Genomic DNA, 454,024 nt, shown 5'->3' on the forward strand with positions numbered 1-454,024 from the left:
GCAGCGAAAAGGGCGTCCGCTACGGCGGACGCCCCCTCACCCGAGCAGCCTGACCACCCCGGCCACCCGGTGAACGTTTCCGGTCACAGCACTAGATACTCTCGCGGAATGTCTGGCGATCGTGTGGGGGCCGGTGTGTCGGACGGGTCGACGCAGCAGGATCCCGGTCGGTTTCGTGCGGTGCCGTCGCGCGGGCGCAATATGCGTACTGCGGGCGACATCGTCCTCATGGCCGCGTCCGCCGCGCGGCTCGACGGTTGCGACGTGCTCGAAACGCTCGCGGAACGATACGAACTTCCGGTGGAGGAGGTCGTCGAGCGTCTCGCTCAGGCCGAGCCGTACACGACGGTGCTCGTCGCCGTCGGCCCAGGCGATGCCGTGCCGGGGATCGACGTCTCGCATCTGGATCCGGGATGGATACGCGAACCGAGCGCTTGTATGTGGTTGAAGACGATCGGCTTCACCCCCGAAGGCGACGAGGTGCGAGTGCACGTGGTGCCGGCCCCATACACGGCACCAGTCGGATGCGCGTCTTACATCGAGTATTGCTGGGCAGTGGAGGACGCGATGGCGGTGCGCGTCGCGGCTTCGCTGATCGAGACGGGACTGGTGCCGGAGGGGCGGGTGCCGGTCGGGCAGGGGCCCACGGTGACCGGCGACGACGAGGTCTGCTGGGCGCTGACGGAAGTGGTTCGAGAGTTGGTCGACGGCCGCCGCTGGTACCCCGGTGACGCGCTCCGATGGGTCGAGACAACGCTGCTCGCGGCCGTGGCCGGAATGCGACCGGAGCAAGCCGCCGGCTTCCTCGACCGAGCAAGCGCCTACGAGTGGGCCACGGCGATCGCCGAGGGGTGGGAGGACCGCGATCAACTCGCGAAGGTGATCGAACGAGCCGAGTTCACCGCCGAGGCTGCGGCCGAACCCGTCGATCCGCAACTGGTCCGTGACGCAATCGGCGACTGGGGGACGGCGCTGGTGTGCCTGGTTGCATGGGCGGTGGATGCGGAGGCCCTCACGGTAACCCTCTTGCGAGCGCGCCCCGTTGCGCTCGATCCGGCAACGTCCGCCTCATCCGCATCCGATGGGATCGAACTCGAAGCCATCGACGTACGGATCACCCGCCTGCCGGAACCGGCACCCGACGACCCCGAGGCGATCCCGATGTGGTCGCTGACCTGCACGCCGCGCACAGGAGTCTCGTGGCAGGAGGTCCTGCGGGACATACGTCGCATGGCCTGGCGCCTACAGGAGGCAGGCGCGACCCGGGTGAGCATCGAGTTCGGCGACCCGACATGCGAACCCGACCTCACGCCCTCCGCAGCATATGGAACGTTGGTCGATCCTGTCGGAGAATCCTGAACGGTTCACCACCATCGGCCACGGTAGCCCGTGAATGCTCCAACCCAGCGGCGTGCAGCCGGTACACGATCGTGCGCAAGTCCTCCGACAGGTCCGCCCATGACGTGCCGTGTTTCGGTCGGCACGTCATCGACACATATCCCCGGTCGGAGTCGGCGTCGTACAGCTCACCGATGATCGAGATCTGCACGCGCTCGTTCTCGATCCGCGCGGCATGCCCACCCGTGCTCTGCCGCGATCCGGCCACGATGGACACGAAGTCGTCGAGCCGGCCGTCCCACGTCACGAACATCTCGACAGGCGCGAGGTCGTCCCCCAGCGCCAGGCCCCCGAACTCCGGATCCCCGGCCTCGGGCATCGGCCGAGGCCGCGACCGGCTGCGATCGTCCCCCGACCGCTGCAACCACGGATCCGACTCCAGGTAGATCTCGCCGGCCCAGTACTCCTCGGAGTACTCGAACAGGAACCGGCGATCGCCATCCTCCGTGAAATCCCAGCGGTAGGGCCGCATATGCCGATCCACCCGGAGGAACGCCTCCTCCTCCGAAACCGCGAACGCCCGCACCATCTCGTCCACGATCCCGCCCAAGAACGCATACACCTTGGCAGTCCCCCGAACCGCGAACTCCCGCTGTCCAGACCCCACTCCACCGCTGTCGCCGACCACCCCAAAACCCTAGTGCTCTGACCGGAAAGGTTTGCCGGTAAGCCCTTGGCGCACACCAGGGCCCCGCGATCGCGGCCGGCCCGCTGCGGGCGCGATCACCTGCATGTCAGAATGCGGCTATGAGTTCGATTCGAAAGGCACATGCCGCGTAGTCGGCCGAAAGCTCTGCGTTCCGCGCAGTGGCGTCCCCCGAGAAGCATCCGTGTCCGCCGCATCAGCGGCATCTCCGCGCGGACACGTGCGGCAATCCGCCGTGCGGAGGAGGAGCACTTGCGGCCTGATGCGGTCGCGATCGCTCTGTCCCGGTACCACCGCTACGTTGACCTGCCCGGCAGTTGGCGCGCGCCGAAGTACGACGAGGACTGGGGTTACCCGGCGGACCACTCCGAGTACTGCGTCTGCGTGGTCTGCGCGCGCGAGACGCTCCAAGATGTTCTGGTCCGGCTCCCGCGACGCGCCAGAGAGGATCTGGAACGCCTCGTGTTCCGACTGGACGAGCAATTCCAGCGTCGAACCGTCCCCCTGCCACCACGGCAGCTGAGCCCGTGGGCCGCCGAGGCATGGTGGCGCGGACGGCTGCTGGAGGCATGGTGGCGTACGTAACCGTCATTAGAGTGCTGTGATCGGAAACGTTTGCCGGGTTGGTGGGTCATGCGGCGGTGTCGAGGGGGCGTCCGCCCCAGCGGATGCCCTTCTCGCTGCGGATCCGGGCGCGTTCCCTGCGCTGGGCGGCGAGGACGTCGGGGTGGCGGGCGTTCGCGTTGCGCCAGCGGAGGTATGCATGGAGCCGTCGGGTCTGGACGGTGTGGTTGGGATGGTTTGAGTTGGCGAGGGTGAATTGCCGCAGCGGCCCGAAGTGGGCCTCGATCGGGTTGGCCCAGGACGCGTGGGTCGGCGTGAAACACAACTCGACCCTGTTCCGGCTCGCCCACCTGCGGATCCGCCAATTCTTGTGGGCCGACAGGTTGTCGAGGATCACGTATATCGGGGCCCCGTCCGGTCGGGCCGCGCGGATCGACCGCAGGGCCGCCCACGTTGGGGCGATGCCCTTGCGCCGCCGGTTCACACCCCACATCGTGTCGTCGCCCATGGAGTAACAGCCGTGGAAGTAGGTGACGCCGCGGGTTCGGGTGTAGGTGCCCGGGTGGCGGTCGGGCCGGCCCGCCGGGGACCAACTCCCGCCCGGTGTGGGGCGGATGCCCAACGGGCCGAACTCGTCGAACGCGAAGACCCGGTCGGGGAAGTGTCGTGTGACGTGCTCGATCCGGTCGAGTTTGCGATCGCGATCCGGGTCGGTCGACTCCTTCCACGTCTTCGTCCGTTGGAACGTGACGCCCCGGCGTTCGAGCAGTTCCCGCAGAGCCTCGCGGCCGATGCGTATGCGTGGGGTCGGCAGCCGGCACAGGTGGTCGGCGAGTTTGCGGATCGACCAGCGGGTGAACGGTCGGCCGAGTCTCGCCGGGCGTGTGGTGGCCGTCGCCACGACGAAGTCCTCCTGTTCAGGCGTCAGCAGGCGGGGACGGCCTCCCGCCCATCGAGGGTCCAGGGATTTCATCCCGATGGCATTGAACCGGTGGATCACCTCCCGCACGGTGTCCTCGTCGGCCTGCACCAGGCGGGCGATCACCGGGACCGTGTTCCCGCCCGCCGACGCCAGGACAATCATCGCCCGACGAAAGCGCACCGCGCTTGTCGTCCCGCGACGCACGATCGCCTGCAACCGACGGCCCTCGTCGTCACTCAACCGCCGCACCACGACTCTCTCGGCCACCCGCACCCTCCCGATCGAACGACCCGAAAGACCATCCAAGCGGGAATCGCGGCCTCACCAGCGGCGACACTCCAACACCGCGAACCAGTCCGGCCACAGCACTAGCTAGAGTTCGGCCGTGAGTGACGAGGTTCGTATGACTGCTTCGGCATCGGATCCGTCGGGGGCGGAAGGGTGGTGGACGGACCTGCGATGGTTGGTCAACGCTGATCCGGAGCGGGTTATGGGGTTGCCGGCCCCCGATGCGACTTCTGATGCGGGACTCATGGCTGCGGTTTACCGGGCGTCGGTGGACGTCCACCGGGACGTGCCACCGTGGGTGCGGCGGCAACTGCTGGCCCTGGACGCGGCTCGGTACGGGGACCGGGAGTTGTCCACGCGGATGGCCGCCGTGCCGGTGGAGGATGCCTTCGCCGAGCCATGGCGGGTGCTATGGGCCACCGGCGCGCGGAGTGACCCGCACTTCCGGATGAACCCGTCGGGGCACACCGGCGGTGTCGACGCGGTGGTGACAACCTTCTCGGATGGCCGCCACGTCGTGGTCACCGGCAGCAAGGACCAGACGGTCCGGGTGCGGGACCTCGAGACCGGCCGGCCGGTCGGCGGACCCATGAGCGACCTCGACGGCAGAGTGTGGGCGGTGGCGACACAGGTCGTGGACGGTCGAACGTACGTCGTCACGGCCGGCGACTGGGCGGTACGCGCGTGGGACTTGGCCACCCGACAGCAGACGGGCAAGCTGCCGGGGATCAACGGTGAGGTGTGGTGTCTGAGCACCGCTGTCATCCACGGGCGACCGTGTGTGCTCGCCGGCGACGACGACGTGTCCGTGCGAGTCTGGGATCTGGTCAGTGGGGAACAGGTCGGCGAACTCACCGGACACGACGACTTCCTGATGGCCATCGACACGCTGGTGATCGACGACAGACCCCACGCGGTGGGCTGTATGAGCGGCGGCTCGATCCGGCAGTGGGACCTGACCACCGGCCAATCGGTCGGGGAGCCTCTGCCGGGCCACGACGGCGAGGCATGGGCGGTCGCGACAGCGGTCGTCGGCGGCCGAGCCCACGCGATCACGGCAGGCTACGACGCCACCGTGCGCGTATGGGACCTGGCCATGGGACGGGAAGTCGGCAGGCTGGTCGGCCACGATGGCACTGTGTCCGCGGTGGTGACCGCGGTGATCGGTGGAGAACTCAGGGTCGTCACCGGTGGTTCGGATGGAACGGTGTGCCTGTGGGACCCGGCTACCACGCGGCAAATCGGCCGGGAACTGGTGTTCCCCGCGCCAGTCCATGCGCTGACCGTGACCCCGGAAGGCTCGCTCGTGGTGGGCTTCGGCGGCGACGTCGCGGCCCTGTCCCTGCATGCCGACCCCGACTCTATGCGACCGTGAGCGGTTGGTGGTGTGACCGGATGGCTGCCGGCCCGTCCGGCGACGAGGACAAAGCGCGGCCGGCGGCTGCACAACACGGCGAACCTACGCGGACGGAGCATTAGCGACACCCCGCCGAACGCTGGTCCCCTCCCTCCGGAAGCTCCTCCAACCCGTCAAGCAAGTCACGCCGCGTGCGGCCGAGCATTTGCCTGCCGCAGGGGAACACGGCGTTGAACGCGATCTGCGCCCCGGGTCGTTTGGCCGGCAGGTTCGCCAAGCCACCCAAGAACCGCGCCGACCGGTGCAGGACTTCGGAGAGGACCCGCCTTCCTGGACGAGAAGGGCGTCGGGATCGGCTGCGAAGTGGAACCACGGTGCCTCATGACCCCAGACGCTCGGCTCCGTCGAATCATCGGTCGAGGAATCGAAACCCTTCGGAGTCGCTGCCTTCGTAATAGCCCATCGCTCGGATTCCTCGGTCGTCGGGTCGGGGGAGCGTCGAGCGAAGGCGACGAGAGGATCGCCGTCTACCTTTGACGCGCAGATCGTGCGGCGCCCGAAAAAGCAACTCCCGATAGCCCAGAATTTCCCACGCCCGGTAGGAGGAGACTCAGGGTCGGCAGGGTTTCACGCTCATCGTCGGTCGATTCCATGGCGATCAGCGCCGCGACCAGCCCTCGACGAAGGATGTCGGAGTCGCGTTCCCGAACGGCGATCGACGCCATCCGAGCGGCGTAGGTGTCGAGAGCATCCCACCGCCTCTTCTGCCGTCCGAGTTCGATCGCATAGGTCAAATCAAATCATCGCCGTTTGCCACAAGGTCCACGAAGGACCCGATCAACCGATCCCTCTGGCTCCCCAGCGGAGTATCCCATGTCCCCCACCGCCACGTGCTTCCAGCGCAGATATGTGAGTATTCGACGGCTCCATCGAGATCATCATCCCCCGATATTTTCGAGCCTGCGGATGGTTCGGATCGGGACGGACAGTTCCTTGTCGATTCAGAATATTTTTGGCTCAATATACTCCTGCATCTGAAAAACTACCCTTGCATTGACAGTGATACGCACGCCGGAGGTGGATCGGAAAATTGCCGCGTCGCTCAGGATTTCGATTTCATCAAAAGGGTTGGAATTTTCCAGATACGCCACCCACAGCAGTTTCTTGACGCTGTCGATTTTAGCGATAAATCCTTCCGAACCATAAGAACCGTCACCGCAGCACAGATATCCTTCGGATTCGCCGATCTGCTTCACCCTGGTTACATCGATGCTCGTGACCCAATCTGGTTCGGCCCGGAGGAAGGATTCGAGATCGAAAGCCCGCTCGATTTTGACACCGCTGGGGGAAGACGAATCCTGGGTCAACTCATACGATCGACCACTTGCGCAGTAAAAGCCGTTGTGAATAGGGAGGGTTTGCCTATCCCACAACTCAGAGATGATGCTCACCTCACACACCTCCGGATCGGCGGCCCCAATATTCCCTGGATCCCATCGACGGTGCGAAATTATTGGATGTGGTCTCCCAGCCAGTCCCAGTCGCCAGGGCGGGAGCGGAGGCGAGTGAAGGCTTGGTCAAGGCACGCGCCGAGAGTCGTGGCTTCGGCTCGAATGAACCCTTGCTCTCCGAGTGCGGGGCCGGACAGGACCACCGTCCACGGCTCGGCATCATCGGCCAGTCTTTCGTCATCCATCTTGAGGAGCATCGTCACGCCCTCGCGCCCCATCCGCATCATGATGCCTTCGATATCGATCGAGTCCATTGGCTAATACCCTCTCAGCGCCACTGCAATTTCATTGACGTCATGGAGTTGGCCCTTCCCGACCCTATCGATGACGCTTCGAAGATCCGCCGAAGTCGGGCCGCTTATGACTCCGTTGCGTTCCATCAGTTGCTCGATGATTGCCTGGGCCGTCCTCTTGTTTCCATTGTTGAACATGTGACCACCGGCGATGTCGCGGATGACGACCGCAGATTTCTCCCAGAAGCTACTATAGCGGCTCGCGTTCGTGAGAGTGTTGACAGGTGATCCGCTCAGAAGACTTTCTCCTCCGTATCTGCGGTTTATTTCAGCGATTTCCTCCGGCGAGACGCCGACCTTGAACCCACCGGTGTCTCCGTAGTTATTGGGAGCCAGGCCGAAGGGGTCGCACCAGGAGATTGGATTCGCCGGGTATGTATACGGATTGTCTGCCGGCTCCAAGCCCAAGGGATCCGGACTGCCGTACCGGGCTATAGCCGGGTCGTAGTACCGTAAAGTATTGCAACTCTGACTCGATTCCGTGTCCCAATATTGGCCGGGGAATCGTAAGGGGCATTCGACTTCGAAATCTTCCGAGTGCGCCTGGACGCCCCATACCGTAAATGACGGTGACCAGGTAACCCGCCCGTCCCCGTCGATGAGATGGGTCGGTGTACCGACAGGGTCGGAAATTATCGCATGACAGCTTCGATCCGGATTCGGCTCCGAGATCGACGAGCCGAGTCCTTCCGTCTGCAGGGCGGCCCGGAACGAGTCGGGGAGGTAATCCCATGATTTCACCTCGCCCTTTCCTGTCCTCTCCTCGGCCAAGTGGGGGGCGTCCCAGGTGAAATATACGATCTCTGCAGATTTGTCGGGGCTCAGCTGACTTTTGGCGACGCGACGGGCAAGCGGATCGTAAATATAGTGCCAGATACCCTGGGCTGGGGTGGTTACGCTGGTCAGGCGATCTTCGGAATCCCAGGTAAACGTCCATACTTTCAACTTGCCTGAAAGCGTCTTGTGGGACTTTCGCGAAACGCGTCCCTGTGCGTCGTAGGAGTAGCGTGTGCGCCCTGCCCGACTGATGCGTGTTTTGACAACGTTGCGAGCGCCTTGAGTATCGGCTTCCGCACCGGTCCATTCGCCCAGAGTCTGATTTCCTGCGCTGTCGTACGTGTAACGTTCGAACCAGCCTCGTCCGTGGACAGCGGTGATGCGGCCGATTTCGTCCAGGTCGTAGATCTTCAGGCCAGTGTCCGAGCCGTCGATTGCAGTGAGGGCACCGTCGCCTCTGTAGGTGTAGGCACGGCGAACGGATTCGTGCGGAGACGAGGTCGGATCAAATATGTCGGAGAGTTTGTTGAGGGGAGTGCCGACCAACGCGGCTTGGTTCGTGAGGCGATTAAGAGAATCCCACCCCTGAGTCAACGTCACGCGATCGTCGAAGCGCCGTCGAACCTCGCGACCGGCGGCGTCGTGGGAGAACTCGAGCGTATGACCGGCGGTGTTCAGTAGCGAAGGTCGACCTGCGGCGTCGTAGGTCCATTCGCTGACCTGACCGCTGGGAGTCTTTCTGCGTATCCGTTGCCCAAGGACGTCATAAGTGCTTTGCAAAGTGTGGCCATTGCTGGTCTCGGAGATGATGCGACCGATGGCGTCGCGCGAGAACTGCAGATCCACCTCCGGGTTGCCGGCGTACGTCAAGCGGCCCATGGCGTCGTAGCGATATGTGGTTTGCCGCCCGGTGGCCTCGTGGCGGTGCGAGATGATCCGGCCCACCGCGTCGCGGATGTAGGTAACGATCTCGCCGGCGCCATTGGTGCGCTTGGTCAATCGACCTGCGGCGTCGTGTTGGTACGTCAGTTGTCGGCCGTTGAAGTCCATCTCTGCCAGAACACGCCCGGCGGAGTCGTATTTGTAGTGCCAGGTGAGGCCCTGGGGATTGGTGACCTGGGTGAGGCGGAGTTCGGGGTCGTAGGTGAACTGCAACCTTCCGCCGTCTGGGGTGGTTTGGGCGGCCGGGAGGTCGAAGTGGGTTGATTCGTATGTGGTGGTGAAGCCTGCCGGGTTTACGTGGTGGCGGAGGTTGCCTTCTGCGTCCCAGGTCCAGGATTGGGTTGTGCCGTCGGGGTGTTCGCGACGGGCGGGCATGCCTTCGACGGTCCAGACGGTTTTGGTGGTGTGGCCGAGGGGGTCGGTGAGCTCCGTGGTTCGGCCGAAGGCGTTGCGGGTGAGCTTTGTGGTGGCGCCCAGTGGGTCGGTTACCGATATTGGGAGGCCGGCTGCGTTTGATGTGACCTTTGTGGTGTGGCCCAGGGCATTGGTGACGGTGGTGAGGTGGCCGGCCTCGTTGTAGGTGTGGGACGTTTCCGCGCCGAGTTCGTCGGTGGTGGTGAGGAGGTTGGCGCGAGCGTCGTAGGTGTGGTGGCGGACTCCGCCGTCCGGGGCGGTGATTCTGGTGGGGCGGCGTAGGAGCGGGTCGAAGTCGGCGACCGTGAAGGTGCCGTTGGGGAGGACTACGCCGGTCCGGTTGCCCGCCGCGTCGTATGCGTACCTTGTGGTGTGGCCGAGTTCGTCGGTTACTGCGACTCGGCGGTTGTAGGAGTCCCATTCGGTGTGGCGGGTGCCGCCCAGGGGGTCGGTTTCGCGGATTACCTGGGACCAGTCGTTGTATTCGTATTCGCGGACGGCGCCGAGGGCGTTGGTCATCCTGGTGATTCGGGACGCTTCGTCGTACTCGAAGGTGTTGTCCATGACGCCGGCCACGCCGGAGCCCCTGACGCAGCGGCCCGCCTCGTCGTATTCGTACTGGTACCAGGTGTCGTTGCGGTCGGTCCAGGACGTCATGCGGTGGTGGGCGTCGTAGGTGAAGCGCAGAGGGCGGCCCGAGGAGTTGACGACTTCGGTGAGGTTGCCGAGGGCGTCGTGGGTGAAGGTGACGAGGGCGACGGAGGCCGACGGGTCGTCCGTGCTCGCGTGGGTGACCGGGTCCGCGCCGAGCAGGCGGTATCCCGTGATCAGGCCCGCCGCCGAGTCGACCGCCACCCGGTAGCCGCCCGAGTGGGTGACTTCGCACGGCACACCTTCGGCGTCGTAGGCGTACTCGACGCGATTCGCGTTGCGATCCGCCAGCGCCCGCACCGGTATTCGGCGCGACGCCCGCCCCGGCAGCGCCGCGAAGGACCACGACCACCCCCGCCGCGGGTCGGTGACCGTGAACGTGCCGGCGCCGTCCCACGCCAGGGGCCAGCGGTATCCGCCCATCGGCAGCACCGGCTCGCCCGGCCTCGGCACCGGATAGCGCAGCGTCATCCCGTCGGCGGCCGTGAAGGTGACCCGGTCCGCGCCCAGACGCAGGCACTGGTCGAGCGTCGACGCCCACCGCTCACCGAAGAACCGGCCTCCGCCGAACGCCGTCCGGTGATGCCGCTCCAGCACCAACGGCAGCGCGCCCGCCAGCGTCACGTCGGTCTGCGGCAACACCATCTCGCCGGTGACCACGTCGATCGGCTCACCCTCGCGCGTGCACGCCTCAGCGGCCCGGCAGCGCGGGTTGTCCCGCTTGGCGATGTTCTTCTCGACCTGCTCGGCGGGCGTCAGCGCCTTGTTGCCGCCGCGCGTCGCCAGTGTCAGGGCCAGGTCGGGCGCCGCGTGGCCGAGCCAGCGGGCCGGGTTCTTCTTGAAGTCCTCCCACGAGGAGACGACCGTGTCCTGGGCGAACCCCACCGGGTCCCGGGCGATGCCGAGCATGCCGCCCGCGATGCCCTTCAGGTCGGTGGCGTAGGCGATCGGGTCGACGAAGATCCGGCCCGGGTCGATCGTCCACGCGAAGCTCGCGAGTTCGAAGACCCCGCCGGCGGCGCCCTTGGCGAAATCGATCCCGGCCTGGCGGAGCGTCTTCCATATGTCCGGGTCGAGGTCGAGTACGCCACGGGCCTTGCGCAGTTCCAACAGCGCGTGCGCGTCGGCCTTTTCCACCCGCTCGCGGACCCGCGTCAACTGCTCCTGCGCCTCGCGCAACATGTCCGCGCCCGGATGGCCCTCGGGCTTGTGCGGCAGCGCGGGCAGACACTCCTTGCCGACGCCGTTGGCCTTCTGCACGTCCTGATTGCGCTTGGCGAGGTCATACGACTCCTGCTCGCGCGCCTGCGCCTCGATCAGCCAGAACGCCTGCTTCGCCTTGGGGATGATCTCGTTCGCGCACTCGCCCTGGGCGAACCGCAACACCTCGGCGAACTCGCGCAACTTCGCGGCGACACTCGGGTATTCCTTGCCGTGCAGGCCCAGGATCTCGGTGACGATTCCGAGGTCCTTGCGAAAGCCCTCCGCCGCGTTGCCCTGCCAGAGGTCCTTGCCCTCGATTTTGCCGAGCCGGCCCTTGGCCTCCAGCGCCTGCGCCGAGAACCGGGTCAGCACGTCGGCGAGCGTCTGTAACACCTCCCAGTCGCCCGGTATCAGGCCACGAGGCTGCGAGTCGGGGGTGAGCGGTTCGCCGGATACCAACACCGGACGGCCTCCGTCAGTTCGTGGTGCCCATGTCGTCGCCCGCGTGGATCGAGGCCGCGCCGCCGGGCGTGAAGAACCGGGCCTCGGCGTCGCGTTCGGCCGCCTCGTACTGCTGCGCGGCCATCTCCAACGCGATCGCGATGTTCTCGCCGAGGTTCACCAGCGCGGCCATCGCCTTGGCGGACTCCAGCACGATCTCGCCGGCTTGGAACGGTGACGAGTAGTACTTCTGCAGCGCCACCAACCCGTCCCGCAACGGCTGCTGCTTCTGCGCGATCTCCCGGGCCACCGTCAGCGCCTCGATCAACTCCGTACCGGCCCCGCGCACGAACGTGCTGTCGACCTTGAAACCGTCGTCACCCATCCGCCGCCTCCGCGTTCCACAGACTCGCCCGCAGCCGCACCGGTCGTGGGCCGGCCAGGTCGATCGCGATGTCGTAGCCGGGCGGCAACAGCCGCACCAGGTCGGCGCCTTCGGTGGCGAACCAGTCGCACCCGTCCCGGACGAACAGCGCCAACTGCTCCTCGGACGTGAACACCGGAACCACCCCACCACCCGGCGGCCCGATCGCCGCGAAGCCGACCCGCTCGGGTCGTTCGCAGTACAGCCGGGCCGCGAGCAACGCGGCGAGAAGCGCCGGCGGGTCGCCCGCGCCCGCGAGCAGCCGGGCGATCTCCCGCCGCAGCCGCGATGTACCGCCCGAATCCGGTTCGTTCATACGTACGCCCCGTCCCTCGACCGAGCGTCACCATAGCCAATCCGTCGGTGTCCGCGTCACCGAACGGTCGCCCACCGCTATCGGTTCCCGGGCGTGGCTCGTCCCGCCCCGTCGACGCCGCCGGCGCACCACAGCGAGGCCGCCGGGACCCCGGACGCCGTCCGGCACGGCATCGGTCGACGAAGCGGAATCCCTCCGTGTCGTCGCCTTCCCGATATCCCGTGCCCCGGATTCCGCGTCTCCCGGCGGCGCGCGGGTCGAATTTCGCCAAGGCCCGACGCCTTCGGCGATAAGGAATGCTACGCCGTGCCCGGAAGGCGATGTCCAGATCGGCCGCCGGTTCCGCGGAGTGCGCGCGATGCCATGCGGCGGGCATTTACCGCGCAAATGCCCCGGCGGCCGTTTCGCGTCGCCGGTTCGATGACCCGGGTCACACCGTCATGGTTCTCGACGAGATCGACGAGATCGACGAGATCGACCAAGGACCCGATCGGGCGATCCTTCGGGCTTTCCATCGAGGGTTTTCGACAGTCCGAACCCTCGCCCTTTCCCGGCGTTGATAGTCGTGCGTTCCTTGGGTCCGTCGAAAGTTTCCTCGGCGTCACGAGCCGTCGGGGTGGCCGTCATGGTGGCCGTCGAGGTGGCCGCTCGGTCGTGCGGACGGCGGTCGGGTGCCCGGCTCCGGGGTGGCGCGACGTTGTGGAGAGGTTGCGCGACGAGCGGGTTCGCGCGGCGGAATACTTGACGTGACAACATCGGACCGGGGCATAATCCACGAGTCGAAAGCGATGTTCGAGAGGTGGTGGAACCCCAGGCGACCGAACCGCCCGGATGGTCGAGCGAATTTGCCGGACCACGACGATCCGAGAATATTTGCGTCGTCAATCTTTGCCGTGGGCCAGCCTGATATCACACCGATTCGATCGACATACGGGAATTCTTGCTATTAGCGAAGTTGTCAGCTTCCGGAAACCTTCTGTTCATCAACGAGTCATCCCGAGTTCATGGTGTGCTCGTTGATCGTCGTTTCGATCGATGCCAAGAATTGCGGAACGGCCCACCAGGCCGAATTTCCCCAATGATCGGAATCACGATGAGCAAGCTCAAGAAGCTTTCCGCCGTCGCCGGTATAGTGACCGTCGCCGCAACCGGTCTGGTCTCGGGCGCGAGCAGCGCCTCCGCAGTGAATGCCTCTTTCACGCTCCGCCCGGCCTCGGCGAATGGAATGTGCCTGGACGTGGTCGGCGGCCAGGTAATGCAATGGACGTGCGACGGGACCTCCACCCAGCAGTGGTACACGGGTCGGGACGCCCACAACCACGAGACCCTCCGGAACGTCGGCACCGGCGGCCAGTGCCTGGACGTCCCCGGCGGCAACACCAACCAGGGCACGTCGCTGATCGTCTATTCCTGCAACAACGGCGACAACCAGGTGTGGCACCGGGCGGACACGCAGTACGGCTCGTCCTTCCAGAACTACCCGGGAAGCAGCTACGTACTGGACCTCGCGGGTGGCTCGACCCAGTCCGGCGCTTTGGCGATCATCTGGCCCTGGAATGGGCATCCGAATCAGCAGTGGCAGCGGGTGTGACACCGACCCGATCCGGCGGTAGGGCGCGTCCGACATCCCCCGGAGATGTCGAACCCACCTGAACCGCCCACCGGCACCGCACCGCACCGCACCTCGAGCCGCCCCCACGCGAACCGACGCGTGGGGGCGGCTTGCGTGGGTGGCAGCGAGGTCGCCCGCGCCGCACGTCGCCCGGTCGAGGGACGAACCGGTCGATCCGTTCGCGCACGCGTCACCGGATGGTCGCCCACGGCTACCGGTTCGCGGGCGTGCCCCGGGCCGGGCTGCTACTAGGCTGGCCGAGCAGACCAGCGTGCCCCTTGATCAAGGAGAAACTCGTGCCGTCCATCGACGTCATCCACGCCCGGGAGATCCTGGACTCCCGAGGGAACCCCACGGTGGAGGTCGAGGTCGTCCTCGACGACGGCAGCTCGGGCCGTGCCGCCGTGCCGTCCGGAGCCTCCACCGGCGCCTTCGAGGCCGTCGAGCTGCGGGACGGCGACGAGTCCCGCTACGGCGGCAAGGGTGTACAGAAGGCCGTCGACGCGGTCAACGACCGCATCTACGACGAGATCGTCGGCACCGAGGCCGACGACCAGCGGCTGATCGACCAGGCGATGATCGACCTGGACGGCACGGAGAACAAGGGCGAACTCGGCGCCAACGCCATCCTCGGCGTCTCGCTCGCCGTGGCGCACGCCGCCGCCGAATCGGTGAACCTGCCGCTGTTCCGCTACCTCGGCGGCCCGAACGCGCACGTGCTTCCGGTGCCGATGATGAACATCCTCAACGGTGGTGCGCACGCGGACACCAACGTGGACATCCAGGAGTTCATGATCGCGCCGATCGGCGCGGAGACCTTCGCCGAGGCGGTGCGCTGGGGTGCCGAGGTGTACCACTGCCTCAAGTCCGTGCTGAAGGCGCGCGGCCTGGCCACCAGCATCGGCGACGAGGGCGGCTTCGCGCCGAACCTGGAGAACAACCGCGCCGCGCTCGACCTGATCGTCGAGGCGATCGAGAAGGCCGGCTACACCCCGGGCACCGACATCGCGCTCGCCATGGACGCGGCGGCCAGCGAGTTCTACACCGACGGCGCGTACGTCTTCGAGGGCGCCAAGAAGACCTCCGCCGAGATGTCGGCCTACTACGCCGAGCTGGTCGACGCGTACCCGCTGGTCTCGATCGAGGACCCGCTGGACGAGAGCGACTGGGAGGGCTGGGTCGCGCTCACCGCGCAGGTCGGCGACAAGGTCCAGCTCGTCGGCGACGACCTGTTCGTCACCAACCCGGAGCGCCTGGCGCGCGGCATCGCCGAGAAGGCGGGTAACGCCCTCCTGGTGAAGGTCAACCAGATCGGCACGCTCACCGAGGCCTTCGACGCCGTGTCGCTCGCCCACCGCAACGGCTACCGGTGCATGATGAGTCACCGGTCCGGCGAGACCGAGGACACCACGATCGCCGACCTCGCGGTGGCCACGGACTGCGGCCAGATCAAGACGGGCGCCCCGGCGCGCTCCGACCGGGTCGCCAAGTACAACCAGCTGCTGCGCATCGAGGAGATCCTCGACGACGCGGCGGAGTACGCCGGCCGCGCCGCGTTCCCGCGCTTCCAGGGCTGACACCCGGTCGAGCGGGGGACCGCCGGCGCCGAATCGACGGAACGGCGGGAGGACGCGTGAGCGAGCAGGGCGAGGGCGGTCGCAGGACGGCCGGGCCGACTCGGGTCGCCCGCGCGTCCCGAGCCGTCGCACCACCGCGCCAGGCCCGCGGTACACGCCCGGCGCCGGCCTCGTCGAGGCCGGCCGGGCCGAAGTCCGCCAAGCCGGCCAAACCCGCCAAGCCGAAGACCGCGGCCGGGTCCTTCAAGGGCTCGGCCGCGGCCGCGGGCCTGGGTCGGCTGCGCCGGCGCGGCGGCGGCAAGTGGATCGTGCTGAGCCTGGTGGTGCTGAGCCTGGCGATCGCCCTGGTCTACCCGCTGCGGCAATACCTGGCGCAGCGCTCCGACGTGGCCGACCTGCGCGAGAGCACCCGCAAGCAACAGTCCGAGACCGAGCGCATGCGGTCCGACCTGGAGCGCTGGAACGACCCGGCGTACGTCCGGCAACAGGCGCGCGAGCGGCTGCACTTCGTCTACCCCGGCGACACCGCCTACCTGGTGGTGCCGACCGCCGGCACCCCGGGCGACCCGGCGCCGCCCACTCCGGCCCAGGCCGGCTCGCCGCCCTGGTACCGGAACCTGTGGGACTCCACCCGCGACGCGGACAAGGCCGGTACGCCGACCCCGAGCACGCCCCCGACGCCCACGAGGACACCCGCCACGTCGATCGGCTAGCCCGGTCCGGCTCGCCCCGGCCCCGCGCCGCCCGCAGCGACCGGCCGCCGCACGCGGCTCCGGGGCGGCACCCCGCTCGAACGTCGGTCCGAACCATTCAGCGAAACAGGACATACTCCCTCCATGGATCAGCAGGACATCGACGCCGTCAAGGCGCAGCTCGGCCGTACCCCGCGTGGTCTGCGCGGCGTCGCACACCGGTGCCCGTGTGGGCTGCCGGACGTCGTGGAGACCGCTCCGCGCCTGGAGGACGGTTCGCCGTTCCCGACGCTGTACTACCTGACCTGCCCCCGGGCGGCGTCCGCGATCGGGACGCTGGAGGCGAACAACGTCATGCGCGAGATGAACGCGCGCCTGGCCGAGGACGAGGATCTGGCCGCCCGGTACGCCGCCGCGCACGAGGACTACATCGCGCGCCGGGACGCGATCGAGGTGCTGGAGGGCTTCCCGTCGGCGGGCGGCATGCCGGACCGGGTCAAGTGCCTGCACGTGCTCGCCGGCCACGCGCTCGCCGCCGGACGCGGCGTCAACCCGCTCGGCGACGAGGCGCTGGACGCGCTGCCCGACTGGTGGACCAAGGGTCCGTGCGTGTGCGTGGACGCCCCCGCCGACGCGCCCGCCGGCACCTCTCCCGACGCCGCTCCCACTGCCCCGCCCGCCGCCCCCGCCTCGGAGGAAGAGACCCGATGACCCGACGCGTGGCCGCGATCGACTGCGGCACCAACTCCATCCGCCTGCTCGTCGCCGACCTGGACCCGGCCGGCGGCACCCTGATCGACCTGGACCGCCGGATGCGGATCGTACGGCTCGGCCAGGGCGTGGACCGGACCGGCCGACTGGCTCCCGAGGCCCTGGAGCGCACCTTCGCGGCGTGCGTCGACTACGCCGAGGTGATCCGCGAACTGGGCGCCGAGCAGGTGCGTTTCGTGGCCACCAGCGCCAGCCGGGACGCGGAGAACCGGGACGATTTCCGGGACGGCGTCCGCAAGATCCTGGGCGTCGAGCCGGAGGTGATCTCGGGCGACGAGGAGGCCGCGCTCTCCTTCGTGGGGGCGACCCGCGAACTGGCCGGGACCGGCGCCGTCGAGACGCCCTACCTCGTGGTCGACCTCGGCGGCGGCTCCACCGAATTCGTACTCGGCACCGACCGTCCCGAGGCGGCCCGCTCGGTGGACATCGGCTGCGTCCGGATGACCGAGCGCCACCTGCGCGACGACCCGCCGACGCCGGCCCAGGTCGCCGCCGCGATCACCGACATCGAAGCCGCCCTGGACCAGGTCGCGGCCGTGGTCCCCCTGGCGCGCGCCCGCACCCTGGTCGGCCTGGCCGGGTCGGTGACCACCGTCGCGGGCATCGCGCTCGACCTGCCCGAATACGACTCGACCACGATCCACCACGCCCGGCTGACCCTGGACCAGGTCCGCACCGTCACCGCCCGCCTCCTGGCGAGCACCCACGCCGAACGCGCGACCATCCCCGTCCTGCACCCGGGCCGCGTCGACGTGATCGCCGCCGGCGCGCTGGTCCTGCGCACGATCATGGAACGCACCGGCCTGACCGAGGTCGTGGTCAGCGAACACGACATCCTGGACGGCATCGCCTGGTCCGAGGCGGAGGCCCCGGTCGGCAGGTAGCCCCGCCGCCGCCCCCACACTCGCGGCCGCGCCCACCCCACCCGACCCCCGTGGCGCGCCCGCGAGTTGGCCCCCGCACGCCGTCCCGCCCCGGGTCGGCAAGGAGCGAACGGCGACCCGACGGCGACCGAACAGGCAGCGGACCGACAGCGGACAGGCCGCGGCCAACGAACGAACAACCACCACCAGGGAACCAACGACCCCTGTCCAACGTTCGGACACGGACGAAAGTTTGTGAATCCCTTCACATGGTCGACGGGGCAAAAGTTGGCCATGTAGGGCCGTTTTCCTCTGGTCGACCCGGTTCGAGACGGTCCCCGCCTTCGAAAACCACGGTCGTCGACGAGCCGAGGTGGAGATCACATTGCGCCGTCCCCGCACCCCTCGGGCAGGATCGACGCAGGTCACCGGGACCGAGTCGCCGGGTGCCAGGGTCGGATGGATCCTCCCCGACCGCCCACCGTGCACAAATGCACAAGCAAAAGGACGAAGGGTACCAGACGGCCCCTTCGGTACTGCGCGCGGCCTCGAAGCACCGGCGACTTCGATCGGTGGATACTTCCAAACATGAGCAACACGGATCGCCCTCGCATCCTCATCGTCGGCGGCGGCTACGTTGGTCTGTACGCCGCCCAGCGCATCCTCAAGAAGATGCGCTTCGGCGAAGCGACCGTCACGGTCGTCGACCCGCGGTCGTACATGACCTACCAGCCCTTCCTCCCGGAAGCGGCCGCCGGCAGCATCTCACCGCGCCACGTCGTGGTGCCGCTGCGCCGTGTCCTGCCCAACGCCGAGATCGTCAACGGCCGGGTCACCTCCGTCGACCACGACCGCAAGGTGGCCCTCGTCGAGCCGCTGGCCGGCGAGTCCTACGAACTCGGCTTCGACTACATCGTCATCGCGCTCGGCTCCATATCGCGGACCTTCCCCATTCCCGGCCTCGCCGAGAACGGCATCGGTCTCAAGACCATCGAAGAAGCCATCGCACTGCGCAACCACGTGCTCGGGCAGCTCGACCTGGCCGACTCCACCACCGACGAGGACATCCGCCGCAAGGCGCTGACGTTCTGCTTCGTCGGCGGCGGCTTCGCCGGTATCGAGGCGCTGGCCGAGGTCGAGGACATGGCCCGCGACGCGGTGCGTTACTACAAGAACCTCAAGCGCGAGGACATGCGCTTCGTGATGGTGGAGGCGGCCAACCGCATCCTCCCCGAGGTCGGTCCCGAGCTCGGCGCATGGACGCTGGAGCGGCTGAAGAGCCGGGACATCGAGTTCCACCTGGAGACCTCGCTCAAGTCGTGCGTCGACAAGCACTGCGTGCTCTCGAACGACATCGAGTTCGACGCCTCGACGATCCTGTGGACCGCGGGCGTCAAGCCCAACCCGGTGCTGTCGGAGTACGGTCTGCCGCTCGGTCCGCGCGGCCACGTCGACACCCGCACCACCCTCCAGGTGGTCGGCATGGACAACGTGTTCGCCGCCGGCGACAACGCGCAGGTGCCGGACCTGGCCGTGGGCGAGGGCGCCTGGTGCCCGCCGAACGCGCAGCACGCGCTGCGGCAGGCCCGGGTCCTGGGTGACAACGTCGTCTCGGTGATGCGTGGCTTCCCGCCGCAGGAGTACAAGCACAAGAACCTCGGCGCGGTGGCCGGCCTCGGTCTGCACAAGGGCGTCGCGGTGATGTTCGGCCGGTTCAAGCTCAAGGGCCTGCCGGCCTGGCTGTTCCACCGCACCTACCACGGTGCGATGGTGCCGACGTTCAACCGCAAGTTCCGGGTCTTCGCCGACTGGACGCTGTCGGCGTTCTTCCGGCGCGAGATCGTCTCGCTCGGCGCGATGGAGCACCCGCGCGACGAGTTCGCCGAGGCGGCGCTGCCGGCGCCTCGGCCGGCCGCGGAGCCCGTGGCCAAGTCGTAGGTCGTTCGCCGCGAAGCCCGGTACGCCTTGTGCGTACCGGGCTTCGTCGTGTTCCCTCGGTCAGCTCGTGCGCTGTGCCTCGAAGCGCTTCATGCGTTCCAGGACCAGGTCGGCGGTCGGCGCGACCATCTCGTCGACGATCCGACCGTCGGCCAGGAACACCACGCGGTCCGCGTAGGAGGCCGCGTTCGGGTCGTGGGTGACCATCACGATGGTCTGGCCCAGGTCGTAGACGCTGCTGCGGAGGAAACCCAGCACCTCGGCGCCGGAGCGCGAGTCGAGGTTGCCGGTCGGTTCGTCGGCGAAGATGATCTCCGGCTTGCTCGCCAGCGCGCGGGCGCACGCGACACGCTGCTGCTGGCCGCCGGACAACTCGCTCGGCCGGTGCCTGAGCCGGTCGCGCAGCCCGACGGTCTCGATCACGTGGTCGAGCCAGGCCTTGTCCGGCTTGACCCCCGCGATGTCCATCGGAAGCGTGACGTTCTCCAGCGCGGTGAGCGTGGGCAGCAGGTTGAACGACTGGAAGACGAAACCGACCTTCTCCCGACGGAGCAGGGTGAGCTGCTTGTCGTTCAGCGCGGACAGCTCCGCGTCGCCGAGCCGCACCGAGCCGGCCGTGATCGAGTCGAGCCCCGCCATGCAGTGCATCAGCGTGGACTTGCCCGACCCGGAGGGCCCCATGATCGCGGTGTACTCCGCGCGCCGGAAGCCGACCGAGACGCCGTCGAGCGCGATCACCCGCGTTTCGCCCTCGCCGTAGACCTTGGTCAGGTCGGTGGCGACGGCGGCGAGCGCGCCGTGCGTCCCGGCTCCCGCGATGGGTTCGGTGGCGGTCACAGGAGACCTCTTTCCTTGGGTTCGCAGGGCGACGGAAGGGTTCCGATTCGTGCTGCCTACCCACGCTTCCACAAGATTGCGCAGGATCCAGGACGTCTGATCACACTTACTCACGCTTCGTCGGTTTCGCTCACGCCTGGTCGCAATCGATCGCGCCAAGCGGCGCCGACGGTGGCCTCGCGCCCCTCCCACAACCGTCGCCGGCCGGCTCGAAATGGGACTCCCGACTCGGGCGCAGGTGCCGGGCGACCGCAGCCGAATGCGGTATATCCCCTGATCAGGCGCCTCAAAGCACCCATTCGGCATCATCCGTGCGGCATCGGGACGGGTTGCCCTCGGTCGCTCCCCATGATCGAACGGGTCGCCGCGAGCCGTTCACAAGGCGGCAAAAATCAGGGGGTCAACCCGGTGCGCCGAGGCCGCTACGCTCAGCATCGCCCCCGGATGGTGGAACGCAGACACGAGGAGCTTAAACCTCCTTGGCCGCAAGGTCGTGCGGGTTCGAGTCCCGCTCCGGGGACCAGATGATCATGGCTCTGACCTGCGGGAAGGCCATTTTCAAGATCGCTGCCGTTGACAGAAGTGCGGGTCTGTCAACGGACGAGCGAACGAAGATCATTCACGGTCACCCCCTGTGTACCGGTCGGAACTGCGGTTCCGAATGTGAAGATGACGCTCTCATCGATAGAAATTTCGATCGAACCCATCGGCTGTGCTATCGCGCGCCGCCGCGGCGGGCGGCCACGGCATCCGGGGACGGCGCCGTGGTCGATGGACAACGATCGGCTTCGCGATGGATTCCATCCGACTTTTTATGACCGGACAGTGACCACGGGCACAAATCGCGTGTCCGAGGACGTTGAAAGGGAAGGATGGAGCCCCCGGGACCTTTACTCGGGGATTACTCTTTTAAGCCACGACCCCCACCCGGGGGCATGGAGGAGATGACATGAGGAGCAGCAACCCGGTGCTCACGCGGCGGGGGGCGTTCGAGACCGGCCGGCAGCAGCAGGCCGGCTACGGAGCGCCGCAGCCCGGGCCGCAGGGCGCCCCGTTCGGTGGGCCGCAGCAGCCGCCGATGCAACCGATGACCCCCGAGCAGCTTCAGGAGATGTACCGGGCGCAGTCCGCCGGTCCGCTCCAGACCGGCCGGATGACGATCGACGACGTGGTCGCGCGTACCGCGATGACGTTGTTGACGGTCGTCGTCACCGGTGCGCTGTCGTGGGCCTTCCTGCCGTTCGAGAACTTCGGCTGGGCGATCGGCGCCGCGCTCGCGGCGTTCGTCGTCGCGATGGTCCTGACCTTCAAGCGGGAGATCAGCCCGGCCCTGGTGCTGACCTACGCCGCGCTCGAGGGTGTCTTCCTGGGCGCGATCAGCCATGCGTTCGAGCAGCAGTACAGCGGCATCGTCGTCCAGGCCGTCCTCGGCACGGCCTCGGTGTTCGTGGGTGTGCTGGTCGCGTACAAGTCCGGCTGGATCAAGGTGACGAGCCGCTACGCGCGGATCGGCATGGCGATCGCCATCGGCTTCGTGCTGCTCTCGCTCGTCAACGGCCTCGCGATCCTGATCGCCGGCGGCGACGGCCTCGGCCTGCGCAGCGGACCGCTCGGCATCGTGATGGGCATCCTCGGCATCCTCATCGGTGCGTTCTTCCTGTCCCTCGACTTCAACGAGATCGAGCAACTGGCCGCCCAGGGCGTCCCGGAGAAGGAAGCGTGGCGGTCGGCGTTCGCTTTGACCGTGACCCTCGTGTGGATCTACATGGAGGTCCTGCGCCTGCTGTCGATCCTGCGGGACTGACGCGGGTGACGGGCCTCGGCCCGACCACGCGAAAGCGGCGGTGCCCCCACTCGGGGGCACCGCCGCTTTCGCGTTCGCGGGATCGGCGGAGGGTGCGGCGGACGTCGCGCGTGCGCGCGATCAGCGTGTCCGGGGTCTTCGACGGGGGGCCGACAGCGGATCGGCCGCGGGTCGGCGGATCAGCTGACTCCGCCCGGCGCGTGCCGGCGGCGCTCGTGTTCGCGGACGATGGCGAGGGCGTGGCCGTGTCCGAGGTTGTGCTCGCCCTGGAGCCAGGAGACCCGGTCCTCGAACCGGGAGAAGGCCGGACCGGCCTCGATCTCCCGGAACCATTCGGGGAGTTCGCGGCCGGTGCAGGCGGGCACCCGGGCCACGAGGTTGCGGTGGGTCTCTTCGGAGAAGTGCAAGGACATAAGCGCCTCCGGTGAGCGTTCCGTTACCCGAGCGTGCATGACGGGCGAACGGTTGGCAAGCGGTCGAAGCCGGCCCACGCGCGGTGCGCGCGCTGGGTACGCTCCGGTTATGTCGTCCCGCATCCCCATCCCGCCGGTCGGGAAACCGTCCGTTTCCCTCACGGTCGATCTGGGCCCGTTCCTCAAGGAGTCCGGCGCGGTCGCCGACCGGCTCCGCCACCTGTCCGAGGCCCGGCTCAAGGCCCCGCTGACCGCCCGTCAGGAGGGCGCGCCGAGCCGGGCGGGCGCCGCGCTCGCGCTGGCCCAGTGCCTGGCCGATCTGGCCGCCGCGGTGGAGGGCGAACCCCGGCGCGAGGTGCCGGATTTGGGGGTGTTCGTGGTCGGCGATCAGATCGCGGTGACCTCGGGGGACCTGGCCGCGGCGCTGGAGCCGTTGGCCGAGGAGCACCCGCTGGGCCTGGACGACGGCGAACCGACGACGGCGGGCGATGTGGTGCGCCGGGCCCGGGAGATGGTCCGGGAGCTGGCCGCGGCGATCTGACGCCCCGGGCGCGGGGCCGGCTATGCCGGGGGGCGGACGTACAGGCGGTCCGCGAGGGCGAAGGTGGTGTCCTCGTCCAGGCCGAAGGTCAGCGTCCAGCCGCCGCCGATCTCCGAGGTGCCGAGCAGCCGGACCGGGCGACCCAGGGACAGCGCGATCTCGATCAGCGTGGTGGCCTCCGGGTCGCCGGGCATCACCACCAGCGAGCTGCCGTCGGCGAAGTCGAGCACGTCCAGGCCGCCCGCGCCGGCGGGCGATCCGGTGCGCACGCGCGTGACCGGGGTGCCGCCGACGACCAGGCCGGTGAGGTAGCCGGCGGTCAGGTGGGTGGGCAGCAGCGGGGTCAGGTTCTCCGAGGGGTGCGGGCGGCGGGCGCCGTCCTCGTCCGACTCGGGGCGGTCGTCCGGGAGGTCGTCGCGTCCGTGCCTCGGCACGGTCAGCGCCGGCCGCTCCGGCTCGCGGTCGCGGAAGAGGTGGTCGACGAACGCCTGGTCCCAGACCTCGGCGCCGGCCCGGGCCCGGCGGCGTCGAGCCATCCGTCGCACGACGGTGGTCACCGCGGCGGCGCACGCCGCGGTGAGCAGGACGGGGACGATGTACACGTTCGGCATGATCCGCAACCCTCGGCCGACCCGGAGAACCCTTCCCCTCCAGGGTCGCGCCGTCGCCGCCTTGCCGCCAGGGCGCGACGTCCCGACGGGATGGGACCTCGGGCCCACGCGGGCGCGGCGTCCGGGTCAGCCCGCGCGGCCCGCCCGGGGTGTCCCGGACCGGCCGCGCGGCTCGTCGGTGCGATCGACGTGGTGCGTACGGGTCAGCTCATGCGCTCCAGCACCATGGCCATGCCCATGCCGCCGCCGACGCACATCGTCTCCAGGCCCCACTGCTTGTCGTGCCAACGCAGCGAGTTGATCAGCGTGCTGGTGATCCGCGCGCCGGTCATGCCGAACGGGTGGCCGATCGCGATCGCGCCGCCGTTGACGTTCACCTTGTCCAGGTCGAAGCCGAGGTCCCGGTAGGACGGGATGACCTGTGCGGCGAACGCCTCGTTGATCTCGACCAGGTCGATGTCGGCGGAGGTCAGGCCGGCGCGGGCCATCGCGATCCGCGAGGCCTCGACCGGGCCGTAGCCCATGATCTCGGGCGACAGGCCGGACACGGCGGTGGAGACGATCCGGGCGAGCGGGGTCAGGCCCAGCTCGCGGGCCTTGGTGTCGGACATCACGATCACCGCGGCGGCGCCGTCGTTGAGCGGGCACGCGTTGCCGGCGGTGATCGTGCCGTCCGGGCGGAAGACCGGCTTGAGACCGGAGACGCCCTCGAGCGTGGTGCCCGCGCGCGGGCCGTCGTCCTTGCTCACCACGGTGCCGTCGGCCAGGGTGACCGGGGTGATGTCCTCGGCCCAGAAGCCGTCGGCGATCGCCTTCTCGGTGAGGTTTTGCGAACGCACCGCGAACTCGTCCTGTTCGGCGCGCGAGATGCCCTTGTGCTGGGCCAGGTTCTCCGCGGTGAAGCCCATCCCGATGTAGACGTCGGGGAGCAGGCCGGCCTCGCGCGGGTCGGTCCAGGTCGAGCCCTCTTCGACGGCCGCGGCGGTACGGGCCGCGGCGTCGGCGAAGAGCGGGTTCTTGGTGTCCGGGATCGAGTCGCTGCTGCCCTTGCCCCGGGTGCTGGTGACCATCTCGACGCCGGCGGAGATGTACGCGTCGCCCTCGCCCGCGCGGATCGCGTGCATCGCCATCCGGGTGGTCTGCAGCGAGGAGGAGCAGTAGCGGGTGATCGTGGTTCCGGGCAGGTGGTCGTAGCCGAGCAGGACCGAGACGTTGCGGCCCATGTTGAAGCCCTGCTCGCCGCCCGGCAGGCCGCAGCCCAGCATCAGGTCGTCGATGTCCTTCGGGTCGAGCGCCGGGACCTTGTCCAGGGCGGCGCGGACCATCAGGGCGGTCAGGTCGTCCGCCCGCAGGTCCTTCAGCGAACCCTTGAAGGCGCGGCCGATCGGGGAACGGGCGGTGGCGACGATGACTGCTTCGGGCATCGGGACTCCTATGTGGTCTTCGCGGCCGTCGGTACGAGGACCCCGCGAGGACTCTCGTCGGTACGGATGCGCAACTGACGCTTGAAGTTACTGCCTGGTAGCCGAAAGCGGGAGGGGTGGATCGTGCGACCTGCCCCACGCCCGAACTGACGGCCAGTCAGATTTCCTTCGCCACATTACCCCGGACGTCCTCGAATGGGTTCGATGGATTCGACCCCGGGTTCGATGGACCCGATCCGCGGTCCGCCCCGGACCTCCCGCCGGCCGCCCCGGGCCCCTCGGCGGCCTCGGCGGGGCCCTCCGGGTCCACCGTGGCGGGCGTCGGGATCTGCTGCCGCCGACGGTGCCGAAGCAGCGCCCAGCGACCGCGCGGGCCGCGTTCGCGACCGCCCACGTCGGTGCCGGCCACCTCGGTGCCGCCCTCGGCCGCCGCCTCGATCGCGGCCTGCGCGATGGGCAGCACACCCTCGCCGCGGAAGCTGTCCGGGCGCACCTCGTCCAGCGGCCACAGGTCGAGCGCGGCGCACAACGACGGCAGCGAGGCCATCGCGGCGGTGGCGTAGCCCTCGACCGAGGGGTGGAAACGATCCGGGCCGAACATCGCCTTGGGGCGGGCCAGGAACTCCGGCCCGAGCAGCGCGCCGAGCGAGACGGTACGCCCGCCCGCCTCGACCACCGCGATGGTCTGCGCGGCGGCCAGATTGCGGCTCCACTGCCGGGCCAGGTAGCGCAGCGGCTGCGCGATCGGCTCGATCGTGCCCAGGTCGGGGCAGGTGGCCACGACCACCTCGACGCCGGAGGCGATCAGCCGGCGGGTGGCCTGTTCGAGGTGGCGCACCGACTCGGCGGGGCGCATCCGGTGGGTGACGTCGTTGGCGCCGATCATGATCATCGCCACGTCGAGCTCGTGCCGCAGGGCGAGCGTGACCTGGCGCTCCAGGTCCGAGGACTGGGCGCCGGACAGCGCGACGTTGACCAGTCGCACCGGCTGTTCGGCGACCGCGGCCAGGCCGGAGGCGAGCAGCGCGCCGGGGGTCTGCATGGGGTCCTCGACGCCGAGGCCGGCGGCGGTGGAGTCGCCGATCATGGCGAACACGATCGGCTCGTCGGGCTGGTCGCCGTACTCGCCGTACACACCGTCCGCGGTCGGCGGTTCGCCGTCGGGCTCGCCCACCGTGCGGCGGGCCATCTTCGCCTCGGTGTACAACACCGCGAACATCGCCCCGGTCAGCACGCCCACACCGCCGCCGCCGAACGCCGCGGCGGCGGCGACCCGACGGGCCATCCGGGTGCGCATCATCGCCGTGCTCCGCGGCCTGCCGTCGTGTCCAAGGCCTCGGTCTCCTCCCCGTCACGGACTCCACGCCGACCCTAACCGACCGTCAGGTTCGTCGGCGGGTACCGGGCGGCGCGCCGGCGCGGGCGCGTTGGACCGGCCCCGCGCGGCCGTGGGTCGCGGAACGGGAACACGTGTTCGCGCGGGTCGGCCCGGCCATCCGCCCTGGAGATCGAAAGGGGCCACTAGGCTGGGAGAAGTTCGCGCAATGTGAGGATTTCGGGCCATCCGGCCCCGGCTGATGCGCACTCATGGCGGAGGTTCCGTGCGGTACCACGAATCCATGCTCGACCTGATCGGGGACACCCCCCTCGTCAAGCTCAACTCCGTCACCTCGGGGTTGTCGGCGACGGTGCTGGCGAAGGTCGAATATTTCAACCCCGGCGGGTCCGTGAAGGACCGCATCGCCGTGCGGATGATCGACGCGGCCGAGCAGTCGGGCGCGCTGCGTCCCGGCGGTGTGATCGTCGAGCCCACCTCCGGCAACACCGGCGTCGGGCTCGCCATGGTCGCGCAGCGGCGCGGATACAAGTGTGTGTTCGTCTGCCCGGACAAGGTCAGCATGGACAAGATCAACGTGATGCGGGCGTACGGGGCCGAGGTGGTGGTCTGCCCGACCGCCGTCGACCCCGAGCACCCCGACTCGTACTACAACGTCTCGGACCGACTGGTGCGCGAGACGCCCGGCGCGTGGAAGCCCGACCAGTACTCGAACCCGGAGAACCCGCAGTCGCACTACCTCTCCACCGGCCCCGAGCTGTGGGAGCAGACCGACGGCCGGATCACCTGCTTCGTGGCGGGCGTGGGCACCGGCGGCACCATCTCCGGGACGGGACGGTTCCTCAAGGAGGTCTCCAACGGCGGCGTGCGGGTGGTCGGCGCCGACCCCGAGGGCTCGGTGTACTCCGGCGGCAGCGGCCGGCCGTACCTGGTCGAGGGTGTGGGTGAGGACTTCTGGCCGACCGCGTACGACAGCGCGGTGCCCGACGAGATCATCGCGGTGTCCGACCGGGACTCGTTCCTGATGACCCGTCGACTCGCCCGCGAGGAGGGCCTGCTCGTCGGCGGCTCGTGCGGGATGGCCGTGGTCGCGGCGCTGCGCGCGGCCGAGCGGCTGGGTCCCGACGACGTGGTCGTGGTGCTGCTGCCGGACTCCGGGCGCGGCTACCTGAGCAAGATCTTCAACGACGAGTGGATGGCCGACTACGGCTTCCTGGACGCGGACCAGGGCGAGGCCACCGTGGCCGACATCCTCGCCCGCAAGCAGGGCGACCTGCCGGCGCTCGTACACGTGCACCCGGAGGAAACGGTCGGCGACTCGATCGCGATCCTGCGCGAGTTCGGGGTCAGCCAGATGCCGGTGGTCAAGCCCGGCGCCGGGCACCCCGACGTGATGGCCGCCGAGGTGGTCGGCTCGATCGCCGAGCGCGACCTGCTGGACGCGCTGGTGGCCGGTCGGGCGTCGGCGGGCGACCCGTTGGAGAAGTTCATGTCGGCGTCGATGCCGGTGATCGGCTCCGGCGAGCCGATCGCGCGGCTCGCGCGGGTCCTCGAGCAGGCCGACGCGGCGCTGGTGCTGGTGCACGGCAAACCGCAGGGTGTGGTCACCCGGCAGGACCTGCTCGGCCACCTGGCGGGCTGAGTCGCCCGCGTTTCGCCACCGGGGCACGACGTCATCGGATCGGTTCACCGAGGACACGTTCACGTAGTCGACGCGTAACACCGTCTCGACACCGTGGGGGTGGACGGGGACGGATCACGAGGACCGCCCCGGTGGCGAAGGGCGGTGCGGTGATGGAGACGACGACTGCGGCGATTCGGGGTCGGGCCAGGCTCACCATGGTGGGCGGGGTCGGCGTGGGCGAGTGGCCCGCGCGGGTACGGGTGCGCACGGCCCGGATCGAGGACGCCGCCGAGGTCCGCGCGATGCACGAGCGGTGCTCGCCGGAGACCCGGCGATTGCGCTACTTCACCTCGACGCCGCGATTGCCGGACAGCGCCCTGGCCAAGCTGCTCGCGCCGGCCGACGGGCTGAGCCTGGTGGCGGTCGGCCCCGACGGGGCGATCGGCGCGCTGGCCACGCTGTTCCACCCCGAGGGGGAGCGGGTGGGAGAGGTGGCGCTCCTGGTCGAGGACGGCTGGCAGCGGCACGGTCTCGGCACGGCGCTGCTGCGCGCGCTGGCGGAGCACGCGGCGGCGCGCGGGGCGACCGGGCTGCGGGCGCACGTACTGCCGTGGAACCGGCGGATGCTCGCCCTGTTCGAGCGGGCCGGGCTGGTCGGCAGGTGCGGCTACGAGGACGGCGTGGTGCTGGTGGAGGCGGAGCTGCCGGCGGGGGCGCTCTCGACGGAACGGTGCGCGTAGGCCGGGGTGGCGTGCCGGGGGAGTGGTGTGCGAGGGGCGGCCGGAAGGGTGGCCTGCGGACCTGCTTATTTGCCTCTGAGGCAAGTTAATTGCCTCTCCGGTCCATGCCTGCCTAGTCTCGAAGCATGGTCGCTCCTCCACGTTACGACACCGGCGATCCCGACCCGGAACCCGCCGACCCGGAAGCCGCCGAGGCGGTGCCGACCGGGCTCGGTGACCGACTGCGTGCGGCGCGGCTGGCGAACGGCTTCAAGCTCGACGAGGCCGCCCGGCTGACCAGGCTCTCCGTCGCCTACCTCTCCCGGCTCGAACACGAGCGCCGGCAACCCTCGTTGCCCGCGCTGCTCACCCTGGCCCGGGTGTACAACACCACCGTCTCCGAACTCCTCGGCGAGGACGCCGCGGCGACCGAGCCCGTGGTCCGTGCCCGTGCGGCCGAGCCGGTCGAGGCGCACGGCTGGACCTACTGGCGCGTGGGCAGCCCGCGACGCGGCATGCAGGCGCTGCGGGTCCGGGTGCCGGCGGGGCGGGCGGACGGGCCCGGCCGGGTGCATCCGGGCGAGGAGTGGCTGTACGTCCTGAGCGGGCAACTCCGGCTGACCCTGGACGGGGCGACCCACCTGCTCGCGCCCGGCGACGTGGCGCACTTCGACTCGGGCCTCGCGCACCGCATGGAATCGGCCGACGCGTACCTGCCCGTCGAGTTCCTGATGGTCCACGCGGCGCCCGCGCTGGTCGCGTTCTCGCCGTGCCTTCCCGCCCACATATGAGGAGTTCGCCGTGATGGAGAGCGAGAAGAGCCGGGCGACCGGGATGTGGATCCGGATCGCGATCTACATCCTCGGATTCTCCGTGGTCTTCGGGGCGCTGATGGTCACCGCCGTGACGTACGGCCACCGCTGAGCGCACGGGGCGTCGCCCCGACACGGCGGCGCGGTGGTGCGCGGCGCGTCAGCGCGCCGGGGGTCGGTCGTGGGCCCGTAGGCTCGCGCCCATGGAAAACCCGACTTCCTCCGAGTCCACGACCCGCTACATCCGGCTCAACCTCGAAATCGTGCTCGAGGTCACCGACGCGGACGCGCTGCGCGCCGCCGCGTTGGACAGCGTCAAGGCCGACGAAGAACTCTCGTCCGGCGACCGGGCCGACGCCATGGCCGCGATCGAGAGCGACCTGGCCGAGTCCGTCTCGTACCTGATCGACCCGTTCAGCCTGGTCGAGGAGATCGCCGGCACCGAACTGAGCGAGGCCGGTTGGCAGTCCGAGGGCGCCGAGTACCTGCCCGAGGACGACGACGAGGACGACGAGGACGCCTGACGCGTCCCGGGACACCCTGTTCCGTCCCGGGCCCGACCTCCTGTTCCCACGTGCCCCCACCCGCGCACCGAGTCCTCCGTCCCCGCGCCCCGCAAAGCCCCGGCTTCGCGGGGCGCAGTTCGTTGCCGCTCGACCGCGTGGTGCGCCGATCGCCGCGCGTGCGCCCCTCGGGATGGGTGGTGCGCCGGCGCCCGGCACCGGCGTACGGCGCAAGTGGGCGTCCCCGTAGGGGTGAATCGGCGGCGAACCGGGCGGTGGGGCGTTGCCGATCGTCGTGGGCTTCGTTGTCCCACGTGCCGCATCCGTTCGTGCGGCACTGTGACATGGAGGAAGAATGAACACGGTCAAGAAGGCGGCCTTCATCACCGTCGCCGCCGGTGGCATCCTCGCCGCGGGCATCGGTGGGGCCAGCGCCAGCTCCGAGGCGGACGGTGCCGCCGTCAACTCCCCGGGTGTCGCCTCGGGCAACAACATCCAGGTCCCGGTGCACATCCCGGTCAACCTGTGCGGCAACAGCATCAACGTCATCGGCCTGGTGAACCCGGCGTTCGGCAACGTCTGCATCAACGCCGGCTGAAACTTCGCACCATCGCGGTGGGCGCTGTACGGGGCAACCGGTCCCGGAACGGCGCCCTCTGGCGTTTTCGGGCCGGTCCCGGGTGCCGCGCGGGTCGACGCGACCCGCGCGGCACCCGGGACCGAGGTCCCGCTCAGGCGTGGGTGCCGCCGTCGATGCGCAGCGACGTGCCGGTGACGAACTTGCCGTCGTCGGAGGCGAGCGCGGCGATCATGCCGGCGATCACGTCCGGGTGGGCCATGCCGTCGCCGATGATCGGCATCAGCTTGCCGAAGAGCTCCCAGTCGGCGTCCTCCGGAACCTGGTTCGGGGTGTCGTCGACGATGCCGCTGGAGATGCTGCCGGGTGCGACGTTGACCGCGCGCAGCCCCTGGCGGCTGTACTCCAGGGCGATCGCGTGGGTGAACGCGTCGATCGCGCCCTTGCTGGCCGCGTAGGCCGCCATGTACGGGTGCGCGAAGCTCGCCGAGGTCGAGCTGAAGTTGATCACCACACCGTTGCCGGTCTCAAGCAGCGCGGGCAGCGCGGCGCGGGTCATCAGGAACGTGCCGGTCAGGTTGATCGTGATGATCTGGTTCCACTTGTCGAGCGGGAAGGTGTGGGTGTGCCCCGCCCGCAGGATGCCCGCGGCGTTGACCAGCACGTCCAGGCCGCCGAACCGCTCGACGGTTTCGGCCACGCCGGCACCGACCGCGGCCTCGTCCGACACGTCCAGCACTCCGGTGGTCAGCCGGGCGTCGAGGCCCTTCTCCGCCGCCATCGCGCGGGTCTTGTCCAGCCCGTCGGCGTTGACGTCGACCGCGTGTACGGAACCCGCCTCGCTCAGCAGCCGCAGCACCGTGGCCTGGCCGATGCCCGAGCCGCCGCCGGTGACGATGATGCGCCGATCCTGGAACCGCTCCACAGTGTTTCCTCCTTGGCCGGGGATGCAGGGGTCCCATCACAGGCGGTTCCCGATGCGGGAGCAAGCCTCCTGAACGGTTGGCCGGGAGTGAAATGAAACATGTTCCTGTCCCTCGACAGGAACGACGAACGGCCGATCGGATTAATTCGCCCGGATTGCGTGAGGAACCGACAGGGAAGGGGTCACACCTGTGTGAGGGGAGCCCCCACCTCTCACGAAAGCGGCGAAAGACGAGGTTCCAGTCATGGCAGACGTACCCGCCCGCCCGGCGACCAAGAGCGACACCAGCCCGGAGCGCGTCCAGCGCCCGTCGACCGGAGCCTCCGGCGCCTCGCATATGACGGAGGTGACCGCGCTGGCCACCGACCGCGGTCGCACCTCGATCGCGGACGGCGTGGTGGCCAAGGTCGCAGGGCTCGCGGCGCGCGAGATCCCGGGGGTGTACGCCCTGGGCAGCGGGGTCTCCCGGGCCTTCGCCGCGATGCGCAAGGCGGTCCCGGGCGGCCGTCCCGACGTCGCGCGCGGGGTCAGCGTCGAGGTCGGCGAGAAGCAGTGCGCGATCGACCTGAGCCTGGTCGTCGAATACGGCGCGCCGATCGCCGAGGTCGCCGCGGCGGTGCGCGACCACGTGATCGAGTCGATCGAGCGGATGACCGGCCTGGAGGTGGTCGAGGTGGACATCTCCGTGGATGACATCCACATCGAACAGGACGACGACGAGGGCTCCACGCGCAACCTGGCCTGAGCCGGGAACGCCGCGAGGGCGGGCCGGGGATCGCCCCGGACCCGCCCTCGCCGCCTCGGCGCGGTCAGCGCCGCCGACCGCGCATGCCCAGCCCGACGGCGCCCACCATGACCATCACGATCGAGGCCGCGAACACCGACCACGACATCGTGTCCAGCGAGTCGGTGAACACGCCGTAGACGGCCTCGATGCCGTCCCGGTTCAGCGTGTTGCGGGCGGCCAGCTCGTCGGCGACCGGACCGCTCGCGGCGTTGACCAGGATCAACAGCAGGCCGCTGGTGACGAACAGCCCGACGCCGGTCATCACCAGCGCGCGGAACCGGTTGACCGCGACCGCCAGGCCGAGCACCAGCAGTACGAGGGTCAGGATCGGCAACCACCGACCCGCGTCGTCCACCGCCTGGAGCGCGTCCCGACTCTGCTTGGCGTCGGAGGCGTGCGGCAGTTGCGCGAGGTCGATCGCGATGTTGGTCGGCACGCCCGCCTTGGAGACCGGGATCCCGGCCTTGTTCAACTGGCCCACGATCGCGTCGACCGGGCTCTTCAGGTTGACCACGACCTCGTCGCCGTTGGTCTGCACGTTCTTGCTGTCCCGGCCCAGCAGCGAGGACAACACCACGTCGTGCGCCGTGGAGACGCCGTCCTTCCAGACCGCCTTGAACGTCGGCTTGGCGATCTCCTCGGTCACCGCCGTCTGCACCACCTGGCGCGGCACCTGATTGCGGACCCCGGGCGGCAGTTGCCGGATCACCTCGTCGGTCATCAGCCGCGCGACCTCATCGCGGATCGCCGACTCGTCGATCAGCTCGACCGCGTTGTCGGTGAATCCCTGGTCGGAGACCACCTCCCAGCGCAACCACAGCGCCGACAGGGCCGGGATCGACAACAGCACGGCCAGCACCAGGCTGATCCCGGCGACGGTGCCGCGCAGCGCGCCGAACGCGGGTCGGGCGGGTTGTGGTCGCGGCGGCGCGCCGTGGCCGCCGCCGGGCGCGCCCGGACCGCCGGGGCGGTACCCACCACCCGGGTCGTATGGCGGTGGCGCCGGTGTGGCCGCGTAGGGCGGGGGCGGGGGCGGGTAGCCGCCACCCTGGCCCGGATACGAGCCCGGGGACGAGTGCATCGCGCTTCCTCCGTCGTAGTCGGCGGACCGCCGTGCGGTTCGGCCCGGTCCCGGAAGGGTCTCACCCGCTTCCCGCTGCCGATGCCGCATGTCCGGTCTTGTGCCTGTTCGGTGACACCGCGGATACCGGCCGGGTCGATACCGGTGATCCGCGGAGCCGGGCATAGCCTGCGGGGATGGACAGTGTGGACAACGCACCGCAAGCCGGCCGCCGGCGACCCCGGGTGGGCCATATCCAGTACCTGAACTGCCTGCCCATCTACTGGGGCCTGGCCCGCACGGGCACGCTGGTGGATCTGGAGCTCACCAAGGACACTCCGGACAACCTCAACGACGCCCTGGTGCGCGGCGACCTCGACATCGCGCCGATCAGCGTCGTCGAATACCTGCGGCACGCGGACGACCTCGTGGTGCTCCCGGACATCGCGGTGGCCGCCGACGGGCCCGTGATGTCGGTCATGCTGATCAGCCAGGTGCCGATCGAAGAGCTGGACGGCTCCCGGGTCGCGCTGGGCTCGCAGAGCCGCACCGGGGTCCGGCTGGCCCGGCTGCTGCTCGAGGAGAAGTACGGCGTACGGCCGAAGTTCTTCACCTCGGCGCCCGACCTGGGCCTGATGATGCAGGAGGCGGACGCCGCCGTGGTGATCGGCGACGTCGCGTTGCGCGCGACGCTCTACGACGCGCCGCGCCTGGGCCTGAAGGTCTACGACCTGGCCGAGGAGTGGAAGCAGTGGACCGGGCTGCCGTTCGTATTCGCGGTGTGGGCCGCGCGCCGCGACTTCCTGGCCGCGCATCCCGCCGAGGTGCGCGAGGTGCACCGGGCCTTCCTGGAGTCGCGCGACCTGTGCATGCGCGAGGTGGACAAGGTCTGCGAGCACGTGGCCCGGTGGGAGGCGTTCGACGCGGCCACGCTGGAGCGCTACTACACCGAGGCGCTCGACTACTCGCTGGGCGCGCGCCACCTTGCCGGGATCGCCGAGTTCGCCCGCCGTACCTCGCACGACACCGGGTATCCGGCCGACGTCCGGGTCCGGCTGCTCGACGCCCCGCAGGCTCCGTGAGCGCGCCGGATAGGCTCGTTCGCGAGTCGCAGTCGTTCCACTCGTATTCGTTCCATGCGGAGGCTTCCCCGTGATCAGCGATCTCCAGCCGGTCCTGGACCGGGCCGCCGACGGTGGGCGGATCACGCCCGAAGAGGCACTCGCGCTGTACGTCCACGCGCCGCTGCACGCGCTGGGTCGAGCCGCCGACGCCGCCCGCCGCAAGCGCTACGCGGACACCGTCGACATCGCGACGTACATCATCGAGCGCAACATCAACTACACGAACGTGTGCGTCACCGCGTGCAAGTTCTGTGCCTTCTACGCCCCGCCCAAGAGCGAGAAGGGCTGGGTCCGGGAGATCGACGACATCCTGCGCCGGTGCGCGGAGACGGTCGAACTCGGCGGCACCCAGATCATGTTCCAGGGCGGGCACCACCCCGACTTCGGCGTCGAGTACTACGAGCGCTCGTTCGCCGCGATCAAGGCCGAGTTCCCGCAGCTGGTGATCCACTCGCTCGGCGCGTCCGAGGTCGCGCACATGGCCAAGGTGTCCGGTGTGGGCATCGAGGAGGCCATCTCGCGGATCCACGCGGCGGGCCTGGACTCGTTCGCGGGCGCCGGCGCCGAACTGCTTCCGGAGCGCCCGCGCACCGCGATCGCCCCGCTCAAGGAGTCGGGCGAGCGCTGGCTGGAGATCATGGAGACCGCGCACGGCCTGGGCGTCGAGTCCACCTCGACGATGCTGATGGGCACGGGCGAGACCAACGCCGAGCGGATCGAGCACCTGCGGATGATCCGTGACGTGCAGGACCGCACCGGCGGCTTCCGGGCCTTCATCCCGTACACCTACCAGCCGGAGAACAACCACCTGAAGGGGCGCACCCAGGCGACCCTGCTCGAATACCTGCGCCTGATCGCGGTCGCCCGGCTGTTCCTGCACAACGTCGCGCACATCCAGGGCTCGTGGCTGACCACGGGCAAGGAGGCCGGCCAGCTGACCCTGCACTACGGCGCGGACGACCTGGGCTCGGTCATGCTGGAGGAGAACGTGGTCTCCTCCGCCGGCGCCAAGCACCGCTCGAACCGGATGGAACTGCTGCACCTGATCCGCGCCGCCGGGCGCGTCCCCGCGCAGCGCGACACCACGTACAACCACCTGATCGTGCACGACGACCCGGCGAACGACCCGGTCGACGACAAGGTGATCTCCCACCTGTCCTCCACCGCCATCCCCGGCGGCACCGCCCGCCCCGAGCCGCCTCGCACACAGCTGAAGGTGGTCGACGCGCGCTGAGCCCGGCTTGGCAGGATGGGCGCATGTCGTTGACGTTGCATGTTGCGCCCGTTGTCCTGTCGATGGTCGACGCGGAGCCCATTCGCGACGGTGCCGTGCTCGTGGAGGACGAGCGCATCGTCGCGGTGGGGCCGCGGGCCGAGTTGGTCGCGGAGGGGGCGCGGGAGCGGGTCTGGCGCGGTGTGCTCACGCCGGGTCTGGTGAACGCGCACGCGCACCTCCAGTACACCGACTTCGGTGATCTCGCGCTGTCCGGGCTGGCGTTCCCGGAGTGGATCAGGCTGCTGACCGAGCGGCGGGGCGACTTCTCCGAGGTGATGTGGCAGGAGAGTGCCCGCCGAGGGGTGCACCACATGTTGCGCTCGGGGACCACGGCGGCGGCGGATGTGGTCACCGACCCGTGCGTGCTGGTGCCGGTGGGCCGGTCCGGCCTGCGCGGGATCAGCTATGTCGAGGTGATCGCGGACGACGCGATGTGGGAGGGCGGGCGCCGCGAGGCGTTCCTCGACACGCTGCGCGGGGCGAGCGGCGGGCGCGCGTTGGGCGTGTCGCCGCACACCCCCTTCACGGTCGGGACGGCCGTATTCGCGGAGTGCGTGAAGATCGCCCGCGAGCGCGGACTGCGGCTGCACCCGCACCTGGCGGAGACCTCGCACGAGGTGGAGTTCGTCCGGCACGGCACCGGCCGGTTCGCCGAGGCGAACCGCGCGATGGGGCTGGCCCTGGAACTGCTCGACGGCGGCAGCGGTGGCAGCCCCGCGACCTACCTGGACGGCTTCGCCGGGCTGGGGCCGGACGTGCACGTCGCGCACGGCGTGCACTTGGGGGCGCAGGACCGGGCGCTGCTGCGCGGGCACGGTACGGCCGTCGCCCTGTGCGTGCGCTCCAACGCGATCCTGGCGGCGGGCGAGGCGCCGGTGGCGGACTACCTGAGCGAGGGCTCGCCGCTGGCCCTGGGCACCGATTCGCTGGCCTCATCGCCGTCCCTGGACATGTGGGAGGAGGCGGCGGCGGCCCGCGAGGTCGCGGTGCGGCAGGGATACCGCGCGGACGACCTGGACCGGCGCATGGTCGAGGCGGTCACGGTCGGCGGCGCGGCGGCGATGGGCGGCCTGGACGGGGCGGGCACGCTGCGCCCGGGCGGCCTCGCCGACCTCGCGGTGTTCGACGTGCCGACCGAGGGCGACCCGTACGCGGCCCTGCTCGCCCACGGCACCGGCTCGTGCGTGGCCACCGTGCTCGGTGGCCGACTCGTGCACCGCCGCTGACGGGCGGCCCGAGAGGCGCGGGCCCGAGAGGCGGCGACGCGGGATCGTTCGGGGTGCGATCAGGCATGGCCGGCCGAACCGGGGGCAGGCGCCCGGTCGACAAGACAGGGTTTCCCGACCACTTCCGACACGGGCGCCGCCCGTGCGGAACGAGGAGGCACACCATGTCCGTTGGTACTCGAATCCGGTCCCTCGTCCATGCCGTGGCCCCGCACCGCAGGCGCCGCCGCACCGGTCGTGGTCGCGGCGGCGGCGTCGGTGTCGGCGTGCGCATCGGCCGGCTCGGCGGCGGGGTCAAGGTCGGCCGGCGCCGAGCCGGCTCCCGTGCCGGGCGTCGCTGAGCGCCGGGCAGCGGGTACAAGGCCACCGGGCGGGTCGCACGCTCCACGCGACCCGCCCGGTGCGTTGCCCGCCCCCTGACCCGGGCTCGGCCCCGGCCGCGAGATGATGGCCGGGTGACCCGAGCCTCCCTGGACAAACAACCGCGTGAAGTCGCGTCGATGTTCGACGCGGTCGCGGCGCGCTACGACCTGACCAACACCGTGCTGTCGATGGGCCAGGACCGGTCCTGGCGCAAAGCCGTCGCGCGGGCCGTGGACGCGCGCCCGGGTGAGCGCGTCCTCGACCTGGCGGCCGGCACCGGCACCTCCTCGCTGCCCTTCCGGGACGCGGGCGCGGAGGTGGTCCCGTGCGACTTCTCGGTGGGCATGCTGCGCGAGGGCAAGCGCCGGCACCCCGAACTGCCGTTCACCGCGGGTGACGCGACCCGGCTGCCGTTCCGGGACGCCACGTTCGACGCGGTGACCATCTCCTTCGGGCTGCGCAACGTCAACGACACCGAGGGCGCGCTGCGCGAGATGTTGCGGGTGACCCGGCCGGGCGGGCGCCTGGTGGTCTGCGAGTTCAGCCGACCCACGTGGCCGCCGTTCGAGACGGTCTACGTGGAATACCTGATGCGCGCGCTGCCGTCGGTGGCCACCGCCGTGAGCAGCAACCCGGACGCGTACGTCTATCTGGCCGAATCCATCCGCGCCTGGCCCGACCAGGCCGGACTGGCCGCGATCGTGCGCCGGGCCGGCTGGGAGCGGGCGGCGTGGCGCAACCTCACCGGCGGCGTGGTCGCGCTGCACCGGGGCTTTCGACCCGCCACCGGATGACCGCGGGCCGGTCCCCGGCCCGCTGCTCATAGACTTGTCCGGCCGGAACCGTCCCGGTTTCGGCACTGCCGCAGAGACTTCCAGGGGAGTCGTCCGTGACCGACGCAGCGCCCGTCACAACCACCAAGCGCGCCGACTCGACGCATGAGGCCGACGTCATCGTGGTCGGGGCCGGTCCGGCCGGATCGACCACGGCGTATCACCTGGCCAAGTCCGGCGTGAGCGTGATCCTGCTGGAGAAGACCGCGTTCCCCCGGGAGAAGGTCTGCGGCGACGGGCTCACCCCGCGCGCGGTCAAGCAGTTGATCGCGATGGGCGTGGACACCTCGGTCGAGGCCGGGTGGCTGCCCAACAAGGGGCTGCGCATCCTCGGCGGCGGCATGCGGCTCGAACTGGACTGGCCGGACCTGGCCAGCTTCCCGGCGCACGGACTGGTCCGCAAGCGGGCCGACTTCGACGAGATCCTGGCCCGCCAGGCGGCGGCGGCGGGCGCGAAGCTGTACGAGCGCGCCAACGTCACCGGCCCGATCCTGGACGAGCGCACCGGCCGCATCGTCGGCGTCAACGCGCGGATGAACGGCTCGAAGGAGGAGACCGTCTTCCGCGCGCCGATCGTGGTCGCCGCCGACGGCAACTCGACCCGGCTCTCCCTCGCGATGGGCCTGCACCGGCGCGAGGACCGCCCGATGGGCGTCGCGGTCCGCACCTACTTCACCTCCCCGCGCAGCGACGACGACTACCTGGAGTCGTGGCTGGAGCTGTGGGACCGCCGCGACGGCCAGGAGAAGCTGCTGCCCGGCTACGGCTGGGTGTTCGGCATGGGCGACGGCACCTCGAACGTGGGCCTGGGCCTGCTCAACACCTCGGCGGCGTTCAAGGACATCGACTACCGCGACCTGCTCAAGGGCTGGGTCTCGGGCATGCCCGAGGACTGGGGCTACACCGACGAGAACCAGCAGGGTCCGATCCGCGGCGCGGCGCTGCCGATGGGCTTCAACCGCCAACCGCACTACACCAAGGGCCTGTTGCTGGTCGGCGACGCGGGCGGGATGGTCAACCCGTTCAACGGCGAGGGCATCGCGTACGCGATGGAGTCCGGCGAGATCGCGGCCCAGGTGATCACCCAGGCGGTGGCCCGGCTCACCCCCGAGGGCCGCGAGCGGGCGCTGCACGACTACCCGCGCATCCTCAAGCAGACCTACGGCGGCTACTACACGCTCGGCCGGGTCTTCGTGAAGCTGATCGGCGACCCGAGGGTGATGAACTTCGCCACCAAGCACGGTTTGCCGCACCCGATGCTGATGAAGTTCGTCCTGAAGATGCTGGCCAACCTGACCGACCCCAGGGGCGGCGACGCGATGGACCGCATCATCAACGGCATGGCCCGCATCGCCCCGGCCGCGTAGCCGCGCGAGGCCCCGCCGGCCCGACCTCGGGCGGGCGGGGCCACCGTTGCACTCAGCCGCGCAACGAGGCGGTGAGCGCCGCCCACGAGGCCGCGCCGATTATCAGGTGACCGGCACTTGGGTTCTTGGAGTCGCGGACGGGAACGATTCCCGGGAAATCATCGACCACCTCGACACAGGCACCTTGAGCATCATTGGTGTAGCTCGACTTACGCCAGGCAAAGGTGTCCAGGTCGGGGGTCGTCATTCCTCGTACTCCTTGATCACCGCGCGAATCAGAATGGCCGACTCCCTGGGGGACAGGGCGTAGGCGCTCACCCGATCGTAGGCCCGGCGTCGCGCAAGTACGACGTCCGGATCCTCAAGGATTTGACCGCTGGCACTGCCTTCCACGTAGACGAGCGACGTACTGTCTTGAAGCTCGATGACGATCTGCGTCGCCTCGCTCAGGCTCTGTTCGCCACGGTTGAAGGGCAATACCTGCAGGGTGCCGTGTTCGTGGTCCATCATCGGCAAGAGCGCGGCGAGTTGCGCCACCATGACCGCCGGTCCGCCGACCCATCGTCGTAGAACCGATTCGTCCAGGATCGCTGCGAAGTGGGGGTTCGGGGATTGGTCGAAGATTGTGCGTCTGCCGATCCGAGCATCCACTCGATCCTCGATTTCGTCCTCCGTCGCCCCTCGGTCGGCCTCACGGAAGACTGTTCGCGCGTAGGCCGGGGTTTGCAGGAGCCCGGGAATCCGGAAACCTGCCCATTCGCGCAACGCTTCGGCCTTGCGCTCCAGATTCATGTAGTCCAAGAACTGATCAGGGAACCGCACATTGCGCAACATCTCGAACAGCGCAGTGAACAGGCCATTCGTGCCGAACGCCGCGTCGAGCTTGGGGCACAACTCTTCAGGCACTCGGCTGTCGCCCGTCTCGAACCGCGACATCGACGACTTGCTGTAGCCCACGATGTCGGCCAGTTCGGTTACGGACAGCCCGGCGCGTGAGCGGTGCTCCCTGATTTGCGCCGCCATGCGCTGCCGTGGCGATCCCTCGGTCGGATTGCTCGGATGCTCCTGGAATCGCACGTATGTTCCCCTGATTTGTCCCAATTGAACTCGCAACGGGAGGTCACTCCAAAGGTTAGGGACGCCGGCCGATGCTGTCAGGGAGTGGCCGAAAAACGACTGACGGCAACGAAAGGCAAGAGGCGTGCCCATGACCGTGGCAAGACAACAACCACCCACCGAAGCCGACTTGCGGCTCCGCATGGCCGGCGGTGAAGTGCGGGTGCGGGATGCCCGGAGTCGGTATGTGGGGACGCTCTACCGTGTGGCCGGCAGCTACGTCGTGGCGCTCACCGCCAACTCCCAGGCGACCTACACCATCCCGCTCGCGCACCTCGAAGTGGTGGACGACGAGGCCGGCTCGCTCATGCCCACCGCGCCCGAACCGGCGAAGCCGGAGGCGGCCCGGCCCGGCCGGATCGTGGCGGCCCAACCTCTCGTGGACGAGCCGCGTCGAACCCGGGCGCAGCACCTGTTCCGCGACGGGTCGATCACGTGGCGCATGCCGCCCGACGACATGGCCCCCAGCCGACCGCCCACCCCCAGCCGACCGCCCACCCCCTGATCGGCCGCACCGCCCCCACTGGCCTGGCCGGCGGTGCGGCCCCGCCACCCGACGCCTCCCGAGGCGGCCGGGCGAAGCCGACCGGCACGGACCACTCCCCGTGCCGGTCGGCCACGAAGCGACAACCATCCACCCCACCCAGGAAAGGGACACCCCGCCATGCCCGAAGCCGCCGAGATCAGCCAAAAGGTCAAGCACCGGGACGCCCGTCTGCGACCGACCCACCCTCCCGGCGTGATCGAGCACATCGACGCGGCCACCGCCCGGGTGCGCGTCCAGCCCTTCGACCCGGCCCGCCCCGCGTGGACCGCCGACATCACCGCCGTGGAGCCGGACGACGCCGTCTGGTTCCCGACCGACGGAGCACCACCCGCCAAGACCGCCCCGTTCCCGATCCCTCCCGGCGCCCGGGCCCCACGCGTCTACGGCTGCTACCGCCGCTGACCCCACCGTGGTCCGCATCTACGGAACCTGAGCACGCGCGAGGCGGCCCTGTACTCGCGACACACGAGGGAATCGGGGCTCACACCGATCCGCACGTCACGTCTCGCCGGTCCTTGTGCCAGGTCTGCGACGAGCCGCACCCGTACGGGTCCAGACATACGCGGGCCATGCCCCTGTCCAGGTCGCCGCGCTGCGACGTCGTGAGTTGGCTACGTACCGTCTCGCAGTCGTGCGAGTACCTCAGCCTGTACGACACTCGGATCCTCCCCCATGATGACGCGGTCGCCCGCCTCCCTGGTGATCGCCTCCACGCGGTCGTGCTCGCGCTCGGTGGCCTCGTCGATTTCCGGTCGCGTTCGGCGCGACCAGCGGTTCATGATCAGGAGCATGTCCCGCGCGGGCGTGTCCTCGATCACCCTGGTGAACTCGTCGCGCCGATCGGCCGGAAGGGCTTCGCGGATGCTCGCGATCGTGGCCGGTGTCTCGATCCGTTCGCCGTCGACCACGGTCCAAAAGGTCCGTCCGTCGGGCTCCGGCCCGTCTTCGGGTTGCTCGTCCATGGACTTCCGTCGGTGTGTCATGACGTGACTACTTACAGTGTGCGTCCGGTCGCGCCGTTCTGTGAAGGGGCAGGTGAAATCGGCCATGCGAGAGAGCGGCGGTCGGGTTGCGGCGACGCGGTGGGCCGGGTGCGGGGCCCGGGCCGCACCGGGGCATACGGTTGGCGTTCGTCGGGTGAGTGGGTGTTCGAGTCGGAGGGTCGGTTCATGCGTGACATGCGGGACTTCATCGGTGGGCTGCCGAAGTGCGAGTTGCACCTGCACATCGAGGGGACGTTGGAGCCCGAGTTGAAGTTCGCGCTCGCCGAGCGCAACGGGATCGAATTGCCCTACGCCTCGGTCGAGGAGATGCGGGCGACATACCGGTTCGACAGCCTCGCCTCCTTCCTGACCGTCTACTACGACGGCATGCGGGTCCTGCTGCACGAGCCGGACTTCTACGACCTGGCGATGGCCTACCTGCGCAAGGCCGCCTCGCAGAACGTGCGTTACGTGGAGATGTTCTTCGACCCCCAGGCGCACACCGGCCGGGGTGTGCCGTTCGACGTGGTGGTGCGCGGGCTCACCCGGGCGATCGGGGACGCGCGGCGCGAACTGGGCATTCGGGCCCAGCTGATCATGTGCTTCCTGCGCGACTTCCAGGCCGAGTACGCGATGGCCACGCTCGTGCAGTCGCTTGCGTACCGCGAGTGGATCGTGGGGATCGGGCTGGACTCGGACGAGCGCGGCAACCCGCCGGCCAAGTTCGCCGCCGTCTACGCGCGCGCACGGGCCGAGGGCTACCGGTTGACGATGCACTGCGACGTCGACCAGGAGAACAGCGTCGAGCACATCCGGCAGGCCATCGAGGACATCGGCGTGGACCGCATCGACCACGGGTCGAACGCGCTGGAGGACCCGAAGCTGGTCGCCGCGATCAAGGAGCGCGGCCTCGGACTGACGGTGTGTCCGGTGTCGAACTCCTTCGTGGTCGACGGGATCAAGGGCGCGGAGATCCGGCGGATGCTGGACGAGGGCATCCTGGTCACGATCAACTCCGACGACCCCGCCTACATGGACGCGTACGTCCAGGAGAACCTGGAGCGCACCCAGGCGGACCTCGGCCTGACCGAGGCGGAGGTGGCCCGGTTCGAATACAACGCGTTCGCCATCGCGTGGCTGCCGGAGGACGTCAAGGACGCGTACGTCGCGGAGCTGGACGCGTGGGTGGCGGCGGGCTGAGTCGGGGAAAGGGCCGAACTCCCGTGATGGTCACGGGAGTTCGGATTACCGGTAGGTGCGGGTGATCAGGACAGCGGAGGGGTCCAGGTCTCCGGGGCCGCGCAGTCGCCGAAGGTCGCCGACGCGAGGATGCGGTGCAGGGTGTCCCTGGGCACCAGGTTGTTGTCGGTGGTCGTGATCTGGACTTCGCAGCCGTTCACCTTGGTGACCAGGATCGCGCCTTGCTGCGGTGGCAGCAGGCCGCCGCCGGGGGAGGTGAAGTACCAGGTGTCGTGTCCCGCGATCACCGTCGGCGGGCCGGTTCGGGCGACGATGTCCGTGCGCCCGCTGTCCGACGCCGAGACCTGGATGCGCAGGGCGCCGTACTCCGTCATGCCTCCCAGCTCGCTCCGCTTCAGCACGGGATGGGCCGCGGCGCCGAAGACCAGCACGGAGTTGGACTGGGCCGGGATGTGCGTGTTCGAGCCGCCGAAGTCGAGCCGGAGCGTGTCGGGGACGAAGCCGAGCCGGTAGGGGGTGCGGGCGTCGGTCGGCCGGAGTCGGACCGCCTCGGCCAATCGCAGCAGGTCCGTCCGCCGGTCGGTGCCGGAGACCACGACCCAGGACCCGGACGAGTCGCGCCACGCGACGACCGGCGCCCGCCTGTCCTGCCACGTGCCGCGGCCGGGCTTTCCGTCGGCGTCGAAGCGCACCGGTTTGGGAGCCCAGGAGTTTTGCGGACCCTCGTGATAGGCGGCCGGATCGATCAGGTAGTTCTCGGCATAGCGGGCCGGGTGCCCCTGCACGGTGATCGCCTCGCCGGCCTCGATCGCCGTCATGTCGACGTCGGCCGGCGCGTAGACGCCGACGTTGCCGCCCCAGCCGGTCCTGGATTGGTCGTTCGAGCGCACGCTCGCCAGCGAGGTGGTCCCCGAGAAGCCCTGCTCCAGGGGGAAGAACCCTTCCGTGCGGTCGACGTCCACGACCACGGCCGGGGGACTGGTCACGGAGACGCCGGGAGCCTTGCTCGCGGCGGGACCCGCCGCCCGACGTACCCCGTCGTCACCGAGGTGATCGAGGACCTGGGGGGTTATGGCGCCGAGCGCGACCACGGTGGCGACGCCGAGGCCGGTGACGGCGAGGCGTCGTCGGCGCACACGTCGGGCCCCCGCGTACGCGGCTTCGACCAGGCCCTCGCCGTCGGGTGCCAGGTGCTCGTGGCGGACGAGTGCCGCCTCCAGTTCGCGGATGTCGGTCATGCCGGTTCTCCCTGGGGGATCGGGGGGATTCGGGTCGGTGTCACGGTCATCTCCACACGCAGCGTCGCCAGGGCGCGGGACGCGTAGCCCCGGACGGTGCCGGGTCGGCAGCGCAGGGTCTCGGCGATCTCGTCGTCGGTGAGCCCCTCGTAGTAGCGCAGGACCAGCACGGCCCGTTGTCGGCGTGGCAGTTCGCTCAGCCGGCGCCACAACTCCTCGCCCGACCCGACGTCTGCGGCGGGGTCCGGCACGCTGGGCGCCGCCGGGCCGTCCAGCGCGTCATGGGTCAGCGCCACCATGCGTATCGCCTTGCGGCGGCGGAAGGACAGGAACTCATTGGTGACGATGGTGCGGACGTAGGCGTCGGGTCGATCGAGCGCGCCGATGCGTTTCCAGCGCACGAGTGCCTTGATCAGTGCCTCCTGCACGAGGTCCCGGGCCAACTCCCGGTCCCCGCACAACAACGCGGCATAGCGCAGCAGGGCCGGCAGCCGCGCCGCCGCGAAGTCCTCGAACCGCATGGTGCACGTCTCCTCGATCGGATCCCGCTCGGAAGCCTCTGTCCCTACAAACGCGAAGTCGAGCCGATCTGTTGTGCGGCGGGCGCGATCGGCCTCGGCAGCTACTGTGCATTGCGTGGTACCGTGCAACGCATAAGAGCTGGAGGCGTCATGGATCCGAGTCAATTGCTCAAGGGAGTGCTGGACCTCGCGGTGCTCGCCGTGCTGCGAGAGGAGGACGGCTACGGCTACGACGTGCTGCGCCGGCTGCGCAAGGCCGGTCTCGACGACGTCGGCGACGCGTCGGTCTACGGCACGCTGCGGCGGCTGTACAACGCCGGACTTCTCACGTCCTACGTGGTGGCGAGCGACGAAGGCCCGAACCGCAAGTACTACGCCCTGAACGAGCCCGGCCGGCAGCGGTTCCGGGAGTCCACCGACACGTGGAACTCGTTCGCCCGGACGATGTCGGAACTGGTGGGGGAGACCCGATGAAGGACACCGCACTGCACCCCGTCGCCGCTGACTACCGCGTCGAGGTGGCCCGCATTCTGGCCGATCTGCCCGCCGTCGAGGCGGAGGAGATCCTGGACGACGTCGAGGTCAATCTGAGCGAGGTGGTCGCCGAACTCGACGGCGCGGTGACCTCCGACGCGCTCCGCGCCCGGCTCGGCACCCCGCACGAGTACGCCGCCGAACTGCGCGCGGCGGCCGGGTATCCGCCGCTGACGCCGCCCGGCGGGGGTGGTCGGCTGCGCGGCGTCGGCAAGGTCGAACTCCTGATGCTGGGACTGCTGGTGGCGCTCGGCGCGGCGTTCGTGACCGGCGTCGCCCTGGGCTCGCAGCAGGACGGGCAGGAGCGCTGGTGGATCTTTCCGTGCGTGCTCGCACTGGCTGTGGAGGCGGTGAACGCGCTGTGGCTGCGCGGGCGCGAGCGCGGCCTGCCGGAGGTCGCCGCACTGTCGGTCACCCGTCGTGCGAGGGCCCTCGGGGAGTCCTTGCGCACCGGGCGCTTCGCCGAGCCGGCGCGGTTCCTGACCGGTCTGCGGTCCGCCTGGTGGGTGCTGCGGGCGCTGGTCGTGTCCCTGCTCGCCTGGGTGATCACGGGTGGGGTGTGGTGGCCGGTGGCGGTCGGAATCCTGGCCCTGGCCGGGTCGTTGTGGCTGGGCTCGCGCTCGGGACACGACCGCCGACTGGTCTGGCTGGCGGTGCCGCTCAACGCGATGGTGGTCGGGCTCGGGATCGGGATGGTGAGCGGGGGGCAGTTCGAGCCGGGCGAGACCGTGCGGTTCGAGCCCTCTGGGTCGAACTACCCTACGTTCTACAGCAGTTCGGACGGACACCCGCTGGAGAGCAGCACGCTGATGGGCACGTTGGACGGTAGGCCGCTGCAGAACATCTACCCGTTCGACGCGCAGGGACGGCCGCTCAAGGACGTCCTGCTGTTCGATCAGAACGGCAAGCAACTCGGTTTGTACAGCGGGTTGTCGAACTACGGATGCACGCCCGACGGCCGGCCGATGGTGCCGAACCGGGAGAGCCTGCCCTTCCCGCAACCGCGGGTCGAGCCGAACCGGGGCGCGCCGGGGTGCCGGATCGTGGAGGGCACGGCCCCGTTCACGATCGCGATCCCGGTCCGGCCGGGGCAGGTGCCGCCGGCGAGTACGCCGCCGTCGGCGGGGGTTCCGGGCAACCCGCCCGCGACGGTGCCGAATACGCCGCCGGGCACCGCGCCGGGTGCGGCTCCCGGTGCGGATCCTGGTGCGGATCCTGGTGCTACGCAGCAGCAGCAACCCCCGGCCGCGTCCCCGGGCGCACCCTCGACGCGCCCCGAGGGCGAGGCGCAGATGCCGGGCAACCCGCCCGGAACGTCGGGGAGTTGACGGCCCGGGTGGTCGGTCGAAGCCCGTTCGTCGGAGATCGGGACCGCCCGGTGTCCGACGAACGGCGAGAGCGCGACGGGGCGTCGGCGACGAGGCGACATGCGCCCGGCATGCCGCCGGCATGAGCCCGACAAGCGTGTTCACCGGGCGTCGAGTCGGTGTTGATCCGGGCATGGGAAAACAGCCGGATGACTTCAGCCCCGGCCGCCGCACGCCTGCTCGTGACGCATCAGTAAGGTCTCGTATCCATGCTGACGTTTCGTGTTCTGGGAGCGCTCGAAGCGTGGGACGGTGACCGGCGGGCCGACCTGCGCGGCCCTCGCCATCGGGCCGTTCTCGCTCGGCTCGTCCTGGCGCGCGGGCACGTCGTACCGGTCGACCGGCTGATCGAGGACCTGTGGCACGGTGAGTCGCCGCACCGCGCGCTCGGGTCCGTGCAGACCTTCGTGTCGCACCTGCGCCGTGCGCTCGAACCCGACCGCGCGCCGCGCACCCCGTCGACGGTGCTGGTCACCGCGCCGCCGGGGTACGCGTTCCGGGTCGGTACGGACGAGGTCGACGCGTGGCGGTTCGAGGCCCTGGTGCACCGGGCCGGCGGCCTGCTCGCGGCGGGGGCGGCAGAGGACGCGCTACGCGAGTTGACCGCGGCGCTCGACCTGTGGCGCGGGCCCGCGTACGCGCAGTTCGCCGACGAGCCGTGGGCCCGGCCCGAGGCGGCCCGGCTGGAGGAGTTGCGCCTGGTCGCGGTGGAGCGTCGGGCCGAGGCCGGCCTCGCCATCGGACAGGCGTCCGGGATCGTGCCCGGCCTGGAGGCGCACGCGGCGGCGCACCCGCTGCGGGAGCAGAGTTGGTGGTTGTTGGCGCTGGCGCTGTACCGGTGTGCCCGTCAGGGCGACGCGCTCGCGGTGTTGCGCCGGGTACGGGCGGCGCTGCGCGAGGAGTTGGGAGTCGAGCCCGGGTCGCGGTTGCAGCGCCTGGAGGCGGACATCCTGGCCCACTCCGCCGAGTTGGACGCGCCGGCGGCGGTGCCGACGTCGGCCGCCGCGCCGGGGGCGCCCGCCGTGTCCGGGACGCCCGCCGCATATCGGGAAGTCGCGGAGCCGGTACGGGATTTCGACGAGTCGGGGGAGGACGGGTTCGTGGCGCGCACGACCACGCTGATCGGTAGGGCCGAGGAGACGGCCGACCTGCTGAACGCGGCGAAGCGCGCCGACGGGCGGCTCGCGGTGGCGCTGGTCAGCGGTGATCCGGGCGAGGGCAAGACCGCGTTGACCGAGCATGTCCGGGAGCTGCTGGCCGCCGAGGGATGGCGGGCGGCGTGGGGACGCTGCCCCGAATCGGGCGGCGCGCCCGCCGGATGGCCGTGGACCCAGATGTTGCGCACCCTGGCCGCGGTGAGCCCGCCGGACGAGGACACCGCGCGGGTGTTGGCGCCGCTGCTCGCCGACTCGTACAGCCCGGTGGGCGATCAGGCCGCGGCCAAGCTGATGTTGCATCACGCGGTGGTGCGCTATCTGGCCCGGGCCACCGCGGAGACGCCGTGGCTGCTGGTCCTGGACGACGTGCACCGCGCCGACGAGGAGACGCTGGCGCTGCTGTGCCACCTGGCCACCGACCGGGACGCGACCGGTCGGGTGCTGCTCGTGGTCACCTATCGGCACAACGAGGTGGGCGACCTGCTCGCCGACGCGCTGGCCCGGCTGGCGCGCTGCGGTCCGGAACGTGTCGAACTCACCGGCCTGGCCCCGGAGGCGGTGGGCGACCTGGTCCGCGGCGCGGTCTCGGCGGCGATCGACGAGGACACCGTACGGGCCATCGTGGACCGCACCGCGGGCAACCCGTTCTACGTCCTGGAGACGGCCCGGGTGCTGGCCGCGGAGGGCACGCACGCGGCGGTGTCCGAGGTGCCGGTCGGGGTGCGGGACGTGATCCGCCGGCATGTCGCCGGATTGCCCAAGGCCGCGCAGGAGGTGCTCAAGCAGGCGTGTGTGCTCGGCCGGGACATCGACGTCGACATCCTGCTCGCGCAGAGCGGCACGGACGAGGACACGGTGCTCGACGCGGTCGAGTCGGCGCTGCTGACCGGACTGCTCGTGGAGCCCGACGCGGGCCAACTGCGGTTCACCCACGCGCTGGTACGGGACACCCTGTACGAGGACCTGTCCCAGCTGCGCCGGGCCCGGATGCACGCACGCACGGCCGAGGCGATCGAGGCGGTACGGCCCCGGGACGTCTCCGCGCTGGCGCACCACTACCTGGCCTCGGCCTCGCGCGCGACGGCGGCGAAGGCCGCCCACTACGCCCGCCTCGCCGCCCTGGACGCGGAGATCCACTTCGCCTACCGGGAAGCCGCCGAGTTGTGGCGCGGCGCGCTGGCGGCCTTCGACCGCTCCGGCGCCGCCGACGACGCGGCCCGCAGCGAACTGGAGGCCGGCGTGACCCGTTCCCTCGCCCAGTCCGGCGACCACGGCCACGACTGACCGCCGGGAGCGGGCCCGAGGCCCCGGCGCGGGAGGGCCTCGGTCAGGTGCGCAGGGCCGGGTACAGGACTTCCGGGTCTGCGGACAGGGCGGCCTTGGCGTCCCGGCTGTAGTGGTCCACCAGGACCTCGTACGTGCCGGCCTCGACCGCGTCCAGGGTCTGCCCGGCGACGTCCTCCGGGGCGATCTTGGGCAGCGGGACGGCGGCGGCCATGTCGGTGTCGATGAAGCCCGCGTGCACTCCGACCACGAGGGTGCCCTGCGCCGCGAGGTCCAGGCGGAGCGCGTTGGTGAGCGACCAGGCGGCGGCCTTGGAGGCGCTGTACGAGCCGACCTGGGGCAGGGTCATGAAGGACAGCACCGAGAGCACGTTCACCAGCGCGCCGCCGCCGTTGCGGGCCAACACGGGGGCGAAGGCCCGGCTCATGGACAGCGTGCCGAAGTAGTTGGTCTCCATCTCGGCGCGGGCCGGGTCCGAGGTCCCGGCGCCCAGGAACGACGCGGAGCCGGACACGCCCGCGTTGTTGACCAGCAGGGTGACGTCGTCGAGCCGGCGGGCGACGGCGGCGACCTGCTCGGGGTCGGTGATGTCGAGTTCGATGGGGACGACCCCGGGGTCGGTGACGGTGCTCGGGTCGCGGGCGCCGGCGTATACGGTGCGGGCGCCGCGGGCGACCAGGGCGCGGGTGAAGGCGCGGCCGAGGCCGCGGTTGGCGCCGGTGACGAGGGCTACGGAGCCGGGGATCTGCATGGACGGCTGCTTTCGGGAGGAGCTTCGGGGGAGGGATGCGCCCGGTGGGGGCGGCGGTCGGGCCGGCCGGGTGGCGGCGGTCGGCCCGACCCGGGCCCGGGACCGGGGGTGGCCGGCTCGGGCCGGCGCGTGGCGGGCGGTGGCTCAGCTCAGCCGCTCGATGATGGTCACGTTGGCCATGCCGCCGCCCTCGCACATGGTCTGGAGGCCGTAGCGGCCATCGATCCGCTCCAACTCGTTGAGCAGCGTGGCCAAGAGCTTGGTGCCGCTCGCGCCGAGTGGGTGGCCGAGCGCGATGGCGCCGCCGTTGACGTTGACCCGCTCCGGATCCGCGCCGGTGGCCTGCTGCCAGGCCAGTACGACCGATGCGAACGCCTCGTTGATCTCGACCCGGTCGATGTCCTCCAGGGTCAGTCCGGTGCGCTCCAGGGCGCGGGCGGTGGCCGGGATCGGGCCGGTGAGCATCAGCACCGGGTCGTCGCCGAGCACGGTGAGGTGGTGGATCCGGGCCCGGGGGCGCAACCCGTGTACCCGCAGGGCACGTTCGGAGACCACCAGGGCGGCCGAGGCGCCGTCGGAGACCTGACTGGCCAGCGCGGCGGTGATCCGGCCGCCGGGGCGCAGCGTCGGCAGTGAGCGGATCTTGGCCGGGTCCGGCTCGCGCGGGCCCTCGTCGCGGGTGACCTCGCCGTAGGGAACGATCTCGTTGGTGAAGCGGCCCTCGCGCTGGGCCCGCAGCGCGCGTTCGTGCGAGGTGACGGCGAACGCCTCCATGTCCTCGCGGGTCAGGCCCCAGCGCTCGGCGATCAGTTCGGCCGCGCGGAACTGGCTGATCTCCTGGTCGCCGTAGCGCTCGTGCCAGCCCCGCGCGCCCTCGTACGGGGTCGCGAAGCCGTACTCGCGGCCGGCCCGCAGCGAGGCGGACAGCGGTACGGCGCTCATGTTCTGCACGCCGCCGGCGATCACCACGTCGGCGGTGCCGCTGAGCACGGCCTGGGCGGCGAAGTGCACCGCCTGCTGCGAGGAGCCGCACTGGCGGTCGATGGTGGTGCCCGGGACGCTCGTCGGCAGGCCCGCGGAGAGCCACGAGGTGCGGGCGATGTTGCCGGCCTGCGGGCCGATCACGTCGAGACAGCCGAAGATCACGTCGTCGACGGCGGCCGGGTCGATGCCGGTGCCGTCGACGAGGCTGCGCAGGATGTGCGCACCCAGGTCGGCGGGATGCGCCTTGGCCAGGCCCCCGCCGCGCTTGCCCACGGGAGTTCGGATGGCGTCGACGAGGTACGCCTCGTTACTCATGGCAGTCGCCTTTCGACCGTGTGGGTTGGAAAATCCAACTCGCTTCTTGGTCAACGTAGCGTCCGTGAGTTGGGGATGGCAACCTTGGGGGCGTGGTCGTCAACGCCGATTCCTCCGGCTCCTCCGATTCTTTGAACGCCTCGAATGCCTCGAATGCCTCGAACGCCTCCTCCACCGACTCCGCCGACTCCGGTCGGGTGCGCGAGGGGGCGGTGGCGGGTGCTCCCGCGCCCTCCCGCGCCGCCCGGGCGCCGGTCGGCCGGCCCTGCTCGGTCGCTTCGACGCTCGGCGTGGTCGGCGAGAAGTGGGCGCTGCCGGCCATCCGCGAAATGGGCTTCGGCAACCACCGCTTCGACGCGATCGCGCGCAACACGGGGGCACCCAGGGACATCCTGACCACCCGGCTGCGCGCCCTCGAGGCGGCCGGGGTCCTGGAGCGGCGGCGCTACCAGGACCGGCCGCCGCGCTTCGAGTACCACCTGACCGCCCGGGGCCGCGACCTCGCGCCGGTGCTGCAGACCCTCGCGGCGTGGGGCGACCGGTGGCTGACCGACGAGCCGCCGGTGGACTTCCGGCACGGGGACCACGCGCTCGACCTCGCGCTGATGTGTCGCGGGTGCGGCGAGGAGGTGGCGCCGGGCAGCCTGCACATCCACGTGCGGGCGCCGGGATGGGACGTTGCGGGGCCGGTGGAGTGAGGACGCGGTTCCGGTGGCTTGACCCTGACACCGTGTGAGGCCGTGCACTGGGAGGCGTCATGTTCACCATCGGAGACTTCGCCCGGCACGGCAACGTGTCCGTCCGCATGTTGCGGCACTACGACGCCATCGGCCTGCTGCGCCCCGACCGGGTCGACCCGGTCAGCGGCTACCGCTTCTATCGCGCCGAGCAACTCGCCCGGCTCAACCGGGTGATCGCGCTGAAGGACCTCGGCTTCACCCTCCAGCAGGTCCGGAGCATCCTGGACGAGCAGGTGAGCGCCGGTGAGCTGCGCGGCATGTTGCGGCTGCGCCGGGCCGAGCTCGCCGCGGCGGTGGCGGCGGACGGCCGGCGGTTGGCCCAGGTCGAGGCGAGGCTCCGCACCATCGAGGCGGAGGGCCGGATGGCCGACGACGACATCGTGCTCAAGCGCATCCCCGGGGTCCGGGTGGCCGTACTGACCGCGACCACCCCGGTCGATGCCGACGGGCCGCGCGACATCGGGCCGATCATCGGTCCGCTGTACGACGAACTGTGCCGCCGGATGGCCGCCGCCGGGGTGGCGCCGACCGGGCCGGGCATCGCCTACTACGAGGTCTCGCCCGACCGGGACGACACGATCGTCATCAACGCCGGAATCACGGTCGCGGCCGACCCGCGCCCCGAACACGACTTCGCGATCGTGGACCTGCCGCCGATTGAGCAGGCCGCCACCTTCGTGCATCGGGGCTCGATGGACGACGTGATGACCGGCGTACAGGCCCTGGCCCACTGGATCGACGCCAACGGCCATCGCTCGCTCGGCTACCCGCGCGAGGTCAACCTGGAGTGCCCACCGGACCCGAGCCAGTGGGTGACCGAACTCCAGGAACCGGTCGCGCGGGCCTGAGCGCGGGCAGCCGCTCACGTCACCGCCGGGACCGATACCGCCCGGACCCCGGTCGGCCGGCGCGGACACCGCCGTCGTTCGCGTGTCCTCCCCGCTCGACCGCCCGCCACAGCGAGGCCCACTGACCCGCCGTCACATCCTTGGGCAGCGCGAGGGGGGAGATCCGGGCCCCGACGAGCCAGTCACGCACCGCGGCACCGGACAACCGGCCCGTGCGATCCAGGATTTCGCGCAGCCCGCGCCCCGGGCCGGTGAACACGTGGCGGACGAACTCCTGGTACGGCTCCCGCGCCCCGACGACCAGCGGCCTACTCCGGCGCGACATCGACAACAGCCCGCCGTCCACCGACGGCATCGGCCGAAACGCCCGAGCCGGGACACGCGCGTGCACCTCGAAGTCGAACCACGGCCACCACGCCGCCGTGAGCATCGAGGCCCCGCCCACACCCGCCCGGCGCCGGGCCACCTCCCACTGCACCAGCAACACCGCGGATTGCCAGTGCCCGGTGTCGAGCAGCCGCCGCAACACCGAAGTCGTCAAGTGGAAGGGCAGGTTGCCCGCCACGGTGAAGGGCCGATCGGGAAACCGGTACCGCAACACGTCGCCCGCCACGATCCGGACGTGCCCGGGCACACGACGGGCCAGCCGCCGAGCGCGCCGCGGATCGAGCTCGACCGCGGTGAGCGGCCGACCGGTGCGGCTCAGCGGGAGGGTGAGGGCACCGTCACCGGGCCCGATCTCCACGACCGGCCCGGACGTACGCCCGACCAGGTCCGTGAAGAGGTCGATCACCGCGGGATCGACGAGGAAGTTCTGACCGAGCTCATGGCGTCCGCCATGAGTGGGGTAGGGCACGAGAAGGCTCCGCAAGGCAGTTCGGAGCCGGGCAGCCCGAAACGGCCGCACCGGCAGGGACCCGAAGTGCGGCGGAACCGGAAGAGAGAAAGCCTCGGCCCGCCGCTAGTGGCGGCGAGTCCTCGTGAATGCGGCGGCGAACATGCCTACCACCCTAGCCGGGGTCGGTCGGCCGGCTCATCCCGGTTTTCGGCGCGGCCGATCGCCGGTGGCGGCGGCGAGCCGGGTCAGTCGAGTCGCAGCGCGGCCAGGAATTCGGGCCAGGCGTGGTGGGGCAGGCGCAGGTGGGCCTGCGTAGGGCGCTTGCTGTCGCGGATCGTGAGGTGGGCGGCGCGCGGGGCCACTTCCACGCAGTCGCCCTGGTGTCCCGAGTGGGTGGACTTGCGCCATGCGTCGGGGGCGACGGGGGCTTCGGGGGTGTCGTTCACAGGGATCGCATCCTTGCCGAGATGAGCGTTCTGGACTCGTCGGTGGAGAGGGCGTTGGCGAACAGGTAGTCGAGGTGGCGGCGATAGCGGCGCAGGTCGCGATCCTCCTCCTTGACCAGCATGCCGCCGTGGTATTCGACGAACAGCACGCTGGGCGCGTGCGGGCCGGAGAAATCGAACATGGTCAGGCCGCCGTTGTAGGCGTTCGCGGTGGAACTCGTCGGTATCACGTGGATGTCGATGTTGGGCAATTCACCGAGTTCGAGGAGATGGGCGAGTTGGCGGGTGAGTACGCCACGACCGCCGATCTCGCATTGCAGGGCGCCGTCGGCGAGCACGGAGCGGAACCTGGCCGGATTCTGCCCGGTGAGCACCCGCTGGCGTCGCATCCGGATCTCCACGAGCGCGTCGGCGCGTTCGGGGTCGGGGATCATCGGCCCGGAGCCGATCACCGCCGCCGCGTAGTCGCGGGTCTGGAGCAGGCCGAGGATCATCCCGGCGTTGGCGGCCCGGATCTCCGTGGCCTGCGACTCCAGCGCGATCAGTTCCTCGTAGGCGGCGTCGAGTACGTCCGAGTAGGCGACCCACCAGCGCGGCCCGCGCGTCTCGATCAGGAGCGCTTCGAGGCGTTCGACATCGGTCGCGCACACCCCGTATATGCCGCAGAGGCGATGCAGATCGTGTCGGGACACCGCGACCTTCGCGGTCTCGATGCGGCTGATCTTGGATTGATCCCAGCCACAGGAATCGGCCACCTCCTCGCCGGACAGACCCGACGCCGTGCGGAGCAGCCGAAGTTCCATACCCAATCGGCGTCTTGCGTGGCTGCGCATCTGGGTCCTCCAGGAGTGGCTTCGTCCGGGATTGTGCTCCGGGTCTGAATGGAACGCGACCGGTATTGGTCGGCGTCACCCGAAAGAGTTATTTATGTCGAAGTACTTGGTTGCATTTATGCGGCGCGGCGATGCTCGGTGTGGGCCGCCTTCTTCTTTCTTCCCGGTGAGTACGGGTGTCCCAGCGGCGGCCAACATCGGATTGGGGAGAAGACATGCCTGCCACCCGGATTCACGCGCCGGCCGATCGGGCCGGCCATCACATGTTGGCCTCCGTCGCCGAACTCCGCTGTGTCGGTACGGCCGAAGTGGTACGACACGTGCGCAACTTCGTACACGAGTGCGCGATCGGGGCGGGCGCCTCGGCCGACACGGCGCAGACCACGAAGCTGCTGGCGAGCGAACTGGTGTCCAACGCGGTCCGGCACACGCCGGATGGCACCGTGGTCCGGGTCGAACTGCTGCACGACGTGCCCTGCGGGCAGTTGGTGGTCGGCGTCGAGGACGGCGGGGCGGCCATCCCGGCGGCCCCGCGCCGACGCCGCCCGTCCTGGGACGCGGAGTCGGGGCGGGGCATCCCGCTGATGACGAGCCTGGCCAACGAATGCGGCGTGACGCCGCTTCCCGACGGCAAGCGGGTGTGGTTCGCGTTGGCGATGAGTTGACAAAGGGTGGGCGTCGGGCGAGTGCCTCGTTTCGGGGAGCGGCCTGGGACACCCCCGCCCGAAGGGCCCGCCGGGTGTCAGCGGCGGGTTTCGATCCTCAGGTCGCCGGTGGTCACGGTGCGGATGTGGTCGCCGGCGAGTAGGTCGTGCGGGAAGCCGAGCGCGATCGTGCTCACCTCGTCGAGGCGGGCCAGGTGGGCGGCGGTGAAGTCGACCTCCAGAGCGCCCAGGTTGTCCGCCAGTTGGGCCGCCGTGCGGGCGCCGATGATCGGTGCGGTCACGTGCGGGTGGCGCAGGGTCCAGGCCAGGGCGATTTGGGCGGGTGCGCGGTCCAGCTCGGTGGCGATCTCCTTCACGACGTCGGCGATGGCGAGGTGGCGTTCGGTGAGCGTGCCCAGGGCGAGGTTCCGGCGGGTGCCGTCGCCGACGGCGGCCGGCGTCGCGGTCAGGTCGTCGCGGCCGTACTTGCCGGTGAGCACTCCGCCGGCCAGCGGCGAATACGGGACCACCCCCAGCCCCATCTCGCGTGCCATGGGGAGCAGGTCACGTTCCCCCGTGCGCTCGATCAGGTTGAACTCGATCTGTAGCGCGACCAGCGGCGACCAGCCGCGCAGGTCGGCGATCGCCTGCATGCGCGAGACCTGCCAGGCCGGGGCGTTGGAGATGCCGACGTAGAGGACCTTGCCCTGGCGGACCAGATCGTCCAGGCCGCGCAGGATCTCGTCGACCGGCGTACGGAAATCCCACACGTGCAGGTAGAGCAGATCGATGTAGTCGGTGTTCAGCTGCCGCAGGCTCGTTTCCACGGACGCGAACAGGTTCTTCCGGTGTGCGCCGTTGGCGTTCGGGTCGCCGGGGCTGCGCAGCGTCGAGTACTTCGTCGCCAGAACCAGGCTCTCGCGCCTGTCGCGGATGAATTCGCCCAGCAGGCGGTGGGAACTGCCGTCGGTGTAGGTGTCGGCGGTGTCGATGAAGTTGCCGCCGCGCTCGACGTAGGTGTCGAACAGCCGGCGCGCCTCGTCCCGCTCGGATCCCCAGCCCCAATCGGTACCGAAGGTCGCCGCGCCCAGCGCCAGGGGTGAGACCCGCAGCCCGGAGCGGCCCATCAGCCGGTAGGTGTCGAGGGTGAGTGTGCTTGTCATCGTGTCCTCCTGTGAGCGTGATCCGGCGTGATTCGTTGCCGGGGATCAGCCTGTGACCGCCGCGCACAGGGGGTAAGGGAGAGGGCATCCTGGGAACGCCGATCCCACGCTGGTTGTTGGCCCGGACATGACGACTGGCACGGACATGACGTCCACCCGCATCGTGGACACGGCACAGGAGTTGGCCGCGTTCCTGCGCGCCAGGCGGGAGCGGCTGGACCCGCACGACCTCGGCCTGCCGGCGCGTCGGCAGCCCCGACGGACCCCCGGGCTGCGTCGCGAGGAGGTCGCCGAGCTGGCCGGGGTCAGCGTGGACTACGTCGTACGGCTGGAACAGGGTCGCGGGATGCGGCCCTCGGCCGACGTGGTGGAGGCACTGGCCAGGGCACTGCGGCTGGCCCCGGTGGAGCGGGCCTACCTCTTCGACCTGGCCCGCCGACGCCCCGACACGGCCGACGAGCCGGCGACGGGCGCCGCGCCGTTGTTGGCCGGGTTGGTGGCCGATCTGTCGCCGTTGCCGGCCATGCTGATGAACCACCGCTACGACGTGCTGGCCTGGAATCGGGAGGCGACCAGGCTGCTGATCGATTTCGCCGCCCTCCCGCCGGCGCGGCGCAACGCGATGTGGTTGTGCCTGATGCATCCGGTGGTACGGGAGTTGTACGTCGATCGGGACCGCGTGGTGCGCGAGGGGGTCGCCCACCTGCGCGCGGCGTGGGCCGCACATCCGGAGGATCGCGCGTTGACCGCCCTCATCGCGGAATTGCACGCGGGGGAAGCGGAGTTCGCGCGCTTGTGGGCCGAACGGGACATCGGGATCAACGGCCGCGGGCACAAAGTGCTGCGCCACCCGGAGGCCGGCACGCTCACCATGCACTTCGAGGTACTGGCGCCGCTTCAGGACCCGAACCAGCGCCTGCTCATCTTCCGAGCCGCGGACGACGAGAGCAGGACGGCCCTGGCCCGGCTGTGCGCGTGAGCCTCGGGCGGCGTCCGGCGCTGTCGTCAGGAGGCGAGCGCGACGGCCTGGAGCACGACCGCGCCGCCGAGGAGCCCGACGGGCCACCGGTAGCGGGAAGACAGGCTCGCGGGGTGACGGTGCCGGTGGACCCGAGCCTGTTGGCCGAGCACCGCCGCGCTCTACGACGCTCTCAACCGTGGCCGCCTCGACGTCGGGCGATCACGGCGGACGCTCGCCGCGCTGCGCCGGCCCAAAAGCCGCCGACGACCGGCTCGTCCTGGCCGTGGACGCGAGCAACCGGCTGCGGCCGGACGCACCCACCAGCGCGGACAGGCTGTTCTGCCACACCTACGGCTGGGGTCGGAATCAACACCTGATGATCCCGGGCCGGCCGTACTGGTTCGTCGCAGCCTTCGAATCGGGCCCCACCTCGTGGTGCCAACTGCTGGACGCCGTCCGGCTCGGTCCCGAGGACGACGTTGCCGAGGTCACCGTTGTCCAGGTCCGCCGAGTGGTCGAGGGCCTGGTCCCCGGCGGCGGTGGCGCGAGAGGGCGATCCGAACATCCTGATCGTCTTCGACGCCGGCTACGACGCCCCGCGCGTGGCCCACCTGCCGGCGGGCTCTCCGTCGTCGACTGGGGCCGGGCCCTGTGGTGGACCGACCTGGTCGACACCCCGATCGCCCGCTGGGCCCCGGACGCCGCCGGTGAGCGAAGCCCCCGCCATCCGGGGCGGAGCGCGCTCGCAGGCGGCGCGGGCGACGTCATCGGGTGATGGGCGGGGCGCCGGTCGCGGCGATGGAGAGGTCCCAGAGGCGCGCGGCCTCGTCGGGGTCGATGGCATACGCGCGCACGCCGCCGTCGTCCATCGGCTCGTCGGGAGCGGAGACGCGGGCGACGTCGCAGTCTTCGAGGTAGAGCCCGCCCCGTCCGTCGAGCAGCGCGGATGTCGCGGCCCACACTCCGGTGGCGGCGCCCTGGGACGCGGTCTTGAAGTCCGCCCCGATCACGTTGCCGTGCTCGTCCACCCAGCCGCGGTCGATCTGCTCCTGCAACGCCATCTCGCGTTGCAGACCGGTGATGATCTTGCCCGGATGCAGCGCGAACGCTCGGACGCCGTCGTCGCGTCCGAGCGCGTCGAGGTGCACGGCGAACAGCGCGTTGGCGGTCTTGGACTGACCGTAGGCCAACCACTTGTCGTAGCCGGTGCGGAAGTGCGGGTCGTGTCGGCGGATGCCGGTCAGGGCGTGTCCGGCGGAACTGTTGACGACGACACGAGCGCCGTCGGCGGCGACCAGGAGGGGATACAGCTCGCACGCGAGGGCGAAGTGCCCGAGGTGGTTGGCCGCGAACTGGCCTTCCCAGCCGGGCCCGACGCGTCGTTCCGGGATGGCCATGACCCCGGCGGTGGCCATCAGCAGGTCGAGCCGGTCGACGGATTCGCCGATCCACGCGGCGGCGGACCGCACGCTGTCCAGGTCGGTCAGGTCCATGGCGACGACCTCGCAGCCCGGTACCCGCTGAAGCGCGGCCCGGGCCACATCGGGACGACGGGCCGGAACGATGACCCTGGCCCGCGCCGCCGCCAGCGTCCGGGCGGTCTCCAGGCCGAGGCCGGAGTAGCCCCCGGTCACCACGGCGGTCATGCCGGACAGGTCGAGGTCGGCCACGATGTCCGAGGCGTGGGTGGCGGCGGAGAAGGGTGAGCCGAGGGGTTGCTGAGCGGTGATCGTCATGTCGCCGACGCTACGATCTAGAGTGAGGTCTAGATCAAGTCCGAGAGCGAGCGACGGCATGACCACCGAGCCCACCACGCAGTCGTTTGGCATCGGCGAGGTGGCCGAACGCACCGGCCTGAGCGTGCACGCCCTGCGCTTCTACGAGCGCGAGGGCCTGCTGGTCGGCCCGGTCCTGCGCACGCCGGGTGGCAGGCGGCGCTACACCTCGTTCGACGTCGACTGGCTCCTGATCTGCGTCAAGCTCCGCGAATCCGGCATGCCACTGGCCGAACTCGAACGCTTCGCCGAACTGGTCCGCCAGGGCCCGGGCAACGAGGCGGAACGCCTACACCTGCTCGACACCCACCGCCGGCGCGTGGACGCCCAGATCCGCGCGCTGGAGGAATGCCGCTCCGTGATCACCTGGAAGGTCGACATCTACGCCGACCATTTGGCGAGGGGCGAAGCGGGCGGGCTTTGGGACCCGAGGACCTGAGGGCGGGGTTGATGGCTGGGTCGGGTGCGGTGTGGCAGGGGCGGTAGCGGTGGCGGGCGAACGGGGCGGCCGACCGGTTCCGAGCCGGGGGTGGGGGTGGGGGTGAGGCCGGGGCTGGGGTCGTCGGAGGCCGGGCGTTTCACCATGGCGATGGGCGCGGGCGGCGACGGCCGCCTCGGGCTGCCTGAGGCCGCGTTGGGCCGGCCGGGCTGGGCTGCGTTGGGTTGCGCCCCCGCGCCTCTAACTCGGCCGGGGTCCGTTCGGCTCGGCCCGCTCGGCCCGGTTTCGGCCGCAGCGCCCATAGGCGGCACGCCACACCTGGCCGATGTGCCTGCCCCATCTTCGATAGCCGATAGGGCAGTTGGCACGCCACCGGGGAAGATCAGCGGCGGAGCCGGGGCGGTCGGGTCGAGTCGACTTGCCAGGGGCCTTCCCGAGTGCGTCGCGCGTCTTCGGCGAGAGTCGCGCTTGTGGTTGCCGGCCGCCTGGTCCGGGGCCGGTCAGAGTCGCCAGGTTGGCCGCCGCCGGCGTGCGGGGCTCCGACACCCGAAGCCCCCGACGAGACGGCCGCTTTACTCGGCGAAAACCGGCCGGCAGCGGGGAGCGGGAGGGCGGTCGGGTCGAGTCTGCCGAGGAGCCTTCCCGAATGGGCCGCGCGTTTTCGGCGAGGGTCGCGCTGGTGGTTGCGGAGGGCCGGTCCGGGGTCGGTCAGAGTCGCCGGGTCGGCCGCCGCCAGCGTGCGGGGCTCCGAGCCCCGAGGTCTCTGACGAGACAGGCGCTTTGCTTGGCGGAAACCGTCCGGCAGCGGGGAGTGGGTGGGGCTCGGGTCGGGTCCGCCGGGGGCCTTCCCGTGTGGGTCGGGTGTTTCCGGCGGGCGTCGCGCTTGTGGCTGCGGAGGGCCGGTTCGGGGCCGGTCAGAGTCGCCGGGTCGGCCGCCGCCGGCGTGCGGGGCTTCGAGAGTCGGGGTTCCCGACGAGGCGAGCGTGTTGCTCGGCGACAACCGGCCGGCAGCGGCGGAGCGGCAGGGTGGTCGGGTCGGGTTCTCCGGGGAGCCTTTCCGGGTGGGTCGAGTGATTTCGGTGTGTGGTGGGCGTGTGTGGGTGGTGTTGGATTCACGAAACCGGATCCCGTGGGGTGCCGCAGCCTTTGCGTGAGGGAAAACCGCAGGTCAGTGCTGATGGGAGCTGTTTCGGGCGCCTCGGGATCCGGTTTTGGCCTCTGCTGGGCACTTTCGGTCTTCTCGGCGGCCTCTGTGAGGTCGCAGCACGCGACGTCGGCTTCCACTGCGCAGTTTTGGTCTCCACGCCGGCGTTGAGGGTGTCGCAAGGCACGAAACCGGCACTCGACGTCCGAGTGTGCCTCCTAGCCCCGCAAAATCGCAGGTCACCGAAGCTCGAAGCCCAGAAGCACGCACCGCGATCCGGTTCCGAATCCCAGCTCCTCTCCAAACGCCTGCGACCCGCCCTGAGGGCCCCGGAGAACCCGACCCGACCCACCCGGAAAGGCTCCCCGGAGAACCCGACCCGACCACCCTGCCGCTGCGCCGCTGCCGGCCGGTTTTCGCCGACCAACACGCTCGCCTCGTCGGGAACCTAGAGTTTTCGAGCCCCGCACGCTGGCGGCGGCCGACCCGGCGACTCTGACCGACCCCGGACCGGCCCTCCGCAACCACCAGCGCGACCCTCGCCGAAAACGCGCGGCCCATTCGGGAAGGCTCCTCGGCAGACTCGACCCGACCGCCCTCCCGCTCCCCGCTGCCGGCCGGTTTTCGCCGAGTAAAGCGGCCGTCTCGTCGGGGGCTTCGGGTGTCGGAGCCCCGCACGCCGGCGGCGGCCAACCTGGCGACTCTGACCGGCCCCGGACCAGGCGGCCGGCAACCACAAGCGCGACTCTCGCCGAAGACGCGCGACGCACTCGGGAAGGCCCCCGGCGGACTCGACCCGAGCGCTCTCCCGCTCCCCGCTGCCGGCCGGTTTTCCGCCGAGCAGCACCCTCGCCTCGCTGGGAGCTTCGAGTCTCGGAGCCCCGCACGCCGGCGGCGGCCGACCCGGCGACTCTGACCGGCCCCGGACCGGCCCTCCGCGACCACCAGCGCAACTCTCGCCGAAGACGCGCGGCCCACCCGGGAAGGCCCCCGGCGGACTCGACCCGAGTGCTCTCCCGCTCCCCGCTCCCCGCCGCCGGCCGGTTTTCGCCGGACAGCGCGCCCGTCTCGTCGGGAGCCCCGGGCTTCGAAGCCCCGCACGCCCGCGGCGGCCCACCACTCGACTCCGACCCGCCCCGCACCGGCCGTCCGCGACCACAAGCGCAACACCCGCCGAAAACCACCCCACCCACCCGGAAGGCCCCTCGGAACCCCCGCCCCCCGCCCCGTCAAGGCCCCCGCCCCCACCGCAGCCGGACTGTGTCCGTTGGTTCACGAACTCGCCACGATGGTGTTCGACGCCGTCCCCGCAGCCCATCCCGTGGTTGCGCTGGGTGACCATGGGCAGCCAACCGGGTGGATCGATTATCACAACCGATCATCATCAGCCAAATTTGATGAGCTTGTGAACGGGTGGTATAGGCGATTCCCATGATCAACATCGTCCGTGAGTGGCGAACCGTTTAGGCTCCCCTATTTCTCACCCTGTGTGATTTTGGCCTGCACGCAACCGTTTCTGATCGATCATCAGGTGGTGAAGATCACACCATGATCATTCTCTACCCGTGTCGCAGATCACATCGGAAGGGGCCTAGGATGGGCGCCGTTCCGGCAGCTTGTGAACCCGGTCACATGCGTGGCTTCGGGGGACTGAGAAGGGAGATGGGAGCGCGGTGAACCTGTACGCGCCGATCCTCGTGCTCGGGGGCATTGCCCTGGCCTTCGGACTGGTCTCCCTCGTGATGGGGGCGCTCACCGGGCCCAAGCGCTACAACCGGGCCAAGCTCGAGGCCTACGAATGCGGCATCGAGCCGACCCCGCAGCCGGTCGGCGGCGGGCGATTCCCGGTCAAGTACTACCTGACGGCGATGCTCTTCATCGTCTTCGACATCGAGATCGTCTTCCTCTACCCGTGGGCCGTCTACTTCGACTCGCTGGGGATCTTCGGTCTCGTCGAGATGGTCATGTTCGTGGCCGCGGTCTTCGTCGCCTACGCCTACCTCTGGCGCCGCGGCGGCCTGGAGTGGGACTGACCGACGACATGGCACATGCACGTACACACACCGTGGGCCCGATCAGCCAAGCCCAGGCTTCCCCCAACGACTGACGGAGAGAGGGCATCCGCGTGGGTATCGAGGAGAAGCTGCCCAGCGGCTTCCTGTTGAGCACCGTGGAAGGGCTGGCCGGCTACTTCCGCAAGGGATCGTTCTGGCCGGCCACGTTCGGACTCGCGTGCTGCGCGATCGAGATGATGGCGACCGGCGCAGGCCGCTACGACCTGGCCCGCTTCGGCATGGAGGTTTTCCGGGCCTCGCCGCGCCAGGCCGACCTGATGATCGTCGCCGGGCGGGTCAGCCAGAAGATGGCGCCGGTCCTGCGGCAGATCTACGACCAGATGCCCAACCCCAAGTGGGTGTTGTCGATGGGCGTTTGTGCCTCGTCGGGCGGCATGTTCAACAACTACGCGATCGTCCAGGGCGTCGACCACGTGGTGCCGGTGGACATCTACCTCCCCGGCTGCCCGCCCCGGCCCGAGATGCTGATGGACGCGATCATCAAGCTCCGCGAGGAGATCCAGGCGATGCCGCTGGGCGTCAACCGCGAGAAGGCCGCCCGCGCCGCCGAACAGGCCGCCATGAAGGCGCTGCCCACCATCGAGATGCTTCCCGCGAGCGCCCGCCGCGGCGCCCACGAACTCGATCCCGGCATCCCGGTCGGCCACGCATCCGCGCAGCACACGCACGCGGGCCACCCGCACACCGGCCACACCAACGACGGGGGCGCCCGATGACCGTCCCTGGCAGCACCCCCGAGGAAAAGGCCCAGCTTCCGGTTCCCGCCGACGCCGACGCCGAGCCCATCGCGGTGCGTCGTGGCATGTTCGGCGCGCGCGACTCCGGCGACACCTCCGGCTACGGCAAGCTCGTCCGTACCGTCGCCTTCCCCGGCCCCGCAGCCCGCCCCTACGGCGGCCCGCGCGGCACCGCGGACGGCGAGGGCGAGTTCGACCTCGTCGCCGACGAGCTCTCCGGCGCCCTCGCGGAGGCCGGCATCGAGTTCGACCAGGCGATCGAGAAGGTCGTGGTCGACCGCGGCGAGATCACCTTCCACGTGCGCCGCGAGTCGCTGCCCCGGGTCGCGCTGACCCTGCGCAACGACCCGGCGCTGCGCTTCGAGCTGTGCACCGGCGTGTCCGGCACCCACTACCCTCAGGAGGCCGGCCGCGAGCTGCACGCGGTCTACCACCTGCGCTCGATCACCCACAATCGGGCGCTGCGGCTGGAGGTCTCGGCCCCCGACGCGGACCCGCACGTACCGTCCCTGGTGAGCGTGTATCCCGCGCTCGACTGGCACGAGCGCGAGACCTACGACTTCTTCGGCCTGATCTTCGACGGCCACCCCGCGCTCACGCGCATCCTCATGCCGGACGACTGGCCCGGCCACCCGCAGCGGAAGGACTACCCGCTCGGCGGCGTGCCCGTCGAGTACAAGGGCGCCCAGATCCCGCCGCCCGACCAGCGGAGGTCGTACAACTGATGTCCGATCAGACAACGACACCCCCGTCCGCCGCGTACGCGCGGGAGACCACCGAGGGCCGGGTCTACACGGTCACCGGCTCCGACTGGGACGAAGTGGTCCAGGCCGCGGCGGACGCCGAAGAGCGCATCGTCGTCAACATGGGCCCGCAACACCCGTCCACGCACGGCGTGTTGCGGCTGATCCTGGAGATCGACGGGGAAAGCGTCACCGAGGCCCGCTGCGGGATCGGCTACCTGCACACCGGCATCGAGAAGAACCTGGAGTTCCGCACCTGGACCCAGGGCGTCACCTTCGTGACGCGCATGGACTACCTGATGCCGCTGCACAACGAGACGGCCTACTGCCTCGCGGTGGAGAAGCTGCTCGGCATCACCGACCAGGTGCCCGAACGCGCGCAGGTGATCCGGGTCCTGCTGATGGAGCTCAACCGCATCTCCTCGCACATGGTCTGCCTGGCCACCGGCGGCATGGAGATCGGCGCGCTCACCGTGATGACCTTCGGGTTCCGCGACCGCGAACTGATCCTCGACGTCTTCGAGATGATCACCGGGCTCCGGATGAACCACGCCTACATCCGCCCCGGCGGCCTGGCCCAGGACCTGCCGCCCGGCGCCGTGGACAAGATCCGCGAACTGGTCAACATCCTCCCCGGCCGGATCCACGAGTACGAACTGCTGCTCAACGACAACGCCATCTTCAAGGGCCGCACCCAGGGCATCGGCTACCTCGACCTGGCCGGCTGCATGGCCCTCGGGCTGACCGGCCCGGTGCTGCGCTCCACCGGCCTGCCGCACGACCTCCGCAAGACGCAGCCGTACTGCGGCTACGAGAACTACGAGTTCGACGTCGCCACCGCCGACTCCTGCGACTCCTGGGGGCGGTACCTGATCCGCATCGAGGAGATGAAGCAGTCGCTGCGGATCGTCGAGCAGTGCCTGGACCGGCTGGCCCCCGGACCCGTCATGGTGGCCGACAAGAAGATCGCCTGGCCCGCGCAACTGGCCCTGGGCACCGACGGGTTGGGCAACTCGCCGGCGCACATCAAGAACATCATGGGCACCTCGATGGAATCCCTCATCCACCACTTCAAGCTGGTGACCGAGGGCTTCCGGGTGCCGCCCGGCCAGGTCTACAGCGCGATCGAATCACCCCGGGGCGAACTGGGGGTCCACGCGGTCAGCGACGGCGGCACCCGCCCCTACCGCGTGCACTTCCGCGACCCCTCCTTCAACAACCTGCAGGCCATGGCCGCGATGTGCGAGGGCGGCCAGGTGGCGGACGTGATCGTGGCAGTGGCGGGGATCGACCCCGTCATGGGAGGTGTCGACCGATGAGTACGGACCTGGGCATGCCGATGCCCCCGGCCAAGCCGGCTCCGCCGTACCCGCCCGAGGTGCGCGCGCGCCTGGAGGTGGACGCGAAGGAGGTGATCGGCCGCTACCCGCAGTCGCGTTCGGCGCTGCTGCCGCTGCTGCACCTGGTGCAGGCCGAAGAGGGCTACGTCACCGGCACCGGCATCGAGTTCTGCGCCGACATCCTCGGCCTGACCACCGCCGAGGTCTCCGCCGTCGCCACCTTCTACACGATGTACCGGCGGCGCCAGGGCGGCGACTTCCACGTCGGCGTGTGTACCAACACGCTGTGCGCGGTGATGGGCGGCGACGAGATCTTCGCGAGTCTGAAGGACCACCTCGGCATCGGCAACAAGGAGACCACCGCCGACGGCGTGGTCACCCTGGAGCACATCGAGTGCAACGCGGCCTGCGACTACGCGCCCGTGGTGATGGTCAACTGGGAGTTCTTCGACGACGCGACCCCGCAGTCGGCCAGGGAACTCGTCGACGACCTGCGCGCCGGCAAGGACGCGCTGCCCACCCGCGGCGCCCGACTGTGCACCTTCCGCGACACCTCGCGGATCCTGGCCGGCTTCCCCGACGAGCGCCCCGGCGCGGTGGACGAGGGCGGCGCCGGTGGCGCGGCCAGCCTGGTCGGCCTGCGGATCGCCAACGGCACGCACACCGACGACGCGCCCCGATCCACGACCGCGACCGTGCCCGGCTCCCGCAGCGCGACCCAGGGTGGCGCGAACGAGGCACCGCCCGCCCCGAGTTCGCACGACGCCCCGGCGCGCACCGCCGAGTCCGACCCGGACCACCCCGCGCCTCCCGCCGGGAACGCGCCCGACCAGGACGGGGACCAGGCGCCGTGACCGAACCCTCCCTTCTCACCCCTGTGCTCTCCGCCAACTGGGACGAGCACCGGCCGTGGACGCTGGACACCTACCGGCGCGGCGGCGGCTACGACGGCCTGCGCAAGGCGCTGGCCATGCACCCCGACGAGGTGATCCAGACCGTCAAGGACTCCGGTCTGCGCGGTCGCGGCGGCGCGGGCTTCCCCACCGGCATGAAGTGGGGCTTCATCCCGCAAAACGACGGCAAGCCGCACTACCTCGTGGTCAACGCGGACGAATCCGAGCCGGGAACCTGCAAGGACATCCCGCTCATGTACGCCAACCCGCACGTGCTGATCGAGGGCGTGATCATCGCGTCCTACGCGATCCGCTCCGGGCACGCCTTCATCTACGTCCGCGGCGAGGTCGTCCCGGTGCTTCGCCGGCTGCACGCCGCGGTCCGCGAGGCGTACGCGGCCGGCTACCTCGGCAAGAACGTGCTCGGCTCGGGCTTCGACCTCGAACTCACCGTGCACGCGGGCGCCGGAGCGTACATCTGCGGCGAGGAGACCGCGCTGCTCGACTCGCTGGAGGGCCGCCGGGGCCAACCCCGACTGCGCCCCCCGTTCCCCGCCGTGGCCGGCCTGTACGCGTCGCCCACCTGCGTGAACAACGTCGAGTCGATCGCCTCGGTGCCGCCGATCCTGAACAAGGGCGTCGAGTGGTTCCGCTCGATGGGCTCGGAGAAGTCGCCCGGGTTCACCCTGTACTCGCTGTCCGGACACGTCACCCGGCCCGGCCAGTACGAGGCCCCCCTCGGTGTGACGCTGCGCCAACTCCTCGACCTGGCGGGCGGGGTACGCGCCGGGCACCGGATCAAGTTCTGGACGCCCGGCGGCTCGTCCACGCCGATGTTCACCGACGAGCACCTGGACGTGCCGCTCGACTACGAGGGCGTCGGCGCGGCCGGCTCCATGCTCGGCACCAAGGCGCTGCAGATCTTCGACGAGACCGTGTGCGTGGTGCGTGCGGTGCTGCGCTGGACCGAGTTCTACGAGCACGAGTCCTGCGGCAAGTGCACCCCGTGCCGCGAAGGCACCTACTGGCTCACCCAGTTGCTCACCCGCCTGGAGCACGGCGAGGGCACCGAGGAGGACTTGGAGACGTTGCTCGACGTCGCCGACAACATCCTCGGCAAGTCCTTCTGCGCCCTCGGCGACGGCGCGGCGAGCCCGATCCAGTCCTCGCTCAAGTACTTCCGCGACGAATACCTCGCGCACTTCGAGCACGGCGGCTGTCCGTTCGACACCGCGGCATCCACCGCGTGGGCGACGACGGCCCCCGCTTCCACCGGGGCAGGAGCGCACAGCTGACATGACAGTCACGACCAACACCCCCGCGGGTGGGCCGCCGGCCCCCAAGCCGGAGGACCTCGTCACCATCTCGGTGGACGGGATCGACGTCTCGGTGCCCAAGGGCACCCTGGTGATCCGGGCCGCCGAGCTGATCGGCATCCAGATCCCCAGGTTCTGCGACCACCCACTGCTCGACCCGGTCGGCGCCTGCCGGCAGTGCCTGGTCGACGTCGAGGGCCAGCGCAAGCCGCTCGCGTCCTGCACCACCACCGTCACCGACGGCATGGTCGTCCGCACCCAGCTCACCTCCCCGGTCGCGAAGAAGTCGCAGGACGGGGTGATGGAGCTGCTGCTGATCAACCACCCCCTGGACTGCCCCGTCTGCGACAAGGGCGGCGAATGCCCGCTCCAGAACCAGGCGATGGGCGCCGGCCGGGCGACCTCCCGCTTCACCGAGGTCAAGCGCACCTTCCCCAAGCCGCTGCGGATCTCCTCCGAGGTGCTGCTCGACCGCGAGCGCTGCGTGCTCTGCGCCCGCTGCACCCGCTTCTCCGAGCAGGTCGCGGGCGACCCGTTCATCGCGCTGATCGAACGTGGCGCGCTCCAGCAGGTCGGCATCTACGAGAAGCAGCCCTTCGAGTCCTACTTCTCCGGCAACACCATCCAGATCTGCCCGGTCGGCGCCCTCACCTCGGCCGCGTACCGCTTCCGCGCCCGGCCGTTCGACCTGGTGTCCTCCCCGACCACGTGCGAGCACTGCGCGTCCGGGTGCTCGCTGCGCGCCGACCACCGCCGGGGCAAGGTGCTGCGCCGGCTCGCGGGCGACGAGCCCGAGGTCAACGAGGAATGGAACTGCGACAAGGGCCGCTTCGCGTTCCGCTACGCCACCCGTCAGGACCGGCTCACCTCCCCACTGATCCGGGACGAGGAGAGCGGCGAACTGGTTCCCGCGTCCTGGTCCGAGGCACTGGGCGTGGCCGCGCGCGGGCTCGCCGCCGCCCGGGGCAGCGCCGGGGTCCTGGTCGGCGGCCGGGCCACCCTCGAAGACGCCTACGCCTACGGCAAGTTCGCCCGGGTCGCGCTCGACAGCAACGACATCGACTTCCGCGCCCGCGAACACTCCGCCGAGGAGGCCGAGTTCCTCGCCCAGCGAGTGGCCGGCACCGGGCTCGGGGTCACCTACGCCGACCTGGAGAAGGCCCCCGGCGTGCTCCTGGTCGGCTTCGAACCCGAGGACGAGTCGCCGATCGTCTTCCTGCGGCTGCGCAAGGCATCGCGCAAGGGCCTGAAGGTGTACGGCATCGCGCCGTTCGCCTCCTCCGGGCTCGCCCGGATGGGCGGCACGCTGCTGCGGGCCGCCCCCGGCACCGAGACCGAATGGCTCTCCGCCCTCGCCGACCCGGAGGTCGCCGGCGAACTCGCGCGCGGCGCGGCCGAGGTGTTGCGCAAGCCGGGCGCGGTGGTGCTGCTCGGCGAACGCCTCGCCGGCGTGCCGGGCGCCCTCGCCGCGGCGAGCGCGCTGGCCGGGCGCACCGGCGCCCGACTCGCCTGGGTGCCCCGGCGCGCGGGCGAGCGCGGCGCGGCGGACGCGGGCGCGCTGTACAACCTGCTGCCGGGCGGCCGGCCGGTCGACCACCCCGAGGCGCGCGCCGAGGTGGCCGCCGCCTGGGGGGTCGCCGCGCTGCCCGCCGGCTACGGCCTGGACACCACCGCGATCCTGACCGCCGCCCGCGAACAGCGCCTGGCCGCACTCGTGGTCGGCGGCGTCGAGGTGGACGACCTGCCCGACCCGACCGCCGCGCTGGCCGCCCTGGACGCGGCCCGCTTCGTGGTCAGCCTCGAACTGCGGCACAGCGCGGTCACCGAACGCGCCGACGTGGTCTTCCCCGTCGCCGCCGCCGCCGAGAAGCCCGGCACCTTCGTCGACTGGGAGGGCCGCGAACGCCCGTTCGCCACCGTCCTGAAGAAGGACCAGCTCGGCGGCGACCTGGCCGCGGTGATGTCCGACCTGAGGGTGCTGGACGCGATCGCCGAGGCGATGGCCGAACAACGCGAGGGCACCCCGATCGAGCTGCCCTCGCTCACCGCCGCCCGGCGCGAACTGCGCCGCCTCGGCCGGTGGACCGGCGACCGCGGCCCCGGCCCCGAGGGCCGCGCCCGCGAACTCCCGCGCCCCGGCGCGGGCGAGGCCGTACTCGCCTCCTGGCGCCTGCTCCTGGACGAGGGACGCGGCCAGGACGGCGAACCCCATCTGGCGGGCACCCGGCGCGCGCCGGTGGTCCGGCTCTGCGCGTCCACGGCCGCCGAGATCGGCGCCGAGGACGGCGGCGGCGTCACCGTGACCTCGTTGCACGGGGAGGTCACGTTGCCGCTGCGCATCACCGACATGACCGAGCGCGTGGTGTTCCTGCCCGCGAACTCGCCCGGCTCCCCGGTGCGTCGCGCACTGCGGGTCGCCCCCGGCGAGGTGGTCCGGATCCGCCCGGCGGTGCTCGACCTCGCGTCCGCGCAGGGCCCGCCCGACAACACCGGCCTCAACGGTCGGACCGCACACGTTCATGAGGAGGAGCGGTGACGGACAGCGGCATGCAGCTCGCCGCGGCCGGGTTCGGTACCGACGTCTGGTGGCTGATCCTGCTCAAGGCGGTGCTCATCTTCGCGTTCTGCGTCGTCATGACGCTGTTCGCGATCTGGTGGGAACGCAAGGTCGTGGCCTGGATGCAGATGCGCATCGGGCCCAAGTACACCGGCCCGCAGGGCCTGCTCCAGTCCCTCGCGGACGGCGTGAAGCTCGCGCTCAAGGAGGACATCACCGTCAAGGGCGCCGACAAGGCCGTCTACATCATCGCCCCGATCGTGGCGATGGTCCCGGCGTTCATGGCGTTCGCGGTGATCCCCTTCGGCCCCGAGGTCTCCATCTTCGGGCACCGCACGCACCTGCAACTGACCGACCTGCCGGTCGCGGTCCTCTACATCCTCGCGGTCGCGTCCGTGGGCATCTACGGCATCGTGCTCGCGGGCTGGTCCTCCGGCTCGACCTACCCGCTGCTCGGCGGGTTGCGCAGCTCGGCCCAGATGATCTCCTACGAGATCGCGATGGGCCTGTCCTTCGCGGCGGTGTTCCTCTACTCCGGCTCGATGTCCACCTCGGAGATCGTCGCCGCGCAGCAGGACACCTGGTACGCGATCCTGCTGCCGGTCTCGTTCATCATCTACGTCGTCGCGATGATCGGCGAGACCAACCGGGCGCCGTTCGACCTGCCCGAGGCCGAGGGTGAGCTGGTCGGCGGCTTCCACACCGAATACTCGTCGCTGAAGTTCGCGCTGTTCTTCCTCGCCGAGTACGTGAACATGGTCGTGGTCAGCTCGCTGGCGACCACCCTGTTCCTCGGCGGCTACCTGGCCCCCTGGCCGATCACCGCGGTGTGGGACGGCGCCAACTCCGGCTGGTGGCCGTTCCTGTGGTACTTCCTCAAGGTCCAGGCGTTCATCTTCGTCTTCATCTGGCTGCGCGGCACGCTGCCCCGGTTCCGCTACGACCAGTTCATGAAGATCGGCTGGAAGGTGCTGATCCCGCTCTCGCTGGTGTGGCTGATGCTGGTCGCCACCGTGCGCGCGCTCAAGAACGAGGGCTACGAGCAGTCCCGGATCGTGCTGTGGGTCGCGGGCGGCGTGGTCGCGCTGCTCCTGCTGTCGATCCTGTGGGACGCGGTCACTCCGAACAAGGACGCGGAGGCCGAGGAGGCCGCCGCGAAGGCCGCCGGTCCCGAAACGTTCGACCCGATGGCGGGCGGGTTCCCCGTACCGCCCATGCCGGGCCAGCAACTCCCGCCGGTGCCGCGCCGCAACGTGCGCAGACCGGAGCCGGTCGGCGCGCCGGCGGCGGAGCTCCCGGCCGACCGCACTGAAGGAGAGGCATAGACCCGTGCCCAAGTTCCTCGGACCGGTCGCGGGGTTCGGTGTCACCTTCGCGACGATGTTCAAGAAGGCGAACACCGAGTACTACCCGTACGAGAAGAAGGTCACCGCACCGCGATTCCACGGCCGGCACCAGCTCAACCGCTACGCCGACGGCCTGGAGAAGTGCATCGGCTGCGAACTGTGCGCGTGGGCGTGTCCCGCCGACGCGATCTTCGTGGAGGGTGCCGACAACACCGACGAGGAACGTTTCTCGCCCGGTGAGCGGTACGGCCGCAACTACCAGATCAACTACCTGCGCTGCATCTTCTGCGGTCTGTGCATCGAGGCCTGCCCGACCCGGGCGCTCACCATGACCAACGAGTTCGAGCTGGCCGACACCAGCCGGGCGAGCCTGATCTTCACCAAGGAACAGCTGCTCGCGCCGCTGTACGAGGGCATGGTTCCCGCGCCGCACGAGATGTACCCGGGCACCACCGACACCGACTACTACCTGGGCAAGATCACCGGCGCCGCACCCGGCACGGTGACCCAGGGGCGGTCCGGTGAGCCGGCCGAGGCGGGCGCGCAGGGGACGGAGGCGGGCCGATGAGCCCCGGAATGGACTTCGCGGCCGAGGTCACCAAGACCTCCACCGGCGAGGCGCTGCAGTTCTGGGTGCTCGCGGCCGTCGCGCTGATCGGCGCACTGGCGACCGTCTTCATGAAGAAGGCGGTGCACAGCGCGCTCGCGCTGGTCACCACGATGATGTGCCTGGCGATCTTCTACCTGGCCCAGGGCGCGGTGTTCCTGGGCATCGTGCAGATCGTGGTCTACACCGGCGCGATCATGATGTTGTTCCTGTTCGTGCTGATGCTGGTCGGCGTCTCCTCGGTGGACTCGCTCAAGGAGACCCTCAAGGGTCAGCGGATCGCCGCCGCCGGGCTCGGTCTGGGCTTCGGCATCCTGCTGACGGCGGCCATCGCCAACGCCTCGATCACCCACTTCACCGCGCTGGCGACCAAGTCGGCGGGCAGCCGCCCGGTATACCCGGCGGAGACCGACGACGAGGCGCTGCGCGCGGTCTCCCAGGGCAACGTGCAGGGCCTGGCGCACCAGATCTTCACCAAGTACATCTGGGCCTTCGAGATGACCAGCGCGCTGCTGATCACCGCGGCGGTCGGCGCGATGGTGCTCGCGCACCGCGAGCGCCTGGTGCCGCGCAAGACCCAGCGCGAGCTGTCCGAGGAGCGGGTGCGGGACAACAGGCAGGTCGCCCCGCTGCCCACGCCCGGGGTGTACGCCCGGCACAACGCGGTGGACGTACCCGCGCTGCTCCCCGACGGCAGCGTCTCGGAGTTGTCGATCAACGGCACACTGCGGGCGCGCGGTCAGATCCGCGACGTCAGCGCCGAGGCGGTGCACAGCGTGGCCGCGTTGGAGAGCGCGGGCGCCGACGATGACGACGAGGCGTGGCCCGACGAGTCGGACGCGCCCGCGTCCGCGCCGGTGCCCACCGCCCGCCAGGAGCACGAGGACCCCGACCCGGGCTCGGGCGACGAGGTCGGCGCCGGCGCCGGTTCGAAGGAGGGGCGCTCGTGAACCCGGTGAACTACCTGTACCTGTCCGCGCTGTTGTTCACCATCGGCGCGGCCGGGGTGCTGCTCCGGCGCAACGCGATCGTCGTGTTCATGTGCGTCGAACTGATGCTGAACGCCTGCAACCTCGCGTTCGTGACGTTCGGCCGCATGCACGACAACCTCGACGGCCAGATCATCGCGTTCTTCACGATGGTCGTCGCCGCCTGCGAGGTCGTGGTCGGACTGTCCATCATCATCGCCATCTTCCGCAGCCGCCGTTCGGCCTCGGTCGACGACGCCAGCCTCATGAAGTGGTAGGTCGGAACCGGTGATCGAAACCTCCTCCCTGGCCTCCGGCGCCCTGCTCGCCAACGAGGGCGGCGGCGGGCTGCACTCCACGGCCGCCTCCGGTGCCTTCTCGGCGCTGTGGCTGGTCGTCGGACTGCCGTTGCTCGGCGCGGTGTTGCTGCTGGTCGGCGGCAAGCGGACCAACCCCTTCGGACACATCCTCGCCACCGCGCTCGCCCTCGGGTCGTTCGTGGTCGGCGTGCTGATGTTCGTGACCATGCTCGACAAGTCCGGCACCGGCCGCTCGGTGGACCAGCACCTGTGGACCTGGGCGCCGGTCAACGAGTTCCAGGCCGACATCGGCCTGCACCTGGACCAGTTGTCCATGGTGTTCGTGCTGCTGATCACCGGTGTGGGCTCGCTGATCCACATCTACTCGATCGGCTACATGGCGCACGACGAGAACCGTCGGCGCTTCTTCGCCTACCTGAACCTGTTCGTCGCGGCGATGCTGCTGCTGGTGCTGGCGAACAACTACCTTCTGCTGTACGTCGGTTGGGAGGGCGTCGGGCTTGCCTCCTACCTGCTGATCGGGTTCTGGCAGCACAAGCCGAGCGCCGCGACCGCCGCCAAGAAGGCGTTCATCATGAACCGCGTCGGCGACTTCGGTCTGGCCGTGGCGATCTTCCTGATGTTCACCACGTTCGGCACCTTCTCCTTCGCGGACGTGCTCGGCGGCAGCGCGACCGCGAGCGACGGCACGATGACCGCGATCGGCCTGATGTTGCTGCTCGCCGCCTGCGGCAAGTCGGCGCAATTCCCGCTCCAGGCCTGGCTCGGCGACGCGATGGAGGGTCCGACCCCGGTCTCCGCGCTGATCCACGCGGCGACCATGGTCACCGCGGGCGTGTACCTGATCACCCGCTCGGCGGAGATCTTCAACGCCTCGCCCGACGCCCAGCTCGCGGTCACCATCGTCGGCGCGATCACCGTGCTGTTCGGGGCGATCGTGGGTTGTGCCAAGGACGACATCAAGAAGGCGTTGGCCGCCTCCACGATGAGCCAGATCGGCTACATGATCCTGGCCGCCGGCCTGGGTCCGATCGGCTACGCGTTCGCGATCATGCACCTGGTCACGCACGGCTTCTTCAAGGCCGGGCTGTTCCTCGGCGCGGGCTCGGTCATGCACGGCATGAACGACGAGGTGGACATGCGCCGCTACGGCGGCCTGCGCACGTACATGCCGATCACCTTCGTCACTTTCGGCCTGGGCTATCTGGCGATCATCGGATTCCCGCTGCTGTCCGGGTTCTTCTCCAAGGACAAGATCATCGAGGCGGCGTTCGCCAAGGGCGGCACCTCCGGCTGGATCCTGGGCGCGGTCACCCTGCTCGCGGCCGGGCTCACCGCGTACTACATGACGCGCGTGATGCTGATGACCTTCTTCGGCAAGGAACGCTGGAAGGAGGCGCCCGCGGGCGCGCCGGCCGACTGGCACGAGCCGCACCCGCACGAGTCGCCGGTCTCGATGACCGGTCCGATGATCCTGCTGGCCTTCGGATCGGTGTTCGCCGGCGGCCTGTTCGCGCTGAACGACTCGTTCGTGAAGTGGCTGACCCCCGTTACCGGGTTCTCGCACGGCGACCTGCCGATGAGCGAGTGGGCGGTGACCGGCATGGCGATCGCGATGGTCGCCCTCGGCACGGCGGTCGCCTACCTCCAGTACGCCCGCCGCGAGGTGCCCTCGGTGGCGCCGGCGGCGAGCCCGGTCACCGCGGCGGCCCGCCGCGACCTGTACCAGGACGCCATCAACGAGGGCCTGGTCATGCGGCCCGGGCAGTATCTGACCCGCCTGCTCGTGTGGTTCGACAACAGGGGCGTGGACGGATTCGTCGGCGGCCTCGCGGCCTTCGTCGGCGGCACCTCGGCGCGGGTGCGCCGGGTACAGACCGGGTTCGTCCGCACGTACGCGCTGTCCATGTTCGGCGGCACGCTGCTGGTCGTGGCCTGCACGCTGATGGCTCGGATGGCGTGATGACGACGATGCCGACCCGAATTCGGATCGCCCACACGGTAGGCGTCCAGGCGGAGGGACTTCGATGAACGGCCACTTTCCCTGGCTGACGACGCTCGCGGCGCTGCCGTTCGTCGGCGGCCTGTGCGTCGCCGCCGTACCGGCCGGCAAACGCAGGCTCGCCAAGAACGTGGCGCTGCTGTTCAGCCTGCTCACGCTGGCCGTCGCCGTGGTGGTGGCGACCAAGTTCGACAACGACGGCGGACGTTTCCAGATCACCGAGAGCTACAGCTGGATCTCCTCGTTCGGGGTGCGCTGGTCGTTGGGCGTGGACGGGATCGGCCTGGTGCTGATCCTGCTCACCGCGGTGCTGATGCCGCTGCTGATCCTGGCCTCGTGGCACGACGCGGACGACGCGCCGGTGGGCGCCGACGGCTCGGCGGGCACGGGCCGGCCCGCGCCGCGCAGCACGCACGCGTTCTTCGCGCTGATGCTGCTGGTCGAGGCGATGGTCGTGGTGTCCTTCGCGGCCACCGACGTGTTCATGTTCTACGTCTTCTTCGAAGCCATGCTGATCCCGATGTACTTCCTGATCGGCGGCTTCGGCGGCGCGCAACGCTCCTACGCGGCGGTCAAGTTCCTGCTGTACAACCTGCTCGGCGGCCTGGTCATGCTGGCCGCGGTGGTGGGCCTGTACGTGGCCACCGCCAACCAGGGCATCGGCGTCGACGGGCACGGCACCTTCGACTTCGTGAAGATCTCGCAGGCGGTGGCCACCGGTCAGCTGGACATCGATCCGACCGCGGAGAAGGCGCTGTTCCTGGGCTTCATGTTCGCGTTCGCGATCAAGGCCCCGCTGTGGCCGTTCCACACCTGGCTGCCGGACACCATGACCGAGGCCACCCCCGGTGTCGCGGTCCTGGTCACCGCGATGGTGGACAAGGTCGGCACGTTCGCGATGCTCCGGTTCTGCCTGGAGATCTTCCCGGACGCGTCGAAGTACTTCGCCCCGGTGGTGATCACCCTCGCGGTGATCGGGATCATCTACGGCGCGCTGCTCGCGGTCGGCCAGACCGACATCAAGCGGCTGATCGCGTACACGTCCATCTCGCACTTCGGCTTCATCATCCTGGGCATCTTCGTGATGACCAGCCAGGGTCAGTCGGGCGCGACGCTGTACATGGTCAACCACGGCTTCTCCACCGCGGCCCTGCTGCTGATCGCGGGCTTCCTGATCTCGCGCCGCGGCAGCAAGACGATCGCCGACTTCGGCGGCGTGCAAAAGGTCGCCCCCATCCTCGCGGGTACGTTCCTGGTGGCCGGACTCGCGACCCTTTCCATGCCGGGACTCGCCCCGTTCGTCAGCGAGTTCCTGGTGTTGGTGGGCGCGTTCACGAAGTACAAGGTGGCCGCGATCTTCGCCACCACCGGCATCGTGCTCGCCGCCCTGTACGTACTCGTCCTGTACCAACGCACGATGACCGGTCCGGTCCGGCCCGGGAACGAGAAGCTTCGCGACCTGGTGCCGCGCGAACTGGCGGTCGTGGTACCGCTGATCGCGTTCCTGCTCGTGCTCGGCGTCTACCCGAAGCCGGTGCTCGACGCGGTGAATCCGGCCGTGGACCACACGCTCAGCCGGGTGGAGCAGAAGGACCCGGCGCCCACCAAGCCCATCGAACAGGCCGCGGGCACCGAGGCGCACACCACTGGAGGCTCCAAGTGAGCATGAGCACCGCCGCAGCGGCAACGCTCGCCGTGACGAAGGTGGACGCGCCCACCATCGAGTACGGCAAGCTCTCGCCGGTCCTGATCATCGCGGGCGTGGCCGTGGTCGGCGTGCTGATCGAGGCGTTCCTGCCCCGACCGGCCCGCTACCGCGCCCAGCTCACCGTGGCCCTGGTCGGCATGATCGCCGCGTTCGGCGCGATCGTGTGGCTGGCCCGGGACCTGCCCGACGACCACCGGGGCAGCATCACCGCGATGGGCGCGATCGCCGTCGACGGCCCGTCGCTGTTCCTCCAGGGCACGCTGCTCCTGATCGGCATCGCCTCGGTGCTGCTGATCGGCGAGCGCAAGCTGGAACCGGCCGGCGGCGACGCGTTCGCCCCGCAGGCCGCGGCCGCGCCCGGCTCGCAGCAGGAGAAGGACGCCGCGGCGGCCGGGTGGACGCAGACCGAGGTCTACCCGCTGGCCATGTTCTCCCTGGTGGGCATGCTGCTCTTCCCGGCGGCGAACGACCTGCTGATGATGTTCGTCGCGCTGGAGATCCTGTCCCTGCCGCTCTACCTGCTGTGCGGGCTGGCCCGGCGCAACCGGCTGCTCTCCCAGGAGGCCGCGCTCAAGTACTTCCTGCTCGGCGCGTTCTCCTCGGCGTTCTTCCTGTTCGGCGTGGCCATGCTCTACGGCTACTCGGGCAGCGTCTCGCTGGACAAGATCGGGGTGGCCTCGGCCGGCGCGATGGACAACGACGCGCTGCTGCTGATCGGGCTCGCGATGGTGGCGGTCGGCCTGCTGTTCAAGGTCGGCGCGGTGCCGTTCCACTCCTGGACGCCGGATGTGTACCAGGGCGCGCCGACCCCGATCACCGGGTTCATGGCGGCGGCCACCAAGGTGGCCGCGTTCGGCGCGATGATGCGCTTCTTCTACGTCGCGCTGCCGGGCATGCGCTGGGACTGGCGGCCGGTGATGATCGGCGTCGCGATCGCGACCATGGTCGCGGGCGCGGTCATCGCGATCACCCAGACCGACGTGAAGCGGCTGCTCGCCTACTCGTCGATCGCCCACGCGGGTTTCATCCTGACCGGAATGATCGCGATGAACGACGCGGGCGTGTCGTCCACGATGTTCTACCTTGTGGCCTACGGATTCGTCACTCTGGGTGCGTTCGCGGTGGTCACCCTGGTACGGGACGCGCGCGGCGAGGCGACCCACCTGTCCCACTGGGCGGGTCTGGGCAGGCGTTCCCCGCTGGTCGCAGGAGTGTTCGCACTGTTCCTGCTCGCCTTTGCCGGTATCCCGTTGACCAGCGGTTTCGCCGGAAAGTTCGCGGTCTTCCAGGCGGCGGCGCGCGGCGGCGCGGGCAGCCTCGTGGTGGTCGGTGTGCTGTGCAGCGCGATCGCCGCGTTCTTCTACGTGCGGGTCATCGTGCTGATGTTCTTCTCGGAGCCCAAGGCCGACGGTCCGACGGTCGTCGTACCGAGCGTGATGACCACCGCTGCCATCGCGCTCGGGGTAGCCGTTACCGTGGTCCTTGGCATCCTCCCGCAGCCGGTACTGGACCTCGCGGACAAGGCAGCCTTGTTCGTCCATTGAGCACGACGCAGAGACTCTGCGTGATCGACAGGAGAGAACCGTCATGGCGATCGTGGGGCCCTTCGGGCTGAGCGTCACGGACGAAACTCTCGACGCCGACATCAGGGCGGGGATGGCCGCCGTGGAGCAGGAGCTCCTGGCGGCCACCAAGAGCGAGTTCCCCTACTTGACGCAGACCTCGCGACACCTCGTCGAGGCGGGCGGCAAGCGGTTCCGGCCCCTGCTGGTGCTGCTCGCCGCCCAATTCGGCGACTGGCAGGCCCCGGGCGTGGTGCCGGCGGCGGTGGTGTGCGAACTGACGCACCTGGCCACGCTGTACCACGACGACGTGATGGACGAGGCGCCGCTGCGGCGCGGGGCGCCCAGCGCGAACTCCCGGTGGGACAACTCGGTGGCGATCCTGACCGGCGACTTCCTGTTCGCCCGGGCCTCGGAGATCGTCGCCGACCTGGGCAACGAGGCGGTGCGGATCCAGGCCCGCGCGTTCGCCCGACTGGTGACCGGCCAGATCCGCGAGACGGTCGGCCCGGCGATGGGCGACGACCCGGTCGAGCACTACCTGTCGGTGATGGCGGACAAGACCGGCTCGCTGATCGCCGCCTCGGGGCAGTTCGGCGCGATGTTCGCGGGCGCCGACGAGCACGTGGTGGACATCCTGACCCGCTACGGCGAGCGGTTCGGCGTGGCCTTCCAACTGGCCGACGACGTGCTCGACATCGCCAGCGAGGCGACCGAGTCGGGCAAGACCCCGGGCACCGATCTGCGCGAAGGGGTGCCGACGCTGCCGGTGTTGCACCTGCGTGCGGGGGTGGCGGGCTCGTCCCCGGCGGCCGACCGGCACCTGCTCGAACTGCTCGACGGGCCGATCACGGACGACGACGAGCACGCGGAGGCGCTGTCGCTTTTGCGCGGGCATCCGGCGCTTGCCAAGGCCCGTGAGGATACTCGGCGTTATGCCGAGGAGGCTCGAGAGGTTTTGGCTCCTTTGCCGGATTGCAGCGCCAAGCGGGCTTTGTCGTCTTTGTGCGAACTTGTGGTGGAACGCAGCGCTTAGGGGTGTGCTGCGGGTGCGTATTGGTTGTTCGGTTTGCCCGCCCGCCCACCCGTCGCGTTTCGGTGTACGGCTGCGGATTACACCCCGACTGCTCCCCCGGGAGTAGTGCGAGGTGTTGTGGGTCAGCTTGAAGTCCCAGGCTTTCGGGCGCGGGGCGCCCCGAGGGTGATGTTTTCCGGTGACGTACGGGCGACGCCGGGTGGGTGATCGCGATGGTCCTCTTGATGTGTCGCACTGGACACTCGCATCAGGGGGCACCTGTCATGACCAGCACCACCCGCCGATCCGTGCCGTGGCGCTTCGCCGTGCCGGCCGCGATCGCGGCCGCCGCCGTCGGCGCGGTCACCATCGGACCGGCCGCGTTCGCCGACGACGGGCGACCGGGACTGCCCGACGTCACCGCCGAACAACTCGTCGCCAAGGTCGCCGCGGCGCGGGCCGACGCGCTGACCGGCACCGTCCGCATCGACACCGATCTGGGCCTGCCGGCCCTCCCGGGCAAGGGCGGCGGTGGCCCGCAGGCGCTGCTCTCGGGCACCAACAAGCTCCAGGTGGCCCTGGACGGCCCGGACCGGCAGCGGATCGGCATCATGGCCGATCTGTCCGAGTACAACGTCGTGCACAACGGCCGCGACGTATGGACCTACGACAGCCGCGCGCACGCCGTGACGCACGCCACGATCGACGCGACGCGCCCCGACGTGGCGTCGCTGGTGCCGACCACCCCGCAGGACGCGGCCCGCCAACTGCTCGACCTGGTCGGCCCGAGCACCGACGTCCGGGTCGACGGCACCGCCCGGGTCGCCGGGCACGACGTGTACAAGCTGCGCTTCGCGCCCAAGGCGCAGGGCAGCCTGATCGCCGCCGCGACGGTCTTCGTGGACGCGAAGACCGGGGTGCCGCTTCGGGTCACCGTGGACACCGTCAAGGGCGGCAAGCCGGCCGTCGACATCGGCTTCGAGCAGGTCTCCTACGACAAGCCGGCCGCCGGCACGTTCGACTTCAAGCCGCCGGCCGGCGCCCGGGTCACCGAGGCCCCCGCGCACGAGGCGGCGCCCGGGAAGCCCACCGCACCGCCGGCGCCGAACGGTGAGCGGCCCGCGCCCGGTCTGCTGGGCGAGGGGTGGACCACCGTGGTCGAACTGCCCGCCGGGGCCAAGGGCCAGGACGGGAAGGACGGCAAGGACGTCACCGGGTTGCTCGGCAAGCTGGGCAAGCCGGTGCCGGGTGGGACGCTGATCAACACCCGGTTGGTGAACGTGTTGACCACCGACTCGGGCCGGGTCTTCGCCGGCGCGGTCGACGCGGACACGCTCCAGCGGATCGCGGCACAGCGATGACCGCGTCCACGGCGGTCGGAACCGCGGCGATCCGTACCGAGGGGCTGTCCAAGCGCTACGGCCGGGACCGGCTCGCCGTGGACGGCCTCGACCTGACCGTTCCCGCCGGCTCCGTCTTCGGGTTCCTCGGGCCCAACGGATCCGGCAAGACCACCACCATCCGGATGTTGCTCGGGCTGATCCGGCCCACCGGCGGCACGGTCACCCTGCTCGACGGCCCCATGCCGGCGGCCGTCGGGCAGGTCCTGCCCCGGGTCGGCGCGCTGATCGAGGGCCCGGCCCACTACGGCTTCCTGACCGGTCGGCAGAACCTGGAACGGCTGGACGCCGCCGACCCCACGTCCGACCCCCGGACCCGCAATGCCCGGGTGGACGCGGCGTTGGCGAAGGTCGGCCTGACCGCGGTGGCCGGCCGCAAGGCGCGGGCGTACTCGCTCGGCATGAAGCAGCGGCTCGGCATCGCCTCCGCGCTGCTGCGCCCGCGCGACCTGCTGGTCCTGGACGAGCCGACCAACGGCCTGGACCCGCAGGGGATGCGCGAGATCCGCACGCTGATCCGCGGGCTGGCCGCGGACGGCACCACGGTGTTCCTCTCCTCGCACCTGCTGGACGAGATCGAGCAGGTGTGCACGGACGTCGCGGTGATGAGCCACGGGCGGCTGATCACCCAGGGCACCGTCGAATCGTTGCGCGCCGGTACCCGGGCCCGCCTGCTCGTCACGACTCCCGACGCGGAGGCGGCGGTCGTGGTGTTGCGGCGGCTCGGGGCGACCGACGTGGTCACCACCGACGACGGGGTGGGGGCCGACCCGCCCGCGCTGGAGCCGGACGAGATCTGCGCGGCGCTGGTGCGCGCCGACATCCGGGTCCGATCGTTCACCCTCGCGCGGCCGTCCCTGGAGGACGCGTTCGTCGCCCTGACCGGGGAAGGCTTCGATGTCACCGACTGACGCACTGCCCAAGACGGGTGTCCTGTCGCCCGCGTTCGGGCACTCGACGGCGGATACCGGGTCGTTCGGCGCCGAACGGCTGCCGCGGCTGCGCGGATTGATGCGCAGCGAGCTGCGGTTGGTGTTCCTGCGGCCGCGGACGGCCGCGATGCTGGGCTTCCTGGCCCTGGTGCCGGTGCTGCTCGGGGTCGCGCTGCGCTACTTCCACGACGGGGGTTCCTCGCGCGGCGGCGGCGACGGCGGGACGATGGACTTCGTGAACCAGGTCACCGGCAACGGGCTGTTCCTGGTCTTCGCGTCGCTGGCCGCCGCGTTGCCGTTCTTCCTGCCGATGACCGTCGGCGTGGTCGCGGGCGACTCGATCGCGGGGGAGGCGCACGGCGGGACGCTGCGCTATCTGCTGGTCGCGCCGGCCGGGCGGACTCGACTGCTGCTTGTGAAGTTCGCCGGCGTGCTGACGTTCTGTCTGGCCGCGACGCTCACCATCGCGCTGTCCGCGCTGGCGGTCGGCGCCGCGTTGTTCCCGATGGGCGATGTGCCGCTGCTGACCGGGGATTCGATCTCGATGGTCGAGGCGTCGTGGCGGGCGGTGTTGATCGCGCTGTGCGTGGCCGCCTCGCTGGTCGGCCTGGCCGCGATCGGGCTGTTCGTGTCCACGCTGACCACGGTGCCGGTGGCGGCGATGGCGACCACGGTGGGCGTGGTGATCGTGACCGCGATCCTGACCGGGATCCCGCAGCTGTCGGGTCTGCACCCGTGGTTGTTCACCGACGCGTGGATGAGCTTCGGGGACCTGCTGCGCAATCCGATCCCGACCGGCGAGATCCTGCGCAACCTCGGGATGCAGGCGGCGTACGCGGCGGTCTTCGGCGCGGCGGCGTGGGCCCGACTGAACGAGCGCGACATCACCACGTGAGACGGGGCGCCGCCGCCGGCGGGCGTCGGGTGGGCCGGGGGACCGGCTCGCCCGGCGCCCGTCGGCGTTCGGTGCCGGTTGCCCGATGCCGGCTGCTCGGGGCCGGTTCGGAGTCGGCGGGTGGGCAACTCGTCCGGGTGAATGCCGGGTTGGTTCGGGCGGTACATGTGCATGTGGGCCGTTATGAGGATGCGTGTGGCGATCGCGATGCTGTCGGCGGCCGGCGTCGTGTTGCTCGGGACGGTGCCCACGCGGGCGGTGTCGGCGGCGCCGAAGGGGTCGGTCGAGGCGCCCGCGGAGACCTACTCCTACCTGGTGCTGACCCGCGAGCCGGGGCCGGCCGGGACGGTGCTCGTGGAGTCGGCGGTGCGGCGGGCGGGCGGCACGGTGGTCGGGGCGTACGGGCGGATCGGGGTGGTCGTGGCGCACGGCGGGCCGGGCTTCGCGGCGGCGGTGCGGGGGCGGCCGGGCGTGGCACGGGTGGGGGCCACCCGGACGGCGCCGATCGGGGCGCACGGTGGGCCGGCCGCGCGCGGTGGCGGCGCGGTCGAGGATCCGGCGGAGGCCACGCAGTGGAACCTGGCCATGGTGCACGCGTACGAGGCGCAGCGGATCACCGAGGGCAGCCCCGATGTGGCGGTCGCGGTGGTCGACTCCGGGGTGGACGACCGGCATCCCGACCTGGCGCCGAACTTCGACGCGGAGTTGTCGGTGGACTGTTCGACGGGCCGGCCGATCCGGGAGGGCGCGGCGTGGCGGGCGCCGCGCTCCGACCACGGGACGCATGTGGCGGGCACCATCGCGGCGGTGCGCAACGGCATCGGCGTGGTCGGGGTGGCGCCGAGGGTGCGGATCGCGGCGGTGCGGGTCGGCGACGCGGACACGATGTTCCACGCCGAGGCGAGCGTATGCGGGTTCGTATGGCTGGCCGAGCACGCCGCGCGGGGGCTGCGGATCGCCAACCACAGCTACTACAACGACCCGTGGTGGCTGATGTGTCCGGACGACGAGGACCAGGCGGTGGCGTACGAGGGCATCCGTCGGGCGGCGGAGTACGCGGCCGAGCGCGGCGTGTTGTCGATCGCCGCGGCGGGCAACGACGACTACGACCTCGCGCACAAGACGGTGGACCCGTACAGCCCGAACGACGCGGCGAGCCGGCCGGTCCCGCCGCGCCCGGTCACCGACGCGTGTCGGATGGCGCCCGCCGAACTCCCGGGCGTGGTCACGGTCGCGGCGGTCGGCGCGGACGGTCGTCGGGCCGGCTACTCCAACACCGGCCTGGGCGTGGTGGATCTGGCCGGGCCCGGCGGGAACGGCGCGGCCGGCGGCGAGGGCGTGTTGTCCACCGCGCGCGACGGCGGGTGGGCCCGGAAGGAGGGCACCTCGATGGCGGCGCCCGCGGTGAGCGGGGTGGCCGCGCTGATCGTGTCCGAGCACCCGGAGTGGGGCCCGGACACGATCGCGGCCCGGCTGGCCGCCACCGCGAATCGGCTGCCGTGTGCGGGGTCGTGTACCGCGTCGGGGGAGGTCGACTCGTTCCACGGACACGGACTGGTCGATGCGCTGCGGGCGGTGCGACCGGGGTCGTGAGGCCGCTCGGCGCGGCCCCGATCAGGGGGTGCGCGGGTGGCGGGCGCGGGGTGCGGTGATGTGGGTGTCGCGGGAGACCGGGCCGCCGAAGCGGAGGCGGTCGTAGGCGGTGAAGTCCGGCTCCAGGGCGTCCAGGTCGTCGATCGACCGGTGGAGTGCGGCGCGCCAGGCCGGATCGTCGGGCGCGGGAGCGGCCAGGGCGGCGTCGATCGCGGACATCAGTTCGCTCTTGCGCCGGATCGTGGTGGGGGAGACGGAGTGCAGGCAGACGTACTGCCCGCTGAGGTAGCCGGCCCACTCGTCCTCGCCCTCGACCGGGTCGGCCCAGTGCCCGACGAACCAGGCCCGGAGCCGGTCCGGGCCGCCGGCCGCGTCGGCGAGCGCGAACAGGTCGGCCGGCACCATCTCGGCACCGTCCGAGCGCAGGTAGGAGGGCAGCGGCAGGCACCGGTCCAGCACGAGTCGGCGCACCCGTTCCGGATCCCGCCCGGTCGCCGCGCACAACTCGGTCAGCTCGACGAACTGCCGGTTCACGTACGCGTCGTCGGCCGGCGTCATCGGGTGCTCCCCGTTGACCTCCCGAAACCGCTCGGCCACGGCCCGCGCGGCCGTCGATGCCGGCCGAACCCCTGTGCCGCTGCCCATCCCACGCCACCTCCGCTTGCGGTCGGCGACCCCCGGCCCACGAACCGGACCGGGCCCGCCGGCGAACGACCCGAGACCCCGCACGCTAGCCGCGCCACGCTTCGGCGCCGGCCGAAACGCCCCCGTGGTAAACCGGCCTCCGAGCCCCGAAACCGGCCGCCGGCACCGGCTGACAGCCGCCGACAGGGGTGGTCAGCGGATTGTGCGAGGGCTGCCGGCGGTGCGGCGGATGCTCTTCGACATGGACACCACGAGCAGCACCGCCGCCCCCACCCGGACCCCCGGAGTGATCGCCTCCTTCGTCCGCTTCGTCGTCTTCGGCGGCGGGGTCGGCCTCGCGAGCAGCGCGACGCTGGTCCTGCTCTGCGGCCACATGCCGTTCGCCGCCGCCAACGCGCTGGTGACCGTGGGCTCCACCCTGATCGCCACCGAGCTGCACAGCCGCTTCACCTTCGGGCAGGACAAGCCCGGAAAGAGCGACCACGTCAAGGCGGCGCTGACCGTGCTGGTCTGCTACCTGTTCACCACCGCCGCGATGCTGGTGCTGCACACGATCCGGCCGCACGCGGGGGTACTGGTCGAGCAGTCGGTGTACCTGTCCGCCTCCGGCCTGGCGGGCATCGGCCGGTTCGCCTTCATGCGCCTGGTGATCTTCGCGCGCAAGGACGGCCCGCAGGCGGACGAGCGGGTACTGGCCCGCGAGGCCGTGGTGACCGCCGCCTGAGCGGACCCGACCCCGACCGGCGACGGATCGGCTCACCCGGAGCGGCGACTGTGTCCCGCCGCCTCCCGGTCCGAGCCGATCCGTCGCCTTTTCCCGTGCGCCACCCCACCTCAGTCGACGAAGCAGAACTCGTTGCCCTCGGGATCGCGCATGACCCGGAACGACCCCTGCTCGTCGGTGACCGTCTCGCCCACCGGCGTGGCCCCGAGCGAGACCGCAAGCGCCACGGCCGCGTCGATGTCGGCCACCGCCAGATCCAGATGCAGCCGGTTCTTCCCGGCCTTGTCCTCCGACACCGGCTGGAATGCCATCCGCGCCGAACCGGCCGGCTCGACATGCGACCGGCCCCGCTCCCGATCGACCGGTTCCCCACCGAGCAACCCGGCCCAGAACCGGACCAACACCCGCGGTTCCCGGGCATCCACGACGATCTGACGCAGCTGTACACGCATACCGCGACCCTAGACGAGAGCACATCTGCCCGAACGGGTGAATGGCCCGGGAAGGTCTACTGTGCCCCCGACCCCGAAACTAGGCTGAAGGAGTTGCCTCGGGGAGAGGAGGGCTGGGTGTGATGACCGTTGGATCGGTGTATCCCCATCATGTGGAAACCGATGAGGAACCGACACCGCTTCTGGCCGAGTTCTTCGCGCTGTCCGAGCGGCTGAAGAACGATCGTGTGGAGTTCATCGACGGGAATATCAACGTGGCGCCGCCACCGGACGGAGACCACGAGACGATCGTGGATCAGCTCCGCGTGCAGATGTTGCGGTCCGCCATCCGGTTGAACGCGTCGGGCAACAAGGGCTTGGCCCTGCCGAGCGGCGACTTCGTCGTTCCCGACGCGACCTACGTGCGGCACGGTGGGTTGCGGCACGCGCCGTCGTGGATGCCACCGGACGATGTGCTGCTCGTGGTGGAGGTGACCTCCTCCGATCCGAGTCGAGATCGCACGAAGAAGTATCGGGCCTACGCGCTCGCGGGCCTCCCGTTCTACCTGCTCGTCGATCGGCAGAACGGCAAGATGATCCTGTTTTCCGACCCCGAGCGCGATGCGTACACCGGGCGCAACGAGGTCGCCTTCGGTAAGGAGTTGGTGCTGCCGGCGCCGTTCTCGTTGACCATCGACACCGCCGATCTGATCGACTGAGCACCCGGGGGGGGTGACGCCGTGACCGACGATCCCGAGCGCACCGACGATGGACTCAGCCCGCTTGCCCGTCGGGTGCTCGCGTGCATGTTGGCCGTGCCGGAGGGGATCAAGTTCACCGGCAAGGACGTGGCCGACGTGATGCCCGAGGGGCCGTACCGGGTGCAGAAGGCGCTGCGTGAGTTGGGCGCCGCCGGACACCGCACCGTGCGGCGGCTGAAGAAGCCCAACGGGCAGTTCTATGTCGAAGTCGAGTACCACGCCGTTCCGGTCCGATCCGACGACTCGCCGGTGGACTGAGGCGACATCCGGTGCCGGCCCTAGGATCTCGATCATGCGAACGACGGTCGAGACGATCCGGAGCCGTTTCGACGAGGCCGCCCGGGCGCGCGGGTACCTCCTCGATCCGGCCCAGCGGCAGGCCGCCGACCGCTTGGCCGAACTCGGCCTCGCGCTGGGCCGGGGCCGGGCGCACGGGCTGTTCCATCGCCGGACGCCGCCGGGGCTGTACCTGTGGGGGCCGGTCGGGCGGGGCAAGACCTGGCTGCTCGACACCTTCTTCGCCGCCGTCCCCGGACCCGCCGACCGGCGGACCCGGGTGCACTTCCACGCGTTCTTCCGGCAGTTGCACGAGGCGGTCCGGCGGCACCGGGACAACCACGGCCACGAGCACAGCGCGGTGGACGCGGCGGTGTCCGAACTCGTGGGCGACGTCGACCTGGTCTGCTTCGACGAGTTCCACGTGCACGACCCGGGCGACGCGATGCTGGTCACCCGGTTGCTGCGGGAACTGCACACCCGGGGGGTGGTCCTGGTCTGCACCTCCAACTATCCGCCTTCCGGACTGCTGCCCAATCCGCTCTACCACCACCTGTTCGAGCCGACGATCCGGGAGATCGAGACCCGGATGAGCGTGGTCACCGTCGCCGGCCCGCAGGACTATCGGGCGCTGCCCCGGGCCGAGTCCGGCGCCGGCGCGTTCGCGCGGGGCGCGGTGTTGTGGCCGGGCGATCCCGGGCAACTGCGCGCACAGGGCCTGGTGCCGCCCACGCCGGCCGAGGCGGCGACGCTGACCGTGAACAAACGCGCGCTGCTGGTCGAGGCGGCCCGGCCCGACGAGTTGTGGGCCGGGTTCGAGGCGCTGTGCGAGGGGCGGACCTCGCCGCTCGACTACCTCGTGCTGGCCGAGACGTACCCCACGTGGGTGGTCCGCGACCTGCCGCCGCTGAAGACCGCGAGCGCCGAGGCCCGGCAACGTTTCGTGAACCTGATCGACGTGTGCTGCGACGCCGACGTCCGGCTCTTCCTGGGCAGCGACCGCCCGCTGTCGGAACTGCTCGCCGGCGACGACCTGCCGACCGACATCGTGCGCACCGCGAGCCGACTGGGCCTGCTGCGCCGGGTCGGCTGAGTCGGATCGGCCGACCCGGCCGCAGCGCCCGAAGCGGCCGGGACCGCTACTCCTCCTCGTCCTCGGGCAGCAGTTCGTACGTCGGATCGGACATCGCCAGATGGCCCTCCGCCTCGCCGACCACCCCGCGCACGCGCAGTCGGCGGCCCGGTTCCACGCCCGCGAGTCGGCGCCGGCCGTGGAAGAGCAGCAGGATGCCGCCCGTGTCGTCGTACAGCTGGACCTCCAGGGCCGGTCGCGCGGTCTCCGGCGAGGGCGACACCACCCGGATCCGGCCGACCACGTCCGCGTGTTGTCGCCACTTCAGCGCGGCCACCGAGACCGTCGCGACCGCTCCGCCGACCGGCTCCGGCTCCGCGTCCACGATCGGCAGCAGCCGGGGAACACACTTCGCGGCCGCTTCCCGATCCGGCTCCGGCCGGTGGGCCATCGCCGCGCCGACGTCGAACGGCACGACGGTGGCGACCGCGTGCGGCACCCGGGTCAGCGCGGACGCGATCGAGTCGGTGGTCCGCCCGTGCAGCAGCCGACCGATCAGCGGCGGATACGTGCGACGGGGCAGCAGCAGCATGATTCCCGAAGCGCCGTCCGCCACCTCCCGCGCGGCCAGTTCGACGACCGCGCGGGCCAGCCGCCGGTCCGGGCACTCGATCAGCTCCAGCGGAATGTCGGCCGCACGACTGGCGTCCCAGCGGGTGCTCAGCTTGCGGGCATGCCGGCTGTCCAGCACGAAGTGCGCCGCGTGCAGGTCGTCGGCGCGCAACGAGCGGGCGTAGCGCAGCGCCTGGAGCACCGCGACGTCGAGCGAGTCGACCAGTACCACCACCACCGACCGGTCGCGGAGCCCGAAGTCCGCGGTGGCCGGCGCCGCCTCCAGGGCCGCCGCCTCCTCGCGATAGCGCCGGTTGACCCCGATCAACGCCCACACGCCGAGCGGGAAGAGCACGACCACCAGCCACGCGCCCTCGGTGAACTTGGTGATCGCGAAGATCAGTACGACCGTGCCGGACACCACGGCCGCGAGCGCGTTCACCACACATCCGACCCGCCAGTGGCCGGTGCGATGGGTCCAGTGGTGTTTGGTCAGCCCCGCGCCCGCCATCATGAACCCGGTGAATACGCCGATCGCGTACAGCGCGACCAGCGAGTCCACGCTCGCCCGGGTGACCAGGAGCAGGGCCACGGCCGGCACCGCGAGCAGGATGATGCCGTTGGAGAAGGCCAACCGGTGTCCGCGCTTGCGCAACATCTTCGGCAGGAAGGCGTCCTCGGCGACGAAGTCGGCCAGGAACGGAAAGCCGTTGAACGGTGTGTTCGCGCCGGTGTACAGGATCAGCGCGGTGGCGAGCTGCACGAAGACCAGCCCGGCCCGGCCGAGCACCCCGCCGCCGAGCACCAGGTGCGCCTCCTGCGCGATCACCGTGGGATCGCCGTCCACGTAGGGGATCGCGTGCGTGGCGTGCGCGAGCAGCGAGATGCCGAGCACGAGCGTGGCCAACACCAGCGACATCGCCACCAGCGTCTTGCGCGCGTTGCGGCCCTGCGGTTCGCGGAAGGTGGAGACGCTGTTGGACAGCGCCTCCAGGCCGGTCAGCGAGGACCCGCCGTTGGCGAACGCCCGCAGCACCACGAACAGCGAGGCGCCGTAGAGCAGTCCGTTGCCCGAGGTGCCCAGCGGGACCGCGCCCGCGGCGTGTACGTCCGCCTGGGGCAGCGACCCGTGCGTCGTCCAGCGGATCAGCGCCACCGCGAAGACGATTGCCAGCGCGCCGATGAACAGGTACGCGGGCAGCGCGAACGCCCGCCCGGCCTCCCGGACTCCGCGCAGGTTGCCGTAGAACAGCACGCCGACCACCGCCACGCACACCTCCGGCTTCCACCGGCTGATGTCGGCGCCCCACATCAGGTGCAGCAGCGAGGCGATCGCGTCGGTGCCGGCCGCGGTCTGCACCGCGACGGTGACCACGTAGTCGATCAGCAGCGCGACCGAGGCGACCTGTGCGACACGCGGCCCGAAGTTGTCCCGGGCCACGATGTAGGAGCCGCCGGCCTTCGAGTACAGGCTCACCACGTCCCAGTAGGACAGGGTGAGCAGGAGCAGCACCGCGAGGATCGCGTAGGTGACCGGCAGCAGCAGGGTGAAGGCGGCGACGCCGATGTAGGGCACCAGGGCGCGCAACATCTGCTCGGTGCCGTACGCGGACGAGGAGATGCAGTCCGAGGCCAGCACGCCCAACGCGGTCGGGTTGGACAACTTCTCGCCGCGCAGCCGCGAACTCACCAGGGGCGGGCCGAGCAGTCGTTTCTTGAGCCGATACCCGATCGTCTCGGGGATGTGGACGTCCACGCTGAGCGGAGCGGGCGGGCCGCCGACCGCCGGCACACCGGCCCGGCCGCCCGGTCCCGGGGGCGACTGCATACCCGCATGGCTTCCCGGGTCCCGGGCCGTGCATGCGGGTGCTCCGCCGAACAGGGGGCCGGACGCAAAAGCGCGCGGGCCCGGCACACGCTCGTGCCGGGCCCGCGCGGGTCTCGCGTCGTTTGCTAGGCGATCGTCCAGGTGTCGTTGCCGCGGATCAGCGAGGCCAGGTCCCCCGGGCCCTGCTTCGTCGCCGCCTCGGCCATCTGGGCCGACATCAGCCGGTCGTAGACCGGACGCGCGATGTCGCGGAACACCCCGATCGGGGTGTGCGTGTTGCTCGTCAGATCGCCGAGCCGGGTCAGCGCGAAGGCCAGCTCCGGGTTGTCCGCGTGCGCGTCGTGCACGAGCACCGCGTCCTCGCCGACCTTGGCCACCTCGGCCACGTCCAGCGCACCGTGCGCGCCGCGGATGACGCCGTACTGGCCCTGTGCGCCGAACCGGATCGGCTGCCCGTGTTCGAGCCGGATGGTCACGTCGTCGCGCTGCGCGGGGTCCTTGAGCTGCTCGAACGCGCCGTCGTTGAAGATGTTGCAGTTCTGGTAGATCTCCACGAGGGCCGTGCCCTCGTGCGCCGCCGCCGCGCGCAGCACCGAGGTCAGGTGCTTGCGGTCGGAGTCGATCGACCGGGCCACGAACGACGCCTCGGCGCCGATGGCCACCGACAGCGGGTTGAACGGGTGGTCGAGCGAGCCCATCGGGGTGGACTTGGTGATCTTGCCGGTCTCCGAGGTGGGCGAGTACTGACCCTTGGTCAGACCGTAGATCCGGTTGTTGAACAGCAGGATCTTCAGGTTGACGTTGCGGCGCAGCGCGTGGATCAGGTGGTTGCCGCCGATGGACAGCGCGTCGCCGTCACCGGTGACCACCCACACCGACAGGTCCTCGCGCGAGGTGGCCAGACCCGTCGCGATGGCCGGCGCCCGCCCGTGGATCGAGTGCATGCCGTAGGTGTTGAGGTAGTACGGGAAACGGCTGGAGCAGCCGATGCCCGAGATCCACACCACGTTCTCCTTGCGGAGCCCGAGTTCGGGCAGGAAGCCCTGCACGGCGGCCAGGATGGCGTAGTCGCCGCAGCCCGGGCACCAGCGCACCTCCTGGTCCGACTTGAAGTCCTTCATGGACTGCTTGGCATCGGCCTTCGGGATCAGCGCCAGCGAGGGGAAACCGCCGGCGCCGTTCGCGGACTCAGACACTCTCGATCACTTCCCGGATCACGTGGGCCAGTTCCTCGGACTTGAAGGGCAGCCCGCGAACCTGGTTGTACGACATGGCGTCCACGAGGAACCTGCCGCGCAGGAGCAGGGCGAGCTGACCCAGGTTCATCTCCGGGACGATCACCTTGTCGTACGACCGCAGCACCTCGGCCGTGTTGGCCGGGAACGGGTTGAGGTGGCGCAGGTGGGCCTGCGCGACCTTGCCGCCCGCGGCCCGCACCCGGCGTACCGCCGCGGCGATCGGGCCGTAGGTGGAGCCCCAGCCGATCACCAGGACGTCGGCGTCGCCGGTCGCGTCGTCGACCCACAGCGGGTCGATGTCCTTCGCGATGCCGTCCACCTTGGCCTGGCGGGTGCGCACCATCAGGTCGTGGTTGGCCGGGTCGTAGGAGATCGACCCGATGCCGTCGGCCTTCTCGATGCCGCCGATGCGGTGTTCCAGACCCGGGGTGCCGGGCACCGCCCACGGGCGGGCCAGCGTCTCGGGGTCGCGCTTGTACGGCCAGAACTCCTTGGTTCCGTCCGCGTTCTCCTGGTTCGGCTCGGTGGCGAACGCGACCCGCAGGTCCGGCAGTTCCGACGTCTCGGGCAGGCGCCACGGCTCGGAGCCGTTGGCCAGGTAGCCGTCGGAGAGCAGGAAGACCGGGGTGCGGTACTTCAGCGCGATCCGGGCCGCCTCGACGGCGGCGGCGAAGCAGTCGGACGGGGTCTGCGGGGCCACGATCGGCACCGGCGCCTCGCCGTTGCGGCCGAACATGGCCTGGAGCAGGTCGGACTGCTCGGTCTTGGTGGGCAGCCCGGTGGAGGGCCCGCCGCGCTGCACGTCGACGATCAGCAGCGGCAGCTCCAGCGAGACCGCGAGGCCGATCGTCTCGGACTTGAGCGCGACACCGGGACCGGAGGTGGTGGTCACCCCGAGCGCGCCGCCGAACGAGGCGCCGAGCGCGGCGCCGATGCCCGCGATCTCGTCCTCGGCCTGGAAGGTGCGTACGCCGAAGTTCTTGTGCTTGGCCAGCTCGTGCAGGATGTCCGAGGCCGGGGTGATCGGGTACGAACCCAGGTAGACCGGCAGCTCGGCCAGTTGTCCGGCGGCCACCAGGCCGTAGGACAGCGCGAGGTTGCCGGTGATGTTGCGATACGTGCCGGAGGGCAGCTTCGCCGGTGCCACCTCGTAGGAGACCGCGAAGTCGTCCGTGGTCTCGCCGAAGTTCCAACCCGCCTTGAACGCCGCCACGTTCGCCTCGGCGATCACCGGCAGCTTGGCGAACTTGCGCCGCAGGAAGTCGATGGTCGCCTCGGTCGGGCGGTGGTACAGCCAGGACAGCAGCCCGAGCGCGAACATGTTCTTCGCCCGCTCGGCGTCCTTCTTGGAGATCTCGAACTCGGCGAGCGCGCCGACCGTCAGCGTGGTCAGCGGGATCGCGTGCACGTTGTAGGCGTCGAGCGACCCGTCCTCCAGCGGACTGGTCGGGTAGCCGACCTTGGCCATCGCGCGCTTGGAGAACTCGTCGGTGTTGACGATGATCTCGGCCCCGCGCGGCAGGTCGCGGATGTTGGCCTTGAGCGCGGCCGGGTTCATCGCGACCAGGACGGTTGGCGCGTCGCCCGGGGTCAGGATGTCGTGGTCGGCGAAGTGGAGTTGGAAGCTCGACACGCCAGGCAGGGTGCCCGCGGGCGCCCGGATCTCGGCGGGGAAGTTGGGAAGGGTCGACAGATCGTTTCCGAACGTCGCCGTCTCGGACGTGAAACGGTCGCCCGTCAGCTGCATTCCGTCACCGGAATCGCCGGCGAACCGGATCACGACCCGGTCGAGCTGCTTGACCTGCTTGGTCACGGGGAAGGACCTCCTCGGCGCTGCGGCGGTTGGTCCGCGCACCGCGCGGATGTCGCAGTTTTCATCGTACGGCGGCACGGAGGGACACCGTGGTGCCCCCCGCGAACGGGCGGGGATCCGCCCTGGCGCGCGACGTGAGCGGCGTCACGCTCCGGACATGGCCCGCAAGCGGTACAAATCCGGCTGAATCCGAGCAAAACACTGCGGTATCCGAGTAAAGCAAAGGCCCGTCCCCGGCTTGGACGGCGCCTGCGATCGACCGGATGATTGCATGGGTCCAGTAATTCGATCCCTACGATGTCAGGATCCGAGATAGGCGAGTACCGCGAGCACACGTCTGTGATCGGTGTCACTGGGCGCCAGGCCGAGCTTGCCGAAGATGTTGCTGACGTGCTTCTCCACCGCTCCGTCGGACACCACCAAAGCCTGCGCCACGGCAGCGTTGGTGCGCCCCTCGGCCATCAGACCGAGTACTTCGCGCTCGCGCGGTGTGAGCTTTTCCACCACATCCCGTTTGCGCGAGCGGCCGAGCAGTTGCGAGACCACCTCGGGATCGAGGGCGGTACCGCCGCCGGCCACCCGCTCGACCGCGGCGACGAACTCGCCGACGTCGGCGACCCGGTCCTTGAGCAGATAGCCGACGCCGCTGGTGTTGCCCGCGAGCAGTTCCGTCGCGTACTGCTCCTCGACGTACTGTGACAGGACAAGCACCCCGACCTCGGGCAGCGTCGCGCGCATCTTCACCGCCGCGCGGATGCCCTCGTCGGTGTGCGTCGGCGGCATGCGCACATCCACCACGCAGACATCGGGACGCAGCTCGGTCGCGACCGCGACCAGTTGCTCGGCGTCGCCGACCGCTCCCACGATCTCGTGGCCACGAGCGGTCAACAATCGGGACAAACCATCCCGAAGTAGTACGGAATCCTCAGCGATGACGACGCGCACTGCGTTCACATCCCCCAAATCCGGTAGGCCGCACCCGGACGGCGGGTGCGGCCTACAGTCTTCCGGATTCGAACGGATGCGGTGTACTTCGGCCGAAACCGCGGCCGGCCGTCCCGATCGGGAGGGCGGGGGTCACCCCCGACAAAACCTCACAGCGGCAACCACACGGTGACCCGGGTCGGCCCGCCCTCGGGGCTGTCCACGTGCAGCGTGCCGTCCACACCGCGCACCCGCTCGGTGAGGCCGGCCAGACCGGAGCCCTTGCCGGTGGCGGCGCCACCCGCGCCGTCGTCGGCGACGATCAGGTACATCCGGCCGTCCTCGTGGCCCACCGTCACCCACGCGTGCGTGGCGCGGGCGTGCTTGGAGACGTTGGTCAGCAATTCCGACGCGCAGAAGTAGGCGACCGACTCGATCGGCGCGGGCGGGCGCTCCGGCAGATCCACCTCGACCCGGACCGGGACGGTGCAGCGGGCCGCGATCGAGGACAGCGCCGCGTCCAGACCCCGGTCGGTGAGCACCGCCGGGTGGATGCCCCGGGCGAGGTCGCGCAGTTCCTGGAGGGCGAGCTTGACCTCGTCGTGCGCGGAGGACACCATCCGCGCGGTCTCGGTGTCCTGACTCGCGTTCAGGTTTTCCTTCGCCATGCCCAGGTCCATCGCCAGTGCCACGAGCCGTGCCTGGGCGCCGTCGTGCAGGTCGCGCTCGATCCGCCGCAGGTCCGAGGCGGCGGTGTCGACCGCCGCGCCGCGCGAGACGGTCAGGTCGCGCACCTGCTCGGACAGGAAGGCCGGGCCGAGCAGCCCGCGCACCATCACCCGGTCCACGTTGGCCATCCCGCGCACTAGCCACGGGGTGACGAAGAACAGCACCACCCCGGCCGCCACGGTCAGCGACACCGGGCCCGGCCCGGCGAGGTAGTGGTCCACGCCCGGCTCGTTCGGCCCGTCGCCGGAGATCATCGCGCCCGGCATGTCGGCCTGGCGGTACAGCGGCTGGGTGAGCGGATAGGTGATCGCGCTCAGCGAGGTCGCCCACAACACCGTGGTGACCACGAAGGTGAAGACGCCCCAGGGCAGTTGCAGGAACAGGTAGAGACAGGCCCGCCACCCCGTACGGTCGGTCAATCCCCCCTTGATCCAGCCCATCCACCCGGGCGGGTGCCGCATCGGTGCCGGAGCGCGGACGTGCTCGTCGAGCAGCGCGCTCGCCCGGGCCCGCTCCATCCGCCCCAACGCGCGAGCGCCGAGCAGGGTCAGCACGATCAGCGGCAACCCGAGCAGGAACAGCGGGGTCAGCCCGATGCCGAGCGCGATGAACACCACCGCGTAGGTGAAGCCGACGATGCCGACGGGCAGATTCAGCACCAGATGGATGGTGTCGGTCCACGTGCGCACGGTGAACGGCGCGCGCAGGACGCCCGGCCGGGTTCGAGCCGGGGCATCACCTGTGGACCCGTCGTAGGCAGTCACGGGTGAGGGCATGGACATGGAGTTGCCTCGCTGGGAGAGAAGCCGATCCGTTGGGTCAACTCTGCCTGGAGGCCCGGACGGGTCCCATGGCGCGGGTCGGTGTCTTGGGGGTGGGGTTGTCCCTACCACCTGGGGCCGGGGCGGACGTCACCGGTCCGGCGGGGTCGACCGGACCGGACACCGGGGACAGGTCCGGCGCAACCCCCCTAGACTCCCGTGCCACAAAGATACGCAACGTCCACGCAACGTCGAGGCAATGTCGATCGGGAGGCAGGCGCCGGGTGGAGGGCTACTACGGAACGTACGCGCTCGTGGGTCTGGTGCTGCTGGTCGCGTCCGCCTTCGTCGCGGTGGCGTTCGTCGGCGGGCGACTGCTGCGACCGAGCGTACCCACGCACGAGAAGCTGACCACGTACGAGTGCGGTGTCGACCCCGTGGGGGTGGGCTGGGCGCAGGTGCACATCCGCTACTACCTCTACGCCTATCTCTACGTCATCTTCGCGGTCGACGCGATCTACCTGTTCCCCTGGGCGACGGTCTTCGACGCGCCCGGCTTCGGCGCCACGACCCTGGTGGAGATGTTCGTGTTCGTCGGCTTCCTGGCCACCGGACTGCTGTACGCGTGGCGGAAGGGCGTGCTCGCATGGACGTGACACCCGCTCCCGCGGATCGACCGCCGGTCGATCTGCCGACACCCCGGCTCGGGGTGCTCTCCCGGTTGGCGCCCGACCCGGTGCGGTTGGTGCTCAACTGGGGGCGGCGCTACTCCCTCTGGGTGTTCAACTTCGGCCTGGCCTGCTGCGCGATCGAGTTCATCGCGTCGTCGATGGCCAGGCACGACTTCATCCGCCTCGGCGTGATCCCCTTCGCGCCCGGGCCGCGCCAGGCCGACCTGATGGTCGTGTCGGGCACGGTCAGCGACAAGATGGCGCCCGCGATCAAGCGGCTGTACGAGCAGATGCCCGAGCCCAAGTACGTCATCTCGTTCGGGTCGTGCGCCAACTGCGGTGGGCCGTACTGGGATTCGTACTGCGTCACCAAGGGCGTGGATCAGATCGTGCCGGTCGACGTGTACGTGCCGGGCTGCCCGCCTCGGCCGGAGGCACTGCTCCAGGGCATCCTCAAGCTCCAGGAGCGGATCGCGGTGGAGAACCCGGCCGCGCGGTACGGGCGTACGCTGCCCGCCGCCGCGCTGAGCCGGCCGCCGGTCGCGCCGCCCGCGCCGCCGGCCGGGGGTGCCGGATGACCCCGGAGGAGATCCGCGCCGGGGTGGGCGAGGAACTGGTGCTCGCCGTGTCGGACGCCTACGGGCTCGTCACGCTCGACGTCGCGCCCGAGCACTGGGTCGACGCGCTGACCTCGGCGCGCGATCGGCTCGGTTGTGCGTTCTTCGACTGGCTCACCGGGGTGGACGAACTCGCGGACGGGTTCGGCGTGGTCGCCCACGTGTGCGCCATCCCGCGCGGGCCCCGGCTGCTGCTGCGTACCCGGGTGCCGCGCGAGAGCGCGGTGTTGGCGAGCGTGACCGGGGTGTACGCGGGGGCCCGCTGGCACGAGCGCGAGACGCACGAGATGTTCGGGATCGACTTCACCGGGCACCCCGGCCTGGATCCGCTGTTGTTGCCGGACGGGTTCGAGGGGCATCCGCTGCGCAAGGAGTTCGTCCTGGCCGCGCGGGTGGCCAAGCCCTGGCCGGGGGCCAAGGAGCCGGGCGAGTCCGACCACGGCGGCGGGCCCGGGCGCTCGCCGGGTCGGCGGCGCACACTGCCGCCGGGTGTGCCGGACCCGGCCTCGTGGGGTCCGCACAAGGAGGAGGCGGCGGCCGAGGCCGCGGCGGCGGCCGAGGAGCGCCCCCGCCGCGCCCGCAGCGCGTCGGCGGGGTCGGCGAGCCAGGCCGGGACGGGGACGACGGAGGGCGCGGGCGCGCCGCCGCGCCGGACCCGCAGCGCCTCGGCCGGATCGGCGAGCCAGGCGGCGGAGGGTGCGCCCCCGGCGCGGCGCACCCGCAGCGCGTCCCAGGGATCCGCGAGCCAGACGCCGCCGGCCGCGCAGCCGGCCCAGGCACCGCCCACCGCAGAGCCCGCCGCACCTGCGGAGCCCACCGGGCCGGCCGAATCCGCCGCGCCCGCTCCGCCCCCCGGGCCCGCTGGGGCCGAGCCCACGAAGGCCGCCGAACCCGTGGAGCCGACCAAGCCGGCCGAGCCGACCAAGCCCGCCGAGCCGACCAAGCCCGCCGAGTCCACCGATCCGACCGAACCCGCCGAAGGGGACACCCCGTGAGTCTCCTCGACGTGTGCCTCCGGCTCGTTCTCGTGCTCGGGGCCTTCCTCGTGCTGCCCCTGGTGATCGGTCAGACCGAGCACAAGGTGATGGCGCACATGCAGGCCCGGGTCGGCCCGATCTACGCCGGCGCCTTTCACGGCTGGGCACAACTGGTCGCCGACGGCGTCAAGTTCGCCCAGAAGGAGGACATCGTCCCGGCCGGAGCCGACCGCCGGGTCTTCAAACTCGCGCCGGCCGTCGCGCTGATCCCCTACTTCGTGGTGCTGATCGCCATCCCGATCGGCCCGAACGGATTCGTCGGCCGCACCATCGACGCCGGCATCGTGTTCGTGCTCGCGGTGATGGGCGTCGGCGTGCTCGGCTCGCTGATGGGCGGCTGGGCGTCGGCCAACAAGTACTCGCTGCTCGGCGGCATCCGCGCGGCGGCCCAGCTGATGGCGTACGAGCTGCCCATGCTGCTCGCCGCGGCCTCGGTCGCGATGGCCGCCGGCACCGTGTCGCTGCCCGGGATCGTCGAGGGCTTCGAGTGGTGGTGGCTGCCCTGGCAGGCGATCGGCGGCGTGGTGTTCTTCACCGCCGGCCTCGCCGAGATCCAGCGCCCGCCGTTCGACATGCCGGTCGCCGACTCGGAGATCATCTTCGGCGCCTACACCGAGTACACCGGCCTGCGCTTCGCGCTGTTCCTGCTCTCCGAGTACGCCGGGATCCTGGTCGTCTGCGCGCTGACCACCGTGCTCTTCCTCGGCGGCTGGCACGGGCCGTGGTCGGACTCGGTCGGCTGGTTGTGGACCCTGCTCAAGATCGGCGTGCTCGCGTTCGTGGTGATCTGGCTGCGGGTCAGCTACCCGCGACTGCGCGAGGACCAGCTGCAGAAGCTGGCCTGGACGACGCTCGTCCCGCTCGCGCTCGGCCAACTCGTCCTGACCGGCGTGGTAAAGGTGGCGACCTGATGAAGGGCCTGGCCAAGGGCCTCGCGGTGACCCTCAAGACGCTCACCCGGCGCAGCACCACCCAGTCCTATCCGGAGGTGCTCCCCGAACTGCCGCCCCGCTCGCGCGGGGTGATCGCGCTGTTCGAGGAGAACTGCACGGTCTGCATGTTGTGTGCGCGCGAATGCCCCGACTGGTGCATCTACATCGACTCGCACAAGGAGGTCGTGCCCGCCCGCGAACCCGGCGCGCGCGACCGCACCCGCAACGTGCTCGACCGCTTCGCGATCGACTTCGCGCTGTGCATGTACTGCGGGATCTGCGTCGAGGTGTGCCCGTTCGACGCGCTGTTCTGGTCGCCCGAGTTCGAGTACGCGACGGGCGACATCCACGAGCTCACGCACGAGAAGGACCGGCTGCGCGAGTGGATGTGGACGGTCCCGCCGCCGCCCGCCCTCGACGAGCGCGCCGAGGACCCCAAGGAGCTGACCCAGGCCCGCAAGGCCGTGGAGAAGGCGGAGAAGGCCGCGGCCGCGGCCCGGGCCGCCGCGTCGGACGCGGAGGAGACACCGTGAATCTCGCCGCCACCGAGCACGGGTTCCTCTCGCCCACCGGCGCGGAGATCGCGTTCGTGCTGATCGGCCTGGTGGTGCTCGGCTCCGCGCTGCTCGTGGTGACCACCCGTCAGGTCGTGCACGCCGCGCTGTGGCTGGTGGTCACCCTCGGCGGCCTGGCCGCCGAGTACCTGCTGCTCACCGCCGAGTTCATCGCCTGGGTCCAAGTGCTGATCTACGTCGGCGCGGTCGTGGTGCTGCTGCTGTTCGGGCTGATGCTCACCAAGGCGCCGATCGGCTACTCGGAACCGGCCGACCGCACCGCCCGGATCCCGGCCGCCGCGGTCGCGCTCGGCGCCACGGCGACCCTGGTCACCGTGATCGTGGACGCGTTCCGGACCGCCTACCTCCACCTGGGCGACGACACCGTGGGCACCACGAAGGTCACCGGGGAGAGCCTGTTCAAGGTGTGGGTGTTGCCGTTCGAGGTGTTGTCCGTGCTGCTCCTGGCCGCGTTGATCGGCGCCGTCGTGCTCTCCCGCTCCCGGGCCCGCGCGCGCTCGGATCGGAAGGACTGACCCGATGCATCTGGTCTATCCGCTCGTCCTGGCCGTCCTGCTGTTCGGCATCGGGCTGTACGGGGTGCTCGCGCGCCGCAACGCGATCCTGGTGCTGATGTCGATCGAGCTCATGCTCAACGCGGTCAACGTCAACCTGGTCGCGTTCGACATGTACCTGCGCGACACGCTGCACGCCGGACAGGCGCTGACCCTGTTCGTGATCACCATCGCCGCCGCCGAGATCGGCCTGGGCCTGGCGATCGTGCTGATGGTGTTCCGCAACCGGGCCACCGCCGACATCCCCGACCTGCGCGAGCTGGCCGAGCACAAGGAGGGGTCGGTATGACGGTCGCCGCCGCGACGGCCATCGCACTGCCCGCGCTCGCCGCCCTGTTCGGGCTGCTGTTCGGACGCCGGGTGCGCCCGGTCCTGATCGCCGTACCCGCCGGCCTGGCCGCCACCGTGCTCACGATCGTGCCGGCCGCCGGCATCGGCGGCGACGTGCGCGAGTCGGCGGTGCGGCTGACCCCCACCGGCGCCCTCGACATCACCCTCGGGCTGCGCGTGGACGGCCTCGCCGCGCTGTCCGCGGTGCTCGTCACCGTGGTCGCGCTGCTCGTGCAGGTCTACTCGGCGGCCTATCTGCGCGAGGACCCGCGCTACTCCTCCTACGCCGCGCTGGTCTCGCTGTTCACCGCGGCGATGTTGCTCGTGGTCTACACCGGCGACCTGATCGTGCTGCTCGTCGGCTGGGAGGTGATGGGCGTCTGCTCCTACTTCCTGATCGGCCACCACTGGGAGACGGAGGCGGCCCGCTCGGCCTCGATCAAGGCCTTCGTGGTCACCAAGTTGGGCGACGTGCCGTTCCTGATCGGCATCCTCGTCCTGGCCGCGGGCGCCGACTCGTTCCGGATCCGCGACGTGCTCGCGGCCGTGCCCGAGGGCGGCGCAGGCTGGGTCACCGCGGGCACCCTGCTGATGCTGGGCGGCGTCGCGGGCAAGTCGGCCCAGGTGCCGCTGCAGACCTGGCTGCCCGACGCGATGGCCGGCCCCACCCCGGTGTCCGCGCTGATCCACGCGGCCACCATGGTCGCCGCGGGCGCCTACCTGGTGGCCCGGCTCTACCCGGCGTTCCTGGCCGCGCACCCGACGCTGATCGTGCTCGCCGTCATGGCCGCGGTGACGATGGTCGGCTCGGCGCTCGCCGCGCTCGCCCAGGAGGACCTGAAGCGGGTGCTCGCGTGGTCCACGGTCGGCCAACTCGCCTACATGACCGGCGGCCTGGCGGTCGGCGGGCGTGACGCGGCGGTGTTCCACCTGCTTTCGCACGGCGCGTTCAAGGCGCTGCTCTTCCTCGGCGCGGGTGTGCTGATCCACGTGGCCGGGACCGGCGCGCTGGCCGGCATGGGCGGCCTGCGCGGGCGCGCCCCGATCGCGTTCTGGACCATGACGGCGGGTCTGGCCGCACTCGCCGGTGTGCCGCCGTTCTCCGGCTTCTTCAGCAAGGAGGCGGTGCTCGGCGCGGCCGAGCACACCGCCGCCGGGCACGGTTCGGTGCCCGCCGTCGCCGGTTGGCTGGTGCTGGTGGCGGGGCTGCTGACGGCCGCGGTGACGGCGGCCTACGCGACCCGGGTCTGGCTGCGGGTGTTCTTCGGGCCGACGCGCGAGGCGGCGCCCGGTGCGGAGGTGCCGGCGCACGCGGACGCGGCGGACTACGGCGAACCCGGGCGGGGCCGACACGGCGAGGCCCCGGGCGCGATGGTGTGGCCGCTGGTGGTCCTCACCGTGCCCACCGTGCTGTTCGGCTTCCTGGCCTTCCCCGGGCTGCCCTCACTGGGCGGTGAACTCGGCTACGACGAGTTGACTCCGCATCCGCTGACCACGGGATTGGCGCTGGTCGCGCTGCTCCTGGGCGCGGGTACGGTCGCCGCGGCGTGGCGGCGTGATCCGGCCGCCGACCCGGCCCGGGTGCTCGGTCCGGTGCGCGGCCCGGCGTTGCGCGGGTTCGATGTGGACGGGCTGTACGCGGCGCTGGTGCTCACCCCGGTCCGAGCGGCCGCCAAGGCGGCCCGGTTCACCGACGGGGCCGTGATCGACACCTACGTCAAGGGCGCGGCGCAGAGCGCGTGGCTGCTCGGCGGCGGGATCCGCCGCGGCCAGAACGGCAACACCCGGCTGTATCTGACCGGCCTGTTCGCCGGCGTGGTCGTGCTCGCCCTCGCGGTGGCGGTGGGCTCGTGATCCGCCCCCGGTCGTTTCCCCCGACGCCCCTTCACGCCCAGGAGACCCCGCGGTGAGCGTCGTGCTGATCCTCGTCGTGGCCGCGCCGCTGCTCGGTGCCGCCCTGCTCCTGCTGCCCGGGGTCGGTGATCGGGCGGCCCGGCTGATCGGCGTCGGCGCCACCGCGGCGACCCTGGCCGGCGCCGTCGCACTGGCCTGCGCGTTCCGGCGCGGGCGGGGGATGCGGTTCGAGACGGACGTGTCCTGGGCGCCCTCGCTCGGGTTGCGGTTCCACCTCGGCATCGACGGCATCTCGCTGCCGCTGCTCGTGCTCACCGCGCTGCTGACCCTGCTGGTCGCTGTCCACAGCCTGTGGAACATTCCGCCGGGCGGCTCCTCGCGGGCCTTCGTCGCGCTGTTCCTGGTCCTCGAGACCGGCACGCTCGGTACCTTCGCGGCCCTCGACCTGATCCTGTTCTTCCTGTTCTTCGAGGTCGTGCTGGTGCCGATGTACTTCCTGATCAATCGGTGGGGGAGTCCGGGCGAGCGCGGCCCCGCGTCGTACAAGTTCATCCTGTACACGCTGCTCGGCTCGGCCGTGATGTTGCTCGGCTTCCTGCTGATCCAGGCCGAGACCGGCACCTTCGACATGGTCGAACTCGCCGACCGGCACGGCGAGGGCATGTCGCACGGCGTACAGGTGCTCGCGTTCCTGGCGATCGGCCTGGGCCTGGCGGTCAAGGTGCCGATGTGGCCGCTGCACACCTGGCTGCCCGACGCGCACACCGCCGCGCCGACGGCGGGCTCGGTCCTTCTGGCGGGCGTCCTGCTCAAGATGGGCACGTACGGCCTGATCCGGATCGCGGTGCCGGTTTTGCCGGAGGGCGCCGAGACGTTCGCGCCTTATCTGGCCGCGTTCGGCGTGGTCGGCATCGTGTACGGGTCGCTGGTGTGCCTGGCGCTGCTGCGCGACCCGGACGGGGACCTGAAGCGCATCATCGCCTACTCGTCGGTGGGCCACATGGGCTTCGCGCTGCTTGGCATCGCCACGCTCACCCCGCAGGGCGTCAACGGCGCGCTGTTCGTCAACATCGGCCACGGACTGGTCACCGGCCTGCTGTTCTTCCTGGCGGGCGCGGTCAAGGACCGGCGCGGCACGGCGCTGCTCGGCCGGCTGGGCGGCGGGATGTACGGGCGTACGCCCCGGCTGGGCGCCCTGGTCGCGTTCGGCGCGGTGGCCGGGCTCGGGCTGCCGGGGCTGGCGGGCTTTTGGGGCGAGCTGTTGGCGATGTACGGCGCGTACGAGCCGGGCGCCGGGTTGTCCGTCGGCGGTTACCGGACCTTCCTGGCGATCGCCGGCCTGGGCACCGTGCTGACCGCGGCCTATCTGCTCGGCCTGGTCCGGCGGCTTTGCATGGGACCGGCGGGCGGCGAGCCGGCCGCCGAGGTGGACGTGACCGGTCCGGAACTCGTGGTGTGGACCCCGCTCGTCGCGCTGACGCTGGTCGCCGGGCTGTGGCCGGCCACCCTGCTCGCGATCACCGACCCGGCCGTGCGTGCCCTCATGGGAGGCAGCTGACATGCCGTTCGACGTCCAGTCGATCGACTGGCTCGCGATCTCTCCGGTGGTCGCGGTCGCGGTCGCCGCGCTCGTGGTGCTGCTCGCGGACCTGTTCCTGGAGGGTGCGCGCAAGGCGGTGTTGCCCTGGCTGACGCTGGCCGGGCTCGGCGCGGGCCTGGTGCTGTTGTTGCCGCTGCGGGCGGACGGGGACGACGCGCGCGGAACGTTCTGCTCGCCGTCGGGCTGTTCGTACGTGGTCACCGATCTGACCCTGGTGCTACAGCTGGTCCTGCTCGGCTCGGCGTTCGTGGTGGTGCTGCTGTCGATGCCGATGGTGCGGGCGGACGGCGTCGAGGGGGCGGGCGATTCGTCGGAGGTGCCGGGCGGGGAGTACCACTTTCTGCTGCTGTCCTCGGTGACCGGCGCGGTGGCGCTGGCCGGGGCCCGCGACCTGCTCACCCTGGTGGTCGCGCTGGAGACGTTGTCGCTGCCCGCGTTCGCGCTGGTCGGGCTGCGCCGGGACGGCCGGGGCGGCGAGGCGGCGCTGAAGTTCTTCCTGCTCTCGGCCGGCGCAACCGCGGTGCTGCTGTTCGGGGTGAGCCTGGTGTACGGGAGCACCGGCAGCGTGCATCTGGCCCGGATCGCGGGCGAGCTGGACCGGCTCGATCCGAAGCTCACCCACGTGGCCGCGACCGGCGCGGTGCTGACCATGATCGGGTTCGCCTTCAAGGTCGCGGCGGTGCCGTTCCACGCCTGGGCGCCGGACACCTATCGCGGTGCGCCGATCCCGGTCGCCGCGTACCTGTCGGTGGTCTCGAAGACCGCGGGCTTCGCCGGGCTGCTGCTCGTCGCCGGCATCGCCTTCCGCCCGTACGCGCACCTGTGGGGGCCGGCCCTCGCGGTGCTCGCCGCGGTGACGATGACCGCGGGCAACGTGGCCGCGCTGCGGCAGACCGACGCGGTACGGCTGCTCGCGTGGTCCTCGATCGCCCAGTCGGGCTATGTGCTGGTGCCGTTCGGCACGGCCGCCGGGCACGGCGAGGACCTGGCCGACACGCTGCCCGCGGCGGTGGCGTACCTGGCGGTGTACGCGGTGATGAACCTGGGCGCGTTCGCCGTGGTGACGCTGGTCGCGCGCGAGCGGGGCGGGCTGGTCGCCGACCATCGCGGCCTGTTCCGCGCGCATCCGGTCGCGGCGCTCGCGATGGCGTTCTTCCTGCTGTGCCTGGCCGGTATCCCGCCGGGTCTGGCCGGGCTGTTCGCCAAGGTGACGGTGTTCCAGGCGGTGATCGGGGCCGGCACCGGATGGCTGGCCGTGGTGATGGCGGTCAACGTGGTGATCGGCCTGTACTACTACCTGGCGTGGACGGCGCAGCTGTTCGCGGCCGAGGCGCCGGGGATGCCGCCGGTCGCGGGTTCCGAGGGGGCGGCCGGGGTGCGTACCGGGACGGCCCCGATGCCGCTTCCGCTGGTCGCCGCGCTCGTGCTCACGGGGGCGCTCGGGGTGCTGCTCTCGGTCGCGCCGCAGCTGGTCCTGCGGGTGCTCACCATGCCGGGGCTGCTCGGCTGACCTGCGGTTCCGTCCCGAGGCGGGGGGTTACGCCCGCCTCGGAAGGGAACTCTGGGTGGCGTTGTCCCGTTGCGAAAGAAGAGACAACGGGCAGAGGGCGACAAGCCGGCGGATACCCCGCACGGGCCCGCATTGTCACCCCTGGACGCTGACGCTTCGAGAGGACTCTGCCGTGCACGGCCAGCACAACGGACTGAAGACCGCCGTACTGCTCGGCGGGATGTCGGCGCTCATCCTGGTCGTCGGCAGCTTCTTCGGGCGCACCGGGTTGATCATCGCCCTGTTCGTGGCGCTCGCGACGAACGGCTACGCCTACTTCAACAGCGACAAGATCGCGCTGCGCTCGATGCGGGCGCGTCCGGTCAGCGAGGCGGAGAACCCCGAGCTGTACCGGATCGTGCGCGAACTCTCCAACGACGCGCGCCAGCCGATGCCGCGCCTGTACATCTCGCCCACCGAGGCGCCGAACGCGTTCGCCACCGGCCGCAACCCGCGCAACGCGGCGGTGTGCTGTACGACCGGCATCCTGCGCATCCTGGACGCGCGGGAGCTGCGCGGGGTGATCGGGCACGAACTGTCGCACGTGTACAACCGGGACATCCTGATCTCGTCCGTGGCCGGCGCGCTGGCCAGCGTGATCATGTTCCTGGTCAACTTCGCCTGGCTGATCCCGTTCGGCCGCAGCAACGACGACGAGGGCCCCGGCCTGTTCGGCATGCTGGCCATCATGATCCTGGGGCCGCTGGCGGCCAGTGTCATCCAGTTGGCCGTCAGTCGATCGCGTGAATACCAGGCGGATGCCTCCGGGGCCCGGCTCACCGGCGACCCGCTGGCGCTGGCGAGCGCGCTGCGCAAGCTGGACGCGGGCACCCAGGCGCTGCCGCTGCCGCCGGAGCCGAAGTTGCAGACCACCAGCTCGCTGATGATCGCCAACCCGTTCCGGCGGGGCGCGGGCGGGATGAGCAAGCTGTTCTCGACCCACCCGCCGATGGCGGACCGGATCGCGCGGCTGGAGCAGATGGCGGGGCGGTAAGTGTTCTCGCGAGTGGTGCGCGGCCTCGTGATTTCGCCGCGGTCAGTCCTATGGGTGACGGCATGTCGGCCTGGGCCGGGGTAGAACAACCCTCGTGAAAACTGTCCTGAACGTCATCTGGCTCGTCTTCGCCGGCTTCTGGCTCGCGATCGGCTACGCGGTCGCCGGCATCGTCTGCTTCCTGCTCTTCTTCCTCGTGGTGACCATTCCGCTCGGCATCGCGGCCTGGCGGATCGCGGCGTACGCGCTGTGGCCGTTCGGGCGGCGGGTGGAGTGGCGTCCGGACGCCGGGGCCGGGTCGATGCTCGGCAACATCCTGTGGATCGTGCTGTTCGGCTGGTGGCTGGCGCTCGGCCACCTGGTCACCGGCGTGCTCCTGTGCATCACGATCATCGGCATCCCGTTGGGCCTGGCCAACTTCAAGCTGATCCCGGTCTCGCTCACCCCGCTGGGCCGCGAGATCGTCTCGACGAGCGACCCGATGCACGTCGGCGTCTGAGCCCGGACAGGCCAATCGGGAGGTCTCGTACGAGGGAGACGAGCACCCGATCGCTGTAGTCGCGCACCCGGTGTGTCGATATGGGTCGAGACACCGGTGTGGCGAAATCCACCGGTAAGCCCTGTTGATCCCACCTCGGGAAGCGCGGAGGTTGCCGTGGCGGCGACGGTCAGTGTCATCGTTCCCACCCGGGATCGCACGGCCCAACTGGCCGACGCCCTGCGCAGCGTGGCCCTCCAGGGCATCCGCGGCATCGAGGTGGTGGTGATCAACGACGGCGGCGCGGACGTGGCGGGGGTGCTGCCGCTGGGGGTGCGCGGGATGACCGTGCGACTGTTGTCGTTCCCGCGCTCGCGGGGGCCGGCCGCGGCGCGCAACGCGGGCCTGGAGATCGCCACCGGCCGCTTCGTCGCCTTCCTCGACGACGACGACCTGTACCTGCCGGGCCACCTCGACCGGGCCCTGGCCGCGCTGGAGCACTCCGGGACGGACGCCGTGTACGCGGACTGCGTGCTGAGCGGGGAGCGGGCGGTGCCGGGCGAGATCCCGGCGGGCAGCCCGTACCGCTACGACTTCCCGTACGACCCGGACATGCTCTCGGTGGCCAACTTCGTCCCGACCACGGCCGTGGTCGCCCGCAACCCCGCGCACACCGCGCCCGCGTCGTGGTTCCGCTTCGACCCGGAGTTGCCGATCCTGGTCGACTGGTCGTTGTGGCTGCGCCTGGTGCACGACCGGGGCTGGTCGTTCACCCGGTTGTCCGAGCCGGGGGTGGTCTACCACCGGGAACCGGCCGACGCGAGCCTGGCGGGCGGGATGGCGGCCCGGGTCGCGTGGCTGAGCCAGTACGAGGACACCTACCGCACGGTGATCGCCCGCTGGCCGGTGCCGCCGACGGGCCGCGTCGCGAGGTTCCGCCGGCACGCGCTGACGATGTTCGCGATCGCCCAGGAACACCTGGCCACGGGCGCGGACCTGGCCCCCTTCGCCTACGAGGAGGCCCTCAGAGTGCTCCACGCGGGCTTCACGGGCCGCCTCGAGGAAGACCGGGTCCCCACCCACCTGACCGAGGTCCTGACCACCCGAACCGCAACCGAGCCCAAGGCGGCGGCGCCCCGCTAGACCCTGTCCGGCGAACCCGCCAAGATCCGCCGGACAGGGCCTGGCGACGTGGGCTCGGTGGCCCGCCGCCGACACGCACGAAGGGCACGGCGAGAACCGCGGGAGGGGCCGCCGGCAGGCGACCCCTCCCCGGACCCTCGTCGTGCCCTTCGTCCCGGTCGACGCCGGGCCACCGAGCCCACGTCGCCATGACATCGCCACCACGCCGCCGCGCGGCGACGACCGCGACTAGCGGTAGTTCACGAACTGGAGCGCGAACTCCAGGTCCTTGCCCTTGAGCAGCGCGATGACCTCCTGGAGGTCGTCCCGGTTCTTCGACGACACACGCAGCTCGTCGCCCTGGATCTGCGCCTTGACGCCCTTGGGGCCCTCGTCGCGGATGATCTTGGAGACCTTCTTCGCGTTCTCCTGGGAGATGCCCTCCTGGATCGACGCGAAGATCTTGTACTCCTTGCCGGACGCCTTCGGCTCACCGGCGTCGAGCGACTTGAGCGAGATGCTGCGCTTGATCAGCTTGCCCTGGAACACGTCGAGGATCGCGTTCACGCGCTCCTCGGAGTTGGCGCGCATCTCGATCTGCTCGCCGGTCCAGCCGATGTGCGCGCCGACGTTCTTGAAGTCGAACCGCTGCGCGATCTCCTTCGAGGTCTGGTTCAGCGCGTTGTCGACCTCCTGACGGTCGACCTTGGACACGATGTCGAAAGAGGAGTCAGCCAAGGCTCGGAATCGCTTTCTGTGGGATCTGACAGGGAGGGAAGGCAACCCCTCCAGCCTAGAGCGTCCCCCACAACCGCGACCCCGACCGCACCCGCCCCCACCCGAACCGATACCGAGTGGCGAAGCACCCGGGGTGGTCCGCTATTGTTGTCCCCGTCGCGCCGAAAGACGCACAAGGCGGGTTGCCCGAGTGGCCAAAGGGAGCAGACTGTAAATCTGCCGGTGTACGCCTACGTTGGTTCGAACCCAACACCCGCCACACCTTGATGAGGGCCCCTGATCTGCGGAAACGCGGTCAGGGGCCTTCTTCGTTCCTGGCGGGGGTCGGGCGGGGCGGTCGAGGGCGATCAGGGTGGTATTCCTCGATGCTCGGCAGGGTGGCTTGTGCCTTGGTGAGGGTTTCGCCTCTGGTGGCGGCCTGGGGTTGGCGGGTGGCCGGGGCCCGTGGCGGGCGATGAACAGCCCCCGGAGCGGGGGCGGGCTCGGGGGCTGTTTTTCGAAGTGCCTGGGCGGGGTCAGAATTGGGTGGGGAGTTCGCGCAGGGGGGTGGTTGCCCCTTCCACCGCGTCGGCGGCGTTCGTGGTCGTCTCGTGGTGGGTGCCCTGGGTGATGGAGCGGTCGGCGGCGGCCATCGGGGCGTTGAGGCCGCGGTCGGTGGCGGGGGCGGCGCCGACGACGCCGGGGGCCAGGGTGTCCTTGAGCGGGGCCACGACCGTGTCGGAGGCGGGTTCTTCGAGGACGTTGGGGACCGTCGGCAGGCCGTAGTGCTCGGGGTCCGGCTGGGTGATGCCGGTCAGGCCGGGCGGGGCCGGGGTGACCGCCTGGGCGGCGCCGGCGGAGAACAGCGGGATGACGCCGACGGCGGTGAGCAGGGCCGCCTGGGCGAGCCGACGCGGACGGATGTGCGACATCGTGCTCCTCGGGGTGTGCGGGGTCGGACTTGACACCTCGTATATCTGTCGTGGGGCCCGAAAGGTTGCGATCCATGCACCCGCCTGCCCGGTACGGGCGACCCGTCCGCGAGGATGGGCGGCGAGCGGGTCGCCCGGGACGACGACGGATGTGACGGGGGAGCGGATGAGCGTGGATGGCATCGACGAGCCGGTATCCCGGGAGCTGATCGACTACTGCGCCGGCCTGCCGGGCGTGGTCGTGGGCGCCTCGATGGTGCTGCACGATCGGCGCGGTCGGCTCGTGGTGGTCGACCCCGGGTACAAGCCCGGCCTCGACCTGCCCGGCGGGACGGCCGAGGCCGGGGAGTCCCCGCACGAGACGGCCGGGCGCGAGGTGCGGGAGGAATTGGGCCTCGACCTCGCGGTCGGGCGGTTGCTCGCGGTGTGCACCACGTCCGCCGCGGCGTTCGGGCGGGTCGTGCTCGACTTCGTCTTCGCCGGGCCGACGCTCACCGACGAGCAGGTCGCCGTACTCGCCCCGGCCGACGCCGAGTTGGACGCGGTGTACGTGCTCACGCCCGACGAGGCGCTGCCGCGTTTTCCGGGACGCACCCGGCGGCGGGTCTCGGTCGCGTTGGAGGCGGAGGCGTCGGGGGCCTGTCTGTACGTGGTCGACGGGCGCGAGTATCGGCCGCCGAAGGAGCGGGTCTGGCACGAGGACGAGCCGATCCCGGCCGGTACGCCCGTGGGCCGGGCGGCGGGGTGGCTGTTCGATCCGGACGGTCGGGTGCTCCTTGTGGGCGACCCCGACGGCGGGTACGCGCTGCCCGGCGGCGGCGCCGAGCCGGAGGACGTGGACGCGCTCGCGACCCTGGCGCGCGAGGTGGCCGAGGAGGCCAACGCGGTGCTGGGCGAAATCACCCATGTGGGCTACCTGTCCGACCCGGACGGCGGCGATGTGCGCTCCCGCAGCGCCGCCCGGCTCGCCGCGCTCGGCCCGCTCGCCCCCGACCCGGCCACGGGCTGGTCGTGGAGCCGGGTCCTGGTCACCCCCCGCCGCGCCGCCGCGCTCCTCGGCGGCGGCTACGACACCCGACTGCCACAGGCCCTCGCCGCCCAGCGCATCGCCCACGAGCGCCTGGGCGTCCCGATCCTGGACGACGACAGCCGCGTCGACGTCCCCCCGGAGGGCGTCACCTTCGCCTGACCGCCTGACCGCCCGGCCGCCCTCCCTACAGCGGGTGGTTCAGGTGCCGGCTCAGGTCGCCCACGTAGTCCGTGATCATGTGGCGGCGCGTGAAGCGCCACGCCCCGTCGAGGCGGGCGAAGGTGTCGTGGTACCGGCCGGTGAAGACGGGCTGGAGAGGGAAGTCGGGCAGCGCCTGGAACACCGTGACGTAGCTGCGGCACGTGCCCGTCCCCGCGTCGTCGTCGACGTCCACGATCAGGTTCGTGGTCACGTGCCGCGTGTGCGGCGTGCCGTTGTCGGGATACCGGCGCGTCCACGCCTCGTACATCTCCCGCGCCCCGGCCGCGCCCCGCACCTCCAGGTCCTGGCCCTCCGAGGTGATCACGGCGTGCGCGAACAACTCGCCCACGCCCGCGAAATCGCCCGCGTCGATGCGCTCGGCGTACAGCCCGACCAGGTTCGGGATCGCGTGGTATCCGGAAGGCATGACGGCACCGACCAACCTCTCGTGGGGGAGGGGCGAGGAGGCCGAGGCCGCCCGGACCCATCCGGGCGACCATAACTGACGCAGCGTCAGGTGTCAGTCCCCCGCGAAGCGGGGCCGCACCCCGCTCCGCCTCACCCCACCGCCCCACCCCTGATGTTCTCCGTCAGCTCCAACAACTCCGCCTCCCGCTCCGCCCGCGACTTCGGGAACCCCGGCGCGTCCGGCCGGGTCTGCCACGGGTGCGGCCCGTCGAGGGGGCGGTACTCCACGCCCAACGCGTCCAGCCGCGCCAGGTGCGCCGACGTCAACCGCTCGGTGAATTCCGCGAAGTCGCCCGGCCCCGACCACACCGCCTCGGCGAACGCGCACATCCTCGGGAAGGCCATGTAGTCGATCCGCCGCACCGAATCCATGTGCTCGGTCCAGATCTGGGCCTGCCCGCCCAGGATCCGCGCGCCCTCCTCGGCGGTGAGCACCGACGGCACCGGCCGGAACGCGTACACGTCCGCCAACGTCAACAACGGCCCCACCGGAATCGGCTCGTCCGCCGCCTCGCCCTGGCGGTAGTCGAAGTACACCGACATGTCGGGGCACGCCACCACGTCGAACCCGGCCCGCGCCGCCACGATCGTCCCGTGCTCGGCGCGCCACCCCCCGATCAACGCGTCCGACGGCACCGCGTCGCCGCCCGCCAGCACCTCGTCCCAGCCGAACACCACCCGCCCGTGCGCGGCCAACATCTTCGCCAACTCGGCCACGAACCAGCCGCCCAGCGAGCCGGGGTCGGGGTGCCCCATCCGCTCCCACGGCCCGGTCGGCACCTCGTCGCCGCCGACGCACACATACCGCGAGGGGAAGATCGCGCACACCTCGGCCAACACGTCGCGGCAAAAGCCCAGCGCCTCCTCGGTCGGCGCCAGCACCCCGTCGGACAGCCCGCCCCAGCGGGTACGCACCCCGTCCACCGGCACCGCGCCCAGCGACGGATACGCCGCCACCGCCGCCTGGACATGCGCCGGCAGGTCGATCTCGGGCACCACGGTGATGTGCCGATCGGCCGCGTACGCGACGATCTCGCGCAGATCGTCGCCCGTGTAGAAGCCGCCGTGCGGCTTCTCGTCGAAGCGCTCGTGCTGCCGCGCCCCGCGCATGCTCGCGGTGCGCCACGCGCCCACCGAGGTCAGCCGGGGCCACCCCGGCACCTCGATCCGCCAGCCCTGGTCGTCGGTCAGATGCAGGTGCAGCACGTTCAGCCGATGCGCGGCCAGCAGGTCGACGAAGCGCAGCACGTCCTGCTTGGGCACGAAGTGCCGGGCCACGTCCAGCATCACCCCGCGCCACCCGAACGCCGGCGCGTCCTCGATCAGGCACGCCGGCATCGACCACGCGCCGTCCCGCACCCGTCCGCGCCGGAACACGTCCGCCGGCAACAACTGCCGCAGCGTCTGCAGGCCCGCGAACACCCCCGCCGGCGCACCACCGCACAGGTCCACCCCGGCGGCGGTGACCTCAAGGCGGTATCCCTCCGCCGGCAGCGCCTCCGGGTCGAGCCGCAACTCGATCCCCGGCCCCGGCGGCAGCAGGCACCCGGTCGCCGGGCCGAGCGCGCCGCGCAACCACGCCGCCTCGCCCGCCAGTTCCGGCGGATGGCTCAACCCGGTCGCGGGCGTCAGTACGAACCCGCCCACACCGGGCGTCATCCGCGCCGGTCGCGGAACCACGGACGGCCCGGATGCCACCGGTGCCACGGACGAGGAAGACGAAGACACGGAATCAGCCCTTCACCAACGAGGAGGTCACCACGGATACCAACGACGACCGAACGCCGACACACCCCGAACCGTCAGTCCTTCACCGCCCCGCCCAACCCCGACACCAGATGCCGCTGCACCAGCACGAAGAAGATCAACACCGGAATGGTCATCAGCGTCGAAGCAGCCATGATCCCGCCCCAGTCGTTCTCGTCCGGCTTGAAGAACACCATCAGCGCCGCCGGCAAGGTCTGGTGATCGGTGTCCAGGATGAACGTCTTCGCGAACACGAAGTCGTTCCACGCGGTGATGAACGAGAACACCGACGTCGCCGCGAGCCCGGGCGCCACCAGCGGGAACAGGATCCGCCACAGGATGGTGAACCGGTTCGCCCCGTCGATCCGCGCCGCCTCCTCCAGCGACTCCGGGATCGCCTTGACGAAGCCGCGCAACATCCAGATGGCGAACGGCAGCGAGAAGGCCAGGTTGACCAGCATCAGCGAGCCGAGCGTGCTCAGCCCGAACTGCGGCGCCACCGAGCCGATGTCGCGGACCAGGAAGAACAGCGGGATGGTCAGCGCCTCGACCGGCACCATCTGGGCGACCAGGAACATCACCAGGATCGTGGTGCGGAACTTGAAGTTGAACCGGGTCAGCGCCACCGCCGCCAGGAACGCCACGAGCCCGGACAGCACCACCACCACGCTCGCCACGATCAGGCTGTTCAGGAAGTAGCCGCCGAAGCCGCTGACCCCGAACGCGTCCCGGAAGTTGGACAACGTCGGATGCCACGTCCACGGACGCGGGTCGACCGAGTTGATCTCACCGTCCGGCTTGAACGCGGAGAGCACCATCCAGTACAGCGGGAAGACGGTGAGCAGCGCGATCACGATCGCCGTGGTGTTGGCGATCCGCCGGGACACCGTGCGATTGCCCTTCGAGCGACGGGGGCCGGCCGGCCGGACGGCGCCGGCGGAGGTACGGTTCACAGCTCCTCCCCGGAGCGACGCAGCGCGCGGATGTAGAAGATGGTGACCGTGAGCAGGATCAGCGTCATCAGCACGCCGATCGCCGCGCCCAGGCTGTAGTCCGAGGATGCGAAGGCCTTCTGGTACGCGTACACGTTGAGCACCAGGTTCTGGCCGGCGATGCCGCCACCGCCGGTCATCACGTAGATCTGGGTGAAGACCTTGAAGTCCCAGATGATCGACTGGATCACCACGATGGTCAGGATCGGCCGCAACATCGGCAGCATCACGTGTCGAAAGACGGTCCAGGTGGACGCGCCGTCCAGGCGGGCCGCCTCCAGCACCGAGACCGGGATCGACTCGATGCCCGCGTACAGCGAGATCATCACGAACGGGAACGAGTGCCACACCACCACGACGCCGACCAGCGCGAACGCGGACCACTTGTCGTAGAACCAGTTGTGGCCCTGCATCCCCAGGACCTCGTTGACCAGGCCCAGGTTGGTGTCGAACAGGAACATCCACACCGTCGAGCCGGTCATCGCCGGCGCCGCCCAGGCGCCGAGCGCGGCGAACAGCAGCAACAGCCGGGGCCACTTGCCGACCCGGGTGAGCAGCACCGCCAGCGCCGCGCCCACCGCCAGGGTCGCCACCACGCACGCCGCGGCGAACACCACGGTCTGGAACAGCACGTCCCAGAACTGGTCGTCGCCCAGCAGGGTCGAGTAGTTGTCGAACCCGACGAACTCCGCGACCTCGCCCGCCGATGCCTGCGGCTGACCGAACTTCAGGAAGGAGAGCAGGCCGAGCTGATAGAGCGGGTAGCCGAACAGCGGGATCAGGATGACCGCCGACGGCAGCAGCAGCCAGAACGGCGTCCACGAGCGGCGCCGTCCGGTCTTCGTCTTGCCCGCGCCGCCGCGCGGGCGGACCGAGGCCGGGGCCGGCCGGTCCGCCCGCGCGGGCGTGGTGGTCGTGGTCACCGGCTTACTTCCCGGCGAACGCGTTGTCGATGACGGTCTTGGCCTCGCCGGTGGCGCCAGAGACGTCCGACTTGCCGGTGATCACCTTCTGGAACATGGTCGGCACCACGGACTGCGAGTCGATCTTGGCCCACGCGGCGTCCTTGGGCACGAACTTGGTGCCCGCGTTCAGGGTGTCGATGAACGGCTTGAGCCACGGGTCCTTGGCCACCACGTCGCCGCGTGCCGAGGCGAGCGTGGGCAGGTTGCCCATCGCGTCGAACATCTGGAGCTGGTACTTCTTGCCGCCCAGGATCTTCATGAAGTCGACCGCGAGCGAGCGGTGCTGCGAGGACTTCATCACGCCGAGGTCGTTGCCGCCGGAGAAGGCCGGCGCGATCGAGCCCGGGGCGGTGCCCGGCAGCGGCACGACCGCGTACTTGCCCTTGGCGGTGCCCGCCTCGACCGCGCTGCGCGAGGAGTTGGGCAGGATCGCCATGCCGGCGGTGCCGGCCGCGAACGCCTCGACCGTCTTACCGCCGGTCAGGTCGGCGCACTGCTGGGGCGGACAGATGTCCTTGGCGAACAGGTCCGTGTAGGCCTTGACGCCCGCCTGCGACTGCGGCGAGTCGATCGCGGCCGCGTACTTGCCGCCCTGCTGGGTGGCGATCTCGCCGCCGTTGGCCCACAGGAAGGGCAGGCCGCCGAAGGTGTACTTGCCGCCGACCGCGATGCCGAGCATGTCCGGCTTGGCCTGGCGCACCTTCTTCGCCGCGTCGACCAGCTCGGCGTACGAGGTGGGGGGCTTCAGGCCCAGCTCGGTGAACACGTCGGTGCGGTAGTACAGCGAGCGCAGGCCCAGCCACCACGGCAGGCCGTAGATCTTGCCGTCGACCAGCGTGGTGTCCTTGAGGTCCTTGGGCAGGTCGCCCGCCTCCGACCAGTTGCTCAGGTCGCCGGAGATGTCCGCGAGGCCGCCGGCCTGGACGTAGCCGAACAGGTCGGTGTTGCCGAACTCGACCACGTCCGGCGCGCTGTTCGGGTCGTTGAACGCGCCCTTCATCTTCTCCGCGCGCGGGCCCGCGTCGGTGGGGATGTAGCCCACCTCGACGTTCACCTTGGGGTGCGCCGCCTTGAAGTCGGCGACGGCCGCGCCCACGACCTTCTCCTTGGGCGCCCGGTTGGCCTCGTCGTACAGCCACACCTTGAGCGTGCCGGTCTGTTCGTCGGCGGACTTCGTCTTGGACGCCGTGCCGGGCGCGCACGCCGCCAGCGCGATGCCGGCCACTGCGACGGCGGCCAAACTCCGGATCTTCACGACAATTCCTCCTGCGGCGAGGCAGGCCGAGGCGATCGCGGGGGGTGCCGCGACCCGAGGGTCGGCCTGTACGTCTGGACGTCGCGTCAATCGACACGAACGGGGCCGCAAGGGGGAAACAATCCGGTGCGGCGTGAGCGGGACGTTAGAAAGCGGCGCGTCGATCCGACAAGGCGTCCCGCCGAACGTTGTGCACTGCAAAACTGTGTGCTGCGAAAGTGGTATCGGACGCTTACGGACACGTAACGTCCGTGCTCGGTCGACCCGTCGGTCATCCACCGGACACCGTGTGTTCCGAACCGCAGGCACGCGGACACACGGGGTCACGCGAGGTGTGCGGACGAGGCAGGAAGACGCGGGAGCGACGCCGCGCCGCGCGCGGCGAAAAACGCGTGGAAGGGCAGGGAGGGCTCGCATGTACGACGTACCGCCGCGCGGCGGACAGGTGCCCGGTGGCGGCGATGTGCCGGTGGCGGGTGTCCCCGTACTCTCGTTCGAAGCCCTGACGGGCAACCCGCCCGGGCACCCGGTCAGGCCGTCCTGAGGACATGCGAGTGAGCACTCCCGAGCACGGCCCCGAACCGGTCGACGGCAGCGCGTCGACCCGCGTCGACCAGCCGATCCGCCCGGTCGAATCGACCCACGCGGTCGGACCGGCGCACGCGGGCGCGTCGCCCCGCGCCGCCGGAGCGGCCCCCGCGGCCGCACCGACCCCTGCGGTCGCGCCGACCCGCCCCGACGAGCCGGACGACGCCCGCGCCGGCCGCGCCCCGGCCCCGCCGCGCAACCAGTCCGCGTCCCTGCGCCGCGCCCTCGCCGTCCTGGAGCAGGTCCGCGACCACGCCGCCGCCGAGGGCCTGAGCCTGACCGAGCTGGCCGACACGCTCGGCCTGTCCAAGAGCACCGTGTTGCGCCTGGCCCAGCCGCTTCTGGACACCGGCCTGCTCTCCCGCGACCGCCGGCACGGCCACTTCCGGCTCGGCCCCGGCGCGCTCGCCCTCGGCCAGGCGTACCTGGCCGGCATCGACCTGCGCACCGCCGCCGCCGAGGAGGCGCACCGCCTGATGCGCGAGGCCGGCGGCACGGTGCACCTGTGCGTGCCGGACGCGCCGCACATCGTCTACATCGACAAGGTCGAGAACGAGACCGCGGTACGGATGGCCTCGCGGATCGGCAGCCGCGCGCCGATGTACTGCACCGCGGTCGGCAAGGCGATGCTCGCCTGGCTGCCCGAGGACGTGTTCGCCCAGGTCGTCGAAGCGGGCCTGCCCACGGTCACCACCCGAACCCTGACCGACCCCGGCCTGCTGCGCACCGAACTGGCCCGGATCCGCAACCGCGGCTACTCGGTGGACGATCGCGAGAACGAGCCCGAGGTGCGCTGCGTGGCGGCGCCTATCTTCGATCACAACGACGTCGTGGTCGGGGCCCTGTCGGTCTCCGGTCTCACGTCGCGCGTCACCGCCGCCCGGGTCCGCGAGCTGGGACCCGCGGTCGCGGCGGCGGCACTCCGTGTATCGCGCACCCTGGGAGCGACCCGATGACCCTCGACTCGTACACCAAGGGCACCTGGCTGCCCTACGAGGAACTCACCGACGACGAGTTCGGCGCCGCCGGACACAGCCTCTTCGACGGGCCGCTCACGTGGCCGGTGATGGTCGCGCGCAAATCCGCGCTGCTCGCGAACGTGGCCACGATGGCCGCGTACACCGAGCGGCACGGCGTGTTGTTCGCCCCGCACGGCAAGACCACGATGTCGCCCGAGCTGTTCGCCGAGCAACTGGACGCGGGCGCCTGGGGGATCACCGTCGCCACGGCGAACCAGGCGCTCGCCGCGCACCGGTTCGGCGTACCGCGGATCCTGATCGCCAACGAGATCCTGGACGAGAAGGTGCTGCGCTGGGCCGCCACCCGGCCGGACCTGCTGTTCTACGTCGACTCCCGGGCGGGCGTCGAGGTCGCGGCGGCGGCGCTCGCGGCGGTGCCCGGGGGGAAGTTGTCGGTGCTGGTCGAACTGGGCCGCGCCGGCGAGCGGACCGGGTGCCGCGGTGTCGCCGAGGCGGCCGAGCTGGCCCGGGTCGCGGCGGCGGTGCCGGGGCTGACCGTGGCGGGCGTGGCGGGCTACGAGGGCGGCCTGCCCGACGCCGCGGCGGTGTCCGCGTGGATGGGCGAACTCGCGTCCCTGGCCGACGAGATCGCCGACCTGGTGCCCGGTTCGCCGATCGTCTCGGCGGGCGGCAGCGCCTGGTTCGACGCGGTCGTGGACACGCTCGCACCGGACGGCAAGCCGCTCACCGACCGGACGATCATCCTGCGCAGCGGCGCCTACGTCTCACACGACGACGGCTTCTACGCGGTGCGCACCCCGTTCGTCCGGCACCCGGAGGAGGGCTCGCTCGCGAGCGCCCTGGAGGTCTGGGCGCAGGTGCTCTCCGTGCCCGAGCCGGGCCTGGCCCTACTCGGCGCGGGACGCCGCGACGTGCCCTTCGACCAGGACCTGCCGGTGCCGCTGCGCATCCGTGCGCTGGACGGGACGCTGCGCGAGCCGGGTGCCGCGCGGGTGACCAGGCTCGACGACCAGCACGCCTACCTCGACCTCGGTGACACCGAGGTGGCCCCGGGCGAGCTGGTCTGCCTGGGCATCTCGCACCCCTGTACGGCCTTCGACAAGTGGCGCGTGGTGCCGGTGGTGGACGACGAGCACCGCATCGTGGACGTACTGAACACGCACTTCTGACCGGGGAAGCCGCGCCGGTCCCGGCCCAATCCGGGCCCGGCGCACCGGCCCGGCCCGCCCGGACCACCGGACCCACCCGAACCACTCGGACCACCCGGACCACCGGACCCACCCGAACCGATCCCGCATCCGATGCCGTCGACGACGCGACGCCCGCGAGAGGACATCATGACCGCCGAACCCCGGGAAACCCCGGACGTGGTCACGCTCGGCGAGACCATGGTGCTGCTCCGCGCGCCGCACATCGGCCCGCTGCGGCACGCCCGCACGCTCGACGTCGCCACCGGCGGCGCCGAGAGCAACCTGGCGATCGGGATCACCCGGCTCGGCGGGCGGGCCGCGTGGATCGGCCGGGTCGGCGACGACGAGTTCGGCCGGCTGGTGCTGACCGTGCTCGGCGGCGAGGGACTGGACACACGCGCAGCGGTGGTCGACCCGGAGGCGCCCACCGGGCTGATGGTCAAGGCCCGACGCACCAGCGCGGCCACCGACGTGCGCTACTACCGCGCGGGCAGCGCCGGTTCGCGGCTGTGCCCGGACGACGTGGACCCCGCCCTGGTGCGCTCCGCCCGGATCCTGCACGTCACCGGCATCACCCCCGCGCTGTCCCCGACCGCGCGCGCCGCGGTGCGCGCGGCCGTCGCCGAGGCGAACGCGGCCGGCGTCCCGGTCTCGCTCGACCTGAACTACCGGCGGGCGTTGTGGTCGGCCGAGGACGCCGCCGGCGAACTGCGCGCCCTGGCCGGCCACGCCGACATCCTGTTCGCCACCGAGGACGAGGCCCGCCTGGTGCTCAAGGCACCGGACCACACCCCGTTCGTGGACCTGGCCCGCGAGTTGACCGCGCTCGGACCCGCCCAGGTACTGCTCAAGCGCGGCGCGCTGGGCGCGGTCGCGATCGTCGACGGCAGGCCGCACGACGTGCCGCCGCACCGGGTGCACGCGGTCGACCCGGTCGGAGCGGGCGACGCGTTCGCCGCCGGCTACCTGGCCGAACTGGTCGGCGGCGGCCCGGTCGCGACCCGACTGGCCACCGCCGCCGCGGCCGGCGCGTTCGCGGTGACCGTGCCCGGCGACTGGGAGGGCCTGCCCCGCCGGGACGAGTTGCCGCTGCTCGCCCAGGACGACGCGGTCACCCGCTGAATCCCGGCCACACGTAGCATTCCCACGCATCCGCACACGCGATCGGGAAGGCGAACCATCATGGCCCACAAGGAAATCCGCACCGACGCCGCGCCGAAGCCCGGCGGCACCTACTCGCAGGGCATCGACACCGGCGACTTCGTCTACACCGCGGGCATGGGCCCGATCGACCCGGCCACCGGCGCGACCGTCGGCGACGACGTGGCGACCCAGACCCGCCAGGTGCTGGACAACCTCAAGGCCGTACTGGCCGAGGCCGGGCTCGACTTCAGCCATGTGGTGAAGGTGACCACGCACCTGGAGCATCTCAAGCGTGACTTCGCCGGCTACGACGAGGTGTACCGCGAGTACTTCACCGCGCCGTACCCGGTGCGCACCACCGTCGGTTCGGACCTGATGAACATCCTGGTCGAGATCGACGTGGTGGCCCGCCGCCCGTGACCCGAGGCGGCGCGGGCGGTCACAGCGGTTGGAGGAATTCGAGCCGGTTGCCCACCGCGTCGTGCGCGTAGCACCGGCGGTGGCCGGGGAACTCGCCGTCGGGCGTGACCTCGGTGCCGTGCGCCGCGAGCCGAGCCATCACCTCGTCCAGGTCGTCGACCAGGATGCCGGGATGGGCCTTGCGCGCGGGCCGGAAGTCGGCCTCGACGCCGAGGTGTATCTCCAGCGTGCCGGCGCGCACCCACAGTCCGCCGCGTGCCGCGAGCACCGGCGGCTTGGCCACCTCGGTCATGCCGAGCACGCCGAGATAGAAGGCACGACACGCGTCCTCGCTGCCGGCGGGGATCGCGAGCTGTACGTGGTGCAGGGCGAAGGATGTCATGCGCGCATTCCTACGCTCCCGGTGCCGCGGAGCGGAACCACGCCCCCGCGCGAGCACACCCACCGTCCGGGTCCCTCGGCGGGCGCCGCGGCCCACGGTCCCCCCGGTCGCGGGCACACGAGGCAACGGCCCCGCCCGGCGCGCGGAAACACGCGCCGGGCACGGCCGAGGCGTCGGCTCAGCCGCCGTTGACGCAGACGTTGCCGAACGTCGGGTTGAGCGCCGCGATGATGTTGATGGTGTTGCCGCACACGTTGACCGGGATGTGCACCGGGATCTGGATGTTGTTGCCGGACAGCACGCCGGGCGAACCGACCGCCGCGCCGTCGGCCTCGGCGCCGGCCATGGCGGGGCCGGCGGCACCGGCGAGAGCGGCGCCCACGGTGGCGGTCAGGACAGCGGCCTTGGCGATACGCGACATGTTGAGTCGGTCCTTTCGGTGCGTACAGGTCCCACCCTCGGCGGGTGGGTCCTGAACAACGCGCCAGGGCGCCGGGGGATACGGCACACGTCCGAACGAGCGGTGCAGGCCCCGCGGGATTAGGCCGTTCGGGCGGCGACCCGCAGTCGACCGGCCAGTTCGTGGGCCACCTGTGCCAGCTCCGCCGGGGCGCTCGCGGCCAGCGCGCACAACACGTCCGCCGACGCCTCGGCGACCGCGCGCGGTACCGGCACCGGCGCGAGGCCGTCCAGCATCGAGCGGGTCCTGGCCGCGATCGGTGGCGACCCGGCCGGGGGTCCGGCGGCCTCGGCGGGGCCGGACGCGGGTCGCCCCGCGTCGTCCAAGATCCCCTCCGGGCCGGGGCCGGGAATCAGGCTGCGCAGTCCACGGGGCACGGCGGGCACGGTCATTCCCCGCAAGTTAGCCGACCCGCTCCCGCGAATTTCCCTGCGGGGCGTACTTTTCAGCCATCGAATGTCGTTTCGCGCGGTGTTTCATCCTGACGGGTGACGGCGCTGTCGGAATCGACGGCTAACGTTCCCGCCAACCTGATCACGGGCGCCGAGCGCCTTGTGCCGCTGGGCAGTTGACGGGTTGTCACCGACATTCGCACACATGCGTGGAGGGGAACGATCGTGGGATGGATCCGGGCGGGCGACTATGAGGTCGCCTTGGAAGACGGCAAGGTGGTGTGCCGCAACGCCAAAGGGCGGCAACTGAAGTCGGTGCCCGGGAAACTCGCCGACGATCCGGCCGTGGTGGGCCTGCGCCAGCTCGTCGAGTGGCTGGATCGGCACGATCGGGCCTGCCTGGACGCGGTGGAGCGCTGGATGATCGGCTCGCTCCCGGTCCCGGTCGCGGTGTTGGCCCGGGTGTGGCCGGATCCCGCCTGGCAGCGGGTGTTGCGCGACCTCGTGGTCACCACCGACGAGGACGGCGCGGTGGCCGGATTCCTGCGCGGCGCGGACCCCGAGCGCGGCGTCGGCATCGTCGACCCCGACGGCGACACCGTCTACCTCGACGCGCGAACCATCCGCATCCCGCACCCCGTGCTCCTCGACGACCTCGACGACCTGCGCGAATTCGCCGTCGAACTCGGCGTCGAGCAGCGCGTCCAGCAGCTCTACCGCGAGGTGTGGCACCGCCCCGCCGACGTGGACGCGGCCCGCACCGGCGTGGAGGAATTCGCCGGCGGACGCTACGACCAGCTGCGCTTTTTGATCGGCCGGGCCACCCAGCTGGGCTACCAGGTGCGCGGCGGCCAGGCCGTGTGCGCCGTGCTCGACGGCGGCCGCGAGATCGAGGCGCGGATGTGGCTGGGCGACTACGACGGCTACGACTCGACCGAGACCGGCTCGGTCGCCTGGACCGAGGACGGCGCCACGCTGACCCTCGACCGGGTGCCGCCGGTGGCCTGGTCGGAGGGCATGCGGATGGGCGCCGCGCTGTACGCGGGCCGCACGATCGAAACCACGGAGGACGCGGCATGAACACCACCGGCACGGGCACCACCCCCGACCCGTCGCGCGTCCTGCTGGACGCCGGCGCCGTCCTGCCCGTCGGCACCCTCGCCGGCGACGACATCGACACGCTCACCGTGCGCACCTACCTGCACCCGGCGTTCGGCGACCGCCAAATCGTCCGGCTGGTCCCGGGCACCCTGGGCGAGGCCGAGGACCTGGCGCTCGGCTTCCTGGGGCTGACCCGCGAGGCGGACGCCCCCGAGGTCGGCCAGGTCCGCCGCGAGGCGCTCGGCTTCCCCGCCTGGGCACTGGTCAACGACCCGGCGAACGGACACCACGCACTGGCCCTGGTCCGCGACATCGAACGCCTGGACCGGCAGGCCAAGACCAAGCCCGGCGCCGCCAAGGACGGCTTCGACCAGCTCGCGATTCGCCTCGGCCGGGCCGTACCGCACTTCCTGCCCACCTTCCACGAGCAGGCCGCGCGGATCTTCCTCAAGCACGACAACAAGACCTACGCGTCCGCGTTCTTCGGCAAGGCCCGCGAGGCCGAGCGGGTGCACAACCTGGCGATCGAGGAGGAGCGGCTGCGCGCGGTCTTCCTGGAGTTCGCCTTCGCCGGCGCGCTGACCGCCAAGGCGCTCAAGGAGCACGCCAAGTCGCTCGCCGCCCGCCTCGGCCCCGCCGAGGCGTGGGTACAGTTCCGCCAACTGGCGGTCGAGCGCTGCACCGCGGGCATGCCGCCGTACGCCGGCCTGGCGGAGGACGCCCGCGCGCTGATCCGCGCGGCCGGCGGCGACCACACCGCCGAGGAGCGCGCGCTGCTGCGCGAACTGCTCGCCACCCCCGCGATCGCCCGCGCGCCGCTGTCCTTCTGGAAGGTCAACCGCGCCCCGATCGCGGCACTGGCCGGCGCCGAACCCGAGTCGCGGGCCCGCCTCCTCGACATCCTGCCCACCCCCGGCGGTTCGACGTCCGACGCCGAGGTCGACGACTTCTGGCTCGACCTGCTCGACGACGCGGGTGTCCTGGACCTGCTCGTCGGCGGCGACCTCGAACCCGGCGTCCGGGCCCAGTGGGTCACCCGCTGGGCCGCGCACCGTCAGCGCGGCTGGGGCTACACCGGACGCAGCGCGCGCACTGCCGCGCTGGTCGCCCGGATGGCCGACAAGCTGCGCGCCGAGGCGGTACCGGTCACCCTGTTCGGCGGCAACCGCTACCGCTCCGGCGTCGACCTGGACCTGCTGGACCTGGCCCTGGCCGAGCGCATACCCGTGACCGACCCGGACCCGAAGTGCACGTTCGGCCTGGGCGAGTGGTGGGACGACGAGGCCGAGGGCCGGCGCGATCTGGCCGCCGTCGCCGCCGACGAACGATTCCAGGCCCTGCTCCTGATCGCCGTCGGCGGCCTGAACGCCAAGCACCAGCCGGCCACCGCCGCCCACCCCGTGCTGCGCCCCGTGCTCGCCCGCCGACTCACCGAGATGGGCGAACGGCTCACCTCCGCCGCCGGCCTGCCCGACGCCGAGCGCGAACTCACGCTGCTCGACGGATTCCGCGGCGTGGTCGAGGACGTGACCCCCGACCTGGTCGCCCGCGTGCGCGCGTTCGACGCGGTTGCGCTGCTCGCCACCACGCTGCGCGCCGGCGTCTACGACGAACTCGGCTGGCCCGCGCTCGACGAGGCCGTCGAACTGCTCGGCCGCAAGGGCGACATCCGGATCGACGAGTCCTGGCCCGCGCTCGTGCTCTCCACCGACAAGCGCGCGCTCGTGGTCGGCCCCGAGGGCATCCTGCTCGACCACGAACCGCGCGTGCCCAAGGACCGCACCAACTGGCAGCGCACCCAGTATCGCTACGTCGACGGACAACTCCTGGTCGCCTGGTACAACACCGACTACGAATGGGAGGGCTACTGGTCCGCGCGCCCGAGCGAGACGTTCCTGCTCGGCGGACCGCCGAACAACGGCTCCGACGGCACCATGCTCTCCCTCGCGCTGCCCGGCGGCGGGGTGACCACCGGAGGCCGGCCGCTGTACGCGGGTGACACCAAGCTGCCCGCGCGCCGGGGCGTGCTCACCGACGGCACCACCCACTGGTCGCTCGACTACGAGCGGTCGGACCGCAAGTGGACCGAGTTCGACCCGACCACCGGCACCCACGGCCGCGCCTCGCTGCCCGCCCCGTTCGCCGCGGCGGTCGCCGACGGCGGCTCGCTGGTGCCCGACGCGTGCGAGTTGATGCCGCTGCTGCCCGGCCTGGAGCAGACCCCGTTCGGCACCGACGGCACGCTCGTGGGCCGCTGGGTCCGGATCGACGGCGAAACCCTCACCACCGGCTCGGTCGACGGCCGTACCGTGACCGCGCCCGTGCGCGGCCGGCGGCACTGGGACCAGCGTCCGCTGCAGGTTCCGATCGGCGCGCTGCGCCTGCCCGGCGGCGCGGCCCCCACCGCGGTCGCCCCGCACAACGGCGCCGTGACGCTGTGGCACGACGGTGTGCTGCTCGGCCACTGCGGGTCCGGCTCCGGACTGGCCGCCGGCACCCGGGTGGTGCCGTCGCCCGCGTTCTGGCACGCGCTGCGACCGCGCGACGAGGCCGGCTCGCTGGCGCTGCGCGCGATCACCCACGAGCAGGCAGGCGCACTGGTCGAGGAGGTGCGCGCGGACCGCGAGCGCGCCCGGGCCGAGTACGAGGCCGCCAAGAAGGCCTCGACGAACAAGCCCGCCAAGCCGGACACGATCCGGACCGCACCGGTGCGCCGGCTGCTGCCCGCCATCGCCCACGCCGGCCTGGTCCGCGGCGTCGCCTCGCTGGCCGGGGAGACCGCCCGACTCGCGGAGCGGCTGCGCGACTTCGGCAAGGTGAAGCACAAGGAGCAGCGGCTCCGCGCGGTGCCCACCGGCCCCGAGCACGGCCGGGACAACGAATTGTGCTCGGCGGTGGCCGGCATCGCGGGTGTCGGCTGCCGCTACTACGGCAACCAGGGCCAGGGCACCTGGACCACGTTCGAACACATCACCGCGGTGTCCGCCGCGCTGGCGCGTACCGACGGCCCGGCCGAGTGGACCACCGAACCCGAGAAGCTGCGGGAACCCCACGTGGCCGCCTGGCACGACCTGCTCGACCACCGCGCCGCGATGGTCGCCCGTGCCCTGTCCCCGCTCACGTCCGACACACAGCGCGCCTCGCTGCTGCTGCTCCTGGAGGCGCTCGCCGCCGGCCCGCTGGGTACCCCCGCCGGGACGCTGCGCCGGGTCGTGTTGTGCGAGCCCTCCGGCAAGAAGAAGGAACGCAAGCGCGTCGGACAGGTCCTGCGCCGCGCCGACCGCACCGTGATCTTCCTGGACAGTCAGTACACCTACGGCAACGACACGCAGCACTGGCTCGCGCTCGACCACGACCCGTCGGGCCGGTTCGAGGCGGTCGACGGCTTCACCACGCACGAGGAACACCGCTACCGCGAGCCGATGTCCCCCGAGCGGGTCGCCGCCGTCGTCGAGGGCGTTCGCGCCCACGGCCCGGTCCCGTGGCGACCGGAAGCGGTGTCGGCCCTGACCGAGGGCACCGGATTGGGCCGCGCCGAGGCGAGCGTGCTGCTCGCCGGGCTGGTCGCGGGCGACATGGACAAGGACCGACGGGCGGTGCTCGGCCTCAAGGCGGCCGAGGCGACCACCGCCCGCGAGCAGTTGGACCGGCTCGACCGCGCGGGGCGCGTCGGCGTCCAGGGCGCGCTGGTGCCCGAGCGGCCCGGGGACATCGCAGCCCTGTGGACGACCGGCTGGGACATCGCGGCCTGCAGCCGCGCCTGGGAGGCCGCCTTCGGGCGGGTGCTGCGGCTGCCCGAGGAGGTCGCGGCGGACGTCCGGGGCATCGCCGCCGCCGCGTTCGAGTACGTCCTCACCCCCGAATCCCAGCGGTGGATCACCGGTACCTCCACCCACAGCGTCGACAAGGACGGCAACCTCGTCGCGTCCGACCCCGCGGCCGTGCCCGCCGGCCACGTACTCGGCCAGGTCGTCACCGCGCTCGCCTGGCTGGCCTACCGGCTGCCCTACGGCGATCCGCTGCGCCCGCAGCTGCCGCGCGTGCTCGACCTGCTGCGCAAGCGGGTGGCCGACCCGGGCCTGGTGGTCGACCTGGACGTCGAGTACGCCGAACGCGGCGCCACCTCCACCCTGTTGCGCGAGGCGGCCGGACTGCCCGCCACCGGCGGCGCCGACCCCGACGGCGTGCTCCGGATCGAGGACCGCTTCTGGTTGCGCCCCTGGTACACCGACAACGAGTTCACCCTGGTGCGCACCGCCGGCTTCACCGGGGTCGACGACCCGTGGTTCGACCGGCTGATCGCGCTGCGCGGTGAGGCGAAGTCCGTCGCCTTCGCCGCCTTCCGCCGCATTCTCGACCCCGCCTTCGAGACGCTCCTGCGCGCCGACGGCCCGCCCGGCGTCCCGCAGGACCCGAGCCACTCGGTGCCCGAGCTGGTCGCCGAGGTCGGCAAGACGCACGGCATCGGCGAGGACGCCGCCGTGCTGTACCTGCAGTTGCTCGCCCTGCCCGACCCGACGGATCGTCAGGTCGCCCGCTGGACCGGCTGGAAGCCCGCCCGGCTGAAGAAGGCCCGGACCGAACTCGCCGGCACCGACCTGGTCCTGGAGGCCAAGCGGGCCCGGGCCGGCCGCACCCTCTTCCTGCCGGGCGGCTGGAACGCGCTGAAGAGCCCCGCACTGCCCCTGGAGGTCTGGAAGGAGGGGCTCTACCCGAAGCCCGGTCAGGGCATGATCGTGCCCGACCTGCCCGTGCCCGAACTGTTCCACCGGGCCTGGCGGCGCGTGCAGGACGGCGATGCGCCAGGCTTCGAGGAACTCGTCACCCGCACCACCCGGAAGGGCCGCCGCTGATGGCAACCGCGACCGAACCCGCCGCCGGGGCACGCCAGATACACCCGCCCGAGGACCTGTACGCCCGGGAACTGGCGTTCCTGGCCGCCTACGACCGGGGCCCGCGCCCGCCGGCCTGGCGGCTGACCCCGCGCGCCGTGGTCACCTTCGTGATGGGCAGCGGCGACGAACTCAAGCTGCCCGAACCGGTCGAGGGCCTGCCCCGCGCCCTGACCATCGGCGCCAAGTTCGTCGGGGAACGCGCGCTCGTCGAGCGCTGCGTGGTCACCCTCGCCGGCGAACGCGGCCTGCTCCTGGTGGGCGAGCCCGGCACCGCCAAGTCGATGTTGTCCGAACTGCTCGCCGCCGCCGTCTGCGGCACCAGCGGGCTCACCGTGCAGGGCACCGCGGGCACCACCGAGGACCAGCTCAAGTACGGCTGGAACTACGCGCTGCTGCTCGCCCAGGGCCCCAGCCGCCGCGCCCTGGTGCCCTCGCCGGTGCTCACCGCGATGACCACGGGCGCGGTGGCCCGGATCGAGGAGGTCACCCGCTGCCTGCCCGAGGTGCAGGACGCGTTGGTGTCGCTGCTGTCGGAACGGCGGATCGCGGTCCCCGAACTCGCGGGCGGCCCCGACGCGCAGGTCCACGCCGCGCCCGGCTTCACCCTGATCGCCACCGCGAACCTGCGCGACCGGGGCGTCTCGGAGATGTCCGCCGCGCTCAAGCGCCGGTTCAACTTCGAGACGGTCGGCCCGATCGGCGACCACGACGCGGAGACCGCGCTGGTGCGTCGCCAGGCCAAGGCCGCGGTGGAACGCACCGGGACGGCGTACGCCGTCGACGACACGGTCCTGGAGGTGCTGGTCACCGCGTTCCGTGACCTGCGCACCGGCCGCTCCGCCGAGGGTTGGGAGATCGAGCGCCCGTCCACCGTGCTGAGCACCGCCGAGGCGGTCTCGGTCGCCTCCGCGCTCGCGCTGGCCGCGGCCTACTTCCCGGGCGACCGGGACGTGCTGAGCCTGCTGCCGGGACACCTGCTCGGCGTCGCGAAGAAGGACGACCCGGCCGACGCGGCCCGGCTGCTCTCCTACTGGGACGCGGCGGTGCGCCGACGGGCCGAACACGGCTCGGCCACCTGGCGCACCCTGTGGGACCTGCGCGGAGTCCTGGAGGGCTGACGAGGTGTCGACCATACGTACGGACGGGCCCGACGACGAGGCCCGTCCGGCCGCCGCGCGCCTTGCCGCGTCCTTGCGGCCCCACCTGATCGGCGTGCGCCACCACGCGCCCTCGCTCGCCGCCGCGGTGCCGGCGCTGCTCGACGAGGCCCGGCCCGACGTGCTGCTCGTCGAACTGCCGCACGAGGCCGCGCCCTGGTTGGAGTGGCTCGCGCACGAGGACACCCGGGCGCCGATCGCGCTGGCCGGGACCGGACCGCACGGGCTCGGCTTCTACCCCTTCGCCGACTTCTCGCCGGAACTGGCCGCGCTGCGCTGGGCCGCGCGCAACGGCGTGCCGGCGATCCCGTGCGACCTGCCGCTGGGCCACCCCGGGTGGGACCGGGCGGCCGGTCCGGGGGCGGACGCGGGGGACACCGGCGCGCGGGGCGGCGGGCTGCACGCGGTGCTGCGCGACCGGCTCACCGGCCGGGCCGGGGACGACCTGTGGGACCGGCTGGTCGAGGCCACCGCGCCCGGCTCGTCCGCCGAGGCGATCCGCCGCGCAGCGCTCACCGTCGGCTGGGCGCTGCGCCGCGACACGGGCGGCGTCGACCCGGTCGACCTGCGCCGCGAGGCGTGGATGCGGTCCACGCTGCGCGCGGCCGAGGAAGCCGGGGCGACGCGGGTCACCGTGGTGCTCGGCGCGTTCCACGCACCGGCCCTGCTCGACGGCGACGCGGAACCGCCCGCCGGCGACATCGCCGACGTGACGATGTCGTTGATCCCGTACACCTACCCGCTCCTGGACTCGCGTTCCGGCTACCCCGCCGGCATCCGCGATCCCGAGTGGCAGCAGTCCGTCCTGGAGTCGGCCGGCGACCCCGCCGCGCTGCGCGAGGCGCTGATCGGCGCGGCGGTACGGATCTGCACCGATCTGCGCGGCCAGGGACACCCCAGCGGTCCGGTCGACGCGCGCGAGATCGTCCGGATCGCCGGCGATCTCGCGAACCTGCGCGGCCTGCCGGCGGCGGGGCGCGGCGAACTGCTCGAAGCGACGCAGACCGTGCTCACCCACGGCGAGCCGCTGGGCCGGGGCCGCTCGGTCGCCCGTGCCCTGGAGCGGGTGCTGGTCGGCACGCGGGCCGGGCGCCCGTCACCGGCCGCGCCGCGCAGCGGCCTGGGGCCCGAGGTGGAGCGCCGGATCGCCGAACTGGGCCTGCCCGGACCGACCGACCCGGCGGAGCGCGACCTGCGTCTGGACCCGCTGCGCAGCGACCGCGACCGGCGCCGGGAACTGCTCCTGCAACAGCTGACGACCTGTCGCATCCCCTACGCCGAGCCGACCGCGGTGGTCGGTACCGGCGGCGCGGACGCGGTCACCACCCGCTGGCGGGTGCGCTGGACGCCGTCGGTGGCGGCCCTGCTCGACGCGGCCGGCACGCGTGGCGTCACCCCGGAACAGGCCGCCGAGGGCACCCTCCGCGCCCAACACCACCAGGAACTCGCCGAAGGCGGCCCCACGGCCGCCCAGATCCTCACCGGCCTCGAACGCGCCGCCGCCTGCGGTCTGCCGGACCTCACCGCGACCCGCCTCGCCGAAACCGCCGAATCCCTTCCCACGATCGCCGGCCTCCCCGACCTCCTCGCGGCCCTGACCCTCACCGACCGCATCCACCAGGGCCACCTGGGCCTCCCCGCCCCCGAGACCGCCTCGGCGACCGCCACGGCCGACGAGTACGCGGAGCCCGGCGACCCAAAGGCCCCCACGGCCTCGGGATCGGAGTCGGGGTCGGGGTCGGGCGAGGAGATCACCCGCATCCTCCTCACCGCCGCCGTCCGCCACCTCGACGGCCTGACCGGATCCGACGACCCGGCCGACGCCCGCGCGCTGGCCGACCTCGCCGGACGCGCCGACGTGTTCGGCGGAGTCCGGCTGACCGCCGGGCTGGCCCGCCTGGCCGCCGACGGCTCGCCGCTGATGTCCGCCGCCGCGGGCGCCGTCCGAGTCCTGCTCGGGCACGAGGACCCGACCACCCTCGGCGACCGGATCGGCTCCTGGATCGACACCGCGACCACCCCGGCGACCCGAGCCGAACTGACCCGCCGCCTCACCGGCCTGCTCACCGCGGCCGGCCCCCTCCTCCAGGCGGGCGGCCCGATCCTCACCCCCCTCCTGGACCGCGTCGACACCCTCCCCGACCGCCCCTTCCTGGACCGCCTCCCGGCCCTGAGAGGCGGCTTCGACACCCTGACCCCCGCAGCCCGAGACCGAGTCCTGGCCACCCTGGCCGACCACTTGGGCGACCGAGTCGACACCGACGCGGACCCCATCACCCTGGCCCTATGGACCAGCACCGACCTGACAGCCAAATCGGCCCTACTCCAACGAGCCCTCTTGGCACCCCCCACGCCCCACAACCCCACCCCGCCCACGGGCACGCCAAACCCGCGGCCCACGAACGCCACCTCCGCCGCTTCCAGCGGGACGCGAGCCCAAGCGGTCCGCGCCGACGCCGAAAAACCCCAGCCCTCACATCCCAACCCCACCCCGCCCACCGGCGGCCCACAAACCCGGCCCGACACGCCAAACCCGCAGCCCACGACCCCCGCCCCCACCCCCCAGGGCCGGTCCGCCCAGCCCGACGCCACCCTCGCCCCGGCTCCCACCACCGGCGTTCCGCAAGACCGATCCGTCCAGCCCGAGGCGGTGAATCCGCAGCCCACGAACCCCGCGGCCGCCCCGGCCGCCTCCACTTCCGCCGGCGCTCCGCCGGACCAATCCGTCCAGCCCAACCCCGCGGCTCCACAGCCCCCGGACCCCGCCCTCGCCCCGGCCTCCACCGCCGGCGTTCCGCAGGCCCAATCGGGCCCGGCCAACCCCGCGGCTCCGCAGCCCCCGAACCCCGCCCTCGCCCCGGCCCCCGCCGCCGGTGGTCCGCAGGCCCAATCGGGCCCGACCAACCCCGCGGCTCCGCAGCCCGCGAACCCCGCCCTCGCCCCGGCCCCCGCCGCCGGTGGTCCGCAGGACCGATCCGGCCCGGCCAACGCAGTGGATCCGCAGCCCGCGAACCCCGCGTCCGCCGCAGTCCCTCCCGCTCCCGACGGGCGGCCGCGAGGCCAATCCGGCTCGGCCGATGCCGTAAATCCGCAGCCTGCGGGTCTCGCCGAACGGGTGGGCGGGTGGGCAAAAATCCACGACCTCCCCCCCGCCCAACGCTGGAAACTCATCCTCGGCCGCCAATCCGACCGCCTCCCCCCAAAGGCATCCGGCATGGCCCGCGCGCTCGACGAGCTCTACGGCACCGGCCACGGCGAAGGCTCCCGCAGCGACCTCGGCGACGCCCCGGGCGCCGGTCGCGAAGCCCCCTACCCCGGCGTCCGCGAATGGTCCGAAGACCTGATCGCCCTCTTCGGCCCAGCCGTCCGCGAGGAGGTCCTGGCCGCCGCCGCGTCGGCGGGCCGCACCGATGTGCTCACCCACCTCGACCCCGCCGCCGCCCGCCCCTCCGTCGACCTGCTCAAGACCGTCCTGACCCACGCCGGCGGCCTCCCGGAGAGCAAACTCGCCCTCCTCCGCCCGCTGATCGCCCGCATCGTCGCCGAACTCGCCCGCGAACTCGCCACCCGGCTGCGCCCCGCGCTCACCGGCATCACCACCCCCAGGCCCACCCGCCGCCCCGGCGGCGCGCTCGACCTGCCACGCACCCTGCGGGCCAACCTCACCACCGCCCGCCGCGCCGCCGACGGCTCGGTGCTCGTGGTGCCGGAGAAGCCGATCTTCCGCACCCGTGCGAGCCGCAGCAACGACTGGCGGCTGATCCTGGTGGTCGACGTGTCCGGCTCGATGGAGGCGTCGACCATCTGGTCCGCGCTCACCGCCTCGATCATGGCCGGCGTCCCGTCCCTGAGCACCCACTTCCTGACCTTCTCCACCGAGGTCATCGACCTCACCGGACACGTCCACGACCCCCTCGGCCTGCTCCTGGAGGTCAAGGTCGGCGGCGGCACCCACATCGCCGCCGGCCTGCGCGCCGCCCGCGACCTCGTCACCGTGCCCTCGCGCACCCTGATCGCCGTGGTCAGCGACTTCGAGGAGGGCTATCCGATCGGCGGCCTGCTCGCCGAGGTCCGCGCGCTCGCCTCCTCGGGCTGCCACATCCTCGGCTGCGCGAGCCTGGACGACGCCGGCCGACCGCGCTACTCGACCGCCGTCGCCGGCCGACTGGTCGCCGCCGGCATGCCGGTCGCCGCGCTGAGCCCCACCGAACTGGCCCGCTGGGTCGGAGAGAAGGTCCGATGAGCACGCAGGGCCTCCCACCGGTCGCCCCCGACGTCACCGCCGACATCGTCGAAGCACTCACCCCGCGCCTGCGCAAACGCCTCGACGCCGCGATCGGCAAACTCGCCGCCTGCCCGATCGAACACGACGGCGACACGGTGCGGATCACCGTCGGCGAGGACGCCGAACTGACCCTGTACATCCCGACCGGAGCCGTCACCACCGCCGCCGACCTGCGCTGCAGCTGCCTGCTGGCCCCCGCCTGCGTACACCGCGCCGCAGCCGCCGCCGCGGCCCCGGTGGCCGAGCCCCAAGCCCCCGACGAAACCGCCACACCCGACGCGCCCACCACAACCGAGCCCACGGAACCGGCCGAAGCGACCACCGAGCCCACCCCCACCGAGCCCACCCCCACCGAGCCCACCCCCACCGAGCCCACCCCCACCGAGCCCACCCCCGTCGAACGCACCGCCGCCGACGCCCTCTGGACCGCCGGCGCCGCGATCGTCGACGCCGGTGTCGACGGCGCCGGCGCCGTACTCCAGGCCGGCCTGCTCCGCGCCGCGCACACCGCCCGCCTCGCCGGCCTGCACCGCGCCGCCGCCGCGGCCGTCACGGTGGCCACCGGCCTGCGCGCCGCCCGCGACCGCGACCCCGCGTACCGACTCGCCGACCTCGTCGCCGCCATGCGCGAACTGCTCGACGTGGCCCACGCGTTGCGCACCCCGGCGGCGACCTACCCGCAGTCCCTCGACCTCCTGCGCGGCACCTCCCGCCGCGCCTACGCCCCGGCCGGCTCGCTGCGCCTGTACGGCCTGTTCACCGAACCCGTCCTGACCGCCCGGGGGTTCGCCGGCGCGGTCACCACCACGGTCGACCCCGCCGGCACCCTGCGCACCATCGGCGACGTCGCCCCCGGCGGCGCCGACCGGGCGATCGGCGCCGCCGGCCGCGCGATCCGGCTCGGCGACACCTCGATCGACCCCGTCGCGCTCACCCGCGCCGGCCTCGTCGTCTCCGGCGCAACCGTCTCCGCCAACGGTCGGCTCGGCGCCGGCCAGGCCGTCCGCGCCGCACGCGCGAGCGGCGCGGCCTGGACCGACGAACCGCTGCGCGCCCTGTGGGAGACGCCGCTGTCCGCCCAGATCGACCGGATCGTGGGCCACCGCGACCTGCCCCCCGACGACCGCCCCGCCGGCGCCGACCTGCTCTTCCTCGACGTCGCCGTGCTCGGCACCACCCCCGGCGCCCGGGACCGCCTGCTCGCCGAATGCGCCGGGCAGTCCGTACACCTGCTCGTCGCGCACGCCGACCCCGTCTTCGCCTACCGGGACAACCTGCGCCTGCTCGCCGACCGCCCCGGACTGCGCCTGCGCGTGGTCGGCCGCCTCGAACCCGGCGCCGACCGGGCGATCCGGGCGCTCGCGGTCGGTGTCGCCCCCGGCGACGGCCCGACCCTGCGGCTCGCCGAGGACCGCCTGGGCCGGATCGACCTGGGCCTGGAGCGCCTGCACCGCGCCGACCTGCCCGCCGCCGACCCGACCCCGTCCGTACCCGGCGCGGCCGAGGAACCCCCGCCCGCCCCGCTCTACCTGATGCACCGTCACGTCGAACGCGCGATCAGCGGCGGCCGTCCCGTCCTGGCCCTGGCCGGCTCCACCGCCGGCGACACCGCCCGACTGCGCCGGGTGGGGCTGGCCACGGGGGCACTGCTCGTGGAACGTCTGACGCACGCCGCGGCGGGCCGCGAACGGGATGTTTTCGGGCGTCTTCGCGCGGGCGACAACGACCTTTTGTCCGCCGCGTGGCTGGCCGCGGCCGTGTACGCGCAAACCGTCGAAGGGGCTCTGACCAGGGCTGTTTGGTCCATCGAGAGCTGAGGCAGGGGGCATTGCGCCAATCGATTTCCGATCGGTGTCGGGCAGCGTGTATGGTTTTCCTGCTCGCCCCAATAGCTCAGTCGGTAGAGCGTCTCCATGGTAAGGAGAAGGTCTACGGTTCGATTCCGTATTGGGGCTCAGACGATGGGATCCCCGCCTGGCAACGGGTGGGGGCCTCGTCGAGGCGGCGTAGCTCAGACGGTAGAGCAAGCGGCTCATAATCGCTGTGTCACCGGTTCAAGTCCGGTCGCCGCTACCAAGCGAGCCGATTCGGGGGAGACTCCGCATCGGCTGCTTTTGCTGTATTCACCCCTGACCGCAAGGAAGGCACTCCAGTGGCTGCCACCGACGTCCGCCCGAAGATCACGCTGGCCTGCGTGGAGTGCAAGGAGCGGAACTACATCACCAAGAAGAACCGGCGCAACGACCCGGACCGTCTTGAGATGAAGAAGCACTGCCCCCGCTGCAACGCGCACACCGCGCACCGCGAAACCCGCTAGGCGTTTCGCACTCCGACATCGACGAGGCCACTCCCCACGAGGGGGGTGGCCTCGTTGTCGTATTCTCCGCAGCGTTGCCCCGCCGGCTCGCCGGCCACCGCCGCCTCCACCAGGGAGAACCGCTTCATGCCGCTGGACGCGAAGTTCATCGGGCGGACCTACCCGCCCACCGAGCCGTACGAGGTGGGTCGGGAGAAGATCCGCGAGTTCGCCGCCGCGATCGGTGACCCCGATCCCGCGTACAACGACCCCGAGGCGGCCAAGGCGCTCGGCCACCCCGACGTGATCGCGCCGCCGACCTTCGCGATCGTGGTCACGATGCGCGCCGCGGACCAGGTCGTATACGACCCCGAACTGGGCCTGGACTACTCGCGTGTGGTGCACCGCGATCAGAAGTTCACGTACACCCGACCGGTCCGCGCCGGCGACCGACTGACCGTGGTGACCACCGTGGACGACATCAAGACCCTCGCGGGCAACGACGTCCTCACCACCCGCGCCGAAGTCAGGACCGTGGAGGGCGAGCACGTCGTCACCGCGCTGTCGAGCCTGGTGGCCCGCGCCGCCGACGAATCGGAGGGCTGACCATGACCGCCAAGATCTCCTTCGACGACGTCGCGGTCGGCACCGAACTGCCCACGCGCAGCTTCCCGGTCACCCGGGAGACCCTGGTCCGCTACGCGGGCGCGTCGGGCGACTTCAACCCGATCCACTGGAACGGCCGGTTCGCCACCGACGTCGGCCTGCCCGACGTGATCGCGCACGGGATGTTCACCATGGCCGAGGCCGCCCGCGTGGTCACCGACTGGCTCGGCGACCCGGGCGCGCTGGTCGAGTTCGGCGTGCGCTTCACCAAGCCGGTCGTGGTCCCGGACAGCGTCGAGGGCGCGACCATCGAGGTCACCGGCAAGGTCGCGGTACTCCTGGACGACCGCCGGGCCCGCGTGGACCTCGTGGTCACCGCCGCCGGCGCCAAGGTCCTGGGCGTACCCAGAGCCATCGTGCAACTGGCCTGAGCCCGGGCGCCGGGGCGCGCCCGGAGCCGCGGCCCGCTCGGCCCCGGCCCCGGACGCCGAGCGTGCCGGCAGCCGTGATGCGGCCGGCCTCGGCCCGAGCCCCCGGAGCCCCGGGGCGGCCGGCCCGAGCCCGGCGCCGGGCGGGTGATGCGAGAATCCAACGGTGCAGCCTGAAATCGACGCGCCCCTCGCCGCCCTGACCACCCTCCGCCTCGGCGGCCCGGCCCGTCGGCTCCACACGGCCACGACCACCGACGCGGTCCTGGCGGTCGTCCGCGCCGCCGACGAGCAGGGCATCCCGCTGCTCGTGCTCGGCGGCGGCAGCAACCTGGTCGTCGGCGACGACGGCTTCGCCGGCGACGTGCTGCGGATCGCCACCACGGGCCTCCGCGTCGACGGCACCGAGCTGAGCGTGGACGCCGGCGTGCCGTGGGACGACGTGGTCACCGCCGCGGTCGACGCGGGCCTGTCCGGCATCGAATGCCTCGCGGGCATCCCCGGCAGCGCGGGCGCCACCCCGGTGCAAAACGTCGGAGCGTACGGCCAGGAGGTCGCCGAGACGATCACCTCCGTCGAGGTCTACGACCGCACCGAACGCCGCCCGCGCACGCTCACCGCGGCCGACTGCCGCTTCACCTACCGGCACAGCGTGTTCAAGGGCGACGACCGCTTCGTGGTGCTGCGGGTGCACTTCCGGCTGCACGACGACGCCGGCCGCTCGGCCCCGATCCGCTACGCCGAACTGGCCCGCGTGCTCGGCGTCGAGCCGGGGGAGCGGGTCGCGCCGGCCGCCGCCCGCGCCGCCGTACTCGAACTGCGCCGCGGCAAGGGCATGGTCCTCGACGCCGCCGACCACGACACCTGGAGCGCGGGCTCCTTCTTCACCAACCCGATCCTGACCCACGACGCCTTCGCCGACCTCACCGCGCGTGTCGCCCGCCACCTGGGCCCCGACGTCACCCCGCCCCGCTACCCGTCCGGCGCCGACCACGTGAAGACCTCCGCGGCCTGGCTGATCGAACGCGCAGGCTTCGCCAAGGGCTACGGCGAGGGCAGAGCCCGCATCTCCACCAAACACACCCTGGCCCTGACCAACCGCGGCAAAGCCACCACGGAAGACCTCCTCACCCTGGCCCGAGAGGTCCGCGACGGCGTAGCAAAAACCTTCGGCATCACCTTGACCAACGAACCAGTCCTCATCAACGCCAAGCTCTGACCCACCCAAGCCCGGGGCCCGCTCACGCCCGCCACCCAACGTCCGGCGGCCCGAGCCGAACCGGATGCCCCGGCCCCGCTCGCGAGGCTCCGCCGCCCCCGGGCCCGCACAAAACCCCGCAGCCCACCCCCGCCCCGCACCCCACCTCGGCCCCCAACCAACCCCCCGCGCCGCCCCCACTCGCGAGGCCCCTACCGCCCGGCGCCCACCGAAGCCCACAGCCGGCTCATGCCCGGAACCCAGCTCTCGGCGCCCGACCCGAGCCGACGGCCCGGCCCCTGCTCACGAGGCCCCTACCGCCCGGCGCCCACCGAAGCCCACAGCCCGTTCACGTCCGGCACCCGGCTCCCGGTACCTGAGCCGAGCCGGATGCCCCGGTCCCCGCTCGCGAGGTTCCGCCGCGCTCGGGCCCGCACAAGAGCCCACAGCCCACCCCGCCCCGCACTCAACCTCGGTACCCGACCGAACCCCACGCGCCGCCCCCTGTTCACGAGGTCCCCACCGCCCGGCGCCCGCCGAAGTCCGCGGCCCGTTCACGTCCGGCACCCGGCTCCCGGCGCCCGAGCCGAGCCGGATGCACCGGTCTCCGCTCACGAGGCCCCGGTCACCCGGCGCTCACGGAAGTCCGCAGCCCGCGTCCGGCACCCAGCTCCCGGTGTCGGACCGAGCCGGATGCACCGGTTCCCGGCCGCAAGGTTCCGCCGCCCCCGGGTCCGCACAGAAGCCCGCAGCCCGCCGCCGCCCCGCACGCAATCTCGGCGCCCAACCGACCCCCCCGCGCCGCCCCCCACTCGCGAAGCCCCTACCGCCCGGCGCCCACCGAAGCCCACAGCCGGCTCATGCCCGGAACCCGGCCTCCGGCGCCCGAGCCGGCCCGGACGCACCGGTCCCCGCTCACGAGGCAGCGCCCGGGCCCGCATCGCAGCACGCAGCACGCAGCACGCAGCCCATCCACACCCCGCGCCCAGCCGTCGGCACCCGACCCGCACCCCGATGCTCTCGGCCGCGGGGCCCGATTCGCTCGCCGCCTGCCCGAATCCCGCAGCCTTTCACCTCACGCAACGGGTGGGCGGGTGGGCACAACCCCCGCCCCCACCACCGCGCCGGACCCCGTGAGCCACCCCTCCACCCCGTCCAGCAAAGCCCGCTGCACCTCCGCCGGCGCCACCGAGCCCAGGATCGACTGCCGCGCCAACTCCGCCAACTCCGCGTCGGTGAAGTCGTGTTCGTCCCGGGCCAGCTCATACTGCGCGGCCAACCGCGACCCGAACAGCAGCGGGTCGTCCGCGCCCAGCGCAATCGGCACACCCGCCTCGAACAACGTCCGCAACGGCACATCCGCCGCCTTGTCGTAGACGCCGAGCGCGACATTGGAGGCCGGACACACCTCGCACACGATCCGCCGCCGGGCCAACACCGCCATCAACTCGGGATCCTCCACCACCCGGATCCCGTGCCCGAGCCGCCGCGCGCCCAACACGTCCACGCAGTCCCGGATGCTGCGCGGCCCGTCCAACTCACCGCCGTGCGGATTCGCGAACAGCCCCGCGTGCCGGGCGATTTCGAAGGCCCTCTCGAACGCCGGCGCCCGCCCGCGCCGCTCGTCGTTGGACAGCCCGAACCCGACCACGCCACGATCGGTGTACTGCGCCGCGAGCCGCGCGAGCGTACGCGCCTCCAACTGGTGCTTGGTCCGGTTCGCCGCGATCACCACGGCGATCCCGATCCCGGTGGCCTTCCGCGCCGCCTCCACCGCGTCCAGCACGATCTCCACCGCCGGGGTCAGCCCACCCAGCCGCGGCGCGTACGAGGTCGGATCGACCTGGATCTCCAGCCACCCTGACCCCTCGGCCCGATCGTCCTCGGCCGCCTCGCGGACCAGCCGATGCATGTCGTCCTCGGAGCGCACACACGAGCGCGCGATGTCGTACAGCCGCTGGAAGCGGAACCAGCCGCGTTCGTCGGTCGCCCGCAATCGTGGCGGCCGGCCCGAGGTCAACGAGTCGGGCAGCCGCACACCGTGCAGATCCGCCAGTTCCAACAGGGTTTCCGACCGCATGGATCCCGTGAAGTGCAGGTGGAGATGAGCCTTCGGGAGGGTGCGGACATCGCGTGCGGGACGATCCATCCACAGATCATGGACCACCGGCCCCGCACACGTGAGGGGTACCGCCGATGATCCCCCTGAAGGAGAGCGGAAACTTCGGCGGCGCCGACGTGAACGACGACACGGGCGACGACATAAGCGACGACGTGCGGCTACTTCGCCTCGGCCAGCAATTCCGCGATCCGCCGTACGCCCTCGACCAGGTCCTCGTCGCCGAGCGCGTACGACAGGCGCAGGTAGCCCGGAGTGCCGAAGGCCTCACCCGGCACCACCGCCACCTCGACCTCGTCCAGGATCAGCCCCGCCAACTCGGCCGACGTCGCGGGGCGCGCGCCCCGGATCTCCCGGCCGAGCACCCCCTTCACCGACGGATAGGCGTAGAAGGCGCCCTTCGGCTCGGGGCACTCGACGCCCGGGATCTCGTTCAGCATCCGCACGATGGTGCGCCGGCGCCGGTCGAACGCCGCCCGCATCGTGTCCACCGCCGACAGATCCCCGCTCAGCGCGGCCAGCGCCGCGGCCTGGGCGACGTTGCAGACGTTGGAGGTGGCGTGCGACTGCAGGTTCGCGGCGGCCGCCACCACGTCCCGGGGGCCGATGATCCACCCGACCCGCCAGCCGGTCATCGCGTAGGTCTTGGCCACCCCGTTGACGATCACGCAGCGATCCGCCAGCTCCGGCACCACCACCGGCATCGAGACGAACTCGGCGTCGTCGTAGACCAGGTGTTCGTAGATCTCGTCGGTCAGCACCCACAACCCGTGCTCGACGGCCCAGCGCCCGATCGCCTCGGTCTGCGCCCGCGAGTACACCGCGCCGGTCGGGTTCGACGGCGAGACGAACACCAGCACCTTGGTGCGCTCGGTCCGGGCCGCCTCCAACTGCTCGACCGACACCAGGTAGCCGGTGGTCTCGTCGGCGACCACGTCCACCGGGACGCCGCCCGCGAGCTTGATCGACTCGGGGTAGGTGGTCCAGTACGGCGCCGGCACCAACACCTCGTCGCCCGGGTCGAGCAGGGCCGCGAAGGCCTCGTAGATGGCCTGCTTGCCGCCGTTGGTGACCAGGACCTGTGCCGGATCCACCGCCAGACCCGAGTCGCGCAGCGTCTTGGCCACGATCGCGGCCTTCAACTCCGGCAGCCCGCCGGCCGGGGTGTAGCGGTGGAAGCGCGGCTCGCGACAGGCCGCGACCGCGGCGTCCACGATGTAGTCCGGCGTCGGGAAGTCCGGCTCACCGGCGCCGAAGCCGACCACGGGACGCCCGGCGGCCTTGAGCGCCTTGGCCTTGGCGTCGACCGCGAGCGTCGCGGACTCGGCGATGGCGCCGACGCGAACCGAGACCCGTCGCCCGGCGGCGATGGACCCGGACTCGAACGCGGACCCGGACGCGGCGGACGGGGAGCTGGGGGTGGAAGCCGTCATGCCGGCCATCGTCGCATTCGCCCCCGCCGAGAGCACGCCGATTCCGCGCCGCGAGCACACCCGAACTTCGGTACCGTCACGGCACGGGTTCGACCTGACGCACCCGACCCCGTACACTCGACGCTTGGCGGTCCCAACCTGCGTGCTGCCGCGCCCGAAATCCTGTGTTCTCGGGCCGGTGACTCCGCTAGGTTGATGACCAAACGAAGGGCACTAGCTCAATTGGCAGAGCACCGGTCTCCAAAACCGGGGGTTGGGGGTTCAAGTCCCTCGTGCCCTGCGATGTGCGAGAGCGGTCGATCCTCGGATCGACCGTGACGTGCACGCAGTCAGCGCAAACTGTCGGCGCCGACAACCCCGTCGGTGATCCACGGTCGGACCGGATCAGGTGAGGACGAGTTGACGGAGGCCCACGGCTCCACGGCTACGCCTGAGCACAGCAGCTCTGATGGCCACGGCTCCGACGACGTGCCCCCCGGCGGTCGCCGGGCGAATCGCCCGAAGGGCTCCTCGGGCAAGCCGGAGCAGAAGAAGAAAAACCTGTTCGCGCGGGCGGCTCTCTTCTACCGGCAGATCATTGCCGAGCTGCGCAAGGTCGTCTGGCCGACCCGCAACGAGCTGAGCACGTACACCACCGTGGTCATCGTGTTCTGCCTGATGATCATCGGAATCGTCTACGGACTCGACCTCGCCTTCGCGAAGGCCGCGCTCGCCGTCTTCGGCTGAGCCCCGTCCCTCGCAGCGCGCCTGCAACGACCGTTCGACCCCCAGCCAGGAAGAAGCACCCAACGTGTCTGACCCGAACCTGTCCGCCGACAACTCCGCCGATGAGACGGGGACCCTGTCGGAGCAGGCGGAGGCCGCGGCTCTCGAGGACATCGCCCTCGAGGACGCGGCCGAGGCCCCGGCCGTCTCCACCGATGACGACGTGGAAGACGCCGAGGCCGACGAGGAAGACGCCGAGGGCGCGGAAGCCGAGTTCGCCGACGACGAAGACGAGGACGACGACGAGTTCGCCGACGCGTCCGAGTCCGACGACGACGCCGAGGCAGCCGAGGACGTCCCCGAGGGCGACCCCGTCGAGGACTTCAAGGAGGTCCTCCGTCGCGCCCCGGGCGAGTGGTACGTCATCCACTCGTACGCCGGCTACGAGAACCGGGTGAAGGCCAACCTCGAGTCCCGCACCACCTCGCTCAACATGGAGGACTACATCTTCCAGGTCGAGGTGCCGCAGGAAGAGGTCGTCGAGATCAAGAACGGTCAGCGCAAGACCGTCAAGCGCAACAAGTTCCCCGGCTACGTGCTGGTCCGGATGGACCTGACCAACGAGTCGTGGGGCGCGGTGCGCAACACCCCCGGCGTCACCGGCTTCGTCGGCAACGCGCACGAGCCCTTCCCGCTCACCCTCGACGAGGTCGTCAAGATCCTCGCCCCCGAGGAGGAGAAGGCGACCGGCGGCGGCAGCGGCGCCAAGAGCACCACCGAGGTCAAGGTGCTCGACTTCGAGGTCGGCGACTCGGTCACCGTCATCGACGGCCCCTTCGCGACGCTGCAGGCGACGATCAACGAGATCAACGCCGACTCGCAGAAGGTCAAGGGCCTGGTGGAGATCTTCGGGCGCGAGACGCCGGTCGAGCTCTCGTTCAACCAGATCCAGAAGAACTGATACTTCCCCCTGGTGGGGCCCCGGTTCGCCGGGGCCGCATCCGGGTGGTGGACAAGGCGCCCTCACAACGGTGGTTATCGTTGAGTGGGCGCCGCACCGCGTGGCGGGCCCGAACACGTCCGCGCTCCGCGTGGTGATCGGGACGTACATCTCGTCGAAGGACCCGGAAAAAATGCCTCCCAAGAAGAAGAAGCTGTCAGCGATCATCAAGCTGCAGATCAAGGCCGGCGCAGCCACGCCGGCCCCGCCGGTCGGCCCCGCGCTGGGTCAGCACGGCGTCAACATCATGGAGTTCTGCAAGGCCTACAACGCGGCGACCGAGTCGCAGCGTGGCGACATCGTCCCGGTGGAGATCTCGGTCTACGAAGACCGCTCCTTCACCTTCGTGACGAAGACGCCGCCGGCCGCGCGCCTGATCCTCAAGGCCGCCGGTGTCGAGAAGGGCTCGGGCGAGCCGCACAAGACCAAGGTCGCGAAGATCTCTCGCGAGCAGGTCCGCGGCATCGCGCAGACCAAGATGGCCGACCTGAACGCCAACGACCTCGACGCCGCCGAGAAGATCATCTCCGGCACCGCGCGTTCGATGGGCATCACGGTCGAGGGCTGATCCAGCCCCCGCAGCACTCCGGCAGTACCGAAACAGCGCGAGAAGGTGTGCGTACGCCCACCGACTCGCGGAGTGGAAGGGTCCGCGCGACCCGCTCCCACCACAACTCCTTTCAGAATTCCAGGAGCTTTCAGTGAAGCGCAGCAAGTCCTACCGCGAGGCCGACACCAAGGTCGACCACGAGCGTCTCTACTCGCCGCTCGAGGCCGTTCGCCTGGCCAAGGAGACCTCGCCCACCAAGTTCGCCGGCACCGTCGAGGTGGCCATGCGCCTGGGCGTCGACCCGCGCAAGGCCGACCAGATGGTCCGCAGCACGGTCATCCTCCCGCACGGCACCGGCAAGACCGCCCGGGTCCTGGTCTTCGCGACCGGTGACCGTGCCGAGGCTGCCAAGGCCGCCGGCGCCGACATCGTCGGCTCCGACGAACTCATCGACGAGGTCGCCAAGGGTCGGCTCGACTTCGACGCCGTCGTCGCCACCCCGGACCTCATGGGCAAGGTCGGCCGCCTGGGCCGCGTGCTCGGCCCGCGTGGTCTGATGCCCAACCCGAAGACCGGCACGGTCACGCCCGACGTGGCGAAGGCCGTGAACGAGATCAAGGGCGGCAAGATCGAGTTCCGCGTCGACAAGCACTCGAACCTGCACTTCATCATCGGCAAGACGACGTTCGACGACGCCCAGCTCGTCGAGAACTACGCCGCCGCCCTCGAAGAGGTGCTCCGCGCGAAGCCGTCGGCCGCCAAGGGTCGCTACATCAAGAAGGTCGGCGTCTCGACCACGATGGGCCCCGGCATCCAGGTCGACCCCAACCGCACCCGCAACCTCCTGGTGGAGGAAGAGGCGGTCTGATCCGCCCCGCACACGAACGAGGCCCGGCACCCCACACGGTGTGCCGGGCCTCGGCACGTCCGGCCCCGGCGCCGCCAAGCACCGCCGGGCAGCCCCGGTGAAGCCCGCGCCGCTCGCCCGACAGAAGCGATTTGCTCCGACCGAGTGCCGTCGCGTACCTTTACCCCAAGCCAAAGACCGTCGGTCGTTGTCGTCGTGCCGCAAGGCGGGTCGACAAACGAAGGTTCCGCATCGCGGACGGCCTGCGCAGGTGTGAACGTGAGACGTTACCCCCGATACATACGGATGCCGTGTGGATCGAGGATGTACGCCCCGTGCGCCTGCGCCGGGGCGTTTTTCGTGTGTGGACCCCTTCCGCCCCGCGGACCGGCGAATTCATCCGGCACAGGTCGACCGCCACGGTCGACCGGCAATCGCATCGCGGAAGGAGGCCAGCCCTATGGCGAGGCCCGACAAGGCGGCCGCGGTCGCCGAGCTCACGGACCAGTTCCGTGACTCGAACGCCGCAGTGCTGACCGAGTACCGCGGGCTCACCGTCGCGCAGCTCAAGGAGCTGCGTCGTTCGCTCGGTGAGAACGCGCAGTACGCCGTGGTGAAGAACACGCTGACCAAGATCGCCGCCAACGAGGCGGGCATCGATCAGCTGGACGACCTCCTCGAGGGCCCGTCCGCGATCGCGTTCGTCACGGGTGACCCCGTGGAGGCCGCGAAGAGCCTGCGTGACTTCGCCAAGGCGAACCCCCTTCTCGTCATCAAGGGCGGCGTCCTTGAGGGCAAGGCGCTCAGCGCCGACGAGATCAAGAAGCTCGCGGACCTCGAGTCCCGCGAGGTGCTGCTCGCCAAGCTGGCGGGTGCCATGCAGGGTTCCATGGCCAAGGCCGCGGCGACCTTCCAGGCCCCGCTCACGCAGTTCGCCCGCACCGCGGACGCGCTTCGGGCGAAGGTCGAGCAGGGCGGTGCCGGCGAGCCGGCTCCCGCCGCGGAGGCCGAGACCGCCGAGTAGTTCGGCAGTCGCGACCGACGTCGCCGGGGGCAGCGCCCCCGCCCATCCACACCACCCGGCACCAGCCGAATTGATCAGGAAGGAACGCCGATCATGGCGCTCACGCACGAAGAGCTCATCGAAGAGTTCAAGGCCATGCCCCTCATCCAGCTCGCGGACTTCGTGAAGCTGTTCGAGACCACCTTCGACGTCAAGGCCGCCGCCCCGGCCGCCGTCATCGCCGGCCCCGCCGGCGGCGGCGCCGCTGCCGAGGCCGTCGAGGAGCAGGACGAGTTCGACGTCATCCTCACGGGTGCCGGCGACAAGAAGATCCAGGTCATCAAGGAGGTGCGCGCGCTCACGAGCCTCGGTCTGAAGGAGGCCAAGGACCTCGTGGACTCCGCCCCCAAGGCGCTCCTGGAGAAGGTCTCGAAGGAGGCCGCCGAGAAGGCGAAGGCCGCCCTCGAAGGCGCCGGCGCCTCGGTCGAGGTCAAGTAATTCGACGCCGCCCACTCGGGCGGCATCACCGAAGGCGATCGTCCGTCAGGGCGATCGCCTTCGGGCTTTTCCGGGCCGGTTTCGGGCTCGCCCGCACCCGGCCCGCCGGCGTCGGCGGGTCACCGGAAGGGGTCGCGCGGCGCCCGATTCGCCCCGATCGGCCTCGCCCGAAAGGGTGATACTCCCAACACCCTGAGCAGTCGCCGAACCCCCGCGCACCAGCGTCGTCGGGTCCTCGCCGAGGGCGTGCGCCACGGCGCGCGCGGCCGGTCCGAAGCGCGCCGTCCGGGCGTTGTCGGACCGGCGGTCTACCGTGTTTTTCCGGCTTACCGAGGCTTCTCGCCGACCCGGTCGGCCGCTGTGACGAGACTCTCGCCGCAGGCCGCGAGTTCGGGACGGAGGTCCGGTTTTCTCGGCGCTCGGAAGGGTTCCGTCGGCTGTCAGGGGGAAAGCAACCCCTTGACGAACGGATCGGGGCGCGCAATTCTTCGGACGCACCCCTGAAGCACGGTTGCCGGATGGTTCACGAATCCGGGTGGTGGACCGGCCCTTCATAGGGGCTGGACAGCGGTGTGCCTTGTGGCTACACTGACCCTTTGCGCTGCCTATTGACTTACCCCGGTGTATGAACCCGGGCCGTCCAGTATGCGCATAGTGAGTCCGAGCCCTCGGAAGGACCCCTCTTGGCCGCCTCGCGCACCGCCTCCGCTACCAACCCCGGCGCCGCCACTGCCCCGCTCCGCATCTCCTTCGCCAAGATCAGGGAACCCCTGGAGGTTCCGAACCTTCTCGCGTTGCAGACCGAGAGCTTCGACTGGCTGCTCGGCAACAGTGCGTGGAAGGCACGGGTCGAGGCCGCCCTCGCGGGCGGACAGGATGTGCCCACCAAGTCCGGACTCGAAGAGATCTTCGAAGAGATCTCGCCGATCGAGGACTTCTCCGGTTCGATGTCCCTGACGTTCCGGGACCACCGGTTCGAGCCTCCGAAGAACTCCATCGAGGAGTGCAAGGAGCGCGACTTCACCTACTCGGCGCCGCTGTTCGTCACGGCCGAGTTCACCAACAACGAGACCGGCGAGATCAAGAGCCAGACGGTCTTCATGGGCGACTTCCCGCTCATGACCAACAAGGGCACCTTCATCATCAACGGCACCGAGCGTGTCGTGGTGTCCCAGCTGGTCCGCTCGCCGGGTGTCTACTTCGACAGCCAGGTCGACAAGACGTCCGACAAGGACATCTTCAGCGCGAAGGTCATCCCCTCGCGTGGTGCCTGGCTGGAGCTGGAGATCGACAAGCGCGACACCGTCGGTGTCCGCATCGACCGCAAGCGCAAGCAGAGCGTCACCGTGCTGCTCAAGGCGCTCGGCTGGACCGACTCCCAGATCCTGGAGGAGTTCGGCCAGTACGAGTCGATGCGCCAGACCCTGGAGAAGGACCACACCCAGGGCCAGGACGACGCGCTGCTCGACATCTACCGCAAGCTGCGTCCGGGGGAGCCGCCGACCCGCGAGGCCGCGCAGACCCTGCTCGAGAACCTCTACTTCAACCCGAAGCGCTACGACCTCGCCAAGGTCGGCCGCTACAAGGTGAACAAGAAGCTCGGGGTCGAGCAGGCGCTGGACGCCGGCGTCATGACCGTCGAAGACGTCATCGCGACCATCAAGTACCTGGTCAAGCTGCACGCCGGCGAAGAGGCCATGGAAGGCGCGTCGGGCCAGGAGATCGTGGTCGAGGTCGACGACATCGACCACTTCGGCAACCGCCGCCTGCGCAACGTCGGCGAGCTGATCCAGAACCAGGTCCGTACCGGCCTGGCCCGGATGGAGCGCGTCGTCCGCGAGCGCATGACCACCCAGGACGTCGAGGCGATCACGCCGCAGACACTGATCAACATCCGGCCGGTCGTCGCCTCCATCAAGGAGTTCTTCGGCACCAGCCAGCTGTCGCAGTTCATGGACCAGACGAACCCGCTGTCGGGCCTGACCCACAAGCGTCGTCTGTCCGCGCTCGGCCCCGGTGGCCTCTCGCGTGAGCGGGCCGGCTTCGAGGTCCGCGACGTGCACCCGTCGCACTACGGCCGCATGTGCCCGATCGAGACCCCCGAAGGCCCGAACATCGGCCTGATCGGCTCGCTCGCCTCCTACGGCCGGGTCAACGCGTTCGGCTTCGTGGAGACGCCGTACCGCAAGGTCGTCGAGGGCCGGGTCACCGACGGCATCGACTACCTGACGGCCGACGAAGAGGACCGCTTCGTCATCGCGCAGGCCAACGCCCCGCTGAACGAGGACGACTCGTTCGCCGAGGCCCGTGTGCTCGTGCGTCGCCGCGGCGGCGAGATCGACTACATCCCCGGCGACGAAGTCGACTACATGGACGTCTCGCCGCGCCAGATGGTGTCGGTCGCGACCGCGATGATCCCGTTCCTCGAGCACGACGACGCGAACCGCGCGCTGATGGGCTCGAACATGATGCGCCAGGCGGTGCCGCTGCTGAAGGCGGAGTCGCCGCTGGTGGGCACCGGCATGGAGTACCGCGCCGCGGTCGACGCCGCCGACGTGATCACCGCCGAGAAGCCCGGCGTGGTGCAGGACGTCTCGGCCGACTACATCACCGTGATGAACGACGACGCGACGTACACCACGTACCGCGTGCAGAAGTTCATGCGCTCCAACCAGGGCACGTCCTTCAACCAGAAGGTCGTCGTCGACGAGGGCGCGCGGGTCGAGGCCGGCCAGGTGCTGGCCGACGGTCCGTGCACCGAAGAGGGCGAGATGGCCCTCGGCAAGAACCTCCTCGTGGCGTTCATGCCGTGGGAGGGCCACAACTACGAAGACGCGATCATCCTGTCGCAGCGTCTGGTGCAGGACGACGTCCTCTCCTCGATCCACATCGAGGAGCACGAGGTCGACGCCCGTGACACCAAGCTCGGCCCGGAGGAGATCACCCGGGACATCCCGAACGTCTCCGAAGAGGTCCTCGCCGACCTGGACGAGCGCGGCATCATCCGGATCGGCGCCGACGTCGTCCCCGGCGACATCCTGGTCGGCAAGGTCACGCCCAAGGGCGAGACCGAGCTGACCCCGGAGGAGCGCCTGCTCCGCGCGATCTTCGGCGAGAAGGCGCGCGAGGTGCGCGACACCTCGCTCAAGGTCCCGCACGGCGAGTCCGGCAAGGTCATCGGCGTGCGCGTGTTCGACCGCGAGGCCGGCGACGAGCTGCCGCCGGGCGTGAACCAGCTGGTCCGCGTCTACGTCGCGCAGAAGCGCAAGATCACCGACGGTGACAAGCTCGCCGGCCGGCACGGCAACAAGGGCGTCATCTCGAAGATCCTGCCGGTCGAGGACATGCCGTTCCTGGAGGACGGCACCCCGGTCGACATCATCCTCAACCCGCTCGGTGTCCCGTCCCGGATGAACCCGGGTCAGGTCCTGGAGACGCACCTCGGCTGGATCGCCAAGACCGGCTGGAGCGTCGAGGGCGACGACGAGGACTGGAAGGGTCGCCTCCGGGCGATCGCGGCCGACCAGGGTGCCCCCGGCACCAACGTCGCCACCCCGGTCTTCGACGGCGCGCGCGAGGAGGAGATCACCGGTCTCCTCGACTCGACCAACAAGACCCGTGACGGTGTCCGGCTGATCGACGGCACCGGCAAGGCGAAGATGTACGACGGCCGCTCCGGCGAGCCGTTCCCGCACCCGGTCTCGGTCGGCTACATGTACATCCTCAAGCTGCACCACCTGGTCGACGACAAGCTGCACGCCCGGTCGACCGGTCCCTACTCGATGATCACCCAGCAGCCGCTGGGTGGTAAGGCCCAGTTCGGTGGCCAGCGCTTCGGTGAGATGGAGGTGTGGGCGCTCGAGGCATACGGTGCCGCCTACGCCCTCCAGGAACTGCTGACCATCAAGTCCGACGACGTCCTCGGCCGCGTGAAGGTGTACGAGGCGATCGTCAAGGGCGAGAACATCCCGGAGCCGGGCATCCCCGAGTCCTTCAAGGTGCTCATCAAGGAGATGCAGTCGCTCTGCCTCAACGTGGAGGTCCTCTCCAGCGACGGTATGTCGATCGAGATGCGCGACACCGACGAGGACGTCTTCCGCGCTGCGGAGGAGCTTGGAATCGACCTGTCGCGGCGCGAGCCGAGCAGCGTCGAAGAGGTCTGAGGCTCCCTCCCGGGTCCGGCCGCGAGGCCGGACCCGGGATTTCGACCCCAGTCCTGATGAAGACACACACTGGTGGACACGGCACAGCCCCCGCCGTGACCGCCGGGACCAAACCCCGAAAGAGGGATTGACGAAACAGTGCTCGACGTCAACTTCTTCGACGAGCTGCGTATCGGCCTCGCTACCGCAGACGACATCCGCCAGTGGTCGCACGGCGAGGTCAAGAAGCCCGAGACCATCAACTACCGCACCCTGAAGCCGGAAAAGGACGGGCTCTTCTGCGAGAAGATCTTCGGTCCGACCCGGGACTGGGAGTGCTACTGCGGCAAGTACAAGCGTGTCCGCTTCAAGGGCATCATCTGTGAGCGCTGCGGCGTCGAGGTCACTCGCGCCAAGGTGCGTCGTGAGCGCATGGGCCACATCGAGCTCGCCGCTCCGGTCACGCACATCTGGTACTTCAAGGGTGTGCCCAGCCGCCTCGGCTACCTGCTCGACCTCGCCCCGAAGGACCTGGAAAAGGTCATCTACTTCGCGGCGTACATGATCACGTACGTCGACGACGAGCGCCGCCAGCGCGACCTGCCGTCCCTCGACGCCAAGATCTCGGTCGAGCGTCAGCAGATCGAGCAGCGCCGTGACGCCAGCGTCGAGGAGCGGCAGAAGAAGCTCGAAGCCGACCTCGCCGAGCTGGAGGCCGAGGGCGCCAAGTCCGACGTGCGCCGCAAGGTGCGCGAAGGCGCCGAGCGCGAGATGAAGCAGCTGCGCGACCGCAACCAGCGCGAGCTGGACCGGCTCGACGACGTGTGGACCCGGTTCAAGAACCTCAAGGTCCAGGACCTCGAAGGCGACGAGATCCTGTTCCGCGAGATGCGGGACCGCTTCGGCACCTACTTCATGGGCGGCATGGGCGCGCAGGCGCTCCAGCGTCGGCTGGAGTCGTTCGACCTCGACGCCGAGGCCGAGAAGCTGCGCGAGATCATCCGCACCGGCAAGGGCCAGAAGAAGACCCGCGCGCTCAAGCGCCTCAAGGTCGTCTCCGCGTTCCAGCAGACCCGGAACAGCCCCAACGGCATGGTCCTGGACTGCGTCCCGGTGATCCCGCCGGACCTGCGTCCGATGGTGCAGCTGGACGGTGGCCGCTTCGCGACCTCCGACCTGAACGACCTGTACCGCCGCGTGATCAACCGCAACAACCGCCTGAAGCGCCTGCTCGACCTCGGTGCCCCCGAGATCATCGTGAACAACGAGAAGCGCATGCTCCAGGAGGCCGTCGACGCGCTGTTCGACAACGGCCGCCGCGGTCGTCCGGTGACGGGTCCGGGCAACCGGCCGCTCAAGTCGCTGTCCGACATGCTCAAGGGCAAGCAGGGTCGTTTCCGGCAGAACCTGCTCGGCAAGCGCGTGGACTACTCCGCGCGTTCGGTCATCGTCGTCGGCCCGCAGCTCAAGCTGCACCAGTGCGGTCTGCCGAAGGCCATGGCGCTCGAGCTGTTCAAGCCGTTCGTGATGAAGCGCCTGGTGGACCTCAACCACGCGCAGAACATCAAGTCGGCCAAGCGCATGGTCGAGCGCGCCCGCCCCGTGGTGTGGGACGTGCTCGAAGAGGTCATCGCCGAGCACCCGGTGCTGCTCAACCGCGCGCCGACGCTGCACCGTCTGGGCATCCAGGCGTTCGAGCCGCAGCTCGTCGAGGGCAAGGCCATCCAGATTCACCCGCTCGTGTGCACCGCGTTCAACGCGGACTTCGACGGTGACCAGATGGCCGTGCACCTGCCGCTGTCCGCGGAGGCGCAGGCCGAGGCCCGCATCCTGATGTTGTCCAGCAACAACATCCTGAAGCCGGCCGACGGTCGCCCCGTCACCATGCCGACCCAGGACATGGTGCTCGGGCTGTTCTTCCTGACCTCCGAGCGGGAGAACACCAAGGGCGACGGGCGCGTCTTCGCGTCCACGGCCGAGGCGATCATGGCGTTCGACGCCCGTGAGCTCGACCTTCAGGCGAAGATCGAGCTGCGGCTGCCGGCGGGCACCGTCCCGTCGCGCGGCTGGGTCGCGCCCGAGGGCTGGGAGCCCGGTTCGCCGCTGCGCGTGCGCACCTCGCTCGGTCGCGCGCTGTTCAACGAGCTCCTGCCGGCGGACTACCCGTTCGTCGACGAGGAGATCGGCAAGAAGACGCTGTCGGTCATCGTGAACGACCTGGCGGAGCGGTACCCGAAGGTGGTCGTGGCGGCGACGCTGGACAACCTGAAGGAGGCCGGCTTCCACTGGGCCACCCGTTCCGGTGTCACCGTCTCGATCTCCGACGTCGTCGTCCCGCCGGCGAAGAAGGAGATCCTGGAGCGCTTCGAGGCCCAGGCCGAGAAGGTCCAGAAGCAGTACGAGCGCGGCCTGATCACCAAGGACGAGCGTCAGCAGGAGCAGATTCAGATCTGGACCAAGGCGACCAACGAGGTCGCCGAGGCGATGAACCTGAACTTCCCCAAGACGAACCCCATCTTCATGATGGTCGACTCGGGTGCTCGCGGAAACATGATGCAGATGCGGCAGATCGCGGGTATGCGCGGTCTGGTGTCGAACGCCAAGAACGAGACGATCCCCCGTCCCATCAAGGCGTCCTTCCGCGAGGGCCTGTCCGTGCTCGAGTACTTCATCTCGACGCACGGTGCCCGTAAGGGTCTGGCCGACACCGCGCTGCGTACCGCCGACTCGGGTTACCTGACCCGTCGTCTGGTGGACGTCTCGCAGGACGTCATCGTGCGCGAGGAGGACTGCGGCACCGACCGCGGTCTGGTGCTGTCGATCGCCACGCGTGGTGCCGACGGCGTGCTCCGCAAGGACGACGACGTCGAGACCAGCGTCTACGCCCGCAACCTGGCCGAGGACGTCGTCGTCGACGGCAAGGTGCTGGCCCCGGCCAACGCCGACCTCGGCGACGTGATCATCAACCACCTCGTCGCCGAAGGCGTCGAGTCGGTGAAGACGCGGTCGGTGCTGACCTGCGAGTCCAAGGTCGGTACCTGCGCGATGTGCTACGGCCGTTCGCTGGCCACCGGCAAGCTGGTGGACATCGGCGAGGCGGTCGGCATCATCGCCGCCCAGTCGATCGGTGAGCCCGGCACCCAGCTGACGATGCGTACCTTCCACACCGGTGGTGTGGCGGGTGACGACATCACCCAGGGTCTGCCCCGTGTCGTCGAGCTCTTCGAGGCGCGCACCCCCAAGGGTGTCGCCCCGATCAGCGAGGCGGCCGGTCGGGTCCGCATCGAGGACACCGAGAAGACCCGCAAGGTCGTCGTGGTGCCGGACGACGGTTCCGAGGAACTGGCGTACGCGGTCAGCAAGCGCTCGCGCCTGCTGGTCGAGGAGGGCGACCACGTCGACGTCGGCCAGAAGATGCTCGTCGGCGCGGTCAACCCGCACGACGTGCTGCGCATCCTCGGTCAGCGCGCGGTGCAGATCCACCTCGTGGCGGAGGTCCAGCAGGTCTACCGCTCGCAGGGTGTGTCGATCCACGACAAGCACATCGAGATCATCATTCGGCAGATGCTCCGCCGCGTGACGATCATCGAGTCCGGCGACGCCGAGCTGCTTCCGGGCGAGCTGGTCGAGCGCGGTCGCTTCGAGACCGAGAACCGTCGGGTCATGTCGGAGAGCGGGCACCCGGCCTCGGGCCGTCCGCAGCTCATGGGCATCACCAAGGCGTCGCTGGCCACCGAGTCGTGGCTGTCGGCGGCATCCTTCCAGGAGACCACCCGGGTGCTCACCGACGCGGCGATCCACGCCAAGTCGGACCCGCTCCTTGGCCTGAAGGAGAACGTGATCCTGGGCAAGCTCATCCCGGCCGGTACGGGCATGCCCCGCTACCGCAACATCCGGGTCGAGCCGACCGAGGAGGCCAAGGCCGCCATGTACTCGATGTCCGGGTACGACGAGGCCGACTACTCCGCGTTCGGGTCCGGCTCCGGCCAGGCCGTCCCGCTGGAGGAGTACGACTTCGGCGGCTACCAGGGCTGATCCGTCCCGGTACCGGACAGGGCCGCCATCCTTCGGGGTGGCGGCCCTGTCGCGTGTCCGAGGCCGGGTGCCCGAAGGACTCTCCACGAGGGTCCGGGGGTGCGACGATGCTCCCAACGCTCCGTCGTACCCCGGGAGGACCCCATGAGCACCCCCGGCGGGCCCGGCCCGTACGGCTCCTTCGGCGAACGACCCGCCGACGACTTCGAGGGCCCCTACGGCGCCCCCGGCGGGCAGCCGCCGTATGGCGACCCCGCCGCGCCGTACGGCTACGGCCAGGCGCCGTATGGGCAGCCCTACGACCCGCACGCCCCGTACGGCCAACAGCCCTACGGCTACGGCTACTACCCACAGCCCGGCTACGGCGGCTACCTGCCCCAGCCGGGCACCAACGGCCTGGCCATCGCGTCGATGATCCTGGGCATCGTCTGGATCTACTGGATCGGCAGCCTGCTCGCGGTGATCTTCGGGCACATAGCCTTGGCCCAGACCGCCCGCACCGGCCAGGAGGGCCGCGGCATGGCGATCGCCGGCGTGGTGCTCGGCTGGATCGGCATGGCGGTGCTCGCGCTGGTCGTGGTGATGCTCATCGTGGATTCCCGGCACGACCACGGGTATTCCGACTACCTCGGCCTGCTCGTCGGAGGGTGCGGCGTGCGCTGACCCGAGGCCCGGCCGCCCGGGGGAGCGGCCCCCGGCGCTCGTTCGCCTCTTTCCGCGATGCCGGGTACGGTGGGGCCCGGAGAGTGACATATCGGCCCGAGCGAATCGGTGCTCCACCAGCGTGAGAGCCCCGGATTCGGTGTCGTGGTGGGGGTCTTTCTTTTCGCTTTGACCTCTGCTGCTGTGGTAGGTAGTCTCTCTCCTTGTGCCTGGGGTGTCCCCGGGCTCTTGTGCCTGCGCTCACCGCAATCCCCTCGGGATGCGTGCGTGAGAGGGCGCGGGAGACCGACCCGCAGCCTCCTGAGCAAGCACACTCCCAAGACCGGGCGACACGCCCGACCGCGGGGGTCGGGCTTGCCGGTGGTTCCGGCGTCGACCGGGATGCAGGCCGATTCAGACATTGCAGTCGCTTCAAAAAGACCGCTCGGCACGAAGAAGACGGAGACGCGGTGCCCACGATCCAGCAGCTGGTCCGAAAGGGCCGCCAGGACAAGGTCGACAAGGCCAAGACTCCGGCGCTCAAGGGGAGCCCGCAGCGTCGCGGCGTGTGCACCCGTGTTTACACGACGACGCCGAAGAAGCCGAACTCTGCGCTTCGCAAGGTCGCGCGTGTGCGCCTCACGAGTGGCATCGAGGTGACGGCCTACATTCCCGGCGAGGGTCACAACCTCCAGGAGCACTCCATCGTGCTCGTTCGCGGTGGTCGTGTGAAGGACCTCCCCGGTGTCCGCTACAAGATCATCCGCGGTTCGCTCGACACCCAGGGTGTCAAGAACCGCAAGCAGGCGCGCAGCCGCTACGGCGCGAAGAAGGAGAAGAGCTAATGCCGCGTAAGGGCCCTGCCCCCAAGCGACCGGTCATCATCGACCCGGTTTACAACTCGCCGCTGGTCACCTCGCTGGTGAACAAGGTCCTGATGAGCGGCAAGCGCTCCGTCGCCGAGAAGATCGTCTATGGCGCGCTCGAAGGCTGCCGCGAGAAGACCGGTACCGACCCGGTCATCACGCTCAAGCGCGCGCTCGAGAACGTGAAGCCGACCCTCGAGGTCCGCAGCCGCCGTGTCGGTGGCGCGACCTACCAGGTGCCGGTCGAGGTCCGTCCGGGCCGCTCCACGACCCTCGCTCTCCGCTGGCTCGTCGGCTACTCCCGCGCCCGTCGCGAGAAGACGATGACCGAGCGTTTGATGAACGAGCTGCTGGACGCGAGCAACGGTCTGGGTGCCGCGGTCAAGCGCCGCGAGGACACCCACAAGATGGCCGAGTCCAACAAGGCCTTCGCGCACTACCGCTGGTAGTTCCACCCGCAACGACGAGAAGCCGAGAGAAGACAAGCCACGATGGCTACCACTGCTCTTGATCTGGCCAAGGTCCGAAACATCGGCATCATGGCCCACATCGACGCGGGCAAGACCACCACCACCGAGCGGATCCTGTTCTACACCGGGGTCAACTACAAGATCGGTGAGGTTCATGAGGGCGCTGCCACCATGGACTGGATGGAACAGGAGCAGGAGCGCGGCATCACCATCACGTCCGCCGCGACGACCTGTCACTGGACGCTCGACGACGTCGATCACACGATCAACATCATCGACACCCCGGGCCACGTCGACTTCACCGTCGAGGTGGAGCGTTCGCTGCGCGTGCTCGACGGCGCCGTCACCGTCTTCGACGGTGTCGCCGGCGTGGAGCCGCAGTCCGAGACCGTTTGGCGTCAGGCCGACCGGTACGGCGTGCCGCGCATCTGCTTCGTGAACAAGCTCGACCGCACCGGCGCCGAGTTCCACCGCTGCGTCGACATGATCGACGCGCGCCTGGGCGCGGTTCCGCTGGTCATGCAGCTGCCGATCGGCACCGAGATGGACTTCCAGGGCGTTGTCGACCTGGTCGCCATGAAGGCGCTGGTCTGGTCCGCCGAGGCGGCCAAGGGCGAGATGTACGACGTCGTCGACATCCCGGCCACGCACGTCGAGGCGGCCGCCGAATACCGCGGCAAGCTGCTCGAGACGATCGCCGAATACGACGACCAGATGATGGAGCTGTACCTGGAGGGCCAGGAGCCCGACACGGAGCAGCTGATCGCCGCGATCCGTCGCGCGACCATCGCCTCGACCAAGGGTGAGAACAAGGGCAAGCCCACGTTCACCCCCGTGTTCTGCGGTACCGCGTTCAAGAACAAGGGCGTCCAGCCCCTGCTCGACGCGGTCGTGCGCTACCTGCCGTCGCCGCTCGACATCGAGGGCATCCAGGGTCACGCGGTCAACAACGAAGAGGAAGTCATCGTTCGCCAGCCGAGCGACGACGAGCCCTTCGCGGGCCTCGCGTTCAAGATCATGCGTGACCCGCACCTCGGCAAGCTCACCTTCGTCCGGGTCTACTCGGGTGTCCTGGAAGCCGGCAGCTCCGTGCTGAACTCGGTGAAGGGCAAGAAGGAGCGCATCGGCAAGATCTACCGGATGCACGCGAACAAGCGTGAGGAGATCCCGTCGGTCGGCGCGGGCGACATCATCGCGGTGATGGGTCTGAAGGACACCACCACCGGCGAGACGCTCTGCGACCCGTCCAACGCGGTGATCCTGGAGTCGATGACGTTCCCGGCCCCGGTCATCGAGGTCGCGATCGAGCCGAAGTCCAAGGGCGACCAGGAGAAGCTGGGTGTCGCCATCCAGTCCCTCGCCGCCGAGGACCCCTCCTTCCAGGTGCACACCGAGGAGGAGACCGGCCAGACCATCATCGGTGGTATGGGCGAGCTGCACCTCGAAGTGCTCGTCGACCGGATGAAGCGCGAGTTCCGCGTGGAGGCCAACGTCGGCAAGCCGCAGGTGGCCTACCGCGAGACGATCCGCAAGATCGTCGAGCGCGTGGACTACACGCACAAGAAGCAGACCGGTGGTACCGGTCAGTTTGCCAAGGTGCAGATCGCGCTCGAGCCGCTCGAGGGCGACGCGTACGAGTTCGTCAACAAGGTCACCGGTGGCCGCATCCCGAGGGAGTACATCCCCTCGGTCGACGCGGGCGCGCAGGAGGCCATGCAGTACGGCGTGCTCGCGGGCTACCCGATGGTCGGCGTGCGTCTGACGCTGATCGACGGTGGCTACCACGAGGTCGACTCGTCCGAACTCGCCTTCAAGATCGCCGGTTCGCAGGCGTTCAAGGAAGCGGCTCGGCAGGCGTCGCCGGCTCTTCTCGAGCCGATGATGGCCGTCGAGGTCACCACGCCCGAGGACTACATGGGCGATGTGATCGGCGACCTCAACTCGCGTCGCGGCCAGATCCAGGCCATGGACGAGCGCTTCGGTGCGCGTGTCGTCAAGGCTTTGGTCCCGCTGTCGGAGATGTTCGGCTATGTCGGCGACCTCCGCAGCAAGACCTCGGGTCGCGCGAGCTACTCCATGCAGTTCGACTCCTACGCCGAGGTTCCGAGGAACGTCGCCGAGGAGATCATCGCCAAGTCGCGCGGCGAGTAATCACCGCAGGCGCGGCGCCAGCGATACCTGGGGGACCCGGGGTCCGGAACCGGACTTCGGGGCCTCCGCCCCGGCTCACCCCCGATACCCGACGTCGTACGGCGTAAAGAACCAGTCCACAGGAGGACCCCAGTGGCGAAGGCTAAGTTCGAGCGGACTAAGCCGCACGTCAACATCGGCACCATTGGTCACATCGACCACGGTAAGACGACGCTGACCGCGGCGATTACCAAGGTGCTGCACGACGCGTACCCGGACCTGAACCCCTTCACGCCGTTCGACCAGATCGACAAGGCGCCGGAGGAGCGGCAGCGCGGTATCACGATCTCGATCGCGCACGTCGAGTACCAGACGGAGAACCGTCACTACGCGCACGTCGACTGCCCCGGGCACGCCGACTACATCAAGAACATGATCACCGGTGCCGCGCAGATGGACGGCGCGATCCTCGTGGTCGCCGCCACCGACGGCCCGATGCCGCAGACCAAGGAGCACGTGCTCCTGGCCCGCCAGGTCGGCGTTCCGTACATCGTGGTCGCGCTGAACAAGGCCGACATGGTGGACGACGAGGAGATCCTGGAGCTCGTCGAGCTCGAGGTGCGCGAGCTCCTCTCCGAGTACGAGTTCCCGGGCGACGACCTTCCGGTCGTGCGGGTCTCGGCGCTCAAGGCGCTCGAGGGCGACAAGGAGTGGGGTGGCAAGCTCCTGGAGCTGATGGCCGCCGTCGACGAGGCGATCCCGACTCCGCCGCGTGACACCGACAAGCCGTTCCTCATGCCCGTCGAGGACGTCTTCACGATCACCGGTCGTGGCACGGTCGTCACCGGCCGCATCGAGCGTGGCATCGTCAAGGTCAACGAGACTGTCGACATCGTCGGCATCAAGGAGACCAAGACCACCACCACGGTCACCGGCATCGAGATGTTCCGCAAGCTGCTCGACGAGGGCCAGGCGGGCGAGAACGTCGGTCTGCTCCTCCGCGGCATCAAGCGCGAGGACGTCGAGCGCGGCCAGGTCATCATCAAGCCGGGTTCGGTCACGCCGCACACCGACTTCGAGGCCCAGGTCTACATCCTGTCGAAGGACGAGGGTGGCCGTCACACCCCCTTCTTCAACAACTACCGGCCGCAGTTCTACTTCCGTACGACGGACGTGACCGGCGTGGTGACCCTCCCCGAGGGCACCGAGATGGTCATGCCGGGTGACAACACCGGCATGGACGTTGCGCTGATCCAGCCGATCGCCATGGAAGAGGGCCTGCGTTTCGCCATCCGCGAGGGTGGCCGCACCGTGGGCGCCGGCCAGGTCGTCAAGATCAAGAAGTGATGAAATCCCGCCCGCCGGTCCACCTGGGTCGGCGGGCGGGGCTTTGTCCGGATCGATTCCACCCCCTAGGTGGGACCGGATATCCATTGCTCGGGGGCTCTCTCCAACCCGGGAGAGCCGCTCGATTGGCCAAGCCCGCCATCGGTGGGGCATACTAGCCAAGTTGCTCGGATGGACAACGGGCTGCGCCGTGCCTGTCGCGAAGACGGTACGTAGCGCGGCCCCCGTTGGCTCCGAACAATCGGTGGACTTCTGTCCTGCCACCCATGCAGCCGGCGTCGTCGCTTAGTGACCTCGTGCCGTCCTTTCGCTTGCCGCAGCGAAGGTGACGCCGAGCGTACGTTGCCCAGGCCCCCAGGCCGCCCGTAAGGGTTTCCAAGGGGCGCTTGTGAGCAACAAGGCGACACGCCCGACCGCGGGGGTCGGCGGGGAAGGGAAACCCCGAGGGGTTTTCAGCCCAAGTCTTCTCCCCGTGTCAGCGGGGGTGATCCGCAGCGGTACGAGAGAAGGAATTCGAAGCAGCCATGGCGGGACAGAAGATCCGCATCAGGCTCAAGGCCTACGACCACGAGGTCATCGACAGCTCGGCGAAGAAGATCGTCGAGACGGTGACGCGTACTGGTGCGCAGGTTGCGGGACCGGTGCCGCTGCCGACCGAGAAGAACGTGTACTGCGTCATCCGCTCGCCGCACAAGTACAAGGACTCGCGCGAGCACTTCGAGATGCGCACTCACAAGCGGCTCATCGACATCCTCGACCCCACGCCGAAGACGGTCGACTCGCTCATGCGTCTCGACCTGCCGGCCGGCGTCGACATCGAGATCAAGCTCTGAGGACGCACCGACGATGACGAAGCAGATGAAGGGCATCCTGGGCAAGAAGCTCGGCATGACCCAGGTCTGGGACGAGAACAACCGCGTCGTTCCAGTGACTGTGGTCGAGGCCGGGCCCTGCGTCGTGACCCAGGTCCGCACCGCCGAGGTCGACGGCTACTCCGCCGTCCAGATCGCGTTCGGCGCGATCGACCCGCGCAAGGTGAACAAGCCGCTCGCCGGCCACTTCGCCAAGGCCGGTGTGACCCCGCGTCGCCACCTGGTCGAGCTCCGCACCTCCGACGCCGGCGAGTACACGCCGGCCCAGGAGATCACCGCCGATGTGTTCGAGGCCGGCCAGAAGGTCGACGTCATGGGCACCTCGAAGGGCAAGGGCACGGCCGGTGTCATGAAGCGACACGGCTTCAAGGGTCTCGGCAGCTCGCACGGTACGCAGCGCAAGCACCGCTCGCCCGGCTCGATCGGTGGCTGCGCCACCCCGGGTCGTGTGTTCAAGGGTGTGCGCATGGCGGGCCGCATGGGCAACGAGCGCGTTTCCACCCAGAACCTGACCGTTCACGCCGTGGACGCGGAGAAGGGCCTGCTCCTGATCAAGGGTGCGGTCCCCGGTCCGAACGGCGGCCTGGTTCTGGTGCGCACTGCGGCGAAGGGTGTGTGAATCTCATGACCAGCATTGACGTTCTTTCGCCCGCCGGCGACAAGTCCGGGACGATCGAGCTCCCCGCGGGGATCTTCGACGTCCAGGTGAGCATCCCGACGATCCACCAGGTCGTCGTAGCGCAGCTCGCCGCCGCCCGTCAGGGCACGCACAAGACCAAGACTCGTGGCGAGGTCCGCGGCGGTGGGCGCAAGCCGTACCGCCAGAAGGGCACCGGTCGCGCCCGTCAGGGCTCGACCCGCGCGCCGCAGTTCGCCGGTGGTGGCGTCGTGCACGGTCCCGTGCCGCGCGACTACGAGCAGCGGACCCCGAAGAAGATGAAGGCGTCCGCCCTGCGCGGCGCCCTCTCGGACCGGGCTCGGCACGAGCGCATCCACTGCGTCTCCGCGCTGGTCGAGGGCGAGACGCCTTCGGTCAAGGCCGCGAAGACCCTCCTCGGCAAGATCAGCGAGCGCAAGAACCTGCTCCTGGTCGTCGAGAAGTCCGACACCGCCGCCTGGCTGAGCGCTCGCAACCTCCCGCAGGTGCACGTGCTCGAGGTCGGGCAGCTGAACACCTACGACGTGCTCGTCTCCGACGACGTGGTCTTCACGAAGGCCGCTCTGGAGCGCTTCATCGCCGGACCGGCGAAGGCCGCCTCGGCGGTCGCGGGCTCCGACGAGCTCGAAGGGAGCATCGCGTGAGCACCGACACCGTCGAGAGCACGACGAAGGTCACCAGCAAGACCTACACCGACCCGCGCGACGTGCTGCTGAAGCCGGTGATCTCGGAGAAGAGCTACGGGCTCATCGACGAGAACAAGTACACGTTCATCGTGCACCCCGACGCCAACAAGACCCAGATCAAGCAGGCCGTCATCGCGGTCTTCGGGGTCAAGGTCGAGAGCGTCAACACGATCAACCGCGTCGGTAAGCGCAAGCGCACCAAGACCGGTTTCGGCAAGCGCAAGGACACGAAGCGCGCGATCGTCACCCTTGCAGAGGGCGAGCGGATCGACATCTTCGGTGGACCCGTCGGCTGACGGCCGCTGATACGGACGAGGACTAAGAGAAGCCATGGGCATCCGCAAGTACAAGCCGACGACGCCGGGCCGTCGTGGCGCCAGCGTCGCCGACTTCGTCGAGATCACGCGGTCCGAGCCGGAGAAGTCGCTGGTCCGCCCTCTGCACAGCAAGGGTGGTCGTAACAACCACGGCCGCGTGACCGCTCGCCACCAGGGTGGCGGACACAAGCGCGCGTACCGACTGATCGACTTCCGGCGCAACGACAAGGACGGCGTGCCGGCCAAGGTCGCGCACATCGAGTACGACCCGAACCGCACCGCGCGCATCGCTCTCCTGCACTACGCGGACGGCGAGAAGCGCTACATCCTGTGCCCGAACAAGCTGAAGCAGGGCGACCGGATCGAGAACGGTCCGGGCGCCGACATCAAGCCGGGCAACAACATGCCGCTCCGGAACATCCCGGTCGGTACGGTCATCCACGCCATCGAGCTCCGGCCCGGTGGCGGCGCGAAGATCGCCCGTTCCGCGGGTGTCAGCGTGCAGCTGCTGGCGAAGGAGGGCGCCCACGCGACCCTCCGCATGCCCTCGGGCGAGATTCGCCTGGTGGACGTGCGCTGCCGGGCGACGGTCGGCGAGATCGGCAACGCCGAGCAGTCGAACATCAACTGGGGCAAGGCCGGTCGCATGCGCTGGAAGGGCAAGCGCCCGACCGTCCGCGGTGTGGCGATGAACCCCATCGACCACCCGCACGGTGGTGGTGAGGGCAAGACCTCCGGTGGTCGCCACCCGGTGAGCCCCTGGGGCAAGCCCGAGGGTCGTACTCGTCGGCCGAAGAAGGCCAGCGACAAGCTCATCATCCGCCGCCGCAAGACGAACAAGAAGCGCTAGGAGCAGTCTCGATGCCGCGCAGTCTGAAGAAGGGACCCTTCGTCGACGGCCACCTCATCAAGAAGGTGGACGTACAGAACGACAAGGGAACCAAGAACGTCATCAAGACCTGGTCCCGCCGCTCGATGATCGTCCCGGCGATGTTGGGCCACACGATCGCGGTGCACGACGGCCGCAAGCACGTCCCGGTGTTCGTGACCGAGTCGATGGTCGGCCACAAGCTCGGCGAGTTCGCGCCGACTCGGACCTTCCGCGGTCACGAGAAGGACGACCGGAAGTCGCGTCGTCGCTGACGCGGCGAATCGCATGGATATCGAGATGAGCAAGGGGACGTCGATGGAAGCCAGGGCTCAGGCGCGGTACATCCGCGTCACGCCCATGAAGGCCCGCCGTGTGGTGGACCTCATCCGTGGCATGAACGCCGCGGAGGCCCAGGCGGTCCTGCGATTCGCCCCGCAGGCCGCGAGTGAGCCGGTCGGCAAGGTGCTGGACAGCGCCATTGCCAACGCCGGTCACAACCACAACCTGGACACGAACAACCTGTACGTGTCCTCCGCCTACGTGGACGAGGGTCCGACCCTCAAGCGTTTCCGTCCGCGGGCACAGGGCCGGGCGTACCGCATCCGCAAGCGCACCAGCCACATCACCGTGGTTGTCGCCGAGAAGGAGAGGACCCGCTAGTGGGCCAGAAGGTTAACCCGCACGGGTTCCGTCTCGGCATCACCACGGACTTCAAGTCCCGGTGGTACGCCGACAAGCTGTACAAGGACTACGTCGGCGAGGACGTCAAGATTCGTCAGATGATGACGAAGGGCATGGAGCGCGCCGGGATCTCGAAGGTCGAGATCGAGCGCACCCGTGAGCGCGTCCGCGTCGACATCCACACCGCCCGGCCGGGCATCGTCATCGGCCGTCGTGGTGCGGAGGCCGACCGCATCCGCGGTGAGCTGGAGAAGCTCACCGGCAAGCAGGTCCAGCTGAACATCCTCGAGGTCAAGAACCCCGAGGTGGACGCCCAGCTGGTCGCGCAGGGTGTGGCCGAGCAGCTTTCGAGCCGCGTGTCCTTCCGCCGCGCGATGCGCAAGGCGATGCAGAGCTCCATGAAGGCCGGGGCCAAGGGCATCAAGATCCAGTGCGGTGGCCGCCTGGGTGGGGCCGAGATGTCCCGCTCGGAGTTCTACCGCGAGGGTCGTGTGCCGCTGCACACGCTGCGCGCCAACGTCGACTACGGCTTCTTCGAGGCCCGTACGACGTTCGGTCGCATCGGTGTGAAGGTGTGGATCTACAAGGGCGACGTGAAGAACATCGCCGAGGTCCGTGCCGAGAACGCCGCGGCGCGTGCCAGCAACCGTCCCGCCCGTGGTGGCGCTCCCGAGCGTCCCCGCCGCGGCGAGGGTGGCGGCGGCGGTCGTGGTGGCGAGCGCGGTGGCCGTGGTGGCCGCGGCGGACGTCCGCAGCAGAACGACGCGCAGGCCACCGGTTCCTCGGACACCGGTTCCGCGCCGGCGGCCGAGGCTGTGAACTCGGCGCCCGAATCCGGATCGGAGGCCTGACCCCGATGCTGATCCCCCGCAGGGTCAAGCACCGCAAGCAGCACCACCCCAAGCGTGGTGGCCGCGCCAAGGGCGGTACGGAACTGGCGTTCGGCGAGTACGGCATCCAGGCCCTCGGCCAGGCGTACGTCACCAACCGTCAGATCGAGTCCGCTCGTATCGCCATCACCCGGCACATCCGCCGTGGTGGCAAGGTGTGGATCAACATCTACCCCGACCGTCCGCTGACCAAGAAGCCTGCCGAGACCCGCATGGGTTCCGGTAAGGGCTCGCCCGAGTGGTGGGTCGCGAACGTCAAGCCCGGTCGGGTGATGTTCGAACTGTCGTACCCGAACGAGAAGGTGGCTCGTGAGGCGCTTACCCGCGCCGTGCACAAGCTGCCGATGAAGTGCCGGATCGTCCGGCGCGAGGCTGGTGAGGCGTGATGGCGGCCGTTACCAAGGCGTCCGAGCTCCGCGAACTCGGTGACGAGGAGATCGTCGCCAAGCTCCGCGAAGCCAAGGAGGAGCTGTTCAACCTCCGTTTCCAGGCGGCGACCGGGCAGCTCGAAAACCACGGGCGGCTCAAGGCTGTCCGTAAGGACATCGCCCGGATCTACACGCTGATGCGCGAGCGCGAGCTGGGCATCGACGTGCAGGAGACCGGAGGCGCGGCGTGAGCGAGAAGACTGAGATGACTGAAGCAGCCCGGGGATTCCGCAAGACCCGTGAGGGCCTCGTCGTCAGCGACAAGATGGACAAGACCGTCGTCGTCGCCGTCGAGGACCGCGTGAAGCACCCGATGTACGGCAAGGTCATCCGCCGCACGAACAAGCTGAAGGCTCACGACGAGCAGAACGCCTGTGGCGTCGGTGACCGTGTCGTCCTCATGGAGACTCGGCCGCTGTCCGCCAGCAAGCGCTGGCGCATCGTCGAGATCCTCGAAAAGGCCAAGTAGCGAGCGCCGGTCGCCCCACCATCCGTGGGTCGTGACCGCGACGTGACGATCAGGAGTTAGACGTGATCCAGCAGGAGTCGCGACTGCGAGTCGCCGACAACACGGGTGCGAAGGAGATTCTCTGCATCCGTGTGCTCGGTGGCTCCGGCCGGCGCTACGCGGGCATCGGGGACGTCATCGTTGCCACCGTCAAGGACGCGATCCCCGGTGGCAACGTGAAGAAGGGCGACGTCATCAAGGCGGTCGTCGTGCGGACGGTCAAGGAGCGCCGGCGTGTCGACGGCTCCTACATCCGCTTCGACGAGAACGCCGCCGTCGTCCTGAAGAACGATGGCGAACCCCGTGGCACCCGTATTTTCGGCCCGGTCGGCCGTGAGCTTCGCGAGAAGAAGTTCATGAAGATCATCTCGCTCGCGCCGGAGGTGCTCTAACCAATGGCGAAGGCGATGAAGATCAAGAAGGGTGACCTGGTACAGGTCATCACCGGCAAGGACAAGGGCAAGCAGGGCAAGGTCATCGCGGCCTACCCGACCCAGGAGCGCGTCCTGGTCGAGGGTGTCAACCGGATCAAGAAGCACACCAAGGTGGGTCAGTCCGCCAAGGGTGCCAAGACCGGCGGCATCATCACCCAGGAAGCGTCCGTCCACATCAGCAACGTGATGCTGGTCGTGGAGAAGGACGGTAAGAAGGTCCCGACCCGGACCGGCTTCCGGTTCGACGACGAGGGCAACAAGATCCGGTACGCCAAGCGGACCGGTGAGGACATCTGATGACGGTCACCACCGAGGCGCGTGAACTGCCGCGTCTGAAGCAGCGTTACCGCGAGGAGATCCTGGGCAAGCTGCGTGAGGAGTTCTCGTTCGAGAACATCATGCAGGTTCCCGGTGTCACCAAGATCGTGGTCAACATGGGTGTGGGCGACGCCGCCCGCGACTCCAAGCTGATCGACGGCGCGATCAAGGACCTGATGGCCATCACCGGCCAGAAGCCCCAGGTCACCAAGGCCCGCAAGTCCATCGCGCAGTTCAAGCTGCGCGAGGGTCAGCCGATCGGCGCGCACGTTACACTGCGCGGCGACCGCATGTGGGAGTTCCTGGACCGTCTGCTGTCGATCGCCCTGCCGCGTATCCGCGACTTCCGCGGGCTTTCGCCCAAGCAGTTCGACGGGCGCGGCAACTACACCTTCGGTCTCACGGAGCAGTCGATGTTCCACGAGATCGACCAGGACAAGATCGACCGCGTTCGTGGCATGGACATCACTGTGGTGACCACCGCCAAGAACGACGACGAGGGCCGCGCTCTGCTGCGTCTCCTCGGCTTCCCGTTCAAGGAAGCGTGAGCAGTCGCCTCGGCGGCTGAGGAACGCAACAAGGAGACTGAGACGTGGCGAAGAAGGCCCTGATCGCAAAGGCCGCCCGCAAGCCGAAGTTCGAGGTTCGCGGCTACACGCGCTGCCAGCGCTGTGGCCGTCCTCACTCGGTGTACCGCAAGTTCGGCCTGTGCCGTGTGTGCCTGCGCACCATGGCGCACGCCGGCGAGCTGCCGGGCGTCACCAAGAGCAGCTGGTAGTCCGCGGCCGCCCCGGCGGCCGAGAGCTACCGCTACCGCAACAAATCGTTCGCCCGCTGGGCCGAGCGAGAACAGTAACGACGTCGTAGGTCCCGCACCGCAGTCGCCGTCCGCCGCCGTCCTTCGGGTCGGCGGCGGACGAGGGATCGCACGCCGGGAAACCACGGCGAGAAAGGCCTTGAGGCCGTCATGACCATGACCGACCCCATCGCAGACATGCTGACCCGTCTGCGGAACGCCAACTCGGCATACCACGACGATGTCGTGATGCCGTTCAGCAAGATCAAGTCGCACATCGCGGAGATCCTCCAGCAGGAGGGTTACATCCAGGGCTGGCGCGTCGAGGACGCGGAGGTGGGCAAGAAGCTCACCGTCGTCCTCAAGTACGGCCCGAACCGCGAGCGCTCGATCGCCGGCGTCCGCCGCGTGTCGAAGCCCGGTCTGCGGGTGTACGCAAAGTCCACGAACCTGCCGAAGGTACTCGGTGGCCTCGGCGTCGCGATCATCTCGACGTCGACCGGTCTCCTCACCGACAAGCAGGCGGCCAAGAAGGGCGTGGGCGGGGAAGTCCTCGCCTTCGTCTGGTAAGGGAAGGGAAGGAGAGCAATGTCGCGCATCGGACGTCTCCCCATCCCGGTTCCCACCGGTGTGGACGTCACCATCAATGGCCGCGAGGTTGTCGTGAAGGGCCCCAAGGGTTCCCTGTCGCACACCATCGCCGCCCCGATCGAGATCGCCAAGTCGGACGACGGCACCCTCGCGGTGACCCGCCCCGACGACGAGCGTCGCTCGAAGGCCCTGCACGGGCTGTCCCGGACGCTGGTGGCGAACATGATCACTGGTGTGACCCAGGGATACATCAAGAAGCTCGAGATCAGCGGTGTCGGCTACCGTGTCCAGCAGAAGGGCTCCTCGCTGGAGTTCGCGCTCGGATTCAGCCACCCCGTCGTCGTCGAGGCCCCGGAAGGCATCACCTTCGCGGTCGAGGCCCCCACCCGTTTTTCGGTCGAGGGCATCGACAAGCAGAAGGTCGGTGAAATCGCCGCGAACATCCGCAAGCTGCGGAAGCCCGACCCGTACAAGGCCAAGGGCGTCAAGTACGCGGGCGAGGTCATCCGCCGCAAGGTCGGAAAGGCTGGTAAGTAGGCATGGCTGTCGGCGTGAAGACCGGCAAGGGCGTTGCGAAGAAGTCTGTCGCACGCAAGCGCCGGCACATCCGGGTGCGGAAGAAGGTTTCCGGCACCCCGCTGCGGCCCCGTCTCGTCGTGAGCCGCTCCACCCGTCACATGGTGGCGCAGGTTATCGACGACATCGCCGGCCACACTCTCGCTTCGGCGTCCACGATGGACCCGTCCATCCGCGGTGCCGAGGGTGACAAGACCGCCCAGGCTCGCAAGGTCGGCGAATTGGTCGCCGAGCGCGCGAAGGCCGCGGGTGTCGAGGCCGTCGTGTTCGACCGCGGTGGCAACAAGTACCACGGTCGCATCGCCGCTCTCGCGGATGCCGCACGCGGAAACGGGCTCACCTTCTGAGCCCGCTGCTCCGGACAAGCTTCGAACGACAGATGAGGACATTCTGATGGCTGGACCCCAGCGCCGCGGTGGCGGCGCCGGCGGCGGCGAGCGGCGGGACCGGCGGGATCGACGTGATGGTGGCGCAGCCGCCGAGAAGACCGCTTACGTCGAGCGCGTCGTCGCGATCAATCGCGTCGCCAAGGTCGTGAAGGGTGGACGTCGCTTCAGCTTCACCGCGCTGGTCGTGGTGGGCGATGGCGACGGCACCGTAGGTGTCGGTTACGGCAAGGCCAAGGAGGTGCCGGCCGCGATCGCCAAGGGTGTTGAAGAGGCCAAGAAGCACTTCTTCAAGGTCCCCCGTATCCAGGGCACCATTCCGCACCCGATCCAGGGTGAGAAGGCTGCCGGCGTCGTGCTCCTGAAGCCGGCCTCGCCGGGTACCGGTGTCATCGCCGGTGGCCCCGTGCGCGCCGTGCTCGAGTGCGCCGGCATCCACGACGTGCTGAGCAAGTCGCTCGGTTCGTCGAACCCGATCAACATCGTGCACGCGACCGTCGCGGCGCTCCAGGGGCTCGTTCGCCCCGAGGAGATCGCGGCTCGTCGTGGCCTGCCCCTGGAGGACGTGGCCCCGGCCGCGCTCCTGCGGGCCCGCGCGGGGGTTGGTGCGTAATGGCACGTCTCAAGGTCACGCAGACCCGATCCAAGATCGGTGGCAGGCAGAACCAGCGGGACACTCTCCGTTCGCTCGGTCTCAAGCGCGTCCACGACGTGGTCGTCAAGGAGGACCGCCCGGAGATCCGCGGCATGATCGCGACGGTGTCGCACCTCGTCACCGTCGAGGAGGTCGACTGACATGGGTGCTGACAACCCGCTGAAGGTGCACCACCTGCGGCCCGCCCCGGGCGCCAAGACCGCCAAGACCCGCGTGGGTCGTGGTGAGGGCTCCAAGGGCAAGACCGCCGGTCGTGGTACCAAGGGCACCAAGGCTCGTTACCAGGTGCCGGCCCGCTTCGAGGGTGGGCAGATGCCGCTGCACATGCGGCTGCCCAAGCTCAAGGGCTTCAAGAACCCGTTCCGGGTCGAGTTCCAGGTCGTGAACCTGGACAGGATCGAGTCCCTGTACCCCAACGGTGGCGAGGTCACCGTCGAGGGTCTGATCGAGAAGGGCGCGGTTCGCAAGAACCTGCCCGTCAAGGTCCTGGGCACCGGCGAGATCTCGGTGGCCGTCCAGGTGAAGGCGCACGCCTTCTCCGGCTCCGCCAAGACCAAGATCGCCGCCGCGGGTGGTTCGGCCGACGAACTGTCGGTCTGACCCCTCGCGGACAAGGAATGACCGTCATGGCCCGTTCGGATCGGTACCGAACGGGCCTTGACGTCGTTGGAGGCTATAGCTCAGGGGCGTCACGCCGGTAAGGTGGTGACGCCCCTGTGGTTTGCTGTGCCGTGGGGGTGGGTTCATTGCGCCACCCCCTCACATGACTTGCTCCGTTTTTCACTTGTGTTGTGTCATGACGCAGGAACGTCGGGCCCGGGCGATACTTCCGGGCCGTCGGCGCTGTTATTGTCCGTGAGGTTCCTGTGAGGGACCTGACCAGTGGTCCTCTTCCCGGGACCGACGACTCGATCGACTCGCCCCTGAGACGGGCGGGGCGCAGGAGGCAGTGTGCTCACCGCGTTCGCCAGGGCGTTCCGCACGCCCGACCTGCGCAAGAAGCTGCTGTTCACGTTGGCGATCATCGTCCTTTTCCGGATCGGGTCGCACATCCCGGTACCCGGCGTCTCATTCGAGATGGTGCGCTCTTGCGTAGAGGACTCCAACAAGAACAGCCTGTTCGGGCTCGTGAACATGTTCAGCGGTGGTGCGCTGCTGCAACTCACGATCTTCGCGCTGGGGATCATGCCGTACATCACGGCGAGCATCATCCTCCAGCTGCTCACCGTCGTGATCCCGCGACTGGAGGCCCTCAAGAAGGAGGGCCAGGCCGGTACCGCGAAGATCACGCAGTACACCCGCTACCTCACCATCGCGCTGTCCGTGCTCCAGGCGACCGCGCTGATCGCCACCGCCCGCAGCGGCGCGCTGTTCTCCAGCGCCCGCAGCGCCACCTGTGACCCGCAGGGCATCGTTCCGGACGACTCGCTCTTCCGGGTGATCGTGATGGTCGTCGTGATGACGGCCGGCACCTCGACGATCATGTGGCTCGGTGAGCTGATCACCGACCGCGGCATCGGCAACGGCATGTCGATCCTGATGTTCGTCTCGGTCGCCGCCGGCTTCCCGGCCGCGCTGTGGACGATCAAGGAGCAGGGCACCATCGGCGACGGTTGGGTCCCGTTCTTCACCGTCATCGCCATCGGCCTCGTGATGGTCGGCCTGGTGGTCTTCGTGGAACAGGCGCAGCGCCGGATCCCGGTGCAGTACGCCAAGCGCATGATCGGGCGTCGCGCCTACGGCGGGACCTCGACCTACATCCCGCTCAAGGTGAACCAGGCGGGCATCATCCCCGTCATCTTCGCCTCGTCGCTGCTCTACATTCCGGCTCTGATCGCGCAGTTCAGCGGTGGCAAGTCGGACTGGGCGGTGTGGATCGAACGACACTTCGTCAAGGGCGACCACCCGCTGTACATGATCACGTACTTCCTGCTGATCGTCTTCTTCGCGTTCTTCTACGTGGCCATCACGTTCAACCCCGAAGAAGTAGCCGACAACATGAAGAAGTATGGTGGCTTCATTCCGGGGATCCGCGCCGGCAGACCGACCGCGGAATACCTGAACTACATCCTCACCAGGATCACGTGGCCCGGATCGTTGTACCTGGGCATGATCGCGCTGGTACCCAGCATCGCGCTCGTGCTCTTCAACGCCAACCAGAACTTCCCGTTCGGCGGCACGAGCATCCTGATCATCGTGGGAGTGGGTCTGGAAACCGTGAAGCAGATCGAGAGTCAGCTCCAGCAGCGCAACTACGAAGGCTTCCTCCGCTAAATGCGTATCGTTCTCGTGGGGCCTCCCGGCGCGGGTAAGGGAACCCAGGCCCAGTACATCGCCGCCAACCTGTCGATTCCCGCCGTCTCGACAGGTGACATCTTCCGCGCCAACGTGAGCCAGGGCACTCCGCTCGGCCGCGAGGCGAAGACCTACATGGACGCGGGCAACCTCGTACCCGACGAGGTGACCATAGGCATGGTCCGGGAGCGCCTGTCGCAGCCGGACGTCGCCGGAGGTTTCCTCCTGGACGGGTTCCCGCGCAACACGGCGCAGGCCAAGGTGCTCGACGAGATCCTGGCCGAGAACGACACCGAGCTGGACGTGGTGCTCGAACTCAAGGTCGACGACTCGGAGATCATTCAGCGGATCTCGGGCCGTCGGCAGTGCCGGGCCAACGGACACGTCTGTCACATCCTGACCGACGCGCCGAAGGTCGCCGGCATCTGCGACGAGTGCGGCAGTGAGCTGTACCAGCGCGACGACGACCGCGAGGAGACCGTCCGGCACCGTCTGGACGTCTACAAGGAGCAGACCGAACCCCTGGTCGGCTACTACTCGGAGCGCAACCTCCTGCTGCCGATCCAGGCGACCGGTCCGGTCAAGGAGGTCACCGCGCGCGCGATGACCGCGCTTCGGGAGTTCGGCGCCTGATCGGGGCCGGCCGCGACAGACATCACACATGGGCGATCCGGGGAAACCCCGGATCGCCCATCGTGCTTTCAGTGGATGACAGGTGAGGACGGCAATGCCGGTGTTCAGGAAGCGGCACATGCGGATCGAACGCAAGACGCCCGAGCAGATCGAGAAGATGCGTCGTGCCGGCGCGGTGGTGGCCGACACGCTGGCCCTGCTGCGCGAGGCGGCGGTGCCCGGGGTGACCACCGCCGATCTGGACACGATCGCCGAGCGCTCGATCCGCGGCGCCGGGGCGATTCCCTCGTTCAAGGGCTACCACGGCTTCCCGGCGTCGATCTGCGCGTCGGTCAACGACGTGGTCGTGCACGGGATCCCGGACGAGACGCCGCTGCGGGACGGGGACATCATCTCGATCGACTGCGGCGCGATCCTGGACGGCTGGCACGGCGACTCGGCGATCACGGTGCCGATCGGCACGGTGGTGCCCGAGGTGCTGGAACTGAGCCGGGTGTGCGAGCAGTCGATGTGGGCGGGCATCGAGGCGGCGGTGGCGGGCGGTCGGCTGACCGACATCAGCCACGCGGTGGAGAAGTCGATCCGGTCGCACCGGCTGCCGGGCGGCGCGAAGTACGGGATCGTTGAGGACTACGGCGGCCACGGCATCGGCACCGAGATGCACCAGGACCCGCACGTGCTCAACTACGGCCCGGGCGGCCGGGGTCCGCGCCTGGAGGTCGGGGTGTGCCTGGCGATCGAGCCGATGGTCACCCTCGGCAAGCCGGACACCTACACGCTGCCCGACGAGTGGACGGTCAAGACCACCGCCGGCGGCCACGCAGCGCACTGGGAGCACTCGATCGCGATCACCGCGAACGGACCCGTGGTGCTCACCGCGCCCTGAGGACAGACCCCCGCCGATGGTGGGGCTGGCCCCATGTACGAGACCGCGGTGCCTGCCTAGTGTCGAAGGCATGGTGAGGCATCCGACGATGCGGGCATCCGACGTGGACCGCGAGGCGGCGGTGACGCTCCTGCGCGAGCACCATCTGGTCGGACGGCTGACGCTGGCAGAGTTCAACGAGCGTATGGGCGCCGCCTTCGCGGCGGTCACCCTGGGGGACCTGGCCCGGCTGATCGCCGATCTGCCGCCCCCGGAGCATCTGGAGGCCGACGTCGAGGTGATCCGCGCGCGGATGGCCTACGAGGAGGCGCGCACCCGGGCGGCGCTCGCCCGGCCGGCGGTGTCGGGTACGGAGCCGGCGACGTCGGTGTTGCCCGCGATGCCGCTCACGCCGCCGCGGCCGCTGCCGCCGGTGCCGGCCGAGGTGCGATGGTCGGCCGCCCCGGCGCGGCGCCCGGGCGACGGGTGGGCCACCGCGGCGCGGGGCCTGCGCGCGGCCTGGACGGTGTTGAACGCGGTCACCGCGCTGAACGTGGTGATCTGGCTGCTGGTCGCGGTCGCGGGTACGGGCGTCGTGTACTTCTGGCCGGTGTGGGTCTACGGTCCGGCGGCCGCGGTGCTGGGTTCGATCCAGATGATCGTGTGGCGACACGGGCGCGCCGCGCCGTGACCCGGGCGCCGGTGGGCCGAGCGGGGCTACGCTCGAAGCATGGACCGTGATCCGAACGTCCCCGCGACTGCGGCGGACCGCGAACGTGTGACCGCCGAGCTGCGCGAGCACCTGGCGTCGGGTCGGCTGGCGCTGGCCGACTACCGGGTCGGCCTGGACGGGGTGCGCCGGGCGGTCACGGTGGGGGAGCTGGACGCGCTCGCGGCGAACCTGCCGGGTCGCGAGGATCGCACCGAGACGGCGGGAGCGACGCCGCCGCCGGGATACGACCGCCCCGTCGAGGCGCCGTTTCGCGCGGGTGCCTACGGTCCGGCCGAGGAGCGTCGGTCGCGGGTGTCCAACACGATGTTGAACAAGGTCTGGCTGGTCGTGATGACCCTCGGCGTGCTGGTGTGGGCACTGGTCTACTTCGTGCGCTGATCCACGCGCCGGCTCGTGCGCGGGCGGTGCGCCGCTGCGGGTGTCCGCGGGGGCGCCGGCGCGGAATCCGCGGTTCCGGGGCCGGTTTCGCTTTCACCCGTCCAGTGGCTTAGACTGACTCGTCGGCTCACATGTAGCCAGGTTTGGCGCGCCCGTCGTACGGGCGCCGAAAATTTGAGCTTCGTCATGTGCGCCGGGTAACGGTAGTTGATCCCGAGACACGAAGCGCGGAGGACATGCCCAAGAAGCAAGGGGCCATCGAAATCGAGGGCACCGTCATCGAGTCGCTCCCCAACGCCATGTTTCGCGTCGAGCTTCAGAACGGGCACAAGGTCCTCGCGCACATCAGTGGGAAGATGCGGATGCACTACATCCGGATTCTTCCGGACGACCGGGTTGTCGTGGAGCTGAGCCCTTACGACCTGACCCGCGGCCGGATCGTCTACCGCTACAAGTAGGCGAGCCCCGGTCCCGCCCACGCCGTGCGTGGTGTGTGGGGCCTGGCAGCAAACCGACAACCGACTCGGCGACGGCGGCGTGCCCGCACGCCTTCGTCACACGTACCGGAGAAATCATGAAGGTCAAGCCGAGCGTCAAGAAGATCTGCGACAAGTGCAAGGTGATCCGCCGTCACGGCCGGGTCATGGTGATCTGCGAGAACCTGCGCCACAAGCAGCGCCAGGGCTGAGCGGCACCACCCCCCTTCGCACAACGAGCGATCGACGCGCGACGCACCCCGTAAGAGCCGCAGCACCCGACCCCCGCCCCGTGCGGGACGCCACCCTCGGCCGGAGGCCGAGGACCGAGCACATCCCCCGTGGATCTGCCGGACCGGTGCTGGGCCAGACCTCCGACTGAAACCAGGAGCCACACATATGGCACGCCTCGTCGGCGTCGACCTCCCCCGTGACAAGCGGGTCGAGGTCGCTCTGACCTACATCTTCGGCGTCGGGCGCACTCGTGCGCTGGACACGCTGAAGAACACCGGTGTCAACCCCGACACCCGCGTCCGCGATCTCGCCGAGGACGACCTGATCAAGCTTCGCGACTGGATCGAGGGCAACTACCGCGTCGAGGGTGACCTCCGCCGCGAAGTCGCCGCCGACATCCGCCGCAAGGTCGAGATCGGTTGCTACGAAGGTCTGCGTCACCGTCGCGGTCTTCCCGTCCGCGGTCAGCGCACCCACACCAACGCGCGTACCCGCAAGGGCCCGCGCCGCGCGATCGCCGGCAAGAAGAAGCCGGGCAAGAAGTAGTCCGCGTACGACGGATCACGCGGTCCTCAATTCGTAGCGGACCGACGACCTCAGGAGTTTCCAGCAGATGCCTCCCAAGAGCCGCGCGGGCGCCAAGAAGGTGCGCCGCAAGGAAAAGAAGAACGTCGCTCACGGGCACGCCCACATCAAGAGCACGTTCAACAACACCATCGTTTCGATCACGGACCCCAGCGGCAACGTGATCTCGTGGGCCTCCGCGGGCCACGTCGGCTTCAAGGGCTCGCGCAAGTCGACCCCCTTCGCCGCGCAGATGGCCGCCGAGTCCGCCGCGCGTCGTGCGCAGGAGCACGGCATGCGCAAGGTCGACGTTTTCGTCAAGGGCCCGGGCTCCGGTCGGGAGACCGCCATTCGTTCGCTGCAGGCCACCGGCCTGGAGGTGGGCTCCATTCAGGACGTCACCCCCGTGCCGCACAACGGCTGCCGCCCCCCCAAGCGCCGCCGCGTCTGACCAGCAGCTGACTAGGAGTTAAAGAACAATGGCGCGTTACACCGGCGCGGACTGCAAGCGCTGCCGTCGCGAGAAGATGAAGCTGTTCCTCAAGGGCAGCAAGTGCGAGGGCCCGAAGTGCCCGATCGAGATCCGCCCCTACCCGCCGGGCGAGCACGGTCGTGGCCGTACCAAGGACAGCGAGTACCTGCTGCAGATGCGCGAGAAGCAGAAGTGCGCGCGCATCTACGGCGTTCTCGAGAAGCAGTTCAAGGGCTACTACGAGGAAGCGAACCGTCGCCAGGGCAAGACCGGCGAGAACCTGCTTCGCATCCTCGAGTCGCGCCTGGACAACGTGGTCTACCGCGCGGGCTTCGCCAAGTCGCGTGACCACGCCCGTCAGCTCGTGCGCCACGGTCACATCGTGGTCAACGGCGTCAAGACGGACATCCCGTCGTTCCGGGTCTCCGACAACGACATCATCGAGGTCCGCAAGGACTCGGTCGAGCTGACCCCGTTCGTGGTCGCCCGTGCCGAGGCCGGCGAGCGCACCGTCCCGGCCTGGCTCGAGGTCATCCCGGGCAAGATGCGCATCCTCGTGCACTCCCTCCCGGCGCGTCAGGTCATCGACACGCAGGTGCAGGAGCAGTTGATCGTCGAGCTCTACTCGAAGTAGCGGCTCTTCGGAACGGGCGGACCGCCCCAGGGTTTGCAGACAAACCCTGGACGCCGGTCCGCCCGTATCCTTGTTCTCACTGGCGTCATATAGCGGACGCCAATGACATGGAGGCACCCCATGCTTATCGCCCAGCGGCCGACCCTCACCGAGGACGTCGTCGACGAATACCGCTCGCGGTTCGTCATCGAGCCCCTCGAGCCCGGCTTCGGCTACACGCTCGGCAACTCGCTCCGTCGTACCCTCCTCTCCTCGATCCCGGGCGCTGCCGTCACCAGCATCCGGATCGACGGTGTCCTGCACGAGTTCACCACCGTGCCGGGCGTCAAGGAGGACGTCACCGACCTCATCCTGAACATCAAGCAGCTGGTCGTCTCCTCGGAGCACGACGAGCCGGTCGTGATGTACCTGCGCAAGCAGGGCCCGGGTGTGGTCACCGCCGGCGACATCGCGCCGCCGGCCGGTGTCGAGGTGCACAACCCCGACCTGGTCCTGGCCACGCTGAACGCCAAGGGCAAGCTGGAGATGGAGCTGACCGTCGAGCGCGGTCGCGGCTACGTCTCCGCGGTGCAGAACAAGCAGGCGGGCCAGGAGATCGGCCGCGTGCCGGTCGACTCGATCTACTCGCCGGTGCTCAAGGTCACCTACAAGGTCGAGGCGACCCGTGTCGAGCAGCGCACCGACTTCGACAAGCTGATCGTCGACGTCGAGACCAAGCAGTCCATGCGTCCGCGTGACGCGATGGCCTCCGCGGGCAAGACCCTGGTCGAGCTGTTCGGTCTCGCGCGCGAGCTGAACATCGACGCCGAGGGCATCGACATGGGCCCGTCGCCGACCGACGCCGCGCTCGCGGCCGACCTGGCGCTGCCGATCGAGGAGCTCGAGCTCACGGTCCGCTCCTACAACTGCCTCAAGCGCGAGGGCATCCACACCGTGGGTGAGCTGGTCGCGCGCAGCGAGGCCGACCTGCTGGACATTCGCAACTTCGGTGCGAAGTCCATCGACGAGGTCAAGGCGAAGCTCAACGGGATGGGTCTGGCCCTCAAGGACAGCCCGCCCGGGTTCGACCCGACCGCCGCCGCGGACAGCTTCGGCGACGAGGACGACCACGGCTTCGCGGAGACCGAGCAGTACTGATCGCCGCGCCCACCGCGTCTGCGGGGGGTTCCGGGGGGTCGTCCCCCCGATAGGCACAGTGCGGAGACCGAGCAGTACTGAGCAACCCCCTCGGGAGTTGCCGCCACCCGGGCCGACCGGCCCGGGTGGACTGACGCCGGTACCTGATACGGCCGGCGCAGGAATATCAAGGAGAGAACATGCCCAGGCCCACCAAGGGTCCGCGCCTCGGCGGCGGCCCGTCCCACGAGCGGCTGATCCTGGCCGGTCTCGCGACGGCGCTGTTCGAGCACGGTCGCATCACCACGACCGAGGCCAAGGCGCGCCGGCTGCGTCCCGTCGCCGAGCGACTGATCACCAAGGCGAAGAAGGGCGACCTGCACAACCGTCGCCAGGTGCTCACCGTCGTTCGTGACAAGGGCGTCGTGCACACGCTGTTCGAGGAGATCGGTCCGCGCTACGCGAACCGTCCCGGCGGCTACACCCGCATCACCAAGATCGGCACCCGCAAGGGCGACAACGCGCCCATGGCGGTCATCGAGCTGGTCGAGGCGCTGACCGTGGCGCAGACCGCGGTCGGCGAGGCCGAGGCCGCCACCAAGCGCTCGGTCAAGGAGCAGGAGACCGCCAAGGTCGAGACGGCGAAGGCCGCCCCGACCGAGGAGGAGGCGCCCGCCGCCGAGGCCGCCGAGGCCGAGGAGAGCAAGGACGCCGACAAGGCCTGAGGCCGGGTCGGACGCTCCAGGCGTTCCGAATCACCGTGCGAGCCCGTTCTCCGTATCCGTACGGAGGGCGGGCTCGCGCCATGTCCGGAGGTGGATGACGTGGTGCGCTTGCGCATCGATCTGTCGTACGACGGCACCGAGTTCGCCGGGTGGGCCCGTCAGCGCGAACTGCGCACCGTGCAGGGGACGTTGGAGAGCGCGCTGACCACGGTGCTGCGGCTGGCGGAGCCCGCGCAGCTGACCGTTGCCGGGCGGACCGACGCGGGGGTGCACGCACGGGGCCAGGTGGCGCACCTGGACGTGCCCGACGAGGTGTGGGCCGACCTGGGCGAGGTGGCGCTGCGCCGGGTCACCGGGCGGCTGCCGCGGGATCTGCGGGTGCGCGACATCACGGTGGCGCCGGCCGGGTTCGACGCGCGGTTCGGCGCGATCTGGCGGCGCTACGCGTACCGGGTGTGCGACGCGCCGGGCGGGGTGGACCCGCTGCGCCGGGGCGACGTGGTGTGGCACGACCGGCCGCTGGACGAGGACCGGATGAACGAGGCGGCCGGGCGGCTGATCGGCGAGCACGACTTCGCGTCGTTCTGCCGCCGGCGCGAGGGGGCCACGACGGTGCGCTGCCTCCAGGACTTCTCCTGGGCCCGCGAGACGCCGACCGGGGCGGACGTGGGTCCGGCGTACCGCCCGGTGATCGTGGCGACCGTGCGGGCCGACGCGTTCTGCCACAACATGGTGCGCTCGCTGGTCGGCGCGATGTTCGCGGTGGGCACCGGGCGCAAGCCGCCGACCTGGCCGCAGGAGGTCCTGGGGCGCGCGGTGCGCGACTCGGGCGTGCACGTCGCGCCCGCGCACGGGCTCACCCTGGAGGAGGTGGCGTATCCGGCCGACGAACTGCTCGCGGATCGGGTGACCGCCACCCGGCGGCGCCGCGACGGCAGCTGAGCGCGGGGGCGGCCCGGCGCCGCCCCCCGATGTCGCTCAGCCCTGGATCTGCTCCAGCGCCTTGCGCCGGTTCTCGTCGTCGATCTGCTTGGAGATCGCCTCGCCGCGCGCGGTCAACGAGTTCCACAGGAACTTGTCCACGTCGTCCTGGGCCTGCGCCATGGTCTTGTCGTCGCCGACCGGGTCCTTGCCGTCGGCGTACCAGTCGAGGGTGAACAGGCCGTAGCGGCCCACCGAGTTGCGCAGCTTGCCGTGCTTTTGCTTCTTGGCGTCCAACACCTTGACCCCGGGACCGGCCAGCGGCAGCAGTTCGCCGCCGTCCTTGCCGTTCTTGACCGCGTTCGCCTTGCCCTCGGACGGGAACGAGGCGACCGCCGCGGTGGTGAGCACCCCGTTCGGGCCGATCACCGCGAGTCGGATCAGCTGTGTGCACTGCTGGTCGCGGGCCGCCGCGCCGAGCTTGGCGTCGGTGCCGTCGGAGCACGTGTTGTCCAGCTTGCCCGCGGCCACCGAGTACTGCCGTCCGTTGACGGTGAACTTCTGGTTGGGGAACAACGATTCGACGGTGAAGGGCGCGGTGTCCAGGGCCGGATCGGCGAGCACCGCGCGGGCGGGCGGCGGCGCGGGTACGGTCGGCGCCGGGCGGAACGTCGGCTTCTCCGGGGCGAACGTCGCGGCGGACGGGCCGCCGGAGGCGCCGGGGCCGGCCTTCTTGTCGTCGTCACCGCCGGACAGCGTCATCGCGGCGGCGACCACACCGCCGACCAGGGCGAGACCGAGCACGGTGCCGCCCACGGCGAACAGCAGCCTGCGGCGCCGGGCCGCCGCGTCACGCTCCTCCGCCAACCGGCTCCAGTCCGGGCCGCTCGACCCGCCCGCGCCGCCGAACTGCTGTTGCCCTGCGGGCTGTTGGGCCTGCGGCGGGGGTTGTGCGAAGGGCTGTTGGGGCTGCTGTTGCGGCGGTTGCCCCTGGGATCCGTGCGCGTGCGAGGGAAACGGGTCCCATCCGTGTTGCGGCTGCCCCGGCGTACCGGGCCCGCCCGGGCGTACGCTCCATGGGCGTTGCCCGTCGTCCCCGGGTGTTCCGACCCCCGACACATCCGCCCCCTGCAAGGAAATGACCTGCCCCGGCTCCCCATGTGCCGACGCTCCGGCCGTTCGGCGCATCGTATCCGTCACCGAAGCGGTGAGTGTCGGCGTGGCACGGTCGGAGCACCCCCGGCGATGGCTTACGCTGGAGAGGGGCATGAGCAAATCATCGCCCCATTGCTCGTTTTGACCGGCACCCCCTTGACCCGGTATTGTGCCGGTTCGTTGTGCGTATTGGCTTGCTTGAGTGGAGTCGGTACGCCGGGCCGCCGGCCACCGGAGTCCGCATGGTTCGGAATCATCTCCCGGACAGCCAGTCGGCATCCGTCAGCACACACTCACGAAGAAGCGAAGGCTATCGACCGTGCGCACGTACAGCCCCAAGCCCGGCGACGTCCAGCGTCAGTGGCACGTCATCGACGCGACCGATGTCGTGCTCGGCCGTCTGTCCACCCAGGCTGCTGCCCTGCTCCGGGGTAAGCACAAGCCGGTGTACGCGCCGCACGTCGACACCGGCGATTTCGTCATCATTGTGAACGCCGACAAGGTTCACCTGTCGGGCAACAAGCGCAGCCAGAAGATGGCGTACCGCCACTCCGGCTACCCGGGTGGCCTCCGCGCCGTCCGCTACGACGAGCTGCTGGAGAAGAACCCCGAGAAGGCCGTGGAAAAGGCCATCAAGGGCATGCTCCCGAAGAACACCCTGGGTCGGCAGATGTTGTCGAAGCTCAAGGTGTACCGCGGTTCCGAGCACCCGCACTCGGCGCAGCAGCCGGTTCCGTTCGAGATCACCCAGGTCGCGCAGTAGTCACGGCCACCGCCTGACGAACGAATAGTTTGAGGAGAACAGTGGCCGAGACCATTGCAGAAACCCCGATCGAGGAGACCGAGGGTCTTCCGCTCGAGAGCTACACCTCCGAGTCGCTCGCGTCGCGCTTCAGCGAGCCGCAGGCGGGCGCGGCCACCGGCCGCCGCAAGGAGGCCGTCGCGCGCGTTCGCATCGTGCCCGGCACCGGCAAGTGGAAGATCAACGGGCGTTCGCTCGAGGAATACTTCCCGAACAAGGTGCACCAGCAGCTGGTCAACGAGCCCTTCAAGGTGCTCGAGCTGGACGACCGCTACGACGTGCACGCCCGCATCCACGGTGGCGGCGTCTCCGGCCAGGCCGGCGCGCTGCGTCTGGGTGTGGCCCGTTCGCTGAACGAGGCCGACGTCGAGGCGAACCGCCCGGCGCTCAAGAAGGCCGGCTTCCTGACCCGTGACCCGCGTGCCACGGAGCGCAAGAAGTACGGTCTGAAGAAGGCGCGCAAGGCGCCTCAGTACAGCAAGCGCTAAACAGCCCGCAGCACCCTCTGCGGCTGTTCGCAGCGTCATTCAGGCCCCGGGGGCACGGTTCGTGCCCCCGGGGCCTGATGCTTTTTTCCGGCGCCTCTCCTGGAGGAGCGGCGCCGAGAGGTAGTGTCCGAGACATCCGGAATGTATGCGGGAGATCCAACTGTGGGACGACTCTTCGGTACGGACGGCGTGCGTGGCCTGGCGAATGGCCGGCTGACCGCGGAACTGGCGCTCGACCTGGCGGTCGCCGCCGCGCGGGTGCTCGGATCACGCGGCCGGGACGGGATTCCGCAATCAGGGCACGGCCGCAGGCCGTTCGCCGTGGTCGGTCGTGACCCGCGGGCGTCCGGGGAGTTCCTGGAGGCCGCCGTGGTCGCCGGGCTCGCGGGCGCGGGTGTGGACGTCTACCGTGCCGGCGTGTTGCCGACGCCGGCGATCGCCTACCTGACCGGGCTGCTCGGCGCGGACCTGGGCGTGATGCTCTCCGCGAGCCACAACGCGATGCCGGACAACGGGATCAAGTTCTTCGCGCGCGGCGGGCACAAGCTGCCCGACGAGGTGGAGGACCGGATCGAGGCGCTGCTCGGCACCGAGTGGGAGCGGCCGACCGGCTCCGCGGTCGGCCGGGTACAGGACCACCCCGAGGGCCACGAGCGCTACGTCGAGCACCTGCTGTCGTCCCTGCCGCACCGCCTGGATGGGCTCAAGGTGGTCGTCGACTGCGCCAACGGCGCCTCCTCGGCGGTCGCGCCGGACGCGCTGCGCCGGGCCGGGGCCGAGGTGATCGCGATCCACGCCGAGCCCGACGGCCTGAACATCAACGACAATTGCGGCTCCACGCACATGGACGCGCTCGCGGCGGCCGTGGTCGAGCACGGCGCCGACGCGGGCATCGCGCACGACGGCGACGCCGACCGGTGCCTGGCGGTGGACGCGCGCGGCGAGTTGGTCGACGGCGACGCGATCCTGGCGGTGCTCGCGCTGGCCATGCGCGACGGCGGGCATCTCGTGGACAACACGTTGGTGGCCACCGTCATGTCCAACCTCGGGCTCAGGCTGGCCATGCAGGCCGCGGGCATCAAGATGGTGGAGACCGCGGTCGGCGACCGCTACGTGCTGGAGGCCATGCAGGCCTCGGGGCTCTCGCTGGGCGGCGAACAGTCGGGCCACGTGGTGCTGTTGGAGCACGCGACCACCGGCGACGGCACGCTGACCGCGCTGCGCCTGCTCGCGCGCGTCGCGGAGACCGGCAAGCCGCTGCACGAGTTGGCGTCGGTGATGACCCGCCTGCCGCAGCAGTTGGTCAACGTCGCCGGCGTGGACCGCACCCGGGTGCACACCACCCCCGAACTCGCCCACGCCGTCGCGCTGGTGGAGGAGCGGCTGGGCGCCACCGGCCGGGTGCTGCTGCGTCCGTCGGGCACCGAGCCGCTGGTCCGGGTGATGGTCGAGGCCGAGACCCACGACCAGGCGCACGACGAGGCCGCGCATCTGGCCGAGGTGGTACGCACGTTGCTCGCGCTGGAGTAGGGCACTCGAACTCGCGCGAGTTCACGACGACTCGGCGGCTCCCGGCGCGATGGTCGGGGGTCGCCGCTTGGTGCGGGCGGTCTGGAGGTTCCACAGGCCGCGCTGGACAAGCAGGGTCAGGGTGCCGGCTATGACGATGGCGCCCAGGTTCAGGCCGAGTTGGCCCAGCGAGCCGCCGGCCTGCGCGTAGTCGGTGTACCAGATCGCCACCGAGGCGTTCGCGGCGGCGGGCACGGTGGTGACCGAGATCAGCACACCGATCAGCGCGCCGGACTTGGCGCTGGTCAACGAGAGCATGCCCGCGACACCGGCCAACAGCGCGACCCAGAACGACAACCAGTCCGGTTGATAGATGAACTCGGTGAGCGGGCGCGGGCGTTCCAGCATGTCCCGGTCGACCAGGTCGAGCGCGCCCAGGAGCCCGGTGAAGGCCATGGTGGCCAGCATCGCGACCGGGAAGCCGATCAGCAGGGCGAGCCCGGAGCGGGCGGCGAGCCGGGGCCGGCGTTGTACCGCGGCCACGCACAGTCCGGCCAGCGGTCCGAACTCGGGGCCGACGACCATCGCGCCGACGATCAGGATCGCGTTGTCGAGCAGCACGCCGCACGCCGCGATCATGGTGGCCACCGTCAAGAAGGCCAGGAACGTCACCGAGAGGGTCGACTCCTCGGAGGTGGCCTCCTCGATCTCCTCCCAGACTACGGAGTCGGCGCTCTCGCCCGGCGCGTCCCGCTCCGCCTCCTCGGCCGAGCGGGACAACATCACGTCCAGGTCCTCGAGCGCGATCGAGCCGTCCCGGTGCAGGTCCAGTGCGCGCAGTTCGGCGAGCACCGAACTGGTGGCCTCACGGGCGAGGTCGCAGGAGATCACGTCGCCCGCGGGCTGCACCGCGGCGCCCGGCCAGATCACCAGGTGGGTCGCTCCGGGCTCGGTGAGCAGCAGGTCGCGCACGGCGGCGCTGCGCTCCACGGGGACGATCAGACGAAGATGAAACATCCCGTGAAGGTACCCGGGTTCACAACTTGCGCAGCCGCAGTCGGCTCACCGCGTGCTCCGCGTCCTTTTGCAGCACCAGGGTGGCGCGCCCGCGGGTGGGGCGGATGTTCTGCACGAGGTTGACCTCGTTGATCGTCGCCCACGTGTTCTCCGCGTAGCGCAGCGCGTCGTCGGGCGTCATCACCGCGTACTTGCGGAAGTACGAGGCCGGGTCGCGGAACGCGGTCTGGCGCAGCTTGAGGAAGCGCTCCAGGTACCAGCGGCGGATGTCCTGGGTGCGCGCGTCCACGTACACGCTGAAGTCGAAGAAGTCGGACAGCGCGAGCCGGGGGCGCCCGTCGGCGGTCGGCGACGCCGGTTGCAGCACGTTCAGGCCCTCGACGATCAGGATGTCGGGCCGGTGGATGGTCAACCGCTCGTTCGGCACGATGTCGTAGGTCAGGTGCGAGTAGACCGGCGCGGTGACCTCGGGCTTGCCCGCCTTGACGTCGGCCACGAAGCGCACCAGGGCCCGCCGGTCGTAGGACTCGGGGAAACCCTTGCGGTGCATGATGCCGCGGCGTTCCAGCTCCTCGTTGGGGTACAGGAAGCCGTCGGTGGTCAGCAGTTCCACGTGCGGGTGGTCGGGCCAGCGGGCGAGCAGTTCGCGCAGGATGCGCGCGGTGGTGCTCTTGCCGACGGCGACGCTGCCGGCGACGCCGATCACGAACGGTATCCCCGGGTTCTCGCCGTTGCCCAAGAACGTGGTCAGCGCGCGACCCAGGCCCCGGGTGGCGCCGACATAGAGGTTGAGCAGGCGCGACAGCGGCAGGTAGACGTCGGAGACCTCGTCCAGGTCCACCACGTCGCCCAGACCGCGCAGGCGCTCGAGTTCGTCCGCGGTGAGCGGCAGCGGCGTCCCGGCCCGAAGTCGGGTCCAGGCGGCGCGGTCGAGTTCGACGAAGGGGGACAGGTCGCGAGCCGGTCCCTGAGCCGCGAAGGAATGCACCCACTCATTGTCGTCAGTGGTCGCGGACCGCCCGTCGCCGGGCCGTCGAACGTGTTTCCGCCGGCTCGATGCGGACCCCGTAGGCTGGCCCCCATGTGCGGGATTGTGGGATATGTGGGCGCTCAATCGGCGCTGGATGTGGTCATCGGCGGGCTCAGGCGGCTGGAGTATCGCGGCTACGACTCGGCCGGGGTGGCCGTGCTCGTCGACGGCGCGCTGGTGAGCGAGAAGCGGGCCGGGAAACTGGCCAACCTCGTGGACGCGCTGACGCAGTCGCCGCTTCCGGTGGGGACGTGTGGCATCGGTCATACGCGGTGGGCCACACACGGCGCGCCCAACGACGTGAACGCGCATCCGCACCTGGACAACGCGGGTCGGGTCGCCGTCGTGCACAACGGGATCATCGAGAACTTCGCGGCGTTGCGGGCCGAGCTGGCCGAGCGCGGGCACAAGCTCGCCTCCGAGACGGACACCGAGGTCGTCGCGCACCTGCTGGCGGAGGAGTTCCCGGGCGCGGGGCAGGACCTGGCCGAGGCGATGCGCCGGGTCTGCCGCCGCCTGGAGGGTGCGTTCACCCTGGTCGCGACGCATGCCGACGCCCCCGACGTGGTGGTCGGCGCGCGCCGCAACTCCCCGCTGGTGGTCGGTCGCGGCGACGGCGAGAACTTCCTCGCCTCGGATGTGGCCGCGTTCATCGAGCACACGCGCGAGGCGATCGAGCTGGGCCAGGACCAGGTCGTGGAGTTGCGCCGGGACAGCGTCACGGTGACCGACTTCCACGGCGCGCCGGCGGCCTTTCGCGAGTACCACGTCGACTGGGACGTGTCGGCCGCGGAGAAGGACGGCTACGACTACTTCATGCTCAAGGAGATCGCCGAGCAGCCCAAGGCGGTCGGCGACACCCTGCTCGGCCGGATCGGCACCGACGGGCGCCTGGTGCTCGACGAGGTGCGGATCGCCGACGAGGTGCTGCGCGAGATCGACAAGGTGGTGATCATCGCCTGCGGTACCTCGTTCCACGCGGGCCTGATCGCCAAGTACGCGATCGAGCACTGGACCCGGGTGCCCTGCGAGGTCGAGCTGGCCAGCGAGTTCCGCTACCGCGACCCGATCCTGGACCGGCAGACGCTGGTGGTGACGATCTCGCAGTCCGGCGAGACGATGGACACCCTGATGGCCCAGCGGCACGCCCGCGAGCAGGGCGCCAAGGTGCTGGTGATCTGCAACACCAACGGCTCGACGATGCCGCGCGAGGCGGACGCCGTGCTGTACACGCACGCCGGCCCCGAGGTCGCGGTGGCCTCGACGAAGGCGTTCTTGACCCAGCTGGTCGCGTGCTACCTGGTCGCGCTGTACCTGGGCCAGGTGCGCGGCACCAAGTGGGGCGACGAGATCACCGAGGTGATCGAGCAGCTCGCGGCGATGCCCGAGATGGTGGACAAGGTCCTGGACACCATGGAGCCGGTGCGCGAGCTGGCGCGATCGCTCAAGGACGCGGGCTCGGTGTTGTTCCTGGGCCGGCACGTGGGCTACCCCGTGGCCCTCGAAGGCGCGCTCAAGCTCAAGGAACTGGCGTACATGCACGCCGAGGGCTTCGCCGCGGGCGAGCTCAAGCACGGCCCGATCGCGCTGATCGAGGAGGGTCTGCCGGTGGTCGTGGTGGTCCCGTCGCCGCGCGGGCGCTCGGTGCTGCACGACAAGATCGTGTCCAACATCCAGGAGATCCGGGCCCGCGGCGCGCGCACCATCGTGATCGCCGAGGAGGGCGACGAGGCGGTCGTGCCGTACGCCGACCACCTGGTGCGCATCCCGGCCACGCCGGTGCTGCTGCAGCCGCTGGTGTCCACGGTGCCGCTCCAGGTGTTCGCCTGTGAGCTGGCCACGGCCAAGGGCCACGAGGTGGACCAGCCGCGCAACCTGGCGAAGTCGGTCACGGTCGAGTAGTCCGCCCCGCGCATCGGCCGCCCCGCACCCTCCTCGAATGAGGGGGGGCGCGGGGCGGTCTTGTCGAGCGCCGGCTCCGGTGCGGGACCGGCCGGGCCGGGTCGGGCGCGGCGAGGCCGCTGCCCCTACCCGCCGCTCCCGTGGCGCGTCAGCGCCCACGACCCGGGTCGCCCCCGGGATCGACGCGCGAAGCGCGGAGAGCGGCGGAGCCGCGAAGTTTGGGTCGGGTGGCCCGGAGCGAAGCGGAGGGACACCCGCCCCCGAGCGAGGGGCCGCTTTTCTGCGGAGGAGCGAAGCGGGGGAGCAGAAAAGTGGTCCCTCGCGAGCCGGCGCGAAGCGCCAGACAAACAGCCCCTCGCGAGCCGGCGCGAAGCGCCAGACAAACAGCCCCTCGCGAGCCGGCGCGAAGCGCCCTGATGATCAGCCCAGGTGGGTGTCTCCCTGGGCGATCAGGAGCTTGCGCAGCAGGCCGTTGAGCAGGTCGCGCTCCCCGTCGTCGAGCACGGCCAAAAAGCGCGCCTCGTTCTCGATGTGGCCGAGCAGGATGTCGTCCACGAGCCGGATGCCCTCCGGGGTCAGCCTGACCCGGACCGAGCGGCGGTCCTCGGTGCTGACCGAGCGCTCGACCAGGCCCTTGGCGGTGAGCTTGTCCACCCGGTTGGTGATCGCGCCCGACGTCACCATCGCCGAGCGCAGCAGCGTGCCCGCGCTGACCCCCTCGACGCCGCCGGAGCGGCGCAGCGTGGCCAGCACGTCGAACTCGGAGAAGTCGAGCCCGTACCGGGCGAAGTAGGTCCGCAACGTCTGGTCGATGTACCGGCGCAGTCGGTTCATGCGGCCGACGGCGGCCATCACATCCAGCAGGTCGGTGTCGATCTCGGGGCGTTCACGGTGCCATTGGTCCCATACGTCATCAATTGCGTCACGTCCGTTCATGGCTCCAATTTATCTCAACGCTCATCTACTTGACGCTCGCAGATCCAAGGTATTTACTTATCTCAACGTTCAGATAGTCAGTGCTCGTAAAACTAGCGTTGAGGTGAAAGTCATGGCGGTTCAGGGCGGTAGCAAGGGACTCGGTCGCCTGGGGATGCTCCTGGCGACGGCCGTCGCCCCGGCCACGTGGGGGACCACCTACCTCGTGACCACGGAGATGCTCCCGGCCGATCGGCCGCTGCTCGCGGCGGGCGTGCGGGCGCTGCCCGCGGGGCTGATCCTGGTCGCCCTGTCGCGCCGACTGCCCACCGGCGTGTGGTGGTGGCGCTCGTTCGTCCTGGGGATGCTCAACGTCGGACTGTTCTTCCCGCTGATCTTCGCCGGCGCCTACCGCCTGCCCGGCGGTGTCGCCGCCACGATCGGCGCGGTGTCGCCGCTGATCGTCGCGGGCCTGTCCTTCCTGGTCCTGAAGGTGCGCACGCAGCCCCGGGTGCTGCTCGCCGGCGTCGGCGGGGTGATCGGGGTCGGCCTGCTGGTGCTGAGCTCGCAGGCGAAAATCGACCCGATCGGGGTCGGCCTGATGCTCCTGGCCACCACCTTGATGGCGACCGGCGTGGTGATGTCGGCCCGCTGGGGTCGTCCCGAAGGCGTCTCGCTCCTGGCCACCACCGGTTGGCAGCTCACCGTCGGCGGCATGGTCATCGTCCCGCTGATGTTCGCCGTCGAGGGCATGCCGCCGGTGCCCACCGGCCGCAACCTGCTCGGCTTCGGCTACCTCGTGCTGATCGGCACCGCGCTCGCCTACGTCCTGTGGTTCCGCGGCATCGAGCGCCTCGGCGCCGGGGTGGCCTCCTTCCTCGGCCTGGTCAACCCGGTGATCGCCACGCTCGCCGGCCTGATCGTGCTGGGCCAGACGCTGACCCCGCTCCAGGTGCTCGGCCTGGTGATCGCCCTGGGCGCGATGGTGCTCGGCCAGCGGGCCCCCCGCCGCGCCCCCGAGGCGCGGGTCGAGGCGCCGGTCACCATCACGAGGCAGACCCGTCGGTCGGAGGTCGTCGAAGCCTCCTGAGCGGGCGGGAGCACACCGCCACGAGCACCGCGCAGGACCGTTTCGCGAGCCGATCGGGCCGCATCCCCGCCGGGGATGCGGCCCGGCCGCGTTGTGGGCGCGTCGCCGGTGGGTGGGTCGGCGCGGGTGGCCGGTGTGTTCTTCGGGGCGCCGTGCCCGGCAATAGGCTCGGGCCGTGATCATCGGTGTGGGTATCGACGTGGCGGACATCGCACGCTTCGGGCAGTCGCTGGAGCGCACGCCCGGACTGGCCGATCGGCTGTTTACCGACGCGGAGCGGAACGTGCGCCCCGGACAGCCCCGCGGGGTCGCCTCGCTGGCCGCGCGCTTCGCCGCCAAGGAGGCGCTGGCCAAGGCGCTCGGCGCGCCCGGCGGACTGCACTGGCTGGACGCCGAGGTGACCACCGAGGACTCCGGCCGTCCGCTGCTGGCCGTCACCGGCACGGTGGCCGCGCGCGCCGCCGTGTTGGGTGTGACGCACTGGCATGTGTCGCTCAGCCACGACGCGGGCATCGCTTCCGCTGTCGTCATCGCCGAGGGCTAGGGGACCGCCCATGCGCGCCGCACACACGGTCGAGCAGGTACGCGCCGCGGAGGGCGCGCTGCTCGCGACGCTGCCCGAGGGCACCCTGATGCGCCGTGCCGCGGCCGGGCTGGCCGGCACCTGCGTGCGCCTGCTCGACCGGGTCTACGGGGCCCGCGTGGTGCTGCTGGTGGGCAGTGGCGACAACGGCGGCGACGCGCTGTACGCGGGAGGCATGCTGGCCCGGCGCGGCGCGCGCGTGGACGCCCTGCTGCTCGCCCCCGACCGGGCCCATCCGGCCGGCCTCGCCTGGGCCCGGGCGGCCGGCGTCCGGACGCGGGAGGCGGTCGACCCGGACGGGCCCGGCCTCGCCGACCTGCTCGGGCGGGCCGACCTGGTCCTGGACGGGATCGTCGGGATCGGCGGCCGGGGCGCACTGCGCCCGACCGCCGCCGCGCTGCTCGCCCGGGTGTCGGGGGCGACCGTGGTCGCGGTCGACGTGCCCAGCGGTGTGGACGTGGACACCGGCGAGGTCGCGGGCGCGGCGGTGCGCGCCGATGTGACGGTCACCTTCGGCACCCACAAACCGGGCCTGCTGATCGACCCCGGCGCGGCCCACGCGGGAGTGGTGCACCTCGTCGACATCGGCCTCGGCCCGCACCTGCCGGAGCCGGACCCGACCGTGCTGCAACACGACGACGTGGCACGGTTGTTGCCCTCTCCCTCGGGCGAGAGCGACAAGTATTCGCGCGGTGTGCTCGGCGTGGCCGCGGGCTCCCCCCGCTACCCGGGCGCGGCGGTCCTGGTGGTCGGCGCGGCGGTGCGCGGCGGAGTCGGCGCGGTCCGCTGCACGGGGCCGGCCGCCGTGCTCGGCCCGGTGCTCGCGGCCCATCCGGAGGCGCTGGCGACCCAGGCGCCCCCGGCCGAGGCGGGCCGGGTGCAGGCGTGGGTGGTGGGCCCCGGCCTGGACACCGACCCGGACGCCGAGGCGCGCTTCGCGAGCGTGCTGGACGCGGAGGTGCCCGTACTGGTGGACGCGGACGGCTTGACCCTGCTCGCCCGCTCCGCCCCCGGCACCCGGCCCGCCCCGGCGCTGTTGACCCCGCACGCGGGCGAGGCGGTGCGCCTGTTCGCCGCCGCGGGTGTCGAGGTCACCCGCGAGCGGATCGAGGCGGGGCGGCTGGAGCACGCGCGCCGGCTCGCCGCGCTGTACGGCTGCGTGGTCCTGCTGAAGGGCTCCACCACGGTGATCGCCGCGCCCGACGGCCGGACCCGGGTCAATCCCACCGGTACCCCGCGCTTGGCCACCGCGGGCAGCGGCGACGTGCTTTCCGGCCTGGCCGGCGCGCTGCTCGCGGCCGGTCTGGACGCGCTGGACGCCGCTTCCGCGGCCGCCTGGCTGCACGGGCTGGCCGCCCGGACGCTGCCCGGCCCCGTGACCGCGCCGGACCTGATCCGGGCGCTGCCGGGGGTGTGGGCGGACGTCACCGGCACATGAGGAGGACGCCGCCCGGGCCCGGGCCTGCCACACTGGGAGTCTTGAGTTCGGGGATCTTCCGGGCCCGGCGGCCGGCCGGGACCGCGCCCCGGACTCGCGTTCGATGATCGTCGTCGGAAGGACCACCTGCCCCATGCGTGCCGAAGCGCGGATCGATCTGGATGCGATTCGGGACAACATCGCGGCCATTCGAGCCCGGGTGGGGTCGGCGGCGGTGATGAGCGTGGTCAAGTCGAACGCCTACGGACACGGCATGATCCCCTCCGCGCGGGCCGCCCGCGCGGGCGGCGCCACCTGGCTGGGCACCGCCGTGGTCGAGGAGGCGCTGGCGCTGCGCGCGGCGGGCGACACCGGCCGGGTGCTCGCCTGGTTGTGGGCCCCCGGGGACGCCTTCGAGGACGCGGTGCGCGCCGACGTGGACATCTCGGTGAGCGGGTCGTGGGCGCTGCGCGAGGTGGTGGCGGCCGCCCGGGCGGCCGAGCGACCGGCGCGCGTGCACCTGAAGGCGGACACCGGCCTGGGGCGCAACGGCTGCACGCCCGCCGACTGGCCCGCCCTGGTCGACGCCGCGCTCAAGGCCCAGGCCGACGGCACGGTCGAGGTGGTCGGCCTGTGGTCGCACTTGGCCTGCGCCGACGAACCCGGGCATCCGTCCGTACCGGCCCAGCTGGGCGAGTTCGTGGCGATGCTCGCCCACGCCGAGGGCCGCGGGGTCACCCCCGAGGTGCGGCACATGGCCAACTCGCCGGCCACACTGCTTTTGCCCGACAGCCACTTCGACCTGGTCCGGGTCGGCCTGGCCGGCTACGGCCTCTCGCCCGTGCCCGAGGTCGGCGGCCCGGCCGACTTCGGCCTGCGCCCCGCGATGACGCTGGCGGCGAACCTGGCCGGGGTCAAGCGGGTGCCGGCCGGCCACGGCGTCTCGTACGGGCACGCCTGGATCGCGCCGACGGACACCAACCTCGCACTGATCCCCACCGGTTACGCCGACGGCATCCCCCGCCACGCGAGCAACGTCGGCCCGGTCCTGGTGGCGGGACGGCGGCGCACGATCGTGGGCCGCGTCGCGATGGACCAGTTCGTGGTCGACCTCGGCGACGACGAGGCGAGCGCGGGCGACGAGGCGATCCTGTTCGGCCCCGGCGACCGGGGCGAGCCCACCGCCGAGGACTGGGCGGCGGCGATCGGCACCATCTCCTACGAGATCGTCACCCGCATCGGCGCCCGCGTGCCCAGGGTCCACACCGGGACGGGCGCGTCGTGACCACTCCCGTACCCGCCTCCTCCGGCGCCGGCCGCGCGCTCGGCCGCCGGGCCGGCATCGTCGGCGCCGCGGTCGGCGTGCTCGCGGCGGGCGCCGCCGCGGGCGTGGCGATCGAGCGCATGACGGTCGGCCGCGCCTTCCGCCGCCGTACCGAGGCCCAACTGGACGCGCTCGCCGAGTTCGGCACGCTGCGCGGCGAGCCGCAGCTGATCACCGCCGAGGACGGCGTCGAGTTGTACGCCGAGGTGGACGGCAACCGGGACGCCCCGGTGACCGTGGTGTTGTGCCACGGCTACTGCCTCGACATGGACTGCTGGCACTACCAGCGGGCCGCGTTGCGCGAGGAATACCGGCTGGTGCTCTACGACCAGCGCAGCCACGGCCGCTCCGGTCGCGGCGCGCCGGAGACCTCGACGATCGACCACCTCGGCGCGGACCTGTACACCGTGCTCGGCGAACTCGCGCCCGAGGGACCGCTGGTGCTGCTCGGCCACTCGATGGGCGGGATGACCATCATGGCGCTCGCCGACCAGCACCCCGAGCTGTTCGGGGAGCGGGTGATCGGCGTCGCGCTGATGAACACGTCGGCGGGCCGCTGGGCGACGGTGACGCTGGGCATCCCGGCGGCCGGGGCCCGGTTGGTGCACCGGATAGCGCCGGGGCTGCTGCGTACCCTCGGCCGGCGCGCCGCGCTGGTGGAGGCGGGTCGGCGCGCGGCCCGCGACCTGGTGTACCTGTTCACCGAGCGATACGCCTTCGACTCGGAGGTGGACCCCACCCTGGTGCGGTTCACCGACCGGATGATCTCGGGCACCCCGATCGACGTGATCGCCGAGTTCTTCCCCGCCTTCGAGACGCACGACAAGCTGGCCGCGCTGCCGGCGCTGGAGACGGTGGAGACGCTCGTGGTGGCCGGGGAGGGCGACCTGATCGCGCCCGCCTCGCACAGCGAGGCGATCAAGGAGGCGCTGCCCGGCGCCGAGTTGCTGATCGTGCCGGACTCCGGACACCTGACCCCGCTGGAGCATCCGGAGGTGGTGAACGCGGCGCTGCGCGGGCTGCTCGCGCGCGCCGTGCGCGCGCCCGGTCGGCGCGGCGGGAAATCCGGTGGGCACGGGCGCGGTGAATCCTCCGCGCAGGTCGGATTCGACGTGGGTCGGGATCCTGACGGACAGTGATCCCGTGCAGGTGTCCCGAGACCGCGGGCGGATTCGGGACGACGGTGGGGTCCGAGGCGGTTCGGGCCGACGGGACCGGCGTGGTGGGAGTGCTGAAGTGGTGCGAAGTGTGACCGTGACGGTCGCCGGCGGCGCGGACACGCGCGCGCTGGGCGCCCGGTTGGCGAAGGTGTTGCGGGCGGGCGACCTGCTCGTGTTGTCCGGCGGTCTGGGCGCGGGCAAGACGACGCTGACCCAGGGCATCGGGGTGGGCCTGGGCGTGCGCGGCGCGGTGACCTCGCCGACGTTCGTGATCGCCCGCGTACATCCGTCCGAGGTCGGCGGTCCGGCCCTGGTGCACGTCGACGCCTATCGACTCGGCGGCTCCGCCGACGTCACCGCGGAGATCGACGGCCTCGACCTCGACGCCTCGCTCGACGAGTCGGTGACCGTCGTGGAGTGGGGCGAGGGCATGGTCGAGGACCTGACCGAGGACCGCCTGGAGGTGGCCATCGACCGCGACCACGCCGAGGCGGACCCGCTCGCCGCGAGTGCGGGCGACTTCGCCGGCGACGAGGTGCGCACGATCCGGGTGACCGGGATCGGGGCCCGCTGGGCCGGCGCCGACCTGGACGGGTTGGCGGGCTGACGCCCCGGGCGGGTCCGGCGGCCCCGTCGGGATCCGCCGGACCGGGTCTCGGTCAGGTGCCCGTTGCCGGGGCCTGGGAGGCGGGCGTTTCGGGCGGGCTCGGGGACCGGCTCGGCGGGCGGGTGCTCGCTCCGCCGCCGGTGGAGGTACCCGGCGAGGAGGTGCCCGTCGGCGCCGTCGTGGTCGGCGGGGTGGTGTTCGGCGGCGCGCTGCTCGCGGGCGCCGTCGTCGGGGGCGCCGTGCCGGGCGGCGGCGTACCGGTGCTCGGCGGCACCAGACCGGTGTCGGGACCGCCGAGACCGCCCTCGGTGTCCTCCGGGAAGTCGGCTGCGCCGGCGCCGGCGAGCGCGGCGCGCATGTAGGTCGTCCACATCCGGGTCGGCAGGTTGCCGCCGTCCACCCGGTCCAGCCCGGCGACGCCGGACAGGGACAGGAACGCGTGCGTGTCGGCGTCCTCGCGGAACATGCCCATCGAGGTGGCCAGGTCCGGGGTGTACCCGACGAACCAGGCCGAACGGTTGTCGTCGGTGGTGCCGGTCTTGCCCGCCGCCGGGCGGTTCAGCGCCTGCGCGCGAAATCCGGTGCCGTCGTCCACGACACCGCGCAACACCCGGGTGACCGCGTCCGCCTGCCGGCTGTCGTAGGCGTCCTTGGCGTCGTGGTCCGGCAGGTCGATCGTGTCGCCGCCGCGGCTGAGCTTGTCCACCGGGTACGCGTCGCGCTGCTTGCCCTCGGCGGCGAAGGTGGCGTAGGCCGAGGCCATGTCCAAGGCGCTGGGCGTGGAGGTGCCCAGCGAGACGGACGGTACGGGGCGCAGCCCCGGCGTGGTCGCGGGCAGTCCCGCGTCCACCGCGGCCCGCACCACCCGATCGGTGCCCACGTCCATGCCGAGTTGGGCGTAGACGGTGTTGACCGACCGGTCCATCGCCCGCGCCAGGGTGATCTGCCCGTAGCTCGCGCCGTCCTCGTTGCCGGGCTGCCACGGCACCCCGTCCTGGATCACCGGCTTGCCGTTCGGATAGTGGATCACCACGTTGTCGTTGCCGTTGTAGACCGTGGCCGGGGTGATCCGCACCCGTTTGCCGTCCGGGTCCTGGGCGCCGTCGCGCAGCCCGGCGGCGAGTACGAACGGTTTGAACGTGGAGCCGACCTGCACGTCGCGGCGGGTGGCGTCGTTGACGAACTGTTTGACGTAGTTCGGCCCGCCGTAGACCGCCACGATGCGCCCGGTGCCGGGCTCCACGGACGCGGCGCCCACCCGCACCCCGACGTCGGCGGAGCGGCCGGCGGGGTCGAGCGACTGGGCGAGTTGGTCCTGCACGGTCTTGTACAGCGTCTCGGTCTTGCGCTTGTCGAACGTGGTGGTGATCGCGTAGCCGCCCGCGTCGAGCCGGTCCTCGTCGACCACCTTGTGGTCGAGCAGGTAGCGCTTGGCCATCTCGACCAGATAGCCGTTGACCCCGGCCAGGTTGGCCGCCGGGCGCGGATCGACCGGCTCCGGGAAGACCATGCCGGCGCGCCGCTCGGGGGTCAGCCACTTCTCCTTGACCATGCCGTCGAGCACGTAGTTCCACCGGGCGAGGATCCGCCGCCGGCCCGCCTCGCCCGCGTTGCGCACGTCGTTGGCGCTCGGCGCGTTGAGCAACACCGCGAGGTAGGCGCCCTGTTCGACGGTGAGCTGCCCGACGTCGACGCCGTAGTACGCCTGTGCGGCGGCCTCGACGCCGTAGGCGCCGCGCCCGAAGTACACGCTGTTGAGGTAGCCGGTGAGGATGTCGTCCTTGGGTACGGTGCGGTCGAGCTTGACCGCGATGATCGCTTCCTTGAACTTGCGGCCCAGCGTCTGTTCCTGGGTGAGGTAGACGTTCTTGACGTACTGCTGGGTGATCGTCGAGCCGCCCTGGAGGCCGCCTCCGCCGCCCGCGAGATTGCTCAGCAGGGCGCGGACGGTGCCGGTGATCGAGACGCCGGAGTTCGAGTAGAAGGAGCGGTCCTCGGCGGCGAGCACCGCGTGTTGCACGTCGATCGGGATCGCGGCCAGCGGCACCGCCTGCCGGTTGGTGGCGCCGGTGCGGGTGATCTCGGTGCCGTCGCTCCAGTTCCAGACGTTGCTCTCCTGCCGGGCCTGCGCGTTGACCGTCTCGGGGACCGGGGTGATCGCGTAGACCAGGCCCACGGCGGCGAACAGGCCGGACAGGGCCAGGAGCAGCAGGGTGAGCAGGTGCTTGAACGAGGGCAGCCAACGGCGCGGACCCCGGCGATTGCTCCGGGGATAGTCGAACAGCCTGCGCCGGGGAGTCGGCCCCTGGACGTCGCCGGGACCGCTGCTCCGACCGGAGGAGTCGTGCGCCACGCCGCCCACCTGTTCCTCGGTGCCATTGCCCTGACGGGCCCTGCCGGTCGCCCGCGTGTGCCCGGTGGGGCCGGTGGGGCCAGAGGGATCATCATCCCGATGATATGTGGGCAAAGCTGAAGAAAGGCCGCCGAATCGGACAATGGTGGGCGTGGCGTGGCGGACCCGATCGGCTCAGGACCTCGCGGCGGCGCTCGGCGCGCGGCGACCGGGGCTCAGGGCACCACGATGACGGGTGTGCCGACCGGGGCGAAGTTCCACAGCGCGACGCCGTCGTCCGGCGTCGAGCGGATGCCCGCGCTCTGCTTGGCGGGCGGTGCCGAGGTGCGCGGGCGGGCGGTGCCGGTGGGGGAGGGGCCGGCTTTGCCGCCGCTGTCGATCTGGTCCAGCGGGGTGTCCGTGGCCGCGAAGCCGAGCGGCACGCCCTGGACCGCGCCGAAGCGCACCGAGTAGGTGATCCGCAGGCCGTCGCTGCCGGTCTGCGCCTCCTCCTTCTTCAGCGTCACCTGGAACGTGCCCGGCTGCGGCTTGATCGGCGCGGGGGCCACCCGGTACTCGCGCAACATGCGCTCGGCCTCGTCGACCAGCCAGACGTGGTTGTCCTTGAGCGAGTACACGACCCGCTTGCCGGTGCCGGAGTTGGCCGGCACGGGCGGTGGGACGTAGGCCGGCGCCACGGGCGCGCCGGAGGCGCCGGACGGGGTCGGCGTGCTCGTACGCGCTATTCCCCGATTGTCCGGTGCGGAGTTCGCGGCCTGGACCGCGAGGAAGCCGACGCCGACCAGCGCGGCGATGGTGATGCCCGCGACGGCCACGCCCGGGTTGAGCCGCTTCGCCATTGCCTTGGGTCCCTCTTCCGCCGTGTGTCGGCCTCCATGGTGCCGGCAGCCGGTGCCCCCGCGTCGGAGCCGGGTCGGCTTTTCCCCGCGAACGCGTCCCGGGAGGCGCCGGCGGGCGGGCCCGCGCTCCGCGGTCGGTAGCCTGGTGCCGTGCTGCTGCTCGCCTTCGACACCGCCACCCCGGCCGTCACGGTCGCCCTCCACGACGATTCCCGCGTGCTCGCCGGTTCCACCCGGATCGACGCGCGCCGGCAGGGCGAGTTGCTCGCGCCCGGCATCGTCGACGTGCTCCGGGCGGCGGGACGCACCCGCGCCGAGCTCACCGACATCGCGGTCGGCGTCGGCCCCGGGCCGTACACCGGCCTGCGGGTGGGCATCGTGACCGCGCTCGCGCTGGGTGACGCGCTCGGCATCCCCGTGCACGGCGTATGCACCCTGGACGCGCTCGCGTACGCGGCCGGCCGCGACGCCACGGTCGCCGGGCCGTTCACGGCCGCGACCGACGCGCGCCGCAAGGAGGTCTACTGGGCGCGCTACGACGACGCCCACACGCGCGTCGAGGGACCGTCGGTGGACCGCGCCGGCGACCTGGCCGCGACCGTCACCGCGCTGCCCGCCGTCGGCGCGGGCGCCGCGCTGTACCCGGAGGCGTTCGCGGACGTGCGCGGCCCCGAACACCCGGACGCCGCCGCGCTCGCGGCGTTCGCCGTCGAACGCCTGACCGCCGGCCTCGCCCTGCTCCCGCCGGAGCCCCTCTACCTGCGCCGCCCCGACGCCCAGGTCCCCGCCGGCTACAAGGCCGTCACCCCCGCGGGGCCCCCGCCCGCGGCGTAGGGCGTGTCCTCAAACCCCCGCCGAGCACCGCGACGCCCGGCACCGCACCTCGCCGCCCCGGAGAAACAGGCGAATAGAACCACTATGCACCTGCTTCTCCGGCACGCCGATGCGCGGCACCGGACGCCGCGGAGCCCGACGGGGGTTTGAGGACACGCCCTGGCCCGGCCGGGCCACGCCGGGCAGGGCCTAGACTTCCGGCATGGAATTCGGGTCTCGCCTGCGGCGGATGCGGTGGTGGGACATCGAGGCCGTGATGCGACTCGAGCACGAGTTGTTCGCCGAGGACGCGTGGTCGGCGGGGATGTTCTGGTCCGAGTTGTCGGAACCGGAGATGCGGCACTACGTGGTCGCCGAGGACGAGACCGGCGCCCTGGCGGGATACGCCGGGCTCGCGGTGATCGGCGACGAGGGCGACGTGCAGACCATCGGGGTGCGCCGCGATCGGTGGGGCACGGGCCTGGGCGCGTTGTTGTTGACCGAACTGCTCGACCTGGCGGTGGCGCGCGGCTGCCGGGACGTGCTGCTCGAGGTGCGGGTGGACAACGCCCGCGCGCAGGCGCTGTACGAGCGCTTCGGCTTCAAGGGGATCGGCGTGCGCCGGGGCTACTACCAGCCCGCCAACGTGGACGCGTTGGTGATGCGCTGCGATCTGAAGGAACGTCGGGAAGGAACGGCCACCGGTGGCTGACGAACCACTCGTCCTGGGCATCGAGACCTCGTGCGACGAGACCGGCATCGGCATTGTGCGCGGCACCACGCTGCTCGCCGACGCGGTCGCCTCCAGCGTCGACGAACACGCCCGGTTCGGCGGTGTGGTGCCCGAGGTCGCCAGCCGCGCGCACCTGGAGGCGATGGTGCCGACGGTGCGCCGCGCGCTCGCCGACGCGGGTGTCACGATGGGCGACATCGACGCGATCGCGGTCACCTCGGGCCCCGGCCTGGCGGGCGCGCTGCTGGTGGGCGTCGCCGCGGCCAAGGGCTACTCGGTCGCCCTCGACAAGCCGCTGTACGGCGTCAACCACCTGGCCTCGCACGTGTGCGTGGACCAGCTGGAGCACGGCAAGCTGCCCGAGCCGTGCATGGCGTTGCTGGTCTCCGGCGGGCACTCCTCGCTGCTGCTCGTGCCCGACATCACCTCCGACGTGCGCCCGCTGGGGTCGACCATCGACGACGCGGCTGGCGAGGCGTTCGACAAGGTCGCGCGCGTGCTCGGACTCGGCTTCCCGGGCGGCCCGGTGATCGACCGGTGGGCGCGCGAGGGCGACCGCGCCGCGATCGCCTTCCCGCGCGGGCTGACCGGTCCGCGCGACGCGCCGTTCGACTTCTCCTTCTCCGGCCTCAAGACCTCGGTCGCGCGCTGGGTCGAGGCCCGGCAGCGGGCCGGGGAGAGCGTGCCGGTGGCGGACGTGGCGGCCTCCTTCCAGGAGGCGGTGGTCGACGTGCTGACCCGCAAGGCGATCCGGGCCTGCAAGGAGAACGGCGTCGAGCACCTGATGATGGGCGGCGGAGTGTCCGCCAACACCCGCCTGCGGGCGCTGGCGCAGGAGCGCTGCGACGCGGCCGGGATCGTGCTGCGCGTGCCGCGGCCGGGCCTGTGCACCGACAACGGCGCGATGGTCGCCGCGCTCGGCGCCGAGATGGTCGCCCGCGACCGGGCCCCCTCCACACTGTCCATCCCGGCCGACTCGTCGATGCCGGTCACGATCTCGCAGGCGGTGTCCTGACCATGGCGATCGCGGCGATGTGGGAGGCCAGGACCGAGTCCGGCGACGGTGCGGCGCTGGCCGCGTGGGTGCACGAGGTGGCGCTGCCCGTCGTGACCGGCGCGCCCGGCCTGGAGCGGATCGAGGTGTTCGCCGCCCCGGACGCACCCGACGGGGACCGCGTGGTGGTGATCGCGCTGTGGACCGGCCCGCCGGTGGCGCTGCCCGAGCCGCCGGCCGCCCTGGTCGCCCGGCCGCCGCACACCTGGAACTTCGAACGACTCAGCATCGGCCCCTGAAGCCTCGGCGCCGCCCTCGCCCCGCCCGAGTCGGCGCAACACTCGACCCGCGTCCGACGAGGAGGCCATTCGCAAGCCGGACGCGGGTCGAGTGCCTTGGCTGATGGCTGCGTGCCGCCGCACGTGCCATTGGCCTTGCCGGGAGTGTGCCCAGCTCATCGGCTGCTCAACAGTCCTTCGACAGTCCCTTGAACAGGGCTTGTCCGGACCGTGACAGGCCGCCGCGCCGCGTAGCGTGGGCGCGGGTGGATCGGGCGAACGGTCCAGGCGACGGAAGGGCCGGCGACAGTGGCGCATGGAACGGTACAAAAGCGGCGAGGCGTATACGCCTCGGTCGGCGTCGGCCTGGCCGGCGTACTGCTGCTCGCGCTGACCGGCTGCGGCGGCGGATCCGACGGCACGTCGTCGGTGAAGGCGACCGAGGCACCCTCCGGCGGTACCTCGACCGCAGCCGCCAAACCGGCGCCCGCGGCCAAGCCGGACACCCCCGGCGCCGACCCCGCCACGCTCGCCGCGAAGTGGAATCTGAAGCCGTTCGCCGCGCCGCCGGCCCCGCCCGCGGACAAGCCGATCAAGGGGGGCGGGCCCAAGCCGCCGGTGGTGGAGAAGATCCCCACACAGGAGAAGATCGTGTTCATCACGATCGACGACGGCGCGGAGAAGGATCCCAAGTTCCTGGACATGATGCGGGACCTGCGCATCCCGGTGGGGATGTTCCTCAACGACACCTACGTGCGCCAGGACCCGGAATACTTCCGCAAGCTCCAGGACCTCGGCGCCACCGTGCAGAACCACACGCTCTCCCACCCCGACCTGAAGACCCTGGGCGCCGATGCGCAAAAGCACCAGATCTGCGGCCAACAGGACCGGCTCGGCGAGCTGTACGGCAAACGCCCGACGTTGTTCCGCCCGCCCTACGGCAACTGGAACGCGACCACGCAGACGGTGGCCGGCGGTTGCGGCGGGATCGGCGCGATCGTGAAGTGGCAGGAGTCGATGCAGATCAACGACATGCAGTACGCGGGGGAGAAGAAGCTGCACCCGGGCGACATCATCCTGGCCCACTTCCGCGGCCCGAGTGAGCTCAAGGGCACCACGATGACCGAGATGTTCGGCAACATGCTGCGCAAGATCCAGGCCCAGGGCTTCACGATCGCGCGCCTGGAGGACTACATCGGCTGAGGACCGCCCCGGCCCCGGTCACCCGCCGCAGGGCACCGGGTGACCGATCAGCATCGTGGGCGCCCCCGCCACCCGGGTCAACAGCACCGTGGCCGCGTTCGGACCGGTGGGGCGGACCCGGCGGCGGACCTCCTCCGGCTCGACCGCCGAGCCGCGCTTCTTGACCGTCAGGGTGCCGACGCCGCGCTCGCGCACCAGGGCCTTGAGCCGCTTGAGGTTGAACGGCAACACGTCGGTGATCTCGTACACGCTCGCGAACGCGGTGTGCACCAGCCGGTCCGAGGTCAGGTAGGCGATCGTCTCGTCCACCAGGTTGCCGTCCACCAACTCGCCGACCTCGGACACCAGATGGGCCCGGATCACCGCGCCGTCCGGCTCGTAGAGGTAGCGGCGCATCGGGCCCACCGGCGCCCGCCGGACCACCCCCGAGGCCAGCTCGGCGCCGCCGGGCAACAGGGTGGCACGCAGACCGGCCCGGGCGAGCCCGCCCCACCACAACACCGCCTCCTTGACGTCGCCGCGGTCGGAGACCCACTCCGCCTCCATACCGGCGGGCACGATCTCGTGCGGGATGCCGGGGGCCACCTTGGCCGCGCCGGCGGGGACGCGGGCGGCGAGGGTGGTCAGGAACGAGAAGGGCGGCGCGTACGACTCGGGGTCGAAGGTGCGACCGCGGGCGGTGCGCCGGGCCGGGTCGATCAGCGCCGCGTCGTAGCCGGACGGATCCACCTCGGTCGCGTCCGCGCACTCGACCGTGAGCAGGTCGGCCAGGCCCAGCGCCTCCGCGTTGGCCCGGGCCACCGCGCAGGTCGCCGGATCGAGGTCGACCGCGTGCACCGCGACCCCGGCGCGGGCCAGCGCGAGCGCGTCGCCGCCGATGCCGCAGCACAGGTCGATCGCCCGGCGGACGCCGGCCGCGGCCAGCCTGGCGGCCCGGTGGTCGGCCACCGAGGTCCGGGTGGACTGCTCCAGGCCGTTGGACGTGAAGAACATCCGGTCCGCGTCCGCCCCGAACTTGGCCCGGCCGCGCTGCCGCAACCGGGTCTGGGTGAGCGCGGCGGCGATCAACTCCGGCGGATGTTCCCGACGCAACCGGGTGGCCAGCGACAACTCGTCCGCGGCGTCGTGTCCGGCCAGCAGGTCGAGCAGGGAGCGGCCCTCGTCGGTCCGCAGCGCGGTGAGGGCTTCGATGGCGTCGGTGTACACCCGGCCATTCTCGCCGAGCGCCCGGCCCCATCGATCCGCGCCCATCGGCATGAAGCCGGTTCGATCGGTCCGCGCCCATCGGCATGAAGCCGGTTCGATCGGTCTGCGCCCATCGGCATGAAGCCGGTTCGATCGGTCTGCGCCCATCGGCATGAAGCCGGTTCGATCGGTCTGCGCCCATCGGTATGAAGAACGCTCGCGACGCGCTGAATCTGGCACTCTGGTTGACGGAGTGCTAACCGCCACCTAGTGTCTGTGCTGGCACTCTCCCCATGAGTGTGCCAGTGCGATACGAGCAGGTCCGGCACCCGCGACGACGGATCTGTCCCATTCGCCGACAGACATTTTTCCGTGAGATCTCCGAAGGGGGAGGTCGCATCGTGACGACCGCCAACACCAAGGTTGCCATCAAGCCGCTCGAGGACCGCATCGTGGTTCAGACGCTTGAGGCCGAGCAGACCACCGCGTCGGGTCTCGTGATCCCGGACACCGCCAAGGAGAAGCCCCAGGAGGGCGTCGTCCTGGCCGTGGGCCCGGGTCGTTTCGAGGACGGTCAGCGTCTGCCGCTCGACGTCGCCGTCGGTGACACCGTGCTGTACAGCAAGTACGGCGGCACCGAGGTGAAGTACAACGGCGAGGAATACCTCGTTCTCTCGGCCCGCGACGTGCTCGCGATCATCGAGAAGTGACATCGCGCTGACGCGCCGGAACCGGTGACGGTTCGACGACCCCGCCCCGGATCGCCCTGCCCTCGCGGCCGGTGGACCCGGGGCGGAGTCGGTTGTACGACGTCGAAAAGCAACCTTTAAGGACGAAGACCCTCATGGCGAAGATCCTCCAGTTCGACGAGAAGGCCCGGCGGTCGCTGGAGCGCGGCGTCAACGCGCTGGCCGACACCGTCAAGGTCACGCTCGGCCCCAAGGGCCGCAACGTCGTGATCGACAAGAAGTTCGGTGCCCCGACCATCACCAACGACGGCGTGACCATCGCCCGTGAGGTGGAGCTCGAGGACCCGTACGAGAACCTTGGCGCGCAGCTCGCCAAGGAGGTCGCGACCAAGACCAACGACATCGCGGGTGACGGCACCACCACCGCGACGGTGCTCGCCCAGGCGCTGGTGCGCGAGGGTCTGCGCAACGTGGCCGCCGGCGCGGCCCCGATGGACCTGAAGAAGGGCATCGACCTCGCCGTCGCCGCCGTGTCCGAGCAGCTGCTCGGTACCGCCCGCGCGATCGACGGCAAGGAGGACATCGCCGCCGTCGCCGCGCTGTCCGCCCAGGACAAGCAGATCGGCGAGCTGATCGCCGAGGCCATGGACAAGGTCGGCAAGGACGGTGTGATCACCGTCGAGGAGTCCCAGACCATGGGTCTGGAGCTGGAGTTCGCCGAGGGCCTTCAGTTCGACAAGGGCTACCTGTCGCCGTACATGGTCACCGACCAGGAGCGTATGGAGGCCGTCCTCGACGACCCGTACATCCTGATCCACCAGGGCAAGATCTCGGCCATCGCCGAGCTGCTGCCGCTGCTGGAGAAGATCATCCAGGCGGGCGCGTCGAAGCCGCTGCTGATCGTGGCCGAGGACGTGGACGGCGAGGCGCTGTCCACCCTGGTCGTGAACAAGATCCGCGGCACCTTCAACGCGGTCGCGGTCAAGGCCCCGGGCTTCGGCGACCGCCGCAAGGCGATGCTGGAGGACATGGCGATCCTGACCGGCGGTCAGGTCATCGCCCCCGAGGTCGGCCTCAAGCTCGACCAGGTCGGCCTGGAGGTGCTGGGCAGCGCCCGTCGCATCACCATCACCAAGGACGCCACCACCCTGGTGGACGGCGCCGGTGACGGTGCCGCGATCGCCGACCGGGTCAAGCAGATCAAGCGTGAGATCGAGTCCACGGACTCCGACTGGGACCGCGAGAAGCTGCAGGAGCGGCTCGCGAAGCTGGCCGGCGGCGTGTGCGTGATCCGCGTGGGCGCGGCCACCGAGGTCGAGCTCAAGGAGAAGAAGCACCGTCTCGAGGACGCGGTCTCCGCGACCCGCGCGGCCATCGAGGAGGGCATCGTCGCCGGCGGCGGCACCGCCCTGGTGCACGCGGCCTCGGTGCTCGCGGAGAACCTGGGCCAGACCGGCGACATCGCGACCGGTGTCTCGGTCGTGCGTCGCGCCGTGGTCGAGCCGCTGCGCTGGATCGCCGAGAACGCGGGCCTCGAGGGCTACGTGATCGTCAACAAGGTGCAGGAGCTCGGTGTCGGGCACGGCTTCAACGCCGCGACCGGCGAGTACGGCAACCTGGTCGACTCGGGCGTCATCGACCCGGTCAAGGTGACCCGCTCCGCGCTGCAAAACGCCGCGTCGATCGCGTCGCTGCTGCTCACGACCGAGACCCTGGTCGTCGAGAAGCCGGCCGAGGAAGAGCCGGCCGGGCACAGCCACGGCGGCCACGGCCACTCGCACTAGTTCCACGCGCATCGGTTCCGCGCACGGGTAGTCCGCGCACCGGTTCCACCCCGCACGTCCCCGACGGGCCCGACCGCATCCCCGCGGTCGGGCCCGTCGGCCTTTTCGCCGCCGGCCCGATCTGCGAGAGTGCCCGGAGCCCGATAACTGACGGACCGTCAGCCGCCGGGTGCGGCCGATCCCGTCGAGCAGCACGAAGGAGACACATGGGTACCTACGCGATCACCGGCGCCGCCTCCGGCCTGGGCGCCGCGACCAAGGCCCGGCTGGAGGCGGACGGGCACCGGGTGATCGGCGTCGACCTGCGCGACGCCGACGTCACCGTGGACCTGGGCACGGCCGAGGGTCGGGCCGAGGCGATCACGCGGGTCACCGAGCTGTCCGGCGGCGTGCTCGACGGCTTCGTGCCGTTCGCGGGCCTGGCCGCGGCCACCGGTCGGTCGGGCGGCCTGCTGGTGTCGGTGAACTACTTCGGCGCGATCGTGCTCCTGGAGGGGCTGCGTCCGCTGCTCGCCGCAGGCGACGGCGCCTCGGTCGTGCTGATCAGCTCGAACTCCACGACGGCGCAGCCGAACTGGCCGGTCGAGGTGGCCGAGTTGTGCCTGGCCGGGGACGAGGCGGGGGCAAGCGCGGCCGCCGAGGCGTTCGGCGAGTTCGCGGCGCTGCAGGCCTACCCCGCGACCAAGGCGGCGCTCGCCTGGTACGCCCGCACCCGGTGCGCCGAGTACATCGCCGACGGTATCCGGCTCAACGCGATCGCGCCGGGCCTGATCGAGACCCCGATGACGGCCGAGGGGCGCACGGACCCGCTGACCGCCGAGGGCATGGAGATGTTCCTGAACACCATCCCGGCCGGTCGCGGCGGCCGGCCCGAGGAGATCGCCGCGCTGGTGGCGTTCCTGCTCGGCGGCGAGTCGAGCTTCTTCGTCGGCTCCGTGGTCTTCTGCGACGGCGGCACCGACGCCTCCTTCCGGGGCAAGGACTGGCCGAAGGTGTGGGAGATGGACATGTCCGCCTTCCAATAACGGGCCGGACCCTCCCGCGCGTCCCGTGCCGACACGTGTCGCGCGACCGGCCCGTGTCGACGTTCGGCGGCCCGCCCCCTGGCTCGGGGGCGGGCCGCCGAACGTTTCACGACGGTGTTGTCGGGCGCCGCCGTCGGGGCGGGAGACGAGGCGCGGGCGCCCGTGGGGGGCGATGCGTGGAGGTCGTGCAGGTCGTGAAGATCAGTGCGTCACGGACGCGCCGCTCGCCGCGGCCGCCCGTTCCGCGGCGACCCCGTGCCGGCGGTCGCTGTCGAGTTCGACCCGTTCGTCCTCGGTGAGCCCGCCCCATACGCCATACGGCTCGCGCACCTTGAGCGCGTGCGTGGCGCACTGGCGACGGACCGGGCACCGCATGCAGACTTCCTTGGCCGAAGCCTCCCGGGCGACCCTGGCGGCGCCTCGCTCGCCTTCGGGATGGAAGAACAGTGCGCTGTCGACTCCGCGACAGGCTGCCGACAGCTGCCAGTCCCACAGATCGGCGTTGGGGCCGGGGAGTCGCGAGAAATCAGCCATGACTCGTCCCTCTTGCTTATCGCGTACGAGTGATCGGTGAGCAGGGATGCCACCTCTGGTGCGGACCGTGCAGAACAGTCGTGATCAAGCGATCAGAAGTAGGTGCGACTGTGTCACGAAATGATCAGTTCCAATCCTAATTCCCACTTATGCATCGAATCCCGAAAAAATTACCCAGACTGGGGTCCATGGCTGCTGTATCGGGCTAATTGGGGTGATGTGGTGCGAATGGGCGTGGTGTGCATGGAGGGGCGTTCGGGGTTGGGAGCGGTGAGGACAGGGGTGTGCGGGGCGGCTGCCGGGTGGCGTGAGGCGGCCGGGCTTCACCCTTGCGTGTCCTTCGGGACGGTCGCCTCGTTGTGGTGGCGGCGGAGCGGAACTCCCCCCGTAACCCTTTCGAGTGATGCTCGTTGGGGTGGGTGAAGCGGTTGGCGACGAGGGCGGTCGGGGCTGGATCCCGAGCCACCGACCCTCGGGGCCGCCGCAAAGGAAACGGTACGTACAGGCGTGGAGGCTCAACGTGACGCGGATCCACTGCGGAGGCCGGCGATGACGACCGTCCTGGTCTGCGACGATTCCCCGCTGGTTCGGGAGACCCTGCGGCGGGCGGTGGCCACGGTCCCCGGCGTCGAGAGGGTGACGACGGCCACGAGTGGCGAGGAGGTACTGCGGCGCTGGGGCGCGGAGCGGTCCGACCTCGTCCTCATGGACGTGCGGATGCCCGGGCTCGGCGGCGTCGAGGCGGTGCGCCGCCTCCTGGCCGGCGACCCCGGCGCGCGGGTGATCATGCTGACGATGGCCGAGGACCTGGACGGGGTGGCCCTCGCGGTCGCCGCCGGGGCTCGGGGATATCTGCACAAGGACGCGTCGCGCGCGGAACTGCGCGCGACCGTCTCCCAGGCGCTCGCCGACCCGACGTGGCGGCTGGCGCCCCGGCGGTTGCGCTCGCCCGACATGGGCGTGGCGCCGACCCTGACGGCACGTGAGATCCAGGTGCTCGAGGGCATGAGTCACGGGCGCAGCAACGCCGAGATCGGGCGCGAGCTGTTCCTGTCCGAGGACACGGTCAAGACCCACGCCCGACGCCTGTTCAAGAAGCTGGGCGCGTCCGACCGGGCGCACGCGGTCGCGCTGGGATTCCGGTGGGGACTCGTGCGATGACGAACGTCCGCGAGGACCTCCCCGACCGCGAGGGCCCGGGGGTTCGTCCGGGCGACCACGGTCGGTGGGGACTTGTGCGATGAGGCGGGTGCCGACGGCCCCCGACGGGCGAGGGTCCGTGCGGTGAATGCCGTTGCCCGGGGGGCCGGATGAGTCCCCCGGGTCGGCATGGCCGTGATTCGGTTGCCGATCCCTGCATACTGAATGGCATGGGTGGGACCCCCGAGCGAATGCCGGACGAGTCGTACGAAGCACACGCGCACGCCGACGACGGCATGCGTGCCGTCGTGGTCCGCGCGGTCCAGGGGGATGTGCAGGCGACCGACGAACTGCTCGCCTACGTCCGACCACTGGTGTTGCGCTACTGCCGAGCCCGGCTCGGCCGGGTCTCCGGTGCCGAGCACGCGGCCGACGACGCCGCGCAGGAGGTGTGCCTGGCGGTGCTCTCCGCGCTGCCGCGATATCGCGACGAGGGGCGCCCGTTCGAGGCGTTCGTCTTCGGCATCGCCGCACACAAGGTGGTCGACGTGCAGCGTGCCGCGATGCGCGGCGCGGTGCCCACCTGCGATCTGCCCGAGGCGGTGGACGACCACCCCGGGCCCGAGGACCAGGTGGTGCGGCGCAGCGACGCCGCGCACGCGCGCGCCCTGCTCGGCAGGCTGCCCGACAATCTGCGCGAACTGCTCGTGTTGCGGGTCGCGGTGGGGTTGTCCGCCGAGGAGACCGGGCGGGCGATGGGCATGTCGCCCGGGGCGGTGCGGGTCGCCCAACATCGCGCGTTGACCCGCCTGCGGGCGTTGGCGGGCGAGGAGAAGACCGCGTGAGCGGCGGTGGTGTGCGGTTCGGCGGTCGATCCGGCACCGCCGACCTGGGTCTGCTGCGTCAGGACGACGAACTCGTGGAGCAGCTGCGCCGGCGGCGCCCGCTCCCCGTCCAGGACCGGATCGTCGGCTTGTTCGACGCGCTGCTCGCCGAGGTGGACGGCACCGCCGCGAACCGCCGTCGGGTGGTGCCGGACCGGTGCTGAGTCCGGTGCCGATTCCGGCCGGGAATGGTCGGGGTCGGGTGTGCCGTTGTGCTCACCGTCGGCAAGCGGGCTCGAAGCACCGCGCGGGGCCAGTAGCATGAACCCTCAACCCACCCATCCGCTTGCCGAGAGCGCGTTCTCGTCCTACCCGGCTACCCGGGGACCCCGTTCCTCGCGGGGCCGGCGGAGCGGTCCATCGGAATACCTTCGGAAGGTGTCATGAGTCTCACGGCCGACGGCGTACCCGAGAAGTTCGCGATGCTCGGGCTGACGTACGACGATGTCCTGCTGCTGCCGGGCGCGTCCGACGTCGTGCCGAGCGAGGTGGACACCTCCGCCCGGGTCACCCGCAACATCCGCGTCCGCATCCCGCTGCTGTCGTCGGCGATGGACACCGTCACCGAGGCGCGGATGGCGATCGCCATGGCCCGCCAGGGCGGTGTCGGTGTGCTGCACCGCAACCTGTCGGTGGAAGACCAGGCCGCGCAGGCGGACACGGTCAAGCGGTCCGAGGCCGGCATGGTGCTCGACCCGATCACCATCGGCGCCGACGCCACGCTGCAGGAAGTCGACGCGCTGTGCGCGCGGTTCCGGATCAGCGGTGTTCCGGTCACCGACGACAAGGGCCGACTGCTCGGCATCGTCACCAACCGCGACCTGCGCTTCGAGGTCGACCACTCGCGCCGCGTGCGCGACATCATGACCCCGATGCCGCTGGTCACCGGCAAGGTCGGCACCACCGGCGATCAGGCGATGGAGCTGCTGCGCCGGCACAAGGTGGAGAAGCTGCCGCTGATCGACGACGCCGGCAAGCTGCACGGCCTGATCACGGTCAAGGACTTCGTCAAGAGCGAGCAGTATCCGCACGCGACCAAGGACACCGACGGCCGGCTCGTGGTCGGCGCCGCGATCGGCACCGGCGACGACAGCTACCGCCGCGCCCAGGCGCTGGTCGAGGCGGGCGTCGACTTCATCGTGGTGGACAGCGCGCACGGCCACTCGCGCAACGTGCTGGAGATGATCGCCAAGGTCAAGGCGAACACCAAGGTCGACGTCATCGGCGGCAACGTGGCCACCCGCGACGGAGCCCAGGCGCTGATCGACGCGGGCGTGGACGGCGTCAAGGTCGGCGTGGGCCCCGGCTCGATCTGCACCACCCGGGTGATCGCCGGCGTCGGCGCGCCCCAGGTCACCGCGATCTACGAGGCGGCGCAGGCGGCGCGGGCGGCGGGCGTGCCGGTGATCGGCGACGGCGGCCTCCAGTACTCCGGCGACATCGCCAAGGCGATCGCGGCGGGCGCGGACACCGTGATGCTGGGCAGCCTGCTCGCGGGTTGCGAGGAGAGCCCCGGCGACCTGATCTTCATCAACGGCAAGCAGTTCAAGTCCTACCGGGGCATGGGCTCGCTCGGCGCGATGCAGTCGCGCGGCCAGGCCAAGTCCTTCTCCAAGGACCGCTACTTCCAGGACGACGTGCTCTCCGAGGACAAGCTCGTCCCCGAGGGCATCGAGGGCCAGGTGCCCTACCGGGGCCCGCTGTCCGCCGTCGCGCACCAGCTGATCGGCGGCCTGCGCGCGTCGATGGGCTACGCCGGCGCCGCGACCGTGACCGAGCTCCAGGACAAGGGCCGCTTCGTGCGGATCACCTCGGCCGGGCTCAAGGAGTCGCACCCGCACGACATCCACATGACGCAGGAAGCGCCGAACTACCACTCGCGCTAGCGGGCGCCGTGGTATCCGTACTACACCGAGGGGCCCCGTCCGTACGCCGGGCGGGGCCCCTCGCCTGCGTACTCGCCCCGTACCCTGGGACACGGGGATTTTCCCAGCCACCGATTCCAGCAGGAGAGGCGCAACGTGACTGAGGTCGAAATCGGCCGGGGCAAGCGTGGCCGGCGTGCCTATCACTTCGACGACGTCGCCATCGTCCCCAGCCGGCGGACCCGGGACCCCGAAGAGGTCTCGATCGCGTGGCAGATCGACGCGTACCGGTTCGAGCTGCCGTTCCTGACCGCGCCGATGGACAGCGTCGTGTCGCCGCAGACCGCGATCGAGGTCGGCCGGATGGGCGGCCTCGGCGTGCTCAACCTCGAAGGGTTGTGGACCCGCTACGAGGACCCGACGCCGCTGATCGAGGAGATCGGCGCGCTCGACGAGGACGCGGCGACCCGGCGGATGCAGGAGATCTACGCCGAGCCGATCAAGGAGGAGCTGATCGGCGCGCGGATCAAGCAGATCCGCGACTCGGGCGTGGTCACCGCCGCGGCGTTGTCGCCGCAGCGCACCGCGCAGTACCACAAGGCCGTGATCGACGCCGGCGTCGACGTGTTCGTCATCCGCGGCACCACCGTCTCGGCGGAGCACGTGTCCGGTCGGGCCGAACCGCTGAACCTCAAGCAGTTCATCTACGACCTCGACGTGCCGGTGATCGTCGGCGGGTGCGCGACCTACCAGGGCGCGCTGCACCTGATGCGGGCCGGCGCGGCCGGCGTCCTGGTCGGCTTCGGCGGCGGCGCGGCGCACACCACGCGCGGCGTGCTCGGCGTCGCGGTGCCGATGGCGACCGCGGTGGCCGACGTGGCCGAGGCGCGGCGGGACTACCTCGACGAGTCGGGCGGGCGCTACGTGCACGTGGTCGCCGACGGCAGCGTGGGCCGCAGCGGCGACATCGCCAAGGCGGTGGCGTGCGGCGCGGACGCGGTGATGATCGGCTCGGCGCTGGCCCGGGCGAGCGACGCCCCCGGCGCCGGCCACCACTGGGGTTCGGAGGCGCACCACCCCGAACTGCCGCGCGGCCGGCGGATGAACCTGGGCGCGGTGGGCACCCTGGAGGAGATCCTGCTCGGCCCCTCGCACGTGTCCGACGGTTCGATGAACCTGTTCGGCGCGCTGCGCCGGGCGATGGCCACCACGGGCTACTCGGAGCTGAAGAAGTTCCAGCAGGTCGAGGTCACGGTCTCGCCGGCGCACTGACCCGAACCCCCGTCCGGCCCCGAACACCCTCGGTGTTCGGGGCCGTTCGTCGTTTCCGGGCGGTTCAAGGGTGGCTCGCGGGTGGCCCGCGGGCACCTCGTCCGCGGGGTGCGCGCGAGTCGTGCGGCGCATGCGGGGTCCGGGCGGCGGGGCAATGGGTACACGCAGGAGGGGCGCGTCGTCGCCGTCCGTGTGGTCCCTTGCGTGATGATCGAGGTCGGAGGTGGCGGATGCGGACCACGGCGATGGGGCCCGCAGAGCGTGCGCGGGCGCTGCGGCGGATGGCCGAGCGCGAACTGGACATCGTCGTGGTGGGCGGCGGCGTGGTCGGCGCGGGCACCGCCCTGGACGCGGTCACCCGGGGTCTGTCGGTGGGGCTGGTGGAGGCGCGCGACTGGGCGTCGGGCACCTCCAGCCGCTCCAGCAAGCTGATCCACGGCGGGCTGCGCTACCTGGAGATGTTGGACTTCGCGCTGGTGCGCGAGGCGCTGCGCGAGCGCGGGCTGCTGCTGCGCACGCTGGCGCCGCACCTGGTCAAGCCGGTGCCGTTCCTGTATCCGCTGCGCCACCGCGGCTGGGAGCGGCCCTACGTCACCGCCGGGGTGACGCTCTACGACACGATGGCGATGTCGGCCGGGCAAGATCCGGGGCTGCCTCGGCACCGGCAGCTGACGCGGCGTCAGGCGCTGCGCCTGGCACCGGCGTTGCGCAAGGACGCGCTGGTGGGAGCGGTGCAGTACCACGATGCGCAGGTGGACGACGCGCGGTACACGATGACCCTGGTGCGCACCGCCGCCGGCTACGGCGCGCACGTGGCCTCGCGGGCGACGGTGACCGGCTTTCTGCGCGAGGGCGAGCGGGTGGTCGGGGTGCACGTGCGCGACATGGAGACCGGCGCGACGTACGACGTCCGGGCCGGGCAGGTGGTCAACGCGACCGGGGTGTGGACGGACGAGACCCAGGCCATGGTCGGCGAGCGCGGGCAGTTCCACGTGCGCGCCTCCAAGGGCATCCACCTGGTGGTGCCCAGGGACCGGATCCACTCCTCGACCGGGCTGATCCTGCGCACCGAGAAGAGCGTGCTGTTCGTGATTCCGTGGGGCCGGCACTGGATCGTCGGCACCACCGACACCCGCTGGGATCTGGACAAGGTGCATCCCGCGGCGAGTCGGGCGGACATCGACTATCTGCTCGACCACGTCAACGAGGTGCTCGCGGTGCCGCTCACCCGCGAGGACGTCGAGGGGGTGTACGCGGGCCTGCGTCCGCTGCTCGCGGGCGAGTCGGACGCCACCTCGCAGTTGTCCCGCGAGCACACCGTGGCGCACCCGGTGCCGGGTCTGGTGGTGGTCGCGGGCGGCAAGTACACGACGTATCGGGTGATGGCCGCGGACGCGGTGGACGCCGCGGTGCACGGCCTGGATCGTAAGGTGCCGCCGAGTTGCACCGCGACGGTGCCGCTGGTGGGCGCGGAGGGGTATCGGGCGCTGTGGAACGCGCGGGCCTCGACGGCGGCGCGCACCGGGCTGCACGTGGCCCGGGTGGAGCACCTGCTGAACCGGTACGGGTCGCTGATCGAGGAGCCGCTGGCGCTGATCGCGGCGGAGCCGGAGTTGGCGTATCCGCTGGACGGCGCGGACGACTATCTGGCCGCCGAGGTGGTCTACGCGTGCACCCACGAGGGCGCGCTGCACCTGGGCGACGTGCTCGATCGCCGGACCCGGGTGTCGATCGAGACGTTCGACCGGGGCGCGCGGGCGGCCCGGGCCTGCGGCGCCTTGATGGCCCGGGTGCTGGGATGGGAGGAGGAGCGGTTGCGGCGGGAGGTGGACTACTTCCTCAAGCGGATCGAGGCGGAGCGGTCCTCGCAGGAGCAGATGGACGATCACACGGCGGACGCGGTGCGGCTCGGGGCGGAGGACATCGTCTCCGGCTGAGGCCCGGCGGCGGGCACCCGATCCCGGTGGTTGATCCGGAGTGTCGTGGGCACCTTCCCCGGCGTCGTCACGTTCCATCGATAGGCCGGTCAGGTGTCGTCGGCGAGGTTCGTCCGCGAACCGGTGGACCCCGCGCGCCGCCGGACAGGAGTATGGGAAGGCAACCACCCGATCGCGCGGCGGGACCGCGGCTGCATGGGGAGCGAGAGACTTGACCGACCCGGAAGCGCCCGAGCGTCTGCTGGCGGGGCGATACCGCCTGGGTGATCAACTGGGCCGGGGCGGGATGGGCACCGTGTGGCGGGCGGTGGACACCATGTTGGATCGCGACGTGGCGGTCAAGGAGATGCGGCTGCCCCGCTACGAGGACGAGGACGAGCGCGGCACGCTGAGCGCGCGAATGTTGCGCGAGGCGCGGGCGGCGGCTCGGATCGACCACCCGAACGTGGTGACCATCTTCGACGTCGCCGAGCAGGACGAGCGGCCCTGGATCGTGATGGAACTGGTCCGCGGGCTCTCCCTGGCCCAGGAGTTGGACAAGGAGGGGCCGATCCCGCCCGAGCAGGTCGCCGAATTGGGCCTGCGCCTGCTCGCCGCGCTGGAGGCCGCGCACGAGGTCGGCGTGCTGCACCGCGACGTCAAGCCCGCGAACGTGCTCTTGGCCCGCAACGGCCGGGTGGTGCTCACCGACTTCGGCGTCGCCTCGGTCGAGGACAGCGCCACGCTCACCCAGGCCGGCGCGATGGTCGGCTCGCCCGAATACCTGGCGCCGGAGCAGATCGCGGGCGAGCCGCCCGGGCCGCCCGCCGACCTCTGGTCGCTCGGCGCGACGCTGTTCGAGGCGGTCGAGGGCCGACCGGCGTATCGCCGCAACACGCACGCGGCCACCCTCGCCGCGGTGGCCGCGGGCCGCTTCCCGGAGGTCTTCCTGGCCGGCCCGCTGACCCCGGTGCTCAAGGCGCTGCTGGTCAAGGACCCGGCGCGGCGCGGCTCGGTGGCCCAGGTGCGCGAGTTGCTCCTGGAGATCGTCGAGCGCATGCCGACCGCGGCCGGCGGATCGACCTCCGAGCGTTTTGTGCCCGACCGGACCCGGCCCGGCGCGGTGCGGCGGCACGGTGTGCGGGTGACCGGCCATCCGCACATCCCGCTGCGCCCCGGCACGCCGCGGGCGCCGGGCACGCCGCGTCCGCCGGCCCGGGCGGGCGCGGGCACCCGGGGCGGCGCCCGCGGGAGCCTGGACGAGACCTCCACCAACGTGCGCCTGCCCCGCGAGGGCGGCGCGTTCCGGGCCCGCTACCGGCGCTGGCCGCGCTGGTGGTTCCGGCACTGGACGACCATCCTGACCTCGGTCGGCATCGCCACCGCCGCCGGCGCGCGCTGGCTGGCCGCGTTCGGCAACTGGACCGGGATGTACACGATCGTGCTGCTCGCGCTCGCGCTGAGCGTGTGGTTGGTGTTGCCGCACCGGCGGATCCCCCGGTCGGTGCCGATCGCGATGTTGCTCGGGGTGATCGCCGGCGGTGCGCTGGAGGTGGCGAAGATCAATCCGAACCCGATCATCGTCGGCGCGCTGATCGGCGGCTGCCTGGTGGTCGGCCCGCTCGTGGACAACAAGGTGATACCGCGACTGCGCCGGCGGCGCCGCACCGACCTGGGCTTCGCGCTGCCCGTGCCGGAGGGCTGGACCTGTACGGACAGCCAGAGCGGGCTGACGGTGACCGACCCGGACCGGCTGATCTCGGTCACCGTCACCGTCGACCGGGGCATCGTGATGGCCCCCGAGGAGTCGGTCGCGCACCGCGAGCACGGCAGCGTCGGCGGGCGGGAGCGGCTGGACGGCGAGGACTACGAGCGGCTGCTCCTGCAGGCCATCGACTACCGGGGCCACGAGGCCGCGGAGTGGGAGTACGTCTGGCGCGGCCAGGACCTGACCACCTACCACGGCAAGGACCTGGTCGTGCGCACCACGTCCGGCCTGCGCTACTGGCTGACCGTGCGCGGTCGCGACGACCTGTGGGGCACGGCCGGCGCCTATTACGAGCACGCCCGCCGTCACCTGTCGATCGCCGGCTGACCGGGCCCGGAAGACGATCCGGTCGGGGGCGGCGATGAGTGGACGCGTACTCGCGGGGCGGTACCTGTTGACGGAGGTGCTGGGGCAGGGCGGCATGGGGGTGGTGTGGCGGGCCCACGACCCGGAGATCGGGCGGGACGTGGCGATCAAGGAGTTGCGGCTGCCCGACTGGCTCGACGCCGACGAGGTGGCCCGGCGCTCGGCGCGGATGCAACGCGAGGTGCGGGCCGCGGGGCGGGTGCGGCACCCGAACGTGGTCACCGTGTTCGACATCGTGGTCGAGGACGGCCGGCCGTGGATCGTGATGCAGCTGCTGCCGGGCCGGCCGCTCACCGCGCTGATCGCCGAGGGCGCGATGGCGCCGGAGCGGGTGGCGCGGATCGGCGCGCGCATGCTCGCGGGGCTGGCCGCCGTGCACCGGGTCCGTATCGAGCACCGGGACGTGAAGCCCGCCAACGTGATCGTGGACGAGGACGACGGCGTGGTGCTCACCGACTTCGGCATCGCGACGCACCCGGACGCGCCCGCGGTCACCGAGACCGGCGCGACCGCAGGCACCCCGGAGTACATGGCGCCGGAGCGGGCGAGCGGGCGGCCGTCCGGGGCGCCGGCCGACCTGTGGTCGCTGGGTGTGACGTTGTACGAGATGGTCGAGGGATTCTCGCCGTTCCGCCGGGACAATCCGCTGGCCACGCTGCAGGCGGTGGCGCTGGGCAGGTGCCCGCCGCCCACGCACGCCGGACCGCTGGCCGAGGCGGTGCTCGGACTGCTCACGCCGGATCCGGCCGCGCGGATGACGGTGGCGGAGGTGGCCCCGCTGCTGGCCGCGGCGAGCGCGGGAGGAGCGGGGGAGCGGCGCGGGCCCGGCACGCCCGTCGCGCGTCCCCACCTCGCTTCCCCCGACGCACCCGGTCACCCCGACCCGGCCCCGTTCGCGAACTCCCTCCCCGGCGTCGAGCCGGCGCCGACACCCGACCCGCGCACGCCCCCGGAACCGGCCGCCCCCTTCGCGCCCGCCACCCCGGCCGGGTCGCGCACACCCTCCGGACCACCCATCGCGCTCGCCTCGCCCACGCCATCCGCCTCGCCCGAGTCGGCGACCCCGCTCGGGTCGCCCACGCCGCCGGGGCCGCCCGTCGCGTTCGGCTCACCCGAACCGCCCGAGCCGGCGACCCCGCCCGGGTCGCTCGCCCCCGCCGGGTCGTTCACCCCGGCCGCGCTGCCCGGGGGCTCGGGGCGGCCCGTGTTTGCTTGGGCGTCGCGGCGGGTGCTTGTCGTGGTGGGGGCAGTGGCGGTGGGCGTGGTGCTTGCGGTGATCGGGGTGGTCGTCGGGGTGTTGGTGGAGCGGGCCGATCGTCGGGGCGTGGCCTCGGCTGCCGCTTCCGGCCCGCCGGGGGTCGGTGACGTCCGGGCGAGTGATGCCGTCGTCGTCCCGAGTGGCGGCCCCGGTCCGGTCGATCCGGCGGGCGGGTTTCGGCGGGTGACCGCGCGCGGCGCGTTCACCGTGCTCGTGCCCGCCGACTGGACCGTGCGCGACGCGGCCGGCGAGCGGGTCTACTACCGGTCGACGGACGACCTGTACCGCCTCGGGGTGCGCCCCGACGCGTCCGACGCGCACGGCGATCCGTGCGGCGAATTGACCGTACAGGCATCCAAGGGCCTGGGACCGGGCAGCTTCATCGGAAACGGCACGGACTACCACCTGATCCGCCTCATCTGCACGACCGTGCACCGACAGGTCGCCGGACTCTGGGAGTTCACCTGGAACGACCGGGGCACGGTGCGCCGATCGATCAACATGCGCTTCGTCGAGGACGGCCGGACCTGGGACTTCTGGGTCTCCGGCCCCGACGGCGGCGCGGCGCTGGTGCGTTCGGCGTTCGAAGCGGCGCGGGAGAGTTTCACGCCGGGCGGCTGAGCCCGGCCCGGAGCGGAACCTTCGGCACCCGCCGGACGTCCTACACGTGACGCCAAAGACGCGCCGACAGGGCGGATCGGGTGGTGTCCACGGTCTCGGGGAGGACCACGTGGCACACGACAGCGGCTCGCACGGCCGCCTGGTGGATGGGCGCTATCGCCTGGGCGAGCCGCTCGGTCGAGGTGGCATGGGCACGGTGTGGCTCGCCTTCGACGAGCTGCTGCGCCGCGACGTCGCGGTCAAGGAGGTCCGGATCCCGGACGACCTGGACGAGATGGAGACCCAGGGCCGCTGCGAGCGGGCGCTGCGCGAGGCCCGCGCGGCGGCCCGGATCACCCACCCGAACGTGGTCACCATCTTCGACGTCGCCGAGGACGACGGGCGCCCGTGGATCGTGATGGAGCTGGTCCGCGCACCCTCGCTCACCGACGTGCTCGACGAGGGCCGGATGGCCCCGCACGAGGCGGCCGAGGTCGGCCTGGCGGTGCTCGCCGCCCTGCGCGCCGCCCGCGCGGCCGATGTCCTGCACCGCGACGTGAAGCCCAGCAACATCCTGATGGCGCCCGGCGGTCGGATCGTGCTGACCGACTTCGGCATCGCCACCGTGGCCGGCTCCGTCACCCTCACCGCGACCGGGATGCTGGTCGGCTCGCCCGAATACCTGGCGCCGGAGCGGGTGCTCGGGCGTCGGCCCGGCCCGGCCTCCGACCTGTGGTCGCTCGGGGTGACCCTGTACCAGGCGGTGGAGGGGTTCTCGCCGTTTCGCCGGTCGGGTGCGATGGACACGCTCAGCGCGGTGCTCACCGACGAGCCCGCGCCGCCGAGGCAGTCCGGCGCGTTGTGGCCGGCCATCGAGGCGCTGCTGCGCAAGGACCCGTTGGAGCGGGCCGACGAGGACACCACCGAACGGCTCCTGACCGCCGCGCTGGTCGGCGTCGAAGCGCTTCCCGAGGACTCCTGGAACGCGGCCGGCCCGATCCCGCCGGGCACCGTGACCGTCGAGGACCCGGGCGGCGTCCGCGGCGCCACCCGCTCGTCCTGGCAGCCGACCCCGCCGACCCCGCAGACCCCGTCGACGCCGGTGCCGACGCCGGAGCCCGGACCCGAGCCGGACTGGCGGCAGCAGCCGTCGACCGCCGCCGCGCCGCCGTTCGGCGCGGCCAGCTCCGCCGACCCGGACAGCCCCGGCGGCGGCTACCCGGCGACCGGCGCGCACGCCTGGTCGCCCACCGACGCGGTGCACGGCTCGGCCACCGCCGACGACCGGGTCAACCCGGTGCTGATCGGCCCGGCCGGGGCCGGCGGCTCCTCCGACGGCCCGTCGGCCGCGGCCGACGCCGCCACGAAGAAGAAGCGCCGCAAGGCCGTCGTCTTCGGCACCATGGTCGCCGCCGCGGTGGCCGCGCTGGCGATCTTCGTGCCGAACGCGCTGGGCGGACAGAGCGGTGGCGGAGGCGGCGACCGCGACTCGGGCAACGTGAAGGTCGCCGACACGCAGCCTCCCGGCTCGGGCGCCGCGAACTCGCCGGGCAGCGGGACCCGCAACGACATGCTGCACACCACCGGCTCCTCCACCGGCTCCGGGAACAACGACAGCGGCACCTCGGGCAGCGGCAGCCAGGGATCCGGGTCGACCCGCACCTCGCGGCCGACGAACACGGAGACTTGGACCACCCGCCCGCCCACGACGCGCCCGCCCACCACGAGGCCGCCGACCACGAGCAGGCCGCCGACGACCACCACGACCACGCGCCCGCCGATCACCGACCCGCCGTCGGCGGGCAGCGCGGGCACGTCGACCTGATCGGGTTCGCTCCCGCCCGATCGAGCACCGGCCGCGGCTCGTCCGCGGCCGGAACCCCACGTCACGGCCGTGACGGGGACCGTCGGCGTGCCCGCCGGCGGGGTGCGAGAGGCGGGCCCGGAGCGGTGCGGTCGGCGGATCCGCTCGCCGAACCCCCGGGCGTCGCATCTAATGTGGCGGGTTGCAGACCGAAGATGGCCGGCGGTACGGCCGGCCGATGCGGGGAGGGTACGTGGCACAGACCGGGGGCACGCGCGGTCGGGTGGTCGGCGGGCGTTACCGGTTGGGCACCATGCTCGGCCGAGGCGGCATGGGCACGGTATGGCGTGCCGTGGACGAGATGCTGCACCGCGACGTCGCGATCAAGGAGCTGCGGCTGCCCGACCACCTCGACGACGAGGAGAAGGAGCTGGCCCGCGAGCGCACGATGCGCGAGGCCCGCACGGCGGCCCGGATCGGGCATCCGAACGTGGTCACCATCCACGACGTGGTCGAGGACGGCGGCATCCCGTGGATCGTGATGGAGCTGGTCGAGGCCCAGTCGCTCGCCGAGATCCTGGAGACGCAGGGCACGCTGACCCCGGCCGACGCCGCCGAACTGGGCCTGAAGGTGCTCGACGCGCTGATCGCCGCCGACGAGAAGGGCGTGCTGCATCGCGACGTCAAACCCGCGAACATCCTCGTCACCCCGCACGGGCGGGTGGTGCTGACCGACTTCGGGATCGCCACCGCGACCGGCACCGCGACGCTCACCACCACCGGCATGCTGGTCGGGTCGCCGGACTTCCTTTCGCCGGAGCGGGCCGAGGGCAAACGCCCGCTGCTCGCCGCCGACCTGTGGTCGCTCGCCGTGGTGCTGTACATGGCGGTCGAGGGACGCAACCCGTTCCGCCGGGGCACCATGATCAGCACGCTGAACGCGATCCTGAACGACGAGGCCGACCCGCCCCGGCACGCGGGCGGCCTCGAGCCGGTGATCGCGGGCTGGCTGGTCAAGGACGTCGACCGGCGGATGGGTGTGGAGGACGGCGCCCGGATCCTGCGCGAGGTGGCGAACTCGACGCCGTCGCGGCAGTACGGCGCGGTCCCGCCGCCGCCGACCCCGGTCGCCGACCCCGGCGCGCCGACCACCCCGGCCCAGCCGTACGACCCGCACGGGCGCGCGCAGGCCGGCCACGACACGGGCGCGACCGGTCACCCTGGCGGCAACACGCCGCCGAACTCCTGGCCGCAACCGGCGTATTCGCCCGCCGAGGCGTCGCCGACCCGCACGGGCGTCCCCCCGCAGCCGCCGCACATCCCGCACACCCCCGCGCCGCACCAGCCGATCCCCGAGCCGCGCCGTCGAGGCCGGATCGTCGCGGTCGTGGCGCTCGTGGTCGCGCTGATCGCGGGCGGCGCCGCGGTGGGGTTCCTGGTCACCCGCGACGACGACAAGGGCAACAAGGCGGCCCCGGACCCGGGTGACTCCCAGCAGGCGACGACGACGCCGCCGGGCCGGCCGTCGGCGAGCGCCGTTGCCCCCACCTCGCCACCGTCCGCCTCGGCGTCGAACGGGTCCGTCCCGCCGGTCGGCTACGAACTGGTCAAGGACCCGCTGGGGTTCTCGCTGTTCCTGCCCAAGGGCGATAGGACCCGTACGGTCTTCGGCGTCAACAAGGATCAGATCAAGTACGTGACGGCGGATCGGAAGACCGCCTATGTGATCGGCGCGACGCCGTTCGGCCACGACCCACTGGGCAACTTCGAGCGGGTCGTCGAGCCGACCGCACAGAAGAAGCCCGGCTACAACCGGCGACAACTGCGGGAGTACACCCCGCTGCCGCCGGGCACGCGTACGGCTGCACTGTGGGAGTACGTCTTTCAGGGCGACCCGATCAGGGGCGACGATTCGGGCAGTTCGGTGCCCAGTCATGCGATGAACCTGGGCGTCGTGACGACCGGAAACGTGGACTACGCGTTGTACGTGGCGTCGTACGAGAAGGACTGGAACCCGCTCTCGCTGGACCGCTTCGAGAAGATGACGGAGTCCTTCCAGGGCAAGTGAAGCGCGAGTCCGAGACCGGTCCCGGGGTACGGTCCGTGGAGCCCCAGCCAACCCCGGAGGTACCCCCGTGAGCACGCAGCACCCCCAAGACGTCGCGACCGTCGACGTCGACGTGATCGTCCTCGGCCTCGGCGTCGGCGGTGAGGCCGTCGCCGGCAACCTGGCCTCCGCCGGGCTCGACGTGGTGGGCATCGAGGACGGCCTCGTCGGCGGCGAGTGTCCGTACTGGGGCTGCATCCCGTCGAAGGCGATGGTGTACGCGGCGGCCCGCGCCCGGAGCGAGGAACACCCCGACTGGGCGCCGCTCGCCGCGCGGGTCCGCGAGTTGACCGCCGACTGGGACGACACGGCGGCCGTGGACCGGCTGACCGACAAGGGCATGACCTTCGTACGCGGCGCCGGCCGGATCACCGGCGTGGACACCGTCGAGGTGCCCGGCCCCGACGGGGTGCGGCGTTTCCGGGCCCGGCACGCGATCGTGGTCGGCACCGGCACCAAGGCGTTCGTCCCTCCGATCGAGGGACTGGCGGGCACCCCGCTGTGGACCAACCGCGAGGCGATCGAGGCCGCCGAGGCGCCGAGTTCGCTCGCGGTGCTCGGCGGCGGCGCGATCGGCCTCGAACTCGCCCAGGTGTTCACCCGGTTCGGCACCCGGGTGACGATCGTGGAGAACGGCGAGCGGGTGTTGGCCGCCGAGGAGCCGGAATCCTCCGACCTGGCCGCATGGGCGCTCGGCGAGGACGGCGTCGAGATCCACCTCGGCGCGCGGGCCGAGCGGGTCGCGCACGACGGCAAGACGTTCACCGTCGAACTCTCCGACGGGCGCTCGATCGAGGCGGAGAAGCTGCTGGTGGCCACCGGCCGCCGGGTGGACCTGCCGGGCCTGGGCGCCGAGGCGCTGGGCGTCGACCCACACGCGCACGCGCTGCCGGTGGACGGGCAGTTGCGGGTGCAGCCCGGCGGCACGGCCCCCGCGGTCTGGGCGGTCGGCGACGTGACCGGGCAGGGCGCGTTCACCCACGTGGCGATGTACCAGTCGGCCATCGTGACCAAGGCGGTCCTGCACGCGGCCGGTCGGGGTACCGCCGGACCCGACGCGGACCACAGCGCGCTGCCGCGGGTGACGTTCGTCGACCCGGAGATCGGCGCGGTCGGCCTGACCGAGCACCAGGCCCGCGCCGCCGGGCTCTCGGTGCGGATCGGCCACGCGGACCTGGCCGCCTCCTCGCGCGGACACATCACCGGCGCGCGCGGCTTCGTGAAGGTGATCGAGGACGCCGACCGGGGCGTGCTGGTCGGCGCGACCACCGCCGGCCCGGCCGGCGGCGAGATCCTGGGCGCGCTCGTGGTGGCCGTGCGCGCGGCGGTCCCGGTGGCCACGCTGCGGGACATGATGTACGCGTATCCCACGTATCACCGCACCATCGAGTCGGCGCTGGCCGACCTCGACACGGACTGAGTCGGGCCCGGGAACGGCGTGTGGGCGGGTCGGGTCCGTCCGCGCGCCGGACGGTTCTTGTTACCCGAAAGTAGCGCTGTCTAGGCTGGTGCCATGACGGACATCGCAGCGCCCGCAGCAGCCTCCATCGCCGTGCCCCACCTGCCCGCCGAGCGACTGGCGCGGCGCGTGGTGACCGGCACCGTGCCGACGAAGGTGACGACCCGTAGTCCGTTCGACGGGTCGCCGATCGCCGAACTCCCCGAGTCCACCCCGGAGAACGTCACCTCCGCCTTCGCCCGCGCGCGGCTCGCGCAGACCGCGTGGGCGAAGCGTTCGGTGCGTGAGCGGGCCGCGGTGTTCCTGCGTTTCCACGACCGGGTGCTGGAGCGCCAGTCGGAGATCCTGGACATCGTCCAGACCGAGACCGGCAAGGCGCGCAAGCACGCCTTCGAGGAGGTCCTGGACGTCGCGCTGTGCTCGCGGCACTACGGCCGGCGGGCGGCGGGCTACCTGCGCGAGCGCCGCCGGGCCGGTGCGCTGCCGGTGCTCACCAAGGCGATCGAGGTCCGCCACCCCAAGGGAGTGGTCGGCCTGGTGTCGCCGTGGAACTACCCGCTGGCGCTGTCCATCGGCGACGCGATCCCGGCGTTCATCGCGGGCAACGCGGTGGTGATGAAGCCCGACACGCAGACCGCGCTGACCGCGCTGTGGGCCCAGGACGTGCTGATCGACTGCGGCCTGCCCGAGGACCTGTGGCAGATCGTGCTCGGCGACGGTCCGGTGGTCGGCACGGCGGTGGTGGAGGGCGCGGACTACGTCGGGTTCACCGGCTCCACTCGCACCGGCCGCGAGGTGGCCCGGCGGGCGGCCGAGCGACTGGTCGGCGCGTCGCTGGAGTTGGGCGGGAAGAACGCGATGATCGTGCTGCCGGACGCGGACCTGGACCGGGCCGCCGAGGGGGCGGTGCGCGCCTGCTTCTCCTCCGCCGGGCAGTTGTGCATCTCGATCGAGCGGATGTATGTGCACGAGGACGTGCACGACGCGTTCGTGGACCGGTTCCTGGGCCGGGTCCAGGCGATGCGGCTCGCGGCCGGATACGGGTGGGACACCGACATGGGCTCGCTGGTCTCGCGCCGGCAGTTGGACACGGTCACCCGGCACGTGGACGAGGCCCGGGCGGCGGGCGCACGGGTGCTGGTCGGCGGCAAGGCCCGGCCCGACCTGGGCCCGCTGTTCTACGAGCCGACAGTGCTCGCCGACGTCACCCCCGAGATGGCGGTGTGCGCGCAGGAGACGTTCGGCCCGGTGGTGTCGGTGTACCGCTACACCGAGGAGGAAGAGGTCGTCACCCGCGCCAACGAGAGCGCGTACGGCCTCAACGCGAGCGTGTGGACGCGCGACACCCGGCACGGCGGCGCGCTCGCGCGCCGGTTGCGCGCGGGCACGGTGAACGTCAACGAGGGCTACGCGGCGGCGTACGGCAGCGCGGGCGCGCCGATGGGCGGCATGGGCGACTCGGGCCTGGGCCGCCGACACGGCGCGGAGGGGATCATGAAGTTCACCGAGGCGCAGACCGTGGCCACCCAGCGCCTCCTGCCGATCGCCGCCCCGTTCGGCATGACCGACGAGCAGTGGGCCCGCTCGCTGACGTTGTCCCTGCGCATCATGAAGACCCTGCGCGTGCGCTGACCCCGCGCGTGCGGTCGGCGCCCACGGGCCTCACACACGCCTGCCGATACCCGGCGCGCGCCGGGTATCGGCAGGCGTGTGTGCGGCTCGCGGGGCGCGAGACGGCGCAAGGGTGAATTCCGTTCGCCGAGCATGGCCGAGCGGGGGACTGCCAATTCGGGGCAAAATGACATTTATCGACCGATTAATGATCATCATTTGCGCTAACCGGACGCCCCCGAGCCGGTCGCGCCCTTCGCCGGAACCACCGATGGGGGCACCGAATCCCGCTACTCTTGGCGCTGCCGGCGGCTTTGGTGTGAAAGATCCGCGTTGCGCAGCTTTCGCGGTGCGTGGGATTCGTGGTGAATGGGGCACGCCGAGGCCCGACGCGCGGGGGTCGATCCGTGGATCGACCCAAGGCGCGGCGGCCGGTGTCGGGCGTCCCCGACGCCGGCCGCCGGCGGGGTTGTGACCGGTTGCTGTCCCCTGCGTCCCGGTCACGGCACCAACGCGAGGTCCCACGGCGCGCTGGTGAGCGCGCCTCATCGCGTCGGCGGCCTTGCGGTGCCCGGCCCGCGCATGAAGCGGGCCGGCCATCAGTCACAACGACCGCCGGCGCGATGAGGTTACGCCCGGGGGCCGACCCGACCGCGGCACAACTCCAGAAGGGTCAGCGCGACGGTGGTGCCCGGCTTGCCCAGCCCCTCGCGGTACCGGGCGATGACCTCCATCTCGCGGGACAGTTGCACGCGGGCGCCGCCCGACGCGACGCGGACCCGCTGGATCTCGGCGGAGATGTCCACCCGCTCGGTGATCAGCGCGATGATCCGCCGGTCGAGGTCGTCGATGCGGGCGCGGCCCGCGCCGATCACGTCCTCGGGCGTCTGCGGCGGTGTGGTGGTGGTGTCGTCCATGCGGCCTGCTCTCCGGAAGGGGTCGGATCCGGGGCCTCGACACGAACGCGAAGACGCCCCGGGTACCGGACCCGGGGCGTCTTCGTCTGCCTGTGGCTGTGCTGCGTTCAGGCGGTGACGGCGGCGCCGGGGATCCCGGTGCCATAGGTAAAGCTGCGCGTCACGCCGAACGAGGACATGGCGTCAGTATGCCGCGACGGCGGGAGCGGACACCAGCCGGGGTCACCCGCGCGACGCCGGTAGAATCGGCGTACACCCCTTTTTCGCTTCGCCGGAAGGCCCCTCGTGACCTTTGCCAGCCCGGACGGAGGCGGCACCGAAACCGTCCTCGTCGTCGACTTCGGCGCCCAGTACGCCCAGCTCATCGCCCGCCGGGTGCGCGAGGCGCGCGTATACAGCGAGATCGTGCCGCACAGCATGTCCGTGCCGGAGATGCTCGCGAAGCGCCCGGCCGCGATCATCCTGTCCGGCGGCCCCTCCTCGGTGTACGCGGACGAGGCGCCCAGCATCGACCCGGCGCTGTTCACGGCCGGCGTCCCGGTGCTCGGCATCTGCTACGGCTTCCAGGCCATGGCGCAGACCCTGGGCGGGGTGGTCGAGAAGACCGGTCTCGCCGAGTTCGGCGCCACCCCGCTGACCGTGACCGGTACGCGAAGCACCCTGTTCGACGGGCTGCCCGCCGACCTGTCGGTGTGGATGTCGCACGGCGACTCGGTCTCCGCCGCGCCGGCCGGCTTCGCGGTCACCGCGACCAGCGCGGGCGCGCCGGTCGCCGCGATCGAGAACGACGAGGCACGGTTGTACGGGGTGCAGTACCACCCCGAGGTGATGCACAGCGAGCACGGCCAGGCCATCCTGGAGCGCTTCCTGAAGGTGGGCGCGAAGCTCGCGGCGAACTGGACGATGGTCAACATCGTCGAGGAGCAGGTCGAGCTGATTCGTGAGCAGGTCGGCGACAAGCACGTGATCTGCGGCCTGTCCGGCGGGGTCGACTCCGCGGTCGCCGCGGCCCTGGTCCAGCGCGCCGTGGGCGACAAGCTCACCTGCGTGTTCGTCGACCACGGCCTGCTGCGCAAGGACGAGCCCGAGCAGGTCGAGCGGGACTACGTGGCGGCCACCGGGGTCTCGCTCAAGGTGGTCAACGCCCAGGAGCGCTTCCTGACCGCGCTCGCCGGGGTGACCGACCCCGAGGAGAAGCGGAAGATCATCGGGCGCGAGTTCATCCGGGTCTTCGAGCAGGCCGCCGCCGAGGTGGTCGCCGAGGCGGGCGCGCACGGCGAGGAGGTCGAGTTCCTGGTCCAGGGCACGCTCTACCCGGACGTGGTCGAGTCCGGCGGCGGCACCGGCACCGCGAACATCAAGTCGCACCACAACGTCGGCGGGCTGCCCGAAGACCTCCAGTTCAAGCTGATCGAGCCGCTGCGCAAGTTGTTCAAGGACGAGGTGCGCGCGGTCGGCGAGCAGTTGGGCCTGCCGTCGGAGATCGTCTGGCGGCAGCCGTTCCCGGGCCCCGGTCTGGGGATCCGGATCATCGGCGAGGTCACCGCCGACCGGCTGGAGATCCTGCGCGAGGCGGACGCGATCGCCCGCGAGGAGTTGTCCCGCGCCGGGCTCGACCGGGAGATCTGGCAGTGCCCCGTGGTGCTGCTGGCCGACGTGCGCTCGGTCGGCGTCCAGGGCGACGGCCGTACCTACGGCCACCCGATCGTGCTGCGTCCGGTGTCCTCGGAGGACGCCATGACCGCCGACTGGTCGCGCCTGCCCTACGACCTGCTGGCCCGGATCTCCAACCGGATCACCAACGAGGTCCGGGAGATCAACCGGGTCACCCTCGACGTGACGAGCAAGCCTCCGGGCACCATCGAGTGGGAGTAGCCTCCCGCGTCGCTCCGCCCGCTGCGCTCGATCGGGTCCACCCCCCTCGATCGCACGTGCTTTCGCCGGCCTCCGCCCGATTTCGGACGGGGGCCGGCGGCGTTCCCGGAGCCCGCCGCGACCGGGCCGACGAGCCGGCGGGACGCCTTGTGGGATACGGGGGTTGGCCTCGCGGCGGGTCTTCGATCGAGATTGCGCGCGATCGCCGGACCGGGCCGGTACGGCCCCCTCGGATGCGGCACAATGTGCCGCTGAACGAGCACGTTCGTATGTGGTGGTGGGGAGGGCGTGGCGAAGTGGCGCACGGTGTCGGTGTGCACGGACCGGACTGTCATTGCGTGGTCCGGGAGGAATACCGCAGGACCGTCGCCGATTTCGAGACGCTGCGGCGGGCGCTGGCCCGCAAGGAGGGTGTGCCCTCGGCGGTCGCCCACTCCGACGGCGGCGCGCGCCAGTGGATCTCCGACGAACTGCGGGGCAAGGCCCAGGACTTGGCCACCATACGGCGGGCCCAGGGACGGGCCTGGCTACAGGTGTTGGGCGGTCGTGCGCTGATCGTGCTGTGGTTCCTGGTCGCCGTGCTCGTCCTGGTGCAGGCGCTGACCGCGATCGGCGCGGGCTGGACCGGCTCGCGCACCGCCGGGATCGTGGCGGCCGTGGTGGTCGCCGGAGCGCTCAGCGTGGTCGGCTGGGCCGCCCGGGCCGGGGGCGGCGTGTTCGCGCCCGTCCGGGGCCTGGACGGGCGTCTGTCCACCTCCAAGGCGGTCGCCGCGCTGTGGATGGTGGCGCTGATGTACTGCTTCGCCTTCCTGGGCATGCGGCTCGCCGCGGCCTCCGGGGACGGACAGCGGGACCGGCTGCTCGATCGGCTGGGCGACGTCGCGCTCGACCAGATCACCCTGGTGGCGGCGCCGCTGCTCGCCGCGGTGGCGGTACGCCGGATCGTCGGCGACAAGGTCGGCCGCCGGGTGCTGCAAAAGCTCCGCGCCGACCAGGCGGCGCTGCGCGACCTGGTCACCGACGACGCGGGTCGGGCCTCGTTCGTGGACGCCCAGTACGTCCTGGTCAACCTGGTCGCGGTCGGCTTCGTCGTGGTCGGTCTGGCCCGCGACCCCGATCGGCTCCCGGACATCCCGGCCACGCTGGTCGCGCTCGCCGTGGTCTCGGTGGTCACCTACCTCGCCGGCAAGCTGGCGGAGAACGACCGCCCGGTGATCCTGTCCGTGGTGCGCGTGCGCACACGCGGCGACCTGGACTCCGCGGTCCGCCAGGGCGACGACATCGAGGTGCGCGGGATCAACCTGGCGGCGGGCGGCTCGCACGAGGCGGACCTGCTGGCGCGCGTGGTGGTCAAGTTCGGCGCGGTCCACGTGCACGCACCGCTGATCCCGGCCGACACCGGCTTCGCCAACCCCTCCGACGCGTGCGTGGTCGTCCCGGTCCCGGTCGACGTGGAACCGGGCCGGGTGGAGCTGTGCGTGGTGTCCGCCTCCGGCGTGGAGTCGGCGCCGTACGAGATCCAGATCGCGGGCTGACCGGAGCGGAACACGCGAGCGGGCCGGGTCGAGGACATCGACCCGGCCCGCACTCGTCCCGTCGTCTCGACGCGAGCGGCGCTACAACTTCTGTACCGGCGCGTAGCGCAGCAGCAGGGTCTTCTCGCCGCCCGCGCCGAAATCGATGGTCGCCTTCGCCTTGTCACCGGTCTCGGCGGTGGACACCACCGTGCCCAGGCCGAACTTGTCGTGGGTGACCCGATCGCCCGGGGACAGCGCGATGGCCGGGCGCTCCTTGATCTGCGCGCCCTTGCCGAAGCCGCCGCGCGAGCCGACCGTCGACTTCGTCGCCGACATTGTCTTGGCCGCCGACGGCGAGGTGCCGCGCCAGTCGACCAGCTTCTCCGGCAGTTCGGTCAGGAAGCGCGACGGCGGGTTGTACGACGGCGCGCCCCACGCGCTGCGCATCTTCGCCAGGGTGACGTAGAGCCGCTCGCGGGCGCGGGTGATGCCCACGTAGGCCAGCCGGCGCTCCTCCTCCAACTCCTTCGCGTCGCCGAGCGAGCGCATGTGCGGGAAGACGCCGTCCTCCAGGCCGGTGAGGAAGACCGTGGGGAACTCCAGGCCCTTGGCGGTGTGCAGGGTCATCAGGGTGACCACGCCGCCGTCCTCGGCGTCGGTGGGGATCTGGTCGGAGTCGGCCACGAGCGAGACTCGCTCCAGGAAGTCGGCGAGCGTGCCCGAGCCGCCCTCCTGGGTCTGGGCCTGCTCGAACTCCAGTGCCACCGCAGCGAGTTCCTGAAGGTTCTCGATCCGGGTCTCGTCCTGCGGGTCGCTGGAGGCCTGCAACTCGGCGAGGTAGCCGCTCTGTTCCAGGATCGCCTCCAGGACGGTCGCCGGACCCGCGCCGCCGTCCACCACCGCGGTGAGGTCGTCCAGGAGCCGGACGAAGCCCTTGACCGCGTTGGCCGAGCGCTTGGCCAGCCCCGGCGCGTCGTCGGCGCGGCGCAGCGCTTGGGCGAACGGGATGCGGTCGCGGGTCGCGAGCACGTCCAGGCACGCCTCGGCCCGGTCGCCGATGCCGCGCTTGGGCACGTTCAGGATCCGGCGCAGCGAGACCGTGTCGTCGGGGTTGGCCAGCAGGCGCAGGTAGGCGAGCACGTCGCGGACCTCGCGGCGCTCGTAGAAGCGCACGCCGCCGACGACCTTGTACGGCAGGCCGACCCGGATGAAGACTTCCTCGAAGACGCGGGACTGGGCGTTGGTCCGGTAGAACACCGCGACCTGTCCCGGCTTGGTGTGGCCCGCGTCGGTGAGGCGGTCCACCTCGTCGGCGACGAACTGCGCCTCGTCGTGCTCGTCGTCCGCGACGTAGCCGACGATGGGGGTGCCGGCGCCGGCGTCGGTCCACAGGTTCTTCGCGCGCCGGTTGCTGTTGCGCTCGATCACCGCGTTGGCCGCGCTCAGGATGGTCTGCGTGGAGCGGTAGTTCTGTTCCAGCAGGATCGTGGTGGCGTTCGGGTAGTCGGCCTCGAAGTCGAGGATGTTGCGGATGGTCGCGCCGCGGAACGCGTAGATCGACTGGTCCGCGTCGCCGACCACGCACAACTCGGCCGGCTCGAGCCCGACGAGCCCGGCCTCGGCGGGGTTGACCAACTCGCCGTCCACCGTCAGGCGCGGGCCGCTGCCGGCCGCGCCGCCGACCAGCTCGCGCACCAGCGTGTACTGCGCGTGGTTGGTGTCCTGGTACTCGTCCACCAGCACGTGCCGAAACCGTCGCCGGTAGTGCTCGGCGACGTCCGGGAACGCCTGGAGCAGGTGCACCGTGGTCATGATCAGGTCGTCGAAGTCGAGCGCGTTGGCCTGGCGCAGCCGCTCCTGGTACATCGTGTAGGCCTGCGCCAGTATGCGCTCGGACTCGTTGATCGCCTTGGCCGCGAAGTCCTCGTGGTCGATCAGTTCGTTCTTGAGGTTGGACACCTGCGCGTTGAACTTGCGCGGCGGGAACTTCTTGGGGTCCAGGTCCAAGTCGCGGCAGACCATCGCCATCAGCCGCTGCTGGTCGGCCGAGTCGTAGATGGAGAACGAGGAGCTCATGCCGAGCTTCTTGTACTGCTGCCGCAGGATGCGTACGCAGGCCGAGTGGAAGGTGGACACCCACATCGCCTTGGTGCGCGGCCCGACCAGCGCCTCGACCCGCTCGCGCATCTCGGCGGCGGCCTTGTTGGTGAAGGTGATCGCCAGGATCTCGCCGGGGTGCACGTGCCGGGAGGCGAGCAGGTGGGCGATGCGGTGGGTCAGCACACGGGTCTTGCCGGAGCCCGCGCCCGCCACGATGAGCAGCGGGGACCCCTCGTGCACGACCGCGGCGCGCTGTTGCGGGTTCATCCCGTCGAGCAGCCGGGCCGGGTCCACCACGGGGCGCGGGGCGCCGTTGCGGTAGTAGGCGTCGCGCGGCTCGGGCGGCGGTGCGTACTGGCCTTCGTACAGGTCGTCCGGATAGTCCTCCGGCAGGCCGTACACGTGGTTCTCGTCCGGCTCGGGCGGCAGCGGGATCTCGTCCGCGGAGCCGGCGGGGGACTTCTTGGCCGCGGTGTCGAAACCGGGCAGGGGGATGTCGTCGAAGAGGCTGCTCATCGTTCCCCGAGTCTAGGGCGTGTCTTCTGTCCCGCGTCGGGCTCCGCGGCGTCCGGTGCCGTGCATCGGCGTGCCGGCGGAGCACCCGCATAGTGGTTCTATTCGGGTGGTTCGCCGGGGCGGCGAGGTGCGGTGCCGGGCGTCGTGGTGCTCGGCGCGGGACAGAAGACACGCCCTGGGTGGGTGTCGGGCGGGTCGTGCCCGGGTCGTTGTCGCGGGCAGGGATCATTGCGCCGACAAACCATCTTCGCCCCGTCGGACATCGGGTCGACCGTCAAGGGAGTACATCGTGCTGGACGATCGCGACGTGGAGCGGGTCCTGGTGCTGGCCGCGCACCCGGACGACATCGACTTCGGGGCGGCGGGGACGGTCGCCACGTGGACCGAGGCGGGCATCGAGGTGAGTTACTGCCTGGTCACCGACGGGGACGCGGGCGGGTTCGATCCGGCGGTGCCCCGGTCGGAGATCGGCGGGATCCGGCGGGCCGAGCAGAGCGCGGCGGCGGCGCACGTGGGGGTGCGGCAGCTGTACTGGCTGGGGTATCCGGACGGGCGCTTGGCGGCCTCCATGGAACTGCGGCGCGACATCAGCCGGGTGATCCGGCAGGTGCGCCCGCAGCGCATGGTGATCCCGAGTCCGGAGCGGGACTGGGCCCGGCTGGCGCCGAGCCACCCCGACCACCTGGAGGCGGGCGAGGCGGCGATGCGGGCGATCTATCCGGACGCGCGCAACCCGTTCGCCCACCCCGAGCTGCTGGAGGCGGAGGGGCTGAAGGAGTGGACGGTGCCGGAGACCTGGCTGTCGCCGACCGCGGCGCCGAACCACGCGGTGGACGTGACGGAGGTGTTCGAGCGCAAGATCGCGGCGCTGCTGTCGCACGAGAGCCAGACGGGCCATCTACCGGAACTGCGCGAGCACGTCGTGTCGATGCTGGAGGGCAACGCGGCGCGGTTCGACCTGGGCGCCGGACGTATGGCCGAGGTGTTCCGGGTGGTGGACACCCGCTAGCGGCGGCGGGACCGGCGGCTCAGGTCCACACCACGGCGATGGCGATGTTCGCCACGGTCAGCAGGCCGATCGCGCCGAGGACGCGCGCGGACACCCGGTCCGCGGCGCGGTTGCCCCACACCAGCAGCAGGATGACCAGCAGGATGCCGAGCTTGGTGCCGATCTTGGCGGTGTCCACGTCCCGGTCCAGGCCGGACTGCACCACGCCCACCAGGGCCAGGCCGGTGACGAGCATGGTCAGCGCGCCGTGCGTCATCGCGGGCACGATCCGCACGTCGCCGGTGCGCAGCGCGGACATCTGGGTGAGGAAGCCGCCGAGCAGGGCCGCGATGCCCACGATGTGCAGCACCAGCAGGATCTGCCGCAGAACGTCCACGTCGTACAACCCCTCGTCGATCGTCGCCCCGGTGGGCATCCGGCCGGCGTTCTCGGCGCCGACGCCAAGTCCCCGCCGCCGTCCGGCAGCCTAGCCGGCGGCGGTTCACGCCTCACCATCGGTCGAATGCCATTAAAGATCGCCAAAAGGGATCAAGATCGACTTTAGGGAATCCGGGCGCTTTTCCCGTGATACGCGGAGATGGAAACGGTGACATTGGTAAAGTTTTGGCAATACGAAGGCCAATGGTGATGGTCCTGACACGCGTGTGACTAGTGTTCTGCGGCAGGCGATCGGCTCGAGGTCGGCCACCCGGTCGACACGATCGCCTCCGCCGAATTCGGTGACGGGTTTCGGTGACGGTGGGCAACCACGGTCGTCGCGACGCGCAGCCGGAACCGGGGACCCTCGCAGTCCCTTGGGGTGAATCGGTGCTTCGGCACCGTAGGGCGCCTTCTTCCGCCCGAACCCGTCAGCTAACCCGGTAGGCGGCCGAGGAAGGAGACCCGCCACCAGTGGCGTCCCAACGTCGACCCGGGCAACACCGCAAGCCCAAGCCGCGCACCGCCGTGCGTACCGCCGCGACCGTCGTTACGGCCGCCGCGACGATGACCGGCGTGATGACCTTCGCCGGCACCGCGAGCGCGGACCCCGCGCAGTCGTTCCAGCAGACCAAGGACCGCGTCAACCAGCTGCACAGTGACGTGATCAAGGCCACCGACGCCGCCAACGGCGTCGAGGAGCAGATCGAGAAGCAGCAGGGCACCGCGAACCAGACGCAGGCCCGGATCACCGAGGAACAGGCCGCGCTGAACGCCCTGCGCGACCAGATCGGTGTCCTGGCGGCCAACCAGTACCGCAGCGGCGGCCTCCCGCCGTCGCTCTCGCTCGCGCTCAGCGGCGACCCCGAGGGCTACCTGCAGAAGTCGCAGATGTTGTCCCAGCTCGACGGCCAGCAGGCCGCGAAGCTGAAGCAGATCGCGGCGCAGGCCCGAGTTCTCCAGCAGGACCGCACCGAGGCCTCCTCGCAGCTCGCGGAACTGGAGAAGCTGCGCACCGACCTGAACAAGAACAAGACCGACATCCAGGCCAAGCTGGCCGAGGCGCAGCGGTTGCTCAACACGCTCACCGAGCAGCAGAAGAAGGAAGTCCTCGACTCGGACGAGCACGCGAACGACACCACGCGGGGCAACGACCGCAGTTCGCGGGACAAGGACAAGGACACCGCGCCGGCGACCAATGTCCCGGCCTCCGGTCGGGCCCAGGCCGCGATCAACTTCGCGCTGGCACAGATCGGCAAGCCGTACGTCTCCGGCGCCGAGGGCCCCGGCTCGTACGACTGCTCGGGCCTGACCCAGGCGTCCTGGAAGGCGGCGAACGTCTCACTCAGCCGCACCACTTGGACCCAGATCAACGACGGCCCCAGGATCGCCAAGAGCGCCCTCCAGCCGGGCGACCTGGTGTTCTTCTACTCGGACAACCGCCACGTGGGCATGTACATCGGCAACGGCCAGATCGTGCATGCCCCGCGTCCGGGCAAGACCGTGACCAAGGCGCCGCTGGACTCGATGCCGTTCCTCGCGGCCATCCGCCCCGGCTAGAGCCCTCGATCCCCCGGCACATACGACGGCGCCCGTCCTCGGATTCGTTCCGAGGACGGGCGCCGTCGTATGTGCCGGGGGACCGCGACCGGTCAGACCAGTCGCCGATCCGTCGCCCAGCGGGTCAACTCGTGCCGGTTGGACAGCTGCAACTTGCGCAGCACGGCGGAGACATGGGTCTCCACCGTCTTGACCGAGATGACCAGTCGGCGGGCGATCTCCTTGTAGGCGTAGCCGCGCGCGATCAGCCGCAACACCTCGCGCTCGCGCTGGGTGAGCCGGTCCAGGTCCTCGTCGATCGGCGGCACGTCGGTGGCCGCGAACGCGTCCAGTACGAAGCCCGCCAGGCGCGGCGAGAACACCGCGTCGCCCTCGCCGACCCGGCCGATCGCGCGGATCAGCTCGTCGCCGGTGATCGACTTGGTCACATAGCCCCGGGCGCCGCCCCGGATCACCCCGATCACGTCCTCCGCGGCGTCCGACACGGACAGCGCCAGGAAGCGCACCGCCGGGATCAGCGACGCGCACCGGCGCAACACCTCGACCCCGCCGCCGCCGGGCAGGTGCACGTCGAGCAGAACCACCTCGGGGCGGGTCTCGGTGACCACGGCCACCGCGCTCGCCACGTCGTCGGCCTCGCCGACCACCTCGACCGCTTCGCCGATCTCGGCGCGCACGCCGGTGCGGAACATCCGGTGGTCGTCGACGAGGACCACCCGGGTGCGGGGCGTGCCCTCGACGGGTGCGCTACTCGTCTCGGTGGTGTTCACGTGTTCGTCCTTCCCACAGCGGACCGGCCGGCGTCGGCGCGGCGCATCTCCAGCTCGACCTCGGTGCCCTCGCCGGGTTCGCTGCGGATGTTCGCGGCGCCCCCGTTGCGGCGCATGCGCCCGAGCACGGACTCTCGCACACCCAGCCGGTCGGCGGGTACGGAGTCGGGGTCGAAACCGGGCCCGCGGTCGCGGACGAACACCGTGACCGTGTCCTCGTCGGCCTCGCCGAACACCGAGATCGCCGCGCCGCCCGCGTACTTCGCCGCGTTCACCATCGCCTCGCGCGCGGCGGCGATCAGCGCGGAGAGCCGGTCGTCGACCGGGCAGTCGCCCACGCACACGATCTCGATCGACACCCCGTGCGCGTCCTCCACCTCGGCGGCGACCCCGCGCAGCGCGGCGGCGAAGGTGCGGTCCGGCTCCTCGCCGTCGGGGCGGTACAACCAGGCCCGCAACTCGCGCTCCTGCGCCCGTGCCAACCGGGCCACCTCGCGCGGGTCCTCCACCTGGCGCTGGATCAGGGTCAGCGTGTGCAGCACCGAGTCGTGCACGTGCGCGGCCACCTCGGCCCGCTCCTGCGCCCGGATGCGGGCCCGGCGCTCGGCGCCCAGCTCGCGGGTCTGCCGCAGCAGATACGGGCCGAAGATGACCAGCAGGCCGACCAGAAGCAGGCCCGCGCCGCGCATCGCGGCCAGCGCGTCGCCGATACCGCCGCGGCCGAGCGAGAAGAAGATCAGGCCCGCGACCACCAGCGTGGCGCCGATCAGGGCGCGCAGCCAACCCGCCACCCGGCTGCGCCCGTCCAGCGAGAACCAGCGCTGCCGCTGCGACTCGTCGGCCTGACGCCACAGCAGGATCACCCCGGGCCCGGCCACGAGCAGCGGCCACAACCAGTCGCCGGAACCGGCGTCGGTGTCGGTCCCGAGCCCGGTGAGCATGGTCGCCGCGATCAGCACGATGATCAGCGCGAGCGCCTGATGCCGCTCCCGGCCGCGCTCGCGGCTCGGCGGGGCGGCGTCGGTCACGCTCTGCGGTACGAAGATCCAGAAGGCCGCGTACAGGACCACGCCCAGGCCCGCGAAGAACGCGAGCGCGACGAAGGCGACGCGCAGCACCACCACCTCGACGCCGAGATGCTCGGCCAGGCCGCGCGCGACGCCGCCGGCGAACCGGTGGGACGCGGCGCGGCGGAGCTTCGGCGTCGGGTACGCGGGCCGGTTCGGCGCGGCGGGGGGCGGATATACGGCGGTCACACGACCGATCGTCACACGCCGGCAAGCCGGGGCGCATCAGGGCCCGACCCTGATTCCCCCTCAGGGTCGGACCAGGGGTCGACCAGGGCGGAGCCCGATGGGAACGGGGCCGTGCGCACGCCACGATGGACCCATGAACGACGACATGAAACCCGGTGTCTCGGCCGGCGACCGGGCCGGCGACGTCCCGGGCGGCCCTCCGGGGTCGTCCGCGGCGCCCACGACGACCACTCGACCCCAACTTCTGCGCAGCGTCGACGACCGCATGGTCTCCGGCGTGTGCGGCGGGCTCGGCGAGCATTTCGGCCTCGATCCGGTGATCTTCCGCATCGTCTTCGCGGTGCTGTCGCTCTTCGGCGGGGTGGGCGTACTGGTGTACAGCCTGGGCTGGCTGTTGATCCCGGCCCGTGGAGAGGAGCAGCCGGTGCTGCGCCGGGTGCTCTCCGGGAAGTTCGACCGCGGGGCGACGGCCGCCACCGTGGTCGCCGTGATGGGGGTCGCCTTGTTCTTCACGTACCTGGACTCGGGCTTCGGCCCGTCGGTCCCGCTGATGATGATCACCGCCGTGGTCCTGTTCATGGTCTGGACCGACACGAAACGCAGGTCCGAGGCCGCCGCGCGCACGGTGGGGGTCGCGGCGATGGCGAGCGCTCCCGCGCCGGTCGACACCGTCCCGGCCGGCGACACCGCGCCGGGACCGCCGATGTGGTGGCAGGTGCCCGGTGGCGGCTCGGCGCCGGAGGGCGGGAAGCCGCCCGCGAAGCCGGTCGCGGCCGACGAGCCGGAGAAGGGTGCGAAGCGTCCGCGCTCGTACGTGGCGCTGGCCACGCTGTCCGTGGCCACGATGGTCGGCGGCCTGCTGTGGGTGCTCAACCGCAGCGACGCGGTCGAGGTGACGTTCACCGTCGCGGTGGCCATCGTGCTCGGCGTCGTCGGTCTGGGCCTGATCGCGGGCACCTGGTTCGGCCGGGCCCGGCTGCTGATCCTGCCCGCCCTCGCGCTCACCGCGCTGCTCGCCGGGCTGACCGCGATCACCGTGCCGCTGACCGGGCCGTGGGGGGAGCGCACGTACACGCCGACCTCGGTCGCGGCGCTGCCCGCGTCGTACCACCTCGGCGGCGGCGACCTGGACCTGGACCTGCGCAGCCTCGACCTTGGGCCGGCCCGCGCGGCGACGGTCAAGGCCACGGTGGGCGCCGGGCAGATCCAGGTGTGGGTGCCCAAGGACGTCAGGGTGGTGTTCAAGGGCCGCTCCGACGTGGGCGACGTGCGCACGACGAGCGGGCGCGACGACGGCTGGCGGCCGGACCGGAGCGAGACGCTGGAGCCGATCGCGCAGCCGGAGCGCGGCACGATCACGCTGGACCTGAAGGTCGGCGTGGGCCAGGTGGAACTGCTGTACGACGACCACGGACGGCTGCCGCGATGAGCACGACACCGAGGAACGGCGTGACCCGGATGGAGGGCGAATCCCGATGAGGACGAACAGGCAGCGCTTCGACCCGATGGCCCTGATCGCGGGTGTGGTGTTCACCGGCATCGCGTTCGCGTATCTGCTGCGGGCGGGCGGTCACGCGCTGATGAGCCCCGAATGGTCACTGGCCACCGCGGCGATCGGGGTGGGCCTGGCGGGCCTCGCCGGGGCCCTGTGGTCGATGTTGCCGACCGGCCGCTCCGACGCGCCCGCGCCGCCGGCCCGGTTCTTCGCGCCGGTGGCGCCGCCGGAGCCGGGCGGCACGGCGTTCGTGGGCCGAGACGGACACGAGGAGCACGTAGGCCCACTCGGCGAGAACACCGGAACGAACCCGAATCCGAACCCGAAAACCGGATCCGACCCCGAGCCCCGTCCGACAGCCGCCCCCGGGACCGCCCCGGACCCGACAACCCGCCCAGGCCGGCCGCCCCACCCCGAGACCACCACGGTGCTGGGCACGGACATCGAGCCCGGCATCGAGGCCGGAACCACCTCCGTGACCGGCGCCGAGACCGGGGCCGCCTTCGGGACCGGCGCCGAGACCGGGGCCGCCTTCGGGACCGGCGCCGAGACCGGGACCGCCTTCGGGACGGACGCCGACCTCGAGACCGGCGTTGAGATCGGCACCGACTCCGGGACCGGTGCCGAGTCCGATATCGAGGCCGGGGCCGGCTTCGGGCCGGACGCCGAGTCCAGCGTCGAGGATGGGGCCGACCTCCGGACGGATATCGAGTCCGACGTCGAGATCGGGACGAGCTTCGGGACTGGCGCCGAGTCCGACACCGAGACCGGGACCTGCCTCGGGAGGGATGTCGAGTCCGGCGGCGAGATCGGGACGGTCTTCAGGACTGGCATCGAGACTGGCGCCGACCTCACGACTGACGTCGAGACCGACACCGAGACCGGGGCCGGCGTCGAGGTCACATCCCGTGCCGGGGCCGGGAGTCATGCCGAGGTCGGGGCGGAAGACGAGACAGAGATCTCGGCCGTGATCGAAGCGCCGGCCGAGCCGGACTCACCGGCCGGATCCTCGGCCGCTCCGGCGGCTGCCTCCCCGGCCGCGTCCGAGGGCGGCTCGGACGGCACCCCGCCGCCCGTCGACCCGACCAAGTAGCCGACGCCGGTGGCCGATACGACGAGGGGGCGGGTGGGCCGACTTCCCACCCGCCCCCTCGCGCGTACGCGGCGGGCACTGCCCCGGGTCCGCACCCGCTACCTCCGAGCCCGCCCCTCTGCCGCTTCGCGCCCGCGCCTCGGTTCGGCACCGCGCCCCGCACCTCCGCGCCCGCGTCTCCGCGCTGCCCCGTCCGCGCCCGTTCCCGCGCGCCGAGCCGCGTACCGCGTCCGCGCGCGGCACGCGCGGCGTCCGGTATCGCGTTCTCGCGCCGCGCGCCCTGCGCCATGCGCTGCGCCCCACGTCCCGCGTCTTCGCATCACTCGCACCTCCGCGCCCGTTCCCGCGCGCCGAGCCCCGTACCGCGTCCGCGCGCGCCTCGCGCCTCGCGTCACGCCTCCGCGCCCCCGCGCCGTGTGTCGCGGGTGTGCTCAGCCGCGGTCGTGTGGGGTGTGCCACAGGGCCGGGTCGGGGCCCTTCGGGACGATTCCGGTTGGGTTGATCGCGTTGTGTGTGACGTAGTAGTGGCGCTTGATGTGGTCGAAGTCGACCGTGTCCCCGAAGCCTTCGGTCTGGAACAGGTCGCGGGCGTAGGCCCACAGGACCGGGTACTCGGTCAGCTTGCGCAGGTTGGTCTTGAAGTGGCCGTGGTAGACCGCGTCGAACCGGACCAGCGTGGTGAACAGCCGGATGTCCGCCTCGGTGATCGACTCGCCGACCAGGAAGCGCTGCCCGGCGAGCCGCTTCTCCAGCAGGTCCAGCCGGGCGAACAGCGCGTCGAACGCCTCCTCGTAGGCGTCCTGCGAGGTGGCGAACCCGCACCGGTACACGCCGTTGTTCACGTCCCGGAACACGTCCGCGTTGATCGCGTCGATCTCCGCGCGCAGGTGCTCGGGGTACAGATCGGGCGCGCCGGCCCGGTGCAGCGCGGTCCAGCGGGTGGAGAGGTCGAGGGTGATCTGCGGATAGTCGTTGGTGACCACGTGCCCGGTGGTCAGATCGATGATCGCGGGTACGGTCACCCGACCGGCATAGGTGGGGTCACTGGCCCGATAGGCGTCGGCGAGGAACGCCAGCCCCGTCGCCGGGTCGCGTCCGTCGGGGTGGTTGGTGAACCGCCACCCGCGCTCGTCCCGGATCGGGTCCACCACGGACAGGCCCAGTGCGTCCTCGAGCCCGAGCAGTCGGCGGACGATGATCGCCCGATGCGCCCACGGGCAGGCCAGGGACACGACCAGCTGATATCGCCCGCGCTCCGGCTCCGGCCGCCCGGTGAACCGGTTGGCCTGTCGGACGAATTCGCCACGGTTGCCGGTCTCGGCGGTGAACTGCGCCTCGGATGAGCTCATCCGTCCACGATAGGTCCCGGATCCCCGCCGCGCGCCGCGCTCAGGTCGGGTCGAGGCCGTTCGCCCGCAGCCAGGGCAGCGGGTTGATCGGGGCGCCGCCGCCGGGGCGGACCTCGAAGTGCAGATGGGGGCCGGTGCTGTTGCCGGTGTCGCCGCTGTAGGCGATCACGTCGCCCGCCTTGACCGGGCCGGAGCGGATCTTGGCCCGGGTCAGGTGGCAGTACCAGGTCTCGGTGCCGTCCTTGCCGGTCAGGATCACCATGTTCCCGTATGCCGTGTTCACCTGCGTGCGCACCACACCGTCCATCACCGCGAGCACCGGGGTGCCCAGGTCCACCGGGAAGTCGATGCCGGTGTGGGTGTGCGCCCAGCGCGAGCCGGAGGAGCCGAAATAGGCGCTGAGGCCCTTCTGGGCGACCGGGAGCACGTACTTGGGCCTGAGGGACTCCCGGCGCTTGCGCTCGGCTTCCTGGTCCTGCTGGGCCTGTTCCTGGCGCTCCTGGAGCGAGACCCGGGTCTGCGCGCGACTGGCGCGCTCGGCGAAGTCCTCGGCGCCGACCTGGAGATCCACCAGTTGTTTGTCCATCGGCGACATCAGCGGCAGGTCCTCGCCGCCGGCCACCGGGTCCGCGTCCTTGGTCTCGGCGCCCGCGGTGTGCAGGCCGCCGACCGCCGCGACGGCCATCGCCGCCGCGCCCATCACCGCGAGCGGGGCGCCGGCGGTGAGCGGAAACGCGCGTTTGCGCTTCACCCGGGTCTTGTCGGCGGGCTCCTTGGCTTCCTTGGTCTCCTTGGCGGCCTTGACCTTCGGCTTCCCGGCCGGCTCGGCCCGCCGCTCGTCGCGCGCGTCGTCCGCGTCGGCCCCGGTGTCGGTGTCGGTGTGGGCCGGCACGCTGCGGTCATGGTCGTCGACATCGAACGCGGGCTCGACCGGCGCACGGGTGGTGCCGTCGTCGAACAGGTCCGTCGCCGAGCGGTTGCCGCCCGACCACCTGTCGGCGTCGTCGCGCACCGGGACGGGGGAGTACCAGGTGTCGGATTCCCACGCGGCGGTGTCCGAAGCGGCGTACCACATACCGGTGTTCGAGCCGCCGTCCCACGCGGGGTCGACGTACGGGCCCGGCGCCGGATCCTGCACCGCGGTGTCGGCGACCGCCCAGGTCTGGGTCTGCGTGCCGTAGCCGGTGTCCTGGATCGCCGAGTAGCCGTAGGCGCCGGTGTAGTCCTCCGACGAGCCGTTGCCGTAGCCGTCCTGCCCCGGCACCTGGACGTATCCCGAGGCGTCGTAGGCGGGTTGGTACCCCGAGGCGTCGTAGCCGCCCGTGCCCTGGCCCGTGGTGTCGTAGCCGACGGCGGAGTACTGGGTGCCGGAGTGGTCGACGGCGGCGTACCCGCCGGATGCGTAGCCGGTCGCCGCGGGGTAGCCGGTGCCGGTGTCGTATCCGTCGTACGCGGGTGCCGGTACACCCCAACCACCCGATGGGTCGACCGCGGGCCAACCGCCGCTCGGGTCGGCCGAGTAGGCGTTCGCGCCGTACCCGTAGCCCTGGTCGTAGCCGCCGTGGGCCGGGTCGGACGAGCCGTAGGGGGAATACGCACCCTCGGTGTCCGACCCGTGGCGAGCCTGCTGCTCCGCACTCGGGTAGCGAACGTCCGTCACCTACGTCGCCTTACGTCTCGGGGGTCGGTCGGAAACGGACTGTAGCTCCCTTGACGTTCACAGGACAATCCTCGCGATCGGAACCGCAGGTCAGGCGGCCGGGCGGGTGATGCGGTCCGCCTCGGCGGCACCCGTCCGGGCGGACGCCGTCGACCGCCGCCCGTGCGCCGACCGAGCGGGGGTTACGCTCCGGGCGAGGGCTTCGCTATGTACATGGAGGCAGTGATGGGTGTTCCCGGACCGATCAGGATCGTCGTGGCCAAGCCCGGGCTCGACGGACACGATCGTGGGGTCAAGGTGGTCGCGCGCGCACTGCGCGACGCGGGCTTCGAGGTGGTGTACACCGGGCTGCACCAGACCCCGGTCCAGATCGTCGAGACGGCCATCCAGGAGGACGCCGACGCGATCGGTCTGTCGGTGCTCTCCGGCGCGCACATGACGCTCTTCGCCAAGGTGATCGAACTGCTCAAGGAGCGCGAGGCCGAGGACATCCTGGTGTTCGGCGGCGGGATCATCCCGGAGGAGGACGTCCCCGAGCTGCGCCGGATCGGTGTCGCGGCGGTGTTCACCCCGGGCGCGCCGACCACCGACATCGTCGACTGGGTGCGCGCACACGTGGCGACCACCGCCGCCTGACCGGGCACTTCGCTCGGATCCGGACATTCGGCCCGGCGCGCTCCGCGGGTTCGACGGGCTCGCACACACGTGTCGGTGCGGGCCCGTACCGTGGCCGTCATGCAGCAACGGTGGACCGCGGAACGGGTGTTGGCACTGGCTCCCGACGCCGCAGCACGCACGGCCGGGAGCGCCCTCGCGAGACCGGAGTCGTGGTCGGCCACCGGTGCCTCGACGGCCGTCGGCGGTCCGATCTGGGGGTCGGGCGGCGGTGCGGCGGCCTACCGCACGGTGGTCGATCCCGCCGGTCCCACGGGACGATGTTCGTGTCCCGGGCCGGGCTTTCCCTGCGTACACGCCCTCGGCCTGCTGCTCCTGTGGGCGAACGATCCGGCCGCGGTGCCGGTCGGGGCGAGCGCGCCCGACTGGGTCGCCGCCCCGGCGGCCGGGCGGCGGGAGCGGGCCGGTCTGGCCGATCCCGCCGCGGCCCGGCGGCGGGCCGAGCGGCGGGCGGCCGAAGTCGCCGAGGGCACCGAGCGATTGCGCCGATGGCTGGCCGATCGGGTGCACCAGGGCCTGGCGGGCACCGAGCGTGAGGGATACGCGATGTGGGACGGCATCGCGGAGCGCATGGTCGACGCCAAGGCTCCGGGCCTGGCCGCCCGGTTGCGCGCGGCGGGCGCGATACCCGCGTCCGGGGCGGAGGGCTGGCCGGGCCGACTGCTGGAGGACTACGCCGAGTTGTGGCTGCTCCTGCGCGCCCACGAACACGTCGACGACCTGGATCCGTCCCTGGTGGCCGGACTGCGGGCGCGCATCGGCTGGACCGTGGACGCGGAGGACGTGCTGCGGGCGGCGCGGGCCGAGGGCACCGCGGTGCACGATCGGTGGCTGGTGCTCGGCAGCCGGGACAGCGTCGACGGCGGGCTGACCGAGCGGCGGATCTGGTTGCGCGGCACCGGGTCGGGCCGGCCCGCGCTGGTGCTGGCCTTCGGGCCGCAGGGGCGTGCGCCGCAGTTGGCGCTGCCCGTGGGGCGCACCATCGAGGCCGACGCGGCCTTCCACGACGACGCGGTGCCGCTGCGGGTGGCGCTGGGCGAGCGGACCGGTGAGCCGGCCGCCGGGGCGGAGCCGGCCGGGGTGGGGCCCGAGGAGGCGACCCTGGCCTACGCCGAGGCGCTGCGCCGCGAGCCCTGGCTGGAGGCGTGGCCGGTGGTGCTCGCCGACGTGGTCGCGGTGCCGGAGCCGATGGGGTGGCGGATCGCCGGCGCGGACGGGTTCTGGCTGCCGGTGGACCGGGCCCGGACCGGCGAACAGGCGCTGTGGCGGTTGTCCGCGATGTCCGGCGGCACGGGGCTGACCGTGTTCGGCGAGTACGGCGCGCGCGGATTCGTTCCGGTGACCGCGTGGCACGAGGGCCAAGCCGTGCCGCTGTAGTCGGTCCGCGGTGGCCGGTCCGCCGGCGGCGGCTCGCTGTGCCGTCTCGCTGTCATCGGTCCGCCGCCACCCGGCCCGATCGGGTCGGAGGATCGACGCCGTCGCCGACCTTCGGCGGCCGATCGCCATGTGTGGAAGGGGAGTTCGGATGCGGGTCGCGGATCCGGTGTGGGACGACCTGGTGTCGGCGGCACTGGTGGGCACCGGGCGGCGCAGGGCCGCGGAATGGCCCGCCGAGGGCGCGTTGGGCGAGTTGGCCGCGCGCGTGGACCGGACCGACGAGGCGGTGCGACTGCTCGACCTGGCGGCGATCGTGATGGTGCATCGGCGGGCGGGCCGACGGGCCCCCGCGGGCGCGCCGCCACAGCCGTGCGCCGAGGTGGACCCGCGACCGTCCGTGCCGGCGCCGGCCCGGGTGCGGCTGCGGATCCTGCTCGAAGGCGACGGGATGGACTTCCTGCCGGAATGGCTCGCCCTGGCCCGGACGGCCGGCATGCGGGCACCCGAGTCCGAACTGCCGGCCCTGTTGACCGCGGCCCGCTCGCGCACCGACCTGCGGGCGATCGTGGCCGAACTCGCCGGCCCGAGGGGGCGTTGGCTGGCCGGGCTCAACCCGGAGTGGGCCTGGCTGACCCGGATCGCGGCCGGGGATCCCGACGACCCGATCGACCTGTGGCGGCACGGCCGGTTCGGCGAGCGGCTGGCCGCGTTCGCGGTGTTGCGGGCGGCGGACCCGGACGCGGCCAGGGAGTTGCTGGCCCGGACCTGGCGGGCCGAACCGGCCGAGGACCGCGCGGTGTTCGTCGAGGCGCTGGGCACCGGGGCGACTGCGGGCGACGAGGCGTTCCTGGAGGCGGCGTTGGACGATCGGGCCAAGGTGGTCCGGGCGGCCGCGGCGCGACGCCTGGGCGCGCTGCCCGGATCGGCGTTCGTGGCCCGGATGAGCGCGCGCGGCAGGGCCTGCCTGCGGCCCGACGGTGCGGGTCGGGTCCTTGTGGTGCCGCCGGGCGAGTGCGACGAGGCGATGGTGCGGGACGGCATCGACCGGTCCTCGCCGACCGGACGCGAGGACCACTCGTGGTGGCTGGGCGAGGTCGTCGCGGCCACGCCGCTGTCGGTGTGGCGGGAGGTGTTCGGGGCGAGCCCCGAGGAGATCACGGCCCGTGCGCTGCCGCGCCGGTTCGCCGAGGACGTCCGCGAGGGGTGGGCCCGCGCGGCGGTGCTCCAGCGCGACGTCGGATGGGCCCGGGCACTGGCCGGCCGCGGTGCGCCCACCCGCCTGCTCACCGTGCTGCCGCCGGCCGAGTGCGCCGACCACGTGGCCCGCCACATCGCCGCGCACGGCCTGTCCGAGGCCCTGCAACTGCTCACCAACTGCCCGACCCCGTGGCCGCTGCCCCTGGGCGACGCGGTCCTGGACGCCTTCGCCACGGCGGCCGACTCCGGCGCGTACCCCTGGAGCTTCAGCGGCGCCCGAGACGTAGCCGGCCGCGGCCTCGACCCCTCCCTGGTCACCCGCGTCGACACCCTCGCCCAAGGCGACGGCGAATGGCCAAAGGCCTTCCGCACCCTCGCCGAAACCCTCCGCTACCGTGCCGCGATGCGCGCGGAACTCCTCGGCACCTGAGCCCCACGGCACGTGCCGCGTCGACGCGGTGACCTTCGGCACGAGTGCGGGCCGGGCGGCTCGTGTGGTGGCCGGAGTCGTTCGGGGCGGAGATCGGGACCGGGTTCACGCCCGATCGTCGTTGACCCGTTCGGCGCGTCGGCGTGTCGGACCCGGGGGGCAGACTTGTCCCTGTTCGGGTTTGTTCGAGCGCTGGGGGAGCCGTGGTGGGCGTGTCTGCCGAATCGGGTGCGCAGGTCGATCAGGGTGTGCTTCGGGCGCACGCGGAGGACGCGTTCGCCGGGGAGTTGGCGGCGCTGGCCGCCGCCGACGAGCGACCCCGGCCGCCGCGGTGGAGATTGTCGCCGTGGGCGGTGGCCACCTACCTGCTCGGCGGCACGTTGCCCGACGGCACGGTGATCTCGCCCAAGTACATCGGGCCGCGCCGGATCGTCGAGGTCGCCGTCACCACGCTGGCCACCGACCGCGCGCTGCTGCTGCTCGGTGTGCCGGGCACGGCCAAGACGTGGGTGTCGGAGCATCTGGCCGCCGCCGTGTGCGGCGATTCCACGCTGCTGGTCCAGGGCACCGCCGGCACCCCCGAGGAGGCCATCCGCTACGGCTGGAACTATGCCCGACTGCTCGCGCACGGGCCCAGCCGCGCGGCCATGGTGGCCGGCCCCGTGATGCGCGCGATGAGCCGCGGACTGGTCGCCCGGGTCGAGGAGTTGACCCGCATCCCGGCCGACGTGCAGGACTCGCTGATCACCATCCTGTCCGAGAAGACCCTGCCCGTACCGGAGTTGAACGACGAGGTGCAGGCGGTGCGCGGGTTCAACCTGATCGCCACCGCCAACGACCGCGACCGAGGGGTCAACGAACTCTCCTCGGCCCTGCGCCGCCGGTTCAACACCGTGGTGCTCCCGCTGCCCGCGACCGCCGACGCGGAGGTGGAGATCGTCAGCCGCCGGGTGGCCCAACTCGGCTCGGGCCTGGAACTGCCGCCGGTGGCCGGTGCCGAGGCCGAACTGCGGCGTGTGGTCACGGTGTTCCGCGAACTGCGCGCCGGCCTCACCGAAGACGGGCGGACCAGGCTGAAGACCCCGTCCGGGCCGCTGTCCACCGCCGAGGTGATCTCCGTGGTCACCGGCGGCCTCGCGCTCGCCGCGCACTTCGGCGACGGTGTGCTGCGCTCGGCCGACGTGGCGGCGGGGATCCTGGGCGCGGTGGTCAAGGACCCGGCCGCCGACACCCTGGTCTGGCGCGAATACCTGGAGACCGCGGTGCGCCCGCGCGCCGACTGGCAGGACTTCTACCGGGCCTGCCGCGACGCGGACCCGGTCTGATGGCGCGGCCCCCGGCCGCGCGACCGACCCTGCTCGGCGTGCGGCACCACGGCCCCGGCTCGGCCCGGGCGGTCGGCGCCGCACTGGCCCGGCTGCGGCCCGACATCGTGCTGATCGAGGGTCCGCCCGAGGCCGACCCGCTGCTGTCCTTCGCCGCCGAGCCGGGCCTGCGTCCGCCCGTCGCGCTGCTCGCGCACGCGGTCGACGATCCCGCGCAGGCCGGCTTTTGGCCGTATGCCGACTTCAGCCCCGAGTGGGTGGCCATCACCCACGCGAGCGAGCACAACGTCCCGGTCCGGTTCATCGACCTGCCGGTCGCGGTGTCCTTCACCCTCGACCGGGCCCGCCGCGAGCGCGAGAGCGACGAGCCGGCCGATCCCGTGCCGCCCCCGGTGGACCCGATCGCCGCGCTGGCCCGACTGGCCGGTCGGGACGACGCCGAGCACTGGTGGGAGGACGTGATCGAGCACCGCCCGCCCGCCGACGACCCGCTGCGGCCGTTCGCGGCGCTCGCCGAGGCGATGGCCGCGCTGCGCGAGGACGAGCGGCCCGCCGTCGACCCGGGCCCGAGCGCCGAGCCCGACGTCGAGCGACTGCGCGAGGCGTACATGCGCCAGTGCGTCCGCTCCGCGCGCCGGGCCGGACACACCCGGATCGCCGTGGTGTGCGGCGCCTGGCACGTACCCGCGCTCGCCGACCCGCCCTCCGCCGCCGCCGACCGCGCGCTGCTCGCGCCGCACCGGGCCGCCGTCAAGGTCGAGACCACGTGGGTGCCGTGGACCCACCACCGTCTCGCGCAGAGCTCCGGCTACGGCGCCGGTGTCGCGTCCCCGGGCTGGTACCGGCACCTGTTCGACACCGCCGCCGAACCCGACCCGCTGCCCCGCTGGTTCGTCCGGATCGCCGGGCTGCTGCGCGAGGCGGGCCACCCGGTCTCCTCCGCGCATGTGATCGAGGCGACCCGCCACGCCGACGCGCTCGCCGCGCTGCGCGGACGACCGCTGGCCGGCCTGGACGAGACCCTCGAAGCGGTCCGCGCCGTGATGTGCGACGGCGTCACCGGGCCGCTCGCGCTGGTGCACGACGCCCTCGTGGTCGGCGACGTGATCGGCGAGGTGCCGCCGACGGTGCCCGCCGTACCGCTCCAGCGCGACCTCACCCGCGAGCAGCGCCGACTGCGGCTGCGGCCCGAGCCCGCCGCCCGCGAACTGGAACTCGACCTGCGCAAGGACTCGCACGCCGACCGCAGCCGCCTGCTCAACCGGCTCGCCCTGCTCGACGTCCCGTGGGGCGTGCCGGTCCCGGGCCGGGAGAGCCGGGGCACCTTCCGCGAGACCTGGCGCCTGGACTGGCAGCCGGAGTTGGCGATCCGGGTGGCCGAGGCGGGCGTGTGGGGGACCACAGTGGTCGCCGCGGCCGAGGCGCGCGCGAGCGACCTGGCGATCCGGGCCGAATCGCTCGCCGACGTCACCGAGGTCGCCGAACGCTGCCTGCGCGCCGACCTGCCCGACGCGCTGCCGGTGATCATGCGCGTGCTCGACCGGCGCGCCGCCCTGGACGCCGACGTCGGCCGGCTCGCCGAGGCGCTGCCGGGACTGGTGCGGGCGCTGCGCTACGGCGACGTCCGGGGCACCGACACCTCGGCGCTCGACACCGTCGTGGCCGGCCTGGTGGTGCGGATCTGCGTCGGGCTGCCCGCGGCCTGCGCCGGACTGGACCACGACGGCGCCGCCGCGATGCGCCGTCGCCTCGACGACGTGCACGCCGCCGTACAACTGCTCCCGGAGCGCCGACAGGACGAGTGGTACGCCACCCTGCGGCGGCTCGCCGACCGGGAGAACCTGCCCGGCCTGCTCACCGGCCGGGCCACCCGCCTGCTGCTCGACCGGGGCCGCCTCGCGCCGGAGGACGCCGCGCCCCGCCTGGCCCGCGCCCTCACCCGGGGCGCCCCGCATCGCGAATCGGCGGCCTGGATCGAGGGATTCCTGGCCGGCGGCGGCATGCTGCTGATCCACGACGAAGGACTCCTCGACCTGGTCGACGCCTGGATCACCGGCACCCCCGACGACCTGTTCGTGGAGATCCTGCCGCTGCTGCGCCGCACCTTCGCCGGCTTCGCCGCGCCCGAGCGCCGGCTGCTCGGCGAGCGCATCCGCACCCCGGCGCGGGCCGCCGTCCCGATCGCCACCGCCGAGCACTTCGACGGCGCGCGCGCCGACGCCGTACTGCCACTGCTGGCCGGGATCCTGGGCCTGGCACACCGGGAGGCGACCCCGTGACGAGCGAGGCCGACGACGAACGGCTGCGCCGCTGGCGCCTGGTACTCGGCGGCGAACCCGACGGCACCGGCCACGGGCTCACCGGCGACGACGCCCGGATCGACCAGGCGCTGAGCGCGCTGTACCGCTCCGAGACCCAGGCCCCGCGCGGCAGCCGCCGGGCGACCGGGCCGCGCGCCGGCGGCCTCGGTGCCTCCGCGCCGTCGGTGGCCCGCTGGCTCGGCGACATCCGCGCCTACTTCCCGGCGGGCGTGGTGAGCATCCTCCAGCAGGACGCGATCGAGCGGCTCGACCTGACCCGGCTGCTCCTGGAGCCGGAGATGCTGGCCGCGGTCGAACCCGACGTGCACCTGGTCGGCACCCTGCTCGCACTCACCGCGCTGATGCCCGAGGAGACGAAGGAGGCCGCCCGCGCGGTGGTCCGCCGCGTCGTCGACGACCTGGAGCGCCGGGTCGCGCAACGCACCACGAGCCTGGTCCGAGGCGCGCTCGACCGCTCGACCAGGGTGCACCGCCCGCGCCCGCGGGACATCGACTGGAACGCCACGATCCGGGCCAACCTCGGCCACTACCAGCCCGAGCACCGCACGATCGTGCCGGAGCGCCTGGTCGGCTACGGGCGCCGGCGGCACGGGGTGCACAGGGACGTGATCCTGTGCGTCGACCAGTCCGGCTCGATGGCGGCCTCGGTGGTCTACGCGTCGGTGTTCGGCGCCGTGCTCGGCTCGATGCACGCGCTGCGGACCTCGCTGGTGGTCTTCGACACGAGCGTGGTCGACCTGACCGACCGGTTGGGCGACCCGGTCGACGTGCTCTTCGGCACCCGCCTCGGCGGCGGCACCGACATCAACCGCGCGCTGACCTACTGCCAGTCGCTGATCACCCGGCCGACGGAGACGGTCGTCGTGCTGATCAGCGACCTGTACGAGGGCGGTGTGCGGGACGAGATGCTCCGCCGTGCGGCGAGCATGCAGGCCGCCGGCACCACCTTCGTCACCCTGCTGGCCCTCTCCGACGAGGGCGCCCCGGCCTACGACCACGCCAACGCCGCGGCCCTGTCCGCGCTCGGCACCCCCGCCTTCGCCTGCACCCCCGACCTGTTCCCGGAGGTAATGGCCGCCGCACTCCAGGGCCTGCCCCTCCCGGTGCCGGAAGCGTAGGAGTGGCCGGTACGTACTGTGAGCCTGCCGTTTCCGGCGCAGGTGTCACGGACGGTCAGTTCAACTTGGCGGTGTCCAGGGTGGGGAGGCCGTCGGGGAGTTGCACCTTCTCGCCCAGCTTGACCGGGTCGGCGACTCGGTAGTAGGACTCCTCTCCGCGATCGACCGGCTCCGAGTGGCAGATGGCGAGGCCCTTTTCCCGATCGATCAGGAGATAGACGGGGATGCCGGCGCGAGCGTAGGTACGGTATTTCTCCTCCCGATCGATCCGTGCGTTGCTCGGGGACGTGATCTCGCCGACGAGGTGGAGCATGCTCGCCGGGTACCAACCGTCGTGGCTGCTCCGATACGCCTCGTCCGCCTCGTTGGGGCGGCGGTAGGGGATTTCGAAATCCGGGATGAAGGCGCCGGTTACGTGTTTCTCCCCGGCGGGTTCCGAGCAGTACCCGTTGCCGATCAGAGCCGCGTCGATACCTGCCGCACGCAACTGCACGATCAGGTCGACCGCCCACCTGTTGTGCTCGGCGTTGGCCGGGGGCGCCATGTAGTAGTTCCTTTCGATGAACTCCACACGTACGCCGTCCGGGATCGGCAGTGCGGCGATGAAGGCGGTGGGACGGGTGGTGAAGTCGTCGAGTGTTGAGGCGATCGGTGACTCGTGTGCGAGCGCGGTCATCTCGGCTCCTTCGTCGGGATTGGCTTGCGCGTCCATCGTGGCCGTCCGTTCGTTCGTACGTCGGAGTTCCGGATAAGTGTGACTATCGACCATGGGGCGGGGACGTGGGATCGGCCACATCGGGTCGTCACGCTCCGTTCGGGTGTGTTCCCTGTGTCACGGTGGAACAGGCGTAAACGGGCGGATTCGGACGTATGGCGAAGCCGAGGTCCCGCGCCGCCCGCGGAATGTGACCCGGACCCTGGTTCGGCCCCCGCACTCCTGCCCGATAGCCTGCAAGGCGGATCAGCTACGCGTGCGGACGCCGTCCACCGGAACCGGGGGCGAGCCTGCCGGACCTGCGCGACGACGGACGCGGCTGCGCATGTTCCGCATATCCGATCGCGATCACAAGGACGGACCCGCGTGGACCTGTTCGAGTACCAGGCGAGGGATCTCTTCGCTAAGCACGGTGTGCCGGTTCTGCCCGGTGAAGTCGTCTTCACGCCGGAGGAGGCACGGGCCGCCGCCGAGCGCATGGGCGGCAAGGCCGTCGTCAAGGCTCAGGTGAAGGTCGGTGGCCGCGGCAAGGCCGGCGGCGTGAAGCTGGCCTTCAGCACCGACGAGGTCGTCGAGAAGACCGAGCAGATCCTCGGCCTCGACATCAAAGGCCACATCGTCAAGAAGGTCATGCTGGCCGGGCTGGCCAAGCCGGTGGACGAGTACTACGTCTCGTTCCTGCTCGACCGCACCAACCGCACCTTCCTCGCGATGGCGTCCGTCGAGGGCGGCGTCGAGATCGAGGTCGTCGCCGAGGAGAACCCCGACGCGCTCGCCAAGATCCCGGTCGACGCGATCGAGGGCGTGACCGAGGCCAAGGCCCGCGAGATCGTCGAGGCGGCGAAGTTCCCGGCCGAGCTGCACGACCAGATCGTCGCGACGCTCAAGACGCTGTGGACCGTCTTCGTCGAAGAGGACGCCACGCTCGTCGAGGTGAACCCGCTGATCAAGTCCGAAGAGGGCAAGATCATCGCGCTGGACGGCAAGGTCTCGCTCGACGAGAACGCCGACTTCCGCCACCCCGACCACGAGGCGCTCGAGGACAAGGACGCGGCCGACCCGCTGGAGGCGGCGGCCAAGGCCAAGGGTCTTAACTACGTCAAGCTCGACGGTTCGGTCGGCATCATCGGCAACGGCGCGGGCCTGGTCATGTCCACGCTGGACGTGGTCGCGTACGCCGGGGAGAACCACGGCGGCGTCAAGCCCGCCAACTTCCTCGACATCGGCGGCGGCGCGTCCGCCGAGGTGATGGCGAACGGCTTGGAGATCATCCTGGGCGACGCCGACGTCAAGTCGGTCTTCGTCAACGTCTTCGGCGGCATCACCGCGTGTGACGCGGTCGCGAACGGGATCGTGCAGGCGCTCGAACTGCTGAAGCAGAAGGGCGAGGCGGTCACCAAGCCGCTCGTCGTGCGACTGGACGGCAACAACGCGGAGCTGGGTCGGCAGATCCTGACCGACGCGAACCACCCGCTGGTCCAGCAGGTGGACACCATGGATGGCGCGGCCGAGCGGGCCGCCGAGCTCGCTGCCGCGAAGTAAGGGAGACCGACCCAGCATGGCTATCTTCCTGACCAAGGACAGCAAGGTCATCGTCCAGGGCATGACCGGCTCCGAGGGGATGAAGCACACCCACCGGATGCTCGCCTCCGGGACGAACATCGTCGGTGGCGTGAACCCGCGCAAGGCCGGCACCACGGTCGACGTGGACGGCACCGAGGTACCGGTATTCGGCACCGTGGCCGAGGCCATGGAGGCCACCGGCGCCGACGTCACCGTGGTCTTCGTGCCGCCGAAGTTCACCAAGGACGCCGTGGTCGAAGCGATCGAGGCCGGCATCGGCCTCGCCGTGGTGATCACCGAGGGCGTGCCGGTGCACGACACCGCGCAGTTCTGGGCGCTCGCCGGCGCCAAGGGCAACAAGACCCGGATCATCGGCCCGAACTGTCCCGGCCTGATCACCCCCGGTCAGTCCAACGCGGGCATCATCCCGGCCAGCATCACCAAGCCGGGCCGGATCGGTCTGGTGTCCAAGTCGGGCACGCTGACCTACCAGATGATGTACGAGCTGGCCGACATCGGCTTCTCGACCGCCGTCGGCATCGGTGGCGACCCGATCATCGGCACCACGCACATCGACTGCCTCCAGGCGTTCCAGGACGACCCGGACACCGACGCGATCGTGATGATCGGCGAGATCGGCGGCGACGCCGAGGAGCGTGCCGCGGCCTACATCGCCGAGCACATCACCAAGCCGGTCGTCGGCTACGTCGCGGGCTTCACCGCCCCCGAGGGCAAGACCATGGGCCACGCCGGCGCCATCGTCTCGGGCTCCTCGGGCACCGCGCAGGCCAAGCAGGACGCGCTCGAGGCCGTCGGCGTCAAGGTCGGCAAGACGCCGTCCGAGACGGCGCGCCTGATGCGCGAGATCATGGCCGGCTGACCCACCCGGTCACCGACGACGCCCCGCACCCCGCCGTTTCCGGTGGGATGCGGGGCGTCGTGCCTTCCCCGGCCGGTCAGGGCTGCGCCGGCCGGCGCAGCCCGTTGTTCACGCAACTCGTGTCGAGGACGAAGGCCCGCTCCGGGGCCAGCAGCGAGGCCGGGCCGGTCGCCGCGGCCCCCGCGCCCGCCCGCAGGTCGGCCGCCGTCCCGGTCGTGGTCCGGGCACCGGTGGGCGTCGCCGGTCGAAGCAGCGGCGCGAGCCGCTCCGGGGCGGCGGGGGCCGGCGTCACACCGAGGGCCGGTTGCCCGCCCGCGGGCGGTGCGGGCGGCACGGGGGCCGCGGGGGACGGCGGCGCGGGCGCCTCGGGCGTGGCCGGCGCCTCGGTCGGCGCCTCCGTGCGCTCCACGGGCGCGGGCGGGGCCGCGGCGGGCGCCGGCGGGCTGTCGTCCGCCGACGCGGGCATCGGCGGCACCGGGCGGGCCGCCTCCGGGCCGGTGAGCGGCCGTACCCGGTCGCCCCCGCGCGAGTCGCGGGAGGTGCCCGGGGTGAGCAGCCGGGGGAGCGCGGCGACGAAGAGCGCCAGGATCGCCGCGACCACCACGGTGACCAGCGTCGCGGTCCGTGCCCGGCTGCCCACGCGCGCGGCGTGGGCCTGCGGGACTTCCGGCGCGTGGCGGGCGGCCAGGTCGCGGGTGAGCGTGCTCAGGAACGCGTGTGCCTCGGCGCAGTTCGGCGACGGGCCGGTGATCGCCGGGATCCGGTCGGCGAGGTCCTCGTGGGCGTGTATCAGCCGGATCCGGGTCACCTCGGTGGTCGCCTCGGTCTCGGCCGCCACCTGCTCCGGGGACAACCCGAACAGGTGCCGCAGGACGAAGACCCGGCGCCGGTGCGCGGGCACCCGCTGGAGCGCGCGCAGGAGCGCGACGTCCTGGTCGCGCCGCGTGTCGTCGTCGGCGTGCGGAACCACCCGGGCGGTGCGGTCGGGGTGCGGTACGAGCCGCCACAGCGCCCGGCGGACCAGGAACCGGCGGCCCAGCGCGAGGTCGCCGGCGACGGTGCGGACGTAGGCGGCGTCGGCCGGGGTGTCCGCCGCGTCCGGCAGGTCGCGCCAGACCCGGGCGAAGGTGTGCCGGGTCACGTGCGCGGCTCGTGTGGGGCTCGCGGTCAACAGGAACGTGTAACGCGCGATGTCGGGGGCGGTCGCCGCGACCAGGGCGTCGAACCCCGGTGCGCTCGCGCCCGGGACCGTGTGCTCGTCGTCGATGCCCATGAGGGGCTGAGGTACCCGAGGGCCGACCGAAAATGCATATTAAATGCTTGTGATCGATCAAATGGGGTGTCTTGCCCCGCTCGGCAGGCATATGCGGCCCGGATCGCGGTCGCGCGGGCAGCATGGGGACTGTGACCGAAATGCCGGAAAACGAGCGTGGCTCGTCGGCGCCCTGGGCGGTGGTCCGAGCCGGCCCGTGGGCAGGCGTGGAGAGCCTGCTCGGACCCCGCTCCGGGCCCTTCGAGCACCCCTTCGAGCAGCCGCCCGCGCCGTCGGGCACGCCCCCCACCTCGCTCGACGAGACGGCGGAGCCGGCCCGAGCGGCCGACGCGGTACATACCCACGACACGCCGACGTGGACGCCTCGGCAACCCCCGGCGGCACCGGACCCGGCGCACGCGCCTTCGGCGACACCCCAGGCGCCGGAAACGGCCTACGAAGCCCCGGCGGTGCCCCCGCGCCCCGATGCCCCGCCCCCGGTCGTTCCGCCCAGGCCCGACCGCCCCCCGGACGCCCTCCCCGCGCTCGCCCCGGTCGAGACCCCCGACGCCGGCGAACCACCGCCCGCCCACCCCTGGGGCCCGCCCGCGCCCACCGGTCCGGCGCTGCCCGCGTGGTCCACGCTGCCCGGCGCGGCGGCCCTGACCGCCCTCGCCGCGCACCGCCCCGACATCGCCCGGATCGCCCAGGCGCTGGCCCGAGGCGTGGTGTCCGCGCTGCTCGTGGCCGCGGCCGGGCTCAGCACGGTCGCCCTGCTGGTCCTGATCGTGGCCACCTGCGGCATCGGCTCGGGCAGCTTCGACCACCCCCAGGCGCTGCTGCGCGTGGTCGGCGGGATCTGGCTCGCCGCGCATCACGTCGGCTTCGAGGTCGTGGAGACCAGCCACGCCGCCACCGGCTCCGTCGCGCCGATCGTGACCGTGGTGCCGCTGCGGCTCGCCCCGCTCGGGCTGACCGTCCCGCTGATCTGGCTGCTGTGCCGGATGGGCCGACGGCTCGCCGACGGCGTCGCCGGGACCGCGCTCGTGCTCGCGGCGCAGGTGCCGGTGTACACGGGCCTGATGTACGCGGTGGCCGCCGGCGTCGGCACCGCGAGCGTGCGGCCGGTCCCGGACACGGTCGCGGTCGCCGGGATCGGTGTCCTGACCGCGGGCGTGCTGGGCGCGTTCGGCCCGATCCTGGTCCGGGTGCCCGCGGTCCGCGCCGGTCTGGCCTCGGCCGCGGTGCTCGCGGCGGGCGGGGCGCTGCTGGTCCTGGTCTGTCTGTTCGCCCACGCGGGGCAGATCCGCCTGGCCCTGAAGCTGACCACGAACGACGCGGTCGGCTTCGCGGCGCTGGCCGTGTTGTGCGCGGCCCTGGTGCCCAACGCGATCGTATGGGCGGTGTGCTACGCGGCCGGCACCGGCTTCGTGCTGGGCGCGGCCACCACCATCGCGCCCACCGGCAGCACGTTCGGCACGCTGCCCACGCTGCCGCTGCTCGCCGCCCTGCCGGGCCCCGCGACGGTGCCCTCGACCGCATGGGCGCCCGCGGTGCTGCCGGTGCTCGCGGGCGTCGTGGCGGGCTGCTTCGCGGCCCGCGCCGAGCCGCCCCGGTCCTGGCTCCCGGTCACCGCGCACGCGGTCGGCGCCGGAGTGGGCGTCGGCCTGCTCGCCCTCGCCTCGACCCGGCTGGCCACCGGCACCGCCGGCCTGGCCAACCTCGCCGACCTGGGCCCGAACGTATGGCGCACCGCCGCCGCGCTCACTGTCGAGATCGCCCTGGTCGCCGCCCCCGCCGCCCTGGCCGCCACGTGGTGGCGCGGCCGGAAGACCCCGAGACGCCCGGCGGACCCGCCCGGCCCGGACGACGCGACGACCCCCGGGAGCGCGGCAGGCCCGGCGAGCCCGCAGACCCCAAAAAGCCCGGAGGCCGCCCCCGCCACGGCGGAGACGGCCCTCGCCTCGTTCCATCCCGACCCGACCGACACCGGAGCGCACCCGCTCCTCGCATCCGCGGAACCCCGGAACACGAAGCCCCGAGGCTCCAAGCCCCGAAACCCCGAACACCGAAACCCCGAACACCGAAACGCCGAGCCCCGAGACTCCGAACGCCGGAGGGTCGAGCCCCGAACCCGACAGGACCCCTGGTCAGAGCCCTAGAACGTGCCGTCCACGACCCAGTGGTACCGGTCCGGCAGCTTGTCCAGGCAGCGCTGTTCGCCCGTCTTGGTGAGCGCGCTGTCCATGCAGTCGTAGTAGTCCTTGTTGACCGCCTCGAAGGTCCACACGCCCAGCACGTAGACCACCGCGATCGCGCCGGTGACCAAACCCGCGAGCGCGGCGCCCGAACGGGCGCGCGCCGGCCGGCGCACGCGCGGCCGGTGGGCCGGGCCGCCGGGGGCGTGCCCCGGGTGTCGGGCGGTGCCGCCCGGGCCCTCCTCGATCCGCGGCCCGGCGGTGGCCGAGGTGGTGCCGCGGACGGTGCGAATGCCGAGTGCCAGGGCGACCACACCCAGCACCACGCCGAGCACCAGGCCCAGGTCGGACGGGAAGAACAGGGCGAAGAACACCGCCCACACCCCCGCCCACAGCGCCAGGCGCGCGTTGCGGACCCGGACGTCCTTCGGGTCGGGCTGCTCGCGCGGCTCGCGCGGTGCCCGCTGCGGCCGGTCCTCGCGGCCCTGTCGGTTGCCTCCGTTGCCGTCCCCTCGCCCGTTGCCGGGCACGTTCCACGGGGCGGCCGGCGGGCGGTCGGGCGTACCCTCCGGCGGCGGGGCGTAGGGATCCCGCTCGTCGGTTTCGTTGCCGGTACTCATCCTCTGCCTGCCCTCGTCGTGCCGGATCGCGGGATTCCCTTCCCAGGATCGTACGTGTGCGGGGTGCACCGTAGCCGGGCGGCGGCGTCCGCGGGGCCCGGAGGCCCCCGTCGACCGCGGCCCGTGGGCCCGTCGACCGGATCACGCCGGCACCGCCGATGGCATCCCACCCCGCCGGTTCGGTACTGCCTACCCCCTGACGCTATCGTTGCCGACGTACGGGCGCCGCTCCGTGTTCCCGCCTCCCGTCGGGGAACGCCCGCCGGACCCGTGCGAGATCCCGGCGAGAGCCCGAATCCCTTGGGTGCCCCTCCCGCCCTTCCCTTCCGGAAAGAGCTTGAAAGCAGTGGCCGTTCACGCCCCGCGCACCCCCGGGCCGGCCCGGCTCGTCGTCCTCGTCTCCGGCTCCGGCACCAACCTGCAGGCCCTGCTCGACGCGTGCGCGGATCCCGCGTACGGGGCGCGTGTGGTGGCCGTGGGCGCCGACCGCGACAACATCGCGGGGCCGGCCCGCGCCGAACGCGCCGGTGTACCGACCTTCGTCGAGCGGGTGTCCGACCACCCCACCCGGGCCGACTGGGACGCGGCGCTCGCCGCCGCGGTCGCCGCGTACGAGCCCGACCTGGTCGTCTCGGCCGGCTTCATGAAGATCCTGGGCCCGCGCTTTCTGGCCCGCTTCGAGGGACGCACCGTCAACACCCACCCCGCACTGCTGCCCTCGTTCCCGGGCGCGCACGGCGTCCGGGACGCGCTCGCGTACGGCGCCAAGGTGACCGGCTGCACGGTGCACCTCGTGGACGCCGGCGTGGACACCGGGCCGATCATCGCTCAGGGCGTCGTCGCGGTCGAGGACGGCGATCACGCCGACGGCGGCGAGGCGCTGCACGAGCGCATCAAGACTGTCGAGCGCACCCTGCTCGTCGAGGTCGTGGGCCGGCTGGCCCGCGAGGGCTACCGCATCGAAGGAAGAAAGGTCCGGATCCCCGCATGACTTCCGCCGCCCCCACCCCCACCCCCGCCGACCAGGACGGGCTGCGCCCGATCCGTCGCGCGCTGATCAGCGTGTACGACAAGACCGGCCTGGAGGAGCTGGCCCGCGGCCTGCACGCCGCCGGGGTCGAACTGGTCTCCACCGGCTCCACCGCCGGTCGGATCGCCGCCGCGGGCGTGCCCGTGACCAAGGTCGAGGAGCTGACCGGCTTCCCCGAGTGCCTGGACGGCCGGGTCAAGACGCTGCACCCGCGCGTACACGCCGGCATCCTCGCCGACCTGCGCCTGGAGTCGCACCGCGCGCAGCTCGACGAGCTGGAGATCCGGCCGTTCGACCTGGTCGTGGTCAACCTGTACCCGTTCACCGCGACCGTCGAGTCGGGCGCCACGCCGGACGAGTGTGTCGAGCAGATCGACATCGGCGGGCCCTCGATGGTGCGTGCCGCGGCCAAGAACCACCCGTCCGTGGCCGTGGTGACCAGCCCGGACCGCTACGCCGACGTGCTCGCCGCGATCGAGGCCGGCGGCTTCGACCTCGCGCAGCGCAAGCGGCTCGCGGGCGAGGCGTTCGGCCACACCGCCGCGTACGACGTCGCGGTCGCGTCCTGGTTCTCGAGCAGCTACGCCCCGGCCGACGACGAGGGCTTTCCGGCCTTCCTCGGCTCGGTGCGGCGCCGCGAGAACGTGCTCCGCTACGGCGAGAACCCGCACCAGGCCGCCGCGCTCTACGTGGACGGCACCGGCGGGCTGGCCGGCGCCGAGCAGCTGCACGGCAAGGAGATGTCCTACAACAACTACCAGGACACCGACGCGGCCCGCCGCGCCGCCTACGACCACGAGCAGCCGTGCGTGGCGATCATCAAGCACGCCAACCCGTGCGGCATCGCGATCGGCGAGACCGTCGCCGAGGCGCACCTGCGGGCGCACGCGAGCGACCCGCTGTCCGCCTTCGGCGGCGTGATCGCGGTCAACCGGCCGGTGAGCGTGGCGATGGCCGAGCAGGTCGCGGAGATCTTCACCGAGGTCATCGTGGCGCCGGGCTATGAGGACGGCGCGGTCGAGGTGCTGGCCCGGAAGAAGAACATCCGGGTACTGCGCGCGCCCGAGGCGCCCGCCACGCCGGTCGAGTTCCGCCAGATCGACGGCGGGCTGCTGCTTCAGAACGCCGACCGCTACCAGGCGCCCGGCGACGACGCGGCTGCCTGGACGCTGGCCACCGGCGAGCCGGCCGACGCCGAGACGCTGCGCGACCTGGTGTTCGCCTGGCGGGCGGTACGCGCGGTCAAGTCCAACGCGATCCTCCTCGCGTCGGGCGGCGCGACCGTCGGGGTGGGCATGGGCCAGGTCAACCGGGTCGACTCGGCCCGGCTCGCGGTGCAGCGCGCCGGCGAGCGGGCGGCCGGCTCGGTGGGCGCGTCCGACGCGTTCTTCCCGTTCCCCGACGGCCTGGAGGTGCTGATCGAGGGCGGCGTCAAGGCGGTCGTGCAGCCGGGCGGCTCGGTCCGCGACGAGCAGGTGGTCGAGGCCGCGCGCGCGGCCGGCATCACCATGTACTTCACCGGGACCCGGCACTTCTTCCACTGATCCGGATCCACCGATCGGGTCCCACCGATCAGGTCCCGGACACACGCGAGGCGCGACCCCGAACGGGGCCGCGCCTCGCGCGCGTGGTGGGGGTGCTCAGACCTTGACCACGACCGTCGAGCACACCTTGTCGGCGAAGGTCTGCTTCTTGTCGTCCCACAGCGGCCACAACAAGCCGAGGAAACACGTGATGACGTCGAGGAAGTGCGCGATGGCGCGGACGAAGGCCATCCCGAAACCGGCCGGCATGCCGTCCCGCTCGCGCAACACCTTGATCCCGACCGCCTTCTTGCCGATCGTCTGACCGGTCTTGCCCTGGCGGTAGAGCTGCCAGAGACCGAACAGGAACGAGAGCACACCGCCGACGACCATCAGCACGATCGGACCGGACCCACCGTCGTAGGTGGTCGTCTCGGTGCCGTCGAGGTTGCTGGTGGTCTCGGTCTTGTCCATGAACATCCCGAACCCGATGTAGTACGGGATCATCACCGGCAACATGACGAGCCCGTCCAGGAGCGCCCCACCCACGCGCCGCCCCCAGCTCGCGCAGTAGTCGCCGAGATTCTGCGGCGGCCCGTAGCCGTACGGCTGGGCGTAGCCGGCCTGCTGACCGTAATCCGGCTGGCCGTAGGCCGGTTGGCCGTAGGCAGGTTGACCGTAACCGGGCTGTTGGCCGTAGCCCGCGCCTTGGCCCTCGGCGCCGTACCCGGGCGGCGGGCCGTACGGACCCGGAGGTTGGGACATGTGGAACTCTCCCCTGAGAACGCGCGCACACCGTGCGCGACGCCGGTGACCCCCGGGCATGTCGACGCGCGAGCGCCGTATTCGAGCCCGGCGTCGCCCCCACGACCCGAGAGTCCGTTGGAGGCGGCACCTTATACCGAAGCGGTTGGCGCCGGGTAGGTCCCCGCCGGTTCGGTGAGCGGGATCATGCCCGAGTGGGACTTGGCATTCCCGGCGAAACGTGCGTTGCATGGGAGCATGCAGGATCAGGCGACCCCGGGACCCCATCCGGAACGTGCACCCCTCGCGTTGCCGCCCGGGCCCTCGGCGGACCCGAACGGGCCGCCGACGTTGCCTCCGTTCCCGGCGGTGCATCCGCCGGAGCTGGGCCCGCAGAACCAGATCAGGCCGCTGGTCACGCTCACCGGGAAGGGTTTCACCTGGGCCGCCGGGATCCGGGCCGCGCTCGGCGTCGGCATCCCCTTCGCGATCGTCACCGCGACGCTCGGCCTCGGCGACGCCACCTTCGCCGCGCTCGGCGGCTACACCGTTCTGTACGCGGCCAAGGAGCCCTACGCGCGTCGCGGCATCACCCTCGCGCTGGTCGGCCTGGGCCTGGCCGTGTCGCTGATGCTGGGCTCGCTCGCGGCCGGCACCCCGCTGTTGTACGTCCCGGTGATCACCGTGGTGGCCGGCATCGCCACCTTCCTGTGCGGCGCGCTCCAGGTGGACCGTCCCGGCGGGTACATGTTCACCCTGGTCTGCGCGATGGGCGCGTTTTTGCCGCACCAGCCAGACCGGGTGCTCGAACGCGGCGCCCTCGTGCTCGTGGGCGCCGCCGGGGCCTGGCTGGTGTCGATGTCCGGCTGGCTGGTGCGCCCGCGCCACCCCGAGCACCTGGCGCTCGCCGCCTGCTTCGAGGCGCTGGCCGACTTCTTCGCCGCGATCGGCGACCAGCCGAGCGACGCCGCCAGGCACCGCGCCTCCGAGACCGTGCACAGCGCGTGGGTGACCGTGCTGCGCGCCGACACCAGACGCAACCGGCGCACCGGTGAGGCCCGCCGCCTGCGGGTGTTGTGCCGGCGCGCGCTCGACCTGTTCCAGGCCGCCCAGCTGCTCGCCGTCGAGCGGGACCGGCCGCTGCCGGCGGAGATCACCGAGACCGTGCGCGCGCTGGCCGGCGCCGTCGGGCGGCCCACCCTCGTCCCGGTGCTGCCCGCGGTGCTCGCCGACACCGAGACCGACGCCGAACGCACGCTGCGCACCGCGCTGCGGGCCGCCGCCGCGGCGGCCGGGCAACCCGCGGTCAAGGAGGGCGAGATCATCCCCGGCCGGCGGCCCAGCGCCGGCGAGCGGATGCGCGCCGCGTTCGACCGGTCATCGCTGGTGCCGCCGACCGCGCTGCGCACCGGCCTCGGCGTCGGCTCGGCCGCGCTCGCCGCCGCGCTGCTGCCGGTGGTGCACCCCGTATGGGTGGCCATCGCCGCCGGTGCCGCGCTCCAGGGCGGCAACGTCGTGCTCGACTTCGGCCGGGTGCTGCAACGGGCGATCGGCACCCTGCTCGGCGTCGCGGTGATCGCGCTTTTCTTCCACGACCTGCGGCCCGACCAGTGGCTGGTGGTGGTCGTCGTCGCCCTGCTGTTCGGCGCCACCCAGACGGTGATCGCCCGCAACCTCGCCGTGGGCGCGGCCTGCGTGACCCCCGTCGGCCTGTTCCTGGCCGCCGCCGGCAGCCCCGGCGCGCACGTGGGCGACCTGGCCGCCACCCGGATGATCGACACCGTGCTCGGCCTGACGGTCGGCCTGGTCGCGAGCCTGGTGTTGTGGCCGCGCGCCTCGGCCACCCGGCTGCCCCGGCAGCTGGGCCGGGCCATCCGCGCCGAGGCGATGTTGCTGCGCGCCACCGTCACCGGGCAGATCGTCGACGATCGGGCCTGGGGCAGCACCCGCCGGGCCGCTCGCCGCGAACTGATCGACCTGTGGAGCGTGTACGAGTCCGCGCTCGGCGAGATCACCGGCCGGCATCTGGACGCGGAACGCCTGTGGCCCGCCATCGTCACCGCCCAGCGGCTGGGCTACCGGCTGATGACCGCGCCCGAGACCTACCGCACCGACTCGCCCGAGCCGATCCCCGAGGACGACCTGGCCCGACTCGACGCCTATGTCGAGGAACTGGCCTCGGCCGCCGAGGAGCGCCGCCCCCCGACCCTGCCCGAACTGCCGGACCTGTGGGGGTATCCGGTACTGCGGCAACACCTCAAGCGGCTCGGTCGGGTGATCACCCGCGCGAACGAACCGGTGGCGGCCCGGCACCTGCCCGCGTTCGTCCGGCAGCGCATCCTGGCCCCGCCGGCGCGGCTGCTGTACGGGGTCCGCCGCACGGCCGGCCCGGATACGGGACAATCGCAACGACCGGCCCGGAACCGTGGACCAGGAGAGACAACTTGAAGGCGCAGATCCTCGACGGCAAGGCCACCGCCGCCGCCATCAAAGCCGAACTGGCCGTACGGGCCGAGGCCCTCAAGGCCCGCGGCATCACGCCGGGTCTGGGCACCGTGCTCGTGGGCGACGACCCCGGCAGCCACTCGTACGTGCGCGGCAAGCACCGCGACTGCGCCCAGGTCGGCATCGCGAGCATCCAGCGCAACCTGCCCGCCGACGCGACGCAGGACCAGGTCGAGGACGTGGTCCGCGAGCTCAACGCGGACCCCGCCTGTACCGGCTACATCGTGCAGCTCCCGCTGCCCCGGCACCTGGACGCCAACCGGGTCCTGGAGCTGATGGACCCGGACAAGGACGCCGACGGCCTGCACCCGACCAACCTCGGCCGGCTGGTGCTCGGCCAGGAGGCGCCGCTGCCGTGCACGCCGCGCGGCATCGTGGAACTGCTGCGCCGGCACGACATCGAGATCAACGGCGCCGAGGTGTGCGTGATCGGCCGAGGGGTCACCGTCGGCCGCCCGATCGGCCTGCTGCTCACCCGCCGGACCGAGAACGCCACGGTGACCCTGTGCCACACGGGCACCAAGGAGCTGCCGTTCCACGTGCTCCAGGCCGACATCGTGATCGCCGCCGCCGGGGTGCCCGGACTGATCAGCGCGGACATGGTCAAGCCCGGCGCGGTGCTGCTCGACGTGGGCATCACCCGCACCGAGCACGGCCTGGTCGGCGACGTGCACCCGGAGGCGTACGAGAAGGCCGCGTGGGTCGCCCCGATGCCCGGTGGGGTGGGTCCGATGACCCGCGCGATGTTGCTCACCAACGTCGTCGAGGCCGCCGAGCGGCAGGTCACCGGTCTGTGACCCGGTCGCGACGGGCCCGGAGCCGCACCGCTCCGGGCCGGTCGCGGCATCGCTCGCCCTGTCGATGAGAGGTGGACGTGGTGGCAACGACTCGGGGGCGACGCAGGGAGGGCAGGAGGAAGGATCCGGGCACCTTCCCGCCCGAGGGCGGCGGCTCGCCGACCGGCCCCGGGCGGTTGCGCGAGTGGCCCGCGACGGTGGTCTTCGGCTGCCTGTTCGCCGCGCTGCTGACCGCGGCGCTGAGCGGGTTCCGTCCCGCCGCGATGATGATCGCCGGGACCTTCCTGGTCGCCGCGCTGTTGCGGGCGTTCGTGTCCGACGTGGGGGTGCTGGCGGTTCGCAGCCGGTTCACCGACGTGGCCATGCTGCTGATCTTCGGCGGCGCGGTCCTGCTCCTGGGGCTGAGCATCCCGGAACCGCTGGTCGACCTGCCGTGGGTGCCCAGGCGCACCGGCCGCTAGGTCCTGTCGGGCGGACCCGCCAAGATCCGCCGGACGGGGCCTGGTTCCAGGGCCGGTCGTACCGGCGCCCGGGTCCGACCCGGCGCGCCGGGTCGGGCCTAATACAACCGGCGCGCCTCGGCGGCGATCTCGTTCGGGGTCATCCCGGCCGAGCGGGTGATCTCGGCTCGGCGGACCGCGGTGATCGCGTCGAACAGGGTCTCGCCCAGGGCCTCGCGCAGCACCGTGCTCGCCTCCAGGGCGGCCAGCGCCGCCGCGGGGGAGCCGGGCAGGCGCGGTACGTCCCCGGCGGTCGAGGGGTCGCCCGGTACCTCCACCGGCAGCCGCAGGCCGTCCTCGAGCCCGGCCAGACCGGCCGCGATCACCGTGCCGACCACCAGATACGGATTGGCGGTCGCGTCGAAACACTTGAGCTCGGCGTTCGCGGTGTGCTGCCGCTCGCCGGCCATCCCGGTGACCAGCCGCATCGCGGCCTCGCGGTTCTCCAGGCCCCAGCAGCGGTACACCCCCGCCCACTGGGCCGGGACCAGACGCAGATGACTGGCCGCGCCGGGCGCGCCGATCGCGAGCAGCGCGGGCAACTCGCGCAGCACACCGGCCAGGAACGCCTCGCCCTCGTCGGTCAACCCCTGCGGCCCCTCACCCCCGTGGCACAGGTTCGTCCCGTCGCGCCACGGCGAGAAGTGCAGGTGCGCGCCGTTGCCCACCTCGCCGGGCACCACGCAGGGGGCGAAGCTGACCGCGTGCCCGTGTCGGGCGGCCACCGCCCGGATCGTCTCGCGCACCAGGATCGTGGTGTCCGCCGCGCCGACCGGATCCTCCGGGGCGACGGACACCTCCAACTGGCCGGCCGCGTATTCCGGATGCACCTGCAACACGCGCACGTCCTGCGCGGCGAGCGCGCGGATCAGCTCGCGCAGCTGGGCGGACACCCGCACCACCCGGGTCATCCCGTACGCGGCCTTGTGGAAGGCGGGCACGAAGCGGCCCGCCGCGTCCTCGGTGCCGGTGACCCATTCGACCTCGAAGCCCATTCGCAGCGTCAACCCGCGCAACCCGGCGCGGGCGGCCATCCGCCGGGCGAAGGTGCGCTGGCATCCCGCGTACGGCACGCCGTCCTGGGTGTAGCGGTCGCCGGGCGCCCACGCCCAGCCCGGTTGCGCGGCCAGCGGACGCAGCGCCGTCAGGTCGGGGACCAGGCGCAGATCACCCGCCGGACCGCCGACCAGGTTGCCCGCGGTGATCGAGTCGTCGGCGAGGAACACGTCGAACACGGGGGAGAAGCCCACGCCGTGCACGGCGACCGCGTCCAGGCGGGAGTACGGGACGGTCTTGACCCGGGTGATGCCCGCGTTGTCCACCCAGCCGAGCGCCACCGCGTCGATCGGGTCGACCGACGCGCCCTCGACCACGGGTGCGATCGGCACGGGCGCGGGCTCCGGCACCGCCGCCGGGATCGACGCGACGCGGTCCGGTGACATGCACATCGGGATCACCCTTCGAGGCCGAGCGACTTCGATCCGTCACGAACCTACCGGCCGGTTCCGCCGAAACGGAAACCGGCGAACCCGACGCACCCCGGCGGAGCGGGTGAGCCGAGACGCGCGGCCGGGCGAACCTCACACCGGTGGGTGGCCGAGCCGCCCCGGAGGCGGGGGTAGTGTGGCCGCGAAAAGTATCTCGATGCCGAGCTACCGGCGGACTGCCATCGGCGTCGGATCCCGCCGCAGCAGAGGAGACCCGCGCGCAATGTCCCGTACCCCCGTCAACGTCACCGTCACGGGCGCGGCCGGTCAGATCGGCTACGCGCTGCTGTTCCGCATCGCCTCCGGTCACCTGCTCGGCCCCGACACCCCGGTCCGCCTGCGCCTCCTGGAGATCCCCCAGGCGGTCAAGGCCGCCGAGGGCACCGCGATGGAGCTCGACGACTGCGCGTTCCCGCTGCTCGCCGGGATCGACATCTTCGACAACCCGACCGAGGGTTTCGCCGGCGCCAACGTGGCCCTGCTGGTCGGCGCCCGCCCCCGCACCAAGGGCATGGAGCGCGGCGACCTGCTGGCCGCCAACGGCGGCATCTTCAAGCCGCAGGGCGAGGCGATCAACGCCGGCGCGGCGGACGACATCAAGGTGCTCGTGGTCGGCAACCCGGCCAACACCAACGCGCTGATCGCGCAGCAGCACGCGCCCGACGTACCGGCCGAGCGCTTCACCGCGATGACCCGACTGGACCACAACCGCGCGCTGACCCAGCTCGCGAAGAAGGCCGGCGTCGCGGTCACCGACATCGCGAAGCTGACCATCTGGGGCAACCACTCGGCCACCCAGTACCCGGACATCTTCCACGCGCAGATCGCCGGCAAGAACGCCGCCGAGGTGGTCGACGACCGCACCTGGCTCGCCGACACCTTCATCCCCACCGTCGCCAAGCGCGGCGCGGCGATCATCGAGGCGCGCGGCGCGTCCTCGGCGGCGTCCGCGGCCAACGCGGCGATCGACCACGTGCACACCTGGGTCAACGGCACCGCCGACGGCGACTGGACCTCGATGGGTGTCGTCTCGGACGGCTCCTACGGGGTGCCCGAGGGCCTGATCTCGTCCTTCCCGGTGGTCTGCAAGGACGGCACGTGGGAGATCGTCCAGGGCCTGGACGTCAACGAGTTCTCCCGGGCGCGGATCGACGCCTCGGTGCAGGAGCTGGCCGAGGAGCGCGACGCGGTGCGCGAGCTGGGCCTGATCTGAGTCGGAGCCGGCGCCTTCGCGGCGCCGGCCTCACGCGGAATCGACCGGGGGCGGGCCGAACGGCCCGCCCCCGGTGTGTTCGGGGAGTCGGGCGCGCCCCGGCGCGGTCCTCGGCCCGAACAGCTCGGCCAGCGCGGCGACCAACGCCTCCAGCGTGCCGGCGAAGGCGGCCGCGGTGGGCGCCGCGTAGCCGACGACCAGCCCGGGCGGGTGCTCGGCGTACGGGGCCCGGTGGTACCAGCCCATGCGGTGCACCGCCACGCCGCGCCGGGCCAGCAGCGCGCGCGTCTCCTCCTCGCCCGGGCCGCCCTCGGGCAGTTCGAGCCGCACCTGCAGGCCCGCCGCGATACCGCACACCCGTACGGCCGGCACCCGCCGGGCCAGCTCCGCGACGAGCCGGTCGCGGCGGTCGCGGTAGGCCAGGCGGGCGCGGCGCACGTGCCGGTCCAGGTCGCCGGCGGCGATGAACTCGGCCAGAGTGAGCTGATCCAAGGTGCCCACCGTCAACTCGGGCCGGTCGCGGACCGCGAGCAGGTCGTCGAGCAGGTACGGCGGCACCACCAGCCAGCCGAGCCGCAGGCCCGGCGAGAGCATCTTGCTCGCGGTGCCCGCGTACACCACGTGCTCGGCGCCCAGACCCTGGAGCGCGCCGACCGGGTGCCGGTCGTAGCGGAACTCGCCGTCGTAGTCGTCCTCGATCACCACGCCACCGGTCCGCGCGGCCCAGCGCAGCGCCGCCGCGCGCCGGTCCGGGTGCAGCGGCACGCCCATCGGGGCCTGGTTGGCGGGGGTCAGCACGATCGCGTCCGCGTCGCCGGCCGTGTCGATCCGGGCGCCCTGCCCGTCCACCCCGACGGTGCCGACCTCGACGCCGGTGCGGGCCACGATCTCGCGCAGGAACGGCAGCCCCGGATTCTCCATCGCGATCCGGCGCGCACCGCGGGCCGCCAGCGTGTGGCCGAGCAGGTACAGGCCCTGCGTGTAGCCCGCGCACACCACGATGCGATCCGGCCGGGTGCGCACGCCCCGGACCCGGCCGAGGTAGTCGGCCAGGCGCTCGCGCAGTTCGATCCGGCCGCGCGGGTCGGCCTGCGGCCAGAACGCGTCGGGTCCGGCGGCGGCCAGCGCGCGCCGCTGGGCCGCGGCCCAGCGGGCCCGGGGGAACGCGGACAGGTCCGGGCGTCCGGGCCGCAGGTCGAAGCGCGGGGCCGAGGCGCGCGCGTACACCGGCACCGGCACCGGGTCGGCCGGGCGTTCGGCGACCACGGTGCCGGCGCCCCGGCGGGCGATCAGATACCCCTCGGCGACGAGTTGGGCGTACGCCTCGGCGACCGTGTTGCGGGCCATCGCCAGGTCCACGGCCAGGGTGCGCGAGGAGGGCAGCCGGGTGCCGGGGGCGAGCCGGCCGTCCACGATCGCCGCGCGCAGCGCACGCTCCAGTCCGATCCGCCGGCCGCGCACGGGGCCGGGTTCCAGGTACAGATCCACATCGCCGATGGCCCAGGAACTCCGCATGGGATTGGACCTTAATCGTGGTCCGATCCGTACGTAGGGTCGTGGTCATGAGCATTCAGGAAGTGACCGAGGAAACCCCCGTCGCCGGCGACCCGGCCCGACTGCCCCTCAAGCCCCTGCACGGCGCCGCGTACAAGGCCGCCATCGCGCTGAGCAAGGCGGCGGCCGAGGGTCTGGACCCGATCGTCGCGGAGCTGATCAAGATCCGCGCGTCGCAGATCAACGGCTGCGCCTACTGCGTGGACATGCACACCAAGGACGCCCGCGAACTCGGCGAGACCGAGCAGCGCATGCACGCGATCCCGGTGTGGCGCGAGACGCCGTTCTTCACCGCCCGCGAGCGAGCGGTGCTGGCCCTGACCGAGGCGGTCACGCTGCTCACCGAGGGACACGTGCCGACGCCGGTCTGGGACGAGGCGGCGAAGTACTTCGACGACGTGGAGATGGGCCAGATCGTCTGGTCGATCGCCGCGATCAACACCCTCAACCGGGTCGGCGTCGCCACGCGCGCATGGGTGGCGGGCTCGTACCGTCCCGACCTGGCTCGTTGACGGATCCCGCGCCGCGCCGCCCGGACCCGGCGCACTGACGGATCCCGCTCCGGCGGCTCGCCGTGTTCGGGGCGTCCGGCGGCGGTGAGTCCTCGCTCGTCCGCGCCGGGACTGGCCGGCCCGGACGAGGTCCGGCAGCCGTGCCGACTCGCCCCCGGCGCACACCCCCTGGTCGAACTCGCCCACGCGACGGGCGGATTGCCGGACGCGCACCTCGACCCCGACCTCGACCCGGACGTGGTCGCCGCGCGACCGGCCGAGGAGCCCGGCACGCTCGGCCGGGCGCTCGACGCCTGGATGGCGAACCGGCCCGACACCCGACTGGTAATGGTGATCGACCAGTTCGAGGAGGCGTTGACGCTGTGTGCGGACGAGGCCGGCCGGGACTTCACCACCCGGCTGTGGGACGTGTCCGAGCCCACTCGGCCCCGCCCGTTGGTGACCGGGACCGGCCACACCAACACCGTTTTCGCGGTCGCCTTCAGTCCCGACGGGCGCACCCTGGCCTCGGTGAGCGCCGACCACGCCGCTCGGCCGACCGATGTCACGGGGCCGATCCTCGCCGGGCACGACGGCGCCCTGTCGGCCGTCGCGTTCGGCCCGAACGGCCGCACCGCGCTGGTCGGCGGCGAGGACTTCACGGCCCGGCCGTGTCGGCGAGTCCGGTGCCCAGGGTGACCACGATCACCGGTGCGGCGGCAAAGCGCGGTCAGGAGCGGGGCGGCATTGCCGTTCCGCCGGTGTCGACCCAGGTCGGGATCGGTTCGCGGGCGGTGAGCCAGAATTCCGGGATGTCGGCCAGGGCGGTGCGGGAGGCGACGACGCCCGCGGTGATCGCGCAGGTGGTGTCGACGTCGCCCATGCCGGTCGCGGTGTGCCACAGGGCCTCCGGGAGGGAGTCCACGTGGTGGGCGGCGGTCCACAGGGCGAAGGGGACCGTGTCGGGGGCGCTGATCCGCGAGCCGTTGCCCAATACGCCCGTCGCGTGCCGGACCGAGGAATGGGCGGGCAGCCGGGAGGCCGCCCGCAGGCCCGCCGCCACATCGCTCTTTGGCGTGTGTCCGGCCACCTCGACCAGGAACTCCACCGGATCCGGAGCCGTCTCGTCCCGCCCCCGAGTCGCCAACGCCGCCGCGATCGCCACCGCGACCGCTCCCGCCACCGCCTCCGGATGCGCGTGCGTGGTCTCGGCGGACCGCTCCGCCTCGGCCGCCACCACCGCGAGCCCGTCGTCGGCGAACCACGCCCCCAGCGGCGCGACCCGCATCGCCGCGCCATTGCCCCACGAGCCCTGGCCCTCGAATTGGCGGCGCGTCACCTTCCGCCACGGCTCGCCCTCGTGGATCGCGCGCAGCACGCCGTGCATCGACGGGCCGTAGCCGCGATACGGATCGGCCTCGTACGACGCGGCGAAGTGCGCCGCGAGCGCGTCCTGGTCCACCACGTCGCACAGGTGCAGGATGCGCAGCAGCGAGAGCGCCATCGCGGTGTCGTCGGTCCAGTACCACAGGCGGGCCTGCGGGGCGATGCGGCCGGTCAGCCGCTCGGTGAGCTCGGCCCCCCGGTAGCCGAACCACTGCTCGCCGAAGGCGTCGCCGAGGGCCAAACCATGCAGGGAGCGCGCCGCGTCGGCGACGCGTCGGGTGCGGTCCATGCGCCCCACCCTGCCGGCCGGCTCGGGTGGCAGACCAACGGATTACCCTGCTGGGACGCCGACTTCGCCGTCTCGACGCGCGGGTTTCGGCCCTTCTTGGTGCGGTACGGCCATAAGGTGGCCGCATCCTCTCGGAACATGGCGGATATTGCTGATTCTTATCTCGATATCAAGAGGCTCGGCATCGAACGATTCGCTAGAATGACCTCATGAAAGACGAGGTCGACCGGCTTGTCGCGGCATGGAAGCGGGAGCGCCCCGACCTCGACGTCGAACCCCTCGAAGTACTGAGCCGGGTGACCCGACTGGCGCGGCACCTCGACCGCGCCCGGCGTACCGCCTTCTCCGCACGCGACCTCGAACCGTGGGAATTCGACGTGCTCTCCGCGCTGCGCCGCGACGGCGCGCCGTATCAGCTCTCGCCCGGCCAGCTGCTCACCCAGACGCTGGTCACCTCCGGGACGATGACCAATCGTATCGACCGCCTCGCGGCCAAGGGCCTGGTGTTGCGCCTGCCCGACCCCGACGACCGGCGCGGGGTGCTGGTCCGGCTGACCGACGACGGCCGGGATCGGGTCGACGCGGCGATGGCCGAGTTGCTGGAACACGAACGGGCCATCCTGGCCGGCCTGACGGTCGATCAGCAGGCGGCGCTGGCCGGCTTGTTGCGTTCGATCGTCGCGCCGTTCGACAACCACGCCTGAAACAAACCTCTTTGACCATTTCATGGTCGGGATTCACTCTAAGTGATCAAATGTGTCAAGCACCCGTTGTGTGTCGGGAACGACGCCCTGTAGACAAGTCCCTGTTGGGAGCGAGACCGCAAGGGTTCGCCTCGGGGAACAGGAGCAGGGCATGACCTCCACCATTCACCCGGTTCGCAGTACGCGGCGCCGTCGGCCCACGCCCGCCGACCTCGCGGCACTGACCGGGCACGACTAGCCCGGGACGCGGGGGGTCGGGGGGCGAGGAGCATCGTCCGGATCCGCGAAGGCGTCTTGGGGAAGTAACGCCGGAGCGGACGAGTGACGGTGATCCGAGGGGTGGAACGCCGGGGGGCGTGGGGGTGGTGAGCACCGGGATGTGAGGCGGGGGAACGCGCGCAGGGGGACTCGACGGTGGGGGACGGGTGGGGAAGCTCGGGGGCGGGACCGGGGCGGGGACCAGGGGTGGGAAGACCGGGGGTCGGGGGTGATACGGGGAGAAGGGTGCTCGGGTACAGGCGGGGCGGCGGGGTGACGGATGACGATCCGTCACCCCGCCGCCCCGTGCCCGTCCCGATCGCCCGGAGGCGAACCGCCTTCCGGTCGAGCGCACTTCGGCTCAGCCGCCCTCCGGCCCACCCGCCGCGCGGCCGTCCGCCTCCGGGGTGAACGTCACCGGGAGCCGCTGCAGGCCACGCATGATCAGCCCGCCGCGCCACCGCAGTTCGTCCGCCGGCAGCGCGAGCCGCACATCGGGTAGCCGGCGCAGCAGCGTGCCGATCGCGATCTGGCCCTCGAGCCGGGCCAGCGGCGCGCCGATGCAGTAGTGGATGCCGTGCCCGAAGGCCAGGTGCTGGTTGTCCGCGCGGGCCGGATCGAGCAGGTCGGGCGCGGGGAACCGGAGCGGGTCGCGGTCGGCCGCCGCGAGCACCACGAGCACCGGCTCGCCGGCCGGGATCCGGGTCCCGCCGATCTCCACCTCGGTGGTGCTGAACCGCCACGTGGCCACCTCGACCGGGCCGTCGTAGCGCAGCAGTTCCTCGACCGTGGGCGCGAGCAGTTCGGGGTCGGCCCGGAGCGCGAGCCGTTCCCGGTCGTGCGTGAGCAGCGTCAGCAGCCCGTTGCCGATCAGGTTGACCGTGGTCTCGAAGCCGGCGAACAGCAGGATGAAGGCCATCGCCGCGGCCTCGTCCTCGGTCAGGTGTTCGCCGTGGTCGCTCGCCCGGATCAGCCCCGAGATCAGGTCGTCGTCCGCGTCGGTGAGCGTCGCGCGTTTGCGGTGGATCAACTCGGCGAGATACGTACGCATGTGCCGCACCGCCCGGGCCACCCCGCCGCGCGGCCCCGAGCCGTGCCGGATCATCATCCCGGCCCAGGTGCGGAAGTCCGCCTGATCCTCCTCCGGCACACCGAGCAGGTCGCAGATCGCGTAGATCGGCAGCGGAAACGCGAAGTCGTGGATCAGGTCGGCCTCGCCGGTCCGGGCGAAGTCGTCGAGCAGCCGGTCCGTCAGGGCCTGTACGCGCGGGCGGAACTCCTCCGCGCGGCGCGGCGTGAACGCCTTCGACACCAGGCGGCGCAGCCGGGTGTGGTCCGGCGGGTCGAGGTTGAGCAGATGCGCGCCCACCCCCGAGCGCTGCTCGCCGGGCACGCCGACCTTGCCCTGCTTCCAGGCCGCCTCCGACCGCCGCGGATCCTTGCTCAAGCGCTGGTCGGCGAGCGCCTGCCGGGCGTCGGCGTATCGGGTGACCAACCACGCCTCGACCCCGCTGGGCAGCGTGGTGCGATGGACCGGCGCGTACTCGCGCAGATGCGCGTACGCCGGATACGGATCGGCGATGAACTCCCGGGTGAACAACTCGGGCCCGGCCGGCACCGGATGCGCGGGGCAGCCCGCGGGGTCGTCGGTCACGTCCGCGACGTCCGCGTCGCGCGCAGCCCCTTGATCCCGAGCCAACCGATCGCGTTGCCTGCCGCGAACGAGACGATCGTCAGTGCCAGGTGGATCAGGAAGAAGGCGGTCGCGCCGTCGTTCCAGGAGCGGTCGTCGGCCCAGATGTTCCTGAGGAAGTTCGGCCACAGGATCCAGCTCCAGACGCCGAACAACACCAGACAGGCGGATGTACCGCGGCCGATCCTCAACGTGAAGCACCCGTTTCCCGGTCAAAAGTTCAGCAAATTTGTCCCGGTTCAGTATGCGGCGGCGCGGTCGCCGAACCGCAGCCGGGGGCCGCCAGTACGCTCATCGCATGTCTTACTGGTTCCGGGCTTCTCGCAAGCCGGCCGTCGCGTGCGCGGGGGCGATCGCTTTCGTGTTGGGTTCCGCCTCGATGGCGCAGGCCGCCCCGGCTACGCCGGAGCCACAGCCCCCCGCGTCGATGTCGGATGTGGGTGGCGCGCGCTTGGCCCAACCGGGTGTACAGAGCGACCTGCCGCCCGGGAGCCCGCCGCCGCCCGCCGTCGAGGGCTACTCGTGGGTGGTCGCCGACGCGGAGACCGGGAAGATCCTGGCGGCGAAGAACCCGCACTGGAAGTTGCCGCCGGCCAGCACGCTGAAGATGTTGTTCGCGGACACGGTGCTGCCCAAGATCGACCGCAACACCACCCACCAGGTGGCGGCGGCCGAACTGCGGAATCTCGGCGAGGGCAGCAGCCTGGTCGGGATAAAGGAGAACGAGACCTACAAGGTCGAGGACCTGTGGCGCGGGGTGTTCCTGCGCTCGGGCAACGACGCGGTGCATGTGCTGTGCGCGATGAACGGTGGCGTGGACACCACCGTGCGGCAGATGAACGAGCGGGCCAAGCAGCTTCAGGCCGGCGACACCAACGTGGTCTCGCCGGACGGCTACGACGCGCCGGGGCAGGTCTCCAGCGCGTACGACCTCGCGCTGTTCGCTCGCGAAGGGCTCAAGAACAACGACTTCCGCTCGTACGCGAGCACCAAGGTCGCCGACTTTCCCGGGGTCGCGGGGGCCAAGTTCCAGATCCAGAACACCAATACGATGCTGGGCCAGTATCCGGGGATGCTCGGTGTGAAGAACGGCTACACCACCAACGCCGGGAACACCTTCGTCGGCGGCGCGCAGCGCGGCGGGCACACGCTCCTCGTGAGCATCATGCACGTCGAGGGCAAGGGCAAGACGTACGAGGACACCGGGAAGCTGCTCGACTGGGGCTTTGCCGCCATGGCCCAGGCCAAGCCGGTCGGCATGCTGGTGGAGCCGTTGGCGGCGCCGGGTGACAAGAAGGACAAGAGCACGAAGGCGGCCGACGGGAAGCCGGGCGACGCCAGGACCGCGAAGGCGTCGGCGGCCTCGGACGACGACGGGTTCGACTGGGTGTTGTGGGCGGGGCTCGGGGTGCCGGCGGCGCTTGTGGTGGGCGGCGGCGTGCTGTTCGCCCTTCGGCGGCGCGAGGGGGGTTCGGGCGTGCGGTTCGAGGACGACATCCTGCCGTAGGGGTGGGGCGGCCTCAAGCGCCGGCCGGGCTGGGTTGGGTGTCTTCGCGATGACGCTTGGCTTTGACCGGTGGCCTCAAGCGCCGGCCGGGCTGCGGTGGTCGGCTTCGCCGACGTGCTGCGGGTTGCGGGTGGGGTCAGGTGTTGGTTGGTGGGTGGTTCCGGGTGAGGCGTTCCAGGAGGACGCCCAGGGTGGCTGTGCCGGCTACCGCCAAAGCGTAGGTGCGGACGGGGTGGTTGGGCTTGGGTTTGTACTGGGACAGGTCCAAGGGGGGTTCCGCGGCGGCTTTTTCGGCGGCTGCCTCGATGTTGTCCGCGGCTTCCGCGGCCTCCTGGGCGTTGGCCGTCCAGGCCGCGCAGAACAGGAGCAGGCGGATCACGAAGTAGATCCACAGCAGCAGTGCCACCGGGACGCCGAACGCGCCGTACGCGCTCTTGCCCGCGACCCCCGCGATGTACGAGGACACCAACAGCTTCAGCAACTCGAAGCCGACCGCCCCGATCAACGCGCCCTTGATCGCGACCGAGCGGTGCATGGTCAGCCGCGGCATCCCCACGAGCAGGTACAGGAACAGCACCACGCTCGCGCCGACCGCGACCGCGAACGCGGCGATTTGCAGCAGTACCCGGCCGACCGGCTGGTGTTCGAGCCCGATCGAGTCGGAGACGTGTCGGATCACCACCGTCGCGAACGTGGACGCGCCGACCGACAACGCCAACGCGAGCCCCAGGCCGATCAGTACGCCGACGTCGGCGAACTTGCGCACGACGACGTTGCCCGGCTCCTCCTCCACGTCCCAGATCGCCCGGATGGAGGAGCGTGTCGCGTCCACCCACCCCGTCCCGGACACCAGGAGCAGCGCGCCGCCGATGACCCCGACCGCGCCCGCGTTGCGCACCAGCGCGTCCAGGTCCAACTTGTCGGCGATACCGGGGATCTGCTCGGAGATCTTGTTCTGCATCCGGCGGACCTGGGAGGGGTCGAGTGCCGCGGCCACCACCGCCGCCGCGAGCGTGATCAACGGGAACAGCGACAGGAACCCGTAGTAGGTCACCGCGGCGGCGAGTCGATTGCCCTGTCGATCGCCGTAGCGCGAATAGGCCCGCCAGGTGGGGCCGATGACCGGGATCCTCGCCAGCCGCTCCTTGATCGCCACGGAGGACTGCTGCCCGCCCGATGCCCTGCCCACACGCGACTCCACTCTGTGCCGTCCCGTGCGGCCGGGACGGCATCACACGGGCAGCGGACCTGGCAACGATTGGCCGAACGCGAAGTCACGTTGCGGGCGCCACACCCCGTCCGCGCCGTGCTCGTACAGGCTGAAGCCCCAGATCGGGAAGACCGCGTCGTAGTCGACGAGTTCCGCGAACGCCAGGTCGAGCATGTGATCGGGCAGGTGATGCGCGACGGTCACATGCGGGTGGTACGGGAAGTGCAACTCGCGCTCCAGCGGCCCGGATCGCACCGCGGCCTCGATCCGCTCGCACTCCGGGATGCCGCGCGCGACCTGGACGAACACCACCGGCGAGGTCGGTCGGAACGTACCGGTGCTGCGCAGGTGTATGTCGAACGGGGCCTCGCCGGCGGCGACCGCGCGCAGGTGCTCCTCGATCTCGGCCATCGCCTCGTCGGCCACCTCGGTCGGCGGCAGGAGGGTCACGTGGGTCGGGATGGCGTTCGCGAGCGGATCCCCGAACCCGGCGCGGCGAGCCTGCAACTCGCTGCCGTAGGGCTCGGGAATCGCGATCGACACTCCGATGGTGCGCTTGGCCATGTGCTGCGCCTCAGCCTCCCGACCGGCCGGTGACCGGGGGCAGGAAGCCGACACGGTCGTAGGTCTCGGCGAGCGTCCGCGACGCCACCTCGCGGGCCTTGTCGGCGCCGCGTGCGAGCACGGCGTCCAACTCCGCCGGGTCGTCGAGGTAGCCGCGCACCCGCTCCTGGAACGGGGTGACGAAATCGACCAGCACCTCGGCCACCTCCTTCTTCAGATCGCCGTAGCCGCGACCCGCGAAGCGCTCCTCCAGCGCGGCGATCGAGGTGCCGGAGAGCGCCGAGTGGATGGTGAGCAGATTGGACACCCCCGGCTTCTCCGTCTCGTCGAAGCGCACCTCGGTGCCGGTGTCGGTGACCGCGCTGCGGATCTTCTTCGCACTCGCCTTGGGGTCGTCGAGCAGGTTGACGATGCCCTTGGGCGTCGAGGCGGACTTGCTCATCTTGATCGTCGGGTCCTGGAGGTCGACGATCTTGGCCGTCTCCTTGACGATGAACGGCTTGGGGACGGTGAACGTCTCGCCGAACGTCGAGTTGAACCGCTGCGCGATGTCGCGGGTCAGCTCCACATGCTGGCGCTGGTCCTCGCCGACGGGGACCGCGTCGGCCTGGTAGAGCAGGATGTCGGCAACCTGGAGCACCGGGTAGGTGAACAGGCCGACGGTGGTGCGGTCGGTGCCCTGCTTGGCCGACTTGTCCTTGAACTGGGTCATCCGCGCGGCCTCGCCGAAGCCGGTCATGCAGTTCATCACCCACGCGAGCTGTGCGTGCTCGGGTACGTGGCTCTGCACGAACAGGGTGCAGCGGTCCGCGTCCAGACCGGCCGCGAGCAGCTCCGCGGCGGAGATCCGGGTGCGCTCGCGCAACTGCTTGGGATCCTGCGCGACGGTGATCGCGTGCAGGTCGACCACCATGTAGAAGGCATCGTGGCTGTCCTGGAACGGCACCCACTGCCGGATCGCGCCCAGGTAGTTACCCAGGTGGAACGAATCCGCGGTCGGCTGGATTCCGGACAGAACACGGGGACGCGTCGAGGCCATGCCGCCATTCTCTCAGGCGCGTGACGTGGTTCCGGTCAGGGGAGCCACGCGACGCCCGCGCGGGGCGCACAACAAAGCGGGTGAGCGCCCGGGGGAATGCGCAACGATCGTGCGGTATGGGACAACGCAGCCGCCTTTACGCCCCCGGTGCCGGCGACCTAGGCTGTCCAGGGCCGACACAGAGGGTCGCCGACCGTCTATCCACGGTGACGATCGGGTGCGGCCCCCGGCCTGCCGCCGACTGCACGGCATCACCATCGGCAGGGTCGGACGGGCGTGGGCCGCGGAAATCCCGGGCGCGCGCCTGCCGCCGCCGTCCGCGAGAAGGGGATATCGCGTGCGCCTCACCTCGCGCTGCGGTCGATCGGGCCGTTCCGACCTGCGGTCGGAGCGCATATCGCCCGGAGCCGAGCGGGCGCGGGTGGCCCGACAGCGGCGACGCGGCTTCGTCGCCCCGCGGGCGGCCGAACTGCGGCACTACGTGATGTGTCCGCCGGTGTTCCTGGACGAGACGCCGCCGGCGACCGGGTTCACGGCGCGCACCACGACCGCGATGGGTCAGTGGGAGCGGCTGCGCGCGGTCTTGATCGGGCTCGGGCATCGGGTGAGCCTGGTGCCGGGCCGCCCCGGGCTGCCCGACATGGTCTTCGCCGCGCGGGCGGCGACCGTGGTGGGCCGGCGGGTGCTCGGCGCGCGGCCGCGGACGGCGGCCCGGTCGGCCGAGACGCCGGCGTATCTGGAATGGTTCGCCCGGCACGGCTTCCGCTCCGCGCTGGAGCCGGTGTTCGCGCACGAGGGCGAGAGCGACCTGATCCCGGTCGGCCCCCGGCTGCTGGCCGCGGTGGGGCCGCTGACCGAGGCGGCCGCGCATGCCGAGGCGCAGGCGTTCTTCGGGCTGCCCGTGGTCCCGCTGGAGCTGGCCGACCCGCGTTTTCCCCGACTCGGCTCGGCGCTGACCGTGCTGGGCGAGCACACCGCGGCCTACTACCCGGGGGCGTTCACCCCGACCGCGCTGCGCCGGCTGACCCGGGTGTTCCCGGAGCGGATCGAGGTGGACGAGGCGGACGCGGCGGCGCTCGGCCTCGACGCGGTCTCCGACGGGCGCAGCGTGGTGATGGGCGACACGACACCGGCCCTCGCAGCCCGGTTGGCGGAGCGGGGATTCCGTACGATCGAGCTGGACATGTCCGCATTCGCGGTCCACGGCGTGAGCGTGCGCGGTTGCGTCCTGGAACTGCGCGCCGCCCGTTGATCCGCCGCCCCCGCGGGGTATCCCGTCCATACCCACCCGGGTGACTTTCCTCCGTCTTGTCATTGCTTGCGCGATTTTCCCGCCTTCGTACCGAACCTCCTCCCGGCATCTCCCGGTATCGCCGTTCTCCACTCTCGTAGCGATTCCCACGGTTCTCCACCGTTGCGAAAGGACGTCATGAGCACGCAGCACACCCCCGTCCCCTCCTCCCCCGAGCACAAGTTTGGGGTCGGTCGCCCGGGCGGCCCCGGCGCCGAGAGCACCCGACTGATCGCGTTGGCCGAGGACTACAGCGCGCACAACTACCACCCGCTGCCGATCGTGGTCGCCGAGGCGCACGGGGCCTGGATGACCGACGTCGAGGGCCGGCGCTACCTGGACATGCTGGCCGGGTATTCCGCGCTCAACTTCGGACACGGCAACGCGCGCCTGATCGACGCCGCCAAGCGGCAGTTGGACCGGGTCACGCTGACCAGCCGGGCGTTCCACAACGACCGCTTCGCGCCGTTCTGCGAGCAACTCGCGGAGTTGGCGGGCATGGAGATGGTCCTGGTGATGAACACCGGCGCCGAGGCGGTGGAGACCGCGGTCAAGACCGCGCGCAAGTGGGGCTACGAGGTCAAGGGCGTGCCGGACGGGCGGGCCAGGATCATCGTGGCGGCGGGCAACTTCCACGGCCGCACCACCACGATCGTCAGCTTCTCCACCGACGAGGAGGCACGCCGGCACTTCGGCCCGTACACCCCGGGCTTCGACGTCGTGCCCTACGGCGACGCGGCGGCGCTGCGCGCGGCGATCACCGACGACACGGTGGCGGTGCTGATCGAGCCGATCCAGGGCGAGGCCGGTGTGCTGGTCCCGCCGCCCGGCTACCTGGCCGAGGTGCGCCGGGTCACCGCCGAGCGCGACGTGTTGTTCATCGCCGACGAGATCCAGTCCGGGCTCGGCCGCACGGGCCGTACGTTCGCGTGCGAGCACGAGGGTGTGGTGCCCGACATGTACATCCTGGGCAAGGCGCTCGGCGGCGGCATCCTGCCGATCTCGGCCGTGGTGTCGTCCCGCGCGGTGCTCGGTGTGTTTGCCCCCGGCGAGCACGGCTCCACGTTCGGCGGCAACCCGCTGGCCTGCGCGGTGGGCCTGGAGGTCCTGGAGATCCTGCGCTCCGGCGAGTTCCAGCAGCGCTCCGCCGACCTCGGCGACCACCTGCACCGCGAACTCGCCGCGCTGGTGGGCCACTCCGTGACCACGGTCCGCGGCCGCGGCCTGTGGGCGGGCGTCGACATCGACCCGGCACGCGGCACCGCGCGCGACGTCTCCCAGGCCCTGATGGACCGCGGCGTCCTGGTCAAGGACACCCACGGCCAAACGATCCGCATCGCCCCACCCCTGGTCATCTCCAAGGACGACCTGGAATGGTCCCTCGACCAACTCCGCGCGGTATTGGGCTGACCCCCACCCACCCCCCGACGGCCGCGGATCCCCGACACCCCGCGGCCGTCACGAACTCCTCGTCGTGATCGGCTTACGATCCGGACGGCCGATTGCCGCTCCACGCGCCGAGCAGTTCCTCCGGGCCGAATGTGGCCCGCAGACCGGAGCATGCGACGCCGCTTCGGGAGACGGCGACAAGCGGGATCGGCTCGTCGGTGAGCGCGGCTCGGTGTTTGTGCAGCGCGGCCAGGTCGTGGGCGTCGAAGGGGGACGTCTCCAGCCACTTGATCGAACCCAGGAACAGCAGCTTCTTGGCCACGGGCTCCCGGTCGGCGCCCACCAGGTCGATCTCGACGTCGTTGCTGCGGGTCCAATAGGCGCCGACGGCGGGCGCGGCCGGTAGGCCGGAGGCGGGCAGGATCCGGGCGAGGGATTCCCGGATCAGCGGCTCGACGGCACGTCCCCGCCACGCCGTCCACTGCCTGCGGATCCGGTCCACGGTGAGATCCCCGCGCATGCGTTCGATCTCCGCCATGTGTGGGGCCAGGAATGCCAGCCAGAAACGCAGGTATGGGTCCGCTACGCGGTAGCGGCGCTCCTTCGAGGGGCGCGGCGAGATGGGCAACTCGGCCGCCACGACCCCTTTGTCGATCAGCAGGTCGGTCGCCCGCGCGAGGGTGCTGTGGGAGATGCCTCCGGCGGCGCGCGCGATGTTGGTGAAGGTGCGCTCGCCCGCTCCGATGGCCCGCAGTACCTCCCGGCCCATTGCCTGCGGCGGGAACTCCGCGGCGAGCGAACGCTCGGCCGAGACAAGCAACGCCGAGATCGGATTCTCCAGAGCGGCCGCGAGGAACCGCCACATCGAGGTCCCCGGCCGCCATTCCCGGCAGATGAGCGGCAGGCCTCCGGTGATCAACGCGGCGTCGAAGGCGTCGGCCGGCTCCAGGTCCAGCATTTCGGCCAGATCGGCCGGGGTCAGCGGGCCGATCACCATCTCGCGCCCACGCTGATGGAACGGGCGGTCGTAGGCGTTCAACGACGCCATCATCGACAGGTCCGAACCGACCAGCAGCAACAGCACCGGCTTGGCGCTCAAGAGGCGATCCCAGGCGCGCTGGAGCATGCCCTCGAAGGCGTCGACGCGCTCCATCAGGTAGGGCACCTCGTCGATCACCACCACGCTGGGGGCGTCGTCCGGCAGGATCTCGGCGAGCAGGCGGAAGGCCGCACTCCACCGGTTCGGTGTCTCTTCGGCGAACAGCGAGCGATCCGGCAGCGAGGACTCGGCCACCGCGTCCGACAACTCCGCCAGCTCCTCCTCGGTGGGTCCGCCGCCGGCGGTGAAGAAGAGGTGGGGTACCTCCGCTCGCCGGAGGAACTCCTCGACCAGGGTCGACTTCCCGACCCGACGCCGTCCGCGCATCAGCACGCACTGCCCGGGTCGGGGCGTGCCGACCGCACCGCGCACCTCGTCCAGCGTATTCCGCAGCGTGCGCAGTTCCCGGTCCCTGCCGATGAAGCGGTGCATGAGTGGAAGTGTCCGTCCCTGGGCGTGCGGCGCCGATGACACCGAGCCCGAAACGGTGTCGGTGTAGATACTATCTCCAGCGATACTATCTCTGCCGATAGTATCTCTATTGGAAGTCCGACACCCGCAAGCGTGACACGAACGCCGTGAGGGGCCACCCCTTCCGGGGTGGCCCCTCACGGCGTTCGTGGTCGGCGGTGCTCGTGGTCACGAGCTGCGGCGGCCGACCAGTCTCGGCTTCGGTTCGATGCCGGACAGGCCGTTCCAGGCCAGGTTGACCAGGTGGGCCGCGACGTCGGCCTTCTTGGGGCGGCGGACGTCGAGCCACCACTGGCCGGTCAGGGCGACCATTCCGACCAGCATCTGGGCGTACATCGGGGCCAGCTTCGGGTCGTAGCCGCGCGACTTGAACTCCAGGCCGAGCACGTCCTCGACCTGCGAGGCGATGTCGCTGATCAGCGAGGCGAAGGTGCCGGTCGACTGGGCCACCGGCGAGTCCCGGACCAGGATGCGGAAGCCGTCGGTGTTCTGGTCGATGTAGTCGAGGAGCGCGAAGGCGGCCTGCTCCAGCAGCTCCCGGGGGTGGCCGCCGGTCAGTGCGCCGGTCACCCCGTCGAGCAGAGCACTCGTCTCGCGGTCCACGACGACCGCGTACAGCCCTTCCTTGCCGCCGAAGTGTTCGTAGACCACCGGCTTCGACACACCGGCCTTGTGTGCGATCTCCTCGACACTCGTCGCGTCGTAGCCACGCTCCGCGAACAGCGTTCGACCGATGTCGATCAACTGCTCCCGGCGCTCTTTTCCGGTCATGCGCACACGACCGCCGCCGCGCGGTGCACTCCGCCTGCTGGTCTCGGTCACTGGCCCATCATGCCGCGCGCCGTGCGGCGACCCGTTCCCGGTCCGGCCAACGCACGTCCCAGACCCAGCCCAGCTTCTCCATCCAGCGGATCGTGCGAGCGCTGCTGTCGAGCTGACCGCGCAGCACTCCGTGCCGGGCGCTGGTCTGGTCGGCGTGGTGCAGGTTGTGCCAGGACTCGCCCATCGACGGGATGGCCAGCCACCACACGTTGCCGGAACGGTCGCGCGACTTGAACGGACGTTCGCCCGCCGCGTGGCAGATCGAGTTGATCGACCACGTCACGTGGTGGAGCAGTGCGACGCGGACCAGGCCGGCCCAGAAGAACGCGGTCACCGCGCCCTGCCACGACCACGCCCACAGCCCGCCGACCAGCGCGGGAGCGCCCAGCGAGACCGCCACCCACAGCGGGAACTGGCGGGAGACGCGCGTCATGTCGCGGTCCTTGAGCAGGTCGGGCGCGTACTTTTCCTGCGAGGTCTGCTCGACGTCGAACAGCCACCCCATGTGCGCCCACCACAGGCCCTTGGACAGCGCGCCGACGCCGGTGCCGTAGCGCCACGGCGAGTGCGGGTCGCCCTCCTTGTCGGAGAACCTGTGGTGCTTGCGGTGGTCGGCCACCCAGCGCACCAGCGGCCCCTGTACGGCCATGTTGCCCGCGATCGCCAGCGCGATCCGGACCGGGCGCTTGGCCTTGAACGACCCGTGGGTGAAGTAGCGGTGGAACCCGATGGTGATCCCGTGGCCGGTGATGGCGTACATCACCACCGCGAGCACCACGTCGCGCCAGGACAGCCCCCATCCCCAGGCGACCGGCACGGCTGCCACCAGCGCGAGGAACGGGACGCCGATGAAGAGCGCCAGCGCGATCTGCTCGGCGGCGTGCTTGCGCTCGCCGCCGAGCGTGCCGCGAGTGGCGGAGTCGGCGGACTTCCGTTCGGCTTCGAGCACGCCGGCGCCGGTGGAACCGGAGGAGGAAAGGGTCATAGGGATTCCCTCGGATCGGGGACAGGCAACGCTACGGCGACGTAACCTACGGAGCCGTAAGTTCCGTCAGTATGGCAGCTCATGAGCGGAAAGCGAGGGGTCTGTACGCCTTCTCATTCTTGCCCCGCGCAGCCCGAGGAGGACGTTTTCCAGGTGTGCCGCGAGCATGCCGACGGCGGTTCGGCGATCTTGGGCCCGGTTTCCGGGGGGTTATTCGCGCACGGGATGCCGGGGGGCCGGCATAGTGGGTGCCGTGAAAACGGGATGAACCCGCTGCTCAGGCGGAATGCCCGATTCATTCCGCTATGGTGTAACTCGGCAGCACACGGGGTTTTGGTCCCCTTGGTCCAGGTTCAAATCCTGGTAGCGGAGCCCTTCGGTCGTGCAGGCCGCATCGGCGCGTGGAGGCTTCCGCCGACGGCGCTATCCTCATAGGGCCCGGTTTGTTCGGCTCGGCTTCGTCGTGCCGTCGTTTCGTATCTCCGAAGTCGGCCTTCGGAGTCGTCGGGCATCCCCCCGCCAGCGATGCCGAGGAGCCTTGCTCTGTGAGCCCCATCCGCCCGGCTGCCGTCGTCGTACTCGCTGCGGGTGAGGGCACCCGCATGCGCTCCAAGACCACCCCGAAGGTCCTGCACGCCCTGGCCGGTCGGGCCATGGTCGGGCACGTGGTCGAGGCCGCCCGACGACTGGATCCCGAAGACCTGATCGTCGTCGTCGGCCACGGCCGCGACCAGGTCGCCGGCTACCTCTCCGTACTGGACCCGGCCGCCAAGGTGGTCGTCCAGGAGGAACAGAACGGCACCGGCCACGCCGTGCGCGTCGCCCTGGACGGGCTCGCCGCGAGCAGCCGCGAACCCGACGGAGTGGTCCTGGTCACCTGCGGGGACACCCCGCTGCTGACCTCGGACAGCCTGGCCGCCCTGGTCGCCACCCATGAGAGCGAGGGCAACGCGGTCACCGTGCTCTCCGCGGTGGTGCCCGACCCGACCGGCTACGGCCGGATCGTCCGGGAGAACACCCCCGACGGGCGCGGTGCCGTCACCGCGATCGTCGAGCACAAGGACGCCACCGCCGCGCAGCGCGCGATCGCCGAGATCAACTCGGGTGTGTACGCGTTCGACGGCAAGCTGCTGCGCGAGGCGCTGGGCCAGATCACCCCGCACAACAGCCAGGGCGAGGAATACCTCACCGACACGCTGCACGTGCTGCGCGAGGCCGGACACCGGGTGGGCGCCGCGGCCGCCGTGGACCACCGGGAGATCCTGGGCGTCAACGACCGGGTCCAGCTCGCCCAGGCGCGGCGGGTGTTCAACGACCGCCTGATCGAGGCCGCGATGCGCGCCGGGGTCACCGTGATCGACCCCGCGACCACCTGGATCGACGTCGACGTGACGTTCGAGCCGGACGCCGTCGTGCACCCCAACACCCAGCTGCACGGCGTCACCAGCGTCGCCGCCGAGGCCGTGGTGGGGCCCAACTGCACGCTGCGCGACACGGTCGTCGGGCCGAGGGCACACGTGTACAACACCACGAGCGAGGGGGCCGAGATCGGCCCCGAGGCGAGCGTGGGCCCGTACACCTACCTGCGGCCCGGTACCCGCCTCGCCGCCAACGCCAAGGCCGGCGGCTTCGTGGAGATGAAGAACGCCGTGGTCGGCGAGGGATCGAAGGTGCCGCATCTGACCTATGTCGGGGATGCGACCATCGGAGTGGGCACCAACATCGGCGCGGCCACGATCTTCGTGAACTACGACGGCGTGAACAAGCACCACACGGTGGTCGGCGACCACGTCCGCGTGGGCAGCGACACCATGCTGGTCGCCCCGATCGAGATCGGCGACGGTGCCTACACGGCCGCCGGATCGGCGATCACCGAAGATGTCCCACCCGGTGTGATGGCGGTGGCGCGGGGGCGCCAACGCAACATCGACGGGTGGGTCGCACGCAAACGCGCGGGTACGGCCTCGGCGCAGGCCGCCGAACGCGCGCTCGCGTCGAGCCAGGGCGACGCGGGTGACGTGCACACAACGGCCGGGCCGAACGACGGTTCTGCCGAGGCGAATGGCAAGGAGACGGTGCTGTGAGCGGGATCAAGGTGACGCCTGAGCGCAAGCTCATGCTCTTCACGGGCAGGGCCCACCCCGAACTTGCGAAGGAGGTGGCCTCGGAGCTCGGTGCGGATCTCGTTCCCACCAAGGCCTTCGAGTTCGCCAACGGGGAGATCTACGTACGGTTCGAGGACTCCGTACGAGGTGCCGACGCGTTCGTGATCCAGAGCCACACGGCTCCGATCAACACGTGGATCATGGAACAGCTGATCATGATCGACGCGCTCAAGCGGGCCTCCGCCAAGCGCATCACGGTCATCGTCCCGTTCTACGGCTACGCCCGTCAGGACAAGAAGCACCGCGGTCGCGAGCCGATCTCGGCGCGGCTGATGGCGGACCTGTTCAAGACCGCGGGCGCCGACCGACTGATGGCCGTGGACCTGCACACCTCGCAGATCCAGGGCTTCTTCGACGGCCCGGTGGACCACCTGTTCGCGCTGCCGCTGCTGGCCGACCACGTGGGCAAGCGGGTGGACCGCGAGCGGCTGACCGTGGTCTCCCCCGACGCCGGCCGGGTCCGGGTGGCCGACCAGTGGACGGACCGCCTCGGCGCCCCGCTGGCGATCATCCACAAGCGCCGCGACCCGAACATCGCCAACGAGGTCACCGTGCACGAGGTGGTCGGTGACGTCGCCGGCCGTACCTGTGTGCTGGTCGACGACATGATCGACACCGGAGGCACGATCTGCGCCGCCGCCGACGCGCTGTACGAGAACGGCGCGGCCGACGTGATCGTGGCCGCCACCCACGCGGTGCTCTCCGGCCCCGCCGTGGACCGGCTGAAGAACTCGCGGATCAGCGAGGTCATCGTGACCAACTCGCTGCCGATCGAGGAGGAGCGTCGGTTCGACAAGCTGACCGTCCTGTCGATCGCCCCGATGGTGGGCCGCGCGATCCGCGAGGTCTTCGAGGACGGTTCGGTCACGAGCCTGTTCGAGGGCCACAGCTGATCCGAAGCCCTTGTCGACATTCGGCACCTTAGCGGGATGCCGAGCCTCGACTGTTCCAACTCGCGTACGCCGCCCGTCCGTTCGGCCGGGCGGCGTATGTGTGCCCGCTCGCTCTTCGCGGTATTGTGCCCCGACCGGGGGGCGCGCCATCACTCGTTCGAGTGGTGCTTGTCGCGACCCGATTTCGGGTCGACCGAGAAGAGCGGGTAGGCTAACGGGGTTGCCCGGCGAGGGATGCGCGCTACTTGCTCCGTGATCGACGCGGTAGTTGTGTGTCGTGTACTCCTCCAAGGCTTTTGCAGGGGACCCGGTGCCACTCGGGCACCTACGAACCGGCTCCGGCGATCACCGTCCGCAGTCGATCCGCATCATGGGGACCCCGCCCCGCCATCCGCCACCGCGTCGTTCGAGGAGTACCCGTCGTGTCCGAGGTCCGTATCGTCGCCGAGCCGCGTTCCGAGTTCGGCAAGGGTGCCGCCCGTCGCGCCCGTCGCGCGGGTAAGGTGCCGGCCGTCCTCTACGGTCACGGCTCCGCTCCGCTCCACCTTGCGCTTCCGGGCCACGAGCTCATGCTCGCGCTCAAGACCCCCAACGTGCTGTTCTCGCTGGACATCGACGGCAAGGCGCAGCTCGCCCTGCCCAAGGACGTCCAGCGGCACCCGATCAAGCGGCACCTCGAGCACGTCGACCTCCTGATCGTCCAGAAGGGCGAGACGGTCACGGTCGAGGTTCCGGTCAGCACCGTCGGCGAGATCGCCCCGGGCGGCCTGCTGGAGACCGTCGTCCCGGCGCTCCCCGTCGAGGCCGACGCCACCGCGCTCCCCGGCACCATCGAGATCGACGTGACCGGCCTGGAGCCGGGCGCCTCGGTGCACGCCAAGGACATCAAGCTGCCGAAGGGCACCGCGCTCGCGGGCGACCCCGAGGCCGTCATCCTGCACATCCTCACCCCGTCGGCGCCCGAGCCGACCGCCGAGGAGACCGCGGCCGAAGAGGCCTGAGTCGACACACGCGCAACGAACGCGGGGACAACGGCATCATGAGTGAGTCGCAGGCCCACGCCACCACGGACGACAGTCCCTGGCTGGTCGTGGGCCTCGGCAATCCCGGCCCCGAATACGCCGGGAATCGCCACAACGTCGGGTTCATGGTGGTCGACCTGCTCGCCGAGCGGGATCGGTCGAAATTCAAGGCGCACAAGTCGCGCGCCCAGGTGGTGGAGACCCGGATCGGCCCGCACCGGGTGGTGCTGGCCAAGCCGATGTCGTTCATGAACCTGTCCGGCGGTCCGGTGACCGCGCTGCGCGACTTCTACAAGATCCCGGTCGCGAACATCGTCGCGGTGCACGACGAGCTGGACGTCGACTACGGCGTGTTGCGGCTCAAGCGCGGCGGCGGCGACAACGGGCACAACGGCCTGAAGTCGATCACCAAGTCGCTCGGGCCCGACTACCTGCGGGTGCGGTTCGGCATCGGGCGACCCCCGGGCCGGATGGATGTCGCGGCGTTCGTGCTCAGGGACTTCTCCGCCACCGAGCGCAAGGAGTTGGCGTTCGAGGTGGACCGGGCGGCCGACGCGTGCGAGGCGCTGGTCCGCGAGGGGCTGGAGCGGGCGCAGAACCGATTCAACACCTGAGCGAGCCACGACGACGAAGGGCGGCGCCCCCCCCGCGGGGTACCGCCCTTTTCGCGTGCGTACGCCCGCCGGCCGCGGCTACCAGCGCCCGTCGTCGCGGATGCGTACCGGGGCGTGCCCCAGGACCAGCGTGCTGATCGCGGCGTCCATCGACGAGCCGATGAACCACTCGCCGGTGTGATCGAGCCCGAACACCCGACCGACCGGGTCGATGGCCAGGTAGGCGCTGCCGCCGTCCTCGTCGCCGAGCGGCGCCAGCGGGGTGCCGAGCGCGCGGCCCACGTCGGTCAGCGTGCGGGGCAGGTGCAGCCCCCGGGTGGGATCGATGGTGAACGGTCGGCGCAGGACGTCCTTGCCCGCGCCGCCGATCGCGAAGTGCAGGGCGCCGAACTCGGCCCAGGCCACCAGCGCCGCCGGGAACACGCTGTGCCGGTGCCCGTCGGGCGACTCGTGGTCGCTGATCTGCCGGGCCCACGTCTCGGCCTGGGTCAGCCGGCGTCGGCCCACCGTCCAGCCGGCCCGCTTGAGTTCGTGCACCACGTCAAAGGAGAACCGGGACACGTCAGCCGCTTTCCGTCGGTGTGACGCCGAAGTGCTCGAGCATCGGCGCGCAGGATCGGCACGGCGGCTGGTAGGTGTCGTGCTGCGGGTCGCCGTCCTCGCGGATCCGGCGCAGCGTCAGCTTGGCCCCCTTGAGCGAGCGGCGCGCCTCCTGCACGGTGAACGGCCGCCGGGCCGCCCGTTTGCTGCGCGCCGCCTCGGCCTCGAAGAGGTGCTCGGAGACCAGTTCGACCTCGGGGCAGCGCCCCCGCCAGCGCTCGCGCGATTCGGGCGGCAGCGCCAGCAGGAAGTCCCGGACCAGCGGATGCGGGTTCGGCACGGTGTCGCCCTTGGCGCCCGCCCGGGTGCTGATCCGCTTGCCGATGATCAGCGCGGCCGCCACGGCCGGGAGGATGCTCTCGCGCGTCCCCCGCGGTGTGCCCCGGTCCGGGGTCTCGGGGGCCGGTTCGATCGTCGGATCCACTTCCGCCGTACGTTCCTTCGCCAGTGTCGTCGTCGGGGTACCCGCGGCCACGTGGCGTTCCCTTCTCGTTCATGTGCTGCTTGCCGGGTGGCCGCTTGTGTCGATGCTGGGATCGTGTCGGCGCCCGGATCGGTGACTGTGCGTGCAACAGCGTGCCAAACGCCTCGGCGTCACGTGCAACCGGGACTCCGCCAAGGATCTTCGCAGGCCGGTCCGACCCCCGCGGATTTCCCGGTTGACCGGCGCCGGGCCGGATCGGGCGCTAGCTTCGTTCGGGTGGGGGTGCCGTGCGGCGGCTGGGCCCGTGCGGCCGGGGGGTGCAGGGGAGTTGACGTTCCGTCATGTCGAATTCCGGGTCTGGGTCCGGCTCCGGTCGGCCCATCGGGCTGGCCGTCATCGGGGCCGGCTACTGGGGGCCCAATCTGATCCGCAACGCGCAGGCCACGCCGGCGCTGCGGGTGGAGTGGCTGTGTGACCTCGACGAGGCACGGGCCACATCGGTCCTGGGCGAGTACAGCACGGTCCGGGTGAGTACGTCGTATCGGGACGTGCTCGCGGACCCGGCCGTGCAGGCCGTCGCCATCGCGACGCCGGCCGCGACGCACTTCGAACTGGTCGCGGCGGCGCTCGAGGCGGGCAAACACGTCCTGGTCGAGAAGCCGATCACGGCCGCGTACGCCGAGGCGGTCAAGCTGGTCGAACTGGCCGAGCGCACCGGGCTGATCCTGATGTGCGATCACACGTTCTGCTACATGCCGGTGGTCCGGCACATCCGCGAGCTGATCCACGGCGGCGAGCTGGGCGACATTCGCTTCTTCGACTCGGTGCGGATCAACCTCGGCCTGGTCCAGCCCGACGTGGACGTGTTGTGGGACCTCGCGCCGCACGACCTGTCCATCCTCGACTTCATCCTGCCGCCGGGGGTGCGTCCGGTGTCGGTGTCCGCGCACGGCGCGGACCCGCTGGGCACCGGCCGGGCCTGTCTGGCCTACCTCGTGCTGCGGCTGAGCAACGGCGCCATCGCGCACGTGCACGTCAACTGGCTCTCGCCGACCAAGGTCCGCACCACCATCATCGGCGGCTCGCGGCGAACGCTGGTGTGGGACGACACCAACCCGGCGGCCCGGCTCCAGGTGCACGACAAGGGAGTCGACCGGATCGAGGACACCGCGCTCGACCACGACGCCCGCCGGGAGAAGCTGATCTCATACCGGATGGGCGACGTGGTGTTGCCGGCGCTGCCCGAACGCGAGGCGCTGCGCGCGGTGATGGCCGAATTCGCCGAGGCGATCGGCGGGTCCCGACCCGCGCTGACCGACGGGCGGGCGGGGCTGCGGGTACTGGAACTGCTGGAGGCCGCCTCGCGCAGCCTGGAACTGGGCGGCGTCACCGTCGCCGTGGGGGAACCATCGTGACGAGTGTCGAGATAGCCGGATCGCACTGCCTGGTCACCGGCGGGGCCGGGACCATCGGATCCACCATCGTGGACCGCCTGCTCGACGAGGGCGCGGCGAAGGTGGTCGTGCTCGACAACCTGACCCGGGGTCACCGGGGCAACCTGGCCGGGGCGTTGGCCGACGAGCGGGTCGAGCTGGTGGACGGCGACATCCGCGACCGGGCGCTGCTCGCCCGGCTGACGCCGGGTGTCGACGTGCTGTTCCACCTCGCCGCGATCCGGATCACGCAGTGTGTCGAGGAGCCCCGGCTCGCCCTCGAGGTGCTGGTGGACGGCACCTACGACGTGATGGAGGCGGCGGTCGCGGCCGACGTGCGCAAGGTGGTCACGTCCTCCTCCGCGTCGGTGTACGGGCTGGCCGAGCACTTCCCGACGACCGAGCTGCACCACCCGTACGACAACGACACGCTCTACGGCGCGGCCAAGCTGTTCAACGAGGGCCTGCTGCGCAGCTTCCGGGCGATGTACGGCCTGGACTACGTGGCGCTGCGCTACTTCAACGTCTACGGCCCCCGGATGGACGTACACGGCCTGTACACCGAGGTGTTGATCCGCTGGATGGAGCGGATCGGCAAGGGGGAACCCCCGTTGATCTTCGGCGACGGCCTGCAGACCATGGACTTCGTCTACACCGACGACATCGCGCGCGCCAATCTCCTGGCCGCGCGGGCGGACGCGAGCGGTGAGGTGTTCAACATCGCGTCCGGGAGCGAGACTTCGCTGGGCTCGCTGGCCGAGCGGCTGCTGGTGGTGATGGGCGCCGAACACCTGGGCGTCGAGTACGGACCGGCGCGGGCCAGTGGCGGGGTGACCCGGCGGCTGGCCGATACCACCAAGGCCGCACGGGAGTTGGGCTTCACCGCCGAGGTGGACATCGACGAGGGGCTGCGCCGACTGGTGGCGTGGTGGCGGGACGCGGTCTGAACCGATGGGCGCACCGGGGGAGTTCGGTGCGGCTCGGGCGTGGGGACGCGGAGCTGGGTCAAGGGTTCGGCGCGGACGGGGCTGGGGGAGGACACGGTGGGCATGGAACGAATTCCGGTGATGCGGCCATGGATGGGCGACGAGGAGGCGGCCGCGGCGGCCGACGCGGTGCGCTCCGGGTGGGTGGCCCAGGGACCGCGGGTGGCGGCCTTCGAGCGGGCCTTCGCGGACCGGCTGGGGGTGCCGGAGGCGATCGCGCTGTCCTCGTGCACCACCGCGCTGCACCTGGCGCTGATCAACGCCGGGGTGGGGCCGGGTGACGAGGTGGTGGTGCCGTCGTTGTCCTTCGTGGCCACCGCCAACGCGGTGCGCTACGTGGGCGCGCGCCCGGTGTTCGCCGACGTCGAGCGGGCCACCGGCAACCTGACGCCGGAGACGATCGAGCCGGTGCTGACCTCGGCCACGCGGGCGGTGATCCTGGTCGACCAGGGCGGCATCCCGGCCGACCTGGACGCGGTGCGGGCCCTGGTGGACCGCCGGGGCATCGTGGTGGTGGAGGACGCGGCCTGTGCGGCGGGTTCGACCTACAAGGGCCGGCCGGTCGGCGCGGGGGCGATGTCCGCGACCTTCTCGTTCCACCCGCGCAAGCTGCTGACCACGGGCGAGGGCGGCATGCTCACGCTGGCGCGCGCCGGCCATGCGCCCCGGTTGCGCCGGCTGCGCGAGCACGGGATGAGCGTGAGCGCGGCCGATCGGGACGCGGCGGACCGGGCGGGCGGGGCGCCGGTGGTGGAGAGCTACGACGAACTGGGCTTCAACTACCGGATGACCGACGTGCAGGCGGCGATCGGCCTGGTGCAGCTCGGCAGGCTCGCCGCGATGGTCGAGCGGCGGCGGGAGTTGGCGGCCCGGTACCGGGAGTCGCTGGCCGATGTGCCGGGCCTGGAGACGGCCGCGGATCCCGCGTACGGGCTGACCAACTTCCAGGCGTTCTGGGTGCTGCTGCCCGAGGACTTCCCGATCTCGCGCGACGAACTGCTCGGCGAGCTGGCCCGGGCCGGCATCTCCGCCCGGCGCGGGATCATGGCCGCGCACCTGGAGCCCGCCTACGCCGACGTCGAGCACGTACCGCTGCCCGTCACCGAGCGGCTGACCCGCGACTCGCTGATCCTGCCGCTGTTCCACGAGCTGACCGAGGCGCAGCAGGACCGGGTGGTCGCCGCGGTGCGGGCGGCGGCGGGCGTGCGGGCGGCGGTCTAGTGTCCTTTCGCGATCTGCTCCTCGTCGGCGCCGGGGGATTCGCCCGGGAGGTCGCCGCCGCACTGCCGGACTTCCGCTCCCCGCGCGGGAGTTCGGGTTGGCGACTGCTCGGTTTCCTGGACGACGACCCGGCCCGCCAGGACACCGAGGTGGACGGCGTGCCGGTGCTCGGCGGAGCCGACGTGGTGCACAAGTGGCCCGATGCCCTCGTGGTGGTGTGCACCGGCAGCCCGACGCACTGGTGGAGCCGGTCGCGCGTGGTGGCCCGGCTCGGTCTGCCGGCCGAGCGCTGGGCGACCCTGGTGCACGCGAGCGCGGTGGTCCCGCGGACCTGCGAGGTCGGCCCCGGCGTGGTGTTGATGGCGCAGACGGTGTTGACCACCGGGGTCCGGGTTGGCGCACACGCGCACACGATGCCGCAGGTGGTGTTGACCCACGACGACGACGTGGGCGAGTTCGCCACGCTGGCCGCGGGAGTGCGGCTGGCGGGCGGGGTCTCGGTGGGCCGGGAGGCGTACCTGGGGGCCGGTGCGCTGGTGCGCGAGCACCGGGTGATCGGCGCCCGATCGCTGGTGGGGATGGGCTCGGTCGTGACGCGGGACGTGCCGCCGGCCGAGGTGTGGGCGGGGGTGCCGGCGCGCCGACTGCGCGCGGCGCCGGACCTCGCCGAATCGGAGCGACGAGGTGGGGGAGACACGCATGAGTGCTGAGCCGAACCGGATCCCGCTGGTGGATCTGGCCGCCGCGCACGCCGAGGTGGCGACCGAGGTGGCGGCCGGCATCGCCCGGGTCCTGGACACCTGCGCGTTCGTCGGCGGGCCCGATGTGGCGGAGTTCGAGGCCGAGTTCGCCGCGTTCACCGGCGCCGCGCACTGCGTGGGCGTGGCCAACGGCACCGACGCGGTGGAACTGGCGCTGCGGGTGCTGGGGGTCGGCGCGGGCGAGAGTGTGGTGCTGCCCGCCAACACGTTCGTGGCGACCGCGGAGGCGGTGGTCCGGGCGGGCGCGCGGCCGGTGTTGGCCGACGTGGACGAGGACCACCTCCTGCTCGACCCGCAGCGGGCCGCCGAGGCGCTGGGCGACTCGTCGGGCCCCCGGGCCCTGCTGCCGGTGCACCTGAACGGGCAACTGGCCCCGATGGGCGCGCTGCGGGCGCTGGCCGAGGCACGCGGGGTGTTCCTGGTCGAGGACGCCGCGCAGTGCCAGGGCGCCACCCAGGACGGCCTGGCTCCCGGCGCGTGGGGTCCGGACGCGATCGCGGCCACCAGCTTCTACCCGGGCAAGAACCTGGGCGCGTACGGCGACGGCGGCGCGGTGTGCACCGGCAACGAGGAATACGCCCGAATACTGCGCGAGTTGCGCGATCACGGCTCCTCGCGCAAGTACGTGCACACCCGGCTCGGGTTCAACTCGCGCCTGGACACCATCCAGGCCGTGGTGCTGCGCGCGAAGTTGCGCCGGCTCGCCGACTGGAACGTGCGCCGGCGAGCGGCGGCGGCGCGCTACGACACGCTCCTGGCCGGCATCGAGGGCGTACGGCTGCCCCGGACCGCGCCCGGGAACGAGCACGTGTGGCACCTGTACGCGGTCCGCGTGCCCGAGCGGGACAAGGTGCTCGCGCTACTGAACGAGGCGGGCGTCGGCGCCGGCGTGCATTATCCGGTGCCCGTGCACCTGCAACCCGCGTTCGCCGAACTCGGCCATGCCCGGGGCGACTTCCCGGTCGCCGAGCGGGCCGCCGAGGAGCTGCTCTCGCTGCCGCTGTACCCGCAGCTGACCGCCGGGCAGCAGGAGCGTGTCGCGGAGGTGCTCGCGGGAGCGCTGAGCCGGCTGTGACGGCCGGGTCCGAGCACCGCCGGGAGCGGCCGGTCGCCCCGAGGCCCGATCCGCCGGCGCCCGGCGCGATCCGCTATCTCGGCCACGCCGGCTTCGTGGTCGCGCACGCCGGGATCTCGCTGCTGATCGACCCGTGGTTTCATCCCGCGTTCCTCGGCTCGTGGTTCCCCTTCCCGGACAACCGCGAACTGCTGCCGGAGGTGCTCGCCGGACGACCCGACCTCCTCTACCTCTCGCACCTGCACGAGGACCACTTCGACGAGCGGCTGCTCGATCGGCTGGACCGGGGCGTCACCGTGGTGCTGCCCCGCTACCGGTCCAAGTCGCTGGTCCGGCGGATGACCGCGCTCGGGTTCGGGAAGCAGGTGGTGCTCGGCCACCGCGAGTCGTTCACGCCCGTGCCCGGGCTGACCCTGACGATGTTCCTCGACACCAGCCACAAGGAGGACAGCGGGCTGCTCGTCGACCTCGACGGATACCGCTTCCTCGACCTCAACGACTGCAACACCCCGCTCGGCGAACTCCCGGACGGGATCGACCTGTTGTCCGCGCAGTACTCCGGCGCGATGTGGTACCCGAACGCCTACGCGTACCCCGAGGAGGTGCAGCGCAAGAAGACCGCGGAGGTGCGCTCGGACCTGTTCGACACGCTGGTGCGCAAGGTCCGGCTGACCGGCGCGCGGTCCTATCTGCCCTCGGCCGGCCCACCGGTGTTCCTGGACCCGGAACTGGCCCGGTACAACGACCGCGACGAGACCATCTTCCCGCTGTGGGAGGCGTTCGCGGCCGACTTCGCGGATGCCTGCCCGAGGGTGCGGGTGATCGAGGCGGCGCCGGGCGACGACCTCGCGGCGCCGACCGGCCCGGTGGCGCACTGGCGCACCGACGCCTATCTGAGCGCCTATCGGGACCGCCGCGAGCAGGAGTGGCGGGCGTATGCCGAGCCGCCCTTCGAGCCGGTGACCCCGGCCGAACTGGACGCCTATTTCGCCCGGTTGCAGAGCTGGAACAGGCGTTTCCTCGGCGCGTGGCGCAAGGACGTGCGGCTGACCTCGGACGGCGGGTCGTGGTCGGTGCGGCTGGGCCGGATCGCGGGCGACATCGTGTTCGAGGACGAGCCGGTCGACCCGGCCTACACGATCGAGGTGCCGCAGCGGGCGCTGCGCGCGATCGTGGACGGCGAGGTGGGCTGGGAGGAGGCGCTGCTGTCCATGCGGCTCGGCCTGGCCCGTGATCCCGACGTCTTCGACCTGACCCTGATGAGCCTGCTGCGCTACGGCGAACATCCGGCGCAGACCATGCAGATGGTCCGCGAACGCGAATCGGCCGCGCACGGCGAGTCGATCGAGCGGTGCGGGGTGCGGATGCAGCGCTTTTGTCCGCACGCTGGCGAGGACCTGTCGCACGCGGACATCGAGGCGGGGGTGCTGGAGTGCCCCCGACACCACTGGAAGTGGCGGCTGGACACCGGGGAGTGCGTCTCGGGCGGGACGGTGCCGCTGCGCGTCGGCCCGGCCGCCGCGTCCGACCCGCTCGCCGCCGTCGATCGTGCCGGTCCGAATGCCCCGAATCCGTGACATTCGCCGCCGGGGCCGAAGACACGCGTTCGAGGCGATCAGGTTGACATAACGTGTCGCGCTTATCGGCAATCGACCGCCGCTTCTTGCGCGCCGTCACCCCGGCGAGCTATTCCGCACCACTCTTTCGTCGCAATAGGCAGAAAAGATCATTGATCGCGGCATTGCATCCTTTGCATGTCGATAGCGAAGCGGTAGGCATTCAAAAGGAAAACGTTTTTCTCCGGAACGTCCGGGTTCCGTCACGAGCGTGTCATGACGTGTCGAGTGTCGGTCGCACGGCGGCCGCAGGTGCTGCGGTGTGGCCGTCCGAGTCATTCGCGTCCTCGGTCGGGACGGGAGTGGCGCCTGTGATGTCTGGAGGTTGTCCATGAGTACCTGGGGATGGCTCTGCCAAGAAGGCGGTTGTCCGTCGAAGTCGGACGGCGCCCGCCAGCGGTACCGGTCGAAGGACGCGGCACAGGTGGCGGCCAAGGCGCACACCAAGGCCACCGGGCACAAGACGAAGATCATCGAATACAAGTAGGCGCAGGGACCGACGGGAACGGGCCGCAGGGGCCCGGGACGGGCCGAAACGGCGCGCGGTGGTCGACACACCCCCGATCACCGCGCGCCGGCCGCGAGGGCCTACGACACCGCCTGCAACACCGCTACAACACCTCGATGTTGGGCCCCGCGCCGAGCACCCGACGGCAGTCGAGCACGTAGTCGGCGGTGCGCAACAACTCCAGGTCCACGTCGTCGTGGTCGACGAGCAGGACGACCGCGTCGGCCGCGGCGACCGTCTCCGGCGTCAACTCCACCCGCCGCAACCGCGCGTCCACCACCTGGGACTGCTCCACGTGCGGATCCGCGGCGGTGACCTCGGCGCCCAGGTTCAGCAGCAGCCGGGCCACGTGCGTCGACGGCGACTCCCGGGCGTCGCCGGTGTTCTTCTTGTACGCGAGCCCCACCAACAACACGTGCGAGCCGTTGACCGAGCGCCGCCGGGCGTTGAACGCGGCGGTGAGTCGGCGGATCACGTAGTCGGGCATGTGGTTGTTGACGTCGTTGGCCAACTCCACGAAACGAAAGCTCTGTCCCAGCGCGCGCTGCACCCGCCAGGACAGGTACGACGGGTCGATCGGCAGGCAGTGCCCGCCGACCCCGGGACCCGGCGTGAAGCGCAGGAACCCGAACGGCTTGGTGGAGCAGGCGTCGATCGCCTCCCACACGTCGATGCCCAGGTCGTGGGCGAACATCGCGACCTCGTTGACGAGCGCGATGTTCACGTGCCGGAAGGTGTTCTCGATCAGCTTGACCAGTTCGGCCTCCTTGGGCGAGGACACCGGCACCACCCGCTCGACCAGCGAGCCGTAGAAGCCCTCCACCACCGCGAGCGAGGCGGCGTCCACCCCCGAAACCACCTTCGGGGTGTTGACCAGGTTCCAGGTCGGATTGCCCGGGTCGATCCGCTCCGGGCTGTAGCCCAGGTGGAAGTCGCGGCCCGCGGTCAGCCCCGAGCCCTCCTCCAGGATCGGGCCGACCAACTCCTCCGTGGTGCCCGGGTAGGTGGTCGATTCGAGCACCACGCACGCGCCCGGACGCAGGTACCGCGCGAGCGTGCGGGCGCACTCCTCGATGTAGCTCAGGTCCGGTACACCCTCGCGCAGCGGCGTGGGCACGGTGATCACCGCGATGTCGTAGCCGCCCAGATCCCTCGGCTCGCTCGTGGCGCGGTAGCGGCCCGCGTCCGAGATCGCGCGCACCTCGGCGGCGGGGATGTCCTCGACGTAGGACTCACCCGCCGCCAGCCGCTTGACCCGCTCCCGGTCGACGTCGTAGCCGACCACCTCGTGGCCCACCTGCGCGGCCCGAACCGCCAGCGGCAGTCCCACATATCCCTGACCGGCGATGACAACACGCATCCGAGAATCCCCCTCCTCGCGCAACCGCCCACCCCCGAGCGGCTGGTGATGCAACGTCAGGGGCGGCCCGGCACGTGATCGGCACGCGGCTTGGCCACCACCCAGGACGACACGAGCCCGGCCACCCGCTCGCCGCGGACCACCGATCCGGGAAAGCGCGAGGCCAACTCCGCGCGCCGGGCCGGGAAAACCCTCGGCGCGGAGCCGTCGATCCGGGTCCGGACCCGACCGGGCAGCAGGTGCACGGCGGGCAGCGAGGTCTGCGGATCGAGCGGGTGCTCGCGGGCGGCGGTGCGCAGCCAGTAGCGCTCGGCCGAGGCGTGCACGACGTCGGCGAGCCGGGCCCGGTCGGTCGGCGCGGCCAGCCGCTCCAGCAGACCGTCGCTCACCACCAGGTCGCAACCGCCGTTCCAGGCCAGCGGATCGCCGGCCTCGACGGTCAGCCACGGGGCCGGTTCGGCGGCCCGCTCGGCCGTCGTGACCACCCGCACGTGCGCGGGCCGTACCGGGGCGTGCCACCAGAACTCGGTGGAGCCGCCCAGGTCCACCACGCGCAACCGCTCGATGTCCGGGAACGCCTCGCGGAACCACAACCATCGTCGCGCCCGCACCCCGGCTTCCACCTGGGTGCGCGCGGCCCCCGCGCGCACCGACCAGGCCCGGACCAGACGTTGCGGTTGCGACATTGCGAGAGATCCCCCCTGACGGGCCCGCGACCGAGCGCCGCGAACCGCCCCTCAGGTTATGGCCACGACCTCACCCCCACGCGGGAAACCGACGAACCCGAGACGTCCCGGACCCGAACACGAAGGGGCCGCCGGAAAGGGGCGAGCGGCCCCGGGGAAGGATCCCGGGGCCGCTCGCGGTCCGTGTCGCGCCGGTCAGGCGCTGGGCCAGACGATGCTCTGGATCTCGCTGTAGGCGGCCAGGCCGTACGAGCCGCCGTCGCGGCCGACGCCCGACTGCTTGAAGCCGCCGAACGGGGCCTCCATGTTGCGCCCGACGGTGTTCACCCCGACACCGCCGGAGCGCAGCCGGCGGGCGATGCCGTAGGCGCGGGTGGTGTCCCCGGCGAAGACGTACGAGATCAGCCCGTAGTCCGAGTCGTTGGCGATCCGGATCGCCTCCTCCTCGTCCCCGTCGAACGGGATCACCGTGACCACCGGGCCGAAGAACTCCTCGCGCGCGATGGTCATCGCGTTGGTCGCGTCCGCGAACAGCGTCGGCGCCACGTAGAAGCCCTTCGCGAAGTCCGGCCGCTCACCGCCGACCACCAGGCGGGCGCCCTCCTCGCGACCCTTGGCGATCAGCGCCTCCACCCGGCCGCGCTGCACCGCGGAGATGACCGGGGTGACCTGCGTCGCGGGATCCAGCGGGCTGCCCACCTTCAGCCCGTTCGCGTGCTCCGCGAGCCGCTCCACGAGCCGGTCGTAGATGCCGCGCTGGGCGATCACCCGGGTCGGCGCGGTGCAGATCTGGCCCGCGTAGAAGCTCCACACCGTGCCGATGCCGTGCACCGCCGCGTCCAGGTCGGCGTCGTCGAGCACGATGCACGCGCCCTTGCCGCCCAGCTCCATCAGCTGACGCTTGAAGGTACGGCCGGCCACCTCCGCGATCCGCGCGCCGATCGCGGTCGAGCCGGTGAAGCTGATCATGTCCACGTGCGGCGAGGCCACCGTCGCCTCGGACACGTCCACCCCCGAGCCGGTGACCACGTTCAGCACACCCGCCGGCAGCCCGGCCTCGGCCAGCGCCTCGGCCATCCGGTACACCGCCAGCGGGTCCTGCGGCGCGGGCTTGACCACGACCGTGTTGCCCATCGCCAGCGCCGGCGCGACCTTGCCCGCGGTGTTCGCCAACGGGTTGTTGTACGAGGTGATGCAGGTGACCACGCCGACCGGCTGGCGCACCTCCACCGCGCCGAAGATGCCCGCCCGGCTCAGCGCGGTCTCGGGTGTGGGCTGCGGGGCGAGCGGGAACTCGGTCGGCTCCAGCGCGCCCTTGGCGTAGCGCTTGAACCGGGAGTACGTGGTGCCCAGCTGCATCATGCCCGTGACCGAGAGCGTGGCGCCGGTTTCGGCGGAGGCCAGCGGGACCACCTCGCCGCCCATCTTCAGGAACAGGTCCGCGGCCCGGTCCAGGATCCGGGAGCGCTCCTCGGGGGTGGTCCGCGACCAGGTGCCGAACGCCTCGGCCGCCGCCGCGGTCGCCGCGTTCGCCTGCTCCACCGACGCCTCGGGCGCCAGACCCACGACCTCCTCGGTGGCCGGGTTGATCACCTCGTAGTGACCGCGCTCCGGCTCGACCCATTCGCCGCCGATGTAGAGCTTCTGCTGCGCGCTGCTCATCGTGTCCGTCGTCTCCCCTGGTCCAGCCGCCGCCCGGACTCCCGACGGCCGCCCGCCGGAAATCCGACGACCCGTCAGATTCCTGTTCGCAGGCCATTGGACCCCCTATCAGTTACATTGCCAAGGGGGAGGGGTGGGCGGTACTGGTCACAGTCACACGTTGTCATCGCGGGCGGCACCGGCCCCTTCGGGCGTAGGGTTGTCGGGGAACCCCGGTCCTTTTCCAAGGTCGGGGCCGTTCGCGTTGCGGAGGATCCAACCGGCCCATGAGCCTGACCGGTCTGCTAGACATCGTCGTCCAGGACCCCGCCGTCGCCGAGGCGGTGCGGGCCGCGTCCGAGGGCCGCGGTACCGCCCTCGACCTCGTCGGACCACCGGCGCTGCGCCCCTTCGTGGTGGCCGCCGTCGCCGCCCGCGCGGATCGACCCGTACTCGCGGTCACCGCCACCACCCGCGAGTGCGAGGACCTCGTCGCGGCCCTGGGGTCGCTGCTGCCCGAGGACTCCGTCGTGGAATACCCCTCGTGGGAGACGTTGCCGCACGAGCGGCTGTCCCCGCGCTCGGACACCGTCGGCCGCCGGCTCGCGGTGTTGCGCCGGCTCGCCCATCCCACCTCGGGCGAGCGCTCCGACGCCGGCACCGGCACCCTCAAGGTCGTCGTCGCGCCGATCCGCAGCGTGCTCCAGCCGCAGGTCAAGGGCCTGGGCGAGCTGGAGCCGGTGGCCCTGGTGGCCGGGCAGGAGATCGACCTCGACACCGTGGTCGAGCGTTTGGCCGCAGCCGCCTACGCACGCGTCGACCTGGTGGAGAAGCGCGGCGAGTTCGCCGTGCGCGGCGGCATCCTCGACGTGTTCCCGCCGACCGAGGAGCACCCGCTCCGGGTCGAGTTCTGGGGCGACCAGGTCGAGGAGATCCGCTGGTTCAAGGTCGCCGACCAGCGCTCCCTGGAGACCGCCGAACACGGCCTGTGGGCACCGCCCTGCCGTGAGCTGCTGCTCACCGACGACGTGCGCGAACGGGCCCGCGAACTCCTGGTGGAGCATCCCGGCCTGGTCGAGATGCTCGGCAAGATCGCCGAGGGCATCGCAGTGGAGGGCATGGAGTCGCTGGCCCCCGCGCTGGTGGACGACATGGAGCTGCTGCTCGACGTGCTGCCCGCGGGCAGTCACGTGCTCGTCTGCGACCCCGAGCGGGTCCGCACCCGCTCCGCCGACCTGGTGGCCACCAGCCGCGAGTTCCTGGACGCGTCCTGGGCCGCGGCGGCGGGCGGCGGGGAGAGCCCGATCGACCTGGGCGCCGCGTCCCTGTGGAGCCTGGCCGACGTGCGCGAGCACGCCGCCGGGATCGGTGTGCCGTGGTGGTCGCTCAGCCCGTTCGGCGCCGACGCCGACGACTCCGGTACCGAGATCGGCGCGGTCGAGGTCGAGGCCTACCGCGGCGACGCGCAGCGGGTGCTGGCCGAGATCAAGGGCCGACTCGCCGACGACTGGCGCGTGGTACTGGTCACCGAGGGCCACGGACCGGCCGCGCGCTTCGTCGAGACGTTGTCCGGCGAGGGGGTGCCGGCCCGGCTCGACGCGGACCTCGCCGAGGTGCCGGAGACCGGCGTGGTGCACGTGACCACCGGCTGCATCGGACACGGCTTCGCCTCCGAGTCGCTGCGCACCCTGGTGCTGACCGAGGAGGACGTCTCCGGCCAGCGCACCTCGACCAAGGACATGCGCCGGCTGCCCAGCCGACGGCGCAACATGGTCGACCCGCTCCAGCTCAAGGCCGGCGACTTCGTGGTGCACGAGTCGCACGGCGTGGGGCGCTACGTGGAGATGGTCCAGCGCACGGTGCAGGGCGCGCAGCGCGAGTACCTGGTCCTGGAGTACGCCCCCGCCAAGCGCGGCCAACCGGGCGACCGCCTGTTCGTGCCCACCGACCAGCTGGAGCAGGTCACCAAGTACGTCGGCGGCGAGAGCCCGTCACTGCACCGCCTCGGCGGCGCCGACTGGGCCAAGACCAAGGCCAAGGCGAAGAAGGCGATCAAGGAGATCGCGGGCGACCTGATCAAGCTCTACTCGGCCCGGATGGCCGCGCCCGGACACGCCTTCGGCCCGGACACCCCGTGGCAGCGCGAGTTGGAGGACGCCTTCCCCTACGTCGAGACGCCCGACCAGCTCTCCTCGATCGAGGAGGTCAAGGGCGACATGGAGAAGCCGATCCCGATGGACCGGCTGATCTGCGGGGACGTCGGCTACGGCAAGACCGAGATCGCGGTGCGCGCGGCGTTCAAGGCGGTCCAGGACGGCAAGCAGGTGGCCGTCCTGGTGCCCACCACGCTGCTCGTCCAGCAACACTTCTCCACCTTCTCCGAGCGCTACGCGCAGTTCCCGGTGGTGGTGAAGTCGCTGTCCCGGTTCCAGACCGAGACCGAGGCCAAGGCGGTCCTGGAGGGCCTGCGCGAGGGCTCGATCGACATCGTGATCGGCACCCACCGGCTGTTCTCGGCCGAGACGAGGTTCAAGGACCTGGGCCTGGTCATCGTCGACGAGGAGCAGCGCTTCGGCGTCGAGCACAAGGAGCAGTTGAAGAAGCTGCGCGCCAACGTCGACGTGCTGACCATGTCCGCGACCCCGATCCCGCGCACCCTGGAGATGGCGGTCACCGGTATCCGGGAGATGTCCACGATCACCACGCCGCCCGAGGAGCGGCACCCGGTGCTCACCTTCGTGGGGCCGTACGAGGAGAAGCAGATGGGCGCCGCGATCCGGCGCGAACTGCTGCGCGAGGGGCAGGTCTTCTACATCCACAACCGGGTCGAGTCGATCGACCGCGCGGCGAGCCGGATCCGCGAACTGGTGCCCGAGGCCCGGGTGGCCATCGCCCATGGCCAGATGCACGAGAACGCGCTGGAGAAGGTGGTGGTGGACTTCTGGGAGAAGGAGTTCGACGTCCTGGTCTGCACCACGATCGTCGAGTCCGGCATCGACATCTCCAACGCCAACACGCTGATCGTGGAGCGGGCCGACAACTTCGGGCTGTCCCAGCTGCACCAGTTGCGCGGCCGGGTGGGCCGGGGCCGCGAGCGGGCGTACGCGTACTTCCTGTACCCGCCGGAGAAGCCGCTGACCGAGACCGCGCACGAGCGCCTCGCCACCATCGCCCAGCACACCGAGATGGGCGCGGGCATGTTCGTGGCGATGAAGGACCTGGAGATCCGCGGCGCGGGCAACCTGCTCGGCGGCGAACAGTCCGGGCACATCGCGGGCGTCGGGTTCGACCTGTACGTGCGCATGGTGGGCGAGGCGGTCAACCAGTACAAGGAACTCGCGGCGGGCGGCGAGGGCGCGGAGGAGGTCCCGGAGATCCGGGTCGAGCTGCCCATCGACGCGCACGTCCCGCACGACTACGTGCCCGGCGAGCGGCTGCGCCTGGAGGCGTACCGGCGGATCGCGGCGATCACCTGCGAGGCGGACATCGACGCGGTGCGGGCCGAACTGGTGGACCGCTACGGGCCGTTGCCGCAGCCGGTGGAGAACCTGCTGGAGGTGGCCCGGTTCCGGGCGCACGTACGCACCGCCGGGATCGCCGACGTCACGCTCCAGGGCAACTTCGTCCGGTTCGGCCCGGTCGAACTGCGCGAGTCGCAGCAGTTGCGGCTCCAGCGGTTGTACCCGAAGACGCTGGTCAAGGCGGCGACCCAGCAGATCCTGGTGCCCAAGCCGATGACCGCCCGGATCGGCGGGCAACCGCTGCGTGACGGGGCGCTGTTGACGTGGGCGCGGGATCTGGTGGACGCGATCCTGCTGGAGCCGATCGCGGCGGCGAAGAAGTAGGCTCGAGCCGGCTCCCCGGCTCCCGGACCGGCGCGTCGGCGCCGGTCCGGGAGCCGCGACGGGTTGTCGCCCGCCGCGGATGATCTTGGCGAATATGCGGACTTCGGGCGTGCCCACCCGTATCTTTGATCGTTGGTCATGGGTCGCAGTCCGCCGTGGCCGACAGTCGTACCGCCGTACAGCGCCATCGAGCATTGGGAGTTCGTGTGAGTCGCACGTCGCGTTCCGTCCCTGTCGATTCCGCGCACCGCCGGCGGCGGGCCGCGTCCCGGGCCCGGGTGGCCGCGGTGGGGCTGGTGCTGGTCACCGGCTTCGCGCTCTCCGGCTGCTCGGAATCCAAGGCGGGCGCGGCCGCCATGGTCGGCGGGGAGCGCATCGAGATCTCGACCCTCAACGCCAAGGTGGACAAGCTGGAGCAGGCGTTCTCCCGGCAGAACCTGCCGCTCAACGGCACCAGCGCCCAACTGGAGGCCAACCAGGCCGAGTTGGTCCAGCTGATCTCGCGTCGGGTGATCGCCGAGGCGGCCGGGCGCAACCACGTCGCCCTGAACGCGACCCAGGTGCTCCAGGCCCGCCGCACGCTGGAGGCCCGGCTCGGCGGCCCGCAGAACCTGGAGGCCCGCCTGGTGCGGATCGGCGTGCTGCCCGCCGAGGTGGACGACTTCGTCCGGACCGAGGCGCTGAAGGGGGAGATCGCCCGGGTGCGCGGGATCGACCTGGGCACCGCCGACGGCCAGGCGCAGCTGGACGCCTACCTGGGCGAGGTGGCGGCCTCGATGAAGATCAAGGTGAACCCGAGGTACGGCACCTGGGACTCGGCGAAGCTGACCACCACCGCCGCGACCTACTCGTGGCTGGCCCCGGGCACCCAGCCGGCGGCCGGTTCCGCCGACGCCCAGCCCGGGGCGGCGAGCGGCACCTGAGCCGGACCGTAGGCTGGCCGGGTGAGTGACTCGCCTACCGCCGCGCCGCCCGCCCGCCTCGTCCTGCTCGCCGGCACCCACCGGGTCGCCCCCGGCCTGCTGAGCTGGCCCGCGTGGCGCACGCTGCGCGAGGCGGCCGGCACGCCGACCGGGTGCGTGCTGACCGCCGACGCCGACCACCCCCAGCTGCCGTATCTGCGCGAGGCGGGCGTCGAGGTCGACATCGCCGACCTCGACGCGGGCCCGCTCCCGCTCGCCCGCCACCTGCTCGACCGCGCCCGCACGGGCCTGGTCGTCTGGCTCGCGGCGACCGACGACGACCCCGGCCTGGGCCCGGCCCTGGCCCGGGTCGCGGCGGGCGACGAGGGCGGCGAGCCGGTCCCGGAGATCGAACTGCTGCCCGGCGCCTGGGACCTGCCGGGCGCGCGCCTGCTCGACCTGGTCGCGGTGATGGACCGGCTGCGCTCGCCCGGCGGCTGCCCGTGGGACGCGAAGCAGACCCACGAGTCGCTGGCCCGCTACCTGGTCGAGGAGACCTACGAATTGGTCGACGCGATCGACTCGGGGGACCGCGAGCACCTGCGCGAGGAACTGGGCGACGTGCTGATGCAGGTGTTCTTCCACGCCCGGGTCGCCCAGGAGGACGAGGCCGACCCGTTCGGCATCGACGACGTGGCCGGCGGCATCGTGGACAAGCTGATCAGCCGCCACCCGCACGTGTTCGCCGACGTGGAGGCCGACACCCCGGAGGCGGTAGAGGCCAACTGGGACGCGCTCAAGGCCGCGGAGAAGTCGCATCGCGCCTCGGCCCTCGACGGCATCGCGATGGGCCAGCCGGCCCTGGCGCTGGCGGCGAAGTTCCTGTCCCGCACCGGCAAGGCGGGCCTGACCGTACCCACCCCCGTGCTCCCCACGGCCATCGACGCCGACGACTACGCCGGCCCCGAGGCGATCGGCGACCTGCTGCTGGCCGTCACCGAACTGGCCGCCCGTCGGGGCGTCGACGCCGAGACCGCGCTGCGCGCCGCGACCCTGCGCCACGGCGAGCGCGTCCGCGCGGCCGAAGCGGGCTGACGCGCGCCGACCACGAACGCCCGAGGGCCCGGAACCGAAGCACGGTTCCGGGCCCTCGTCGGTGCGGATCGATCACACGCGGCGGAAGATCAGCGCGCGCTTGACCTCCTGGATCGCCTTGGTGACCTCGATGCCGCGCGGGCACGCCTCGGTGCAGTTGAAGGTCGTGCGGCAGCGCCACACGCCCTCCTTCTCGTTCAGGATCTCGAGGCGCTCCTCGGCGCCCTCGTCCCGCGAGTCGAAGATGAACCGGTGCGCGTTGACGATCGCGGCCGGGCCGAAGTACTGCCCGTCGCTCCAGAACACCGGGCACGACGTGGTGCACGCCGCGCACAGGATGCACTTGGTGGTGTCGTCGAACCTGTCCCTGTCCTCCGGGCTCTGCAGCCGCTCGCGCGTCGGCTCGTTGCCCGACGTGATCAGGAACGGCATCACGTCCTTGTACGCCTGCATGAACGGATCCATGTCGACGACGAGGTCCTTCTCCAGCTTCAGACCCTTGATCGCCTCGACCGTGATCGGCTTGGCCATGTCCAGGTCCTTGACCAGGGTCTTGCAGGCCAGCCGGTTGCGCCCGTTGATCCGCATCGCGTCCGAGCCGCAGATGCCGTGCGCGCAGGAGCGGCGGAAGGTGAGCGAGCCGTCCTGCTCCGCCTTGATCTTCATCATGGCGGTCAGGATGCGCTCGGTCGGGTCGGCCTCGACCTTGAAGTCCTGCCAGTACGGCTCCGCGTCGGTCTCCGGGTTGAACCGGCGGATCCGCAGGGTGATCACGATCGGCGTGTGGTCGCGCTCGGCGGCCGTGCTGCCGTGCCCGGTGCCGGGCGCGGTCTCTTCCACTACGGCAGTCATCAGTACTTACGCTCCATCGGCTGGTAGCGGGTGACCACGACCGGCTTGTAGCCCAGGCGGATCGAGTGCTCGCCCTTCGCGTCGACCTCGCGGTACGCCATCGTGTGCTTCATGTAGTTCTCGTCGTCGCGCGCCTGGAAGTCCTCGCGGGCGTGGCCGCCGCGCGACTCCTTGCGGTTCTGCGCGCCGACGACCAGGACCTCGGCCAGGTCGAGCAGAAAGCCCAGCTCGATCGCCTCGAGCAGGTCGGTGTTGTACCGCTTGCCCTTGTCCTGGATGGAGACGTCGAGGTAGCGCTTCTGCAGGCCCTTGATGTCGGAGAGTGCCTGCTTGAGCGTCTCCTCGGTGCGGTAGACGCCGGCGTTGGCGTCCATCGTCTCCTGCATCTCGGCGCGGATCTGGCCGACCCGCTCGGTGCCCGAGCTGTCGCGCAGCCGCTCGATCAGCTCGACGACCGTGGCCTCGGGGGCCTCGGGCAGCTCGACGAAGTCGTGCGTGCTCGCGTACTCGGCGGCGGCGATGCCCGCACGCCGGCCGAACACGTTGATGTCGAGCAGCGAGTTGGTGCCGAGCCGGTTCGAGCCGTGCACGGACACGCAGGCGACCTCGCCGGCCGCGTACAGACCCGGAACCACCGTGGTGTTGTCCGACAACACCTCGGCCTCGACGTTGGTCGGGATGCCGCCCATCGCGTAGTGCGCGGTCGGGTACACCGGAACCAGCTCGGTGGTCGGCTCGACGCCCAGGTAGGTGCGCGCGAACTCGGTGATGTCCGGCAGCTTCTCCTCGATCTGCTCCGCCGGCAGGTGGGTCAGGTCGAGGTAGACGTAGTCCTTGTTCGGACCGGCGCCGCGACCCTCCAGCACCTCCAGGACCATCGAGCGCGCGACGATGTCGCGCGGCGCGAGGTCCTTGATGGTCGGCGCGTAGCGCTCCATGAAGCGCTCGCCGTCGGCGTTGCGCAGGATGCCGCCCTCGCCGCGGGCACCCTCGGTGAGCAGGATGCCCAGGCCCGCGAGACCGGTCGGGTGGAACTGGTAGAACTCCATGTCCTCCAGCGGCAGCCCGCGACGCCACGCGATGCCCATGCCGTCGCCGGTGAGGGTGTGCGCGTTCGAGGTGGTCTTGAAGACCTTGCCGAAGCCGCCGGTCGCGAAGATCACCGACTTGGCCTGGAAGACGTGGATCTCGCCGGTGGCCAGCTCGTACGCGACCACGCCCGAGGTGGACTTGTTGCCCGCCTCGTCCTCGGCCAGGAGCAGGTCCAGGACGTAGAACTCGTTGTAGAACTCGACGTCCTGCTTGACGCAGTTCTGGAACAGCGTCTGGAGGATCATGTGGCCGGTGCGGTCCGCCGCGTAGCAGGAGCGGCGCACGGCCGCCTTGCCGTGGTCGCGGGTGTGCCCGCCGAAGCGGCGCTGGTCGATCCGGCCCTCGGGGGTCCGGGAGAAGGGGAGACCCATCTTCTCCAGGTCCAGGACGGCGTCGATCGCCTCCTTGCACATGATCTCCGCGGCGTCCTGGTCGGTGAGGTAGTCACCACCCTTGACCGTGTCGAACGTGTGCCACTCCCAGTTGTCCTCCTCGACGTTGGCGAGGGCGGCACACATGCCACCCTGCGCGGCGCCGGTGTGCGAACGCGTGGGGTACAGCTTGGTCAGTACGGCGGTACGGCTGCGCTTGCTCGACTCCAGGGCCGCGCGCATGCCGGCGCCGCCCGCGCCGACGATGACGGTGTCGTACTTGTGGGTCTGCATGATGCTCGTTCAGTCCTCGGGTGCTGGGATCGGCCGCGGTCAGTTGCCGATGTTGGGGTCGAAGGTGAAGATCACCAGCGTCCCCAGGAAGAGCACGATCAGCGCGGACGTGTACAGCAGCGCCTTGAGCCAGAACCGGGTCTGATCCCGCTCCGCGTAGTCGTTGATGATCGTGCGCAGACCGTTGACACCGTGCAGCTCGGCGAGCCACAGCATGATGAGGTCCCACGACTGCCAGAACGGCGACGCCCAGCGGCCCGCGACGAACGCGAAGCCGATCTTGGACACGCCACCGTCCAGGACGAGCTGGATGAGCAGGTGGCCCAGGACCAGGACGACCAGGAGCACGCCGGACAGCCGCATGAACAGCCAGCTGTACAGCTCGAAGTTGGTCTTGGTCGAACGCGGCGAACGCTTGCTGCGCGGCGACTCGATCGACGGTCCGCCGCCGCGGATCTTGGGTGCGTTTTCGATGGTGGCGGACACTTCAGCTCCCGAAGATGGTCTTGATCGAGTGCTGCAGGATCGGGTAGGCGCTGCCGGCCATCAACACGACCCAGACGCCGACCACCGTCCAGAGCATCTGCTTCTGGTAGCGCGGGCCCTTCTCCCAGAAGTCCACCGCGATGATCCGCAGACCATTGAGCGCGTGGAACAGGATGGCCGCGACGAGCCCGTATTCGAGCAGGTTGACGAACGGGTTCTTGTAGATGTCGATCGTCTGGTCGTACGCCTCGGGGGATACGCGAACGAGTGCGGTGTCGAGGACGTGCGCGAACAGGAAGAAGAAGATGAGGACGCCGGTGACTCGATGAGCCACCCAGGACCACATGCCTTCCCGGCCGCGGTAGAGCGTTCCAGCCGGCACGGAAACTACCCTCCGGGTGCGGTACATGAGGGGACACGGCCGGCTGGGAGGGTGTCCGCGTCGGTGTCGGACCCTCTGGTTGTCGGTCGGCCCGGCCGGGTATCGGTCGCCCGGCCCCGGCCATGGTAGCCACCGATCGGGGGCCCTCTTGTTGCAGGGCGCGCGATGTGATCCATTCCGCATGGTGGGGTGGAACCATCCGGGTGACGTGTGCGTAGCGGGTCACCATTTCCTGACGCCCCGTCAGCACCCGTATGGGGGAAAGCGGGCCACGCCCGGACGAAAGATCACCGCAAGCGCGAACGCGCAGGTCGGTGAGGTGACCCGCCGGTAGGGCTGACATCACATCAGTCGTGCGTATTCATCCGCCGCCTCGGTCCCTACGATGCGACGCATGACGGAGGCTACTGTCGATGGCGGCACGTCTACCGGATCCACCTTCGCTGGCCAGTTCCCGCAACCCACGCGGGACCAATGGCAGCGCCTCGTGGCCGGCGTGCTCCGCAAATCGAAGGTGCTGGGCGAGAACGACGCGCCCGAGCGCCCCGAAGACCTGCTCGCGACCACCACCTACGACGGCGTCACGCTGTCCCCGCTCTACACCGAGGCCGCGGCGCGGCCGGGCCTGCCCGGACTGAGCCCGTTCGTCCGGGGCTCGCGCGCGGCCGGTCACGCGGCCGACGGCTGGGACGTACGCCAGGCGCACGCGGACACCGATCCGGCGCGGGCCAACGAGAGCGTGCGCGCGGACCTGGAGAACGGGGTCACCTCCGTCTTCCTGTACGTCGGTGCCGACGCGCTGGCCCCGGGCGACCTGGCCCGCGCGCTCGACGGCGTGCTGCTCGACCTGGCGCCGGTGGCCCTGGCCACCGGCGCCGACTTCGTTCCGGCCGCCGACGCCCTGCTCGCGGTGTTCCGGGCGAGCGGCGTGGCGCCCGCCGAACTGCGCGGCAACCTCGGCGCCGACCCGATCTCCTCGCACGCGCGCACCGGTTCGGGCGCCGATTTGCCCGCCGCCGCGCGGCTGGCGGCGCGCGCCCACGCGGAGTTCGCCGGGATCCAGGCGATCGTCGCCGACGGACAGCCGTATCACGAGGCGGGTGGCTCGGACGGGCAGGAACTCGGCGCGGCCACCGCCGCCGGCGTCGCCTACCTGCGCGCGCTCACCGCCGCCGGACTCGACGTGGACACCGCCCTCGGGCTGATCGAGTTCCGCTTCGCCGCCACCGCCGAACAGTTCCCCACCATCGCCAAGCTGCGCGCCGCACGCCGGCTCTGGGCCCGGGTGGCCCAGGCGTCCGGCGCGTCGCCCGCGGCCGGCGCCCAGCGCCAGCACGCGCTGACCTCGTGGGCGATGACCACCCGGCGCGACCCGTGGGTCAACATGCTGCGCACCACGGTCGCCTCCTTCGCGGCCGGCGTCGGCGGCGCCGACGCGGTCACCGTGCGCTCCTTCGACGCCGCGATCGGGCTGCCGGACGCGTTCTCCCGGCGAATCGCCCGCAACACCCAGGCACTGCTCCTGGAGGAGTCGCACCTCGCACAGGTGATCGACCCGGCGGGCGGCTCGTGGTTCGTCGAACAACTCACCGACGACCTCGCCCGGGCCGGATGGGCGTTCTTCCAGGAGATCGAGCGCCAGGGCGGCATCGTCGCGGCGCTCGACTCGGGATGGCTCGCCGAGCGCCTCGCCGAAGTGCGCGCCGAGCGGGACCGGGCGATCGCGACCCGGACCGACCCGATCACCGGGGTCAGCGAATTCCCGAACCTGACCGAGGCCCCCGTCGTGCGCGAACCCGCGCCCGACATCCCGGTCTCCGCCGCCGGACTGCCCCGGGTGCGCTACGCCGAGGCGTACGAGGCGCTGCGCGACCGCTCGGACGAACTGCTCGCCGCCACCGGCGCCCGCCCGACCGTCTTCCTCGCCACCCTGGGACCGCTCGCGCAGTACACCGCGCGGGCCGGCTTCGCCGCCAACCTGTTCGCGGCGGGCGGCATCGCCACCGTGGAGGCGGGTACCACCGAGAGTGACGAGAGCGCCGCCGAGGCGATCGTCGCGCGCTGGATCGACGCGGGCCGCCCGGCGACCGTGGTGCTGACCTCCTCGGAGAAGCTCTACGCCACGCTCGCGGCCCCGGTCGCCGCCGCGCTGCGCGCCGCCGGAGCCGGCCGGATCCTGCTCGCGGGGCAAAAGGCGCACGGCGCCGACGTGGACGGGTACGTGTACAGCGGATGCGACGCGCTCGACGTGCTGCACACCACGTACGACAACCTCTCGCCGACCCCGGAGGGGGCGAAATGAGCATTCCCGACTTCACCCAGGTCGAGCTCGACGCGCCCGCGTCCGGCGACCTCGACGCGTGGCGCGAGGCGGTGCGCGAGGAGACCGGCAAGGACGCCGACGCGCTGACCCACGACACCCCCGAGGGCATCCCGCTCAAGGCGCTGTACACCGACGAGGACCTGGAAGGGCTCGACTTCCTGGGCACCTACCCGGGCATCACGCCGTTCCTGCGCGGGCCGTACCCGACGATGTACGTCAACCAGCCGTGGACGATTCGCCAGTACGCGGGCTTCTCCACCGCCGAGGAGTCCAACGCCTTCTATCGGCGCAACCTCGCGGCGGGCCAAAAGGGCCTGTCGATCGCGTTCGACCTGGCCACCCACCGGGGCTATGACTCGGACCACCCGCGCGTGACCGGCGACGTCGGCATGGCGGGCGTGGCGATCGACTCGATCTACGACATGCGCCAACTCTTCGACGGCATCCCGCTGGACCGGATGTCGGTGTCGATGACGATGAACGGCGCGGTGCTGCCCGTGCTCGCGCTCTACATCGTCGCGGCGGAGGAGCAGGGGGTGGCACCGGAACAGCTCACGGGGACGATCCAAAACGACGTCCTCAAGGAGTTCATGGTCCGCAACACCTACATCTATCCGCCCAAGCCCTCGATGTCGATCATCTCCGACATCTTCGCGTACACCTCGCAGAAGATGCCGAAGTTCAACTCGATCTCCATCTCCGGCTACCACATCCAGGAGGCCGGGGCCACGGCCGACCTGGAGCTGGCCTACACGCTCGCGGACGGCATCGAGTACCTGCGCGCGGGCGTCGAGGCGGGCCTGGACATCGACGCGTTCGCGCCGCGCCTGTCGTTCTTCTGGGCGATCGGGATGAACTTCTTCATGGAGGTCGCCAAGCTGCGCGCGGCGCGCCTGCTGTGGGCCGACATCGTCAAGTCGTTCGGCGCGAAGAACCCCAAGTCCTTCTCGCTGCGCACCCACTCGCAGACCTCGGGCTGGTCGCTGACCGCCCAGGACGTGTTCAACAACGTGGTGCGCACCTGCCTGGAGGCGATGGCCTCGACCCAGGGCCACACCCAGTCGTTGCACACCAACGCGCTGGACGAGGCGCTGGCGCTGCCGACCGACTTCTCCGCCCGGATCGCGCGCAACACCCAGCTGCTGCTCCAGCAGGAGTCGGGCACGTGCGACGTGATCGACCCGTGGGGCGGCTCGGCCTACATCGAACGCCTCACCCACGACCTCGCGGTACGCGCCCGGGAGCACATCGCCGAGGCCGAGCGGGCGGGCGGCATGGCGTCGGCGATCGCCGAGGGCCTGCCCAAGCTGCGGATCGAGGAGGCGGCGGCGCGCACCCAGGCCCGGATCGACTCGGGCCGGCAGTCGGTGATCGGCGTCAACAAGTACCTGGTCGCCAGCGACGAGGCGATCGACGTGCTCAAGATCGACAACAACGCGGTGCGCGAGGGCCAGCTGGAGAAGTTGCGCCGACTGCGCGAGGAGCGCGACGAGGACGCGGTGCGCCGGGCGCTGGCCGCGCTCTCCGGCGCCGCGCAGGCGGACGTCGAGGGCACCCGGCCGCGTGATCTCGAACACAACCTGCTCGCGCTCGCGGTGGACGCGGCCCGGGCCAAGGCCACCGTCGGCGAGATCTCCGACGCGCTGGAGTCGGTGTACGGCCGGCACCAGGCGCAGATCCGCACGCTGACCGGGGTCTACCGGGAAGAGGTGGGCATGTCGGCCAACGTGGAGACCGCCCGCGGCCTGGTCGCCCGATTCGAGGAGCTGGAGGGCCGCCGGCCGCGCATCCTGGTGGCCAAGATGGGCCAGGACGGGCACGACCGGGGGCAGAAGGTGATCGCCACCGCGTTCGCCGACCTCGGCTTCGACGTGGACGTGGGCGCGCTGTTCCAGACGCCGGGCGAGGTGGCCCGACAGGCGGTCGAGGCGGACGTGCACGTGGTCGGCGTGTCCTCGCTCGCGGCCGGTCACCTCACCCTGGTGCCGGCCCTGCGCCGGGAGCTGGCCGCGCTGGACGCCGAGGAGATCATGGTCGTGGTCGGCGGGGTGATCCCGCCCGCCGACGTACAGCCGCTGCTCGACATGGGCGCCACCGCCGTCTTCCCGCCCGGCACGGTGATCGCCGACGCCGCGGTGGACCTGCTACGGGGCCTATACAAGCAGTTGGACCACGAGCTGCCGGTCGACTGATGGCACGGGTGATCGACGTCGGCGCGTACGCCGAGGGCGTGCTCGCGGGCAATCGCACGATCCTGGCCCGGGCGGTCACGCTGGTCGAGTCCACCCGGCCCGACCACCGCGACCTGGCGCAGGAGTTGCTGGTCAAGTTGCTGCCGCACGCCGGCGGTGCCCACCGGGTGGGCATCACCGGCGTGCCGGGCGTGGGCAAGTCCACGTTCATCGAGACGCTGGGCACCCGGCTGACCGGCGCGGGCCATCGGGTCGCGGTGCTCGCCGTCGACCCGTCCTCCTCCCGGCACGGCGGCAGCATCCTGGGCGACAAGACCCGGATGGGCCGGCTCGCGGTGGACGACCACGCGTTCGTACGGCCCTCGCCGACCGCCGGCACGCTCGGCGGGGTGGCCCGGGCCACCCGCGAGTCGATCGTGCTGATGGAGGCGGCCGGCTACGACGTGGTCCTGGTCGAGACGGTCGGCGTGGGTCAGTCCGAGACGACCGTGGCGAACATGGTCGACTGCTTCCTGTTCCTGACCCTGGCCCGCACCGGCGATCAGCTCCAGGGCATCAAGAAGGGCGTGCTGGAGCTGGCCGACGTGGTCGCGGTGAACAAGGCGGACGGCGACTACGCCCTCGCCGCGCGCCGGGCCGCCCGCGAACTCGCCGGCGCGCTGCGGCTGATGCGCCGGGCCGGGGAGTCGTGGACGACGCCGGTGCTGACCTGTTCCGGGTTGTCCGGGGAGGGGCTGGACGAGGTCTGGGACACCGTTCTCAAACATCGGCGAACCCTGGAGGCCACCGGCGAGTTGGCCGAATTGCGCCGCCGCCAGCAGGTCGACTGGACCTGGGCGACGGTGCACGACGCGCTCCTCGCCGAGCTGCGCGAGCACCCCTCGGTACGGGCTATCGTGCCCGACCTCGAACGCGACGTCCGGGCCGGCCATCTCACCGCGACCCTCGCCGCGTCTCGCATCCTGGACGCGTTCCATGGGCGGCAAGGGGAGTCCTGAGCAATCGGGCGCTTGGTTTATAGCGGCGCGAGTGGGCAGAAGCCTTCCAATGTGGGAACGAGCGGTAAGTCATACCCCTACCGGCCGTAGCGCATGCGCCGGCGGGAGGCTTTTTTCTCACCCGAACGGGGGTAATTCGCTCCCTACCACGTCGCGAAGACCGATGCAACGTACCCTTGCGTGGGTGAGCGACTCCCTCCACGCCCAGGCCGCCGGCAAGGCCGCGGCTTTCGCCGACGAGCTGATCGCGTTTCGGCGCGATCTGCACATGCACCCAGAGCTGGGTCGGGAGGAGTTCCGTACCACCGGGCTCGTCCGGGAACGGCTCGTGCGCGCGGGTCTGCGCCCGCGACTGCTGCCCGGGACGGGCCTGGTGTGCGACATCAGACCCGAGCGTGCCTCACCCGGCGGTCGCACCGACGAGGGTCTGATCGCGTTCCGCGGCGACATCGACGCGCTGCCGGTCGACGACGTCAAGGACGTGCCGTACCGCTCGACCGTGCCCGGTCGTGCGCACGCCTGCGGACACGACGTGCACACCTCGATCGTGCTCGGCACCGCGCTGGTGCTGGCCGAGTTCGCCCGCGAGGGACTGCTGCAGCGCCCGGTCCGGCTGATCTTCCAGCCGGCCGAGGAGAAGCTGCCGGGCGGCGCGCTCGACGTGATCAAGGCGGGCGGGCTGGCCGGCGTCTCGGAGATCCACGCGATCCACTGCGACCCCAAGGTGGAGGTCGGCCGGGTCGGGCTGCGCTCCGGGGCGATCACCTCGGCCTGCGACCGGGTGGTGATCACGCTCACGGGTGCCGGTGGTCACACCGCCCGCCCGCACCGCACCACCGACCTGGTCACCGCGCTCGCCAAGCTCGCCGCCGAGCTGCCCTCGGCGTTCTCGCGCCGGATCGACCCGCGCTCGGGCGCGAGCCTGGTGTGGGGGCGGATCGAGTCCGGCTCCGCGCCGAACGTGATCCCGCAGCACGGCGAGCTGGAGGGCACCCTGCGCTGCCTGGACCTGGAGGCATGGCGCCAAGCCCCGGACCTGATGCACGAGCTGGTGGACGTGATCGCCTCGACCTACGGCGCGAAGTGGGAGCTGGAGCACCACCGCGGCGTGCCGCCGGTGGTCAACGACCCCGACGCGGTCGCCTCGATGCGCACCATCGCCACCGGCGTGCTGGGCGCGAGCGCGGTCGAGGGCACCGAGCAGAGCCTCGGCGGCGAGGACTTCTCGTGGTTCCTCGAACGGGTTCCCGGCGAGCTGACCCGGCTCGGCGTGCGACCGGTCGGAGAGCCCGTATACGACTTGCACCAGGGGCAGTTCGACGTCGACGAGCGGGCGATCGGGATCGGCGTCGAGCTCTTCACCGGGCTCGCGCTGCGCCCCTTCCGCTGACCCCGACCGGACCCGGCGCCGCCCGCGCGGCCGGCCGGGTCCGGAACGGACGTATGCGGAACTGTTAACCATCGCGACTCCGGTCCCCGTTCCTGTCGCGTTCGTGAGTCTGTAATGTTCCGACCCGGTGCCGTTCGACGTCGTGCGGCACCGGGTCTTTTCCGTCCTGTCACGTCTTGTCATGTCGCGGACTGCCCGGTTCCGCGCCGACCCGTCTCGGCCTCGCCAACTCGGCCGGGCTAACGGGGCGTGTTGCGGTGGCGATTCACGGTTTTTGTCGCTCATATTCTTTTACTAGGTATGCTCTCCGACGGTTAGCAGGTCTACGCGCGTTTACCAGGGATCCAAGCGCGTCAGAGTCTGCATCTGGGAGCAGCGCCCGAAGGGGCGCTCATCGGAAGGAGACACCCGTGCGCCGGGTATCCAAGGTGACCGCGGCTGCGGTCGGCGTCACTCTCGCCCTCACCGCCACCGCCGCGTGCGGTAGCAAGCCCGACGACAAGAAGTCGAACTCGGGCACCAGCGCCACCCCCGGTGGGACGCAGGCGGCGAAGATCGACTTCAAGGCATGCATGGTGACGGACACCGGCGGCATCGACGACCGTTCGTTCAACGCGTCGTCGTGGGCGGGCCTGCAGCAGGCCAAGCAGGAGCTGGGCGTCGAGGTGAAGTACATCACCTCGAAGACCGAGAACGACTACGTGCCGAACCTCAACAGCCTCGTGAACGACAAGTGCGGGCTGATCGTCGCGGTCGGCGGCCTGATGGCCGACGCGACCAAGGCCGCCGCGTCCACGCACAAGGACCAGAAGTTCGCGATCGTCGACTCGTCCAGCATCGAGCCGAACGTCCAGGGCCTGGAGTTCAACACGGCCGAGGCCGGCTTCCTCGGCGGCTACCTCGCCGCGGGCTACTCGAAGTCCGGCAAGGTCGCCACCTTCGGCGCGCTGCCGATCCCGCCGGTGACGGTGTTCATGGACGGCTACGTCCAGGGCGTGAAGTACTACAACCAGGCCAAGGGCAAGAACGTCCAGGTCATCGGCTGGGACGACGTCAAGGGCGACGGCTCGCTCGCGGGCAAGTTCGACTCGCCGGCCGACGGTGAGCGCATCGCCAACGACTTCATCGCCCAGGGCGCCGACGTGATCATGCCGGTCGCCGGCCAGACCGGTCTCGGTGCGGCCTCCGCGGTGCAGAAGAGCGGCGGCAAGGCGAGCGTCATCTGGGTCGACCAGGACGGCTACGAGAGCGCCCCGCAGTACAAGTCGGTGTTCCTGTCCACGGTGACCAAGGACATCAAGTCCCAGGTGTTCAACGCGGTCAAGGCCGCGGCGAACAACCAGTTCACCACCAAGGCCACCATCGGCACCCTCGCCAACAACGGCGTCGGCCTCGCCCCGTTCCACGACTTCGACGCGAAGGTCCCCGCCGACCTGAAGTCCGAGCTGACCGCGGTCAAGGGCGACATCGTCAGCGGCAAGATCAAGATCACCTCGAAGAACCAGCCGAAGAGCTGACTTAAGCGATCGGGCGCCGCGGAAGCGATTCCGCGGCGCCCGTGTCCGTACCGCCCGGGCCCCGAGGGGACCCGGGTCGAACCCGTAGTGGCCCCTCGCGGGGGGCGTAGCCGAGGAGGTCTCCGCGTTGAAGCTCGAACTGCGCGGAATCACGAAACGGTTCGGGTCGCTGGTCGCCAACGACCACATCGACCTGACCGTCGAGCCGGGGGAGATCCACTGCCTTCTCGGTGAGAACGGTGCCGGCAAGTCGACCCTGATGAACGTGCTCTACGGGCTCTACGAGCCCACCGAGGGCGAGATCGTCGTCGACGGGACCCCCCGCAAGTTCCGCACCGCCGGTGACGCGATCGACGCGGGCATCGGCATGGTCCACCAACACTTCATGCTGGTCCCGGTCTTCACCGTCGCCGAGAACGTCATGCTCGGCCACGAGGAAACCAAGCCGATGGGCTGGCTGGACCGCCGTCGGGCCCGCAAGAAGGTGCTCGACCTCGTCGACGAGTACGGCCTCAAGGTCGACCCGGACATGCTGGTCGAGGATCTTCCCGTCGGTCTGCAACAGCGGGTGGAGATCCTCAAGGCCCTGGTGCGCGACGCCAAGGTGCTGATCCTGGACGAGCCCACCGCGGTGCTCACCCCCCAGGAGACCGAGGAGTTGTTCCGGGTGATGCGCGCGCTGCGCGAGTCCGGCCACTCCATCGTGTTCATCACGCACAAGCTCAAGGAGGTCAAGGCCGTCGCCGACCGGATCACCGTGATCCGTCGCGGCAAGGTCGTCGGCACCGCCGACCCGGCCTCCTCGGAGAAGGAACTCGCGTCGCTGATGGTCGGCCGGCCGGTCGAGCTGGTGGTCGACAAGGCCGAGGCCGAGCCGGGCCCGGTGCGCCTGGAGATCAACGACCTGACCGTGCTCGACGCCAACGGCCAGGCCGTGGTGGACCGGGTCGACCTGCACCTGCGCGAGGGTGAGATCCTGGGCATCGCGGGCGTGGACGGCAACGGCCAGAGCGAGCTGACCCAGGCGATCCTGGGGCTGCGCGCCCCCGCGGCCGGATCGATCAGCCTGGACGGCAAGGACCTGGCGGGCATGAGCCCCCGGCAGATCCTCGGCTCCGGGGTCGGCTTCGTCCCCGAGGACCGGCAGCACGACGGCATCGTGAGCGACTTCACGGTGGCCGAGAACCTGGTCCTGGACATGGTCACCCAGGCGCCGTTCGGCAGGCGCGGGTCGATCGTGCCCGGCGCGGTGCGCGACAACGCGCGCAAGCGGGTCGAGGAGTTCGACATCCGCACCCAGACCATCGACTCGCCGGCCGGCACGTTGTCCGGCGGCAACCAGCAAAAGGTCGTGGTCGCGCGCGAACTCTCGCGCCCGCTGCGGCTGTTCATCGCCTCGCAGCCCACCCGAGGGGTGGACGTGGGGGCGATGGAGTTCATCCACAAGCGGATCGTGGCCGAGCGCGACGTGGGCACCCCGGTGATCATCGTGTCCACCGAGTTGGACGAGGTGGTCGCGCTGGCCGACCGGATCGCGGTGATGTACCGCGGCCGGATCGTGGACATCGTCTCGCCGACCACCTCGCGCGGCGACCTGGGCCTGCTGATGGCCGGCGTGCTGCCCGGCGCGGAGCACGCCGACGGCGCCGGAGCGACCCGCGCCGACACGGCCCCGGCCGGGCCGGTCGAGACGAAGACGAACGAGAGCGACGCAACCCCGGGGGAGGAGGACCCAGCGTGACCGAGGACAACAAGAGCACGCCCGGCGAGCCGAGCGAGGCGAAGCCCGCGGCGGCCGGGGCGAGCGCGACCGCGCCGCCCAAGACGCCGCTGGGCCGAGCGATGCTCGACGCGATCATCACCGGCAACTCGGCCGTGGTGACCTTCCTGGCCATCCTGCTCGCCCTGGTGGTCGGCGGCGTCCTGATGATCCTCGCGGACCAGGACGTGCTCGACCAGTACAAGTACTTCACCGCCGCCCCCGGCGACGCGCTCTCCGCCTCGTGGACCCTGGTCTCCGACGCCTACAGCGCGATGTTCAAGGGTTCGATCATGAACCCGGACCTGTTCGCCGACGGCTCGATCGAGGACAACTTCCGGCCGATCTCCGAGACGATCACCCAGGCCACGCCGCTGATCTTCGGCGGTCTCGCGGTCTCGATCGCGTTCCGCACCGGGCTGTTCAACATCGGTGCGCAGGGGCAGATCATCGCCGGCGCGGTGTTCGCGTCGTGGATAGGGTTCGTCGTCGACCTGCCGCCGGTGATCCACCTTGTGTTCGTGATCCTCGCCGGCGTGATCGGCGGCGGTCTGTACGCGGGCATCGCCGGTGTCCTCAAGGCCCGCTTCGGCGCGCATGAGGTGATCGTCACGATCATGCTCAACCACATCGCGGTGCTGATGCTCGGCTGGCTGCTGACCACCGACACCTTCCGGCGCGGCGGGCAGTCGCAGCCGATCGGCAAGGACGCGCACGACAACGCGGTGCTGCCGAACCTGTTCGGCGACAACCTGCGGATCCACTTCGGCATCATCCTGGCGCTGCTGGCGGCCGGGATCTACTGGTGGCTGCTCAACCGCTCCACGCTCGGCTTCGAGCTGCGCGCGGTGGGCTCCAACCCGGACGCGGCCCGTACGGCGGGGATGAGCGTGGCCCGGGCGCAGATCCTGGCGATGGTGATCGCCGGTGCGATGGCCGGTCTCGCCGGTGTCTCGCAGGTGATGAGCTCGACCAACCCGGCACACACGCTGACCCCGAGCATCGACGCCGGCATCGGCTTCGACGCGATCACCGTGGCCCTGCTCGGTCGGACCAAGCCGCTGGGCACGGTGCTGGCCGCGCTGCTGTTCGGCGCGCTGCGCGCGGGCGGTTCGGTCATGCAGGCGTCCGCGAACGTGTCCGTCGACATCGTCATCGTCATCCAGGCCGTGATCGTGCTGTTCGTCGCGGCGCCGCCGCTGGTGCGCTCGATCTTCCGGCTGCGCGGTGCCCGCAAGGGCGCCGAGGGCGGGCCGCTGGCCGCCAAGGAGACCGTGGGGGTCCAGGCATGACCGAGCGGAATCCTGAAGGAGGCACGCAGGTGGCGGACACCGTGATCGCCCCCGACGTGGAGGCCCCGGTGAACCCCACCGGCGAGGCCGCCGACGTGGTGCGGGCCGCGGCCCGCAAGAAGGCCCTGATCACGGGCATCGGTTTCGTCCTGGTCGGGCTGTACGCACTGTGGGCGTTCGGCTTCGGCACCTCGGGCGGCGAGGACGCGGTCTTCGGGATGACCGTGCCCAACCGCGACACCACCCACGTGGGCGACCTGTCGCTGCCCGCGCGCGGCGTGGCGATCGCGATGTCCGTGGTGTGCATGATCGCGGGCGGCCTGCGGATCGCCTTCGACCGCTCGCGCCTGGCCACCCGGCTGAGCGTCGCGCTGTTCCTGATCGCGTTCGTGATCGCGTTCCTGGTGTGGGCGGTCGCGGGCAAGCAGATGTCCTTCGCGGGCGCCCTGCAGAACACCCTGCTGGCCGCGGTGCCGCTGGTGCTCGGCGCGCTCGCGGGCGTGATCGGCGAGCGCTCCGGCGTGGTCAACATCGCCATCGACGGTCAGTTCCTGTTCGGCGCGTTCGCCGCCGCGCTGACCGGCTCGGTGACCGGGTCGTTGTGGGCCGGGCTGGCCGCGGGCGCGATCGCGGGCGCGCTGATCGGCGGGCTGCTCGCGGTCTTCGCGGTGCGCTACCTGGTCGAGCAGGTCGTCCTCGGTGTGGTGATCAACCTGCTGGTCACCGGCATCACCGGCTTCCTCTACACACAGCTGTTGCAGAAGGACCCCGAGCAGTACAACAACCCGGGCGTGTTCGAGAACATCCGGATCCCGGGCTTCGCCGACATCCCGGTGATCGGCCCGGTCCTGTTCGACGTGAACGTGATCGTGTACCTGATGTACGCGCTGATCGTGATCGTGCACCTGGGCCTGTTCCACACCCGCTGGGGGCTGCGCGCCCGCGCGGTGGGCGAGCACCCGACGGCGGCGGACACGGTCGGCATCAAGGTCAACGCGACCCGCTACCGCAACGTGATCATGGCGGGCGCGATCGCCGGCGTCGGCGGCGCGTTCCTGACCATCGGCACGGTGGGCACCTTCTCGAAGGACATGACCTCCGGCGCGGGGTACATCGCGCTCGCGGCGGTCATCTTCGGGCGCTGGCGTCCGCTGGGCGCGGTGGCCGCGGCGCTGCTGTTCGGCTTCACCAGCGCGCTCGCGACCTCGTTGCAGCCGCTGAACACGTCGATCCCGAGCCAGTTCCTGCAGATGATGCCGTACGTGGTGACGATCTTCGCGGTGGCCGGTCTGGTCGGCAAGGTGCGCGCTCCGGCGGCGGCCAACAAGCCCTACACGAAGGGCTGACGGGCGTGTCGGAGATCGATTGGCCGGCGCTGCGCAACGCGGCGACGGCGGCGATGCGCGGCGCCTACGCGCCGTACTCGAAGTATCCGGTCGGCGCCTCGGCCCTGGTCGACGACGGCCGGATCGTGTCCGGGTGCAACGTGGAGAACGCGTCCTACGGCCTGACGCTGTGCGCGGAGTGCGGTCTGGTGTCCGCGCTGCACGCGAGCGGGGGCGGCCGGCTCGTGGCGTTTTGCTGCGTGGACGGAGAGGGTGCGGTACTGATGCCCTGTGGGCGCTGCCGGCAACTGCTGTGGGAGCACGGCGGCCCCGGGATGCTGCTGGAAACCAAGCACGGGATACGGCCGTTGCGGGAGATCCTGCCGGATGCCTTCGGGCCCGAGGACCTCGCGTAACACCGTGTGTTCGTGAGTCGAACGGGCCGCCTCGGCGGCCGAGAGGAAATGGACGGCATGGACGCGATTTCGGTCATCCGAACGAAGCGGGACCGCGGTGAACTGACGGCGGCTCAGATCGACTGGGTGGTCGATGCGTACACCCGCGGCGAGGTCGCGGACGAGCAGATGTCGGCGCTGGCGATGGCCATCCTGCTCAACGGGATGAACGCGACCGAGATCAACCGCTGGACCGACGCGATGATCGCCTCGGGCGAGCGGATGGACTTCTCGACGCTGTCCCGGCCCACCGCCGACAAGCACTCCACCGGCGGGGTGGGCGACAAGATCACCCTGCCGCTGGCCCCGCTGGTCGCCGCGTGCGGCGTCGCGGTGCCGCAGCTGTCCGGTCGTGGCCTCGGCCACACCGGTGGCACGCTGGACAAGCTGGAGGCCATCCCCGGGTGGCGGGCGGCGCTGTCCAACGACGCGATGTTGCGGGTGCTGGAGGACGTCGGCGCGGTGATCTGCGCGGCGGGCGACGGACTGGCGCCGGCCGACAAGAAGCTGTACGCGCTGCGCGACGTGACCGGCACGGTCGAGGCGATCCCGCTGATCGCCAGCTCGATCATGAGCAAGAAGATCGCCGAGGGCACCGGCGCGCTGGTGCTCGACGTCAAGGTCGGCTCGGGCGCGTTCATGAAGGACCTGGACAACGCGCGCGAACTGGCCCGCACCATGGTCCGGCTGGGCGTGGACCACGGGGTCAAGACGGTCGCGCTGCTGACCGACATGTCCACCCCGCTCGGCCTGACCGCGGGCAACGCCCTCGAAGTTCGCGAGTCGGTCGAGGTGCTGGCCGGCGGCGGCCCGGCGGACGTGGTCGAGCTGACCGTGGCGCTGGCCCGGGAGATGCTGGCGGCGGCCGGGCAGACCCGGATCGACCCGGCCGACGCGCTGCGCGACGGCTCGGCGATGGACGTGTGGCGGCGGATGATCCGGGCCCAGGGCGGCGACCCGGACGCCAAGCTGCCAACGGCGCGCGAGACGCAGGTGGTCACCGCCGCCTCGTCCGGCGTGCTGACCCGTCTCGACGCCTACGCGGTCGGCGTGTCGGCCTGGCGCCTGGGCGCGGGTCGGGCCCGCAAGGAGGAGCAGGTCCAGGCGGGCGCGGGCGTCGAGCTGCACGCCAAGCCGGGCGACACGGTGGTCGCCGGTCAGCCCCTGCTGACCCTGCACACCGACACCCCGGAGCGCTTCGAGTACGCGACCGAGATCCTGTCCGACGCGGTAACGATCGCCCCGGCGGGCACCACGTTCGAGCCGACCCCGATCCTGATCGACCGGATCGGTCCGACGGCCTGACGCCTCGGTACGCACACGCGAGCGGCCCTCGACTCCCGATCCGGAGCCGAGGGCCGCTCGCATGCGTCGCGGGATCGACCGGTGCGTGCGCCGTGGCGCTCCGCGAAGGCGGGAAAACCCGCCCTACAGCAGGCCCAGCAGTACCGAGGCGACGCCCGAGACGGCCAGGCCGCCCAGGATCTCCGGCGACCAGCGCACCTGCACCGGGCCGGTGGACGCCTTGGCGAACTGCTCGCTCATCCCGCGCAGGTCGTCCACCACCTGGTCGGCGTGCGAGAGCTGGGGCAGGTCGTGCACGCCGCCGCGGCCGTACGGGTCCTCGGCGGCGGCGCGGCCCTGCTGCCGCAGCGCGCGCTTGCGTTCGCGCAGCGAGACCGGGATCGCCCAGATGTAGAACGACCTGTCGTCCGCGCGCACCTCGATCGAGTATTCGGCGCGCACCCGCTCCACCGCGCCCCACGGCACCACGATGGTCCGGAAGGGGTTGCGGATCACCAACCGCTCCGGCCCGACCAGCACCGCCGAGCGCAGCGTGAGCGCGACCACCAGGATCGCGAAGAAGACCACGACGGCGATCGCGAGCCACTTGGTGTCCCCGTCGCCGCGGATCAACGTGTCGATCACCATCCACACCCCGACGGCGATCAGAAGCACCCCGACGGCCATCGCCGGTCGGGAGCGGTACGTGGTGATGTCCTCGTCGCTGCTCATGACCGGTGATTGTGCCGCACGACGGCGCGCGGGTGTCGATGCCCGGGGATCGATCGCCTCGGCAACTTTGCCTCGACCGGACCGCCGGCCCGGACGCTACGCGAGTAGATATGCTCGTCTTGTGAGCATGCCGTCTGCAATTCTCGCCGACCCGGCCGAGGTCACCTCGTCCGAAGCGGCCCTTCGACGCTTCCTGCACGGGCTTCCCGGCGTCGACAGGGTCGGAACCGAAGCGCGGGCAGCGATGCTCGCCACCCGCTCGATCAAGACGGATGCGAAGGTCGCCGCGATCGACCTCGCCATCCGGATGATCGACCTGACCACATTGGAAGGTGCCGACACCCCGGGCAAGGTCCGGTCCCTGTGCGCCAAGGCGCTGCATCCGGACCCGGGTGCCCCCGACGCCCCCCGACCCGCCGCGATCTGCGTCTACGGCGACCTGGTCGCCGAGGCCAAGGCCGCGCTCGGTGATTCCGGCGTACATGTCGCCGCCGTCGCCACCGCGTTCCCGTCCGGGCGCGCCTCGCTCGACGTCAAGCTCGCCGACGTGGCCTACGCGGTCGCCGCCGGCGCGGACGAGATCGACATGGTCATCGACCGCGGCGCGTTCCTGGCCGGCCGCTACCGCGACGTCTTCGACGAGATCGTCGCGGTCAAGGCCGCCTGCGCGCGCGGCGAGGCCGCGGGCGGCGGCAGTGCCCACCTCAAGGTGATTCTGGAGACCGGTGAACTGTCGACGTACGACAACGTTCGCCGCGCGTCGTGGCTGGCGATGCTCGCGGGCGCCGATTTCATCAAGACGTCCACGGGCAAGGTCGCGGTCAACGCGACACTGCCGGTGACGCTGGTGATGCTCCAGGCGGTCCGCGACTTCCGCGAGGCGACCGGTCGCCAGGTGGGCGTCAAGCCCGCCGGCGGGATCCGCACCACCAAGGACGCGATGAAGTATCTCGTCCTGGTCAACGAGACGGTCGGCTCCGACTGGCTGGACCCCGACTGGTTCCGGCTCGGTGCCTCCAGCCTGCTCAACGACCTCCTGATGCAGCGCCAGAAGCTGGCCACGGGCCGCTACTCCGGCCCCGACTACGTGACGGTGGACTGACAGCCATGGGCAACCCATTCGAGTACGCGCCCGCGCCCGAGTCGCGCGCGATCGTCGACATCGCCCCGGCGTACGGGCTGTTCATCGACGGCGCCTTCGCCGAGGCGGCGGACGGCGGCCGGCTCAAGACGGTGAACCCGGCCACCGAGGAGGTGCTGGCCGAGATCGCGGTCGGCGGCGAGGCGGACGTGGACCGCGCGGTCAAGGCCGCGCGCAAGGCGTTCAAGTCGTGGTCGGCGCTGCCCGGCGCGCAGCGCGCCAAGTACCTGTTCCGGATCGCCCGGCTGATCCAGGAGCACGCCCGCGAGCTGGCCGTGCTGGAGTCGATCGACAACGGCAAGCCGATCCGCGAGTCGCGCGACGTGGACATCCCGCTGGTCGCGGCGCACTTCTTCCACTACGCGGGCTGGGCGGACAAACTCGCGCACGCCGGCCTGGGGCCCGACCCGAAGCCGATCGGTGTGGCCGGTCAGGTCATCCCGTGGAACTTCCCGCTGCTGATGCTGGCCTGGAAGGTGGCGCCGGCCCTCGCGGGCGGCAACACCGTGGTGCTCAAGCCGGCCGAGACCACCCCGCTGACCGCGCTGCGCTTCGCCGAGATCTGCGTCGAGGCCGGGCTGCCGAACGGCGTGGTGAACATCGTCACCGGCGCCGGCGAGACCGGGCGCGCGCTGATCGCCCACCCCGACGTGGACAAGGTCGCGTTCACCGGCTCGACCGCCGTGGGCAAGGAGATCGCCCGCACCATCGCGGGCACCCGCAAGCGGGTCACCCTGGAGCTGGGCGGCAAGGCCGCGAACATCGTCTACGACGACGCGGCGATCGACTCCGCCGTCGACGGCATCATCGAGGGCATCTTCTTCAACGGAGGCCAGGTCTGCTGCGCCGGCTCCCGACTGCTCGTGCAGGAGTCGGTGGCCGACGAGCTGCTCGCGAGCCTGACCCGGCGGATCAAGACGCTGCGCGTGGGCGACCCGCTGGACAAGAACACCGACGTCGGCGCGATCAACTCGGCCGCGCAGCTCTCCCGGATCCAGGAACTGGTCGCGGCGGGCGAGGCCGAGGGCGCCGAGCGCTGGTCCCTGGCCGGCGAGCTGCCCGGCAAGGGCTTCTGGTTCCCGCCGACGGTGTTCACCGGCGTCACCCAGGCGCACCGGATCGCCCGCGACGAGATCTTCGGCCCGGTGCTGACCGTACAGACCTTCCGCACCCCCGCGGAGGCCGTGGAGAAGGCCAACAACACCGCGTACGGCCTGTCCGCCGGGGTGTGGACGGAGAAGGGCGCCAAGGCCCTGTGGACCGCGCAGCGGCTGCGGGCGGGCGTCGTGTGGACCAACACGTTCAACAAGTTCGACCCGGCCTCGCCGTTCGGCGGGTACAAGGAGTCGGGCTTCGGCCGCGAGGGTGGCCGCCACGGGCTGGAGGCCTACCTCGATGTCTGAGCGCCTTGAGGTGTTGAAGACCTACAAGCTGTACGTCGGGGGCAAGTTCCCCCGGTCCGAGAGCGGGCGGGTGTACGCGGTGACCGACAGCAAGGGCCGGACCCTGGCCAACGCCCCGCGCGGCAGCCGCAAGGACGCCCGCGACGCGGTGGTCGCGGCACGCAAGGCGTTCCCGGGCTGGTCGGGCGCCACCGCGTACAACCGGGGCCAGATCCTGTACCGGATCGCCGAGATGCTGGAGGGTCGGCGCGAGCAGTTCGCGACGGAGGTCGCCGCCGCCGAGGGCGCCAACCGGACGAAGGCGCTCTCGGCCGTGGACGCGGCCGTGGACCGCTGGGTCTGGTACGCCGGGTGGACCGACAAGCTCGCCCAGGTCGCGGGCGGCGCCAACCCGGTCGCCGGGCCGTTCGCCAACTGGTCGACGCCCGAGCCCACCGGCGTGGTCGCGGTGATCGCCTCGCAGCGCTCCTCGCTGCTCGGCCTGACCAGCGCGGTCGCGCCCGTGATCGCCACCGGCAACACCGCCGTCGTGCTCGCGGCCGGCGCCTCGGCGCTGCCCGCGCTGTCCTTCGCCGAGGTCCTGGCGGTCTCCGACCTGCCGGGCGGGGTGGTCAACATCCTCACCGGGCACCCGGCGGAGATCGCCCCGACGCTCGCGTCCCACCAGGACGTCAACGCGATCGACCTGACCGGCGTCGCGCCGGACGCGGGCGTCGCGTCGGCGCGCGACCTGGAGATCGCGGCGGCGGACAACCTCAAGCGGGTGCTGCGCCCCGGCGCCAAGGAGCCGGACTGGACAGCGGACCCGGGCACCGCGCGCATGCTGGCGTTCACCGAAATCCGCACGGTCTGGCACCCGACCGGCCACTGACCCCAGCCCGCCGACGCGGGCCTGCGGGTCCCGCGTCGGCGGGCTCGCGGGCGGCGGGTTCCGCACCTGCGGCCCGGGTCCGGAGGTGTGTGCGGCAGTGGGCCTGTCACCCACGTGGGGGACAGGCCCACCGGCCGTTTCCGGGCCGGTGCGGATCGGCATCGGGCCTCAGGCGGCGAGCACACTGTCGGCGCGGGTGCCGCTGCCGCCGCCCGTCGCCGGGTCGGCCGAACCGGCCGGACGCCGGACGAACAACCCGGACAACTTCCACGTGGCCAGGACGCGGGCGATCACGACGACGGCGAAGAGGGCGAGCAGAGCGGACATGTGATCAATCCTCGAAGGTGCGTGGGGCACGTCGAGCACGGTGCCCTCGACACCCGACGCTAGGTCCCCGAAGTCGTCCGCCCGGCCCTCTTGACGCGGCATCGACGCAGGTGGGGGCATTCCTGACGGGATCTTGACGAACGCCGGGCGCGGCTCAGCGCAGCGCCAACTCGGCGATCACCGCCGCGTGATCGGTGCGTGGCACCCGGTGTTCGGACACCGACACCACGTCGATGCCGCCCGTCACCAACACGTGGTCGATCCCGAACAGCGGCGGCAGCCCGTGGAAGTGGGCCATCGGCCAGGTGCGGGTCAACCCCCGCCCACGCTCCTCGTGCGCGTCCCGCAGCCCGGTGTCGGTCAGCGCGCGGAACGAGGCGTTGTCGAGCGTCGCGTTGAAGTCGCCCAGGAAGACCGTCGGCAGTGTGCGGTGCTCCGCCTCGCGGCGCAGCGCGTCCATGTCGTGTGCCCACTTCCCGGCCTGCCCGCGCATCGGCGGGATGGTGTGCACACCCTGGAGCCGGATCCGGTGTCCGTCGATCTCCACGGTGGCGCCGGGCATCGGCATCGTGGTCCGCTCCGGCAACAGCCGCGCGTCGGTCAGCGGCCGGCGTGCGTAGATCGCCAGCCCGCTCGCCCCCGGCTCGCCGTGACCGGCGCTGTACGGCAGCTCCCGCGTCAACCCGGCCCGGTCCAGACCCGCCGCCAACTCGGGGGTCAACTCCTGCACGGCCAGTACGTCCACCCGCTCGCGCACCACCAATGCGGTGATCCGCGCCGCGTCGGCGGTGCCGAAGTAGGCGTTGGCGGTCATCACCCGCACCCGGGTACCACCCGGAACGGGCGCGCCGGCCGGGGTCAGGCGCGGCAACATCCACAGGGTGTGGACGACCACCAGGCCCAGCGCGACGAGCAGGGTGATCCGCATCCGCAACACCGCCGCCCCGAGCAGCACGACCACCGAGGCCGCCGCCGCGTAGGGGGCGAACACCGTCACGATCGCGACCGGCCACATCGCGTCGAAGACGAGCAGCCGGGCACCGGTCACCAGCACGGCACCGGCGAAGAGCAGGCCGATCACGCACCGTCCGAGGGTGCGCAACCGGCGGCGCAGCCGCCACAGTCGAGGCGGCGCCGGAACATCCTCCGCCGGTTCCTCCTCGACCTCGGCGGTCACGCTTCGGTCCGCCCGGGAGCCTGCGCGGGCGGCGGGGTCGTCGGCCGGGGCGGCACCACGCCCACCCCGCCGGTCGAGTCGGCGTCGACGGCGGTCGTGGCGGCGGTGTGCGCCCCGGTCGCCGGATACTGCCCGGTCGACGCCGGGTGGGTCACGGCCGGCTGCCCCGCGGCGGTCGTGTCACGTGCGTACGAGGGCCACTCCTGGGGCGGCAGCGAGCGGCCGCGGGTGACCGTCGGCGGGCTCGGCGCGCCGAGCACCACGATCAGGAAGTAGGCGCACAGCGCGAACAACACCAGCACGCCCACGTTCAGCGCGCTCTGTTCCACCCGCGCTCCGGCCGGGATGTGGGCGAAGCCGCCGCCGTCGTAGGCGAGCGCGCCCAAGGCCGCGGTGAGCCCCACGATGCCCTGCACGGCGAGCACCCCGAGCGCCGTCCGGGTGATCACCCGGGCCCGCGGCGTGGGCCGCCCGGCATGGGTCACCAGGAGCACCGCGGCGGCGAGCAGCACCGGAGTGAGGGCGTCGAGCAGCGTCGACTGGCCGCCGTAGGCGCGTGCCCGAAAGCCGTCCACGCCCGATCCGACGCCGAACAGGACGCGCAGCGCGTCGACCGCCAAGCGCAGTGCCAGAAAACCGACCAGCGTCCATGCCGCCGGCTCCCGCAGACGATCCGTTTCCTGCCGCATCCGAATGCCTCCCCGTGGCCACGTTCGCGGCTCAGGGTAGACGGGAGCCGGCGCTGCGGCGGGAGAGCGCCCCGTGCGCGGCGCACCGGCGTGCGACTCGGACGACTCAGAGCTTGTCGAGGGCCTGCTGCACGGTCATGCCCCGGGCCAGGTCGCCGGTGACCATGTCGGTGCCGACCGGCGTGTCGCCGACGTCGGTGCCGACGCTGTTGGACAGCGGGTTCAGACCGCCGCCGTTCATCGGATTGAGTTGCGCGCGCTGCACGACGCCGAGCACCGCCTCGGTCGCGGCGGCGGCACCGGTGCCGGCCGCGGCCACGTCGGGCCGGGACATCGCCTCGGGCGCGAGGGGCGAGGCCGTGGCGCTCCCGGCGAGGCCGAACGCGGCGGCGGCGCCGAGAGAGGTCGCGGCGATCGTGCGGAGAACGGAGGACATGGAGTGGTCCTTCCCGGTCGACTGGGGGCTTGACCACGCAACGTAGCCACTCGACTACGCCGAACGCAATTCGGCGCCCCGCGCACCGATGTCCCGAATCCGCATCGAACCCGACGGAAATTCGACGGAACCGTCACAGCCCCATCCGCCGTCCCTGCCGATGAGACCGACACGACCGGGGGGAGCGAACGGGATCGACGAGGTCGCCGGCCATGTGGACGACGACACGGACAACCGCACGGACGCGGAACAACTGCACAGTGGAAGAGCGGCGCGGGAGCACCGGTAAACCGCAGGCGAGCGAACGACCGCACCCGGTCGGGCGCGAAGGGCGAGAAGAGCGAAGCGCGGTGCGCTCAGGCGACCAGCTCGGCGAAGGCCTCGTCCGCGCCGAAGCTCAGCGCGTCGTCCTCGCGCAGCCGGCGCAGCGCGCGCCAGATGCTCGACTTGACCGTGCCGACGCTGCACCCCAGCACCTCGGCCACCTCGGGGTCGGTCCGACCCTCGTAGTAGCGCAGCACCAGCATCGTGCGCTGCGGCTCGGGCAGCTTGGCCAGCGCCCGCCACAACACGGCGCGCAGCTCGGTGTCGCCCATCGAGTCGGAACCGTCCGGACGCTCGGGCAGCTCCTCCGAGGGGTACTCGTTGATCCGGCGCCGCCGCCAGGCGGATATGTGCAGGTTGGTCATCGTCCGCCGCAGGTAGCCGCCGAGCGCGGCCTTGTCCTGGATCCGACCCCACGCCTGGTACGTGCTCATCAGCGCGCTCTGCAACAGGTCCTCGGCCTCGTTGCGGTCACCGGTGAGGTGGTACGCGGTGGCGAACAGCGCCGACCGGCGCTCCCTGACGTACGCCGTGAATTCGTCGTCGACACTCTCCGTGCACGCGGCGCTACGCGCGTTCCCGGGCAGCGGGGCGAGGGCGACGACGGTACGACGGTTGTCCTTGCGGATGACCTGCGACTGCGTCCTGGTCTGCATGACTTCTCCCCCGGCTCGGCGCTCGTTCACGATGTACAGCCTGCTGGGCGGGCTTCATCGTCAGGTCGGCGAGCTGTCACAGGTATGCAACAGCGACCTCGGGCGGCGAACCGGAAGGGGGCTCCCCGTGTTCTTCCCAGCCGTGACGTCAGACACAATGGCCTGCGTGCCCTACCTGCTGCTTATCGAGGATGACGAGTCCGTACGCACCGGACTCGAACTCGCCCTGGGGCGCCAGGGCCATCGCGTGGTCACCGCGGCCACCGGTGAGGCCGGTCTGGAGCGGTGGCGCGAGCAGCGTCCCGACCTGATCGTGCTCGACGTGATGCTCCCGGGCATCGACGGGTTCGAGGTGTGCCGGCGGATCCGCCGCACCGATTCGCTGCCGATCATCCTGTTGACCGCGCGCAACGACGACATCGATGTGGTGGTCGGCCTGGAGTCCGGCGCCGACGACTACGTGGTCAAGCCGGTGCAGCCGCGGGTGCTGGACGCCCGGATCCGCGCGGTGCTGCGCCGCGGCGAACGTGAGGTGTCCGACGCGTCGGTGTTCGGCGACCTGGTGGTCGATCGCAACGCGATGACGGTGACCAAGGCCGGCGAGGAGCTTCAGCTCACCCCGACCGAGCTGCGCCTGCTGGTCGAGCTGAGTCGGCGCCCGGGCCAGGCACTGTCTCGCCAGCAGCTGCTTCGCCTGGTGTGGGAGCACGACTACCTCGGTGACTCGCGCCTGGTCGACGCGTGCGTGCAGCGGCTGCGCGCCAAGGTGGAGCAGACCCCGTCCGCGCCGACGCTCATCCGCACTGTTCGGGGCGTCGGTTACCGCCTCGATCCGCCCCAGTGACGGCCCGTCCGCCCCTCGTCCGCAGGTTCGTCCGACGGGTCGCCCCGACCCTGAAGCTGCGTTCGTTGCGATTTCGGGTGCTCGTCGCGTTCGCACTGGTCGCGCTGATCGCGGCGGTGGCCGCCTCCGGCATCGCCTACTGGCTGACCCGTACCGCCGTGCTGGAGCGCGCGCAGGACTCGGTACTGACCGAGTTCCGGGACAACCTCGGCCGGGTCTCGGCCGGACTGCGGGAGAACCCGGACCAGGCCGACCTGGGTCCCGCCGTGGACCAGATGCGGGAGAGCAGCTTCGGCTACTCGGTGGTCCTGGTCGGCGCCGACGGTCGCCCGGTCGCCTCCAACCCCTCCCGCTTCCCGCTGGAGCGGGTGCCCGCCAAGCTCCAGCGCATCGTGCAGACCGCCGACAACAACGGCGGCTTCCACATGTACTTCCAGCGGATCGACATCGACGGACAGCCGTATCTGGTCGGCGGCACCCGGGTGGTGCCCAACGGCCCCACCGGCTACATGTTCAAGTCGCTCAAGGACGAGCAGGCCGACCTCAACTCCCTGGCCCGCTACCTGATCGTCGGCACCCTGCTCGCGCTCGGCGCGGCGGCGGTGGTCGCGCTGTTCGCCGCCCGGCACATCCTGCGTCCGGTGCGCCGACTCGGCTTCGCCGCACGGGAGTTGGGCGCGGGGCGCCTGGACACCCGGCTCGACGTGCGCGGCTCGGACGAACTCGCCGACCTGTCCCGGACCTTCAACGACGCCGCGGAGAAGCTGGAGCGCAGCGTCGCCGAACTGCGCGCCCTGGAGTCCTCCTCGCGCCGCTTCGTCGCCGACGTGTCCCACGAACTGCGCACCCCGCTCGCGGCGATGACCGCGGTCAGCGAACTGCTCGAAGAGGAGGCGGACAGCCTCGGTGAGCAGGGCGCGCCGGCCGCGCGCCTGGTGGTCGCCGAGATCGAACGCCTCGCCACGCTGGTCGAGGACCTGATGGAGGTCTCCCGCTTCGACGCGGGCACCGCCGCCCTGGTGGCCGACGAGGTGGACATCACCGACCTGGTCACCGCGTGCCTGGACGCGCGTGCCTGGATGGACGCGGTGGACCTGCGGGCCCCACGCGGCATCCTGGCCCGGGTGGACCCGCGCCGGCTGGATGTCATGGTCTCCAACCTGGTCGGCAACGCGCTGCGCCACGGCGGCTCCCCGGTGACCGTGGAGATCCACCGCGAGCCGCGCCTCGCGCTGCCCGGCCTGATCGACTCGCCGATCGAGCAGGATCTGGTGATCGACGTCTCCGACACCGGTCCCGGCATCCCCGAGGACGTACTGCCGCACGTGTTCGACCGCTTCTACAAGGCGGACAGCTCGCGGGCCCGCTCCGAGGGCAGCGGTCTGGGCCTGTCCATCGTGATGGAGAACGCGCGCATCCACGGCGGGACCGCGTTCGCGTCGAACATGCCCGGCGGTGGGGCGAAGTTCACACTGCGCCTTCCGCTGGTGCCGCCCCAGCTCGAAGAGATAATCGACCCGGACGAGGGCGTCGAGGACGACGGGGTGCATGCCGACCTCGAAGCCGAGGACGCCGAAAACAGCGGTCGTACCGCTCGGGCCGATCGGGCCGACGCGGATCTCGGTGATGTCTCGTCCGGTGGCAGGGACGAGCGAGGAGGCGTGCGTTGAGACCCAGGCGGCGGCTTCCGATCGCGATCCTCGCGACCACCGGCGTGCTCGCCGCGCTCACCTCCTGCGGGATCCGACCGACCGAGGGGCCGGTCGGCGCCGGGAAGCCGGCCAACCGGATCGCGCCGTCCGTACAGAGCCAGCTGCCCGGCTCGGAGCGGCACATCGTGTATCTGGTGAAGGACAACCGGCTCCAGGCCCTGCCCAGGGCCGGCCGGCTCCAGCTGCGACCGAGCGAGGCGGTCCCGGACCGGCCGCGCACCGATCAGCTCAACCAGCTCCTGGAGGAGCTGCACCTGGGCCCGAACGATGCCGAGGCGCTGGACGGGTACACCACCGCGCTGCCGGCCGGCGGCCTGGTCGCGGCGGATCGGCGCGAGGGCGATCCGCCGACCCTGTTCCGGCTGGACGCGCCCCTGGCCGCGCTGGCCACCATCGCGCTGGGCCAGGTGGTCTGCACACTGCAGAGCGCGTCCGGGGGCAACACGGTGCTGCTCGCGGGCCGACGCACCGCGCCCGAGCAGTACCGGTGCGAGAGCTATCTCGACATCAGCCGCAAGAGCACCGCGACCCCGACCGCCGGCACCAAACCCACCGGTCCGCCGTCGGCGTTCGAGAAGGACTGGCCGCAGGCATCCCGCCCCTCCGGGAAGACCCTTACTTCCCAGGGCGGATGACCGGCCGGGTCCTGCGGCGGATGTGCCCGGGCCGGGACCGGCCTACCTTCGAAGGACGACGACGTTCCCTACGACGCCGTCGGATCGAGGAGGACCGTCATGAGCACCATCACCGCCCCCAGGCTCGCTCGCCCGCGCCACGGCCGCCGGATCGCCGGCGTCTGTGCCGGCATCGCCCGCCGCTGGGGCTGGTCGCCCACCACCGTGCGGGTGGCATTCCTGCTGTCCTGCCTGCTGCCGGGCCCGCAGTTCCTGCTCTACATCGCGCTGTGGATCCTGCTGCCCGAGGACTGAGCCCACCGGGACGCCGCCCGCCCCGGTCGTGTCGGCGCCTATCATCCGATCAACGGATGGTCGGGCAGGTCGATCGGGCGGTCCGATGGGACCGAGAGGCTCCGGGCCGGGCGCTCGGTCGGGGGGCGGGGACATGCAACCGGGTACAACACACAACAAGAACCTCATCGTCACCGTGTCGGTGTTCGCCGGCGTGCTGGTCACTCTGGTGGGCCTGGTGCTGAGCGGCACCCTGGCGGTCAAGGCCGGGCGCACGCAGGCGATGAACTCCAGGCACTACAGCGACAGCGACGTCGAGGACACGCGGGGCTTTTGGGACCAGGACCGGCAGGACGAGGCCAAGCCGCGCGGCGCGGAGATCACCCCGGGCCGGCCCGCACCGGAACTGCCCGACCAGGACCAGCAGCGCCCCGCCGCGGACTACCGGCAACCGCCGACCATCGAGGCACGCCGGGTGGCCTCGCCGTACACCCGGCCCGAGGTGGCGATACGCGGCAAGATCTTCTTCCGGATGCCCGAGGGCGTCGCCGAGTGCAGCGGCACCGTGGTGCACCACGCGAGCGGCAACATGGTGTGGACGGCGGCGCACTGCCTGCACGGCGGGCGCAACGGGGACTTCTACGACCGGGTCACCTTCGTCCCCGGATACAACGGCGCGGGTCGCACCCAGGCCGAGCGCGAACCGTACGGGCGGTGGCCGGCGCGGCGCACCACGGTGAGCAACCACTGGGCGCAGAACGCGGATCCGAACGGCAAGGACGCGAGCGCGTCGCCGTACGACTACGGCGCCTTCATCGTCGACTCGCGCGGCGGCAGGACCCTGGAGGAAGCGGTGGGGCCCGGGGCGGACGTGTACTGGAACGCCCCCCGGCATCTTCGCGTGCAGTCGTTCGGCTATCCGGGTGACACCCCCTACGACGGCACCGCGCTCTACACGTGCTCGTCGCCCACCACGGACTTCCGTGAGGACGGCTGGCCGCAGCCGGACATGTTGTGGATGGGCTGCACGATGACCGGCGGGTCCTCCGGCGGGGGCTGGTTCACCGAGGTGGACGGGCAGTTGCGGCTGGTCAGCAATGTCTCGCTCGGGGTGACCACCCCCGGGTCGCGCACCATGACCGGGCCCTATCTGGGCGACGTGGCGAAGGACATGTACGACTCGCTGTAGCGGCGGCGGGGCGCGGCGGGGCCGGGCCGCTCTCGGCGCCCTCGCTGCCCCCGACGTTCCCCGGGTGTGACGAAGCCGTGTCCTCGCGCAGGATCGATACGCGATGGACACGGCTCGTGCGACGGCGGGATCGAACGGGTTCCCCGGCGACGACCCGGCTCGGCGGCGAAGGCGGAACCCGGTGCGAGGACCTACAGCGGCAGGCTCGACAGCGGCGACGTGCCGCCCGCGCCGGTCAGCTTGTCGGTGGGCAGGGCGTTGAGCGGCGAGCCCAGGCCACCCTTGGCCGGGCCGCTCTGCGCCGCCGCGTTGCCCATGTTCTGCTCCATGTCGCGGGCCATGCCGTGCGCCACGCCGGTCGCCAGGCCGTCGAGGGGGGCGTGGCCCGGGGTGAACGCCTGGCCGACGGGGAGCTTGTCGGTGACCTGGGTCAGCGGGAACGGCGCGGCGGCGTCCGGCAGGGCCGCCTGCGCGGTGGAGGCGGCCGGGGCCAGCTCGTCGACCAGGTCGGTCACGGGCATGGCGCTCGCGGAACCCGCCGCGCCCGCGGCGATTGCCGCGCCGAGCCCGGCCGTGATGGCTGCCTTACGCGTTACCGATCGCATGTGCATCCTCGGTTTCTCGATTCGGGCGGGGCGGCATACACCCCGTAACGAAGTGAGTCCGCAAGGTAGCGAACCGGATGTGGAATGCGCAAAACGCCCCCTTCGCGGCGGGCCGAGCCGTTCGTCCCGAGGTGGCGGGTCCGGGCGCGCCCGCGAGGCGGGTCGGGCGGGCGCGCCCGGAGGGGTCAGCTCCGGCCGAACAGCCATTCCGACTTGAGTGCGGCATAGCCCGGCTTGATCACCTCGTTGATCATGGCGAGGCGTTCGTCGAAGGGCAGGAACGCGCTCTTCATCGCATTGACGGTGAACCATTGCAGGTCGTCCAGGCCGTAGCCGAACGCCTTGACCAGGTGCTCGAACTCCCGGGTCATCGACGTGCCGCTCATCAGCCTGTTGTCGGTGTTGATCGTGACGCGGAAATACAACCGGCGCAGTAGACCGATCGGGTGTTCCGCGTACGAGGAGGCGGCGCCCGTCTGCAGGTTCGAGGTCGGGCACATCTCCAGCGGGATGCGCTTGTCGCGCACGTACGCCGCGAGTCGGCCCAACTCGACGCTGCCGTCGTCCTTGACCGTGATGTCGTCGATGATCCGCACGCCGTGGCCGAGTCGGTCCGCGCCGCACCACTGGAGCGCCTGCCAGATCGACGGCAGGCCGAACGCCTCGCCGGCATGGATGGTGAAGTGGTTGTTCTCGCGCTTGAGGTATTCGAACGCGTCGAGGTGGCGCGTGGGCGGGAAGCCCGCCTCGGCCCCGGCGATGTCGAAGCCGACCACGCCCAGGTCGCGGTGCCGGTTGGCGAGTTCGGCGATCTCCAGCGAGCGGGCCGCGTGCCGCATCGCGGTGAGCAGCGCGCCGACCCTGATCCGGTTGCCGGCCGCCGCCGCGCGGCGCTCGCCCTCGCGGAAACCCTCGTCGACCGCCTCGACGACCTGGTCCAGGGTCAGGCCCGCTTCCAGGTGCTGCTCGGGGGCGTAGCGGATCTCGGCGTAGACCACGCCGTCGGCGGCCAGGTCCTCGGCACACTCGGCGGCGACCCGGAACAGGCCCTCGCGGGTCTGCATCACCGCGACGGTGTGGTCGAAGGTCTCCAGGTAGCGCTCCAGCGAACCGGAGTCGGCCGCCTCGCGGAACCAGGTGCCGAGCGCGTCGGGGTCGGTGGTGGGCAGGCGGTCGTAACCGACGGCCGCCGCGAGTTCGATGATCGTGGCGGGACGCAGCCCACCGTCTAGGTGGTCGTGGAGCAGGACTTTGGGGGCACGCCGGATCTGTTCGACCGTGGGCGAGACAGCGGGCGTGTTCGGGTGACTGCTGGACATGAAAGGACTTTACTGCCTACGCGCGTAGATCATGTGACGGCCGCGTGAAGATTCGGCCATGTGCGCGCGAGGGACGCCCGATCGGCGCCCGCGAGCACGATCCACCCCCGAAACGGCCTGCGCGGGGGCTGCTCGCGGCACGCGAACTCCCGCTCCGGACTCAGCCGTTGGCCGGATCCGGATGCAGCAGCCGACCCCGACGGCCGAGCACGAATTCGCGGAACAGCCGTACCGGCGCGGTCTCCGGACGACTCGGCATCCAGGCAAGCCCGATGGTGCGGAAGGCGCGCGGCGCGGTGACGGTCAGATCCACCGTGCCCGGACGCGGGGTGTCGGGCGCGGGCAGCAGGGCGACGCCGAGCCCCGCCGCGACCAGACCGCGCAGGGTGTCCGTCTCCTCGCCCTCGAACGCGACCTTGGGGACGAAGCCCGCCTCGGCGAACAGCGCGTCGGTGATCCGGCGCAGCCCGTAGCCCGCTTCCATGCAGACGAACACGTCCTCGGCCGCCTCGGCCAACCGCACCCGCCGCCGGCCGGCGAGCCGGTGGTCGGCCGGCACGACCAGGTAGAGCCGCTGATCGTCCAGCGCGCGCACGGCCAGGTCGGGCGCGTCGGGCAGCGGCGCGGTCAGGCACAGGTCCAGTTCGCCCGCCCGCATCCGCTCCAGCATCACCGACGCCGACGCCTGGACCAGTTGGAAACGGATGCCGGGGTGGTCCACGCGGAACGCGCGCAGCAGTTCGGGCACCGCCTCCGGCCCCATCGTGTGCAGGAACCCGAAGGCGACCTTGCCGCGCGCCTCGCCCGCGTCCTCGATCACCTCGTCGAGGCCGCGTTCGAGCAGGGCCAGTGCCTGCTCCACGTATCCGAGCAGGGTGTGGCCCTGCCGGGTGAGCGCCACGCCGCGCCCGGTCCGGGCCAGCAGCGGCACACCCGCGTCGGCCTCCAGCCGGGCCATCGTGCGGCTGAGGGTGGGCTGCGGGATGCCCAACCCGGCCGCCGCCCGGGTGATGTGCTCCTCCCGCGCGACCGCGGCGAACTGGGTCAGGAGCGGCGCGATGGCCGCGACGACCTCGGAAACCTCTGCCGACCTGCTGTCATACGTCACAGCATGGATTCTTGCCGAAACATGCATTGGACGCATGAAACCGCGCGGTCTAGTTTCATGGACATGCCTGCCTCGAACACCGCTTCGGACCCCGCCCCAACCCCCGCTCCGACCTCCGAACCCACCCGGCACGCGCGCGGCTCGCGCGGGTATCGCCGGGTCAACCTGGCGCTGTTCGCCGCAGGCTTCTCCACCTTCGCGATGTTGTACGCGACGCAGACGCTGCTGCCGGAGTTGTCGGCCCGCTTCGACCTGGACCCGGCCACGGCGAGCCTGTCGGTCTCGGTGACCACCGGTGCGCTCGCGCTCGCGGTGATCCCGGTGAGCATGGTCTCCGAGCGGTGGGGCCGCTCGCGGGTGATGACCGTCTCGGTGTTCGCCGCCGCGCTGCTGGGCGTACTGGCCGCGTTCGCCCCGGACTTCGCCACCCTGGTCGTGCTGCGCGCGGTGCAGGGCGTGGCGCTTGCGGGGCTGCCCGCGACCGCGATGGCCTACCTCGCGGAGGAGGTCGACCGGCCCTCGCTCGGCGCGGCCATGGGGTTGTACGTGGCGGGCAACAGCATCGGCGGCATGGGCGGCAGGCTGGTCACCGGCCTGGCCTCGGACCTGGGCGGTTGGCGGGTCGCGCTGGTGGCGGTGGGCCTGTTGGCGCTCGGCTCGGCAATCGCCTTCCGGGTGCTGCTGCCTGCGTCGCGCAACTTCACCCCGTCGACGATGTCCGCGGCTCGGCTCACCGGTGTGTTGCGGTCGCACCTCGCGGATCCGGTGCTGCGCCGGTTGTACCTGCTCGGCATGATCTTCATGGCCGCCTTCGGCACGGTCTACAACTACCTCGGATACCGGCTCCTCGCCGAGCCGTTCGCACTGCCGCAGACGGTGGTCGGCGCGATCTTCGTGATCTATCTGGCGGGCACGTTCAGTTCGGCCGCGTCGGGTCGGCTGGTCGGTCGGCTCGGGCACCGGGTCACGTTGTGGACGGCGGCGGCGATCACCGCGACGGGGGCGCTGCTGACCCTGCCGGACAACCTGGCCCTGGTCGTGGTCGGGCTCATCGTGCTCACTGCGGGCTTCTTCGCGGGCCACTCGGCGGCCAGTTCGGCGGTCGGGCTGCGCGCCCGCGAGGGCCGCGCGCAGGCGTCCGCGCTCTACCTGGCGGCCTACTACCTCGGCGCGAGCGTGGGCGGGCCGGTCGGCGGGGTCGCCTTCCACGGGCAGGGCTGGACCGGCGCGGTACTGCTCGTGCTGGTGCTGATGGCCGCCGCGGGCGTGGTGGCGACGGGGCTGAGCGGCCGGCCGGCGAAGACCCCGAGCCCGGCCCCGGCACGGGTGCGCCGGCCCCACGCCCACGCGCGCTCGACGGTTTGAGCCGACGCGCGGCGACGAGCGCGAGGTCTTTCGGGGCCGCTACGGCACCCGGTGACCGGATGCCGTAGCGGCCCCGCTCACCGGGTCAGCGGTCGCGGCGCCGCCGGACCAGCCGGCCGGTGCCGTACAGCACGAGCAGGCCACCGACCGCGAGCAGGGCCGCGCCCGCGATCGGAGCGGACCACGAGCCGCCGAGATCCGGGCCGCCGCCGACGCCGGTGTCCGGCGTGAGGGTGTGCATGAGAGCGCTCGCGGCGTCCGAGCCGAACGCGTAGGCCAGGCCCGCGACAAGCACCGGCAGCAGGAGTACGCCGCCCACGAAACTCGTCAGCGCGGGGATCGACCGCCCGGCCATTGCCCACCGCAAGACCTGCCGCGGACGGTGCGTGCCGGGTCCGGAAAAGCGGAACGGGGTGCTCATGACGACCTCTCGGGAATGGGTTCTGCCGACATACCCACCATCCGCCGGCGGACCCCTTGCGCACATCCGTCGCGAGGGCCAGAGCAAACCCGTACGCAAGTACTACGCGATCCCGGGCGGGTCCGGGTCGGGGTGGACATGCGTGGGGCGGGGCAGCCGATCGGCCGCCCCGCCCCACGCATGTCCACCGGCCCGTTCGGCCGGGCGGGTTCGATCAAACGTCCGTGCTCAGATGCCCAGCGTCGTGGCCAGATCCCGCTTCAGCGCCGCCAACGCCGCGTCCGCCGCCGCGCGGGCGGCTGCCACGCCGATCGTGGCGATCCGCTTCGGATCGACCACGACCTCGAGATACGCCTTGAGCTTGGGCTCGGTTCCGGACGGGCGGACCACCACCCGACCCGCGAGCAGGTCCGCGCCGTCGCCGGCCAGCGTGTAGCGCAGGCCGTCGGTCGGCGGCAGGTCGGCGGCCGGCGGGTTCAGCAGGTCGTCGACGCCGGCGACGGCGAGGCCGCCGAGCGTGTGCGGCGGCTCCGTACGCAGGCGTCGCATCGCGTCGGCGATCAGGTCGAGGCGATCCACCCGCACCGAATACTGGTCGGTCGCGCACAGGCCGTATCGGGTGGCGATCTCGTCCAGCAGCGCGGGCAGCGTGCGGCCGTCCCGCTTGGCGCCGGCCGCGAGTTCGGCCAGCATCAGCGCGGCGGTGACGCCGTCCTTGTCGCACACCCCGGCCGGGTCGACGCAGTAGCCCAGCGCCTCCTCGTACGCGAACGCCAGGTTCGGCACCCGCGCCAGCCACTTGAAGCCGGTGAGCGTCTCGGTGTACCCGATGCCGTTGTCCCGGGCGATCGCGCCGAGCAGCGAAGAGGACACGATGGTGGTCGCCAGCACGCCGTCGGTTCCCCGGCGGGCCACCTCGGCGCCGAGCAGCGCGCCGACCTCGTCGCCGCGCAACATCCGCCAGCCCCCCGTCGCGGCCGGGTCCGGGACCGCCACCGCGCACCGGTCGGCGTCCGGGTCGTTGGCGATCACCAGGTCGGCGTCCTCGGCGAGCGCGGTGCGAAACGCCAGGTCCATCGCCCCTGGCTCCTCCGGGTTGGGGAACGCCACGGTCGGGAAGTCCGGGTCCGGGTCCGCCTGTTCCGGCACCGGTCGGATGTCGGCGAAGCCCGCGCGGTCGAACGCGCCGAGCATCACGGTGGTGCCCACGCCGTGCATCGCGGTGTGCACGATCCGCACGTCGCGCGGCCCGGCCGGGTCGACCACGGACACCGCGCGGTCGAGGTAGGAGTCGATCACCGCCTCGCTCAGCGTCTCCCACCCGTCCTCTGCGAGCGGTACGTCGGCCAGCGAGCGCACCGCGGCGATGTGCGCGGCGATCTCCGCGTCGGCGGGCGGCACGATCTGCGACCCGTCGCCGAGGTAGACCTTGTAGCCGTTGTCGCGCGGCGGATTGTGGCTCGCGGTGACCATCACGCCGGCCACGCAGCCCAGATGCCGGATCGCGTAGGCGAGCACCGGGGTGGGCAGCGGCCGGGGCAACACCAGCGCGTGCAGCCCGGCGGCCTCCATGACGGCGGCGGTGTCCCGGGCGAACACGTCGGACTTGTGCCGCGCGTCGAACCCGATCACCACCGCGTTGCGGGTCGCGGCGGGCGCGGCGGTGTCGGTGACGTACACGCTCTTGAGGTATCCGGCCAGGCCGGCCGCCGCGCGGATGACCACGGCACGGTTCATCCGGTTGGGCCCGGCGCCCAATTCGCCGCGCAGCCCGGCGGTGCCGAACTGGAGCAGGCCGGCGAAGCGGTCGGCGAGAGCCTCCCGGTCGTCCGAATCGAGCAACGCTTCGAGCTCGGCCCGGGTGTCCGGGTCCGGGTCCTCGGCCAGCCAGGCGCGCGCGATCTCGATGACGTCGCTCAACACGGACTCCTCGGTGCGGAAGGGATCGGGAGGGGATCGGGAAGGGTCCACACGGGCCTGCGGACCCACACGCTCAGATACGCGGCAGGACCTGGGTGAGCAGGCGGCCCATACGCTCGGCGGACGCGCGTCCGGCGGCCAGGACCTCTTCGTGGTTGAGCGGTTCGCCGGTCATGCCGGCGGCCAGGTTGGTGACCAGGGAGATGCCCAGGACCTCGGCGCCGGCCTCGCGCGCGGCGATCGCCTCGATCGTGGTGGACATGCCGACGAGGTGCCCGCCGATCGCCCGGACCATGCCGATCTCGGCCGGGGTCTCGTAGTGCGGGCCGGGGAACTGCACGTACACGCCCTCTTCGAGGTCGGGCTCGACCTCGCGACACAACGCGCGTAGCCGCGGCGAGTAGAGGTCCGTCAGATCGACGAAGTTGGCGCCCACGATGGGCGACGCGGCGGTGAGGTTGATGTGGTCGCTGATCAGTACGGGCTGACCGGGCACGAACGACGGGCGCAGGCCGCCGCAGCCGTTGGTCAGCACGACGGCCTTGCAGCCGGCGGCGACCGCGGTGCGCACGCCGTGGGCGACCGAGGCGACGCCCCGGCCCTCGTAGAGGTGGGTGCGGCCGAGGAACACCAGCGCGCGGCGGTCGCCGATGACCAGCGAGCGGACCGTGCCGGCGTGGCCCTCGACGGCGGGCGGCGGGAAGCCGGGTAGCGCGGTGACCGGGAACTCGTGTTCCGGGTCGCCGAGCATGTCGGCGGCGGGCACCCAGCCAGAGCCCATGACGAGCGCGATGTCGTGCGTCGCGGCACCGGTGATCCGCTGCAGGCTTTCGGCGGCCTCGGCGGCGGCCGTGTACGGGTCGTGGCTATCCAATACGTTCACATCGATGAGCGTAAATGCTGCACCTGTGAACGGCGCGACCGGGGTCTATGCGCGTAGAAGACTGTGATACGACCGCAATGACAGCGGGGGAGGATTCGCACGGATACGAGCCGATACATCCGTTCAAGCGACGCGGTACGCGGTGGGCTCGGCGGCCCGGATCGCGCGCGGTGTTTCAGTCCCGATCGGCGACCGCACGCGGCTCGGCCGCGGGCAGTCCCAGCGCGGCGGTCCAGGCCGCCTTGATCGACGCCGCCTTCGCGTCGAAGTCCGGATCGTGCAGGATGCGACCTGTGCGGGGGGCGGGCAGGCGCACGGCACCCCCGTCGATCAGGAGCAGTCGCACCTCGCGCGAACCGCGGCAGCGCTCTTCGCGCACGGCCGTGATCTCGCGCCACGCGTATTGCGCGACGCCGACGCGGCGCACGTCCACGCCGTACGCGTCCACGGTGACCCGGCCCAGACCGCGCAGCAGCAGCCGGAGACAGTAGTAGAGCGCGACCACGGTCGCGATGCCCCACGCGGGCCGGACGGCGAAGGCCGAGGCGACGACCGCCACCGCGCCGGCGCCGAGCACCACGGAGACGACCCGCTGCCGAGGGCTCGGACCGATGCGCAGGCTCGACACGCTCGGGCTCCCTTCGGGCGGGCGGGTGACGGGTCGGCGAAGACGCGACAGGGCCGCGCCGCAGGCTACGAGCAGGGGCGGTTGCGGAGTTCCTTGACGTAGTCGTCGGGGGCGCCGGCCGACTCCGCGGACTCGGCGACCATGCCGAGGTAGCGCGCCGAGGGCAGGCCGCCCTCGTAGTCGTTGAGCACGTAGAGCCAGGCGAGCTGTTCGCCGAACAGCGACTCCACCCGGACCCGGACCTTGCGGTACAGGCCGAGCGGCATGCCCTCCCAGCGGTCGAGGTCGGGCTCGTCCATCTCGGCCAGGTCGTAGAGCGCGACGAACACCTGGGACATCTCGTCCTCGACGACCGTGGCCAGCGATCCGTCCCACCCCAACTGCTCGCCGCCGAAGGTCAGCCGCCAGCCGGGCAGCCAACCGGTGTGGCGCAGAGGTGAGTGCGGGGCACGCCGGGCCATCTGCCGCGCGTCGAGGTTGCTTGCGTACGCGGCGTAGAGGGGCATGGCCGCAGCCTACGCGACGCGCGGTCATGGGAGAGAATGACACCCGTGACTCGGATTGTGATCGTAGGCGGAGGACCCGGCGGATACGAGGCGGCTTTGGTCGCGGCACAGCTCGGAGCCGAGGTGACGGTGGTAGAGCGGGAAGGCGTGGGTGGTGCGGCGGTACTGACGGACTGTGTCCCGTCCAAGACTCTGATCGCCACGGCCGAGGTCATGACGAACTTCGCCGACTCGCATCACGAGCTCGGCATCTACGTCGACGACGGCACCCCCGGCACGCTGGACCGCCCGATCGTGGGCGTGGATCTGGGCGTGGTCAACCGGCGGGTATTGCAGCTGGCCAAGGCGCAGTCGAACGACATCGCGCAGGGCGTCACGCGCGCCGGCGTGCGGGTGCTGCGCGGCACCGCCCGCCTCGACGGGCCGCGCCGCGTGGTGGCCGACCTGGCCGACGGCGGCGAGCGCACGCTGGAGGCGGACGCGATCCTGATCGCCACCGGCGCCCACCCGCGCGAGATCCCGGGCGCCGAGCCGGACGGCGAGCGGATCCTGAACTGGAAGCAGATGTACGGCCTGTCGGAGCTGCCGCGCGAGCTGATCGTGGTCGGCTCCGGCGTCACCGGCGCCGAGTTCGCCGGCGCGTACCAGGCGCTGGGCTCCAAGGTGACCCTCGTCTCCAGCCGCGACCGGGTGCTCCCGGGTGAGGACCCGGACGCGGCCGAGGTGCTGGAGGGCGTGTTCCGCCGACGCGGCATGCGGGTGATGTCCCGCTCGCGCGCGGAGAGCGTCAAGCGGGACGGGGACAGCGTCATCGTCACCCTGACCGACGGGCAGATCATCGAGGGCAGCCACTGCCTGGTCGCGGTCGGCGCGATCCCGAACACCGCGGGCATCGGTCTGGAGGAGGCCGGCGTCTTCCTCAAGGACACCGGACACGTGCGGGTCGACCGGGTCTCGCGGACCACGGCCAACGGCGTCTACTCGGCGGGCGACTGCACCGGTGTGTTCGCGCTCGCCTCGGTGGCCGCGATGCAGGGTCGGATCGCGATGTACCACATGCTGGGCGACGCGGTGGCCCCGCTGAACCTCAAGGCCGTGTCCTCGAATGTGTTCACCGACCCCGAGATCGCCACGGTCGGCTACACCCAGGCCGCGATCGACGCGGGGGAGATGGACGCGCGCGGGGTGAAGCTGCCGCTGTCGCGCAACCCGCGCGCGAAGATGCAGGGCATCCACGACGGCTTCGTGAAGCTGTTCTGCCGCCCCGGTACCGGCATCGTGGTCGGCGGCGTGATCGTGGCGCCGCGCGCGAGCGAGTTGATCCACACCGTCGCGCTCGCGGTGGACCTGCATCTGACCGTCGACCAGATCGCCAGCGCATTCACCGTCTACCCGTCGCTTTCGGGTTCGATCGCCGAGGCCGCCCGGCAATTGCACCGGCGCGAGCGCTCCTGACCCGGTCTGCGCCGAATCCGCGAAACCCGCAAAATCTGTCGAACCGCCCCGAGAGGTCGGGTCGATCACTATCGGCGCGGTACACCTCGGGTGGCCCCCGAGTTCAAGATCGGTAACTCGGGGGCGCGGCCTCCGGCGCACGGGGGGCGCGCGGAATTCGGATTCCACGCTCCCGTGTACTCCACTTACGGGTGGCTTTTCTCGAACATCCGATGTGCGCCGTGGTCGCCGCGCATACTCGAATCGGACCGGGTGTGATCGCCGCCTCGCGGTGTGTTCGCCATGCGTCGAGTCCGGCTGACGCGCCGTCAAAATCTGTATGGAGCAGCAAAATCTCTGTACATCAGCGCTATCCGACGCCCGGTGAACAGCGTTATGGTTGGCCCTCCCGAACGCTGTGGCTTCGCTGCGCCCGGAAACCGAAGCACTCTTATCACTTCGATGAACAAGTTCGGGTAAGAGTCGCAACCGGCTGATAAGAGCCGGTCGTTCGCGTTACCTTCGTCACGTGTTCGCAGCAGAGCGTCGTCAACTGATTCTTGAAATGGTGCGGGCCAACGGAGCGGTGTCCCTACGGGAACTCGCCCGGGTGGTCCAGACGTCCGAGGTGACGGTTCGGCGGGACGTGCGGGCCCTGGAGGCCGAAGGGCTCCTCGACCGTCGGCACGGTGGAGCGGTACTGCCCGGTGGGCTGTCCCGCGAGCCGAGCTATTCGCAGAAGACCCACCTCGCGGCGGCGGAGAAGGCGGCCATGGCCGACCTCGCGGTCTCCCTCGTCGACGAGGGGGACGCGATCGTCGTGGGCGCCGGCACCACCACGCAGGAGCTCGCCCGCAGGCTGGCCCGGATCCCCGGGCTGACCGTGGTCACCAACTCCCTCCTGGTCGCGCAGGTACTCGCCCACGCCAATCGGGTCGAGGTCGTGATGACCGGCGGCACGCTGCGCGGGTCGTCCTACGCGCTGGTCGGCAGCGGTGCCGAGCAGGCCCTCGCGGGTCTGCGCGTGCGTCGCGCGTTCGTGTCCGGCAACGGGCTCACCGCCGAGCGTGGCCTGTCCACCCCCAACATGTTGTCCGCGAGCGTGGACCGGGCCCTGATCCAGGCCGCGCACGAGGTCGTCGTCATGGTCGACCACACCAAGATCGGTGTGGACACCATGTTCCAGACGGTGGCCCCGGAGCGGATCACGCACCTCGTCACCGACGAGGACGCCCCCGGTCCGGAGAGCGAGGCGCTGGCCGAGCTGGGCGCGCAGGTGCACATCGCCCCCCTTCCGCAACGGGCCGTTCCCGGCGCCCGCGCGGAGTTCAACGGGGAGCGGATGCGCGACATGCGCGTCCCGGGGGTGATGCCCGACCAGTGAGCGAGCGACCCAAGACCACGTGCCGCCTCGCCCGGCGCCCCCCGGGCAGCACACCGCGGGCCGAGCCCGCGACGCCGGCGGCACGGCGCGCAGCACGCGGGCCGACGGCCCGATCACCCCACGGACGCGATCGCCCCCGCGCCGAGGGTTTCGACACGGGGGCGATCGCGATGCGCGGGATCGGAATGGGATCCCGACGGGTGTTCGATGGTGCTCGGTGTTCGGTCCCGCTCGACCCGGGCTCGGACGCGATGCGGCTCGGGTCCGACCGGGGTCGGTGCTCGATCCGGCTCACTCGCCGATCCGGCTCGGTCCCCGACCCGGCTCAGACCTTGATTTGGTTCAGTCCGTGATCCGGTTCAGTCCTTGATCTCGCAGAGCACCGCGCCGGAGGTGACCGTCGCGCCGACCTCCGCGACCAGGCCCTTGACCGTGCCCGCGCGGTGCGCGTTGAGCGGCTGTTCCATCTTCATGGCCTCCAGGACGACGATCAGCTCGCCCTCGGCGACCTGCTGACCCTCCTCCACCGCGACCTTGACGATGGTGCCCTGCATCGGGCTGGCCAGCGCGTCGCCGCTCGCCGCGGCGCCGGCCTTCTTGGCGCCGCCGCGCTTGGGCGCCTTCTTCGCCGCGGCCGGGGCCGCGCCGGACGCGCCCAGACCCGCAGGGAGGGTGACCTCGAACCGTCGACCGTTGACCTCGACCACCACGGTCTCGCGCTCGGCGGCCTCCTCGGCCGCGCCCGCGCCGCCGCCGAACGGGGCGATGGTGTTCTCGAAGCCGGTCTCGATCCACCGGGTATGTACCGTGAACGGCTCGGTCGAGCCGCCCAGCTCGGGCGCGAACGCCGGGTCCACCACCACCTCGCGGTGGAAGGTGAGCGCGGTCGCCATGCCGTCGACGACGAATTCGTCCAACGCGCGCTTGGCCCGCTGGAGTGCCTGCTTGCGGTCGCGACCGGTGACGATCAGCTTGGCCAGGAGCGAGTCCCACGCGGGGCCGATCACCGAACCCTGCTCGACACCCGAGTCCAGCCGCACGCCCGGACCGGACGGCGGCAGCCACGTGGTGACCTCGCCGGGGGCGGGCAGGAAGCCGCGACCCGGGTCCTCGCCGTTGATCCGGAACTCGAACGAGTGCCCGCGCATCGGCGGGTCGTCGTAGCCCAGCTCTTCACCGTCGGCGATCCGGAACATCTCGCGGACCAGGTCGATGCCGGTGACCTCCTCGGTGACCGGGTGCTCGACCTGGAGCCGGGTGTTGACCTCCAGGAAGGAGATCGTGCCGTCCTTGCCGACCAGGAACTCGCAGGTCCCGGCGCCGACGTAGCCGGCCTCCTTGAGGATGGCCTTGGACGCGCGGTACAGCTCGGCGTTCTGCTCGTCGGTCAGGAACGGCGCGGGCGCCTCCTCGACCAGCTTCTGGTGCCGGCGCTGAAGCGAGCAGTCGCGGGTGGACACGACCACGACGTTGCCGTGGGCGTCGGCCAGACACTGCGTCTCGACGTGCCGCGGCTGGTCCAGGTAGCGCTCGACGAAGCACTCGCCGCGGCCGAACGCGGCCACCGCCTCGCGCACCGCCGAGTCGTACAGCTCCGGGACCTCTTCGAGGGTGCGGGCCACCTTCAGCCCGCGCCCGCCACCGCCGAACGCGGCCTTGATGGCGATCGGCAGGCCGTTGGCCTTCGCGAACTCGACGACCTCTGCGGAGCCGGAGACCGGGTCCGGGGTGCCGGCGACCAGGGGCGCGCCGGCCCGCTGGGCGATGTGCCGGGCGGCCACCTTGTCGCCGAGATCGCGGATCGCCTGCGGCGGCGGCCCGATCCAGGTCAGGCCCGCGTCCAGCACGGCCTGGGCGAATTCCGCGTTCTCCGACAGGAATCCGTACCCGGGGTGGATGGCGTCCGCGCCGGAGTCCCGGGCGGCCCCCAACACCTTGGCCACGTCCAGGTAGCTCTCGGCCGGAGTGTTCCCGCCGAGCGCGTGGGCCTCGTCGGCCACCCGCACGTGCAGAGCATCCCGGTCCGGCTCGGCATAGACGGCCACACTGGCGATACCGGCATCCCGGCATGCTCGGGCGACGCGGACCGCGATTTCCCCACGGTTGGCGATGAGTACCTTGCGCACGATCTGGCTCCCTCCTCAACTGCGGAGAGTCTAGGGATTCGGGGGCGGGCACGATCCGCCGCCCCACGTCCTCATGGGTACGGCAACCCGCCGGCTGCATGGCCTGCGATGGAGCTGCCGGCCACGTTGCCGGTGGGGTCAACGTACTCCGGACCGGGTCGGTGCTCGTGCCCGGGTGTATCTGGAACGTGTTTCAGGTTAGGGGTCGGGTGGGTCAGCCGCCCAGACAGTCGCCGCCCGTGGATCGCCCGAGGAGACCGCTTTCGGGTACGTTTGCCCCCGCCATTTTTCCGCAGTGCTTGCATGCCTTGGCCCACGGATTGCCGGCCGGCCCGTCCGGGCCGTACTGGTACACCCATTCGTGGTCGTCGTGACCCTCGGCACACATGTCCCACGCGTTGCCCGGTTCCCGTACGTCTCGGCTCATCCGCCCTCTCCTCGCCGTCCCTCGTGCGCAGGCTACGAGCCCGGCCGGCTCGGGGCGGGCGAAACGGGGGAACCGGGGAAAAAGGGCGGACCGCCCGGCTGCGGACCGCAGGTGTGCGAACGACCCGGACGAGCGGGTTTTGCCGCACGGTGTTTCCCCCGAGTGGGGCGGGCTGCCACGATGTGAAGGTCCGAGGCATCCGATGCCTGGACGGGAGGTTGTGGTGGCAGAGGTGTTCTTGCGCCGGCTGACCCGTTGGCAGGCCGATCAGCAACGGGAAACCGTCGCGGATACATACGTCAAGACCTACGGCGGGGATCCGTCGGGCCGCCCCGAATTCCTGCGGCGTTTCGCCGACCACATCCAACAGCCCGGCTTCGAGATGGTCGTCGCGAACGGCGGGGGCGACGCGGCCGGTTGCGCATACGGGTTCCCGCCGCGCGCGGCGAGCGGCTGGTGGACCGGGTTGCACGGCGAACTGCCCGTGGACGTCGCGGAATCGGCCGCGGCCGGGAAGGTGTTCGTGATCGTCGACCTGATGGTCGTCCCGCAGCACCGCCGACAGGGCCTGGCCGGGCGGATGCGGGAGAGGTTGCTCGCCGGCACCGACGCCGGCTTCGCCGCGGCCCGGGTGCCGCGGGACAATTACGCCGCCCTGGCCGCGTTCCGCTCCTGGGACTGGTCGATGCTCGGCGAGTGGCGACCGGATCCGCAGACTCCTCCCGCCGACGTCTGGGGTTGCCGGCTCCGCCCGTGAGGCGCGCGCCGCGCGGACCCGGCCGAGCCCGGCGGGCCCGTGTCAGTCGCCGAACCACTCGCGCAGGAGCCGGCCGGTGTGCTTGTCCGCCGGATAGAACGACTCGATCGACAACTCGGCGACGGTGATGTCCACCGCGGTGCCGAACGTGGCCACCGTGCTGACGAAGGACAACACCTCCCCGCCGTGCCGGATGCCCATCGTGATGGCCGGCGCGCCCGGCCCGGCGCCGGGCGGCGGTTCGTCGCCCTGGCCGCCGGGATAGCCGCTCACCTCGTCGTACAACTCCCGGGTCAGCGGATCGCCGGTGATCGCGACCTGGCGTCGCAGCCGGTGCAGCAGGTGCGCGCGCCACTGGGGGAGGTTGACGATCCGCGGTGCCAGCCCCTGCGGGTGCAGGCTGATCCGGTAGGCGTTCAGCGGTTCGGTGAGCAGTTCGGGGGCGACACCCTCGACGAACATCGCGATACTCGGCGTGGCGTCGACGATGTTCCACGCCCGGTCCACGATCACCGCCGGGTACGGGCCGTGCCCGACCAGGATCTGCCGCAGCACCGCCGGCATCGGGTCCAACTCCGGCGCGTCCAGGCGGCTCTCGTGGTACTCCGGCGCGTGCCCCGCGGCCAGCAGCATGCGGTTGCGCTCGCGCAGCGGCACGTCCAGATACTCGGCCAGCCGCAGCACCATGTCCCGACTGGGCACCGCGCGACCGGTCTCGATGAAGCTCAGGTGGCGGGTGGACACCGCGACCTCCACGGACAGTTCCAACTGGCTCAGACGCCGGTGCCGGCGCCAGTGCCGGATCAGCTCGCCGCCGGTACGCCGGGCGGCGGGGCCGGCGGAGCGATCGCCGGCGACGGTCGTGGATCCCGAACTCATGGGACCCGACCGTACGCGGTGGGCCGCGAGTTCGGCGCGACGCGTCCGGTTCGGTCCGCCGGCCCCGCGCAGCTCCCTCACCGGAGCGACGTGCGGGCCTTGCGCAGGCCGAGGATCTGCAGGTCGGCGAAGCCCAGGACGGCGACGGCCTGAACCACGATCAGCGTGGTGCCGAGGGTGGTCGGGTCCAGCCAGCCGGCGATCGCCATCGCCACGCTGTCCGCGAACCACACCAGGTTGAGGCCGATCACCGCACGTACGGCGGTGCGATGCGGCGTGTCGGAGCCGCCGATCCGCCAGACACCCACCGCGTACAGGACCAGGAAGGCGCCGAGGCCGGCCAGGAACGCGGTGGGCAGACCGAGGGCGCCGTCGACGAAGGCGCAGCCGGCCAGCGCGGCGAGTCCGACCGCGCCGGTGGCGATCGCGTCGAGCCGCAGCGCGAGCCGCAACAGGTCGGTGTCACCGCGGACACGGTCGCCGGGCCCGCCGGTCGCGAACGTGGGGTTCAGGGACTGGGTGCTCATCGGGTCCTCCAGGGTCGTTTGCCGACACCGACGACTGTGCCGGGCGCGGGGAGGGCGGTCGATTCCCTCGGAGGTAATGGCCGGGGGTCGCCAGGCGCGGCGCGGGTCGTGGGGCGGGTGGTCCGAGGGATTTCCGGCGGATTCGAAAAGCGGGGCCCGGGGTGTCCGCTTCGGGAGCGGGCGGGGTCGCTTCTTCCCTAAGCTGCACCCACACGACCAGGGGGAGACGGCCATGGCCGGCGGGGTGGTACGCAAGGCCTACGAGGCCGGCGCCGGATTCGCGGAGGGCCGCGCGCGGCGCCCGGAACCGGTGGGTCGACTGTCGCTGGAGTGGGTGCCTGGCGCGCTGCTCGTGGTGCTCGCCACAGCCGGCGCGCTGGTGCTGCTCCGGGCGGGGCTGGATCCGGCGACGCCGGCCGCGCCCGCCGCGGATCCGGCCGCCTATGGGGCGGCGCCGACGCCGATGGACGCCGGTGGCGGGTCGTGGTCGGTGTGGGATCTGGTTGCGGTGTTGTTGCCGTGGGCCGTACCGCTGGTGATCGGCGGGATCGGGCTCACCGACAGTGTGTTCACCCACCGCCGGGGCGCGGTCGGCGGCGTGTTGACGATCGGCCTGGCCGGCGCCGCGCTGACCACCGCGCTCGACCCGATCGCGGCCCACTACGACGGTTCGCAGGCGCGCTGGCTGGGTTTCGTGTATCTGCTGCGGTTCGGCTTCGCGGTCCAGGTGCTGGTCGGCGTGGTGTTGTGGATCCACCTCGCGGTCCCGCGCCATCAGGCGCCGCTGAACGCCGCGTTCGCGGGGACCCTCGCGGCGGCGGTGCCGCTGCTGTTCGTGCTCGGCGGGCGCGATGTGCTGGAGCCGATGTGGGAGTCGGGGGCCGGTCTGCAGACCTGGTTGCCGCTCGCCGCGTTCGCCTGGTTGCTGATCCTGCTGCCCACCGGCCGGGTCCTGGTGCCGCCGGGGCGGGGCTGGCAGGAGTCCGAGGGCGGGGCCCAGGGCGGGGTGTTCCTGCTCGGCCTGGTCGGGGTCGGGGTGGCCGCGGCGACCGTGGTGATGGGTGATGACAAGCCCAGGGTGCTCGGGTTGTGGCCGGTGGTCGCGCTGGCCGGCTGCCTGGTCGCGGCGGTGCTGACCTATCGGGTGGACGGTGTGCGCTCGGTGGCGGGCGCGCTGCTCGCGATGGCGGTCGGTCTTGCCGCCTTCCCGGCCGCGCTGTTCGCGTGGGACCGCACGCAGGCCAATCCGGGCCTGGGCCTGGACGGACCGGGCGAATACGTGCCATGGCTGCTCGGCCTCGTGGTCGCCGGCGTCGTGGGGGCGGTGGCGGCGCGGTTGTTCGGGGCGTACGCGATCGGCCTCGCGGCGCTTGCCCTCGTGCTCGCCGAGTTCATCGGCCCGGCGGCTGGATCCGGACACCAGCTGGCGGTGCGCTGTGCGGGTGCGGCGGCGATCGGCGTGGTGATCGGGGGCCTGCGGCCGGAGGCGGCGATCGCGGCGTTCGGGCTCGGCGCCGCGTGCGGGCCGGTGTGGCCGGACCTCCAGGCCGCGTCGGCGGACTACGGCTGGGTGGAGTGGCTGACGAAGAAGCCGGGCGGGGTACCGCTGCCGCTCCTGGTGCTCGCCGCGATCGCGCTGCCGCTCGCGATGTTCGCCGGGATGCGCGGCACCCCCGCGCCGCCTCCGCCGCGCGGTCCCGGTCCCGGGCCCGGCCCGGTGGGCGCGCCGGTGGGCGGCGGCGGCCCGTGGGCGCCCAACGCCTATGCCGAATCGGCCCCGCAGCCGTATCTGCCGCAACAGCCGGGCGGCTATGGCCAACCGCACGCGGCGCAGCAGCAGGGCGGCTATGGCCAACCGGCCGGGCCGACCCCGCAGTCGGGCGCCGACGGGTATCTCCCGCAGCAGCCCGGCGCCGGCACCCCGCACCACCCGCAGTCGCCCGGCCTGCCGAACCTGGGCCCGGGCCCGGTCCGCCGCGACCTGAACCGAACCGAGGGGCCGGACGCCTGACGAAGGCGGGGCCGCCGGCCGCCGGATCGGCCCGGGCGGTCGTTCGTGTGTGGGTGCCCGGAGGCGGGCCGGCTCCGGTGGTCGGGCACGCGCGGCGTCCGTCGGGTCGGCCCGGGCGGTCGTCCGCGTGCGGAGGCCGTCGGGTGGGTCGTCCCGGCGTCCGTCGGGCGTCAGCTCCAGAGGTCGACGATTCGTACGCCCACGTCGTTCAGGAGGCGGCGCAGCAGCGGCAGCGAGAGGCCGATCACGTTGCCCGGGTCGCCGTCGATGCCGTCCACGAACGGCGACGCGTAGCCGTCGAGGGTGAACGCGCCGGCGACATGCAACGGCTCGCCGGTCGCGATGTAGGCGGCCACCTCCGCGTCGGAGGGGGTGCCGAAGCGCACCGTGGTGGCCGCCACCTCGGACACCCGCAGGCCGGTGCGGCGGTCGATCACGCAGTGCCCGGTGAGCAGGACACCCGCGCGTCCGCGCATGGACCGCCAGCGCACCAGCGCCTCGGCCGCGTCGGCGGGCTTGCCCAGCGCCTTGCCGTCGAGTTCGAGCACCGAGTCGCAGCCGACGACCAGTTCGTCGCCGGTCAGCCCGGCGGCGACCGCGTCGGCCTTGGCCTCGGCGAGCAGGAGCGCGAGTTCGCGCGGGGAGTCGGCGTCGAGGGCGTCCTCGTCGACGCCGCTGACCACGACCTTGGGGTCGAGCCCGGCGTCGCGCAGCAGCTTCAGGCGCGCGGGGGAGGCCGAGGCGAGCACGAGGGAGCGGGAGGGGGAGCGGTCGGTCATGGCGCCAACGTACCGGGCGCCGAAGCGGCGGATGGCAGGTATCGGGCGGCAGGTGTCGGGCGGCGACGCAGATCGGGCGGCGCCCGCCGCCGCCCGACTCACAGCGCGAGCAGGGCCAGGCCGAGGATCAGCACCACGGGCAGGATCCACAAGGCGCGCCGCAGCTGGGCCACGGCGCGCCGGGTTTCCTCGGAGAACTCGTCACGGTTGCGCATTCGTCCATCGTGGGGCGCCGCCCCGGTCCGATCCTGAGTACGAGTACTCAAGTCGGGTCGTGCGATTGTCCGCCTGCATGCCGCAAGCGGAACAACGCGTACGCGTTGCGCGGCTCAGGTGGTGAACAGGCCGCGTTCGCCGGCTTGGCGTTCGAAGTCTTCCAGCCTGGCCTGGGTGCGGGTGGGTTCGATGTCGCACATGGCCTGCAGGAGGATCTGGCCCATCAGGATCGGGGCGCCGTACGAGTCGAAGACCAGTTGCGAGCCGACGCCCGCGATCAGGACCGCGTCGGACAGGGCCGCCGCCGGGGCGAACGGGCTGTCGGTGACCGTCACGATGCTCAGGCCGAGGTCGCGCGCGACCCGCAGGCCCTCGCCCAACTCCCTCGGGTAACGCGGCAGCGCGAAGCACAGCAGGCCCGTGGCGCCCGCCGCGCGGGCCTGGTCGAGCCGGTCCACGAGCAGCGAGCCGCCCTCGTCCAGGACCCGGACCTCGGGCAGCACCTTGGCGGCGAAGTAGCCGAAGCCGCGCGCGGGGGCCATCCCGGTACGCAGCCCGAGCACCACCAACGGACGCGAGGGAGCGAGCAGTTCGGCCGCGCGCGCGATCGGTCCCGGGACGGCGAGTTGATCCGCGAGCCGGGCCAGGTTGGCGATCTCGGCGTGCACGGCGCCGACGTACTCGTTGCGGTCCACCTCGGTGGCCGACTCGGGCGTGGTCGGCAGGCCCAACTCGCGCAGGTGCCGGCGCAGCGCCGGGTATCCGTCGAAGCCGAGCGCGACCGCGAACCGGGTCACCGAGGGCTGGCTGACCCCGGCGAGTTGGGCCACCTCGACGCTGGAGAGGAACACCGCCTCGCCCGCGTGCCGGACCAGGCAGTGCGCGATCCGGCGCTGGGTGGGGGTGAGCCGGTGGCGCTCGAACAGGGCGAGCAGGCGGGCGGAAGGGCTCGCGTCGTCGTCGGCCACCGGCATGTCTCCTCGCTGTTCGCACGTCGCCCGAGTGCCGCCGCGGACCCGGGCCGGCGCGGGCCGATCGCGGTCCGCGCCGATGCCGCGGCCGGGGACCTGCGTGGGTCCCGGCCGCGGTATCAGGTCATCCTGCCTGATCTGACAGGGAATCAGTTCAGTTCGCCGGCCACCGAGCGGGCGGCCTCGATCACACCGCCGGCGCGGACGAAGGCGTCGGCGGCCTCCAGGTCCGGTGCCAGGAAGCGGTCCGGGCCCACTCCCTCGCCGCCGCTCGCGCGCAGTGCGGCCACCACCGCGGCGGTCGCGGGCGCGGGCGCACCGGCCCCGGCGGCCACCCGCATGTCCAGCGCCCGGGCGGCGGTGGTCAGCTCGATCGCCAGGACACGGTTCAGGTTGTCGATCGCGCGGCGCAGCTTGCGGGCCGCGCTCCAGCCCATCGAGACGTGGTCCTCCTGCATCGCCGAGCTGGGGATGGAGTCGGCGGAGGCGGGCACCGCCAGGCGCTTGCACTCGGAGACCAGCGCGGCCTGGGTGTACTGCGCGATCATCAGGCCGGAGTCGACGCCCGGGTCGTCGGCGAGGAACGCGGGCAGGCCGTGCGAGCGGGACGGGTCGAGCAGCCGGTCGGTGCGGCGCTCGGCGATCGAGCCGAGGTCGGCGACCGCGACGGCGAGGAAGTCGAGCACGTAGCCGACCGGGGCGCCGTGGAAGTTGCCGTTGGACTCGATCCGGCCGTCCGCCAGGATCACCGGGTTGTCCACGGCGGCGGCCAGTTCGCGGTCGGCGACGAGCAGCGCGTGGGCCAGGGTGTCCCGGCCGGCGCCGGCCACCTGCGGGGCGCAGCGCACCGAGTAGGCGTCCTGCACGCGCGGCGCGGCGTCCTGGTGGTGCCCGGTCAGCGCCGAGCCCTGGAGCACCCGCAGCATGTTGGCCGCGCTGGCCGCCTGGCCCGGGTGCGGGCGGATGGCGTGCAGCGCCGGGTCGAGCACGCGCGAGGTGCCGAGCAGCGCCTCCATCGTCATCGCGGCGGTGATGTCGGCGGTGGTGAACAGTCGGGCGAGGTCGGCGCCGGCCATCAACAACATGCCGAGCATGCCGTCGGTGCCGTTGATCAGCGCCAGACCCTCCTTCTCCTTGAGCTCGATCGGCTCGATCCCGGCGGCGGCGAGCAGCTCGGCGGCGGGACGCACCTCGCCGTCGGGGCCGGCCGCCTCGCCCTCGCCGGTGAGCACGAGGGCGCAGTGCGCGAGCGGCGCCAGGTCCCCACTGCACCCGAGCGAGCCGAATTCGCGCACCACCGGCGTGATGCGGGCGTTCAGCAGCGCGGCCATGGTGCGCGCGACGATCGGCCGCACGCCCGTACGACCCGAGCACAACGTCTTCAGCCGGAGCAGCATCAGCGCGCGGACCACCTCGTCCTCGACGCGCGGGCCCATCCCGGCGGCGTGCGAGCGGACCAGCGAGTGCTGCAGGCGCGTACGCAGTTCGGGGCTGATGTGCCGGACGGCGAGCGCGCCGAAGCCGGTGGACACCCCGTAGACGGGTTCGGTGCGCGCGGCGAGTCCTTCGACGACGGCCCGGGAGCCGGTCATCGCTTTGATCGCGCTTTCGGCGAGTTCGACGCGCGCGCCGGTGCGGGCGACCGCGAGGACGTCCCTCGGGGACATCCCGGCCTCGCCGATCAGGACGGTGGCGGGAGCTGCTTCGGGAGCGCTGTGCAGATCGTTATTCACTCGAACATTATGTGCATGGATCGCGACAACACCAGGGCGGCTACCGTGCCTGAAGGAAACACCGTCGGGAACGCACCAGGGAAAGGCAGTGTCGTGGGTCGGGTCACCTCTCGCCACAAGGTCGTACGGCTGGGCGGCGACGCGCCCCCCGTACCGCGGATCGACACACTCGTCGCCGAGGAGCCGCTCGACATCCGGCTCGGCGGGCGCACCGTCACGGTGACGATGCGCACCCCCGGCGACGACTTCGACCTGGTCGCCGGGTTCCTGGCGGCCGAGGGGGTGGTCGGCGCCGCCGAGGACCTGGCCGCGATGCGCTACTGCGCGGGCACCGACGACGAGGGCCGCAACACGTACAACGTGGTGGACGCGGTGCTCGCGCCGCACGTGCCGGCCCCGGACCCGGGCCTGATGCGCGGGGTGTGGACGTCGAGCGCGTGCGGGATCTGCGGCAGCACCGGCATCGAGGGGCTGCGCCGGATGTCGCGCTTCGACGTGCGCGCGGACGAGGTGCGGGTGGACGCGGAGGTGCTGTACACGCTGCCCGATCGGCTGCGCGCGGCGCAGAAGGTGTTCGCCAGTACCGGCGGCCTGCACGCGGCGGGGCTGTTCACCGCCGCCGGCGAGATGGTGTGCGTGCGCGAGGACGTGGGCCGGCACAACGCGGTGGACAAGGTGGTGGGGTGGGCGCTGCGCGAGGGGCGGCTGCCGCTGGCCGGGCATGTGTTGATGGTCAGCGGGCGGGCCTCGTTCGAGCTGACCCAAAAGGCCGCGATGGCGGGGGTGCCGGTGATGGCGGCGGTGTCCGCGCCGTCCGGTCTGGCGGTGGACCTGGCCGCGGACGCCGGGGTGACCCTGGTCGGCTTCCTGCGCGGCCGTTCGGCGAATGTGTACAGCCTCCCGGATCGGATCACGGTGTCCGAGCCCGCCACGACCGCCTGAGCACTCCCGGACCACTCCCGAGCGCCCCGGTCCGCCCCGGCGTCAGTCCGGCAGCGACGCGCCCCCGGTCAGCGCCACCGCGACCAGCGCGCGCAGCACCGGGGCGAGCCCGGTCACGCTCAGGCTCAGGTCGTCGGCGTAGATCTCCACCAACCAGCCGCCCGCCGCGTTGCTCCCGCCCGCCGCGACCATCGCCTTGTAGCCGCCGACCAGGAGGAGGTCCTCCTCGGCCGGGTCGGTGCCCGGATCGCCGAGTTCGGCGACGAAGCCGCCGCCCTGGACCGCGTCGGCGGTGGCCGGATAGTGCGCCAGGTCGTATTCGGCGGTCACCGCGTCGTAGCGCGACCCGGACTCGCTCTGCACACCGGTCAGCCGGTGGATCGAATAGCGCACCGTGCGCAACACCCGACCGCCGGGCGGCAGGTACGACACCCACCACGCCACCCCGTCCAGCATCCGGGCGAAGGTGTCCGCGACGATCTCCAGGCGGCCCAGCGTGTCCGCCCGGTGCACGCTCTTCGGTTCGCGCTCGTCCAGGACCGCGAGCACCGCGGCCAGCAGCCGGCCCGGCTCGGCGTTGTGCAGCGCGCCGCGGAACCGGCGCCGGTCGCGGTGCGGGCCGCCGGGGCCCTCGGCCTCCGCCTCGTCCTGCGCCTCGCGGGCCAGGGACAGGGTCAGGTCGGGCTGTTGGCCGCGCCCGGCGACCACCGGGCGGGTCGAGCGCGACCCCTTGGCCCGGTACTGCGCCGCGTCGGCGAGTCGAAAAAGCCGGTCCGCGCTGGTCACCGGCCCCACCGGGTCGCCAGTGGAGGCGACGCCGCAGGCCACGCCCTCGCCGTTGTGCATGCGCAGCGCCCGGCGGCACAGTTCCTCGGCGACCGCGACCACGTCGTCGGGCGGGTAGCCCTCGACCAGTACGCAGAACTCGTCGCCGCCGAGCCGGGCGGCGGTCGCCCCCGGCAACATCGCGCCGCACGCGGAGAGTTGGTCGGCGAAGCGCTCCAGGAGGCGGTCGCCGACGTCGTGCCCGCGTTCGTCGTTGAGCCGCTTGAGGCCGTTGACGTCGCAGACGATCAGGCTGACCACCACGCCGTCCCGGTAGTGCCGGGCCATCGCCTCGTCCAGCCGGGCGTCGATCGCGCGGCGGTTGGCCAGACCGGTCAGCGGGTCGGTGAAGGCCAGCTTCTCGATCCGCTCGAAGTGTTCCGCCTGGGCCAGGCCGGCCGAGATCTGCGCGGCCAGCACACCCGCGAACTCGGCGTCCACCGGCTCGAAGCGCGGCTGGTCGGCCCGCCGGGCCAGATACAGCTCGCCCCACACCCGGCCCTCGACCATGATCGGCGCGACCATGCAGTCGTGCCGCCCCCGGCGCAACATCGCCGCGACCCGCTCGGGGTCGCGCGTGTGCTCCGGGTCGTCCACGCACCGCGACCACGTGGTGGGCCAACCCTCCGACTCGATGATGTCGGGGAAGTCGGTGACCGGATACGTCTCCGCGGCCGGCAGCGGCTCCTCGCCCTCCGCCAGCTCGCCGTCGTTGACCAGCACCCGCAATTGGCCGCTGTCCCGCTCCCAGACCGAGATGGAGGCGTGCGCGGCGCCCATCGCCAGGCGTGCCTGGGCCGCCGAGACGCGGACCACCTCGGAGAAGTGGTGGGTCGTGGCGAGCGTCTTGGCCAGGTGGATGATCGCGTGCAGTCGACGGGCGGCGTCGGGTCCCTCGACCAGGGCGGCGGGTTCCGGACACGTGTCGCCGGGCATACCGGGCAGGTCGTCGGCAGGACCGCCCGAACCGTCGGTTCCGGGAGTGCTCGAATCGGGTCGCGAAGCTACGGTTCTCACCCCCAATCCGCCGGTACCGAGACCAGAGGATATGTCATATATTGCCCAATTGACGGCAGCGTGCACCCGCGTCATGCCGTCACCTCGACGGGTCGCTGTTCGCGTGCGTTCCTGATTGGGCCCCAGACAGCTCCCGTGCGTCCGCCGAGCGCCCGCGCGCGAGCCGGGCTCGCGCCGGTCCGAGCGAAGCGCTTGTATACCCCGGCTTCGCGTCCTGCGCACATTACTCCTGTGGCCCGGCTCCGCAACGCCCCGTGTCCGGGCCGTGTCCGGGCTGCGGCAAACCACGGCGCGCGAGGGCGCCGGGTTGTGAAGAGAACGTGGAAGACTCCCGCGATCTCGGCCGAAAGGGTACGGTCGCGGGCACAGTCCGAAGGAGCCACGCGTGCCCACGCTTTCCGTCATCGCCGCGATCGACGTACCGGCCGCCCGGATCTGGGAGGCGGTAGGAGACTTCGAGGACCCGTCCGCATGGCATCCGTGGCCGGTCGAGGAGCACTCCGGGGACGAGCGGCGGCTGCGCACACCCGACGGTACGACCGTCCGCGAACGACTGGTCGAGCACGACGCGGCGGGGCACTCCTACCGCTATCGCACGCTCGACGGCCTGCCGCTGTCGGGCCGGCTCGCGCTCGAATCGATCGCCGGCGGCACGATGTGCCTGGTCGTGTGGTCGGTCCGGTTCGAGAGCACACCCGCCGAACAGCTTCCGCTGCTGCGCGAACTCGAACACGCGGTGCTGCGCCCCGGGCTGCGATCGCTGCGCGAGGCGTTCGGCTGACCCGCCGAGCCGCCGGTGCGCACGCCGGGCGGGTCGAGCGGGTCCGGAGTCACCGCGGTAGGGGACTCACCGCGGTGCGGGACTCACTGCGGCGTGGGAATCACTGCGGTATCGGCGTGCCCGGGCGGCACACCGTCCAGGGTTCGACCAGCCCCAGACCGCGGACCGGACGCCGCCACATCGGATGCAGCTCGTAGCGGGTGTCCCCTTCGAGCGCCGCGGCCAGCTCCCGGTCGACCACCACCGCGTCCTTGGGACTGAGCGCGGTCAGCCGACTCGCCAGGTTCACCGTGGTCCCGAACACGTCGCCCATCCGGGACAACACGTGGCCGTACGCGATGCCCACCCGCAGCGCGGGCAGGATCTCCTCCTCGGCCATCGCCTCGACCAGCCGCAGCCCCAGTTCCACGGCCGAGTCCGGCGAGAAGGTCACGAACAACACCTCGTCGCCCAGCGTCTTGACCAGGCGCCCGCCCTGCTCGGCGATCACGTCGACGGCCGTGTCCTCGAAGGTCTGGACGAGGCGGCCCAGCTCGGCCTCCTCCAGGTTGCGCGACAACCGGGTGAAGCCGACCAGGTCGGCGAACCCGACGGCGAGCGACTGGCCCACCGTCTGCTGGTCGGTGAGCCCCTGCATGGCCCGCGAACTGGCCGCGGCCAGGTGCCGGCGCCAGGCGTAGATGACCAGCGGTTCGAGTTCGAGCATCACGTCGCCGGCGGTGGTGACCACCTGCTCGGAACGGCTGCCGGTCAGCTCGTTGCCGATGTATTCCACCCACGCCTCGGTCTGCCATTCGGCGAACCGGGCCATGGTCTGGCCCACGGAGCGAACGAACTGCGCCGCGACGGTGGCGGGCAGCAGCCCCGACTCGGTCAGCTCGCGCAGGTGCTTGAGGGCCGCGACATCGGCGTCGGTGAACGCGCGGGCCGGGCCGAAGTCGGCGAAGCCCAGGCCGCGCCACAATCGGCGGGCCTCGTCGAGGGGCACTCCGACCAGGTCGGCGACCTGACCGGAGGTGTAGCGCCGGGGCGCGCCCAGGACGACCTGCTCGACGTCGGCGATCGTGTTGTTGACCGCCTCGATGTCGGACAGGTCGGGCAGGGCGGGTTGATCGACCGCGTCGGCCCCGGCGCCCGCGCCGGGCTCCACGCGGGTCCGTTCCTCGGGCATGTGGCTCCACCGGGTGTGCGAAGGATGGTCTCGTCGGAGCCACACTACGTGTCGGGGGTCACAAAGGTTCGGGGTCGGGCTGTCCCACGTGCTTCTTCCGCCCGGCGGCGGCCCGCTCGACGAGGACGAGCAGCTCGCTCTGCAGGCGCACCACGTGCGGCAGACCGGGCAGTTCCAGGCGTTCCCGGTCGTCGTCGACGGGCACCAGGGCGATGGTGCCGGCGCCGAGCATGCGGTCCACGAACGACTCGTGCTCGATCAGCACGTCGGCCACCCGCGCGAACGGCACCACCCGGATCTCCCGGGTCAGCGCGCCGGTGCGCACGGTCAGTCGGTCGGCGGCGACCGAGTACATGGTGCCCAGCCAGGCCAGCCACGGCGCGACGCTCCAGCGGACCAGGACCGCCAGTCCGGCCAGGAGCACGGCGGGCCGGACCCAGCCGCCCGCCGAGGTCGGGGGTGTGAGCGCGGCGAGGAAGCCGGTGACGGCGACCGTGCCGAACAGGGCCAGCACGGGACGGACGAGGTGCATCCAGTGCGGGCGCACGACGAAGAGGATGTCGTCGTCGACCTCGGCTGTGGTTGTGAACACCGGGCCTCCTGGGGGTCACCCACGATTGTGCGGTTCTCCCGGGCGGGAGGGGCGGAGGCATGCCGTTCGCCGCCATAAATGCGTCGACAGCCCGCTCGGCGCTCGGCAGAGTGGCCGTCCGTGACGAGCAGTGAGCTGTGGAGCCGGGCAACCGCCGAGCGCTACGACGCCGAGGAGGCCCAACTCGCCTCGGCCGCCGTTCTCGAACCGACCCTCGCCTTCCTCGCCGAACTCGCCGGAGCCGGCCCGGCCCTGGAGTTCGCCATCGGAACCGGGCGCGTGGGCGTCCCGCTGCGGGAACGCGGCGTCCCGGTGACGGGCATCGAACTGTCCGAGCACATGGCGGCGGTCCTGCGGCGCAAGATCGACGAGGACACGCTCCCGGTGGTCATCGGGGACATGGCCGGCACCGTCGTCCCCGGCGAGTTCACCCTGGTCTACCTCGTCTACAACACCATCACGAACCTGCTCACCCAGGACGAGCAGGTCGAGTGTTTCCGCAACGCCGCGCGTCACCTGCGGCCCGGCGGCCGATTCGTCATCGAGCTGGGCATACCCCCGCTGCGCTTCCTGCCACCCGGCCAGGTCGCGGTGCCGTTCGACGTCTCCGAGCGGCACCTCGGCTTCGACACCTTCAACCTGGTCGAGCAGATCCTCGTCTCACACCACCTCACCCGCGACGGCGACGACGGCCGCTACCGCCGAGGCCATTCCACGCACCGATACGCCTGGCCGGCCGAACTCGACCTGATGGCCCGAATCGCCGGCCTCACCCTGGAGCGCCGCGTCGCCGACTGGCACGGAACCCCCTTCACCCAGGACTCCACCAAGCACATCTCCGTATGGCGCAAACCGACCTGAGCCCGCTCCCCGGCCGCCGCCGCAAGCCGTGCCCGTCGTGCGCCTTCCTTCGGAAGTCCCGACACCGCCGGACACCGAGACCGGAGCCGCGCGGCACCCGGAGCACCCGGCCGCGAGGCCACGCGGGGCTCGTCCCCGGCAGTAAATCCGCAGCCTTTCCCGCATGACGCAACGGATGGGCGGGTGGGAGCAAAACCCTCACGCCGCAGGCCGAACGTGCACCACGTCCCCCGCGCCCACCGCCACCTGTCCCTCCGGCCCGGTGACCAAAAGCCGACCCTCGTCGTCGATCCCCGTCGCCGGCCCCTCCAGCGTCGGCTTCGCCGGCAACTCGACCCGGACCCGCCGCCCGATGGTGGCGCACGCGTCGGTGTACGCGGCCGCCAACCCGCACGCACGCGCATCGCCCTCCGCCAGCCGCCACCGGGTGTACCACTCCTCCACCTCGCGCAGCAGCGCCCGCAGGATCGGGTCCCGGTCGGTGCTCTCGGCGCCGGCCAGGAACAGCGAGGTCGCGGTCGGTACCGGCAACTCCTCCTCGTGCAGCGAAACGTTCAGCCCGATGCCCAGGACCACGCTCGATCCGGCCCGCTCGGCCAGAATCCCGGCCAGCTTGCGCTCGCCCACCAGCAGATCGTTCGGCCACTTCAGCCGCACGTCGACCCCGGCCACCCGGGACACCGCCGACGCCGCGGCCACCCCAGCCAGCAGCGGGAGCCAGCCCCAGCGCGCGACCGGGACCTCGTTCGGCGCCAGCGTCATCGACACCGCCAGGCCCGAGCGCGGCGGCGCGGTCCACCGCCGGTCCAGCCGACCCCGGCCCGCCACCTGCGATTCGGCGACCAGTACCAGCCCCTCGGCCTCGTCGGCCCGGTTGGCCAGATCGGCGTTGGTCGAGCCGGTCTCGGGCAGCACGTCCAGCTCGCGCCACAGGCCGCCCGGTACCAAAAGCGCCCGACGCAGGGCCGCCTCACGCAGCGGAGGGCGGTCGAGATCCTTGTAAGGAGAGTCCATCCGATCACCCTAGAAGGCACTGCGGGGCAGGGCGGTGATGGTCGCCGGCGTGGCGCGGCTACGCTACCGATCGCCGCCGTTCGACGTGACAGGAGTCAGCACGATGGACCCAGTACAGGGCGATCCCGACATCCACACCACCGCCGGAAAGCTGGCCGATCTCGAGCGCCGGATCGACGAGGCGGTGCACGCGGGAAGCGCCCGAGCGGTCGAGAAGCAGCACGCCAAGGGCAAGATGACCGCCCGCGAGCGGATCGAATACCTGCTCGACGAGGGCTCCTTCGTCGAGCTCGACGAGTTCGCGCGGCACCGCTCCACCAACTTCGGCCTGGAGGCCAACCGCCCCTACGGCGACGGCGTGGTGACCGGCTCCGGCACCGTCGACGGCCGCCAGGTGTGCGTGTTCTCCCAGGACGTCACCGTCTTCGGCGGCAGCCTCGGCGAGGTGTACGGCGAGAAGATCGTCAAGGTCCAGGACCTCGCGATCAAGACCGGCGTCCCGCTGGTGGGCATCAACGAGGGCGGCGGCGCGCGCATCCAGGAGGGTGTGGTCTCGCTCGGCCTGTACGGCGAGATCTTCCGGCGCAACGTGATCGCCTCCGGGGTGATCCCGCAGATCTCGCTGATCATGGGCGCCGCCGCGGGCGGCCACGTGTACTCCCCCGCGCTCACCGACTTCGTGGTGATGGTCGACCAGACCTCGCAGATGTTCATCACCGGCCCCGACGTGATCAAGACGGTCACCGGCGAGGACGTCACGATGGAGGACCTGGGCGGCGCGCGCACGCACAACAGCAAGTCGGGCAACGCGCACTACATGGGCGCCGACGAGAAGGACGCGCTCGACTACGTCAAGGGCCTGCTGTCCTACCTGCCGAGCAACAACCTGGAGCCGGCCCCGTCCTTCGACGAGGAGGCCGACCTCGAGACCACGGACTACGACCGTGACCTCGACACGCTGATCCCGGACTCGGCGAACCAGCCGTACGACATCCACACGGTGATCGAGCACGTCCTGGACGACGCGGACTTCCTGGAGGTCCAGCCGCTGTTCGCGCCCAACATCGTGGTCGGCTTCGGCCGGGTCGAGGGCCGCTCCGTGGGCATCGTGGCCAACCAGCCGATGCAGTTCGCCGGCACGCTCGACATCGACGCGTCGGAGAAGGCCGCCCGGTTCGTGCGCACCTGCGACGCGTTCAACATCCCGGTGCTCACCTTCGTCGACGTCCCGGGCTTCCTGCCGGGCACCGACCAGGAGTGGAACGGCATCATCCGCCGCGGCGCGAAGCTGATCTACGCCTACGCCGAGGCCACCGTGCCGCTGGTCACGATCATCACCCGCAAGGCGTACGGCGGCGCGTACGACGTGATGGGCTCCAAGCACCTGGGCGCCGACGTCAACCTGGCCTGGCCGACCGCGCAGATCGCGGTGATGGGCGCGCAGGGCGCGGCCAACATCCTGCACCGGCGCACGATCGCCGCCTCGGACGACCCCGAGGCGACGCGCGCGCGGCTGATCCAGGAGTACGAGGACACGCTGTGCAACCCGTACGTGGCCGCCGAGCGCGGCTACGTGGACGCGGTCATCCGCCCGTCGTCCACCCGGGCCCACGTGGTCAAGGCGCTGCGGGCGCTGCGCGGCAAGCGCGAGACGCTGCCGCCGAAGAAGCACGGCAACATCCCGCTCTAGCCCGGCCAGGACCCGGAGGTCCCCATGATCAAGGTGGTGCGGGGTGAACCCACCCCGGAGGAGTTGGCGGTGATCGTCACCGTCGTGGCGGCCAAGGCGAGCGGCGGCGGCGCACCCGCGCCGGCGCCGGCGGCCCGGTCGCAGTGGAACGACCCGGCGCGCCTGGTACGCCGACCGCTGCGGCCGGGCCCGGGCGCCTGGCAGGCGAGCGCCTGGCCGTCCTGACCGACCGCGCGTCCGGGTCGCGCGCCGCCGAGGGCGCACCGGCGGTCGACCGTCGGTAAGAAGCGAAAGCCCCTCCACGAGAGGGGCTTTCGCCGTCCCGAAGGTCAGCGAACCGCGGAGACGAAAGACACCCAGGCGCCGGACCGAACGGCGAACGCCGGTCCCGTCGGGTTCTTGCTGTCCCGAACAGCGGTCTGGGAGTTCGTGTGGGCCACCGAGACGCAGCCGTTCTGCTGACCGCTGCGAATGCTCTTGAACCAGGTCAGCCGACCGTACTCGGATGCTTGCTGCACGACGGGGGAAGCTGAGTCACTTGAGGTCTTCCAGTCGCTTCTTGGTGATCGCTTGGGTTTTCGTGCTGTCGAGAGCGTTGTTGCGCAGGTAGTCGAAGAACCGCACGTAGCGCCTGATCTCACGGGCATTATCCCGCTGATGGCTCACGGTGACAGTGTCCACGAAGGCAACGGTCGGATCCTCGGTCTCGCGAAAGTGCAGAAGCGTCAGACCAGCGGTCGTCGGTGCCGGCGCGTCGTAGGGAATCACCTGCACGGTGACCGTTGGACCGCCGGGCCACGTCGAGCAGGTGCGCGAGTTGGGCGCGAAGCGCCCGCCTTCCGCCGGTCTCATACATGAGCGCGGCCATGGTGATCACACCCGCGTACTCCACGGGATCGTCCTCGGTGAGCAGCACGCGCTGCCGTCGTTGACGCACATCGACCAGGGTTTCGATGTCCTCCTCGTCCTGCACGAACGATCCGCTGCCGATAACCGCCCGGGAGTAGTCGGCCGTCTGCAACAGACCTGGGATGAGCAGGGGTTGGTACTCGCAGATTGCGGCGGCCTCCGCTTCGAGCCCGATCTGTTCCTGGTAGTCGTTGTTGAGGACGTCGGCGTACGGCGCGATTGCCCACCACGAGCGTTCCCGCCCGTCCGCGACCAGCGCCTCGCACTTTTCCCGGCCGTCCGAGTCGACCTCATATAGCTCCATCAGTTTGTACAGGTCGCGTCGCGTGATGCCCGACTGTGCGTTCTCGATCCGCGACGCCTTGGACTTGTGCCACCCGAGTTGCGCCCCCACCTCCTCGACCGTGAGTCGTCGCAGGTCTCGCAACGTGCGGAGTTCGTTGCCGAGCCTCCGCCGAGCCAACATCGGTGTTGTGGGCATCCGTTGTCCCTCCCTGGTCGGCGCATCAGTTCACCGGGACTCCGATGCCATCCACATGGCCGGCGTGGTGGTCAGCGAACTCGTCACGAACGCGATCGAGCACGCGGAGTCGGACACCGTCACCTTCATGCTCGCCTGCGACGAGTCCGGCGCGATTCGCATCGAAGTCGACGACCACGCCGACGGACGGCCGGCGTCCGAGACCGTGGAGGAGCGACGATCCGTGTGGGTTCGCGCGTCCGGCACGTCGATGGCCACGCGGAGCTTTCGGGGGGCACCATCGTGGCGCTCCCTCCGGCGTCGGAGCGGGTCGCCGTCGTGCAGTCGCACGCGGCCGGACAGTCGCCCTACCTGTGTCCGATCGGGCACTTGGTGGCAATCGATCTCGACGCGGAACTGCGCGAGGCGGTAAGGCGGTTGATGCGGTTGGACCATCGCGGGCGCTGCGTGGGCACGGTGGCTTTGCCGGTGAAATCGGTTGCAGTCAGCGGTGATCCGGGTTGGCGCCGCACAGGCGGAGGGTGCTTTGTAGGCACAGGGTTTGTGCCTCCGCTCTGGTGAGGCGGCCGGTGGTGGTTTCGGCTACTGCCGCGTGTTGGAGGGCGAAGATGGTGGTGGCGAGCCAGGACGCCGGGGGTGTGGGGGCGAAGTCGCCTGAATCCTGGCCGCGTTGTAGGAGGCGTTCCAGGCGGGGTGGGGCGAAGTCGTGGGGGTCGTCGACCGGGCGGGGGATTCGGGGCGCGCCGGCGTTGACGAGCAGGGGGTAGCGGTCCAGGAAGCGCCAGCCGGCGTCGAGGAATCGGGTCAGGGCTTCCGTGGGCGGGGCGGTGTCGAGGTCCGCTTCGTCGAGCAGGCCGGCGTATTCGGCGGCGGCGGACTCGACCAGGCCGGCCACCAGCGCGTCGCGGGACGGGAAGTGCGCGTAGACCGTCTGGCGCGTGACGCCCGCCGCGCCGGCGATGTCCTCCATGCTCGCGTCGGGCCGTTCGCCGAGCACCACCCGGGCCGCGTCGAGGATGGCGCCGATGCTGCGTCGGGCGTCGGCGCGGCGGCGGCGAGCCGGCGGCGGAGCGGGGGCGGGCGGGTCGACCATGTCCGGAATCTATGGCTCCCGCCATAACCTTGACAAGCTGCAAGAGTTGGCTCAACTCTTACGTCATGTCAAAGAAAAGCTCGGGTGGCGATCACCCGGCGATCGAGGCACGCGGTCTGGTCAAGGTCTTCGGCGGCAATCGGGCGCTGGACGGCATCGACCTCACCATCGGGCGGGGACAGGTGTTCGGGTTCGTCGGCCCCAACGGGGCGGGCAAGACCACCGCGATCCGCATCCTGGCCACGCTGACCCGGCCGGACGGCGGCACCGCCCGCGTGCTCGGCCACGACGTGGCGACCGAGGCGGACACGATCCGCGCCCGGGTGGCGGTGACCGGCCAGTACGCCTCCCTCGACGAGGACCTGACCGGCTACGAGAACCTGCTGATCCTGGGCCGACTGCACGGCCTGACCCGGACCGCCGCCGCACGGCGCGCCGACGACCTGCTCGCCGCGTTCGACCTGACCCCCGCGGCCGGCCGGCCGGTGAGCGGCTACTCGGGAGGCATGCGCCGCCGGCTCGACATCGGCGCCGGCCTGATCGCGACCCCCGACGTGCTCTTCCTCGACGAGCCGACCACCGGCCTCGACCCGCGCAGCCGCAACGGGGTGTGGGAGCTGGTCCGCCGGATCGCCGCGGCGGGCACCACCGTGCTGCTCACCACCCAGTACCTGGAGGAGGCCGACCGGCTCGCCGAGCGCATCGCGGTCATCGACGACGGCCGGATCGTGGCCGAGGGCACCGGCGCCCAGCTCAAGTCCCGCGTCGGCGCCGGCACGCTGCACCTGCGACTGCTCGAAGGCGGGCACCGCCCGCAGGCGCTCCGGATCCTGGCCGGCGTTCCGGGCTCGGTCCGGCTCACCGACGACCCGCTCGCCCTGTCCGTGGCGCTCGACGGCGGATCCGACCCGGCGGACGTCGGCCGACTGGTCGGGCACACGATGACGCGGTTGGCCGACGCCGGGGTGGGCATCGCCGAGTTCTCCCTGGGCCGGCCCAGCCTCGACGAGGCATTTCTCGCCTTGACCGGCCGGCGGACCGCTCCCGCCGGCGCCGACCACGAGGAGTCGCACGCATGACGACCCCGACCGCCGCGGCGCACGCCGACCCGATCGACGCCCTGCTCGCCGCCGGGCGGATCCGTCACCACGCCGGGGCCCTCGCCGCCTCGGCCGCCTTCGGCCGGCGCGCCATGCTCAAGATCAGGCACGACCCCAAACAACTCGTGGACTCCGCCGCCATCCCGATCCTGTTCACCGTGCTGTTCACCTACCTGTTCGGCGGCTCGCTCGGCGGATCGACGGGGGACTACCTCACGACCCTCCTGCCCGGCGTACTCGGCATGAGCATCGCGATCGTCACGATGTATGGCGGCGCCCGGCTCGCGCAGGACGTGCGCAGCGGGGCCTTCGACCGCTTCCGGGGCCTGCCCGTGTGGCGCGGCGCCTTCGTCCTCGGCGGCCCGCTCAGCGACGCCGCCCGCTACCTGTTCGCCTCCGCCATCGTGGTGGGCCTCGGCCTGGCCATGGGCTACCGCCCCGCCGGCGGCGCGGCGGGGGTGCTCGCCGCGGTGGCCCTGGTGATCGTGTTCGGACTCGCGCTGTCCCTGCTCTGGGCCGCGGTCGCCCTGGTCGTCCGCGACCCGGCCGTCGTGCTGAGCATCGCCAACGCCGTACTGATCCCGCTCTCGTTCGCCGGCAACATCTTCGTCCGGCCCGACACCATGCCCGGCTGGCTCCGGGCCTTCGTCGACGTCAACCCGCTCAGCCTGCTGGCGACCGCGTCCCGGGACCTGATGAACGACACCGGCGCCGCCGGCGGCGCGGTCGTCCGGTCCCTCGCCACGACCGCCGGCATCGCCCTCGTGTGCGCCCCGATCACGCTCCGCCTCTACGGCAGGCAGGGCTGAGCGGGACCGAGAGGAAACAACACCCTCTTTCAACCGCGTCGCCCGGGGTCCTTCTCCGACATCACCCCGCGCGGCCCGTCACCCGCCCCCCGGTGCGCCGGCATCAGCGTGATCGCCGCGAGCATGGCCAGGACGCCCACCACCGCCGAGCCGCCCGCGATCAGCGCGGTGTCCCGGTAGCGCGGAATGCTGAGCAGGAACCCGCCGGTGCACAGCAGCGCGCCCGTCATCACCATAAGGGCCACCACGCCCGGCTCCCTCCCGCGCCCGGCCAGCAGCATCACCAGGCCCGCGAACGCCACGAACGCACCCAGGGCGGTGATCGCCCACAGCACCTCCTGTAGATCCATGCGGTCCGGCTACCCGGCGCCGGTCCCGGCCGATCACCGGGCGTCGGAAATGGCACCGGATGGGTCAAATCCCGCGCTGTCGCGGTCCGCGTGCGGTCCACGCGGCCGGCTCTCTTGGCGCCACCTCATGGAACAGATAGATTCACTTCGAAAGCGACTGAATGTTTTCATACAGATTCCCATCCGGATCCGCATCCGGTTCCGCACACGGACCGATGCACGCCGAAACAGAAGGGGCGCCGCCATGTCGGACCACACCGCAGGACCGCGCGAGGTGCGCGCACCGCGCGGCAGCACGCTCACCACCCGGGGCTGGCAGCAGGAGGGCGCCCTGCGGATGCTGCTCAACAACCTCGACCCCGAGGTCGCCGAGCACCCGGACAAGCTGGTCGTCTACGGCGGCACCGGCAAGGCCGCCCGCGACTGGCGCTCCTTCGAGGCGATCACCCGCACGTTGACCACGCTGAAGCAGGACGAGACGCTGCTCGTGCAGTCGGGCCGTCCGGTCGGCGTGATGCAGACCCACGAGTGGGCGCCGCGCGTGCTGATCGCCAACTCCAACCTGGTGCCCGACTGGGCCAACTGGGAGGAGTTCCGCCGGCTGGAGTCGGCCGGGCTGACCATGTACGGCCAGATGACCGCCGGTTCGTGGATCTACATCGGCACCCAGGGCATCCTCCAGGGCACCTACGAGACCTTCGCCGCGGTCGCCGCCAAGCGCTTCGGCGGCAGCCTGGAGGGCACCATCACCCTCACCGCCGGGCTCGGCGGCATGGGTGGCGCGCAACCGCTGGCCGTCACCATGAACGGCGGCGTGGTCATCTGTATCGACTGCGACCCCTCGCGCATCGACCGGCGCATCGAACACGGCTACTGCGACACCCGGGTCGAGACGCTGGACGCCGCACTGCAACTCGCCGTCGAGGCGCGCGACGCCCGCCGGCCGCTGTCCATCGGCCTGCTCGGCAACGCCGCCGAACTGGTCCCGCAGCTGCTCGCGATGGACGCCCCGATCGACATCGTCACCGACCAGACCTCGGCCCACGACCCGCTCGCCTACCTGCCGGTCGGCGTCGCGTTCGAGGACATGGCCGAATACGCGCGGACCAAGCCCGCCGAATTCACCGACCGCGCGCGCGAGTCGATGGCCAGGCACGTCGAGGCCATGGTCGGCTTCCAGGACAAGGGCGCCGAGGTCTTCGACTACGGCAACTCGATCCGTGGGGAGGCGCAACTCGCGGGCTACACGCGGGCGTTCGACTTCCCGGGCTTCGTCCCGGCGTACATCCGGCCGCTGTTCTGCGAGGGCAAGGGCCCGTTCCGCTGGGCCGCGCTCTCCGGCGACGCGCGCGACATCGCCAAGACCGACAAGGCCGTGCTCGACCTGTTCCCGCAGAACGAGTCGCTGGCCCGCTGGATCAAGCTGGCCCAGGAGAAGGTGCACTTCCAGGGGCTGCCCGCGCGGATCTGCTGGCTCGGCTACGGCGAGCGGGACCGGGCCGGCGAGCGGTTCAACGACATGGTCGCCTCCGGCGAGTTGGCCGCGCCGATCGTGATCGGCCGCGACCACCTCGACTGCGGCTCGGTGGCCAGCCCGTACCGCGAGACCGAGGGCATGCTCGACGGCTCCGACGCGATCGCCGACTGGCCGCTGCTCAACGCGATGGTCAACGTGGCCTCCGGCGCCTCGTGGGTGTCCATCCACCACGGCGGCGGGGTCGGCATCGGCCGCTCGATCCACGCGGGCCAGGTCACCGTCGCCGACGGCACGCCGCTGGCCGGCGAGAAGATCCGCCGCGTGCTCACCAACGACCCCGGCATGGGCGTGATCCGCCACGTCGACGCGGGCTACGACCTGGCCGGCGAGGTCGCGGACGAGCGTGGTGTGCGGGTGCCGATGCGGGAAGGCGACGCGTGAGCACCGGCTTCGAGGCGATGTGGCGCGACCTGCTCCCGGTGGGTCGCGCCGCGTCCGGCGGCTATCGCCGCTTCGCGTGGACCGGGGCCGACGCCGAGTGCCGCGCGTGGTTTCGCGAGCAGGCCGAGAGCCGGGGACTGCTGTACGAGGAGGACCGCAACGGCAACCAGTGGGCGTGGACCGCGACCGGCCCCGACGCGGTCGTGATCGGCAGCCACCTCGACTCGGTTCCCGACGGCGGCGCCTACGACGGACCGCTGGGCGTGGTCTCCTCCTTCGCCGCGCTCGACCTGCTGCGCGAGCGCGGCGAGGAGCCGACCCGCCCGCTGGGCATCGTCAACTTCGGCGACGAGGAGGGCGCCCGGTTCAACGTGGCCTGCGTCGGATCCCGGTTGTCCGCCGGGGTGCTGACACCGGAGCAGGCGCGGGCGCTGAAGGACGCCGACGGGGTGTTCCTGGGCGACGCGATGGAGCGCGCCGGATTCGACCCGGCCGCGATCGGGCCCGACCCCGAACGGCTCGGCCGCATCGCCGCGTTCGTCGAACTGCACGTGGAGCAGGGCCGCGACCTGGTGCACCGGGACCGCGCGGTGGGCGTCGCCTCGGCGATCTGGCCGCACGGGCGCTGGCGCTTCGACTTCCGGGGCGAGGCCAACCACGCGGGCACCACCCGCCTGGAGGACCGGCGCGACCCGATGCTCACCTACGCCAACACGGTGCTCGCGGCCCGCAAGAAGGCCCATCTCGCCGGTGCCCTGGCCACCTTCGGCAAGGTCGACGCGCGCCCCGGCGCGGCCAACGCGATCGCGTCCGAGGTGCATGGCTGGCTGGACGCGCGCGCCGCCGACGAGCAGACCCTGGACGAGGTGGTCGGCGAGATCATCCGCACCGCCACCGAGCGCGGCGAGCGCGACGCGGTCTGCGTCCAGGTCGCCCGCGAGTCGTACACGCCGATCGTCGAGTTCGCCGCACCGCTGCGCGACCGCATCGCCAAGCGGCTCGGCGGCGCGCCGATCCTGCCCACCGGCGCCGGCCACGACGCGGGCATCCTGTCCGCACACGTGCCCACCGCGATGGTGTTCGTCCGCAACCCCACCGGCGTGTCGCACTCGCCGGCGGAGAGCGCGGAGATGGTGGACTGCCTCGCGGGTGTGGCGGCGCTGGCCGACGTGGTGACGGACCTGACGAGCGAGGACGCGGTGTGAGCGAATACTGGTGTGAACTGGTGTGGACCCGCACCGGGATCGAGCGCGACGTGGTGCTCTCGATCGCCGACGGCCGCATCACCTCGGTCACCCCCGACCGCCCGGTGCCGGCGGGCGCCTCGGTGTTGCCCGGACTGACCCTGCCGGGCCTGGCCAACGCCCACTCGCACGCCTTCCACCGGGCGCTGCGCGGGCGCACCCAGTCCGGCACCGGCACCTTCTGGACCTGGCGCGACCAGATGTACCAGGCGGCCGGCCGGCTCGACCCGGACACCTACCTCGCGCTCGCGCGGGCGGTGTACGCCGAGATGGCGCTGGCCGGGATCACCTCCGTGGGCGAGTTCCACTACCTGCACCACGGCCCGGACGGCACGCCGTACGACGACCCGAACGCGATGGGTCACGCGCTGATCGAGGCGGCCCGGCAGGCCGGCGTGCGGCTCACCCTGCTCGACACCTGCTACCTGCACGGCGGTCTGACCGCCGACGGCCATCAGCCGTTGGCGGGCGTGCAGCGCCGCTTCGGCGACGGCGGCTCCGACGGCTGGTACGAGCGCTGGAGCGCGCTGCGCGGCGACGCCAACACCCGGATCGGGGCGGCCATCCACTCGGTGCGGGCGTTCGCCAAGGAGGACGACTACGCCGGCTGGGCGGCGCGGACCGAGGGCGTGCCGGTACACGTGCACCTGTCCGAGCAGCCCGCCGAGAACGCGGCGTGCGTCGCGCACTACGGGCTGACCCCCACCGCGCTGCTCGACGCGCACGGGTTCTGGAGCCCGAACGCGACGGCGGTACACGCCACCCACCTCACCGACGCCGACATCGCCGCACTGGCCCGGTCCGGGGCGGGGGTCTGCTTCTGCCCCACCACCGAGCGCGACCTCGCCGACGGCATCGGCCCGGCCGGCGACCTGGTCCGGGCCGGGGTGCCGCTGTCCCTGGGCAGCGACAGCCAGGCGGTGATCGACCTGTTCGAGGAGGCCCGCGCGGTCGAACTCGACGAACGCCTGCGCACCGGGCGACGCGGCCACTTCACCTCGGCCGCGCTGCTGGCGTACGCCACGACCGTCGGCCACCGGGCCCTCGGGTGGCCGGACGCGGGCCGGATCGAGGCGGGCGCCCTGGCCGACCTCACCACGATCGGTCTGGACTCGGTGCGGCTGGCCGGCACCATGCCCCGACTGGCGGGCGAGGGGGCCGTGTTCGCCGCCGCCGCGGGCGATGTCACCCACGTGCTGGTCGACGGCCGGGTGGTCGTCCGCGACGGCGTGCACCAGCTCGTGGAGGCTGTCCCGCAGGCGCTGACCACGGCAATTCACGATCTGTTCCGCTGATCCACGGCCGCTCCCCTGCGGAGCGGCCGTCTCCCTCGCAACCCGGCCGCTCCGCCGCGAACGGCCGCCACCCCGGACCGAAGGGACCACTCGCGCGTGGCCACCACCCTGATCACCAACATCGGCTCGCTGGTCACCAACGACCCCGACCTCGACGCCGGCCCCCTCGGCCTGCTCCGGGACGCGGCCCTCGTGCTCGACGGCGACCGCATCGTGTGGGTGGGGGCCGCCGCGAGCGCCCCGGACGCGGACACCCGGCACGACGCCGAGGGCCGCGCGGTCCAGCCCGGCTTCGTCGACTCGCACTCGCACCTGGTCTTCGCCGGGGACCGCACCGCCGAGTTCGACGCGCGGATGTCCGGCCAGGCGTACCGGGCCGGCGGGATCCGTACCACGGTGGCCGCGACCCGGGCCGCGAGCGAGCAGCAGCTGGCCGCGAACGCCGGCCGGCTGGTCGGCGAGGCGGCGCGACAGGGCACCACCACGATCGAGATCAAGTCCGGCTACGGCCTCACCGTCGCCGACGAGGAACGCGCGCTGCGGATCGCGTCGGCGTTCACCGCCGAGACCACCTACCTCGGCGCGCACATCGTCGCGCCGGAATACGCCGAGGACCCGGCCGGCTACGTCGACCTGGTCACCGGCCCGATGCTCGACGCCTGCGCGCCGCACGCCCGCTGGGTGGACGTCTTCTGCGAGCGCGGCGCGTTCGACGGCGACCAGGCGCGGGCGATCCTGACCGCCGGCAAGGCGAAGGGCCTGATCCCGCGCGTCCACGCCAACCAGCTCGGGCACGGGCCCGGCGTACGACTGGCCGTCGAGCTGGGCGCGGCCTCGGCCGACCACTGCACCCACCTCGACGACGCCGACGTGGACGCGCTCGCGGCCGGCGACACGGTGGCCACGCTGCTCCCCGGCGCGGAATTCTCCACCCGCGCGGTCTACCCCGACGCCCGCCGGCTGCTCGCCGCCGGTGCAGAGGTGGCGCTGTCCACCGACTGCAACCCCGGCTCCAGCTTCACCACGTCGATGCCGTTCTGCATCGCGCTCGCGGTGCGCGACATGGGCATGACGCCCGACGAGGCGCTGTACGCGGCGACCGCCGGCGGTGCGCGCGCGCTGCGTCGCTCGGACGTGGGCGTGCTGCGGCCGGGGGCGCGCGCCGACGTGGTCGAGCTGGACGCGCCCTCGCACGTCCACCTCGCCTACCGGCCCGGTGTACCGCTGGTGCGCGCGGTGTGGCGGGCGGGCGTGGCGGTCTGAGCGGGGCCGATCGGCCGACAGATCGTTCGAAATCGGGGTGCCCGCGTTACGGACCCCCTCTGTCGCGACCCGGCGCGCTCGTGGATACTCCCCGGTAACTCTCTAAGCCAGAAGCGTGGCCGGGACCCCGAGGGTGTGGGGCCCGGACATGCGCAGACGGAAGGAGCGCCGCCCATGGGCCGCCTCGCACAGACCGACGGACTCACCGAAGTCCAACGGGAGATCCTCGCCACCGTCCGCACGTTCGTGGACAAGGAGATCATTCCGGTCGCGACCGAGCTGGAGCACCGGGACGAATACCCGGCGGAGATCGTCGAGGGCATGAAGGCCATGGGCCTGTTCGGCCTGATGATCCCGGAGGAGTACGGCGGCCTCGGGGAGTCGCTGCTGACCTACGCGCTGGTGGTCGAGGAGATCGCGCGCGGCTGGATGAGCGTGTCCGGCATCATCAACACGCACTTCATCGTCGCGTACATGATCAAGCAGCACGGCACCGACGAGCAGAAGGCGTACTACCTGCCGAAGATGGCCGAGGGCGAGATCCGCGGCGCGTTCTCGATGTCGGAGCCGCACTGCGGGTCGGACGTGTCGGCGATCCGCACCAAGGCGGTGCCGGACGGCGAGTTCTACGTACTCAACGGTCAGAAGATGTGGCTCACCAACGGCGGCAGCGCCAACCTGGTCGCGGTGCTGACCAAGACCGAGCTGGGCGAGGACTCGGTCTACCGGAACATGACCACGTTCCTGATCGACAAGGAGTCCGGCTTCGGCGAGACGCGCCCGGGCCTGACCATCCCCGGCAAGATCGACAAGATGGGCTACAAGGGCGTCGACACCACCGAGATGGTGCTCGACAACTGCCGGGTGCCGGCCGATCGCATTCTGGGCGGGGTGCCCGGCAAGGGCTTCTACCAGATGATGGACGGCGTCGAGGTGGGCCGGGTGAACGTGGCCGCGCGCGGCTGCGGGGTCGCGCAGCGCGCGTTCGAGCTGGGCATCCGCTACGCGCAGCAGCGGGAGACCTTCGGCAAGCCGCTGACCGGGCACCAGGCCATCCAGTTCAAGCTCGCCGAGATGGCCACCAAGGTCGAGGCCGCGCACGCGATGATGGTCAACGCGGCGCGCAAGAAGGACGCGGGCGAGCGCAACGACCTCGAAGCGGGGATGGCCAAGTACCTGGCCTCCGAGTACTGCAAGGAGGTCGTGGAGGACGCGTTCCGGATCCACGGCGGGTACGGGTTCTCGCGCGAATTCGAGATCGAACGCCTGTACCGCGAGGCGCCCATGTTGCTGATCGGCGAGGGTACGGCCGAGATCCAGAAGATGATCATCGGCCGGCGGCTGCTGGAGGACTACAAGCTCAAGGGCTGAGAGCCCGGGTCGTGGCTCCCACCCCGGATCTCGGGACGGGAGCCACACATCCCTGCGAGCGGGGCCGACGCGTCCCGATACAGCCGCTCGATGTCGAACTCGGAACCATCCCCGTCGGGCGGGGCGCGAGGCGCGACGCAACCGGTCCAACGATCGGAACGTGGTGCCGCCGCGCCCGGTTGGGCCGGCGGCCAACCGGGTCCGGTATCGGCTCGGTTGGCGTAGCGGTCGCGTCGCTGCGCAGCGAGGCCCGGCCGGCGACCGATGATGGCGACACGCGCAACCTCGAGTGACGGGGAGCCCACCATGGTCGCGAGACACCCGGTACCGGTACCACCCGGGGAGTTCGTCCGGATCGACGGGACCGCGCTGCACGTGGTCCGCGAAGGCGCCGGGCCCGTGGTGATCGCCACCAGTGGGCTCGGCGGCGCGTGGTTCGACTGGGATCCGGTGGTGCCGCTGCTCACCGCCGACTGCACCGTGGTGCGCTTCGACCGTCCCGGCCTGGGCTACTCGCAGCCCGACCCGCGGCCGCCCACGCTGGTTCATGAGGCCGACCGCATCGCCGCGTTGGCCGACGCGCTCGCGCTGCCCGGCCCGTACGTCCTGCTCGCCCACTCGCTCGGCGCGTTCCACGTCGAGGGCTTCGCCCGGATGTACCCCGAGCGCACGGCGGGCCTGGTCCTGGTCGACCCGAGCAACGAGGAGAAGCCGCGCCCGCGACCCGCCCGGCAGGCCCGGATCCGGGCGGCCAGGGCGCTGGGCGGGGCGATGCGGGTCACCGGCGTGAGTCGGGCGATCGGGCCTGCGGCGCGACGGTCGATCCTGTTCACCCAGTCGCGCCGGCATCGGGACGTGGCGGACGCGCGCTGGGTGCGCGGGTCGTACGGCTCGGGGCGGTTCTTCGCGGCGGCGCTCACCGAGAACACCACGTACTTCGACGTGGCCGCCGAACTCGCCGACCTGCGCCGGGTCGCACCGCTGCCGGACGTCCCGATGCGGGTGCTGGCCGCCGCCGGGGGCTACGAGAGCCTGGCCGCCCGGGCCCGCTGGGTCCGGGCCCTGCGCACCCTGGCGAACCTGTCCCCGCAGGGCCGCTGCGAGGTGCTGGACGACTCCGCCCACTTCGTCATGCTGGACCGCCCGGACGCGGTGGGCCACGCGGTGCGCGAGGTCTTGGCGGGGTAGCCGCCGGCCGGCCACCGCCGGCCGCCGCACACCTGGGCGCTGCCGGCCATTCGGCCCATTGGCCGCGTGTTGTCACGGATCCTGTCGGGTACAGGCTCCCGGTCGAACGACCATACGGGCCGGGATTCGGCCGGCATTCAGGCGAGGCGGCAGCATGTTCGGTCAGAACCTTCCTCCCGGCGCGGGTGCGCCCGGGCCCGACCTGGCGAACACCGGCCAGGTCATCGCGTCCTACACGAACTACGCGGGTGCCCAGCGGGCGGTCGACTATCTGTCGGACCACGAGTTCCCGGTGGAGAACACCGCGATCGTCGGCGCCGACCTGCGCATGGTCGAGAACGTGCTGGGTCGGCTCACCGCCGGCAAGGCGGCGGCGTCCGGCGCGGCGAGCGGTGCGTGGTTCGGGCTGATGATCGGGCTGTTCCTGGGCATCTTCGCGGTGCGCGCGCACGGGTGGCTCTGGCTGGTGCTGATGGGCCTGATCTGGGGCATCGCCGCGGGCGCCCTGTTCGGCTGGTTGGGGTACAAGGCGCTGGGCGGACGCCGGGACTTCGTCTCCACCAGCCAGATCGTGGCCTCGCGCTACGACGTGGTGGTGCGGCCCGACCTGGCCGAGCGGGCGCGCAACCTGGTGGGCCGACTGGAGCTGTAGGCGGGTCGGCGCCCCGGGGCCGCCCCCCGAGGCCCGCCGCGCCCGCTATAGCCAGCCGTTGCGGCGGAAGCCCCGGTGCATCAGCGTGCACACGACCACGATCACCGACAACGTCATCGGGTAGCCGTACCGCCACTTCAGCTCGGGCATGTGCTCGAAGTTCATCCCGTACACCCCGGCGAGCATCGTGGGCACGGCGAAGATCGCCACCCAGGCCGAGATCTTGCGCATGTCCTCGTTCTGCGCGACCGTCACCTGCGCGAGGTTGGCCTGCAGGATCGAGGTCAGCAACTCGTCGAACGACGCCACCTGTTCGCCGACCCGGGACAGGTGGTCCTCGACGTCGCGGAAGTACTCGCGGATGTCGGGGTGCACCTGGCGCATCGGCCGCTCGGCGAGCGCGTGCAGCGGGCGGGCGAGGGGGGCGACCGCGCGCTTGAGTTCGAGCAGTTCGCGCTTGAGCTGGTAGATCCGGCCCGCGTCGCCCGCGCCACCGCCGCCGAACACGTCGTTCTCGACCTGGTCGATGTCGTCCTGGATGAGCTGGGCGACGTCGAGGTAGGTGTCCACCACCCGGTCGGCGACCGCGTGCAGCACCGCCGAGGGGCCCGCGGCGAGCAGGTCGGTGCCGTCCTCCAGGCGACAGCGCAGATCGCCGAGCGCGCCGTGCCGGCCGTGCCGCACGGTGACCACGAAGTCGTTGCCGAGGAAGACCATGATCTCGCCGGTCTCGACGATCTCGCTGGTCGCGGAGAGCTGTTCGTGCTCGACGTAGGTGACCGTCTTGAACACCGCGAACAGGGTGTCGTCGTAGCGCTCCAGCTTGGGTCGCTGATGCGCGTGTACGGCGTCCTCCACGGCGAGCGGGTGCAGGCCGAACCGTTCGGCGATACCCGACAGTTCGAGCGCGCTGGGCTCGTGCAGGCCGATCCAGACGAAGCCGCCGCCCCGGCGCACCTCGTGGATCGCCGAGTCGGGGTTCGCGTAGCCGTCCAGGCGATGGCCGTCGCGATACACGGCGCAGTCCACCACACAGTTCCCGGTCGCCACGGGCGTGCTCGACGGCAGCGGGGTGCGGCGGTGCGGGCGGACTGCGGCGCGGAGGTCGCGGATCATCGACATGACGGGCTCCTGGGATGACCGGCACACGCCGACGCCGACCACCGCGGCGGGCAGGCCGGGGGAGCGTTGACACGTGCAAGCGGAACGAATCACCGAAAGAACGGCAAAAGATCCTGACGCCCCGTCACGGAGGACATTCGGAGAACGGGAACCGGGCCGCCACGAGCGGCGGTCGGAATCCGGGGAAGGTCTCGGAAACCCTCAGAAAGGGCGGGGCGCGCGACTGGATCGGGGAAGATCGGGTGAGCCGCCGGTACTGCACGGTGTGCTGGTATGCACCACGATCACCTCCCACGGCCGGTCCCCGCTGGGGGAAGTCCTCGGGCGCCGACCGGGCGGGCCGGGCGAGGACGCATCCGTCATCCGATGGCGCGCGGACGTCGTACGTCCTGCGGGCCGACTATGCAGAGTACACCAGAGTGACCTCGCCACGGCCGCGACGGCCTTGGCGCGTGCGGCTCCTGACGGCGAATTAGCATGCGGGCATGTTCGACTTCACGCCGGGACCCGAGCCGATCGACCCCACTCCGCAGGTCGAGGCGCATCTGACGGCGGCCTTCGGCGCGCCGACCGGCCGCGCCGGCGTCACCTTCGTGGGGGCCGATCGCATCGAGGTGTTGCGCTTCGGTCCCGACGCGGAGGGTGTGGTCCGGTACGCCACGGTGGGCATGTCCCGGGCGCCGATGGCCGATCCGGCGGCGGCGCTCGCCGATCCGGTCGCGGGCCCGCGGGCGGAACTGGTGCTCTCGGTGCGCGGCGGCCACGACTCGGTGCTGCGCCCGCTGGCCGTGCTCGGCGCGACCCCGCAGGTGGAGGGCCTGGTCATCGCCCCCGGCGCGTCGCTCGACCTGGGCGGCCCGCTGTGGGAGGGCGGCGCGTTCCACGCGGTCCTGGTCGCCGAACCCGGCGGCCTGGTCGCCGACCTGCCGCTGCCGCCTCCCGCCGACCCGGTCCGCTTCTTCCCCCTGCTCCCGATGACCCCCGCGGAGGCTGCCTGGAAACGCGCCCAGGGCGCGGAGGCCCTCCAGGAGAAATGGCTCCACCACGCCACCGACCTCCGCGACCCCAACCGCCGCGCGGTGCCGCTGACCTGAGCCGCCGAGCCCGGCCGAACCTCGCGTCCGCCGACCTCGGATGCCCCGGATCACGCCGCTGGAATGCCCACACGAACAGGTCGTCCGCAGGCCGACCACCCGGTTCTCGTCGCGGAGGATCTGCGAATACCGGATCGGGGTCCCGCACACCCGACACGTCAACTCGGGCAGCTCTCCGCGAGCCATCCCCAGCATGATCGCCTCCAACGTGTCACGATCACGCTCTCGATCCTCGGCCGATTCACTCACGAGCCACCACCCATCCACGGTTCGAAGTCCTTTGGGCGGCGCCGGACGAGAAGCCGGCGGCGATGGCTCCGCCGCCCGCGCCGTAGGCCGCCGTCGAGGCGAGGTGATCGAGGGTGATGCCGTCCTGTGCGCCGAGGGCGATCTTCACGGGCTGCGCGACGGCGAGGTCCAGCGTCACCGACAGGACCGCGCCGACGACCGCGGAGCCGGCGATCGAACCGATGATGGCCAGTACGCTCTCGCTGACGGCGAGCCCGGCGGCCATCGCGGCGCCGCGCGCGATGTTGGTGGCCGCCGTGATCGCGGCGCCCGAGATCACATTGACGTCGGGGACGAACAGCAGCCCGACGAAGCCGACCGCGTCGCCGACCTTGTCGACACCCGCCTCGACGGCGTCCTCGATGATCCCCCAGCCCATGGCGGTGCCCCGCTCAGCTCAGCTTCTCGGCATTGGCCTGATCCGCGCGTACGACGTTGTCCGCCAAGGCCGCGAGCGTGGGACCGATGCTCGCCATGCCCTGGGCCAGGATGTCCGCGCTCTTGATGATGGCGACCTGGCTCTCGAGAAAGGGCGTGCCGAACTTTCGCCCGTTGTCGTCGTCGCCCCATGGGGCGCCCGGTTCGGCGAGTTCTCGCTTGAACGTCTCGGCGGCGACGCGCAGTCGCTCCGCCTGAGTGGCGAACGCCGGAATCGTTCCCCTGATTTGCTCCGGATCGACCCGGAAATCCTTCGTCGCCATGCGAGCCCCCGCCGCCGGACCATGATCACGGTGTATGCACGCGCGCACACGATGACCTCTCGCGGTAGCCCGGCGGCACCGCCCGTCGCAGGACTGTTCGCGACCGGGTGAGCGGGTTCACAGGGCTTGTCCATGACCCACGTCACCGGGCGCCCCCTACTGCGTGGCGTGGTCGGCTCCCTATTCTCGAACGCATCCGTCGACGTGCCCGTCGATCCGTCGCCACCCGACCTCCCAGGGGCGGGTACCCGAATCGGGTTCGACGAGCGTTCGACGTGACGCGTCCTGTTCGATGTGTTACCAGGTGAGAGGGGACCGAGATGCAGTTCGGCCGCTACTACGAGGAGTTCGAGGTCGGTGCGATCTACAAGCACTGGCCCGGGAAGACCGTGACCGAGTACGACGACCACCTGTTCTGTCTGCTCACCATGAACCACCACCCGCTGCACATGGATGTCAACTACGCCGAGAAGACCACCGATTTCGGTCGGAACGTGGTGGTGGGCAACTACATCTACTCACTGCTGCTCGGCATGTCGGTGCCGGACGTCTCGGGCAAGGCGATCGCCAACCTGGAGATCGAGTCCCTGCGACACGTGGCACCCACGTTCCACGGGGACACCCTCTACGGTCAGACCCTCGTGCTGGACAAGTGGGAGTCGAAGTCCAAGGACGACCGGGGCGTCGTCTACGTGGAGACCAAGGGCTACAAGCAGGACGGCACGCTCGTGTGTGTGTTCAAGCGCAAGGTGATGGTGCCCAAGGAGAGCTACGGGGTGAAGCGTGGCGGCGAGCAGCCCGGGCGACCCGAGTTGATCGAGGGCTGATCGAGGGCCGAGCGGGAACCCGCGGGATCGAGTGCGGGCGGGTCGTTGCGGAGAGCGCGCGACCCGCCCGGTCGACGCGAAGGGACGGACGGTCGTTTCACGGCAGTTCGTCGGGTGTCGGGTAGGAGGACTGGGCGCCCGCGCGGCGGACCGCGGCCGCGCCTGTGCGGACCGCGTACCGGGTCGCGGTGGGCAGGTCGTCGCCGGCGGCCAGGCGCCAGGCCAGGGCGCCGGTGAAGGCGTCGCCCGCGCCCGTGGTGTCGACGGCGGTCACCGCCGGCGCGGGGATGTGCAGCGGCTCCGCGCCGCCCTCGGTGATCAGTGCGCCGGCGGGGCCCAGGGTCAGGACGATCGAACGTGGGCTCGGGTCGAGTGCCCGCAACACCTTCAGCGCGTCGCGGGCGTTGCCCTCGCCCGCGATCGTGGTCGCCTCGTGCTCGTTGAGGACCAGCGGGTCGCAGGCCCCGAGCAGCGCCCCGGAGGTCAGCACGTGCCTCGACACGGCCGGCGACGGGTTCAGCACCACCCGGGTGTGCGCCGCCGCGCAGCGTTCGATCACCGTCCGGACCGTGTCGAGGGGGATCTCCAATTGCAGGGAGACCACCGCGGCGGCCTCGATCGCCGGGACCAGGTCGGCGACGTCCGTCGGCCCGAAGCGGGCGTTGGCTCCGGGAGCCACGGTGATGGCGTTCTCGCCCGCGTCGTCGACCGTGATCAGCGCGACGCCCGAGGCGCCGGGCGAGGTGCGCATCGCCTCGGTACGCACGCCCTCCCGGCGCAGCGTCGCGAGCAGCATGCGGCCGTGGTCGTCGTCGCCCACCCGGCCGGCCAGTGCCACGTCGGCGCCCAGCCGCGCCGCCGCCACCGCCTGATTGGCGCCCTTGCCGCCCGGGTGCACCGCCAGGTCGCCGCCGAGGACCGTCTCGCCCGGGCGGGGGTGCGCCGGCACCCGGACCACCAGGTCTGCGTTGATCGAGCCGACCACCAGCAAGCGTGCGGGGCCGCTCATGCCACCCCCGGGACGTTCCACTCGCGCAGGGCGTCGAGGAGGCCGTCGACCAGGTCGAGTCGGCCCAGTTCGCCGGCGGCGATCCAGCGCACCGCGTCGGCGTCGTCGCCCGCGCGCAGGGTGCCGCCGTGGGGTGTACAGGCGTAGTCGCGGATCTCGTAGGTGCCGCCGTCGGGCGCCGGTCGCAACACCGAGCCGACCAGCGGTCCCACGGTCACCTCGAGCCCGGTCTCCTCGACCATCTCCCGGGCCAGCGCGACCGCGTCGGTCTCACCCTCCTCGACCCGCCCACCGGGCAGCGACCACCGTCCCTCGCCCGGCATTTTCGCGCGTCGCACCAGGAGCACCCGTCCCTCCGAGTCCAGGACGATCGCACCGACGCAGGAAATGAGCCGCATGCCTCCGAGCCTAGCCCCCGTGCAACGGATCCCGATGGGCCGCGCCGCCGGATTCGGTGTCGAGCAGCGCGGGGGGCGCGTGGGCGCGCTCATCCGGCGTGCTGTGCGCGGTCGTACGCCGGTCGGCGGTCCGGACGCACCGAAGGAGTGATCGTCCTTGACGCGAAGCCTCGGGCAGTGGACCGTCTTGTCCTATGAAGGGCGAGCCGAGCTGCCCCCGCTGCGGCGGCCGGGTCCGCGCTCCGGGTCTGTTCTCGGAGACGTGGGAATGCGAGATCCATGGCGCCGTGCCTCCGCTGCAACCCGTCGTGCCGCCCAGTGTCGAGGCGTTGGACGCGGTGGTGCGCCGCTCCCGGGTGCCGGTCTGGTTGCCCTGGCCGCTGCCGGTCGGCTGGCTCTACACCGGCGTTGCCCACGCGGGTGACGATCGCGGCGGCTCGCGAGCGGTCGCGGTCGCCTGTACCGGTCCCGCGCCGCTGGGCGGACGCGGCGAACTGGTGCTCGTGGCCGAGGAGCTGGGGGTCGGACTCGGCGCCCGCTACGCCGGGTTGCCCGGTCACGATCCGGGCGGCGACTTCGTCAAGTCCGCGCCCGCGAAGGTGATGGCGGCCGGTCGGCCGACCCCGTTGTGGTGCGTGACCGACGCGCCGGCCGACCGCGCGGTGTACGCGGGCGAGGCGATGGGCCTGTGGTTGTGGGCCATCCTGTGGCCGGGCAAGGCGGGGCATCTCGTCTACGACGACGTCGTGCTCACCGATCTGCGCGACGCCGGGGCCGAGTTGCAGCTGTTGCCGTGCGGGGCGCTGTCCCCGCAACTGCTCGACTGCTGACCTGCGGGGACCGGGGCCGTACGGGCTCGCCGATCCGGTACACCCTAGGGTCGGGAGCGTCCATCGACCCTCCCGCAGACGAGGTCCGCGTGCGTATCGACCTGCACACCCACAGCACCGCTTCCGACGGCACCGACGCGCCCGCCGACCTGGTCCGCAAGGCCCGGGCGGCCGGCCTCGACGTGGTCGCGCTCACCGACCACGACACCACCGCGGGTTGGGCGGAGGCGGCCGAGGCGCTGCCCGACGGGCTGACCCTGGTGCGCGGCGCGGAGATCTCCTGTGTGGCCGAGGGCGGGATCAGTCTGCACATGCTGGGCTACCTGTTCGACCCCGCCGAGCCAAAGTTCGCCCGGGCGCGCGAGCTGGTGCGCACCGACCGGGTCCGCCGGGCCGAGGCGATGGTGGCGCGCTGCCGCGAGCTGGGCGCGCCGATCACCTGGGAGCGGGTGCGGGAGATCGCGGGCGGCGGCGCGGTGGGCCGGCCGCACGTGGCCACCGCCCTGGTCGAGGCGGGCGTGGTCGCGGACGTGTCCGCCGCGTTCACTCCCGAGTGGCTGCGCGACGGCGGACGGGCGTTCGTGGGCAAGTACGAGATCGAAGCCGCCGACGCGGTACGGCTGATCACCGGCGCGGGCGGCGCCGCGGTGTTCGCCCACCCGGGCGCGGTCACGCGCGGGCGCACCGTCTCGGACGCCACGATCGCCGAGCTGGCCGAGGCGGGTCTGGCCGGGATCGAGGTGGACCACATGGACCACGACGACACGATGCGGGCACACCTGCGCGGTCTCGCGGGCGAGCTGCGGCTGATCACCACCGGTTCGAGTGACTACCATGGCACCCGCAAAACGATCAATCTCGGAGAAATCACTACAGATCCAGAGTCGTACGGGGCGATCGCGGAACTGGCAACAGGAGCAAGACCCCTCACCCCATGAACTGGTTCGACGTCACTCTCTTCGGCTCGTCCTTCGTCACCCTCTTCGTGATCATGGACCCGCCGGGCATCATCCCGCTGTACCTGAGCTTCACCGGTGGCCGACCGCAGGCCGTGCGCAAGCGCATGGCCTGGCAGGCGGCCACCGTCGCGTTCTGCGTGATCTCCGTCTTCGGGCTGTTCGGTCAGAAGATCCTCGACTATCTGCACGTGTCGATCCCGGCGCTCAAGGTGTCCGGAGGTCTGCTCCTGCTGCTGGTGGCACTGTCGTTGCTCACCGGCAAGGCCGAGGAGCCGACCGAGAACAAGGACGTCAACGTCGCTTTGGTGCCCCTCGGCACACCCCTCCTGGCCGGCCCTGGTGCGATCGTGGCCGCGATCGTCAGCGTGCAGAAGGCGCACGGCGCCGGTCAGTACCTCGGGGTGTGGATCGCGATCGTGGCGATCCACGTGGTGTTGTGGCTGACCATGCGCTTCTCGCTCGGCATCATCAAGATCATCAAGGAGAGCGGCGTGGTCCTGGTGACCCGGCTCTCGGGCCTGCTGCTCTCGGCGATCGCGGTACAGCTGTGCGCGGACGGGGTCCGGGGTTTCATCGCGGCGAAGCCATAGGGTGCGAAAGGCAGCAGCCGGTGGTTGGGGAGAGGCGGAGGACATGAGCAAGTCGGTACGCGGCGTCGTCGCACGCGCCAAGGGCGCACCGGTCTCGATCGAGACCATCGTGGTGCCGGACCCGGGTCCGGGCGAGGCGCGGGTGAAGGTGCAGGCGTGCGGCGTGTGCCACACGGACCTGCACTATCGCGAGGGCGGCATCGGTGACGAGTACCCGTACCTGCTCGGCCACGAGGCCGCCGGCATCGTCGAGTCGGTCGGCGAGGGTGTCACGGAGGTGGCCGTCGGCGACTTCGTGATCCTGAACTGGCGTGCGGTGTGCGGTAATTGCCGCGCGTGTCGGCGCGGCCGTCCGCAGTACTGCTTCGCCACGCACAACGCCACGCAGAAGATGACCCTGGAGGACGGTACCGAGCTGAGCCCCGCGCTCGGGATCGGCGCGTTCGCCGAACTGACCCTGGTCGCCGCCGGACAGTGCACCAAGGTCGACCCCGAGGCGGACCCCGCCGCGGCCGGCCTGCTCGGCTGCGGCGTGATGGCGGGCCTGGGCGCGGCGGTGAACACCGGCAACGTCGGCCGCGGCGACACGGTCGCGGTGATCGGCTGCGGCGGGGTCGGCGACGCGGCCATCGCCGGTGCCCGGCTCGCGGGCGCGGCGCGGATCATCGCCGTCGACCTCGACGACCGCAAGCTGGAGTGGGCCCGCCGGGCCGGCGCCACGCACACGGTGAACTCGACGTCGGGCGACCCGGTCGAGGCGATCCGCGAACTCACCGGCGGCTTCGGCGCCGACGTGGTGATCGACGCGGTCGGCCGCCCGGAGACCTACAAGCAGGCGTTCTACGCCCGCGACCTGGCCGGCACCGTGGTCCTGGTCGGCGTGCCCACCCCGGACATGACGCTCGAACTGCCCCTGCTCGACGTGTTCGGCCGCGGCGGCGCGCTCAAGTCGTCCTGGTACGGCGACTGCCTGCCCTCGCGCGACTTCCCGATGCTGATCGACCTGTACCGCCAGGGTCGTTTCGACCTGGACGCGTTCGTCAGCGAGCGGATCACCCTGGCCGACGTCGAGGCCGCGTTCGAGAAGATGCACCACGGCGACGTGCTGCGCTCGGTGGTGATCCTCTGATGGCCGGCATCGACCACGTGGTCACCTCGGGCGTGTTCTCGCTCGACGGCCAGGACTTCGACGTGGACAACAACGTGTGGATCGTCGGCGACGACCGCGAGGTGGTGGTGATCGACGCCGCGCACGACGCGGCGGCCATCGCGGCGGGCGTGGGCGATCGTACGGTGACCGGCATCGTGCTCACCCACGGCCACAACGATCACATCAACGCCGCCGCCGAGTTGGCCGAACGCACCGGCGCGCCGATCCATCTGCACCCGAGCGACCGCATGTTGTGGGACGCGGTGTATCCCGACCGTGCGCCGGACGTCGACCTGGCCGACGGCGAGGTGATCACCGTCGCGGGCCTGGACCTGCGGGTCCTGCACACTCCGGGCCACGCACCGGGCGCGGTCTGCCTGTACGCCCCGGACCTGGCCGCGCTGTTCTCCGGCGACACGCTGTTCAAGGGCGGCCCCGGCGCCACGGGGCGCTCGTTCTCGTCGTTCCCGGTGATCCTGGAGTCGATCAAGGGGCGCCTGCTCGGCCTGCCCGAGGGCACGCGCGTGCTCACCGGCCACGGCGACGAGACGACGATCGGCGCGGAGGCGACGGACTACGACGCGTGGGTGACCCGCGGCCACTGAGCCGGCCCGCACCCCGACCCGGTCGCGTCCGGATACGACGAGGGCGCTCCCCGTGCGGGGAGCGCCCTCGGTTCAGCCTCAGTCGAAAATCAACCCACGTCCGCCGCCGTCTTCACGGGGCGGATGTACAGGCGCTCGCCGTAGGCCTCGGCCCGTTTCAGGGCCGCCTGTACGGTGTCGATGTCGACGACGGCGCAGTTGGCCGGGTTGGACCCGGTCGATTCCTGGGCTCGGCTGAGGTTGGTGATTCGGTAACGCATGTGCGTCTCCCTTCCCTCTGGTCCGAAGTAGCGCGGGGCGACACGGTCATGCCGGCAGCCCCGCTCACAAGGATCGGTGCCGGGATCCGTGAGGATCGGGTAAGACCCGACAGGGGTCACAACCGGCACCGCACTGAACAACAGCGGTCACACCGATAGCATTCCCATGACTGAAATGTTCCTTTCCTGACATCCGATGGCTTACACGTGACGCATGACGCGACATCGCGCGTGAGGCAAGCGAGGACGCGACGGCGGCCGGCATAGGACAATGCGGTCTGAACACATCGACGCGCATCCAGGCGCCGGGCACCCGGCCGCCACGGGAGGACGAGACTTTGCACGATCCGGGAGAGGACGACGTCCGGACGGGTGCCACGGCGGCCTTCGGCGCCGTGGTGCACGAATCCGGCGAGGACCTCGGCGCCGAGCACGGCGGTCCGCTGGAGGACCACCCGGTCGCGGGTTTCGAGGGCGCCCCCGGAGCACTGGCGGAGTTGACCGACCCGTTCACCCGACCGGCCGTCCTGGTGCGATCGGTTTCGCCGCCGCTGCACTTCGGGACGCACGCGCTGTTCGTCGACGTCGGCTACGTGTACGCGGCGATGGGCCTGCTCGTCGCCGGCTCGGCCGAACGCCGGGCTTTCCGGGTGGACGCGGAGCAGTTGATCACCGGCCTGATCGACGAGGCCCGCCGGGTGTTCCCGGAGGGCCGGCTGCTGCGGGTGTACTGGTACGACGGCGCGCGCGAGCGGGTGCACACCGTGGAGCAGCGGCAGATCGCCGAACTCCCCGACGTGAAGGTACGACTGGGCAACCTCAACGCGCACAACCAGCAAAAGGGCGTCGATTCGCTGATTCGCAGCGACCTCGAATCGTTGGCCCGCAACCACGCGATCGACGACGCGGTGGTGATCAGTGGCGACGAGGACCTGGTCTCGGCGGTCGAGGCCGCCCAGTCCTACGGCGTACGGGTGCATCTGTGGGGCGTCGAACCCGCGTACGGCACCAACCAGGCCGACCCGCTGGTGTGGGAGGCCGACGTCACCCGAATGTTGCACCGCGAATTCTGCGAGACGTGCGTGACGCCGGTGATGTTGCCGCCGACGCACGCCGGCGTGCTGACCGTGCAACCCGGCGGTCCGCCGACCGCCGAACAGGCGTGGCGGATCGGCCAGGAGATCGCCGAGCGCTGGCTGGTGGTGCGCGGCCGGGAGAACCTGGCCGACCTGATGCCCGGTCCGATGTTGCCGCAGGCCATCGACCGCGGCCTGCTCGTGGACGCCGAGAGTGTCCTGCAATACTCGCTGCGCCCCCACGAGGACCTGCGTCGTGCCCTGCGCAACGGCTTCTGGGACCGCCTGAACCACGAATTCGGCCTCTCCGGCACGGAGCCCGCAGAATCCTGAACCCGGCCCGCCCCTTACGAAGCGCGCCTCCGGCCGACCGCCCCCGCCGCCCCGGCCCCGGCCCCTGGCCCGGCCACCCCCGCACCCGACCCCGCCCCCCGCCGCACCTGGCCCGGCCCCCGCGCCCGGCGCCTAGCCCGGCCCCCGCCGCCCCGATCGCCGCCCGCGCCCGGCGCTTGGCCCGGCCCCCGCCGCCCGCACCCGGCGTCCGGCTTGGCCCGCCGCCGCCCCGGCCGCCCCCGCACCCGGCGCCTAGTCCGGCCCCGCCACCCCCGCCGCACCTGGTCCGCCCCCGCCCCGCGCCCGGCCCGGCCCCCGCCGCCCCGCCGCCGGGCCCGGCACCCCGCCATCCCCCGCGCCCGGCACCCCGCCCCCGCGCTTGGCCCGGCCCCCGCCACCCCGATCGCCGCCCGCGCCCGGCGCTTGGCCCGGCCCCCGGCGCCCGCGCCCCGCGCCCGGCGTCCGGCCTGGCCCCCCGCCGTCCCGACCGCCCCGCCGCGCTCCGCGCCCGGCGCCTGGCCCGGCCCTCGCCGCCCCGGCTGCCCCCGCACCCGGCACCCGGCACCTGGCCCCGCGCCCGGCCTCCCGCGCCCCGCGCCCGGCACCCCGCCGTCGGCCCCCGCGCGCCCCGCCTCGTGGCAAGATGGGTGTAGGGTACATTTATTAGCTGAGCTAACAAACACTGTTCGGAGGTCTCGGATGCGGTCCCATCCCGAAGGCGCGCCGACCCGGGGCGAAGCCCAGGCCGACCACACCACCCCGAAGCCCGGAATCCTCAAACAGCCCATGTCCGTGTGGGCCACAGCGTTCGCCGCCGTCGTGGCGTTCATGGGGATCGGGCTGGTCGATCCGATCCTGCCCTCGATCGCCAAGGGGCTGGACGCCTCGCCGAGCCAGGTCTCGCTGTTGTTCACCAGCTACTTCCTGATCACCGCGGTGGCCATGCTGGTGACCGGATTCGTCTCCAGCCGGATCGGCGGGCGACGCACGCTCCTGCTCGGCCTCGCCCTCGTGGTGATCTTCGCCGGCCTCGCCGGCACCTCGGACTCGGTCGGCGAGCTGGTCGGCTTCCGGGCCGGCTGGGGGCTGGGCAACGCGCTGTTCGTGTCCACGTCCCTCGCCGTCATCGTCGGTGCGGCGAGCGGTGGTTCGGCCGCGGCGATCCTGCTCTACGAATCGGCGCTCGGGCTCGGCATGGCCTGCGGCCCGCTGCTCGGCGCGGTGCTCGGCGACGCCAGTTGGCGCTACCCGTTCTACGGCACCGCCGCGCTGATGGCGATCGGCTTCGCGCTGATCGTCGGGCTGCTGCGGGAACAACCCCGGCCCGTGCGCAAGATCGGTCTGCTCGATCCGCTCAAGGCGCTCGGACACAAGGGGCTGGCGACCACCGCCGCCGGTGCCTTCTTCTACAACTACGGCTTCTTCACGGTGCTCGCGTTCACCCCGTTCGTGCTGAACATGAGCCCCTACCGCAGCGGCGCGGTGTTCTTCGCGTGGGGTGTCCTGCTCGCCGTCTGCTCGGTCCTGGTCGCCCCGCGACTGCAGGCCCGGTTCGGCTCGGCGAACGTGGCCGCCGCGAGTCTGCTGCTGTTCGCCGCGGACCTGGTGGTGCTCGCGTACGGCTCGACCCCGGTCGTTGTGACCGGTGTCATCGTTTCAGGCGCCTTCATCGGTATAAACAACACGGTGTTCACCGAATTGGCGCTCGAAGTCTCGGACTCGCCGCGACCCGTGGCGAGCGCGGGATACAACTTCGTCCGCTGGTTCGCCGCCGCGGCGGCGCCGTTCCTGGCGCCCAAGTTGGAGGAGCACTTCAACGTGCACGTGCCGTTCCTGGTCGCCGGCGGGGCCTGTGTGGTCGCCGCCGCCGTGCTGTTCGGCGCCCGCCGGATGCTCGCAGGGGTCGACCACCGCGACACCGACACCGCCGCCGACGCGGCATCGCTGAACACCCCCCGGCCCGTTCCGGCCACCGCCTGAACCGATAGAAGGAAGTGCACGACATGTACGAGCGCATTCTGGTCGCCGTCGACTCCACCCCCGAGGCCGACGACGTCCTGGCGCACACCGCCCGACTCGCCGGCGCGCTCGGCGCGGCCGTCCGCGTCCTGCACGTGCAGACCCTGGACGTGGTGGATGGCGGCGGGGTCGGCGGCGTGGTCGAGGACGAGACCGCCGACGCCGCGGTCAAGGTGGTCACCGACGCCGTCGACACGCTCAAGGCGGCCGGCGTCGCCAACGTCGAGGGCTGGACCGAGGAAACCGTGCGCGGCGACGTGCCGAACGCGGTCCTCGACCAGGCCCGCGCCTTCGGCGCCGACCTGCTGATCCTGGGTGCCCGCCGACACGGCGGCGTGGCCAGTCTCTTCCTCGGCAGCGTCAGCGACACGGTTGCGCACCGCTCGGTCTGCCCGGTGCTGCTGATTCCCTGATCGCACACCCCACAGGGCCCGGATGCCGAAGGTCGGCGTCCGGGCTCGACTCTTCCCGGCTCGACTCCCGGCTCAATCCTTGCGGGCCACGAAGTACACGTTCAGGAAGTCGCCCTCCAGGGAGCGGGCCCGCACGTCGGTGAAGCCCGCCTCGGCCGGCTTGGCCCGGGCCGCCTGCTCGCCCCAGACCGTGCCCAGGCCCTCGCCACCCTCGGCCGGCGAGACGGTCATGCAGTAGAAGACGGAGAAGGTGTACAACACCGGTCCCAGCGGGTGTTCGAGGTTTTCCTCCAGCCGGCTGGACGCGGCGATCTCGCCCATCAGGAACACCCCGTCCGGACGCAGCGCCTCGGCGATCGCGGCCGGCGTGCGGGTCGGCCGGGCCAGATCGTGGATCACGTCGAACGCGGTGATCAGGTCGTACGAGCCGAGCGGTTCGGCCGCGTCGACCACCACGAACTCCGTGTTGGACAGCCCCATTCGCTCCGCCTCGCGGCGGGCGGCGGCGATGCCCTCGACGGAGATGTCCACGCCGCGGAACCGGCTGCGTGGAAACGCCTGGGCCGGTACGTTGACCGCGTGCCCCTGGCCGGTCCCCACGTCCAGCACATCGATTCCCGCCGCCAGCCGCTCGCCGAGACCGTCCACCAGCGGCACCACACCCGCCACCAGGGCCGCGTCCCAGACCCGGCCCGACTCCTCGGCCTGGAGCGCCTGGAAGTGCGGATAGGCCGAGTACGGCACCCCGCCACCGCGACGAAACGCCGTCACGACCTGCTCCTCGACCTCACCCATCAGCGCCAGGTACTGGGTGAAGCCGGCGAAGTTCTCCGCCCCGGCGGCCCGGGTCAGCGAGGCCGCGTGCTCCGGCGGCAGCCGGTACGTGCCGGATTCCGGGGTGTACTCGACGAACCCGCCGGTGACCATGCCGCCCAACCACTCGCGCACGTAGCGCTCGACCAGCCCGGCGGCCCGGGCGATCTCCTCGCTCGTCGCGGGCGGCATCGCGGCCATCGTGTCGAACAGCCCGGTGCGATGGCCGACGCTGGTCAAAAAGGCCAGACAGTCGTCGTCGAGGATGGTGAGCAGGCGTCCCGCGAAGGCTTCCTGTCGCGCGGGATCGACATCGAGGACGGTCATGGCAACTCCCGATCGGTCGGCTCGACGGAAGCCGCCCCGGGCACGGGCGACGCCCGTAGGGGAGAAAGGTCTCCTTTGCCGCGCTACGCCCGATCCCACCGAGCCGGACACTGGTCGATCGGGGCCCTCGGCCCGCCGGCGAGCCGAGGGACGTCGCCCCGGATCAGGCCCGATCCGCGTACACCGCCGCGTCCGTCCAGAAGTCCGCCAGCGCCGCCGCGGTGGCGCCCGGGGCCTCCACGTTCGGGGAGTGGTGGGTGCCCGGGATCGCCACGTGCGGGACACCCAGACGCTCGGCCATCTCGGCCTGCCAGGGGACCGGCCAGGCGTAGTCCTCGACGCCGGAGACCACCAGCGCGGGCAGGCCGGCCGCGACGACCGCGGCAAGGTCGGCGACCAGGTCGGGCTCGGAGCGCAACTGTTCGGCCATGGCCAGCAGGCCCGCCGGGACGGTGCCCAGCCAGCGGGCGTGCAGGAACGCGGCGATCGCCGGATCGGTGGGCGGGAGCAGGCCGGCCTCCAGCTCGACCGCCTGCATCGCCGCCCACACCTCCTGGCGGGTGAGCACCGGCAGCACGTCCTCCAGCAGCAGCAGCCGCTCGATCTCGGGCGGGCAGATCGCCGCCGGACCCGTGCTCATCAGGGTCAGCGAGGCCAGCCGTTCCGGCGCGCGCAGCGCCACCGATCGGCACACCAGGCCGCCGTAGGAGTGCCCCACCAGGTGGATGGGCTCGCCCGGGGCCACCGCGTCCGCGATCGCGAGCACGTCGTCGACCAGCGCGTCGCGGGTGTACGCCGCCGGGTCGTCCGGGCCCTCGGTCTCGTACTGTCCGCGTTGGTCCACGGCCACCGTGTGGAAGCCGCGCCGGGCCAGCGGCTCGCCGAGCGCGATGAAGTCCTCCTTGCTGCCGGTGAACCCGGGCACGAGCACGGCGGTGCCCGGCCTCGGTCCGGCGGCCGGCGGGGTGGACTCCAGGACGGCGAATCGTCCGCGCCCGGTCGCCAGGCGACGGGAGCGGACGGTCCCGGGCAAGGTCAGAAAGCGTGGCGTACTCACGCCGTCGAGCCTACTTATCCGCAGGTACGACGACGGCCCCCGCCGCGAAGCGCGGACGTGATCGTCCACACTCCACACCGGAGGCCGTCGTACGAGCGGCCGGGGCCGCCGCCTCTCGTCGAACTCAGCCCTCGTCGGTCGCGACCGCGCCCGCCTCGGCGCCCTCGGGACGACGCCGGGTGCGCCGGCGGCGACGCCGAGGCGCCCGCTCGCCGTCACCGTCCGCGTCCGCCCCACCGTCGGCGGGGGCCGGGACGATCACCGCGGTCGGCTCGACGAAGGCCGCGACCGGCGCGCCGGTCGACTCGGCGGCCACGCTCGGCGCCGTGCCGGTCGCCACGGCCGTGGCCACGGCCTCCCCGGCCTCCGCGCCGTTGACCCGACGCCGCCGTCGCGACCCGGGCGCCCGACGGCGGCTGGGCTCGCTCGACTCGGCGTCGGCCGCGGCCGGCCCGGCAGTGGAGGGACCGGACGCGGCCGGACCGCTCCGGCTCCGCCCGCCCGCGCCGCCCTTGCGGCCCGACCCGCCCCGGCTGTTCTTGCCGGTCTCGCCCAGGTCCTCGACGTCCTCCGCGCCCAGCCCCGCACGGGTGCGGTCGGCGCGCGGCAGCACGCTGCCCACGGTGGTGGGGATGTCCAGGTCGGTGAACAGGTGCGGAGAGGTGGAGTAGGTCTCCACCGGGTCGGCGAAGCCCAGGTCCAGCGCCTTGTTGATCAGGCTCCAGCGCGGGATGTCCTCCCAGTCGACCAGCGTCACGGCGGTGCCGGAGGCACCCGCGCGGCCGGTGCGACCGATGCGGTGCAGGTAGGTCTTCTCGTCGTCGGGGCACTGGTAGTTCACCACGTGGGTGACACCCTCGACGTCGATCCCGCGGGCCGCGACGTCGGTGGCCACGAGCACGTCCACCTTGCCGTTGCGGAACGCGCGCAGCGCCTGCTCGCGCGCGCCCTGGCCGAGGTCGCCGTGCACGGCGGCGGAGGCGAAGCCCCGCTCGGCCAGGCCCTGGGCCAGGTCGGCCGCGGTGCGCTTGGTCCGGCAGAACACCATGACCAGGCCGCGCCCGTTGGCCTGCAGGACCCGGGCCATCAGCTCGGGCTTGTCCAGGCCGTGCGCGCGGTAGACGCGCTGCTGGACCGACTTGACGGTGGCGCCCGCGTCGTCCGGCTCCGAGGCGCGGATGTGCGTGGGGCGGCTCATGTAGCGGCGCGCCAGGGTGATGATCTGACCCGGCATGGTGGCCGAGAACAACATCGTCTGGCGGCGGGCGGGCAGCCGCTCGACGATCTTCTCGACGTCGGGCAAAAAGCCCAGGTCGAGCATCTCGTCGGCCTCGTCCAGGACCAGCATCTTGACCTCGGACAGGTTCACGTGCCCCTGTCCGACCAGGTCGAGCAGTCGACCGGGGGTGCCGACGACCACGTCGACGCCCTTCTTGAGGGTGTCGATCTGCGGCTCGTACGCCCGGCCGCCGTAGACGGCGAGCACCCGCACGTTGCGCAGCTTGCCCGCGGCCTGGAGGTCGTTGGTCACCTGCACGCACAGCTCGCGCGTGGGGACCACGACCAGGGCCTGGGGGGTGCGGCCGGCAACCGTGCCGGCGGGCGCGCGGCCCGCCTCGATGTCGGCCGCCACCACGATGCGCTGCAGCAGCGGGATGCCGAAACCGAGGGTCTTGCCGGTCCCGGTCTTGGCCTGGCCGATCACGTCATTGCCCGAGAGCGCGACGGGAAGGGTCATCTCCTGGACGGGGAAAGCCTCGACGATGCCGAGCGCTTCCAGCGCCTCGGCCGTCTCCGAAAGTACTCCGAGTTCGCGAAAAGTTGTCAGGGGTCCAGCCTCTTCTGTGTGGTGGGGGCCGTCAGTACCGAAAGCGGGTCGAGACCGAGGCGCCCATCGAAAAAGCGGGGCGCGGCACGGGACCTCTCGCCTTCGGGCGGCCACCCGAGCGGGTCGGTCGGAGCCAGTCGTCCTCCGACCGGGCATCCGCGTTCACTACCACTGTACCCGCCGACGTGCGGCCGGTGGGGTGATGCTCATTACTGCTTGTCCGGAGATGGGCGACTCCGCCCGGACCTGGCGCCCACGTGACCGCGGTGCGCTCACTACGCTGCGTACTTGTGCACATCGGGCCGCACGGCCCGGGGGACCACGAGCGAAGGGGTGGGCATGAGCGAGGGTACGGAGCCGACGGGGGAGATGCGGGCGGCCGTGATCGAACTGCTCGGCGTGCTCGCGTACGGCGAGATCACCGCCTTCGAGCGGCTGGCCGAGGACGCCAAGATGGCCCCCACCGTGGAGGACAAGGCCGCGCTGGCCGCGATGGCGGTCGCCGAGTTCCAGCACTTCACCCTGCTGCGTGATCGCATCGCCGCGCTCGGCGCGGACCCGGCGCGGGCGATGGACCCCTTCATCGCGCCGCTGGACGAGTTCCACGTGCACACCGCCCCCGCCGACTGGCTGGAGGGCCTGGTCAAGGCGTACGTGGGGGACGGGATCGCGGCCGACTTCTATCGTGAGGTCGCCGCGCACCTGGACGAGGTCAGCCGGGATCTGATCGTCGAGGTGCAGCGGGACACCGGGCACTCGGCGTTCGTGGTGGACGCGGTGCGCTCGGCGATCGAGCGCGACCCCAAGGTGGCGGGCCGGCTCGCGCTGTGGGGGCGGCGGCTGATGGGCGAGGCGCTCAGCCAGGCCCAGCGGGTCGCCGCGGAGCGGGACGTGTTGTCCACGATGCTGATCGGCGGCGGGGCCGGCCCCGGCTTCGACCTGGCCGAGATCGGCCGGATGTTCAACCGGATCACCGAGGCGCACCAGCGGCGCATGGCCGCCCTGGGCCTGGCCTCCTGACTCGGGCGCCGGTCAGGACAAAGCCCGAGGGTGGGCGATCCGCGCTCGGATCGCCCACCCTCGGGCTCGTGCGGTGCCGCGTGCGGCACCCGTGCTCAGGCGTTGGCGCCGAAGCCGACCTTGCGGGCCGAGGATTCGCCGATCTCGACATAGGCCAGGTGCTTGGCCGGCACGATCACGCGGCGGCCCTTCTCGTCCGTCAGGGACAGCAGTGCGGACTCGCCCGACAGCGCGTCGGCGATGGCTCGCTCGACGTCCTCCGGGTTGTCCGTGCTCTCCAGCACCAGTTCCCGCGCGGCGTGCTGTACGCCGATCTTGATCTCCACGGCTGTCCCTCCGGCCTTGAAATTCTGGAGATCGGCGCCGCGAGACTCGCGGGCCGTACCCTCCCCAGCAGGCTAGTCGAGAGCCGGGGTCACCGAACGCCATGACGGGTACGCCCAACGCGAACGCCGCACGGGAACAAGATCGCCCGGCGCCCGTATCCGCAGGTCCGCCCGCTCAGTGCGCCGGGTCGTCCTTGCGCGGGAAGCGGGAGATGCCGCGCCAGGACAGCGACGACACCAGCTGCGACGCGGCGTCGCGCGGGATGGTCGCGCCGCGCGCGATCCAGTAGCGCGCGGTGACCTGCGCCATGCCGGTCAGCCCGATCGCCAGGAGCATCGACTCCTCCTGACCGAGGCCGGTGTCCTCGGCGATGATCTTGCTCACCGCGTCGGCGCACATCTCGCTGACCCGCTCCACCCGCTCGCGCACGGCGCTCTCGTTGGTCAGGTCCGATTCGAAGACCAACCGGAACGCGCCGCCGTCGTCGTCGACGAAGGCGAAGTAGGCGTCGACCGTGGCGGCGACCCGCAGTTTGTTGTCGTGCGTCGACTCCAGCGCCCGCTGAACCGCCGCGAACAGCGCCTCGCAGTGCTGGTCGAGCAGCGCCAGATACAGCTCCAGCTTGCCGGGGAAGTGCTGGTACAACACGGGCTTGCTGACGCCGGCGCATTCGGCGATGTCGTCCATCGCGGCGGCGTGGTAGCCCTGCTTGACGAAAACTTCCTGGGCGGCGCCGAGGAGTTGCGTTCTGCGCGCGAGCCGGGGCAGCCGGGTGCCGCGAGGACGGGGGTCCGCATCCTGGATGGCTGTCACGGGGCTCCTCAAGGTGTCGCTCAACGTGTCGCGGACACCGGATGGTTCGGTGATCCGGCGGGTCTTTCCACCACGTCATCCTACTTTCGGGTAACCCAGGGCGTAAGTTTCGTGGCGCAACGAAACAGGATCCCGCGCCTTCGACACCCCTCGCAAGGGGGCGCGTGAGGTGCGCGGACCGCCCGCGCGAGCCCCGGTCGGCAGGGTGATCGGGGTGGTCAGCGGTAGTCCTCGTCCTCCGCGTGCCCGACCCCGCGGCGCTGTTCGGTGGCGTCCGCGGGATCCACCCCGTCGGGCACCGGCTCCCAAACGGGCTCCTCGTCCCCGTCGTCCGCCGCCACGGTGGTCTGCTGCTCCACCGCGTCGGGCACCGGGATCTCGGGGTCGGCGACCGTTTCGTCGGACACGTTGGCGTCACCGAGCGTGACGTCCTGGAACTCGGGGGTATCGTCGATTCCGTACATACGGCCTCCCTGCCCGTGCGGTCCGCCGGTATTCGGTGTTCCCGCATGTCTCCGTGAGTCTGCGCAGACCCCGCATGTCCATGATCCGCCTCGAAAACGCTGCCGCACTTCAGGGATCGATGTCGAAACGTGATGTGGGAAGCGTTTAGAGTGACGTCATGAAACCGGGCAAAGGCACCGAGACCACCCTGTCGAGCGAAGACGGTCGGGGCATCACCCCTTCCGTCCCAGTGATCATCTCGTAATATTGCCCACCGTGACGACCCTGAGCCCCGCAAGCGACGCCGACCCGACGCCCTGGCCTGCGCGAACGGTCGAGGTCGGGAGCGGTAGCGAGGTCGTGGTGCGCCGCGACGCGCTCGGCGACGCCGACCTGCCGCCCGCGATGATGATCCACGGGCTCGGCGGTTCGTCGCTGAACTGGACGGAACTCGCCGCCGAACTGCGGTCGGATCTTTCCGTGGAGCTGATCGACCTCCCCGGATTCGGATACTCCGCGCCGCCGCGCAACGGCGACTACTCGATCTCCGCGCACTGTCGTGCGGTCGAGGGCGCGATCCTGTCGCTGCGCAAGGGCCCGGTACATCTGTTCGGCAACTCGATGGGCGGGGCGGTGGCCACCCGGCTCGCCGCCCGGCGGCCGGACCTGGTCCGCACGCTGACCCTGATCTCGCCCGCGCTGCCGGACCTGCGGGTGCGCCCGTCGGTGGTGCCCACGGCGCTGCTCGGAGTGCCCGGCGTGGGCCGCGCGCTGTTGCGGATCAGTCGGAACATGACACCCGAGGAACGCACCCGGATGTCGATCGCGATGATGTACGGCAACCCGGGCGCGGTCGGCGAGAAGGCCTTCGCCGACGCCGCGGCCGAGTATCGGCGCCGGCTCGAACTCCCGTACATGATGGACGCGTTCTCGCACTCGACCCGATCGGTGATCGGGGCCTACCTGGAGCGCGGCAGCCGGGCGCTGTGGCGGCAGGCGGCCGAGGTGCGGGCGTCGACGCTGCTCGTCTACGGTCGTCGGGACCGACTGGTCGACCCACGGATGGCCAAGCGGGCCACCGAGACCTTCCCCGACGCCCGATTGCTCGTGGTGCCCGACTCCGGGCACGTGGCCATGCTCGAACACCCCCGCGTGGTGGCCCGGGGTTTCCGCGAACTACTCGACGGGGCCCTCTCGCCGTCGAACGTGGTGGGGTGAACGCAGACACATGGGACGTCATTCGGGCGTGCAGACGAGCGTGCAGTACGGCGGCGAGGAACTGCCGGACGACGGACTCTCCGGCGGCTACGCGGCGGTGCCGCAGCAGGGCGACTACGGACAGGTCCACGAGGGCGGATACGGCGGCGGTTGGGCCGCCGGCCCGACCGACACGTCGTATGCCTCCGGGTACGCCGAGCAGGACACCGGCTACCACGGGTACCCCGTGGACCAGGGCTACGGCGGATATCCCACCGACGGGCAGCACACCGGGTCCTACGGCTACGAGGCCGTGCAGCACGGCTGGGAGCACCCCGCGCCGGCGGTCGACTCCGGCACCTGGGTGGCGGCCGGGACGATGCCCGGCGCGCCCGCGCACTGGGACGACCCGCTGGAGCCCTACGACGCGCAGCCGCGGACCGGCGGCTACCCCGCGCAGGGTTTCGCGGCCGGCGGGTACGGCACCGACACGTTCGGCGCGCCCGCGTTCGACACGGGCACGTTCGACACCGGGTCCTTCGGCGGCGACGGCTACGCCACGGGCGGCTACGCGGCTGTGGGCTACGCCAACGACCTGTACGCCGCGGACGCCTACCAGAGCGGGATGCACGCCGCGGTCGAGACGCCCGCCGCGCCGACCTACGACACCACCACGTTCGAGCCGCAGAGCTTCGTCGGCTACGGCTACGACACCTCGGGCGCGTACCCGGTCGTGGCGCCGGTCGAGGATCCGCCGGTCGACGCGCTCTACGACCTTCCCGCGGAGCCCGCGCAGGTCGATCCGCCCGGGGTGGGGCAGTACGCGATGGAGGCCGAGTCGTGGGTCGGCTCGGGACCCGAACTCGACCTGGAACAACTCTCGTTCGCGACCGAGCCGGGCGACGACTTCGCCGACCCGCCGCCCCCGCACGTCGAACCCGAGCCGGAGCACGGCTTCGAGCCGGACACCGGCAACGCCCCGCCGCGAGGTCGCGCGCAGACCCGCAAGGCGAACCGGCCCGCGCCGCGCAAGGGACGGCGCACGCTGGTCGCGGCGGGCGGCGTGGTGGTGACCGGCGCGGTACTCGCCGGCGCGGTCGTGCTGCAGATGCCCGACGAGGGCACCTCGACCCAGGCGTCCGGCGACGACCAGGCCGCGCCGGGCGCGGGCCACCGGCCCACCGACCAGGCCGCCTCGCGGGGTTCGGAGCGGGACCCGGTCGCCCCCGGCAGCGCCTCCGCGCTGCCGTTGCCCACGCCCCAGTCGCCGACCACCACCGACCAGCTCACCCTGCGCTTCCCGCTGGACCCGAAGCTGGGACTGGGCAACAAGTTCGACACCGTGCCCGGCAAGGAGGCCGCCCCCGGCCCGGGGCGCAAGTACACCTACGCGGTGGAGATCGAGCAGGGCCTGCAACTCGACGGCGAACTGTTCGCCACCACGGTGCAGAGGACGCTGAACGACAAGCGCAGTTGGGCGAGCGGCGGGCTGACCTTCGAGCGCACCGACAACTCGCCGAAGGCGGACTTCGTGGTGCGGCTGGCCAGCCCGGGGACGGTGCACAAGACGTGCAGCCCCCTGGTCGGCGACACCAGCGAGGACAACGTCTCCTGCGACGCGTACGGCACCCGGTGGGTGATGATCAACGCCTGGCGCTGGGCCCAGGGTTCGACCGCCTACGGCGACGACATCGTCGGCTATCGGCAGATGCTGATCAACCACGAGGTCGGCCACCGGCTCGGGCACAACCACGAGAAGGCGTGCGGCGCGGGCGGCATCGGGGCCGGCCTGGCTCCGGTGATGATGCAGCAGACCAAGACCCGGGTCGCGAGCGAGGGCGCGATGAAGGGTGAGACCTGCGAGGCCAACCCGTGGCCGTACCCGTCGGGCAAGCTCACCAGGTAGTCGGATCCGGTCCGCCGGGCGCCCTCGCGGGTGCTCGGCGGCACTGCCGCACGCGCATCTCACGGACCGGACCCGCTGCCCGGGAATCGGGACGAGCGTGACACTGTTGCGGTAGGAAAAGAGCCGAGATTAGACAGTCCGACCATCGGAGTTTCCGTGTCGCAGCTACCACCTCTGGTCGAGCCGGCCGCCGAGCTGACCGTCGACGAGGTCCGTCGTTACTCGCGCCACCTGATCATCCCCGACGTCGGGATGGCCGGGCAGAAGCGGCTGAAGAACGCCAAGGTGCTCTGTGTGGGCGCCGGTGGCCTGGGGTCGCCGGCGTTGATGTACCTCGCCGCGGCGGGTGTCGGCACGCTCGGCATCGTCGAGTTCGACACCGTCGACGAGTCCAACCTCCAGCGCCAGATCATCCACGGGCAGAGCGACATCGGCCGCTCGAAGGCCGAGTCCGCGCGCGACTCGGTCAAGGAGATCAACCCGTACACCGAGGTCGTCCTGCACGAGGAGCGGCTCGAGGCCGACAACGTGATGGAGATTTTCGCGCAGTACGACCTGATCGTCGACGGCACGGACAACTTCGCCACCCGCTACCTGGTCAACGACGCCTGCGTGCTGCTGAACAAGCCGTACGTGTGGGGCTCGATCTACCGCTTCGACGGTCAGGCGAGCGTGTTCTGGTCCGAGCACGGGCCGTGCTACCGCTGCCTGTACCCGGAGCCGCCGCCGCCCGGGATGGTCCCCTCGTGCGCCGAGGGCGGCGTGCTCGGCGTGTTGTGCGCGTCGATCGGGTCGATCCAGGTCAACGAGGCGATCAAGCTGCTCCAGGGCATCGGCGAGCCGCTGGTCGGCCGGCTGATGATCTACGATGCGCTGGAGATGACCTACCGCACCGTCAAGGTCCGCAAGGACCCCGAGTGCGCGGTTTGCGGCAAGAACCCGACCGTCACCGAGCTGATCGACTACGAGGCGTTCTGCGGTGTGGTCTCCGAGGAGGCCCAGGAGGCCGCGCTCGGGTCCACGATCACGCCCCGGCAGCTCAAGGAATGGCTCGACGCGGGCGAGAACATCGACCTGATCGACGTGCGGGAGCCGGGCGAGTACGAGATCGTGCAGATCCCGGGGTCGCGGCTGGTTCCGAAGAACGAGTTCCTGATGGGCCGGGCCCTGGAGGACATGCCGCAGGACAAGCGGATCGTGCTCAACTGCAAGACCGGTGTGCGGTCGGCCGAGGTGCTGGCCGTGTTGCACGCCGCGGGCTTCAAGGACTCCGTGCACCTCGGTGGCGGTGTGATCGGTTGGGTCAACCAGATCGAGCCGGAGAAGCCGGTGTACTAGGTCCTCGGGGCCGGACGGCCGTGGCGTTTGCCCGGCCTCCGGCCGGGGGGTTGACCTCAAACGCCGGACGGGCCGGAAGTTGGCTCGGCTTGGTCGGGTGCGTGCTGTTTCGCGGTCCTGCTGTTTCGGGTGTCCTCAAACGCCGGACGGGCTGAAATTTGGCCTGTTCGGCGTTTTTGGGTTGCGGCAACTCTTTTGGGCCGTGGGAAGCATTCGGTTGCCGGAGGTGCCGGGGCTCAGATTGCCTGTTTGCGTTGTAGGTGGGTGAAGGCGAGCCAGCCGGGCAGGACCGGGAGCCAGAAGGTCAGGAAGCGGTAGAGCAGGACCGCGGCCGTCGCGGTTTCGAACGGCAGGCGTGCGGTGCTGGTCAGGCCCGCGATCAGGGCCGCCTCCACCGCGCCGATGCCGCCCGGCGTGGGCGCGGCCGAGCCGATCGCGTTGCCGGCCAGGAAGACCACCGCGATCGCGGCGAAGTTGGCCGAGCCGCCGAAGGCCCGCACGCTGGCGTCCAGACACAGGATGAAGGTCAGCGTCAGCAACACCGTGCCGCCCAGGCCCGCCGCCAGCTTGGTCGGCGTCTGCAGCACGTCGAGCAGCCTCGGCACGATCCCGGAGAACAACTGGCGCAACTGCTTGACGATCCAGCGCCGCAGCGGCGGTACGGCCATCACCAGCAGGGTCACCAGGGCCACGACCAGCAGGCCCGCGATCACCGCGCCGGACGGCGCGAAGGACGGCGTCTCGGCGGTGCCGGCGATGTAGCCGAAGAAGGCCAACAGGCCGACGTGGAAGACCAGTCCGCCGAGTTGGGAGACACCGACGCTGGCCGCGGCCAGGGTGGGCGGAATCCCGGCCTTTTGCAGATACCGGGTGTTCAGCGCGACGCCGCTGACCGCCGGCGGGGCGACCAGCTTCACGAACGAGCCGGCGAGCTGCACCATCGTGGTGCGATACAGCGACAACCGCTCCGGTACGTAGCCCAGCAACATCAGCGCGGCGCACACGTAGCTGAGCGAGGCGGCCAGCAGGCCGATCGCCGCCCAGCCCCAGTTGGCGCTCGCGAAGATCTCGCCCAGATCGACGTGGCTGAGCTGGGAGAGCAGGAAGTAGCCCGCGAACGCGCTCGCCACCACGGAGACCAGGGTGCGCGCGCGCACCCGCTCCAGACGCACCGGCTCGACCTCGGCCTGGGGGCGCAGTTCCAGGATCTGCTCGCGGATCCTGGAGAGCAGGTTCTTGTCCTTGCGCAGCACCGAGCGGGTGCTGCGGCTGAGCGCGACCTTTTGCAGCAGCGGCAGGCACGCGGCGACGGTGTCCGCGCCCAGCACCTCGGCGGCGGTGTGTACGGCGCGCTCCTCGCCCACCCGCAGCGCGACCGTGGTGAGCAGTTGCGCGGTGTCGATGCGCAGCGCCAGGTCGCTCGACGCGATCTCGCCGGCCCGCAGGTCCACCAGCCACGGCTCACCGGAGCCGTCCACCAGGATGCTCTCCGCGACCAGCCGGCGATGGGTGAGCCGGTGCGCCTGGAGCAGGCCGAGCAGTTGCCACACCCGGGCCAGGAGTTCGTCGGTGATCTCCTCGTCGTCGAGCGTGTCCAGGGTGCGGCCCGGCACGTGCGCGTAGGCCAACAGCGCGGCGTCCGGGCCCACCTCGGTGGTGGCCACCAGGCGCGGTGCGCGCACGCCGGCGTCGGCGCACGCGTACGCCATCAGCGACTCCTGTTCGAGCGCGCGCCGGGTGGACAGCACGGTGCGGCGCTGGGTGACCCCGCGCAACACCAGCCGCCGGTAGAACCGGTAGATCGCGCCGGACGCCTGCTGGTCGCGGTCGAGCACGGTCACGTCGAGCAGGCGGTCGTCGGCCAACCGGACCGCGTAGCGGCGGGTCTCCTCGGGGCCGTCGTCGGTGCGTACGCACGACAGCGCGACCAGGCCGAACCGGCGCAGCGCGGCGACCACCGACTCGGCCGGCGGGCGGGTGTTGGGCAGGCCGACCGCGTACAGCGTGGCGTAGGCGATGGTGCGCCCGAACAGCACGCTGGTGAGCAGCGCGACGGGGGTGGTGTAGCCGCCGACCAGCACCGTCGCCGCGTTCAGCAGCAGCAGCGTCCACACCACGAGTTGCCAGCGCGGTCGGCGCACCAGGCCGACCGCGGTGACGTAGGCGACGATCGGCGCGAGATAGCCGTGCACCGGATCGGTCCAGCCGGTCTGCGGCAGCGGCAGCGGACGGGTGAGCGCGTCGCGCAGCGCCTCGGGGCCCGGGCCGGTGATCCACCAGTCCAGGCCGAGCGAGGCCAGGTAGGTGGCCGCGGCGGCGATCACCCCGTCGGCGACCCGCAACCCGTCCCGGCTGATCAGGCGTTCGATGCCGTAGGCCACCGGCACCACGAGCACCGCGACGGCGAACACCCCACCGGACAGGTTGAGCAGCAGGTGCGGCGTGCTGTTCTGCGCGCCGCGCACGATGTCCGATTCCAGGCCCGAGGTGGTCTGGCGGGCGATACTGGCCAGGAAGAAGACCAGGCCCAGGGCGAGCACGCCGAGCAGGACTCGGATCAAATCGGACGAACGGTGTACCCGCAGGGGTTGCGAGGGCTCGACGACGAGGGCGCGCCCGTTCCCGGGGGCACCCCTCGCGAATGTCTCGTCATGGTCTCGTATCACCCGTCACCGCCGCGTCGATGGTGCCACGACCCGTGCCCCGGGTCGCGCCCGGCCGCGCCGAAGTGCGGCCGAAAGGGGATCGGCGGCCGGCGGACCGGGTGTCCGACGACTCTGTCACCATGTGCGGATGAGTGACCCTAACCCCTTCGCCGAGCGGGTGCTCGACCTGGTCGAGCGCATTCCCGCCGGGCGGGTGATGGCGTACGGGGACATCGCCGAGGCCCTTCAGGACGGCGGCCCCCGGCAGGTCGGCCGGGTGATGGCGCTGTACGGCGGCGGGGTGCCCTGGTGGCGGGTGGTGCGGGCGGACGGCTCGCTGCCGCCGAGTCACGCGGTGCGCGCGCCGAAGCACTACCGGGCCGAGGGCACCCCGCTGCGCTCCGGCGGCGAGCGGGTGGACATGACCGTGGCGCGTTGGACACCGGACCCCGAGGACGTGCCGCAGGAGCCGGAACTTCCCCCGGTTCCCTGACGATCGGGGACGAACCGGGGCGCCGTGCCGGTGCTCGGGGCACCCGCGATGCGGGTGTGCTCCCCGGGCGGGAGAGCCGGATGTGATCTGATGGGTAACGGCCGCGCCCTGCCGACCGGGGCGCGGCCACCCTCTCCGAGGTCGCGACCCGGTGCCGCGCCCGGCGACGTTCGCCCCGGCGCGCCGCCCGGCACGGCCCGTGTGACGCGGCCGGCCCGGCCCGAGCAGCAGCAGGATTCGACGGCGACCCGAAGGCACCCCCGGCCAGATGACCACCCCGACCCCGGCGTACCGGCTGCGGCGTACTCCCGTGGCCCCGCCCGCGCCCGTGATCCCCGACGCCTACCAGCGGGCGGTGATCGAGCACCGGGGCGGCCCGCTGCTCGTGCTCGCCGGTCCCGGCACCGGCAAGACCACCGTGCTCGTGGAGGCGGTCGCCGAGCGGGTCGCGCGCGGGATCCGGCCCGAGGAGATCCTGGTCCTGACCTTCGGCCGCAAGGCGGCGGGGGAACTGCGCGACCGGTTGACGGCCCGACTGCGCGCGGCCGGCGCACGCACCGTGACGGTGCCGACCGCGACCACGTTCCACTCGTTCTGCTACGCCCTGGTGCGCGAGCACCAGCCGGCCGAGTTGTTCAGTTATCCGCTGCGCCTGCTCACCGGCCCCGAGCAGGACGTGTTCGTGCGCGAACTGCTCGCGGGCGGGGTCGAGGAGGGCAGCCTGACCTGGCCCACCGAACTGCGCGCGGCGGTGGGCACCCGCGGCTTCGCCGACGAGGTACGCGCGGTGATCGCGCGCAGCCGCGAGATCGGGCTCGACCCGGACGCGCTGGCCCGGTTCGCCGAGGACACCGGGCGGCGGGACTGGCGGGCCGCGGCCGACTTCCTGGCCGAATACCTGGACGTGATCGACGCGCAGGGCGTGGTGGACTACGCCGAACTCGTGCACCGCGCGGTGCTGCTGGCCGAGCAGCCGGAGACCGCCGCGATTTTGCGCGGGCGCTACAAGGCGGTGTTCGTCGACGAGTACCAGGACACCGACCCGGCACAGGTGCGCCTGTTGGCCGCGCTCGCCGGGGACGGGCGGGACCTGATCGCGGTGGGCGACCCGGACCAGTCCATCTACGCGTTCCGCGGCGCCGACGTGAACGGCATCCTCGACTTCCCGCACCGCTTCCCGCGCGCCGACGGCGAGCCCGCCGACATCGTGGTGCTGCGCACCTCGCGCCGGGCGCCGGCCGGCCTGCTCGCCGCCTCGCGCGTGGTCACCCAGCGCATGGCGCTGAGCCGGCTGCCGGCCGATCGGGTACGCGCGCACCGCGAGCTGATCCCGTCGGTGTCGGGGGCCGAGGACCCGAGCCGGGTCGAGGTGTACACGTATCCCACACCCGGCGCCGAGTTGGACAACACCGCCGACATCCTGCGCCGCGCGCACCTGGAGGACGGCGTGCCGTGGGGGCGGATGGCCGTGCTCGTACGCTCCGGCGCCCGCTCGATCCCGGGCCTGCGCCGGGCGTTGTCGGCCGCCGGTGTGCCGCTCGAGATCGCCGGCGACGAGTTGCCGATCGCGGCCGAGCAGGCGGTGGCGCCGCTGCTGACCGCGCTGCACGTGGCGGCGGACCCGACCGTGCTGGACGCGGAGACCGCGCGCGGGTTGTTGCAGTCGCCGCTGGGCGGCCTCGACGCGGGCGATCTGCGCCTGCTCGGGCGGGCGTTGCGGGCCGAGGAGCGCGCCGCGTCGGCCGCGACGGTGACCGGCACCCGGCCGTCGGCCGAGCTGATCCGCGACGCGCTGGCCGCGCCCGAGCAACTGGTCGGCATAGAGCAGCGGGTCGGCGGCGGCGCGCTGCGGCTCGGTCTGCTGATCCGCAAGGCGCGCGAGGTACTGGCGGGCGGCGGGACCACCGAGGACGCGCTGTGGGAGTTGTGGCAGGGCACCCCGTGGCCGGGCCGGCTGGAGCGCGCGGTGTTGCGCGGCGGTACCGCCGGGCGCAACGCGGACCGCGATCTGGACGCGGTGGTGGCCCTGTTCGAGGTGGCGGCCAAGGCCGAGGAGCGGGCCGGCCACCGGGGGGCGCTGAACTTCCTGGCCGAGTTGAAGGCTCAGGAGATCGCGGGCGACCGCCTCGACGACAGCGCGCTGCGCGGCGAGGCGGTGCGGTTGCTGACGGCGCACCGGGCCAAGGGCCTGCAGTGGCGCCTGGTGGTGGTGCACGGGGTGCAGGAGGGCCTGTGGCCGGACCTGCGCCGACGGGGCTCGCTGCTCGAAGCCGACCGGATCGGCTCGGACGGGCTGGCCGAGCCGCTCTCGCCCGGCGCGCTGCTCGCCGAGGAGCGGCGGTTGTTCTACGTCGCGGTCACCCGGGCGCAGGAGCGGCTGGTGGTGACCGCGGTCGACTCCAGCTACGACGACGGCGATCAGCCCTCGCGGTTCCTGGAGGAGCTGGGTGTGCCGCCGGTGGAGGTCAAGGAGCGGCCCCGGCGGCCGCTGTCCACCTCCGCGCTGGTGGCCGAGTTGCGCTCGGCGGCGGTGGATCCGCTGGCGCCGGCCGTGCTGCGCCGGGCCGCCGCGCGCCGGTTGGCCGCGCTCGCGGACCTGCGTGACGACGAGGGCCACGCGCTGGTGCCGGCCGCGCACCCGGACCGGTGGTGGGGCCTGGTGGCGCCGACCGACCCGGGGGTGCCGATCCGGGACCCGGCGGACCCGGTGCGGCTGTCCGGCAGTTCCGTGGCCAAGGTGCGCGACTGTGCGCTGAGCTGGTTCCTGGGCAGCGAGGTGCACGCCGACTCGCCGCGCTCGGCGGCGCTCGGCTTCGGCAACGTGGTGCACGCGCTCGCCGACGAGGTGGGCACCGGTGCCACCGCGGCGGAACTGCCGGTGCTGATGGACCGGCTCGACCGGGTGTGGGACGCGTTGGCGTTCGACGCGCCGTGGCAGTCCGAGCAGCAGAAGGACGAGGCCCGCACCGCCTTGGAGCGGTTCCTGTCCTGGCACACCAACGAGCGGCACCGCACCGTCGCGGCCACCGAGCACGGCTTCGAGGTCGAGCTGACCGCGGGGGAGTACCGGGTGGTGGTCCGGGGCTCGATGGACCGGGTCGAGCGCGGCGAGGACGGGCTCGCGTACGTGGTGGACTTCAAGACCGGCCGCAGGCCGCCGACCCGGACCGAGGTCGAGGGGCATCCGCAGCTCGCGGTGTACCAGGTGGCGGTCGCCAACGGGGCGCTCGACGACCTGCCCGGCTTCGCCGACGGCCGGCCCGGCTCCGGCGGCGCCGAGCTGATCCAGTTGCGCTCGGCGGACAAGGGCGAGACCGGGCAGCCGGTGGTGCTCGCCCAGGACCCGCCGCTGCCCGACCCGGACGGGGGTACGTGGGTGGGCGGCCTGCTCGCCGACGTGGCCGGTCGGATCATCGGCGAACGGTTCACCCCGACCGCGGGATCGCACTGCGACCGGTGCGATTTCCGCCGCTGTTGCAGTGCCCGTCCGGAAGGTCGGATGACGGTCGAGTAGCGGTATCGCCGATGCCCGGCGATACCGGGCGGGGGTGGTGGGACGTGCGGATTTTGCCATCGCCATACTCGTGCGCAGGAACCCCGCTCCCGGGTTCCGGTCCCGCATCAAGGAGTTTCGTGCGCACTTCACGCATGGCCGCGATCGTCCCCGTCGTCGCCCTCGCCCTCGTCGGCCTGACCGCCTGCGGCGGCTCGGAGCAGAAGTCGAACGCGGGCACCGACGCCAAGGCGTTGGCCGACGAGGCGCAGCGACTGCTGAAGTCGGTCCCTGACTTCAAGATGGTCGGCAGCGGGCAGGACGAGGAAACGAAGATGGAGATGGACCTGTGCATCCGCAGCGGTGCGGACATGCAGGGCACGATGACGATCGACGGCAACCGTGTCGAGGTGATCTTCATCGGCAAGGACCAATACATGAAGGCCGAGGCGCCCTTCTGGAAGATGATGATGGGCGAGTTCGTGCCGGAGCGCATGCTCGACGAGGTCGTGTCGAAGATGGCCGGCAAGTACCTGAAGTCCCCGGTCGACGAGGAGGACGACGGCGTCTCGTCCATGACCGACTTCTTCGACGGCTCCACCGACGGGGTGACCAAGGGTGAGCCGGTCAAGATCGACGGCGTGAAGGTGATCCCGCTCAGCAAGAAGGACGACGAGGGCGAGACCACCACCCTCTACGTCCAGGAGAAGGGCAAGCCCTACCCGTTCATGGTCAAGTCGGAGGGCAAGAACAACGCCACGGCGAAGTTCACCAAGGGCAAGCAGAAGTGCGAGCCCACCGCTCCGGCCGAGTCGTTCACCAAGGAAGACCTGAAGGGGCAGTTCAAGGACGCCTGACCGGCGCACCCGAGGCACCCCGGCCCCGCACCGCGACCGTCCGTGTCGCCGTGCGGGGCTAGTCTTCCTCGGTGCACGCCGTACTGACCGACCCGGACGACCTGTGTCGGCTGCTCGGGATCCCGTTCACCCCGGAGCAGCTGGACGCGGTGCTCGCGCCGCTCGCGCCGGGCGTGATCGTGGCCGGGGCGGGGTCGGGCAAGACCACGGTGATGACCGCCCGCGTGGTGTGGCTGGTGGGCACCGGACAGGTCCGGCCCGACCAGGTGCTCGGCCTCACCTTCACCAACAAGGCCGCCGGCGAGCTGGCCCAGCGGGTGCGCAAGGCGATCGGGCAACTGCGCGGCGGCGAGATCCCGGCCGACGAGGACGCCGGCGAGCCGACCGTGTCCACGTATCACGCCTTCGCCGGCCGCCTCCTCCAGGAGCACGGCCTGCGGATCGGCCTGGAGCCCTCGGCCCGGCTGCTCGCCGACGCGACCCGCTTCCAGCTCGCCGCCCGCGCCGCCCGCACCGCCCGCGGCCCCTTCCCCACGCTCACCGGCCGGCTGCCCGACGTGGTGGCCGCCGTGCTGCACCTGGGCGGCGAACTGGCCGAGCACCTGGTGTCGGTCGAGGAGCTGCGGGAGTGGGACCGGGCCTTCGTGGCCGAGGTGGAGGCCGCCGCCAAACCCTCCGCCGCCGCCCGCAAGGCCGCCGACGCGGCCCGCAACCGGCTCGACCTGGGCCGACTGGTCGAGGCGTACGCGCGTGCCAAGAGCGGGCGCGACCTGCTCGACTTCGGCGACCAGATCGCCTACGCCGCCCGGATCGCCGGCGAGCGGCCCGAGGTCGGCGAGATCCTGCGCGACACCTACCGGGTGGTGCTCCTGGACGAGTACCAGGACACCTCGGTGGCCCAACGCGTGCTGCTCCAGGGCCTGTTCGGACTCGGCCACCCGGTCACCGCGGTCGGCGACCCGTGCCAGGCCATCTACGGCTGGCGCGGCGCGTCGGTGGCCAACATCCACGAGTTCCCGGTGCACTTCCCGCACCGCGACGGCAGCCCCGCCGCCCGCTACTCGCTCTCCGAGAACCGGCGCAGCGGCGGCCGGATCCTGAGCTTCGCCAACGACCTGTCGGCGCCGCTGCGCACCCCCGAGAGCGGGGTGGAGGCGCTGCGCGCGGGGCCCGGCGCCGAGCACGAGGGCTGGACGGTCGCCGCGCTGCTGCCCACCCACGCCGAGGAGATCGACTGGCTCGCGGACCGGATCGGCACCGCGATCGGCACCGTCCTGGACCGGAACGGCGCCCCGATCACCGCCGGGGACGTCGCGGTGCTCGCCCGCACCGCCGCCGACTTCGCGGACATCCACGCCGCCCTGGTGCGGCGCGACATCCCGGTCGAGGTGGTCGGGCTGTCCGGGCTGCTGCACCTGCCCGAGGTGGCCGACCTGGTGGCGACCTGCGAGGTGCTGGACGACCCGACGGCCAACTCCGCGCTGGTGCGACTGCTCGCCGGGCCGCGCTGGCGGATCGGGCCGCGCGACCTGGCCCTGCTCGGGCGCCGGGCCGCGGAACTGGTCCGGGTCGAGCGGGCGGGCGCCGACGACGCCGACGCCCGTCTGGAGGAGGCGGTGGCCGGGATCGACCCGACCGAGGTGGTCTCGCTCTCCGACGCGCTCGCCGACCCCGGCGAGCACTACCCGTTCTCCGCCGAGGCCCGCCGCCGGTTCGCCCGGGTGGCCACCGAGATCCGCGATCTGCGCCGGCACCTGGGCGAGCCGCTGATGGACCTGTTGCACCGGGTGCTCGCGGGCACCGGCCTGGAGGTCGAGCTGTCCGCCTCGCCGGGCGCGCTGGCCGCGCGCCGCCGGGAGACGCTGCACACGTTCCTGGACGTCGCGGCGGGTTTCGCCGACCTGGACGGCGATCCCTCGCTGACCGCGTTCCTGGCGTTCCTGCGCACCGCCGCCGAGCACGACAAGGGCCTGGACGGCAGCCTGCCCACGGCCGGCGACTCGGTGAAGGTGCTGACCGCGCACAAGTCCAAGGGCCTGGAGTGGGAGGTGGTCGCCGTCCCCGGACTGATCGACGGCGTCTTCCCGAGCGTGCGCACGCAGACCAAGTGGATCACCAACGGCCGGGCCCTGCCGCACCCGCTGCGCGGCGACGCCGCCGCGCTCGCGGTGTTGCCCGACCTGACCCCCAAGGGCTTCAAGGCGTTCGACGCGGCGATGCGCGAGCACCAGGAGACCGAGGAGCTGCGGCTGGGCTACGTCACCTTCACCCGGCCCAAACAACTCCTGATCGGGTCCGGACACTGGTGGGGCCCCACCCAGAAGAAGCCGCGCGGGCCGTCCGACTTCCTCACCCGACTGCGCGACCACTGCCTGGCGGGCAACGGCACGGTCGAGGTGTGGACGCCCGAGCCCGCCGAGTCGGCCAATCCGCACCTGGCCGACGTCGTCGAGCACGCCTGGCCGCTGCCGCTGGATGCGACCGCGCTGATCGAGCGCCGCCGGGCGGCCGACGCCGTACTCGCGGAGCTGGCCCGGCGCGAGGCGTCGCGCCGGGTCGACCACGCGGCCGAGCATCCGTCGGTGGAGCCGGAATTCGGGCCGGTCCGGGGGTACGACGAGCAGGTGCCCGTCGAGGTCTACGAGGCGTATGTCCCGGACGACCCGGAGCAGGACGCGCCGCCGCCGGAGGAGGAGCCCCCGCCGCCGGTCGACCCGGGCCCCGAGCCGGAACCCGAGCCCGAGCCCGGCCCCGGCCCCTCGCTGCCCTTGCCCGATCACGACGACGCCGCCGAGCACGTGGACGAGGTGCGTGCCGGGCACCCCGCCGTGGAGGGCCCGGCGCCGGGGTTCCACCCGGGGCCGACCCCGGACGAGCTGGCCCTGATCGAGTCGTGGGACCGGGACCTGGTCCGGCTGGCCGAGGAACTGCGCCGCGGCCGGTCCGGGGTGCGCGAGGTGCCGCTGCCCGCGACGTTGACCGCGTCCCAGATGTTGCGCCTGTCCAACGACCCCGACGGGCTCGCGCGCGAGCTGGCCCGGCCGATGCCGCGCCCGCCCGCCCCGGCGGCCCGGCGCGGTACCCGCTTCCACGCCTGGGTCGAGTCGTTGTTCGGCGAGCGCCCGCTGCTCGAACCCGACGACCTGCCGGGCGCGGCCGACGAGGAGATCACCGACGAGGCCGATCTGCTCGCGCTCCAGGAGGCGTTTCTGCGCACGCCCTACGGTCGGCGCGCCCCGCACCGGGTCGAGGCGCCCTTCCAGCTGTTCCTCGGCGGCCGGATCGTGCGCGGCCGGATCGACGCGGTCTACCGCGAGGGGGACGGGTTCGAGGTGGTCGACTGGAAGACCAACCGGGTCCACGACGCGGACCCGCTGCAGCTCGCCGTCTACCGGCTGGCCTGGGCCGAATACGCCGACGTGCCGCTGGAGAAGGTATCGGCGGCCTTCCTCTACGTGCGCTCCGGGGAACTCGTCCGGCCCAGAGGGCTGCCCGGCCGGGACGAATTGGAACAGTTGTTCCTGGAAGCCGATGAACCGGGCGACGATCCGGCGCGTTGATCCGGAGGAAACCCGGCAACGGTGAGGATGGGCCGATGCGGCCGGATTCCGACACTCGTATGGTTTATGAGGATCGACACGACGGCGAACTTCGAGCGGGACGGGAAACGGCACCGGTGCGCGGAACAGCACAGACGAGGCGGGCACTGCGGCTCGTCGGCGTTGCGGGTGATCGACCGCTGCTGCCGGTGATCGACCTGATCCTGCGCCTGCTGCCCTTCCTGGTGATCCTCGCGGTCGTCGTGCTGGCTGCCGCGACCCCGGAGAACGTGCACGTGGGTCCGCTTCTCGCGGTGGCGCCGGCGCTGTCCGGGCTCACCCAGACGGCGCCACGCGGCCCGCTGATCACCGGCGGTGTCGCGGCCGTGGTCTCGGTGGCGCTGGCCGCGCTCGGCCAGGGCCGGGGCGGCGGCGAACCGTACGTCACGCTGGTCTCGGTCGCGCTGGTGACCACCACCGCGTGGCTGGGCGTACATGTGCGCATGCGGCAGGAGCGCACCATCGAGGAGGTGCGCAGCGTGGCCGAGGCGGCCCAGGAGGTGCTGCTGCCCCAGGTGCCCGGCACGGTGGGCCCGCTCACCGTCGGCGTGCGCTACCGCGCGGCGGCGGCCGAGGCGCGGATCGGCGGCGACCTGTACGAGGTGGTGCCCACCCCGTTCGGCATCCGCGTGGCGATCGGGGACGTGCGGGGCAAGGGCCTCGGCGCGGTGCGCACCGCCGCCGCCGTGCTCAGCGCGTTCCGCGAGGCGGCGTACGAGGAGCCGGACCTGCCCGGCGTGGCCCGCCGGCTCTCGGCCAGCCTGGAGCGGCGACTCGGCGAGAACGACGAGGAGTTCGTCACGCTGATCCTGCTCGGCTTCCCGCCGGAGCCCGCGTGCGTGGACATCCTCAACTGCGGCCACCCCGCGCCGCTGCTGCTGCGCGCGGCCCGGGCGCAGGCGCTGGACCCGCCGACCCCGACGCCGCCGCTGGGCATCATGGACCTGCGCCGGCTCGACCTGCCGGTGTTGCGGGTGCCGCTGCTGCCGCGGGACCGGCTGCTGCTGTACACCGACGGCATCATCGAGGCGCGCAACCCGGCCGGCGAGTTCTACCCGCTGCCCGATCGGGCGCCGGATTCGCTGCCCGGCGTGGAGGACACCCTCGACCGGCTGGAGGCCGACGTGCAGCGACACGTGGGCCGACCGCTTCAGGACGACGCGGCGATGGTGCTCCTGGAGTACACCCCGGTGGTGGCCCGCCACGAGGAACTGCGCGGGGCCCGGCTCAGCGCCTGACGCCCGGGCTCAGCCCACCTTCAACTCCACCACCAGGGCACAGTGGTCGGAGACGCCGAGGCGGACCGCCTCGGTGCGGCGCACCGCCTCGGGGCCGATGCCGTGTCCGAGCACGTGGTCGAACTGGACCCTCGGGTGGTACGAGGGGTAGGTGGGCACCCGGGCCAGCGAGCGCCAGCGCACCGCGCCCGCGCCGCGTCCGCGCCGGCCGACCACCGCCTGCGGGATCCGACCGGGCAGGTTGAAGTCGCCGAGCAGCAGTTGCGGACCGGGCAGGTCGGCGGTGGAGCGGCGGATCCGGGCGAGCTGGGAGATGTTCCAGCCGGGTACGAAGGACAGATGCGCCGCGAGCACCGTGAACGGCCCGTGTGGGCCCTCGACCACCGCCGCGAGCACGCCCCGGGGCTCGTCCGGCACCCGGGTCAGGCCCGGCCGGCCCTGCACCCGCAGCGGCAGGCTCAGCGGCGCGGCCGGGAAGCGCCGGACCCGCCAGCGCGAGACCGGCAGCCGGGACAGCAGCGCGATGCCGTATCCGGGCCCGCCCTCGCCCCGCTCGTCCGCCGCGTAGACCCGGCGCTCGCCCGGCACCGGCGGCTCCTGCGTCCACCCCGACACCGGGGCCGGGACGCCGTGCACCGAGGCCAGGAAGCGCCACTGGGACATGCCGAGCGCCTCGGCCGCGATCGCCGCCTGATCGGCGCCGCCGGAGCGCTCCTGGTGCCGGTCCACCTCCTGCAGGGCCACGATGTCGGCGTCCAGATCGGCCAGCGCGGCGCGCAGCCGATCCGGGTCCGACGCGCCGTCGGCGAGGTCCATGCCGTGCAGGAGATTGAAGGTCGCGACACGCAACGTGGTCATCGGCCGACGGTAACCCGCCCGCCGCCCTGCCGTGTGCTTTCCGCCCGGAGACGGCCGCGTGCCGCCTGCGCGGGGATCGGGCATATGGTCGAATCCATGAGCATCACCGACCGCGGCGTCTTCGAATACATAGGCGCCCACGCCGACGAATTCCTCGCCGATCTGCGCACCTGGTTGGCCATCCCCTCGATCTCCGGCGACCCCGCGGCCGCGGCCGACGTCGACCGCAGCGCGTGGTGGCTGGGCGGCGCGCTGCGCGACACCGGCTTCCCCACCGTCGAGGTGTGGGAGACGCCCGGGCTACCGGCGGTGTTCGCCGAGTGGCCCTCGGCCGACCCGGACGCGCCGACGGTGCTCGTGTACGGACACCACGACGTGCAGCCCGCGGCGCTCGCCGACGGATGGAGCACGCCGCCGTTCGAGCCGACCGACGTCGGCGACCGGCTGTACGCGCGCGGCGCCGCGGACGACAAGGGGCAGGTCCTGTTCCACCTGCTCGGGGTGCGCGCGCACTTGGCGGCGACCGGGCGTACCACCCCCGCGGTGAATCTGAAGCTGATCGTGGAGGGCGAGGAGGAGTCCGGCTCGCCGCACCTGGCGGAGCTGCTGCGCGAGCGTCGCGACCGGCTCGCCTGCGACGTCGTGGTGGTCTCCGACACCGGGATGTGGGGCGCGGACACCCCCAGCACCTGCACCGGGATGCGCGGCCTGGCCGAGGTGCAGATCGACTTCCACGGCCCGAGCGCGGACATCCACTCCGGCTCCTTCGGCGGCGCGGTGCCCAACCCGGCGACCGAGCTGGCCCGGCTGATCGCCGCGCTGCACGACGAGGACGGGCACGTCACCATTCCCGGCTTCTACTCCGGGGTCGGCGAACTCACCGAGTACGAGCGGGAGTCGTTCGCCAAGCTGCCGTTCGACGAGAGCGTGTGGCTGGGCAACGCCAAGTCCGGCGCGGCGGCCGGCGAGGCCGGCTACAGCACCCTGGAGCGGGTGTGGGCGCGCCCGACGGCCGAGGTCAACGGAATCTGGGGCGGCTACATCGGCCCCGGTCGCAAGACCATCGTGCCCGCCTCGGCGCACGCGAAGGTGTCCTTCCGGCTGGTGGATCGGCAGGACCCGGACGAGATCGAGCGGGTCGTGCGCGCGTGGGTGAGCGAGCGGGTGCCCGCCGGGATCCGCTGCGAGCTGGACTTCGGCACCGGCGTCCGGCCCTGCCTGACCCCGCTCGACCACCCCGCGCTGCGGGCGGTGGTGCGGGCGATGGGCCGCGCGTTCGACACCGAGATCCTGTACACCCGCGAGGGCGGCTCCGGGCCGGAGGCGGACCTTCAGGACGTGCTGCGCGCGCCGGTGGTCTTCCTGGGCGTCTCGCTGCCCGACGACGGCTGGCACTCGATCGACGAGAAGGTGGAGAAGCCGCTGCTGCTCAAGGGCGCGGAGGCCGCCGCGTATCTGTGGGAAGAGCTGGCCGCGAGCCGGCGCGACGCCGCGGCGGGGAGGGACGAGCGTTGATCCGCCCCAAGCCCGTCGCCGGGCAGGCACTGGCCCGATCCGCGCTCGACCGGGCGTCCGAACACCGCCTGGACCAGGCGTGGCTGGACGCGGCGTGGGCGCGGCCCGACACGCGCGTACTGGTTCTGGCGCAGGGCCGGGCGCGCTGGTCGGGCAAGGCGGGCGAACCCCGCCTGCTCCTGGTCGACTCGGCGAGCGCGCCGGCGGGCGAGCGGCGGTTGCTCGGCCTCGACGAGGCCGGCGTGGCGTACTTCGCGGTGGACGTCGAGAAGTTGCCGGAACCCGCCGAGGACGCACACGAGGGCGGTCTGCGCGAGTTGGGCACGCTGCTCGACGACCGGGACGCGGGGCTGCTCGTGCACGCCACCGGGCTGCACCACTGGCATCGCACGCACCGCTTCTGCGCCCGCTGCGGGCAGCCGACCGAGTCGGCCGCGGCCGGGCACGTGCGGCGCTGCCCGGCCTGTGGCACCGAGCATTACCCGCGCACCGATCCGGCGGTGATCATGCTCGTGCTCGACCGGGACGACCGCTGCCTGCTCGGCCGCCAACCGCAGTGGCCCGAGCGGCGCTGGTCCGCCTTCGCGGGCTTCGTCGAGCCCGGCGAGTCGCTGGAGCAGGCGGTGGCGCGCGAACTGCACGAGGAGGTCGGCGTGGTGACGTCGGCCACCACCTACGTGGCGAGCCAGCCGTGGCCGTTCCCCTCCAGCCTGATGCTGGGCTTCATGGCCTACGCGGTGGACGACAGGGTGCACGTGGACGGCGAGGAGATCGCCGAGGCCCGCTGGTTCGACCGCGCCGAGTTCAAGGAGGCGATCGACACGGGCGAGGTGCTGATGCCCGGGTCGTTGTCCATCGCCCGGTACCTGATCGAGAAGTGGTACGGCGGCCCGCTGGACGAGGACAACCACTGGTGAGCGCGGGGTGAACACGCTCCGGCCGGGTCGGCGACGAGTCCTCGTCGCCGACCCGGCCGGGAAGACCGTGCTAGTGCGCTCAGGCGGCCAGTTCCGACACGGCGGCCTTGACCTGGGCCAGGCTCGGGTTGGTCGCGGTCCACAGCGGCGCGCCGCCGTCGGCGGGCAGGATGACCAGCGTCGGCACGGTCTGATTGCCGCCGTTGACGCTCATCACGAAGTCGGCGGCCGCGGGGTCCTGCTCGATGTTCACCTCGGTGTAGGCGATGCCCTCGCGCTCCATCTGGCTCTTCAGCCGGCGGCAGTAGCCACACCAGGTCGTGCTGTACATCGTCACGGGGGCCGACATCGTCATGCGCTCCTTTGTGTTCGCCCGGTCCGGGAACGGCTTTCCCCAAGCCAAACGTGCGCCCCCTCGGTTTGATTCCACCGGGTTTGCCGACCTGTGGACATCGGGGCCGCTGTGCACAACCGGCCTCGGTGCGGCGCGATGCCTGAGAGGATGTGCCGATGATCGCTTCCCCCGACGACGTCCTCGACGCGCTCGATCCCGAGCAGCGACGGGTGGCCGAGGCCGTCGACGGCGCGGTGTGCGTGCTCGCGGGCGCGGGCACCGGCAAGACCCGGGCGATCACCCACCGGATCGCCTACGGCGTGCTCTCCGGCGCGATGCAGCCGGGCCAGACCCTGGCGGTCACCTTCACCGCGCGGGCCGCGGGGGAGCTGCGCGGCCGGCTGCGCGACCTGGGCGTCCCGGGCGTACAGGCGCGTACGTTCCACTCGGCGGCGCTGCGCCAGCTGTCCTACTTCTGGCCGAAAGTGTTCGGCGGGCCGCCGCCGCAGCTGGTCGAGACCAAGATCATGCTGGTCCGCGACGCGGTGGCGCACTGCCGGCTGCGCGCCGATCGGGCCGAGCTGCGCGACATCACCGGCGAGATCGAGTGGGCCAAGGCCACCCAGACCGCGCCCGACGACTACCCGGGCGCGGTGCTCGCGGCGGGCCGCAAGCCGCCGCGCGCCGCCGCCGAGATCGCGCACGTCTACGCGGCCTACGAGAAGATCAAGTCCGGCAAGGGCCGGATGGACTTCGAGGACGTGCTGTTGCTCACCATCGGACTGCTCGACGAGCGGCCCGAGGTGCGCGAGGCGGTGCAGGCGCAATACCGGCACTTCACCGTGGACGAGTACCAGGACGTCAACCCGCTCCAGCAGCGCCTGCTCGACCTGTGGTCGACCGGGGCCCGCAGCCTGTGCGTGGTCGGCGACGCGAGCCAGACCATCTACTCGTTCACCGGCGCCACGCCCGCCTACCTGCTCGGATTCCGCCGCCGCCATCCCGACGCGAAGCTGGTCGAGCTGGTCCGCGACTACCGCTCGACCCCGCAGGTGGTGGGCCTGGCGAACCGGCTGCTCGCGCGCGCCGGCGGCGAGGCGGCCAAGCACCGGTTGCAGCTGATCTCGCAGCGCGGCACCGGCCCGGAGCCCGACTTCGTCGAGCACGCCGACGAACAGGCCGAGGCGGAGAGCACCGCCAAACGCATCCGCGCGCTGATCGACGACGGGGTGCGGCCCGCCGAGATCGCCGTGTTGTTCCGCACCAACGCGCAGTCCGAGTCCTACGAGCAGGCGCTCGCCGACCAGTCGGTGGCCTACCTGCTCAAGGGCGCCGAACGGTTCTTCGAGCGGCCCGAGATCCGGCAGGCGATGGGCTTCCTGCGCGCGCACGCGATCTCCGGCGGCACCGACGCGGAGGCCGGGCCGTTGGCCGCCGAGGTGCGTGCGGTGCTCGGCGGCACCGGCTGGAGCGCCGAGCCGCCCGCAGGATCCGGCCAGGCCCGGGAGACGTGGGAGTCGGTGGCCGCGCTGGTCCGGCTGGCCGAGGAGTTCGCGGTCAAGCGGCCGCAGGCGTCGCTGCGCGACTTCACCGTCGAGCTGGCCGAGCGGGCGAGCGCCCAGCACGCGCCGACGGTGGAGGGCGTGACCCTCGCGTCGCTGCACGCGGCCAAGGGGCTGGAGTGGGACGCGGTGTTCCTGGTCGGCCTCAACGAGGGCATGATGCCGATCTCCTACGCCGACACCCCGGACAAGATCGAGGAGGAGCGCCGGCTGCTCTACGTCGGGGTGACCCGGGCGCGTGAGCGGTTGACCCTGTCCTGGTCGCTGGCGCGCACCCCCGGCGGGCGCGGGCGTGCGGCGTCGCGGTTCCTGGACGGGCTGCGCGGCCCCGACGGCGGGCGCGGCCTCGGCTCGGCGCGGCCCGACGCGTACCGCTCGCCCGGTACCGGGGCGAGCCCGGGCGGTGTGGCCCGGCCCCGGCGCAAGGTCGGCCCGGTGCGCTGCCGGGTGTGCGCGCGGGCACTCCAGGACGCCGCCGAGCGCAAGATCGGGCGCTGCCTGGACTGCCCGTCGGACGTGGACGAGTTCCTGCTCGGCCAACTGCGCGAGTGGCGACTGCGCCGGGCCGACGAGCACAGCCAGCCCGCCTTCGTGGTCTTCACCGACGCGACGCTCACCGCGATCGCCGAGACCCGTCCGCTCAACGAGCGCCAACTCGCCGCGATTCCGGGGGTGAGCCGGACCAAGCTGGAGCGATTCGGTGACGACGTGCTCGCGCTGTGTGCCGGCCACGACCTGGCGATCGAGCCCGATCCGGACGACTACGGGCACATTCCGGAGGTCGAACAGGACCACGAGTCGGCCATCGAGGATGCCCCCGACGTGGGGTGAGACGCGAGGGGTTTCCCTCGAGTGACGAGGGCCATGCAATAAATCGTTTGCGCCTTGCTCCAAACCGCATCTACGCTCACGAGCACGGTCGGAACGTTCGACCGTGCTCGTCCATGAAACCTGGAAGCACCCCTGCGGTGTTGCCCCGAAACCCTCTCGGAAGGAGGTGAACGTCGTGATTACCAGGAACCTGAAAGCCCAGCGTCAGGCGTTCGCCGTCACTCCGGTCGTGGTGTCGGTGGGCTCCGCCAAGCTGTCGCATGCCGATCTCTCCGTGTCCACGTCCGGCCTGGCCGGGCTCCCCATGGTGACGTCCTATGCCGGGACCGATGCCCTGATCACCGCCTCCGCGCGACTGCGCGGCAACGGCAGTGGTGTGTCCGCAGCAGCGGGCGCCTCAGGTCTCGTCGGTCTGGCGGACAGCGCCGAGGGTCCGTGGCAAGGCGAGCAGGCAGCGAAGGCGCGTCGCGACGAGCGACCGTCGAGCGCGGCGGCTTGCGAGCAGGCGCAGAAGCAGGAATCGCAGCGGGCCAGTGGCATGACCATGGCCGGCTTTGCCGGGAACAACGGGTATCCGTCCTGGAGGAACAGGACCTGACGAGACGTCAGGTCGGCACCCTCCAGGGCCGCGGAATCCCGAACACCGGGATCCGCGGCCCTTGTCTTTTGTCGGCTGTCAGCAAAAACCGAGTAGCGACCACCGGGGACGCGAGTCCCACGAATCACAGGAGCACCACGTGCCCCACGGCAAACCCCCCGCACCCGGCAGTACAGCCACAGCGACATCGGAGGTAGACCTGATGACCCTCACCGGTTTCGAGGACGTCGAGCAGCTCGAGTCCACGATCCCCTGCCGTTCCTACGACCCCGAGGTCTTCTTCGCCGAGTCCCCCGAGGACGTCGAGTACGCGAAGGCCCTGTGCCGCGAGTGCCCGGTGCGCGAGATGTGCCTGCAGGGCGCGCTCGAGCGCCGCGAGCCCTGGGGCGTGTGGGGTGGCGAGCTCTTCGTGCAGGGCGTCGTCGTCGCCCGCAAGCGTCCCCGTGGCCGTCCGCGCAAGACGGAGGTCGCCGCGTGACCCCCCCGGCGGGACCCCGACGCACCAGGACCAGAGATCGCGCGTACGCGCAGGAACCCATGAAGCACATTCACGACACGAACGCAGTTCTTCCCATGGACAGGAGCCGGGAGTTGCATCTGATCAACGAAGCCCTGGCGAGGGCTCGGATGGATCAGGAGCTCCGCGAGGCGGAGCTCCAACGTAGGGCGTACCACGTCCGGATGGCGCGCAGGATGCGTCGTCGGGCCGAGGTCGCCTCCATGCGGGCGCGCCGGGCGCTGGCCATCGCGGTCATGTAGTCGAGCCGATCCGCGCGAACGCCGAAGGGCGGGCACCCCACCAAGGGGGCGCCCGCCCTTCGGCGTTCGCGGATCGGCGCCGGCGCCGACCGGCCGGTGCCTAACGGCCGGTGGTGTCCGCGTCGCCCGGCGCGTTTTTCGGGGCCGGTGTGTCGGCCGGATCGTCCTCGATCTCCTCGATGTCCTCGAACTCCTCGATCGCCTCGAGGGAGAAGTCGAACTCCTCTGCCTCGTAGTCGTCTTCGAAGCCGGGCAGCCAGGTGGCCAGTTCCTCGCGGAAGGGGGCGGTGGCGCCCAGCTGACACAGCACGCCGATGGTGCTCAGCGTGACCCGGTGGATCAGCAGATAGCTCGGTGGCAGGTTGAGCTGGCGGGCCAGCGCGGACGCGGGATTGCGCGGGTCGCCGATCCGCGCGCCCTGTTCGCGCATCCACGCCCGGGTGAAGGTGAACTCCTCGACCTCGGCCGGCTCCAGGAACGGCAGCAGGTAGTCCAGCACCTCGCCGGCGTCCAGCTTGATCGACGGCTTGACGAAGCCCTCGGTGCGCAACACCTGCATGACGCTGTCCGCGTCGCCGTCGAGCGCGAGGCGGAAGGCCCGGCCGATCGGCTCGGGCAGCCCCTCGGGCAACCGGTTGACCGTGCCGAAGTCCAACACGCCCAGGCGTCCGTCGGCCAGCAGCCGGAAGTTGCCCGGGTGCGAGTCGGCGTGCAGCATGCCGGTGCGGGCCGGACCGGAGAACAGGAAGCGGGTGAGCATGTGCCCGGCCCGGTCGCGCTCCTCCCGGGTGCCCTTGTCGATCACCTTCGACAGCGGTGTGCCGTCCATCCACTCGGTGATCAGCACCCGTTCGGTCTGGTGCACCACGTGCGGCACGAAGATGTCGGGGTCGCCGTCGAACTCCACGGCGTGCGCGGTCTGCGCCTCCGCCTCCAGCTGGTAGTCGAGTTCCTCGGCCACCCGGGCCTTGAGTTCGGCGATCAGCGGCTTGACGTCGATGCCCGGGATCAGCGCGCCGGCGAAGCGGGCCACGTGGCCGAGCTGGTTGAGGTCGGAGATCAGCGCGTCGCCGGCCCCGGGGTATTGGATCTTGACCGCGACCGTGCGGCCGTCGTGCCACACGGCCCGGTGCACCTGGCCGATCGAGGCGGCGGCCGCGGGCGTCTCGGAGAACTCCTCGAACAACGTGCGCCAGTCGTCGCCGAGGTTGTCCGCGAGTGCCTTGTGCACGGTGCGCGCGGGCATCGGCGGCGCCGCGTCCTGAAGTTTGGTCAGGGCCGAGCGGTAGGGCCCGGCCACCTCCTCGGGCAGCGCCGCCTCGAACACCGACAGGGCCTGCCCGAGTTTCATCGCGCCGCCCTTCAACTCCCCGAGCACCTTGAAGAGTTGTTGCGCGGTGCGCGCCTGCAGCTCCGCCGCGACGATCTCGGCCGGTCTGCCGCCGATGCGCCTGCCCAGGCCCAGTGTCGCCCGGCCGGCCACCCCCAGCGGGAGGGACGCGAGCTTTGCGGTGCGGGTGACGGCCCTGCGCGGAAGATCGCTCACGCGACCCATTGTGTCCGACTCGGCGGCGCGGCATGTGTGATGGGGCCCACGTCTTGCGCCGGGCGGGTGGCGCCGCAGTCGCAGCGCGCGTGCGGCGCCCAGCTCCGGCGTCGGGTCAGCCCGTCGGGCAGCTCGATCTCCACCGTCCCGTCCACGGTGGTGGGCAGCCCGCCGTCGAGGAAGGTGAGCACCTGGAGCGCGGCCCGGGCGGCGACCTCGGTGGCCAGCACCACGTCGCACGGCGGCTCGCCCGGACCGGGCGCGGCCGCGAGTTGGGCGAGCAGGCGCGGCCAGCCCGGATCCCGGTCGCTGCGGGCCAGGTCCAGACACCGACCGCAGGCCGAGCGGCCGACCAGGACGAACGGCCCGACCACCCCCGTGGTCTCGCGGATGTCGGCGTACAGGTGCGGCACCCGCTGTCGGATCAGCCGGGCTCCGGGGGCCGGATCCGGACGGCCCTCCGGGACCAGCACCGCGACATCGGGCGTGCCCCGCCCGGCGGGCAGCGCGCAGCGCACCCCCGGGGCCAACCGGCGCAGCGCGGCCCGCACGGTGGTCTCCCGGCGCGGCCGCTCCGCGTCCCAGCCGTAGGCCACCGGCCCCGCGTCGCCCGCCCGCACCGGTCGGCGATCCGCGGGCACCACGTGCCCGACGCCGGCGGCGGCGAGCAGCCCGGCCACCGCCGCGCCCACCCGACCGGCGCCGTGCACCGCCACCACCGCCCGCGAGCGCCGGTCCAGCGCGGCCAGCCCCGCGCCGCCGCTGCCGTGCACCAGGGCCAGCGAGGTCAGGTCCGGGCCGAGCCGGGCCCGCTCGTGCGGCAGCGCCGGCACCGGGGTGGGCCGCCCGGACGCGTCCTCGAGCACGTCCTCCCTGGCGAGCAGGTCGAGCACCGCCGCGGCCCGGGCGCGGGGCAGGCCGACCCGATCGGCCAGTTCGTAGGTCCGGGCCAGGTCCCGGGTGCCGTCCAGGTGTTCCACGAAGCGGGTGGTGACCGGATCGAGCCCGCCCAGCAGCACCGCCCGAGCCGGGTCCAGGCCCAGTTGCAGGGTCTGTCGATCGCGCCAGAGCCGACGCAGTGCGGGCTTGAGCAGCGGACGCATGGCGGCCTCCGAGGGGACGGTACGCGCGGACGGACGGCGACGACCGAGGCCCGACACACCGGGCTCGACCGGCCCCAGCGTGCCCGGCGGCGACCGGCCCGGGTATTTCGTTGTCCACAGCCCGCGTATGAATATGCTATTTGGAAATATTAGGCACAGAATAATGGAATGGGAGCTATTGCGCGAATAGTGCTTATACCCGCGAATATGCCCGCGAAAAGCGATGCGGAATATCCCCCGTCGGCCCGAAGCGGGCGCGCCCTGTCGGTGCCGTCGGTTAACGTCCTGGTTGTGGTCGCGGATCCCGGGGCCGGACACGACATGCTGTCCGGAGCCCCGTACCAGGGTGCCGTCGAGGTGCGTCGCAGCGCCCGACGGAAACGAACCGTATCGGCGTACCGGGACGGGGACCGAACCGTGGTCCTGCTGCCCGGCCGCATGACGCAGACCGAGGAGAAGCGCTGGGTCGGCGTGATGCTGGAGCGCCTGGCCGCCCAGGAGCGCCGCCGACGGCCCAGCGACGACGACCTGGCCATGCGCGCCCGGGAGTTGTCCGCCCGCTATCTCGACGGTCGGGCCGAGCCCGCGAGCGTGCGCTGGGTGGGCAACCAGAACACCCGCTGGGGTTCGTGCACACCGGTCGACGGCACCATCCGGCTCTCCACCCGCCTGCGCGGCATGCCGACCTATGTCGTCGACTATGTATTGCTGCACGAGTTGGCGCATTTGCTGGTGCCCGGACACGGACCGCGTTTTTGGACGTTGCTCGCCGCATATCCGCGCACCGAACGCGCGCGGGGATATCTGGAGGGCGTCGCGGCCGCGAGCGGGCTGGCGATGAGCGACGAGGCCGACACCGATCCGGCCGCCGCCGAGCCGCCGCGCGCCGGGGCCGAACCGCCGGCGCCGACCCGGGGACGCACCCCTGCGGCCGGTGCGCGCGGCGCCCGCAAGGGCACCGCCGCTGCGGACGGTACCCGGGCGGGGACAACGCGCGATCGGGCGGCCCGCAAGCCTCGCGGCTGACCGGGATCCGGCTCGGCACAGTCGTCGCGGCGCCGGATTCGGGCGTATAGCGTGAGGCGCGTACGCGGACGGAGCGGTCGCGGAAACACGCCCGCCGGGGGGGCACGAGCGGCCCGCCCGGCGCGCAGCCGTACCCCGACCGGGGCGCAGCCGATGTTGTAGCGTGCCGAGCGCGGCGGGGACCCAGGTGGTGGGCGCCCGCACCGCCGGCGGCGGAAAAGCGGGGAAGGGAGCCACACAGTGGTCGAGTTCAGGAAGGGACAGAAGTCGAAGCTGTCCGACCTGACCGCGGGGACCGATCTGTATGTCGGGGTGCGGTTGGACGCCCCCGGGCTGACGTTCGACATCGCGTGCTTCGGGTTGGACGCGGGCGAGCGGTTGTCCGACGATCGGTACTTCGTCTTCTTCAACCAGCCCAAGTCGCCCGAGGAGTCGATCCAACTCCTCGGCGCGCAGGCCGGCGACACCGAGTCCTTCCGGGTGACCCTCGATCGGGTCCCGCCGCACGTCAACAAGCTCGCGTTCACCGCGACGATCGACGGCGACGGGGTGATGTCCCAGGTCGGGTCCGGCTACCTGCGGATCGTGGCGGGCGGCCAGGAGGTCGCGCGCTACTCGTTCACCGGGCGCGAGTTCAGCACCGAGCGCGCGGTGATGATCGCCGACATCTACAAGAAGGACGTCTGGCGGATCTCCGCCGTCGGCCAGGGCTTCGACGGCGGACTGCGCGCGCTGCTGGAGAACTTCGGCGGCGAGGTCGCCGAGGACGAGCCGGAGCAGGCGTCCGCGCCCGCGCCGGTGCCGCCCGGCGGCGCACCCGGATTCGCCCCGCCCGGCGCCGGCGTGCCGCCGCAGCAGCACCAGTCGCCGCCGTCCTTCGGCCCGCCCGGTGGTGGTCCGCCGCCGCCCCCGCCCGCGCCCACGCCGAACTTCGGGCCGCCGCCCGGCGCGCCCCAGCCGGTCGGCGCGATGCCGCACGGCGGTCCGCCGCCCGGTCCGCCCGGGCACGACGGCCCGCCCCAGTACGGCGGCACCCCGCCGCACGGCGCCCCCGGCGGCTACCCGGCGCCGCCCGGCCCGCCGCAGTACCAGCAGGGCCCGGGCACGCCGCCGCACGGCGCGCCGGGAGGCTACCCGCCCCCGCCCGGTCCCGGCGGCTACCCGAACCCGAACCAGACACCGCACCAGGGGCACATGGCGCCGCCCGCGCCCCCCGGCACGGGTCAGCCCGGTGGTTACCCGCCGCCGCCCGGACCCGGCGGCTACCCGCCGCCCGGCCCGCCCGGATCCGGCGGCTACCCCGGCCCCGGTCAGCCCGGCCAGATGCAGCCCACGCTCCAGATGCCGGTCCCCGGCGGCCCGGGCGGGCCGCCGCCCGGGCCGGGCATGCCCCCCGGGCCGGGGATGCCCCCCGGTCCCGGCATGCAGGGCGTCGGCGTCGCGACGCCCGAGCCCGCCTTCCAGTACGGCATCGACCAGTACCGCGAGGTGCCCGCCGGCGGTCGCTGGAGCCAGCAGAACCCCAAGATGGTCCGCGTCGACGTCTCCGGCGGCAAGGTGATCGCCCGCCAGGGCGTCATGGTGGCCTACCAGGGCGACGTGAAGTTCAAGTTCCAGGGGCAGAGCCTGCGCAACCGGTTCGACAACCGGCAGACCGGCCAGTCGCTCGAACTGATGCGCTGCGAGGGCAATGGCGAGGTGTTCCTCGCCGAGGACGCCGCGCACCTGCACCTGGTCGAACTCCAGGGCAACAAGCTGTTCGTCAACGTGGCCAACGTGCTCGCGTTCGACGAGGGGCTGACGCTGGAGCCGGCCCGCGTCGAGGGCGTGGGCATCCCCGGCGGCGCGCTGTTCGCGCAGACCTTCACCGGTCAGGGCACGGTGGTGATCAAGACCAGGGGCATCCCGCTGGTGCTGCCGGTACAGGGGCCGACCTTCGCGGACAGCAACGCGATCGTGGCCTGGACCGGTACCCAGATGCAGGTCTCCACCACGACCCAGATGCGGCTGCGCCGTACCGCGTTCCCCGGGCACAGCGGCGAGACGGTCAACCTGCAGTTCCGCTGCCCGCCGCAGGCCAACAACTTCATCGTCGTCCAGCCCTACGAGGTGTGAGGGGAACATGGATCAGCAACTGATCGCCGCGTACGGGCAGACCGCCCCCCAGGCGCGGATGAGCGCGCACGGCCACAAGATCTGCCGGGCCAACATCCAGCCCGGCGCACCCGGTGTGCTGGCCAAGCAGGGCTCGATGATCGCCTACGAGGGCTACATCACCTTCGAGGGCTACGGCCAGGGCATGCAGCGCCGGGTGACCGGCGGGATCACCGGCGAGCGTATGCAGTTGATGCGGTGCACCGGACAGGGCGACATCTACTTCGCCGACTACGGCGCCGACGTGGCCATCATGCAGCTCAACCCGGGTGAGGGCCTGTCGGTCAACGCGAGCAACATCCTCGCGTTCGACGAGAACCTGGAACACCGGATCAAGATGGTGAGCGGGGTCACCGCGAAGTTCAGCGGCAACGGCCTGTTCAACATGGAGCTGTCCGGTCAGGGCTGGGTGGCGATCACCACGCGCGGCACCCCGGTGGTGCTCAACCCGGCCGAGCGCGAGACCTACGTCGACCCCGACGCGCTGGTCGCCTGGAGCACCAGCCTCAAGGTCGGCACCAAACGCTCGATGCGCCTCGGCGGCATTGTCGGGCGCGGTTCCGGCGAGGCGATGCAGGTGTCCTTCAAGGGCAACGGCTTCGTCGTCGTGCAACCGGCCGAGGACGCCACCGACCGTTTCCACGTGCGCGGCTGACCGCGAGCCAAGGAGGAACACCGTGCAGAGCTCGCTTTTCGGCCACGCGCCGGTACACAACCCCGAGCGGTACAGCTTGCAGAACGAGCACATGCTCAAGGTCCAGCTCGGCAACGGGCACCCGGACCACTGCCTGGCCCGGGTCGGCTCGATGGTGGCCTACCAGGGCGCGATCGACTTCGACGGAAACCTGCGCAGCGGCGCCGAACAGCAGGCCGCCACGGCCACCGGCGAACAGCTCCAGCTGATGCGCGCGCAGGGCACCGGCACCATGTGGCTGGCCAACATGGCCCAGTCGATCCACGTGCTCGACCTCGACTTCGAGGGACTGAGCGTGGACGGGCAGTACGTACTGGCCCTGGACAGCACGCTGAGCTGGAACGTGGTCGCGATCGAGAGCGCCCAGTCGGTCGCCGGCGCCGGGTCGTACAACCTCGACATCAGCGGCAACGGCAAGATCGCGCTGATGACCTCGGGCAAGCCGCTGATCATGCGGGTCACCCACGGCGCCGAGGTGTTCGCGGACGCCGACGCCGTGATCGCGTGGAGCAGCCGGTTGCAGATCAGCATGCAGGCGCAGACGAACTCGGCCCGGATCTACCGCCGCCGCCGGGGCACCGGCGAGGGCTGGAACATGGCCTTCATGGGCGAGGGCTACGTGGTGGTCCAGCCCAGCGAACTGCTCCCGCCGGTCGAGTTCATCCGGCCCGGCGGCTACCTCGCCAACCGCGGCCTCGGCCAGGACGGCGGGGTCCGCGGCAACACCTGGGGCCAGTAGCACCCGGGCCCGGGAAACCGGCGGCAGCGACGCCGAAGGGGCGCCCGACCGATCACCGGTCGGGCGCCCCTTCGGCGCTTCCTCGGGTCGCCGCGCGGAGCGCGGGCCTCAGACCAGGGCGCGGGCCCGGTTCACCAGCGCGCGGACCGAGTCGTCGGTGTCCGCCGGCAGCGCGTCGAACGCGAACCAGCGCAGGTCCAGCGACTCCTCGCTGATCACCTCGGTCGCGCCGGGCGGGGCCAGCGCCGCGTACTGCACGTCCAGGTGCACCGCGCACGGCGTGTCGTGCCGGTCGAGGTAGACCGGCGCGCCGTCGGCGAGCAGGGTCAGACCGGCGATCCCGGACTCCTCGTGCGCCTCGCGCAGCGCCGCCTCGGCCGGTGTGCGATCCCCCGGCTCGCAGTGCCCGCCGGTCTGCAACCACCGGAGGATCTTCGCGTGCATCGTGAGCAGCACCCGACCGCCGGCCGGATCCACGATCAGCGCACTCGCCGTCACGTGCCCGTCGCGGCAGGCCTTGAGCATGCCGTCCTCGTACCTGGCCAGATGCTCCAGGTAGGCCCGGCGCAGCCCGTCGGCACGATCGTCGGGCGCGTGCCACGCGGACAACGCGTCGACCGTCGCGACCCGAAGGCTCACGCGGCGGGCCCCTTGTCGCCGTCGGTGCCCTTCGGCTTGTCGTCGCCGTTCGCCTCGGGTTCGGTGTCGTCGGCCTTCGGCTCGCCCTTCGCCTCGCCCTTCGACTCCAGCGAGTCCAGGTCCGCGTCCAACTCGGCGTCGAGACCGGACAGGTCCAACTCGGCGTGGTGCACGAAGCCGTCGGGGTCGTCCAGGTCGGCCGCGGTCGGCAGCAGGTCGGGGTGCTGCCACACCGCGTCGCGCCCGTCCACGCCGCGCGCGTCGGCCAGCGAGGCCCACAACCGGGCCGCGTCGCGCAGCCGGCGCGGGCGCAACTCCAGGCCCACCAGCGTGGCGAAGGTCTGCTCGGCCGGACCGCCCGTGGCCCGGCGCCGACGCAGCGTCTCGCGCAGCGCGCCCGCCGAGGGCAGCCGCGGCGCCGCCGCGCTGTGCACGACCGCGTCGACCCAGCCCTCCACCAGCGCGAGGGCCGTCTCCAGCCTGGACAGCGCGGTCTTTTGCTCCGGCGTCTCCTCGGGCTCGAACAGCCCCTGCGAGAACGCCTCCTGCAGCGCCTCGGGGTTGCTCGGGTCGATCCGACCCGCGGCCTCCTCCAGGCGGCTCATGTCGACCTTGATGCCCCGCGCATACGCCTCGACGGCGCCGAACAGGTGTTGCCGCAACCACGGCACGTGCACGAACAGGCGCTGGTGCGCGGCCTCGCGCAGGGCCAGGTAGAGCCGCACCTCCTCCTGGGGCAGGGACAGGCCCTCGCCGAACGCGGTCAGGTTGGCCGGCAGCAGCGCGGCCTTGCCCGCCGGCCCGATCGGCAGCCCGACGTCGGTCGAGCCGACCACCTCGCCGGCCAGCGCGCCGAGCGCCTGGCCCACCTGAGCGCCGAACATCGCGCCGCCCATGCCGCGCATCATGCCGAGCAGCGGCCCGGCCATGCTCTGCATCTCGTCGGGCATCATCTCGCCCATGGCCGCGACCACCCGGGTCGCGAGCGGCTCGACCAGCGCGCGCCACTGGGGCAGCGTCGCTTCGATCCACTCGGAACGGCTCCAGGCCGCGGTGGTGCTCACACCGGACGGCAGCGAGGTGGCTTCGTCCAGCCACAGCTCGGCGAGCCGCACCGCCTCCTCGACGCCCGAGCGCTCCACCGCGCCGATCGACGCGTCGCCCTGCTGCGCCACGGTCTGCCGGGCGATGTCGCGGGCCAGGTCCCAGTTGACCGGGCCGCCCTCGTAGGAGAGCAGCTTGCCCAGCTGCTGGAAGGCCGCGCCGAGATCGGCCTGATTCATCTGTCCGAAAAGCGCGCCGAACGGGTTGTTCGGGTCACCCCCGGCGGCACCGAACCCGAAGGGGTCGTTCGGATTCGAACCGCCGGACCCGCCGCCGGGGCGGTTGGGATCGTCGTCGCCCGAGGGCTTGCCGAAGCCGAACGGGAAGTCAGCCATGGTGGGGCCCCTCTACGTTTTCCATGTGCGCGGCGCCCTCGGGCCCGACCATTCGATGCCGACTCACGGTTACCTCGTCTCGTTCGAGCCGCCCGCCGCCCCGGCCGGAGGCGACACCGCGCAGGCGCCGAAACGCGCCTGGCGTGAAGATCACAACAACACCTCCGGCAGGATGGATCGCGGACACTGACAGGAAAGGCAAGCAGTCGCGCGTACCTTTCTTGACGAACCGCTCGTACCAAACTAACCACGGGAGACCGCCAGTGAGTTCCCAGCCCCCACGCGTTCGCTCTGGGCGGAGCGGGCGGGAGAGCACGAGCGAAGGCACCGGAACCGATGCCGCGCAGACCGCTCCGGAGAGCGATCCCCAGTCCTCGGGCCGGCCCGAGGACCAGCCCTCGGCCACCAGTGTGCCCCGGGTGCGCCCGGTCGTCGCGGTCACCGGCGCCGCCGCCGGACTCGGTCATCGCGTCGCCTCGCTTCTGGCCGCGAACGACCAGGTCAAACGTCTGATCGCGATCGACGAGCGGCGCGGCGAGATCCCCGGCGCGCAGTGGCGGATCATGGACGTCCGCGACCCCGCGCTGGCCGGTCGGCTGGAGGGCGTGGACGTGGTGGTGCACCTCGCGCTCGACATGTCGCTCGACTCCGAGCCCAGGTCCCGGGGCGCGCGCAACGTGCGCGGCACCCAGACCGTGCTGACCGCCGCCGCCGCGGCCCGGGTGCCGCGCGTGGTGTTGTGCACCTCGGCGATGGTCTACGGCGCGCTGCCGGACAACGACGTACCGCTCGCCGAGGACGCGCCGCTGCGCGCCACGGCCGACGCCTCGCTGGTCGGCGATCTGCTGGAGATCGAGGAACTGGCCGAGCGCACCCCGCGCGCCCATCCGCACGTCAAGGTCACCGTGGTGCGGCCGGCGACGCTGGTCGGCGGCCCCGAGGCGGACAGCGTGATGACCCGGCACTTCGAGGCGCCGCGCCTGCTCGTGGTCTCCGGCGGGCAACCCCGCTGGCAGTTCTGCCACCTGGACGACCTGGCCTCGGCGCTGGAATTCGCCGCGCTCGGCCGGGTCGAGGGTGTGGTCACGGTCGGCTCGGAGGGCTGGCTGGAGCAGGAGGAGATCGAGGAGTTGTCCGGCATGCGCCGGATGGAGCTGCCCGCCTCGCTCGCCCTGGGCACCGCCGAGCGGCTGCACCGCCTCGGCATCACGCCCGCCCCCGCGGGCGACCTCGCCTACACGATGCACGGCTGGGTGGTCTCCGCGGAACGGCTGCGGGCCGCGGGCTGGCGGCCGGCGTGGACCAACGAGGCGGCGTTCGCCGCGCTCCTAGAGGACGTCGCCGGGCGGCACGCGCTGGTGGCCCGCCGGCTCGGCCGCAAGGACGCCACCACGCTCGGCGCGGCCGGCGCCACCGTGGCCCTGGTGGGCACGGCCGCGATCGTGCGCAAGGTGCGCCGCCGGCGCCGGGGGTTCTGAGCCGCGCGGCCCCGTGGCGACCGGGTTCCGGCCCGTTCCGGCGCGGGGTCGCCCGCGCCGTCGGGGGACCGGGGTGTCCGGGTCCGTGGCGCGGCGCGCGATACTGCCCGGTATGGACGTCATCCGCATCGCCGAGATCCGCGACACGCCGTTGTCCGTCGACGAGGTTTTCGCCGCGGTCGGCGACCCCGCCGCCGGTGGCATCGACCTGTTCGTGGGTACGGTCCGTGACGCCGACGGCGGGCGCACGGTCACCGCGCTCGAATACTCCGCCCACCCGTCGGCCTCGGCCGAGCTGCGCCGGGTGATGGAGAAGATCGCCGCCGACCAGCCGGTGCTGGCGATGGCGGCGGTACACCGGGTCGGCCGCCTGGAGATCGGCGACCTGGCGGTCGTGGTCGCGGTCGCCTGCCCGCACCGCGCGGAGGCGTTCGCCGCGTGCCGCCGCCTGATCGACGACCTCAAGCACGAGGTGCCGATCTGGAAGCTCCAGCACTTCACGGACGGCGACGCGGATTGGGTCGGCGCCTGCTGAGCACCGCGCGCACCCGCTCCGACGCCCCATTCACCTCGTTCACCCCATCAGTTCACAGATGTCCCGGACGCCTCGGAGCAGACGAAATGCACCATCACCACCACATACATATGATTTAAGTCGTCACCCTCCCTCTCGTGTCGATGGAGTACGTCATGGCGGCTGTCGCATGGTGGTGGGCCATCCCGGGCGTCGCGCTCGTGATCGCCGTGAGCTGGGCCGGGTGGACGTGTCGGGCATTGCGTGCGCCGAGCATGCGGGACTCGATGTCCGCCTTCGAGGAGTGGAGCGCGGCGCTGGACCGGGTGCACACGGCCACCCCGGTCGTGCACGACCCCACCGTCGAGGCGCCCGACCCGACGCTCCCGGGAACGGCCCACGACAACCCGTGACGGCCCGGCCCGCACCGCGGGAATCCGGGTGCCGTAGGGTCGAGCGCATGTCGCGCCGCACCGCCACCCTGGTCGTCTCCGGGCTGCTGCTCCTGGCCCTGGCCTGCGCCGTGCTGTTCGCGCCGGTGCCCTACGCCGAGTTGAGCCCCGGGCCCACGTACAACACGCTCGGCGACGAGGGCGGCAAGCCGGTCATCGAGATCTCCGGCCACGAGACGTACCCCACGAGCGGGCACCTGAACATGACCACCGTGTCGGTGACCAACAAGTCATACGACATGCCGCTGCTCGACGCGCTGGCCGGCTGGGTCAAGGGCGACGCGGACGTGGTGCTGAAGAAGTCGCTGTACCCCGACGACAAGTCGGCGGCCGAGGTCGAGCGGGAGAACGCCGAGGAGTTCAGCTCCTCGCAGGAGCACGCCAAGGTGGCCGCGTTCGCCGCCCTGAACATCCCGATCGAGAAGCAGGTGATCGTCTCGACCGTGGCCAAGGACGCGCCCGCGCTCGGCAAGCTGCACGCCGGCGACATCATCCTGGCCGTGGACGGCACGCCGATCACCAGGACCGAGGACGTCGCCGCGGCGATCACCAAGCACAAGGCCGGCGAATCGGTCACGCTCACCGTGGACCCGGCCGACGCCCGCGGCACCAGGCGCGACGTGCAGGTGGTCACCGGCAGGGCCGAGGACGACGGCCGCGCGCTGGTCGGCATCACCCCGGGCATCCTGCCGAAGTTCCCGTTCAAGGTGGAGATCCACCTGGAGGACGTCGGCGGCCCCAGCGCCGGGATGATGTTCGCGCTCGGCATCGTCGACAAGCTCAGCCCCGGCGACCTGACCGGCGGCAAGTTCGTGGCCGGCACCGGCACCATCGACGACGCGGGCAAGGTCGGCGCGATCGGCGGCATCCAGATGAAGACCATCGGGGCCCGCCGCCAGGGCGCCAAGTACTTCCTCACCCCCAAGGCCAACTGCGCCGCCGCCGCGCAGACCCGGCCGGGTGGTCTGACCCTCGTCCAGGTGGAGACGCTGGACGACGCGCTCAAGGCGCTGGCGACGATCCGCACCGGTCAGGGCACATTGACGGAATGTCATGCGTGACCGGTGCGGACCCGCTCGGCCCCTACTCCTCGTCGGTGTCGCCGAACGTGGCCAGCAGCGCCTCGGCCAGGCCGGGGACCAGGTCCGCGCCGGAGAGCACCTCGGAATCGTCGTCCTTGGCCCGCAGTCGCACCGCCGACTCGCGCGAGCCGTCGCGCAGCACGCCGACCGCGAGTCGCACCTCCTGGCGCTCCGGGTGCGCCGCCACCCAGTCGTGGATCTCCTCGTCGCTGCCGACGGTGGGCATGTTCGCCTCGGCGGACGGCGGCAACATCAGCCGCTCGACCACGAGCGCGCAGCCGAGCACGGCGTCCGGCCAGGCGATGCTCGCCAGGAACTCGTCGATCGCGACGTGCTCCGGGATCTCCTCCTGCTCGATCGGCGTAAGGGTGTCGATGGGCGCGTCACGGTCGGCGGACAGGCCGAGCTGCGCGGCGAGATCGGGTTCGGTACGGGCCAGTTCCCCGGTGTCCACGAGCGCGTACAGGCGGGGCTGCTGGTCCCAGCCGTACCCCGCCACGTGGCGTTCGATCTCGACGAGGGCCTGGGTGAGTGCAACGGTCATGACCCCATCTTCCCGTCTTTGCCCCGCGACGGATCACGAGCCTGTATCGGCCGTGTCTGTGGGGAACCACGTCCTGTCTCGGTAAGTTGACCCATCGAGCGCCGACCGGGCGCGTCCAGGTAATGATCGAGGTGCGCACCCTTGGTTTTTCAGATGCCCGAACGAGGCGGCTCAGGTGGCCGTCGGATCAGATTGGGAGCCCCGTCCCGCAGGTCCAGAACACTGCTCCTGACGCTGGCCATCCTCGTGGTGATCGTTGTCGCGTGGGTGCTGTTCGCGAATTTCTGGACGGATTGGCTCTGGTACAAGTCGGTCGGCTACGGAAACGTATTCACGACCAAGCTGTGGACGCGCATCGGGTTGTTCCTGGTGTTCGGTCTGCTCATGGCCGCGGCCGTCGGCGCCAACATCTACGTCGCCTATCGGCTGCGTCCCGCGTTCCGCGGGATGTCGCTCGAACAGCAGAGCCTCGACCGCTACCGCTCGGCCATCACGCCGTTCCGTAGCTGGCTGCTGATCGCGCTGTCGGTGATCATCGGCATCATCGCCGGAACCTCGGCGTCGGGGCAGTGGAAGACGTGGCTCCAGTTCGTGAACGGCGTCTCGTTCGGCGCCAAGGATCCGCAGTTCCACAAGGACGTCTCGTTCTACGCGTTCGATCTGCCGTTCTATCGATTCCTGGTCAATTTCGCGTTCGTCGCGGTCGTCGTCGGCCTCGTCCTCGCGGTGATCACGCACTACCTCTACGGCGGACTTCGGGTGCAGAGCCCGGGGTCGCGGGCCACCCCCGCCGCACAGGCGCATCTTTCGCTGCTGCTCGGCCTTTTCGTGTTGTTCAAGGCCGTCGCGTACTGGCTGGACCGCTATTCGCTCGCGGTCTCGTCCGGTGATTTCAAGCAGGCCTCGCAATTCACCGGCCTGCGGTACACCGACGCGCACGCGGTATTGCCGGCGAAGACGATCCTGTTCATCGTCGCGCTGATCTGCGCCACGCTGTTCTTCGTCAACGTGTTCCGCCGCACGTGGGCGCTGCCGATCATCGGCTTCGGCCTGATGGTGCTCTCCGCGGTGCTCATCGGTGGGCTGTACCCGGCGATCGTCGAGCGGTTCCAGGTCAAGCCGAACCAGCAGGCCAAGGAAGCCAAGTACATCCAGCGCAACATCGAGGCGACCCGGCTGGCGTACGGCATCGACAAGGTGGAGCCGGAGAAGTACGACGGCAACGTCGAGGCCAAGCCCGAGCTGAAGGACCAGGCCGCGAACACGGCCAGCATCCGGCTGCTCGACCCGAACATCGTCTCGCCGACGTTCAACCAGATGCAGCAGCTGCGGCAGTACTACGCCTTCCAGACCACGCTGGACGTCGACCGCTACATGATCGACGGCAAGATGCAGGACACCGTGATCGCGCTGCGCGAGCTGAACCCGAGGGGTGGTCAGACGCACAACTGGGTCAACGACCACACCAAGTACACCCACGGGTACGGCGTCGTGGCGGCCGAGGGCACCCGGGTGGACCGCGAGGGCAAGCCCGTCTACATCGAGGGCAACATCCGTACCGACGCGCAGGAGGCCCAGACCCCCAGCCCGCTCGGTCCGTACCAGCCGCGGATCTACTTCGGCGAGTCGACCACCGAGTACTCGATCGTGGGCGCGCCGAAGAACACCACACCCACCGAGGTGGACTACCCGACCGACACCGCGGCGGGGCAGGCCACCTACACGTACAACGGCAAGGGCGGCGTGCCGATCGGCGGCATGTTCAACAAGCTGCTGTACGCGACGAAGTTCCAGGAGGGCAACATCCTGCTCTCCGACACGATCAACAAGGATTCCCGGATCCTGTACAACCGCACGCCCAAGGAGCGGGTGGAGGCGGTCGCGCCGTGGCTGACCATCGACGGTGACCCGTATCCGGCCGTGATAGACGGCAAGGTGCAGTGGATCGTCGACGCGTACACGACCAGCAACGGCTATCCGTACGCGACCCGCACCACGCTCGGTACCGCCACCGCCGACTCGCTCAACGCCGAGGACCGGGCCCGGGGCGCGGTGGGCAACACCGGCAACGTCAACTACATCCGTAACTCGGTGAAGGCGACGGTCGATTCGTACGACGGTTCGGTCAAGCTGTACCAGTGGGACGAGAAGGATCCGGTCCTGAAGACCTGGATGAAGGCCTTCCCGAACACGATCAAGAAGAAGGGCACGATCCCGCCGACCCTGATGGAGCACCTGCGCTACCCGCAGGACCTGTTCAAGGTGCAGCGCGATCTGCTCACCCGGTACCACGTGACCGACCCCCGGACCTTCTTCAACGGCTCCGACTTCTGGAAGGTCCCCAAGGACCCGACGGGTCGCACCGCCGGTTCGGGCGACCAGCCGCCGTACTACCTGTCGATGAAGATGCCGTCGGCGACGCCGGGCGGTGCCCCGGACGCGCAGCAGTCGTTCCAGCTGACCAGCACCTTCGTGCCGAAGGAGCGGCAGAACCTGGCCGCGTTCATGGCGGTGAACTCCGAACCGGGATCACCGGGTTACGGCAAGATCAGACTCCTGAGCCTGCCGCCGAACACGGCGATCCTGGGTCCGGATCAGATGCAGAACCAGTTCAAGTCGAACGCCGCGGTCGCCCAGGTGATCAACATCCTGCAGCGCGGCGACTCGGTGGTGGTCTACGGCAACCTGCTCAGCCTGCCCGTGGGCGGCGGCATGTTGTACGTGGAACCGGTGTACGTCCAGGCCAACGCGCCCGGGTCGTATCCGGTCCTGCAGAAGGTGCTGGTCTCCTACGGCGGCAGCATCGCCTTCGAGGACACCCTCGATCAGGCGTTGACCAAGGTGTTCAGCGGTTCGCCGACGACCACGGTGCCACCGACCGACACCGGCACCCCGCCGACCACCGGGACGCCGCCGACGACGGGCACCCCGCCGCCGACGACCGAGAACCCGACGGTCAAGCAGGCGCTCGACGAGGCCAACCAGGCACTCAAGGACGCCGACGCGGCGCTGAAGGCCGGCGACTTCGGCAAGTACGGCGAGGCGCAGAAGCGGCTCCAGGCGGCGGTGAACAAGGCCATCGCGGCGGAGAACGCGGCGAAGACACCGCCGGCGTCCACGCCGCCGGCGAACGGCACACCGCCCGCGAACGGCACGCCACCGGCGGGTGGCACACCGCCCGCGTCCGGGGCGCCGCCGGCGGCCACGACGCCGAAGCCGTGATCGTCGACGCGTGAGGTACGACGGGCCCGTCCCCTGGTGGGGCGGGCCCGTCGTGTTATCGATTTGGTGTGCGGCTCCGGGTCACGTAAGCTCAAGGAACAACGCATCGCGGGGTGGAGCAGTTCGGTAGCTCGCTGGGCTCATAACCCAGAGGTCGCAGGTTCAAATCCTGTCCCCGCTACTCGGTGAAAACGCGAGAGGCCCGGTTCCCAGGAACCGGGCCTCTCGCGTTGTGCGTTTTGCTTGATGGTTTGTGCTTGGTGCCCCGGCTCGGGGAGCCGGGGGTGGCGCACGAGCTGAGGGCGTGGCGGTCTAGAGCGCGATCTGGCGGCGGCGCTTGGCGCGCAGCGGTGCCATCAGGGTGACGCGCGCCAGACGGTGTGTGCCGCGCTGTTCGGCACGCGGGACCAGGCTCTGGATTATGGCGGCCGATTCGGCGCTGTTCGCCGTCTCCTGGACGGAGGCACGGCCGATCAGGGCGAGGTGCCGGTCGAGGCGCTCGCCCATGCCGGTTCGGCCTGCGTCCATCGGCGGAACCGGGACTCGGCGCGGCATGCTCGGATGGTCCAATCCTGATATGACCACGACGCAGACCGTACCCCATCGGAGGCGCGCCGTGACGGCTTCCAGCCCCGAGCCGAGACCGGATCGTGTCCGGCGATGGCCGACAATCCGGTTGTGGCGCAATCGAACTCCCGGGCAACCAGGGGTAATTGGGATCAAAGGGGAAGTGATTCGGAGTCGGGGCGGGGTGGGTCGGGTTCACTCCATGGTCTGAATTCGGCCGCGACACCCACGAGTGACGCGTGCCACGCGTGGGGGCGGGCGGTTCGGGGGCGGGCGGGAAGGGATTTGCCTGCCCGGTCGGGGCTGCCGTAAGGTTGTGTTCACCGACGCGGGGTGGAGCAGCTCGGTAGCTCGCTGGGCTCATAACCCAGAGGTCGCAGGTTCAAATCCTGTCCCCGCTACCACATCGGAGGGCCCGGCCATTGCGGCCGGGCCCTTCGTGCATGCCCTCGGACACCGGGTGTTCGCCGACGATTCGCCGCCGGGTGGGGCCGGCTGTTGCCGAATCGCGACTGCATGGATGTGGCCCGAGATGCCACGATGGACACATGGGGGCGTGGAAGGGACATCGCGGACGGCGGGGGGAGCACCCACCGCCGGAGCCCGACGTCTTCGAAACCGTGCCCGAGGGCCCCGACACGGTGGTCCTGGACCGGGGGCGGGCGGCGGCTGCGACGTCTCCGGCGCATCCCGACGAATACGCGGTCCTGGTGCCGTTCCGGCCGCGCCGGCGTGGGCCCGGGGGCAGCGTCGAGGGCTACGAGGCGCTGAATCGGCACGAATCGGCCGAACTCGAACGGCGTTACCGCGAGCGTGCCGCGCGCAGCCCCTCCGCCGCCAACAGCCTCGCCCTGATGTTGCTCGAACGCGACGAGGAGGAAGGGGCGGACGAGGCGGCCGAGTTGCTGCGTCGGGCCGCCGAGGCGGGGCATCGCGGCGCGGCGACCAACCTCGGCGTGCTGATGCACCGTCAGGGGCGGGACGACGCCGCGTCGTTGTGGTGGCACCGGGCGGCGGAGGCGGGCAGTCGGATCGCCGCCTACTCGCTCGGCGCGCTGCTGCTGGACCAGGCCGACGCGGCGCGGGCGAGCGCGGGCGCGGGCGCCGACGTGGGCGCGTATCACGACCTGTCCGGGCAGGGCGTCTACTGGCTGCGCAACGCGGCCGAGTCGGGGCATGTGCGGGCCGCGCTCACGCTGGGCGAGTTCTTCGAGTCGACCGGGCGCCCCGGGGCGGAGCGGTGGTATCGGCGCGCGGCCGAGGCAGGGCATCCGGAGGCGGCCTACCGGCTCGGGCGGATGGGGCAGGAGCGGGACGACGAACGCGCGGCGTCCACGTGGTTCCTGCGCGCGGCCTCGTGCGGGCACGTGCGGGCGGCGGTACGGCTCGCGACCTCGCTGGAGCGGGCGGGGGACACCGCCGAGGCGATCGGGTGGTATCGGCTGGCGGCCGAGGAGGGTGACGCCGAGGGGGCGCGGGCGCTCGGGTTCCTGCTGCAGGACGCCGGGGACGTCGAGGGCGCGGTGCGGTGGTGGCAGGTCGCGGCGGAGGCCGGCGACGGCACGGCGGCCAACGCGCTGGGTGCGTGGTTCGCGTCCCGGGGCGGTTCGAGCGAGGCCGCGCGGTGGTACGAGCGGGCGGCGGCGGCGGGCGAGTGCAACGGGGCCTTCAATCTGGGGCTGTTGCACGCGGAGCACGAGGACGCGCCGGGCGCGGAGCGGTGGTTCCGGATGGCCGCCTACGCGGGACACGGGGACGCGGCCAACGCGCTGGCCGGGATGTTGCTCGAGCGCGGGGACGACGAGGAGGCGCGGATATGGTTCGCGCGGGCCGCCGAGGCGGGCAGCGTGGACGGTTCGTACAACCTGGGCATCCTGCACGCGCGTGGTGGTCACGACGACGCCGCCGAGGTGTGCTGGAGCCGCGCCGCGGCCGCCGGGCACCCGGACGCGGCCTTGCAGATGGGGCTGTTGCTGGAGCGGCGGGGGGATGCCGAGGGGGCGGCGCGCGCCTACGAGACGGCGGCGCGGGCGGAGCGGCCCACGGCGGCGTTCAGGCTCGGGGCGATGCTCGCGGACGCGGGGGCGGTGGAGCAGGCGGAGCGCTGGTACGCGGTGGCGGCGGACGCGGGGCACGTGACGGCGGCGTTGCGGTGCGGGGTGCTGTGTGCGCGGCGGGGTGAGGACAAGCCGGCGGCGCGGCGGTTCAAGGTCGCGGCCGAGGCGGGCAGTGTGTCGGGGGCGTGGAACCTGGCGCTGCTGCATCTGCGGCACGGGGATTCCGAAGGCGCGGAGCCGTGGTTGACGGTGGCCGCGCGAGGTGGGCACGGGCGGGCGGCGTTGCGGCTGGTGGTGCTGGCGTTGCGGCGCGGGGATCTGGCCGATGCGGAGCACTGGTGTGGGCCGGCGGTGGCGCATGGTCCTGCGGAGGTCGCGGCGAAGGCGCAGCGGCTGCTGGATGCGTTGCGGGCGGAGTCGCTGGCGAGCTGACGCGGGTCCTCAGGCGCCGGGCGGGCTGGTTTGGGGTGCCTGAGTGGGTGGGTGGGGGTTTCGTGTGTCCTCAGGCGCCGGACGGGCTGGTTTGGGGTGCCTGAGTGGGCGGGTGGGGGTTTTGTGGGGTCTCAAGTGTCGGATGGGCTGGGTGCTTGAGTGTTGGGGTGGTGGGGGGTGCAGGTTGGGCATAGGCCGTGGAAGGTGACTTCTGTCCTGGTGATGGTGAAGCCGAGGGTTTCGGCCGCTGTGAGGGTGGGGGGCGGGGGGATCGTTGGGCTTATGTCTCTGATCGTGCCGCATGTGGTGCAGATCAGGTGGTGGTGTGGGTGGTGGGCGTTGGGGTCGTAGCGTTTGGCTCGGGCGCTGGTGGTCACCTCGCGGATCTCGCCCAGGGTCACCAGGTCGTTGAGGGTGTTGTAGACGGTTGCCCTGCTGATCTCGGGGAGTTGTCGGGACGCGAGCGTGTGGACCTCGTCGGCGGTCGGGTGGACGTGGTTGCCGGTGAGGACCTCGGCCACCACCCGGCGCTGTGCGGTCAGGCGCCAACCCCGCTTGCGTAGTCGTTCCGGGAGGTTGCTCATGCTGGAATGGTATAGGTCTTTGCTTGGATCTGGTCTAGATGTTGTTCTGGACAAAGTCTAAAACTGACTCTAGGTTGGGGGCTCGGACGACAGCAGCAACACCAGGGGAGTCACGAACCATGTCGCAGCAGCCGCACGCCCTCACCACCGAATCCGGTGCTCCGGTGGCCGACAACCAGAACAGCCAGACCGCGGGCCCCGGCGGGCCGCTGCTGATCCAGGACCAGTACCTGCTGGAGAAGTTGGCCCGGTTCAACCGCGAGCGCATCCCGGAGCGGGTGGTGCACGCACGCGGGTCCGGCGCGTACGGCCGGTTCGAGGTGACGGCGGACGTGTCCCGGTTCACCAAGGCGCACTTCCTCGCCGAACCCGGCCGCCGTACCGAGGTGTTCGCCCGCTTCTCGACCGTGGCCGGCAACCTCGGCGCCGCCGACGCGGTGCGCGATCCGCGCGGGTTCGCGGTGAAGTTCTATACCGAGGAGGGCAATTACGATCTCGTCGGCAACAACACGCCGGTCTTCTTCATCAAGGATCCCCTGAAGTTCCCGGACTTCATCCATACGCAAAAGCGCGACCCGTACACCGGCAGCCAGGAGGCGGACAACGTCTGGGACTTCTGGTCGCACTCGCCGGAGGCCATCCATCAGGTCACCTGGCTGTTCGGGGACCGCGGCATCCCCGCGTCCTACCGGCACATGGACGGCTTCGGCTCGCACACCTACCAGTGGGTCAACGCCGAGGGCGAGGCGTTCTGGGTCAAGTACCACTTCAAGACCGACCAGGGCATCCGGAACCTGACCGCCGAGGCCGCCGCCGAACTGGCCGGGGCCGACCCCGACTCGCACCAGCGGGACCTGGTGAACGCGATCGACGCCGGGGTGAGCCCGTCGTGGACGCTGAAGGTGCAGATCATGCCGGTGGCCGAGGCCGCGACCTACCGGTTCAACCCGTTCGACCTGACCAAGGTGTGGTCGCACGCCGACTATCCGCTGATCGAGGTCGGCCGACTCACCCTCGACCGCAACCCCGACAACGTGTTCGCCGAGGTCGAGCAGGCCGCGTTCAACCCGGCCAACTTCGTCCCCGGGATCGGGCCGAGCCCGGACAAGATGCTCCAGGGACGGTTGTTCGCCTACGCCGACGCGCACCGCTACCGCCTCGGCGTCAACCACACCCAGCTCCCGGTCAACGCGCCGCACGCCGCGACCGCCCACAACCACGGGCGGGACGGATACATGGCGACCAACCCGGGCGGTCGGGCCAAGAACTACGAGCCGAACAGCTTCGGCGGGCCGTACGAGAGCGGCGCCCCGCTGTGGGCGTCGACCGAGGTGTCCGGCGCCACCGGCACCCACCCGGCCCCGCTGCACGCGCGGGACGACGACTACGTACAGGCCGGCGACCTGTACCGGTTGATGACGGCGGACGAGCAGGCCCGCCTGGTGGCCAACCTCGCCGGGTTCCTGGCCAAGGTCTCCCGGGACGACATCATCGACCGGGTCGTGGGCCACTTCCGGGCCGCCGACCGGGATTACGGGGACCGGATCGCGGCGGCCGTGAAGGAGTTGCGCGCCTGACGGCGATCCACCCCCGATGAGCGCGCCGCCCGGTACCCGGACCACGAGTCGGTACCGGGCGGCGTTTCACACGCCCGGACCGGGGGCGGGACGCGGGCGCGCGACGGGCGCCCGTCGGGGTCAACCCACCAATTCCTCGGTGCGCTGTGCCTCGTGGATCTGGCAGCGGACGATGTCGCGGACCGAGATGATCCCCAGCACCTCGCCGTCGTCGAGCACGATCAGGTGCCGGAAACCGCCGCGCGTCATCGCCGCCGCCGCGTCGGCCAGCGACCAGGAGGGGGTCGCGAAGACGACGTTCGAGGTGAGGTGGTCACCGGCGAACTCGGTGTCGGGATTCTGGCCGGCGCCGATCGACATCAGGATGTCGCGCTCGGTCAGGATGCCCAGGCCGGACGTCTCGGGGTCGATCACCACCGCCGCGCCGATCTGGCGGGCGGACATCAGGCGCGCGGCGGCGCGCAGGGTGTGGGCCGGGCCGATGGTCAACACGATCGTGCTCATGCCGTCGCGGACGAACATGTGACACCACCTCCGTCGGGGTGTGGGTACAGGGCGGGTGAGCGCTCGAGAAAGAGTTCACAAGTTCACAAGCCTTGTTTTCACATGGTCACATGCTCGGGAAGGTCAACGGAAGGTATAGCGGGCAAGTCACTCGAAGGGAGTAGCGCGATCCGCGCGCTCAGAACCCCTCGTGCGGATCGCCCAACCGGGCCAGCAGTTCGTCGTGCAGCAGGCCGTTGGACGCGGCGGCGGTGCCGCCCGCCGGGCCCGGGGAGCCGTCGAGCGAGGTGAACCGGCCGCCCGCCTCCTCGACGATCGCCGCCAGCGGCGCGAGGTCCCACAGGTTGACCTCGGGCTCCGCGCACATGTCCACCGCACCCTCGGCGACCAGCATGTACGACCAGAAGTCGCCGTAGGCGCGGGTCCGCCAGCAGGCCCGGGTCAGGTCCAGGAAGTCGTCCATGCGGCCGCGGTCCTCCCAGCCGCCCATGCTGGAGTACGCGAACGACGCGTCCTCGATCGCCGCCACCTGCGACACCCGGCAGCGGGACGCCTGGGACAGGCTGCGCCCGGTCCACGCGCCCGCGCCCTTGGCGGCCCACCAGCGCCGGCCCAGGGCCGGCGCGGAGACCACGCCCATGACCGACTCGTCGCCGTCCATCAGCGCGATCAGGGTGGCCCACACCGGGACGCCCCGGACGAAGTTCTTGGTGCCGTCGATCGGGTCGATCACCCAGCGCCTGGGCCCGTGTCCGGACGATCCGAACTCCTCGCCGAGCACCGCGTCGCGCGGGCGGCCGCGACCGAGTTGGTGCCGGATGATCTCCTCGGCGGCCTTGTCCGCGTCGCTCACCGGAGTCATGTCCGGCTTCGTCTCGACCCGCAGGTCGAGCGCCTTGAAGCGGTCCATGGTGGTCGCGTCGGCGGCGTCCGCGAGGACGTGGGCGAAGCGCAGATCGTCGTCATAGCCGGGCATGACACGAACAGTACCGGCGAGCGTCGGCGGGTCCGCGCGCCCCGCGCCCACGGACACACTTACGCGCCGTCGCCGTGGCCTCGTACGCTCGTTATGCAGAACGGAAGCGCGAACGGCGACAGTCGACAACCGTTCATCGGTCGGGCGCGTGTTACGGGTACGAGTCGACGGCGGAGGGGGTGCGGGACCGCGATGGCACTGTTCGGGGTCGGGCGCAGGGCAACACACGGCAGGGAGCCCGTACCGGGACCGGGGCTGGTCCAACCGCGTCGAAGTCTGGACGGGTGGACGCTGGAGGGCACCGCGCTCGCGGATCGTCTCGACCGCGAGGAACTGCGCGAGCTGGCCACGCTGTTGCACGGCGTCGGCGCCGAGATGCGCACCGCCTGGACCTACGAGCGCGCGGCCGACCTGCTGGAGCGGGCCGGTGAGCGCCCGCAGGCGCTGGCCGTGGTGGAGGTGTGGTTCGCGCTGCCCGAGGAGGTGCGGCGGGCCAGTCCGGCCGCGACCCGATCGCTCGGTCGACGCCGCCAGCGGCTGCGCAGCCGGCTCGGCACCGCGCCCGCGCCCGCGGCGGCCATCCCCACCCAGACCAGGACCGCGCCCGCCATACCGGCCAAGCCGGGCACCCCGCCGCCGGTGCCGAGCACGTCCGTGACCGGGCAGGCCACTCGCAAGTGACCCGGCGCGCCCGGCACGGCACGGCGCGCCGGGTGTCCGGGATACGGCGCGGACGGCCCCGGCGGCCGGCCACGGGCTAGATTTCCGGCATGACCGATCTTGTGCGTTCCCGTCCGCCGGCTTTCGTCTTCGACCTCGACGGGACCCTCGTCGACAGCGTCTACCACCACGTCATGTCGTGGCAGGAAGCGCTCCGCGAGGCCGGCATCGACCTGGCCATGTGGCGGATCCACCGCAAGATCGGGATGAGCGGCGGCCTGTTCGTCCGGGGCATCCAGCGCGAGACGGGCATCGACCTGTCGCCCGAACAGGTCGAGGCGCTGACCGACGCGCACGGGCGCCACTACGCCGCCCGGGTGCCGTTCGTGGAGCCGCTGCCCGGTGCCCCCGAACTGCTGCGCCACCTCACCGAGGTGGGCATCCCGTGGACCATCGCCACCAGCGGCCGCCGGGCCGGGGCCGAGCCGATGCTGGCCAAGCTCGGCGCGCCCGCGGACCTGCCGATGGTCACCCGCGACGAGGTCGCGCGGGCCAAGCCCGACCCCGACCTGTTCCTGGCCGGAGCCGCCAAGCTCGGCGTCGACCCCGCCCAGTGCGTGGTGGTCGGCGACAGCATCTGGGACCTGCTCGCCGCCCGCCGCGCCGGCTCGCTCGGCGTGGGCCTGCTCTCCGGCGGCTACGGCGCCGACGAGCTGGAGCGCGCGCACGCCTTCCGGGTCTACGACGAGCCCGCCGACATGCTGGCGCACATCGACGAGCTGGGCGTACGCGGCGACTGAGTCCCGCACGCATCCGGGTGATCCTGTTCGGTCAAGCCGTCGCGGCCGGGGCGCCACGTCCTACCCTGGGGACATGGGTCCGGCCGACGAACCTGCGGAACTGCTCCGTCTCCTCGCCGACGACGCCCGATTGAAGGTGTTCGCCGCACTGGTCCTGGAGGCTCGTCTCAGCTCCGACATCGCCGATCGGGCCGGCCTGCCGCTGCGGGACACGATCAAGGTGCTGGCCCGGTTCGAATCGGTGGGGCTGGCCGCGCGGGCCGGTGACGGGTGGCACGCGTGCCCCGAGGCGCTGGCCCAGGCGGCGGCGGGGATCGGCGAGGAGCCCGACGACGCGTTCGCCGACCGGGGCCCCGCCGAGGCGGCCGTGTTGCGGACCTACCTCGCGCGTGGCCGGGTCCGGCAGTTGCCCGTACAGCGGGCCAAGCGCCTGGTCGTGCTGGACCACGTCGCCGGCAGCTTCGAACCCGGCGTGCGCTACGAGGAGGCGGAGATCGTGGAGACCCTGCGCCGCTTCATGGACGACCACGCCGCGCTGCGCAGACACCTCGTGGACGAGGGCTTTCTGGGCCGCGAGGGCGGGGTGTACTGGCGCACGGGCGGATCGTTCGTGGTCTGATCCGCCGTCGGCGAGGACCGGGGCGGGTCGCGGATGCCCCCGCGTCGGACAC

At 71.5% G+C, this 454,024-nt stretch carries 416 protein-coding genes, 8 tRNA genes, 3 pseudogenes and 1 riboswitch; of the genes and pseudogenes, 288 read left to right on the top strand and 139 right to left on the bottom strand.

What is annotated here, in order from left to right:
• Positions 1–135: 135 nt before the first annotated feature.
• Positions 136–1,359 carry a hypothetical protein gene (locus tag ACH4XV_RS06085; protein ID WP_395787088.1) on the top strand — a complete coding sequence of 408 codons (1,224 nt, stop codon included), beginning with the start codon at positions 136–138 and terminating at the stop codon, positions 1,357–1,359.
• Here ACH4XV_RS06085 and ACH4XV_RS06090 read toward each other — a convergent pair.
• A complete protein-coding gene (locus ACH4XV_RS06090) occupies positions 1,307–2,026 on the bottom strand; it encodes a hypothetical protein (RefSeq protein WP_395787090.1) in 720 nt (239 codons plus the stop codon). The genes ACH4XV_RS06085 and ACH4XV_RS06090 overlap by 53 nt on opposite strands.
• Before the next feature lie 270 nt (positions 2,027–2,296).
• Between ACH4XV_RS06090 and ACH4XV_RS06095 the strand changes: the two genes are divergently transcribed.
• Positions 2,297–2,629 carry a hypothetical protein gene (locus ACH4XV_RS06095; protein ID WP_395787092.1) on the top strand — a complete coding sequence of 111 codons (333 nt, stop codon included), beginning with the start codon at positions 2,297–2,299 and terminating at the stop codon, positions 2,627–2,629.
• A gap of 46 nt (positions 2,630–2,675) precedes the next feature.
• On the opposite strand, the gene ACH4XV_RS06100 is transcribed toward ACH4XV_RS06095, so the two are convergent.
• Entirely contained in the window at positions 2,676–3,797 is a 1,122-nt protein-coding gene (locus tag ACH4XV_RS06100; protein ID WP_395787094.1) for an IS630 family transposase, read from the bottom strand.
• 265 nt (positions 3,798–4,062) lie between these two features.
• Here ACH4XV_RS06100 and ACH4XV_RS06105 point away from each other — a divergent pair, with 265 nt between their 5' ends.
• The gene (locus ACH4XV_RS06105; RefSeq protein ID WP_395787096.1) at positions 4,063–5,193 is read left to right on the top strand and encodes a WD40 repeat domain-containing protein; all 1,131 of its coding nucleotides are present in this window, start codon (positions 4,063–4,065) and stop codon (positions 5,191–5,193) included.
• A gap of 983 nt (positions 5,194–6,176) precedes the next feature.
• Here ACH4XV_RS06105 and ACH4XV_RS06110 read toward each other — a convergent pair.
• The 5 genes from ACH4XV_RS06110 to ACH4XV_RS06130 are packed head-to-tail and all read right to left on the bottom strand — an operon-like array spanning position 6,177 to position 12,147.
• Positions 6,177–6,626: a hypothetical protein gene (locus tag ACH4XV_RS06110; protein ID WP_395787098.1), complete on the bottom strand. Its 450-nt coding sequence runs from the start codon at positions 6,624–6,626 to the stop codon at positions 6,177–6,179.
• A gap of 59 nt (positions 6,627–6,685) precedes the next feature.
• On the bottom strand, positions 6,686–6,940 hold the full coding sequence (locus ACH4XV_RS06115) for a hypothetical protein (protein WP_395787100.1): 255 nt from the start codon (positions 6,938–6,940) through the stop codon (positions 6,686–6,688).
• Positions 6,941–6,943: 3 nt separating this feature from the next.
• Positions 6,944–11,428 (bottom strand): DUF6531 domain-containing protein, encoded by a 4,485-nt coding sequence (locus ACH4XV_RS06120; RefSeq protein ID WP_395787102.1) that lies wholly within the window; start codon positions 11,426–11,428, stop codon positions 6,944–6,946.
• A 13-nt stretch (positions 11,429–11,441) separates the two neighbouring features.
• Positions 11,442–11,792: a hypothetical protein gene (locus ACH4XV_RS06125; protein ID WP_380014127.1), complete on the bottom strand. Its 351-nt coding sequence runs from the start codon at positions 11,790–11,792 to the stop codon at positions 11,442–11,444.
• A complete protein-coding gene (locus ACH4XV_RS06130; protein ID WP_395787104.1) occupies positions 11,785–12,147 on the bottom strand; it encodes an SseB family protein in 363 nt (120 codons plus the stop codon). Before ACH4XV_RS06130 ends, ACH4XV_RS06125 begins: the two co-directional genes overlap by 8 nt.
• Positions 12,148–13,225: 1,078 nt before the next feature.
• Here ACH4XV_RS06130 and ACH4XV_RS06135 point away from each other — a divergent pair.
• From ACH4XV_RS06135 to ACH4XV_RS06160, 6 genes are all read left to right on the top strand, one after another.
• Entirely contained in the window at positions 13,226–13,738 is a 513-nt protein-coding gene (locus ACH4XV_RS06135) for an RICIN domain-containing protein (protein WP_395787106.1), read from the top strand.
• A 317-nt stretch (positions 13,739–14,055) separates the two neighbouring features.
• Positions 14,056–15,336 (top strand): phosphopyruvate hydratase, encoded by a 1,281-nt coding sequence (gene eno, locus ACH4XV_RS06140; protein ID WP_380037549.1) that lies wholly within the window; start codon positions 14,056–14,058, stop codon positions 15,334–15,336.
• A 56-nt stretch (positions 15,337–15,392) separates the two neighbouring features.
• Complete coding sequence (locus tag ACH4XV_RS06145) at positions 15,393–16,049, top strand: septum formation initiator family protein (RefSeq protein WP_395787108.1); 657 nt, start codon at positions 15,393–15,395, stop codon at positions 16,047–16,049.
• A gap of 123 nt (positions 16,050–16,172) precedes the next feature.
• Positions 16,173–16,739: a DUF501 domain-containing protein gene (locus ACH4XV_RS06150; protein WP_395787110.1), complete on the top strand. Its 567-nt coding sequence runs from the start codon at positions 16,173–16,175 to the stop codon at positions 16,737–16,739.
• Positions 16,736–17,683 carry an exopolyphosphatase gene (locus ACH4XV_RS06155; protein ID WP_395787112.1) on the top strand — a complete coding sequence of 316 codons (948 nt, stop codon included), beginning with the start codon at positions 16,736–16,738 and terminating at the stop codon, positions 17,681–17,683. Before ACH4XV_RS06150 ends, ACH4XV_RS06155 begins: the two co-directional genes overlap by 4 nt.
• A 567-nt stretch (positions 17,684–18,250) precedes the next feature.
• On the top strand, positions 18,251–19,600 hold the full coding sequence (locus tag ACH4XV_RS06160) for an NAD(P)/FAD-dependent oxidoreductase (RefSeq protein WP_395787114.1): 1,350 nt from the start codon (positions 18,251–18,253) through the stop codon (positions 19,598–19,600).
• Between the two features lie 60 nt (positions 19,601–19,660).
• On the opposite strand, the gene ACH4XV_RS06165 is transcribed toward ACH4XV_RS06160, so the two are convergent.
• Positions 19,661–20,437, bottom strand: coding sequence for an ABC transporter ATP-binding protein (locus ACH4XV_RS06165; RefSeq protein WP_395787116.1), 777 nt, complete (start codon positions 20,435–20,437; stop codon positions 19,661–19,663).
• Positions 20,438–20,875: 438 nt separating this feature from the next.
• Here ACH4XV_RS06165 and ACH4XV_RS06170 point away from each other — a divergent pair.
• Together ACH4XV_RS06170 and ACH4XV_RS06175 are read left to right on the top strand one after the other, a co-directional pair.
• Positions 20,876–20,960, top strand: a tRNA-Leu gene (locus ACH4XV_RS06170).
• A gap of 426 nt (positions 20,961–21,386) precedes the next feature.
• A complete protein-coding gene (locus tag ACH4XV_RS06175) occupies positions 21,387–22,241 on the top strand; it encodes a Bax inhibitor-1/YccA family protein (protein WP_395787118.1) in 855 nt (284 codons plus the stop codon).
• A 179-nt stretch (positions 22,242–22,420) separates the two neighbouring features.
• Here ACH4XV_RS06175 and ACH4XV_RS06180 read toward each other — a convergent pair whose 3' ends face one another.
• Entirely contained in the window at positions 22,421–22,654 is a 234-nt protein-coding gene (locus ACH4XV_RS06180) for a DUF4287 domain-containing protein (protein WP_078975854.1), read from the bottom strand.
• Between the two features lie 109 nt (positions 22,655–22,763).
• On the opposite strand from ACH4XV_RS06180, the gene ACH4XV_RS06185 reads away from it, so the two are divergent.
• Positions 22,764–23,195 (top strand): hypothetical protein, encoded by a 432-nt coding sequence (locus tag ACH4XV_RS06185; RefSeq protein ID WP_395787120.1) that lies wholly within the window; start codon positions 22,764–22,766, stop codon positions 23,193–23,195.
• Between the two features lie 20 nt (positions 23,196–23,215).
• Here ACH4XV_RS06185 and ACH4XV_RS06190 read toward each other — a convergent pair whose 3' ends face one another.
• From ACH4XV_RS06190 to ACH4XV_RS06200, 3 genes are all read right to left on the bottom strand, one after another.
• On the bottom strand, positions 23,216–23,806 hold the full coding sequence (locus ACH4XV_RS06190) for a hypothetical protein (RefSeq protein WP_395787121.1): 591 nt from the start codon (positions 23,804–23,806) through the stop codon (positions 23,216–23,218).
• A gap of 203 nt (positions 23,807–24,009) precedes the next feature.
• Positions 24,010–25,230: an acetyl-CoA C-acetyltransferase gene (locus ACH4XV_RS06195; RefSeq protein ID WP_395787122.1), complete on the bottom strand. Its 1,221-nt coding sequence runs from the start codon at positions 25,228–25,230 to the stop codon at positions 24,010–24,012.
• A 157-nt stretch (positions 25,231–25,387) separates the two neighbouring features.
• Complete coding sequence (locus tag ACH4XV_RS06200; protein ID WP_395787124.1) at positions 25,388–26,530, bottom strand: SGNH/GDSL hydrolase family protein; 1,143 nt, start codon at positions 26,528–26,530, stop codon at positions 25,388–25,390.
• A gap of 301 nt (positions 26,531–26,831) precedes the next feature.
• Between ACH4XV_RS06200 and ACH4XV_RS06205 the strand changes: the two genes are divergently transcribed.
• The 6 genes from ACH4XV_RS06205 (at position 26,832) to ACH4XV_RS06230 (ending at position 30,822) form a co-directional block, all read left to right on the top strand.
• Positions 26,832–28,208, top strand: a complete 1,377-nt coding sequence (locus ACH4XV_RS06205) for a cystathionine beta-synthase (RefSeq protein ID WP_395787125.1) — start codon at positions 26,832–26,834, stop codon at positions 28,206–28,208.
• Positions 28,209–28,339: 131 nt separating this feature from the next.
• Positions 28,340–28,930 (top strand): GNAT family N-acetyltransferase, encoded by a 591-nt coding sequence (locus ACH4XV_RS06210; protein WP_395787127.1) that lies wholly within the window; start codon positions 28,340–28,342, stop codon positions 28,928–28,930.
• A gap of 125 nt (positions 28,931–29,055) precedes the next feature.
• A complete protein-coding gene (locus tag ACH4XV_RS06215; RefSeq protein WP_395787128.1) occupies positions 29,056–29,700 on the top strand; it encodes a helix-turn-helix domain-containing protein in 645 nt (214 codons plus the stop codon).
• 10 nt (positions 29,701–29,710) lie between these two features.
• Positions 29,711–29,833 carry a hypothetical protein gene (locus ACH4XV_RS06220; RefSeq protein WP_380014181.1) on the top strand — a complete coding sequence of 41 codons (123 nt, stop codon included), beginning with the start codon at positions 29,711–29,713 and terminating at the stop codon, positions 29,831–29,833.
• 91 nt (positions 29,834–29,924) lie between these two features.
• Complete coding sequence (locus ACH4XV_RS06225; RefSeq protein WP_078975846.1) at positions 29,925–30,245, top strand: hypothetical protein; 321 nt, start codon at positions 29,925–29,927, stop codon at positions 30,243–30,245.
• 334 nt (positions 30,246–30,579) lie between these two features.
• Positions 30,580–30,822: a chaplin gene (locus ACH4XV_RS06230; protein WP_395787130.1), complete on the top strand. Its 243-nt coding sequence runs from the start codon at positions 30,580–30,582 to the stop codon at positions 30,820–30,822.
• 133 nt (positions 30,823–30,955) lie between these two features.
• Here the strand turns inward: ACH4XV_RS06230 and ACH4XV_RS06235 are convergent, their stop codons facing one another.
• A complete protein-coding gene (locus ACH4XV_RS06235) occupies positions 30,956–31,726 on the bottom strand; it encodes an SDR family NAD(P)-dependent oxidoreductase (RefSeq protein ID WP_395787131.1) in 771 nt (256 codons plus the stop codon).
• Between the two features lie 244 nt (positions 31,727–31,970).
• Here ACH4XV_RS06235 and ACH4XV_RS06240 point away from each other — a divergent pair, with 244 nt between their 5' ends.
• Positions 31,971–32,471: an Asp23/Gls24 family envelope stress response protein gene (locus ACH4XV_RS06240; RefSeq protein ID WP_395787132.1), complete on the top strand. Its 501-nt coding sequence runs from the start codon at positions 31,971–31,973 to the stop codon at positions 32,469–32,471.
• A 64-nt stretch (positions 32,472–32,535) separates the two neighbouring features.
• Here ACH4XV_RS06240 and ACH4XV_RS06245 read toward each other — a convergent pair whose 3' ends face one another.
• Positions 32,536–33,594: a hypothetical protein gene (locus ACH4XV_RS06245; protein ID WP_395787134.1), complete on the bottom strand. Its 1,059-nt coding sequence runs from the start codon at positions 33,592–33,594 to the stop codon at positions 32,536–32,538.
• A gap of 176 nt (positions 33,595–33,770) precedes the next feature.
• Between ACH4XV_RS06245 and ACH4XV_RS06250 the strand changes: the two genes are divergently transcribed.
• The 5 genes from ACH4XV_RS06250 to ACH4XV_RS06270 all read left to right on the top strand — a co-directional run bounded on the left by ACH4XV_RS06250 (position 33,771) and on the right by ACH4XV_RS06270 (position 39,762).
• Positions 33,771–34,655 carry a menaquinone biosynthetic enzyme MqnA/MqnD family protein gene (locus ACH4XV_RS06250; protein WP_395787135.1) on the top strand — a complete coding sequence of 295 codons (885 nt, stop codon included), beginning with the start codon at positions 33,771–33,773 and terminating at the stop codon, positions 34,653–34,655.
• A gap of 70 nt (positions 34,656–34,725) precedes the next feature.
• Positions 34,726–35,931 (top strand): cyclic dehypoxanthinyl futalosine synthase, encoded by a 1,206-nt coding sequence (gene mqnC, locus ACH4XV_RS06255; RefSeq protein ID WP_380014196.1) that lies wholly within the window; start codon positions 34,726–34,728, stop codon positions 35,929–35,931.
• Positions 35,932–35,954: 23 nt separating this feature from the next.
• The gene (locus ACH4XV_RS06260) at positions 35,955–37,199 is read left to right on the top strand and encodes an amidohydrolase family protein (protein ID WP_395787137.1); all 1,245 of its coding nucleotides are present in this window, start codon (positions 35,955–35,957) and stop codon (positions 37,197–37,199) included.
• A 455-nt stretch (positions 37,200–37,654) separates the two neighbouring features.
• Entirely contained in the window at positions 37,655–38,356 is a 702-nt protein-coding gene (locus ACH4XV_RS06265; RefSeq protein ID WP_395787139.1) for a demethylmenaquinone methyltransferase, read from the top strand.
• Between the two features lie 95 nt (positions 38,357–38,451).
• A complete protein-coding gene (locus ACH4XV_RS06270) occupies positions 38,452–39,762 on the top strand; it encodes a geranylgeranyl reductase family protein (RefSeq protein WP_380014205.1) in 1,311 nt (436 codons plus the stop codon).
• 52 nt (positions 39,763–39,814) lie between these two features.
• Here ACH4XV_RS06270 and ACH4XV_RS06275 read toward each other — a convergent pair whose 3' ends face one another.
• Together ACH4XV_RS06275 and ACH4XV_RS06280 are read right to left on the bottom strand one after the other, a co-directional pair.
• Positions 39,815–40,009: a DUF397 domain-containing protein gene (locus ACH4XV_RS06275; RefSeq protein WP_395787141.1), complete on the bottom strand. Its 195-nt coding sequence runs from the start codon at positions 40,007–40,009 to the stop codon at positions 39,815–39,817.
• On the bottom strand, positions 40,006–40,839 hold the full coding sequence (locus tag ACH4XV_RS06280; protein ID WP_395787143.1) for a helix-turn-helix domain-containing protein: 834 nt from the start codon (positions 40,837–40,839) through the stop codon (positions 40,006–40,008). Before ACH4XV_RS06280 ends, ACH4XV_RS06275 begins: the two co-directional genes overlap by 4 nt.
• A 130-nt stretch (positions 40,840–40,969) precedes the next feature.
• Here ACH4XV_RS06280 and ACH4XV_RS06285 point away from each other — a divergent pair, with 130 nt between their 5' ends.
• Both ACH4XV_RS06285 and ACH4XV_RS06290 read left to right on the top strand, forming a co-directional pair.
• Positions 40,970–41,383: a hypothetical protein gene (locus tag ACH4XV_RS06285; RefSeq protein ID WP_395787145.1), complete on the top strand. Its 414-nt coding sequence runs from the start codon at positions 40,970–40,972 to the stop codon at positions 41,381–41,383.
• A 159-nt stretch (positions 41,384–41,542) separates the two neighbouring features.
• Complete coding sequence (locus ACH4XV_RS06290) at positions 41,543–41,827, top strand: hypothetical protein (RefSeq protein WP_395787147.1); 285 nt, start codon at positions 41,543–41,545, stop codon at positions 41,825–41,827.
• A gap of 209 nt (positions 41,828–42,036) precedes the next feature.
• Here ACH4XV_RS06290 and ACH4XV_RS06295 read toward each other — a convergent pair whose 3' ends face one another.
• Positions 42,037–42,408, bottom strand: a complete 372-nt coding sequence (locus ACH4XV_RS06295) for a hypothetical protein (RefSeq protein ID WP_395787149.1) — start codon at positions 42,406–42,408, stop codon at positions 42,037–42,039.
• 186 nt (positions 42,409–42,594) lie between these two features.
• Here ACH4XV_RS06295 and add point away from each other — a divergent pair, with 186 nt between their 5' ends.
• Positions 42,595–43,608: an adenosine deaminase gene (gene add, locus ACH4XV_RS06300; RefSeq protein WP_395787150.1), complete on the top strand. Its 1,014-nt coding sequence runs from the start codon at positions 42,595–42,597 to the stop codon at positions 43,606–43,608.
• Between the two features lie 65 nt (positions 43,609–43,673).
• Here add and ACH4XV_RS06305 read toward each other — a convergent pair whose 3' ends face one another.
• A complete protein-coding gene (locus ACH4XV_RS06305; RefSeq protein ID WP_395787152.1) occupies positions 43,674–44,846 on the bottom strand; it encodes a hypothetical protein in 1,173 nt (390 codons plus the stop codon).
• The gene (locus ACH4XV_RS06310) at positions 44,843–45,367 is read right to left on the bottom strand and encodes a SigE family RNA polymerase sigma factor (protein WP_395787154.1); all 525 of its coding nucleotides are present in this window, start codon (positions 45,365–45,367) and stop codon (positions 44,843–44,845) included. The genes ACH4XV_RS06305 and ACH4XV_RS06310 overlap by 4 nt, the downstream gene beginning before the upstream one ends.
• Before the next feature lie 150 nt (positions 45,368–45,517).
• Between ACH4XV_RS06310 and ACH4XV_RS06315 the strand changes: the two genes are divergently transcribed.
• The 3 genes from ACH4XV_RS06315 (at position 45,518) to ACH4XV_RS06325 (ending at position 49,709) form a co-directional block, all read left to right on the top strand.
• Entirely contained in the window at positions 45,518–45,841 is a 324-nt protein-coding gene (locus tag ACH4XV_RS06315) for a PadR family transcriptional regulator (protein WP_078975830.1), read from the top strand.
• Positions 45,838–47,229 (top strand): HAAS signaling domain-containing protein, encoded by a 1,392-nt coding sequence (locus ACH4XV_RS06320; RefSeq protein ID WP_395787156.1) that lies wholly within the window; start codon positions 45,838–45,840, stop codon positions 47,227–47,229. Before ACH4XV_RS06315 ends, ACH4XV_RS06320 begins: the two co-directional genes overlap by 4 nt.
• Before the next feature lie 248 nt (positions 47,230–47,477).
• On the top strand, positions 47,478–49,709 hold the full coding sequence (locus ACH4XV_RS06325) for a BTAD domain-containing putative transcriptional regulator (protein WP_395787158.1): 2,232 nt from the start codon (positions 47,478–47,480) through the stop codon (positions 49,707–49,709).
• 43 nt (positions 49,710–49,752) lie between these two features.
• On the opposite strand, the gene ACH4XV_RS06330 is transcribed toward ACH4XV_RS06325, so the two are convergent.
• Complete coding sequence (locus ACH4XV_RS06330; protein WP_395787160.1) at positions 49,753–50,460, bottom strand: SDR family oxidoreductase; 708 nt, start codon at positions 50,458–50,460, stop codon at positions 49,753–49,755.
• Between the two features lie 144 nt (positions 50,461–50,604).
• Positions 50,605–51,759, bottom strand: a complete 1,155-nt coding sequence (locus ACH4XV_RS06335) for an acetyl-CoA C-acetyltransferase (RefSeq protein WP_395787162.1) — start codon at positions 51,757–51,759, stop codon at positions 50,605–50,607.
• A 92-nt stretch (positions 51,760–51,851) separates the two neighbouring features.
• On the opposite strand from ACH4XV_RS06335, the gene ACH4XV_RS06340 reads away from it, so the two are divergent.
• Both ACH4XV_RS06340 and ACH4XV_RS06345 read left to right on the top strand, forming a co-directional pair.
• Entirely contained in the window at positions 51,852–52,457 is a 606-nt protein-coding gene (locus tag ACH4XV_RS06340; RefSeq protein WP_395787163.1) for a winged helix-turn-helix transcriptional regulator, read from the top strand.
• Positions 52,458–52,516: 59 nt separating this feature from the next.
• Positions 52,517–53,347, top strand: a complete 831-nt coding sequence (locus ACH4XV_RS06345) for a MerR family transcriptional regulator (RefSeq protein WP_395787165.1) — start codon at positions 52,517–52,519, stop codon at positions 53,345–53,347.
• Between the two features lie 19 nt (positions 53,348–53,366).
• On the opposite strand, the gene erm is transcribed toward ACH4XV_RS06345, so the two are convergent.
• The 3 genes from erm to ACH4XV_RS06360 form a co-directional block, all read right to left on the bottom strand.
• Complete coding sequence (erm, locus tag ACH4XV_RS06350) at positions 53,367–54,203, bottom strand: 23S ribosomal RNA methyltransferase Erm (protein WP_395787166.1); 837 nt, start codon at positions 54,201–54,203, stop codon at positions 53,367–53,369.
• A gap of 227 nt (positions 54,204–54,430) precedes the next feature.
• Positions 54,431–54,631 (bottom strand): DUF397 domain-containing protein, encoded by a 201-nt coding sequence (locus ACH4XV_RS06355; RefSeq protein WP_395787168.1) that lies wholly within the window; start codon positions 54,629–54,631, stop codon positions 54,431–54,433.
• Complete coding sequence (locus ACH4XV_RS06360) at positions 54,628–55,464, bottom strand: helix-turn-helix domain-containing protein (protein WP_395787169.1); 837 nt, start codon at positions 55,462–55,464, stop codon at positions 54,628–54,630. The genes ACH4XV_RS06355 and ACH4XV_RS06360 overlap by 4 nt, the downstream gene beginning before the upstream one ends.
• Positions 55,465–55,679: 215 nt before the next feature.
• Between ACH4XV_RS06360 and ACH4XV_RS06365 the strand changes: the two genes are divergently transcribed.
• Positions 55,680–56,129 carry an ATP-binding protein gene (locus ACH4XV_RS06365; RefSeq protein WP_395787170.1) on the top strand — a complete coding sequence of 150 codons (450 nt, stop codon included), beginning with the start codon at positions 55,680–55,682 and terminating at the stop codon, positions 56,127–56,129.
• 77 nt (positions 56,130–56,206) lie between these two features.
• On the opposite strand, the gene ACH4XV_RS06370 is transcribed toward ACH4XV_RS06365, so the two are convergent.
• Positions 56,207–57,271, bottom strand: coding sequence for an aldo/keto reductase (locus tag ACH4XV_RS06370; RefSeq protein ID WP_395787172.1), 1,065 nt, complete (start codon positions 57,269–57,271; stop codon positions 56,207–56,209).
• 127 nt (positions 57,272–57,398) lie between these two features.
• Between ACH4XV_RS06370 and ACH4XV_RS06375 the strand changes: the two genes are divergently transcribed.
• Both ACH4XV_RS06375 and ACH4XV_RS06380 read left to right on the top strand, forming a co-directional pair.
• Positions 57,399–58,250 (top strand): helix-turn-helix transcriptional regulator, encoded by an 852-nt coding sequence (locus ACH4XV_RS06375; protein WP_395787173.1) that lies wholly within the window; start codon positions 57,399–57,401, stop codon positions 58,248–58,250.
• 113 nt (positions 58,251–58,363) lie between these two features.
• Positions 58,364–58,861: pseudogene (locus ACH4XV_RS06380) on the top strand (transposase); the annotation flags it as partial.
• Positions 58,862–58,996: 135 nt separating this feature from the next.
• Here ACH4XV_RS06380 and ACH4XV_RS06385 read toward each other — a convergent pair.
• The gene (locus ACH4XV_RS06385; RefSeq protein WP_395787175.1) at positions 58,997–59,968 is read right to left on the bottom strand and encodes an SDR family NAD(P)-dependent oxidoreductase; all 972 of its coding nucleotides are present in this window, start codon (positions 59,966–59,968) and stop codon (positions 58,997–58,999) included.
• A 58-nt stretch (positions 59,969–60,026) separates the two neighbouring features.
• Between ACH4XV_RS06385 and ACH4XV_RS06390 the strand changes: the two genes are divergently transcribed.
• From ACH4XV_RS06390 to ACH4XV_RS06485, 20 genes are all read left to right on the top strand, one after another.
• Positions 60,027–60,446, top strand: coding sequence for a MerR family transcriptional regulator (locus ACH4XV_RS06390; RefSeq protein WP_395787176.1), 420 nt, complete (start codon positions 60,027–60,029; stop codon positions 60,444–60,446).
• Positions 60,447–63,263: 2,817 nt separating this feature from the next.
• Positions 63,264–63,623: an NADH-quinone oxidoreductase subunit A gene (locus tag ACH4XV_RS06395; RefSeq protein ID WP_395787177.1), complete on the top strand. Its 360-nt coding sequence runs from the start codon at positions 63,264–63,266 to the stop codon at positions 63,621–63,623.
• Positions 63,624–63,715: 92 nt separating this feature from the next.
• Positions 63,716–64,381 carry a NuoB/complex I 20 kDa subunit family protein gene (locus tag ACH4XV_RS06400; protein ID WP_395787179.1) on the top strand — a complete coding sequence of 222 codons (666 nt, stop codon included), beginning with the start codon at positions 63,716–63,718 and terminating at the stop codon, positions 64,379–64,381.
• Entirely contained in the window at positions 64,378–65,127 is a 750-nt protein-coding gene (locus ACH4XV_RS06405) for an NADH-quinone oxidoreductase subunit C (RefSeq protein ID WP_395787181.1), read from the top strand. The genes ACH4XV_RS06400 and ACH4XV_RS06405 overlap by 4 nt, the downstream gene beginning before the upstream one ends.
• A complete protein-coding gene (locus ACH4XV_RS06410) occupies positions 65,127–66,464 on the top strand; it encodes an NADH-quinone oxidoreductase subunit D (protein ID WP_380005571.1) in 1,338 nt (445 codons plus the stop codon). Before ACH4XV_RS06405 ends, ACH4XV_RS06410 begins: the two co-directional genes overlap by 1 nt.
• Complete coding sequence (gene nuoE / locus ACH4XV_RS06415; protein WP_395787183.1) at positions 66,461–67,339, top strand: NADH-quinone oxidoreductase subunit NuoE; 879 nt, start codon at positions 66,461–66,463, stop codon at positions 67,337–67,339. The genes ACH4XV_RS06410 and nuoE overlap by 4 nt, the downstream gene beginning before the upstream one ends.
• On the top strand, positions 67,336–68,673 hold the full coding sequence (gene nuoF, locus ACH4XV_RS06420) for an NADH-quinone oxidoreductase subunit NuoF (RefSeq protein ID WP_395787185.1): 1,338 nt from the start codon (positions 67,336–67,338) through the stop codon (positions 68,671–68,673). Before nuoE ends, nuoF begins: the two co-directional genes overlap by 4 nt.
• A gap of 1 nt (position 68,674) precedes the next feature.
• Complete coding sequence (locus tag ACH4XV_RS06425) at positions 68,675–71,230, top strand: NADH-quinone oxidoreductase subunit G (RefSeq protein WP_395787187.1); 2,556 nt, start codon at positions 68,675–68,677, stop codon at positions 71,228–71,230.
• Positions 71,231–71,241: 11 nt separating this feature from the next.
• A complete protein-coding gene (gene nuoH / locus ACH4XV_RS06430) occupies positions 71,242–72,576 on the top strand; it encodes an NADH-quinone oxidoreductase subunit NuoH (RefSeq protein WP_395788609.1) in 1,335 nt (444 codons plus the stop codon).
• Positions 72,577–72,580: 4 nt separating this feature from the next.
• A complete protein-coding gene (nuoI, locus tag ACH4XV_RS06435) occupies positions 72,581–73,165 on the top strand; it encodes an NADH-quinone oxidoreductase subunit NuoI (protein ID WP_380031891.1) in 585 nt (194 codons plus the stop codon).
• Positions 73,162–74,154, top strand: coding sequence for an NADH-quinone oxidoreductase subunit J (locus ACH4XV_RS06440; protein ID WP_395787189.1), 993 nt, complete (start codon positions 73,162–73,164; stop codon positions 74,152–74,154). Before nuoI ends, ACH4XV_RS06440 begins: the two co-directional genes overlap by 4 nt.
• Positions 74,151–74,450, top strand: coding sequence for an NADH-quinone oxidoreductase subunit NuoK (gene nuoK, locus ACH4XV_RS06445; protein ID WP_020549317.1), 300 nt, complete (start codon positions 74,151–74,153; stop codon positions 74,448–74,450). The genes ACH4XV_RS06440 and nuoK (ACH4XV_RS06445) overlap by 4 nt, the downstream gene beginning before the upstream one ends.
• Before the next feature lie 106 nt (positions 74,451–74,556).
• Entirely contained in the window at positions 74,557–76,455 is a 1,899-nt protein-coding gene (gene nuoL / locus ACH4XV_RS06450) for an NADH-quinone oxidoreductase subunit L (RefSeq protein WP_395788611.1), read from the top strand.
• Between the two features lie 64 nt (positions 76,456–76,519).
• Positions 76,520–78,157, top strand: coding sequence for an NADH-quinone oxidoreductase subunit M (locus tag ACH4XV_RS06455; RefSeq protein WP_395787191.1), 1,638 nt, complete (start codon positions 76,520–76,522; stop codon positions 78,155–78,157).
• Positions 78,158–78,159: 2 nt separating this feature from the next.
• A complete protein-coding gene (gene nuoN, locus ACH4XV_RS06460; RefSeq protein WP_395787193.1) occupies positions 78,160–79,746 on the top strand; it encodes an NADH-quinone oxidoreductase subunit NuoN in 1,587 nt (528 codons plus the stop codon).
• A 43-nt stretch (positions 79,747–79,789) separates the two neighbouring features.
• Positions 79,790–80,800 (top strand): polyprenyl synthetase family protein, encoded by a 1,011-nt coding sequence (locus ACH4XV_RS06465; protein ID WP_395787195.1) that lies wholly within the window; start codon positions 79,790–79,792, stop codon positions 80,798–80,800.
• Positions 80,801–81,063: 263 nt separating this feature from the next.
• The gene (locus ACH4XV_RS06470) at positions 81,064–82,140 is read left to right on the top strand and encodes an outer membrane lipoprotein carrier protein LolA (RefSeq protein ID WP_395787197.1); all 1,077 of its coding nucleotides are present in this window, start codon (positions 81,064–81,066) and stop codon (positions 82,138–82,140) included.
• Positions 82,137–83,090, top strand: a complete 954-nt coding sequence (locus ACH4XV_RS06475) for an ATP-binding cassette domain-containing protein (RefSeq protein WP_395787199.1) — start codon at positions 82,137–82,139, stop codon at positions 83,088–83,090. The genes ACH4XV_RS06470 and ACH4XV_RS06475 overlap by 4 nt, the downstream gene beginning before the upstream one ends.
• Positions 83,077–84,006 carry an ABC transporter permease gene (locus ACH4XV_RS06480; protein WP_380005551.1) on the top strand — a complete coding sequence of 310 codons (930 nt, stop codon included), beginning with the start codon at positions 83,077–83,079 and terminating at the stop codon, positions 84,004–84,006. Before ACH4XV_RS06475 ends, ACH4XV_RS06480 begins: the two co-directional genes overlap by 14 nt.
• A 189-nt stretch (positions 84,007–84,195) precedes the next feature.
• Positions 84,196–85,599: a S8 family peptidase gene (locus ACH4XV_RS06485; RefSeq protein WP_395787201.1), complete on the top strand. Its 1,404-nt coding sequence runs from the start codon at positions 84,196–84,198 to the stop codon at positions 85,597–85,599.
• Positions 85,600–85,620: 21 nt separating this feature from the next.
• Here the strand turns inward: ACH4XV_RS06485 and ACH4XV_RS06490 are convergent, their stop codons facing one another.
• Positions 85,621–86,244 (bottom strand): DUF6058 family natural product biosynthesis protein, encoded by a 624-nt coding sequence (locus tag ACH4XV_RS06490; RefSeq protein ID WP_395787203.1) that lies wholly within the window; start codon positions 86,242–86,244, stop codon positions 85,621–85,623.
• A gap of 241 nt (positions 86,245–86,485) precedes the next feature.
• On the opposite strand from ACH4XV_RS06490, the gene ACH4XV_RS06495 reads away from it, so the two are divergent.
• The gene (locus tag ACH4XV_RS06495; RefSeq protein ID WP_395787205.1) at positions 86,486–86,968 is read left to right on the top strand and encodes a GtrA family protein; all 483 of its coding nucleotides are present in this window, start codon (positions 86,486–86,488) and stop codon (positions 86,966–86,968) included.
• A gap of 110 nt (positions 86,969–87,078) precedes the next feature.
• Here the strand turns inward: ACH4XV_RS06495 and ACH4XV_RS06500 are convergent, their stop codons facing one another.
• Positions 87,079–87,420, bottom strand: a complete 342-nt coding sequence (locus ACH4XV_RS06500; protein ID WP_395787206.1) for a VOC family protein — start codon at positions 87,418–87,420, stop codon at positions 87,079–87,081.
• Between the two features lie 152 nt (positions 87,421–87,572).
• On the opposite strand from ACH4XV_RS06500, the gene ACH4XV_RS06505 reads away from it, so the two are divergent.
• From ACH4XV_RS06505 to zapE, 3 genes are read left to right on the top strand one after another with little or no spacing between them, the layout of a single operon-like run.
• Entirely contained in the window at positions 87,573–88,118 is a 546-nt protein-coding gene (locus tag ACH4XV_RS06505) for a Uma2 family endonuclease (protein ID WP_395787208.1), read from the top strand.
• A 21-nt stretch (positions 88,119–88,139) separates the two neighbouring features.
• Positions 88,140–88,418: a hypothetical protein gene (locus ACH4XV_RS06510; RefSeq protein ID WP_395787210.1), complete on the top strand. Its 279-nt coding sequence runs from the start codon at positions 88,140–88,142 to the stop codon at positions 88,416–88,418.
• Between the two features lie 34 nt (positions 88,419–88,452).
• Positions 88,453–89,529 carry a cell division protein ZapE gene (gene zapE / locus ACH4XV_RS06515; RefSeq protein ID WP_395787211.1) on the top strand — a complete coding sequence of 359 codons (1,077 nt, stop codon included), beginning with the start codon at positions 88,453–88,455 and terminating at the stop codon, positions 89,527–89,529.
• A gap of 406 nt (positions 89,530–89,935) precedes the next feature.
• On the opposite strand, the pseudogene ACH4XV_RS06520 reads toward zapE, so the two are convergent.
• From ACH4XV_RS06520 to ACH4XV_RS06540, 5 genes and pseudogenes are all read right to left on the bottom strand, one after another.
• Positions 89,936–91,948, bottom strand: a pseudogene (locus tag ACH4XV_RS06520) (APC family permease); the annotation flags it as partial.
• Positions 91,949–92,073: 125 nt separating this feature from the next.
• Positions 92,074–93,069 carry a 2-oxoacid:ferredoxin oxidoreductase subunit beta gene (locus ACH4XV_RS06525; protein WP_380005598.1) on the bottom strand — a complete coding sequence of 332 codons (996 nt, stop codon included), beginning with the start codon at positions 93,067–93,069 and terminating at the stop codon, positions 92,074–92,076.
• Between the two features lie 67 nt (positions 93,070–93,136).
• The gene (locus ACH4XV_RS06530; RefSeq protein ID WP_380005537.1) at positions 93,137–94,999 is read right to left on the bottom strand and encodes a 2-oxoacid:acceptor oxidoreductase subunit alpha; all 1,863 of its coding nucleotides are present in this window, start codon (positions 94,997–94,999) and stop codon (positions 93,137–93,139) included.
• Between the two features lie 300 nt (positions 95,000–95,299).
• A complete protein-coding gene (locus ACH4XV_RS06535) occupies positions 95,300–95,944 on the bottom strand; it encodes a response regulator (RefSeq protein ID WP_380005535.1) in 645 nt (214 codons plus the stop codon).
• Positions 95,945–96,093: 149 nt separating this feature from the next.
• Positions 96,094–97,428 (bottom strand): sensor histidine kinase, encoded by a 1,335-nt coding sequence (locus tag ACH4XV_RS06540; protein WP_395787213.1) that lies wholly within the window; start codon positions 97,426–97,428, stop codon positions 96,094–96,096.
• A gap of 269 nt (positions 97,429–97,697) precedes the next feature.
• Here ACH4XV_RS06540 and ACH4XV_RS06545 point away from each other — a divergent pair, with 269 nt between their 5' ends.
• The 13 genes from ACH4XV_RS06545 (at position 97,698) to ACH4XV_RS06605 (ending at position 109,747) form a co-directional block, all read left to right on the top strand.
• Positions 97,698–98,069 carry an NADH-quinone oxidoreductase subunit A gene (locus tag ACH4XV_RS06545; protein WP_078975789.1) on the top strand — a complete coding sequence of 124 codons (372 nt, stop codon included), beginning with the start codon at positions 97,698–97,700 and terminating at the stop codon, positions 98,067–98,069.
• A complete protein-coding gene (locus ACH4XV_RS06550) occupies positions 98,060–98,662 on the top strand; it encodes an NADH-quinone oxidoreductase subunit B (protein WP_395787214.1) in 603 nt (200 codons plus the stop codon). The genes ACH4XV_RS06545 and ACH4XV_RS06550 overlap by 10 nt, the downstream gene beginning before the upstream one ends.
• On the top strand, positions 98,659–99,696 hold the full coding sequence (locus ACH4XV_RS06555; RefSeq protein WP_395787216.1) for an NADH-quinone oxidoreductase subunit C: 1,038 nt from the start codon (positions 98,659–98,661) through the stop codon (positions 99,694–99,696). Before ACH4XV_RS06550 ends, ACH4XV_RS06555 begins: the two co-directional genes overlap by 4 nt.
• Positions 99,693–100,649, top strand: a complete 957-nt coding sequence (locus ACH4XV_RS06560; RefSeq protein WP_126636207.1) for a complex I subunit 1 family protein — start codon at positions 99,693–99,695, stop codon at positions 100,647–100,649. The genes ACH4XV_RS06555 and ACH4XV_RS06560 overlap by 4 nt, the downstream gene beginning before the upstream one ends.
• Positions 100,649–101,203, top strand: coding sequence for a NuoI/complex I 23 kDa subunit family protein (locus ACH4XV_RS06565; protein ID WP_380005525.1), 555 nt, complete (start codon positions 100,649–100,651; stop codon positions 101,201–101,203). The genes ACH4XV_RS06560 and ACH4XV_RS06565 overlap by 1 nt, the downstream gene beginning before the upstream one ends.
• A complete protein-coding gene (locus ACH4XV_RS06570) occupies positions 101,200–101,760 on the top strand; it encodes an NADH-quinone oxidoreductase subunit J (RefSeq protein ID WP_395787217.1) in 561 nt (186 codons plus the stop codon). The genes ACH4XV_RS06565 and ACH4XV_RS06570 overlap by 4 nt, the downstream gene beginning before the upstream one ends.
• Positions 101,761–101,764: 4 nt before the next feature.
• Positions 101,765–102,088: an NADH-quinone oxidoreductase subunit NuoK gene (gene nuoK / locus ACH4XV_RS06575; RefSeq protein ID WP_078975783.1), complete on the top strand. Its 324-nt coding sequence runs from the start codon at positions 101,765–101,767 to the stop codon at positions 102,086–102,088.
• Positions 102,085–103,983: an NADH-quinone oxidoreductase subunit L gene (locus tag ACH4XV_RS06580; protein ID WP_395787218.1), complete on the top strand. Its 1,899-nt coding sequence runs from the start codon at positions 102,085–102,087 to the stop codon at positions 103,981–103,983. The genes nuoK (ACH4XV_RS06575) and ACH4XV_RS06580 overlap by 4 nt, the downstream gene beginning before the upstream one ends.
• Positions 103,984–104,035: 52 nt before the next feature.
• A complete protein-coding gene (locus ACH4XV_RS06585) occupies positions 104,036–105,541 on the top strand; it encodes a NuoM family protein (RefSeq protein WP_395787220.1) in 1,506 nt (501 codons plus the stop codon).
• A gap of 1 nt (position 105,542) precedes the next feature.
• Positions 105,543–107,093, top strand: coding sequence for an NADH-quinone oxidoreductase subunit N (locus tag ACH4XV_RS06590; RefSeq protein ID WP_395787221.1), 1,551 nt, complete (start codon positions 105,543–105,545; stop codon positions 107,091–107,093).
• Positions 107,094–107,265: 172 nt separating this feature from the next.
• Positions 107,266–108,126 (top strand): zinc metalloprotease HtpX, encoded by an 861-nt coding sequence (gene htpX, locus ACH4XV_RS06595; RefSeq protein ID WP_380005517.1) that lies wholly within the window; start codon positions 107,266–107,268, stop codon positions 108,124–108,126.
• 94 nt (positions 108,127–108,220) lie between these two features.
• Positions 108,221–108,625, top strand: a complete 405-nt coding sequence (locus ACH4XV_RS06600) for a YccF domain-containing protein (RefSeq protein WP_395787223.1) — start codon at positions 108,221–108,223, stop codon at positions 108,623–108,625.
• 156 nt (positions 108,626–108,781) lie between these two features.
• Positions 108,782–109,747: a glycosyltransferase family 2 protein gene (locus ACH4XV_RS06605; RefSeq protein WP_395787224.1), complete on the top strand. Its 966-nt coding sequence runs from the start codon at positions 108,782–108,784 to the stop codon at positions 109,745–109,747.
• A gap of 228 nt (positions 109,748–109,975) precedes the next feature.
• On the opposite strand, the gene ACH4XV_RS06610 is transcribed toward ACH4XV_RS06605, so the two are convergent.
• Positions 109,976–110,464, bottom strand: coding sequence for a YajQ family cyclic di-GMP-binding protein (locus ACH4XV_RS06610; protein ID WP_078975776.1), 489 nt, complete (start codon positions 110,462–110,464; stop codon positions 109,976–109,978).
• Positions 110,465–110,640: 176 nt separating this feature from the next.
• Between ACH4XV_RS06610 and ACH4XV_RS06615 the strand changes: the two genes are divergently transcribed.
• Positions 110,641–110,723 (top strand) — tRNA-Tyr (locus ACH4XV_RS06615).
• A 256-nt stretch (positions 110,724–110,979) separates the two neighbouring features.
• Here ACH4XV_RS06615 and ACH4XV_RS06620 read toward each other — a convergent pair.
• Positions 110,980–111,375, bottom strand: coding sequence for a hypothetical protein (locus ACH4XV_RS06620; RefSeq protein ID WP_395787226.1), 396 nt, complete (start codon positions 111,373–111,375; stop codon positions 110,980–110,982).
• Between the two features lie 166 nt (positions 111,376–111,541).
• On the opposite strand from ACH4XV_RS06620, the gene ACH4XV_RS06625 reads away from it, so the two are divergent.
• Positions 111,542–112,564: an NUDIX hydrolase gene (locus tag ACH4XV_RS06625; protein WP_395787228.1), complete on the top strand. Its 1,023-nt coding sequence runs from the start codon at positions 111,542–111,544 to the stop codon at positions 112,562–112,564.
• Between the two features lie 25 nt (positions 112,565–112,589).
• Here the strand turns inward: ACH4XV_RS06625 and ACH4XV_RS06630 are convergent, their stop codons facing one another.
• From ACH4XV_RS06630 to ACH4XV_RS06650, 5 genes are all read right to left on the bottom strand, one after another.
• On the bottom strand, positions 112,590–113,033 hold the full coding sequence (locus tag ACH4XV_RS06630) for a nuclear transport factor 2 family protein (protein WP_395787230.1): 444 nt from the start codon (positions 113,031–113,033) through the stop codon (positions 112,590–112,592).
• A 131-nt stretch (positions 113,034–113,164) separates the two neighbouring features.
• Complete coding sequence (locus tag ACH4XV_RS06635) at positions 113,165–114,802, bottom strand: beta-N-acetylhexosaminidase (RefSeq protein ID WP_395787232.1); 1,638 nt, start codon at positions 114,800–114,802, stop codon at positions 113,165–113,167.
• A 74-nt stretch (positions 114,803–114,876) separates the two neighbouring features.
• Positions 114,877–115,707 carry a carbohydrate ABC transporter permease gene (locus ACH4XV_RS06640; protein ID WP_395788613.1) on the bottom strand — a complete coding sequence of 277 codons (831 nt, stop codon included), beginning with the start codon at positions 115,705–115,707 and terminating at the stop codon, positions 114,877–114,879.
• Positions 115,708–115,769: 62 nt separating this feature from the next.
• Entirely contained in the window at positions 115,770–116,735 is a 966-nt protein-coding gene (locus tag ACH4XV_RS06645) for a carbohydrate ABC transporter permease (protein WP_395787234.1), read from the bottom strand.
• A 4-nt stretch (positions 116,736–116,739) separates the two neighbouring features.
• Positions 116,740–118,032: an extracellular solute-binding protein gene (locus ACH4XV_RS06650; protein WP_395787236.1), complete on the bottom strand. Its 1,293-nt coding sequence runs from the start codon at positions 118,030–118,032 to the stop codon at positions 116,740–116,742.
• Between the two features lie 415 nt (positions 118,033–118,447).
• Between ACH4XV_RS06650 and ACH4XV_RS06655 the strand changes: the two genes are divergently transcribed.
• The 5 genes from ACH4XV_RS06655 (at position 118,448) to ACH4XV_RS06675 (ending at position 122,353) form a co-directional block, all read left to right on the top strand.
• Positions 118,448–118,576, top strand: coding sequence for a hypothetical protein (locus ACH4XV_RS06655; RefSeq protein WP_395787238.1), 129 nt, complete (start codon positions 118,448–118,450; stop codon positions 118,574–118,576).
• Positions 118,577–118,586: 10 nt separating this feature from the next.
• Positions 118,587–119,576: an IclR family transcriptional regulator gene (locus ACH4XV_RS06660; RefSeq protein ID WP_395787240.1), complete on the top strand. Its 990-nt coding sequence runs from the start codon at positions 118,587–118,589 to the stop codon at positions 119,574–119,576.
• On the top strand, positions 119,573–120,769 hold the full coding sequence (locus ACH4XV_RS06665) for an alanine racemase (RefSeq protein ID WP_395787242.1): 1,197 nt from the start codon (positions 119,573–119,575) through the stop codon (positions 120,767–120,769). The genes ACH4XV_RS06660 and ACH4XV_RS06665 overlap by 4 nt, the downstream gene beginning before the upstream one ends.
• Positions 120,770–120,937: 168 nt before the next feature.
• Positions 120,938–121,912: a sugar kinase gene (locus tag ACH4XV_RS06670; RefSeq protein ID WP_395787244.1), complete on the top strand. Its 975-nt coding sequence runs from the start codon at positions 120,938–120,940 to the stop codon at positions 121,910–121,912.
• A 60-nt stretch (positions 121,913–121,972) separates the two neighbouring features.
• The gene (locus ACH4XV_RS06675; RefSeq protein ID WP_395787246.1) at positions 121,973–122,353 is read left to right on the top strand and encodes a RidA family protein; all 381 of its coding nucleotides are present in this window, start codon (positions 121,973–121,975) and stop codon (positions 122,351–122,353) included.
• 19 nt (positions 122,354–122,372) lie between these two features.
• Here ACH4XV_RS06675 and ACH4XV_RS06680 read toward each other — a convergent pair whose 3' ends face one another.
• From ACH4XV_RS06680 to ACH4XV_RS06690, 3 genes are all read right to left on the bottom strand, one after another.
• Complete coding sequence (locus ACH4XV_RS06680; protein WP_395787248.1) at positions 122,373–122,735, bottom strand: VOC family protein; 363 nt, start codon at positions 122,733–122,735, stop codon at positions 122,373–122,375.
• Positions 122,736–122,913: 178 nt separating this feature from the next.
• A complete protein-coding gene (locus ACH4XV_RS06685; RefSeq protein ID WP_395787250.1) occupies positions 122,914–123,156 on the bottom strand; it encodes a chaplin in 243 nt (80 codons plus the stop codon).
• A gap of 119 nt (positions 123,157–123,275) precedes the next feature.
• A complete protein-coding gene (locus tag ACH4XV_RS06690; protein WP_395787252.1) occupies positions 123,276–123,587 on the bottom strand; it encodes a hypothetical protein in 312 nt (103 codons plus the stop codon).
• 225 nt (positions 123,588–123,812) lie between these two features.
• Here ACH4XV_RS06690 and ACH4XV_RS06695 point away from each other — a divergent pair, with 225 nt between their 5' ends.
• The 11 genes from ACH4XV_RS06695 (at position 123,813) to ACH4XV_RS06745 (ending at position 139,574) form a co-directional block, all read left to right on the top strand.
• On the top strand, positions 123,813–124,667 hold the full coding sequence (locus ACH4XV_RS06695; protein ID WP_395787254.1) for a DUF4132 domain-containing protein: 855 nt from the start codon (positions 123,813–123,815) through the stop codon (positions 124,665–124,667).
• Entirely contained in the window at positions 124,664–129,541 is a 4,878-nt protein-coding gene (locus ACH4XV_RS06700) for a hypothetical protein (RefSeq protein WP_395787256.1), read from the top strand. The genes ACH4XV_RS06695 and ACH4XV_RS06700 overlap by 4 nt, the downstream gene beginning before the upstream one ends.
• On the top strand, positions 129,541–130,701 hold the full coding sequence (locus tag ACH4XV_RS06705; protein ID WP_395787258.1) for an AAA family ATPase: 1,161 nt from the start codon (positions 129,541–129,543) through the stop codon (positions 130,699–130,701). The genes ACH4XV_RS06700 and ACH4XV_RS06705 overlap by 1 nt, the downstream gene beginning before the upstream one ends.
• Before the next feature lie 4 nt (positions 130,702–130,705).
• A complete protein-coding gene (locus tag ACH4XV_RS06710; protein ID WP_395787260.1) occupies positions 130,706–134,983 on the top strand; it encodes a DUF5682 family protein in 4,278 nt (1,425 codons plus the stop codon).
• Positions 134,980–136,842: a hypothetical protein gene (locus tag ACH4XV_RS06715; RefSeq protein WP_395787262.1), complete on the top strand. Its 1,863-nt coding sequence runs from the start codon at positions 134,980–134,982 to the stop codon at positions 136,840–136,842. The genes ACH4XV_RS06710 and ACH4XV_RS06715 overlap by 4 nt, the downstream gene beginning before the upstream one ends.
• A 65-nt stretch (positions 136,843–136,907) precedes the next feature.
• A tRNA-Thr gene (locus ACH4XV_RS06720) sits at positions 136,908–136,980 on the top strand.
• Between the two features lie 45 nt (positions 136,981–137,025).
• A tRNA-Met gene (locus ACH4XV_RS06725) sits at positions 137,026–137,101 on the top strand.
• Between the two features lie 76 nt (positions 137,102–137,177).
• Positions 137,178–137,342 (top strand): 50S ribosomal protein L33, encoded by a 165-nt coding sequence (gene rpmG, locus ACH4XV_RS06730; RefSeq protein WP_004571794.1) that lies wholly within the window; start codon positions 137,178–137,180, stop codon positions 137,340–137,342.
• Between the two features lie 126 nt (positions 137,343–137,468).
• Positions 137,469–137,927, top strand: coding sequence for a MaoC family dehydratase N-terminal domain-containing protein (locus ACH4XV_RS06735; RefSeq protein ID WP_395788615.1), 459 nt, complete (start codon positions 137,469–137,471; stop codon positions 137,925–137,927).
• Between the two features lie 2 nt (positions 137,928–137,929).
• Entirely contained in the window at positions 137,930–138,358 is a 429-nt protein-coding gene (locus ACH4XV_RS06740) for a MaoC family dehydratase (protein WP_395787264.1), read from the top strand.
• Between the two features lie 163 nt (positions 138,359–138,521).
• A complete protein-coding gene (locus ACH4XV_RS06745; protein ID WP_395787266.1) occupies positions 138,522–139,574 on the top strand; it encodes a UDP-N-acetylmuramate dehydrogenase in 1,053 nt (350 codons plus the stop codon).
• A 1,054-nt stretch (positions 139,575–140,628) separates the two neighbouring features.
• On the opposite strand, the gene ACH4XV_RS06750 is transcribed toward ACH4XV_RS06745, so the two are convergent.
• Both ACH4XV_RS06750 and ACH4XV_RS06755 read right to left on the bottom strand, forming a co-directional pair.
• Positions 140,629–141,702, bottom strand: a complete 1,074-nt coding sequence (locus tag ACH4XV_RS06750) for an adenosine deaminase (RefSeq protein WP_395787268.1) — start codon at positions 141,700–141,702, stop codon at positions 140,629–140,631.
• Between the two features lie 131 nt (positions 141,703–141,833).
• Positions 141,834–143,105 (bottom strand): pyridoxal phosphate-dependent aminotransferase, encoded by a 1,272-nt coding sequence (locus ACH4XV_RS06755; protein ID WP_395787270.1) that lies wholly within the window; start codon positions 143,103–143,105, stop codon positions 141,834–141,836.
• Positions 143,106–143,312: 207 nt separating this feature from the next.
• Here ACH4XV_RS06755 and ACH4XV_RS06760 point away from each other — a divergent pair.
• From ACH4XV_RS06760 to truA, 48 genes are all read left to right on the top strand, one after another.
• Positions 143,313–143,385: transfer RNA gene (locus tag ACH4XV_RS06760), tRNA-Trp, on the top strand.
• Between the two features lie 119 nt (positions 143,386–143,504).
• Complete coding sequence (secE, locus tag ACH4XV_RS06765; RefSeq protein ID WP_078979280.1) at positions 143,505–143,831, top strand: preprotein translocase subunit SecE; 327 nt, start codon at positions 143,505–143,507, stop codon at positions 143,829–143,831.
• 64 nt (positions 143,832–143,895) lie between these two features.
• Complete coding sequence (nusG, locus tag ACH4XV_RS06770) at positions 143,896–144,771, top strand: transcription termination/antitermination protein NusG (RefSeq protein WP_395787272.1); 876 nt, start codon at positions 143,896–143,898, stop codon at positions 144,769–144,771.
• A gap of 172 nt (positions 144,772–144,943) precedes the next feature.
• Positions 144,944–145,378 carry a 50S ribosomal protein L11 gene (rplK, locus tag ACH4XV_RS06775; RefSeq protein WP_078975739.1) on the top strand — a complete coding sequence of 145 codons (435 nt, stop codon included), beginning with the start codon at positions 144,944–144,946 and terminating at the stop codon, positions 145,376–145,378.
• Positions 145,379–145,511: 133 nt separating this feature from the next.
• Positions 145,512–146,228: a 50S ribosomal protein L1 gene (gene rplA / locus ACH4XV_RS06780; protein WP_126636177.1), complete on the top strand. Its 717-nt coding sequence runs from the start codon at positions 145,512–145,514 to the stop codon at positions 146,226–146,228.
• Between the two features lie 439 nt (positions 146,229–146,667).
• Positions 146,668–147,231 carry a 50S ribosomal protein L10 gene (rplJ, locus tag ACH4XV_RS06785; RefSeq protein ID WP_380031802.1) on the top strand — a complete coding sequence of 188 codons (564 nt, stop codon included), beginning with the start codon at positions 146,668–146,670 and terminating at the stop codon, positions 147,229–147,231.
• A 93-nt stretch (positions 147,232–147,324) separates the two neighbouring features.
• Positions 147,325–147,708 carry a 50S ribosomal protein L7/L12 gene (gene rplL, locus ACH4XV_RS06790; protein WP_380031799.1) on the top strand — a complete coding sequence of 128 codons (384 nt, stop codon included), beginning with the start codon at positions 147,325–147,327 and terminating at the stop codon, positions 147,706–147,708.
• A 683-nt stretch (positions 147,709–148,391) separates the two neighbouring features.
• Positions 148,392–151,871 (top strand): DNA-directed RNA polymerase subunit beta, encoded by a 3,480-nt coding sequence (gene rpoB, locus ACH4XV_RS06795; protein ID WP_126636173.1) that lies wholly within the window; start codon positions 148,392–148,394, stop codon positions 151,869–151,871.
• A 138-nt stretch (positions 151,872–152,009) separates the two neighbouring features.
• Positions 152,010–155,885 carry a DNA-directed RNA polymerase subunit beta' gene (locus tag ACH4XV_RS06800; RefSeq protein WP_126636172.1) on the top strand — a complete coding sequence of 1,292 codons (3,876 nt, stop codon included), beginning with the start codon at positions 152,010–152,012 and terminating at the stop codon, positions 155,883–155,885.
• A gap of 144 nt (positions 155,886–156,029) precedes the next feature.
• On the top strand, positions 156,030–156,548 hold the full coding sequence (locus ACH4XV_RS06805) for a DUF4190 domain-containing protein (protein WP_395787276.1): 519 nt from the start codon (positions 156,030–156,032) through the stop codon (positions 156,546–156,548).
• Between the two features lie 449 nt (positions 156,549–156,997).
• A complete protein-coding gene (gene rpsL / locus ACH4XV_RS06810; RefSeq protein WP_020549242.1) occupies positions 156,998–157,372 on the top strand; it encodes a 30S ribosomal protein S12 in 375 nt (124 codons plus the stop codon).
• On the top strand, positions 157,372–157,842 hold the full coding sequence (gene rpsG / locus ACH4XV_RS06815) for a 30S ribosomal protein S7 (protein WP_020549241.1): 471 nt from the start codon (positions 157,372–157,374) through the stop codon (positions 157,840–157,842). The genes rpsL and rpsG overlap by 1 nt, the downstream gene beginning before the upstream one ends.
• 42 nt (positions 157,843–157,884) lie before the next feature.
• Complete coding sequence (fusA, locus tag ACH4XV_RS06820; RefSeq protein ID WP_395787279.1) at positions 157,885–160,014, top strand: elongation factor G; 2,130 nt, start codon at positions 157,885–157,887, stop codon at positions 160,012–160,014.
• 132 nt (positions 160,015–160,146) lie between these two features.
• On the top strand, positions 160,147–161,340 hold the full coding sequence (gene tuf / locus ACH4XV_RS06825; protein ID WP_078975732.1) for an elongation factor Tu: 1,194 nt from the start codon (positions 160,147–160,149) through the stop codon (positions 161,338–161,340).
• 524 nt (positions 161,341–161,864) lie between these two features.
• A complete protein-coding gene (gene rpsJ / locus ACH4XV_RS06830; protein WP_020549238.1) occupies positions 161,865–162,173 on the top strand; it encodes a 30S ribosomal protein S10 in 309 nt (102 codons plus the stop codon).
• 13 nt (positions 162,174–162,186) lie between these two features.
• Entirely contained in the window at positions 162,187–162,831 is a 645-nt protein-coding gene (gene rplC / locus ACH4XV_RS06835) for a 50S ribosomal protein L3 (protein ID WP_380005421.1), read from the top strand.
• Between the two features lie 5 nt (positions 162,832–162,836).
• A complete protein-coding gene (gene rplD, locus ACH4XV_RS06840) occupies positions 162,837–163,514 on the top strand; it encodes a 50S ribosomal protein L4 (protein ID WP_078975730.1) in 678 nt (225 codons plus the stop codon).
• Positions 163,511–163,852, top strand: a complete 342-nt coding sequence (gene rplW / locus ACH4XV_RS06845) for a 50S ribosomal protein L23 (RefSeq protein WP_020549235.1) — start codon at positions 163,511–163,513, stop codon at positions 163,850–163,852. Before rplD ends, rplW begins: the two co-directional genes overlap by 4 nt.
• A gap of 34 nt (positions 163,853–163,886) precedes the next feature.
• Positions 163,887–164,723 carry a 50S ribosomal protein L2 gene (gene rplB, locus ACH4XV_RS06850; protein WP_020549234.1) on the top strand — a complete coding sequence of 279 codons (837 nt, stop codon included), beginning with the start codon at positions 163,887–163,889 and terminating at the stop codon, positions 164,721–164,723.
• Positions 164,724–164,734: 11 nt separating this feature from the next.
• Positions 164,735–165,016 (top strand): 30S ribosomal protein S19, encoded by a 282-nt coding sequence (gene rpsS, locus ACH4XV_RS06855; protein ID WP_020549233.1) that lies wholly within the window; start codon positions 164,735–164,737, stop codon positions 165,014–165,016.
• 43 nt (positions 165,017–165,059) lie between these two features.
• Entirely contained in the window at positions 165,060–165,404 is a 345-nt protein-coding gene (rplV, locus tag ACH4XV_RS06860; RefSeq protein ID WP_078979279.1) for a 50S ribosomal protein L22, read from the top strand.
• Complete coding sequence (gene rpsC / locus ACH4XV_RS06865; RefSeq protein ID WP_078975729.1) at positions 165,404–166,276, top strand: 30S ribosomal protein S3; 873 nt, start codon at positions 165,404–165,406, stop codon at positions 166,274–166,276. The genes rplV and rpsC overlap by 1 nt, the downstream gene beginning before the upstream one ends.
• 5 nt (positions 166,277–166,281) lie before the next feature.
• Positions 166,282–166,701: a 50S ribosomal protein L16 gene (gene rplP, locus ACH4XV_RS06870; RefSeq protein WP_020549230.1), complete on the top strand. Its 420-nt coding sequence runs from the start codon at positions 166,282–166,284 to the stop codon at positions 166,699–166,701.
• Positions 166,701–166,934 (top strand): 50S ribosomal protein L29, encoded by a 234-nt coding sequence (rpmC, locus tag ACH4XV_RS06875; protein WP_020549229.1) that lies wholly within the window; start codon positions 166,701–166,703, stop codon positions 166,932–166,934. The genes rplP and rpmC overlap by 1 nt, the downstream gene beginning before the upstream one ends.
• Entirely contained in the window at positions 166,931–167,212 is a 282-nt protein-coding gene (rpsQ, locus tag ACH4XV_RS06880) for a 30S ribosomal protein S17 (protein ID WP_020549228.1), read from the top strand. The genes rpmC and rpsQ overlap by 4 nt, the downstream gene beginning before the upstream one ends.
• 62 nt (positions 167,213–167,274) lie before the next feature.
• A complete protein-coding gene (gene rplN / locus ACH4XV_RS06885; protein ID WP_078975728.1) occupies positions 167,275–167,643 on the top strand; it encodes a 50S ribosomal protein L14 in 369 nt (122 codons plus the stop codon).
• A 15-nt stretch (positions 167,644–167,658) separates the two neighbouring features.
• Complete coding sequence (gene rplX / locus ACH4XV_RS06890) at positions 167,659–167,982, top strand: 50S ribosomal protein L24 (RefSeq protein ID WP_078979278.1); 324 nt, start codon at positions 167,659–167,661, stop codon at positions 167,980–167,982.
• On the top strand, positions 167,982–168,551 hold the full coding sequence (rplE, locus tag ACH4XV_RS06895; RefSeq protein ID WP_078975727.1) for a 50S ribosomal protein L5: 570 nt from the start codon (positions 167,982–167,984) through the stop codon (positions 168,549–168,551). The genes rplX and rplE overlap by 1 nt, the downstream gene beginning before the upstream one ends.
• A 44-nt stretch (positions 168,552–168,595) precedes the next feature.
• Positions 168,596–168,781, top strand: coding sequence for a type Z 30S ribosomal protein S14 (locus ACH4XV_RS06900; RefSeq protein WP_020549224.1), 186 nt, complete (start codon positions 168,596–168,598; stop codon positions 168,779–168,781).
• A 189-nt stretch (positions 168,782–168,970) separates the two neighbouring features.
• On the top strand, positions 168,971–169,369 hold the full coding sequence (gene rpsH, locus ACH4XV_RS06905; protein ID WP_020549223.1) for a 30S ribosomal protein S8: 399 nt from the start codon (positions 168,971–168,973) through the stop codon (positions 169,367–169,369).
• An 18-nt stretch (positions 169,370–169,387) separates the two neighbouring features.
• Positions 169,388–169,927 carry a 50S ribosomal protein L6 gene (gene rplF / locus ACH4XV_RS06910; RefSeq protein WP_078975726.1) on the top strand — a complete coding sequence of 180 codons (540 nt, stop codon included), beginning with the start codon at positions 169,388–169,390 and terminating at the stop codon, positions 169,925–169,927.
• Positions 169,928–169,929: 2 nt separating this feature from the next.
• Positions 169,930–170,313 (top strand): 50S ribosomal protein L18, encoded by a 384-nt coding sequence (gene rplR / locus ACH4XV_RS06915; RefSeq protein WP_395787283.1) that lies wholly within the window; start codon positions 169,930–169,932, stop codon positions 170,311–170,313.
• 46 nt (positions 170,314–170,359) lie between these two features.
• A complete protein-coding gene (gene rpsE / locus ACH4XV_RS06920; RefSeq protein WP_020549220.1) occupies positions 170,360–170,965 on the top strand; it encodes a 30S ribosomal protein S5 in 606 nt (201 codons plus the stop codon).
• A complete protein-coding gene (gene rpmD / locus ACH4XV_RS06925; RefSeq protein WP_020549219.1) occupies positions 170,965–171,147 on the top strand; it encodes a 50S ribosomal protein L30 in 183 nt (60 codons plus the stop codon). Before rpsE ends, rpmD begins: the two co-directional genes overlap by 1 nt.
• A gap of 1 nt (position 171,148) precedes the next feature.
• Entirely contained in the window at positions 171,149–171,607 is a 459-nt protein-coding gene (rplO, locus tag ACH4XV_RS06930; protein ID WP_380005415.1) for a 50S ribosomal protein L15, read from the top strand.
• A gap of 351 nt (positions 171,608–171,958) precedes the next feature.
• Positions 171,959–173,281: a preprotein translocase subunit SecY gene (gene secY, locus ACH4XV_RS06935; RefSeq protein WP_395787285.1), complete on the top strand. Its 1,323-nt coding sequence runs from the start codon at positions 171,959–171,961 to the stop codon at positions 173,279–173,281.
• Entirely contained in the window at positions 173,282–173,935 is a 654-nt protein-coding gene (locus ACH4XV_RS06940; RefSeq protein WP_395787287.1) for an adenylate kinase, read from the top strand.
• Between the two features lie 118 nt (positions 173,936–174,053).
• Positions 174,054–174,821, top strand: a complete 768-nt coding sequence (map, locus tag ACH4XV_RS06945) for a type I methionyl aminopeptidase (protein WP_395787289.1) — start codon at positions 174,054–174,056, stop codon at positions 174,819–174,821.
• A gap of 70 nt (positions 174,822–174,891) precedes the next feature.
• Entirely contained in the window at positions 174,892–175,491 is a 600-nt protein-coding gene (locus tag ACH4XV_RS06950; protein ID WP_395787291.1) for a DUF1707 domain-containing protein, read from the top strand.
• 39 nt (positions 175,492–175,530) lie between these two features.
• On the top strand, positions 175,531–175,911 hold the full coding sequence (locus ACH4XV_RS06955; RefSeq protein WP_395787293.1) for a DUF1707 domain-containing protein: 381 nt from the start codon (positions 175,531–175,533) through the stop codon (positions 175,909–175,911).
• A gap of 236 nt (positions 175,912–176,147) precedes the next feature.
• Positions 176,148–176,369 (top strand): translation initiation factor IF-1, encoded by a 222-nt coding sequence (gene infA, locus ACH4XV_RS06960; protein ID WP_018382544.1) that lies wholly within the window; start codon positions 176,148–176,150, stop codon positions 176,367–176,369.
• 116 nt (positions 176,370–176,485) lie between these two features.
• Positions 176,486–176,599 (top strand): 50S ribosomal protein L36, encoded by a 114-nt coding sequence (gene rpmJ / locus ACH4XV_RS06965; protein ID WP_009740505.1) that lies wholly within the window; start codon positions 176,486–176,488, stop codon positions 176,597–176,599.
• A gap of 187 nt (positions 176,600–176,786) precedes the next feature.
• The gene (gene rpsM / locus ACH4XV_RS06970; RefSeq protein ID WP_078975718.1) at positions 176,787–177,167 is read left to right on the top strand and encodes a 30S ribosomal protein S13; all 381 of its coding nucleotides are present in this window, start codon (positions 176,787–176,789) and stop codon (positions 177,165–177,167) included.
• A 67-nt stretch (positions 177,168–177,234) separates the two neighbouring features.
• Entirely contained in the window at positions 177,235–177,636 is a 402-nt protein-coding gene (gene rpsK, locus ACH4XV_RS06975) for a 30S ribosomal protein S11 (protein WP_020549211.1), read from the top strand.
• 28 nt (positions 177,637–177,664) lie between these two features.
• On the top strand, positions 177,665–178,291 hold the full coding sequence (gene rpsD, locus ACH4XV_RS06980; protein WP_020549210.1) for a 30S ribosomal protein S4: 627 nt from the start codon (positions 177,665–177,667) through the stop codon (positions 178,289–178,291).
• A 120-nt stretch (positions 178,292–178,411) separates the two neighbouring features.
• Complete coding sequence (locus ACH4XV_RS06985) at positions 178,412–179,428, top strand: DNA-directed RNA polymerase subunit alpha (protein WP_020549209.1); 1,017 nt, start codon at positions 178,412–178,414, stop codon at positions 179,426–179,428.
• A gap of 179 nt (positions 179,429–179,607) precedes the next feature.
• Complete coding sequence (rplQ, locus tag ACH4XV_RS06990) at positions 179,608–180,132, top strand: 50S ribosomal protein L17 (RefSeq protein WP_395787295.1); 525 nt, start codon at positions 179,608–179,610, stop codon at positions 180,130–180,132.
• Positions 180,133–180,231: 99 nt separating this feature from the next.
• Positions 180,232–181,074, top strand: a complete 843-nt coding sequence (gene truA / locus ACH4XV_RS06995; protein WP_395787297.1) for a tRNA pseudouridine(38-40) synthase TruA — start codon at positions 180,232–180,234, stop codon at positions 181,072–181,074.
• Positions 181,075–181,110: 36 nt separating this feature from the next.
• Here the strand turns inward: truA and ACH4XV_RS07000 are convergent, their stop codons facing one another.
• Complete coding sequence (locus ACH4XV_RS07000) at positions 181,111–181,920, bottom strand: hypothetical protein (protein WP_395787299.1); 810 nt, start codon at positions 181,918–181,920, stop codon at positions 181,111–181,113.
• A gap of 607 nt (positions 181,921–182,527) precedes the next feature.
• Here ACH4XV_RS07000 and rplM point away from each other — a divergent pair.
• From rplM to glmM, 3 genes are all read left to right on the top strand, one after another.
• Positions 182,528–182,971, top strand: coding sequence for a 50S ribosomal protein L13 (gene rplM, locus ACH4XV_RS07005; protein WP_020549205.1), 444 nt, complete (start codon positions 182,528–182,530; stop codon positions 182,969–182,971).
• Positions 182,972–183,012: 41 nt separating this feature from the next.
• A complete protein-coding gene (gene rpsI, locus ACH4XV_RS07010) occupies positions 183,013–183,498 on the top strand; it encodes a 30S ribosomal protein S9 (protein ID WP_078975713.1) in 486 nt (161 codons plus the stop codon).
• Between the two features lie 162 nt (positions 183,499–183,660).
• On the top strand, positions 183,661–185,028 hold the full coding sequence (glmM, locus tag ACH4XV_RS07015) for a phosphoglucosamine mutase (protein ID WP_395787302.1): 1,368 nt from the start codon (positions 183,661–183,663) through the stop codon (positions 185,026–185,028).
• Positions 185,029–185,049: 21 nt separating this feature from the next.
• Here the strand turns inward: glmM and ACH4XV_RS07020 are convergent, their stop codons facing one another.
• Entirely contained in the window at positions 185,050–186,024 is a 975-nt protein-coding gene (locus ACH4XV_RS07020) for a DUF389 domain-containing protein (RefSeq protein WP_395787304.1), read from the bottom strand.
• A gap of 19 nt (positions 186,025–186,043) precedes the next feature.
• The gene (gene coaA / locus ACH4XV_RS07025; RefSeq protein ID WP_078975710.1) at positions 186,044–187,012 is read right to left on the bottom strand and encodes a type I pantothenate kinase; all 969 of its coding nucleotides are present in this window, start codon (positions 187,010–187,012) and stop codon (positions 186,044–186,046) included.
• A gap of 93 nt (positions 187,013–187,105) precedes the next feature.
• Between coaA and glmS the strand changes: the two genes are divergently transcribed.
• Complete coding sequence (gene glmS / locus ACH4XV_RS07030) at positions 187,106–188,956, top strand: glutamine--fructose-6-phosphate transaminase (isomerizing) (RefSeq protein WP_395787306.1); 1,851 nt, start codon at positions 187,106–187,108, stop codon at positions 188,954–188,956.
• 420 nt (positions 188,957–189,376) lie between these two features.
• Here glmS and ACH4XV_RS07035 read toward each other — a convergent pair whose 3' ends face one another.
• Positions 189,377–189,892, bottom strand: coding sequence for a MarR family winged helix-turn-helix transcriptional regulator (locus ACH4XV_RS07035; RefSeq protein ID WP_395787308.1), 516 nt, complete (start codon positions 189,890–189,892; stop codon positions 189,377–189,379).
• A gap of 112 nt (positions 189,893–190,004) precedes the next feature.
• Between ACH4XV_RS07035 and ACH4XV_RS07040 the strand changes: the two genes are divergently transcribed.
• From ACH4XV_RS07040 to tsaE, 6 genes are all read left to right on the top strand, one after another.
• The gene (locus ACH4XV_RS07040) at positions 190,005–190,961 is read left to right on the top strand and encodes an EamA family transporter (RefSeq protein ID WP_395787310.1); all 957 of its coding nucleotides are present in this window, start codon (positions 190,005–190,007) and stop codon (positions 190,959–190,961) included.
• Between the two features lie 175 nt (positions 190,962–191,136).
• A complete protein-coding gene (locus ACH4XV_RS07045; RefSeq protein WP_380005386.1) occupies positions 191,137–191,505 on the top strand; it encodes a holo-ACP synthase in 369 nt (122 codons plus the stop codon).
• A 10-nt stretch (positions 191,506–191,515) separates the two neighbouring features.
• The gene (locus ACH4XV_RS07050) at positions 191,516–192,982 is read left to right on the top strand and encodes an NAD(P)H-hydrate dehydratase (RefSeq protein ID WP_395787312.1); all 1,467 of its coding nucleotides are present in this window, start codon (positions 191,516–191,518) and stop codon (positions 192,980–192,982) included.
• A 133-nt stretch (positions 192,983–193,115) separates the two neighbouring features.
• Positions 193,116–194,246, top strand: a complete 1,131-nt coding sequence (gene alr / locus ACH4XV_RS07055; protein ID WP_395787314.1) for an alanine racemase — start codon at positions 193,116–193,118, stop codon at positions 194,244–194,246.
• A complete protein-coding gene (locus tag ACH4XV_RS07060; RefSeq protein WP_395787316.1) occupies positions 194,243–195,424 on the top strand; it encodes an alpha/beta fold hydrolase in 1,182 nt (393 codons plus the stop codon). The genes alr and ACH4XV_RS07060 overlap by 4 nt, the downstream gene beginning before the upstream one ends.
• A gap of 109 nt (positions 195,425–195,533) precedes the next feature.
• Positions 195,534–196,052, top strand: coding sequence for a tRNA (adenosine(37)-N6)-threonylcarbamoyltransferase complex ATPase subunit type 1 TsaE (gene tsaE, locus ACH4XV_RS07065; RefSeq protein ID WP_395787318.1), 519 nt, complete (start codon positions 195,534–195,536; stop codon positions 196,050–196,052).
• A gap of 52 nt (positions 196,053–196,104) precedes the next feature.
• Here tsaE and ACH4XV_RS07070 read toward each other — a convergent pair whose 3' ends face one another.
• Positions 196,105–198,405 carry a transglycosylase domain-containing protein gene (locus tag ACH4XV_RS07070; protein WP_395787320.1) on the bottom strand — a complete coding sequence of 767 codons (2,301 nt, stop codon included), beginning with the start codon at positions 198,403–198,405 and terminating at the stop codon, positions 196,105–196,107.
• Positions 198,406–198,620: 215 nt separating this feature from the next.
• Complete coding sequence (locus ACH4XV_RS07075) at positions 198,621–199,244, bottom strand: L,D-transpeptidase (protein WP_395787322.1); 624 nt, start codon at positions 199,242–199,244, stop codon at positions 198,621–198,623.
• A gap of 150 nt (positions 199,245–199,394) precedes the next feature.
• On the opposite strand from ACH4XV_RS07075, the gene tsaB reads away from it, so the two are divergent.
• The 5 genes from tsaB (at position 199,395) to ACH4XV_RS07100 (ending at position 203,265) form a co-directional block, all read left to right on the top strand.
• The gene (gene tsaB / locus ACH4XV_RS07080; RefSeq protein WP_395787324.1) at positions 199,395–200,078 is read left to right on the top strand and encodes a tRNA (adenosine(37)-N6)-threonylcarbamoyltransferase complex dimerization subunit type 1 TsaB; all 684 of its coding nucleotides are present in this window, start codon (positions 199,395–199,397) and stop codon (positions 200,076–200,078) included.
• Between the two features lie 202 nt (positions 200,079–200,280).
• Complete coding sequence (gene rimI, locus ACH4XV_RS07085) at positions 200,281–200,769, top strand: ribosomal protein S18-alanine N-acetyltransferase (RefSeq protein ID WP_395787326.1); 489 nt, start codon at positions 200,281–200,283, stop codon at positions 200,767–200,769.
• On the top strand, positions 200,762–201,805 hold the full coding sequence (gene tsaD, locus ACH4XV_RS07090) for a tRNA (adenosine(37)-N6)-threonylcarbamoyltransferase complex transferase subunit TsaD (RefSeq protein WP_395787328.1): 1,044 nt from the start codon (positions 200,762–200,764) through the stop codon (positions 201,803–201,805). The genes rimI and tsaD overlap by 8 nt, the downstream gene beginning before the upstream one ends.
• Positions 201,806–201,807: 2 nt before the next feature.
• Positions 201,808–202,083, top strand: a complete 276-nt coding sequence (locus tag ACH4XV_RS07095) for a hypothetical protein (protein ID WP_395787330.1) — start codon at positions 201,808–201,810, stop codon at positions 202,081–202,083.
• 288 nt (positions 202,084–202,371) lie between these two features.
• On the top strand, positions 202,372–203,265 hold the full coding sequence (locus ACH4XV_RS07100) for a polysaccharide deacetylase family protein (RefSeq protein ID WP_395787332.1): 894 nt from the start codon (positions 202,372–202,374) through the stop codon (positions 203,263–203,265).
• 18 nt (positions 203,266–203,283) lie between these two features.
• On the opposite strand, the gene ACH4XV_RS07105 is transcribed toward ACH4XV_RS07100, so the two are convergent.
• The gene (locus tag ACH4XV_RS07105) at positions 203,284–204,516 is read right to left on the bottom strand and encodes a methyltransferase domain-containing protein (protein ID WP_395787334.1); all 1,233 of its coding nucleotides are present in this window, start codon (positions 204,514–204,516) and stop codon (positions 203,284–203,286) included.
• Between the two features lie 335 nt (positions 204,517–204,851).
• Between ACH4XV_RS07105 and groES the strand changes: the two genes are divergently transcribed.
• From groES to ACH4XV_RS07120, 3 genes are all read left to right on the top strand, one after another.
• Positions 204,852–205,160 (top strand): co-chaperone GroES, encoded by a 309-nt coding sequence (gene groES / locus ACH4XV_RS07110; protein ID WP_078975694.1) that lies wholly within the window; start codon positions 204,852–204,854, stop codon positions 205,158–205,160.
• Positions 205,161–205,294: 134 nt separating this feature from the next.
• Entirely contained in the window at positions 205,295–206,923 is a 1,629-nt protein-coding gene (groL, locus tag ACH4XV_RS07115; protein WP_395787336.1) for a chaperonin GroEL, read from the top strand.
• A gap of 206 nt (positions 206,924–207,129) precedes the next feature.
• Positions 207,130–207,948: an SDR family oxidoreductase gene (locus tag ACH4XV_RS07120; protein WP_395787338.1), complete on the top strand. Its 819-nt coding sequence runs from the start codon at positions 207,130–207,132 to the stop codon at positions 207,946–207,948.
• A gap of 201 nt (positions 207,949–208,149) precedes the next feature.
• On the opposite strand, the gene ACH4XV_RS07125 is transcribed toward ACH4XV_RS07120, so the two are convergent.
• Positions 208,150–208,482, bottom strand: a complete 333-nt coding sequence (locus ACH4XV_RS07125) for a WhiB family transcriptional regulator (protein ID WP_078975691.1) — start codon at positions 208,480–208,482, stop codon at positions 208,150–208,152.
• A 549-nt stretch (positions 208,483–209,031) separates the two neighbouring features.
• Between ACH4XV_RS07125 and ACH4XV_RS07130 the strand changes: the two genes are divergently transcribed.
• From ACH4XV_RS07130 to ACH4XV_RS07185, 12 genes are all read left to right on the top strand, one after another.
• The gene (locus ACH4XV_RS07130) at positions 209,032–209,643 is read left to right on the top strand and encodes a response regulator transcription factor (protein WP_020549179.1); all 612 of its coding nucleotides are present in this window, start codon (positions 209,032–209,034) and stop codon (positions 209,641–209,643) included.
• Between the two features lie 230 nt (positions 209,644–209,873).
• Positions 209,874–210,467: an RNA polymerase sigma factor ShbA gene (gene shbA, locus ACH4XV_RS07135; protein ID WP_078979276.1), complete on the top strand. Its 594-nt coding sequence runs from the start codon at positions 209,874–209,876 to the stop codon at positions 210,465–210,467.
• Positions 210,464–210,670, top strand: coding sequence for a hypothetical protein (locus ACH4XV_RS07140; RefSeq protein WP_078975690.1), 207 nt, complete (start codon positions 210,464–210,466; stop codon positions 210,668–210,670). Before shbA ends, ACH4XV_RS07140 begins: the two co-directional genes overlap by 4 nt.
• A 219-nt stretch (positions 210,671–210,889) precedes the next feature.
• A complete protein-coding gene (gene guaB / locus ACH4XV_RS07145; RefSeq protein WP_395787340.1) occupies positions 210,890–212,392 on the top strand; it encodes an IMP dehydrogenase in 1,503 nt (500 codons plus the stop codon).
• Between the two features lie 135 nt (positions 212,393–212,527).
• Positions 212,528–213,643, top strand: coding sequence for a GuaB3 family IMP dehydrogenase-related protein (locus ACH4XV_RS07150; protein WP_078975688.1), 1,116 nt, complete (start codon positions 212,528–212,530; stop codon positions 213,641–213,643).
• A 230-nt stretch (positions 213,644–213,873) separates the two neighbouring features.
• Positions 213,874–215,580 carry a glycerol-3-phosphate dehydrogenase/oxidase gene (locus ACH4XV_RS07155; protein WP_395787342.1) on the top strand — a complete coding sequence of 569 codons (1,707 nt, stop codon included), beginning with the start codon at positions 213,874–213,876 and terminating at the stop codon, positions 215,578–215,580.
• A gap of 211 nt (positions 215,581–215,791) precedes the next feature.
• A complete protein-coding gene (locus ACH4XV_RS07160) occupies positions 215,792–217,654 on the top strand; it encodes a protein kinase (RefSeq protein WP_395787344.1) in 1,863 nt (620 codons plus the stop codon).
• Positions 217,655–217,688: 34 nt separating this feature from the next.
• Positions 217,689–219,572, top strand: a complete 1,884-nt coding sequence (locus ACH4XV_RS07165; RefSeq protein ID WP_395787346.1) for a protein kinase — start codon at positions 217,689–217,691, stop codon at positions 219,570–219,572.
• 109 nt (positions 219,573–219,681) lie between these two features.
• Positions 219,682–221,376: a serine/threonine-protein kinase gene (locus ACH4XV_RS07170; RefSeq protein WP_395787348.1), complete on the top strand. Its 1,695-nt coding sequence runs from the start codon at positions 219,682–219,684 to the stop codon at positions 221,374–221,376.
• Between the two features lie 232 nt (positions 221,377–221,608).
• The gene (locus ACH4XV_RS07175) at positions 221,609–223,423 is read left to right on the top strand and encodes a protein kinase (protein WP_395787350.1); all 1,815 of its coding nucleotides are present in this window, start codon (positions 221,609–221,611) and stop codon (positions 223,421–223,423) included.
• A gap of 67 nt (positions 223,424–223,490) precedes the next feature.
• The gene (locus ACH4XV_RS07180; protein ID WP_395787352.1) at positions 223,491–224,882 is read left to right on the top strand and encodes a dihydrolipoyl dehydrogenase family protein; all 1,392 of its coding nucleotides are present in this window, start codon (positions 223,491–223,493) and stop codon (positions 224,880–224,882) included.
• Positions 224,883–224,975: 93 nt separating this feature from the next.
• Complete coding sequence (locus ACH4XV_RS07185; protein WP_395787354.1) at positions 224,976–226,553, top strand: succinic semialdehyde dehydrogenase; 1,578 nt, start codon at positions 224,976–224,978, stop codon at positions 226,551–226,553.
• A gap of 608 nt (positions 226,554–227,161) precedes the next feature.
• On the opposite strand, the gene ACH4XV_RS07190 is transcribed toward ACH4XV_RS07185, so the two are convergent.
• Positions 227,162–227,449, bottom strand: coding sequence for a chorismate mutase (locus ACH4XV_RS07190; RefSeq protein WP_395787356.1), 288 nt, complete (start codon positions 227,447–227,449; stop codon positions 227,162–227,164).
• Positions 227,450–227,734: 285 nt separating this feature from the next.
• On the opposite strand from ACH4XV_RS07190, the gene guaA reads away from it, so the two are divergent.
• Both guaA and ACH4XV_RS07200 read left to right on the top strand, forming a co-directional pair.
• Entirely contained in the window at positions 227,735–229,324 is a 1,590-nt protein-coding gene (gene guaA / locus ACH4XV_RS07195; RefSeq protein ID WP_395787358.1) for a glutamine-hydrolyzing GMP synthase, read from the top strand.
• Between the two features lie 338 nt (positions 229,325–229,662).
• On the top strand, positions 229,663–230,859 hold the full coding sequence (locus ACH4XV_RS07200; RefSeq protein WP_395787360.1) for a hypothetical protein: 1,197 nt from the start codon (positions 229,663–229,665) through the stop codon (positions 230,857–230,859).
• An 81-nt stretch (positions 230,860–230,940) separates the two neighbouring features.
• Here the strand turns inward: ACH4XV_RS07200 and pcrA are convergent, their stop codons facing one another.
• On the bottom strand, positions 230,941–233,457 hold the full coding sequence (gene pcrA / locus ACH4XV_RS07205) for a DNA helicase PcrA (RefSeq protein WP_395787362.1): 2,517 nt from the start codon (positions 233,455–233,457) through the stop codon (positions 230,941–230,943).
• A gap of 289 nt (positions 233,458–233,746) precedes the next feature.
• Between pcrA and ACH4XV_RS07210 the strand changes: the two genes are divergently transcribed.
• A complete protein-coding gene (locus tag ACH4XV_RS07210) occupies positions 233,747–234,466 on the top strand; it encodes a PIG-L deacetylase family protein (protein ID WP_395787364.1) in 720 nt (239 codons plus the stop codon).
• Positions 234,467–234,485: 19 nt separating this feature from the next.
• Here the strand turns inward: ACH4XV_RS07210 and ACH4XV_RS07215 are convergent, their stop codons facing one another.
• Positions 234,486–234,842, bottom strand: a complete 357-nt coding sequence (locus ACH4XV_RS07215) for a hypothetical protein (RefSeq protein WP_395788619.1) — start codon at positions 234,840–234,842, stop codon at positions 234,486–234,488.
• Positions 234,843–235,209: 367 nt separating this feature from the next.
• Positions 235,210–235,348, top strand: a riboswitch (cyclic di-AMP (ydaO/yuaA leader).
• A gap of 9 nt (positions 235,349–235,357) precedes the next feature.
• Here ACH4XV_RS07215 and ACH4XV_RS07220 point away from each other — a divergent pair.
• A complete protein-coding gene (locus tag ACH4XV_RS07220; protein ID WP_395787366.1) occupies positions 235,358–236,443 on the top strand; it encodes an NlpC/P60 family protein in 1,086 nt (361 codons plus the stop codon).
• Between the two features lie 92 nt (positions 236,444–236,535).
• On the opposite strand, the gene ACH4XV_RS07225 is transcribed toward ACH4XV_RS07220, so the two are convergent.
• Together ACH4XV_RS07225 and ACH4XV_RS07230 are read right to left on the bottom strand one after the other, a co-directional pair.
• Entirely contained in the window at positions 236,536–237,213 is a 678-nt protein-coding gene (locus tag ACH4XV_RS07225; protein ID WP_380005324.1) for a LuxR C-terminal-related transcriptional regulator, read from the bottom strand.
• The gene (locus ACH4XV_RS07230) at positions 237,210–238,469 is read right to left on the bottom strand and encodes a PspC domain-containing protein (protein ID WP_395787368.1); all 1,260 of its coding nucleotides are present in this window, start codon (positions 238,467–238,469) and stop codon (positions 237,210–237,212) included. The genes ACH4XV_RS07225 and ACH4XV_RS07230 overlap by 4 nt, the downstream gene beginning before the upstream one ends.
• A gap of 133 nt (positions 238,470–238,602) precedes the next feature.
• Here ACH4XV_RS07230 and ACH4XV_RS07235 point away from each other — a divergent pair, with 133 nt between their 5' ends.
• Positions 238,603–239,898, top strand: coding sequence for a PspC domain-containing protein (locus ACH4XV_RS07235; protein WP_395787370.1), 1,296 nt, complete (start codon positions 238,603–238,605; stop codon positions 239,896–239,898).
• Positions 239,899–240,391: 493 nt separating this feature from the next.
• Positions 240,392–241,057 carry a hypothetical protein gene (locus ACH4XV_RS07240; protein WP_395787372.1) on the top strand — a complete coding sequence of 222 codons (666 nt, stop codon included), beginning with the start codon at positions 240,392–240,394 and terminating at the stop codon, positions 241,055–241,057.
• 431 nt (positions 241,058–241,488) lie between these two features.
• Here ACH4XV_RS07240 and ACH4XV_RS07245 read toward each other — a convergent pair whose 3' ends face one another.
• Entirely contained in the window at positions 241,489–242,406 is a 918-nt protein-coding gene (locus tag ACH4XV_RS07245) for a glutathione S-transferase family protein (RefSeq protein WP_395787374.1), read from the bottom strand.
• Between the two features lie 40 nt (positions 242,407–242,446).
• Positions 242,447–244,066, bottom strand: coding sequence for a M23 family metallopeptidase (locus ACH4XV_RS07250; protein WP_395787376.1), 1,620 nt, complete (start codon positions 244,064–244,066; stop codon positions 242,447–242,449).
• 225 nt (positions 244,067–244,291) lie between these two features.
• Between ACH4XV_RS07250 and ACH4XV_RS07255 the strand changes: the two genes are divergently transcribed.
• The 6 genes from ACH4XV_RS07255 (at position 244,292) to ACH4XV_RS07280 (ending at position 252,509) form a co-directional block, all read left to right on the top strand.
• Positions 244,292–244,702: a cobalamin B12-binding domain-containing protein gene (locus ACH4XV_RS07255; protein ID WP_078975670.1), complete on the top strand. Its 411-nt coding sequence runs from the start codon at positions 244,292–244,294 to the stop codon at positions 244,700–244,702.
• Between the two features lie 99 nt (positions 244,703–244,801).
• Positions 244,802–246,118, top strand: a complete 1,317-nt coding sequence (locus ACH4XV_RS07260; RefSeq protein WP_395787379.1) for an SWIM zinc finger family protein — start codon at positions 244,802–244,804, stop codon at positions 246,116–246,118.
• A 148-nt stretch (positions 246,119–246,266) separates the two neighbouring features.
• Positions 246,267–247,745 (top strand): DUF5691 domain-containing protein, encoded by a 1,479-nt coding sequence (locus ACH4XV_RS07265; protein WP_395787381.1) that lies wholly within the window; start codon positions 246,267–246,269, stop codon positions 247,743–247,745.
• Between the two features lie 212 nt (positions 247,746–247,957).
• Positions 247,958–249,070 carry an AAA family ATPase gene (locus ACH4XV_RS07270; protein ID WP_395787383.1) on the top strand — a complete coding sequence of 371 codons (1,113 nt, stop codon included), beginning with the start codon at positions 247,958–247,960 and terminating at the stop codon, positions 249,068–249,070.
• Positions 249,070–251,349: a DUF5682 family protein gene (locus tag ACH4XV_RS07275; RefSeq protein ID WP_395787384.1), complete on the top strand. Its 2,280-nt coding sequence runs from the start codon at positions 249,070–249,072 to the stop codon at positions 251,347–251,349. Before ACH4XV_RS07270 ends, ACH4XV_RS07275 begins: the two co-directional genes overlap by 1 nt.
• Complete coding sequence (locus ACH4XV_RS07280) at positions 251,346–252,509, top strand: VWA domain-containing protein (protein WP_395787386.1); 1,164 nt, start codon at positions 251,346–251,348, stop codon at positions 252,507–252,509. Before ACH4XV_RS07275 ends, ACH4XV_RS07280 begins: the two co-directional genes overlap by 4 nt.
• 55 nt (positions 252,510–252,564) lie before the next feature.
• Here the strand turns inward: ACH4XV_RS07280 and ACH4XV_RS07285 are convergent, their stop codons facing one another.
• On the bottom strand, positions 252,565–253,185 hold the full coding sequence (locus ACH4XV_RS07285; RefSeq protein ID WP_395787388.1) for a Uma2 family endonuclease: 621 nt from the start codon (positions 253,183–253,185) through the stop codon (positions 252,565–252,567).
• 405 nt (positions 253,186–253,590) lie between these two features.
• On the opposite strand from ACH4XV_RS07285, the gene sucC reads away from it, so the two are divergent.
• Entirely contained in the window at positions 253,591–254,766 is a 1,176-nt protein-coding gene (gene sucC, locus ACH4XV_RS07290) for an ADP-forming succinate--CoA ligase subunit beta (protein ID WP_078975664.1), read from the top strand.
• A 16-nt stretch (positions 254,767–254,782) separates the two neighbouring features.
• Positions 254,783–255,667 (top strand): succinate--CoA ligase subunit alpha, encoded by an 885-nt coding sequence (gene sucD, locus ACH4XV_RS07295; protein ID WP_126637535.1) that lies wholly within the window; start codon positions 254,783–254,785, stop codon positions 255,665–255,667.
• A gap of 76 nt (positions 255,668–255,743) precedes the next feature.
• Here sucD and ACH4XV_RS07300 read toward each other — a convergent pair whose 3' ends face one another.
• Positions 255,744–256,940 (bottom strand): RNA polymerase sigma factor, encoded by a 1,197-nt coding sequence (locus ACH4XV_RS07300; RefSeq protein WP_395787390.1) that lies wholly within the window; start codon positions 256,938–256,940, stop codon positions 255,744–255,746.
• A 140-nt stretch (positions 256,941–257,080) separates the two neighbouring features.
• Between ACH4XV_RS07300 and ACH4XV_RS07305 the strand changes: the two genes are divergently transcribed.
• Positions 257,081–259,081: a DUF6350 family protein gene (locus ACH4XV_RS07305; RefSeq protein ID WP_395788621.1), complete on the top strand. Its 2,001-nt coding sequence runs from the start codon at positions 257,081–257,083 to the stop codon at positions 259,079–259,081.
• On the opposite strand, the gene ACH4XV_RS07310 is transcribed toward ACH4XV_RS07305, so the two are convergent.
• Positions 259,078–259,737, bottom strand: coding sequence for a hypothetical protein (locus tag ACH4XV_RS07310; protein ID WP_395787392.1), 660 nt, complete (start codon positions 259,735–259,737; stop codon positions 259,078–259,080). The genes ACH4XV_RS07305 and ACH4XV_RS07310 overlap by 4 nt on opposite strands.
• Before the next feature lie 346 nt (positions 259,738–260,083).
• Here ACH4XV_RS07310 and purN point away from each other — a divergent pair, with 346 nt between their 5' ends.
• On the top strand, positions 260,084–260,728 hold the full coding sequence (gene purN / locus ACH4XV_RS07315; protein ID WP_380005291.1) for a phosphoribosylglycinamide formyltransferase: 645 nt from the start codon (positions 260,084–260,086) through the stop codon (positions 260,726–260,728).
• Positions 260,725–262,311: a bifunctional phosphoribosylaminoimidazolecarboxamide formyltransferase/IMP cyclohydrolase gene (gene purH / locus ACH4XV_RS07320; RefSeq protein WP_395787394.1), complete on the top strand. Its 1,587-nt coding sequence runs from the start codon at positions 260,725–260,727 to the stop codon at positions 262,309–262,311. The genes purN and purH overlap by 4 nt, the downstream gene beginning before the upstream one ends.
• 96 nt (positions 262,312–262,407) lie before the next feature.
• Here purH and ACH4XV_RS07325 read toward each other — a convergent pair whose 3' ends face one another.
• Positions 262,408–263,055: an RDD family protein gene (locus tag ACH4XV_RS07325; RefSeq protein WP_395787396.1), complete on the bottom strand. Its 648-nt coding sequence runs from the start codon at positions 263,053–263,055 to the stop codon at positions 262,408–262,410.
• 237 nt (positions 263,056–263,292) lie between these two features.
• Between ACH4XV_RS07325 and ACH4XV_RS07330 the strand changes: the two genes are divergently transcribed.
• The 3 genes from ACH4XV_RS07330 (at position 263,293) to ACH4XV_RS07340 (ending at position 266,797) form a co-directional block, all read left to right on the top strand.
• Positions 263,293–265,482: an FUSC family protein gene (locus ACH4XV_RS07330; RefSeq protein ID WP_395787398.1), complete on the top strand. Its 2,190-nt coding sequence runs from the start codon at positions 263,293–263,295 to the stop codon at positions 265,480–265,482.
• Entirely contained in the window at positions 265,479–266,336 is an 858-nt protein-coding gene (locus ACH4XV_RS07335) for a bifunctional methylenetetrahydrofolate dehydrogenase/methenyltetrahydrofolate cyclohydrolase (protein WP_380005283.1), read from the top strand. Before ACH4XV_RS07330 ends, ACH4XV_RS07335 begins: the two co-directional genes overlap by 4 nt.
• Positions 266,337–266,416: 80 nt before the next feature.
• On the top strand, positions 266,417–266,797 hold the full coding sequence (locus tag ACH4XV_RS07340; RefSeq protein WP_395787400.1) for a DUF3017 domain-containing protein: 381 nt from the start codon (positions 266,417–266,419) through the stop codon (positions 266,795–266,797).
• Positions 266,798–266,895: 98 nt separating this feature from the next.
• On the opposite strand, the gene ACH4XV_RS07345 is transcribed toward ACH4XV_RS07340, so the two are convergent.
• On the bottom strand, positions 266,896–268,284 hold the full coding sequence (locus tag ACH4XV_RS07345) for a glutamine synthetase (protein ID WP_395787402.1): 1,389 nt from the start codon (positions 268,282–268,284) through the stop codon (positions 266,896–266,898).
• A gap of 262 nt (positions 268,285–268,546) precedes the next feature.
• Here ACH4XV_RS07345 and ACH4XV_RS07350 point away from each other — a divergent pair, with 262 nt between their 5' ends.
• The gene (locus tag ACH4XV_RS07350) at positions 268,547–269,536 is read left to right on the top strand and encodes a malate dehydrogenase (protein WP_395787404.1); all 990 of its coding nucleotides are present in this window, start codon (positions 268,547–268,549) and stop codon (positions 269,534–269,536) included.
• 30 nt (positions 269,537–269,566) lie between these two features.
• Here the strand turns inward: ACH4XV_RS07350 and ACH4XV_RS07355 are convergent, their stop codons facing one another.
• Entirely contained in the window at positions 269,567–271,051 is a 1,485-nt protein-coding gene (locus ACH4XV_RS07355; protein WP_395787406.1) for a PLP-dependent aminotransferase family protein, read from the bottom strand.
• 47 nt (positions 271,052–271,098) lie between these two features.
• Here ACH4XV_RS07355 and ACH4XV_RS07360 point away from each other — a divergent pair, with 47 nt between their 5' ends.
• Both ACH4XV_RS07360 and ACH4XV_RS07365 read left to right on the top strand, forming a co-directional pair.
• A complete protein-coding gene (locus tag ACH4XV_RS07360; protein WP_380005273.1) occupies positions 271,099–271,602 on the top strand; it encodes a carboxymuconolactone decarboxylase family protein in 504 nt (167 codons plus the stop codon).
• Positions 271,603–271,686: 84 nt separating this feature from the next.
• Positions 271,687–272,280 (top strand): WD40 repeat domain-containing protein, encoded by a 594-nt coding sequence (locus ACH4XV_RS07365; protein WP_395787408.1) that lies wholly within the window; start codon positions 271,687–271,689, stop codon positions 272,278–272,280.
• A 31-nt stretch (positions 272,281–272,311) separates the two neighbouring features.
• On the opposite strand, the gene ACH4XV_RS07370 is transcribed toward ACH4XV_RS07365, so the two are convergent.
• Complete coding sequence (locus ACH4XV_RS07370; protein WP_395787410.1) at positions 272,312–273,256, bottom strand: ADP-ribosylglycohydrolase family protein; 945 nt, start codon at positions 273,254–273,256, stop codon at positions 272,312–272,314.
• 209 nt (positions 273,257–273,465) lie between these two features.
• Here ACH4XV_RS07370 and ACH4XV_RS07375 point away from each other — a divergent pair, with 209 nt between their 5' ends.
• Positions 273,466–273,960: a MarR family winged helix-turn-helix transcriptional regulator gene (locus ACH4XV_RS07375; RefSeq protein WP_380005268.1), complete on the top strand. Its 495-nt coding sequence runs from the start codon at positions 273,466–273,468 to the stop codon at positions 273,958–273,960.
• Positions 273,961–274,579: 619 nt separating this feature from the next.
• Here ACH4XV_RS07375 and ACH4XV_RS07380 read toward each other — a convergent pair.
• Positions 274,580–275,872, bottom strand: a complete 1,293-nt coding sequence (locus ACH4XV_RS07380; RefSeq protein WP_395787412.1) for a cytochrome P450 — start codon at positions 275,870–275,872, stop codon at positions 274,580–274,582.
• Positions 275,869–276,102 (bottom strand): SCO4848 family membrane protein, encoded by a 234-nt coding sequence (locus tag ACH4XV_RS07385; protein WP_380038903.1) that lies wholly within the window; start codon positions 276,100–276,102, stop codon positions 275,869–275,871. Before ACH4XV_RS07385 ends, ACH4XV_RS07380 begins: the two co-directional genes overlap by 4 nt.
• 107 nt (positions 276,103–276,209) lie before the next feature.
• Here ACH4XV_RS07385 and ACH4XV_RS07390 point away from each other — a divergent pair, with 107 nt between their 5' ends.
• On the top strand, positions 276,210–277,418 hold the full coding sequence (locus ACH4XV_RS07390) for a D-alanyl-D-alanine carboxypeptidase family protein (RefSeq protein ID WP_395787414.1): 1,209 nt from the start codon (positions 276,210–276,212) through the stop codon (positions 277,416–277,418).
• A 136-nt stretch (positions 277,419–277,554) separates the two neighbouring features.
• On the opposite strand, the gene ACH4XV_RS07395 is transcribed toward ACH4XV_RS07390, so the two are convergent.
• From ACH4XV_RS07395 to trpS, 3 genes are read right to left on the bottom strand one after another with little or no spacing between them, the layout of a single operon-like run.
• Entirely contained in the window at positions 277,555–278,607 is a 1,053-nt protein-coding gene (locus ACH4XV_RS07395; RefSeq protein ID WP_395787416.1) for a YihY/virulence factor BrkB family protein, read from the bottom strand.
• 42 nt (positions 278,608–278,649) lie between these two features.
• Complete coding sequence (locus ACH4XV_RS07400) at positions 278,650–279,192, bottom strand: 2'-5' RNA ligase family protein (RefSeq protein ID WP_395787418.1); 543 nt, start codon at positions 279,190–279,192, stop codon at positions 278,650–278,652.
• Positions 279,193–279,202: 10 nt separating this feature from the next.
• Positions 279,203–280,231, bottom strand: coding sequence for a tryptophan--tRNA ligase (gene trpS / locus ACH4XV_RS07405; RefSeq protein ID WP_395787420.1), 1,029 nt, complete (start codon positions 280,229–280,231; stop codon positions 279,203–279,205).
• Between the two features lie 337 nt (positions 280,232–280,568).
• Between trpS and ACH4XV_RS07410 the strand changes: the two genes are divergently transcribed.
• A complete protein-coding gene (locus tag ACH4XV_RS07410) occupies positions 280,569–281,483 on the top strand; it encodes a dimethylarginine dimethylaminohydrolase family protein (protein WP_395787422.1) in 915 nt (304 codons plus the stop codon).
• Between the two features lie 177 nt (positions 281,484–281,660).
• The gene (rocD, locus tag ACH4XV_RS07415) at positions 281,661–282,932 is read left to right on the top strand and encodes an ornithine--oxo-acid transaminase (protein WP_395787424.1); all 1,272 of its coding nucleotides are present in this window, start codon (positions 281,661–281,663) and stop codon (positions 282,930–282,932) included.
• A gap of 73 nt (positions 282,933–283,005) precedes the next feature.
• Here rocD and ACH4XV_RS07420 read toward each other — a convergent pair whose 3' ends face one another.
• The 3 genes from ACH4XV_RS07420 to ACH4XV_RS07430 form a co-directional block, all read right to left on the bottom strand.
• Positions 283,006–284,442, bottom strand: a complete 1,437-nt coding sequence (locus ACH4XV_RS07420; RefSeq protein WP_395787426.1) for an ATP-binding protein — start codon at positions 284,440–284,442, stop codon at positions 283,006–283,008.
• A gap of 207 nt (positions 284,443–284,649) precedes the next feature.
• Positions 284,650–285,252, bottom strand: a complete 603-nt coding sequence (locus ACH4XV_RS07425) for a TetR/AcrR family transcriptional regulator (RefSeq protein ID WP_101897050.1) — start codon at positions 285,250–285,252, stop codon at positions 284,650–284,652.
• Between the two features lie 58 nt (positions 285,253–285,310).
• Positions 285,311–286,288: an acyl-CoA desaturase gene (locus tag ACH4XV_RS07430; RefSeq protein WP_395787428.1), complete on the bottom strand. Its 978-nt coding sequence runs from the start codon at positions 286,286–286,288 to the stop codon at positions 285,311–285,313.
• A 299-nt stretch (positions 286,289–286,587) separates the two neighbouring features.
• On the opposite strand from ACH4XV_RS07430, the gene ACH4XV_RS07435 reads away from it, so the two are divergent.
• From ACH4XV_RS07435 to pth, 5 genes are all read left to right on the top strand, one after another.
• Positions 286,588–286,660: transfer RNA gene (locus ACH4XV_RS07435), tRNA-Gln, on the top strand.
• 173 nt (positions 286,661–286,833) lie between these two features.
• The gene (gene glmU / locus ACH4XV_RS07440) at positions 286,834–288,372 is read left to right on the top strand and encodes a bifunctional UDP-N-acetylglucosamine diphosphorylase/glucosamine-1-phosphate N-acetyltransferase GlmU (protein ID WP_395787430.1); all 1,539 of its coding nucleotides are present in this window, start codon (positions 286,834–286,836) and stop codon (positions 288,370–288,372) included.
• Positions 288,369–289,346: a ribose-phosphate diphosphokinase gene (locus ACH4XV_RS07445; RefSeq protein ID WP_380038889.1), complete on the top strand. Its 978-nt coding sequence runs from the start codon at positions 288,369–288,371 to the stop codon at positions 289,344–289,346. The genes glmU and ACH4XV_RS07445 overlap by 4 nt, the downstream gene beginning before the upstream one ends.
• 422 nt (positions 289,347–289,768) lie before the next feature.
• Positions 289,769–290,347: a 50S ribosomal protein L25/general stress protein Ctc gene (locus ACH4XV_RS07450; protein WP_078975636.1), complete on the top strand. Its 579-nt coding sequence runs from the start codon at positions 289,769–289,771 to the stop codon at positions 290,345–290,347.
• A 38-nt stretch (positions 290,348–290,385) separates the two neighbouring features.
• Positions 290,386–290,982 carry an aminoacyl-tRNA hydrolase gene (pth, locus tag ACH4XV_RS07455; RefSeq protein ID WP_395787432.1) on the top strand — a complete coding sequence of 199 codons (597 nt, stop codon included), beginning with the start codon at positions 290,386–290,388 and terminating at the stop codon, positions 290,980–290,982.
• Between the two features lie 78 nt (positions 290,983–291,060).
• Here pth and ACH4XV_RS07460 read toward each other — a convergent pair whose 3' ends face one another.
• A complete protein-coding gene (locus ACH4XV_RS07460) occupies positions 291,061–291,543 on the bottom strand; it encodes an SUKH-3 domain-containing protein (protein ID WP_395787434.1) in 483 nt (160 codons plus the stop codon).
• Position 291,544: 1 nt separating this feature from the next.
• Complete coding sequence (locus ACH4XV_RS07465; RefSeq protein ID WP_395787436.1) at positions 291,545–292,057, bottom strand: YwqJ-related putative deaminase; 513 nt, start codon at positions 292,055–292,057, stop codon at positions 291,545–291,547.
• Positions 292,058–292,347: 290 nt separating this feature from the next.
• On the opposite strand from ACH4XV_RS07465, the gene ACH4XV_RS07470 reads away from it, so the two are divergent.
• From ACH4XV_RS07470 to ACH4XV_RS07500, 7 genes are all read left to right on the top strand, one after another.
• Complete coding sequence (locus ACH4XV_RS07470; protein ID WP_395787438.1) at positions 292,348–293,421, top strand: Gfo/Idh/MocA family protein; 1,074 nt, start codon at positions 292,348–292,350, stop codon at positions 293,419–293,421.
• The gene (locus ACH4XV_RS07475) at positions 293,418–294,386 is read left to right on the top strand and encodes an SDR family NAD(P)-dependent oxidoreductase (RefSeq protein WP_395787440.1); all 969 of its coding nucleotides are present in this window, start codon (positions 293,418–293,420) and stop codon (positions 294,384–294,386) included. Before ACH4XV_RS07470 ends, ACH4XV_RS07475 begins: the two co-directional genes overlap by 4 nt.
• A 102-nt stretch (positions 294,387–294,488) precedes the next feature.
• A complete protein-coding gene (locus tag ACH4XV_RS07480) occupies positions 294,489–295,646 on the top strand; it encodes a DegT/DnrJ/EryC1/StrS family aminotransferase (RefSeq protein WP_395787442.1) in 1,158 nt (385 codons plus the stop codon).
• Positions 295,646–296,356, top strand: coding sequence for an acetyltransferase (locus ACH4XV_RS07485; protein WP_395787444.1), 711 nt, complete (start codon positions 295,646–295,648; stop codon positions 296,354–296,356). Before ACH4XV_RS07480 ends, ACH4XV_RS07485 begins: the two co-directional genes overlap by 1 nt.
• Complete coding sequence (locus tag ACH4XV_RS07490; protein WP_395787446.1) at positions 296,346–297,482, top strand: DegT/DnrJ/EryC1/StrS family aminotransferase; 1,137 nt, start codon at positions 296,346–296,348, stop codon at positions 297,480–297,482. The genes ACH4XV_RS07485 and ACH4XV_RS07490 overlap by 11 nt, the downstream gene beginning before the upstream one ends.
• Positions 297,479–299,059 (top strand): MBL fold metallo-hydrolase, encoded by a 1,581-nt coding sequence (locus ACH4XV_RS07495; RefSeq protein ID WP_395787448.1) that lies wholly within the window; start codon positions 297,479–297,481, stop codon positions 299,057–299,059. The genes ACH4XV_RS07490 and ACH4XV_RS07495 overlap by 4 nt, the downstream gene beginning before the upstream one ends.
• 370 nt (positions 299,060–299,429) lie before the next feature.
• Positions 299,430–299,585, top strand: coding sequence for a hypothetical protein (locus ACH4XV_RS07500; protein WP_380005224.1), 156 nt, complete (start codon positions 299,430–299,432; stop codon positions 299,583–299,585).
• Positions 299,586–299,709: 124 nt separating this feature from the next.
• On the opposite strand, the gene ACH4XV_RS07505 is transcribed toward ACH4XV_RS07500, so the two are convergent.
• From ACH4XV_RS07505 to ACH4XV_RS07515, 3 genes are all read right to left on the bottom strand, one after another.
• Positions 299,710–300,966, bottom strand: a complete 1,257-nt coding sequence (locus tag ACH4XV_RS07505; RefSeq protein ID WP_395787450.1) for a nucleotide sugar dehydrogenase — start codon at positions 300,964–300,966, stop codon at positions 299,710–299,712.
• A 56-nt stretch (positions 300,967–301,022) separates the two neighbouring features.
• Positions 301,023–301,652, bottom strand: coding sequence for a hypothetical protein (locus ACH4XV_RS07510; RefSeq protein ID WP_395787452.1), 630 nt, complete (start codon positions 301,650–301,652; stop codon positions 301,023–301,025).
• 195 nt (positions 301,653–301,847) lie between these two features.
• Complete coding sequence (locus tag ACH4XV_RS07515; protein ID WP_395787454.1) at positions 301,848–303,314, bottom strand: aldehyde dehydrogenase family protein; 1,467 nt, start codon at positions 303,312–303,314, stop codon at positions 301,848–301,850.
• 266 nt (positions 303,315–303,580) lie between these two features.
• Here ACH4XV_RS07515 and mfd point away from each other — a divergent pair, with 266 nt between their 5' ends.
• The 3 genes from mfd to ACH4XV_RS07530 all read left to right on the top strand — a co-directional run bounded on the left by mfd (position 303,581) and on the right by ACH4XV_RS07530 (position 309,135).
• A complete protein-coding gene (gene mfd / locus ACH4XV_RS07520; RefSeq protein WP_395787456.1) occupies positions 303,581–307,138 on the top strand; it encodes a transcription-repair coupling factor in 3,558 nt (1,185 codons plus the stop codon).
• A gap of 206 nt (positions 307,139–307,344) precedes the next feature.
• The gene (locus tag ACH4XV_RS07525) at positions 307,345–308,061 is read left to right on the top strand and encodes a SurA N-terminal domain-containing protein (RefSeq protein ID WP_395787458.1); all 717 of its coding nucleotides are present in this window, start codon (positions 307,345–307,347) and stop codon (positions 308,059–308,061) included.
• 21 nt (positions 308,062–308,082) lie between these two features.
• Positions 308,083–309,135: a MazG family protein gene (locus tag ACH4XV_RS07530; protein WP_395787460.1), complete on the top strand. Its 1,053-nt coding sequence runs from the start codon at positions 308,083–308,085 to the stop codon at positions 309,133–309,135.
• 72 nt (positions 309,136–309,207) lie between these two features.
• On the opposite strand, the gene ACH4XV_RS07535 is transcribed toward ACH4XV_RS07530, so the two are convergent.
• Genes ACH4XV_RS07535 through sdhC form a run of 4 tightly spaced genes read right to left on the bottom strand, consistent with a single transcriptional unit; the run spans position 309,208 to position 312,612 of the window.
• Positions 309,208–309,990 (bottom strand): succinate dehydrogenase iron-sulfur subunit, encoded by a 783-nt coding sequence (locus ACH4XV_RS07535; RefSeq protein WP_395788623.1) that lies wholly within the window; start codon positions 309,988–309,990, stop codon positions 309,208–309,210.
• Positions 309,987–311,744 carry a succinate dehydrogenase flavoprotein subunit gene (gene sdhA / locus ACH4XV_RS07540; protein ID WP_380005206.1) on the bottom strand — a complete coding sequence of 586 codons (1,758 nt, stop codon included), beginning with the start codon at positions 311,742–311,744 and terminating at the stop codon, positions 309,987–309,989. The genes ACH4XV_RS07535 and sdhA overlap by 4 nt, the downstream gene beginning before the upstream one ends.
• 39 nt (positions 311,745–311,783) lie before the next feature.
• Positions 311,784–312,230, bottom strand: coding sequence for a succinate dehydrogenase hydrophobic membrane anchor subunit (locus ACH4XV_RS07545; RefSeq protein ID WP_395787462.1), 447 nt, complete (start codon positions 312,228–312,230; stop codon positions 311,784–311,786).
• 1 nt (position 312,231) lies between these two features.
• Positions 312,232–312,612 (bottom strand): succinate dehydrogenase, cytochrome b556 subunit, encoded by a 381-nt coding sequence (gene sdhC / locus ACH4XV_RS07550; protein ID WP_355542205.1) that lies wholly within the window; start codon positions 312,610–312,612, stop codon positions 312,232–312,234.
• 394 nt (positions 312,613–313,006) lie between these two features.
• Between sdhC and ACH4XV_RS07555 the strand changes: the two genes are divergently transcribed.
• The 10 genes from ACH4XV_RS07555 to ACH4XV_RS07600 all read left to right on the top strand — a co-directional run bounded on the left by ACH4XV_RS07555 (position 313,007) and on the right by ACH4XV_RS07600 (position 327,168).
• A complete protein-coding gene (locus ACH4XV_RS07555; protein ID WP_395787465.1) occupies positions 313,007–314,914 on the top strand; it encodes a methylmalonyl-CoA mutase family protein in 1,908 nt (635 codons plus the stop codon).
• On the top strand, positions 314,911–317,127 hold the full coding sequence (scpA, locus tag ACH4XV_RS07560) for a methylmalonyl-CoA mutase (RefSeq protein WP_395787467.1): 2,217 nt from the start codon (positions 314,911–314,913) through the stop codon (positions 317,125–317,127). The genes ACH4XV_RS07555 and scpA overlap by 4 nt, the downstream gene beginning before the upstream one ends.
• Entirely contained in the window at positions 317,127–318,125 is a 999-nt protein-coding gene (meaB, locus tag ACH4XV_RS07565; protein WP_395787469.1) for a methylmalonyl Co-A mutase-associated GTPase MeaB, read from the top strand. Before scpA ends, meaB begins: the two co-directional genes overlap by 1 nt.
• Positions 318,126–318,309: 184 nt before the next feature.
• Positions 318,310–319,515 (top strand): amidohydrolase, encoded by a 1,206-nt coding sequence (locus tag ACH4XV_RS07570; protein ID WP_395787471.1) that lies wholly within the window; start codon positions 318,310–318,312, stop codon positions 319,513–319,515.
• A 410-nt stretch (positions 319,516–319,925) separates the two neighbouring features.
• Positions 319,926–321,032, top strand: a complete 1,107-nt coding sequence (locus ACH4XV_RS07575; protein WP_395787473.1) for a BMP family protein — start codon at positions 319,926–319,928, stop codon at positions 321,030–321,032.
• A 127-nt stretch (positions 321,033–321,159) separates the two neighbouring features.
• A complete protein-coding gene (locus tag ACH4XV_RS07580; RefSeq protein ID WP_395787475.1) occupies positions 321,160–322,773 on the top strand; it encodes an ABC transporter ATP-binding protein in 1,614 nt (537 codons plus the stop codon).
• Positions 322,770–324,083 carry an ABC transporter permease gene (locus ACH4XV_RS07585; RefSeq protein WP_395787477.1) on the top strand — a complete coding sequence of 438 codons (1,314 nt, stop codon included), beginning with the start codon at positions 322,770–322,772 and terminating at the stop codon, positions 324,081–324,083. The genes ACH4XV_RS07580 and ACH4XV_RS07585 overlap by 4 nt, the downstream gene beginning before the upstream one ends.
• 29 nt (positions 324,084–324,112) lie before the next feature.
• Positions 324,113–325,429, top strand: coding sequence for an ABC transporter permease (locus ACH4XV_RS07590; RefSeq protein WP_395787479.1), 1,317 nt, complete (start codon positions 324,113–324,115; stop codon positions 325,427–325,429).
• Between the two features lie 5 nt (positions 325,430–325,434).
• Complete coding sequence (locus ACH4XV_RS07595; RefSeq protein ID WP_395787481.1) at positions 325,435–325,824, top strand: cytidine deaminase; 390 nt, start codon at positions 325,435–325,437, stop codon at positions 325,822–325,824.
• Positions 325,825–325,881: 57 nt separating this feature from the next.
• Positions 325,882–327,168, top strand: a complete 1,287-nt coding sequence (locus ACH4XV_RS07600; protein ID WP_395787483.1) for a thymidine phosphorylase — start codon at positions 325,882–325,884, stop codon at positions 327,166–327,168.
• Between the two features lie 123 nt (positions 327,169–327,291).
• On the opposite strand, the gene ACH4XV_RS07605 is transcribed toward ACH4XV_RS07600, so the two are convergent.
• Positions 327,292–327,879, bottom strand: coding sequence for a PH domain-containing protein (locus ACH4XV_RS07605; RefSeq protein WP_395787485.1), 588 nt, complete (start codon positions 327,877–327,879; stop codon positions 327,292–327,294).
• Between the two features lie 127 nt (positions 327,880–328,006).
• Here ACH4XV_RS07605 and deoC point away from each other — a divergent pair, with 127 nt between their 5' ends.
• The 3 genes from deoC to ACH4XV_RS07620 are packed head-to-tail and all read left to right on the top strand — an operon-like array spanning position 328,007 to position 331,294.
• A complete protein-coding gene (deoC, locus tag ACH4XV_RS07610; protein WP_380005181.1) occupies positions 328,007–328,981 on the top strand; it encodes a deoxyribose-phosphate aldolase in 975 nt (324 codons plus the stop codon).
• A 5-nt stretch (positions 328,982–328,986) separates the two neighbouring features.
• Positions 328,987–330,423 (top strand): aldehyde dehydrogenase family protein, encoded by a 1,437-nt coding sequence (locus ACH4XV_RS07615; protein ID WP_395787487.1) that lies wholly within the window; start codon positions 328,987–328,989, stop codon positions 330,421–330,423.
• On the top strand, positions 330,416–331,294 hold the full coding sequence (locus tag ACH4XV_RS07620) for an aldehyde dehydrogenase family protein (protein ID WP_395787489.1): 879 nt from the start codon (positions 330,416–330,418) through the stop codon (positions 331,292–331,294). The genes ACH4XV_RS07615 and ACH4XV_RS07620 overlap by 8 nt, the downstream gene beginning before the upstream one ends.
• A gap of 168 nt (positions 331,295–331,462) precedes the next feature.
• Here the strand turns inward: ACH4XV_RS07620 and ACH4XV_RS07625 are convergent, their stop codons facing one another.
• The 5 genes from ACH4XV_RS07625 to ACH4XV_RS07645 form a co-directional block, all read right to left on the bottom strand.
• Positions 331,463–331,621, bottom strand: a complete 159-nt coding sequence (locus tag ACH4XV_RS07625) for a hypothetical protein (RefSeq protein ID WP_395787491.1) — start codon at positions 331,619–331,621, stop codon at positions 331,463–331,465.
• Between the two features lie 154 nt (positions 331,622–331,775).
• Positions 331,776–332,798 (bottom strand): endonuclease/exonuclease/phosphatase family protein, encoded by a 1,023-nt coding sequence (locus ACH4XV_RS07630; RefSeq protein WP_395787493.1) that lies wholly within the window; start codon positions 332,796–332,798, stop codon positions 331,776–331,778.
• Positions 332,795–333,487, bottom strand: a complete 693-nt coding sequence (locus ACH4XV_RS07635) for a hypothetical protein (protein ID WP_395787495.1) — start codon at positions 333,485–333,487, stop codon at positions 332,795–332,797. Before ACH4XV_RS07635 ends, ACH4XV_RS07630 begins: the two co-directional genes overlap by 4 nt.
• Before the next feature lie 106 nt (positions 333,488–333,593).
• Complete coding sequence (locus tag ACH4XV_RS07640; RefSeq protein WP_380005168.1) at positions 333,594–333,923, bottom strand: hypothetical protein; 330 nt, start codon at positions 333,921–333,923, stop codon at positions 333,594–333,596.
• A 356-nt stretch (positions 333,924–334,279) separates the two neighbouring features.
• Positions 334,280–334,903, bottom strand: coding sequence for a SigE family RNA polymerase sigma factor (locus ACH4XV_RS07645; RefSeq protein WP_126637481.1), 624 nt, complete (start codon positions 334,901–334,903; stop codon positions 334,280–334,282).
• Between the two features lie 166 nt (positions 334,904–335,069).
• On the opposite strand from ACH4XV_RS07645, the gene ACH4XV_RS07650 reads away from it, so the two are divergent.
• The 5 genes from ACH4XV_RS07650 (at position 335,070) to ACH4XV_RS07670 (ending at position 339,556) form a co-directional block, all read left to right on the top strand.
• Positions 335,070–335,747 (top strand): response regulator transcription factor, encoded by a 678-nt coding sequence (locus ACH4XV_RS07650; RefSeq protein WP_174861367.1) that lies wholly within the window; start codon positions 335,070–335,072, stop codon positions 335,745–335,747.
• Between the two features lie 56 nt (positions 335,748–335,803).
• Positions 335,804–337,417, top strand: a complete 1,614-nt coding sequence (locus ACH4XV_RS07655) for an ATP-binding protein (RefSeq protein WP_395788625.1) — start codon at positions 335,804–335,806, stop codon at positions 337,415–337,417.
• Complete coding sequence (locus ACH4XV_RS07660) at positions 337,414–338,094, top strand: hypothetical protein (RefSeq protein ID WP_395787497.1); 681 nt, start codon at positions 337,414–337,416, stop codon at positions 338,092–338,094. Before ACH4XV_RS07655 ends, ACH4XV_RS07660 begins: the two co-directional genes overlap by 4 nt.
• Before the next feature lie 99 nt (positions 338,095–338,193).
• On the top strand, positions 338,194–338,388 hold the full coding sequence (locus ACH4XV_RS07665) for a PspC domain-containing protein (protein ID WP_078975605.1): 195 nt from the start codon (positions 338,194–338,196) through the stop codon (positions 338,386–338,388).
• A 133-nt stretch (positions 338,389–338,521) separates the two neighbouring features.
• Positions 338,522–339,556 (top strand): trypsin-like serine peptidase, encoded by a 1,035-nt coding sequence (locus ACH4XV_RS07670; RefSeq protein ID WP_395787499.1) that lies wholly within the window; start codon positions 338,522–338,524, stop codon positions 339,554–339,556.
• A gap of 191 nt (positions 339,557–339,747) precedes the next feature.
• On the opposite strand, the gene ACH4XV_RS07675 is transcribed toward ACH4XV_RS07670, so the two are convergent.
• The 3 genes from ACH4XV_RS07675 to ACH4XV_RS07685 form a co-directional block, all read right to left on the bottom strand.
• Positions 339,748–340,161 (bottom strand): hypothetical protein, encoded by a 414-nt coding sequence (locus ACH4XV_RS07675; RefSeq protein ID WP_395787501.1) that lies wholly within the window; start codon positions 340,159–340,161, stop codon positions 339,748–339,750.
• A gap of 185 nt (positions 340,162–340,346) precedes the next feature.
• Positions 340,347–341,480, bottom strand: coding sequence for an adenosine deaminase (locus ACH4XV_RS07680; RefSeq protein ID WP_395787503.1), 1,134 nt, complete (start codon positions 341,478–341,480; stop codon positions 340,347–340,349).
• 160 nt (positions 341,481–341,640) lie between these two features.
• Positions 341,641–342,588 (bottom strand): LysR substrate-binding domain-containing protein, encoded by a 948-nt coding sequence (locus ACH4XV_RS07685; protein WP_395787505.1) that lies wholly within the window; start codon positions 342,586–342,588, stop codon positions 341,641–341,643.
• 63 nt (positions 342,589–342,651) lie between these two features.
• Between ACH4XV_RS07685 and ACH4XV_RS07690 the strand changes: the two genes are divergently transcribed.
• A complete protein-coding gene (locus ACH4XV_RS07690; protein WP_395787507.1) occupies positions 342,652–343,953 on the top strand; it encodes an MFS transporter in 1,302 nt (433 codons plus the stop codon).
• A gap of 85 nt (positions 343,954–344,038) precedes the next feature.
• Here the strand turns inward: ACH4XV_RS07690 and ACH4XV_RS07695 are convergent, their stop codons facing one another.
• The 5 genes from ACH4XV_RS07695 to ACH4XV_RS07715 all read right to left on the bottom strand — a co-directional run bounded on the left by ACH4XV_RS07695 (position 344,039) and on the right by ACH4XV_RS07715 (position 348,311).
• Positions 344,039–344,374: a hypothetical protein gene (locus tag ACH4XV_RS07695; RefSeq protein ID WP_395787509.1), complete on the bottom strand. Its 336-nt coding sequence runs from the start codon at positions 344,372–344,374 to the stop codon at positions 344,039–344,041.
• A 228-nt stretch (positions 344,375–344,602) separates the two neighbouring features.
• Positions 344,603–346,297: a phospho-sugar mutase gene (locus tag ACH4XV_RS07700; protein ID WP_395787511.1), complete on the bottom strand. Its 1,695-nt coding sequence runs from the start codon at positions 346,295–346,297 to the stop codon at positions 344,603–344,605.
• Between the two features lie 70 nt (positions 346,298–346,367).
• Positions 346,368–347,177 carry a purine-nucleoside phosphorylase gene (locus ACH4XV_RS07705; protein ID WP_380005141.1) on the bottom strand — a complete coding sequence of 270 codons (810 nt, stop codon included), beginning with the start codon at positions 347,175–347,177 and terminating at the stop codon, positions 346,368–346,370.
• A 175-nt stretch (positions 347,178–347,352) separates the two neighbouring features.
• On the bottom strand, positions 347,353–347,805 hold the full coding sequence (locus tag ACH4XV_RS07710; protein WP_395787513.1) for a PH domain-containing protein: 453 nt from the start codon (positions 347,803–347,805) through the stop codon (positions 347,353–347,355).
• A 65-nt stretch (positions 347,806–347,870) separates the two neighbouring features.
• Positions 347,871–348,311 (bottom strand): gamma-glutamylcyclotransferase, encoded by a 441-nt coding sequence (locus tag ACH4XV_RS07715; RefSeq protein WP_126637468.1) that lies wholly within the window; start codon positions 348,309–348,311, stop codon positions 347,871–347,873.
• A gap of 36 nt (positions 348,312–348,347) precedes the next feature.
• On the opposite strand from ACH4XV_RS07715, the gene ACH4XV_RS07720 reads away from it, so the two are divergent.
• Entirely contained in the window at positions 348,348–349,766 is a 1,419-nt protein-coding gene (locus tag ACH4XV_RS07720) for an NAD(P)H-quinone dehydrogenase (RefSeq protein WP_126637467.1), read from the top strand.
• Between the two features lie 508 nt (positions 349,767–350,274).
• Positions 350,275–351,129 carry a DeoR/GlpR family DNA-binding transcription regulator gene (locus tag ACH4XV_RS07725; protein ID WP_078975593.1) on the top strand — a complete coding sequence of 285 codons (855 nt, stop codon included), beginning with the start codon at positions 350,275–350,277 and terminating at the stop codon, positions 351,127–351,129.
• Positions 351,130–351,488: 359 nt separating this feature from the next.
• Here the strand turns inward: ACH4XV_RS07725 and ACH4XV_RS07730 are convergent, their stop codons facing one another.
• Positions 351,489–353,255, bottom strand: a complete 1,767-nt coding sequence (locus tag ACH4XV_RS07730; RefSeq protein WP_395787515.1) for an acetyl/propionyl/methylcrotonyl-CoA carboxylase subunit alpha — start codon at positions 353,253–353,255, stop codon at positions 351,489–351,491.
• A 214-nt stretch (positions 353,256–353,469) separates the two neighbouring features.
• Positions 353,470–353,682, bottom strand: coding sequence for a hypothetical protein (locus ACH4XV_RS07735; RefSeq protein WP_380005133.1), 213 nt, complete (start codon positions 353,680–353,682; stop codon positions 353,470–353,472).
• Between the two features lie 223 nt (positions 353,683–353,905).
• On the opposite strand from ACH4XV_RS07735, the gene ACH4XV_RS07740 reads away from it, so the two are divergent.
• A complete protein-coding gene (locus ACH4XV_RS07740; RefSeq protein ID WP_395787517.1) occupies positions 353,906–354,439 on the top strand; it encodes a GNAT family N-acetyltransferase in 534 nt (177 codons plus the stop codon).
• Positions 354,440–354,481: 42 nt separating this feature from the next.
• Here the strand turns inward: ACH4XV_RS07740 and ACH4XV_RS07745 are convergent, their stop codons facing one another.
• Positions 354,482–355,318 carry a helix-turn-helix domain-containing protein gene (locus ACH4XV_RS07745; RefSeq protein WP_395787519.1) on the bottom strand — a complete coding sequence of 279 codons (837 nt, stop codon included), beginning with the start codon at positions 355,316–355,318 and terminating at the stop codon, positions 354,482–354,484.
• 77 nt (positions 355,319–355,395) lie between these two features.
• The gene (locus ACH4XV_RS07750; RefSeq protein WP_395787521.1) at positions 355,396–355,845 is read right to left on the bottom strand and encodes a hypothetical protein; all 450 of its coding nucleotides are present in this window, start codon (positions 355,843–355,845) and stop codon (positions 355,396–355,398) included.
• Positions 355,846–356,077: 232 nt separating this feature from the next.
• Between ACH4XV_RS07750 and ACH4XV_RS07755 the strand changes: the two genes are divergently transcribed.
• Complete coding sequence (locus ACH4XV_RS07755; protein WP_395787523.1) at positions 356,078–357,856, top strand: hypothetical protein; 1,779 nt, start codon at positions 356,078–356,080, stop codon at positions 357,854–357,856.
• A 170-nt stretch (positions 357,857–358,026) separates the two neighbouring features.
• Here ACH4XV_RS07755 and ACH4XV_RS07760 read toward each other — a convergent pair whose 3' ends face one another.
• The 4 genes from ACH4XV_RS07760 to hutH form a co-directional block, all read right to left on the bottom strand.
• Positions 358,027–358,635 carry a nucleoside triphosphate pyrophosphatase gene (locus ACH4XV_RS07760; RefSeq protein ID WP_395787525.1) on the bottom strand — a complete coding sequence of 203 codons (609 nt, stop codon included), beginning with the start codon at positions 358,633–358,635 and terminating at the stop codon, positions 358,027–358,029.
• Between the two features lie 98 nt (positions 358,636–358,733).
• Complete coding sequence (mmpB, locus tag ACH4XV_RS07765; protein WP_395787526.1) at positions 358,734–358,850, bottom strand: morphogenic membrane protein MmpB; 117 nt, start codon at positions 358,848–358,850, stop codon at positions 358,734–358,736.
• Between the two features lie 114 nt (positions 358,851–358,964).
• Positions 358,965–359,825 (bottom strand): MurR/RpiR family transcriptional regulator, encoded by an 861-nt coding sequence (locus ACH4XV_RS07770; protein WP_395787528.1) that lies wholly within the window; start codon positions 359,823–359,825, stop codon positions 358,965–358,967.
• A gap of 146 nt (positions 359,826–359,971) precedes the next feature.
• The gene (gene hutH, locus ACH4XV_RS07775; RefSeq protein WP_395788627.1) at positions 359,972–361,507 is read right to left on the bottom strand and encodes a histidine ammonia-lyase; all 1,536 of its coding nucleotides are present in this window, start codon (positions 361,505–361,507) and stop codon (positions 359,972–359,974) included.
• Positions 361,508–361,648: 141 nt separating this feature from the next.
• Here hutH and fdhD point away from each other — a divergent pair, with 141 nt between their 5' ends.
• Positions 361,649–362,497 carry a formate dehydrogenase accessory sulfurtransferase FdhD gene (gene fdhD / locus ACH4XV_RS07780; protein ID WP_380005117.1) on the top strand — a complete coding sequence of 283 codons (849 nt, stop codon included), beginning with the start codon at positions 361,649–361,651 and terminating at the stop codon, positions 362,495–362,497.
• Between the two features lie 42 nt (positions 362,498–362,539).
• Here the strand turns inward: fdhD and ACH4XV_RS07785 are convergent, their stop codons facing one another.
• Positions 362,540–364,258 carry a diguanylate cyclase domain-containing protein gene (locus ACH4XV_RS07785; RefSeq protein WP_395787531.1) on the bottom strand — a complete coding sequence of 573 codons (1,719 nt, stop codon included), beginning with the start codon at positions 364,256–364,258 and terminating at the stop codon, positions 362,540–362,542.
• 466 nt (positions 364,259–364,724) lie between these two features.
• Here ACH4XV_RS07785 and ACH4XV_RS07790 point away from each other — a divergent pair, with 466 nt between their 5' ends.
• Positions 364,725–365,120, top strand: coding sequence for an SRPBCC family protein (locus ACH4XV_RS07790; protein ID WP_395787533.1), 396 nt, complete (start codon positions 364,725–364,727; stop codon positions 365,118–365,120).
• Positions 365,121–365,220: 100 nt separating this feature from the next.
• On the opposite strand, the gene ACH4XV_RS07795 is transcribed toward ACH4XV_RS07790, so the two are convergent.
• Positions 365,221–366,291, bottom strand: a complete 1,071-nt coding sequence (locus tag ACH4XV_RS07795) for an adenylate/guanylate cyclase domain-containing protein (protein ID WP_380037043.1) — start codon at positions 366,289–366,291, stop codon at positions 365,221–365,223.
• Between the two features lie 58 nt (positions 366,292–366,349).
• Positions 366,350–366,883 (bottom strand): PH domain-containing protein, encoded by a 534-nt coding sequence (locus tag ACH4XV_RS07800; RefSeq protein WP_395787535.1) that lies wholly within the window; start codon positions 366,881–366,883, stop codon positions 366,350–366,352.
• A 120-nt stretch (positions 366,884–367,003) separates the two neighbouring features.
• Here ACH4XV_RS07800 and ACH4XV_RS07805 point away from each other — a divergent pair, with 120 nt between their 5' ends.
• A complete protein-coding gene (locus ACH4XV_RS07805; RefSeq protein ID WP_395787537.1) occupies positions 367,004–367,744 on the top strand; it encodes a class I SAM-dependent DNA methyltransferase in 741 nt (246 codons plus the stop codon).
• A gap of 198 nt (positions 367,745–367,942) precedes the next feature.
• Here the strand turns inward: ACH4XV_RS07805 and ACH4XV_RS07810 are convergent, their stop codons facing one another.
• On the bottom strand, positions 367,943–368,758 hold the full coding sequence (locus ACH4XV_RS07810; protein ID WP_395787539.1) for a biotin--[acetyl-CoA-carboxylase] ligase: 816 nt from the start codon (positions 368,756–368,758) through the stop codon (positions 367,943–367,945).
• A gap of 103 nt (positions 368,759–368,861) precedes the next feature.
• Between ACH4XV_RS07810 and ACH4XV_RS07815 the strand changes: the two genes are divergently transcribed.
• Both ACH4XV_RS07815 and ACH4XV_RS07820 read left to right on the top strand, forming a co-directional pair.
• Complete coding sequence (locus ACH4XV_RS07815) at positions 368,862–370,448, top strand: acyl-CoA carboxylase subunit beta (protein ID WP_380005103.1); 1,587 nt, start codon at positions 368,862–368,864, stop codon at positions 370,446–370,448.
• A 24-nt stretch (positions 370,449–370,472) separates the two neighbouring features.
• On the top strand, positions 370,473–370,673 hold the full coding sequence (locus ACH4XV_RS07820; RefSeq protein ID WP_395787541.1) for an acyl-CoA carboxylase subunit epsilon: 201 nt from the start codon (positions 370,473–370,475) through the stop codon (positions 370,671–370,673).
• A gap of 104 nt (positions 370,674–370,777) precedes the next feature.
• On the opposite strand, the gene ACH4XV_RS07825 is transcribed toward ACH4XV_RS07820, so the two are convergent.
• The 4 genes from ACH4XV_RS07825 to ACH4XV_RS07840 form a co-directional block, all read right to left on the bottom strand.
• On the bottom strand, positions 370,778–370,966 hold the full coding sequence (locus ACH4XV_RS07825) for a DUF397 domain-containing protein (protein WP_395787543.1): 189 nt from the start codon (positions 370,964–370,966) through the stop codon (positions 370,778–370,780).
• A 16-nt stretch (positions 370,967–370,982) separates the two neighbouring features.
• On the bottom strand, positions 370,983–371,177 hold the full coding sequence (locus tag ACH4XV_RS07830; RefSeq protein ID WP_395788629.1) for a Scr1 family TA system antitoxin-like transcriptional regulator: 195 nt from the start codon (positions 371,175–371,177) through the stop codon (positions 370,983–370,985).
• Positions 371,095–371,838, bottom strand: coding sequence for a DUF5753 domain-containing protein (locus ACH4XV_RS07835; RefSeq protein WP_395787545.1), 744 nt, complete (start codon positions 371,836–371,838; stop codon positions 371,095–371,097). Before ACH4XV_RS07835 ends, ACH4XV_RS07830 begins: the two co-directional genes overlap by 83 nt.
• 484 nt (positions 371,839–372,322) lie before the next feature.
• Positions 372,323–372,931 carry a TetR/AcrR family transcriptional regulator gene (locus ACH4XV_RS07840; RefSeq protein WP_395787547.1) on the bottom strand — a complete coding sequence of 203 codons (609 nt, stop codon included), beginning with the start codon at positions 372,929–372,931 and terminating at the stop codon, positions 372,323–372,325.
• Between the two features lie 65 nt (positions 372,932–372,996).
• On the opposite strand from ACH4XV_RS07840, the gene ACH4XV_RS07845 reads away from it, so the two are divergent.
• Both ACH4XV_RS07845 and ACH4XV_RS07850 read left to right on the top strand, forming a co-directional pair.
• Positions 372,997–374,010, top strand: a complete 1,014-nt coding sequence (locus tag ACH4XV_RS07845; RefSeq protein ID WP_395787548.1) for an ATP-binding cassette domain-containing protein — start codon at positions 372,997–372,999, stop codon at positions 374,008–374,010.
• Positions 374,007–374,840 carry an ABC transporter permease gene (locus ACH4XV_RS07850; RefSeq protein WP_395787550.1) on the top strand — a complete coding sequence of 278 codons (834 nt, stop codon included), beginning with the start codon at positions 374,007–374,009 and terminating at the stop codon, positions 374,838–374,840. The genes ACH4XV_RS07845 and ACH4XV_RS07850 overlap by 4 nt, the downstream gene beginning before the upstream one ends.
• A gap of 29 nt (positions 374,841–374,869) precedes the next feature.
• Here the strand turns inward: ACH4XV_RS07850 and ACH4XV_RS07855 are convergent, their stop codons facing one another.
• Positions 374,870–375,190 (bottom strand): hypothetical protein, encoded by a 321-nt coding sequence (locus ACH4XV_RS07855; protein WP_395787552.1) that lies wholly within the window; start codon positions 375,188–375,190, stop codon positions 374,870–374,872.
• Between the two features lie 244 nt (positions 375,191–375,434).
• Here ACH4XV_RS07855 and hutU point away from each other — a divergent pair, with 244 nt between their 5' ends.
• From hutU to ACH4XV_RS07890, 7 genes are all read left to right on the top strand, one after another.
• The gene (gene hutU, locus ACH4XV_RS07860) at positions 375,435–377,108 is read left to right on the top strand and encodes a urocanate hydratase (RefSeq protein WP_395787554.1); all 1,674 of its coding nucleotides are present in this window, start codon (positions 375,435–375,437) and stop codon (positions 377,106–377,108) included.
• 17 nt (positions 377,109–377,125) lie between these two features.
• Complete coding sequence (locus tag ACH4XV_RS07865) at positions 377,126–378,313, top strand: allantoate amidohydrolase (RefSeq protein ID WP_395788631.1); 1,188 nt, start codon at positions 377,126–377,128, stop codon at positions 378,311–378,313.
• Entirely contained in the window at positions 378,310–379,647 is a 1,338-nt protein-coding gene (locus ACH4XV_RS07870) for a formimidoylglutamate deiminase (RefSeq protein WP_395787556.1), read from the top strand. Before ACH4XV_RS07865 ends, ACH4XV_RS07870 begins: the two co-directional genes overlap by 4 nt.
• Positions 379,648–379,743: 96 nt before the next feature.
• A complete protein-coding gene (gene hutI, locus ACH4XV_RS07875) occupies positions 379,744–380,910 on the top strand; it encodes an imidazolonepropionase (protein ID WP_395787558.1) in 1,167 nt (388 codons plus the stop codon).
• 174 nt (positions 380,911–381,084) lie between these two features.
• A complete protein-coding gene (locus ACH4XV_RS07880) occupies positions 381,085–382,281 on the top strand; it encodes an acyl-CoA dehydrogenase family protein (RefSeq protein WP_395787560.1) in 1,197 nt (398 codons plus the stop codon).
• A gap of 306 nt (positions 382,282–382,587) precedes the next feature.
• Positions 382,588–383,469, top strand: coding sequence for an alpha/beta fold hydrolase (locus ACH4XV_RS07885; RefSeq protein WP_395787562.1), 882 nt, complete (start codon positions 382,588–382,590; stop codon positions 383,467–383,469).
• 154 nt (positions 383,470–383,623) lie between these two features.
• Positions 383,624–384,121, top strand: coding sequence for a general stress protein (locus tag ACH4XV_RS07890; RefSeq protein WP_395787564.1), 498 nt, complete (start codon positions 383,624–383,626; stop codon positions 384,119–384,121).
• A 45-nt stretch (positions 384,122–384,166) separates the two neighbouring features.
• On the opposite strand, the gene corA is transcribed toward ACH4XV_RS07890, so the two are convergent.
• The gene (gene corA / locus ACH4XV_RS07895) at positions 384,167–385,243 is read right to left on the bottom strand and encodes a magnesium/cobalt transporter CorA (RefSeq protein ID WP_395787566.1); all 1,077 of its coding nucleotides are present in this window, start codon (positions 385,241–385,243) and stop codon (positions 384,167–384,169) included.
• Between the two features lie 485 nt (positions 385,244–385,728).
• On the opposite strand from corA, the gene ACH4XV_RS07900 reads away from it, so the two are divergent.
• The gene (locus tag ACH4XV_RS07900; RefSeq protein WP_395787568.1) at positions 385,729–386,337 is read left to right on the top strand and encodes a suppressor of fused domain protein; all 609 of its coding nucleotides are present in this window, start codon (positions 385,729–385,731) and stop codon (positions 386,335–386,337) included.
• Between the two features lie 241 nt (positions 386,338–386,578).
• Here ACH4XV_RS07900 and ACH4XV_RS07905 read toward each other — a convergent pair whose 3' ends face one another.
• Complete coding sequence (locus tag ACH4XV_RS07905) at positions 386,579–387,004, bottom strand: hypothetical protein (RefSeq protein ID WP_395787570.1); 426 nt, start codon at positions 387,002–387,004, stop codon at positions 386,579–386,581.
• Between the two features lie 13 nt (positions 387,005–387,017).
• Entirely contained in the window at positions 387,018–387,326 is a 309-nt protein-coding gene (locus tag ACH4XV_RS07910; protein WP_395787572.1) for a WXG100 family type VII secretion target, read from the bottom strand.
• Between the two features lie 320 nt (positions 387,327–387,646).
• Here ACH4XV_RS07910 and ACH4XV_RS07915 point away from each other — a divergent pair, with 320 nt between their 5' ends.
• Complete coding sequence (locus tag ACH4XV_RS07915) at positions 387,647–388,153, top strand: MaoC family dehydratase (RefSeq protein ID WP_380037085.1); 507 nt, start codon at positions 387,647–387,649, stop codon at positions 388,151–388,153.
• 97 nt (positions 388,154–388,250) lie between these two features.
• Here ACH4XV_RS07915 and ACH4XV_RS07920 read toward each other — a convergent pair whose 3' ends face one another.
• Together ACH4XV_RS07920 and ACH4XV_RS07925 are read right to left on the bottom strand one after the other, a co-directional pair.
• Entirely contained in the window at positions 388,251–389,162 is a 912-nt protein-coding gene (locus ACH4XV_RS07920; protein ID WP_395787574.1) for a ribokinase, read from the bottom strand.
• The gene (locus ACH4XV_RS07925; protein ID WP_395787576.1) at positions 389,159–389,560 is read right to left on the bottom strand and encodes an NUDIX hydrolase; all 402 of its coding nucleotides are present in this window, start codon (positions 389,558–389,560) and stop codon (positions 389,159–389,161) included. Before ACH4XV_RS07925 ends, ACH4XV_RS07920 begins: the two co-directional genes overlap by 4 nt.
• A gap of 194 nt (positions 389,561–389,754) precedes the next feature.
• Here ACH4XV_RS07925 and ACH4XV_RS07930 point away from each other — a divergent pair, with 194 nt between their 5' ends.
• The 5 genes from ACH4XV_RS07930 to ACH4XV_RS07950 all read left to right on the top strand — a co-directional run bounded on the left by ACH4XV_RS07930 (position 389,755) and on the right by ACH4XV_RS07950 (position 393,694).
• The gene (locus ACH4XV_RS07930; protein ID WP_078975557.1) at positions 389,755–390,390 is read left to right on the top strand and encodes a DUF6758 family protein; all 636 of its coding nucleotides are present in this window, start codon (positions 389,755–389,757) and stop codon (positions 390,388–390,390) included.
• Between the two features lie 89 nt (positions 390,391–390,479).
• Positions 390,480–391,328, top strand: a complete 849-nt coding sequence (locus ACH4XV_RS07935) for a PHP domain-containing protein (protein ID WP_395787578.1) — start codon at positions 390,480–390,482, stop codon at positions 391,326–391,328.
• Positions 391,325–391,939: a MarC family protein gene (locus ACH4XV_RS07940; RefSeq protein WP_395787580.1), complete on the top strand. Its 615-nt coding sequence runs from the start codon at positions 391,325–391,327 to the stop codon at positions 391,937–391,939. Before ACH4XV_RS07935 ends, ACH4XV_RS07940 begins: the two co-directional genes overlap by 4 nt.
• Before the next feature lie 43 nt (positions 391,940–391,982).
• Entirely contained in the window at positions 391,983–393,068 is a 1,086-nt protein-coding gene (locus tag ACH4XV_RS07945; protein WP_395787582.1) for an S-(hydroxymethyl)mycothiol dehydrogenase, read from the top strand.
• Positions 393,065–393,694 (top strand): MBL fold metallo-hydrolase, encoded by a 630-nt coding sequence (locus tag ACH4XV_RS07950; RefSeq protein ID WP_395788633.1) that lies wholly within the window; start codon positions 393,065–393,067, stop codon positions 393,692–393,694. Before ACH4XV_RS07945 ends, ACH4XV_RS07950 begins: the two co-directional genes overlap by 4 nt.
• 89 nt (positions 393,695–393,783) lie before the next feature.
• Here ACH4XV_RS07950 and ACH4XV_RS07955 read toward each other — a convergent pair whose 3' ends face one another.
• Positions 393,784–393,954, bottom strand: a complete 171-nt coding sequence (locus ACH4XV_RS07955; protein ID WP_395787584.1) for a hypothetical protein — start codon at positions 393,952–393,954, stop codon at positions 393,784–393,786.
• Between the two features lie 527 nt (positions 393,955–394,481).
• Here ACH4XV_RS07955 and ACH4XV_RS07960 point away from each other — a divergent pair.
• The 3 genes from ACH4XV_RS07960 (at position 394,482) to ACH4XV_RS07970 (ending at position 397,795) form a co-directional block, all read left to right on the top strand.
• Positions 394,482–395,363 (top strand): NYN domain-containing protein, encoded by an 882-nt coding sequence (locus ACH4XV_RS07960; RefSeq protein WP_395788634.1) that lies wholly within the window; start codon positions 394,482–394,484, stop codon positions 395,361–395,363.
• 786 nt (positions 395,364–396,149) lie between these two features.
• On the top strand, positions 396,150–397,343 hold the full coding sequence (locus ACH4XV_RS07965; protein WP_395788636.1) for an MFS transporter: 1,194 nt from the start codon (positions 396,150–396,152) through the stop codon (positions 397,341–397,343).
• A 23-nt stretch (positions 397,344–397,366) separates the two neighbouring features.
• A complete protein-coding gene (locus tag ACH4XV_RS07970) occupies positions 397,367–397,795 on the top strand; it encodes a universal stress protein (protein WP_395787586.1) in 429 nt (142 codons plus the stop codon).
• Positions 397,796–397,867: 72 nt separating this feature from the next.
• On the opposite strand, the gene ACH4XV_RS07975 is transcribed toward ACH4XV_RS07970, so the two are convergent.
• The 3 genes from ACH4XV_RS07975 to ACH4XV_RS07985 form a co-directional block, all read right to left on the bottom strand.
• Entirely contained in the window at positions 397,868–398,935 is a 1,068-nt protein-coding gene (locus ACH4XV_RS07975) for a class I SAM-dependent methyltransferase (protein ID WP_395787588.1), read from the bottom strand.
• A 163-nt stretch (positions 398,936–399,098) separates the two neighbouring features.
• Positions 399,099–399,992 carry an alpha/beta fold hydrolase gene (locus tag ACH4XV_RS07980; protein WP_395787590.1) on the bottom strand — a complete coding sequence of 298 codons (894 nt, stop codon included), beginning with the start codon at positions 399,990–399,992 and terminating at the stop codon, positions 399,099–399,101.
• A 124-nt stretch (positions 399,993–400,116) separates the two neighbouring features.
• Positions 400,117–401,730 carry a DEAD/DEAH box helicase gene (locus ACH4XV_RS07985; RefSeq protein WP_395787592.1) on the bottom strand — a complete coding sequence of 538 codons (1,614 nt, stop codon included), beginning with the start codon at positions 401,728–401,730 and terminating at the stop codon, positions 400,117–400,119.
• 429 nt (positions 401,731–402,159) lie between these two features.
• On the opposite strand from ACH4XV_RS07985, the gene ACH4XV_RS07990 reads away from it, so the two are divergent.
• Positions 402,160–402,840, top strand: coding sequence for a ferritin-like fold-containing protein (locus ACH4XV_RS07990; protein ID WP_379994687.1), 681 nt, complete (start codon positions 402,160–402,162; stop codon positions 402,838–402,840).
• Positions 402,841–402,935: 95 nt separating this feature from the next.
• Here the strand turns inward: ACH4XV_RS07990 and ACH4XV_RS07995 are convergent, their stop codons facing one another.
• From ACH4XV_RS07995 to ACH4XV_RS08005, 3 genes are all read right to left on the bottom strand, one after another.
• On the bottom strand, positions 402,936–403,166 hold the full coding sequence (locus ACH4XV_RS07995) for a DUF3107 domain-containing protein (protein WP_078975545.1): 231 nt from the start codon (positions 403,164–403,166) through the stop codon (positions 402,936–402,938).
• A gap of 175 nt (positions 403,167–403,341) precedes the next feature.
• Positions 403,342–403,980, bottom strand: a complete 639-nt coding sequence (locus ACH4XV_RS08000; protein ID WP_395787594.1) for a TetR/AcrR family transcriptional regulator — start codon at positions 403,978–403,980, stop codon at positions 403,342–403,344.
• Between the two features lie 218 nt (positions 403,981–404,198).
• Complete coding sequence (locus tag ACH4XV_RS08005; protein WP_395787596.1) at positions 404,199–404,444, bottom strand: hypothetical protein; 246 nt, start codon at positions 404,442–404,444, stop codon at positions 404,199–404,201.
• Positions 404,445–404,784: 340 nt separating this feature from the next.
• Between ACH4XV_RS08005 and ACH4XV_RS08010 the strand changes: the two genes are divergently transcribed.
• The 3 genes from ACH4XV_RS08010 (at position 404,785) to moeZ (ending at position 408,865) form a co-directional block, all read left to right on the top strand.
• Positions 404,785–405,642: an alpha/beta fold hydrolase gene (locus tag ACH4XV_RS08010; RefSeq protein ID WP_395788638.1), complete on the top strand. Its 858-nt coding sequence runs from the start codon at positions 404,785–404,787 to the stop codon at positions 405,640–405,642.
• A 10-nt stretch (positions 405,643–405,652) separates the two neighbouring features.
• The gene (locus ACH4XV_RS08015; RefSeq protein WP_395787598.1) at positions 405,653–407,527 is read left to right on the top strand and encodes a DUF3152 domain-containing protein; all 1,875 of its coding nucleotides are present in this window, start codon (positions 405,653–405,655) and stop codon (positions 407,525–407,527) included.
• Between the two features lie 156 nt (positions 407,528–407,683).
• Positions 407,684–408,865, top strand: a complete 1,182-nt coding sequence (gene moeZ, locus ACH4XV_RS08020; protein WP_379994695.1) for an adenylyltransferase/sulfurtransferase MoeZ — start codon at positions 407,684–407,686, stop codon at positions 408,863–408,865.
• A gap of 236 nt (positions 408,866–409,101) precedes the next feature.
• Here the strand turns inward: moeZ and ACH4XV_RS08025 are convergent, their stop codons facing one another.
• The gene (locus ACH4XV_RS08025) at positions 409,102–411,426 is read right to left on the bottom strand and encodes a YbhN family protein (protein ID WP_395787600.1); all 2,325 of its coding nucleotides are present in this window, start codon (positions 411,424–411,426) and stop codon (positions 409,102–409,104) included.
• A 232-nt stretch (positions 411,427–411,658) separates the two neighbouring features.
• Here ACH4XV_RS08025 and ACH4XV_RS08030 point away from each other — a divergent pair, with 232 nt between their 5' ends.
• The 5 genes from ACH4XV_RS08030 (at position 411,659) to ACH4XV_RS08050 (ending at position 421,190) form a co-directional block, all read left to right on the top strand.
• On the top strand, positions 411,659–412,003 hold the full coding sequence (locus ACH4XV_RS08030; protein WP_395787602.1) for an MGMT family protein: 345 nt from the start codon (positions 411,659–411,661) through the stop codon (positions 412,001–412,003).
• A gap of 268 nt (positions 412,004–412,271) precedes the next feature.
• Entirely contained in the window at positions 412,272–415,517 is a 3,246-nt protein-coding gene (locus tag ACH4XV_RS08035) for an ATP-dependent helicase (protein ID WP_395787604.1), read from the top strand.
• Positions 415,518–415,636: 119 nt separating this feature from the next.
• On the top strand, positions 415,637–416,353 hold the full coding sequence (locus ACH4XV_RS08040) for a hypothetical protein (RefSeq protein WP_395787606.1): 717 nt from the start codon (positions 415,637–415,639) through the stop codon (positions 416,351–416,353).
• Positions 416,354–416,424: 71 nt separating this feature from the next.
• Positions 416,425–419,913, top strand: a complete 3,489-nt coding sequence (locus tag ACH4XV_RS08045) for a UvrD-helicase domain-containing protein (protein WP_395787608.1) — start codon at positions 416,425–416,427, stop codon at positions 419,911–419,913.
• A gap of 116 nt (positions 419,914–420,029) precedes the next feature.
• Entirely contained in the window at positions 420,030–421,190 is a 1,161-nt protein-coding gene (locus tag ACH4XV_RS08050; RefSeq protein WP_395787610.1) for a PP2C family protein-serine/threonine phosphatase, read from the top strand.
• Positions 421,191–421,199: 9 nt separating this feature from the next.
• On the opposite strand, the gene ACH4XV_RS08055 is transcribed toward ACH4XV_RS08050, so the two are convergent.
• Entirely contained in the window at positions 421,200–422,048 is an 849-nt protein-coding gene (locus tag ACH4XV_RS08055; RefSeq protein WP_395787612.1) for an endonuclease/exonuclease/phosphatase family protein, read from the bottom strand.
• 96 nt (positions 422,049–422,144) lie between these two features.
• On the opposite strand from ACH4XV_RS08055, the gene ACH4XV_RS08060 reads away from it, so the two are divergent.
• The gene (locus ACH4XV_RS08060) at positions 422,145–423,563 is read left to right on the top strand and encodes a dipeptidase (RefSeq protein ID WP_395787614.1); all 1,419 of its coding nucleotides are present in this window, start codon (positions 422,145–422,147) and stop codon (positions 423,561–423,563) included.
• Positions 423,560–424,480, top strand: coding sequence for an NAD(+) diphosphatase (gene nudC, locus ACH4XV_RS08065; protein WP_395787616.1), 921 nt, complete (start codon positions 423,560–423,562; stop codon positions 424,478–424,480). The genes ACH4XV_RS08060 and nudC overlap by 4 nt, the downstream gene beginning before the upstream one ends.
• Positions 424,481–424,559: 79 nt before the next feature.
• On the opposite strand, the gene ACH4XV_RS08070 is transcribed toward nudC, so the two are convergent.
• Positions 424,560–424,829, bottom strand: a complete 270-nt coding sequence (locus ACH4XV_RS08070) for a mycoredoxin (RefSeq protein ID WP_078979247.1) — start codon at positions 424,827–424,829, stop codon at positions 424,560–424,562.
• A 161-nt stretch (positions 424,830–424,990) separates the two neighbouring features.
• Between ACH4XV_RS08070 and ACH4XV_RS08075 the strand changes: the two genes are divergently transcribed.
• The 4 genes from ACH4XV_RS08075 to ACH4XV_RS08090 all read left to right on the top strand — a co-directional run bounded on the left by ACH4XV_RS08075 (position 424,991) and on the right by ACH4XV_RS08090 (position 428,564).
• Positions 424,991–427,207 carry an ATP-dependent DNA helicase UvrD2 gene (locus ACH4XV_RS08075; protein WP_395787618.1) on the top strand — a complete coding sequence of 739 codons (2,217 nt, stop codon included), beginning with the start codon at positions 424,991–424,993 and terminating at the stop codon, positions 427,205–427,207.
• Between the two features lie 175 nt (positions 427,208–427,382).
• Positions 427,383–427,805 (top strand): hypothetical protein, encoded by a 423-nt coding sequence (locus tag ACH4XV_RS08080; protein ID WP_395787620.1) that lies wholly within the window; start codon positions 427,383–427,385, stop codon positions 427,803–427,805.
• A 202-nt stretch (positions 427,806–428,007) separates the two neighbouring features.
• Entirely contained in the window at positions 428,008–428,283 is a 276-nt protein-coding gene (locus ACH4XV_RS08085) for a WhiB family transcriptional regulator (protein ID WP_101897040.1), read from the top strand.
• Positions 428,284–428,342: 59 nt separating this feature from the next.
• Positions 428,343–428,564 (top strand): hypothetical protein, encoded by a 222-nt coding sequence (locus ACH4XV_RS08090; protein WP_078975532.1) that lies wholly within the window; start codon positions 428,343–428,345, stop codon positions 428,562–428,564.
• 100 nt (positions 428,565–428,664) lie between these two features.
• Here ACH4XV_RS08090 and ACH4XV_RS08095 read toward each other — a convergent pair whose 3' ends face one another.
• Entirely contained in the window at positions 428,665–430,110 is a 1,446-nt protein-coding gene (locus ACH4XV_RS08095; RefSeq protein WP_395787623.1) for an ABC1 kinase family protein, read from the bottom strand.
• Positions 430,107–431,213, bottom strand: coding sequence for a ThiF family adenylyltransferase (locus tag ACH4XV_RS08100; RefSeq protein ID WP_395787625.1), 1,107 nt, complete (start codon positions 431,211–431,213; stop codon positions 430,107–430,109). Before ACH4XV_RS08100 ends, ACH4XV_RS08095 begins: the two co-directional genes overlap by 4 nt.
• A 321-nt stretch (positions 431,214–431,534) precedes the next feature.
• Between ACH4XV_RS08100 and ACH4XV_RS08105 the strand changes: the two are divergent.
• From ACH4XV_RS08105 to ACH4XV_RS08120, 4 genes and pseudogenes are all read left to right on the top strand, one after another.
• Positions 431,535–432,047 (top strand): annotated as a pseudogene (locus tag ACH4XV_RS08105) (M48 family metallopeptidase); the annotation flags it as partial.
• Between the two features lie 432 nt (positions 432,048–432,479).
• Positions 432,480–434,354, top strand: coding sequence for a TerD family protein (locus ACH4XV_RS08110; RefSeq protein ID WP_395787627.1), 1,875 nt, complete (start codon positions 432,480–432,482; stop codon positions 434,352–434,354).
• A 7-nt stretch (positions 434,355–434,361) separates the two neighbouring features.
• Positions 434,362–435,048 (top strand): AIM24 family protein, encoded by a 687-nt coding sequence (locus ACH4XV_RS08115; protein ID WP_379994729.1) that lies wholly within the window; start codon positions 434,362–434,364, stop codon positions 435,046–435,048.
• 22 nt (positions 435,049–435,070) lie between these two features.
• Positions 435,071–435,826, top strand: a complete 756-nt coding sequence (locus ACH4XV_RS08120; protein WP_395787629.1) for an AIM24 family protein — start codon at positions 435,071–435,073, stop codon at positions 435,824–435,826.
• Between the two features lie 108 nt (positions 435,827–435,934).
• On the opposite strand, the gene ACH4XV_RS08125 is transcribed toward ACH4XV_RS08120, so the two are convergent.
• Both ACH4XV_RS08125 and ACH4XV_RS08130 read right to left on the bottom strand, forming a co-directional pair.
• Positions 435,935–436,465, bottom strand: coding sequence for an NUDIX hydrolase (locus ACH4XV_RS08125; RefSeq protein ID WP_395787631.1), 531 nt, complete (start codon positions 436,463–436,465; stop codon positions 435,935–435,937).
• Positions 436,462–437,904 (bottom strand): zinc-dependent metalloprotease, encoded by a 1,443-nt coding sequence (locus ACH4XV_RS08130; RefSeq protein WP_395787633.1) that lies wholly within the window; start codon positions 437,902–437,904, stop codon positions 436,462–436,464. The genes ACH4XV_RS08125 and ACH4XV_RS08130 overlap by 4 nt, the downstream gene beginning before the upstream one ends.
• Before the next feature lie 410 nt (positions 437,905–438,314).
• Here ACH4XV_RS08130 and ACH4XV_RS08135 point away from each other — a divergent pair, with 410 nt between their 5' ends.
• The 4 genes from ACH4XV_RS08135 (at position 438,315) to ACH4XV_RS08150 (ending at position 441,409) form a co-directional block, all read left to right on the top strand.
• Positions 438,315–439,382 (top strand): NAD-dependent epimerase/dehydratase family protein, encoded by a 1,068-nt coding sequence (locus ACH4XV_RS08135; protein WP_126637598.1) that lies wholly within the window; start codon positions 438,315–438,317, stop codon positions 439,380–439,382.
• A 112-nt stretch (positions 439,383–439,494) separates the two neighbouring features.
• The gene (locus tag ACH4XV_RS08140; RefSeq protein ID WP_395787635.1) at positions 439,495–439,917 is read left to right on the top strand and encodes a molybdenum cofactor biosynthesis protein MoaE; all 423 of its coding nucleotides are present in this window, start codon (positions 439,495–439,497) and stop codon (positions 439,915–439,917) included.
• Positions 439,918–440,072: 155 nt separating this feature from the next.
• Positions 440,073–440,309: a hypothetical protein gene (locus ACH4XV_RS08145; protein WP_395787637.1), complete on the top strand. Its 237-nt coding sequence runs from the start codon at positions 440,073–440,075 to the stop codon at positions 440,307–440,309.
• 47 nt (positions 440,310–440,356) lie between these two features.
• Positions 440,357–441,409 (top strand): PDZ domain-containing protein, encoded by a 1,053-nt coding sequence (locus ACH4XV_RS08150; RefSeq protein WP_395787639.1) that lies wholly within the window; start codon positions 440,357–440,359, stop codon positions 441,407–441,409.
• Positions 441,410–441,431: 22 nt separating this feature from the next.
• Here the strand turns inward: ACH4XV_RS08150 and ACH4XV_RS08155 are convergent, their stop codons facing one another.
• Positions 441,432–441,974, bottom strand: coding sequence for a PPA1309 family protein (locus tag ACH4XV_RS08155; protein WP_078975522.1), 543 nt, complete (start codon positions 441,972–441,974; stop codon positions 441,432–441,434).
• A 153-nt stretch (positions 441,975–442,127) separates the two neighbouring features.
• On the opposite strand from ACH4XV_RS08155, the gene ACH4XV_RS08160 reads away from it, so the two are divergent.
• The gene (locus ACH4XV_RS08160; protein WP_395787641.1) at positions 442,128–445,196 is read left to right on the top strand and encodes a UPF0182 family protein; all 3,069 of its coding nucleotides are present in this window, start codon (positions 442,128–442,130) and stop codon (positions 445,194–445,196) included.
• Between the two features lie 107 nt (positions 445,197–445,303).
• Positions 445,304–445,377 (top strand) — tRNA-Met (locus ACH4XV_RS08165).
• A 131-nt stretch (positions 445,378–445,508) separates the two neighbouring features.
• Here ACH4XV_RS08165 and ACH4XV_RS08170 read toward each other — a convergent pair.
• Positions 445,509–445,724, bottom strand: coding sequence for a hypothetical protein (locus tag ACH4XV_RS08170; RefSeq protein WP_395787643.1), 216 nt, complete (start codon positions 445,722–445,724; stop codon positions 445,509–445,511).
• 366 nt (positions 445,725–446,090) lie between these two features.
• Here ACH4XV_RS08170 and ACH4XV_RS08175 point away from each other — a divergent pair.
• Both ACH4XV_RS08175 and ACH4XV_RS08180 read left to right on the top strand, forming a co-directional pair.
• Positions 446,091–446,167 (top strand) — tRNA-Met (locus ACH4XV_RS08175).
• Between the two features lie 144 nt (positions 446,168–446,311).
• Positions 446,312–448,252 (top strand): tetratricopeptide repeat protein, encoded by a 1,941-nt coding sequence (locus ACH4XV_RS08180; RefSeq protein WP_395787645.1) that lies wholly within the window; start codon positions 446,312–446,314, stop codon positions 448,250–448,252.
• A gap of 131 nt (positions 448,253–448,383) precedes the next feature.
• Here ACH4XV_RS08180 and ACH4XV_RS08185 read toward each other — a convergent pair whose 3' ends face one another.
• Positions 448,384–448,836, bottom strand: coding sequence for a Fur family transcriptional regulator (locus ACH4XV_RS08185; protein WP_395787647.1), 453 nt, complete (start codon positions 448,834–448,836; stop codon positions 448,384–448,386).
• Positions 448,837–448,955: 119 nt separating this feature from the next.
• Here ACH4XV_RS08185 and ACH4XV_RS08190 point away from each other — a divergent pair, with 119 nt between their 5' ends.
• On the top strand, positions 448,956–450,413 hold the full coding sequence (locus ACH4XV_RS08190) for a catalase (protein WP_395787649.1): 1,458 nt from the start codon (positions 448,956–448,958) through the stop codon (positions 450,411–450,413).
• Positions 450,414–450,533: 120 nt separating this feature from the next.
• On the opposite strand, the gene ACH4XV_RS08195 is transcribed toward ACH4XV_RS08190, so the two are convergent.
• Together ACH4XV_RS08195 and hisN are read right to left on the bottom strand one after the other, a co-directional pair.
• A complete protein-coding gene (locus ACH4XV_RS08195) occupies positions 450,534–450,935 on the bottom strand; it encodes a cyclic nucleotide-binding/CBS domain-containing protein (RefSeq protein ID WP_380042681.1) in 402 nt (133 codons plus the stop codon).
• A 160-nt stretch (positions 450,936–451,095) separates the two neighbouring features.
• Positions 451,096–451,893, bottom strand: a complete 798-nt coding sequence (gene hisN, locus ACH4XV_RS08200) for a histidinol-phosphatase (protein WP_380042682.1) — start codon at positions 451,891–451,893, stop codon at positions 451,096–451,098.
• 192 nt (positions 451,894–452,085) lie between these two features.
• Between hisN and ACH4XV_RS08205 the strand changes: the two genes are divergently transcribed.
• From ACH4XV_RS08205 to ACH4XV_RS08215, 3 genes are all read left to right on the top strand, one after another.
• Entirely contained in the window at positions 452,086–452,574 is a 489-nt protein-coding gene (locus ACH4XV_RS08205) for a hypothetical protein (RefSeq protein ID WP_395787651.1), read from the top strand.
• A gap of 89 nt (positions 452,575–452,663) precedes the next feature.
• A complete protein-coding gene (locus ACH4XV_RS08210; protein ID WP_395787653.1) occupies positions 452,664–453,353 on the top strand; it encodes an HAD family hydrolase in 690 nt (229 codons plus the stop codon).
• Between the two features lie 73 nt (positions 453,354–453,426).
• Positions 453,427–453,972 (top strand): DUF2087 domain-containing protein, encoded by a 546-nt coding sequence (locus ACH4XV_RS08215; protein ID WP_395787655.1) that lies wholly within the window; start codon positions 453,427–453,429, stop codon positions 453,970–453,972.
• The last annotated feature ends 52 nt before the right edge of the window (positions 453,973–454,024 follow it).

The organism is Embleya sp. NPDC020630 (assembly GCF_044334985.1).
GTDB lineage: Bacteria > Actinomycetota > Actinomycetes > Streptomycetales > Streptomycetaceae > Embleya.

What these genes read in the sequence shown, in the direction of transcription:
- ACH4XV_RS06105 (WP_395787096.1), top strand. Translation starts at nt 4,063, where the DNA reads ATGGCTGCGGTTTACCGGGCGTCGGTGGACGTCCACCGGGACGTGCCA.
- ACH4XV_RS06115 (WP_395787100.1), bottom strand. Translation starts at nt 6,940, where the DNA reads ATGGACTCGATCGATATCGAAGGCATCATGATGCGGATGGGGCGCGAG.
- ACH4XV_RS06125 (WP_380014127.1), bottom strand. Translation starts at nt 11,792, where the DNA reads ATGGGTGACGACGGTTTCAAGGTCGACAGCACGTTCGTGCGCGGGGCC.
- ACH4XV_RS06130 (WP_395787104.1), bottom strand. Translation starts at nt 12,147, where the DNA reads ATGAACGAACCGGATTCGGGCGGTACATCGCGGCTGCGGCGGGAGATC.
- ACH4XV_RS06135 (WP_395787106.1), top strand. Translation starts at nt 13,226, where the DNA reads ATGATCGGAATCACGATGAGCAAGCTCAAGAAGCTTTCCGCCGTCGCC.
- ACH4XV_RS06150 (WP_395787110.1), top strand. Translation starts at nt 16,173, where the DNA reads ATGGATCAGCAGGACATCGACGCCGTCAAGGCGCAGCTCGGCCGTACC.
- ACH4XV_RS06155 (WP_395787112.1), top strand. Translation starts at nt 16,736, where the DNA reads ATGACCCGACGCGTGGCCGCGATCGACTGCGGCACCAACTCCATCCGC.
- ACH4XV_RS06160 (WP_395787114.1), top strand. Translation starts at nt 18,251, where the DNA reads ATGAGCAACACGGATCGCCCTCGCATCCTCATCGTCGGCGGCGGCTAC.
- ACH4XV_RS06175 (WP_395787118.1), top strand. Translation starts at nt 21,387, where the DNA reads ATGAGGAGCAGCAACCCGGTGCTCACGCGGCGGGGGGCGTTCGAGACC.
- ACH4XV_RS06180 (WP_078975854.1), bottom strand. Translation starts at nt 22,654, where the DNA reads ATGTCCTTGCACTTCTCCGAAGAGACCCACCGCAACCTCGTGGCCCGG.
- ACH4XV_RS06185 (WP_395787120.1), top strand. Translation starts at nt 22,764, where the DNA reads ATGTCGTCCCGCATCCCCATCCCGCCGGTCGGGAAACCGTCCGTTTCC.
- ACH4XV_RS06190 (WP_395787121.1), bottom strand. Translation starts at nt 23,806, where the DNA reads ATGCCGAACGTGTACATCGTCCCCGTCCTGCTCACCGCGGCGTGCGCC.
- ACH4XV_RS06195 (WP_395787122.1), bottom strand. Translation starts at nt 25,230, where the DNA reads ATGCCCGAAGCAGTCATCGTCGCCACCGCCCGTTCCCCGATCGGCCGC.
- ACH4XV_RS06200 (WP_395787124.1), bottom strand. Translation starts at nt 26,530, where the DNA reads ATGATGCGCACCCGGATGGCCCGTCGGGTCGCCGCCGCCGCGGCGTTC.
- ACH4XV_RS06215 (WP_395787128.1), top strand. Translation starts at nt 29,056, where the DNA reads ATGGTCGCTCCTCCACGTTACGACACCGGCGATCCCGACCCGGAACCC.
- ACH4XV_RS06225 (WP_078975846.1), top strand. Translation starts at nt 29,925, where the DNA reads ATGGAAAACCCGACTTCCTCCGAGTCCACGACCCGCTACATCCGGCTC.
- ACH4XV_RS06230 (WP_395787130.1), top strand. Translation starts at nt 30,580, where the DNA reads ATGAACACGGTCAAGAAGGCGGCCTTCATCACCGTCGCCGCCGGTGGC.
- ACH4XV_RS06240 (WP_395787132.1), top strand. Translation starts at nt 31,971, where the DNA reads ATGGCAGACGTACCCGCCCGCCCGGCGACCAAGAGCGACACCAGCCCG.
- ACH4XV_RS06245 (WP_395787134.1), bottom strand. Translation starts at nt 33,594, where the DNA reads ATGCACTCGTCCCCGGGCTCGTATCCGGGCCAGGGTGGCGGCTACCCG.
- ACH4XV_RS06250 (WP_395787135.1), top strand. Translation starts at nt 33,771, where the DNA reads ATGGACAGTGTGGACAACGCACCGCAAGCCGGCCGCCGGCGACCCCGG.
- ACH4XV_RS06260 (WP_395787137.1), top strand. Translation starts at nt 35,955, where the DNA reads ATGTCGTTGACGTTGCATGTTGCGCCCGTTGTCCTGTCGATGGTCGAC.
- ACH4XV_RS06275 (WP_395787141.1), bottom strand. Translation starts at nt 40,009, where the DNA reads ATGACGACCCCCGACCTGGACACCTTTGCCTGGCGTAAGTCGAGCTAC.
- ACH4XV_RS06285 (WP_395787145.1), top strand. Translation starts at nt 40,970, where the DNA reads ATGACCGTGGCAAGACAACAACCACCCACCGAAGCCGACTTGCGGCTC.
- ACH4XV_RS06290 (WP_395787147.1), top strand. Translation starts at nt 41,543, where the DNA reads ATGCCCGAAGCCGCCGAGATCAGCCAAAAGGTCAAGCACCGGGACGCC.
- ACH4XV_RS06295 (WP_395787149.1), bottom strand. Translation starts at nt 42,408, where the DNA reads ATGACACACCGACGGAAGTCCATGGACGAGCAACCCGAAGACGGGCCG.
- add (WP_395787150.1), top strand. Translation starts at nt 42,595, where the DNA reads ATGCGTGACATGCGGGACTTCATCGGTGGGCTGCCGAAGTGCGAGTTG.
- ACH4XV_RS06305 (WP_395787152.1), bottom strand. Translation starts at nt 44,846, where the DNA reads ATGACCGACATCCGCGAACTGGAGGCGGCACTCGTCCGCCACGAGCAC.
- ACH4XV_RS06310 (WP_395787154.1), bottom strand. Translation starts at nt 45,367, where the DNA reads ATGCGGTTCGAGGACTTCGCGGCGGCGCGGCTGCCGGCCCTGCTGCGC.
- ACH4XV_RS06315 (WP_078975830.1), top strand. Translation starts at nt 45,518, where the DNA reads ATGGATCCGAGTCAATTGCTCAAGGGAGTGCTGGACCTCGCGGTGCTC.
- ACH4XV_RS06320 (WP_395787156.1), top strand. Translation starts at nt 45,838, where the DNA reads ATGAAGGACACCGCACTGCACCCCGTCGCCGCTGACTACCGCGTCGAG.
- ACH4XV_RS06325 (WP_395787158.1), top strand. Translation starts at nt 47,478, where the DNA reads ATGCTGACGTTTCGTGTTCTGGGAGCGCTCGAAGCGTGGGACGGTGAC.
- ACH4XV_RS06330 (WP_395787160.1), bottom strand. Translation starts at nt 50,460, where the DNA reads ATGCAGATCCCCGGCTCCGTAGCCCTCGTCACCGGCGCCAACCGCGGC.
- ACH4XV_RS06335 (WP_395787162.1), bottom strand. Translation starts at nt 51,759, where the DNA reads ATGAGTAACGAGGCGTACCTCGTCGACGCCATCCGAACTCCCGTGGGC.
- ACH4XV_RS06345 (WP_395787165.1), top strand. Translation starts at nt 52,517, where the DNA reads ATGTTCACCATCGGAGACTTCGCCCGGCACGGCAACGTGTCCGTCCGC.
- ACH4XV_RS06360 (WP_395787169.1), bottom strand. Translation starts at nt 55,464, where the DNA reads ATGCGCAGCCACGCAAGACGCCGATTGGGTATGGAACTTCGGCTGCTC.
- ACH4XV_RS06365 (WP_395787170.1), top strand. Translation starts at nt 55,680, where the DNA reads ATGCCTGCCACCCGGATTCACGCGCCGGCCGATCGGGCCGGCCATCAC.
- ACH4XV_RS06370 (WP_395787172.1), bottom strand. Translation starts at nt 57,271, where the DNA reads ATGACAAGCACACTCACCCTCGACACCTACCGGCTGATGGGCCGCTCC.
- ACH4XV_RS06375 (WP_395787173.1), top strand. Translation starts at nt 57,399, where the DNA reads ATGACGACTGGCACGGACATGACGTCCACCCGCATCGTGGACACGGCA.
- ACH4XV_RS06385 (WP_395787175.1), bottom strand. Translation starts at nt 59,968, where the DNA reads ATGACGATCACCGCTCAGCAACCCCTCGGCTCACCCTTCTCCGCCGCC.
- ACH4XV_RS06390 (WP_395787176.1), top strand. Translation starts at nt 60,027, where the DNA reads ATGACCACCGAGCCCACCACGCAGTCGTTTGGCATCGGCGAGGTGGCC.
- ACH4XV_RS06405 (WP_395787181.1), top strand. Translation starts at nt 64,378, where the DNA reads ATGACCGTCCCTGGCAGCACCCCCGAGGAAAAGGCCCAGCTTCCGGTT.
- ACH4XV_RS06410 (WP_380005571.1), top strand. Translation starts at nt 65,127, where the DNA reads ATGTCCGATCAGACAACGACACCCCCGTCCGCCGCGTACGCGCGGGAG.
- nuoE (WP_395787183.1), top strand. Translation starts at nt 66,461, where the DNA reads ATGAGTACGGACCTGGGCATGCCGATGCCCCCGGCCAAGCCGGCTCCG.
- ACH4XV_RS06425 (WP_395787187.1), top strand. Translation starts at nt 68,675, where the DNA reads ATGACAGTCACGACCAACACCCCCGCGGGTGGGCCGCCGGCCCCCAAG.
- nuoH (WP_395788609.1), top strand. Translation starts at nt 71,242, where the DNA reads ATGCAGCTCGCCGCGGCCGGGTTCGGTACCGACGTCTGGTGGCTGATC.
- ACH4XV_RS06440 (WP_395787189.1), top strand. Translation starts at nt 73,162, where the DNA reads ATGAGCCCCGGAATGGACTTCGCGGCCGAGGTCACCAAGACCTCCACC.
- ACH4XV_RS06455 (WP_395787191.1), top strand. Translation starts at nt 76,520, where the DNA reads ATGAACGGCCACTTTCCCTGGCTGACGACGCTCGCGGCGCTGCCGTTC.
- nuoN (WP_395787193.1), top strand. Translation starts at nt 78,160, where the DNA reads ATGAGCACCGCCGCAGCGGCAACGCTCGCCGTGACGAAGGTGGACGCG.
- ACH4XV_RS06465 (WP_395787195.1), top strand. Translation starts at nt 79,790, where the DNA reads ATGGCGATCGTGGGGCCCTTCGGGCTGAGCGTCACGGACGAAACTCTC.
- ACH4XV_RS06470 (WP_395787197.1), top strand. Translation starts at nt 81,064, where the DNA reads ATGACCAGCACCACCCGCCGATCCGTGCCGTGGCGCTTCGCCGTGCCG.
- ACH4XV_RS06475 (WP_395787199.1), top strand. Translation starts at nt 82,137, where the DNA reads ATGACCGCGTCCACGGCGGTCGGAACCGCGGCGATCCGTACCGAGGGG.
- ACH4XV_RS06480 (WP_380005551.1), top strand. Translation starts at nt 83,077, where the DNA reads ATGTCACCGACTGACGCACTGCCCAAGACGGGTGTCCTGTCGCCCGCG.
- ACH4XV_RS06485 (WP_395787201.1), top strand. Translation starts at nt 84,196, where the DNA reads ATGCGTGTGGCGATCGCGATGCTGTCGGCGGCCGGCGTCGTGTTGCTC.
- ACH4XV_RS06490 (WP_395787203.1), bottom strand. Translation starts at nt 86,244, where the DNA reads ATGGGCAGCGGCACAGGGGTTCGGCCGGCATCGACGGCCGCGCGGGCC.
- ACH4XV_RS06495 (WP_395787205.1), top strand. Translation starts at nt 86,486, where the DNA reads ATGGACACCACGAGCAGCACCGCCGCCCCCACCCGGACCCCCGGAGTG.
- ACH4XV_RS06500 (WP_395787206.1), bottom strand. Translation starts at nt 87,420, where the DNA reads ATGCGTGTACAGCTGCGTCAGATCGTCGTGGATGCCCGGGAACCGCGG.
- zapE (WP_395787211.1), top strand. Translation starts at nt 88,453, where the DNA reads ATGCGAACGACGGTCGAGACGATCCGGAGCCGTTTCGACGAGGCCGCC.
- ACH4XV_RS06525 (WP_380005598.1), bottom strand. Translation starts at nt 93,069, where the DNA reads ATGAAGGACTTCAAGTCGGACCAGGAGGTGCGCTGGTGCCCGGGCTGC.
- ACH4XV_RS06540 (WP_395787213.1), bottom strand. Translation starts at nt 97,428, where the DNA reads ATGCCCTCACCCGTGACTGCCTACGACGGGTCCACAGGTGATGCCCCG.
- ACH4XV_RS06550 (WP_395787214.1), top strand. Translation starts at nt 98,060, where the DNA reads ATGGACGTGACACCCGCTCCCGCGGATCGACCGCCGGTCGATCTGCCG.
- ACH4XV_RS06555 (WP_395787216.1), top strand. Translation starts at nt 98,659, where the DNA reads ATGACCCCGGAGGAGATCCGCGCCGGGGTGGGCGAGGAACTGGTGCTC.
- ACH4XV_RS06565 (WP_380005525.1), top strand. Translation starts at nt 100,649, where the DNA reads ATGAAGGGCCTGGCCAAGGGCCTCGCGGTGACCCTCAAGACGCTCACC.
- nuoK (WP_078975783.1), top strand. Translation starts at nt 101,765, where the DNA reads ATGCATCTGGTCTATCCGCTCGTCCTGGCCGTCCTGCTGTTCGGCATC.
- ACH4XV_RS06580 (WP_395787218.1), top strand. Translation starts at nt 102,085, where the DNA reads ATGACGGTCGCCGCCGCGACGGCCATCGCACTGCCCGCGCTCGCCGCC.
- ACH4XV_RS06590 (WP_395787221.1), top strand. Translation starts at nt 105,543, where the DNA reads ATGCCGTTCGACGTCCAGTCGATCGACTGGCTCGCGATCTCTCCGGTG.
- ACH4XV_RS06620 (WP_395787226.1), bottom strand. Translation starts at nt 111,375, where the DNA reads ATGTCGCACATCCGTCCGCGTCGGCTCGCCCAGGCGGCCCTGCTCACC.
- ACH4XV_RS06625 (WP_395787228.1), top strand. Translation starts at nt 111,542, where the DNA reads ATGAGCGTGGATGGCATCGACGAGCCGGTATCCCGGGAGCTGATCGAC.
- ACH4XV_RS06630 (WP_395787230.1), bottom strand. Translation starts at nt 113,033, where the DNA reads ATGCCTTCCGGATACCACGCGATCCCGAACCTGGTCGGGCTGTACGCC.
- ACH4XV_RS06655 (WP_395787238.1), top strand. Translation starts at nt 118,448, where the DNA reads ATGTACGACGTACCGCCGCGCGGCGGACAGGTGCCCGGTGGCGGCGAT.
- ACH4XV_RS06665 (WP_395787242.1), top strand. Translation starts at nt 119,573, where the DNA reads ATGACCCTCGACTCGTACACCAAGGGCACCTGGCTGCCCTACGAGGAA.
- ACH4XV_RS06670 (WP_395787244.1), top strand. Translation starts at nt 120,938, where the DNA reads ATGACCGCCGAACCCCGGGAAACCCCGGACGTGGTCACGCTCGGCGAG.
- ACH4XV_RS06675 (WP_395787246.1), top strand. Translation starts at nt 121,973, where the DNA reads ATGGCCCACAAGGAAATCCGCACCGACGCCGCGCCGAAGCCCGGCGGC.
- ACH4XV_RS06680 (WP_395787248.1), bottom strand. Translation starts at nt 122,735, where the DNA reads ATGACATCCTTCGCCCTGCACCACGTACAGCTCGCGATCCCCGCCGGC.
- ACH4XV_RS06685 (WP_395787250.1), bottom strand. Translation starts at nt 123,156, where the DNA reads ATGTCGCGTATCGCCAAGGCCGCTGTCCTGACCGCCACCGTGGGCGCC.
- ACH4XV_RS06690 (WP_395787252.1), bottom strand. Translation starts at nt 123,587, where the DNA reads ATGACCGTGCCCGCCGTGCCCCGTGGACTGCGCAGCCTGATTCCCGGC.
- ACH4XV_RS06700 (WP_395787256.1), top strand. Translation starts at nt 124,664, where the DNA reads ATGAACACCACCGGCACGGGCACCACCCCCGACCCGTCGCGCGTCCTG.
- ACH4XV_RS06705 (WP_395787258.1), top strand. Translation starts at nt 129,541, where the DNA reads ATGGCAACCGCGACCGAACCCGCCGCCGGGGCACGCCAGATACACCCG.
- ACH4XV_RS06715 (WP_395787262.1), top strand. Translation starts at nt 134,980, where the DNA reads ATGAGCACGCAGGGCCTCCCACCGGTCGCCCCCGACGTCACCGCCGAC.
- ACH4XV_RS06735 (WP_395788615.1), top strand. Translation starts at nt 137,469, where the DNA reads ATGCCGCTGGACGCGAAGTTCATCGGGCGGACCTACCCGCCCACCGAG.
- ACH4XV_RS06740 (WP_395787264.1), top strand. Translation starts at nt 137,930, where the DNA reads ATGACCGCCAAGATCTCCTTCGACGACGTCGCGGTCGGCACCGAACTG.
- ACH4XV_RS06750 (WP_395787268.1), bottom strand. Translation starts at nt 141,702, where the DNA reads ATGGATCGTCCCGCACGCGATGTCCGCACCCTCCCGAAGGCTCATCTC.
- ACH4XV_RS06755 (WP_395787270.1), bottom strand. Translation starts at nt 143,105, where the DNA reads ATGACGGCTTCCACCCCCAGCTCCCCGTCCGCCGCGTCCGGGTCCGCG.
- rplK (WP_078975739.1), top strand. Translation starts at nt 144,944, where the DNA reads ATGCCTCCCAAGAAGAAGAAGCTGTCAGCGATCATCAAGCTGCAGATC.
- rplJ (WP_380031802.1), top strand. Translation starts at nt 146,668, where the DNA reads ATGGCGAGGCCCGACAAGGCGGCCGCGGTCGCCGAGCTCACGGACCAG.
- rplL (WP_380031799.1), top strand. Translation starts at nt 147,325, where the DNA reads ATGGCGCTCACGCACGAAGAGCTCATCGAAGAGTTCAAGGCCATGCCC.
- ACH4XV_RS06805 (WP_395787276.1), top strand. Translation starts at nt 156,030, where the DNA reads ATGAGCACCCCCGGCGGGCCCGGCCCGTACGGCTCCTTCGGCGAACGA.
- rpsG (WP_020549241.1), top strand. Translation starts at nt 157,372, where the DNA reads ATGCCGCGTAAGGGCCCTGCCCCCAAGCGACCGGTCATCATCGACCCG.
- fusA (WP_395787279.1), top strand. Translation starts at nt 157,885, where the DNA reads ATGGCTACCACTGCTCTTGATCTGGCCAAGGTCCGAAACATCGGCATC.
- rpsJ (WP_020549238.1), top strand. Translation starts at nt 161,865, where the DNA reads ATGGCGGGACAGAAGATCCGCATCAGGCTCAAGGCCTACGACCACGAG.
- rplC (WP_380005421.1), top strand. Translation starts at nt 162,187, where the DNA reads ATGACGAAGCAGATGAAGGGCATCCTGGGCAAGAAGCTCGGCATGACC.
- rplD (WP_078975730.1), top strand. Translation starts at nt 162,837, where the DNA reads ATGACCAGCATTGACGTTCTTTCGCCCGCCGGCGACAAGTCCGGGACG.
- rplB (WP_020549234.1), top strand. Translation starts at nt 163,887, where the DNA reads ATGGGCATCCGCAAGTACAAGCCGACGACGCCGGGCCGTCGTGGCGCC.
- rpsS (WP_020549233.1), top strand. Translation starts at nt 164,735, where the DNA reads ATGCCGCGCAGTCTGAAGAAGGGACCCTTCGTCGACGGCCACCTCATC.
- rplV (WP_078979279.1), top strand. Translation starts at nt 165,060, where the DNA reads ATGGAAGCCAGGGCTCAGGCGCGGTACATCCGCGTCACGCCCATGAAG.
- rplP (WP_020549230.1), top strand. Translation starts at nt 166,282, where the DNA reads ATGCTGATCCCCCGCAGGGTCAAGCACCGCAAGCAGCACCACCCCAAG.
- rpmC (WP_020549229.1), top strand. Translation starts at nt 166,701, where the DNA reads ATGGCGGCCGTTACCAAGGCGTCCGAGCTCCGCGAACTCGGTGACGAG.
- rplX (WP_078979278.1), top strand. Translation starts at nt 167,659, where the DNA reads ATGAAGATCAAGAAGGGTGACCTGGTACAGGTCATCACCGGCAAGGAC.
- rplE (WP_078975727.1), top strand. Translation starts at nt 167,982, where the DNA reads ATGACGGTCACCACCGAGGCGCGTGAACTGCCGCGTCTGAAGCAGCGT.
- rpsH (WP_020549223.1), top strand. Translation starts at nt 168,971, where the DNA reads ATGACCATGACCGACCCCATCGCAGACATGCTGACCCGTCTGCGGAAC.
- rplF (WP_078975726.1), top strand. Translation starts at nt 169,388, where the DNA reads ATGTCGCGCATCGGACGTCTCCCCATCCCGGTTCCCACCGGTGTGGAC.
- rplR (WP_395787283.1), top strand. Translation starts at nt 169,930, where the DNA reads ATGGCTGTCGGCGTGAAGACCGGCAAGGGCGTTGCGAAGAAGTCTGTC.
- rpsE (WP_020549220.1), top strand. Translation starts at nt 170,360, where the DNA reads ATGGCTGGACCCCAGCGCCGCGGTGGCGGCGCCGGCGGCGGCGAGCGG.
- rpmD (WP_020549219.1), top strand. Translation starts at nt 170,965, where the DNA reads ATGGCACGTCTCAAGGTCACGCAGACCCGATCCAAGATCGGTGGCAGG.
- rplO (WP_380005415.1), top strand. Translation starts at nt 171,149, where the DNA reads ATGGGTGCTGACAACCCGCTGAAGGTGCACCACCTGCGGCCCGCCCCG.
- ACH4XV_RS06940 (WP_395787287.1), top strand. Translation starts at nt 173,282, where the DNA reads ATGCGTATCGTTCTCGTGGGGCCTCCCGGCGCGGGTAAGGGAACCCAG.
- map (WP_395787289.1), top strand. Translation starts at nt 174,054, where the DNA reads ATGCGGATCGAACGCAAGACGCCCGAGCAGATCGAGAAGATGCGTCGT.
- ACH4XV_RS06950 (WP_395787291.1), top strand. Translation starts at nt 174,892, where the DNA reads ATGGTGAGGCATCCGACGATGCGGGCATCCGACGTGGACCGCGAGGCG.
- ACH4XV_RS06955 (WP_395787293.1), top strand. Translation starts at nt 175,531, where the DNA reads ATGGACCGTGATCCGAACGTCCCCGCGACTGCGGCGGACCGCGAACGT.
- infA (WP_018382544.1), top strand. Translation starts at nt 176,148, where the DNA reads ATGCCCAAGAAGCAAGGGGCCATCGAAATCGAGGGCACCGTCATCGAG.
- rpmJ (WP_009740505.1), top strand. Translation starts at nt 176,486, where the DNA reads ATGAAGGTCAAGCCGAGCGTCAAGAAGATCTGCGACAAGTGCAAGGTG.
- rpsM (WP_078975718.1), top strand. Translation starts at nt 176,787, where the DNA reads ATGGCACGCCTCGTCGGCGTCGACCTCCCCCGTGACAAGCGGGTCGAG.
- rpsK (WP_020549211.1), top strand. Translation starts at nt 177,235, where the DNA reads ATGCCTCCCAAGAGCCGCGCGGGCGCCAAGAAGGTGCGCCGCAAGGAA.
- rpsD (WP_020549210.1), top strand. Translation starts at nt 177,665, where the DNA reads ATGGCGCGTTACACCGGCGCGGACTGCAAGCGCTGCCGTCGCGAGAAG.
- ACH4XV_RS06985 (WP_020549209.1), top strand. Translation starts at nt 178,412, where the DNA reads ATGCTTATCGCCCAGCGGCCGACCCTCACCGAGGACGTCGTCGACGAA.
- rplQ (WP_395787295.1), top strand. Translation starts at nt 179,608, where the DNA reads ATGCCCAGGCCCACCAAGGGTCCGCGCCTCGGCGGCGGCCCGTCCCAC.
- ACH4XV_RS07020 (WP_395787304.1), bottom strand. Translation starts at nt 186,024, where the DNA reads ATGTTTCATCTTCGTCTGATCGTCCCCGTGGAGCGCAGCGCCGCCGTG.
- glmS (WP_395787306.1), top strand. Translation starts at nt 187,106, where the DNA reads ATGTGCGGGATTGTGGGATATGTGGGCGCTCAATCGGCGCTGGATGTG.
- ACH4XV_RS07035 (WP_395787308.1), bottom strand. Translation starts at nt 189,892, where the DNA reads ATGAACGGACGTGACGCAATTGATGACGTATGGGACCAATGGCACCGT.
- ACH4XV_RS07040 (WP_395787310.1), top strand. Translation starts at nt 190,005, where the DNA reads ATGGCGGTTCAGGGCGGTAGCAAGGGACTCGGTCGCCTGGGGATGCTC.
- ACH4XV_RS07050 (WP_395787312.1), top strand. Translation starts at nt 191,516, where the DNA reads ATGCGCGCCGCACACACGGTCGAGCAGGTACGCGCCGCGGAGGGCGCG.
- alr (WP_395787314.1), top strand. Translation starts at nt 193,116, where the DNA reads ATGCGTGCCGAAGCGCGGATCGATCTGGATGCGATTCGGGACAACATC.
- ACH4XV_RS07075 (WP_395787322.1), bottom strand. Translation starts at nt 199,244, where the DNA reads ATGGCGAAGCGGCTCAACCCGGGCGTGGCCGTCGCGGGCATCACCATC.
- rimI (WP_395787326.1), top strand. Translation starts at nt 200,281, where the DNA reads ATGGAATTCGGGTCTCGCCTGCGGCGGATGCGGTGGTGGGACATCGAG.
- ACH4XV_RS07095 (WP_395787330.1), top strand. Translation starts at nt 201,808, where the DNA reads ATGGCGATCGCGGCGATGTGGGAGGCCAGGACCGAGTCCGGCGACGGT.
- ACH4XV_RS07105 (WP_395787334.1), bottom strand. Translation starts at nt 204,516, where the DNA reads ATGGGCGCGGATCGATGGGGCCGGGCGCTCGGCGAGAATGGCCGGGTG.
- groL (WP_395787336.1), top strand. Translation starts at nt 205,295, where the DNA reads ATGGCGAAGATCCTCCAGTTCGACGAGAAGGCCCGGCGGTCGCTGGAG.
- ACH4XV_RS07120 (WP_395787338.1), top strand. Translation starts at nt 207,130, where the DNA reads ATGGGTACCTACGCGATCACCGGCGCCGCCTCCGGCCTGGGCGCCGCG.
- ACH4XV_RS07125 (WP_078975691.1), bottom strand. Translation starts at nt 208,482, where the DNA reads ATGGCTGATTTCTCGCGACTCCCCGGCCCCAACGCCGATCTGTGGGAC.
- ACH4XV_RS07130 (WP_020549179.1), top strand. Translation starts at nt 209,032, where the DNA reads ATGACGACCGTCCTGGTCTGCGACGATTCCCCGCTGGTTCGGGAGACC.
- shbA (WP_078979276.1), top strand. Translation starts at nt 209,874, where the DNA reads ATGCCGGACGAGTCGTACGAAGCACACGCGCACGCCGACGACGGCATG.
- guaB (WP_395787340.1), top strand. Translation starts at nt 210,890, where the DNA reads ATGAGTCTCACGGCCGACGGCGTACCCGAGAAGTTCGCGATGCTCGGG.
- ACH4XV_RS07155 (WP_395787342.1), top strand. Translation starts at nt 213,874, where the DNA reads ATGCGGACCACGGCGATGGGGCCCGCAGAGCGTGCGCGGGCGCTGCGG.
- ACH4XV_RS07165 (WP_395787346.1), top strand. Translation starts at nt 217,689, where the DNA reads ATGAGTGGACGCGTACTCGCGGGGCGGTACCTGTTGACGGAGGTGCTG.
- ACH4XV_RS07185 (WP_395787354.1), top strand. Translation starts at nt 224,976, where the DNA reads ATGACGGACATCGCAGCGCCCGCAGCAGCCTCCATCGCCGTGCCCCAC.
- ACH4XV_RS07190 (WP_395787356.1), bottom strand. Translation starts at nt 227,449, where the DNA reads ATGGACGACACCACCACCACACCGCCGCAGACGCCCGAGGACGTGATC.
- pcrA (WP_395787362.1), bottom strand. Translation starts at nt 233,457, where the DNA reads ATGAGCAGCCTCTTCGACGACATCCCCCTGCCCGGTTTCGACACCGCG.
- ACH4XV_RS07235 (WP_395787370.1), top strand. Translation starts at nt 238,603, where the DNA reads ATGAACGACGACATGAAACCCGGTGTCTCGGCCGGCGACCGGGCCGGC.
- ACH4XV_RS07245 (WP_395787374.1), bottom strand. Translation starts at nt 242,406, where the DNA reads ATGAGCTCATCCGAGGCGCAGTTCACCGCCGAGACCGGCAACCGTGGC.
- ACH4XV_RS07255 (WP_078975670.1), top strand. Translation starts at nt 244,292, where the DNA reads ATGGGTGTTCCCGGACCGATCAGGATCGTCGTGGCCAAGCCCGGGCTC.
- ACH4XV_RS07260 (WP_395787379.1), top strand. Translation starts at nt 244,802, where the DNA reads ATGCAGCAACGGTGGACCGCGGAACGGGTGTTGGCACTGGCTCCCGAC.
- ACH4XV_RS07265 (WP_395787381.1), top strand. Translation starts at nt 246,267, where the DNA reads ATGCGGGTCGCGGATCCGGTGTGGGACGACCTGGTGTCGGCGGCACTG.
- ACH4XV_RS07275 (WP_395787384.1), top strand. Translation starts at nt 249,070, where the DNA reads ATGGCGCGGCCCCCGGCCGCGCGACCGACCCTGCTCGGCGTGCGGCAC.
- ACH4XV_RS07285 (WP_395787388.1), bottom strand. Translation starts at nt 253,185, where the DNA reads ATGACCGCGCTCGCACACGAGTCACCGATCGCCTCAACACTCGACGAC.
- sucD (WP_126637535.1), top strand. Translation starts at nt 254,783, where the DNA reads ATGGCTATCTTCCTGACCAAGGACAGCAAGGTCATCGTCCAGGGCATG.
- ACH4XV_RS07300 (WP_395787390.1), bottom strand. Translation starts at nt 256,940, where the DNA reads ATGGGCATCGACGACGAGCACACGGTCCCGGGCGCGAGCGCACCGGGG.
- ACH4XV_RS07305 (WP_395788621.1), top strand. Translation starts at nt 257,081, where the DNA reads ATGCCGGAAAACGAGCGTGGCTCGTCGGCGCCCTGGGCGGTGGTCCGA.
- ACH4XV_RS07310 (WP_395787392.1), bottom strand. Translation starts at nt 259,737, where the DNA reads ATGAGTACCGGCAACGAAACCGACGAGCGGGATCCCTACGCCCCGCCG.
- purH (WP_395787394.1), top strand. Translation starts at nt 260,725, where the DNA reads ATGACTTCCGCCGCCCCCACCCCCACCCCCGCCGACCAGGACGGGCTG.
- ACH4XV_RS07325 (WP_395787396.1), bottom strand. Translation starts at nt 263,055, where the DNA reads ATGTCCCAACCTCCGGGTCCGTACGGCCCGCCGCCCGGGTACGGCGCC.
- ACH4XV_RS07330 (WP_395787398.1), top strand. Translation starts at nt 263,293, where the DNA reads ATGCAGGATCAGGCGACCCCGGGACCCCATCCGGAACGTGCACCCCTC.
- ACH4XV_RS07345 (WP_395787402.1), bottom strand. Translation starts at nt 268,284, where the DNA reads ATGTGCATGTCACCGGACCGCGTCGCGTCGATCCCGGCGGCGGTGCCG.
- ACH4XV_RS07350 (WP_395787404.1), top strand. Translation starts at nt 268,547, where the DNA reads ATGTCCCGTACCCCCGTCAACGTCACCGTCACGGGCGCGGCCGGTCAG.
- ACH4XV_RS07355 (WP_395787406.1), bottom strand. Translation starts at nt 271,051, where the DNA reads ATGCGGAGTTCCTGGGCCATCGGCGATGTGGATCTGTACCTGGAACCC.
- ACH4XV_RS07360 (WP_380005273.1), top strand. Translation starts at nt 271,099, where the DNA reads ATGAGCATTCAGGAAGTGACCGAGGAAACCCCCGTCGCCGGCGACCCG.
- ACH4XV_RS07370 (WP_395787410.1), bottom strand. Translation starts at nt 273,256, where the DNA reads ATGGACCGCACCCGACGCGTCGCCGACGCGGCGCGCTCCCTGCATGGT.
- ACH4XV_RS07375 (WP_380005268.1), top strand. Translation starts at nt 273,466, where the DNA reads ATGAAAGACGAGGTCGACCGGCTTGTCGCGGCATGGAAGCGGGAGCGC.
- ACH4XV_RS07390 (WP_395787414.1), top strand. Translation starts at nt 276,210, where the DNA reads ATGTCTTACTGGTTCCGGGCTTCTCGCAAGCCGGCCGTCGCGTGCGCG.
- ACH4XV_RS07400 (WP_395787418.1), bottom strand. Translation starts at nt 279,192, where the DNA reads ATGGCCAAGCGCACCATCGGAGTGTCGATCGCGATTCCCGAGCCCTAC.
- trpS (WP_395787420.1), bottom strand. Translation starts at nt 280,231, where the DNA reads ATGGCCTCGACGCGTCCCCGTGTTCTGTCCGGAATCCAGCCGACCGCG.
- rocD (WP_395787424.1), top strand. Translation starts at nt 281,661, where the DNA reads ATGAGCACGCAGCACACCCCCGTCCCCTCCTCCCCCGAGCACAAGTTT.
- ACH4XV_RS07420 (WP_395787426.1), bottom strand. Translation starts at nt 284,442, where the DNA reads ATGCACCGCTTCATCGGCAGGGACCGGGAACTGCGCACGCTGCGGAAT.
- ACH4XV_RS07425 (WP_101897050.1), bottom strand. Translation starts at nt 285,252, where the DNA reads ATGACCGGAAAAGAGCGCCGGGAGCAGTTGATCGACATCGGTCGAACG.
- ACH4XV_RS07430 (WP_395787428.1), bottom strand. Translation starts at nt 286,288, where the DNA reads ATGACCCTTTCCTCCTCCGGTTCCACCGGCGCCGGCGTGCTCGAAGCC.
- pth (WP_395787432.1), top strand. Translation starts at nt 290,386, where the DNA reads ATGAGTGAGTCGCAGGCCCACGCCACCACGGACGACAGTCCCTGGCTG.
- ACH4XV_RS07470 (WP_395787438.1), top strand. Translation starts at nt 292,348, where the DNA reads ATGTCGAATTCCGGGTCTGGGTCCGGCTCCGGTCGGCCCATCGGGCTG.
- ACH4XV_RS07480 (WP_395787442.1), top strand. Translation starts at nt 294,489, where the DNA reads ATGGAACGAATTCCGGTGATGCGGCCATGGATGGGCGACGAGGAGGCG.
- ACH4XV_RS07490 (WP_395787446.1), top strand. Translation starts at nt 296,346, where the DNA reads ATGAGTGCTGAGCCGAACCGGATCCCGCTGGTGGATCTGGCCGCCGCG.
- ACH4XV_RS07500 (WP_380005224.1), top strand. Translation starts at nt 299,430, where the DNA reads ATGAGTACCTGGGGATGGCTCTGCCAAGAAGGCGGTTGTCCGTCGAAG.
- ACH4XV_RS07505 (WP_395787450.1), bottom strand. Translation starts at nt 300,966, where the DNA reads ATGCGTGTTGTCATCGCCGGTCAGGGATATGTGGGACTGCCGCTGGCG.
- ACH4XV_RS07510 (WP_395787452.1), bottom strand. Translation starts at nt 301,652, where the DNA reads ATGTCGCAACCGCAACGTCTGGTCCGGGCCTGGTCGGTGCGCGCGGGG.
- ACH4XV_RS07515 (WP_395787454.1), bottom strand. Translation starts at nt 303,314, where the DNA reads ATGAGCAGCGCGCAGCAGAAGCTCTACATCGGCGGCGAATGGGTCGAG.
- mfd (WP_395787456.1), top strand. Translation starts at nt 303,581, where the DNA reads ATGAGCCTGACCGGTCTGCTAGACATCGTCGTCCAGGACCCCGCCGTC.
- sdhA (WP_380005206.1), bottom strand. Translation starts at nt 311,744, where the DNA reads ATGCAGACCCACAAGTACGACACCGTCATCGTCGGCGCGGGCGGCGCC.
- ACH4XV_RS07555 (WP_395787465.1), top strand. Translation starts at nt 313,007, where the DNA reads ATGACGGAGGCTACTGTCGATGGCGGCACGTCTACCGGATCCACCTTC.
- scpA (WP_395787467.1), top strand. Translation starts at nt 314,911, where the DNA reads ATGAGCATTCCCGACTTCACCCAGGTCGAGCTCGACGCGCCCGCGTCC.
- meaB (WP_395787469.1), top strand. Translation starts at nt 317,127, where the DNA reads ATGGCACGGGTGATCGACGTCGGCGCGTACGCCGAGGGCGTGCTCGCG.
- ACH4XV_RS07600 (WP_395787483.1), top strand. Translation starts at nt 325,882, where the DNA reads ATGGACGCGATTTCGGTCATCCGAACGAAGCGGGACCGCGGTGAACTG.
- ACH4XV_RS07605 (WP_395787485.1), bottom strand. Translation starts at nt 327,879, where the DNA reads ATGAGCAGCGACGAGGACATCACCACGTACCGCTCCCGACCGGCGATG.
- deoC (WP_380005181.1), top strand. Translation starts at nt 328,007, where the DNA reads ATGCCGTCTGCAATTCTCGCCGACCCGGCCGAGGTCACCTCGTCCGAA.
- ACH4XV_RS07615 (WP_395787487.1), top strand. Translation starts at nt 328,987, where the DNA reads ATGGGCAACCCATTCGAGTACGCGCCCGCGCCCGAGTCGCGCGCGATC.
- ACH4XV_RS07620 (WP_395787489.1), top strand. Translation starts at nt 330,416, where the DNA reads ATGTCTGAGCGCCTTGAGGTGTTGAAGACCTACAAGCTGTACGTCGGG.
- ACH4XV_RS07625 (WP_395787491.1), bottom strand. Translation starts at nt 331,621, where the DNA reads ATGTCCGCTCTGCTCGCCCTCTTCGCCGTCGTCGTGATCGCCCGCGTC.
- ACH4XV_RS07635 (WP_395787495.1), bottom strand. Translation starts at nt 333,487, where the DNA reads ATGCGGCAGGAAACGGATCGTCTGCGGGAGCCGGCGGCATGGACGCTG.
- ACH4XV_RS07640 (WP_380005168.1), bottom strand. Translation starts at nt 333,923, where the DNA reads ATGTCCTCCGTTCTCCGCACGATCGCCGCGACCTCTCTCGGCGCCGCC.
- ACH4XV_RS07645 (WP_126637481.1), bottom strand. Translation starts at nt 334,903, where the DNA reads ATGCAGACCAGGACGCAGTCGCAGGTCATCCGCAAGGACAACCGTCGT.
- ACH4XV_RS07665 (WP_078975605.1), top strand. Translation starts at nt 338,194, where the DNA reads ATGAGCACCATCACCGCCCCCAGGCTCGCTCGCCCGCGCCACGGCCGC.
- ACH4XV_RS07670 (WP_395787499.1), top strand. Translation starts at nt 338,522, where the DNA reads ATGCAACCGGGTACAACACACAACAAGAACCTCATCGTCACCGTGTCG.
- ACH4XV_RS07675 (WP_395787501.1), bottom strand. Translation starts at nt 340,161, where the DNA reads ATGCGATCGGTAACGCGTAAGGCAGCCATCACGGCCGGGCTCGGCGCG.
- ACH4XV_RS07680 (WP_395787503.1), bottom strand. Translation starts at nt 341,480, where the DNA reads ATGTCCAGCAGTCACCCGAACACGCCCGCTGTCTCGCCCACGGTCGAA.
- ACH4XV_RS07690 (WP_395787507.1), top strand. Translation starts at nt 342,652, where the DNA reads ATGCCTGCCTCGAACACCGCTTCGGACCCCGCCCCAACCCCCGCTCCG.
- ACH4XV_RS07695 (WP_395787509.1), bottom strand. Translation starts at nt 344,374, where the DNA reads ATGAGCACCCCGTTCCGCTTTTCCGGACCCGGCACGCACCGTCCGCGG.
- ACH4XV_RS07715 (WP_126637468.1), bottom strand. Translation starts at nt 348,311, where the DNA reads ATGCCCCTCTACGCCGCGTACGCAAGCAACCTCGACGCGCGGCAGATG.
- ACH4XV_RS07720 (WP_126637467.1), top strand. Translation starts at nt 348,348, where the DNA reads ATGACACCCGTGACTCGGATTGTGATCGTAGGCGGAGGACCCGGCGGA.
- ACH4XV_RS07735 (WP_380005133.1), bottom strand. Translation starts at nt 353,682, where the DNA reads ATGAGCCGAGACGTACGGGAACCGGGCAACGCGTGGGACATGTGTGCC.
- ACH4XV_RS07745 (WP_395787519.1), bottom strand. Translation starts at nt 355,318, where the DNA reads ATGAGTTCGGGATCCACGACCGTCGCCGGCGATCGCTCCGCCGGCCCC.
- ACH4XV_RS07750 (WP_395787521.1), bottom strand. Translation starts at nt 355,845, where the DNA reads ATGAGCACCCAGTCCCTGAACCCCACGTTCGCGACCGGCGGGCCCGGC.
- ACH4XV_RS07755 (WP_395787523.1), top strand. Translation starts at nt 356,078, where the DNA reads ATGGCCGGCGGGGTGGTACGCAAGGCCTACGAGGCCGGCGCCGGATTC.
- ACH4XV_RS07760 (WP_395787525.1), bottom strand. Translation starts at nt 358,635, where the DNA reads ATGACCGACCGCTCCCCCTCCCGCTCCCTCGTGCTCGCCTCGGCCTCC.
- mmpB (WP_395787526.1), bottom strand. Translation starts at nt 358,850, where the DNA reads ATGCGCAACCGTGACGAGTTCTCCGAGGAAACCCGGCGCGCCGTGGCC.
- ACH4XV_RS07770 (WP_395787528.1), bottom strand. Translation starts at nt 359,825, where the DNA reads ATGCCGGTGGCCGACGACGACGCGAGCCCTTCCGCCCGCCTGCTCGCC.
- ACH4XV_RS07785 (WP_395787531.1), bottom strand. Translation starts at nt 364,258, where the DNA reads ATGCCCGGCGACACGTGTCCGGAACCCGCCGCCCTGGTCGAGGGACCC.
- ACH4XV_RS07795 (WP_380037043.1), bottom strand. Translation starts at nt 366,291, where the DNA reads ATGCCCGAGGAACGGACCCGCGTGGAGCCCGGCGCGGGCGCCGGGGCC.
- ACH4XV_RS07810 (WP_395787539.1), bottom strand. Translation starts at nt 368,758, where the DNA reads ATGGACTCTCCTTACAAGGATCTCGACCGCCCTCCGCTGCGTGAGGCG.
- ACH4XV_RS07815 (WP_380005103.1), top strand. Translation starts at nt 368,862, where the DNA reads ATGGACCCAGTACAGGGCGATCCCGACATCCACACCACCGCCGGAAAG.
- ACH4XV_RS07820 (WP_395787541.1), top strand. Translation starts at nt 370,473, where the DNA reads ATGATCAAGGTGGTGCGGGGTGAACCCACCCCGGAGGAGTTGGCGGTG.
- ACH4XV_RS07835 (WP_395787545.1), bottom strand. Translation starts at nt 371,838, where the DNA reads ATGCCCACAACACCGATGTTGGCTCGGCGGAGGCTCGGCAACGAACTC.
- ACH4XV_RS07840 (WP_395787547.1), bottom strand. Translation starts at nt 372,931, where the DNA reads ATGGTCGACCCGCCCGCCCCCGCTCCGCCGCCGGCTCGCCGCCGCCGC.
- ACH4XV_RS07845 (WP_395787548.1), top strand. Translation starts at nt 372,997, where the DNA reads ATGTCAAAGAAAAGCTCGGGTGGCGATCACCCGGCGATCGAGGCACGC.
- ACH4XV_RS07850 (WP_395787550.1), top strand. Translation starts at nt 374,007, where the DNA reads ATGACGACCCCGACCGCCGCGGCGCACGCCGACCCGATCGACGCCCTG.
- ACH4XV_RS07855 (WP_395787552.1), bottom strand. Translation starts at nt 375,190, where the DNA reads ATGGATCTACAGGAGGTGCTGTGGGCGATCACCGCCCTGGGTGCGTTC.
- hutU (WP_395787554.1), top strand. Translation starts at nt 375,435, where the DNA reads ATGTCGGACCACACCGCAGGACCGCGCGAGGTGCGCGCACCGCGCGGC.
- ACH4XV_RS07865 (WP_395788631.1), top strand. Translation starts at nt 377,126, where the DNA reads ATGTGGCGCGACCTGCTCCCGGTGGGTCGCGCCGCGTCCGGCGGCTAT.
- ACH4XV_RS07880 (WP_395787560.1), top strand. Translation starts at nt 381,085, where the DNA reads ATGGGCCGCCTCGCACAGACCGACGGACTCACCGAAGTCCAACGGGAG.
- ACH4XV_RS07885 (WP_395787562.1), top strand. Translation starts at nt 382,588, where the DNA reads ATGGTCGCGAGACACCCGGTACCGGTACCACCCGGGGAGTTCGTCCGG.
- ACH4XV_RS07890 (WP_395787564.1), top strand. Translation starts at nt 383,624, where the DNA reads ATGTTCGGTCAGAACCTTCCTCCCGGCGCGGGTGCGCCCGGGCCCGAC.
- corA (WP_395787566.1), bottom strand. Translation starts at nt 385,243, where the DNA reads ATGTCGATGATCCGCGACCTCCGCGCCGCAGTCCGCCCGCACCGCCGC.
- ACH4XV_RS07900 (WP_395787568.1), top strand. Translation starts at nt 385,729, where the DNA reads ATGTTCGACTTCACGCCGGGACCCGAGCCGATCGACCCCACTCCGCAG.
- ACH4XV_RS07905 (WP_395787570.1), bottom strand. Translation starts at nt 387,004, where the DNA reads ATGGGCTGGGGGATCATCGAGGACGCCGTCGAGGCGGGTGTCGACAAG.
- ACH4XV_RS07910 (WP_395787572.1), bottom strand. Translation starts at nt 387,326, where the DNA reads ATGGCGACGAAGGATTTCCGGGTCGATCCGGAGCAAATCAGGGGAACG.
- ACH4XV_RS07915 (WP_380037085.1), top strand. Translation starts at nt 387,647, where the DNA reads ATGCAGTTCGGCCGCTACTACGAGGAGTTCGAGGTCGGTGCGATCTAC.
- ACH4XV_RS07920 (WP_395787574.1), bottom strand. Translation starts at nt 389,162, where the DNA reads ATGAGCGGCCCCGCACGCTTGCTGGTGGTCGGCTCGATCAACGCAGAC.
- ACH4XV_RS07925 (WP_395787576.1), bottom strand. Translation starts at nt 389,560, where the DNA reads ATGCGGCTCATTTCCTGCGTCGGTGCGATCGTCCTGGACTCGGAGGGA.
- ACH4XV_RS07930 (WP_078975557.1), top strand. Translation starts at nt 389,755, where the DNA reads ATGAAGGGCGAGCCGAGCTGCCCCCGCTGCGGCGGCCGGGTCCGCGCT.
- ACH4XV_RS07940 (WP_395787580.1), top strand. Translation starts at nt 391,325, where the DNA reads ATGAACTGGTTCGACGTCACTCTCTTCGGCTCGTCCTTCGTCACCCTC.
- ACH4XV_RS07945 (WP_395787582.1), top strand. Translation starts at nt 391,983, where the DNA reads ATGAGCAAGTCGGTACGCGGCGTCGTCGCACGCGCCAAGGGCGCACCG.
- ACH4XV_RS07955 (WP_395787584.1), bottom strand. Translation starts at nt 393,954, where the DNA reads ATGCGTTACCGAATCACCAACCTCAGCCGAGCCCAGGAATCGACCGGG.
- ACH4XV_RS07965 (WP_395788636.1), top strand. Translation starts at nt 396,150, where the DNA reads ATGTCCGTGTGGGCCACAGCGTTCGCCGCCGTCGTGGCGTTCATGGGG.
- ACH4XV_RS07970 (WP_395787586.1), top strand. Translation starts at nt 397,367, where the DNA reads ATGTACGAGCGCATTCTGGTCGCCGTCGACTCCACCCCCGAGGCCGAC.
- ACH4XV_RS07975 (WP_395787588.1), bottom strand. Translation starts at nt 398,935, where the DNA reads ATGACCGTCCTCGATGTCGATCCCGCGCGACAGGAAGCCTTCGCGGGA.
- ACH4XV_RS07985 (WP_395787592.1), bottom strand. Translation starts at nt 401,730, where the DNA reads ATGACCCTTCCCGTCGCGCTCTCGGGCAATGACGTGATCGGCCAGGCC.
- ACH4XV_RS07990 (WP_379994687.1), top strand. Translation starts at nt 402,160, where the DNA reads ATGAGCGAGGGTACGGAGCCGACGGGGGAGATGCGGGCGGCCGTGATC.
- ACH4XV_RS08005 (WP_395787596.1), bottom strand. Translation starts at nt 404,444, where the DNA reads ATGTACGGAATCGACGATACCCCCGAGTTCCAGGACGTCACGCTCGGT.
- ACH4XV_RS08015 (WP_395787598.1), top strand. Translation starts at nt 405,653, where the DNA reads ATGGGACGTCATTCGGGCGTGCAGACGAGCGTGCAGTACGGCGGCGAG.
- ACH4XV_RS08030 (WP_395787602.1), top strand. Translation starts at nt 411,659, where the DNA reads ATGAGTGACCCTAACCCCTTCGCCGAGCGGGTGCTCGACCTGGTCGAG.
- ACH4XV_RS08035 (WP_395787604.1), top strand. Translation starts at nt 412,272, where the DNA reads ATGACCACCCCGACCCCGGCGTACCGGCTGCGGCGTACTCCCGTGGCC.
- ACH4XV_RS08055 (WP_395787612.1), bottom strand. Translation starts at nt 422,048, where the DNA reads ATGACCACGTTGCGTGTCGCGACCTTCAATCTCCTGCACGGCATGGAC.
- ACH4XV_RS08060 (WP_395787614.1), top strand. Translation starts at nt 422,145, where the DNA reads ATGAGCATCACCGACCGCGGCGTCTTCGAATACATAGGCGCCCACGCC.
- ACH4XV_RS08070 (WP_078979247.1), bottom strand. Translation starts at nt 424,829, where the DNA reads ATGTCGGCCCCCGTGACGATGTACAGCACGACCTGGTGTGGCTACTGC.
- ACH4XV_RS08075 (WP_395787618.1), top strand. Translation starts at nt 424,991, where the DNA reads ATGATCGCTTCCCCCGACGACGTCCTCGACGCGCTCGATCCCGAGCAG.
- ACH4XV_RS08085 (WP_101897040.1), top strand. Translation starts at nt 428,008, where the DNA reads ATGACCCTCACCGGTTTCGAGGACGTCGAGCAGCTCGAGTCCACGATC.
- ACH4XV_RS08090 (WP_078975532.1), top strand. Translation starts at nt 428,343, where the DNA reads ATGAAGCACATTCACGACACGAACGCAGTTCTTCCCATGGACAGGAGC.
- ACH4XV_RS08100 (WP_395787625.1), bottom strand. Translation starts at nt 431,213, where the DNA reads ATGCGTCCGCTGCTCAAGCCCGCACTGCGTCGGCTCTGGCGCGATCGA.
- ACH4XV_RS08115 (WP_379994729.1), top strand. Translation starts at nt 434,362, where the DNA reads ATGGATCAGCAACTGATCGCCGCGTACGGGCAGACCGCCCCCCAGGCG.
- ACH4XV_RS08130 (WP_395787633.1), bottom strand. Translation starts at nt 437,904, where the DNA reads ATGGCTGACTTCCCGTTCGGCTTCGGCAAGCCCTCGGGCGACGACGAT.
- ACH4XV_RS08140 (WP_395787635.1), top strand. Translation starts at nt 439,495, where the DNA reads ATGGACGTCATCCGCATCGCCGAGATCCGCGACACGCCGTTGTCCGTC.
- ACH4XV_RS08145 (WP_395787637.1), top strand. Translation starts at nt 440,073, where the DNA reads ATGGCGGCTGTCGCATGGTGGTGGGCCATCCCGGGCGTCGCGCTCGTG.
- ACH4XV_RS08150 (WP_395787639.1), top strand. Translation starts at nt 440,357, where the DNA reads ATGTCGCGCCGCACCGCCACCCTGGTCGTCTCCGGGCTGCTGCTCCTG.
- ACH4XV_RS08155 (WP_078975522.1), bottom strand. Translation starts at nt 441,974, where the DNA reads ATGACCGTTGCACTCACCCAGGCCCTCGTCGAGATCGAACGCCACGTG.
- ACH4XV_RS08160 (WP_395787641.1), top strand. Translation starts at nt 442,128, where the DNA reads ATGCCCGAACGAGGCGGCTCAGGTGGCCGTCGGATCAGATTGGGAGCC.
- ACH4XV_RS08170 (WP_395787643.1), bottom strand. Translation starts at nt 445,724, where the DNA reads ATGGACGCAGGCCGAACCGGCATGGGCGAGCGCCTCGACCGGCACCTC.
- ACH4XV_RS08180 (WP_395787645.1), top strand. Translation starts at nt 446,312, where the DNA reads ATGGGGGCGTGGAAGGGACATCGCGGACGGCGGGGGGAGCACCCACCG.
- ACH4XV_RS08185 (WP_395787647.1), bottom strand. Translation starts at nt 448,836, where the DNA reads ATGAGCAACCTCCCGGAACGACTACGCAAGCGGGGTTGGCGCCTGACC.
- ACH4XV_RS08190 (WP_395787649.1), top strand. Translation starts at nt 448,956, where the DNA reads ATGTCGCAGCAGCCGCACGCCCTCACCACCGAATCCGGTGCTCCGGTG.
- ACH4XV_RS08195 (WP_380042681.1), bottom strand. Translation starts at nt 450,935, where the DNA reads ATGTTCGTCCGCGACGGCATGAGCACGATCGTGTTGACCATCGGCCCG.
- hisN (WP_380042682.1), bottom strand. Translation starts at nt 451,893, where the DNA reads ATGCCCGGCTATGACGACGATCTGCGCTTCGCCCACGTCCTCGCGGAC.
- ACH4XV_RS08205 (WP_395787651.1), top strand. Translation starts at nt 452,086, where the DNA reads ATGGCACTGTTCGGGGTCGGGCGCAGGGCAACACACGGCAGGGAGCCC.
- ACH4XV_RS08210 (WP_395787653.1), top strand. Translation starts at nt 452,664, where the DNA reads ATGACCGATCTTGTGCGTTCCCGTCCGCCGGCTTTCGTCTTCGACCTC.
- ACH4XV_RS08215 (WP_395787655.1), top strand. Translation starts at nt 453,427, where the DNA reads ATGGGTCCGGCCGACGAACCTGCGGAACTGCTCCGTCTCCTCGCCGAC.